Below are 449,742 nucleotides of genomic sequence, written 5' to 3'. Positions count from 1 at the left end.
GTGCCTGGGTCGACACCTACGCCCATCCGGCCTTCGCCGAGCTGACCGAGCGCATCGCCGTGATGATCGACGAGGCGGCACCCGACCCCGGTAGGGCGGAAAAGCTGTTCACCGAGGGAATGGCCCATGAACTCGCCTTCTGGGACGTGCCCTGAGGCCGTCCTCTCGCGGCGGCCTTTCGTCTTTCCCGGCCCGCCGGCCTCCCGCGCCTTCGGCTCCCTCCTCGGCACCGGTGTCGCCGATCCTTCGGCCACGGGGCACAGAAGGCCGGCTGATTCAGTCGGTCAGTTGTGGTGAATTAGCTCGCTATCAGGGGAAATTGAGAGTCCGGATGAGGGCGTCCGAGAGGCTTTGCGCACCCATCAGGTGTGGGAGTTGGAACAATGGGCGCATGAGTGTTCCTGAGGTCGAGGCACGGGCCGTGCCGGATGACGCGTTCCTGCTCGACGTACGCGAGGACGACGAGTGGCGTGCCGGGCACGCGCCGGGAGCCGTCCACATCCCGCTGGGTGAGCTGCAGTCCCGGGTCGACGAGGTGCCCAAGGGCGCGCCCGTCTACGTGATCTGCCGGGTCGGCGGCCGTTCCGCCAACGCCACCGCCTGGCTCAACCACGTGGGCTGGGACGCGATCAACGTCGGCGGCGGTATGCGGTCCTGGGAGGTGGCGGGGCGTTCGATGGTCGCCGAGAGCGGTCAGGACCCGTTCGTGGCCTGAGCGGTCCCAGCGGTCCCAGTGGTCCCAGTGGTTTCAGTGGCCCAGGTGGCCTGAGTCGACGTCCACCGAGATGGCGGTCCTTGCCAAGAAAGGAATAAATGGCATAATCGGGGCGAATTATTTACCGCGGGAGCTCGGGCGTGACCGGGCTGAGAGGGCGGAACCACGCAGAGGGTCGCACAGACCCTCCGACGCGCCGCCGACCGCATGAACCTGTCCGGGTAATGCCGGCGTAGGGAGCGTGTGATGTCGCCTGCCGTCGTTGACTCCAAGTCAGCCGAGGCCCCCCTCACCCTCGACGAGGCTCCTCCCAGGGAGCTCGGCGTGCTCGACCAGGGCGCGCTCTGGGCCAATCTGGGGGTCAGCCTGCTCGGATTCTCCGGCGCGATCGCGCTGATCGATCCGCTCGGCGACCGGCCGCTGAGCTTCGTGGCCGCGATCCTGGCCGCCGTCGTGGGCAGCGTCATCGGCACCGCGATGGTCGGCCTGGCCGCCATTCCCGGGCAGCGGACCGGCGCTCCGGCGATGGTCCTGCTCCGCGGGCTGTTCGGTGCCAGGCTCTCGTACCTGCCGACCGTGCTGAACATCATCCAGATGCTCGGCTGGGGCGCGTTCGAGCTCTGGGTCATCGCCCAGGGCGCCCAGGCCATCGCCGGATCCTTCGGGTTCGAGGTGCCGTACGCGGTCTGGGTGGTCCTCGGAGGGGTGATCACCACCGCGCTGAGCATCCGGCCGCTGGGAGCGGTCCGGTTGCTCCGCCGGTACGTCACCGCCGGCGTGGTCGTCTCGATGATCTGGTTCGCGGTCGCCCTGTTCAGCCGGGGGCCGTCCATCGGCGGTGGATCGTGGGAGGCCTTCGCGCCCTCGGTCGACTACGTGATCGCGCTGTCGGTCTCCTGGGTGCCGGTCGCGGCGGACTTCGCGCGGTTCTCCAGGTCCGGCAGGGCCACGTTCACCGGTGTCGTCGGCGGCTACACGATCACCCAGGTGGCCTGTCTGGTCCTGGGAATCGCGGCGCTCGCCCTGGTCGGCAACGACACCGGGCGGGTCTGGGACCCCTTCGTGGCCGCGGCCCTCGGCCCGCTGTTCTTCGGCATCCTGGTGCTCAGGGAGACCGACCAGTCGTTCGTGAACGTCTACTCCACCACCATGTCGCTGCAGAACCTGATGCCCAGGCTGGACCGCAGGGTCATCTCCGTGGTCATCGGAGTGCTGGTCACCCTGCTCGCGATCTTCGTCAAGGTCGACACCTACACCGCGTTCCTGAGCCTGATCGGGGCGGTCTTCGTGCCGATGTTCGCGGTGCTCGCCGTGGACTACTTCCTGCTCGGCGGCGCCAGGAGCTGGGACACCTCCGACGGCGCGCCCTCGCGCTGGCTCATGGTGGCCCCGTGGCTGCTGGGCTTCGCGGCGTGGTGGATGCTCGCCGCGTTGCCGGTCGCCCCGGAGCTGGCCTGGTGGACCTCGTTCTGGACCGATGCCCGTGACCTGCTCGGCTTCGTCCCGCAGCCGTGGATGAGCGCGGCCGTCGGCGCGTTCCTCGCCGCGGGTCTCGTCACCCTGGGCACCGGTGCGCTCCGGCGCCGTTCCTGACCGGGCGGAGGCGCGCTAAGCGCGGGACTCGATGCGCAGCAGGCGTTCCTTGGCGGCCGAGCCCCCGGCGTACCCGCCAAGGACCGACTCGCTCTCGACGACCCGGTGGCACGGCACGATGACGCACACCGGGTTGCTGCCCAGCGCGTTGCCGACCGCGCGCAGCGCCCGCGGCCTGCCGATCCGCTCGGCGATCTCGCGGTAGGTCGTCACCGTCCCGTACGGCACCGAGAGCATCATCTGCAGCACCGTCCTGGAGAACTGGGTGGCCAGGCGCAGGTCCACCGTTGTGGTGAAGGCCCGGAGCCGGGCGGAGAAGTAGGCGTCCAGCTCCCGGCGGACCGGGTCGAGCCGCCGGGGGTCCGGCCCGATGAAGGTGCCGACCTCCCTGCTGATCCGCTCGAAGACGACGTTCTCGTCCTCGTAGCTGCAGGCCACCACACCCCGGCCCGTCACGGCGAGGGTAAGACGCCCCAGCGGTCCGTCGAGCGTGCCGAACGCGATGTCGGGATGGCTCGTGCCGACGTAGTCGGGCGAGGTCACCCGTAGCAATGCATCGATGTCGCCGGATGACATGGCCCCACCCTTTCGTATCCAGGTGTGTGGTGACCGCAGAGTATCGGACGGATCGCCCGGCCAGTGGCAACACGTGCGGGACGAAAGTGCCAAGATCAGGCCGGTTGAGACGGCACTATGGGTGTGTGGTGGACTACACGGCCGACAATGACGAGGGCATCGGCCGGGCGGTCGTGGCCGACGCGCCCAACGCGATCGTCGCCATTGATCGCGAACAGACGGTCATCGCCTGGAATCCCGCCGCCGAGCGCCTTTTCGGCTGGTCGGCCGAGGAGACGGTCGGCCGGCGGGTTCCGGTGGTTCCCGAGGAGCTGATGGCCGAGCACAACGCGGTCCTGGAGAAGGTCCGCACCGGCGGCCAGGTGTCGCTGCGGACCAAGCGGTTCCACCGGGACGGCAGCCTGCTCGATCTACGGGTGGACACCGGCGCGCTCTCCTCGCGGGACGGCACCCCCATCGGTTATGTCAGCGTCTACCACCTGGCCCAGGACGACGAGAGCGCCAACGACCGCAACGCCCGCCGGGCACAGCTCGTCCGCCGGCTCACCGACGTGGTCGCCGACATCAACGCCGAGCTGGAGCTGCCCGCGGTGCTGGACCGGATCGCGGCCAGCCTCGCCGACCTGACCGGGGCCGACGCGGGCGGGTTCGTGCTCATCGAGGGCGACCGGCTCCGCCTCGTGGCCCGTCACAACCTTCCCGGCTCGATGCGGAACTCCACGGCGGACCTTCGCACCAGCCTGGTCGGCAAGCTGCTGCGCGAGGGCAGGACCGTCCTGCTGGAGACCGGTGACCAGGACCGGCTGGACGAGCTGATCTGGTCGCAGCTGCCCGGCCTGCACACCATCGCACTCGGTCTCGCGGCCATGGGCGGGCGACCGTACGGCGCGCTGTACGCGCTCTTCGCCAAGCGCAAGGTGGGCCACCTGGAGCTGGAGCTGCTGGAGCTCCTCGCGGGTCACGCGGGCATCGCCGTGGGCAACGCGATGGCCTACCAGGAGGCCGTACGGCAGCGGGCCCACGAGCGGGCGGTGTTCGACGCCAGCGCCGACGGCATAGCGGTCCTCGACGAGCTGGGCCGGGTCGTCCAGTGGAACCCGGCCGCCGGCGAGCTGACCGGCTTCCACTCCGCCGAGGTGATCGGCGGCCCGCCCCCGTTCCAGCTCCCGGCGCCGGGAGAGAAGCTCACCATCCAGTTGCCCTCGGGCACCTGGCTGGACGTGCTCTGCGCGGAGATCGTGGAGACGGGCGAGATCGTGGTCGACTTCCGCGACATCACCCGCGCGAAGGAACTGGAGGAGGCCAAGGATCTCTTCCTGGCCACCACCAGCCATGAACTGCGCACCCCGATCACCGTGGTCCGCGGCTTCGCCGGCACCCTCGACGACCGCTGGGACAGCATGACCGACACCGAGCGCCGTGCCGCGGTGCGCATCATCGCCGAGCGGGCCCGTTCCCTCGGCCAGCTCATGGACCACCTGCTGCTGGGCTCGCGCGCGGGGGCCGGTGAGCTCACGCTCAGAATCGAGGGCTTCGACCTGGCCGAGCTGGTGCGGGGAGCCACCCTGGGCCTGCCGATCCTGTCGGATCTGCACCGGGTCGAGGTCGACGTGCCCGATGACCTGCCCCTGGTCTCCGGCGACGCGCTGGCCACCGATATCCTGCTGGCCCAGCTGCTGGAGAACGCTTTCAAATATTCGCCGGACGGTGGCCTGATCAGGGTAGAGGCATGGGTGGATGGTGACCGGGTGGTGTTGGTCGTGGACGACGAGGGCGTGGGCATCGCCCAGGCCAGCAGGGAGCGCGTCTTCGACCGCTTCGTCCAGGCGGACAGCGGCGACCGCCGCAGGTTCGGCGGAGTCGGGCTTGGTCTCTACATCGTGCGCAGCCTGGCACGGGCCCAGGGAGGAGAGGTGTCGGCGCATCCACGCCCCGCGGGCGGCACCCGGATGAGGTTGGCCCTCCGTATCGCCGACACGCCGGACGCTCTTACCTGATCGACACGCCAAGGCGGTAACGAGTCGGTAACGGATCCGCTGATCTATTGTCGAATGTGCACAAGCTGTAATTGCTGCTCGGTTTCCGAGACTATCTAACGGGGCATTTCGGTCGTACTGGGGTGAGTTCCTCAGGGGGGAAAAGCATACGGGGAGGTGAGTGCGTCGAGCGTCGTGTTGTTGCCGTATGCACCGTCCAGCGTCGCTGTCGCACGCCAACGCCTCTGCTCTGACCTGCAGGAACGGGGTGTGTACGAGACCGCTATAGACGACGCGGTACTCGTGGTCAGCGAGCTGCTGAGCAATGCGCTGCGTCACGCGCATCCGTTGCCGTCGGGGCAGATCAGGGTGTCATGGCACTGGACCGAGGAGCAGGTCGAGGTTGCGGTGAGTGACGGTGGTGCGGCCACCGAACCAAGAGCAGGGCGCCCGACGCTCTCCTCCCTGGGAGGGCGAGGCCTCGGAATCGTCGAATATCTGGCCTCGACATGGGGAGTCAGACACGAGGGGGACATCACCACGGTCTGGGCGGTGGTCACGGCGGTCAACACGGTAGGTAACGGCCATGTTTCCACCCCGGAACCCGCCCTCAGGGAATGCGGATAGCCCTTCCGTCGGGTGCCGTCCCGCTTGGCCTGTCATGAAGCGGGACGGCACCTCCCCCGCCGTCCGGAGTGCCGTCAGCCTCCGGCGAGCGCGGGCCGGTGCAGTATCGCCCGCTCCCCGGTGGTCCAGGCCGTCGTGACGAGCAGGTAGATCCCGGCCGCGAGCGGCAGCACCGCCGCGACCAGAACGGTTCCGTACGGCAGCAGGGGCAGCACCCGGCGCAGCACCGCGGGCTGGACGTCCTCGCTCATCGTGCTCCGCGTCTGGCGGGAGGCGACCCACGCCATGGCGACGAGCAGCAGGAAAAGCCCGGCGAAGACCAGGGTCGGACCACTGAGCAGCCCGAACCCGGCCACCGTGCCCGCGAACTGCTGGCCGAGCGGCACCCCGAGGAGCCCATGGGTCAGCAGCGCGTTGGCCTGACCGGCGATCGTCGAGGAGACGAACGCCTGGTAGGTCACCATGAGGAACGGCAACTGCGCCGCCGACGGCAGGCAGCCTGCCAGTGGTGAGGTCCTCTCCCTGGCGTAGAGGGCGGCCAGTTCCCGCTGGAGCCGCTCGGGATGGCGGCCGTGACGTTTCCGGAGTTCCCGGATCTCCGGGGCGAGGCGGATCCTGGCCCGCTCACCCCTGGCCCGCATGACGCTGAGCGGGAGCAGCAGGAGCCGGACGAGGAGCGTGAAAACGACGATCGCGAGCGCGGTGGAGCCCAGTGGCCCGGCGAGCGCGGTGATGAGGTCGGCGGTGAACCCGATGACGGGGTCGAACATGGTCGGGGCCCTTCTGACCGGAGTGGGGACGGTACAGAGGACGCCCGCGCACCGCGGGGGTCTTCAGAGCGTGTGCGCGCGGCACACGGTGGTCGCGGGGGGTTACGCGGGCGCCGGGCCCGCGGAGGGTGCTCTGGGCCGGGACCTCCCGGCCGCGTCGGGGTCGCGTTGCCGGACGAACATCGTCCGCCTGGCCCGATCGCGCCGCGACAGCGGCGACCGCGCCCGCGCGCCGGAGGTGACGGGCGCCGGTCGCAGTGCCCAGGCGAGCAGGAGCACGCCCAGCCCGACCACGGCGGTCGCCGTCAGGACGCCGCCGCCGTCGAACATCCAGACCACCAGTGTCTGGACGGCGAGGAGCAGGTTCAACTCTTGGACTTGGAGACCACGGTGACCAGGGCGACGACCACGAAGGCCACGACCGCCAACACGATCACGAACTTCAGCAGCCCGAAAAGGGCGGGCAGCACGAGCCCGAACACCACATAGAGCGCGAGCAGGACGCCCAGGACCGCCAGCACGATACGACTCATGTGCTCCACCGTACGCCGACGGGAGGAACGGCGGGCGCCTTGATCGTAACGATCGAGTGCTTACGGACCGGTGACACGGCTTAGGGATCTCCTCTGGCGGGCCTACCGTTGAGGTCATGAGCGCGCGGATTCTGGTGGTCGACGACGATCCGATGGTGGCCGAGGTGGTGGCCCGCTACCTGGAACGTGACGGTCACGTGGTCGAGTGCGTCGGAGACGGCGCCGAGGCGCTCAGGCGCGCGCTGTCCAACCCGCCGGACCTGATGGTGCTCGACCTGATGCTCCCCAGGATGGACGGACTCCAGGTGTGCAGGAAGCTCAGGGAGCGGTGGCCGGTTCCAGTGATCATGCTGACCGCGCTGGGCGAGGAGATGGACAGGGTCGTCGGGCTGGAGACCGGTGCCGACGACTACGTCACCAAGCCCTTCAGTCCCAGAGAGCTGGCCCTGCGCGTGCAGTCGGTGCTGCGGCGGGCGCGCGGCGCCTCGCTGCCGACCGGTACCGGGGTGCTCAGGGACGGCGATCTGACCGTCGACGTCGGGGCGCACGAGGTGCGGTTCCGAGGTGGCGAGATCATGTTGACCGCCCGCGAGTTCGATCTTCTGGCCCACCTGATGCGCAACCCCCGCCAGGCCTTCAGTCGATCCGCGCTGCTCAACCAGGTCTGGGGCTGGTCCTTCGGCGACTCCTCCACGGTGACCGTCCACGTCCGCCGTCTCCGCGAGAAGATCGAGCCGGATCCGACCGTTCCCCGGCGCATCGTCACGGTGTGGGGCGTCGGCTACCGCTACGAGCCGCTGGCCGAGCCGTGATCCCCGAGATTCTGCTGATCGTCGCGGTCACCGCCGGCCTCGGCCTGCTGGTCGCGCTCGCCGGGCTGGGGGCGATGTGGCTGCTGCGCGAGCGGTCGATCGGCGCGATGCTCGCGGTGGTCGTCGTGGTGACCGTGCTGGCGACGGTGGGCGGCGTGGTCGCCATCACCCTGAAAATGATCATTGAGGGTACGTCGAGGGACATCGTGCTCAGTGTGGTCGTGGTGGGTGGCCTGGTCGGGCTGGGCGTCGCGACGGTGCTCGCCCGCCGGGTGGTGGCGGCCAGCCGCAGGCTCGTCGACGCCGTGCACGCGGTGCCCGCCTCGGGGGAGTTCACCCCGCCCGGAGGTCTCCCCGCCGAGCTCGGCACGATCGCCGGGAGCCTGGATCAGGCCTACCGGCGACTGCGCCTGGGCCACGAGCGCGAGCGTGCCCTGGAGAGCGCGCGCCGTGAGCTCGTCGCCTGGGTCAGCCACGACCTGCGTACCCCGCTGGCGGGCATGCGGGCCATGGCGGAGGCCCTGGAGGACGGGGTGGTCGCCGACCCCGAGACCGTAGGCCGCTACCACCGGCAGATCCGTCTGGAGGTGGACCGGCTGTCGGGAATGGTCGACGACCTCTTCGAGCTGTCCAAGATCCACGCGGGGGCGCTGCGCCTGTCGCGCAACCGGATCGGCCTCAGCGACCTGGTCGCCGACGCGCTGGCCGGGGTGGAGCAACTGGCCAGAGCCAAGGGGGTGCGGCTGGCCGGCGAGGTCGGCCCGGTGATCCCCGTCCAGGCCGACGCGGCCGAACTCTCCCGGGCGCTGCGCAACCTGGTGGTCAACGCGATCAGGCACACCCCCGGCGACGGCTCCGTCCTGGTCCGCGCCTCGGTCGAGGGCGGGATCGCCTGCCTGTCCGTCGCCGACTGCTGCGGCGGCATCCCGGTGGACGACCTGCCCCGCGTCTTCGACGTCGCCTTCCGCGGCGAGGCGGCCCGCACGCCCAGTGCCGACGGTGCCGGAGCGGGCCTCGGCCTGGCGATCGCGCGCGGCATCGTCGAGGCCCACGAGGGAGTGATCGGCGTCGTCAACTCCGGTCCGGGCTGCCGCTTCGAGATCCGCCTGCCGATCTCCGTCTGAACGGCACCGCCCGGCCGTCGTCGTGGGGCGGTGTCACCGGCCCTGATCCGATCGGCCCGGGTGCGGCGAGCCGCCGGTTCGGGCCGTCAGCCGGGACCGTTGCCGTTGGAGGTCGGCGCGGTCGTGGCGTCGCTCCCGGGTCTCACCGAGACCATGAGGGGCATCCGCGCGCGCTCGTCGTCCTCGGCGGCGTCGGTTTCGACGTGCCGGCAGGAGGTGAGCCTCCTGGTGGTGCCCAGGGACTCCACCATCGCCCGGAACGTCGGGCACGGCCAGCGCCACATGCAACTGCGGCAGCGCAGGATCGGATGTGCCGTGTCGCTGGTGATGCCGCCCGCGTCACGCGGCTGGTGCAGGTCGAGCAGCCTGACGCCGAGCGTGGCGAGGTCGAGGAGCTCTTCGCGTGCCCCTTCGAGGAAGTCGAGGTCCTCGGTCGACAGGCTGGTTCTGATCGGGACGTGTCCCTCGTGGTTCACCAGGTTCCGCAGTGAACTCGCCGCGTCGCGCCACGAGGTGGCCCTGTCGGTACGAGTGATCATGGACTCCAGGTGTTCCCGGAGCCGCTGCCGCTGGAGATCCTCGGGTAGGTCGGTGTTCATCGATACGTTCGAGCCCGTTTCCTGTAACTCAGCGGCTGTCACCGCCGTGGCGCAGCGATGATCGGGAGGTGTCGGGTCTTCTCCCTTTTCCGGCCAAGCCGGTGTTGCGCAGTGTCAAGCTTCGCGCACTCCGGGTTTCCGTGAGGCCGAAACGGGGGACAAAGGGCGGACGACTCGGGTTGTTCAAGAGAGCGTGACCGGTGGCTCTCGCGCCGCTAGTGTGCCCGCTGTGGAGCTAAAAGTCGCAACTCGATCTCATGCCGGTCACACCGTCGTGACCATCGTTGGCGAAATCGACCTATACACCGCACCTCGCCTGCAGGCCGAGTTCACCCGGCTGCTCGGGCAGAGCCAGACCATGCTCGTGGTCCTCGACATGTCCGCCGTGGAGTTCTGTGACTCCACCGGCATGAACGTGCTGCTCTCCGCGCTCAAGCGGCTGCGCGAGCGCGGCGGCACGCTGGAGGTGGCGGCACCCAGGCCCGCCGTACGCAAGATCCTTCAGGTCACGGGCCTAGACTCGGTCTTCGTCGTGCACGAGACCCTGCCGGAGAAGCTGATGACCTCCGAATCCCAGGGGTGACCCTCTCCCCACGGCCGATGCCCGGGGTTTCCATGTCGGAGGTGTTAGATGACCGGTACGGCGGCGATCATTCCCGCCAAGAACGAGGACGATCGGATCGGGGCGACCGTGGCCGCGGCCCTGACGCTCCCCGGCGTCGATCTCGTCATGGTCGTCGACGACGGCTCGACCGACCAGACGGGACGGGTGGCCAAGGCGGCCGGAGCCCACGTCGTGCGGCACAGCCACAACCGGGGCAAGGCCGCCGCGATGGAGAGCGGTGCCGAGGCCGTCCGCCTGCTCGACGACGAGGAGCCCCGGCACCTGCTGTTCCTCGACGCCGACCTGGGGGAGACCGCCCGTACCGCCGCGCCGCTGATCGAGCCGGTCGCGGCGGGCGAGGTCGACATGACGATCGCCGTCTTCGCCACCCGGGTGAAGCTCGGCGGCCACGGGTTCGTCGTGAAGCTCGCCCGTGAGGGCGTCGAGCGTGCCACCGGCTGGACGCCCGTCCAGCCGCTCAACGGCCAGCGCTGCCTGACCCGGGCGGCCTTCGAAGCCGCCCGGCCACTGGCCCACGGCTTCGGTGTGGAGACCGGTCTCACGATCGATCTGCTCAGAAAGGGCTTTCGGGTGCGCGAGGTCCAGGTGGAGATGGCCCACCGGGCCACCGGCACCGACTGGCGGGCCCAGCTCCATCGGGCCAAGCAGTTCCGCGACGTCGCCCGCGCCCTGCTGGTCCGCCGCTAGGCCCGGGAACGTTCACTCGGCCGAACGGCTCGTCACGGGTTCCACGGCCTCCGCATGTTCGATGTCTTCGCGGTTCGGAGCCGCGTGAGAGTCGGCGGTGCGGCTGGTCGTCGAGGGCCGGCCGAGGTCGAGTCCGGGATGCGAGGACGGCCGGGGCCGCCGGGAGAACAGGTCGCCCGCCGCGCCGCTGCCGTACCGGGCACCTGCAGGATGTGCTGGAATCTGCGGGTGAGCTTGGAGGCGTCGGTCGGCGACAGGAGACGGAGCCCCGTCGGCGGCATGCCGCGGCGGCTCGACATCGCCGCGTTCGGGGCCATGGGGCTCTCGGTGGCGGTCACGGTCCTGATCGGGCTGCTGGGGCCCTCCGCCATGGTCCCGAGGCTGCCCGGGCCGTCCTGGCAGCCGCCGTACTCGCTGGACGTTCCGGTGAGCGCCCATCTGGTCATCGCCATGGGCGCCGCCGCGATCGTCCTGGGCGGGCTCGGGCTCGCCGCCGCGCTCAGGTCCCGGTGGAGGCCGGAGGCGCGATGGCTGCTCATGGCGGGCTGCGCCACCGCGGGGCTGCTCGCCTTCCTGCCGCCCTCGGGCTCGGCCGACCATCTCAACTACGCCGCGTACGGCCGGCTGGTCACGCTCGGCCAGGACCCTTACGCGATCACCCCCGCCCTGCTGCCCCATGATCCGGTCACCGGCGCGGTGGAGGAGTGGGCCGGGGTGACCAGCGTCTACGGCCCGGTCGCCACCGCCGTACAGGCACTGGCGAGCCTCGTGGGCGGTGACTCGGTCCGGCTGACGGTCTTCGTGATGGCCGTGGTCAACGCCGCGGCGTTCATCGGTACGGCGCTGCTGCTGCACCGTTTCGCCAGGGGGGACGAGGAACTGCGCGGGCGGGCGGCGCTGCTCTGGGCGGCCAACCCGCTGATGATCTACCACCTGGGGGCGGGGATGCACATCGACACCCTCGCCATCGCCTGCATGGTCGCCGCGCTCACGGTTCGCGGGGCCGCCTCCGGGCTGCTGCTCGGGGTGGGCATCGGGGTCAAGCTCAACGCCGGGCTTGTCGCCCTCGGCCCGGCGTGGGAGTTGCGCCGCTCGCCGGGCAGGCTCGCCGTGGTGGCGGGGACCGCGACGGCCACCGTGGTGGCGATCTACGCCCTCGCCGGGCCGCACGTGCTCGACCAGGTGAGCGCCGCCAGCAAGAAGGTCTCCCTCGCCACGCCCTGGCAGCTCGTCAAGGTGGGGTTCCAGTCGCTCTTCGGGCCGGGCGCCTACTCGGCCTGGATCCAGATCGGCTCCCTGCTGCTGATGGTCTGCCTGGCCTGGCTGCTCCTGCGGGCACTGCCCGCGGGAACCGCGTCCGGTGACACCGCGCCCGCGGTCGCCGCGGCGATGGTGGTCGCCTGGCTGTTCGCCGCGCCGTACGCGCTGCCCTGGTACGACGGGCTGGCCTTCGCGCTGCTGGCCATGGCGTCCTGGCCCGCGCTGGAGGGCTTCATGGTCGCCAGGGTCGCCGTGCTGTCGCTGGGCTATCTGCCGGCCAGGGAGGCGCTGCGCCCCGAGGACCTGCTCTGGATGAAGACCCTGCTCAGGGAGCGGGTGGTGCCGTGGACGCTGCTGGCGTTGACGGTCGTCCTGGTGTGCTGGGCGGCGAGAGCGCCAGGGCGCGCACGGAGGCGGCGAGCGTCAGCGGAACCGCGACCGTGAGCGCCATCGCCGGGATCGCGATGCCCGAGTCGTTCATCAGGAAGCCGATCAGCGCGCAGGCCAGCGCGCCGATCAGCCCGGCGCGCAGCGCGGGCGAGAGCGCGTAGGCCCTGCCCAGGGCCGAGGCCCCCCATCGTGAGGGGCGGTCGAGCACCAGGAACAGGAACGCCAGCGCGACCAGCGTGAGCAGGGACAGCGACCAGTTGCCGACCGTGACCCCGATCATCGCGCCGAACTTGCGGCCCACCACGGTCCATGCCTCCCCGTCCAGCACCTGCTGGACGAAGGCGCCCAGGTGGGTGCGCTGGTCGGCGGGTCTGCGCCAGTCGGCGACCGCGATGGTGCCGATCAGCAGGACACCCGCCAGACCGGCCAGCCCCAGCTTGACCGGTGAGACCCGCCCGCCGGCCAGCAGGATCACGAAGACGGCGACCCCCACCAGGAACGCCGGGACCCCGCCGAAGTCGGCGCCCCACGCGGGCCAGCCGTCGGCGAACACCGCCAGCCCCCCGTACGCCACGCACACCGTGAGCGCGAGCCCGCGCCGGCCGCGTGAGATCAGCCACTGGGCCGTCCCGGCCAGGGCCAGGATCGTACCGGCGGAGTAGACGGCGAAGGCGATGTTGCTGAAACCGTAGAAGCGCCCGCCGGTCACCGGCTCGTAGCCGGTGACCGCGTTCACCTGGAGCACCGAGCCGGTCATCACGTCGGCCAGCAACGCCGTCGAGGTGATGGCGGCGACCACGGTCAACGGGCCGAGCGGGTGCGTCCGCCACGGTCCGGCGAACGCCACTCCCGCGATCACGCAGGCGAATCCGAGGATCGTCACGATCACCGCGGCCATCGGGGCGGGCAGGCTCCACCAGGGGACGAGTTGTGCCAGGAAGGTGGAGACCGCGATCGCCCCGCTGACCACGGCGACGACCTGGACGGTGGTCAGGGCCCGGGAGCCGCCCCAGCCTCGCCGGATCGCGACGGCGGCCAGCAGGTAGAACAGGATCTGCACCGCCACGAACACCGCGAAGAACGGCCCTCGCACCTCGCGCAGTACCTGGCTCGCCAGGTCGTCGTCCGCCAGCTTCCGCACGGTCGCCGCGGCCGGCTCTCCGCTCGGCTCCTGACTCTGCCAGGCGCGCCCGACGACCCCGTTCGGGGCCCGCAGGCCCAGCAGGTCGATCGCGGTGGCGGTCAGGTCGGTGTTGGCGACCAGGCCGTCCTGGCGGGTGGAGGTGGCGGTGAGGTAACCGCGCGGGTACGGCTCGCCGCCGGGGGACGGGCCCTGGGCGATCGCCACGTGCAGGTGCGGTGCGGTCGAGGTGTCGGCCAGGCCGCCGAGCAGGACCGTGGTCCCGCTCCCGGATGTCCTCCCGGCCTCCTGGGTCCGCGCGGTTTCGGAGGTCGGCGTGGGGGGCGTCGCCGGGGCGCCGGCGGCCGCGGGTGGCGGGGGCAGACGGTCGAGGACCGTGCCCACCACGCGGTCGGCTCTGGCCACGGCCTCCCGCCTGGTCTGAGCGGTCATCGCGACCGGGACGCCGTCCGGGGTGAGGCCGCCGCCGATCCAGGCCCTGGCCAGGTCGTCGGCTTCCACCACGATCAGCCCGTACGGGGACAGCTCGCCGAGTTCCTCGATGTTCGCCGCGTATTTCGCAATTTTTCCTGATGTGTCGGCGGCGGCGAGCGCGGCCCCCGGCCCGACGGCGGCCACCTTCAGGCCCGCTCCGGCCGCGAGCCGGCCCAGCTGCCCGAGGACCGGCCGGTAGGCGGTGGTGGCGTTGAAAGCGGACAGCTCGTCCCAGCCGGGCACGCTCGCCCCGCCGTCGGAGGTCGCCTCCGGCGTGCGCGGCAGCGCGCAGCCCGCGCCCGGGGCCCCCGCCCGCTGACCCGCGGAGACCGTCAGCCAGCCCGCCACCGGGCAGGTGATCCCCCGATCCGGCGGCGGAACCGCCCGGGTGGACATGGAGGCGGACCCGCCCTCGCCCACGAGCCTCCACAGGTTCGGGGTCCGCTCCGGGTCCAGGTCACCCCACTCCAGCCCCGGTACCCCGATGACCACGACCCGCTCGGGAAGCACCCTCGCCACCGAGGCGCTCGCCGTACCGGCACCAAAGGCTCCCAGGAGCCCGCAGACCGCGGCCAGCAGCAGCGACACGGTGATCAGCACGGTCCTGGAGAACCCCGTCGGCCGGTTCCTCTTCGAGCCGTATGACCCGCGTACGGCTACGGCGGACGCTGCCGTGGTGGGCCGGGGTCGCCTCGGCCGTGTCGCGGTGCCAGGCGTCCCGGTGGCGGCCGGGCGCGCGAGCCCGCGACCGCGCGGTGTCGAAGCCATCCATTCCCCTGTCCGTGTCCGTCGGGCGGCCGTTTCCCCGGCCCCACGGTAGCCTGCCTGGTCGTGAGGACTGGCGAGGTGACCACGGCCGGACGACGCACGTGGACGTGGCTGACGTGGTTGGGGTGGCTGTCCGCGCTGCTGCTGGTCGCCGCGGCGGTGGCCCCGCTGGTGCTCTACTGGCTGGGCAACGTGGACGACCAGCGCCTGGTCGACCTGGATGTGTACCGTACCGGCGGGGAGGCGGTCCTGGAGGGCCGGTCCGTCTACGGGTTCGTCACCCCGGCGCCGCAGTTGCTGCCGTTCACCTACCCGCCGGTGGCCGCCCTGCTGGCCACCCCGCTGGCGGCGGTGTCATGGCCGACGGCGCAGTGGGCGTGGACGGCACTGATCTTCCTGACCCTGGCGGTCACCGTCGGGCTCTCCTTCCGCGCCCTGCTCGCCGGGGCGGGCACCCGGGACACGGCGCCGGCCTCGCCGGCGGTCGTTCCCGGTACGCCTGCCCGGCCGCGTGGGCCGGGCCGGGCGGGCGCTCTGAAGAGACCGCGCGGGGTGGACCGGCTGTGGGTGCCGCTGCTGTTCGCCGTTCTGATGATCGCGTGCACCTATCTGATGCCGATCAGGGACCAGGTCCGCTTCGGCCAGGTGGACATCCTGCTCGTCGCGCTCTGCCTGGCCGACTGCGTGGCCAGACGCCCGGTGTGGCCGCGCGGCATGCTGATCGGCCTGGCCACCGCGGTCAAGCTCACCCCCGGCGTCTTCCTGATCTACCTCCTCATCACCGGTTTCGGCCCCGGGGCGAGGCGGGAACAGCGCGACACCTTCTTCATCGCCGCGCTCACCGCCGCGCTGCTGACCCTGCTGCCGTTCCTGGTGATCCCGGCGGACGCCGCCGACTTCTGGTTCCGCGCGCTGCTCGACCCCGAGCGGCTCGGTGCCAACGCCGCGACCACCAACCAGTCGATGCGCGGCATGCTCATCCGGCTCTACCTGCCCGACGTGCTGACGAGCCTGCTCTGGGCGGCGCTGGTCGCGGTGGTCGCCTGGTACGGCTTCCGCCACGCCCGCAGGGCGCTGCTCGACGGCCACCCGGTGGCCGGGGTCGCCCTGGTCGGGCTGATGGCGGTGCTGCTCTCCCCGGTCGCCTGGATCCACCACCTGGCCTGGGTGGTCGTGGTGCTCGGGGCGCTGGCCGGCGACGGGCGCGACCCGGTCAGGGTCCGGGTGGCCGCCGGGGTCTGGCTCTACTACGTGCTGCCGATCCCCTGGTGGGGGGTGACGATCAAGGCGGCGGAGATCCCGGTGCTCAGTCCCGTGCTTGGCAAGATCGTGCAGAACGGGTTCGGGCTGGGCGCGCTTTTCCTGGTCTGGCTGCTGGGGGTGTGGCTGCCCAGGCGGAGAGCGGCATTCCAGGCACTCCGCTGATACGGGGTGATCCGTGGTGTGAAATGACCAAATCTGATGTGACTTGTGAGGTGAAGCGGCTTAATGCGGAGCGACCTCGGGCGGTCGTGGGGAGGAGCGGGCGGTCCGAAGGTGCGATCTTGGGCACATTTTTCGACAGTCGCCGGATAGCCTGAGGTCATGCCGAAATTCGCTTACCTGGGACCGGAGGGAACCTTCACCGAAGAGGCCCTGCGCATCCTGGCGCCGGAGGCCGAGCGTCTGCCGAGCCCGAACATCACCGCGGCCCTTGAGTCGGTCCGGCGCGGCGAGGCGGACGGAGCCGTCGTCCCGCTGGAGAACTCGCTCGAAGGCGCCATCACCACCACCCTTGACGAGCTCGCCCAGGGTGAGCCGCTGCTCATCACCGCGGAGCTGCTGCTCCCCGTCGAGTTCTCGCTCCTGGTGCGCCCCGGCACCGAGATGGCACACATCAAGAGGGTCTTCACCCACCCGGCGGCCATCACCCAGTGCCGCAACTTCACGGCCCGCGAGCTGCCCGACGCCGTGGTGGTCGCCGCCCCGTCGACGGCGGCGGCGGCGCAGGAGGTCGCGATCCCCGGCTCGCCGTACGACGCGGCCATCGCCGCGCGCATCGCCGGTGAGCACTACGGCCTCGTCCAGCTCGCGAGCGGGATCGGCGACCGCACCGACACCGTGACCCGGTTCGTCCGGGTGACGCGTCCCGGCCCGCTGCCCGAGCCGACCGGTGCCGACCGCACCTCCCTGGTGGTCTTCCTGGCCGACGACCACCCGGGCGCGCTGCTGGAGATGCTGACCGAGTTCTCCGTCCGCGGCGTCAACCTGTCCCGCATCGAGTCGCGGCCGACCGGCGACGGCATCGGCCGCTATTTCTTCCACTTCGACTTCGAGGGCCACGTCGCCGACGCCCGGGTCGGCGAGGCGATCTCCGGTCTGCACCGGATCTCCGCCAAGGTGCGCTTCCTGGGCAGCTACCCGCGCGCCGACGCCTTCGCGCCGCAGATCAAGCGCGGTACGAACAACGACGACTTCGCCGAGGCCGCCGCCTGGCTGGACAGGATCCGCGCCGGCCAGAGCTGATCGTCGGCCGGTGCGGAGCAAACCGGGCGCGGGCGAGAGCCGTACCTCGGTAGCCTGTGACTGTGATTGACCTGCGTACCCTTCGTGAGGATCCGGACCGGCTACGGGCGTCGCAGCGTGCCCGCGGTGAGGACGACTCTGTCGTCGACACGCTGCTCGACCTTGATGAGCGCCGACGTGGTGCGCTGAGCCGTTTCGAGACGCTCCGCGCCGAGCAGAAGACCGTCGGCAAGTCGGTCTCCCGTGCCTCGGGGGAGGAGAAGGCGACCCTGCTGGAGCGGGCGAAGGATCTCTCCTCGCAGGTCAAGTCGGCCGAGGCCGAGGCGGAGAAGCTCGCCGCCGAGCTCGATGAGCTGATCTACACGGTGCCCAACCTGGTGGAGGAGGGTGCTCCGGAAGGCGGCGAGGACGACTACGTCGTCCTGGAGGAGATCGGCGAGAAGCCGTCCTTCGACTTCGAGCCCAGAGACCACCTGGAGCTTGGCGAGCTGCTCGGCGCCATCGACATGGAGCGCGGTGCGAAGGTGTCGGGCTCGCGGTTCTTCTTCCTGCGGGGCGTCGGCGCGCGGCTCCAGCTCGGGCTGCTCAACATGGCCATGCAGCAGGCGATCGAGGCGGGTTTCGTGCCGATGATCACGCCCGTGCTGGTCAAGCCGGAGTCGATGAAGGGCACCGGTTTCCTCGGCGCCCACGCCAGCGAGGTCTACCACCTGCCCGACGACGACCTGTTCCTGGTCGGCACGAGCGAGGTGCCGATGGCGGCCTACCACGGCGACGAGATCCTGGACGGCTCCGCGCTGCCGTACCGCTACGCGGGATGGTCCTCGTGCTTCCGCCGCGAGGCCGGCTCGTACGGCAAGGACACCCGGGGCATCATCCGGGTCCACCAGTTCGACAAGGTGGAGATGTTCTCCTATGTCCGGCCGGAGGAGGCGCACGCCGAGCACCTGCGCCTGCTCGACTGGGAGAAGGAGATGCTGGCCAAGGTCGAGCTGCCCTACCGGGTGATCGACACGGCGGCCGGAGACCTGGGCACCTCGGCCGCCAGGAAGTTCGACTGCGAGGCGTGGGTACCGAGCCAGGGGCGCTACCGCGAGCTCACCTCGACCTCCAACTGCACCGACTTCCAGGCCCGCCGCCTCGGGGTGCGTTTCCGCGAGTCCGGTGGCAAGCCCCGGCACGTGGCCACCCTGAACGGCACGCTGGCCACCACCCGCTGGATCGTCGCGATCCTGGAGAACCACCAGCAGGCCGACGGCTCCGTCGTGCTGCCCAAGGCCCTGCGCCCGTACGTCGGCCTCGACGTGCTCGAACCCGTCAGGTAGCCGTCCGCGAAGGCCCCGCCCGGCCCGCCGTCCCGAAGTTCGCCGCGCCCGCCGAGCCGGACGGTGCGGCGGCCACCGGAACCTGTGCCGCGGCCGGGGCCTTCGTGCGTTCACGAAACCCGACGTTCCTCCGCGCTCCTCGCCGCAGTCCAGCCGATCAGAACCGATGTACCGACCCCGGAGCAGCCCGCGAACCAGGCGAGGAGCCTCGCCGTCGAGTAGTCGTCCGGGGTGCCGGACAGCCAGCCGGAGAAGATCGTCCAGATGATGGCCGGCATGCAGACGGCGATGGCCGACAGCGTGATCCAGGTCCAGGCCGGTACGCGTGCCTTGATCGCGGCGGCGGCCATGAGGGCCGTCGCGGTGAGGCCGCAGGCACAGCCGAACAGGAAGAACAAGGGGCTGATAAGGCTCTCCGACGGCTGGACGGAGAGGAATCCGAGCGCGGCGAGGGCGTACGCGGTCGCCGCGAGGCCGCTGTCCTGTGGCTCGCGGCGGCGGGCGGCGGTCATGCCGGCCATGAAGGCGAGCAGGCCGGTGAAAAGGCCGATGCGTTGCTCCACTCTCAGATCGACGTTCAGTGCGTCGAGCGGGGCCGCCGCGTCGGAGTAGAGGCCGTCGGCCGAGAAGCCGAGCCGCCGCCAGCCTCCCCGCGGGTCGCGTACCGCGATGCCGTCGGTGCCGTTGGCCGCCACCACCACGTGGCCCTCGGGCACGCGCTGCACCGCGACGGCGGTGGAACCCTGCCACGGTAGGTAAGAGTGATCGTTGCTCCGGCGCAGAGCGTCCTCGCGTCCCTCGGAGACCCCCCACACCGTTCTCCAGCTTGTCCCGCCGTCCCGGGACTCGTCCACGCCCAGCCGTGGCGGGGAGACGCGGTAGCAGTGCCCCGGGTCGTCCGGTAGGCAGGCACGAGTGGCGGGTGAGGGCAGGAAAGACGGTGTCGCGGGCACCGGAACGGGATCGGGCCGCATACTCCACGTCCGGCCGCCGTCTCGCGAGACGGCGGCCGATGAGGGGCCGGAGCGGATGAAGACGGTGATCGATTCGTCGTCGGCCGAGACCGACAGGGCCGCGGGCGGGGGCGGGACGGCCGAAGTGGCGGTCACCCCGACGAGGGCGAACGGGACGACGACCAGCGCGCGGGCACGCCGTACCGCCTGGTCGGACCGGCAGCCGCGCCAGACCAGCCAGGCGACGCCCAGCACGGGCAGGGCCACCAGGTCGGTCGGGTCGGCCAGGACCCGCGAGGGGCCCGCGATCAGAGTCCATGCTCGGGAGGCGAGTTCCGCACCCCCCTCGGTGGTCTTGACCAGGGTGAAGCCGATACCGGTGGCGACGGTCGCGGCAGGGGCGGCGAGCCGGGCGAGGACCGGCGACAGGACCAGGGCGAGCAGCGGAGGGGCGACCAGCAGCCCCGCGACGTCGCTCAGCTTGCCGGTGACCGGGCCGGGCCACAGAGCCTTGAGGAGATGGTCGTTGACCGGTAGCACCAGGACGGCGACCACCGTCACCGGGTGACCGAACCAGGCGAGGACGGGACCATGACGTTCCATGGACGGGTGGACCCGCCGCGATGAGGCCGGGTTCGCCCGCGACGGCATCTGTGACCTTTCTGGAAGGTCAGCCGGTGAGATAGCGCTGCACGGTGGGGCCGAGCCAGCCGACGATCTCCTCGCGGGACATGGCGACCACCGGCGGCAGGCGCAGGACGTAGCGGCACAGGGCCATGCCGAGCACCTGCGTGGCGGTGAGCCCGGCCCGTACGGGGGCCTGGGCGGGGTCGGTGCCGAGGCGGGCGGCGAGGGGGCCGAGCTGGGCGGCGAAGATGCCGCGCATACGCTCGGCGGCACCCTCGTTGGTGACGCCGGTGCGGAGCAGGATCATCATCCCCTCGTCGCTCTCCCAGCGGTCGAGGAAGTGGGCGACGAGCGTGCGGCCGACCGCCTCCCTGGGGACCGCCTCCAGGTCGGGAAGCCTCAGGTCGAAGTCGGCCGCGGCGCTGAAGAGCCCGTCCTTGTTGCCGTAGTAGCGCATGACCATGGAGGGGTCGATGCCCGCGTCCGAGGCGATGGCCCGGATCGTCGCCCGCTCGTAGCCGTCCGAGGCGAAGCGCTCGCGCGCCGCGGCCAGGATCGCGGCCTTGGTGTCCTCCGAGGTTCTCCTCATGCCAACAACTGTAGGCCAACACCTGTTGACATGGCCAGGGCGGGCGCGCACAGTTATGCCAACGGTTGTTGACCAACAAGCGTTGGCATACTTCAGGGAGGACGAAATGCTTCCGGAGACCACTGACGTTCTCGTCGTCGGCGCGGGGCCGACCGGCCTCACCGTCGCCGTCTCCCTCGCCGGGCGGGGATTCGACGTGACGGTCGTCGACGACCAGGCGGCCGGTGACAACACCTCAAGAGCGGCCGTCGTGCACGCCAGGACGCTGGAGGTGCTTGAGGATCTCGGGATCTCCGGGCGGCTGACCGCCCTGGGCATCCACGCCCGGCGATTCACCATCAGGGACCGCGACAGGACGCTGGTGCCGGTCGACTTCGACAGGCTCCCGACCCGCTATCCCTACACGCTCATGATCTCCCAGGCCGTGACCGAGCGGGTCCTGCTGGAGCGTCTGGCCGAACTGGGCGGCCGCGTCGCCAGGCCGTACAGGCTGGAGAGCCTCACCCAGGACGCCGAGGGCGTGACCGCGGTCCTCTCCGGGGGCTCGACCGTCACCGCGAGGTACCTGGTCGGCGCCGACGGCATGCACAGCACGGTCCGTGAGCAGGCGGGCATCGAGTTCGAGGGCGGGCAGTACGCGGAGTCGTTCAGCCTGGCCGACGTACGGCTCACCGGCGGGGTGCCGGACGACGAGGTGGTCCTCTACTTCTCGCCCGCCGGGCTGGTCGTGGTCGCGCCGCTGCCCGACGGCACCCACCGGATCGTCTCCACGGTGGACGAGGCACCCCGCGACCCCGACGTGGCCTTCGTCCAAGGGCTGCTGGACAGCCGGGGCCCGCGGCGGGAGCGGGCGGTGGTCGGCGAGGTCGTCTGGGGAACGCGCTTCCGCGTCCACCACCGGGTGGCCGGCACCTTCCGTGCCGGGCGGGTGCTGCTCGCCGGTGACGCCGCGCACGTCCACAGCCCCGCAGGAGGACAGGGCATGAACATCGGGATTCAGGACGCCACCGCCCTGGCCGAAGCCCTCACAGTCGCTCTCAGCGGCGGGCAGGCGGATCTGGACCGCTACACCGCCGACCGTCGCCCCGTCGCCCTGCAGGTCGTCACCTTCGCCGGCCGGCTCTCCGGACTGGCCAACGTGAACAGGAGCCTGCGGCCGATCAGGAACCTGGTCCTGCGAATCCTGGCGATCAGCCCGGTCTTCCGTCGGCGTCTCGCCTGGCGGCTCTCAGGGCTTGTCTACCGGTGAGGCCCCGTCTGTCGGCCGCCGACGAGGACCGTGGCCGCCCGTAGACGGGGGCCGGCCGACCGGGTGTCGTGGAATGTCGTGAAAATGCGGAAGGCGGGGTTCGCCAGGAGCGAACCCCGCCTTCCGGTCAAACAGGTTCAACCAAGAGGTCTATGCGTCAGACGGCGCGGACCTGCGAGGCCTGCGGGCCCTTCTGGCCCTGGGTGATCTCGAACTCGACCCGCTGGCCGTCTTCGAGGCTACGGTAGCCGTTGCCCTGGATCTCGGAGAAGTGCACGAACACGTCCGGTGCACCGCCATCCGGTGCGATGAAGCCGAAGCCCTTTTCAGCGTTGAACCACTTGACGGTTCCCTGAGCCATTAAAGCTCTCCCTCAGGATTTGAAACTTTGGGATTCACACCTCATGAACCCCATGTGTCGTACAGCGGGCCCCGGGGTGGCTCAGTCAAACTGGTTTTCACAACGGGATTCAGCTAATACAACGCCATCACATCTAACACTATCCGGCGCATGCGTGTTCCCGCCATCAGGAAGATTCCTGGGACGGGATGCTGGGGCCGACACCCCGGCCATCACAGTGCAGACTGGGACTTGTTATGCGAAGCCCCAGGCTGGTCGCCACCGACCTCGACGGCACCGCTCTGCGTTCGGACGGCACCGTCTCCCCCCGTACAGCCGCCGCTTTTGCGCTTGTGGAGAACGCCGGAGCGGCGCTGGTCTTCGTGACCGGCAGACCGCCCCGCTGGATGCACACGGTCGCGGGAGCCGTGCGCCACCGAGGGTTGGCCATATGCGCCAACGGAGCCCTCGTCTACGACCTGCACACCGAGCAGATCGTCAAATCCCACCTCATCCACCCGGACGTGCTTGAAGAGGTGGTGAGACGGCTCAGGGAAAAGGTCCCCGGCCTCGCCTTCTCGGTGGAATACGAGGGGGGATTCGCCCACGAATCGGACTTTCGTCTCGGCGGGTGGGACAGCAGGGCGGTCGCCGGACTCCGGGTGGGGACGACCACGCTCATCTCGCGGCCCTGCGCCAAACTGCTGGCACTTCACCCCACGATGGATCCCGACATTCTCCAGGCGGCGGTCTGCGGGCTGGTCGGCGATCTGGTCACCCCCACTCACTCCAGCGGCCGGGCACTGATCGAGATGAGCGCGCACGGCGTCACGAAGGCCTCCGCGCTGGCCCATCTCGCGATGACCCGCGACATCGAGCCGCACGAAGTGATCGCCTTCGGCGACATGCCCAACGATCTTCCGATGCTCCGCTGGGCAGGCACCTCGTACGCCGTCGCCAACGCCCACCCGGAGGTGTTGGCCGCGGTCGATCACGTGACCGCGGCCAACAACGACGACGGGGTCGCCGGAGTCCTCGAACGGCTCTACAGCTCCTGACGGCCCTACAGGTAGGGGCCGGGGTTGGCGCCGTGCCCCTCCTGCTGCTGCTGGAGGGAGATGCCGCCGGGCAGGGCCCTGCGCATGTTCTCAAGCTGGGCGCGGGCCGCCATCTGCTGGGCGAAGAGCGTGGTCTGTATGCCGTGGAACAATCCCTCAAGCCAGCCGACCAACTGGGCGTGGGCGACCCGGAGCTCCGCGTCGCTCGGCGGGGCGCCGTTGACGTCCTCGGTGAACGGCAGCGACAGCCGTTCCAGCTCTTCCACCAGCTCCGGCGCCAGACCGTCCTCCAGTTCCTTGATGGAGCTCTGGTGGATCTCCTTGAGTCGTTTGCGGCTCGCCTCGTCCAGCGGAGCCGCCCGAACCTCCTCCAGGAGCTGACGGATCATGCTGCCGATACGCATCACCTTGGCGGGTTGCTCGACCAGGTCGGCGACCGATCGCCCCTCGGAAGTCTCATCTTCCTGAGAGCCATGGGGACCCACGACCACGATGTGCGGAGTGCTCTCCTCAGCGTTCATAGTCTTCAACCTACTAGCAGGATTTTCCCGGTGTGTTCTCCGGACTCCAGGATCCGGTGAGCCTCGGCCGCGTCGCTCAGCGGCACCCGGGCGTGCACCACGGGCCGGATCGCCCCGGCGTCGATCAGGGGCCAGACGTTCTCCACGACCCCGCGTACGACGACCCCCTTCTCGTCGACCGACCGGGCGCGCAGGGTGGTGCCGTGCACCGAGGCCCGCTTGGCCAGCAGGGCTCCCAGGTCCAACTCGCCCTTCGTGCCGCCCTGCAGGCCGATCACGACCAGCCGGCCGCCGGTCCGCAGAGCCCTGACGTTCCCCGGCAGGTACCTGCCACCCATGATGTCGAGGATCACATCGGCCCTGACCTTCTCCGAGAAGTCCTCCCGCCGGTAGTCGATCCCCTCGTCGGCGCCCAGCTCCAGACAGCGGGCGATCTTCTCGGGCGACCCGGCGGTGACGACCACCCGCGAGCCGAACGCCTTCGCCAGCTGGATGGCCATCGTGCCGATCCCACTGGCGCCGCCGTGCACGAGAAGGGTCTCGCCCTTCCGCAGGCGCGCGGTCATGAAGACGTTGGACCAGACGGTGCAGGCCACCTCGGGCAGCCCGGCCGCCTCGACGAGGTCGACGCCGTCGGGCACCCGCATGACCTGTTGCCAGGGTACGGCGACCTTCTCCGCGTACCCGCCGCCACTGAGCAGCGCGCACACCCGGTCACCCGGCGCGAATCCCACGACGTCCGGCCCCACCTCGGCGACCACGCCGGAACACTCGAGTCCCGGGTACGGAGAGGCGCCGGCGGGCGGATCGTAGAAACCCTGCCGCTGCAGCGCGTCGGCCCTGTTGACCGCGGAGGCCGCCACGTCGATGATGATTTCGCCGCGCTCGGGTAACGGGTCGGGAACCTCCCGCCACGTCAGAACTTCCGGCCCACCTGGTTTATCGATCACGATGGCGCGCATGTGAGCAAAGGTATCCGCCAAGCCAACTTGGTGGTTGCTCGCGTTGACAAGAACACAGGGCGTTAACCTGCTATGTGTTTGCTGCCCTTTTATGCCCATCCCGAGGGGGAACACGGTGGCAAGACACGATCGTGAGGAATCTCTCGAGGAACAGCTCGCCTGGCTTGACGCCATCAAAGAGCAGGAGGAGGCGCCGGCCCTGGCGGTGAAGGCCACCACGGTGGACGACACCGTCGTCTCGCCGTACCCGAAGGACCCCTGGAGCCTGGTCCCGGCCGAGCCCGACACGGCGTCCTCGCCGCTGTTCCGCGCGGCCGTCGACTCGGCCCACCCGGTCACGGGCTCGCCGGCGGCCGAACCGCCGGTCGAGGACGCCGACGCGGCCGACTGGATGGAGGCCTCCGACACGGTGAGCTCCTTCACCGTGCCCGCCCCGGCATCCGGCAAGCAGGACAACGACGGCTTTCTCGCGCCGCTCAAGCCCCTGCCGCGCCAGGAGCCCGGCGACAGCGCCCCGGGGGACTTCACCGAGCCGCACATCCGCACCCCGTTCGCGGCGCCCGCGCACGAGCCGGCCCGCGGCCTGTTCGAGCAACCCCAGCGCCAGGCGGAGTCCTCCGAGCCCACCCCTTCGTCCACCTCGTCCACCTCGTCCACCGGGACCGCCGACCCTGAGCCGGCCGCGCCGGCCTCCTCGGACACCCAGCGGTTCACCTTCGGCAGCGACGAACTCGGCGGCACCGACACCGGCCGGTTCTCGTTCGGCGGTGGTTTCGGCAGCGGTCAGGACCGCGCGCAGTCCACCCCGGGGGGTACGGCCTTCTCCTTCGGCAGCGGGGACTTCTCCGTGGAGAGCACCGGGACCGACCGGTCCGAGGCCGGTGGCGATCCGACCGCTCCCGCCGCCGACCGTTTCACCTTCGGCTCCGTGGAAACCGACAGGTTCCCCACCGGCGGCGAATCCACAGGGGCATCGGCGGCGAAGGAGTCGGCCGAGCGCTTCGAACCCGCCCCGGCCCCCGTTCCTCCGCCCTCCCACGAGCCCGAGCAGGCCGAGCCGTTCCGGACACCCGGCTCCTTCGGCGCCGACAGGTCGGAGCCGGCCGCGTCGCCGTCGCCGTCGCCGTCGCCGGAACGTTCCTCGTTCTCCGCCTTCTCGGATTCCTCTTCCGGTCAGGAACGGGAGAGTTTCTTCACACCCGGCCGGGAGAGCGGATCGGCCCAGGAACGTGGTGCCGCCTCCGGATGGGAGGCGGCCTCGGCCCAGGAGCGGATGGAACGGGAGAACCCCTTCGCCCCCGGCAGGGACACGGTCGAACCGGTGCGGGAGCCGTACCAGGCACGCCGCCGTCAGACGGCTCCGGCGGCCGCCTTCGGTACGCCGGCCAGGCAGCACCCCCCGGGCACGGCCCCCCGGCCGTCGGCCGACAGCCTGGATCCGGAGTCGCTGCTCCGTGGACGTCGCAACGCGCCCGCCGGAGGCTGGCGGAAGCTGGTCTACAAGGCGTCCGCAGGGCTGATCAAGCCGGGCGAGTCCCCCGAGGTCCGCCGCCGTCGCGAGCTGGTCGGCCGTGCACGCACCCCGGTGGCCACCGGCCACCACCGCGTCGCCGTGCTCAGCCTCAAGGGCGGCGTCGGCAAGACCACCACCACGGTCGGCCTCGGCGCCACCCTCGCCCAGGTACGCGGAGACCGGGTCATCGCGGTCGACGCCAACCCCGACCGGGGCACCCTGTCGGACAAGGTCGAGCTCGAAACCTCCGCGACGGTTCGCGACCTGCTCAACGAGCGCCAGCAGATCAAGAGGTACGTCGACATCAGGGCCTTCACCTCGCAGGCCCCCTCGCGCCTGGAGATCCTCGCCTCCGACCGTGACCCGTCGGTGTCCGAGGCCTTCAGCGCGTCCGACTACCAGTCGGTCGCCCAGGTCCTGGAGAACTTCTACTCGATCTGCATCACCGACTGCGGCACCGGCCTGCTCCACTCGGCGATGTCCGGCGTGCTCGGCCTCGCCGACCAGCTCGTCCTGGTCAGTTCCCCCTCCGTGGACGGCGCCCGCGCCGCCTCGGCAACCCTGGACTGGCTGGAGGCCCACCACTACGAGGAACTGGTCCGCTCCGCCACCGTGGTGCTGTGCAGCGTCCGCCCGAGGTCGAAGTCGACCGTCGACCTCGACCGCCTGGAAGCCCATTTCGCGGCCCGCTGCCGCGCGGTCATCCGGGTCCCCTACGACACGCATCTGGAGGAGGGCGCGGAGATCGACCTGGAGAGGCTCCAGCCCGCCACCCGCGAGTCCTACCTCCGCCTGGCCGCCTCGGTCGGCGACGGTTTCGCCGGCCCCCAACCCTGATCCGCCGGCCCGGCAGGCTTTGTTGTTCGGCGCCTGCCGGGTCTCGGGCACGTCCGGGCCAATGAGAGACTAGTGTGCAATCTGACACGTTCTTGGGACGTGTCACCAGGAGAGCTCGCCTAGTGGACGATGGCGGCGGTCTTGAAAACCGCTAGGCCGGGTGACCGGTCTCGTGGGTTCGAATCCCACGCTCTCCGCCCAGCTTGAGAAACGGCGCCTGACCAGGGACTTCCCTTGGATCGGGCGCCGTTGATCGTTTCTGGGGTGTGCAGCCGTAGGCCACCGTGAGCGGCTCTCGGCCGGTGTTCGCGGGACATACGCGGGATGGATCTTGAGGACTTTCGCCAGGACGTACCGGCGATCGGCCGCGATTACGAGCGGCTGCCGCCGACCAGCGAGGCGATGATCCGGTGGGCGGCGATCAGTACGCTGTTAAGACGGATCACCCGGGGCCATCCCGCTCAGCGGTCCGGATCTGGCCCACTCGAATGGGCTCGCCGAGTCCAGTGATCAGCTCTCAAACACGTTTTATGAGGGCAGGCAGCATCTCCGAGCGGGAGGCCCCCACAGGAAGAGGCCCGCTCGCCGCGAAGGGCACACGACGGAGCCGCGCGGGCGACGTCCCGTGCTGCTTCCGCCTGTGTTGCGGGCTTGGGTGAAAGTTTCAGTCTCGACGTGCGCGGATGCCTGCCCGCGCCCCCGGCGCTGCTCGGTCCGGCCTGCCCGGTCTTGTCGTGACGATCTCGAACCTCCGGCCTCCCTCGAGAGGGACACCATGGCACTCAGCGTTCGTCATCCTGCCCAGGTTCTGCGCCTTGCCCTCGTCATCGCCCTGACGCTGACCGTCGGCGCGGTGCTGTCCGCTCCCGCCGCGCTCGCCGCTACCTATCGCTCGGCCACCTCCTCGGGCTGGGGCCCCAGCCCAGCGGCGGGAAGGGCGGCCGCCGAAGGCAACGCCCGCGCCGAGTTGAACCAGCAGGCCGCCGCGGCGGGCGAGGTCTGTTCGGATGTGTCCGTCACCACCAGACACCTCTACACCGCGCCCGACGGTTCGGCGTGGATCTATGAGGCGACCGCGTCGGGCAATTGCGTGGTCCCGCCGTCGCTGTCGTACACCGTGTCGCGCACCGAGACCCGTCAGGGCGGTGGCGCGAGCCCGTCTGTCGCCGTCGAGAACGGCTCGCAGGCTGCCCGCGCGGCGCTCCTGGCGGCGGGCCAGGCGTGCACGGGCTACGCCACGACGTCGTCGCTGGTCTACTCCGCGCCCGGCGGCGCGTGGTGGATCTACAACGTCACCGTCTCGGCCACCTGCACCCACTGACCGGCGGTCCTCGCTACGGCTCAGCCTCCACCCGGTGCTGGATCACCGGGCCGTGGTGGGCCGGGGCCTGGCCGCCCTACTCCCACGACGCCGCCGGCCTGACCGCCGACGCCATCCTCACCCTGGCGAGATCACTCCGGACAGGCAGGCGGGGCGGAACGCTTCCCGCGCAGGTCGATCATCCGAAAGAACGCATTGGGCCTCTTCGACCGGCTTCGACAAGGGATGGCCACCGCGAAGCTCCGCATACCGGATGGCGATCCGGCGAGCAGCGGTCACCGGATCATTCACCGGGTGGTACGCATAAAGCCAGTGGAACCCGCACCGACGAGGCATTGGACACCCTCCTTCAGGCCGAGCACCTGGCCCCCGAGCAGATCCGCCATCACCACCTCGGCCGCCAACTCGTCCTGAGCTGGATCCGCCGCCAGAAAAGCAAACCGGCTCACCGATCTGACCCGCCGGCTGCGCGTCACTTGAGGAACCTTCACACCGGGCGGACTTCCCATACCGTAGGGATCATGACCGGGCAAGAGACCCCGCCAATGGCCACCCCCCACGCCGCAGCCGGGGCACTCTTCTTCGACGAACATGACCGCCTGCTTCTGGTCCGCCCCCACTACAAGGACTACCGCGACATCCCCGGCGGCTACATCGAACCCGGCGAGACCCCGTTCCAGGCGTGCGTACGTGAGGTTCACGAGGAACTCGGCATCCAACCGCCGATCGGTGACCTGCTCGTGGTCGACTGGGCACCCCACCCCCAAGAAGGCGACAAGGTCCTGTTCCTCTTCGACGGCGGAACCCTCACCCCGAGCATGCGCGACAGCATCCGACTCGGCACCGACGAACTCGCCGACTACGACTTCCACCCCGTCGCGGAACTACCCAGCCTCCTGATCGAACGACTGGCCAACCGCGTCACGGCCGCCGTCACCGCCCGCACAATCGGCCGCCCGCTGTATCTAGAGCACGGCCAACAGTTGCCGAATTAATCTCGTAGGTATCAAAGCGGCGGCGCGGCGCGCCGCCGTGCGGTCCGCGCTTGCGGGCCCGCGCCGCGCATGTGGCCTGGGGGCCGGTCACGGCGCGAGCGCCGCGCCGACCACTGGCACACCGCCGCCTACCTGGAGACGTCGAACTCGTTTGCAGCCTGCTCGACAGTCTCGCGAAGCTTCAGCCGCTGATCCAATCCCTGCCGCTGAAAACGCTCCATGAGATCGGCAGGAGTCGCCGCAATGACCAGTTTCCCTCTAGCCGTCATGACCCGCTTCGCCGCACCAATGACGGCCCCTACTCCATCGTCATCCCAGGTGGTAACTCCTCCCAGGTCGAGAACCAGGCGCGGAGGGCCGTCCACGCTCAGACTCACTATCTCGCCTTGGAGGAGAGCCGCTGGAGTAGTGTCCTGAGTGAACTTACCCCTCACCTGCAGAACTGTGTACTCATCGTGGTGCACCGATTGAACCTCAAGCGTAGTTCCAGGCCCCTTACCCGGCATGGCACATCCGTCTTCCTGTCCCTGTCCGCTGCTGCTCCATTCTGCCTCCGGCGGGGCACTTCGGCTCCGGGATGATCGGAATTGCAAGTCCCGAGACCGTAGGTGGTTGAGGTGGAAGCCGGATCTTCCCGTCTGCCACGTCCTAGGCGAGCCCAACATCTCGACTCCTCCGGATCAAGGCCGTCTGTGACCGTTGGCATCCCATGACCGAGGAACGTCTGCCGGTTGACGTACACGCGAAGACGGCCTTGGCCCTCCGTCCCCGAGCTATTGCCCCTCCGGGGTGGGACGAGGCAGACGGGAAGATCCGGCGGGGCGGAGGCGTGCGTATGCGTCATGCGATCCCTGAGAGCGACAGGGGTTGGTGTGCTCGTCATAGCCTGGTCGCCATTCACCGCAATTCGGTAAAGGAGCCGCTGTGCGTATCGTCATACCACTGCTCGACCGATTCACCGCCCTTGACGCAGTTGGCCCGTATGAGGTGCTCAAGTTCTTGCCGGGCGCCGAGGTGGTGTTCGCGGCCACCAAGTCCGGGCCGGTGCGGGACGTCCCCAAGTCGCTGGCCATCACCGCCGATGCAACATTCGCTGACATTGACTCCTGTGACGTACTACTGGTTCCCGGGGGACCAGGAACGCGGGGGCTGTTGCAGGATGACAAACTCCTCAATTGGATCCGGCGTATGCACAGGTCGAGCATTTGGACGACTTCCGTGTGTACGGGGTCATTGCTGCTGGGAGCCGCCGGACTGTTGACAGGCCTCTCGGCGACGACCCATTGGGCGGCGATCGATGTGCTGGAGTCGTTCGGGGCTACCTATACGGCCGAGCGTGTGGTGTTTCAGGGAAAGATCGTGACCGCTGCCGGAGTCTCTTCCGGCATCGACATGGCGCTCGCGCTGGCAGCACACATCACCGATCAGACCACTGCCGAGGCGATCCAGCTTGCGATCGAGTACGACCCGCAACCACCGTTCGACACCGGATCCCCCGCGAAAGCATCCCAGGCCGTCAAGGACCTTCTTGCCCGAGGGATTCGCTGACAGCACGAACCCTTGGGCAGCTCCGGAAATACTGCAACGCGTGCCATTCGCGTGTCAGTAAGGTCGGGGAGCAAGGGGGAATCACGGGGACTCACGGACAGGGCAAGGCTGCCCCTGACCGGCGCCGCAGCAGCTCGCCGGGTCACGTACCGAGATCTTGTAAAGTGTAGGCCAGGGGTTCGATTCTCTTCGTCGATTTGCGTGCGAAAAGCCAGGCCATCCTTTATCCGGCGACCTGGCCTTTCACTGTTCACGGGAACTCCGTGATCTTCCGTGACCGATGGCTTCTCGTGCCTCCTTGAACGCCTGCCCAAGCGCCTTGGCGATGACCTTGCCCCGGTCCTGACCGGCGTGCTGGTAGATCAAGCACCGCCCGCGTGGAGGAGTGCCCATGTGGGACATCAGCCGATCTCGAATCCGGTCGGGGATTTCTGCATAAAACATACACATGAGTACGGCGGAATCGCCACGAGCGACAGTTACGATCACGCGGTGGACGCAACGAATGATCTTCCTGACGTGCATCACCCGCGTGCTCCCATTGACGTCAAAGGTGGGGCGTGGGTGACGGTCGCCGTATTACTGGGGTTTGGGATGATGTATGCGACGAGTGCTCCCGGGTGGCACTATGCGTGGTTCATGCTTTTTGGCCCCGGCTGGCTGTTGTTCGGCGCCGGCTGGCTGATCGTGCTCGGCGTCCTCCTTGTTATGCCTGGGAGGCTGGTCGCATTGCGCCGAAACTGGCCGTTCTGGGCCGTGCCGCCCCTGATCGTGGTGCTGGTCGCCTCACTGGTCTACGTCGGTGCACCGGTCAAGATGCGTTTCGAGTTGTCGCGCGCCGACCTCGACCACTTGGCGAAGGCGATGTCAGAGGGGACGCCGCCTGGAAAGCGGAATTGGATCGGCCTGTATCCCGTCGAGTACCTTGAAGGATCCCCCAGCGCCTTCGGCTTCATGATCGATGACACGGGTTTCTTCACCAGTTATGGTCTCGCCTGGGTCCCGAACGGTGATCCGTACGACATCGACGGACCTGGCACCTACGAACACATCGACGGACCCTGGTACATCTGGGAGATCAGCGACTGGTAGGGGGCTCGTCCGTCTCGGGCACCAGGGGCTCATCAGGGCCGGAGTAGCTCGGCGAGGTGATCCGTTTGCCTTATGGGAGCCACTTTGGGAGTTACCCAGACGGGCGATCATGGACTGGGTTGAACAGATCCGAACGGCCGGACGAGCTTGTGAAACGGCGTCTGACCAGGGACTTCCCTTGGGTCAGGCGCCGTTGATCGTTTCCGGGGTGTGCGGCCGTGTGCGCTGGTCGTGGGATGGAAACGGCCGTGTTCGCCCAGCTCGGCCAGGCGAAAAGAAAGGGTCTCGGGATGACCGGGACCATCTCCCCGCACCCGGTGGACTCACGCCGTCGGCGCATCCTCGATTCTCCGGTCGGCGATCTCCGCGCCCCCGCCGATGCACTTCGCGTGGACCTTGAGCAGCACGTCCACCTCGTGCCCCGTCCGCTCTGCCGTCCGGAGCCGCCACCCGGTCCCCTCATCCCAGTCCCGCCGGCTCCCCAGCGGGAACCTGGACGGCGCCATCCGCAGGAACTGGCTTGGTGAGGAAGGCGGTCGCGCCGTCGAACGACTCCGTTCGGTAGCCCTGGGCGTGGTAGAGGCGGATGTTGCGTTGACTCTCGGCACCGGTGAACAGCACGATGCGGCGGCAGCCGGCCTCGGCCGCGGCTTCGGCCTCGCGTAGCAGCCGGCGCCCCACGCCCCGGCCTCGCAGATCGGGGACGACGCCGAGCCGGCCCACGTGCCAGTCGCCGTCCACGCTGCGCGCCCGCACCATGCCCAGGAGCCGGCCATCCCGCCACAGGCCCGTGGTGTGCCAGGTGGCCAGCCATTCGCGTACCTGCTCCAGCGACTCCCCCAGAGCGGGGATGGCCAGGGTGTCGTTGGCCAGCGCCTCCTCCAGCCAGCAGCAGCGCTGGAGCACCAGGACCTCCGAGGCGTCGTCGGGGGTCAGCGCTCTCACATACGACCCCGGCAGCGGCCCCGATCGCGACCGAGCCTGTTCGCGCAGCGGCCGGAGGGCGTGGGCGACCCGGACGAGTTCGTCCAGGACCCCGGTGGCGGTCGCGTCGCGGCCGGCGTCCGGGCGGAGTCGCCCGTTCTCCATCGTGTCGCCGATGCGCAGGGCGACCGTGGCGCCCAGCGGCACCAGCCGCAGCGTGGTCACCACCTGCTTGGCGTGCTGGACCGACCGGGTGCCCGCCGAGGTGTTGCCGTAACTGACGAACCCCATCGGCTTCCACGCCCATTCGCGGCCCAGGTAGTCGAGGGCGTTCTTGAAGGTCGCCGGCATGCCGTAGTTGTACTCAGGGGTGACCGCGATGAAGCCGTCCGCCGCGTCCACCATCGTGCTCCACCGCTTGGTGTGCTCGTGCCGGTAGACACCGGATGCCGGTGGGTCCTCCTCGTCGAGGAAAGGCAGGCCGAGGTCGCCAAGGGCCACCGGCACGAGTTCCACGCCGAGTTCCACGGCGCGTGGCGCGATCGTCTCGATCAGCCACTCTCCCACCGCCGGGCCGCGGGCGCCGGGACGGGTGCTGCACATCAGGACGAGGACACGCGCAGTTTTCGTTGACATGTAAACGAACGTAACTGATAACTTGTTTACATGTCAACGAAACGGCCCTCCGCGACGGTGCGCTGGCTCGACGCGGACGAGGAACGAGCCTGGCGCGCCCTGCGCCGCATGATGATCGCGGTCCAGTCACGCACCGCGCACGACCTGGCCGCGATCGGCCTGTCCGATCCCGACTACGAAGTGCTCAGCACACTCTCCGAGCGTCCCGGCCACACCAGCACGCTGCGCGAGCAGGCCGCCAAGATGGGCTGGTCACGCAGCCGCCTGTCCCGGCACGCCACCCGTATGGAGGCCCGAGGTCTCGTACGGCGCGAGCCTGATCCGGACGACGGCCGAGGCTGCTACCTCGTCCTCACCGAACGCGGCCTGGAAACGCTCGGGGACGCCGCCCCCACCCACCTGGAGTCGGTCCGCCGCCACGTCATCGACCGGCTCTCGCCCGCGGACCTCTCCGCCCTGGAAAGCATCGCCTCCAAACTGGAGGAACCCGCATGAGCTTCACCGGCGGTACCGGCCGACCGGGCGGCGTCTCGTCAACTTTTTTCAGGGCGCTCCGGCTGCTGCGAGACCGGGAGAAGGGCGTACTGCCGCGGAGCCTCCCGGAGAACGAGCGGCTCAGGCTTGCCCCATGCGCTCTCATTGACGAAGGCAGGATGACGGTCGCCGGAGCGTCAGTGAGGCCGCGTGTGGCCACTTCATGTCCACGTACTGCCAACCGCCACGAAGGCGTCGCGAGATGTCAGCGTGTCAGTGCGCGGGCCCTGCTCGTCGAAGGGGGACGGTGGATGGCACGCTCTTTGTCGTGCCGGGTGGGGCAGGCTGTAGAGGAGTTCGGCGACCGCGGACGCCGGCGCGCTCGACGGCGCGTAGGTACCGGGTGAGGTCGCGGCCGCACTTCACGCTGTCGCCGACTTCACCGGGGACATCTCGACGATGTCGATTTGTTTCCGCGCTCCTGAGCAGGTAACTCTCGCAACGAGCGCAGGGGTGAGGCATAGGCGATCGCGGTGCCAAGGAGCATTACGCCGCTGCCGATGACGAGGGTGGCTCGGAGGCCGAGCAGCGATCCGAGCAATCCGCTGATAAGCGCGCCGAGGGGCTGCGTTCCGTAGACGAGGAATCTCCAGGTGGCGTTGACCCGAGAGAGCAGGGTGGGGATGATCAGAGCCTGCCGGAGGGTCTGCTGGTTGACGCTGTAGAGCGATGGCCCAACTCCCCGTAGCACCTGCGCCGCGGCCAGAACGGTGAGCGTGAGCGGCAGAGGGCTGCCTGCGGCTGCGAGTACCGGGCCGGCGATGGCCGCAAGGAACATCCCCGTGATGAAGGATCGGCCCGGGCCGATGCGTTGGGTGATCGGGGCCACGACCAGAGCGCCGAGGATCCCCGCCACGCCGCCGATCGCGATGACCGCACCGATCAAAGCCGGGGACAGGTTGAGATCTTTGACCAGATAGAGCACCAGGATGACGTTCTGGATCTGTCCGCCGAGCGCGCCGAGAGTGGCCGCCAGTGTTGTGGCGCGAATGATTCGATGGGCGAAGACCGCGCGCACTCCGTCGAGGATGTCGGCCCACAGGTGACGTTGATGCCGTTCGGTGGAGACGACGGCCGGGCCGGGGGTGCGGATGCGCGCCTTGCACAGTCCGGCGAGCAGGAAGGAGACGGCGTCGACGACGATGGCGATCGGTGCGGTGAGCAGCGAGACCAGTACACCGCCCAACGCTGAGCCGGTCGTGGTGACGGTCGCGTTGCTCAGCATGAGCGCGCTGTTGGCCGGCAACAACTGCTCCCGTGGCACCAGTACGGGGGTGAATGACTGAGCGGTCACGGCCTCGAAGAGGCCGCAGACGCCGGTGAGAACCATCACGACGTACAGATGCCAGATCTGCAGCACCCCGAGCACGGCCGCGACCGGGACCGAGCCCAGCAGCAAGGCCTGCGCCAGGTCTGCCAGAACGAGTATCCGCCGATAGGGCATGCGGTCCACCCACGCCCCGGCGGGCAACCCCAGAACGAGGTGCGGAAGCAACGCCGCCGCACCGAGAAGCCCCATCTGGGCGGGCGAGGCGTTCAGATGGACAACGGCTGTCAACGGCAGTGCCACCATGGTGACGCTCGATCCGAGCAGCGACGTGCAATTGCCGACGAAGAGCCGGCGGAAGTCGGGATATCGACGCAGAACCGACCGTGGCCGAGACGAAGGGCGGTCACCGTCATCGGTCTTCTCCGGCGGTGCCGGGGTTTCCCCCTCATCGGCGGCCATGGCCGGACGCTACCGAAGTCTCCGGGCAGATGCGTCATCGCCTGCAGGCCCTCGGGGATTTCGCGGCGCAACCCCTCGCCGTCAGGTCACGAAATGAAAGTTTCCCGGTTCATTGACAGTTGGAAAGCGCTTTCCTATGGTGTGACTGTCCGCCAACACGGACGTGTTCACACATGTGAGCGGTGCGCACTCGCTGGGGGGAATCCGGAGCGCAGGTCACCCAGGCCTGCCGGACCAGCAAGGAGTTCGGCTGTGAAAAACAGGTTCGACAGGAGGGCCGCCGCGGTCGCCATCGCCGGCGCGGTCGCCGTATCCGGGTGGGCGCTCGGCACCTCCGCGGCCGCGGTCGGTGTGGCCTTGCCGATGATCCAGGTCTCGGCGGCCGGCAGCGCCACCGGCTACGCGACCGGCAACGGCGGGACCACCGGAGGTGCGGGCGGGCAGACGGTAAGGGCCACCACGGGGACCGCGATCCACGCGGCCCTGTGCGGCCGGGCCAGCAGCAGCACCCCGATCACCATCGAGGTCGAGGGGACCATCAATCACGGCAATACCAGCAAGGTGTCGGGCACAAGCTGCAACACCGCCGCCGGCGTGATCGAACTCAAGCAGATCAGCAACGTCACGATCATCGGGGTCGGCAATGGGGCCGTCTTCGACCAGCTGGGCATCCACATCCGCGACTCCAGCAACATCATCATCCAGAACGTCACCGTCCGCAACGTCAAGAAGTCGGGCTCGCCCACCTCCAACGGCGGCGACGCCATCGGCATGGAGAGCACCGTCCGCAACATCTGGGTCGACCACGTCACCCTGGAGGCATCGGGTGGGGAGTCGGAGGGGTTCGACGGCCTCTTCGACATGAAGGACGACACCCAGTACGTGACCCTGTCCTACAGCACCCTGCGCAACTCCGGCCGCGGCGGGCTCATCGGGTCCAGCGAGAGCGACCGCTCGAACGGCTTCATCACCTTCCACCACAACCTGTACGAGAACATCGACTCCCGCACACCCCTGCTGCGTGGCGGCATAGCCCACATCTACAACAACTCCTATGTGAACCTCCACGAGTCCGGCATCAACTCACGGGCCGGGGCCCGCGCGAAGGTGGAGAACAACTACTTCAAGGACTCCAAGGACGTCCTGGGCACCTTCTACACCAGCGAGGCCGGCTACTGGCAGGTCGCCGGCAACATCTTCGACAACGTGACCTGGTCGGCCCCCGGCGGCGACAACGCCCCCGCCGGACCCAACCCGCAGTCCAACACCACCGTCAGCATCCCGTACTCCTACAGCCTCGACGGGGCGAGCTGCGTGCCGGACATCGTCCGCCAGACGGCGGGCGCCAACAAGGGGCTGCGGGTGTCGAACGGCAGCTGCTCGCCGCAGACGCCGACGCCGACGCCGACAGTGACGCCCACGGTGACGCCGACTCCCACCCCCACGATCACCCCTCCGCCCAGCGGGACCAACCTCAGCATCGGGGCCGGTTCCGACGGCTCCAGCAAGGCCGACGGGACGAGCTACGGCAACGTACGCGACGGCAACCTGAGCACCTACTGGTCGCCGACCGGTTCGACCGGTGACATCTCGATCAAGTGGAGTTCCGCCAAGACGGTGTCCAGGGTCGTCATCCGTGAGGCGTCAGGCTCCGCGGGCGGCATCGGGGCCTGGCAGCTCCTCAACGGCACCACCGGCACCGTCCTGAAATCCGGCAGCGGGGCGGGCACCATCACCTTCGCCGCGACCTCACTGAGCAAGATCACCTTCAGGATCACCGGCTCGACCGGCGCGCCGAAGGTCGCCGAGTTCGAGACCTACGCCGGGTAACAGGTCGGTCCCACCGTCCGCTACCGATCGCCCGGAACAGGGGCGGGGCCGTCCAATCGACGAGCCCCGCCCTTCGGCTTCGGACGGCCCGCGCGCGGCCTCATGCGGGTCGGATGCCTCGATGCGCGCCAGGAACTCGGGGCGGAGGCTGGACAGCCTCCCCAAGGCGGTCTCGGCTCGGGCCCGACAGGTCCGCCGCGTCCCCTCCCTCTCGTCGGCAACCGGCAAGGGCCTCACCTCGAACCTTTCCGGCGCACGGGTTCCGGCCTGTCCGCCTCCCGGGGGTCAGCACACGATGAAGATGCTCTTCCAGCCGACGGGTGTCCTCTGCTCCGCGTTGCGGTTGGACGGCAGCTCGAAGTGCATCACACCCTGCGTGTCGGGCTGGTTGTACATCCGGCCGCTCTGGCCGTCGCCGTACCACTTGTACGACCCGTGGAAGGGGATGTTGGACGGGCCGCACCGGTCAATGACCACTGACCGGCCGGTGAAGCCCGGCCCTTCGTAGGCCACATACTGTGAGGCGTAGGCGGCGCTGCCCATGACCGCGACCATGGCGGCGGAGATGACGGGGACGAGGGCGATTCGCTTCACGATGTTCCTCCCGATGATCTCAGTGATCTACCGCGAGTATGCATACCATTACCCTGAGTGAACGAAACATGCTGTGCATGGTCTGGACCGCTCGCCGAAAGCATCGCCGGGGCAATGACCTTCCCCTGAAGAACGGACAGGGCATTAGGAACTCGCCGTTCGGACCCGACAACACAGAGGTCCCCCAGAACGCCTGTCCCGGAAATCCGCGCCTGAGGCACTGAGGGGCCGAGTTCATTGCCGGACCAGTTCGGAGCCGTTGCTACCGTTATGACAAGCTTCTGGGTACGGCTGCCGCGCTCCTCGTCCGGCTCCGATCATGACACCAAAGGGGAAGAGCCCTATCCCAACTCGGGCAGCCGGTCCAGACGGTCGCGGTGGGCCTGAGGCAGGTGGAGCCGAGCCGCGGCGAGGTTCTCCTCCAGGTGGTCCATCCGGGCGGTGCCCGGGATCGGGAGAATGACCGACGAGTGGCCGAGGAGCCAGGCGAGCGCGACTTGCGTGGGGGTGGCGCCGAGTTCGGCCGCCACGGCGGCGATCTCGGCCTGCGCTCCCGACGCCCCTGCCGCGACAGGCCGCCATGGGAGGAACGCGATCCCCGCCGCCTCACAGGCCGCGAGCACGGGCTCGTGTTCGCGGTCCAGTATGTTGTAGCGGTTCTGCACGCTCGCGACGTCGATGATTTCCCGTGCCCGGTCGAGTTCGGCGACGGTGACCTCGGACAGTCCGATCCGGCCGAGCTTGCCATCGGTCTGGAGGTCCCGCAGCGTGCCGAGCTGGTCGGAGAGGGGCGTCTCCGGGTCGATACGGTGCAGTTGGAGCAGCTCGATGCGTTCTACGCGGAGCCGGCGCAGAGCCTGGTCGACCTGATCGCGCAGGATGGCCGGACGTCCGTCGAGTCTCCACTCGCCCGCAGGGCCCGTTCGTGCGACGCCGACCTTGGTGGTGATGAGCAGGCCGTCCGCGTAGGGGTACAGGGCTTCGGCGAGCAGTTCCTCGTTGGCTCCTCCGCCGTACAGGTGGGCGGTGTCGATCAGCGTGACGCCCAGGTCGACGGCCCGCCGGGCGACCGCGAGGGAGGTCTCACGAGCGGGGCCCGGCTCGGTCGGCAACTGCATGGCCCCGAATCCGAGCCGCCGTACCCCCAACTCCCCGCCGATACGAAACTCGGTCGACGTCATGCGCTGTCTTCGCTCCCTTGATCGGCGGACAACTCTAACAGCGCGGTCGGCCCAGGAGCGAGGTCTGGGGAACCCGTCCGGATCCTGGGTTGCGTTCGAACCCCGGGATGGTGTTATCGTGAAATCGGCTCGTCGATGTGGTCGATCTGATCCTCTTTTCGATTCAGAGCCCTTCTCTCGCCGCCGCTGAGCGTCGGTATTTCGTTTTCGCCCGCCACCGCGGGTGTCATTTCCCGTTCGGCGACCGGACGGCGTCAGCACACGCCCTCCCCGCGCGCATGGATCGCCTGCCGCCTGCCGGGACTTCATCGCACCATGCCCGCCATCGGGCCGAACCGGTGCACATCCCTCCTTCCCATCGCCCATTTCGGCTCTTAAGGACACGCCCATGACCATCACCACCGACCGGCCTTCGAAAAGGAGTGCCGCGACCACCGTTCCGACGGCTCGGAACAGTACACGCCCGCCCGCCGAAGAACGGGAGGTGACCGGTTTGCTCGATGTCCGCGGCGGGAGGGCCTACCTCAGGGCGGGCGGCTACCTCCCCGGCGAGGACGATCTCTGCCTGCCCGCCGCCCAAGTGAAGGCGCTCGGTCTGCGCCCAGGCGACCTGATCACAGCGGCACTGCGCAAGCCGTCCGGCAAGCCGGCCGAGGTGTTGTCGATCGACGGCGCGGAACCGGGCGTGGCACGGCCACACTTCGCCGACATGACGCCCGTCCACCCCCACCGACGCCTGCTGTTGGAGACGGGATCGCCGATCACACGCCTGATCGACCTCGTCACCCCGGTCGGCCTGGGGCAGCGCGGCCTGATCGCCGCGCCACCGAAGGCCGGGAAGACCATGGCACTCAAGGCGATCGCCGACGCCATCGCGGCGAACCATCCCACGGTCCACCTCATGGTGGTGCTCGTGGGCGAGCGCCCCGAGGAGGTCACCGATTTCCGCCGGCAGGTGCGCGGCGAGGTGATCGCCTCGACGTTCGACCAGCCCGAACGCGACCATACGGTGCTCGCCGAACTCGCGATCGAGCGGGCCAAACGGCTCGTCGAGCACGGCAGGAACGTCGTCGTCCTCCTGGACTCCCTGACCCGGCTCGGCAGGGCGTACAACGTCATCGCCCCGAAAGGCGGCAAGACGCTGACGGGTGGAGTCGACGCGTACGCCGTCCACCAGCCGAAACGGCTCTTCGGCGCGGCCCGCGCGACCGAGGAGGGCGGCTCGCTCTCCATCCTGGCGACCGCGCTCGTCGAGACGGGCTCGCGGATGGACGACTATCTCTTCGAGGAGTTCAAGAGCACCGGCAACATGGAGCTGCGGCTTGACCGGACTCTCGCCGAGCAGCGTCTGTTCCCCGCGGTGGATGTGACATCCTCCAGCACACGGCGGGAGGAACTGCTCCTCGCCGACGACGAGCGAGAGATCATCTGGAAACTCCGGCAGGTGCTCGCGGGCCTGGACCGTGAGCCGGCGCTCACCGGGATACTCGACGGTCTGCGCACGTCATCGTCCAATGCCGTCTTCCTCCGGAAGCTCGCGCTTTCGCGGAACCCTCGCTGAGGCCGACAGGGAATCCACCGCCCGGCCACACGGTCCCACGACCGTTCCCAAGTGCGCGCGGCCGGCCGAAAACTTCCAAACCCGCATCGACCGGCCACGACGGCCGAGGGAACCTGGGCACGAAGTTCATCAGCCGGGAGGCTTCTCAGGACAATCGGATTCCACCCACGTGGCGATCAGATCCCGGCAGAACACCGTGACGGTTCCGGGCCGGAATGCGATCTCATGACTGCACCCATCAGGACGAGGAAGGATCTCGTCAAGGATCACCACGCTGCGTGGCCCGCCCTGGGACGGCACGGCGATGTCGAGTGTGAAGCTCGAAACTCCCTCGTAGCGGATGAGCAGGTCCTCTTCATGCTTCCAGCAGCTGTGCTTGAAAGCGATCTCCGCGGAGGTCTCCCCGTCGACCTCTCCGAACGAGATCCGCTCCAAGACGAGGTCTTTCACGCACCGCGGACCATGGAAGTCGTAGTGGTGGGGATCGGCCGCGAACGTCCGAGCACCTGCCGGCAACGCGTCGGCGAGTTCGGGAAGCCGCCTCAGATACTCGGCCGGGTCGATGACACCGTCGACGACACCGTCGGGCAGACTCATCGTCGCATCGAGGTTTACGTATTTCATACGGCGCTCACATCCGGGATCGTACAGACGCGGCCGATGCGGGACATATACGGAACGATCTTTATCGAATCATCGACGGCCTAGGGCATGGCCGCAGGTGGCCGCAGTCTGGGACCTTCAGCCTCGGAGCGCGTCATCTCCCGAAGCCGGAGGGGAGGGGTTCACCCCCTGGCTGTTCGGCACCTTCACCGGGCGTCGAGTTCCTGCATGCTCCAAGCGAACTGCAAGCAGCCGGCACCAGGCTGGATGTCACAGGTACCGGGAGGCCTGTCGTGTGGTCCCCGATCCGCGTCCGCGTGACAAGAAGAGACATGGCTGATTCGGAACACGAGTCGTATGTGCCCAGAAGGCTTTCCGGCCCCACAGATGATCCACCACGTGAGGAACCGCGAGGCTGCCGCCGGATCCCCGCGATACTCACCACAGCCGTGATCGTTGTCCTGGCCGCCCTGGTGGGGATCACTTTTTCGAACAAGCCCACGGCCGGTGCCGGCAACCGGTCGACCACTCAGTGCGTGGACACGAGCTCACCTCAGGCTGACAGCCCCCATCGAATCGTTGACCGTCGCGAGTGTGAGAACGACAAGGACGGCTCACAGGGCGGCCGGTACCGCTGGCAGAACCATGGTACGAGTTCCGACTCCGGCCGGGACCGCGGCGTTCTACGTCGAATCGGCGACTTCATCGGTTACCTGCTCGGCGGGGGCGGTAAGCGCCACTGAACCCCGTCGGTTCGTACTGCTGCCTTCCCGGGCATTGCCGGAAGAACCGCGTCAAGATTGTCCCGGCAAGTACGCCGGACCGCTGGCCGGGAATCTAGGAGAGTTTCCAGAGCGCCGCGGTGGCGTCGTCGTGGGTCTTGGCGCGAGGCCACCGGGAGCCGTCCGGATCGTCGTGCTCGGCCTCGCGGACACGGCGGATCAACTCGGCGGGGCCTGGATCGTCCAGCAGGTCGAGGATCTGGCGCCAGGTGGTCAGGTGGAATCGGGCGGCGAGCCGGGATGCTCCGTCACTGAGCAGCGCGGCGGCGCGTACCTTCTCGGTCGGGAGGGTGCCGGTGAGAGCCTGTTCGGCGGCGAGGGGAGCGACCGCGGCGACCCAGAACCCGCCGTCGCGGTTGCGGTGATCGCGCAGTGCCTCCACATACCGCCGGTGGGCCGCGGTGTGCTCGGGACTGCCGGAGGGCAGGGCGTCCATGGCCGCCCGGTGGGCCGCACCGACCCGTGCCTCTCGGTCATCGCAGACGACCAGCGGTTCGGCCGTGCCGAGCACGTCCAGCACGAGGACGGAATCGGCCAGGACGAGATAGTCCAGCGCGTCGGCTGTCCGGCGGAGTACGACGACGGTGGCCGAGGGGGAATCGGGATGGTTGAGGTCGCAGACGAAGTCGTGCAGGGAGGCCACCGTCTTGATGGCTTCGGCCAGGATCTCCGTTAGCGCCTTGTCGTCCTGGACCAGGGCGGTGATGAGGGTTGAGCCGAGCGACTGCGTGTACCAGGCGACGCCGTGAGCACACCCCGATTCCGAGTCCGCCGGGGCGCCGGCACCATCGAGCAGGACGACGGCGTTCGGCGTGGCGGCGACGAAATCCTCGTTCGGCCGCCCGGGGGCCGCTTCGGTGGCGAAGGTCACGCGCATCTGATGCAGGTCTCCTCGTGACGGCAGAGCGGACTGGCCAGTCCCGCTCTGACCGGTTCCCCGACCGCCGGGTCCTATTCCACATGGAACGTCTGTCCGGGGCCGGGTACGAACCGGCTGGACGAATCCGGCGAGTGCGTCGCCGGCCGTCCGGGGCGGTTGACCTGGGCGGAGTGTTTCCCGGGAACTGATGAGGCACCGGTGCCGCGGGAGCACGCGGAACATGCGAGATCGCAGGGTCTCATCCGGTGCGGACGGTAAACCTCCTCTGCCGTTCGGACAGGTCGGCTACCACGCAGGTCGAGCTAGAAGAAGGCGGGAAGGCTCCCGAGCCATTCAGGAGGAACTGTGAACTGGTTGCCGCTCAGGCCGAGTCCGTTCAGGGTGGTGAGATTCCCCAGTGACTCCGGCAGGGAGGTCAGCCGGTTACCGCGCAGGTCGAGCCGGAGCAGGGCCGTGAGGTTTCCCAACGACTCGGGCAGGGCTGTCAGCCGGTTGCGGCGCAGGTTGAGTTCGGTCAGTGCGGTGAGGTTCCCCAGGGAATCGGGGAGGGCTTCCAGTTGATTGTTGTACAGGTTGAGCCGGGGGAGATTGGTGAGGTTTCCCAGTGACTCGGGCAGCGCTGTCAGCCGGTTGTGGCGCAGGTTGAGCTTGGTCAGTGCGGTGAGGTTTCCCAGTGACTCGGGTAGGGCTGTCAGCCAGTTTCTGTGTAGGTCGAGTTTGGTCAGTGCGGTGAGGTTTCCCAGTGACTCGGGTAGGGCTGTCAGTTCGTTGTTGCGTAGGTCGAGTTGGGTGAGATCGGTGAGGTTCCCCAGGGAATCGGGTAGGGCTGTCAGCCGGTTGTGGCGCAGTTCGAGTCGGGTCAGTGCGGAGAGGTTCCCCAGCCATTCCGGCAACGCCTTCGGGCCGCGGCAGGACAGATCGAGTGTGGTCAGGGCGGTGAGGTTCTCCAGCGACTCGGGCAGGGCGGCCGACTGGTTACCGCGCAGGCTGAGTGTGGTGAGAGCGGTGAGCTCTCCCAGCCATTCAGGCAATGTCTCCAGACCGAGCTCGGACAGGTTGAGCGTGGTCAGTGCGGTGAGGTTCCTCAATGACTCGGGCAGGGCGGTCAGCCGGTTGTAACTCAGGTCGAGCTTGGTCAGGTGAGTGAAGTCGCCGAGCAGTTCGGGCAACGCCTCCAGCCCGAGATTGGACAGGTGGAGGCTGGTCGATCCGTTCCGCAGGCGCTTGCGGATCCGCGCGACGGCGATCGTCTGCCCCGTCTCGGACCACATCATGATCTCCCTCCTGTCACGCCGTTCTTCGGCCCGTTCCCTCGGTGCCGCTTCCGTCAGGAGCACTGTCGACGAGGCTAGAGACCGCGACTGGAGGCCGACTTGTAGGTCAGTGGGGGCCTGGTGGTGGGTGATCGCGTTCCGGAATTCCTCGCGACCGACGCGGAGGCAGGTCGGGCCAGGCAGGACATATTTGAGATGTCGATCAATGTCGCGTTTCACGTACGCTCGGATCATGGTGCGAAGTCAGGCGGAAGATGTGGACGGCTACCTCGCCGAGGTGCCCGAGGAACGCAAAGAGGCTCTGATCCGGCTGCGTGAGCTGTGCCGTGCGGAACTGCGGGGATTCACCGAGGTGATGGCGTACGGGATGCCCACCTATGAGCGAGACGACATCGGGGAGATCAGCTTCGCGAGCCAGAAGCAGTACATCTCCTTCTATCTGCTACGCAGCGAGGTCCGCGAAGCCTTCGCGGAGCGGCTGGCAGACCATGACATGGGCAAGGGCTGCCTGCGCTTCCGCGGGCCGGAAAAGATCGACTTTGTGCTCCTCCGGGATCTGCTGCGGGCCACGGCGGCCGGACCGGGCAAGATCTGCTGACTGCCGTGACGCGAGGTCGGCGGGCATCCGCGCACCCGGCCGGTCCGTGTGCTTGCCGGTCGCGCCTGCCTGTGCAGACGGCAGATTCCGCACACCATTCCGGAGAAACGCGACCAAGCCGGTCACCGGCTCCGCCGAGGATCGACCGGTGGCCGCCCGCCGGGGTCCGGCCGCGAGATGCACGGACGCAGACACAACGCCGAGTGCCGGATCGGCCTTCTGGTGATGTCCGTGACCCGGGAGCGCAGCTTGTGGAGGACCTCACTCAGTGGGAACCGTCTCCCGTCTGATCCAGTCGAGGTAGTCGGTGTTGCCGACCACCAGGGGGACCGCGACGATCTGTGGCACCTCGTAGGAGTGCGACTCCCGCACCCGCCGGGCGAGGTCCTCGAACCGCCCCGCGGTGGTCTTCATCAGCAGCAGTAACTCCTCGGAGCGCTGGATCTCGCCCTCCCACCAGTAGACGGACTCGATCGGAGCGATGATCTGGCAGTCGGCGGCCAGCCGCCGGCCCACCACCGCCGAACAGATCCGCTCCGCCTCCTCGCGGCTGCTGGTGGTGACACGAACCTCGACACAGTCCGAAGCATTCTCGACCATGCCGACACCCTGCCGAATCATCCCCATGGGCATCAAGAGCGGCACTCCGCGGTCAGGAGTCCTGAATGTCGTCGATGCAGCTGGATCGACGGCGGCGTGATCACATCAGGGGGCCGGCGGCGCCGAGCCTCGCCGAGGACGGGTTCGCCGAACCCGGCGCGGACATCCGACCGGCGCCGGGTGATCCGCACGGATCCGACCCCGAACCTCGAACCGGAGAACCGGCAGGTCAGTCGTCCACGAGATCCAAGGGATCGAGGGGAGTCGACGGGTCGAACAGCCTGGGCAGCTCGCCCGTGTGCAGCATCTTCAACACCAGGGTCACCGGCCCGTCCTGCTTGATCTTCAACGTGGCCCGCAGCATCGCGCCGTCCCCGGAGCCGACCTCGTCGTGCGTGATGTCCTCGACGAGGTCGGACAGCGGTGTGCCGGACTGCGTCACGGCCTTCGTGGTGAGCTTCCCGGTGAAGGTCTCCTTCACCCCGGTCCCACGCGGCAGCACGCACACGACGTTGACCGCCTGGTCGGTCGTGGCCGCGGGGCGGCGCAGGCCCACGCCGTACAGCGCCACGGCCGTCGGTGCGGGCGGTGCCGTGACCGCGGCGGCGACCACGTCGCCCAGACACTCGGCGATCGCGGCGTGATCGGGGTCGGCTGCCAGGGAGGGGCTGCCGCCCAGGGCGCTTGCCACCGGATCGGCCGAGGCTCCGGACACCAGCACCGAATCGGTCACCACCACCTGGTTGAGCTGGTTGAGCAGACCGAGCTCGCTGGTCAGCGCGCTGTCCGGGTCGATCGCGCCGTCGGCGGCCAGCGTCAGTCCCTGCTGCCCACCGATCGTGCGCGGCTTCGCCCCCAGGGCGGTCAGTTTGGTACGGATGGCCGCCGCGTCCTGCTTGCCGTCGATACGGATCGCGGTATTCGGCGGGTTACCCAAGGAGACGGCCCGGACGGCTCCAAAGACGTCGATTCCGGTTCTCTCGGGGAGCAGCCGCGCGCTGCTGCCGAGCGCGCCGAAGCCGAAGCCGATCGCCGGCAACCAGCGTTCCTCCTTCTTCTCCGGACCGCTCGCGGTGACCACGCCCAGCTCGCGCCAGTGCGTCATCTCTCCGTACTCCAGGTATTCGGCGGCCGGTCCGCCGGCTGACAACGCTTTCATCATCTCGCGCAGTCCGCTGGATTCTCCGGCGCCGGTGACCGGGGAGTCCGAGGCACCCGGGGGCCTGGCACCCGAGGTGGCCGGGGCCGGGTCTTCCGCTCCGCCGCAACCCGCCACGACCAGGCCTGACATCGCAAGGAACAACCCGAGCCCACGCACATTCGGAACCTTGGCCATTGACCGCCCCGGTCGCCGCCGTGAGCAGAGGGTCAGTGCTCTTTTCATGATCTTGTTCCTTCGGCTTTGTGAACGAGATCATTGTCCGGGTCCCCACTGGTGTTTCGGTGAGAGATCACTGCAACCACGGCATTGCAAGCATGTGACAAGTGAAAGCTGGCAGGCTGGGCGACGGACATTCAGGGAAGGGACCTATGTTTGGGATTGTTCGCCCATGCCAGCACGGGATGTGCGGTGGGCTGTTCAAGGAGTGGATGGCGCACCTGTGCGGGCTCTGCCTGGCCCTCAGGGACGAGCACGGGCACGCCTCCAGGTTGGTGACCAACTACGACGGTCTGCTGGTGTCCGTGCTCACCGAGGCGCAGGCGCCGGCTTCCTCCCCGCACCGGCGTGCGGCGGCCTGCGCACTGCGCGGGTTCAAGGGCGCGGACGTCGTCGAGGCCGAGGGGGTACGGCTGGCGGCCGCGGTCTCGCTGATCCTGGCCGCGGGCAAGGTCAGAGACCACGTCGAGGACGGCGACGGCATCTACGCGCGCCGGTTGGTGGCGGCCGGTGCGGGGCGGGTGGCCGATCGCTGGTCGGCCGCCGGATCGGATACGGCCTCCGCCCTCGGGTTCGATCCCGCTCCGCTGCTCGTCGCGGTCGAGGAGCAGACCCGGCTGGAACGCCTGCCGAACCCGAGCCTGCTCCAGCTCACCGCCCCCACCGAGGCCGCGGTCGCCGCCGCCTTCGGGCATACCGCCGTACTGGCCGGCAAGCCGCACAACCGGGAGACGCTGGAGGAGGCCGGGCGTTACTTCGGCCGTCTGGCACACCTGCTGGACGCCGTCGAGGACCTGGCCCGCGACCGCGCCCAGGGAGCCTACAACCCGCTCGTCGCCTCGGGCACCGACCTGGCCGTCGCGCGGCGGCACTGCGACGACGCCGTGCACGGACTGCGTCTGGCGGTGGCCGAACTGGATCTGGAGCGACGCCGTCTGGTCAACGCGCTGCTGGTCAAGGAGACCGGCCGCGCCACCGGACGGATCTTCGGCGAGGCCGAGCAGGAGAGTCCCGAGGCGCCCCCGCGTGATCCGCGGCTGAAGCCGGACCCCGGCGGGCTGCTGTCGCTGCTGTGCATGTCGGCGGCCTGCTGCACCTGCGGGCTGTACCGGCCGCCGTGGGACGAGGATCGCTACAAATCGTGCGGTGAGCGCTGCGACCCCGGCGGCTGCGACGGCTGCGGGCAGTGCTGCGAGGGGTGCTCGGGTTGTTCCGACTGCTGCTCCGGTTGTTCCGACTGCTGCAACTGCAACTGCAACTGCGACTGCTAGGGCACGTCGTCGAAGTGTCACAGTCGCTTGCCTTCGGGCAGGCGGCCTTGGTCGAAACGGGAGAGCTGGTGGGACGATGACGGACGACAATCTGCGCTTCGCCTCGGCGGACGAGTTCGCCGCCTGGCTGGAGGCGAATCACCGAACCGCCCGCGAGGTCTGGGTCGCCATGCCGAAGAAGGGTACGGCGGTGCCCTCGATCACCAGAGTCGAGGCCCTGGAGGTCGCCCTGTGCTATGGCTGGATCGACGGCAAGTCCTTCTCGGGAAACGTGCCGGACGGCTGGTGGGCCCAGCGCTTCTCACCGCGCAGGCCCCGTAGCTCATGGTCGAAGATCAATTGTGTCAAGGTCGAAGAGCTCGTCGCCGCCGGTCGGATGCGGCCGGCCGGGCTCGAACAGGTCGAGCTGGCCAAGGCCAACGGCCGCTGGGCCGCGGCCTACGCTCCGTCGAGCGCGGCGGAGAGCCCGCCTGATCCGCCGGCGGCGCGATCCTAGCGGGGCCGGTACCTTCTGGTGGGTGAAACCGGTGTTGGGAGTCGACGCGTGAGCCAGTCCGGCAAGGTCCTCTACGTCATCGTGTGCGCCGCAGGCGGCGCCGGCGACGTGGGGCGTCTCGTCAACCTCGCCCAGGAGGCGGGCTGGGCCGTCCAGATCGTCGCCACCCCGTCCGCGCTGGACTTCATCGACGTCCCCGCCCTGGAAGAGCAGACCGGCCGCCCCGTCCGCAGCCGGTACCGCAAGCCGGACGAGCCCAAGCCGCCGAGAGCCGATGCGATCATCGTCGCTCCCGCGACCTACAACACGATCAACAAGTTCGCCCAGGGGATCGCCGACACCTACGCCCTCGGCCTCCTCGCCGAAGCCCCCGGGCTCGGTATCCCCGTGGTCGTACTGCCTTCCGTCAACGGCGGCCTCGCCTCCCGCGAGCCGTTCCGCCGGAGCGTCGAAAGCCTTCGGGCCGAGGGCGTCCCCGTCCTGCTCGGCTCCGCTGCCGGAGGCGGGGAAGCGGAAAGCCATCCCTGGGCCCTTGCCCTCGAAACCCTCGAAGGAATCGAGCGGCTCCGTCGCGAGAGCGCGGAAGCGGCGATCCCGGAGGAGGGCCGACCGTAGATCGCCGCCCGGAAACGATCACACGCGGGGATCCGGTGCCGTGTGCCGTGTCGATTCCCGGGCACTGTCACGTACCGGCGATCGTCACGGGACGCGGTATGCGCGGTGCGAATCGCCATTGATTTTCGTGACCACGGTCCGCTTTAAATATTTTTCAAGTGGTCCATTCAGATACGACGGAGAACCCCCTTAGAGTGATCACCGGAAAGAGGTGATGATCTGGAGGGCTCGGGAAGACAGCGGTTCGGTGTGGTGGTCGATCCCGGTCTGTCCCCGGAGATCGCGGGTCTGCTCCGTGCGAATCCAGTGCTGCTGGCACGCATGCGAGCAGGTTGGAGGCCGCCGGAAGAACCGCGGGAAAAATCCGCGGCTCCTCTGGCCGTCGGCGGCATGCTCGCCGCGGTCGGCCTTTTGCTGGCGCTCTCCTTCGGCTGGGGGGCCATGGCCGTAATCCCGCTGCTCACCGTGCTCGCATGGTTTCTTTCCGCCGCGATCAGGGCCACGGGGAATGTCGAGGAGAGCGTTACCCCGGAGCGGGAACTGTACGGTCTCGCGCACCGCTACCGGGATTCCTATTTCCTCTTCGACGACTTCGACACCGATGCGAGGAACCTGCTTGCCCGGACGCGGGCGGCGGTCGGCTCCGTTCTGCGATCACGCGTCAACACCGAGGGATTGCTCGACGTCGCGCGAAACGCCGTCATGCTGCCGCCGCAGGAATGGGAGATCGCGCGCCTGCTGGCCAAGCTCTCCTCCCTCCGGAAGGAACATCGCGATCTCATGCGTGGCGGGGTCACCCGGGAGGTGGCAGCCGCGGTGAAACCGCTGGAGCGAGCACTCGCCGGCAGCGAGGGCGCCGTCATCGCGAAGGTGGAGGCGCTGGAGCGGTACGCGGCCCATGTCGCCGACGCCGAACGCGCCTACCGGGCCCGTGACCAGATCGAGGCGTTGGTGGAACGACTGCCCCGCTATGAGGAACTGCTCGCCGAGGCGGGGGCCGACGCCCTGAGCATGCCGGAGATCGGGTATCTCACGGGCGAGGCCGGCGAACTGGAGCAGGCGTTGCGCGCGAGCATTGATTCGGCACACGAGCTCTTCCTTCATCTGGACGGCCAGGAGCGGTCCGGATGAAGGTCACCGGGTCCTGCCACGAAGGGGCGTGAGAAAGGTGCCCACCGGCACGGTCATTTGACGACCATCGGCGCCGATCCGCGGTTGGCGGAACCATATCTACAAGATTTATCCCACATCGCCCGCTTGCTCCATGGATTCCATAATGTCGGCGATCATGCGAATTGCCATGGTTTCGTCATTGGTTAGATGGTTGATGTAGTCGGCCAGCAGAACGAGGGTCGCTTCCAGAGCGTTCATCTCGGCTTCGGTCCAGGGGCCGTACTGCTTGCGCCAGAGCGTCGGGCTCAGACCGATGGCGCTGGCGGTCAGCATGCCCGCCATGGCGGGGATGGCCTCGGGCTTGACACTTATGGTCATCTTGCGCATGCTGCCGATGACGTAGGGCACCACGGATTCGACCACGTCACGGTCCTGCTCCTCGTGGGCCTGGCGCAGCCACTCCATGTACAGGTAGACGAGCGTGCAGGCGCCGTCGAGCACGTCACTGGCGTCTTCGCTGGAGAAGGATCCGAAGAACTCGTCGATCAGTTCTCGCTGCTTGGGGTCGGCCTGCGAGATGCCCTCGCGAATACGGGTGAGAAGCGAGTCGACGTAGAGCAGCGCGGTCCCTACATCACCAACCGGGGCATATTCCGGGTCAAAGGAAGAAAACATCGCTACCTCGCTTGGGGCTTGATATCCGGCCTGCCATACCGGGTGGTTGCGGCAACGTCTCTGTCGAAAAATACTCCCTCAGGAAGCGCCGCAAGGCGGATATTCGGGCAACCGAGTAGGTGAGGATCAGGGCACAATCCCGAAAACACGATGATCTCCAAAGTGTTCGGGACGGATGATCTTCCAGGCCGGGTCGGGCCGGGCCGCGGTCGCGTCGTCGTGGATTTTCGCCCGATGCCGCGGGGAGCCGTGGGAGCCGGTGTGTTCGGCCTCGCGGACCCGGCGGATCAGCTCGCCGAGGGGCCTCGCGTCAGGTGGCCGACCCGAGCCGGACAGGTGAAGGTCGCGGACGAATCGCCGGCGCCTCCGTCGCGGATCCGCGGTCAGGGGTCCTCGTCCGGCAACGCGCCGGGCCGGGCCGGGAGTGCGATCGGCGGGCGGAGACGTGGGCGCACGCGCCGAGCGCGAGCGGGTGCGCTCGGCGCGAGGGGTCCTCAGTACGAGGGGTCCGAAATGGACTCGGCCCGGTAGATGTCCATCGGCTCCTCGCCGTCCTCGTCCACGCCCACCTTCCTCAGCCGCAACGTTCGGCTGCCGATTTTCAGGGAGCGTTCACCATTGATCTCCGTGGACGCGAACACCGTGACCGAGTGACCGTGCATATCGCGTACCTGGTCGTATTCCGGTCCGTCAGGAATGTCGAGCTTGATGCGCCTCGTCTGGAACGTCACTCTCCCAGTGTGAAAGCCCCGGCTCCGAAAATCGATCGCGCGCGCAATGATATTTGGCATCGGTTTCAACCGGATGGTTATGGCGGTCTGCCCGGGACGACGCTCCCGCGGCGGGCGGGGAGCTACGGCAGCGGATCGATCTCAAGGTTCTGGTCGTACTGGACGAGCTCGGCCCCGCGGTCCGTGAGGATGGGCCATCGGGTGGCGCGGGCACACCAGATGACGTGTCCGGCCGTGATGTCGCGCGATCCGTCGAGGATCTCCGCGATGTCCCCGACCTTCCCGTGTGTGAAGTCATCGATCTTCACGCCGGGTGTCGTGACGAGCTCGAACAGCTCCACCTGGGTGGAGATCGGGGAGATGGACAGGACGGCCGCGAGGCTGGTCGCCGGGACGCATATCCCGCCACCACGGAAAAGGCACATGGCGGCGACACTTCTGGAGTATTCGGTCTTCGCCACCGCGATGTCGACCAGCGCGCTCACGTCGAGCACTCGACCGGGAAGCACGGCTCAATGCCTCCTGAACGGGCGAATGCCGATCTGGCCCCACTCCGCCTCGGAGATCTGGTCGACCCCGAGGGATTCGGCTGCCACGTCGAGGTCTTCTCGGTTCAGGTTCCAGCGGTGCATCAGGGTGATCACGTGGGGTTTGTTGCCGATCTCTCGCTGGACCGCCGTGTGGATCACGTCGACGAGGCGGTTTCCGGTCAGCCGTGCCTTACGAGAGAGTGCCTCATAGTCCGCTTTATCCAGCTCTATAGTGATAGAGGTTTCGGGAGCTGATGTGCTGATGGTCTTCTGTCCTTCTCTGAGCTGAAGATGTGCCAGCCAGAGCGGAACCGAATCCGATTCATGTCTGGCGCCATCTTGATCATTCGCTGATGGTTTTTCCGATCCTGTGCCGTCTCGCCTTGCCGGCATGGAGTGGGCCATAAGCTCGACAGTAGCTGTGAATTGCGGATTATGGCAGCACTTCTACATGACTTCGATGGCAGGTGCGAGGGGGATTCCCGGTCGCGTGCCGGTTGTCGTCCGCGTCACCTGCCTTTCCGTACCCCGAGATCGCGTCTCATCTCCGGTGGGGACATCGCCGGTTTCGGACATCCCCGGGACTACGCGTATCTCTACGCAACCAAGCGTATCCACATATGTGCATATGTGCAGGTCCCAAATTCATTATTCAAGGAAACCTGATGGCTGGGTGGGGGTGGATGGGCCTGGAGCGGGATCGGAGGGGGCTGAGGTGGGAGTGGCGGTGCCGCAGAATCCCGCGGCCCGCCGCTGCTCGGCTATCTGGTCGACCGGTTTCCGGTACTCCGACTGCTCCTCGGGTGGCGGCTCGTACCGCCACGAGTCGCTCTCGAAGACGAAGCCGAACTCCGTCGTCTCGCCGAGCCGGCTGGCCCGGACTATGGCGGTGTCGCCGGTGATCGCGACATCGGCGATGGTGAGCGGGGAGTTGGCCACGAGGGGCGGGCAGAGGCCGAACAGCCTCGTGTACTCCTCCCGGGTGATCAACCCCTGTGCCCGGGTGGTCCACAGGTCCCAGAAATCACCGTAGGAGCCACTGCTGTACGCGTCGAGCGCCGGCTGGGCGGCCTGGCGGACCGAGGCCTCCGAGTGCTCGGCATCGGGCGTTGGAGCCGCGACCGGCGGTGAGGAGGGTGGGTTGAGCACCATGAACACGGTGATGACGGCCCCGATGGCCATACCGAGGGCCATGACGACTATCACGGTCAGCCCGCGCCCCGTCTCGCCCCGCGGCGGCTGACCGTACTGCGGCGGAGGCGGATAGCCCACGTGCGGTCTCCGAAGGGCCGACAAGAGCGGATGAACGTGATCATAATCCCCGCAGCTCGCGGCTGGCCACGGGCGCCGCCCACATTAGGAAGAAGGGGACATGATTCGCTCGTGATCCAAACGATCGGTACGGCCGTCGCCGTCTTCGCCGGCACCAACGTGGACGACATCATCCTGTTGACCGTGCTGTTCCTGACATCCCGGGCGGGTGGTGTTCCGCGCCCATGGCAGATCGTCGCCGGTCAGTACACGGGCATCGCCGCCCTGGTGGCCGTCTCGGCCGTAGCGGCCCTCGGGCTCGCGGTGCTGCCGGACCGCTGGGTGGGGCTGCTCGGCCTGGTGCCGTTCGGCATGGGGGTGTGGGGGCTGGTCAGAGCAGGAAGGGGTGGTGACGGTGAGACGTCACGGGTCGCCTCCGGCCTGCTCTCGATCGCGGGGGTGACCGTCGCCAACGGCGCCGACAACATCTCCGTCTACACCCCGCTGTTCCGCACGATCGGTCCGGCAGCCAGTGCCCTCACGATGGCGGTGTTCGCGCTGCTTGTCGCGGTCTGGTGCGCGGCGGCCTCCTGGCTCGGGTCGCACAGGAAGATCATCGAGCTGGTGGAGCGGACGGGCGCCTGGCTGGTGCCCGTGGTGTTCATGATTATCGGTGTGGTCATTGCGGCGGAGTCGATATTTAGATAAATATGGACAATTCGCCCGAATTTGGGGCAGGTGTATCGGGGAATTAATCATTATGCGAGACCATTTGCGCTTCTATCGGCATCGATGGTTCAAGGCGTGGATCGCCATGATCGTTCTATCCTTCTCGCTCATCGCCATGATGCAGGCGGCCGGCAACCAGGCGGTCATGCCCGCGGCCTTCTTCTACGGGGCCGCGGCCGGGCCCATCGCGCTCCTGCTCGCCATCCACGACCGTATTCATATCGCCACCAGCGTGCCGGCCATGACGCTGATGGGGATGTTCCTGTTCGGCGGGGGCGTCGCCCTGTTGCTCGGCGGTTATTTCGACTCGCTTTTCATCTCCCAGAAGAACAGCACCTCGATCCTGCGGGTCGGATGGATCGAGGAACCCGCGAAACTCGTCCCACCTCTCGCGGTCGCCCTCACCGGGCGCCATCTCACCAAGGCCGCGGGGGTCGCACTCGGCCTGTCCTGCGCGACCGGATTCACGATCATGGAATCGATGGCCTACGCCTGGAAGAGCATCGCCAACAACGGCGGTGCCGTCGGTGCGGGCACGATTCTCCTCATACGCGGTCTCACCACCCCATTCAGCCACCTCGTCTGGACCGGTCTGGTGTGCGCGGTGGCCTTCGGGGCCTGGCAGATCAGAGGCCGTGCCGTTGTCACCATCCCCATCATCGCCGCCTTCATGACGGCGGCCCTGCTCCACTCGCTCAGCGACGGCCTGCTCATTCTGGACATCCCCCAGCCCGCCCGCCTGCTCTTCCTCGTTGTCGCCGCGGCGAGCTACTGGCTGTTCCACCGGGCCACCCGCGACCTGAGACCACAGGCCGCCCCGGCCACCGAACCTTGAGATGTTCCACGTGAAACGTCACAACTGGGAGAGCAGCCACCGGGGACCGGCGACCTCGGCGCCCAGTTCGGTGACCCGCTCGCGTAGCCCCCGGTCGGCGGTGACGACCAGGATGCGCTCCCACGGGCGGGCGTCCCGCACGGCCTGGACGACCGCGTCGTCCCCGCTTCCCGGTGCGGCGATCACGGAGACGCCGGACACCGGAGGGGTGTCCCGGGCGGCCCCCTCGACGATCGCGGTCACCCGGGGGAACCAGCGCGCCAGGGCCGGGATCTGGCCGGGTACGGTCCACAGGCCACCGGCGGCGTGCGTGCCGACCTCGGTGAGCAGCCTGGCCGCCGCGCCGGCGCGGTCCCTCCACCAGCCGTGCTCGGCGCGGGCGCCCACGATGTTGGCGATGTCGAGGACGATGAGGGAGGGGGCGAGCGCGAGAGCGATCACCGGCCAGGTCTCGGCGAAGCCGGGGTGAAGTTTTTTGGCGGTGACCTCCTCGGCGGGAAGCCAGCGCAGGTCGGCGCTCTCACTGTTGCCGGGAACCGCTTTCAGCAGTTCCACGGCCTCGGTGATCACTGTCTCGAAGGACCAGCCGCCGTGGTCGTCGAGGTAGACGCCCTGGATCCGCAGGCCGGTGCTGTCCAGCGTGGCCTCCTCGAACGCCTCACGCAGGGCGGCCGTGACGGTGTCCTCGTGGCTGTCGCGGGCACCGCCGGGCAGTCCCCAGGTGCCGCCGTGGTGGCTCCAGAGGGAACGCTTCTGCATCAGGATGTGCGGCTTCCCCGTGGCGTCGTGGTGGACGGCGAGCAGCCCGGCCGCCCCGTACACGCCCCAGTGCCGGTGCCCGCGCTCACATTGGGCCCAACCATCCCCATCCCTGGCCGCCATGGACCAATGATGCATCAGCCTGGTCCGGCGGCACCGGACCGGGTCGGCCTTCCCGCCCGTGCTCCCGGCGACCTGTCGCAGGTCAACGCTCGCGGGTGAGGGGCCGCGGCGCACCTCGTGGAAGCGGACAAGCCTTCCGCTGACGGTCAGAAATACCTCTATATCGGCTATGCCAGATCCGCAATACTTACGCGTACCCCGGCCCCCGCTAAAGGGCTCGCATGAAGTCGAGCGCGTTCTCTATGCACATTCGCCCGTTGCGCCCGATCCGTGCGTTCGCAACCGTTGCCATCACCCTGATCGCTCTGGTCACCATCGTGTCCGTGGGCCTGTCGGGGCTGCGGATCCTCTACGAGGGGGACCGGCTCTGGCGACTGGTCTACGAGTGGGAGGCCCTGTACACGCTCCTCCTCTCCCCGGCCGTCCTCCTTTTCCCGATCCTCTGCCTTTTGGCGGGAATCGCCTTCGTATGCTGGCTGTTACGCGCCCGCGCCAACTCGTACGCGATCTCTCCAGGGGTCTTTCACGTGTACGCCGCGCCGTACCTGGTGCTCGGCTGGATCCTCCCCATCGTCGACCTGTTCGCCCCGAAGGGGATCGTCGACGACATCCTGGCCACTTCCCGGCCAGGTGGCCTGCGACCGGGGAGCGACCTCTTCAGGGCCCGCCGCTCGGGTCTGGTCTGGGCATGGTGGCTGACGTGGGTGCTGTGGCCGTAGTCGATCTCCTCGGCTTCGAGCTCCTGGAGGACAGGCCGCAGGGGGAGGGAGGGCGCTGGGTGACGGTCCGCCCACGAGGCCCGCGGGAGACGGCGCTCCTGCTCGCGCGTGCCGACGGTCCCGAGCAGGAGGCCCGCGTCGGCGACCGGACCGGCGGCAGGGCCGGCCTGTTCCTCCACACAGACGACTTCGCCCGCGACCACGAGCGGATGCCGGCGGCGGGCGTCACCTCCGAGGAGACTCCGCGGCACGAGCCCTACGGCACGGTCGCCGCCTTCCAGGACCTGTACGGCAACCGCTGGGATCTGGTTCAGCCCCGCCTCTCACCCGCGTACGGCTGAGCCTCGCCGACCGGATGACCGGTCGGACCCGGACGGCCGCCGCGCGGCCCCGTGCTCGTGTCCTCGCCCGGCTACCCGCGTTCGGCGGGTGCGGAGGCGACCTTCGCGTCGAGGCGGTTGGCGTACAGGCTTGTGGCCGTGACGGTGGCCAGGACCGCGATGATGACGCCCAGCGAGACCGGAGTGGGGATCTCCGGGATCCACGTCCAGACACCGTGCGCCCAGTGCAGGACGAGCTTGATCCCGATGAAGGCCAGGATGATGCCGAGTCCGTGGTTCAGGTGCCGCAGTTTCGCCAGGAAACCCAGGAGGACGAAGTAGAGCGCGCGAAGGCCCAGGAGGGCGAAGGCGTTGGTGGCGAAGACGAGGTAGGGGTCCTCGGTCACGCCGTACACCGCGGGCACCGAGTCGACGGCGAAGACGATGTCGGTGGCGAAGACGGCCACGATGGCCAGCGCCAGCGGGGTCAGGGCACGGCGGCCGCCCTCACGAACGACCAGGTGGGAACCACGGTAGTCGTCGGTGACCGGCATGAAGCGCCGTAGCAGCCGGACCGTGCGCATGGAGGAGATGTCGACCTGCTGCTCCGTCCCGCTCAGCGCGTCCTTCATGATCTTCACGGCGGTGACGATCAGTATCCCGCCGAACAGCAGGAACGCCCAGGTGCCGCTCTGCAGGACGGCGGCCCCCAAAGCGATGAAGATCGCCCGCAGTACCAGCGCCCCGATGATGCCGTACAGCAGGACCCGCTGGGCCAGGGCGACCGGGACAGCGAAGGCGGACAGCAGCAGCATGAACACGAACAGGTTGTCCACCGACAGGGACTTCTCCACCACGTAGCCGGTGAAGAACTCCACCGCCACGCCGGACCCGAAGACCCCCCACAGATAGACGCCGAAGATCAGGGGCAGTGCCAGGTAGAAGACCGACCAGCCCACAGCCTCGCGCATCCGTACCTCGTGCGGCCGCCGGGTCAGTATGAAGTCCACGGCGAGCAGCAACAGCAGAGCGGCCACGGTGATGGTCCACAGTTGTGGCGAACCGATCGTTTCAAGACTGGCTGCTGACAGGAATGCCTCGGTGGGCATGAAACCTCCTCGAACGTGCTTGGCCGTTCGAGGTCTCCTTCACCCACACTGTGCAGGTGGCCGCCCGGGGACGTTATGAAACGTCCGTACTGACCGGATCGACTCTTGGGAAGTACTCCCCTCGTCGTCCCAGATTAGGGCAGTCGCCGGATGGTCCTCTACTTCGGGTCGCTGTCGGGGTCGGATCCGCACAGATGGTGGAATCAGCCACCTCGATCGGCGACACGGCCACCGAGCACGGGGAGACCCGGCGGAGTGGCCCCGCCCGCACCGGCCGGACGGTCACGGCGGCGGGAGCAGGGGGACGAGACGCCGGGCCACGGGCCTCAGCCGCCGCCCTTGCTGAAGTGCTGGTAGTCCTTGATACCTGACCAGTAACCGCCCCATTCCCAGCCTTTCGCCTGGAAGGCCTTGACCACCCGGTCGCCCGGGTTGATCACACCGGGGGCCTGCACCGGGCGCTTGGCGAACTTGCGGGCGTTGCTGTGCGCCACCGAGCCGTTCGACGAAACGTACGGGTTCTCGCGCGGATTGATGTCGATGGCCCGGCCGTAGGCGTGCTTGGACCAGCTGCTCGATCCCGTCGCCGGGCGGCAGTTGAAGGCCGAGGTGTTGTTGGCGTCGATCGAGTCGAAGTCGTCGCCCTTGTAGACGTCGACGAGCTCCATCTTGTTGATCGGCCAGCGCCAGTCGTACAGGCGCCGGAAGATCGAGACGATGTCGTCGACCGCGCTCTTGTTCACCACCAGTTCGCCGGTGTGCGGCTTGTCGTCGAAGCCCCAGTAGGTCATCGTGATCAGCCGCAGGTCGCCGAGCGGGACCGGGCAGCCCGGCCGCCAGGAGTATTCGAGCAGCTGACGGGTGACAGGGGAGATCTTCGCGGAGAACTTCGGCGGGCCTGTCGGGGTCGGTGTCGCGGTACCGGGTTCCGGTGTCGTCGTCGGTGTCGTCGTCGGTGTCGTCGTCGGGGTCGCCGTCGCGGCGGCCGGCTCCGATGCCGCCGAGGTCGGCCGCGCGGACGACGTGGGCTGGACCGGCACGGACCGGGAGCCGGCCGTGCCGCAGGAGGCGGCCGCCAGACAGCCGACGGTCATCGCGAGCGCCGCCCGGGTACGGGCCGTGAATTTAGATCTTGCCACGTGCCGCCTCCCATCAAAACGGACAAAAGGGACAACAGTTCATTGTAATTGATCAATTACCCAAGGTGGCGGGCGATCGCGGCGGTGATTCACTCATTGGTGATCATGGAATCCGTCGGTCGGGGGTGCCGTTGACCGTGGCCACCGGCTCCCGGTATCGCGCGAGTCGTGCTCGGTGTGGTCCCGTGGCACCGACTCCGGGGTGCGCTCCTGTGCGTCGACGATGAGCGCGAGGATCCGGGCCACGCCGTCGCGCACCCCGGCCGACGCCCTCTCCGTGATCAGGATGTCGGCCTCGTGCCAGGCGGTCGGATCGAGTTCGCCGGCCCTCTCCCGGAACTCGCCGCCCATCTCGCGCAGGGAGGCGCGGAAGTCGTCGTAGAGACGGTAGCCACTCCGGGTGCGGCCGCGTTCGGGAAGCACCCCGATGTCGGAGTGGGAGCGGATCGTTTTCACCGGCGGACCGGAGAGTCTGGCGAGCTGTCCGATCGTGTAGCTCATGCGGTCATTATTCCGTTGAGTCTCCAGTAACTGGAGATTTTAGGTTGCCGGACATGTCGAAGAAGAAGGTCAGCAGGACCGCCAAGCTCCAACTCCCGGCCGGTGAGGCCGGCCCCGCCGCCGTGGGCAAGGACCTCGGCCCGCTGGGACTGAACCTCATGGAGTTCTGTCGCCGGTACAACGCCGCCACGCAGGACCGGCGGGGATTCGTGGTCCCCGTCGTCGTCACCGTGTTCGAGGACCGCTCGTTCGAACTGGCGATCAAGGTGCCCACCACGGCCTCGCTGATCCGCCGGACGATCGGTCTGGACGGAGGCAGCCCCCGCCCGGGGCATCAGGCGGCGGGCACGATCACCCGCGCGCAACTGCGGGAGGTCGCCAGGAGCAAGATGCCCGATCTCAACACCGCGGACCTGGACCAGGCCGAGAAGATCGTCGCCGGCACCGCGCGTTCGATGGGGCTGACCGTCCGGGACTGAACGCTCATGGCCGACGAGACGACCCGCCGGCCGTTCTTTGAGGCCGGAGTGGCTCCGGGGCCTGTCCGTGGCGCGGCTTACGCCCCGATCTGTAGCTGCTTGGCACGCGAACCCGGGTTCCTTGGGAAGGCTTTTCATCGAAACGTATCGCGCCTGTGTTCGAACCCGCGCTACAGTCATGGGCACGGGATCGAACACGGGTTCGGGCTGACGTCCTCCCAGGTGAAGGGGTGTGCCATGGCGATGCTCGCGACACACGCTCCGTTTCCTCGGGTGCCGGTGGAGCGCGGTGCGACACGCCGTAGCTCTTTCTACGGAAATCTAAGCCGACCGCTATATCCCGTCATAAAGTCCGAGAGCGTGGACCCCGTGCGCAATCCCTACGCTCCAGGTGCCGGACAGCGCCCCCCAGAGCTCGCCGGCCGCGACCGTGAGCTACAGCAGTTCGAGATCGTCCTTGAGCGGGTGGCCCGCGGGCGCCCCGAGCGCAGCATGGTGGTCACCGGGCTGCGCGGCGTCGGTAAGACCGTCCTGCTCAACACCTTCAAATCGATGGCCATGCAGCGGCTGTGGGGCACCGGGAAGATCGAGGCCAGGCCCGACCAGTCGATCCGGCGTCCGGTGGCCGCCGCCCTGCACATGGCGGTCCGCGAGCTGGCCCCCAGGCACCGGGCACCCGAGCGCATCGAGGAGTTCCTCGGCGTGCTCAAGGCGTTCGCGATGCGCGACCCGTCCGCGGCCAAGGGCACCTCGCACTGGTCGCCCGCGATCGACGTGCCCGCGGGGCGGGGACGCGCCGATTCCGGGGATCTGGAGATCGACCTCACCGAGTTGTTCGTCGACGCCGCCGGGGTCGCCACCGATCTGGGTGTCGGCATCGCGTTGTTCATCGACGAGATGCAGGATGTGCAGGCCCCCGACGTCTCGGCGCTCTGCGCGGCCTGTCACGAGCTCTCCCAGAGCGGCGGCCCGTTGATCGTGGTGGGTGCGGGGCTGCCGCACCTTCCCAGCGTGCTGTCGGCCAGCAAGAGCTACTCTGAGCGACTCTTCCGCTATGCCAGGATCGACCGTCTCGACCGCGACGCGGCCGACCTGGCGCTCATCGCCCCGGCGGAGAGCGAGGGCGTGGAGTTCACCCAGGACGCCCTGGACGCCCTCTACGTGGCGGCGGACGGCTATCCCTACTTCGTCCAGGCGTACGGCAAGGTCGCCTGGGACCTGGCGCTGCGCAGCCCGATCACCGCCGACGACATCAGGGTCTCCGCGCCGGAGGCCGAGGAGGAGCTCGCGGTCGGCTTCTTCGGCAGCCGCTACGAGCGGGCCACCCCGGCCGAGCGCGACTATATGCACGCCATGGCCGCCATCGGTGACGAGCCCGTCGCCACCGCCGAGGTGGCCGAAGGGCTCGGCCGTAAACCGTCGAGCCTCTCTCCGGCCCGAGACAGCCTCATCAAGAAAGGCCTGATCTACAGTGCGGAGCGAGGGCTGATCGCGTTCACCGTGCCGCACTTCGGAAAGTTTCTGCGATCCCAACCGGTCTGAGCGAACAATTGTTCGATATACTATGGGGGAGCTCCTAGCTCTCTATATGGCTCTCTAGTGGGGAAGCTAGAGAGCCATATAGAGCCCAATCCTGTGTCTCGGGAAGCGCTGTCTGACCGCGGACAGGGCCTAAAGGAATCTAGGGTTCTCTAGCATCAGGCCGATACCGGCAGAGATTCCGGAAGAGACGTGGTCTCCACCGGACGCCCGTCGGAGCCGACCATGGCAACCCGCACCGCCGGATGGCGCCCGCTCAGATAGACCGCGAAGACCACGTCGACGGGGTCGCCCGCGTGGCTCTGTCCCGGGTAGACGAAGAACCGCCAGCACAGCTCCCGCCAACTGTCGACCGGCTCCGTGCTCGTCAGCCGGCCGGTGTGCGAGCGCCAGACCGTGCTCGACCGCAGTCGGCCGAGCGCGGTGGCCGGGTCGAAGCGGCGCTGCTCACAGGGGGCCCGGTAGCGGAGCCTGGCGACCGCCTCCTCGATCTCCGGCGAGAGCGCGGCGAGCACCAGCAGTCCGGCGATCACGGAGGGCAGGTGCGTCCACGTCATACCGGCGATCGCCTCCCAGCCGGAGATCTCCGGAGTCAGCAGCAGCCCCGCGGACATGGCCGTCAGCACCATGGTGCGGCCCAGCGATCGCCGTCCCACCGGTACCGCACTGACCTCGCCGAAGCATCCGCACCCCACGTCCGGGCGCCGGCGCCGCAGTTCCCACAGGACATAGGTGGACACCGCGAAGAACGCGACGACCGCCCACCGGAAGAACGGCCGGCCACTCACCAGCAGGCCGCACGCCAGGAACAGCTCGCCGAACGCGCAGACCAGCATCATGTGCTTACGCCAGCGTTCGGGCACCAGCACGGCAGGCCCCAGCCTGCTCAGCATGCCGGGTTCGGCCTCGCGCACGACGGTCCAGACCTTCGCGACCGTACCTGCGGCCAGCAGCAGGAGCAGGACCGGCAGTTGTCCGGCGGCGATCGTCGTCAGCATCCGTGTCACCCCATTCCAAGTCTGGCGTTGAAGCATCCGGCGGTCAGGTCTCCACCGAGCTCCACGAAGGAACTCGGTGACAGCTCAAGAATCCGGCCGCGAGGGGAGGTGCCGCACTCCAGGCACCGGTCGCAGAACCGGCCGGCCAGACAGCCGCACGCCACGATCGGCAGGACCGAGGTTCGCCCGGCGCACACGTTGCGTACGTTGAGCATCGAACCCAGCGACAGGTACGGCAGCCCGGTGCAGGACACTCCGGTGTCGTCGCACGCGGCATCGGACCGCTCCAACATGGGATAGGCCACCCCCTGCTCCCCGCAGTCGAAGGTGTCCGACCAGGTGGCCGTGCCCGAGATCCGCGACTGCGTGCCGCTGTAGCCTGGCGGAGGCGTCGGCACGGCCTTCCACCGGTAGGGCGGCTGCGAGGTCGCGGGCAGTCGAGCCTGTGCCACGCCGTCCTCGCGGACCCCGATGGCGTCGAACAGGTAGCCGGGTTCGAACTGCGGATGCCTGACCCGCAGGCGTCCCGAGGCGCGGTAGGGGATGACGATCGTACGCCGCCCGCGGTGCGGCCCGCAGTACAGCTCCACGGAGTGGTCCTTGCCCTTCGCGTCGATCGACTGGATCACACCGGTGATCCTGGTGATGTCCGCCCAGATCCGATCCACGACCCGGCCGGCCCGCAGCGCTCTGATGATCACGTTGGAGCCCACGGGAAGGTCTGCCGGAGGGACGGCCTCGCCACGCCAGGCGGTCGCCCACGGTGCGATGACGAGCCGCTCCTCGTGGCCGTCCGGAGTGTCGATGACGATCAGGTGTGGGCTGACGTCGAGGATCGCACCGCTGACCGAGTGGAAGGACTCACCCTCGACGGGGAGGGGGCCAGGCTCCTGCGCCGCCCGGCCGAGCGCGGCTGCCGCCAGTGCGCGGCGGCGATCGGCGCTGAGATAGGGCATCGTCGCTCCCCAGGTTCTGCGAGGTGTCGCAGTCAGCGTCACACGCTTCGCGGAGTCTCGCTGTCCGCTCCACCAATAATCACGGCAGGTGTCCAACCAGGTACTACAGTTCCCCTCCTTGGTAGAACGCATTGGTGTCCACTCGATGACAAACCGCTATCTAGTATCTCTTGCGTGCTCCGTCGCCCATCGAAGCCGATCTTTACCGTTGATGGGATGAAACATAGATTTCGGTTCAGCCGCAGTATGGGTTCGGGCTGCGATTCTGGCCACCATACGCACCTGGAGCACAGGCTGGTGATCACGGTGGCCGGCGGGACCGATGAGGAGTTCCGCGAGTATGTCGTTGCTCGCGGCCCGGCGTTACTGCGTGCCGCCTACCAGCTCACCGGGAATCCGAGCGACGCCGAGGACCTGCTGCAGGTGGCACTGGTCAAGACCTACCTCGCCTGGGACCGTATCCAGGACCACGCCGCCCTGGACCGCTATGTGCGCCGGACGATGGTCAACATCAACATCTCCTGGTGGCGGCGGCGCAAGCTGGAGGAGTATCCGTCCGAGGAACTTCCCGAACCGATGCTCGCGGGCGGCCCCCACCTGCCCGAGCGGGTCGAGCAGGCCCTCGACCGGCTGCCCACCCGGATGCGGACCGCCGTCGTCCTGCGTTACTACGAGGACATGACCGAATCGGAGATCGCCAAGACCCTGGGCATCAGCGTCGGGACCGTCAAGAGCACGGTCTCCCGGGGAATGGCCAAGCTCCGCGGCGACCTCACGCTCTCCGACCCACGGGAGTTGGAGCATCGGGTTTAGCGCCTGTCCCCTGGATCTTTCGCCCATCGCGATCAGGTGGGGCCTCGCTACAGTGAGATCCGCGGGACAACGCCCGAACCGGTCCGCCCGAACGTCGACCGGAGCCCTCCCGGCCAGGTGAGAGTCGGAACCCCACGGTTCTAGCCATGGGAAGACGGGACGGACTCGGTTTCCGCTCCCGCGGTGGCACACGGCCGTACGGCGTCGCGAATGATTCTGAGAGTGTCGAGGAAGATGCTGAGCTGCTCGGAGGAGAGCAGGCCGGTGAACCAGGTGTCGATGTCGATCAGGTGCCGGGGGAGGATGCCGCTGAGCCGGTCGGCGCCGGCCTCGGTGAGGACCGCGTAGGAGGCCCGCCTGTCGGTGGCGCACGCCTGCCTCATGGCCAGCCCCTCGCGCTCCAGCCGGTCGACGACCCGGGTCATCCCGCTGGTGGACAGGCTCGTCTGCGCCGCCAGGTCGCTCATCCGCAGCCGCCGTCCCGGCGAGCGCGCCAACCTGATCAACGTCTCAAAGTCGATCTCTGAGAGCCCCGCGGTCGCAAAGGACTCATGTGTCTTGGCTGAGATGCCGGTGTAGACCTCTGCCAGGAGGCCCATCGCCGTCAGCCGGGAGTCGTCAAAGGGGATCACGTTCACACTCTATCCGAAGGTAGTTGACGAGAGGAATATTCCTCGTGTAGAAATCTGTTGCTGCAATCATCTACTCAGCAACCTTCTCATCGGGAGCACAGCATGACCACTCGGACCTGGGAGAACCTTCAGATCCCCGCCGCCGGAACCTTCGCTCTGGACGTCGCCCACACCCGGATCGGCTTCGTCGTCAAGCACATGATGGTGAGCAAGGTCCGCGGCCACTTCGGCGACTTCTCCGGCACCGTCACCATCGCCGAGAACCCCCTGGACTCCTCCGCGGAGCTCTCGATCAAGACCGCGAGCATCGACACCGGTGTCGCGGACCGCGATGGCCACCTGCGCAGCGACGACTTCCTGTCCGCCGAGAAGTTCCCCACGATCACCTTCCGCAGCACCCGTGTCGCCGGCCACTCCGGCGACGAGTTCACTCTCGTCGGCGACCTCACCGTCCGCGACGTCACCAAGCCGGTCGAGCTCACCGTCGAGTACGGTGGCGCCGGCACCAACCCGTGGGGCCAGGACGTCTGGGGCTTCTCGATCACGACCGAGATCGACCGCGAGGAGTTCGGCCTGACCTGGAACCAGGCGCTGGAGACCGGTGGCGTCCTGGTCGGCAAGAAGATCAAGATTGAGATCGAGGGCGAGGCCAACCCGGCCGCCTGATCTCCGACACCACTCGGGACCCCTCCCGCCCCTTCGGGCGGCGAGGGGTCTCAGCATGTCCGCTTGTTGAGATGTAGCGTCTCGCAAATCGGGAATCCACAGGATTCCCGTCGAGCCCAGCTGGGGACTCCCTGGTTTGTCCACAGGGGTGGTGAAAGTTATCCACCGCCTGTGGACAACTCTCGCCCAACCCTTGCCCGTGATGTGATCACCAACCGCTTTGCCGCCTCGCCGGATGGCCGGTACTCTGTCCTGAGCCGAACGGTTACCAGGAGGCTTCGCCTAGTCAGGTCTATGGCGCCGCACTGCTAATGCGGTTTGGGTTTACCGCCCATCCGGGGTTCAAATCCCCGAGCCTCCGCAGTTCAGAGGCCCTCTCCCGAGGATCAGGAGAGGGCCTTTTTGATCTCTGAACCTTGTCAGGGTCGCAGTTCTCAGCCATCGCCCCGGAGGGCGGCTCCCATCCGGGTGCTCGCGTCCTGCATCAAGGCGCCGGCCACGTGGGTGTAACGCTCGGTGGTGGTCACCCGCGCGTGGCCGAGGATCTCCTGTACGACGCGGATATGCACACTTTGCTCCACAAGGAGCGTTCCGGCCGTGTGGCGAGCGTCGTGGAGCCGCGCGTCACGGACACCCGCTCGCTTCAGAAGCGCCTTCCACGCCTTGTAGTCCTCGCTCCGTTCCATCGGCTTGCCGTGCCGGGTGGCGAACACGAGATCGGGATCGTTGGCCACCGGTGCGTCGATCAGCGTCGCGACGTTCTTGGCGACCTTGCTCCGGCGAACCGCGATCTTCAGTGCGCGGGAGAGGACGCGATGGACCTTGAGCACTGTGCTGGGCGAGAGTCCGCTTTCCAACATGGTCGAATACGCCTGGTTGAGGTGCTCGGGGGTGAGCTTGTCAAGCGGCGGCGCGGCGCGCCGCCGTACCCCGCCCGCCGGCCGGGCGTGCGGCCTGGGGGCCGGTCCCGGCCGGCGGCGGGACGCCGGGCCGGCCGCCGCACGCCAGCCCCGCCGCACCAACCCAACGCACCGGCCGGGGTTGCCACACCGCCACACAGATGCAGTCCTTACGATCGCCATGACGTGGCCAGCGCGGCCTTACGCTCAGGAGTCAAGTACGGCGGCGACTGCTTCGATCTCAACGAGCTGGTCGGCATAACCAAGCACGGTGACTCCCAACAAGGTGCTCGGTACGTCATGGTCACCGAACGAGTCCCGGACCACCTCCCAGGCAGCCACCAAATCCTCCCGCCTGGTGGAGGCGACGAGAACCCTTGTGCTGATGACGTCCTGCAATGATGCGCCAGAGGCAGTGAGAGCCGCCTGCATATTCTCGATGGCTTTCGCTGCTTGCCCCGCGTAATTCCCAATTGCTGCCGTCGACCCGTCCTCGTTCAGAGGACACGCACCGGCGAGGAAGATGAGTCGTGACTCGGCGGGCGCCGTGGCTGCGTAAGCGTACTGGGCGACGTCAGACAGAGAAGCGGCGCGGATCAAAGTAATGGCGCTAGGCATGGCCATTCAGTCCTTTCACATCAGGTACAGAGCGATCATCCTGACATAGGCATCCTGATTGCCGCCTCATATTTCCGCAGGCCAAGCCACCCGTACCTTGTGCCCGCATTCATGGGGGAAGCCCCGACGACGACTGTGACACGATGCTTCCTGTGTATGGCTGGCCGTACGATGCAGGACAGTTGATTCCGTCTCCGCAGTTGGTCGCTGCCTGGTATGAACTGGAGATCTTGCCTACCGATCTAGTCCCCATGTGGGCCGCTCATTGGCTCGTCCAGGACATGGATGGTGAGAGGTTGCGCATTCTCGCGGGGCTTGACGGACGTGATCCGCACGAGGTGCGCGATGTGCTGGTCGAGGCTCTCGCGGATACGGACACCGCGATACCTTCCAGGTCCGGCGCCGCGAAGACTGTTTATGGCGACATGGCGCGGTTGTGCCTCGCAGGCGACGGTGGTGAACGTTGGCTGGTCTCGGTGATCGAACGACTCGTGATCACGTGGAATTACCCCGATGAGATGCTCACACCACCACTTGGCGCTCTGTACGGGCTGGATGACGAATGGGGAGAAGGCTGGGGGCGCACCGAACCGCAGTTGGTCGCCGTCGTTCGAGCCGCTCGCGCCGAGCAGATAGCCCTCGTCGAATCCTGACCAGGAGGGCTCCCAGTTGCAGTTCTAGTTGCAATCCAACGTGGTTCACTTCCGTTCCAGGCGGACCATCAAGTCGTATCGGTCCAGGTTGAACCGATCGGGACGGGCAAGATCAGAGCTGCTAATGCGGTTTGGGTTTACCGCCCATCCGGGGTTCAAATCCCCGAGCCTCCGCAGTTCAGAGGCCCTCTCCTAGAATTCTGGGAGAGGGCCTTTTTGATCTCTGAACCCTGTCAGGGTTGCAATTCGGGTCGCAGTTCTCACCCATCGCCCCAGAGGGCGGCTCCCATCCGGGTGCTCGCGTCCTGCATCAAGGGGCGGCGGCGCTGCGCGCCGTCGCCCGGCCCTGCGCCTGCCGGCGCGCGCCGGGCATGCGGCCTGGGGGCCGGTCCCGGCACGCGCGCAGGACTTCGGGCCATCACCGCACGAGCGCCGCACCGCACCCAAGCGATCGGCCGACCTCTGGCCGCGCCGCCGCCTCTACGCAGCACGACGATCGCCACGGGGTGGCCGAGGTCTGTCATGGTCGGCGGCGATCGAAGATCCAGGGTTCGTTCCTCACCCTGGCTCACCGGGCATCGAGGCTTGTCGGCGTCGCATTGTGCGAGGAAGTCCAGTGCCGAGGAAGGCCGAACCAGGAGGTCAGTAACCTCACCAAGTGACGCGGTCCGACGCCACGCTCACATAGACACCCCAGGGTCCGGCCTGGTCGAGTTCCGCGACGCGCTGTGACGCCCCGTCCGCGGAATAGCTCATCAGCTCCCCGGTCGCCGGGCACCAGCCGAGCAGGGAGTGGCGGGTCACCGCGGTTAGGTAGCACCGCTGGGTCACCTCGCCCTTGGTGGCCGGCCGTGGGCGACGGCTCAGCACTTGTCCCGAATCGCCGTCCAGAACCGTCCACCGGGTGTCCGTCTCGGCCACCAAGGACTGGCCGTCCGGGCCCCACAGCACGCGAGAAGTGTCGGGGGGCGTGCGGACGGCCTCACGCCGCCCGGTGGCGATCGAGACCGTCCATACCTCGGTGCCAACCAGGGTGACCTGATGATCGCGTGTCACCGGGTTACCGCCGGTGACGACCACCGCGCGATCGCCCGTGGTGTCCACGTTGAGGTGCTGGATGTCGGCGTCGAAGTCCGCCACCCGCCGGCTCTTCGCGGATTCTGAGGTGTCCACGGAGGTCAGGGTGTCCTTCGTCGCGACGAGCAGGCCGGCGCTTTTTCCGATCCAGGCGGCCTGGCCCGAGGCGTCGATGTGGCGGACGGCGCGGTCTCGGATGACGACGATCTCGTATTTCCCCTCGCCGGACTTCTTCCTGCTCCAGCAGCCGACCAGGGCTATGGCTGTTCCGTCTCGGTTCAGGACCGGCGTCTCCGTGTCGGACGGTACGGCGCAGTCCGGCAGGCCGACGGACGTTAAGCCGTCCGACATGACGTAGCTTTCGTGAATCTCCCCGGGCTGCACCGCGAGCGCCCACGGGCCGTCGAAGTCGCCGGATGAGATCTCGCCCTCCGGGACAGCGCACGCCGTGCTCATTACCAGTAACAGGAACGAGAGTGCCGCGCCCCACCGCCTCGTCATCGGTCTCCCCGTTCCACCCTGTCGCCTCCATGATCATGGAAACGGTCATTGTTCCACTCGCTAGCCGCAGAGGCGCAACGACCGCTGAACAGTAGACCGTCGTCCCGCCACCTCAGACCACCGATAGGACGATCGCCTCATCGTGGTTAAGGGAGGGTGCAGTATTGCAACGAGTACTGCAACAGTCCCTCACAACGGCTCACGATCACACCCGTCCAGCACCATTCGGGGGCAGGTCGTAAGCCTTGACCGTGGCCGGGATGGTCCTGATAAGGAAGCGGTCACCCACGTGACCCTGCACGGGGTTGCAGTTCACCGCCGTGCCAGGCCGTTCCAGGAGGACCGCCGAGGGGCGTTGGTCCAGGTGGGACTGTCCTGAACGGTCACGCCCCGAGCTGCTAATGCGGTTTGGGTTTACCGCCCATCCGGGGTTCAAATCCCCGAGCCTCCGCAGATCAGAGGCCCTCTCCCGAGACACAGGGAGGGGGCCTTTTTGATCTCTAAAGGTTGTCGTGGTTGCAGTCCTGGTTGCAACGCTCAGGATTTTCCCCAGAGCGCGGAGGCGGCCGTTCCCCGGCATCGCGCATCAACGGTGTGGACACGTGTGCGTACCTCTCGGTCGTGGTCACCCTCGTATGGCCCAGGACCTCCTGAACGACGCGGATGTTCACACCCTGCTCGACTCAGGCGAGATGTCCGCCCTACGGGGGAAGCTCAGCCAGCCCATCTCGATCGTCCTGGTCGACTCCAGCGGCACCGAAGGACTGCTCGCGAACTGGGTACAGGGCGTCGAGGTCCACCCGGTCACCCCTCTCCCGGCCCAAGTAGTCCTGACACGGCAGGGATGGGTCACCCCCGACCCTGTCCCCTGCCAGTGCTCGGAAGCTGGGTGTCACTCGCCCCACCTGCTAAACGCCCTCCGTACACCCCGGGTCTTCGGTGGAGGAACTCCAATTCCGCAATGAGCAGGTATACGCAGGTGGATGATTTCGTCCATTGGATCAACTGTGGGATTCTCTCCAGCATGACTGAGCCTACAGAGACCCCGCCTCCCTACATTCCTGGCCCTAGATCCGACGACGATGTCGTATCTGTTCGCATGCTGGGGTCTATTGCGTTGGTTGGCGGCGCCGCTCTGTCCTTCGGCATTCTGCTCTTCGACGGTAGGTTCCCGTCATGGCCATGGCTCGTGGGCTTATGGTTCACCGCGCTGATCGGTCTTGGATTACGCCTGGAGGCGGCGATTCGCGAGCAGAAGCGACGTCGTTAAGTTCGCCGCTGTCGCTCTTGATCTCTGCGCTGATGCCCGACGTCGGGCGGATCGTTGGTTTCGTAGACACAGAGTCGCTCTGAGCGGCAGAGCGACAAGGCTCGTACGACAACAGTGGTCACCTTGGCGGCGGTTGGGCCATTAGCGGGCCTTAACCAAGGTGGCGAGAGGTCAACCACGGCCACTCATGATCGGCCGAATACCCAGCTCAACCATTCCTCAAGGCGTGATCGACGCACTTCCCAAGCTGACAGCCCGCTCATGGCTTCACCCTGTTACGCGACCATTGGGTGATGAGAGCACACATGGGCGCCTTCCGATGGCCAGACCTCGAACTCGGGCGGAGCATCGACGACCCTGCCCATGCCTGCGAGCTGCTGGAGGTGTACGTCGGCCCGCAGGGAGAGCCGGGCGAGGAACGGTTCCAGCTCACCGTCTGCACCCCATCGGCCCTCGCCGATCAGCTGCAACGTCATTCTTTTCTCATCGGCCGCCATTGGCTCTTCGTGCCCGAGTTGCATCCCGCCGAGGTGACCACGTGGCTGAGCGACCGGATAGCGGTGCTGGAGGCTCCGACGTGGAGCGAACTTGCGGAGAAGATCGGCCGGATTGGAGCGTGGGAGTTCGAAGACTACGACGGTTGAAGCCTCCGGGCCGGTTGCAGTTCACCGCCGTCCCAAGGCGCTCCGTCGCCGATCGTGCAGCGTCGCTACGATCCGCGGGTGCGCCGGCGCACTATGAGGATCAGTCCCATCTGGATGAGGAGTAAAACCAGTGCGACGACTCCCGATGCGGCGGCCAACTCTTCCTCTGAAAGCCCGCCGACGCATTCCGTTATGTTGCCACCCTCATATAAAAGGGTGCAGGTAGGGCTAAGAACCATGAGAGCGATGAACCAGTTGGCGAGCAGAAGGGGAACCGAACCCAGGACAAAGAGCAGCGTGATGTGGTTCACCATCCCGCTCGTCGGGTTCGCCTTCGCTGGAATAGGTGCTGGACGCCCGCCTACATCGGAATCATGACTCACTTCGAACATGTAAGCAGAGGCAAGTGATCATGACAAGGGCGGCACGATGCATCTCCAGTCAGGCGGTTTCGTTCTCCTCTGTGTACATCACCGGCTCCCGAGCTGTCCGGCTGGGAGGATGAAAAGGGCTCCGTGGACTTCCACTACCGGCGGCTTCGGGTATACCCAGGTCACACCCTAATTGACCAGGCAAATTCCCTATGGCTGCGCGCCTGCGGTATCCGTCACGCCGACCGCTAGCTGCGCGGCCCAATCGACGATTTTGTCGCCCTTGGCGATGCCGTCGCGGCCGACGTCCTCGACGTAAGTGTGACGGGTACCGAGGTAGGCGAAGGTGTGAGGGTCGAGGATGAGGACCATCTCAGAGCCGCCGAACTCCGACCCGGGTTCCCACGCGATGCCCAGCCCTCGGCGATCCGTCACGTCCAGGACGTCCTGAAGGACTCGTGTCCCAGGCACTTTTGCCAGCGCCCGATAAGCCGCGGGCCGCAGATCTGACGGGAGGACGGGGTTGGCCAGCAATCCGGCGAGGTATCCGGCGACCCTCTCATCGGAGTCCGCAGCGGGAAGGTTCCGCAGGTAGACGAGTAGTTCGTCGGGGTCGGTCGGGAGCGTCCGGAGTTCGGTGTAGCGGATCGGCACGATGTGGTACTCGCCCGGCTTGGGCGGGGGAATCACCGCGCGCTTGCCGTGTTCGATCCTCAGCCCTGCGTGGCTGCCGTTGACGGATTCCCACCGTTCGTTGGTATAGGGATGCGAGGTGCTGCCGGGTGCCCCGGACCACCGCGCCTCCTTGACGTAGACGAACTGGTCGTCGCGTGGGGTGGGATCGGGCTTGGTCTCTGCCGCCTCGGCTGCTCGATCGAGTATGGCGGCGGCTGCGACGGCGGACGGTTGGTTCGGCGTCTCCCCCGTTACGTTCACAGCGATCAGTGCGACGGCCATGCTAAGGGCGAGTGCGCCGGTGACCGCGATCCGCGGCCAACGGAGAGGCGTCCTGGTTGTGCTCGTGCGTGTGGCGGCGAGTAGCCGGCCGCGGCCCACGGCCAGCGCGTGCGGTGAGGCGGGCGCCACTTCGGCGCACATCCGTTCGAGTTCGGTCAGTTCGTCCATTGGTTGCCTTCCTTCTGTGCGGGATCAGTGGGGTTCACTCCGCCCAGCGCTTCACGCATCTTCTTTCGAGCGCGATGCAGCCGGGAATGTACGGTCCCTATGGCGACGCCGAGTGCCGCTGCCACCTGCTCTTGATCGAGGCCGCCCGCCGCGACCAGCAGCAGCACGTCGCGCTGCCCCGCGTTGAGGCGAGCCAGGGCGTCAGCCAGTTGCCGCCGGATGCTCTGCGCGCCGACCCGATCGGTCACCTCCTCGGCGATCGACTCGATAGCGGGGTCGACTCCGGTGCGCGCGATGGCACGAAAGAACCGCACTTCCGCGCGCCGGTGCTTACCGATCAGATTGGTGGCCATGCCATACAGCCAGGGGCGGGCGTCGTCGCGGGTCAGGTCGTATCGGTCCCGGCGGCGGAACGCCGCGAGGAAGGTCTCGGCCGTGATGTCGTCTGCCGTTTCCCGCCCTAGCCGGCGCGTGACGTATCGATGTATCTCCTCCGCGTGCCTGTCATACAGGTCGGCGAACCGGTCGGGCTCATGACGGGACCGCTCGATGATGGTCGCGTCACAGATCCGCTCGACCTCCGCGCTCCATCCCGTCGTCATCTCCGGCTCTGTTCACTCATGCGCAATTCCTCGAAGCTCGGGTTAGCAAGGTGGGACATCATCTGCTCTCACCCGTTCACCCGGATCGGCTTCCCGCCCAGACAATCGGCGTTTCGCGCTCTCGCCATAAGAAGGAGGTGTCGGATCACCGGTTGCGATCCCCGTTGCGGTTCAGGATCGTTCAAGGCCGTGCGGGATGGACCACACACGCCCTCTGACCTGCGTTGAACTGTCCGGAACTCCTCAAGATCGATCGTGGCGCGTTCAGCCTCGCGGAATATGCGCGGGATGATCTTCTGTGGCCAGAGTTGGAAAGGATGCTCCTTCCCTGTCTCGTTCGACCTCGTCCCGCTTGGCCTGGACGTCGGCCCGGAACTCGATCGGCCACCCGCCTTCGAGATTCGAACGGGAACGCGCTCAAAGGAGGCCGCTGGTGTTCTCCCCCGGCCGGGGGAGGTGCTTCCCCCGCTGTGGGGAATGACGTTTGACGTGCGGCTTCTACTCTCGTGGTCATGGTTACCTCTGATCGCCGGCGACGCTGGCCGGCGTACGCGGTGGCGGTGCTGTTCCTTGGTTACGCCGTGGGGAAGGCCGCTTTTGCTCTGCAGGCCCGGCTCGGGTTCCCGGGCGGCCCTCCGGTGTCGGCTGCCGAGACTGGAAGCTATTTCTTGGAGGCGGCCACCGCACAGTGGCTCGCAACCGCGTCCGGCGTGTTGGGCGCGTGCGTCGCCCTCGCCACGGTCACGGCGCTGGGGCATCGGGTGCCGAGAACGTTGATGCTGCTCGTACTGGTCGGAATGTTGTTGGCCGTTGGCGGCGGTGCGGGGATCATGATCGTGGACGGGTTCGTCGGCATCGGTGTGGGCTGGCAGTGGTACCACGGAGTCCTTGGCATCCTCGTGATCGGGCTGTTCCTGGAGATGACCCGGTCCTACGCGGCGGCGACGAGACATGTCGCGGGCTGACCGGGCGCGGATGGGCGCGTACGGGGCCGCGGTGTGCGCCGCGGCGTACGGATCGATGAAACTCGCTCAGGCACTGGGGGCCAACGCACTGGCCGACAAGGACCCGCTGCCCCCACACCTGCGCGAACAGTTGCTCGCACGTGATCCCTTGTTCGTGGCAAGCCACTGGTTGCTGGCCGGTGCCGCAGTGGTCGGTGTCATCGTCGCGCTGGCCACCGTGAGGCCCTGGGGCGCGAGAGTACCGCGCCGGTTGCTGCTCGCGATCACCGGGACGCTCGGAGTCTTCATGATCGTCCGGTCGATCGGCGTGCTTGGGTTCGGCTTCGTCGGCGACGTGCTGCTGTTGACCGGAGTTCGCCCACCCCCGGTCGAGCACGCCTCGCTGGCGCGCGACCTGGCACGTTGGGATCTGCTGCTGTGGTCGCCGTTCTTTCTTCTCTGGGGGGTGTGCTGGGCAACGGCCGGATGGCGGCTGGGCAGAGCGAGTGGGGTCGCGCCCGCTGGACTCGCCCGCCGTGCGGTGTCCGCGGTTGAGGATGATTGAAGGCATGCTGTCACCCCTTGTCGGCCGCGCCACCTATCTGCGGTGGGCCTGTCTCGTCCTCGGCGGAGCGCTGCTGATGCCGTACGTGATGGTGGGTTCCATGATCGGTGGCCTGACCGGGTTGTCGGCCGCGTCAGGCGACTCGCTCCAGCCGCTGGTCTTCCTGGCGGTGCTGCCGCTGGTGGCACTGACCGGGCTGGTGCTGCCGGTCCGGGCGCTGGAGGTGACGGCGGCGCGTAGCCTGCTGGGCGCCGAGATCGACCCACTGCCCGCCGGGTGGGCGTCCGGGAGGCGGAGCTGGGGTGAGCGGCGGCGCACCGCCACCTGGTTCACCCTGCACCTGGGGGTCGGCGGGGTGATGGCGGGACTGACGCTGACGACGGTCCCGTTCGTGGTCGTGGCGATTCTGCTGCCGGTCACCGGTGCCCCGTTCGACCTGTGGATCATGTCCACCTTGCGGGCGGTCTGGTGGGGCGGCCCGCTGCTGGGCGTCGCCCTCCTGGTCGCGCTCGTCTACCTGACCGCCGGGGTGGGCGCGCTGCTGGCCCGGTCGGCGCCGAAGCTGCTAGGTCCCTCACCCGCCCAGCGGCTGGCGCTGCTGGAGGAGCGGGTCCGCCGCCAGGCGGTCCGCAACGGCCTGGCCCGTGAACTGCACGACTCGATCGGGCACGCGCTGAGTGTGGTGACCGTGCAGGCCGGGGCGGCCGCCCGGGTCCTGGACCGCGACCCCGTGGCGGTCCGGGCCGCGCTGGGGGCGATCGAGGAATCGGCGCGTGCGGCGTTGGAGGAGCTGGACCAGGTGCTGGGGGTGTTGCGCGAGCAGGAAGACGGGTCGTCCACGGCCCCAGCGCGGACGCTCGCCGACCTGAGCGGCCTGGTACACGGGACCGGCGCCGCCGCTGAGATCACCGGCGACCTGGCCACCGTGCCCACCGAGGTCTCCCGGGAGGTCTACCGGATCGCCCAGGAGTCGCTCACCAACGCCCTGCGCCACGGGACCGGTCCGGTACGGCTGGCGCTGGCCGTGCACGACGACCATCTGGAGCTCGACGTGTGCAACCCGGCGGGACGGGCGCCTGGCAGGAGTGGGCGCGGCATCGGTGGCATGCGCGAGCGGGTCACGCTGCTGGGCGGCGACTTCGACGCCGGTCCCGCAGGTGGAGAGTGGCACGTGTCGCTACGGCTGCCACTACGTCCCTGAACGGTGGTGGATAGTGTCGGGCGCATGCCGATTCGTGTGGTCATCGCCGATGACGAGGATCTGATCCGGACCGGTCTGCGGATCATCGTCGACACCGAACCCGACCTGGAGGTGGTGGGCGAGGCGGCAGATGGAGCGGCAGTGGTGCCGGTGGTTCGGACGACGCGGCCCGACGTGGTGCTGATGGACGTGCGGATGCCCGCGGTGGACGGCATTCAGGCCACCCGGCTGCTGCTGGCGCTGCCTCAGCCGCCCAAGGTCATCGTGGTGACCACCTTCAACGACGACGACTACATATATGACGCGTTGCGTGCGGGGGCCAGCGGCTTCCTGCTCAAGCGCAGCCGGCCTGACGACCTGGCCCAGGCCGTCCGAATCGTCGCCGCCGGGGAATCGCTGCTGTTCCCGGCCGCGATCCGCGCGCTCGCCGCGAACCGTCAGAGCCGGTACGCCGCCACCCGTGCCGTCCCCGGGCTCGGGAAGCTGACCGCGCGGGAGGCCGACGTGCTGCGGCTGATGGCCTGCGGCCGATCCAACACCGAGATCGCCGCCGAGCTGGTCATCGGGGCTGAGACGGTGAAGACCCACGTCGGTAACGTCCTGACCAAGCTGGGGGCGCGCGATCGCACCCAGGCCGTCATCACGGCCTACGAGTCCGGTTTCGTCTCCCCGGCTGAGCTGAGACCACGATGAGATCGTAGGGTGATCATGAGGGGAACGGTCAGGGGCACCTCGTTCGAGGTGTTCGAGCGCGTCGCCGACGGTCTGGACATGCCGACCCCGCCAGGCTGATTCCTGGCCTCGCACCGCGACGGCTCCCTACAGCACCACCATCTGATGAAGCGGTGCCACCATCAGGTACGGGTCTGTTGACCCGGCACCTGGCCGGTTCGACTGTTCCGTGCCAGCGGGAACGGCCCCGTTCGGTGGTCGACCGTCGACGGCTGCAGTGTCGCATTCTGGCAGCGACAGCCGGCGGCAAACGCGACGAAGCCGACATTCGACGGAGACTCATCCCGATAGGGATCCGGTCTCTCTCCGTAGCGCCATCCTTCGGAGTCGGCCGGCAGCTCTGCCTCACGCGCGAAGGCAGAGCGGCGGACACGGAGTGACCTGGGAGTGTGGTGCCACCCAGGTCCGACCACATCGCGCACCTCATGGAAGGGACGCCATGGTAGCGCTACCAAATTGTGGTGCGACCTCCCTTCGACATCCCGGCATCTCGGGTGGTGATGGCGGTGAGTAAATACAGCGGGACCGGATGTCGTCAAGAGGCAGGGGTGCTCCGTGCCCGGCGTCGCCGAGAAGGCGCCGCTGCCTGTGAGTCCCAGCCCCAGGTCCGTAACTTGCGGATCTGAGCTGAAATTTTCAAGCTGCAGCCGCCGGTTAATTTCTCCTATTTACTCGGCGCATATGTCTCGCCGTAGCTGCCTTGGGCTCATGGTGAGGGCATCGCTACTCGGGTAATGTGGCCGAAAATTTCGTTCAAGCATTGACATGTTTCGGCTGGGTTTCCACAATGAGTCTCCGAAGCGGTCGGTCCTGCCTGATGTGGTGATCGAGTGAGGGCCGCCGGTCATGACGCCATCGTGGTGTGCGCCCCGGTTCGGGTGCGGCGTCGTTCGCCGGGTTCCCGTGTATCCCTTTTTCCGTGATTTCAGTATGGAGTCAGGCATGGGTATGAAGGCTTCACCCTCATCCGCGCGCCGAGGTTTCGGTGCCCTCAGCAGGGTCATCGGCGCCGGCGTCGTGAGCGTCGTAGGTGCGGCGCTGTTGGTGTCGGTTCCCGCGGATGCGGCCGCCAGCACGCTGGCCGCCGCCGCGCAGCAGAGCGGTCGCTACTTCGGCGCCGCGATCGCCGCGGGCAAGCTCGGCGACTCGCAGTACACCACGATCGCGAACCGTGAGTTCGACATGATCACGGCCGAGAACGAGATGAAGATCAACGCCACGGAACCCAACCAGAACCAGTTCAACTTCAGCAGTGGCGACCGCATCTACAACTGGGCGGTGCAGAACGGCAAGCGGGTACGCGGGCACACGCTGGCCTGGCACTCCCAGCAGCCGGGCTGGATGGAGGCCATGTCGGGCAACAGCCTGCGCCAGGCGATGATCAACCACATCAACGGCGTAATGAACCACTACAAGGGCAAGATCTACGCCTGGGACGTGGTGAACGAGGCCTTCGCCGACGGCAACTCCGGTGGCCGGCGTGACTCCAACCTGCAGCGCACCGGCAACGACTGGATCGAGGTGGCCTTCCGCACCGCACGGGCCGCCGACCCGTCCGCGAAGCTCTGCTACAACGACTACAACATCGACAACTGGAGCTGGGCGAAGACGCAGGGCGTCTACAACATGGTCCGCGACTTCAAGCAGCGCGGTGTGCCGATCGACTGCGTCGGCCTGCAGTCGCACTTCAACGGCAACAGCCCGTACAACAGCAACTACCGCACGACCATCCAGAGCTTCGCGGCGCTGGGAGTCGACGTGCAGATCACCGAGCTGGACATCCAGGGCGGTTCGGCCACCACCTACGCCAACGTGGTCAACGACTGTCTGGCCGTGCCGCGCTGCACCGGCATCACGGTGTGGGGGGTCCGGGACAGCGACTCCTGGCTGGGCGCGAACACCAGTCCGCTGCTCTTCGACGGCAACGGCAACAAGAAGGCCGCCTACACCTCCGTGCTGAACGCGCTCAACGCCGCGAGCCCGAACCCCACGCCGACGGTGACCCCGACGGTCACGCCCCCGCCGGGTGACGGGGGACAGATCCGGGGTGTGGCATCCGGCCGTTGTGTGGACGTGCCGAACTCCACGACCACCGACGGCACCCAGCTCCAGTTGTGGGACTGCCACTCGGGCTCCAACCAGCAGTGGACCTACACCTCCGCCCAGGAGTTCCGCGTTCTCGGCAACAAGTGCCTGGACGCCGCGGGCACCGGTAACGGTGCCAAGGTGCAGATCTACTCCTGCTGGGGCGGCGACAACCAGAAGTGGCGCATCAACTCGGACAACTCCATCGTGAACGTCCAGTCGGGTCTGTGCCTCGACGCCGCCAACTCCGGCACCGGCAACGGGACTCTGCTCCAGACCTACTCCTGCTGGGGCGGCAACAACCAGAAGTGGACCCGGAGCGGATCGTGAGACGGCACCTGTAGGTGCCGACCGGGATCGGGACGGCGATCACCGCGGCGATCACCGCGGTGATCGCCGTCCTGGTCGGGCTCCTGGCTCAAACGTCCACAGCGAGATAGGCGGCGGCGCGGCGTGTCGCCGCACGGTCCGCCCGCCATCCGGGCGTGTGGTGTGGGCGCCGATCCCGAACGGTGGCGGGGATCGGCCCGCCCGCCGTACCGCCGCCCAGGGTCGAGAGCCTTCGCCTGGCAGGCCCAACCTCTTCGAGGCCCTTCGGGTGCTTCGCACCGCGTCGGCCCGCTCGCTCTCTCAGGTCTGGAATCCCGTCCGGCCCGTGACTCCGCCGACGGTTGATAGTTGTCAGGGGCACCCTGACGACTTAAGGTGTCAGGGATGCCCTGACACCTTAGGAGTGCGCTGTGACAACGCCTGACACCCTGACCGAACTCGCTCGGTGTTCCTTCTGCGGCAAACCGACCACCGAGGTCGACAAGCTGGTCGCCGGCCCCGGCGTGTACATCTGCAACGAGTGCGTGGCCCTGTCCGCGTCGATCATCGACGGGAGTCCCGAAAATCCCGCAGGATCGCGCGTGCCCATGTGGGAGTCGCTGACCGACGAGGAGATGCTGAGCCACATTCCACGCGTCGCCGCGCACATCGACCAGGCCGAGGCTGACCTGCGCTCGTGGGCACAGGAACTACGCCGGCGCGGCGTCACCTGGGCCAGGCTCGGGGAGGCTCTCGGAATCACCCGCCAGTCCGCGTGGGAGCGGTTCTCCGGCGAGGAGTGACGCGATCTGGGGCAGCCCACCTGCGTCTGGGGATCATTCGTACGGCATGATTCCCGTACCCGTGGCAAGGGCAGGGGCAGCCCTTAGGCATCGCCTCAGAGGGCGGTTCACGTCCGGGGGCGCGCGTCCTGCGTCAAGGAGGGGTAGCGCCTGGTGACGGTCACCCGCGTGTGGCCGAGGAGGGCGGTTCGACGGCAGACGGGACGAGCAGGCGGCTGTGCCGCGCGCCACGGAGCCGTCGTGCGGGGTGTTACGCGGATCTTATGGCCGGGCTGAGAGCGTCCGGCCATGTCCGAGAACGGAACCGTTCCACCGGGGAGGCCCTGGCCGATCCTCCTGCCGGGTCAGGCCGCGGTCTTCGGGCTGGCCGTCTTCCTGCTGGACCGCGCCGCGAGCGGGGTGGTCGCGGAGAGGGCCGCAGTCACCGTGCGGGTCACCGAGGATGCGCGGGCCGAGCTTGTGCGGTACGGGGAGAGCGTCGTGGTGGGCGGGGCCACGAGCTTCCTCCTGATCGCGACGATCCTCCTGGTGCCCGTGGCCGTTCTGCTGCGGTGCGGTTCGCGCCGCGCCGCAGCCGCCGGCCTGGTCACCATGGGGCTGCTCACGCCGCCGTACCTGGCCGGCCTGGCCGTCGTGGCCTTCACCACCGATCCGGTATCGGGCATCCAGGCCGGCTTCATGTCATCGCAGACCGCCGATCTCCTGAGATCGTGGCTGCCCGGCTGGTACGCCCCGGCTCGCACGGCCCTGCCGGGTGCGGCGGTCATGGCCTGGCTGACGAGCGTGTTCCTGCTCAGCCGGTCGGCGGCCGTGCGGTGGCGGGCCGTACCGGCCCCCAGGGCGGTGCCCTTGCTGCTGGGGCATCTGCCGCTGATCGGGGTGCTCGTCACGGTGTTCGGTTCCGTCGCGATCGGCCAGACGGAGCGGCTCGCCCACCAGGAGGCGCGGGCCGCCGCGGGCGAGTACGCGGGCGCGGGACTGTTCTACCTGGAGCATGCCACCGGGACCGTCTGGCGGTATGCCGTGCTCCTCGCCGTCGCGGGAGCCCTCGCACTGATGCTGGCCGCCGTCGTCCACCGCACCGGAATCCGCGCGCCGCTGCTGGTGGTGCACGGGATGGCGGGCGTCCCCCTGCTGCTCCTGCTACTGGTCGTGTCGTTCGCCACCCCCTTCGCGGTGAGCGGGGCCGCCGATGAACCCGTTCCTCCGGTTCTCGGTTCCGGACCGGAGTGGTACTTCCCCGCTCTCCTCACCCAGACGTTCCTCGGGGCCTTCGCCTATGTCACGGCCACGGTGCTGCTGATCAGGGGCGACCGGGCCGCGCAGGGGTGATTCGGGAGAGGGCCTTGTCAGACGGCTCCACCGAAGAAGTCGGCCAGTGCGGGGGCCAGCACGTCGTCGGACACACCGTGCCACTCGCCCTTGAGAGTCAGGTGGCGGCCCCGGGGAAGGGCCGTCGCCGCGTCCGCGGCCCAGCCACGCAGGCGGTCGTCGCTGGACTCGCTGTTGACGACCAAGGCCGGCACGGTGACGGACCGGAGGCTGTCGTGGGAGAGGGCCGTGGTTATCCGGCTGTCGTAGGCGAGCGTGTGCGCGATGCCCTCCAGCAGCGGGAAAAAGGGGGCCCGGCGCATCTCCGCGGTTATCTCGGCGGGGACACCGATGCCGGTATGGAAGTGCTCGACCGCATCGGCCCGGCGACCTGCGGCGACGAGCTCGTCGATCTCGGCTGCGAGGTCGTCCTCCCGCGGCTGGTCGAGGACGATCGGTGGTTCGAGGAGCGAGAGCATCGAGATCGGCAGCCCGGCTGCCGCGCCGAGCAGGGCCAGGACCGCGCCGGAGGAGAACCCGTGGACGAACGCCGATCCTCCGCCCGCCTCGATCACGGTCGCGAGGTCCTCCACCTCCCGTTCCACCGCGTACGGCGGGGTGTCACCACTCTCGCCGCGTCCGCGCCTGTCGTAGGTCACGACGGTGAACCTGTCGGAAAGGTGTTCAGCGAGGGAGCCCATGGGACCGAACCCGCGGAACCCGCCTGCCGCGTCGACCAGTACGAGCGTCGGCCCTGTTCCCGCCTGCTCGAATCCGATCCGCGTGCCGTCGCGTGACGTCACCGTGGCCATGGGCGATCCCCTCGTTCGGCGACCTCCGACGCTACAGAGCGCCACCGACAAATCCGCGGACCGGATGCTCATTCCTGGGTCGAATGCTCCGAACGTGACAGCGTTGTGGTTCGTGAATCGGTCCGGGTGCGGAGGCTCCGCGCCAGGGTGGGGATCATCACCGCCGCAGGGACGAGGTGTAGCCCGAGGAGGGCGGTGGCGGTGGCGGTGTCCGCCCCGGAGAGGAGGGGCGGGACCAGCGAGATCGCGGTCAGCGACACTGCCGTCCACGCGAATCGCTCGGCGGGGCGAGCGCTCCAACGAAGAAGAGCGACGGCGATGACGACGCCCACGACCGAGAAGAAGCCGGTCACCACGGCGAAACCGGGCAACGGGATCGTCTCGCCACCATCGGGGACCTCGAAGTCGACGCCGACGGCCTGGGCAAGCGCGGCGGCGAGGGTGGTGGTCACCATCGCCGCGAGCGAGGCAACGAAGCCGGTGCCGGCGAGCCCGCGGAGCCGACGGGTGTGGCTGGTCCGGCCCGATGCCGGGCCTGCGACGACCCCGGTGTCATTCCTACTGTTCATGTCATCCTCCATCATTCGGTGACCGGTGTGGGGGCGTGTGACGGTCCTGGCCCTGGGGGTGACGATGCGCACCCTCGCCGTGCGACGGCCGGGGTTCCGCAGGGCGCGGACGCCGGTGCCCCGGAGCCAGAACCCGGCGTCGCGTTCGAGGACCGGCCCGGGCTCGCCGTCGCGCAGCTCCAGCTGCACCCGGCCACGGGTGACGACGCCGAACGCGTCGCACCACTCGGCCGCGACCACCGCGACCCGCGCGCCACCTCGCAGCGCGAGCGTCCGCACCGGGACTACTCCGTGCCGTCCGCCGGCAGGCGCTCCGGCAGCCCGAGCCGCGGGAACCGGTCGTCATGGAACGTGACGATCTCGGTGATCGCCCCGTCGGTGACGCGCAGGACGTCGATCGTCAGCGGCAGGTACGCGCCCTCCCGCTTCCGCCAGAGGTAGAAGGCGACGGCGGGCTGCCGGTTCACGGAGGTGAGGACGGCGCGCAGGTGCTTCATGCCCTCGAAGCCGCTCTCGACCCATTCGTTCACCACCGTGTCGCGGCCGACGTACAGGCCCGGCGTGGGCGGCATCGAGCAGCGGACGTCGTCCCGCAGCAGTGCGGCGAGTCCGTCGACGTCCGTGGCCACGCTGGCGTCGGCATAGCGGCGCACCAGCTCGCGCGTCCCGGAGTCCTCCTCGCCGCCGGTCCAGTCCTGCCGCTCGGCGGGCAGGTGCTCCCGCATGCCGGCGCGGGCCCGCTGCAGCGCGCTGTTCACGGAGTTGACGGAGTCCCCGAGGAGCTCCGCGACGTCCTTCGCCGGCCAGCCGAGCACGTCCCGCAGGATCAGCACGGCCCGCGGGCGCGGCGCGAGGTGCTGGACTGCGACCAGATACGCCAGCTCGATCGTCTCCCGCGCGACGGCGACGGTCTCCGGCTCGTCCGCGCCGTTCGCGGGCAGCTCGTCGAGCAGCCGGTCCGGGTAGGGCTGCAGCCACAGCACCTCGCCGCCGGTCGCAGGCTCCGGGCGGCACTTGGCGAGCAGGTCCAGGCAGGCGTTGGTGGCGATCCGGTACAGCCAGGCCCGGAACGTCGACCGCCCCTCGAAGGTCTCCCGCCGCCGCCAGGCACGGAGAAACGTCTCCTGCACGGTGTCCTCGGCGTCCTCGAACGACCCGAGCATCCGATAGCAGTGCACGTGCAGCTCCCGCCGGTGCCGCTCCGCCAGCCCCGAGAACGCCGGCTCGTCGACCTCGCCCAGACCGCCCCCGCCCAGCTCCTCCAGCCGCGTGTTCGCACTCATCACGTCATCCTTCCGCCTCGTCGTGTCCCGTCGTAGGTGTGACGGGTACAGGCGCGACAACTCATCACCAGGGTCGGTCGGCATGGCTGATCCGGTGGCGGAGCACGACGCGCGGTACGGCGAGGGGGGCGCGACCGCCTGGCGCGTGCCGGGGTCGCCTGGCTCACGACGGCGCGGCGGGCACTGACGCACGGGCACGGCACGAGGTCCACCGAAAAGGATGGGCTTGATCTTGGAGTCGAGACCCGGCCCACCTGGGGAGATGCGCGCCCGAAGGGATTCGCGCCCGGGCGCTGTCGCGTTACCGGATCGGCGGAGAGGCCAGGCCCGCCGGCTACCAGTCAGATCGCTTCGGCGAGCTCGGTGAACGCCGAGGCGACCCGCGGTGCGGGACGGGCGTCGACGCCGAGGTCGTGGTGGGCGCGGCGCAGATTCTGGACGAAGGCGTGGCCGGCGATCACGGCTTCGCGGTCCGGTCAGTTCGTGGGCCGCGCATCGGTCTCAGCCGGCGCCTCAGGCGACCGTGATCAGCTTCGATCGGGTTGTTCGCGTACTGAGCCTTTTCATCCGGCCGGCGTTCACCTCCGTGAGGAGGGCGCTGGGTGGGTCGCCACGCACGAGTGACATCGAGCGCGGCAACCCACCCTTTGAATCGCGGTCACCTGGCTCGGGCACCACACGGGTCCCAGGAGCTCGTGCCCCTGCTGAGCAGGGGCACGACCTCTGGCCGGTGAACGCCGTGGAAGCATGCCGCCTCTTCGCCGCGGGCTACACGCACCCGATGGCTCCGTACGAGCTGACGAGGCCCATGGCACCGGTGGTGCAGACAGATCCGGCGAGGCCGATGGGAGCGGCGGAGTAGACATGTCCGCTCAGGTCGGTGGGCACGGCGGAGTAGACATGTCCACTGAGACCGGCGGGTGTGATGGCGCAGACGGGTTGGAGAGCGACCATGGCGCCGGTCAGGCCGACGCATCCGCTGGACGGGGGCGTGGCGAGCCCTGCCAGGGGTGCCGCACCTGCCGGGCCTGTCGCGCCCCTGGGTCCTGCCGGGCCCGGAGGTCCTGCGGGGCCTCTAGGTCCTGCTGGTCCCGGGAGTCCTACCGGCCCTGACAGGGGCGTCGCACCCGCAGGTCCCGCCGGGCCCGTGGCGCCCCTGGGTCCTGCGGGACCCGTCGCACCTCTCGGCCCTCCCGGTCCCGCCGGTCCTCCTGGTCCCATAGGTCCTGTTAGACCCATCGGTCCCGCCGGTCCTCCTGGTCCCATCGGCCCTGCCGGTCCTCCCGGTCCCATCGGTCCTGTGGGCCCTGCCGGTCCGGCAGGCCCTCCTGGTCCTGCCGGTCCTGCCAGTCCCATCGGCCCCGCGGGCCCTGGAGGTCCTGCGGGTCCTGCGGGTCCTGCGGGTCCTGCGGGTCCTGGAGGTCCTGCAGGTCCTGGGGGCCCCGCGGGCCCTGGAGGTCCTGCGGGTCCGGGAGGCCCTGCGGGCCCTGCCGGTCCTTCGGACGCGTTGGTGGAACTGGTAGCAGTGGGGCGCCCGGTAGGCCTGCCGGGGGTGGTCAGATCGATCACCCTGGGTTCGTCGCGCTCGTCGTCGCGCTCGTCGTCCTGGTCGCGATCTCTGTCGAAGGCGGGCTTGACGCCCCGGTCGCAATCGTCCCGGTCACCGCCGCCACCCCCACCCCAGCCTCGATCCCCCCAGCCGCGACCGCCAGGGCACCCGCAGCGACGGCCCCTGCGGCATCCGCAGGAGCGGCACGGGCGAAGAATGGGCTTCTCACCGTTGTGCACGGAATGTTGAAGACGGGCTTTGCCCCCGTTGCCTCCGTTACCTCCGTTGTCGCCGTGAGGTGCGAACAGAATGCTTGCGTTGTCGGCGGTGGCGCTCGCCGGCACCTGGTTCGACGACATCACGAGGATGCCTGCCATCGCCGCGACGGCCAAAGCGCCGGCACGCTTGCCGGAATGGGCTGGCGCCCACTTGCTCCTACGAGGAAGCACGTTATTTCCCCATATCTTTACTAATTTCGAAAATACCCTTATCCGTCGTGCAGCCACGGAAGTGACGACGGAACAGGAGATACCCGGGGCTTATGGGGATAACGCTCCGGCATAGTTGAGGAAGAGCAAATAAGCGGTACTGTGCAGAAAAACCTATACCTCATCTATGGTTTAGTCAGATTTAGGATGATTATTCGGTCGTAGTGTTCTATAGGAACTCTTGTGATGCCCGATGAATGGGGAAAGGTGATGAGATTGGAGGCGGAAGGGTGGGACGGCTCAATACTGATGATCAACTATATATATTCCTGGAAAACGTGTTTTCTCATGGTTCGGCGGTATAGCCATATGTAACTTCGCGCTTTAAACAACAGTGTGTGTCGTACCGGTGTGAACCGGTACGACACACACGTCTTTCCTGCTCCTGTTGTGGGTGACCGCTCCTGCTCGTCATGCCGTGCCGTCATCGGACGGGTTCCACTCGGTGGCGTACCACCTGTCGCGGTCAGGTGACAGGGATTACTTGTCGCGGATGATGATCTCCGGGAATGACGGGTCGTTCTGAAGATCCCTCATCATTCTTTCCGAGCGCGTGAGACGCTCGCGCCCGGGTCCCGCGTTCTCGTTGAAGTCGTTCCCGCCCCGGCGTCCGCGGTAACGGTCGTAGGGGCGGTCCTGGTGGCGGTGCGGCTTGCCCCGCCATCTGTCCGAGGGCCTCTCCTCGCGGTACTGCCGGCGGGAGGGGTTGGGGTAGGGGGAGAGACGGCCGTCGAGAGTGCTGTCGGCATTCAGCTGTGAGATCGAGCCGAGCGCCTGGACCTGCCCGATGGCGGCGTTGGCCGGTGCCTGGTTCGACGTCATGAGGATGCCGGAGACTGCCGCGATGGCGAGGACGCCCACCCGCCTGCCGGAGATCGGCCCCGGTGTCCGTCCGCTCTTTCGAGGAAGCACGTTATTTCCCCATCTCGTTTCTGGTTCCGAAAACATCTGATATCCCTCACTACCTCATAAGCGGCAGCAGCTAGGAGATACCCCTCGGACCGTGAGATAGCTCATTGAAACGGTTGAGGCAGAGCAAATAAATGGCGCCCTGAAGGCCGATGGGAGCTTATCTATTGTTATTTACGGTTTTGTCGTAGTTGTTCGTACGTTATGAGAGGCGGGTTGTGAGGAATTCCAGGCGGATTCCCCGGAGGGCGGTCCCGAGATGAGGTCAGGCGCCGCCGGTCACCGAGATGACCTGCCCGGTGATGCCGGTGTTGGCGGCCGATCCGAGGTAGACGACCGCGTTGGCGACCTCGGCGGCCTCAAGCAGGCGGCCGATGGGGGCCCGCTCGCTGTACAGGTGGCCGACCGCCTTGGCCATCGCCTCGTTCCGTGCGGTCCTGGTGAAGCCCGGCAGGACGACGTTGGACAGGATGTCGCCGTCGCGGCCGAGGCTGAAGGCGACCGACCGGCTGAAACCGTGCAATGCCGCCTTGGCGGCCCCGTAGTACTCGCCACCGGACATGCCGTCGACCGCGATGCTGGACGAGATGTGCACGAGCCTGCCGAAGTGTCGCTCGCGCATGAGCGGAGCGACCAGCCTGGTCAGCCGGACCGCGCCCTCGGTGTTGCGTCGCAGCACCTCCGTCCACTCCGCGTCGGCGATGTCCTCGAAGGTGCTGCCCGGCCCCGGCGGGCGCCCGCCCCACCGCACGGCGTTGTTGACCAGCACGTCGATCCGGCCAGTCCATTCCAGGGCGGTGGCCACCAGGGTGGCGGCCGAGCCGGGGTCGCCCAGCTTGTACGGGGCCACCAGGGAGCGTTCGCCGATCTCCTTGGCCACCGCCTCGGCGTCGTCGCGCGAACCGTTGTAGGTGAGCACCACATGAGCTCCCTCCGCCGCGTAGCCGCGGGCGATCTCCCTGCCGATGCCACCCGAGGCACCGGTCACCATCACGGTGCGGCCGTTCAGTCCCAAATCCATGCGAACTCCTTAATGGATTAACTAAATGAACAAGGTCCTACCAGGGATTTCGGTCATACTTGATCACTTCAGGAGTTCGACGGCCCTGCGCTGGGTCGGCGTCAGGCCGGAGAGCCAGGCGGTCTCGGCGGCACGCCAGATCTCGGTGACCGGACTCTCCAGTGCCCTGCCCGCCTCGGTCAGCCAGATCCGCTGGATCCGGGCGTCCGGGTCGTCGCGCCGTCGTACCACCAGGCCCTGTCTCTCCATGCCGTGCAGCACCTGCGTGACGTTGGCCGCGGAGACCTTCGCCTGGCCGGCGAGGGCGCTCTGTGACAGACCGTCCTCGCGCCAGAGCAGAGCCAGGTAGAGCTCCTGGCCCAGACGCAGTCCCAGCTCCTCCAGACCCGCTGCGATCTGGCGCTTGTGTGAGCCGAGCCGCACGAGCATCGCGTACATGGTGCTGTCCAGCAGGGAGTAGCCGTCCTCCATGCCGTGAAAGATAGTTAATGGGTTAATTAGTGTCAACGGCGGGCCCTCCCCTGATCGGAAGGGAGGGCCCACGGGCTGTTACCGGTAGACGCGGGGGTCGGCCAGGAGCGGGTGCGACAGGCGCACGGTGATGAACTCGTTGTCGTCGGGCCGGCCCGGGGTGCGGCCGGCGGAGAACGGGAAGTTGTTGTCGTCGAGCACGCCCAGGGTCCGGTCGTCGAGGATCACCACGTCCTCGATGGTCTGGAACGGGAACCTGAAGGTCTCCCCGAACCCACCCAGGCCGTGCGGGTTGGCCAGGTCGAGCAGGTCGGCGACGAGGGTCTTGCGCAGGTCCGCGTGACGGATGTCCACCAGGTAGATGCGCTTGGTCCTGGCCGCGTCCCCCTCAAGGTTGTCGCGCTCGATGACGAGGAACCGGTGCCGGTCGACCGCGATCATGTCGCCGATCGCATTGTCGGGGCTCTCCAGCCTGTAGGTCCAGCGCTTGCCGGTGTAGGCCCGCTTCCGCAGGTCGAACTCGTTCATCCGCAGCGTCCCGGCCTCGTCACCGGTCACGGTGCCCTCCAGCAGCGGGTACAGCGTGCGGCCGTCGACCGAGCGGGCCATGCCCTCGAAGCCCTTGCTCCGTCCCAGGTTGGGTTGCTCGCCGCCCAGGGACGGGTTCTCCGGGGCCTTCACGCCGGGCAGCGGGATCGGTGCCTCAAGCAGCTTGCCGGTGGCGGAGAAGTGCAGCAGGAACGGGCCGAACTCGTCCCCGATCCAGTAGGTGCCGTCGGAGGTCCGTACGATCGACTCCACGTCGAAGTCCGCGCCGGTCAGCTTCCGGTCCGCCCGGGTCAGCGCCCAGCCGACGTGACCGTCGGGGTCGCTCAGGTCGAATCCGCCGAGTACCGCGACCTTGCCGCGCTTGAAGTCGGGCTTCACCCGGTGCACCCGCAGCAGGAAGTCCGCACTGTTGGCCTTGCCGCCGTAGCCGTTGTCCGACAGCACGTCGAAGGTGCCGTCCTGCCGCCGCACGATGCCGCTGAAGCCCTGCACCGGCTGTCCGGAGAACGGCGGGGTCACCCCGTTGACCGGGGTCGTGCCGAGCTGCGCCCCCGACGGCTCGCTGCCGGGTACGAAGGTCAGCGCGGGCAGGGAGGCGAACCCGGTCAGGGTGGCACGCCCGAACTCGGAGCGGCCGGACCTGTCGGAACCGGGCTGTCCGGGGTCGGCCACCGCCGGTGCGGACACCGCCAGTGCCAGTACGGCCGCGCCGATGGTGATCGTCATACGTCGTCTCATGGCGGGCACGCTAGGGAACCAGGATGAACGGCCGATGTTGTGCCGCGGGCCGTACAGCGAAAACAGTTGATGTGCTTGGAGCTTCTCGCCGCCCCCTCAGCGGAATAAAGTTCCAGACATGAGGATTTTTGCCAACATCACCGAGCTCAAGACCGCCGTCGGGGAGCATCTCGGCTACACCGAGTGGCGTGAGATCACCCAGGAACAGGTCAACCTGTTCGCCGACGCGACCGGTGACCACCAGTGGATCCACGTGGACGTGGCGAAGGCGGAGCAGGGGCCGTTCGGCGGCACCATCGCCCACGGGTACCTGAGCCTGGCGCTGCTGCCCTCGTTCATGATGGAGCTGTTCCAGGTGGGCGGCCTGGCCATGGGCATCAACTACGGGCTCAACAAGGTCCGTTTCCCCTCGCCGATCCCCGTCGGCGCGCGGGTCCGTGCCGGTGCCGAACTCGTCGACCTCAAGGGCACCCCCTCGGGCTACCTGTCGAACATGCGGTTGACCGTGGAGGTCGAGGGCAAGCCCAGGCCCGCCTGCGTCGCGGAGACCCTCTCGCTGTACGTCCCGGCGGAGAACTCCTGAGTCACCTCTCCGTGGAGAGCTCCTGAGCCAGGATCGCGGCCTGGACGCGACTGCGGAGACCCAGCTTGTTCAGCAACCTGCTGACGTGGGTCTTCGTCGTCGCCTCCGCCATGTCCAGCTCCACGGAGATCTCCGTGTTCGACAGGCCCCGGCCGATGCAGGCCAGCACCTCGCGCTCACGCGGGGTGAGGCCGCCGATCTCGTACGGCCTGCGCGCGGGGACCGACGCGCCGAAGGCCGAGATCAGCCGCCGGGTGACCGAGGGGGCGATGAGCCCGTCGCCCCTGGCCACCACCCGCACCGCGTCCACCAGGGCGTCGGCGTCGGTGTTCTTCAACAGGAACCCGGCGGCTCCGGCCCGCAGCGCCCCGAAGACGTACTCGTCGATGTCGAAGGTGGTCAGGATCAGCACGTCGGCGATCCCGCTCAGCGCGCGCGTCGCGGAGATCCCGTCGAGCTTCGGCATCCGGATGTCCATCAGCACCACGTCCGGACGGAGCTCGGAGGCCATCGCGACGGCCTGCTCGCCGTTGGCGGCCTGGCCGACGACCTCGATGTCGTCGTGACCGTCGAGAATGAGGACGATCCCGGCGCGGACCGCCGCGTGATCGTCGGCGACGAGGACCCGGATGGTCACGTGCTCTCCAGAGTGGGCAACTCGGCGCGGACACGCCAGCCGTCATCATGCGGTCCGGCCTCGAAGACGCCGCCGACGAGGTTCGTGCGCTCCCGCATGCCGATGATCCCCGCGCCCGCGCCGGGCAGCCCCCGCCCCGCTTCGCCCACCGGGTTGTCCACGGTCAGCGTGACCAGTCCCGGCAGATAGCCGATCACCACGTCGGCGGCCTTGCCGCCATGCTTGAGCGCGTTGGTCAGCGACTCCTGGACGATCCGGTAACCGGCCAGATCGACCGGGGCGGGCAGCTCCCTGGCATCGCCGTCCACCCGCATCCGCACGTCAAGCCCCGCCTCCCGGGCCCGCTCCGCCAGTTCTTCCGCCTCGGCCACCCGGCGCCGGATCGCCTCCGGCTCCTCGCCGTCCTGCCGGAGCAGCCCGATCATGGCGCGCATCTCGTCCATGCCCTCGACGCTGTTCTCCCTGATGGACTCCAGCACCTTCCGTACGGTCTGCGCGTCCAGATCCCGGCGGGAGAGGACGGCGGTGGACTGGATGGCGATCGCGCTGAAGTGGTTCGCGATCATGTCGTGCAACTCTCGTGCCATCCGGGCCCGCTCGGCCTGCACCGCGGCCGCCCGGTCCAGCTCCGCCAGCCGCGCCACCTGCTCGGCCCGCGCCCGTTCGGAGGCCGCCTGGTCCTCCAGCTGTCTTATGATCATCGCGGTGAGGACGGGGGTCACCCCGACCAGGCCCGTCTGGACGAGGAAGACGGTGGCGGCGGCCCACTGCCTGAACAGGACCCCGGCGACCACGCCCGCGACAACGGCGATCACCGAGGTGATGCCGAGCATCCACCTGCCCAGCTCGCGGGGACCGTACCTGACCCCCGAGTAGAGGTTGTCGGTGACGATCAGGAGCGTGCCCAGCGACGGGCCCATGGCGAAGTCGCCGACGAAGGCCACCCCTCCCAGCCCGAGCGCCAGCAGCGGCCTGCTCCGCCGTACCGCGACCCCCGCACACGAGATCGCCAGCGGCCCGGCGAACAGCGGGGCGGCGGCCCATCGGTGCTGGTAGGCGCCTGCGGCGAGCAGCAGCAGGCCGACAACGAAACACGCCACGGCCCACAGCGCGTCTCGTCTCATGCCTCTCATCTCACCACCCCGATACGGCTCACCGGAACGGTGCAGGGAGGACCGACGGTACATAGAAGGATGTACACCGGTTCATCAGTCCCGACGATGTCCCGGGCCGACCGATCCGCGACCGTGGACTCATGATTCTGGCCATCATCGTCGGCTGCGAGATCGGATTCTGGATCCTGCTGGGGCTGGGTCTCGCCTCACGTTACCTGTGGGGCATGCGCCGGCTCAGCACTGCGCTGCTGCTGGCGGTCCCGCTGCTCGACGTGGTCCTTCTCATCGCCTCCGTCGTCGACATGCGCGGCGGTGCCCAGGCGGACTGGCACCATGGGCTGGCCGCCGCCTACCTCGCCTACTCGGTCGTCTTCGGCCACCGCACGATCACCTGGGCCGACGCGAAGTTCGCCCACCACTTCGCCGACGGCCCCGAGCCGTGGCGGCCCCCACCCGGCGGCATGGCCAGAGCCCGCTACGAGTGGGGAATCTGGCTTCGGATCGTCCTCGCGTACGGCATCGCCTGCGCTCTGCTGTTCGGCCTGATCCTCATCATCGGCGACCCGTCACGGACCACGGCGTTGAACGCTTTCATGGTCGGTGCGCTCAAGATCCCTCTGATCGCTGTGCTCTGGCCGCTGAGCTACACGTTGTTCCCGAAGAAGGTCGGCGTCGCCGACGATCCCAGCAGCTGACCCCGCACATCGGTCGTGGTGTCACCGGCGATTCCAGCGGGTTTGAAGATCGCTCCCCGGAAAGGATGTCACCAGCGATTCCAGTGGGTGACCTCCTCCATCGGCACCCGCCGCGCAGGCTTGAAATCGGTGCCGATGGTGTAGGCCAACGGGACGAATGCCACCTGCATCACCTTCTCGTACGGGATGCCGAGCACCTGGGCGGCCTCCCGCTCCAGTCGGAGCGGCCCCAGCCAGGCCGTGCCCAGCGACCTGGCCCGCGCGGCCAGCATGAAGCTCCAGACGGCCGGCAAGATCGAGCCGAACGTGTTGGCCTGCTCGTGCACGCTCGTCCCCTCGGTCCGCCCGGCGATGCACGGGATGAGGAACGCAGGCACCTGGTGGATGTGCCGGTACAGGTGATCCGCTCCCTCCCAGACCCGCTCCATCGAGCCCGGGAACGCGTACGCCCGCCGCGCGTCCTCCTCCGGCATCGGCGTCCCGGGCAGACGCATCCCCTCCCGCCACAGCGTCGCGATCCTCTCTCGCTGCTCCCGCTCGGTGACCACGACGAAGTGCCAGCGCTGGCGGTTGCGCCCGGTCGGAGCCTGTACGGCGAGCTTGAGGCACTCCTCGATGAGCTCGCGAGGGACGGGCCGGGTGAGATCCAGTCGCCTGCGTACGGCCCGGGTGGTGGAGAGCACGTCGTCGGGAGTCATCTGGCCGCCAAAGGTTTCGATGATGGTCGAATTGTCGTATCCGATTGTGCCGACGGATTTTGATGTTTGTCAAAGTCTCGAATTCCTTGGCTAGGATCGACCCATGCGAGCCCTTCACCATCCGGACGTCTCCTCCGTCACCCTCCCCACCATGCTGAACGCTCTCGCCGACGAGGTCCGACTCTCGGTCGTTCGCCAGCTCGCCAAGGCCGGAGGCGTGGTCTGCGGCCAGTTCGACGTTCCGGTGAGCATGTCGACCCTCTCCCACCATCTGAAGGTCCTTCGTGAGGCCGGGCTCCTCCGCGTCACCCCCGAAGGCAGCTTCCGCCGCCACGAACTCCGCCTCGCCGAGATGGAGATCCGATTTCCCGGTGTCCTCTCCTCGATCCTCCGGTCCGCCTGACCTTCTGATCCAGGGCCTGTCGCGCCGCCCGACCTCGGCGCGGAGCCTCGATCGCGAAACCGGTTCGAGGCACCCCACAAAACCCGCTATGCTTGCTTACGCAGCGAGCGGCCGTAGCTCAATGGATAGAGCATCTGACTACGGATCAGAAGGTTGGGGTTTCGAGTACCTCCGGCCGCACAGTGCGAATGCCCAGGTCATCACCACGATGACCTGGGCTTTTTCGTGTCTGCGATCAGTTCTGATGTCCGGCTGTGTCCGGTCGTCACCGAGCGGCGGTGGTTGATCCTTCCCAATGCGTTCCCACGCTCCAGACGTCGAAATGAGGGAGTGATCGCTGACAGTTTGTTTGTCTGGACAAGTCAGCCGGGGTGGCCATGTCCAACGCCTGGTGCGGCCGGACCGCGTTGTAGTCGGCCACACACGCATCCAGCAGTGCCTGGGCGGCCTGCAGGCTGGCGAAGCCCTCATGGGAGAGGAACTCCTCTCGCACGGTCTTATGCCAGCGCTCGATCTTCCCGGTCGTGGTCGGTGACCGCGGCTTGGTGTTACGCACCGTGACACCGTTCTCCCGGCAGATCCGCTCGAACAGCACCTCGATCGGGCGTGGCTTGGTGAACCGGCCGGTGAACTGCTTGCCGTTGTCGGTCAGCACCTCCTCCGGCACGCCGAAGTGCGCATCGCGGTGGCGAACGCCTGGCACACCGCCCGCCCCGACGCTTCAAGGGCCGCGCGGACGGACTGAAACCGCGTTGACAGCGACACCGGCGGGGATGCCTACTTACTGCCCATCGGCGCCGTCGCGTCGGCCCGGCGTCAGCCGCCACGGCCGGCCGTCGGGCGATCGGCGACAGTGAAAGGATAAAGGATCGTGGTGGACCCGGGCAGGGACGCGCTGACCTGGAAAGAGTTCGGCGAGGAACACCTCGCGGCACTGGCTGAACTGGCCGAGGCGTGCCTGGCCGTCGACGGTGGCCTCCCGCTGTTCACTAGCTCTCCGCTGCTGCGAGCCCGGCTGCTCCAGTCCCGTACCCTCGGCGCCTGGCATGAGGGCGGCCTGGTCGCGGCCGTGAGCGTCGGCACCGCCGGGCAGCCGGCTACCAGCACCGGCCTGGTGAATCCGGCCTGGCGGGGGCGGGGCGTCGGTAGCCGGCTGCTGAGCTGGGCAGACGAGCAGGCCGGCGACGCCGGTCTGCTGCTGACCACCGAGTCGTGGAATCCTGGCGCGGACGCCCTGTTTACGGCGCGCGGCTTCGAGCGGACCTTCGTCGAGTGGGTGCTGCGCCACGACCTCACCGCCCTCCCGGAGGTCGCCCATCCCGACGGCGTGACCACCGAGCCGGTGACACTCGATTCCGAGCTGTTCGCGACCTATCGGGCGTCTTTCGCGGGCCGGCCCGGCTTCGTCGAGCCGGTGGCCGAGGAATGGCTGGATGAGCTGCGGGAGGACGATGGGTACCGGCCGGACCTGTCCCTGATCGCGCGTGGTCCCGACGGCACGGCGGTCGGCTTCTTCAACATCATCGACAACTGGATCGACCAGGTGGGCGTGGTCCCCGCCTGGCGGGGCCGGCGGGTCGGAGCCCACCTGGTGGCAAGGGCGCTGCGGTCGCTGGCCGCCGACGGCGCCCGGGAGGCGTGGCTCTGCGTCAACGACAACAACCCGGCCGCCTCCCTGTACCAGCGGCTCGGCTTCCACGACGCCGGCCGCCGCGCCCGCTACCTGCGCCGCCGCGCGTGACCGCCGCTACTTCAAGGCGGCCCGCCCTCCGAGAGGAGCGGGCCGCTTCGTCGTCTGGGCGAGCCGCCGAAAGAATCAGCGGCGCTGGGAGCCTCTGAAAGCGCCTGAGCGGCCAGCGAATGGAAGACATCGCTCCGGGTCGGGACCGACGGGCGGCCATCGCGGCCGGGTCCTGGCAGTGACCCGCTGATCAGGTACCGGCCGAGACTGGCCGGACTGTACAAGGACCCGAAGTAAGGATTGATATGCAGCGGCTTGCACTCTTCGACCTGGACAACACCCTCATCGACCTTGACGGGGCATTCCGGCGCTGGGCAAGGGAGTTCGCCAACGAACACCGGCTCAGCGGGGAGGCGATCGGCTGGCTACTCGAACTCGACCAGGCCGGTTATCCACATCGTGAGGTGTTCTTCGCCAAGGTCCGCGACCGCTTCATGCTGTCGGAGCCGGTCGAAGTGCTGTGGAGCCGCTACCGGAGGCGGATGCCGCACCTCGTGCACTTTCGGCCCGAGGTGCTGGGCGGCCTGGCCCGGCTGCGGGCGTCAGGGTGGCGCATCGCGGTCGTCACGAATGGGACGGCCGACAATCAGCTTGGGAATATCCAGCAGACAGGGTTGGCCGAGGCCGTAGACGCCTACGCGCTCTCTGACATCGAGGGCGTCCGCAAGCCCAAGGTTGGACTGGTCGAGATCGCTGCCAAGCGGTGTGGCATGAGCGTTGTCGACGGCAGATGGGTGATCGGTCGCCAGATACCGCCTCTGAGCAGGCGTTTGTGTCAGCGGTGGACGGCTGTGGACGTCCTTGACCTTGCTACGGATCAGCCTGGTACGCCCACCAGGGTTCGTCGTGAACTGTCTGAGGCCGTGACGATCGCCGACTCCGATGCTCACCGTGCGTGGCCGGGGCGATCGACTGTCGCGGACCGACTTCGTCGGTCCTTGCCACCGGATGAGGGGCTGGTCGAGTGCGTCCTCAGGAGGAGTTCGTCAGAACCCGGGAAGCCGAGGCGGAGGCGTTGGGCGTTGGCTGATCATGGGGTGGAGGAGGTCTCATGCGAAGAATGATCGCGTACCTATCCCTGGTGCTGCTCCTGTACTCCTGCGGTGGGGTCTCTCAGGTCTTACGCGGTGGGTTCCATGGCGCCTCGGCTGACGAGTTCGAGGATCGTGCCCGGGAGGTGGCGGAGCGCTGGCAGGGCTCGGCCGACGACCGCGCCTGGCGCAAAGGGTTCGTCGCACTGGAGGTGCTGAACCCACAAGGATGGGCTCACGTGGGCCGGATCCCGGCCTGGGTGAACAGAAGCTCGCACAACGGCGCCTGGCGGTTGGTCGCCAAACTGCCCGAGGACTCCCCGGACCGTGCTGACGTGCGATGGCCGGACGGTGAGGTCTCGCAGGTGCCGCTCATCACAGTGGCGAGCGCGTACGCGGAGTTCAGCAGACCGGCCAACCTCATCGAAGAGGAGTGCCCGGCCGGGGGCTGTCGCCCGCTCCGGGTGACCGGCGCCAGACTGGGCAAGGTCCCGCTGGAGACCAGCCGTGGCACGATCCAGGTGCCTGCCTGGGTGTTCACCGTCGAGGGAGTCGAGCAGAAGAAGGTCCATGTGGCGGTCGACCCCTCAGCCGTCACCGCCCGTCCCGAGCGGGTGCGGGGGGACGTCGAAGAGGTGATGGCGTTCGACCTTGTCGCCGGCAAGCCGAACGAACTGCTTCTCCGGTACGGCTACGGCGCCTGCGACACCATTCACGGGGCACGCGCTTACGAGACCAACCGGCTGGTGGTGGTCGACGTGGACGAGAGAGGATCCGACTCTGTTGAGGTGTGCCCGGCCATCCTCAAGACAGCTACGATCACCGTCACGCTGGCGCGACCACTCGGCGACCGCCTCGTGCTCGACTCCGGCACCGGGCTACCGGTGCTGCGGGAACTGAGCAGGCGCTGACGGCCCGGCGACCGCATGCGGCGCTGCAGAGATGCGCGGGCTACAGCAGCGCCGTACAGCAACATCGCCTTACACGATCACACGTCACCGGCCCGTATCCACCGCCTGACCAGGCCGGGACGCCGCTGACGAGGCATCCGCCCTTCCCTACGGATCAGAAGGTCGGGGTTTCGAGTACCTCCGGCCGCACACATGCAAGAAGGCCCCTGAACAGGCATTACGCCATCAGGGGCCTTCGTCGTTCCGTGATCGTTTGACCTTCTTGCCAACAGGGTGGTTCCCGGTTGGCTCCCATCACCCTTCGAGTGTCGTCACCATGAGGTGTTGGAGTACGCCACCGGCCAGGATGGCGACTGCACCGGCTAGCCACATCGGCGCATGATCTTTCCCTCTGGACAGCAGCAGGGTTCCCCGATCGTGTGGTCTCTGCACACCCACTTGAACGATATGAACGACCAGTGCGAGCAACACCGACAACACGGTGTAGGCGTCGGGGCTCACCCTGGTATCCCAGATCATGACGACATTCACCATCAGTCCGAGAAGACCGGCGCCGGCAATGAGTACTCTGCCCCTACATCGAGGCGAGTGGCGTTCATCAGCGCGATGACGGTGACGGCGGCAACCCCGCTGAGGACGGCCACGTATCCCTGCGACTGAAGCCGCCACGGCCGCAGGCGTTCAGCCACCACCGGTGGTTGAGACGGCACATCCGTGGACAGCACAGGAACAACCTCCAAGATCTGATCTTGGAATTCTTATCCCATTCGGCCTGGCTCCGCCAGATGCCAACAGACGACGGACACGTTAGACCCGTTGGGCGAAATGCCGTCACGGGCCTACTGGGTCGCGCTTGGGGTTCTTCGACTTTGAGGGGTAGGTGCGTGTATGACGCGGGTTCGGCTGGCCGATCTAGCGGCCGTACGGCGGCGGGTAGTAACCGGGCGCATGCTGGACGGGGATGGTGCGGGTGACCTGCCACCCGATGAAGGTGACCGGGATGGCGACGATGAGCCACAGGCCGAGGGTGAGGGCGGCCACCCACCAGTGGATGAAGAACCACAGGCAGGCGTGGACGATGAACGTGATCGGGTTGAAGCCGCGTTCGCGCACGGTCGTCATCTGGACAGGCCCGTATCCGTAGGGCTGTGGCTGCTGTCCGTAGGGGCCTGGTGGCGGATAGGTCATGGCTTCTCCCGTTACGCGGTGGTGCGTGTGTGACGCCCGAGTTTGCTCTTCGGGTTACTGCCGGCCGGATATGGTCATCTGATCGGCGTGAGCCGTGTCTATTCGAGAGGCGGACGAGTGGAGTTCGCGGCGACTCCCTGGGGCAGGGCTCCCTGGTCGTCATCGCCCCAACTGGGCGATGCCGGCTCTGACCTGTAACGCACCAGGTCAGGGGATCACGTACCTACCTCTTCCAGACTTATGTCAGCTTATGTAGCTGACTGTCCGGAATCTGCAGGGCACCTCAGGGGTTCGAGTCCTCTTGGCCGCGCCCAGCTCAAGGGCCACTTCCGATCACCAGAGGTGGCCTTTCTGATCTCCGTACAGCTCACAACGGATCAGCCGCGCTGCTCGGCGCGGCTGATGGGAGGCTCCGGGCGGGCTTGGGCCAGCCGGCTACCTCGCGACGCGGAATCGCAGGTGCGTCACGTGTGGTGACTCGATCAACCTATTTCGTTCCAGCTCGATGTGATGGGTGCCTAGGTGGTCGAACAGCCGGGTGCCTGAACCGAGCAGCACGGGCACCAGTTGAATCTGAATCTCGTCCACGAGTCCGGCCCTCACGAACTGCTGTGCGGTATTTGCCCCACCCATGATGAGGACGTTCTTGTCGCGCGCTGCCACTCGGGCCTGCCGAAGCGCGCTCTCGATGCCGTCAGTGACGAAGGTGAACGCTGCGCTTTTCATGACCAACTGTTCGCGGGCTTGATGGGTGAGCACGAAGCAGGGCACGGGGAACGGGGTGTCCCCCCACAACTCCACTCCCACGTCAAACGTGCGTCTGCCCACCACAACGGCTCCGGTCGATGCGAAAAGCTCCTGTGCGACCCGGGTGTCCACTCCGTTCGGTGATGTGCCGCCAGCGGCTACAGCCCGATCCGAACCGCTGTTGAACAGCCACTCGTGGAGCCGCTCGCCGCCTTCGCCCATGGGGTGCTCGGCGGTCACATCGGGTCCGGCGCTGAAGCCGTCCACTGACACACTCATGTTCAGCATGACGTTTTTCATGAGGTTCTCCTTTTCGCTCGTTTCTTGCGGTGTCAACAGGGGCGCGGCTGAAGCGACCGTCAAGCGATGTCGTCTTTCGACGCGGCCCTATGGTCGAGCCACGCGGGGGCCAGCGCGGTGAACAGCACGATGGCGGTGATGGCGAATCCCACGGGGTAGCCCATCGGCACGGTCAGGAGGCCGAACGCGACTGCCCCGACGCCCATCCCGCCGTCGTAGGCGAGGTTCCACAGCGCGCTTACCCGACCAAAGTCGGACTCGGGGACGCGCTCGAACATCAGTGCCAGCGTCACGTTCTGGGCCAGGCCGAACCCAAGCCCGAACAGCCCCATGCCGACCATCACCGCGACCGGGCTGCCCACCCAGACGAGCACGGCCGTGCCAACGGTGGCCGTGAGCACTGCGGGGACGAGTAAGCGGGCAGCGCCATGACGGTCGCCGTACCAGCCCGCGCCCCAGCGTGCGAGCGGAGCAGCGCAGGACTGCACGAGCAGAGCCCCCGTGGCCACCTGATGCGACTCGGCCGGTACGGCCATGGGGAGGAAGGTCAGCAGGGCGCCGGCCGCCAGTGTCACGGTGGCGAAGATGACCGTCGGCCTGGCGAGCCCACGGATACGAAAGGCGCCGAGAACGCTGCCGTGCTCGATCCGAGCCGACCGGGCCGGCAGGCCGGGTACGGCGGCCAGCCCGAGCAACGACAGCGCCGCCCCGGTGATGAACACCGGCCCGTACCCGACGTTCCCGACCAGCCACAGACCCAACGGCAGGCACGCGATGGACGGGACCCCGACGGCTACGCCGTACAACCCCAGCCCCTCGCCGCGGCGATCGGTCGGCACGAGTTCGGTGACGAGGGCCGCGCCGGCCACAACGACAATGCCGAGCCCTGCGCCACGCACTAAGCAGACACCCAGCACCAACGGCAGTGAGGAGGATGCCACCAGTACCAACGCAGGCGCCCCGAGCAGAAGCAGGCCCGCGGTCATCACGGCGCGGTACCCGTACCTGCGCAGCAGGCCCGGCACTGCGAACTCCATCAGCACGGTCCCCAGCATCAGTGCGCCGGTGGACATGCCCGCGCCCACGCCGCCCACCCCGGCCGTGGCCACATACAGGGGGACGACCGACATCAGCAGATAGAAGCTCCCGGAAGAACACACCGACATGATCAGCAACAGAACCATCGGACGGGTCAGGATCGGTTGCCGATCCACGCCATCCCCGAGACGAATCTCGACCCTGCCCACCGAAGCCTTCCTACCGGCGGTGACTTCCTGATGATCCATGAGCCGACCGTAGGACGGGATCCGGTTCAGCAGTAAGGTCCAGTTTCATGCTGATCGACTGGACCGGTTCCGGACCACAGCTCCTTTTGCAGGTCGACCGAAACCGACCTGAACCCCTGCGCGACCAACTCGAACGCGCATTGCGGGAGGCCATCCGCGCCGGTCGGCTCGCTGCCGGAGAGCGACTCCCCTCATCCCGTGCCCTCTCCCGCGACCTCGGTATCTCTCGCGGCCTGGTGACCGAGTGCTATGCGCAACTGCAGGCAGAGGGCTATCTGGTCAGCCGCGGCGGCTCGGCCACCCGGGTCGCCGCCACCGCGCGTCCGTACACGGCCGCGCTTCCGCCGTCCATAGCCATCGAGCCTGCCAAAATCGACTTCCGACCCGGCGTACCCGACCTGTCGAGCTTCCCGCGCGAGTACTGGAGCGGCGCCCTTCGCCGTGCCTGCCGCGACGCGCCCAGCGACCTGCTCGGCTGCCCCGACCCGCACGGCGATCCGACACTGCGCGACGTGCTCGCCGCCTATCTACGGCGAGTCCGCGGCGCCGGCACCGACCCCGGTCACACCGTCATCTGCGCGGGCTACGCACAAGGACTCCAGCTCGTCCTGCGGTCCCTGGCGGGACAGGGCGTACGCGTCGTGGCCTTCGAGGACCCCGGCGACCCCGACCACCGCACCATCGCCGCGATGCTGGGCCTCGACGTCATCGCCGTCCCGGTCGACGAGCGCGGCATCGACACCGACGCACTTGCTGCCACTGATGCACGCGCCGTCGTGCTCACACCCGCCCACCAATCGCCCACCGGCGTCGTGCTCGCCCCTGACAGGCGACAAGCCCTGATCAACTGGGCCACGGCACGGACCGCGACGATCATCGAGGACGACTACGACGCCGAGTTCCGCTACGACCGCGAACCCGTCGGCGCGCTACAGGGCCTCGCCCCAGACCGGGTCGCGCTCCTCGGCTCCGTCAGCAAATCACTCGCGCCGGCTTTGCGACTCGGCTGGATTCTCAGCCCGCCTCACCTGACTCCCGATGTCGCCCGCTACAAGCAGCTCGCCGACCGCGGCTCACCGGTCATCGACCAACTCGCGCTCGCCGACCTGCTGAAGTCCGGCCGCTACGATCGTCACCTGCGCCATATGCGGCAGCGCTACGCCGCCCGCCGCACCGCCCTCCTCGAAGCGATCCAACGACACGCACCCGGCATCGAACTGCGCGGGCTGGCCGCCGGGTTCCATACCGTCGCCCAGTTACCAAGCGGTGCCGACGAGCGTGCCATAGTCGCGGCCGCACGCCGTCGGTCCGTCGGACTGTACGGAATGAGCACCTACCGCATGGACCAGCACCCACAGCCCCCACAGCTCGTACTCGGATTCGGCAACCTGACCACAGCCGCCATCTCCGACGGCATCGAGACCATCGCCGACCTGCTACAGTCACGCCGAGCGAGCCAGAGACCCGCCTGAGCCCCTCGACGACCGGGCAGGTGTGGGCCTACACCCGCGTCTCGACCCGTGACCAGAATTCCCAGCTCCAGCTCGCCTGGGCGGATTCAACTGGTCGTCGCAACACCTCGATCGCGTTCGGTCGACGTTGTGAGCAGGCTGGCGTGCGCCCCTCGACCGGCCGGACCGGCACGTGCTTCGATAATGCCACCACCGAGAGCTTTTTCGCCTCGCTGGAGTGCGAGCTGATCGACCGATGGACCTTCCGTACCGGGTCAGAAGCCGAGCGTGCTGTATTCGCCTACATCGAGGGGTTCTGCACCCCGCGCCGTCGTCTGTCCGGAAAGGTTAGATGAACATGCGCGGGTCCCGGCTCATCGGCCCGCGCGGCGAGGAGCCGGGACCTCGGAAGGATCATCTAAAGGTCAGTGGCGAGTCCAAACGGACCAACCGCTTCCCCATGGGCTGTAGGCGGGGTCTACCGAAGTGAAGTACGACGGGCCGCCATCATAAATCAGCCCTTTGTGAATGCCGTATGCGTTCCTGTTCCAGAACCAGGGGCCGCCGCTGTCGCCGCCCTCGGTGATGCTGTGCTCGACGACCCACTCCCCGGCCGAACCTGTGTGGTATTCGAGTACCTCCGGCCGCACACAGCTTGACCAGGGAGTTCCTTGATTTTAAGGGACTCCCTGGGGCGTTTCTAGGGGCCGACTGTAGCAACGCCCATTTGTTCACTGAGGGTTCGTCCTCGTTCGTGGTCGTCTCGTCGCCGGGTAGATAGAGACGCCTTGAACGAGGTCACACACAAGGTCCTGGACGTCGTCCCGTCCTGAGGTGGGGCTGGACCGGCTTGGCGTCACGTTGGACGCGACGCTGAGCGCCCTCGGTGGCCTAGCGGCTGCCGGTTACGTCGCACGTGGGGAGAAGGGCCGCGCCCGGCTTCAGCCTCGTACCGCAAAGGGGACGCTGCGCCCCCCGATCCGATCGATTTCTCAGGTGCAGACGCCTTCATCGAGCCGTCAGAAACGACGGCACCCACTGCACCACCTGGTCAGTGACCGTACGGCCCGGCTTCGGCCGGGTCAGCTCCAGTCGGTCAGCAGTCGCTGGAACTGCTCGTTCGCCTCCACCGGGTCGAAGTCCGGCATGGCCTCGCGCATGAGATCGTGCGTCTGGCGCTGGGCGTCTGCGCATGCTGCCCGCACCGCCACGAGCGTCTGCTCGGCCAGCTCCTGGCTGCCTAATCGCGTCACGCGGGGGCCGTAGGTGACGCCGAGGACCCAGCCGTTCACGTCCACGGTCGCCTTGACCTGGCCTGCCGCCGTCTCGCCCGCCCCCACGATCTGGTCGAGGTCCGCCTGCGCCGTCTCCAGCCAGGCCAGTACCTGCTCACTCTGGCGCGCCACCTCGTCGATGTGCCGGTCCGTGATGTCGGCGGGGTCGAACTGCTGACCGTACACGCTTGCCTCCGAGCCTATTGAAGAAGATCGCGGGCGGCCTGCTCGACCCGCCCGCGTACGAAGGCCTCGTCGAGCGGCTGGGGCAGTGCGGCGGCGCTTTCCGCCGCGTCCGCGATCTCCTGCGCCTTGCGCGCCGCGTCCTCCTGCGCCGCCCGGAGCACGGCGGCGACCTCATGGCCGAGCGCCGATTCTCCGAGCCGCATCGCCTGCGGGTCTATGTACAACCGGGTCAGCCCGCCCTCGCCGTCGGCGGCCGCCTCGACCAGACCGTTCTTGCTCTTCGCCAGACCTTCCACCTGTCGAATCACGGACTGCGCAGCCTGTAGTTCGCGTATGACCCGCTGACCTTGGGCGAAGTATTCGAGCAGGTATTCGTCGTCGTTATCGGGAGTGGGGGGCCGCACGTCGGACCTCCGGTTATCAGGAGAGCGGACGGCCGCCAGTCTAGATACATGCGACCGTGATTTCGACATGGAGATTCAGGGCTCATGAACGACAAATAACACGAAGATCATGACATGTGACGATATGGTGCTTAGGCATGACGGGACTTGAGATCGTCTTAGGGGCCGCGGCGCAGGAAGCCTCCCGTATTAGGACCCATGGAGAGGACTACAACGCCGCGCTCGAGCCGCTCAGAGTTCGCGGCGACGGGGTGTCCTCGTTCGGAGATGACGGTCTGTTCGGCATGTTCACCAGCATGTACGCCGAGTGCCGCGAGGTGTCGATGGCCGCGCTCGACGAACTGTCCACGGCGATCGTCGATACAGGCGACGGCCTGCACACCGTGGTCAAGAACACGCGTGATGGCGAGGCCGCGAGCATCGAGAACATCGGTCGCACATGGCTGTAGTGCTTCCCCCGGCGGCGGCCGGGATGATGCAGATGCTCGGTCCTTGGCCGAACATGAACGAGGACGACATCAGGGCCGAGGGCAACGCCGTGCGGGTCGCCCGGTCTGGTATGGCCCCTGCGGCGAGCGCTACCGATTCGGCGGTCCGCACCACGCAGCAGGTCTACCGCGGCGAGTCCGCCACCAGCATGGAGAACTACTGGAACAGGACCGGTGCGCAGGGCGGCCACATCGCTCAGGCGAACGCGGCGATGAAGCTGATGCCGGTGGCCCTGGATGGCAGCGCTGCGGTGGTGTCGGCTGTGAAGGTGGCGGCGGGCACGCAGGCGGTGTTCACCGCGGTCGGTGTGGCCAAGGCGCTGGCGTTCGGCGGGGCGGTCGGGGTGACCGTCGCGACGGCTCGGGTGCTGGCGTCGCGTCAGGCAGTCAGGAAGATCCTTCGTGAGGGCGGCGAGGGCACCGGCAAAGTGATCGCTCCCATCATGCGCCGTCGGGTCACCGAACCGATGCGCCGCATCCTGGACGACCTGCGACGCCCAGGAGGTCCCGGACCACGCCTGGCCACGGCCGGCCCGCGCAGTGGAGTCCCCGTGCGGTCGTCCGGTCTGCGGAGTCCGTCCGGACCTCGGTCCGTCAAGGACGGCATCACCAAGATGAGCCGCAGGAATGACAGAGGCAATGGGCGCGGCGGGGGCAGGGGTGGCGGCAGGGGTGGCGGCAGGGACGACAGGGGTGGCAGGGACTTCTTCTCTCGAAACTCGAACCAGGGCTCAGCCCATGACGGAAGAATTCACGGCGATCCGCCCACCAGTGCCAGGGGCATGACGAAAGCGGAGGCGGACCGCACCGAGAAGATGTTGGAGGATAGCATCAAGGCGAGGAGGGCGGAGGAAGAGAGAAAAGGCTACGAGGTCGGGCACGCGGAGCGGATCAGAAGGGAAGAGAAGGCTCTCGAAGCCTTCAGGGCAAGCAGGCGGCAGGAGTGAGACGTCCAGCTCGTCCAGCGGGGGCACGTACAAAGGGAGCTCACAAACCGGCGCCGACCACTACCCCGCTGCTGCCGAGTGGCAGGAGCGTCAGAAGAACAGGAAGTGGTGAAGCCGATGCAGACGCAAGCAGGCGAGGATCTGATCGAGCGCATCCTTGCGCATCCGGCCGACGGCGATCTCGTGGGCCTGGCGGCCAACGACCTGCTCAGCGAGCTGTACGCGGGATTCCCCGTCGAGAACCTCGCCAGACTTCTCCATAGCGGTGATGACCGGATCCTGCCGACGGCGACCTGGTTGCTGTCGGAACTCGTCGACCTCGCCGCGCCGCTGATCGACGAGGTCCCGGCTCTCCTCTCCAGCCCGATCCGTACTGTGCGATACGACGCGATAGCAGTGGTGCTGGAGAACGCCGACGAGCGGCACGGGCCCATCATCGCTCAGGTCATGAACCTGAGCCGAGACCCCGACAGCGCCGTCCGCTGGAAGGTCCTCGAGTTCTTGACCGAGGCCTCGGTCGAGCAGCTTGAGGCGGGGGCGGCATGCCTGCCGTCCGGTCAGGTCAAGGAACTGGCCGAGTGGTTGATCCTCCAGGACGACGAGGAGCCCGATCTGAACGGCATCGTCATCCGGCTCGAAGCAGGCGACCCGGTGACTCGGCTGTTCGCCGCGGCGGCCGCCGCGAGCCTGGCCGACAAGGAGAATACGAACCTCCTGGAGCACGCGGCCATGGTCGAGGAAGAGGAGATCCGCTCGTTCGCTCAGGAGCGGCTGAGCAAACTGCGCGAGAACGTAGCCGACCGGTGAATCGCCCCGGCTTTGACGGAGACCTTGATGTACCCGGCCGCACAGCAGCAAGAAGGCCCTTGAGCAGGGATTATCCGCTCAGGGGCCTTCTTCTTTTCTTAGTCGTTCGGGGCCCTTGCTAACAGGGTGTCTTCCACCGCTCTTGCGGTGCTTTCTCTCATGATGAAGCCGAACCGACCGGCCGTCCCGGTACGCACCCGGCCGCGAGAACCGCGGCATGGCGTTGATCACGGAACTGTCGGGGATGTCTGTTTGAGTCGCCCTAGGAACGAGCACTGAGCGGGCAGGGAGCGGGAATGCGGCGGTCGGAGCGTCTCTGGCACCTCGTCCGGTCCTACGGCATGGGTGAGTGGTTCATGGCCGCGTGGGTGGAGGGGCTGGAGGTGTGGGAGGTCGCCCGGCGCCTGGGGGTGTCGGTCGCGGATGTGGACGACACGGTCGAGTGCACCTGGGCGGACGTCCTGCGAGGGTGGCCTTCCGACGGCGATCCGGGGGTCGTCTGGGCCGGTCGGCTGACGGCGGACTGGACGCAGATCATCCAGGTGCGGGGCTTCGACTGCCACGGGGCTCTGCGGGAGCTCTCGTACGGCGGGCGGGCGCTGCTGGTGAGCTGGGACATCAACGGGCCGCGTGATCTCGAATACGCGGTCAACGGTCACTACGTGACGGACTTCAACGTCACCGTCCCCGGAAAGCGCTGGGGAAGTGATCCTCATGCGCTCGACTCCTACGCGCAGGGGTTGCATTTCGACCTGGACGATTCCGGTTGGGAGAGCGATCCCGAACTGCCGGCGGGGTGGCTGGAGTACTGCGCGTGGGAGGAGACCCGCGCGGAGAGCGGACAGGACTACGGGGAGGGGGCCATCCCCGACGAGTGGGGGGACTTCATCGGGCTTGTCCACAACGGATACAGCCCGCCCATGGCGACCTGCCTCACGTCGGCCCTGGCGCTTGTCGGCAGGGTGACGGGCAGGGAGATCGACAGGGAGTGGATGGACGGGGCCCACACCCGCTACGTGATCCGCGATCAGCACAACGGCTGAGGACAGCGTCCCGCCTAGCGGAAAGCCCCTGGACAGGTACGCCGTCTCAGGGGTTTTTCAGCGTCTTGATCTGATGCGTTGGCCGTCGATGCTGCCGACGCTACAGCGCGTTACCGCTATTCGCCCATTACCTTGGCAAAGACGTCGGCGGACGAGGCTTCCGCCGCGACTACCTGATCGACGGCCGGTTGCACTACAACGTGGACGAGGTCCTGGATCCGAATGACTACGAGGGTGAAGATGACGAGGAGGACCTCGCCCCGGCCGCTGACCACGGCAAGACTCGGTAGATCAGACGGTCAGGTGTCGTACAAGCCGTCCCAGGGTTCGTAGAAGCCGAGGTTGTCCGGGTAGAGCTCGGCGTGTTCGGTGCCTTCGAAGGTTTCGATGACGAGGCCGAAGAGCACGCCGTCGACTTCGTGGCGGAAGGGGCGGATGGCGATGTCGCCGAAGTGGAGGCCGGGGAGGGTGTTGAGCCATTGCTTCAGCCGCTCCTGTGCTGCGTCGACGGCGGCCCGGTGATCGTCGTCGGTTCCGGTGCGCTCGATGCGGGAGTTGAGATGGTGGCCGGCGGCGTCGAAGGTGTGCAGGACGGCGTGCCAGCGTTTGTGCGCCTGCCAGTCGTCGGTGTGCGTGTAGCCCTCGGGGAAGGCGGCGACGACGGAGCCGAGGAACTGGCCGCCCTCCCAGTGGCCGATGGTGTCGGTGTGGTAGTCGGGTTCGTAGCCGATGGGGATGATCTCGGGGACTGCCATGTGCGGGAGAGTAGCGAGTGGGCCCGACAGGGCCTTTGCGCCGCGCGTGACCTTGCTAACGGAAGTGCTGACATCATCCTTGGACGCGAGTGGACGCCCACAGAAGACGATCAAGAGTGAGATGGCTCTGAGCAGGACTTGCTGACACCTGTGGACGTCGGTGGACAGTCTCGAACTGGCTACGGATCTCAAGGTCAGGGGTTCGAGCACCTCCGGCCGCACAGCAGGTCAAAGGCCCTCCGGGATCACCCCGGAGGGCCTTTCTCATTATCCGTACAGCAGCGAAATGCAGCCATGCCGTCTGATGCGACCGCCCTCCGAATGACAGGTTCCGCCCGGCCAAAGGGTCCCGGCCCGGTACGGAAGGGAAGGAGCGCTCTTCTCCGGCAGGGGAGGGGCACGACCAGCAGGGTCAGACTTCGGAGTCAGCGGGGGCGTCGAGCAGGCGGTCGCCCAGGTGTGCGCCGTAGAACTCGACCTGGCGGGCCATGATCTCGCGCATCGACGATGTGCGCGGCACACCGTAGACGGTGCCGGGGAAATCGAGGTCGCGCTGTACCTCCCATAATTCCTCGTGCCGGTCGGGGGAGAACAGCCGGGCCGGGTCGCCGACCGCGATCCAGCCGATCGGCACGACGGTCTCGGGGGCCAGCCGGGAGTTCACGTGCAGCACGCTGTTGATCCGCAGCTCCGACCGGGTGCCCGCGACCGCTCCGGGGACATCGAGGCACCGGTGGCGATGAAGACCTCGTCCTCGGCGACTGCCCCGTTGACGTGCGCATGCGGGCCGACCAGCACGGCGTCGCCCAGGATCGCCGGGTGCCCGGCGCGGCTGCGGACCAAGGCGTTCTCCATTACCACCACGTCGGCACCCACGCGCACCTCGCCGTTCTCGGCGGTGAGCACGGCGCCGTGCAGGATACGGGCGCGCTCGCCGAGGACGACCGCACCGCAGAGCACAGCCGAGGGGGCGACGTACGCCGACTCCGGAACCACCGGCCTCGCGCCACGATGTTCCAGCAACATTTCGCCAGCCTAGTCCGTTCCCTTTTACGGTGGTCGCCTGACCGCCGGGCGTGTTGTGTTTCCCGCCCCCTGCCGGACCACCGATCTGGACGACGTCCATCGCCTCCCAACGCGAGGTCGGTTCCGCCACCACGTCAACGAGGGGCGTCGCGGGGTCCGCATCGGCCGCCAGCCGACAAGCCGCTCAAAGGGATACAACCGAGGAACGCGCGAACGGTCGGCGACAAGATAACCATCGGCCTGCTTTGGCCGGGAGCCTGTACGGCCTCGAAGGTGGCCTGCTGCGCATGTGCCCGGCTGCCGTGGAATGTGGTGAGCGAGCCTTGCGCGACGATCTCCCCACACGGATACCGGCGAACCCATCGGCAATCCCGGTAAGGCCGCTTCATCGCATCACCTTTTCGGCGTACTCGCGGAAACTACGGGGCGGACGGCCGGTCGTACGTTCAACGGTGTCGGTGGTGCGGTCTTCCGCTCCCTCGGCGATGGCACGGTCCATGCCGGCCAGCATCGCGGCGAACCGTTCGGGGATGCCTGCGCCGGTCAGACGGTCGCACATCTGCTCGTAGGTGAGCGGCCGATGGGAGACGGCCCTGCCGGTGATCTGGGTGATGATGCCCGCGACGTCGTCGTAGCTCAAAGCCTGGGGCCCGGTGATGACCAGATCGGTATCGGGTACCGTCTCGTCGGTGAGGGCGCGTACGGCGACCGCCGCGATGTCGTCGGCGTCGATGAAGCCGACCCGGCCCGCACCCGTCGCGGTCAGGATGACGCCGTCGTCGCGGATGCTGTCCGCGTGCGGGTGGTGATCGGTGAAGTTCTGCATGAACCACGATGGCCGCAGTACCGCCCACTGGTCGAACAGGTCGGGGAGCAGGCCGTGCACCTGGCCGACCCCGGGTCCCCCCGCGGGTATGGCCGAGGAGCCGAGAAGCACCACGCGGTGTACACCGGTGGCACGGGCTCGCTTCAGGAAGGGCAGCATGACGGCGGCCGGGTCCGGGTCGCCGATGGGCGGAACGAGGTAGACCCGGTCCGTACCGTGCAGTGCGTCGTCGTAGGTGGTGGGCTCGTACCAGTCGAAACGGACGGCCTGGGCGCCGTCCTGTGCGGTGACGCGGCGACTGGCCGCTGTGGCCGGGTGACCGAGCGTGGTGAGCTGGGACACGACGCGGCTACCGGTGTTGCCCGTGGCTCCGGTGACCAGGATGGCGCGGCCGGTCATCTCATCTCCTCTTGTCGCGCGGCGGGGAAGAACTTCGCGTTGTCCAGGGGGCGCGCGCGGGCGCCAGTAACATATGGACCATGAGTCCGTTTAACGATATGGACTATCGGTCCGTTTTGCAAGTGGAGAGGCCATGACCCAGCGCAAAGAGCGCGCGGATGCCCTGCGCAACCGCGAGGCCGTCCTGGCCGCGGCCGACGATCTCTTCGTTCGTAGCCAGAGCCCCCGCAGCGTGTCCATGGACGAGATCGCGGCAGCGGCCGGGGTGGGCAAAGGCACCCTCTTCCGCCGCTTCGGCGACCGGACCGGCCTCATCCGTGCACTGGTCGAAGCGCGCATCCAGCCCGTGCGCCACGCCGTGGAGACGGGACCGGCGCCCCTCGGGCCCGCCGGCCCACCTCGCGAACGCGTTCTGGCCGTGCTCGATGCCGTGCTCCGCTTCAAGCTCGACAACCGCCACCTCTCCCTGGCCCTGGAAGAAGCCGGTAGCGGCAGCCCCTACCAGGCAGAGCACTACGCGTGGTGGCACCGCACGCTCCGGGACACACTGCGGAAGATCCCCGGCATTCCGGACGGAGACTTCACCGCACACGCTCTGCTCGCCGCCACCCGCGCCGACCTCGTCGAACACCTCGTCGGCCAGGACGGCATGACCGCCGAGCAGGTGAGGGCACGGCTGGCGGACTACGCGGCCAAAATCGTGGACCAACCCCGCGCGTGACCACAACACGACAGCGTCTTCACCGCCGATCAATCCCCCGATGGGCCGGACTGGCTGGAAAGGCGTTCGAGGAGGGCGAACCGCTGGGCGAACGCGGACATCTCCTCGCGTTGCCGGTCTGGTTCGGTGGCGGTGGCACTCACGACGATGCGGGTCACGCCTTGAGCGGCGAATTCCTCCACCTGATCGACGGTCATGTCGATCGGCCCCGATCGCGTGTACTCCAGCGTTTCCGGGTTGCGGCCGGCCTCGACGGCGGTCGACCGGGCGAGGTCCAGCTGGATGGCGCGTTCGTTCGGATCGAGCGCGCCGCCAGGGAAGTAGCCGTCGCCGCGTCGTCCGGCGCGGCGTGCGGCCGCCCGGCTCGATCCGCCGATGTGGATCGGCAGGTGGGTGACCCCATAGGGCTTTGGGAACTGGCACAGGTCATCGAAGGTGAAGAACTCCCCAGCGAAGCTGACACCGTCTTCGCCGCCGGCCCAGAGCAGCCGCATCACGTCGATCGCCTCGTCGGCACGACGCCCACGGGTGCTGAAGTCGACCCCCACCGCCTGAGCCTCACCGGGCAGGGCGCCGAGCCCCACGGTCAGCAGCCGCATCCGCCCCTTGGACAGCACATCGATGGTCGCCAGACGCTTGGCCAGGACCACCGGATGATGGTAGGGCAGCAGCAGCACACCCGTTCCGAGCAGGATCCGTCGCGTAGCCGCGGCGACGAAGCTCAGGCAATCGAGCGGATCGAAGTACGGCAGCGACGGCGGGAGCTCAAAGCGCCCGACCATCGCACCGGGATACAGCGCGATGTGCTCGGGAACATACAGCGACTCGAAGCCGCAGTCCTCGGCATGCCGGGCGTAGGCCACGATCTTGTCGGGGTCGATGCCGTGATAGGGCGTGCTGTAGCTGACTGCGAACTTCATCGCCGTTCCTCCGGTTAGTCAGCCGATGTGATGGATGGGCAGTCGCCGGTACTGCGGTGGCACCGTGGCCTCGCCGTGCGCCGACGACCTTCCCCACCCGCTTGTCGCAGCCACGCTAGAACCTTGTCATTGGCGTCAAGGCAACTTGCGCCCGGTCACGACTGTGGGAGGCGGACGATCTGGCCGTACCGCGAAAGCTGAGGTCGATCCACCTGTGAACAAGTGCTCCACCACCGGTCACCCGAACCGGTAGAAAGGCGACGAGTAACCTGGTCAGGAAGGTGAGGGACCGTGATGACCGAAGACCATCGGGGCGCCGCGCTTTCCCCCTCGAAGCGGGTGGCTGAGAGCGGTCACGTGGAACTCTTGATCGGCGGACAGAAAAGTCGCGGCTGACGGACACCGGTTCCTGGTGGGCGGCCACCAAAAGTCTTGGTCAATGGCCAGGCCGATCTCCTGATCTTGTCCGTGTGTCACAGCTTGGGTTCCCCTCCGCGGGGGCTTGGGTTGCGGGTTGTCGAGACCTTGCACCCCAGACCCGCGGAGGGGGCCCGTGACGAAGTCTGGCATGGAGCTGATGGAGATTTACGAGGCTTACGACCTGACCGGGTGCGCCTGGTCGGCGGCGCAACTGGCGGGGTGTGACCCCAAGACGGTGCGCCGGTATATCGCGATCCGCGCGGCGGGCGGCAACCCGCACCAGCCGGCGCCGCGACCTAAGGCGATCGACGCGTTCCTGGCGAAGATCGAGGAGAAGGTCGACCGGTCGAAAGGGAAGATCCGCGCGGACGTGGTGCACAAAGACCTGGTCGCGATGGGATTCGCCGGGTCCGAGCGGACCACGCGGCGGGCGGTCGCCGAGATCAAGGCGGCCTGGAAGGCCGGACGGCGGCGCGTCTACCGGCCCTGGGTGCCTGAGCCGGGGATGTGGCTGCAGTGGGACTGGGGCGAGGGCCCGCGGATCGGTGAGCGCCGCACGCAGCTGTTTTGTGCCTGGCTGGCCTGGTCGCGGTTTCGGGTGGTGATCCCCGCCTGGGATCAGACGCTGGCCACGTTGACGTCGTGCCTGGACGCGGCGCTGCGGCGGCTGGGCGGGGCGCCGACGTATCTGCTGACCGACAACCCCAAGACGGTCACGATCGAGCACATCGCCCGCATCGCGGTGCGCCACCCGCAGATCGTCGAGCTGGGGCGGCATTACGGGTGCGTGGTGACTACCTGCGAGCCGTTCGATCCCGAGTCCAAGGGCGGGGTGGAGGCAACGGTGAAGATCGCCAAGGCGGACCTGGTGCCCACCCACGCCAACCTCCGCGCCGCCTATGGGAGTTTCACCGAGTTGGAGACCGCGTGTGCTGCCTGGAGTGAGCACATCAACGGCCGCCGCCATCGCGAGACACACCGGCCGCCGATCGAGATGCTGGCCGAGGAACGCGCTCGCCTGCACGTGCTGCCCGCCGATCCCTACGTGCTCGCGCTCGGCGCCGAGCGCCTGGTCTGCGACGACCGGACCGTCCGCTGGGGCGATGTGCGCTACTCGGTGCCGCCCGGCCACGAGGGACAGACGGTCTGGTGCCGCGTCCACGGCGACGAGTTGGTCATCGTCGGCCGCTCCGGCACCGATGAGCAGCACGGTCAGCACGGTCTGAGGGAACTGTGGCGGCATCGGCTGTCGGTTCCGGGCCGGCCGCGGATCGTCGATGCCCACTATCCCGAGCACGAGGGCGGCAACGGCCCCAAAGCGCCCCGGCCTCGCCCGCGGACCAAGGCCGAAGAAGCGTTCCTGGCGATCGGGCCGGGTGCGCAGGCGTGGCTGATCGAGGCCGCCGCCACCGGAGTGGTGCGGATCCGCACCAAAATGGCCCGCGCGGTCGAGCTGGCCAGTCTGCTGGGCGCGGCCCGGGTGGATGAGGCGCTCGGCCTGGCCGCGATCAACGGCCGGTTCGCCGAAGCCGATCTGGCCTCCATCTGCGACCACCTCGCGTTGCATGAGCACGCCGGTGAAAACACCCGTGTCGACGAGGCTCACTCGGTCCAGCCCGGCACCGCTTCCTGGGCTGCCTTCAGTAACACCAACAGCGTCAAAGGAGATCACTCGTGAGTGTCACCCTTCCTGCGGCCCCACCGGTCCCGGCCGAGTTGGAGGCCCTGTTTCGCCGGATGCGTTTTCCTTACGCCCGCAAAGCGGCGCCCGAGGTGCTGGCGACCGCCCGCGCGCAACGCTGGGACCCAGCCGAAGTCGTGCGCGTCCTGCTCAATGAGGAGGTCGTCGGCCGCGACCAGGCGACCCGCCGCAACCGGCGCAAGAGCGCGGGCTTTCCCTCCGGCAAGACCTTTTCCTCCTGGCGGCGCGAGGGCTCCACGATCAACGAGGCCACCCAGAACGCGCTGATGACGCTGGAATGGGTCAGCCGCGCGGAGAACCTGGTGATCGCCGGACCGTCCGGCACCGGCAAGTCCCACTTCGCTGAGGCACTGTCGCATCTGGCGATCGAAAAAGACCTGCGGGTGGCCTGGTTCACTCTGGAGTCTCTCAGTGCCACGGTCGGCCGGGCCAAGATCGACGGATCGGTCTCGCGCGCCATCGGCCGCATCTGCCGCAGCGACGTCATCGTTATCGATGATATCGGGTTGCTGCCGGTCGGCCACGAGACCTCCGAGGCGTTCTACCGCGTTATCGATGCCGCCTACGAGCGCCGCTCGGTCGTGGTCACCAGCAACATCCACCCGTCGGGTTTCGACACCATCATGCCCAAGACGCTCGCCACCGCGACCGTCGACCGGCTGATGCACCACGCCCACCTGGTGGAGACCAGCGGCGACTCCCATCGCCTGGCCGAGGCTCTGTCCGGGCGTGGAGTGATCCCGCTGACCTGACCGCCCACCCGGAGATCGACCTGGCCACCCACCGGGATTCCCAGTGGCCACGCCAGGAATTTTGATGGCCATCAGCCAGGAGAAATCTGGCCGCTCAACTGGAGAACGGCGTGTCCGCTAGCAGGTGGCCATGCGAGAACTGCTCGACGAGGACCGGCGGAAGACCACGGCCCGAATCGTCGGCGCCGACGGCCCCCGACGACGAGCACGACCCCGAGGGAACATCCGCCGCCTTAGAGCGGGCCCACATCCAGAAAGTAGGTTGAGCGGCCCTCGCAGGCCCTCCACTCCGAATGCGTGTCCCTTTGCCCGCCCGAAGCCCCTTAGTCGTGACGGCCTGGTGAGTCGGCTTCAGCGCGGGTCGGCGGCGAAGGCGAAGGCTGCGGCTCGGTCCCGCAGCAGGGCGGCGAGCCCGGGAGAGTCGATCACCTCGAAGGGCCATCGCACCCAGAGCAGCCCGCTGGCGAGGACCTCCAGACGTACGTCGGCGATGCGCCAGTATGTCGCTGCTTGACCGGTGGCGGTTGTCGTCGGGGCGAAGTCCGTGGCGAAGCCACCCATGTACGCCTGTACCTGTTCGATCGGGGCGTGGACTAGGATCGTCGCCGTATGTTTCCGAGGCGGGGCACCGAGCTGGCTGGTGACGAACGCGACCGGGTCGCCTCCGGGGACCTCCTGCGGCTTGAAGCGCACGCCCGTCGCCGATGCCCGCGTGATCCGATCGACGCGCAACACCCGCCAGCCGCGGTCGAGCTCGCGGCACACGAGGAACCACCGAGTCTGCCTGGGCACCAGGGCGGCAGGCTCGACGTGGCGCGAGGACTCTCGTGCGGTGTCGGCGCCCTCGGTGCTCATCACGCGCAGTTGGACCCGTTCCGCGTCCCGGCACGCCAGCGCTAGGACTGCCAGCACGTCGGCGTTCATCGGAGCCGGATACGCGCCGGCTACTGCATTCGGTGTGTCGCCGAGGGCGACCGAGGAGCGCAGCGCCCGCACCCGTCGGCGCACCGCCGGGGGCATCACCTGCTCCATTTTGGCCAGGGCGGTGAGCGCGACCTCGCCCCCGCCGGCAGCGCCGTTGGCGGCCGAGGAGGCGAGGGCGGCGGCCACGGCGAGCGCCTCGTCCGGGGTGAACACCAGTGGCGGCAGGTCGCTGCCCGTGGACAGCCGGTAGCCGCCGTCGGGGCCGCGACGTGCCTCGATGTGATAGCCGAGGCCCCGTAGCCGTTCCACGTCCCGCCGGAGTGTGCGGCCGTCGACGCCGAGGCGGTCGGCGAGTTCGCCGCCGCTCCAGGACCGGCGGGCCTGCAGCAGCTCCAGCAGGCGTAGCGCCCGCTCAATTGTGGTCTGTTCCGGCATACTCGCCAATGCTAGGAGAAATAGGGACAGAAAATGTCCTAAACCCCTCATAGGTTGGGCTCCAAGCCGGACGGACCGGCACCATTTCCCTAATGTGAGCCATCTTGACCATCCTTGTTACCGGCGCGACCGGCGCTGTTGGTCGTCACCTCGTCACGACCCTGCTCGCCCGCGGCGCCGCTGTACGTGCGCTGACCCGCAAGCCCGATGACGCGGACCTGCCGGCCAGGGTCGAGGTCGTCGCCGGCGACCTGGCCGACGCCGCCACGCTCGGGCCGGAGGTGTTCGACGGTGTCGATCGCGCCTTCGTCTTCCCCGCCCAGGGCGTCGACGCGTTCGTCACCGCGGCGACCGCCCACGGCGTCCACCGCTTCACCGTGCTGTCCTCCCTCGCCGCCGCGAAGGAGTTCCAGCGTGACCATGGCTCGGCGAGCCAGCTCCACCACACCGCGGTCGAGGCCGCCGTGACCGACCGCACCGATGCCTGGACGATCCTGCGGCCCGGCACCTTCGCCAACAACCTGCTCTCCTGGGCCTGGCAGATCCGCTCCGGCGCACCGATCCGGGCGCCATACCTCGCATCGGCACAGGCCCCGATCCACGAGTACGACGTCGCCGAGGCCGCCGCCGAGACCCTGCTCTCCGACAATCATCTGGGTGAGGCGATCCCGCTCACCGGCCCGAAAGCCCTGACCCGCTCCGAGCAGGTGGCGATCATCGGTGAGACCCTAGGACTGGAAATCCCGCTAGTGGAGATCACACCCGAGGAGTTCCGCACCGAGACCGCACAGTTCATCCCCGAACCCGTGATGAAGATGCTGCTCGACTACTGGCACGACACCCTCACCGTCCCCGACGTCCCACGTCCCGTTACGGTAGTGACCGGGCGGCCGGGCCGCCCTCTGGCAGAGTGGGCCGCCGACCACCGAGCCGACTTCGAGGCCACCTGACGGGTCCGGGCAGACGCGATAGCCGGGCAGGATCCGCCGAAACCGAATCCGCCCGGCCATCGTGAGCCGCCAGGACTGAGCCGACAGGGAGAGGGCGCGTGGACCGCGCCGCCGGCCAGGTGCTGTCGGCTGACATGCTCTGCTAGATCCGCGCCCTACGGATTAAGAAATAACCTCCGATCTCCCAAGCTCCTCTCCAGGTCATCGGGGTTTCACGGCCCGGCGCTCGGGTCGGTGCCATGAAGTGCGAAGTAGAGCCGAAGTCGGCATGCGGACGTGTCGAGGCACGCTTTCTCACGTTCCGTGCAAGAGCAGCAGATCAGGTTCGCGCCACCTTCACGCCGGACACCACCTGGCGGTCCCAGGCCCTGGGGGAAGCCTTGCCGCTGCCACCTGGCCAAACACTCAACGTCGCCATACCGCATCAGAACCCGGGAACGCCGGGGCCCTGTGAGAGGTAGGGGCTGAAATGGTCGGCGACGATCCCCGCGATCGCAGCGGCGTCGCGGGAACCGTCGACTTCGATCACGCGGATGCCGAGCTGGTGGGCGGTGCGGACGGCGTCCTCCGCGACGAGGCGATCCCGGGTGAGGCGGTTGGCCTGTGCGCGGGCCGGATCGCTGACGCGGTGCCCGAGCGAGGCGGCGCGCGGTAGTTCTTGGAGCTGGTGTTGGCGGAACTCCGGCGTGGGCACCATGACGACCATCCGGCGCGGTGAGTCGATGACGGGTGCGACGAGTTCGGGGCGGAGTCCCCAGCCTTCTGCGATGATCGGGTGGCCTGAGACGAGCGCGCGCAGGTCGTCCAGGGCCCACTCGAACCGGTCCGGGAAACCGGCCAGGGTCGCGGCGGCCATCTCTTCCGGGGTGGTGTGGACCCACATCTTGTCCGGGTCGGGCTCGGTGGCGGGCTCGCCGAGGTCGACGCGACGGGCGATCCGGCGATCGTTGTGACCGCGGGCGTCGTGGTAGTCGTAGTGATAGACGGTGATGCGGTACTGGACGGCCAAGAGCCGGGCCACGGTCGACTTTCCGGCCCATTGGCCACCGCCTATCCACAATGCGCGGTGCAACGTGCCGAAGGGATCCCAGACTTCGCTATCCGCAAGGGAGTTATGGCTGGTCATCTGGCATCCTCCTGTCTTGCCCCACTGACCAGCGCGGGTCGACGGTGCCGCCGTCGACGAGGGTCCACCCGGCGGTGCAGCCACCTGGGCCCGGGCCGGCTCGCTGTTCTCGGTGGGTTGGGCGGTCTCGGCGGCCGTGCTGGTCACGCGTTCCGGAACGGGCTGATCGTTTTGAGGTGTGTCGACTCCGGATCCACCGTACCCACGGCTGAGAGAACGTCACGCCCGACGGGCAGGAGCGGCGAACCGGGTCGGGGTGGTCAGGGGCCGTACAGTCCGGACGTCATCGAGACGCGGGTGTGAGAACAGGCCGTGGTCCTGCGGTGGGACAGGAGCCGCCGGAGCTTGCGAACAAGCCGTTATCACCATCCTTGAAAGGAGGTGAAATCCGACGGCTCCTTGGTCTGACAATCTATCGGCGGGGCGTTGTTCACTGGTTTTCAGGGAACCACGTAAGGGCTGTAGTAGTACCCGCCGTTGGTGATGTCCTGCATTCGCACCCGGCACGACCCCTGGTTGCCGACCGCGAAGACGAAGCTTCTTACCTGACCCGGCGAGATGGAGAAGGCGCCGTTTGTCGTGTGGAACCTAGGTAACGATCACTGTTTGGTTGTGATTCGGACAACCTTTAAGGTTCCAGGGTGCCGCTGAGGCGTCGATGAGGTGGTGAGGGAACGCGCGGTCGAGCGGCTGGGCCGGCTTGACAACCTCGCCGCCGCCAAGCGTCGGCGAACCATGGGCAAGCCCACATCGGCCTTGGCCGTCGGCGGGCATCACCGTTGGTACAGGCGGACGGGACCGGCCAAGGCCGTCGACGCCTACGCGTTATCGGAGATCGAAGGCATCCGTAAGCCCGACACCGGAGGGGGACGGCCGGCCTCCGTACGGTCTGGATCGACCGGGGGACGTGGCCGGATCACCGGCATGACGCGGATCATGCTGTCACTGACGTGCCTCAGGCGATGGAGATCATCGAATCGGAGCGGTGACCGGCCCAGTGTGATTGCTGACAACGGTCGTGGACGGCACGCAGGTTGGGCAGGCGTTGCTGCGGACGCGCCCCTGTCAAGCAGTCGCCTGACATAGGAGTGTCAGGCGAGTACCTCCGGTCGCACAGCAGGTCAAAGGTCCTGCGAGGTGATCCCGGCGGGCCGTTCTCGTGATCGCCGGAGCGCCTTAGGTGTTCCCGGCGTCCGGCGGAATGGGCATGTTCTGCATGCGGGCGTACTCCAACAGGTCGTCTTCGTCGATGACCTCGTCGGTGGGTGGGGCGGTGATGACGAGATGGAATCCCCAGTCGGTGTAGCGCGTGTCGCTCCGCTTGACCAGCGGCTCCTTCCCACCTCCCGCGGTGTCGGTGGTGATCAGGCGCTTGGGCAGACCGTCACGGTCGGCCCAGAGTTGCCAGGAGACCTTCCCCTTGCTCTTCTTGTTGATGGGCCGCCCCGAGGTCCAGGCGGCAAGGGTGCTCTTGGAAACCCTGCTCAGCTCCTGGTAGCTCATGGTGCCCCGGTAGAGGAAACCGCCGGAGACGGGCTTGCTCACTGAGCGCTTCAGTACGGCCTTCATCATGGACGAGTCGTACATGTTGATCGGCTGCAGGCTGGCGGCCCGGGCCATGTCCCGGTTCATGCGTCCCCTGTGCTCGTTCGGGAGCCGGACCCACTTCTTGCCGTCCGGAACCGGTCCGGGATACCAGTTGGCGCTGTCGTACACGTCTTTACCGACGCGGATCACCCGGTAGGGGGCCGACTTCTTGGACGGGAGCCCCTTGCCTTTCGGCCAGGAAAGGTCCCACCAGGTGAAGTCCGCAGCCACTGGACCCGATGGGGCGAACTGGAGACGACCGCTGATCCGGGTTCCATTCCCGGAGACCGTCGACTTCTTGCCGAAGAAGTAGCGGGTGGTCTCGGAAATCCGAACGCCATGCTCATTTCGGAACTGCTGCTTGAGGGCGCGCGCCGGATCAGGAGCGCCTGCCTGCGCGGAGGCGGGACTCGTGACGGCCGACACGGATGCGATCAGTACGGCGACTGCTGGGGCAGCCCATCGTCTCATGAGGCATTCGTCCTTGTTTTGGGCTTTTGGGGCATTCAGCGGAAAAGTGAAGCTCAGCTCAGATGGTAACGGGTGCATTCCAGCGAGCGATGGTGCCGAGCACACCTGCTATGAAGCGGGAGCGACGCCTGAAACCCCGGCACCGCGCTCGATCTCCCGGTTGGAAGCGCTGACAGGACGGATGTCACAGATGGAGTCTCCCCGTTCTGCCGGCCAGCTCAGTGAACGATCAGTCAGGTAGCGGCGGCCGTCGTCGCGGATTTCCAGCCAGTCGCCACGGACCCAACCGCCTGCCGCCTGGGGCGAGAAGCCCTGCTTGCGGAACATCGATTGCTAAGCAATGAGTATGCTCTCGTCGGCCCAGAGGTGGATGGGGAAAGGTGTTCGAGGAGGTCGAACCGCTGGGCGAACGCGGACATCTCCTCGCGTTGCCGGTCTGGTTCGGTGGCGGTGGCACTCACGACGATGCGGGTCACGCCTTGAGCGGCGAATTCCTCCACCTGATCGACGGTCATGTCGATCGGCCCCGATCGCGTGTACTCCAGCGTTTCCGGGTTGCGGCCGGCCTCGACGGCGGTCGACCGGGCGAGGTCCAGCTGGATGGCGCGTTCGTTCGGATCGAGCGCGCCGCCGGGGAAGTAGCCGTCGCCGCGTCGTCCGGCGCGGCGTGCGGCCGCCCGGCTCGATCCGCCGATATGGATCGGCAGGTGGGTGACCCCATGTTCTCCGGTCGGTAGCCGATGCGATGGACGGGCAGTCGCCGGTACTGCGGTGGCACCGTGGCCTCACCATGCGCCGGCGACCTTTCCCGCCCGCTTGTCGCAGTCACGCTAGAACCTTGTCATCAGCGTCAAGGCAACTAGCGCCCGGTCACGACTGTGGGACGCAACCGCGCGATCACACGCCACCGGCCCGCATTCACTGTCCGACCAGGGCACGAGTCTGCCAATTTGGACTCCGCCGTTGACTCGTAATGAAGGGGTCTGGGGTTCGATTCCCCAAGGCGGCTCCAGGTCAGAGGCCCCCACCGGGTTCCGGTGGGGGCCTTTTGCTAACACTCTTGCTAACAGCGGTGAGTCCACTGGCTTGGCGACAACGACGCCTGGATCGAACTGAGCGTCTGACCCAGGCTGCTGCGCAAAGCGTAACGCTCACGGGCAGCGACTAGGGATTCACGCTGCGGATGATCGTGTTCGGGGAGCACGAGGTGTGAAGCCCTAACTCATTCGAGAAGTGCGGGGTTCAAAACGCATGCCGCGGCAAGGGCCACGAGCGAGGCCACGACGATGGTGAGGATCTCTCGAACCTGCTCCGGGCTGTAACCAGCCTGGAAGCTCAGGACCAGAACGAGGACAATGATCACTAAGGGGCGGGGAGTTTTGAACCTGGGTGAGGGTTCAGGACGTGGATCGGTCATCATAGGTAGGTCGCCTGTCTTGTTGAGGGATGGGTGACAGCCGTCGGCCTCTGTCTTGCTGTGAGAGGTAGGCAGGGGCCGACGGGATTCAAGGTGAACGATCAGGAGTTCGCGCCAGGCTCCGTTTGATTGATTACGGCCTGCCCCAAGTGTTTTTTCAGGGCAGCTCGCTGTCCGGGAGCAAGCATTCGATATAGTCCCCAAGCCTTTTCTACCTGGGTAGCTGGTTTACCATCCATTACTATCCAAGCAAGCAAGCGGGATTGATCATTTAGGGATAGTTCATCTATCAGGGTCTGCAAATCTTCTGGGTTGCTGAACCTGATATTCCCCTTCTTGAAATCTTCATAGCAGTTGACGCAAAGCGTGACCATGTTCTCGGGACTGTCGTTACCGCCAGCAGCAATAGGTGTCACGTGGGCGACCCTAAGCGGGCCCTCCTCCGGGGCTATGTGAGCCCACCTGCCAGCTGCAAGTCCGCAATAAATGCAGGCGAAACCATCGCGTGTAAATACTTCACGCCGAACTTGAGTGGGACGTTTTGTTCGGAGTCTGCGCTTGCCGGGCTCCCAGAGATGGATGCCTACTTTAGCAAGGCGCATCTCTGTAGGAGCTAGCTGTGGGAGGGATCGGTTGGTTTCGATCACCCAGTCATACTCACGAAGATCGCGCAATCGTCGGATGGTTTGTTGTTGCTCGGGAAACGCTTCGTGTAGTTGAGTGGTGGTGAACTCGTTCCCCTCGCCGATTTCAGCAACGAGCCATAATGCGACCCGAATCATTGTCCCCAGTTTCTCATCACGCCAATCGGGGAGATCATGAAAGGCGTTAGAGGGCATCGAGAACTCCTGCGACGTTTGGGTCAGAGTGCCAGGGGGTTTGTTGCCCTCGCTAGTACAAGCCTAGCTCATCTAGCTTGCCGATTGCATGCCGAAACATGCCGAACCTTGCCGAATGTGACTCCGGCAAGGTTCGGCGCTGCCTTCACTGAAGGTTTTGCTACTCTTTGTCCGCTATGTGACGTAAGGCATGGGCGAAGACGTCAGCTGCGGCAGTTTCCGCCGAGCGGATTACGTGCGCGTAGACGCGAAGGGTGATGGCCGGATCAGCATGGCCAAGCCGAGCCGCGACCACGTGGACGGGAACGTTAGCCAAGAGAAGTGTGGTCGCGTGGATGTGTCGTAGGTCATGAAGTCGGGCATAGGGCAGGCGGTCAGTCGGAGCCTGGTTCTTGTCCTCCGGTTCGTTGTGCGCCTTGATGAACTTGCCTAGCAGCGCCGTCACGGTAGTCGGATAGATGGCTCCGCCCCAGCCCGTCGTGAAGACGTGCCCGTTCTCCTCCCCCTTCCAGGACTCTCCGCTGCGGAGCTTCTCGACGTCCTGCGCTTCTTTGTGCTTCTGGAGGACAGCAACCGTGCCATCATCGATGGTCACCACGCGCGTCCGACCGCTCTTCGTGGTGCCCTCGATGTGCTCACCGTCGACTACACCCGTTGAGCCCTTGATGGTGATCTGCTTTCCACCCAGGTCGACGTCAGGCCATCGAAGGTTCAGCAGCTCACCCCGCCGTGCGCCCGTATAGGCGGCTAGGTGGAAGAAGGCGAACAACCGATGCGAGCGGGCCAGCGTGAGAAAGGTCCGGAGCTGTGCAGGAGTCCAGATCATTCCGGGTTCCCGCCACTCCCCACGCGGACGCTTGGCCTTGTCGACGGGTGAACTGCTGAGGTACTCGTGGACTTCGACGGCGTCACGGAAAGCACGCCGCAGAATCGCGTGAGTGTGGACGACGGTGGAGACCGCCAGCGGCTTTCCGCCGCGCCCGCCCTTGGCCAGCAGATCCCGATAGAGCTTGGTGATCGTGGAGGGCCGAACCGCCTGAAGCTTCGTTCTCCCGATGTGGGGCTTGATGTAGAGGCGAATGGTGATCCGGTAGTCCTCAAGCGTCCCCGGCTTGATCTCCATAGCGTGATCCTCGATCCAGTCATCGAGGTATTCGCTCACGGTGATCTCGTTCCGGTCGACGTACTCACCGCGCCGAGCGTTCACACGTGCTTCGTCACGAGCGGCCTTGGCAGCTTCCTCGGTGGCGAAACCACCCACCCACTTGGGCTTACTCTCGCCGGTCTCAGGGTCCTTGGCGCGGATCACGTAGGACCAGGTGGTTCCGCGCTTCATGACGCCGTCGCGGAGCTTGGGCGTGCTTTTCTTGTTCGGCTTATCAGGAGTGCCGACGGGGGACTTGGTCATGCCGCACGCTCCGCCGAGGTCAGGTGAGTGATGTAGTCCTGCAGAGCCGAGACCGGGACCCGTCGGGAGCCGTCGATCCGGACTGAGTCGACCGCGCCGGAGGCGATCAGCTGATAGAGCTTGCTCCGGGAGACCGCCAGGGCAGCCGCGGCTTCGGGCACAGTGAGAAGGAGCCGAGTCATGAACCACCCCCGGAGGCAGCGGGCAGACGGTTTCCGGTAAGGGCGCTTACCAAAAGGGCGTCACCAGCTGAGAAGCCCTGTCCGGCGTACTCCCAGTGCGAGACAACGAGCACGGTGTCCTCGTCGAAGAGCGGAAGCCGTCCGGTGGTGATCGCTTCGGCGCGCATGTAGTCGGTGCGTTCCTGGCGGATGTCGCCGAGGGTGGTGGAATAGCGGCGGCTCTTGGTGGAGAAGTGGCCGCGGAAGCCGAGCATGTTCGCCCATTTGATGAGCCGGAGTTCGGCCAGTTCGTCGAGGGCGCCCAGGCGCAGGCACTCGGCGATGAGCCGCCGGGCGTGGTCGCGGATCGGCAGGGCGGTCAGGTCATCGAGGGGGTTGATGCGCCGGTCCAGGGTGCCGACGCACTCGGCGGCTTTGGTGGCGTACTTGGCGATGTAGGCGGCTACGGCCTGCTCGGTAAGGTCACCGGTCACGGTGATCTCGCGGATGTCGAGTTGGGTGCCCCACTGGAAGGACCGCGCGGGTTCACCAGGCACTGCAGGGACGGTGACCGCGACGGCGGAGGCGGCATGTTGTACGGCGTCGGTCATCAGGTCGGCCGTCGCCCAGGCCGGTGGAGGAGTAGCCGGCCCTTCGGGGCCGTCGACGCGGATGACCGCGTGAAAGTGGACGACGCCGCGCCGCTGGTACTCGGCGACCTTGGCGAAGGAGAGCACGGCCTGTTGGCGTAGCTCCCGCTGGGTCAGTCCGGCGAGCTTGGCGAGGCGTCGGCGAAGAGCTTCGGTGAAGCGCCGCCACAACTCCGGGGACATGGCGTTGAACAGCACGCTTCCCGCGTAGTCGTAGCAGTCCGGGCACAGTGGTTCACCGAGGCATTGTTCGTCGGCCCCGTGTCGGGCGGTGCAGGACATGACGCGCCCGTGCGGGCAGGTGGCCGCATCGCGTCGAGCGTGACAGGGCAGGATCTTGCCGTTCTTCTCTCGCCGGGTGTGGACGGTGCCGAACGAGGGAGCGGTCAGGGTGACGAACAGACACGGGTGCGCGCTGACCGTCTCCGGGACACCCTTGCCCCCGACGAGGCCCGCGCGGATGAGGTGGTAGGTGTCGGCCCGGTAGGTCTCGGCGCAGGCCGGACACCGGGAGGCGCGGCGGGTCTTGCACGGGACGCGCAGGATGCCGTCCGGTTCGTTCGCGGTGCTGTAGCTGTGCAGCCGGTTCCCGGTGGCGGGGTCGAGGTGGTGGACGTGGCCGCGAAGGTGGATGGGCTGTCGGCAGCCGCCGGTCCGGCGGATCTGGGCGGCCCAGCGGGCGTATTGGGGGTCGTGGAGCCGGGTGATCATCCCGGCTACCGCGTGGGTGCTTGGCATGATGGGGGTGTCCCTTCCGGGCTTTTCGGGTTCGGTGCGGGATGGCCCCCGACGTGGCGGACGTCTTGGCGGATGTGTGGTCACGCCGGGGGCGCCGAGGACTCTCAGGTGAAGCCGAGGCCCTCGCAGTGCTCGCAGGTCTGGCCGTGGCTGTCGACGCCGGTCCCGCCGCAGCAGCACAGCCAGCGCTTGGGGACGATGTCGACGAGCGGGGAGTCTGGGGTGTCGGTCATGTGATCCACCTGCTTCCGGTGCGCTTGGGCGCGGTATCGAGGAACACACGCCAGGTGTGTGGCCGCTGTAGCGGCAGAACCGGGGAGACCGAGCCGATCGGGAGGATCGTTCGGATCTTGTTGACGGAGTGGACGATTTCGGCGTAGGTGCCGTCGATGCGGATGCGCATGAGGTTTCTCCTTTTGCGTTCAGGTGGGGGTGGGGCTGTCGCGCAGGTTGCGCAGCAGGTCGGAGGCGAGCTGACTGGACACCCCAAGTCGGGTGCGCAGGGCGTCGCGGGTGATGGGTCTGCCGTGCCGGGCGTGGTGTTCGTCGGCGACGCGGCGCGCGTAGTCGAGAAGCTCACTCGTTGGCGCTATGCCGTTCTGGCCGTTCCCGGTGCCGTTCTGAGTCGGTACGGCGGGAGCGGGCGACGGGGAGAGCGCGGCAGGTTCGGCCGGGGGTTGCGGTACGGCGTCCGGAACGGGAACGGGTGCCGGGGACGGTTCGGAACGAGGGCCGGAGGAGCGCCGTTCCAGCATGGAGACCGCGATCAGGAACGCCCCTGCCGGGGTCGCGGCGGTGATCCACCCCCAGGCCGATGGGTGGGCTTGGGCGAGGTTTGCGGCCAGGGAGAGGGTGATCCCGCCGACGAGGACGAGGGTCGGCCAGGAGATCCAGCCCTGTCGCACTCGTCCGTTCTTCTTGTCGCGCTGTCGTTCTCGGGCGGCCATGACACAGGTGAGATCGACGCAGACCGCTATGGCCCAGGCCATCCATCCGGACTGTCCGTGTTCGGTGGCGGTGTCGCGGATGTGGGTGAAGCTGCCGGCCCCGGCGATCGCGGCGAGGATCAGCACCGGTGCGGAGTCGGCCAGCCGTACGGCCAGACGAGGCGCGGTCGCGGTCACGGTGGTTCTCCCTTCCGAAATTGCGGAGGTCAGGCGATGAGTTCGGGGATGTCGTCGACGCTGGGCAGTTCGTGACCGAGACCGGAGGCGGCTACCTGGTTCCACGACGGCGCCATCTCGGCGTAGGTGTCCGCGGCCTGCTCTGCGGCGGTGGTGGAGACGTAGCCGGACCGCGCCCGGTACCACCGGCCGTCAGAACCGGTGATCACGGCCACCCCGGGCAGTTCCGGCGCGATGGACCGGGCGGCAACCAGGGCGTCGGGGTCGAGGTCGCCGAGCGTCATCACGGCGGTCTCGGGATCGTTGACCCGGTGGCAGACCCGTCCGCCGATCTGGGCGCGCAGCGCGGTCACGCCGGGACCGAGGTCGGAGCCGATCCGCTGGCCGGACAGGATCAGGTGGATGCCGAACGCGCGGCCGAGCTGGGCGATGCGCAGCAGCGCGGTAGCGGTACGGGTGACCTGATCTTTCTCGGCCTTGTCGGCGGTCAGATACAACTCGGCGAGTTCGTCGACCAGGACCACGACCGGGATCGGGCGGGAGGCGTCGGGGAGTTGCCAGATGTCGCGGACCCCGTAGCGGCGACAGGCCAGCATCCTCGCGCCCATCACCGCGATCAGGTCACCGAGCAGGTCGAGGCACTCGGCACGGGTCGTGGCCAGCGCGGTCAGCCGAGCGGCGTAGGCCGATAGCTCCACGCCGCCTTTGAGGTCGAAGCCGACCAGGGCGACCGGTTGCGGGGCCAGGCCGACGATGAGCGCGTTGATCAGGTTGGACTTGCCCGACTGAGTAGCACCGGCGTTCATCCAGTGCGAAATCAGGCGCAGGTCCATGCGCCAGGCCGCGCCGGTCTCCAGTACCCCGACGATGGGGCGGAGCAGGTCCTCGGCCCGCCAGCCGTCGCGCGGTTCGGTCGGAGGGGAGGCGGGGGCGACGTGGGTTAACGGGTCTTGGGTGATGCCTTGGAGGGTGACGCGGCCAGGGCGGGAGGCGACGACGCGAACGGCCTCGATGCGCCAGGCGTGCGCGAGCCGTTCACAGACCTTGGCGTAGTCGTCGGGCACCTGGCCGTCGAGGAGGTGGAAGGTGATGCGGAAGCCGTGCCGTACGGGCCGGGGCAGGCCCATCCACGGTTTGGTGTCGACGGCGACCCGCTGGAAGCGCCGCTTGACCTGTACGACGCCGGTCGAGGCGACCAGGCCGGGGACGGTGGTGAACCACCACCGGTGCCGCTTTTTGGTCAGCCCGCAGCCGGAGGCCACGTGCCGCCAGGACCAGCGCAGCCAGAGGGCTTTACGGGGGAAGACCAGGGCGTACCAGTAGGAGGTAGGAGCCCAGCGCCGCCAGGCCAGCAGCACGAGCACGACGGCGAGGACCTTGAACAGGGGGTGGTCGAGGGTGATCACAGGTCCGCCCCCATTCCGGCGGAGGTGGACAGGGAGGCGCCGACGGGGCGGAAGGAGGCGGCCCGGTAGGCGATGCCCCAGCGTCCGGCCTGCTCCCACACGTAGCCGACCAGGTCGACCGGGACGACCTCCTCACCGGGGGTGATCTGCGGCTCAGGGGTGGTGCTGACCTTGACCAGCTCCATGCGGCCAAGGTCGTCCTCGAACAGGAAGGTGAGTTCGTACATGACGTTGCCGTCCTTGTCGCGCTTGATCTCGCCGGTGTCCTTGTTGACCAGGCGAGGCTTGGCGGCCTTGACGCAGGTGATCTGGAGCTTGGTGACGTCGACGGGGATGGGGATGGCGCGCATGATCGTTCCTTTGCTAGCTGGAATGCTTAGGAGACATGGAACACTTGGAATTCTAAGTTGTCAATGAGTTCTTCGGCGGCTTGGTTGGTTTCTTTACGAGGGTGTGCTGAACTGACAGTTCATACAGTTATTGCGACTAGTCGAAACGAGTTCGGATGGTTGAGAAGACCGGCCAGCCGGCCTACTTGCAGATCGTCGACGAGCTGCGCGGCCAGATCCGTACCGGCTCACTCGCGCCCGGTACGGCGCTGCCCTCCATCGCCCAGCTGGGCGAACGCTTCGACGTCTCCGCCAGCGTGGTCAAGGCCGCCATCAGCGTGCTCCGCACCGAGGGACTGGTGATTGGCCAGCAGGGCAAGGGCGTGTTCGTCCGCCAACCCCCCGCCGAAACCCCCAGGCCCGAGGCGCCGGATGTGAACGCCGAGATCCTGGACCAGCTTGCCCAGACGCGCCAGAGCGTCAAGGAGCTGGGTGATCGACTCGCCGCTCTAGAGGCGGCAGTCTTCGCAAAGCCACAGTGATCTCGCCGATCCGGCATGCCAACTCGTCCAGCTCTGCCCGAATCGCGGCCAATTCCCAGCTGATCCGCTGTGGGTCGACGTTCACGGGTTCCTCCCTTGCTCTGCGGTGCGTTTCGCCTTTCGGGATGGCTTAAGTTCACCGTGAGCTGGGGGTTTCCGGTATCACACCGATCTAGTTAAGCTTCTTCAGTCCTCCTCAACACCCATTTACACAAGCGTTTTCATATGCACGACCGCACACCGCGTCACCTCCCCGAAGCGTGAAGGCGAAAGTATGCAACTGAAGACGACCCAGCGACCCGGCTGGACCCCCTCCCGCCTGCGGGAACACCGCGAAGCCCACGGCCTCACCCTGGAGAGCGCAGGCGAGCGCCTGCGCCAGGCAGCCGGCCGCCACGGCCTGAGCGTCCCGGCCGCCAACTTCCAAACGCTGTGGGGACATGAGCAAGGAACCGTGTTCCCCGGACCGCATTACCGGCGCGCTTACTGCCTGCTTTACCAGGCCACCGAACCCGAACTAGGGTTTCGCCCCCCTCTGCCCGGTGAATCACAGAAAGCGGAAATCGTGATTTCCGATTTGCCCACGCCCGCCGATCCCGCCGCCGACAACGCCGCCGCCCAGGTCATTGAGGAGACGTTCACCAAGGTCTCCGTCGGCGGCATCGAGCCGGGCAACTCCCCGCAAGCGCTGCTTCGTAACCGCGTGGTCGACGCCTGGCGCCGACGCCACGGCGGAGGCAGCCCCCGACCCATCCTCACCCTGGTCGGTGGGTACGCCGGATCGGGCAAGACCGAGTTCTCTCGCTTCCTGTCCGACATCACCGGGTGGGCGTTCCTGGACAAGGACTCCCTGACCCGCTCCATCGTCGAGCGGCTGCTTGTCTCTCTCGGAGGCGACCCCAACGACCGCCACACCGACCTATATCTCAAGGAGGTCCGCCCGCTGGAGTACCGGTGTCTGATGGAGACCGCGTGGGACAATCTCAACGTCGGCACCTCGGCCATCCTGGCGGCCCCGTTCATCGCCGAACTCAAGGACGAGGTGTGGTTCGCCCGGCTGGAGAACCGGTGCGCGGCTAAGGGGATCGATGTGGCGGCGATCTGGGTCCGCTGCGACCCCGAGTCGATGCGCGAGTACATCGAGTTCCGCGGAGCCGCCCGTGATGCGTGGAAGCTGAGCAACTGGACCGAGTACGCCGCAGGCTTGAACGTCGAGGCCAGCCCGCCCACCGCACACGTCACCATCGACAACCGACTCGGCGCCGCGATCAGCCTTGCCGACCAGACCCGCGAAGCCCTCAAACGGATTCTCGCGTGAGCCCGCAGGGAGTCGTCATCTACGGGCCGCCCGCCAGCGGCAAGGACACCATCACCGCCGCCCTCACCCGCCTGGATGCGCGGTTCACGTTGCTGCCCAAGCTCAAGGTCGGCACCGGCCGCGCCGACGGATATGAGTTCGTCAGCGCCGAGCACCTGGACAAGCTCCGCGACGCGGGCAGACTGGTCGCTGAAACCCACCGCTACGGCAACGTCTACGCCATCGACCGCCAGATGATCGAAGACCGCCACGCCGCCGGCTACGTCCCCGTCGTGCACATGGGCAACCTCAACGACCTGAGACGCCTCATCGGCCGAACCCCGGATTCCTGGCTCCGCGTGCTGCTGTGGGTCCCGCGCGAGGTCACCGAACAGCGATCCCGAAGCCGCGGTGACGTCGACACCCACAAGCGCCTGACCGCATGGGACGAGACACTCACCGACCTGGAGACGAGCACCGACGCCGGGTTCTTTCACCTACGCCTCCACACCGACCGTCTCGGAGTCGACGCCGCAGCACGCGAGATCAGGGGTGCCTACGATCGACTACGGCAGGCCGGGTGTCCTCAGTCGCAGGAGTGCCGCCCTTGAGCCGGGCCGCTACCTCGTCGGGGATCAGGTCCAGCCGCCACCAGGTACCGCACTGCCGACAACGGACACCATCGGGCAGGGGATTCGGGCGGCTCCACTCCACCTCATGGTGAAGGCAGTCAGCCCCGGTCGGGTAGCTGCGGGCGCACCGCTCAGCCGTGACCGATGACTCATCCGCCGTCACGATCAGCGGCGCGTCCCCCTGGGCGCGCCCGCAGTGCGGACACACCGGCGGTACATCGTTCAGCCGGTCCTCGATGCGTCGCTGTTCGTCGGCCAGCCGGATGAGTTCCTCGGCCGTTTCGGCGACCAGGTGCCCGGTGAGTCCGGCGAGCATCTCCTGTTCGGTCAGTACGAGTTCGGGGTCGCGGCGCGCGGAGAAGACACCCCACCCGCTCTGTTCGGTCTTCCACCCCTCGATCACCGGCCCAGCGCCCACCGCGGGCAGAGGCCAGGCTGGAAGCCGTTGAGCGAACCGTTCAGACATCGCGTCCTCATTCCCTTCCAGGCATGGCCGGTGGGGTGAGGCATGACGACGCACCCCTCCCAGGGCCAACACCGTCACGCCCGTTCATGGGTTCACCATCCCGCCCCGCTGTCCGTGGCCAGGCCAGAGCAGCACGGGGGAATGGTTGAACAGAGTGGTGATGAGAGAAGCGTCCGAGGTGAACGAGCAGGAAACCGTGAGAAGGAATGCCGGCGGTTTCCACCAGCAGCCGCTACTACCCAGTCGGTCGAGCTGGATGACCTGGCCCCACAGGAGGTCAACGACGCGATGTCCGCGCCCGTATTCATCACCCCGCACCGGGGTCATTCGGAACGGCTGGTCGTCATCACGCTCAAAGGCCAGAAGATGCCCCAGGCGGAGATCTTCCGCAGGCCGAACCCGTGCCCCGACAGCCACACCAGGCGAACGAACCGGCAGCACCAGCGACCCTGCGCATCCGTCAGGCGCTGTCATGACGGGTACGCCGCTCTCTGCTCCGGCTCCGGCAGCGGATGGATCTGCCGCAACTCCGCGTACCGCAGGGCGACGCGATGCGCGGCCTGGTTAGGTTCGGTCGCCGGGTGACGGGCGTAGACAGGGCGGTACTGGCGGGGGTTCCAGCCGGTACGCCACCAGAACTGATCCCCGCGGCACCACACGATCAGATCCACCCACACCGACACGAGCGCCAGCCCGTACCCGTCATGCACATCAGCAGTGATCCCGTACCGAGTCAGGGCCTCACGGAGCTCTTCGGCAGCCCTTACCGCTGTGTCGTCGGGGAAGGTCGCGGTCACGGCTCACTCCCTTCTCCACATCATTCGGCGAAAGCTCTTGGTAGGTGGACATCGGTGAGCGGAACCCGGAACCGTGTCCCTTGGCGCCCTCCAGCACCAGGGGACGGGACCGGTGTGGGGAAGCGGTCCCGAGCTGGCACGTAGGCCACCGCTCACCGATGCCATGGCCGCATCATAGACATACAATTCTATAGAACACCATAGAACACAGCAGTATGTTCCGCTGGAGTGCCCTCCGCTACGGGCTTCTACCGTGTGCTCATGACCGAGTTGCGCGATGATCTGCCCAGGTGGCGACAGGTACGAGACATCATCGTCAAGCGCATCGAGGCCGGCCAGTACAAGCCAGGCCAGCGCATCCCTTCAGTCGTCGACCTCACCCAAGAATTCGGCATCGCCACCCAGACCGCACAAAAGGTCATGAACGCCCTACGCAAGGACCGATGGATCCGCACCGAACGCGGCATGGGCAGCTTCGTCACCACCACCGAGGAACGCGCCCCAGAGCCCAAAGAGGCACCCGAGTAGCCACTACAGCCTCAAGATCACCGGAGCCCGCTCACTCAGGATGAGAACTTTCGATACGTCTTCAAGGGCGGTCCGCTCCGCGGCCCGCCCGGGCGCGCTGGTCGGCAAGCGTGCCCGGCTGCGGCTCTTCGGCCGGTCCGGGCACGCACCGCCCACGCGCCCGAGAAGTTGGCAGAAGCCGCCAGTTAAGGCCGTGACGATCGCTCACTTCGGCTCCCATCAGACGTGGTCGGGGCGATCGACTGCCGCGCGGCTTCCGGTGCTCGGGCCTGGCGGCCCTGTGCTCCGGGTCCGCTTGCCAACGGATGACGTGGTTGCACTTGACGTTTAATTGGTTGCCGTACGGCCCGTGCCCATCGCAAGACCGAGCCGCACCGCGTGCTCCTCTATGAGGCTATTCTCCGTTCGGCCGGTCCTGGGTGCCGCCGCTCGCCAAGAAGTGAGCCACGGCGAAAAAGAAGATCATGGCGCCAACGAATGCGCCGAAGCCGTACAAGATGGCGCCGGCAGGAGGAGCCCCCGCCAAGAACGACAGGACACCGGCATCGGACCCGACCACCACCGACGCAACGGCCATGACGGCGAACCAGAGGGTTCGCAACTCGGGCTTCTTCAAGCGTTCTCCCAGGTTAGAGCGGTGAGTATGAATGGGCCCCCGCGACCTGCATTGCTTTCTGGCATAGCGCTCCTTACGCCAGCTGGAGAGTATGCAACTATTTACCGTTTGGCGCAGGCCGCAATTAGAGCCACGGTGGGGCTGTACAAGACTGCGAGATTCGGAACTGCGGCAAACGACGCGTCCCGTTTGGGCTTCAGATCTAACGTGACACGCTACGAGGGATGCCGTTTGCGGCGCTTACCGCTAGGTCTCGTCGAAGTATTCCTCTGCGACCCGTCGGATCTGAGCCAGGCGCTTTGACACCGCGCTGTGGTTGGCGTAGCCGAGTATGTGGGCGATCTCGGTCTTCTTGGTCACCCCGCTGTTGAGCAGCACCACGATTTCTCGATTCCGGGCGTCCAGCAGTGCGAGGAAGTCGTTGGTGACGAGGTTGCCCAGCACCTCGCTCTCCGGCCCTTGAACCGGGGTGGTGTCGGTCAACTCGACGAACTTCACCGTGACCTTGCGTCGTTTGCCGTGCAGCTTGCGTTCGAAGTCTTCCCGTTCGTACGACCAGTGACTAGAGAAGTCGTCCTCGACCCGATGAGAGCGGACGGCGTCCAGAATGCTGCGAAGGCGGCCGGTCTGATCAGCGGCCTCCACAGTCTCGACGAGCGCGTCGTGGGCGTCGTCCTCGCCGAACCACAGGGGTCCACCCATCCGCGGGTTGCCGGCCACAGCACCGACAAGCACGCTGCCGTCCTCAAGGGTAACCGGACCGGGCGTCTTGCCCTTGTCCACCTCCGAGAAGTCACGCAGCCGGTCTTGGATGGTGGCGGTGATCGCAGGTACCCAGAAGTCCAGGTTGTGGGCTAGCAACCGGATCGGATCGTCAGCGGAGAACGCCTTCATCTTCGATCCCGATATCAGGTGAGGCCACACCGTCCACGCCCAGGCGCGGGCAAGCCTAGCTTCGAAGTCATACGGCAGGAAGTCGTCAACGCCCGCCCAGTCAGCCATGAACGGCCACTGACCACCACGCAGCAACGGTAGTCCAAACATGTCCAGGACGCGTTTAGACAGAAGGTGAAACAGCGGCGCGTACTCGAAGTACCGCGTCCGTGTCCGCGGCACGAACGTGATGTTGACATCGCCGAGGTCTGCAATCTCTGCCATCGGCTCCGGAAGGTCGTCCAATCGGAAGAAGCGGCGCCGGAACTGGGCCGCCTCCCACAGCATGTTCCACTGGCTCACGGCGCCCGTGAACTCCAAACTGATGGGATAGGGCATCGACAGCGTCACGTACTCTGACGGAGCCGGTTCGAGCGGACGGACCACGCCGCCGAACAGGAACCCGGCTGAGATGTTCCGCAGCTGCGGAAACTTCTCTGCAGTAGCCTCGACCTCAGGGAGGAATACGCTATCGCGGCGCCACGCTAGCAGCTCAGCCACGGTTGGCTCGCGCTCGTCGCCCACGTCGTCCTCCACGATCAACTTGTCCGTGCGTTGACCGGTCTGCTCTCTGATCTGAGTCATACCTACATCACGACAGTCGCTGCGGATACCGTTCCGAACATCGCGGCCGCGCCCGTCATCCTTTGTCCCCAATGGGGTAGCAGGGCGCTACTGAGCTGATCATGACCCTTGCTGTGCGGCACGGGAGTACAGCAATGCTGTCGTACTCCACCGTGCGAAAGCGAGCAGCAATCTGGCCTCTGAGCTGCGGGGCGAGGTCGTCACCAACGGTTGCGACGGTAGTTCGCATCGACGTGGCGACAGCCGTGACGGTCACAGACTTCGATGCCTGTTGATCATGGCCAAGACGATCGACGCCGAATCCCTCCTTCGCCGGACCTTGGCACCGGGTAACCATGCTGAGGTGACAGCAGCACTGACGGCTACGTCCCCGCACGCCGACGCATCCGCGCCACTGTCCACGCGCTCCTGACCACGGCCTCGATCAGCCGAACAGGGTGCTTGCTCCGTTTGGAAAGCGGACGGTCATGCTGCCGCAGGGCTTCCATTCCTCGGGGCCTGATGGCCCTGCGGTACGGTTCCCCTTGCCCTCGGGACGACGGGCGACGTACCGGCCGGGGTGCTCTGTACAGCAACAAGTACAGCAATGTCGCCTTACGCCAACACACGCCACCGGTCGGCTCCTACCACACGAGCGGGGCGAGGAGCCCTCTGCGTTCGGACTGGCTCCCGTTTGCAAGCGGGCACTCACGCCCATGCCGAAGCTCGATTAGAGTGATCCAACGTGCAACGGCTTGCACTCTTCGATCTGGACAATACGCTCGTGGACCTGGATGAGGCGTTCCGGACGTGGACCGCTGAGTTCGTTGACGACCACCGGCTTGAGCGTGAGGCGGTTGACTGGTTGCTCGCTCTCGATCAGGCAGGTTACCCGCATCGTGAGGTCTTCTTCGGCAAGGTTCGCGAGCACTTCGCTTTGCCCGAGCCAGTCGAGGAGTTGTGGGGTCGCTATCGCCAGCGCATGCCGTACCTGGTGCGCTGTCGGCCCGAGGTGATGGACGGACTGTCACGGCTCCGCGCGGCCGGGTGGAAGGTCGCCATCGTCACCAATGGGACGGCGGATAACCAGCTCGGCAAGATCCAGCGGACAGGACTAGCTGAGGCTGTCGACGCCTGCGCGCTCTCGGGGCTCGAAGGTATTCGTAAGCCTGACGTCGGCCTGTTCGAGATCGCGGCCAAGCGCTGTGGGGTGACCCTCGCGGCCGGGGGATGGATGATCGGTGATCACTTGGTCGCCGACATCGGCGGGGGACGGGCCGCCGGTCTCCGGACCGTTTGGATCGACCGGGGGACGTGGCCAGGCCAGGAGCACGAGGCGGATCACATCGTCACGGACGTGTTTCAGGCGATGGAGATCCTGCACGCGGTTTGGTGACCGATCCGGAGGCAGGGAAGATGCCAGGGTCAATCTTGCTAACGCGGGTGCTAACAACAGCTCGGGACGGGCCTGGACAACCATGGACCGAGAGACCTCGTGGAGCCCGTCCGACCAGGCCCGGATGACAGCCGTGGACGGTCCTGGACGGTCGTGATCTAACTCGTAATGAAGTGCTCTGGGGGTAGATGTCGCTCCGGGGCGTATGGGATCCGTGTCGTTGTGTTCCTACCGGGTCGGTGTGAAGGACGAGATGACCAGCCAGACGGTGGTGGCCGCGACCACGGTTGCGATGGCGAGATGCTTCGCCTGTCCGGGAATCGTGTTCTTCGATCGTTCGCGGATCATGTGTCGCGCCAGGCGGGTGGTTTCGGCCCAGGAGATCCGCTGCCGGGGGCTCCAGGCGGTCGACGCGACGAGGACGGCCGCGAGAAGCAGCGGCCACCGGACCGAATCGACGAGAGATGTCTGGAAGTCGTCGTCGTACCAGCGGACGTACGACACGACGTCGAGGAGCGGGAAGAGGAGGAGAACCGCCGCGGCCGTGGTGCCGGCCGGCCGTTCCCAGCGGGTGGAAGCCGCTGCCGCCAACGCGACGAGGACGACCGGCAGGCCGATCCTGTCAGCATCGCAGGACCACTGGGCGAGGTCGTCCCAGAACGACTCCGGAGCCTCGATGCGGGTGTAGACGACCATGAGGAACCTGTCGTACGTGACCGTGAAGCGGTGGAATGCCGCCGTCCACGCCGCGGCACCGACGGCGGCCGCCCACAGGACGATCCCGTGCCATCTCCGGGGCAGCGGTGACCGGGCCGTCAGGAACAGTGCCCCCGCGGCCACCGGGTAGCAGACGATCAAGGGCCAGGGCGGCACGGCCACCCGTTCCTGTCCGGTGCACGGGTCGGGACCCGGCAGGAGAAACGCGATGAGGAGCCCGAACGCGAGTACGGCGCCGAGCGCGGCGACCGCCGTGAGCGTGGCCCGACGTGACCCGCGCAGGAGGAGGCCCGCCACGACGACCGGCAGCAGGAGAACTGCCCAGAACAGCAGCTCTCCCGGCACGTTCTCCAGCGCGTAAGGCCCCTCCGGCAGGTCGGAGCCCGTCGCGGAACAGAACCAGCCGACGCCCTGCCTGCCGACTCCGAAACTCGTCAGGATCACCGGCCCTGACACCGCCAGAACCGCACCACAGCGCAGCACCGCTGCCCTCGGGGATCGCACTTCTGAGTCGGGTTCCTGTGTCACGGCCCCCTCTTCCGGAAACGATCAACTCGGGCGAGGGTAGCGGATGACCGCCGACTGAGCGGGAGGCCGGCTTTCTTCGGCTATCCCGCCCCCTTGTAATCAGGCTCCCGGGATCGGTGCCGAACGCCCATGCCACCGCGTCGAAGCCCGGCAGGTTTGACCATGTCAGGCAGGTGGGGCCCTCGGCGAACCAGGCTGAGATGAGCGCACCGTAATGTCAAAGGTGGGCGTTATGCAGTGGGAACGGATGGACCGTCGAGAAGCTGCACCGCGAAAGCTTGAACGCCCTGGGACATCGTTTGACGGGCTGAGTATCACGCGATGACATCCACGACGTTCCTGGAGAGATGTCCCCTCGCCGCCTCAGGAGCGTCAGGTCATCGCTGGGGGTGATTGCGTGACATTTCACGTGGTGCTGGAAATACAGATGTGATGGACCGCCCTGCCCGGTAACATCGCATGCAGTTCATCGGGCCTGGAGTTGGTGCGGGTGGAAGGACATCGGTTGTCTCTTGCAAAGATTCTCCGATTTCTATCCTGTGCCCGCGCCTTTTCCTGACCCAGTGGGCTGGTCAGGTCTGGTGTTGGCACGGGTCGAAGCTTGTCGGTTATCCACTGTTAATGGGGCGGTTGCGGGTTCGAGTCCCGCCGCAGGTTTCGGCCTGTGTAGCTCAATCGGCAGAGCACCAAAAATACCGGTGAGCGTCCCCATATCCGTGCCTTCACCCGATCTGATCGTTCGTCAGTCCTGTCGGCGGTGCGGGTCGAATCTCGATCGGTTATCGCCTTCCAAGCGGGTGACACAGGTTCGAATCCTGTCGGGCCGACCACGTCGGCCTGTCGTCTAGCGGCCCAAGACACCTAAACGCCGGTCGGAATCCCCATATCCGCACCACCGGCAGGGCTGACGAGCAGGGGAGCGGGTCGAAGAACGTCGGTTATCGGAACAATTTGTCGCGGGTTCGAATCCCGTCGCCGTGGTCTGGCTGCGGTGTAGCTCAGCCTGGTAGAGCGATTGTCAAACCCCGGCGCTCATCACCACATCCGCTCCCCTTTCGCATATCCGCTCACGGGCGGGTCGAACAAGAGGGAGAGCACCATGGCACGTGATCCGCTCGCGGGGATCTCCACGATCGCAACCCCGCAGACGCAGCGCATCCCCGGCCGCACCGACCAGGTCCTCAACAACGCCGGCGGCTACGTGTTCGCCAAGGACACCTGGAACCGGCTGGAGGACTTCCTGATCCTCGGCACCACGGGCGGTGCGTACTACGTGGGCGAGGACAAGCTGACCGCGGACAACGCCGACGTCCTGTTCGCCGCGATCAGCGAGGACGGGCCGCGCGTCGTCGACCTCATCGTGGCCATCTCCACCGCCCAGCCGCCCCGGGCGCCGAAGCCCCACCCGGCCGTCTTCGCTCTCGCCGCCGCGTTCGCCCGCGGCGACCTCGACACCCGCCAGGCCGTCAAGGCCGCGTTGCCGTTGGTGGTGCGGACCACGGATCATCTGGCGATGTTCGTCGGCTACCTGAAGAACCTCGGCGGCAAGGCGTCCCGTAACGGGTCCGGCCTGGTCGTGGGCCGCGCCCTGCGGACGGCGCTCGCGTCGTGGTTCCTGCGGGACGAGCCTGACAACGTGGCGTTCCGGGCGTGCAAGGCGATGCAGCGCAAGACACCGCAGGGTGAGGCGCTCGCACTGCGGGACGTGCTGCGTATCGCCCATCCCAAGGCCGACACAGCACAGCACAAGGCGCTGTTCGGGTGGATCGCCGGCAACGTCACCGACGATCAGGCGCGCGAGGTACTGCCCGCGGTGGACCGGTTCCTCACCGCGAAGGCCGTCACGTCCGTGGACGAGGCGATCCGTGTGGTGGGCGAGCTGCGAGTGCCGTGGGAGTTCCTTCCGGACGCGATGCTGCGCGAGCCCGCGGTGTGGGAGACGCTGGTCGACACAGTCGGCATGACCGCGCTGATTCGCAACCTCGCCCGCATGACGCGGCTTGGCGCGCTCAAGCCGATGGGTGACGCCACCGGCCGAGCGGTCGCGCGCCTCACGAACAGGGAGGCGATCGTTAGGGCGCGGATCCACCCGATGGACGCCTGGCTGGCCATGCGCGTCTACGCGTCCGGCACCGCCCAGCCGAACCCGCGCGCCGAGGTGCAGACGTGGAAGCCCGTCCCGGCGATCCTCGACGCGTTGGAGGAGACCTATGAGTTGGCATTCGGCTCGGTTGAGCCGTCCGGTAAGCGGCTCCTGGTGGCAGTCGACTCCTCGGGGTCGATGAGCGGCGGCTGGGGCGGACGCCTCACGGTGGGCGGATCTCCGCTCGGCGCCCCCTACGAGGTGGGGTGCGCCATGGCGGTCATGCTGGCCCGTATCGAGAAGGGCAACGTCCACGTCATCGACGTCGACACATCCGTCCACGCCTCGAAGGTGACGCCCCGCACGAACCTGCGGGAGATCGCCTCCTGGCGGCCCTCGGGTGGCGGTACGAACCTCGCGCTGCCGTTCGATTGGGCACGGCAGGAGCAGTTGAACGTGGACGGCATTGTGGTCTTCACCGACAGCGAGACGTGGGCGGGTCGCTCTCACGCCTCCCAGTCGCTCACCGCGTACCGCAAGGCCGTCAACCGGCAGGCGTGTGTCGTGGTCGCCGCGATGACCGCCGCCGGCCACACGATCGGCGACCCGAACGACGCGGGTGTGCTGAACATAGGAGGCCTGGACGCGTCGCTGCCGATGGTCGTGAACGGTTTTATCCGGGGCTGATCAGAGGGCGCGCGAGGGGTGAAGGCATGTCCCTCGCGCGCTCGTCAGACAAAAAATCGATTTCCTGCAACGAAGGCCCCCGACCGCAGGTGTTGGGGGAGCCCAAGGGCGGTGGCACCCGAGTCCGCGTGAACGTGTTCGCACGGACCCCGGCGATCACTTCAAGGTCTTCTTGTACGCGGCGGCGGCTGCCTTGACGGCACTGGTGGCCGTCTGCGGATCGAACATGCTGTAGACCTTGATCTGTAGGTCTTCGCGTTCGGTGAACGGCCACTCCCCGCCGTTGTCGGGATCCCACCTGCGTAAGCTCTGATTCTCTTCGCACTTCAGGAGAAGCGTTTCACAGCCGCCTGCGACGACTTTCCAGTTGTGGAATCTCGCCCCGCATGCCGGGCGTTCTGTGAAAACCCAGTCGATGACATAGTTCCGAGGCCATTTTTCCGCTTTCCGTAGAGCGGCGAAATCCGTGTTGTGCTCGAAGAGCTGGTACTCCGAGTGGCTGGTGTTGAGTGTGATCTGCCGACCGTAGACGCCGACGTCCTGTTTGAACTGCACACCGAGGCTGGGCGCCGTGATTATCAGGTCAGGGTAGTCGTTCGCCGAGTAACAGTCGACGACCTTGCCCTCGTCGTCCATGCCGCGCCGACGCGTCAGGTGGAAGGTCGCAACGTTCTGCCCAGGCGTGATATGCGGATTATTGGCACGGAATTGCGCCGCGACAGTCGTTCGGGGATCGATGCCGTACTGGTCGACCGGAATGGTTTCTTTAATCATGTACGCTCCCGCGCCGGGGTGGTGTCGTCGCACTCGAACGCTACGGCTCGGTTCGTATCCTGTCGAGGCTGGACTTTTCTCCACCGAGCGGCTAGACGGGAAGGCGATCGTCGCTCGGCCTCCTCGGGTTATCTGCTTTTCGAAAACCGGATTCGCCGACCCGACGGAAAGAACAGATCCGAGCGGTTTGGCACTACCCCTGTCCCGTGGTTCTGCGCTCGATGAAGGCGGCCACGCCGTCCAGGTACAGGCCCAGGCTGAACTCGAACTCCCCTTCGACCTCCTCGTCGTAGGGGACCTCGTTCTCGAAGACGCCGGCGGCGATCACCTTGCTCAGTGCGGGAAACCGCTGCGCGTCCACCACCCGCGCCAGTGCCATGCCGTACTGACGGCCGAAGGCCTGCGGGTTCTTCGCGTAACTCCTGGACAGGTCGATGCTCAGCCGGAGCTCGCCGTGCACTAAGGTCAGCAGGCCCATCACGACGCCGACCTTCTCCTCCTCGCTGAGGTCGGTGCCGCCCAACGCGCGCAACGCGCAGTCGAACCAGCGGATGCTGTTGGGCCCCAGCGGTGGCCCGCTGATCGGGATCTGCGCGGTCCACGGGTGCTGTCGTGTCACCTCCAGCAGGCCCCGTGCCCACAGCGTCAGCCCGGTCCGCCAGTCCACGTCGTCCGGCAGGTCCGGTGGCCCGTCCGGAACCGCGTCCGACATCAGCAGGAGAAGCTCGTCCTTGCTCTTCACGTAGCGGTACAGCGCCATCGTGGCGTTGCCGAGCTGGGCGGCGACTCTGGACATCGACACCGCGGCCAGCCCCTCCGCGTCCGCCACCTCGATCGCGGCCCGGGTGATGTCGGCGACCGTGAGGGACGGTTTGCGCCCACGCCGCACCGTCTCGCGCAACCCCCAGAGCAGGGTCATCTCGGCGGGCAGTTCGATCTCGTCGGTCATCCGGTCCCTCTCCTCGCGAACACGGAAACAGTCTAGGAACACCCCTTCCAGGCTCCGATGCGTATGAGTTACGCTTTTAGGCGTATCTCATACGCAATAACACCGTCACCCCCGAGGAGCGAGAGTGATCGTCGAGGCGACCGGCCTGCACAAGGCCTTTGGGCCCGCCAAGGTTCTGGACGGAGTGGACCTGCACGTCGCGGAGGGCACGGTCTTCGCGCTGCTGGGTCCGAATGGCGCGGGGAAGACCACCACCGTCCGCATCCTGACCACGCTGTCGCGGCCCGACCGCGGCAGCGTGCGGGTCGCCGGATACGACGTCGTGCGCGAAGCGACCAAGGTGCGCGGCGTCATCAGCCTGACCGGTCAGTCCGTCGCGCTGGACGACCAGCAGACCGGCTGGGAGAACCTGGTCATGATCGGCCGCCTGATGCACCTGGGCAGACCCGCCGCCAGTCGTCGTGCCACGGACCTCCTGGAGAGGTTCGACCTGGTGGACGCCATGAAAAGGCGGGTGAAGACCTACTCCGGCGGGATGCGCCGACGGCTGGACCTGGCGATGAGCCTGGTCTCGCAGCCGAGGGTGATCTTCCTGGACGAGCCGACCACCGGCCTCGACCCGTCCAGCCGGACGACGATGTGGGACGCCATCAAGGAGCTGGTCTCGTCGGGGACGACGATCGTCCTCACCACGCAGTACCTGGAGGAGGCGGACCGGCTGGCCGACCGGATCGTACTGATCAACGGCGGCAGGGTCGCCGCGTCCGGCACGGCCGACGCGCTGAAGTCCCAGGTGGGCGGGGAGCGACTCGATCTGCGGTTCGCGGCGGAGGCCGACCTGGCCCGTGCCGCCGCGCTGTTCGACGTGCCGCGCGGCACCGACCCGCTCGTGCTGGGGGTCCCGTCCGACGGCAGTGCGGAGCACCTGCACCGGGTGCTGGACGACCTGCGGATCGCGGGCGTGCCGGTGGCCAGGGTGTCATCGCACCGGCCGACGTTGGACGACGTCTTCCTGTCCCTGACCGCCACCGGTCGGACCTCGGTCCAGGTCTGACCTCTCGAAAGGATCGCGCCCATGACCACCATCGCCGTGCACGGCGGCGTCCGCAACGCCGTGAGCGACTCCATGACCATGATCGGCCGTAGCATCCGGCTCAGCCGCCGCAACGCCGACACGCTGGTCATGTCGATCGTCCTGCCGCTGCTGTTGATGTCGCTGTTCGTCTACGTCTTCGGCGGGGCCATCGACACCGGCACCCGGTACATCAACTACGTGGTGCCCGGCACCCTCCTGCTGTGCGTCGGCTACGGTGCCGCGTCCACCGCGATGTCCGTCGCGGACGACATGACCAGCGGCATGATCGACCGACTGCGCTCGTTGCCGATCCGCAGCTCCGCCGTCCTCACCGGTCACGTCGTCGCCAGCGTCGCCCGGAACCTGCTGTCCACCACCGTCGTCATCGGCGCGGCCGTCGCGATGGGCTTCCGTCCTGACGCGACGGTCACCGACTGGGTGCTGGCGGCCGGTCTGCTCCTGCTCTACGTGCTCGCGCTGTCCTGGCTGGCGGCCGGGCTCGGCGTGATCGCGAAGTCCGTGGAGTCGGCCAGCACGCTGAGCTTCCTCATGCTGTTCCTGCCCTACCTCAGCAGCGCGTTCGTGCCGACGGACACCATGCCGTCGTTCCTGCAGGCGGTGAGCGAGAACCAGCCGATCACCCCGGTGATCGAGACCGTCCGGGGGCTGCTGACCGGGACCCCGATCGGCGACACCGGCCAGATCGCACTCGCCTGGTGTGTCGGCCTGCTGACCTGCTCGTTCGCCTTCGCCGCCTGGCTGTTCCGCCGCCGTTCCCACGGCTGAGAAAGCGCCGCGCGCCGGCCATGCCGAAGTGACGCTCGCCTCGTCGCTGGTGAGCGGCCCGATCGCGATGTCCGACCTGCTCACCAGCGACCTCGTCATCAAGGACAACGCGGGCCAGGACATCCCGAACCGCTGAGCGCCTCGTGGCCGGGCCGGAGCATGGCTGCTTGTCCGCCCAGCGATCGGAGACGGGTCGCCGTATCGACCGTCGGTCGGAGCGGAGCCGCGACACGACATGGCGACACCTCCATCGTGCCGCGCCACGTGGACATATAAACTGGGCGGCGAATATGTCACACACTTGAGCAACCTGTCCGGATGCCGGTCCTCCGTAGCGGGGTCCGCCCTGTACCAACCCTGGCGTGAGGAGTCGGTGAATGCCGAGGGAAGGCGTAGGACCGGATTTCATCGAGGCACTGGCCCGGGGGCTGGAGGTCGTCACCGCCTTCCAGCCCCACCGGCCGGTGATGTCGCTGACCCAGGTGGCCACGGCGACCGGTCTGGCCCGGCCGACCACCCGGCGCATCCTGCTCACCCTCCAGGAGCTGGGCTACGTGCGTTCGTGCGAGGGCGGGTTCGCGCTGACCCCGAGGGTGCTGGATCTGGGCGTGGCCTACGTGCGCTCGATGGGGTTGTGGGACGTCGCCCGTCCGCATCTGGAAAGGCTCGTCGCCCGTACCGGCGAGTCGTGTTCGATCGCCCAGCTCGATGGCTCCGACATCGTCTACGTGGCCCGGGTCGCGGTGCCCAAGATCGTGGGCTTGGCCGTGCAGATCGGTACCCGGTTCCCGGCTCAGGCGACCTCGCTGGGCAAGGTCTGTCTGGCCGCGCTGTCTCCCGAGGAGGTGGACCGGGTGCTGGCCGAGCCGTCCCGCTCCGGGATCGAACCGCGGCGGCGGCTCAGCCGCGAGGAACTGGACGCCGAGCTGCGCGAGGTCCGCGCACGCGGCTGGGCGCTCACCGACGAACAGCTCGCACCCGGCATCCGTTCGGTCGCCACGTCGCTGCGTGACGGGTCCGGGCGCGTGATCGCCGGGATCAACGTCAACAGCCACGCCGCGGAGACCTCTCTGCAGCGGCTGCTGGAGGAGCACCTGCCGCCGCTGCTCCAGACCGCCGGTGAGATCAGCGCGGACTTCGCCCGGCTGGAGACGGTGCCTCAGGTGACCCGGACGACCGCGTCCTGACCGGCCGTACTCAGGGGATGAGGACGATCCGGCCGGTCGCGGTGCCCTCGTGCTGGCGCCGCCACGCCTCCCCGGCGGCTGACAGCGGCATGCTCTCGTGGGCGACGGACAGGTTGCCGAGCAGGGACTGTTCGGCGATCAGCGTGAGCGAGGCGGCGCGCCGCTCCGGGCTCAGCTCGTTGTTGGTGTAGCCGAGCAGGCGCAGTGATCTGCCACGGAGGGTGGCCGAGTCGATCGGACAGGTCTCGCCCGCCGAACCGCCGAGGTTGACCAGCCTGCCGCCGGGGCGCAGGGTGTGTGCGGCGGCCGCGGCCGGTACGCCGAACAGCGGGTCGAGCACGAGGTCGACCGGCCCGTCGATGACGGCGGCGAAGCGCGCCGCCAGTTCGGCGACGTCTTCGGTGTCGAGCGCGACGACGGCGTCGGCGCCGGCCTGCTCGGCCCGGTCCCGGGCGGCGGCGGACCGCGCACCCGCGACGATCCTGCGGGCACCGGCGATGCGGGCGAGCTGGACGGCCGCCTGACCGACCACGCCACCGGCGCCGAGCACCAGCACCTGTTCCCCGGCGGCCAGTTCACCGCGCCAGGTCAGCGCCAGGTGCGCGGCGACGGCCGACAGCCCCAGCGCGGCGATCGCCACCGGATCGACTCCGGCGGGAAGCCTGACCACGTCGTCCACCGGCACGCGGGCGACCTCGGCCATGCTCCCGTCCCCCGGTGCCATCCCCGCCGAGGTCGCGAACCACACCGGCTCGCCCTCGGCGGTCCCGACCCCCTGCACACCCGGCACGTACGGGGTCCGCGGCCTCCCGAAGTAGGACGTGCCGCTCGCGCACAGCAGGTCCAGCGGGGTGACGGGGGCGGCCATGACCTTGATCAGCGTTTCGCCCGGGACGGCCACGGGCGCGTCCCGCGTGGTCGGCACCGGTGGGCGGCCGGGTTCGTGGATCTCTGTCGCACGCATGGGCTCAGGTGGCGATGTCGGGATAGGGAAGCGCGAAGTGCGCCAGGCGTTCGGCGTACTCACGCTGGAAACCGAGCGGCTCGTCGTAGTCGCGTTCGAACATCGCGATGAAGAGGGTGAGGGTCAGGAACGGGTGCGCCCCGAGCTCGAACAGCTTCGGATAGTCGTGCTCGGCGAGCGCGGCGCGTTCGATGTCGTCGAAGCGCAACCAGGTGCTCGACTCGCCGTCGAAGCAGTTGAGGATGCGGTTGGCCTGCTCTCCCTCCCACCACTCCACGGTGCCCGAGGGGTCCTCGCGGTAGCGTTCGACGAGTTCGGGGTCGCGGTCGACGGTGTAGAGGAACTTGTTCAGCAGATACTTGCTCACTGGCCGGCTCCGTTCGGGTACCAGGTGAAGTAGGCCTCCATGGTGTGGAACAGGTCGTAGGTGTCGACGTAGTCGGCCTTTTTGCCCTCGCCCGCGACGCCCATCATCAGCATGAAGTCCATGAAGCCGTGGGTGGCGTTGCCCGGGGCGTGCAGGCTGTCCAGAGTCACCTCCGACAGGCAGCCCTCAAGGTCGCCGGAGGAGATCCACTCCACGGCGCGCCGGTCGAACTCCGGGTCGGGGCCGTGCGGGCCGAACTGCCGGGGCCCGCCCAGTTCCAGCGACAGGTGCCCGGTGCCGATGACCGCGACCCTCATGTCCTGCGGCCAGGACTCCACCAGCTCCCGGATCGTCTTCCCGAGCTGCACGAAGCGCTTGGGCCGCGGCAGCGGCGGGGCGAAGATGTTGGTGTAGACCGGCACGATCGGCAGGTCGTTCTGCGGGCGCAGCGTGATGATCGGGCAGGTGATCGAGTGGTCGATCCGCAGCTCGTTGGAGAACGCCAGGTCGAATCCCGCGTCCATGCCCTCGCGCAACAGGTAGGCCGACAGGTCCTCCTGACCCTTGAGCAGCATGCGCGGCAGCCCGAACTCGCGTTGCTCGTTGTGGAAGTTGGCGTCGTAGAACGGCGCCTTGCCGATGAGGAACTGCGGCATGTTGTCCAGCCACAGCTGGTGGAAGTGGTCCGAGCCCACCATCACCAGCACGTCGGGGCGCGCCCTGGTCAGGGTCTCGCGGAACGCCTCGACCTTGCGTACCCACTCGTCGGCGAACTCCGGACGGTCCGCACCCGTCGCGGTGCTCGCCCGGTAGTAGAACGGGTGGTGCGTGGACGCGACCACCGCGACCAGTTCGGCCATCGGATCTCCCTGTCAGGCAAGGTCAGAGGTGCTCTTCGGATGTGTACGGCACGGGCTCGACGGGCCGGTTGTTGAGGTCCACCGAGAGGAAGATGTCATTGCCGACCGGATTGCGTAGTTCCTCGGCGAGTTGCCCGATCAGCCCGGCGGTCCTGGCGAGCAGGGCGAACCCGCGCAGCAGCTCCAGTGGCAGGCCCAGGTCGGCCAGCGCGGCGCCGCACACCCCGGCCCCGTTCAGCGGCAGCGTCCGGCCCAGCACCTGCGGATGCGTCCGGCCGATCGCGGCGAACAACGACAGGTGCGGCCCGAACAGCCCCTCCTCGCCTGCGATCTCCATCAACCGGGGGGTGCGCGGGTCGCCCTCCTTGTGGACGTGGTGGCCCAGCCCGGGAACGAACCTGCCGGCCTCGCGTCGCGCCCGGACGGTCTTCAGGGCGAGGGCGTCCCAGCCGTCGTCGTCCTCCGGCAGGCCGCCGTCCACCGAGGTCAGCACGTCGTGCAGGAAGCGGCCGGTGTCCTCGGTGACCCCCAGGAACCTCGACCCGCCGCCCAGCAGGCCCGCCGCGAGCGCGCCCTGCACCGAGTCGGGCGCCGACAGGTAGGTCAGGCGGGTGACGATCGCGGTCGGGGTGAAGCCGTGATCGGCCAGTGCGGCCAGGACGGCCTCGAACACCCGCACCTCGCCGCGCCCGGGTCGTCGCTGGGTCGCCAGCCAGAACGCCAGCTCGCCGAACCCGACCTCGCCCATGACATCCGCCGCCAGGTCGTGGCCGAGCAGAGTGATCGTCCTGAGGCTGGCGGCGCCGAGCGCGGTCGGGTACTCGGGGCGGTCGATCCGCTCAGCCACGGTCATCCTCCTCCGTGAGCCATGCGCGCAGCTCGACGCCGTGCTCGTCCGGTTCCGGCGGCGGCAGCCGGTACCCGGCGGGGGTGCGCGAGAACCTGATCGGATGCCGCGTCGTCGGCACCGCCCGATCGCCCTCACCCACCTCCACGATCGGATCCAGCCCGAAGCGCTCGGCCATCGCGAACCCGCCGTCGACGGTGTTGATCGGACCGCTGGGCACACCGGCCTTCACCAGCAGCTCGAACCATTCGACCGCGCCCCGCTCGGCCAGTCGCCCGGTCAGGATCGGACGCAGCTCGTCACGGCGTTCGGTGCGGTCGGCGTTGTGCGCGAACCGCGGATCGTCGGCCACCTCCGGGATGCCCAGGACCTCGCACAGCCTGCGGAACTGTCCGTCGTTGGCGGCGGCGACGATCAGGTCGTTGTCGGCGGTCGGCAGCGGTTCGTACGGGAACACGCTCGGGTGCGCGTTGCCCATCCGGTAGGGCACCGTCCCGCCGGCCACGTAGGCGGAGCTGTGGTTGACCAGCCCGGTCAGCGCCGACGACAGCAGGTTCACCTCGACGTGCTGTCCCTGGCCGGTCGTGTCCCGATGGAGCAGCGCCGCGAGGATGCCGATCACGACGTGGTTGCCGGCCATCACGTCGAACACCGAGATCCCCGCGCGGTAGGGCGGCCCGTCCGGGTCACCGGTCAGGCTCATCAGGCCGGAGATGGCCTGCACCATCAGGTCGTACCCCGGTACGTCGCGTCCCTGCCCCGACCCGAAGCCGCTGATCGAGCCGTAGACCACGCCCGGGTTGGCCGCGCGGACGCTGTCGTAGTCGAGGCCGTACTTGGCCAGCCCGCCGGGCTTGAAGTTCTCCACCACCACGTCCGCCCTGCGGGCCAGCTCGCGGGCCAGCCCGGCGTCGGTCTCGTCGCGCAGGTCCAGCGTGATCGAACGTTTGCCGCGGTTGACGCCCAGGTAGTAGGTCGACACGTCGCCACGAACCGGCGGCGTCCACGACCGTGTCTCGTCGCCCCCCGGGCCCTCGACCTTCACCACCTGGGCGCCCAGGTCGGCCAGCAACATGGTGGCGTACGGCCCGGCCAGCACTCGGGAGAAGTCGGCGACCAGCACCCCCGACAGTGGCCCGTCGGCGATTTCCACTGATACCCAACTCCTTCGTCGGTCCGTCCAATGGACACATGTCCGACATAGAGATTCTGGCAAAGCTCCGGTGTTCGTCAAGGGCATTGCACGTGAAAAAGGACGATTGACAGCCACAGTGCGAGGCGCGACAGTACGAGGAAATATGTTGACCGGAGTACGGACATGCGTCCGGCAACCCGATCTGATCCGCGCGCGGTAAGGAGTTCTGGTGATGAGCGAACGGATTCGGTTCGAGCCCGGCCGGCCGACGGTGCTGCGCGGCGGCACGGTGCTGCCGATGGACGACGGGCGCCGGGTGCTCACCGACACCGACGTCCTGGTCGTCGGTGACCGGATCGCGGCCGTCGGGCCCGGGTTGCCCGTGCCGGACGGCACCGCCGAGATCGACGCGACCGACGGCATCGTGATGCCCGGAATGATCGACACCCACCGGCACATGTGGCAGACCGCGATGCGTGGTTACGGCGCCGACTGGACCCTGACGCAGTACTTCGTCTGGTACTACCTGGAACACGGCAGGCTCTTCCGGCCCGAGGACGTCCACGCCGGTAACGTGCTGGCCGCCATCGAGGCCATCGACGCCGGCGTCACGACCGTCGTCGACTGGTCACACGGTCTCCAGACGGTCGACCACGCCGACGCCGCCGTGGACGCGCTGCGGTCGGTGCCCGGCCGGTTCGTGCTGGCCTACGGCAACATCCAGCGGGCACCCGCCGAATGGAGCGCCGCACCGGAATTCCGCGACTTCGTCCGACGGCGGATCACCGGGGACGACATGCTCGGCTTCCAGCTCGCCTTCGACGTCACCGGCGACCCGTCCTTCCCCGAGAAGCCCGCTTTCGAGGTCGCCCGTGAGCTCGGCGTCGGGGTCACCACCCACGCCGGCGTGTGGGGTGCCACCGGCGACGACGGCATCCGGCTCATGCACGACCACGGTTTCATGACCGCCGAGACGGTGTACGTCCACGCCGCCTCGCTGTCCGCGGACTCCTACCACCGCATCGCGGCCACCGGCGGCTCCATCTCGGTCTCCACCGAGAGCGAGCAGAGCGCGGGCCAGGGCTATCCGCCCACCTGGGCCGTCCGGGCTCACGGCATCCCGGTGTCGCTGTCGATGGACACCAGCGTCTGGTGGAGCGGCGACCTCTTCTCCGCCATGCGCACCACGCTCGGCGCCGACCGCTCACGCGAGCACATGGAGGCCCACGCCAAGGGCGACACCGTCACGCACTGCGGGCTGCGCGCCGAGCAGGTCGTCGACTGGGCCACCCGTGGCGGTGCGCGTGCCCTCGGCCGTGACGGCGAACTCGGCACCCTGGAGGCAGGCCGCAAGGCCGACATCGTCCTCATCAAGAACGAGCGTTCACCGGTCTCGTTCCCGCTGCTCAATCCCTACGGCCACATCGCGTTCCAGGCCCAGCGGGGCGACGTGCACACCGTCCTGGTCAACGGCCGCGTCGTCAAGCACGAGCACCGCCTGCTCGGCGTCGACCTGGCCGCCGCCCGCCGACAGGTCGAGCAGACCGTCGAGTACCTGCGGACGACGATGGGAGAGGAGACGTGGCAGCAGGGGATGAATCCCGACGTCCCCGAGACCACCCTCCTCGACAACCCCTACACCTACACCGACTACCACAGCGACTCGACCCACACCCGCCGGGAGTCCGAGTAGCGCCGGGGCCTTTGGAGATCGCGCGGGTCGCCCCTATCGCGATGTCGCGGGGTCGCCTTACCCGTTCGCCGTGCCGGGGCGGTCCAGCCCGGCGCCGAATTCGGCGATCGCCATGTCGAACCGCTGCCCCAACACGTCCGTGGGGGGTGTCCGGTCCGGGCCCGCGGCCGGTTCGAGCCACTGGTCGGTGACGACGCGCAGCGCCGCCAGGAGGGCGGCCGCGCACACCGCCGGGTAGACGGAGCCCGCCGCCCGGCCGTCGACCCGGCCGTCGACCCGGTCGGAGGCCGAGGGCGCCGCGGGCGGATCGCGGTGGAGACCGACGCGTTCGGCGATGGCCTCGGCCAGGGCCTTCTCCTGGGCGGCGAGCACGGCCATCTGCCGGGGTACCAGTGACGGCGCCTTGCGGATCAGCCGCAGTGCCTCGATGTGGTCACGGCTCAGCGTGTCGCTCCGGTCCATGATGACGAGCACCGCCTCGCGGAACGCCTGCAGGACCGATTCCGTCCGCGGCCGGTTCCGGAACTCGGTGACGAGCGCCTCCGCGGCGGCCGCGGTGGAGGCCATCACGGCTTCTTCCTTGCTGGAGAAGTAGTTGAAGAAGGTCCGCAGCGCGATGTCGGCCTCTTCGGTGATCTGCTCGACGGTGACGTTCTCGACTCCGTGGCGTACGGACAGGCGCAGTGCCGCCTGGCGTAGCGCGGCCCGGGTGGCCTGCTTCTTCCGTTCGCGGCGCCCGGTGACCGGCGCTGAGGCGTCGGCCTTGGCGGTGCGGGTGTTCACCGCGGCCGATGCGGGGTGGGACATCAGGACCAGGCCACCGGTAGCGAGTGCACTCCGAAGATGAGCATTTCGTTGCGCAGCGGCACCTTGTCGGCGGGTACGGCGAGGCGCAGGTCCGGCAGGCGGGTGAACAGCTCGCCGAGCCCGATCCGCATCTCGACGCGGGCCAGTTGCTGACCCAGGCACTGGTGGACGCCGTGTCCGAAGGCCAGATGCGGGGTGCGGGGGCGCTGAAGGTCGAGCCGGTCGGGTTCGGGCCAGTACCGAGGGTCCCGGTTGGTCTCGGGCGTCGCGATCACGACCGTGGCGCCGGCGGGGATGTCCACTTCGCCCAGGGTGACGGGCTCGGTCGTGACCCGGCTGACACCGAGCTGGATGATGGTCAGGAAGCGCAGCAGTTCCTCGACCGTGTTGTCGATCAAGGTGGGGTCGGCGCGCAGCGCGGCGAGCTGCTCGGGGTGCTCCAGCAGTGCGAACGTGCCCAGGCCCAGCATGTTGGCGGTGGTCTCGTGACCGGCGCCGAGCAGAACGAGGGCCATGTCGACGAGCTGGGCGTCGGTCAGCGGCGGGTCCGCGTCGTGGACGAGCCCGGAGAGCATGTCGTCGGCGGGCCTGGCGCGCTTGTCGGCCACCAGGCGCTGGATGAACGCGTAAAGCTCGGCGCCGGCCTGGGCTCGTTCCTCCTTGCCGGTACCGGTGTTCAACGCGATGGCGGTGCGTTCCTGGAACTCCGCCCGGTCGGCGTAATCGACGCCGAGCATCTCGCAGATGACCAGCGAGGGGAGCGGCAGTGCGAACGCCGGCACGAGGTCGGCCTCGGTGCCCGCCGCCTTCATCGCCTCGATGTGCTCGACGGCGATCTCGGTGATCCGCGCCTCCAGCGCCCGCATCCGCCGCACGGTGAACTGGCCCGTCAGCAGCCGCCGCAACCGGGTGTGCTCCGGCGGATCCATGAAGACGAAGAGCCCGTCTTCGCGGCTCTCGACGCTCGGCGGCGGTTCGTAGGTCTCCTTGGCCGCCATCTCGGCCACCTCGTGCGGTTGCAGCTGCGTGGCCTCGCGATGGCGGACCCGGTCGGCGCTGAAGCGCGCGTCGGCCAGCACGGTGCGGGCCTCGTCGAAGCCGGTCACCAGCCAGGCCTGCGCGCCGTTGAGCAGCCGCAGCGGCTGGACAGCGCCCTGACCGCGCCGTTGCCGCAGGCCGGGTGGCGGATCGAACGGGCAGCGCCCCCGCTCCACCATGTCCGCGGGCAGGACCCGGCGCATCGCCGTGGGGGCGGCGCCCGGCGACTCCTCCCTGGAGTTGGCATTGCTCATCAGCACGTCCTGTTCCCGGGCGGGCGATCGGCCGCCCGTGCGGTAGGGGCCGGCCCAGGCTACTGGAAAACATGCACGGTGCGTATTAATGCCTGTCATGCATACTCGTGGGTGGAAAGCGCGACGAGCTGGAGCGACCGCGGCCGGGCAGAACGGAGAGCGCCGCCGGCCCATCCGCCGCGGGTACGGCACCGGTCGCCGACGGCCCCGGACAGGTCAAGGGCGTCTACTGTGCCGGCACCACCGGCGGGCCCTCGCTCGCCTGGACGAGGACGAATCCCTGGCCCTGGAAGGCGAGCTGCATGGCCTCGCCACTGCCACGGCCGATCAGCGCGCCGACCTTCATCGTTCGGTTGACGCCCACATGCAGGCCGGCACTCCAGCAGACCGCGGACTGGCCGTCGGCGAAGGTCGGCATCTGGGAGGTGTCGAGGAGCACCGGCGTGCCGTGCGCGGTGACCGCGACCCAGCCGGTGCCCTTGATCGTCATGTTGAACAGGCCGCCCGCGGCGATCCCCGCGCCCTGCACGCGCTGGATGTCCCAGGTGAGCTGGGGGTCGAAGGCCAGCAGGTTGCGGCCGTTGACGGTGAGGGCTTCGTTCTCCAGGTAGAACAGGTGGATGTCGTCGGCGTTGTCGGCCAGGAACAGCAGGCCCTGCCCTCTGACGCGCATCAACGGGGCGCCCTCGCCGGTCACCATCTTCTTGAACAGTTTCCCGACCCCGCCCGACCCCTCGTAGTCGAAGTCCATCTGGCCCTGGAAGGCGACCATCGACCCCTGCCTGGCGAGCACCTCGTGCGGTAGCCGGACGCGAAGCATCTTGGAGTTCTGCAGGGCGAAGTTGGCGGGAACCTGCTGGGAGTCCAGGTTCCCGAAGAGTGCGCTGCGCATGAGACTCCTTTTGATGAAGGTGGTCGACATGGGTAGTGACGAACGGGGACAGGATTCTGGTTCCTGGGAGCCCTGCGATGCTGGTGGTCGCGGGCGTCACGTCGCCCCGGGGGAGGTTCCTTCGTATCGGCTATGAGAGGGCGAACAATGCGCACCACGACGCTCGGTCCCGACGGTCCCGAGGTTGGCGTTCTGGGTCTGGGCTGCATGGGGATGAGTTTCAGCTACGACCTGGCGACCCCGCGGGACGAGGCCACGCTGATCTCGGTGATCCACCAGGCGCTCGATGCGGGCATGACGCTGCTCGACACCGCGGACGTGTACGGGCCGTTCACCAACGAGGAGCTGCTCGGCCGGGCGCTGGCGGGCGGGCATCGGGAGCGCGCGGTGCTGGCCACCAAGGTCGGCACACTCACCCGGGACTCCGAGGGCAACCCCGTTCAGGGCCTGGACGGCCGCCCGGAGCACGTCCGAAGGTCGATCGATGAGAGCCTGAGCCGGCTCGGCACCGATCATGTGGACCTCTACCAGCTGCACCGGGTGGATCCCGAGGTGCCGATCGAGGAGACCTGGGGAGCGCTGGCGGAGACCGTGGCAGCGGGCAAGGCGCGCCACATCGGCCTGTCCGAGGTGACGGTGGAGCAGATCGAGCGGGCACGGTCGGTGCACCCGGTGACCTCGGTGCAGTCCGAGCTGTCGTTGTGGACCCGGGACTGGATGACCGAGGTACTGCCCTACTGCACCGAGCAGGGCATCGCCTTCCTGCCCTACTCGCCCCTGGGCAAGGGCTTCCTCACCGGGCGGTTCTCCTCGTTCGACGACCTGCCCGTGGAGGATTTCCGGCGGAGACTACCGCGCTTCCAGCAGGAGGCGCTGCGCGCCAACCTGGACATCGCGGTCCGGGTGCGTCGGATCGCCGAGCGCGTCGGCGCCACCCCGGCCCAGGTGGCGCTCGCCTGGGTGATGGCCCAGGGGCAGTACGTCGTTCCCATCCCGGGGACCAAGACCCCGAAGTACCTCGCGGAGAACGCCGGAGCGGCGGAGGTCGAGCTGAGCCCGGCGGATCTGGCCGAACTCGATGCCCTGCCCGCGCCGCGGGGTGACCGCTACGGGGCAGCGGACCCGGCCCGTCAGCCGTCGTGGAAGGACTGGTCGGCCGCCTCTCGCGGGTGATCTCCACGCGGCCCTTCCCGTCACCTGGTCTTCCCCCGATCGATGCCATGGTCTCTCCTCGCCGCTGGAAGCCTGATCGTTCGCGGCTCGCTCCCCGGGCGGTCAGGTCGAGGCGGTCCGGGGTTCCCCGGTGCGGGTCCCTACCGGGCTCTCCATCGGGGCTGTGGAACAAGGTCCTTGTCCCCCGTGCGAGCTACCCGCGAATGTCCACCGCGCGGTGACGATTCCAAACCGTCGGATCCATAGCGTTCTCGACGTAGCCGCGGCGCTCCGGCCGCGGGATCTCACAAGGGAGTCGTCATGCGCCTGTTGAAGCAACTCGTGGCCGTCGCGGCGGTCGCCTTCGTCGGCAGCGTGGGCGTGGGCGCGGTACAGGGGAACCCCCTTCTCACCCTGATCCTCGGTGTCGCGACAGCCGTGCTCGCGGTGTTCGTGTACGCCCGGGTGGTGCGCTGGTCCGAGCGCCGCGAGCCGGTGGAGGTGGCCACGAAAGGTGCCGCCGCCGCCGTCGGCCGGGGGACGCTGATCGGCATCGGGATGTTCGTGGCCGTCATCGCGAACATCGCCGTCCTGGGCGGCTACCGGGTCGTCGGCCAGGGCTCGGTGTCGGGCGCGGTCGCGCTGTTCGGCTTCATGGCCGCGGCCGCCGTGACGGAGGAGCTGATCTTTCGTGGCATCCTGTTCCGGATCATCGAGGAACGTGCGGGCACCTGGCCGGCGCTGACCCTGACCAGCCTGCTGTTCGGCCTGTCGCACCTGTTCAACCCGAACGCCAGCCTGTGGGGTGCGATCGCCATCGCGATCGAGGCCGGTGCCATGCTCGCCGCCGCCTACGCCGCCACCCGCACCCTGTGGGTGCCGATCGGCCTGCACTTCGGCTGGAACTTCGCCGCGGCCGGCATCTTCAGCACCGAGGTCTCCGGCAACGGCGCCACGGAGGGGCTGCTGCACGGCGTGACGTCAGGTCCGGCCCTGCTCACCGGTGGCGGGTTCGGGCCGGAGGCGAGCCCGTACGCGGTGGCGTTCGGCGCGCTGCTGACCATCGTGTTCATGTGGCTGGCCCGTCGGCGCGGCAACCTGGTCCCTCGCCGGCGCGGTGCCCGGACCGACGCGACCGCTACGCTCTCCCAGTGATCGATCTCCGGCGGGTCCCAGACCTGTGGCGGCGGTGCGACGTCACGGTCCGGGATTCTCCGTTCGCGCTGCTGCTGGCCGTCGCGTCGCTCCTGCCGGCGTTCCACGGCAACGGGACTCAGGTCGGTGACCTGCCGGCCCGCCCCTTCGACGCGCTGGCCGTCGTAGTGATCGCTCTGGAGTGCCTCCCGCTCACCGTGCGCCGACGGTGGCCGGCCCTCTGTCTCGTCCTGGTGTCGCTCGGTTTCGCCCTCGACCAGCTCCGCGCCTACCACACGTTCGCCGGCACCGCGCTGGCCATCGCGCTCGTGAGCGCGGGCGCCTATCTGGAACGTCACCGGCGCGTCACCATGGTCCTCCTCTCCGCGGCGTACCTGCCGCTGGCGGTCGCGCTCGACCGGCTCGGCTCGACCGAGGGGCCGGAAGGCTTCGTGGTGTTCTACCTGCTGCTGGTCCTGGCATGGGGCATCGGGGCTTGGCTGCGCTCCACCTGGGCCGCCGAGGCCGAACGCCGCCGCCACGTCGCCGAGGCCACCCGTGCCGCCGAACGCACCCGCATCGCCCGCGAACTCCACGACGTCGTGACCCACCATGTGACGGCGATGGTCGTACAGGCCGAGGCGGCACGCTACCTGACCGCGGTACCCGATCGCCTCGACACGACCCTGAGCGCCGTCACCGACACCGGCCGGCGGGCCATCAGCGATCTGCGGCACCTGCTCGACCTGCTCAACCCCGACCACGACAGCGATGTCAGGACGCCGCCCGTCGGTGAACTCTCCACGCTCGTGGAGCAGACGCGCCAGGCCGGGCAGCCGGTGGAGTTCACCGAGGAGGGCAAGCCGGCGGAGTCGGCCGGCAGTGCCGAGTTCGTGGCCTACCGGGTCGTGCAGGAGTCCCTGACCAACGCCCTCAAATACGCCCATGGCAACCGCACCGTGGTCCGCGTGCGCTACGGCGAAAAGGAGATCACCGTGGAGGTCGGCACCGACGGCTCCGGCTCACAGAACGGCTCGCCCGGCGGGAGCGGGCGGGGCCTCGCCGGGCTCCGCGAGCGGGTCGACGCCCTGGGCGGCGAGTTCGACGCGGACCGGCGGGCGGACGGCGGCTTTGCCGTGCGGGCACGCATCCCTGCGGGAAGCCCGTCGTGAACGCGCCGGTTCGGGTGCTGATCTGCGACGACCAGGCGCTGATCCGCACCGGGTTCGCGACGATCATCGGCGCGCAGCCCGACCTCGAGGTGGTGGGCGAGTGCGGGGACGGTCGCGCCGCGGTCGACCTCGCCCGCCGGCTGAAACCGGACGTGGTGGTGATGGACGTACGGATGCCGGTGCTCGACGGCATCGAGGCGACCCGCCTGCTGGCCGGTGCCGGGGTGGCGCATCCCGTCAAGGTGCTCGTGGTGACGACGTTCAACCTGGACGAGTACGTGTACGAGGCGCTGCGCGCGGGGGCGAGCGGGTTCCTGCTCAAGGACGCCCCACCGGCGCAGCTCCTGAACGGCATCCGTACCGTCGCGGCAGGCGCCGCGCTGCTGGCACCCGAGGTGACACGGCAGCTCGTCGGCAGGTACGCGTCGCGGATCCGTCCCACCGAGGGCACGCCGGACGACGTCGCGCTGACCCCACGCGAACTGGAGGTCCTGCGCCTCATCGCCGACGGCCTGTCCAACAGCGAGATCGCCGCGACGTTGGTGATCAGTCAGGAGACCGTCAAGACGTACGTGTCGCGCATCCTCACCAAGCTAGACCTGCGTGACCGCGTGCAGGCGGTGGTCTACGCCTACCGCAGGGGCCTGGTGACCTGAACCCGCTCACGCATGCCGTGGAAGGCGAGCCCGATCGGTGTCCGGCCCACCCGGTCGCTGGACGCTCGGTCTGAGCGAGCAAACACATGCTTGACGATCAGGGCGATACGCGATCTCTTAGGTGAAACGGCCGACCCTCAGGAGATCTTGACGTCATCGACGCGGCATGTTGTGATCCAGATATTCGTTATTCCATGCTTGTTTAGTAGGAAATGGGGTGGCTGTGAGGTTTCTCCGGCGGGTGGCCGCGATGGCCGCGCTCCTGGTGGGCACGGTCGGTATCCAAGTCGTCCAGAGCGGAGCGGCGCACGCGGCCCTGCCCACCGCCGCCGTCGCGCTCGGCGACAGTTTCATCAGCGGGGAGGGCGCGGGGAACTACCAGCCCGTCGTCGACGCCTCCGGGACGGCGCAGGCCTTCCCCGGCTGGTCGGCGGCCAACAGCAACGCCTACTTCTGCCACCGGTCGGCGAACGCCTCGCTCTTCAAGGCGTCGCTCCCCGGCATCCAGGACCGCTTCAACCTCGCGTGCTCCGGTGGCCAGCCCGCCGACATCGCCAACCCCTCCAGCGCCCGCGCCAAGGGCCGCTCCGTCGCCTCGCAGCTCGATCAGCTACGCGCCGTCGCCCAGACCCACGACATCGACGTCGTCCTCATCGGCCTCGGTTCCAACAACACCCAGTTCACCTTCGGCGACGTGGCCACGGTGTGCGCCAACCGCTTCATCGCCGACGCCTGGACGGGCTGGTGGGAGTTCTGGGCCTACCTGGGCGGCGAGGTGCCGCAGGAGCCCTGCACCGTCTCGGACCTGGCCTCCGACGCGGAGGTCGCCACCGCCACCACCGAGACCACCGCGGCTCTGCGCCAGATCCTCGACACCCTCACCCAAATCGACGCCGACGGCGTCCACCGTGTGATCCTGCAGACCTACACCAACCCGCTGCCGCTCGACGTCGCCCCGCAGTACCGGGACGAGGACAACCGCACCGACACCCGCGACAAGTTCCGCGCCCTCGGTGCTGAGCGGTACGCCGCAGGCTGCCCGATCCACCGTGCGAGCCTCGCCCCCGGGCATGTGTTCTCCCAGAACCTCGGCTCCCTGGTCAAGAACGCCTACACCACGCTGGCGGCCGAGCGTCCGACGGCCGACCTGCGCGTACTGGACGTCCAGAAGGCCTTCGACGGGGCCCGGCTCTGCGAGAACCCCGGCAGCCCGACGGACGCGCTCGCCACGCCGGTCCGGGTGCAGGACGGGCCGTCCGGCACGTTCGTCACCAGCCTCTCCGGCTGGGACAAGATCGGCGTCCAGCGGGTGGCGAACACCTGCGTCACCTACTTCCAGACCTGCCAGGAGTCATGGCACCCCAACGCCGCGGGCCACGCCGTCCTCGGCCAGTGCCTGACCGGTGCCCTCACCGCCGCGTCCCGCACGATCGTCACCTGCGCCCGTAACGCGAACGGCACGCTCACCATCTCCTGACGTCTCCTCCGCCGGCCAGGAGCAGGGCAGCCTCGCGGAGGTCGAGGTCTTCGACGATTTCGGATGGAGGTGACGGCTTCCCAGGGTGTAGGGCTGCGGGGTGTAGAGGGCAGGCCGAGCAGGGCTGCGATGGTGTCGCGGTTGTCTGGCGTCGCCGAACATGACAGCGAGGCTTGGGGCCGACCTGGGCACTGTCATTTTGATCGGCATCTAATCAGGCCGCCCGAACGACATTCAAAGTGACAGTGTGCTCCGAACATGGTCCGGAAGGTCTCTGTGGCGAGGTGAGGGCATCACCGCACCTTCGCGGCTGCGTCTCGGGGCGGTCTGCATGGCGGCAAGTTTCGTGCTGTCAGTGGTGTCTGCCATGCTGCCGCTCGTGGGAGATCAGAGTGGGAACGTCGCTCGGCAGGAGCGATGGGCTCGACTTGATCTTCTGGAGGAACGGGGTGTACTGGGCTCTCCAGAGGACCAGCCCGTCAGCGCTTGCATGACTGCAGACGGCCGCTCAAGTGAGCACGGCATCCGGCTTAGCGGCCCACCTGCTGCGCTGGCGAAGTCCGGGATCTTCGCGTGCGGTGAGCGCTATTAGATGAAGGAATCGCGTTCGTATCCTGGACACGGGGTCCGGGACCGATAGAGACTCGATCTATGCCTGCCGGTCAGCACGACGCCTCCGCGAGTGCGATCGGGTATCTCTACCAGGTGAACTGGTGTTTGGTCGAGCTGCTCCACCGGGCTCCCGACCGGCCCGACCAGGCGATCAGCATCGAGACTCATGATGATGTTGCCTGGGAACAGGCCGGTTCCCCGGTTGAACTATTGCAAGCCAAGCATCACATCGGCTCCGCCACCGCGCTGGGCGACAAGGACGTCGACCTGTGGAAGACGCTCACGGTGTGGATGAACACCGCGCAGCCCACAGATCCTCAGGGGCCGGCGCTGATCCTGGTGACTACGGCCGTGGCAGCTGCCAATACCGCCGCCCATGCTCTGCGGCGAGACTCCCGAAACACCCAGGTGGCGGTCATCAAGCTCAACGACGCGGCACGCACGTCCAAGAACAAGACCACCGAGAACGCGCGCAAGCGCTTCCTGGACTTCACCGAGGCCGAACAGCAGATCTTCTTGAACCGCGTGACCGTGGCCGATGGAGCCCTCGGCGTCGATGACCTGGACGAGAAACTTCGCAAGCTCTTGTGGGCCGCACTACCGCACGCCAACCAGGACCTGTATCTGTCGATGGTGTGGAAGTGGTGGGCTGGAGTCGCTCTGGACATGCTGCAACGCCGCCGCCAGAGGGTGGGCGCCGGCGAGGCCCAGGCCATGCTCTCGCATCTACGTGATCAGTTCAGCGAAGACAATCTGCCCACCACAGTGGAGCTGGCCGATGTCGATGAGAACCACGTCATCGCCCTGCACACCGACAGCGTTTTCGTGCATCAGATGCGCTGGGTCGCTTGCAACGAGGTGAATCTCCGCAAAGCGATCGTCGACTACTACCGAGCTGTCACGCAGGCGACCAAATGGATCACCGAGGACCTGATCGGCCTGCATGAGCTCGGGAAGTTCGAGGACAACCTGCGCGACGAATGGGATCGGGCGTTCGCCGACATGGTCGAGGACCTCGGGCTCGACGCCGACGAGGACGCGAAGATCACCGCGGGTAAGGCGCTGCTGCGCACGTTGCGGGATTCCACCTCGGTCAACGTGCGGCCACGCTACAACGACGCTTTCTTCGCCCGCGGCCGGCGTCACGTGCTGGCCGAGAACCAGGTGATCGGGTGGCACCCTGACTTTCAGTCCCGTCTTGAGGAACTCCTCAGCGTCTCCGCCCCGGACGGGGCGTCGGAGGGCCCGTGAGAGCGTGGGCGGATCGACCTCGCGAGGCAGCAGCCCTTCTCAACCCCGCACTCATGGCCGTCATCTCCGCGAACGGGGCCATCCAGTACGAACGCCAGTCCAGCCAGGCGATGCCCTGGCACCTGGCGTTCCTGATTGCGCCCCTCGTTCTCCACAAGGGCACCCGGGAGGCGCTGCCACGCGACACCCGCACCCACCTGTCAACCTGGATCACCGATAACGCCGTGATCCGGGCGGGATTCCCACAGCGCGCCCAAGCCCTCACCGAGCACGTCCGTGAAGGGCTACGGTTCGGCATGGCCAACCGCATGCTGACGGTGACCGGCGACGGCGGACTGCATGGCGCGCTCGCAGCCACCGCCAAGCCGATCAAGGCCGGTGACGCCGCCCAGATCGTCCGCGCGTCCGGGCTCATCGGGAAGTGGTTCACCCGGGTAGATCAGCCGGCAACCCTCTTCGCGCTCTTCGGTGTGGCACCCTAATTCGGTGCAGCTGCTGTCGGTCATCCTCTACAACGCCCAGGGCGCCATCCGCCGTGTCGACTTTCGGCCCGGACGTCTGAATATTGTCACCGGTGAGTCTCGGACAGGCAAAGGCGCGCTGCTGACCATCGTGGATTACTGCCTGGGGCGCAAGTCCATCCAGGTCCCCGAAGGGCCGATCACCGACACCGTCGTCTGGTATGCGACCCTCTGGCAGCTGGATGAGGGGCAGGTCTTCATTGCCCGCCCCGCACCCGCCGCAGGGAAGGCGTCCTCCCAGCAAGCCATGCTGGAGTTCGGTAACGACCTCCGCCAGCCGCCGGCGCTGGAAGATCTCGTCGTCAATACCAACGCCGCCACTCTGCGCACCCAGATCGGCCGACGGATCGGCATCGAGGAGAACATCACCGACCCCGGAGCCAGCGGCCGCGCGCCGCTGGAGGCGACTCTCGCCCACGCCGTCCTGCTCTGCCTTCAGAGCCAGAACGAGATCGCCAGCTCCACCGCGTTGTTCCACCGTCAGGGCGAACGCGGCATCGCCGACAGCCTGCGCGACACCATCCCCTACTTCCTCGGGGCTGTCCCGCAGGACCAAGCGATCAAACGTGCCCAGCTCCGAGGCGCCAAACATGCTCTCCAACGCGCCGAAGCCGCGCTTCGCGGTGCGGAACTGGCAGCTCAAACCATCGATGTAGAGTTGCGCGCCCTGTACAGCGAGGCCCGCGCCGTCGGTTTGATCGCTGAGCAAGAGATCACCGACCGTCTTACGCTGGTCCGCGTCCTCCAGGGCGCCCGGGTCGCGCCGCCTCCGCAGCAGCCCCGTCCCGCAGTCGATGACATCGCCCAGCAGGACCAATACATCGCTCTCGAACGCCAGGCACAGACGTTACGGGCTGACCTCGGCCGGGTCATGGCCGACCGGGCTCTACTACTGGACCACCGCGATGGGGAAACGGACTACGAGGAGGCATTGCAGCTCCAGGCCGGGCGTCTGGCAAGCCTCGGCCTTATCGACGTCGTGCCTGAATCCGGGCCCTTGGTTTCCCCCGCATGCCCGGTTTGCGGGCACGAGACCGAACATGCCGACCCGACTCCGGCAGCCCTCCGCTCCAGTCTGACCCTGCTGCAAGCGCAGCTAGAGAACCTCGCTGAGGCGAGGCCGTCGCAGCGCAGCGCCCTCATCGCCCTCGACGGCCAGGCAAGTTCCCTGCGCGACCAACTCGCCAGCACCGAAGCCGCCCTGACTGCGCTGCGCACCGCCAACCGGGTCATCGACCTCACCTCAGCCGACGGACGCGACTTCACCCGTGGACGCATCGACGCGATCCTGTCCCGTGTCGATTCCACCGATGACACTGAACTGCAGAGACTACGCGCGGCCGCCGAAAGTGCAGCCGCGACCGTTGCTGCCCTCGAAGCCGAACTCAATGACGACGAGGACCGCGAACAGCTCACCTCACGACTCCTCTTGGTCGGCCAAGACATGACCGCCTACGCCGACCGGCTCGAACTCGAACACAGCGAGGGCAGCGTCCGCCTCGACCTCGCCCGCCTCACCGTCGTCACCGACACCGAACGAGGTCCCATCCGACTGGAACGCATCGGCAGTGCTGCCAACTGGATCGGCTATCACCTGGCCACCCACCTGGCACTCCACCGCTACTTCACCAGGCAGAACAGGCCCGTGCCCCGCTTCCTCATCCTCGACCAGCCAACCCAGGCCCACTACCCCTCCGACATGTCCCTGCAGAGCGGCGTCCCCGAAGGCGACGCCGATCGCGGTGCCGTCCTGCGGACCTTCCGGCTGCTGTACGACGTCATCCAGGAACTTTCGCCCGGCCTGCAGATCATCGTCGGCGACCATGCCAATCTCCCCGAACCTTGGTTCCGCGACTCCGTCGAACACAATTGGCGAGGCGGGACCAAGCTCATCCCCGCTGATTGGCTGAGCTAACGACCTCGTGCGTGGTTAGCCGTAGCCAGCGGTGTGAGTGATCGTTGATCTACGTGTGGCGAGGATTGTCAGGCGTTCGATCGTGGTGAACAACAGGCGTGTCACCGGATTGCCAGTAGATGTGTGTTGGCGGAGTTAGTAGCCGAGATCGGGCCGCTATGGGAGACCCAACGGCAGGCCGAGCTGCAGGCCAGACCCCGTCAACGCCGGATCAGCGCGGGCGCCCGACACAAACTGGTCTTTGTTGACCGGCTCCTGGCCACGCTGGTCCACCTGCGCCATGGCGTCACCCATGATGTGCTGGGCTGCTGGTTCGGGGTTGATCGCTCCGCCATTACCCGCGCCATCGGTCAGATCCGCCCGCTGCTTGCCCAGCGCGGATGCCGCATCGCTCCCGGCCAGAGGCTCACCACCTTGGCCGAGGTGATCGCTCACCTGGGCGACAACAACCAGACGGCCATCTTGGATGCGACCGAGATCCGTGTTCGCCGCCCGGCGGCCAGCACCGTGGACCATGCTCGTTTCGTCTTGGGCAAGAGCCGGATCAACGCGATGAAGGCGATGGTGCTCACCGACGCCCACGGCGCGGTGCTCTACTGTGGTCAGGTCCGTCCCGGATCGGTAGCCAACATCACCCAGGCACGGCAATCAGGACTGCTAGAGCTGCTGTCCGATACCCGGAACGTGGAGATCTTGGCCGATGCCGGCTATCAAGGCCTGAGCAACCAAACCGGAGGCCAAGTCGTGACTCCACCGCGCAAACGCCGCGGCAAATACCTCGATGACGTGCAGTGGTTGATGGCCCATCACGACGCAGCTCGTCACGCCCATGCCGCCCGCCGACGACCGGTCGAGCACGGCATCGCTCCCCTGAAGAACTGGCGAGCCCTGGCCCGCCACTATGACCGTCGCGACCACCTGCCCGAGATCGTCCCTGCCATCGCGGGACCCCTGTCCGACCAGCAGACCGCATAAGAGAACGTGACCACAGGCCACCGCGCCTCAATCCCAACTATGCACGAGGTCGTAAGACGCGACCCAGACGCAGGACCCGTTTTCGGGAGCCGGCTCAAGCCCCTCACCTGCAGGTGCTTAGGGCTGGCTCCTGTGTGTTGCTCAACCACCTCCCCTTACGCCGATACGCCGTAGTTCAGAGAATGCCGCCGCCACCCGGCCACCGACGCCGCCGTGAACGTGAGCTGACCGCGCTGATTCAACACGGCGCGCCCTGATCTGCCGGGCCAGGCTGGAGTACGACGTCGGGTCGCACCTGAGGCCCGGCCCGGCCAGCCAGGTCAGTGAGCCAGTGGGCCAGCCGGCTCGGCCGCGGCTTCCCGGCTCGGTCCGGCTTCGACGCTACGAGGGCTTGTCTCCTTGCTCAGTACGGACCAGGCGGCCATTGCTGTCGCTCCGTCCGATCACAGCCCCCAGGACAAGGCGTCGGGCCACCCCATTCCGGCCGTCAGCCGCAGGCCCGTCATCGCCACCACTGAGGCCAGCAGCACCAACACCACACGATCGGGCATGTCCACCCACTTCCTTCCTGACCGGGTATCTCCCGGTCATAAGGGTGATGAAGAGGGGTCGCCGACGGAGGACCGAACGCGATTCTGGGGATAACTGCACTGTCCTGCCGCCACCGGGCAGCAGGCCTTCAGCACAACCGCACCCTCACGATCCACCGAAAATGCCCCTGAATCCGGACAGCCGAATCTCTCATAGTCCGGATCAACCTGCCGTCTTGCTCGGCGACTCCGCTGACCATCGTGAGCTGGAACAAGCCCGGTATGTCTGGCTGCGCCCACGCCAAGATCAGCCGAAAGCGAGGGCTCGTGCTCCGGATCCGGCACTGAGGTCGTCTCGACCAGGGGTTTTGCGGGCATGAGCCAGCTCACCTGAGGGTGACCATGCAGTGGCTCGGCTGGCCCAGCCCACAGCTTCCGCGGTAGACCTCAGGAAAGCGCCGGGCCGATCCCGAATCGGCTCGCAGGGGACAGAGCCCGATCGCTGAGCTCGCGTAGCCGACGACTGTCCGAGTCCTGCCCAGATATCCAGATCGCGAGCGGCCGGAGCGCTGAGTGGCGTTGTCTGGGCCGCATGGCCACGAACAACCCCTGACACCGGCACTACGCTGTTCGTCCGCCAGCGGCTGCCTCGGAGCGCTTTTCGCGTCGGCACGACATATGATCATGGATTTCTCGCACTCGACGTCGGCATCACCGAAAGAGTCATGTCCGAGAACTGCGACGTTCGCTAGAAGTCACACCGTGGAGGACTTCAGGAACATCCCGAAGTTCGATAGCGCAGTCGTCGATCCGCTTGTCGAGACTTCGAGACTTCCTCTCACTGCAGACGAGGAGATGGGAGTTCATCGTGCAAACGAAGAAGACTCCCGGACACTGCGTACCATCGTATAGTCACTGGAAGATTAAAAAGCAAATATTAACGAGGATTATTGATAAGCGTAGACGGGGGATAAAATGAGGTCGTCCTCGCGGTAATAAAAACGAAGGAGTGAACGGTAAATAATAAGTACGTGACAGTCTTTGGATGCGATTACTTCTGACTGACCTTATCGCACAACTTACCGCAAGCTGCGGGAACGAAGTGCAGGTCAGAGCCGTAGAGCTGAGAAGGAGGGGCCGTCACGGTGAGGCGATGTGGACGCTTGCGCCGGGAGCCAGGAAAAAGGGGCACAGAACTGGGCCGAATTTCGCGCCTATACCCGCGCGCTCGGCAGATTATCGGTATTGTTCGATGGGTCACAACAAAGGGGCCCGAACCCCATTCGCGTGGGGCCGGACCCGTGCGGTACCCCTGGACCTCGGGCGGAGCCCGAGGCGCTAAGCACCTGTCTTGCATGCACGGTCAGTGTATCGCGCCGCGACTCCGCGTTTGCCCAGGTCCAGGGTCAACAAATCGCCACCCGAGGAAAGAGGCTTTCATGGCAGGTGTCGTGTGTTCGATCAATATCCGCGTTCCTGAGAGCGTCCGACCCTACGCGGGCGCCCTGCTTGGCGTAGTCGTCGTCATCGTGCTCATACGACAGGGCATCATCAACATCTAACCAGCGCGGGTAGGGCTCTTACGAGGTAAGCGCCCTACCATTAAGGGGTGACCGTTACTCGACGGTCACCCCACGCGTGGAAGATCGACGCCGAGGCGACGTGGCCAGGACGTCCACGCCGCGTTGCTCTGCCCTGGCCGGTGCGTGTCGGGCAGCCTTTCACCGGGACGCCGGCGGCTCGGCTCGGCCGGGTGATGCCGCCCGCACTCCTGGGGCTCGCTGATGGGCGCCTCACTCAGGAGAGGGACAGCGGCGCTTATACCACTGATCGTCGCAGCCAGAGCGGTCGGCTGGGGCTTTCCTCTTTTCTCTGGGGCCTTGAGAGGTGTCATTCTCCGAGATCAGCGCTGTGTCCGTGACGGTGCCGATGAGCGTGGAAGTAACGCTCCGAGAGCGGTGAATGCGCCGCGCAGCGCAGGCCCTCCAGTGCTTTGAGCGCGGCGAAAAGATCGGTTGACGATCCGGCCGGGGCCGGGCGAGCGCGAATCACCCCGTGCTCGTCCACATACACCTCGCCCTGCTCAAAAAGCGCGTCGCAGCCCAGAACGCAGGCGATCATCACGTTCGCCGGGTCGCGGCGCTCGGCGTCGTCGGCGTCTTCGCGCCGCTTGATATGGGCCACGTGAAGGTAGGAGACCGGAAGCGTCCTGCCGCACAGGTTGCAATCGGCGCTCGTGCGGTGCCCCAGCAGGTAGCGGCGCAGTTTGCCCTGTTCCCGCCGCTGCGTGGCCACCCGGACAACATCGGTGGCGCCTTGGAGGTCCAACCCGGTGAACGTGCTCAGGGCTTCGGGGTCGGCGATCGGCTCCTGGACGGGAAGGGCAGACGTGCGGGGGCGCCGGGAGGCGCTGGCCAGAGTGAAACGACCGCGACTGAACGTCCAGCCTTCGCGATCGGCGAGGGTGTCCGCCGACGGCGCGGCGGCCATGACGAAGGACGGCGGCGGAGCGACGGGGAAGGCAGAAGCACGAGGCAGCCGGTCGGCTCTTGCCGGAGTGCGCCGGGGGCGCTGGGTGAGATGACGCAGATGCTGGTGCATCAGGCGGCAGTCATCACCGGCGGTGGCGCCGTTGAGGTGCGCGAATTCGGCGACGCCGCCCGGCCAGGCGCCGCGCCACAGCAGGTCCGCCATCTGCAGGTCACAGAAACTCACGGCGCGAAGCTCGTCCTTGACCTTCTGGATCTTGCCGTTGCGGGGGTGGCCGTGGGCGAAGGCGTACTCGCGATGCAGGGCCTGCAGCAGGTCGGTTCCCCACACTACGACGTGGGACCGGGCTCGGCCGCCTTGGGCCGTCAGGCTCGGGATTTCCAGCGCGTGGTTGAGGTTGTGGTAGTTCAAGACCAGGCCGAGTTGAGGGGCCCAATGCGAGAACGGCGCCCAGGAGTTTTCCGGGGGCTGGTGCTCGCGCGCGCACGGCCAGAACTCCTCCACCCCGCGGTCATCGCAGCGTTCGCCGTTGTGCGGCGCCAAGGGTTGATCGAAGATCGGCTCACCGATGCTGTCGAAGATGGCGAGTTCACTGACCCGGCCACAGCATCGCGCGGTCCTCCCGGCCAGGAACGCGATGGAAGCGTCGTCATCGCGGAATTCGTCGCGCAAGCGATTCGTGGTATCGGTGACCAGATCGTCAGTCTCTGTCTGCTGAGGGCGAAGTCGCCGGCGGTGCGCTTGCTGGCGGGTGTAGACCGGGGTCCGGATCTCGCCACCCCAGTCGGTGGGCGTGACGCAGTACGCATCAGGCCTCAGGCCGTCTTGTGCGATGGAGCCTGAGCTGGGAGCCAGGACAACCGGTGTGCCGTGCGCGAGGTGTTCCTGGTAGGAGCGGAGATCGGCAGGAAGCTCATGGGCGTACCCGGCCCTCAGTTCGATCATCTCATCCACGGAGAGCAGGAACGGCGACATGCCCAGAACCTAGTGCACCCAGCTCCTCACGCGGGTGCAGTTCGCGATCGCCGATCACCTCGACCACTGCCTTCCTCGCCACCTCACCTATGAGCGGGGAGATCACGATGAGCAAGTGAGGGTAGCGCCCGCTCTGGCTGCCGTAACCAGGAGATGCGCCCACACTGCGCCAGGACTTCCTGGTTACAGGATCACGCGAACGCGCGGATGTGCCCACGGCGTCGCGGCATCTGGGGGAAGCGACGGCGTCGGCGGCACCGGGTCGGATATGGCCGCCATGACCTGTTGGTAGTGGCCGGTGTGGAGGGTCTCGGCGTGGCACTGCTGGCATGGTCCGCGTCGGGCGCAGCCGGTAGCGGTGATGCGGGTACGGACATGGTGGTAGGCCTCGTTTGGGTGGTCGGCCTTGATGGCGTACCAGTAGCCGTTCTGGTCGGCGTTTGGCAGGGCCGCAGCCACCGACGGCCGCATCGGCCAGTACAGGCTGGTGCCGTCGTATCGGACGACGAAGGTGCGGTCGAGGTAGTCGCACTCGTCGGCCTCGGGCTGGTGCTCGGCGGTCCATGCGGCGGCGTCGGCGAGCGAGCCCGGCCCCCACAGCAGATCGGCTGGGTACTGGGTGACCTCGTACCGGGAGTCGAACGCGCGCAGGCCAGGATCGGCGATGCCCTGATCGGCGCGGAACACGGCCCGCACGATGACAGCGCGCCACCGCGGATCGGCAGGGTCCGCAGTGGGGCCCACGGCGGGGTCCACCGCGGTGGCCAGTTCATCGGCCAGTCCCATCTGCAGCTGTGTGCCGGCGGTGTCCCATGCCACCACGACGACGTCGCGCCGATGAGGAGCGGGATACAGGCGCCCGCCCGGGGTGGCCACGCCCCAGAGGTGGTTGATGATTTCGGCGAGGTCGCTGAGGGTTCGGGCGGCTTCAACCGGAGTGGTCAGGTGGTAGCCGGCCGGATGAGCGGCCAGGTTACGCAGGTCACTGATCGCCTGTTCGATGGCACGGTTGCGCTGCCCGCGCAGCAGTCCCAGGCGCCGTGCCCAGGTGCGCAGGTCGCCCAGCATGCCGTTGAACGCGATGGTCTGCCCGCCGTCGAGCAGGAGCCGCCGTCGGGGGTTCTTGCGCACGACGTCGTGCAGTTCGTGGTAGCTGCCAGTGGCCACGGCATGCTGGGTGCCGTTGCGTTCGTCGACGAACCTCACGGTGCCTCCGTGGTGGGCAATGAACCGGTCTCGGAGGGCTTGCTCCAGCACCAGCAGGCCGCGGTCGTTGACCAGCGTGAAGATCTCGTAGCAGAACAGCCCGTGGGCGAAGGCTGTGCGGAGGTCTTCGAAGCTCTTGCGGGTGCTCTCGGCGACCTGCGGCGCAAGGTCGAACTGGGCGACGACCTGTTGCTGGAATTCAGCGGCACCTTCCGGGCGCATGCGCACACCGAGGCCCAGGCCCATGGGAGTGAAGTGCAAAGTGCGGTCGTCGGCTTGACACAGCTCTTCCAGGGTCTTGATGATCACTACCGGACCTTTCCGTGGCGTGGTGAACCGACCAGGATACGTCCGGGGCGCCTCATCGCCGGAAGCCGAGAGTGAACCTGTGCCATCGTCGGCTACGCGCGGAGCTGGCTTCAGCTCGTCCGCAAGGGCTGCACGTACTCAAACCGTGACTGCCGTTCTCCATGGGAAACTCCACCAGTCTGGACAAATAGGAATAACAGGACGCCAGAGGCGTCGATCATGGTACTAGGTGACGATTCGAAGAATCTTTTTTAACGCTTGGCCACCTCGAGGCTCTCCATATCTGACAGAGCAAATTGAGCGGCCTGCTAGGGCAACTCACTGACAGGAGAACCTCCATGATCGACCCTTACACGCTGGTGGCCATGGCTTACGGTGGGCACCGCATCCTCAACACTGGTGAGCGTCTGACCGAACGCCGGGAACGCGAACTGGCCATCCTCACCAAGAACGTGACTGACCTGCCCACCGGCTCGGAGATCAGCGAAGTTCGGGCCGATGGTTCCCACTGGACGATCCGCATCGGGTCGGCCGCGAACGCTTAGGACCCTCGTTGCCATCCCGCGACAAGCCCAGGCGGCCTGACCCGCCAAAGCTCTCGTTCACCGACTTCTACCGCACGCATCGCTCTGAAGTGATCGGGTTCCTCTGGCACTACGCGGGCCCAGGCATGGATGCCGAGGATATCGCTGCTGAGGCATTCGCCCGAGCCTTTGCTAAGTGGGATCGAATAACGCAGCCTCGTCCGTGGATCTACGCCACCGCGAAAAACCTCGCGCATCGAGAAGGCGGGAGAGCGCGGAAAACGCACCCCGGCTCTCAAACGGGTGACGATCACCGGAGTGAAAGCTGGAAATGGAGCTCTTTGACTCCATGGGCCGGGGTCGAAGCAGGAGTTATCGTTCAAGAACTTGTTGCAGCTCTGCAGCACCTCCCTCCGCAGCAGCGGGCGGCTGTGCTGCTCGAGGCGCGAGGCTGGAAACGAGGGGAGATCGCGGAGATCCTGCAGTGCTCTCAGGCTGCGGTCCGGGTTCATCTGCACCTTGGGCGAAAAAGACTCAAAAAGCTGATCAGCGAATCTGCTCCCGCGCCACAGAGAGCACCTCGCACGGGTATGGAAGGGAGGCCGGCATGAAGCTTCCTCGACGCCTAACCATTAGCGATCAGGAACTGGACCGCAAGCTGGCCACGAGCTATCGCAGAGTGTCCCAGGCCACCGCAGCCGACGAACAGCAGGTCCAGGGCGAACTTGACGCCATTGCCGCCCGCGCAGCAGTTCTCGAAGATTCTCGTTGTGATCATGGCGTTCCCGTGCCTGCCAAACTCATCACAACGCACGTCAAGGCGGGTCGGTCCATAGGCATGGAAAGACTTCTCGTCATGATCTTGATCTCCGCGAGCAACGCAGTGATGTCTTTTGGGCTTCACGGCTCAAGCGGCCAGGCGATCCTCTCTTTCCTTGTGGGGTGCGCGGCTACTTTCTTTGCCGTCCAGCTCGTCCAGGAACTGGGTGCGATCCGAGAAAGGGGTGCCGTTAGAAAAAAGCCAGCGGAATCAGAAGATCGATTCACCAGCACCTAGCACATCTATCGGAAACCGCACATCTGTCTAAACTTACGTGAATCCGAGTTGGCTCAGGAGACAGTGAAGCGAGCCCGTCTCCTGGGTCTCTCGAGTGCTTCGAAACTCAACACGCAACACTTGACAGAGAACACTCCTCCTGGAAGGAGACGCTGTACCCACAGATCGAGCGCCTGGCCGGGCAGGATGGCTGGCTGCTTCAGCTCTGGGCCCGGCAGGACAGCGTCGGCGCCTCGGGGCCGCTCAGCGCCTCGGAGGAGATCGCGGCGCTGTGGGCGCGAAGCACCCTCTGGCCCACGGCGCCGACGGTGTGCATGCAGCGGCTGCGTGACACCTGGCTGAACAGATTCACCTTCCTGGCCTCGCGGCCGACCGTGATCGCGATGATCGCGGGGGTTGACTCGGTGTTCGACCTACCCGCTGTGCTGCGCCCGGGAGTGCGCCAGGACGGCGAGCACGACGTGCCCGAGGCCGGGGAAAAGCTGGCGGCCGCGCTCCCGGCTGATAGCGGCGCATCGCAGGGAAGCGACGGTGAGGAGTTTCGGCCGGTCGGCGGCTGAGTTACCGACCGGGTCGACGAGCACGTCGTGGGCGTCGATGGGGAATCTCCCGCCGCAGCGCGGCACCGCGAGGGACAGGGCGATCGGCTCTTGGTGCCGGCAGCCGAACAGGTGACGCCGAGGGAGCAGGAGGAAGACGCTCCCCCGGACGCGGAGTCCTCTCGGCACAGTGAGCACGCAGCTGAGCCGCGGAGCGCGCTGGCATCGCAGGAACCCGCTCCCCCCTCATGAGGTGAGGTGCCCGACCTGTGGGCCGCGGTCAACCAGCGACGCACAGGCGGTGCATGAGGGGGTTCCCACCTACACCCAGTACATGACCCCGGCCTTGATCGGAGCCATCGCCTACCATGGAGCCGATCCGGATGACGATCCGCGATAGCGCCAGCCGGGAGCGCGGACCCGCGCCGAGTCCGGTTGCCCGGGCTACGCTCCGGAGCCGTCGAGCGGCCTGCGTCGAGGGTGCGGCACCCGGGGGAGATGCTCGTGAGGCTCCTTCCTCGACTGCGCAAGCCAGCCAATGCGATCCGGTCAACGCCCGCGGTTCTTGGTGCGCTCGGCCTCGGCGCGGCTGCAATGCATTGCTCCGCTGTTTGAGGCCGAGGAGAACCGGTTGCCGAAGGAGCCACCGACCGGCACTGTGGGACCGTGGAGCCGACCTTGGGATGCCCGGCCTGTGCAGCACCTTCGCAGGAGCCGTGTCGACGGGCTGATGGGGGAGCCCGGCTTCCGCGTCTACGGCGCTGGGCCCTGTTGGTGGCCCATCGCCTGGTTGAGTGGGCGGCCGGGGCCGGTAGCGGGCGAGCCGATGCGGTGTACAACGCGATCCGCCTGGCTCAGGCCCAGGCATCGATCACCGCGATGCAATCGGCAGCCGACAACCAGGACTGGGAGGAAGAGGTCCTGCTACGGGCCGCCTGCCTTCAACTCGATGTCCAAGCAGCCCTTGCCACGGTAGGGCAGTACACCCTTGATCTGACCTCACAGACACAGCACGCCGGCGAGATGTATGACGCCCTCGTGGAGGCGCGCGAGGCGATTCAGGACTTGCGTAGCGGGGCCGTTCATCCACCCCGAGCGGACCTGGCCCGGCCCACGCTGAAGGAGTTTCGCCGCTGGCAAGATCTGATGCTCAATGACGAGATGGCAGACCATGCCCAGCGGCAGGAACGCCTTGCCCAAGAGCGCCAATCACCACATCTGGCTCCGGTGCGCTGGCGCATCTCTACCTACGAGCCCAACGGCTACTTCGAGGCGCACTGCACAGACGCAGACACGCAGTCGGCTCTGTACGGCTGGGCGCCCGTCCCCGCGGCCGCCCCCAGCCTGCTGCGCGGCTGGAGTGTTCCCGCTGCGCGCCCGATGGAGGTGATCTGGGAATGCACGCCGCAAACCCCTCGCTGGCAGCTGCCCCTCAGAGGCCATGGGCCTGGGCACCGCGGCCATCTCCCTGAGCACCGGCGCCAGCCGTCCGTCAGCTTGACCGACGCCTGGCAGGCCACCGCCGAAGCCCATGAAGCACGGTTCGCGGCCATGATGAAGCAGGTACAAGAGCACTGGCCCGCCGATGCCTCCATCACCGAGAACCTGACCCAGCGCGCCGATCATCTCAACGCCACCGAGCCACTGGCGCCGGACCTGGAGATCCACTCGACCGTCCATCGCGAGGGCGAGGACCTCGATCTCGGGGAGACTGTGACAGCCGGGTGGATCGACCCGGCCGCTGTGGCCGCCACCGGTGCCAGGCGCCTATGGAATGACTTCACCACTCACCGGCCCACCACCGTGCCAGCGATGGCGGCAGCAATGCTGTCCGGCTCCCTTGAACAGGCTTTGACGGTGTGGAGCCTGTGTAGGGACCCTGTCTGCGTCTACCGCATACCAGGGCCTGCGGGACCGCTGTACCAGTTAGGGGTGAACGGCACGCACCGGCTGCATGCCGCGCGGCTGCTGGGCATGCCCGCCCTCTGGGCGGAGATCACCCATGAGGCACTTCCCGTTCAGGTCAACGCCCGCCGGCTGGCCGAGTATGGGCATGTGCCACAGCTGCTGACCTGCTGGCGCGGCCTGCTGGCTGCCGGTTTGGCGACGGGCACCCTCCAGGAAGACACGGACCTTCCCGGCATGAGTTGCCTGCGCCTGGATAGTGTTGTGGCCCCGTGGCTGCTCATCCGCCCCGATCACGCGGTCGCGTGGGCCGCTATTTACGACCGGACCTATCCCGGAGCTCTCGAAGAGCAGGGCATCCCGGCGACGGCATGGCGCACCGGCCAGTCCTGGTTCGAGTGGTTATCGGAGAAGAGCAGGTGACCTCGGCAGGTGAGGGCTCGTCAGTCAGCCGTGTTCTGCTCGCCGGGGGCATAGTGCGGCGGCGCACCCCATGGCGACCGGAGTGACCAAGCACCGCGACCGCCCATAGGAAGGCGCTGCGTCCTCAAAGTGATGAGGCAAAAGCGCAGAGGGATGGCCGTCATCGTTGTCTGATGGATGAACAGGGGTGGTTCTAAGTGGTGCAACACCGTCGATTGGCCGATCCCGACGGCAGTGACGATCTCCCCGACGCTCATCGGCTCGCGCCGCCGGACCAGCAACGACACGATCTGGATGCGCGTCGTCGGCCAGTGCCTTGAACCAGCTCGCGTACTCCTCGGCCCGTTCTAGAGGTATTCATCGAATATCGACGATATACAGTGAAAGCCAGGCTAGGAACCCCTCTTCCTGCCTTCGAGAAGTCCAAGCACAAAGGCGACATTTCCACGTTCACGCCTGCCAGTAGAGCAGCGTGCGCCCGCCATCCGATAGGCGTGATTGCTGGCAGGTCGGATGGCAGGATCAACCTATCCAGATCACCTGGGGCCAGCGAGCCGCGAGCCACACTGTCACAGCTAGCAGGCTTTTCCCGCAGCAAATTGGCGTCTTTGAGTGCCTTTGCCGCTATCAGCGGGAAAGCACATCAAGGCGCGCTTACACCATAGAGCTTCCACGTTCGATGCAATCATGAGATTGGCTAATGAAACAGCTCAGCGGCTGATATCTGGAGCGCATCGGAGATTTTGAACACGTGATCCAGTAACGGACTGTAAGCGCCGTTCTCGATCCGGTTGATGGTTTTCCTGTCGACCTCTGCCATCTGACCCAGCGTCTCCTGGGTCAGACCTCGCTGCTCACGCACCTCACGGACCCTGATGCCGAACTGTCTGCGCAGTTCAGTGAGTCGGGGCGTGATCGCGGATGGCACGTACCAAACCTGGTATGCACCCCGCCCAAAGTCTGTACCATGCGTGGTATATCTAACGGAGTGTGATTGCCTTGCTCTCCGTTAGAGATCGAAGTGAGGTTTCAGATGGCATCACGCCTTGTCAGGATCGCCATCAGAAGGTCGCTCGGCTCACGAGGGAAGAGGAACGATCGGGTGCCAGCCGTAAGAAAGTACCCCGATGACCTAAGATCGCATGCGGTGCAGCTGTACCGGGAGTCGGAACCCAAACCGGCCATCAGCCGTCTGGCAGAGCATCTAGGAGTCCATCGCGAAGCACTGCGGACATGGATTCGCGAGGATGAGGCCACGCACCAAGACGACGACCAGCTGGTTACCATCCGACTGGCAGAGCTGCGCGATCTCCGCAAAAAGAACGCCGAGCTCAAGCGCGCCAACGAGATCCTCAGGGCGGCGAGCGCGCTGTTTGCCGCCGAGTTGATGGAGGTCGGCTGATACGCCCTCGCCCATCTGGCGCCGCTTGGCCATGTCTCCACAGCCGTCAAGTGGGCACTGGCTGTTCTGCGAGTCCCATGCCTGAAGTCGCAGCCCATCATGATCGACCGGCTGCGCGCTGCGACTGATACAGCACCATGTGTGTCGGATCGAACGCCAGTTGAACATGAGCGACTATGGTGACCGTCCATGCGAATCCTCATCGTCGGTGGCAGTGGCTTTCTCGGCGGCGAGCTCGCCCGGCGGTGTTTGACGGCCGGGTACGAGGTGGCCGGGACCTACCTGACCCGATCGGGAGAGATCGCGGGTGTTGAGTGGTCGCCGCTCGATGTGCGCCAGCGAGAGGAAGTTGGCGCCCTGATCGGCGCGTGGCAGCCAGAGGTGGTCATCAATGCCGCGTACCGGCAGACGGATTGGGCGACCACGGCGGTCGGTGCCGTGAACGTGGCTCTCGCTGCCTCCGCGGCAGGCGGGCGCCTGGTTCATGTGTCCAGCGACGCGGTCTTCTCCGGTGCGGCGATTCGCTATGACGAGACGTGCGTTCCCGACCCGATCACCCCCTACGGTGCCGCCAAAGCCGCCGCCGAGACGGCGGTGGGCGCCATCGTGCCGAACTCAGCGGTAGTTCGGACATCCCTGATCATCGGTGACGGCGGTTCTCCGCACGAGGCGCTGGTGCATCGACTGGCCGGCGGCGGGGTCAGGGGAACGTTGTTCACCGACGATGTGCGATGTCCCGTGCATGTCACCGACCTCGCCGCAGCTCTCCTCGAACTCGCCTCATCCGAGTATCACGGCATCCACCACGTCGCCGGAGCCGATGCGGTGAGCCGGTACGAGCTGGGGCTGCTCATCGCCCGGCGCGATGGACTCGACGCGGACAAGGTTCCTTCAGGGCTGCGCTCGGAGGCCGGTTTGCCCGGTCCGATGGATGTGCGCCTGCGGTGCTACATGACTCAGGGGCGGCTTCGGACCGAACTGCGTGGCGCGCGGCAGTTTCTGGGTGAGGGACACCGCTGATCGCGATTTTGTTGCCTGCGAATGTGCTCACTGCAGGGGCATAAGGACGTCTTCGGTCGTCTGTCATGGGCGTAGTCCTTCGCCGGCCAGGAGTAGTGCGGCTTCGGGGAGGTCGAGGTCCTCGATGGTTGCGGGTCGGTGCAGGTGATGCGGCGCGCCTGGTTCCCAGAGAGCGAGCGGTTTCAGCAGTGCTGGGTCCACGTTTCTGATCTGGAGGTGGTTGAGGACCCGGTTGGTGATCGCAGTGGGGTGGTAGTCGTCGCAGAACTCGTGCCAGAGGGTTCCGGCCCAGGGGTCGAAGCGGCGCTGGTCTATGAAGTAGCGCAGCGCGTCCAGCAAAGTGCCGTCGAGGCGGATCTCATCGACGATGAGCATCGCGGCCGCGCTGAGCAACGGTCCGGGTTGGTAATTGAGCAGGTCGCGGCAGAACTGGCGGGCTGCAGGGCCGCTGGTCAGAGCGAGTTGGTCGCGTAGATGGCAGAACTCGTGAAAGGTCCACCAGAGGTGGACGTCGGTGCCGGTACTACATTCGTAGATCTTGAACGTGTAGATCTTGGGTAATCTCCGTCCCTGACGGGTGGTTGTGGGCCGATGGTCGGCGCGTGACTTCCTTCCTTTCCTACGATCAGGTCGTGTCTTGGGATACAGAACTGACAGCGCTGGTCACGCGGATCGCCGACCCCTTGTTCGCCCGGCCCGAGCCCCGGCAGGCCTTCGCCGACCTGGTACGCGCCTTGCTGGCCGATGTACCGCGTAAGAACTCCTGGCAGCTGGCCGACCACATCGGGCACGCCACCGCCCACCGGTTCGAGCACCTGCTGGACCGCGCAAAATGGGACGTCGACGCCCTGCGTGATGAGGTCCGCTCCTACGTGCTGGCCCATCTGGGCCGCACCGACGGGGTGCTGATCGCCGACGACACGGCCGCGATCAAGAAGGGCGAGGCGTCGGTCGGCGTGGCCGATCAGTACTGCGGCCTGACCGGCCAGGTAGAGAACTGCCAGGTCATTCCCCTGCTCACCTACGCCTCGGACGCCGGGCACGCGTTCGTCAACCGGCGTCTGTACCTGCCCGAGGCCTGGGCGCACGACGGCGAGCGCCGCGGCAGGGCCGGGGTGCCCGAGTACATGGCCTTTCGCACCAAGCCCCAGCTGGTGATCGACATGCTCGGCGAGGAGATCGCGGCCGGCACGCCGTTTCGGTACCTGTGTGCCGATGCGGGATATGGCCGCGACCCGCACCTGCGCGCGTTCTGCCATGAACGCGCACTCGGCTACGTCATGGCGGTGCCCGTCGATCTGCCCCTGGCCGCCGTGCGGGGCGGGGCCGAGCCGGTCGGGCACGTGCTGGATCGGCTGCTGGCCCAGGGCACCCCGCAGATCTGGGAGCGCCGCTCGTGCGGGAACGGCAGTAAGGGCGCGCGTGTCTACGACTGGACCGCGGTGGCCGTGGCCGTGGCCGAGCAGGCGCCCGCGCCCGGATACGCGCACACGCTACTGATCCGCCGCTCGGTCAATGCCCCCTCCGAGGTGGAGTTCTTCCTGGCCCACGCCCCGTTCGGCACTGCCGTTACCGAGGTGATCGACGCGGCCGGGATGCGCTGGAAGATCGAGGAGAACAACGAGCACGGCAAAGACCTGCTCGGCCTGACCCAGTACCAGGTCCGCAAGTGGACGCCCTGGCACCGGCACGTCACCACCTGCATGCTCGCGCTGGCGTTCTTGGCCGTCATGCGCGCCACCCTGCCCGTCGACGCCGATGAAGCCGCTGACAAGGGAAAAGACCGTCCGCTCCTGGAGGCATCATCGTGCTGAGGCCCTTGCGGCTGTCTCTGGCCGAGATCCGTCGTGTTCTGGCCCGGCTGTTCATCCCCGCGGCCAATGCCATCGATCATGTCCTGGCCTGGTCGGACTTCCGGCGGCTTCACCAGATGCGTGCCCTGATCAGCCACTATCGAAGGCGCGGCGACCCACTCCCAGCAGACCTACGAATGTAGTACCGGTGGGCAGCATCTCTGGGGTGCCCAGATAGATGGCCAGCCGAAATAGCAGCTCATAGAGGTCCCAGAAGTCCTTGGTGGGTTCGATGGGGCCATCTCGTGGGCGACGTAGGCGGGCGCAGAGGTCGTGCTGGATACGCAGGAGACGCTCGTCTCCGAGCTGATGGCAAGGGAGCTGAGCGAGCTGCTGGCGGCAGTTCCGAGAGCCGATGATGCGTCCTTGCCGACCGAAGGGTCCGTTGCATTCGCGCCGATAACGAGGGGTGTCGCCGACGCTGATCCGGGTGTGGCAGCTTGGGCACCAGCCCGTCAGATAAACGCGGTGCAGGGGGCAGACCACACACGGCAGCAGATGCCAGGCGATGCGCCAGATCGGGGTTGGCGCGGCCAAGCAACGAGGGCAGATGGCTGCAGTGTCGGTGCGCCATGGCCAAGGACGAGTGGTGGTGTTGCCGGTCCAGCTATGGGTGATGAATCGGCCGCCTTGGCCAGTGAGCAGCATGGCGTTCATGGCACGGGCGCGCAGGCCAGTGGCATCGCGCAGGTTCTCGAAGACGTATTCCCCATCGTGGATGGCGAAGAAGTCCTCTCCCAAGGTGTAGCGCCGGGGCGTGTAAGCGGGCAGACCGAGCAGGGACGTAATTGTGTCGCGGTGGCTGTGGTGTGCCTCGACCAGGCGGAAGAACCAGGAGTGGAAAGCCTCGCCATCGGCCGGCGGGGGCACCAGGGCCAGTCGGCGCAGCGGTGGCCGCGGGGACCCGGCGAGTTCGGCGGTGTAGCGCGGGATCATCCGGTGCCCGTGCTCTGCCCGGACGCGGGCGGGGCGCTTTTCGCCCGGCGCTTGGCGGCGGCTTGACGGCGGGCTTTGGTCTTGGCGTAGTCGACCTCATCGTCGTGACCGAGGATCACACTGTCCAAGATGTCGCGGGTGAGCGCTTCAGCACCGGAGTCCATCGCCATGTGCGCCGCGTCTTTGAACAGCATCGCCAGCCCGCCGATGTAGCCGGACGTGCGTTCGTACAGGTAACGCCAGTGCTTCAAGGTGAGGGAGTCGGGCTGGTGATCGAGCAGGATCAAGTTGCTCTCGAAGTGACGCACCAGCGACATCCAGGTGCGCTGTTTCTCTGCGGTGGTGATCCGGAAGGGTGCCAGGTGTTGCAGGTCGGCGAAACGGGAGCCGAACTGCCCGGCCCGGCCGCGCTCGTGTCCGTTGAGGGCAGCGCCGGCCTTGCCCGGGCGGGTGCGGGGCGGAGCTCCGTCGGTGAACAGGTTGCCCTGCTCCAACAGGATCCCCGCGCCGACGATGGTGACCGCGGCATGGTTGGCTAGGTTCTTGATGTGGTCGTTCATTTCCTGGCCATCGTCGCGGATCTTGTCCAGCATGTGCAGGTCGTCCAGGAGCAGCAGTTCGGTGCCGCCAGCCTCCATCGCATCCAGCACAGGGTCGGTCAACGTCCACTTGTTCGCTGCGCGGCCGGGGGTCGGGACGTGCAAAAACTTGCCGACGGCCTGGGAGAGCATGCCTGCGGTGGCGCCGGTGCTGACGCTGACGTAGATGACCGGCACCCGGTCGCCGAGGAAGTCGCCGCGGAACTCCGACGCGGACACGCCGGGCGGGGGCGCCCAGCCAGGGTGGCGCTCACGCCAGGCCAGCTCGTAGTCCTTGCCGATCATCTTCAGCAGCGACGTTTTGCCGCAGTGCCCGGGCCCGTTGATGATCGCACTGTGGTAAGTGCCGTCCTCGCTGTATCGGCCCTGGGTCAGTTTCGGCTTCAGCACCGCCAGCACCTGCAGGATCTGTGGGTGCTTGATGAACGGCGGGTTGGCGTTGCAGCGTGCGCGCTGCTCGTCGAACGGGCCCCGGCGCTCGGCGGGCCAGCTGTCGTACTCGCTGCGGCTGACCGGCTCCGGCCGCGGCGGGGCCTGGCGGGCGCAGAGCTCGCGCCAGTGCTCCTTGGTACGCGGCTGCGCGACACGCTTGCTCATGCGCCGTCCGGCCCCTGCGGCGCGCCGGGGTTCCAGATCTCGAACTCCTCAAGCTCGCTCAGGTCCATCACGACCGCATCCACAGGCTCCTTCTCTTCGGCGGGCGGGACCAAGGTCAGCGCCGGAGGCGGCTCCTCCTGTTCGCGGATCTGGGCGCGAGCTTGATCACGTTTGATGGCGCGCGCGTCCTCGCGGGCCCGCAGCAGCTCGCGGCGGGTGCGGGCGGTGGCCGACTCGGGCGCGTCCATGCGGCGTTGCAGATCCACCAGGGCCTGGGCGATGTCCTGCTGGCTCGGCTCGCGCAGTCCGCCCTCGTGCAGCAGTTTCCGGGCCTGTTCGACCATTCGCCAGGTGAACGGGATGGCCGGGTCCGGCAGATGCGTCCAAAACAGCACGTGCCAGGCGCCTTCGAGGAAGATGAACACCCGGCTGGGGTCACCGGGATGGTAGCGGATCGGCCACTTCCTGCCCTTGCCCGGGACGGGCGAGATCGTCCGCCGGTAGTTGCCCAGGATCGGATCATCGTAGATGAGGTAGTCGCGCTGCACCCCCTCCGGGCGGATCACCCGGTACTCGATCGGCAGCCGCTTGCAGTAGTGGTGCGAACTCGGCGGGCAGACGATGTAGCCGTAGCGGGCCACCATCAGGCTGTAAGCCTGGTTCGGTGACATCTCCAGCTCGGGGAACCCCGGGACGATCAGTCCCGAATGCACGCGCCGCTGATAGATGGCCACCACGTACTCGGCGAAGAACTCCTCCAAGTCCTCCAGGCTCCACCGGGCGGCGTGCTCCACCAGCCGGCCCCGGCTGGAGGTGTCAGAGCCCTTGTAGCCGGCGACATGCTTGGCGAAATCTTCACTGATAATGCCGAAGGCGCGTTCAATGTTGGCTTTGTCGGTGGGGTTGGCCTTGCGGGCCAGGCCCAGGTTGATACCCAGATCCAGGCAGGCCTCGCGAAGCGCGTCCGACAGGTTGACCTTGGCGTGGTCGGCGAGGATCTCCTCCGGCCAGATCACCGGCCGGGCCGCGGCCAGCTCCAGCCGCTCTTCCAGGTCCACCTCGCGGGTGATGGGCAGGCGCAGCATCCGGAATGCCAGCGCTTGCTGCCAGCCGGGCCGCATCGGCTCCGGTGTGATCGCGTCGTTGAGCAGCATCACCACGTCGACCGCACGGGTGTCGCTCACGGTCATCCGCCAGGCCAGCAGCGTCCGGGTCGCGACGTCGATCGCCAGCACGACGTGCACCTTATGGGTGACGTCGCCGATCGGGTCGTAGGCGATCACGTCCAGCGGGGTGGCGTCGATCATCACCACCTGGCCCGGCCGCACCGCCGGGTCTGGCCGGTAGGAACGCTGCGGCCGCGCCGCCGCGCTGCGCCGCGAGGGAGCGCGACCGAAGGTGTACTGGCCCGGCAGCAGCACCTCAACGTAGCGGGCGACGGTCTTGGCAGAGGGAATCTGCACCGTCCCCAGTCCGTACTCGTGATCCAGCCGATCCTGCAGCCGCCGGCAGAACCGGTCCAAGCCGCCGGTGGAGTCCTCCCGTTCACCGACCCGGTGCTGCGCGAGGATCGCATCCAGCACTCGCTGATCGGCGCGGGCCAGCGGATCGCGTACCTCAGCGCCGCGCCCGTCGATCAACCCGGGGCGTTCCTCCGTACGGAAACGGCGCAGCTTGCGCCAGATCGTCCGCTCGCTGATGCCGAGTTCAGCAGCCTTAGCCCGGACCCGATCAACGCGTCGCGGATGTAACGCCAGATCGTAGGCGGGGCGTGGCTCACCTGGTGCGGCCTGCTCCGGATCGCCGCTGCGGTAGCCGGTTTTGATCTCGTTCAAGTGCGCTTCGAGGTCACGCACTGCTGCCGCCTTGTCCTCCGGCAAGCCGTCCAGCAGCGCCCCGGCGTCGACAGCAGAGGAGGCCGACTCGGCAGAGGTCTCGCTGACCAGCCGAAACCCGGGCGCCGCCATCAGGGCCGCGATGTAGATGGCTGTCCACTCCCCACCGGCCGACCGCAGGTGAACCTCGCTGCCGCTCTGACCGACCACCTGGTGGCGTGCGTCGTTGAACCACACCCACTCGCCCGTCGCCAGCCGCCGACCGGTCGCCTCTCCGTCTCCGCTCACTGCCGCGCCCCAGCGCCGCTGCTCGCCGTAGTGGCCTGAACCAGGCTGGTGTCCTCCAGCGGCCGGGTCAGGTCCACTGCCAGTTCCCCGGTCCAGCACAGGTGCAGCACGACCGCGCGGGCCACCAGCGGTTCGGCGGTAAAGCTGACCAGCTGTCCTAGTTGCACCGGCTCGCCGGCCAGGGACAGCAGCTGCGCACGGTAGTGGCTCACCCCCACCATCTCGCGGCGATAGCCCGCCAACGCCAGCACGTTGATCGTGCGCTGCCGCCCAGGCGGTTCGCCGACTAGTTCATAGCCCCAGCCCGCCACCGCGCAGCAGGCTGCCACCCGCTCGGCGGTCGCCTTCACCTTCGCATCGGCCAGCCGGGCGGGATTCTTCACTTCCATCATCGTCGCCGAGCCGTCCAGCCAGCGGACGAACAAGTCAGGCGTGGCCTTCCAGGAGCCGCGATCATCCACACCGAACAGTTGCATCGGCTGGCCGGAGAAGCCGCTCACCTCGGGGTTGAAGTCCAGCAGCGTCATCCAGACGCTCTCCAGATACGACTCGCATTCAATCATCCGGTTCGTCGTGGAGGACCAGTGGGTGCTCGGCGTGTGCGCCTGATCGGCGCGGTGCGGGATGCGCCGGATCGCGCCGCAGTTCTCGAAGGCCACCTCGGCGGCATCTTCGAGCGAGCAGCGCTCTTCCTGCCCATCCGGGTGCAGGTAGCGAACTTGGACGCTGCGTAGCTGCAGGTCGGCAGCCAGCTTCATCACGCCTCCACAGACCGTCAGGCCGCCTGTTCTTGGTCATCCAGACCTCGGCAATGCCCGGTAGACTACTGTGACGCAAGTCACGGTAGCGCCCTGTGATCGGCTCTGTCCTCGCTTTCCCTGCCATGCCCCCTTAGTTGGACCCATTGACCACAGACCAATCGATTCACCACCATTCCACTCCCCCGCCTCGCTCAGGACCGGCGACCGCGCCGAGGTAAGACATCTAGGGCTTCTGCAAACACGGATGGCAGATCCAATTCCGCGAGCGGATCCGAATGCCGCCCGTTCCATCTGATTCGAGCGGCTGCGGCCAGTGGCTTCAACCGGGCCGCCAATTCCCATTCCCTCTCCGCGGCGACCACGTGCAAGGCCACTGCCAGCAATCCCGCTGCCACCAACGCGGTCTGTGGAATCATCCCGAAGCGGCCCGCTGACCCTGCCCGATTCCACCGGCGCACCACCGCTTCTGTGGCCATTGCCCGCCGGGCATCGGGAGACATCGCATCCAGTAAAGGCAGAACCTCCGGCATCCCCAGGCGGACCAACATCGCAATCGCTTTCAACGCCGCGAACCACTGGCTGGCCCCCACCACCTGGGCCGCGATCAGCGCAGGTCGGCGGCGCGTCGCAACCTCGAGCATCATCCGTTGCGCGTGGACGAGTTCATTGCTCACCGTACTCGTCCTGATCTGCGGGATCGGTTGATCACAAACACTCCCGCTAAGAATCGCGCCGCATTGCAGCGGGGCAGGTACGCGTGTGCGGGACAGGCCACGCGGCTGACCAGCCGACCCCCGTCGTATGCGTACGCGACATGATGGGCAGTGATCCACCAGACCCACCCGATGGATCGGACAGACCCCGGCCCAACCCAGCTTCCACCACATCTGCCACGCTCCCTCCGAAGCCGCCAAGCACTCTGAGCAAGCCCGACCGCCGAAGAAGTGCGCCCACTCACGAGCCTCCGCCCGGCGGACCGACTCCTTGTCCCCCACACGGACGCCCGCCAAGTCCACGGCGGAGCCGTCGAACACTTCCAGGTGCATTCCCCGGACGATCTTGGCATCCACTCCCGTGGCGGACTTGATCGCCTCGTACGTCTCTGGATTCGCGACGATGCCGTACGCCAGCGAGCGGACATCGCCAGCCTTCGCGCGCACGTCCAGCCCCAAAGACTCAACGAGCGTCCACGGCGGGCATCCGTTCCGCACCGCCATCCGATCAACCCAAGAGGCGAACGACTCACCCGGCTGTGGCTCAACCACCAACGTCAAACGCCGAGGGATACGGCCAGATGCCACAGGCTGAACCTCCTGTCGTACACGCGTCTACTGCCATCCCCGATGGCCCACTGCCAAGTCCACTGACAACTCGCGTGCCGTACTGACATCTGCAAGGGCCCCAGACAGCGGTGGTTGTGGGACAAGGCTCTTGACGAATTAAATGAATGCTCTTTTACTTCGTGCATGGGGCGTATCGCGGGTGTCACCGCCGCCGAGACCCGGGAGCGGCTGCTGGACGCGGCGGCGGAGGTCTTCGCCGAGCGCGGGTACGACGGCACGCGGGTGGCCGACATCGCCGCGGCCGCGGGAGTGAGCAACGGCGCGCTGTACGCGCACTTCGGCTCGAAGGCCGAGCTGCTGGTGACCGCACTGCGCGCGCACGGGCCACGGCTGCTCGCCGACCTGTTCGCCGCCGATCCCGACCGGTCGATCACGGATCTGCTGCTCGTCATCGGCCGCCGGCTGCCCCGCCGGCGCGACGCCCGAGGTTTTCTCATCGTCGAGGCGCTGGTCGCCGCCCGCCGTGACGAGGACGTCGCCCGGCCGATGCGTGACTACGTCGGCGAACGCTCCGACTGGCTCGCGGAACTGGTGCGCATCGCCCAGAACGACGGCGAGCTCGACCCCACGCTGTCGCCGGACGCGCTCGCCCACTTCTGCCTGCTGCTCGCGATGGGCAGCGCGCTCGTCCCGGCCGGCCTGCACGGGGTCGACGACGCGGAGTGGAGCACGCTGCTCACCCGGGTCGTGGCAGGCCTCGCCCCTGCTGACGACACCACCGCACAGAGCGGAGCACCGTAGTGAGAGTCCAGATAAATTCTGAAAAATGCCAGGGGCATGGCCGCTGCTACGACCTCGCCCCCACCCTGTTCACCGAGGACGAGGAGGGCTACGGGCAGGTCATCGCGGACGGCGCCGTGCCGCAGGGAGATGAGCACGTGGCCCACCTGGCCGTGTCCAACTGCCCCGAACGAGCGATCGACATCGTGCAGGAGGCGTGACATGACCGGCGACGACCGCTTCACCCGGGACTTCCGGGAATCGCGGGCAGACCTGCCCCTCGGCACCCGCAACGAGATCATCACCGGCCCGGTCACGAACTGGGCGACCGACTTCTCCCACCTGGAACCCGAGTGGGCCGCCGACCCGTACCCCATCCAGGACGACCTGCGGCAGCGCTGCCCGATCGCGCACACCGACCGGTTCGGCGGCGGCTGGCTGCCCACCCGCTACGAGGACGTCGCCGCGATCGCGTACGACACCGAGCACTTCTCCTCGCGGTCGATCGTCATGAGCAACTTCCGGCCGCCCCGGGAGGCGGCACCGGTGGGCGGCACACCGCCGATCTCCTCCGATCCGCCGTTCCACCACGACGCGCGCAGGCTGCTGCTCCCGGCGTTCACCAAGAGCGCGGTCGCCAAGCGGGAGCAGGCGACGAGAGCGTTGTGCCACTCGCTCATCGACGGGTTCGAGGGACAGTCCACCGTCGACGCCGCTCGCGACTACGCCCAGTACATCCCGATGCGGGTCATCGCCGACATGCTCGGCTTTCCACCCGAGGACGGGCCGCGGTTCCGTGAGTTCATCGAGAACACGCTCGAAGGCGTCAACCTGCCGCCGGAGGAACGCCTCGCGCGAATGGAGAGTCTGTTCGACTACCTGCTCGCGCAGGTCCGTGATCACGTCGACAACCCGCGTGACGACCTGACGACCTACCTCGTCAACGCCGAGCTGTACGGCCGCAAACTCGACCCGTCGCACGTGGCCGGCACGATGGCCCTGCTGCTCATCGCCGGCATCGACACCACCTGGAGCGCGATCGGCGCGTCGCTGTGGCATCTCGCGAGGACTCCGGCCGACCGCGAGCGCCTGGTCGACGAGCCCGCGCTGCTGCCAACCGCGATGGAGGAGTTCCTCCGGGCCTACGCGCCGGTCACGATGGCCCGGCTGGTCAAGGAGGACACGCACTGGAACGGCGTCGACATGAAGGCGGACGACTGGATCCTGCTGTCGTTCCCGGCGGCCAACCGGGACCCGGAGCAGTTCGAGCGGGCGGACGAGATCGTCATCGATCGCGAGGTCAACCGGCACGCCGCGTTCGGCCTCGGCATCCACCGCTGCGTGGGCTCCCACCTCGCGCGGATGGAGTTGCGGGTCGCCCTGGAGGTCTGGCTCGAACGCATTCCGAACTTCGGCCTCTCCGACCCGGCGACCGTGACCTGGTCCACCGGCCAGGTCCGCGGGCCACGGACACTTCGGCTCCGCATCGACCAGGCCCGGTCTCCGGCGTGAATCGTCCGTGCGTGGTGACAGACGCACCATGAAGAACCGGTTGAAGCCACATCGGAAATAGCGCGGTTCAGCTGCGTCGTCCATCGCCAGATCGCCGTCAATCCGTCTCATCCCTGTTCTCGGTTTCCCGAACTGTAAGTTGACTGGTCGGGGGCATACCGACGAACACCGATGAGTTCTTCCATCGCTCATTGGCGTCAATCAGGCTGATCTTGTCATCGGTGGCGGCGAGGCTGACGGTCAGTTGCTCGACGTCGCCCAGCCATCCTCCGCGTTCGGCTTCGGCGATCCTGGCGCGGAGGTTCTCGCGGGTCGCCTCCAGGCGGGGCCGTTCACCTGGCCCCATGATCAGTACCGGGCATCGAACGCACGTTCCGCTGAACTGGCGGTGGCCAGGCGAGCGGGCGGGAGTGAAGATCGTGATTCTCTTGTCTCGGCGTCGGGAACTACTGTCGCGGGCATGGTTGAACACGATGTGCTCAGTGCCACCCGCGAGGCCTACGACGCCGCTGCCCCCGTGTACGCGCAGCTGTTCCGCGGCGAGCTGCGTGACAGGCCTCTGGACCGCGCGATCTTGAGTGCCTTCGCCGAGCTTGTAGGCGCGAGTGGTGACGGTCAGGTCGCGGACCTGGGGTGCGGCCCCGGCCATATCACCGCTTATCTGGATGAGTTGGGGCTGGCGGCGTTTGGCGTTGACGCCTCTCCTGCGATGATCGAGTTGGCTCGACAGGCCTATCCGGGCCTGCGGTTCGACGTGGGCTCGATGGCCGCGGTGAACATCGCTGACGGAGTGCTGGGCGGCGTACTCTCGCGTTGGTCCGTCATCCACACTCCACCGCAGGAACTCCCCGTCATCCTGGCGGAGTTCCATCGCGTGCTGGCACCTGGCGGCCACCTGCTGATCGGCTTTTCGGCCAGCGACGATCCGTCTCACCCGACACAGGTCTTCGATCACACAGTCGCGCCGGCCTATCGGTGGTCGCCGGATCACCTCGCCGCGATGCTGCGCGAGTCCGGGCTCGCCGAGGTGGCCCGGATGGTGCGCCGGCCTCAGCCCACCGACCGACGGCAGTTCCAGGAGATTCACCTGCTCGCCCGCAAAGCCTAGGCAGGGGCTGTTCGGCCGATGACATGACCGCATCCGAACAGGGAGCCGTCAGGCTCCGGGCGTCGACTCATGATCAGGCCTCACCGCCCATTCGAGCTCCGACGGTGCTGGACGCCTTACTCGTGCAACGTGTCTGATTACCGAGAGTCCCCCAAGCCGAATTCGTGAACCCTCCGGGCGCCGAGGTGCGACAGGCAGATGTGAAATCAATGAGAAGTCGGCTCGGATGAGCGGCCGCGGGAGTTCGAGGGTCGCCGAAGGCGACCGTGAAGCGTTCGAGGTGCATGGCCACCCGTCGTTGTCCGGAGACGCCGTGACGGAGGTGGCGGCGTGACCGCCGAGGTGTTGGACGTGTCCGGAACGCGGGTCGTGCCGCCGCTCGCTCTGAACGAGGCCTGGCGGCTCCTGCGGCATCCGCTCACCCTGCTGGGCCTGGCACTGTGGACACTGCGGGGCATCAGCGTCGGCTGGGCGGGGCCGCGACCCGCGTTCACCGCGCTGGCCTCGGAGATGACCATCTTCTGGGGGGTTCCGGTCTTCTTCGCCGCGAACCTGGTCGCCGGTGCCGCGCGGCGGGCCGAGGAGACGCTGTCGGTCGTCCCCTGTGACCGAGAGCGGCGCACCGCCGCGCTCTGTCTCGCGGCTCTCGGCCCGTTCGCACTGACCTGTGCGGCGCAGGCCCTGCTGGCCGGGCTCTACGTGATCACCGGCAACGAGCTGGAGCGTTTCCCGTCCCTGGCGGAGCTGGGCACCGGGCCGCTGAACGTGCTGGGGGCCTGCCTGCTCGGGGTGGCCGCCGCCCGGTGGCTGCCGTGGCCGGGGACGTCGGCGCTCGTCATGCTGGCGCTGATAGCCTTCAACAAGATCATGATTGACCACGGGGGCCGGTACATGCTCGGCTTCTACCTGGACTTCACGATCTGGGGGCCCGCACCGTACCTCGCCCCGGCGGGGTTCATCCCCGGGCACGCCGGTCCGCACGCTCTCTACCTGCTGTCGCTCGCCCTCGGGGCGGGGGCGCTGGCGATGCTCAGGGACACCTCGCGGCGCGGGCTCTGGCTGGGGGCCGGGGCGGTCACCGTGCTCTGCGTGGTGATCACGGGCATCGGGCAGCTTCCATGATCCGCCTGACTCAGGCGGCCCTGCTGGCGAGGCTGAGCGGCAGGGTGATCCGATGGCAGCCGCTGCTGGGTGCGCTCCTGCTCACCGGTGCGATCCTGGCCTGGCCCCATGACGAACCGCTCACCTGGAAGGGCGCGGTCTGGTCGTTGCGAGCGATCGCCGCTCTGATCACACTGGCCGTGGTGTTCGTACTGGACGACGCGGCGGCCGACATGCTGGCGTCGGTCCCGCTGTCGCTGGGGGTACGTACCGCGCTGCGGGTGGGGTTCGCGCTGGTGTGGATTGTTCCGATCTGGGGGGTGTCACTGCTGGTCCTGGCGCCGGATATGCCGACGGTGTGGATCCTGTGGTCGACGGTGGAGCTGGCGGGGCTGCTCGCCGCAGGGCTGGCCGGCGCCGCGCTGGCCAGGAGGCGCGGCATGCGGGAGCCCGGTGTCGTGGCGGCGCCCGGTGTGGCGGGCGGATGGCTGCTGCTGTTCACCCTGCCGGGGCCGGTCGCGATGTTCACACTCCGGCCGCAGGATTGGACGGGGGCGCATCTCCGCTGGTCGCTGCTACTCGTGGCGGGTCTCGCGGTGCTGATCCGGATGTCGCGTGACCCGGCGCGGAGGTGAGCCGGGGACCGTTGGGCTGGACGAGGAGTCCCCGGTCTCCGACGGCGACGGCAAGGTGGGAGCCACCCGGGCGGCCGGCTCGTCAAGGCGTGAGGCGCCGGGGAGCCGAATCATCTTGCCGACGCGGTGTCGCTAAAATGCTGAGGTCAGCCGTCCCGATTCCCGAAGGATCACCATGTACGTCGTTCACAATCGCATCGAAGTCACCGCCGAACGGGCCGCCTCTTTCGAGGAGGCCTTCAGCGCCAGCATGCGCGCGACGCTCGCCGGGGTGCCCGGCCTCCAGCGCAGCCTGCTGATGCGCCCGACCAAGCCCGGGGACCCGTACGTGTCGACCATGGAGTTCGACTCGGCCGAGGACTTCCGGGCCTGGATGAAGTCCGACTCCTTCAAGGCCGCCCACTCCGATGCCGACGCGCCCGGCATGCAGGCACCCTCGGCGATCGAGCTGTTCGACGTTCTGGAGGACTTCTCGGCCTGAACCACGGTCATGGGCGTGCGGCAGCACATCTGGTGACCGCTGCGGTCGGAGGCGCGTGGCCGCGCCGACATCTTGTCGGGCACGTTGTCCGGCTTCGCCTTTCGCGTTACTCAGCGGATTCTAGATTGACTTTCATGACGGTAAGAGGCGGTGCGGGGCGGCGGGCGGTGCGGGTTCACGCGCCTGCGTTCGCCGCGTGTGCCGAAGTCGTGTCCGTCCGAGCACGTGGAGCACTGTGCTCGCCGAGCTACGCGAGGCCGCGCCTGGGAGGGCGATCGCCGTACGCGTGCGGGGAGAGGGGCCGCTGCCCGAGCATGATCCTCGTACGTCGGCGCAGCGGTCGAGATCCACGGGCCCGGTGGCGGACCGTCCACGACCACCTCCTGAAGCTCAAGCATCCGACCGCCGTGACGAGGACATCGCATGATCACCAAAGGCACTGTCGACCGCCTCATCCGCTTCGACAGCGGAGGTCTGCCGGTTCTCTCCATGTACGTCGCCATCGGCTTTGACGAGTTCGAGGCCGTCCGTACCCGGGTGAACAGCCTCGTCACCCAGATCCGCCCGCTCACCGAGGACCAGTCGCTCGACCGGCGGGCACGACTCTCGTTGCGGCAGGACATCGAACGCATCGAGGGCATACCGGAGCTCGGGCGGGGCACGGTCGGCGCCGTCGCGGTGTTCGCGTGCGGCGAGGGCGACCTGTTCGAGGTCGTGTCGCTCCCGCGCAAGGTGCGCGACCAGGTCGTGGTGGACCAGACTCCGTACGTCCGTCCCATGCTCGCGGTGCTCGACGAGTACCACCGCTGCTGCGTCCTGGTCGTCGACAAGGAGTCGGCCCGCGCGTGGGAGTTGTACCAGAAGGAGATGCGCGAGATCGGCGAGGTGCGAGGGAGCGTCCTGCGCAAGCCCGACTACGGCGGCTGGGCCGGTTTCGCCGAGTACACGGTCCGCAACAAGGCCGATGACCTGGCCAAACGCCACTATCGCCAGACCGTGGGTCTGCTCGACAGACTCTTCCGCACCGAGAACTACGACCTGCTGGTCATCGGTGGCCAGCGCAATGAGGTCACCGTCTTCCTGGACTTCCTGCCGCACCGGCTGCGCCCGAAGGTCGCGGGCGTCTTCAACGTCGACATGGGCAAGGTGGCGACGTCCGAGGACATCCGGGAGAGCGCCGAGCGCATCGTCGCCGACTACGAACGCGCGGAGGAACGCCGTCTGGTGCAGGAGGTCTTCGAGAAGGCCGCCGTCGGCGGCAACGCCGCGATAGGGATCGACGAATGCCTGTGGGGCGGCACCACCGCCGCGATCGGCACCCTGCTCATCCAGGACGGTGCCGAGGTCCCCGGCGTGGTCTGCGACGAGTCCGGCTGGCTGGCCCGCTCCGGCCAGAGCTGTCCGCTCTGCGGCGGTGCCACCCGCCAGGTCCCCGACGTCCTCGACGAGCTGACCGAAACGGTCATCAACGAAGGCGGCTCCGTCGAACACGTCGTCGTCGACACCCAACTGAAAGACCACATCACAGCCGCCGCCCTCCGCTTCCCGCTGCCGCCGAGACCCTGACGGGAACCCACGGAACCGCTCACAGGCGAGGGGTCGTGTCGCCGCGCAGGTTTCTCGGTGTCGGGTCAGATTTCTCCGTTGCGGATGCCCGTCAGGAAGTTGCCCCAGGCCGCTGGGGAGAAGGCCAGCACTGGGCCCGATGGGTTCTTGCTGTCCCGGACGGCAACGATACCGGCCAGGTTCGTGGCTACCTCGATGCAGTCATTGTTGCCGCCGCTGAGGCTGGACTTGCGGAAATCAGCGGCAGACAGGTCTGGGGAGATCATGCGTTGCTCCTCATCGCAGCTATGCGTGTTGCGGACTCCTGGGGGGACAAGCACGCGCCGGCGAGGCGCTCGAACATGAGCATAAGCCTGCGGACCTGATCCGCCGCCTCCACATAGACCTCACCGGCCGGGCATTCTGCGTATCCGATATCGGGATCTTCGTCGCCGAAGCCGAGAACGGAGAAGGCTCCTTCCAGTCCGGTATGTGCACCGTTCGCGAGCGGCAGGACCTGGACGGTGATGTTAGGCCAATCCATGATTCGAAGAATGTCGCCAAGCTGGTCGGCCATGATCCCGGGCGTACCGATAGGTCGGTTCAGAGCACCCTCATCCATGAGGACATGTAGCACGGATGTTTTTGATCCAAGAAGGTTGATCTTTCGTGCCATACGGGCATCCACGCGGCGGTCAAGCTCGGTGCTGGTCAGGTTCGGCCAGGCGGCTCGGATGATCTCGCGGGCGTAGTCCTCACTCTGCAACAGCCCTGGAACCACGAGCGGTTCCCATTTGCGAACGACGATCGCCTCTGCCTCGAACTCGATGTAGCTGCCGGTGAACACGTCCGAGTAGGCCGTCCACCAGCCGCGTCGGGTCACCTCCCGGGCGAGTTGCACTGCGGCGTCGGCGGTGGCCTGGTCTACGCAGTACAGGTGGCAGATGGCCGCCACATCCTCGGTCGCCGGAGCGATCTTGCCGGTCTCGAACCGGTTGAGCTTCGACCTGGACCAGCCAAGTTGCTCGGCGGCGGCCTCGGTCGTCAGGCCGGTGGTCGCGCGCAGGGTGCGCAGCTCACGCGACAGACGGCGTAGACGGACCGTGGAGTGCTTCATGCGGTCAGTTTGCCGCAGCTCAATCGGTTCCTCCTGCTCAACGCAACAAATATGTGCGATGGGGTTGCCAGCCTGAGAATCTCACTGCATCATGATGCTCGTCACTTAGAGTAGGGAAATTCGAACAGTCGGTGACGGGTCTGCGCTCCGTGCTGACGCAAGCAGCCTTGACACAAATCGGGCTCGTCAGCGGTGTGGGCCACCGTCGACGAGCCCTTGATCAGGAAGGCGCTCCCGACCCATGGCCAGACCCAGTGCCCCACTTCTCGACTCGCAGACGGCAAGGGAACGCTGCGGTTGCTTCGTCAATGCGGCGCTGATGCCGATGGGCTGTGCCGTCTGCGGGCATGCCCCCTACGCGCACGGTTGCTCCGACCGGCCCGCCGATCACGAGTATGCCCAGCCCTCCGGTGCGTTGATGGCCATCCGTCTGGAGGCCCGCCGCACCGGAGACCGTTGCCTGTCCTGCTTCGAACCGCCCGTGGCACCGGCTGACGAGGCTGTGCCTGCAGCGGATCAGCGGTCGGGCGAGCAGACCTCGGCTGAGGCGGCGGCTTCGGTGCCCGCGCGGTGGTCTGCTGAGCAGGCCCCTGCCGAGGTGATTCCGCCGGTGCCCGTCCAGCGTCGTCCCGAACGGCCCCCGGTCATCGAGCCCGCCCCGCCGGTGCGGACGCCCTGCCGCCTTCGTCCGGTGCTCCCGTCCAGGTCCGCCCACCCCCGGCCGCCCCGGCTTGGCCACCGGCGTCGTCTCGCGCCTCGCGCCTCGCGAACGGCCACCCGCGCTCTGCGATGCGCGCTGGTCACCCCGTCTTCGTACCGGCCATCCGGCCCGTACGACGTACCTCTCCACGTCCTTGTCCGCTGTACAAAGCGGGCCCGTCCACCGCTGCGAACGACCGGACGGGCCCTTGATCGGATGGAGGTCCAATCAGTGAATGATGTTAGATCCACCCACCCCGAACCCACCATCCCCGGTTGGCGGCTGATTCTCAGCGATGCCGGACGGCTGTGGGCCAGCCGTGAGGAGCCTTTCTGCGCCCTCGCCTTCCACGCCGGGGCCGAACGCACCGTCGACGCCGACTCCCTGGAGGCGCTGCGGGTCGAGACCGACCGGCAGGAGACCATCGCCAAGCAGGCACGGGAACAGGCCGCGGGGTGGGTGATCTCATGATCCGCCGCTGCCTGGCCACCGCCCGTGGCCGCCACCGCGACGGCCTGACCGCCGCTCCCGTGCCGCACTACACCTGGGACCACGAGGCCCGTGCCGAGGCGGCGATGCTGGAGATCACCTGGCCGGGCTGGGCCGTGCTCTACGGCACCGGCAGCCGTCTCTTCCACGCCATCGCCACCTGGCCTACTCCGGAACCGCTGCTCATCTGCGACCGTACGGTCGAGGGCCTGAAGGCACAGATGCGCGAGGCCGAGATGACCGCCCTCCTCCACCGCTGGGCACCCGCCCTCACCTCGGCCATCACCGGCCACCTCTGAACAGGCACGGCGGCCCTCCCTGCCACGGTTTAGGCCGCCGTGCCGTCATCAACGCACCCCGTATGGGTGTGACAAGGCACCCGTACGGTGCGTGATGTCGTGTGAGGTAAGGCGAAGCAGTGACGGATTCAAGAGGCCGAGGGAAAAGGGTGGTTGATTACTAACCGTAAGTGATACTTCTCGATGCGTTGCCCGTGCGGGAAGCATTAGCGCAGGGTACACCTGACACCGTCCGATCCGAGCTGTCAACGACCCCGGCCTGAAGGCCGGGGCTTGAGGTGCAGCACTGCGCACCTCAAGCCCCATGTTGACCAGCCCCAGCCATCACGAACTGGAGGTGCAACCCAGATGGCTACGTTGAACACACGCCGGCAGACCGACTCCGGAGTGCTTCCTCAGCTCCGGACCCTCGAATCCACGTCAGCAGACACCCCCGGGGTGGGGACGAAACGGGACGTGGACGCCGCAAGGCAACGGGTGTTCAACCTGGGCGAGGGGAGACCGGTCCGGCCGCACCGCCGCACCGGCGTCACCCCGAGGACGCTTCGGTGTCCGAGGGAGCGAACCGTGAGGTTCACCCGGCCGTGTTCGTCCTGGACAAGCGCGGCCACCCGCTCGACCCCTGCCACCCCGCCCGCGCCCGTCGCCTGCTCGCGGCCGGGCGGGCGGTGGTGGTGCGCCATACCCCGTTCGTCATCCGCCTCAAGGACCGGTCGGTAGCCGATTCCACCGTGACAGGCGTGCAGGTCGGTATCGACCCCGGCTCCAAGCACACCGGCCTGGCCGTGTTCACCGACCACGGCGGGAGCCGGGCCGGACGGTATGCGATCCAGCTCGGCCACCGAGGCGCAGCGATCCGCGACAAGCTCATCGCCCGCTCGCAGTATCGGCGTCGGCGCCGCGGTAAAAACCTGCGTTACCGCGCGCCCCGTTTCTCCAACCGCACCAAGCCGAAGGGGTGGCTCGCGCCGTCGCTGCGCCACCGCGTCGACACCACCATGTCGCAGGTGGCCCGGCTCACCCGTTGGGCGCCGGTCGTTGCCGTGCACGTGGAGCGGGTCTCCTTCGACACGCACGCCCTGTCGGCCGGGCGGCCGCTCGAAGGGGTGGAGTACCAGCAGGGCACCCTCGCCGGGTACGAGGTTCGCGAATACCTGCTGGCCAAGTGGGGGCGGGTGTGCGCGTACTGCGGCAAGCAGGACGTGCCGTTGAACCTCGACCACCTCCACCCGCGTTCCCGGGGCGACTCGGACCGGATCAGCAACCTGACCCTGGCGTGCATCGGCTGCAACCAGGCGAAGAACGCCACCCCGATCGAGGAGTTCCTCAACGGCAGGCCCGCCTTCCTGGCGAAGATCCTCAAGCAGGCGAAGGCTCCGCTGCGCGACGCAGCCGCCGTCAACGCCACCCGGTGGGCACTGTGGCGGGCACTGGAAGCGACCGGTCTGTCCGTTCACACTGCCTCGGGCGGTCGTACGAAGTGGAACCGCTCTCGCACCGGCGCCGCCAAGTCGCACACGTTGGACGCGTTGCACGTCGGCGAACTGGATAGTGTGACCGCCTGGCCGCCGGTGGTCTTGGCGGTCACGGCGACCGGTCGCGGCACCTACGCCCGTACCCGCACCGACCGCTACGGTTTCCCCCGGCTGCGGCTGCCCCGGACCAAGCAGGTCAAGGGGTTCGCCACCGGCGACCTGGTCCGCGCCGTCGTACCGAGCGGCAAGAAGGCCGGGGTCCACTCCGGCCGTGTCGCGGTCCGAACCACCGGCAGTTTCAACATCACCACCCGGCACGGCACGGTGCAGGGCATCGGCCACCGCCACATCCGGCTGCTCCAACGAGCAGACGGCTACGGCTACACCATCCACCCAGAAACGCGGCACCGTGCCGCGTTTCCTCCCGGCCATGAAGGACCGGGTCTCCACGCTGGAGGTAATTGGTGAAGTACGCAATGAAGGTCGCACTGTCGGTTCGCGGTGATTTCGATGATCTGGGTGATCTTGCCGAGGGCATCGCCGATGAGCTCGCCGGCCTGCAGGACTGCAACGAGTCTCTGCTCGACTTCGCCTTCGGCTCTGATGCGACAGACAGCACCGTTGAGTTCGAGCTCACAGTCGAGGCCGGCAGTGTCGACGAAACCGTCGAGGTGGGCGGGAGCTGGCTTCGCACTGCGGATCCATGCCACCGGCGGCTGCACACCCGGCTGGGAGGATTGCGGCCCACGAGAGCACGCCCTGGTCTACGAACTCGACGACACCGGGGTCAACGTAAGACCCCTGGAGCGCATCCGGTAGAGGTCGGAACGGGTGACGATTCACTCCAGCAGGCCGGAGATCGTCTTCTGTAGGCGGGCCATGCGTCCGGCCGGGGTTCTGGTCTTCAGCAGGGGCAGGATCAGCAGGTAGCGGCCGGTCTTGTCGAGGGACTCGAAGCGGGCGGCGGCCCGCGGGTCGGCCGCCAGTGCCTCGGCCAGGTCGGGCGGGACGGTGGCGTCGCGCTGGGCGGGGTAGGCCGCCGCCCACCGGCCGTCCGCCTGGGCGGCGGCGACCTCCGCCAGGCCGGGCGGCCGCATCCGTCCGGCGGCGGTCAGTGCCTCCACATGCTCGACGTTCACTCGCGACCAGGGGCTGCCCTTGCGGCGGCGCGAGTACCGTTGCAGGAAGCAGTGCTCGTCGTAGGACTTGCGGTGGCTGTCGATCCAGCCGTAGCAGAGCGCGACCTGCAGCGCCTGCCCGATCGTGATCAACGCTTCGGCCGATCCCTTCCTGGCGATCTTCAGCCAGACGCCGCCCTCGGACTCGTGGTGCTCGGCCAGCCACGACTCCCACCGGGCGGCGTCCGCGAAGTGCATCATCGGCCCAGGATCTCCAGGTAGTGCCGGTTGTACATGATGCCCAGCACGTTGCCGAACGGGTCGACCACGGACGCGGTGACGAAACCGGGGCCGTACTCGGTGAGTGGCGTGTGCGGCGTGGCCCCCAAGGACAGCAGCCGGTCCAGGGTGGCCCGTACGTCGTCCACGTGCCAGTGGACGATCGCGCCCCCCGGGGCGGCGGGTGCGCCCGGCGGGGCGTAACGCCGGTCGATGAGGCCGAGTTCGGCCTGGTAGTCGCCGATCCTGAACTCGTAGTAGGCGGCCGGCTGCCCGTTGCCCGGACGCTCGAAGTACGGCTCGACGTCCAGCAGTTCGACGTACCACTTCTTGGCGGCCTCCAGGTCGTCGGCCCAGAAGCTGACGGTGGCCAGTCCTCGCAACATCGGCGGTTCCCTCTTTCAGTCGGTGACAGTGACCATGTTCCGCTCCAAAGTGCTCACCAATTGAGCACTTTGTTGGAGAAAATGGGAACATGCGCGCTGATCGTCTCGTCGCCACCCTCCTGCTCATGCAGGCCCGCGGGCGGGTGACCGCCGCCGAGCTGGCCGCCGAGCTGGAGGTGTCCGTCGCCACCGCCCGCCGCGATCTGGAGGCGCTGTCCGCGGCCGGCATCCCGGTGTATCCGCAGCCCGGACGGGGCGGCGGCTGGTCGCTCGTCGGTGGCGCCCGCACCGATCTCAGTGGCCTGTCGGCGACCGAGGCGCAGGCGCTGTTCCTGCTCGTCGGCCCGGCCGCGGCGGTCTCGGGTGAGGCCAAGGCGGCACTGCGCAAACTCGTGCGGGCACTGCCGCGGACCTTCCGGGCCGACGCCGAGGCCGCCGCCGACGCCACGATGATCGACTCTGCCCGGTGGGGCGAGCGTGATCGCCGTCGGCCCGAGCTGGTCGACCTGCTGCAGACCGCCGTGATCCGCCGGCGAAAAGTCCGCCTGACCTATGTCGACAGCGCCCGGGAGCGGACCGAACGGCTGGTCGACCCGTGGGGTCTGGTCGACAAGGACGACATCTGGTACCTGCTCGCCGGGACCGAACGAGGGCGGCGGACCTTCCGCGTCGACCGGATCGTCGGGGCCGAGCCGACCGAACAGCCCGCCGAGCGCCCGGACGACTTCACGCTCGCCACCGCGTGGCGACAGGTCGTCGGCGAGGTGGAGCGACGGCGGTCACGTACCTGGGCGACCGTGCTCATCGAGGCCAGGTTCGTGCCGGTGCTGCGAACGCACTTCGGGCGGCACTGCCACATCGACGCCGAACTCGACCAGGGGCGTGTCCGGGTCCGCCTCGGCGCGCCGACCTCGCTGGACATCGCCCGGCACCTGGCCGGCTGGGGCGCGATGGTCGAGGTGGTCGAACCGTGCTCCGTCCAGGCCGAGCTGGCCCGGATCGGCGCCGAGCTCGCCGGCCGCTACACCGGCGGGCACTGACCCGGGGTTCGGCCTTGGGCCGGCGTGCGTCATGCCAGGCCGTCGAGCTCGCGAACGAGGCGGGCGCCCTCCCGAGTCATGATCTCCGGGTCGCGCAGCGCATTGGAGAGCAGGGACATGCCCTGGTAGGCGCCGACGAACGTCAGCGCGAGGCCCTCGGGGTCGGCCATGCCCATCTGGCGGTACTGCTGTTCCACCCAGTCCAGCAGCCGGCGGATGGCATGGCCCGCCGCGACGTCGAGGCCACTCTCGGTGCGTTTGTCGAGTTCGACGGCAAGGGTGCCGGTGGGACAGCCGTAGCGGGCCGTGATGTCGCGCTGGCCGACCCACGCGTTCACAAGGCCCTTGAGGCGTTCGCGCGGGTCGGGGAGCTGGTCGAGCCGGCCGGTGAGGGCCTCCAGGTTTTTGGTGTGCTCGGAGAGGGCGGCCTCGACCAGTTCGTCCTTGGTCTTGAAGTAGTAGTACACGTTGCCCGCCGGGACGTCGGCGGCGCGGGCGATGTCGGCGATGGTCGTGCGTTCCACGCCCTGCTCGTGCAGGACCCGGGCGGTGGCCGCCATCAGTCGCTGCCGCTTACCGGCGGCCTTCGGCCGAGAGGGCGGGGAATCCATTGAGTTAGTCACCCGACTAACTATAGACAGCCAACGATCTGGCTGTGCTACCGTCTCACTCGACAAAGTTAGTCAACTAACTTACTTCTGAGTCGGGGAGATCGACATGATCGTGGTAACGGGTGCGACCGGGAAAGTCGAACGTGTCCTGGGCCGGGCGCCGGGCACCTTCGCCGCCTGGGCCGAGCGCAGCGTGGCAGCCTTCCGGTGAGCATGGCGGTCGAGGATTTCCTCGCCGAACCGCACGTGGCCACCCTGACCACCCTGCGTCCCGACGGCTCGCCGCACGTGGTCGCGGTGCGCTTCACCTGGGACGGTCAGGCGGGGCTGGCCCGTGTCCTGACCGTCGACACCACTCGCAAGGCCAGGAACCTCATCACCGGGCCGGGCGGGCGCGCGGCGCTCTGCCAGGCGGTGGGGTTCCGGTGGGTGACGCTCGAAGGACTCGCCACCGTGCACGACGCACCCGGGCGAGTGGCCGAAGGCGCACGCCGTTACACCGCGCGCTATGGGGCGCCGCCGCCCGCTCCGCAGGGCCGCGTGGTCATCGAGATCGCGGTCGATCGCATCACCCGGCTCAACCTCCGATAAAGGAACGCATCATGCCTGTTCAGCACATCCTCGGCTCGACCATGTACTACCGGGAGTCCGGCACCGGGGTGCCGGTCGTCTTCCTGCACGGCAACCCGACCTCGTCGTACCTGTGGCGGGACGTCATACCGGCCGTAGGATCCGGACGGCTGCTGGCCCCCGACCTCATCGGTATGGGCGAGTCGGGCAAACCCGATATCGACTACACCTTCACTGACCACGCCCGCTACCTGGACGCCTGGTTCGACGCGCTCGACCTTCAGGACGTGGTGCTGGTCGGGCATGACTGGGGTGGCGCCCTGGCCTTCGACTGGGCCGCGCGCCACCCGCACCGGGTACGCGGCATCGCGTTCACCGAGACCATCGTCAAGCCGATGGCCTGGGAGGAGTTTCCCGAAGGCGGACGGCGGCTGTTCCAGGCGATCAAGACAGCCGGCATCGGCGAAGCCATGATCCTCGACGACAACGCCTTCATCGAGCAGGCCCTGCCCGGCACCGTCGCCACGGCGCTCACCCAGGGCGACCTCGACGTCTACCGCAAGCCGTATCCGACCCGGGAGAGCAGGCTGCCGCTCCTGCAGTGGCCGCGCTCGATGCCGCTGGGCGGTGAGCCCGCCGACGTCGTGGCCAGGATCGAGGCGTACGACCGGTGGTTGAAGGCCGGCACGGACGTGCCCAAGCTACTGCTCACGTTCGCGCCCGGGCCGGGGGCGATGATGCACGAGGACATCATCGCGTGGTGCGCGGCGAACATCGCCGACCTGGAGATCGAACACTCCGAGGCCGTCGCCGGGCATCACACGCCGGAGGACCAGCCCGTGTTGATCGCCGCGGCCATATCGGCCTGGGCGGACAGACATGGCCTTCGCCTCTTGTGAAACGCGATCCTTGAGGGGGCCGACGGCAGTGTAGAAATCCCCAGCGGCGACCGAGACATGGTTCTTCGGTGCCTTCGAAGGCCTCGATGACGAGGCCGGACGGCACTCCGTCGACATCGTGCCTAAGGGCCGGACGGCGATGTCGTCGAAGCAGAGGCCGGGGAGCGTGCCGAGCCACAGGTTCCACCGTTCCTGCGCGGCGTTGGCGGTCAGCGCTTGACGGCTCGCAGTACGACGAACCTGGGATCGCTCGCGGCGACCTCGCAGTTGCCGAAGAGGCGGCGCAGTTTCGCGTGGTAGCCGAGGTGCCGGTTGCCGACCACCCACAGCTCGCCGCCGCGGCGGAGCGCGGCGCGGGAGCCGTTGAACATGCGCCAGGCCGTCGCGTCGGTCGTCGCGCGGTGTGTGTGGAACGGCGGGTTGTTCAGCACCAGGTCCACCGTCCCCGCCGGTACGCCCGACAGGCCGTCGGCCGCCAGGAACTCCGCGGTGGTGCCGGAGGCCACGTTCGCCCGGAAGGTGGCCTCCGCCGAGGCCAGCGCCTGGTAGGACTCGTCGATGAACGTCACCTGGGCTTCGGGGTTTCCCAGTGCTGCGGCGAGCCCGACCACCCCGTTGCCGCAGCCCAGGTCGACGACGTGTTCGGGTCCACGGCGCCGCGGCAGGTTCTTCAGGAAGAAGCGGGTGCCGACGTCGAGGCGGTCGGCGCAGAAGATGCCCGCGTGGTTGGTGACGGTCAGGCCCGAGACGGCTCCGATCCCGGTGGGCAGCGGGTAGCTTCGCGGCCACGGGTTGTCGCCCCGGGGAAGCCCGGGGTCCGGTGTGCAGAAGATGAGCCGCGCCTTCTTCGCCGCCAGCGACGTCCTGGTCGGCCCGAGGATCCGTTCGAACAGGCTCAGCGTCGAGGTGTGGATCTCGGCGACCATCCCGGCGCCGACGACCACCGTGCCGGAATGCACGTGCGGTGCGAGGCGGTGCAACTGGTCCTCAAGGAGTGCGAGGCTCTTGGGCACCCGGATGAGCAGCACGTCGATCCGGTCCGGCGGCGCGTCCCCGGTGGTGCGGAGCCGTATCGCCTCCCCGGCGACCTTGTTGCGCTCCAGGTTCGCCAGGGTCGCCTGCCGGCCGAGGAAGGAGTCGGTGATCTGCACGGGACGGTGATCGGCGAGCGCGGTGACCAGGGCGCCCCACCGGTCGCCCAGCACGACCACGGTGCCCGACAGGTCCGTCTGCTCGTCGTCGAGGTGCCGCAGCAGGTACTCGTCGGCGGCGTCCCAGGCGCGAAACGGGTCGCGGGGATCCTCGGGGAAGCGGGTGAGGTCGAACTCACCTCTCGACGTCGTGAAACGGTTCATCGCGCCTTAGGCTAGCGACTCACGCGATGAGCTGGTCACATCCCCACACTGCCGGGACCGGTCGACCCTGCCCGCTGCTCTCCCGTGGACATGACCCGCGCCCTTTCACGGTCGACCCGGCCGTCGTTCCGATCTTCGGGATTCCCCTGGGAAGAGCGACCAGTCCTCGGCGATGGGGTGGCGCGTGGCACGGGCCGACTCCGCCGCGCGCCACGCCTCGACGGCCCGATCGACCGTCCACGTGTTCGCCGTCATGGTGGCCGACCGTGGACCGTGGCGGGCACGACTTCCAGGGTATTCCCACACACCGGAAATCAGGTGGTTGCTTCCGTCACCGCCGGTTCTACGGTCGCTCCAACCCGCCGTCGTGCCCCGAGGTGGGGGGAAGCATTTCAGGCTGGAGGAAACCGCCGATGAACAAACAAGAACTCAAGGTAGTCGGTGCGTCGGCCATAGGTACGGCGTTTGAATGGTACGACTTCTTTCTGTACGCGGCACTCGTCCCCGTAATCGGCAGCAACTTCTTCAGCGGCTACGGCGCGACGGCGCAGACCGTGTTCGCGCTGCTGACCTTCGCCGCAGGGTTCATCGTCCGCCCGATCGGCGCGCTGGTGTTCGCGCGGATCACCGACCTGGTCGGCCGCAAGGTCGTGTTCCTGATGACGCTGGTGCTGATGGGCGTCTCGACGGTCGCCGTCGGCCTGCTGCCCACCGCGGACTCGATCGGCATCCTGGCCCCGATCCTGCTGGTGACCTGCCGCATCCTGCAGGGACTCGCGGTCAGCGGCGAGTTCGGCGCCGCGGTCACCTACGTCTCCGAGTACGCCCCCCCGCGGCAGCGCGGGTTCTTCGTCGGCTGGCTGACCGGCACCACGGCGCTCGCCTTCAGCCTGTCGCTGGGCGTGCAACTGCTGGTGCAGACCATCGTGGGCGCGGACGCCTTCGAGCAGTGGGGCTGGCGGGTGCCGTTCATCATCTCCGTCGTGCCGCTCGTGCTTTCGGTGTGGATCCGCAGCAAGCTGAACGAGAGCCCGCTGTTCCTGAAGATGAAGAAGGAGGGCACCCGGACCAAGGCGCCGCTGCGCGAGGCGTTCGGCTCGCGGGCACGGGTGCGCATGGTGGCGATCGTGTTCGTGATGGCCGCGGCGCAGTCGTTCATCGGTTACCTGTCCACCGTGTACATGGTGACCACGATGAAGACCTACCTCAAGACCGACGCTTTCACGGTCAACGCGATCTTCATGGTGATCATGCTGATCGGGTTCTTCCTGTGCGTTCTCGCCTGCTGGGTGTCCGACAGGATCGGGCGACGGCCGGTGCTGTTCGCCGGGCTCGGGCTGGCCGCGGTGCTCGCGTTCCCCATCACCGGCGCCATCGTCTCGACGGCGAACCCGGAGCTCGCGCGGGCACAGGAGACGGTGTCGGTCACCATCCAGGCCGACCCGGCCGAGTGTTCCTTCCAGTTCAATCCCGCGGGCACCGCCACGTTCACCTCCGACTGTGACCAGGCGCGGAACGTGCTCCAGTCCAACTCGGTCACCTTCGACCGGCAGGACGCCATCGGCACCACCAAGGTCCTCGTGAACGACACCGAGGTCCTCGGCGGTCCGCAGATGAAGGACGAACTACTGGCGGCGCTCAAGACGGCCGGGTACCCGGTCGACGGATCGGCCAACACGATCAAGATCACCGGCATCGGGGATTTCTTCGACGGGCCCGTCCTCACCGTCGCGCTGCTGCTCCTCGCACTGGTCGCGTTCGCGCAGATGGCTCAGGGGCCGGCCGCGACGGCGATGGCGGAGGTGTTCCCGACCCGCGTACGCGCCACCGCCCTCTCGATCCCCTACCAGCTCGGCGTCGGCATGTTCGGCGGGCTGCTGCCGGCGACGATGGTCGCGATCGGGGCCGAAGTGGGCAGCATCACCACCGCCCTGTGGTACCCGGTCGGCGCCATGGCGCTGGGCCTGCTGGTCCTGGTGTTCACCCTGCCGGAGACCAAGGGCGTGGACCTCGCCGAGGTGCGACTGGCCGGTGACACGGCCGAGGAACCCCTCGTACGCCAGGACAGCTGACCGTCCCACCCCAACCAGAAGGGAAGCCATCATGCCGATCATCGACGTCTCACTGCTGACCGGCCGTACCGAGTCCGAGCTGCGCGAGATGATCTCGGCCGTGCACGACGCGGTCGTGCGCAGCCTCGGGGTCCCGTCCGAGTCGGTGCGGGTCCTGGTGCGCGAGCTGCCGCCGACCCACTGGGCCGCGGACGGCGAGACGATCGCGGAGCGCAGGGCGCGCTCGTAGAAAGCACGAAGCGGGCCGGGGCCGACATCGGCCCCGGCCCGCTTCGCGTCACCCTCAGTCGCGGAAGTGCGTGCTGCTCCAGCCGCCGTCCACCGGGATGGTGAGGCCGGTGACGAAGGCCGCCTCGTCGGACGCCAGGAACGCGACGACCCGCGCGACGTCGATCGGCTCCCCGACCCTGGGCAGCGGGCGCGACCGGGTCACCAGGTCGTCGAAGGCGCCCGCGGCGATCTTCGCGCGGGTGGCCGGGGTCTCGATCAGGCCCGGCGCCACCGCGTTGACCCGGATGCCGCGCCGGCCGTAGTCGGCCGCCATCTGGCGGGTGAGGCTGGAGACCGCGCCCTTGGCCGCCGAGTACGGCGCGGACCCCGCGACCCCGGTCAGCGCGAACGCCGAGGACGTGTTGACGATCGCCCCGCCCGCGTCGCCGAATGCGATCACCGCGCGGCGGCTGAGCGCGAACGTCGTGCCGAGGTTGGTGCGCAGGAAGAACTCGAAGTCCTCGTCCGTGGTGTCGGCCGCCGGGCGGTCCCCGGCCTTGCCCGCGATGTTGGCGAGCACGTTCGGCGCGCCGACGGTCTCGGCGCAGTGATCGAAGACCAGCTCCGCCGCGCCCGCCGCGGTGAGGTCCGCGGCCAGCACGGCCACCTCGCCGCCCGCCGCCTCGTCCCGCAGCCCCAGCAGGCCCTCCTCATTGAGGTCCACAGCGAGTACCGCAGCGCCGCGGGCGGCGAACAGCGCGGCGGTCGCGCGTCCAATGCCCGACGCAGCCCCGGTGACGATCGCCGTCTTGCCGCGCAACTGCCCGTTCATGAAGCCTCCAGAAACCCGATGTCCATGCGCACCGATCATGCGCGTTGGCACAGTGCCCGGCCACCTGCGGCATTCCGCTCAATGAGAACCGGTCCTGGCGGCCGGAGCCCGCGTCCGGTCAGCTTGGGCCATGGATGTACGTGGACTGCGGGTGACGTTCCCCTCCGAAGGAATCGCGCTGCTGGAACTGGACCGGCCGCACCGCCGTAACGCGTTGGACCGCACCCTGCTCGACGGGCTGCCCGCGGTGCTGCGCGAGCTGGACGGTGACGCCACCGTACGGGCACTGGTGGTGACCGGGCGCGGCGGCGCGTTCTGCGCGGGCGGCGATCTGGACGCGATCGGCGACCTGGGAAACGAGACGCCGCAGGAGGCGCGGGAGCGCATGACCCGCGAGTTCTCCATCGCCGAACTGCTGCTGGAGTTCCACGCGCCGACCGTCGCCGCCGTGGACGGCGCGGCCGTCGGTGCGGGGATGGCCCTCGCCCTCGCGTGCGACCTGCGGATCGGATCGCCCGGCGCGGTGTTCGCCAGCCCATTCATCAAGATGGCGCTGGTCCCCGATTTCGGCGTGTCGTGGCTGCTCGCGCGGGCGGTCGGCGCGGCGCGGGCGACGGAGCTGGCGCTGTCCGGGCGCAAGGTCGCGGCTGAGGAGGCCGTGCGGATCGGCCTGCTCGACGTCGTCGTGGCCGACCCGCTCGCGCACGCGCTCGGCCGCGCCGAGCAGCTCGCGGCAGCACCCCCCGAAGCGGCGAGGGCGACCAAGCGCCTGATCGCCGCGGCGGCCGGTGGCGGGTTCGCCCAGGCGGTGGACCGGGAGATCGCCGAGCAGATTCGGGCGACGCGCTCGCCCGAGTTCGGGCGGCGGTGGGCGGAGTGGTCGCGCGCGGTGCGTGGCCGCTGACCGCGTTTCCCGGCGGATGGAAACCGTTCGTTGAGCGTGCGCCGATGGCACGCGGAGAGTGTACGGCACACCGAGAAAGAGGAGGACCAGGGGTGGAATCGTTCGGGCATGTCATCGCGGGCGAGGAGGTTGCCTCGGCCGATGGGACGACGTTCGAGTCCGTGGACCCGTGGACTCGGGAGCCGTGGGCCACGGTGGCACTCGGCTCGGCCGATGACGCGGGGCGCGCCGTACTGGCCGCGCGGTCGGCTTTCGACGAGGGGCCATGGCCACGGATGGGCTTCGCCGAGCGCGGCGCGATCCTGCACCGCCTCGCCGACCTGCTGGAGAAGCACATCGACGAGCTGGCGGCGGCCGACACCACGGACATGGGCAAGCCGATCACCCAGACCACGGGCCACGACGTCCCCCGCGCGGCGCGGAACTTCCGGTTCTTCGCCGATCACGCGCAGCTCACCCCCGCCGAGACGTTTCCCATGCCGGCCGGGCACCACGCCTACACCCAGTACGACCCCGTGGGTGTCGCGGCCGCCATCGCACCGTGGAACTTTCCGCTCATGATGGCGAGCTGGAAGGTCGCGCCCGCGCTGGCATGGGGCAACACGGTCGTGCTCAAGCCCGCAGAGCAGTCGCCGGCCTCGGCCACCATCCTGGCCCGGCTGGCGATCGAGGCGGGCCTGCCGCCCGGCGTGTTCAACGTCGTCCACGGGTTCGGGCCGAACTCGGTGGGCCAGGCGCTGACCGAGTCGCCGCTGGTCGACCGGATCACCTTCACCGGCGAGTCGGCCACCGGCCGGCTGATCTCCAGGGCCGCGGCGGCCAACCTCACCCCGGTGAGCCTGGAAATGGGCGGCAAGGGCGCGAACATCGTCTTCGCCGACGCGGATCTCGACCAGGCGGTCAGCTGGTCCATCCAGGCGATCTACAGCAACAGCGGGCAGGTGTGCCTGGCCGGGAGCCGGCTGTACGTGCAGCGCGAGGTGTACGAGGAGTTCCTGGCCAGGTTCACCGCCGCGGCCGACGCGCTCGTGCTCGGCGACCCGAAGGACCCGGCGACGCAGATCGGCCCGCTGTCCTCGTGGGAGCACTTCACGAAGGTGGCCGGTTACCTCGACCTCGCGACCGCGGCCGGCGCGCGGCTGCACACGGGCGGCGTGGGCGAGGGGTGGTCCGTACGGCCGACCGTGGTGGTCGGCGCGGGGCAGCGCGACCGGGTCACCCAGGAGGAGATCTTCGGGCCGGTCGTGGTCGTGCTTCCGTTCGACGACGAGGCGGACGCGGTGGCGGCGGCCAACGACACGCCCTACGGACTGAACGCCATGCTGTTCACCCAGGACCTCTCCCGCGCCCACCGCGTCGCACGCGCGCTGCGGGTCGGCACCGTCTGGGTGAACTGCTTCTTCGTCAGGGACCTCCGCGCGCCCTTCGGCGGCGCGAAGAACTCCGGCGTCGGCCGCGAGGGCGGAACGTACAGCCGGGAGTTCTTCACCGAACCCAAGGCCGTCATCATGGAGATCTCGTGACGGCGGTCGCCGCACCGCGACCGCACGTCCGACTCAAGGAGCAGGTCATGACCGACATCCGACCCGTCAGCACCCGCAACGCACCCACCGTGGGCTTTTCCACGGGTACGGCCGCGCCGCTGTCCCAGGCGATCGTGCACGGCGACACCATCTACTGCTCGGGCACCGGGCCGCTGGACCCGGAGACCCGCACCATCGTCTCCGACGACTTCGCCGAGCAGGCCAAGCAGACGCTCGCCAACCTGGTCGCGGTCGTCGAGGCGGCGGGCGGCAGCCGGGAGACCATCCTCAAATGCACCTGTTTCGTGCGCGACGTGGCGAACTTCCCGGTGTTCAACGCCGTCTACCGCGAGTTCTTCGAGGGCAATCCGCACTTCCCCGCGCGGACCACGGTCATCGCGACCCCGCACCGCACCGGCGTCCAGGTGGAGGTCGAGTGCGTCGCCGCCGTGAACCGGCCATGACCCTGGTGACCGACCTGGTCCTGCTCGGCGGCCGGGTGCACACGCTGGACACGCGCGGCACGGTCGCCGAGGCGGTTGCGATCACCGGTGGCCGGGTGTCCGCGGTCGGCCCGGCCGCCGACGTCGCACGCCTGGCCGGCCCGTCCACCAGGGTGGTACACCTGGCGGGCCGGACCGTGATCCCCGGCCTGGTCGACTCGCACTGCCACTTCGAGAACGCGGGCATGGACGGGCACACCGTGTCGTTCGCGGGCGTCCGCACGCTCGACGCCGCACTGGACCGGATCGCCGCGCTGGCCGCCACCCGCGAGCCCGGCGCGTGGGTGCAGGGGCAGCCGTGGAACCCCGCGCTCCAGCTCGTCGAGGGCCGCGGGCCCGACCGGCGTGAGCTGGACCGCGCGGCGGGCGGGCGCCCGGTGTACCTGCCGGAGGGCCACGCCGCGACGGCCAGCACCGCCGCGCTGGAACGGTCCGGCATCGACCCAGGCGGGCACGACGGCAGGCTGGTCGAGGGCGCCATGCACACCGTCGCGCGGGTGGTCCCGGATTGGACCCGCGAGGAGCGGGCTGCCCAGCTCACCGCCGCCATGCGGGCGCTCAACCGGCGTGGGATCACCTCCGTCGTGGCGGGCGCGCTGCGACCGGCAGACGTCGAGACGGTGCGCGAGCTGGCCAGGGACGGATGCTCCACGCTCCGCGTGGCCGCGATGGTCATGCCGACCGGCGAGCTCAACCCGTCCGTCCCGCTCGCGGACTGGGAGGCGCTGCTGGCCTCCGGCCCGCCCGCGCCCATCGGTCAGCACTACCTCACCCGGGGTATAAAGCTCCAGGTGGACGGTGGCATGACGCTCGGCACCGCGGCCACGCGCGAGCCGTACCTCACCCGTCCCGGCTACCACGGCGAGCTGTTCGCCGGCCGGGACCGGCTGGCCGAGCTGGTAGGCGCGGCGCACCGCGCGGGCTGGCCGGTCGGCACGCACGTGGTGGGCGACGCCGCGATCGACCTCGCGCTCGATGTCTATGAGGCCACCCGGCACCGGGGCCTCCTGCCGGACGTGCTCATTCACGCCAGCCTGATCCAGCGTGACCAGATCGCCCGCGCCCGCGCGCTGGGCGTCCAGGTGGCCGCGCAGATCCCGTTCCTGTGGCGCAATCGGGCGGCCATCGCCGGCCACCTCGGCGATGCCCGCACCGAGGCCGCCGTGCCGCTGCGCGACCTCGTGGACGGTCTCGGGCTCGACGGCGTCGCGGCCGGCACCGACTATCCGATCAACGCGCTCGACCCGTTCCAGAACATCTACGCCATGACGACCAGGCGCGATGCGGCGAGTGAGGTCGTGGGGGGCGCGCAGGCGGTCACCCGGGCGGAGGCCCTGCGCCTCTACACCACGTCCGGTGCCGCGCACACCGGTGAGCAGGAGGTGAAGGGCCGGCTCACCGCGGGCGCGCTCGCCGACCTGGCCGTGCTCGGCGCCGACCCGCTCACCGCGTCCGACGACGAACTGCGCGCGACCGAGGTCCTGATGACCGTCGTCGGCGGCCAGATCGTGCACGACACCGGCCTGCTCGGCTGAGCAACACACCAGGAGGTAGCAATGCACCCCAGCCAGATGCCCATCGTCGAGTTGCGGAAGGCGGCCGGTGAACTGCAGGAGAGCGGTCGGCGGGTCAAGGTGTTGTGGCAGGAGAGCGAGTCGCTCGCCTTCCTCGCCCGTGGCCGCGAATACCGAAGCGAGTTCCACCTCAACCCGAGCGACGAGGTGATGTTCATGGTGCGGGGCTCCATGGACCTGCACTACCGCAGGCCGGAGGGCGGCTCGGACATCGCGGTGATCCCCGAGGGCGGGACCATTTTCACGCCGACCGGCATCGCTCACTCGCCCAGGTTCGCGCCGGACGCGTTCGTACTGGTCATCGAACGGCTGCGGCGGCCGGGCGAGCTGGACCGTTTCCGCTGGTTCTGTCCCGCCTGCGATGAGTTCCTGCACGAGGAGACCGTCCACGTGAGCGACTACCGCACCGACCCGGTGGCGGGCGCCTACCAGCGGTTCTACGGCGACGTCGCCGCGAGGACCTGCAAGTCCTGCGGCACGGTCATGCCGGATGAGCGGCTGTGACGGCGATCGGCGGGCTGGTGCTCGACGCGTTGCGCGCGCGATCCGGCCACGTCGCGTTCCGGCACGGAAGCGCCGAGGTGACCTACCGCGAGGCGGAGCGGCTGGTGCTGGGCGTGGCGGACGCGCTGGCCGGGGCCGGCCTGCGGCCGGGCGACACGGTGCTGCAGATCCGGCCCAACGACCCGCTGCAGTGGCTGGTGAACGCGGCCTGCTACGTGGCGGGTCACCGCTCCGCTGCCCTGCCGCCGGGGGCCCTGCGCGGCGCGGCGCTGGCCGAGCGGCTTGACCTCGTCGCGCCGGACGCCGTGCTCGCCGAGCCGGGCGACCCGGATCTGGACGCGTGGCTGCGGGCCCGTCCGGAGGTTCGCGTGCTGACCGATCGTGACCTGACCGCCGTGCGGGAGCCGGCCGTACGTGCGGTCGTGCCCGCGAGCGCGGTGGTACGGCTGGCGTTCACCTCCGGCACCACCGGGCCGGTCAAGGGCGTCGAGCTGTCCGGCGGCGCGCTGGGCGCGGTGGCGACCGCGCTGCGCGACACTCTTCCGTGGCCGGAACGGCCGCGCGTGCTGTGCCCGGAGTCGGTGTCCGGCGGCTTCGGCAACATGGTGCTGCCGACGCTGATGCTGGGCGGGACGTTCGTCATTCCGGAGCGTCCCGGCCCCGACGCGCTGCTGGAGGCCGCTGCGGCGCACCGCCCGACCGTGCTGATGGCGATGCCGCCCGCGCTTCGCGCCCTGCTGGCCCACCCGGGTGCCGCCGGGTACGACTGGTCGTCCCTGGCACTGGTGGTCTACAGCGGGGCCTCGTTCACCGGTGAGGAGATCGACCGTGCGCACGCGCTGTTCGGCGAGGTGCTGTGCGGGGTGTTCGGCCAGGTCGAGGTGCCCAAGACGATCGCGTGGACCCGGCCGGCCGACCACCTGGACCCGCGATTCCGCTCCTCGCTCGGCGTGCCGTTTCCCGGGACCGAGGTCCGTGTATGCGGTCCCGGCGGCCGTGACCTACCGGCGGGGCAGGCGGGGGAGCTGTGGGTGCGTGGCCCGACCACCGCGCACGCCTACGCCTTCCCCGCGGGCACGCCGGTCGAGGACGGGTGGCTGCGCACCGGAGACGTCTGCCGGCGTGACGCCGACGGCTGCCTGCACTATGTGAACCGCGTCCAGGACGTGCTGCGGATCGGAGACGCCTACGTGTGCCCGAGCGACCTGGAGGCCGTCGTGTCGCGGCACACCGGGCATCCGGTGGCGGTCGTCCCGACCGGCCCCGCGAGCGTCGCCGTTCTCGTCGAGGGCGTCGCGCCGCTGGACACGCTGCCGAGGGAAACGGTGGAGAAGGCCGTGCGCGACGCGCTGCGCGACGCCCCCGTCACGATCGACGCCGTCGTCCCGGCCGAGCGGCTGCTCCGCGACGTCATGGGCCGGCTCGACCGCGCCCGGCTCGCCGAGGTGGCCGGATGAGCGACATCACGCCGATGCCCGGTCCGGTGATCGACGTGCACAGCCATGCGCTGCCGACGCCCTTGCTGACCTGGCTGTCCGGCCGCGGCCTGGCCGATCTGTCCGACCTCGCCGCCGGCGTGGTCAGGATCGACCCGCGGGTGTCCGGGATACCGAAGGGCGCGCCGATACCGCTGCCGGCCGCCCAGTACGACGTCGCCGTGCGGCTGGAAGACCTGCGTCGCACGGGTGTCACCCGCCAGCTCGTGTCGGTGCCGCCGTTCGTGACGTGCGCCGACGCCGCCGAAGAGCGGGACGTCCTGGCTGTGGTCCGCCGCGGCAACGACGCGCTCGCCGACCTCCTCGCCGGGCATCGCGGGGTGCTCGACCCGCTCGGGTACGTACCGCTCGGCACACCTGCCGCGCCGGACGAGGCCCGCCGCTGCCTGGACGAGCTGGGGTGCGCGGGCATCGCCATCGGCACCCGTGGCCTCGGCAGGGAGCTGGACGATCCCGTGCACGAGCCGCTGTGGGAGTTCCTCGCGGAGCGCCGGGCGTTCGTCTTCCTGCACCCCAACAGCGTCCCCGGCGGCCCGCGGCTCGCTGACTACTGGCTGCCCCAGCTGGCGGGCTATCCGATGGAGACCGCGCTCGCCGTCTCGCGGCTCGTGCTCGGCGGTGTCCTGGAGCGGCACGACCTGCGGCTGTGCCTCGCGCACGGTGGCGGGTGCCTACCGTCCCTGCTCGGCAGGCTGGACCTCGGCTGGTCGCGCAAGCCGGTCGCCCGCACCACGCCGCGCCCGCCGAGCGACTATCTGCGCCGCCTCTACTACGACACCGCCACCTTCTCCCCCCGCTGCTGCGGCGGCTCGTCGAGGACTTCGGCGTGGACCACGTGCTCGTCGGCACGGACTACCCCTTCGAACTCGCCGACACCGACCCGCTCGGCACGGTCGCGGCGCTCAGGCTCGCGCCCAGGGACGCGGCGACCGTCCGGGCGGGGACGGCTACCGCGCTGCTGACCGGATCGGCGTGACGGTGCCGGGCGGGCCGCCGACCTCCGGCCCGCCCGTGTAGCCCTTGGCCAGCTCGCGGGAGATCGACTTCGCCGCCAGCCGTAGCGCGGGCTCCACCGCTGCCAGCGACCGCGCGTGGGTGACGGTGTGCGAGACGACGGAGAGCGCGGCCACGACCCGGCCGTCGGGCCCGTGGATGGGGGCCGCCACGGAGGCCGTGCCCAGTGCCAGCTCCTCGGCGCACCGGGCGATGCCGGTCTCGCGGATTTCCTGCAGCGCCCGCATCAGCAGGCCGGGCATGACGATCGTGTGCGGCGTGTAGCGCTTCAGCCCGGCCGCGAGCACGGCCTGTCGCAGCTCGTGCGGCGCGTAGGCCAGCAGCACCTTGCCGACCCCCGTGACGTGCAGCGGTTGGCGCCCGCCGACGCGGCTGGCCACGCCGACCGAGCGGGGTCCCCACACGCGCTCGACGTAGAGGACCTCGTCGCCGTCGAGCACCGCCAGGTGGACGTTCTCCGCCGTGGCCTCGTAGAGGTCATGGATGAACGGCAGCGACACGTCCCGCAGCGTGCGCGGCTGCGGGCACAGCGAGCCCAGCTCCCACATGCGCAGCCCGATCCGGTAGGTCCCGTCGCGCCCCTTCTTCAACGCCCCCAGCTCGACCAGTTCGGCTGCGATGCGGTGCACGGTCGAGACCGGCAGCCCGGTGACGGCGGTCAGCTCCACGAGGCGGAGGGCGGGCCGTTCCTGGGAGAACGCGTCGAGCAGGGCGAAGACCCGGCTGGACACCGTCCGGCCGGTCTTGCGGGCGTCTCGCAGCGCGGTCATGGGGATAATCGTGGTTTCGGCTGTCGAAAACTCATCCATCCGGTTCACCGATGGTACCTTTCCGGGCGTCGCAGGTCATGAGCGAGTATGACGATTACGGCCGCCGCGACCACGGCCATCGCCACCGCGAGCGCGCGCGGTTCGGTGGGCACGGCGGGGTCGCCGGGAGCGAACGCGCCGACCAGCCCGACCGCGAGGATCGCGCCGACGTAGCGGGCCGACTGGAACAGGCCGCCGACCACACCGGACATACCGGCGGGCGCGCGCTCGTACATCAGCCTCTGCAGGCCGAGGTTGCACAGCCCGTACGGCACGCCGAGCACCACGCCGTCGAGCACGATGGCCCATGCGGGCGTCGCGGTATCGAACGTGGTGATCGCGGCGACCCCGGCCAGCAGCAGCCCGCCGCCGGCCAGCAGGGTCCGCCCGACGCCGAGCCGGCGCATGATGGGACCGCCGAGTACGGTCGCCACGACGCTCGTGGCCGCGATCGGCATGATCAGCAGCCCGGTGTGCGCCGCGTCGAACCCGAGTGCGGTCTGCAACCACGGCGGCAGCCCGTAGAACGCGCCGTAGTAGGCCAGGTTGAACAGCACGAACGTGCCGAGCACCGGCACCAGCCCGCGGGCCGAGCCGAGCGCGCGGACGTCCACGAACGGCTCGGCGGCACGCCGTTCCCACCACAGGAACCCGGTCCCGGCGACGACCATGGCGGCCAGGCCGGGAACCGAGACCCTCGGGAGGGCGAGCATCAGATCCAGCAGGCCGACCACCGCCACCGTGAACAGGACGACCCCCACCGGATCGATCGCACGGACCAGGCCCCCGTGTGCGGCCTGTCGCTCCTCGGGACCGATCGCGCGCCACGCGAGCACCAGCGCCCCCAGCATGACCGGCAGGTTGACCCAGAAGATGGCCTGCCACCCGGCCCAGGAGGTCAGCAGCCCGCCGAGCACCGGGCCGACCGCCCCCGCGGTCGTGTTGACCGTCGCGACGGCGGACAGCCGCGTCGCGTCGCCGTGCCGCCGGATGACGACCATCGCGCACGGGAACGCGGTCGAGACGCCGGCGGCCTGCACGCACCGGCACAGCACGAGCAGCGGCAGCGACGTGGCCGTGGCCGCCACCGCGGAGGCGACCGCCGCCACCGCCATCCCGGCCGCGAACAGTCTGCGCGGGCCGACGCGGTCCGCCACCCGGCCGAGCACCGGCTGGCAGACGCACGCGGTCAGGTAGAAGACGGTGACGACCCACGTCGTCGTGGCCAGCGGCTGGGCGAGGTCGCGCTGGATGGGCGTGAGCGCCACCGCGACCATCGAGGAGTTGAGCGGAGCGAGCAGGGTGCCCGCGAGCAGCGACGCCAGCGCCATCCTCGCCCTGCGGTCCGGACGGACGGCGGTCGTCATCCCGTCGGACCGCCCGCCCGCAGCAGCAGCTTGCCCCGGACCCGGCCGTCGGCCAGCTCGCGCAGGGCACGCGGCCCCTGGTCGAGCGGGAGCACGTCGTGCACGTGGTGGCGCAGCCGGCCGGCCGCGGCCCAGTCGAAGATCTGGCGCAGGTTCCGCTCCTGGGCCGCCCGGTCCCGCCGGACGAACTCGCCCCAGAACACCCCGACCACCGAGGAGCCCTTGACCAGTGGGATGTTCAGCCCGACGCGCGGGATGCCGCCGGAGGCGAACCCGACCATGAGATACCGGCCGCCCCACGCGGCGGCGCGCACCGCCGCCTCCGCCACCGCGCCGCCCACCGGGTCGAACACCACGTCCGCGCCCGCTCCGCCGGTCAGCTCCTTGATCGCGGTCTTGGCGTCGCCGGCGTCGCCGTAGGAGAAGGTCTCGTGCGCGCCGTGTCGGCGGGCCGACTCCGCCCGCTCCGGCGTGGAGGCGCCCGCGATCACTCGGGCGCCGAGCAGATCTCCCACGTCCACGGCGGCGGAGCCGACCCCGCCCGCGGCGCCGAGCACGGCGAGCGTCTCGCCCGCGCGCAACCCGGCCCGCTGGACGAGCGCGTGGTAGGCGGTCGAGTAGGCCACCAGGATCGCCGCGGCCTGCCGGTCGGTGACGTCACCGGGCACTTTGGTGACCCGGTCCGCCCTGACCAGTACGGCGTCGCGGGCGCACCCGTACTCCTCGTTGCCCGCCACGCGGTCGCCGATCCGTACGGACGTGACCCCCTCGCCGACGGCCAGCACCGTGCCCGCGTACTCGCTGCCGGGGGAGAACGGCGGCTCAGGTCTTACCACGTGTGTGCCCGCGATGATCAGTGTGTCGTGGAAGTTCAGCCCCACGTGGCTGACCGCGACCACCACCTCGCCCGGCCCCGGGCTGGGCGTCGCCACGTCGGCCAGCTCAAGATCCTCGGGCCCGCCGAGCCGGGCGCAGACCAGCGCGCGCCCGATCACTCCCCGCCTCCGGGGGCGGACACCACACCCGCGGACAGGAAGCCGTCCACCTCGTCCGGGGAGAACCCGGCCGCGCGCAGCACCTCCACGGTGTCCGCGCCGAGTTCGGGGGGCGCCGTGCGCAGGCCGGGCAACTCGCCGTCGTAGCGGACCGGGTGCCGCAGCACGGTCGCCCGCTCCTCGCCCACCGGGAATTCCGCGAGCAGTTCTTCCGCGGCCACCTGGGGGTCGTCACGCACGTCGTCGTAGGTGGCCACCCGCTCGAACCAGAACCCGCGCGGCTCCAGCAGGGAGGCGACCTCCGCGTAGGTCATCCCGGCGAGCACGCCTGCCACCGCCGCGGTGTACTCCTCCCGCTTGGCTCGCCTGGCCCCCTGGTCGTAGCCGGCCAGCGCGGGGGAGCCGAGCGCGTCGCCGAGGCCGTCCTCCGACCCGTTCAGCGCGATCACCATCGACGCGTCCAGCAGCCGGTACACGCCGTAGGGGGCGTCGATCGACCAGCATGCCAGCTCGGCGGGGCGGCGGACGTCCGCCTCGGTCCTGCGGCCGGAGTAGTACAGCGCGAGCGATTCCGCCTGCAGGTCGAGCCCCGCGCCGAGCAGGCTCGACTCGACCCGCGTGCCCTCGCCGGTGGTCAGTCTGCGCGCGTAGGCGGCCAGCACGCCCATCGCGAGCAGCGCCGCGCCGTGCTGGTCCACGACTGGCGTGCCGGCCGCGGTGGGGCGGTCGCCGGTGACGTCCAGCAGCCCGGTGCGCGCCTGCACGAGCAGGTCCACCCCCGGCCGCCCGGCCATCGGGCCGCGAGAGCCCCAGCCGCTGGCCGAGGCGTAGACGATATCCGGCTTGATCGCGCGCACCGCCTCGTACCCGAGGCCGAGCTTCTCCAGAGCGCCGCCCCGATAGTTCTCCAGCAGCACGTCGGCCTGCTCGATGAGCGGGCGGAGCACGGTGCGGGCGTCGGGGTGCTTGAGGTCGACGGCGATCGAGCGCTTGTTCCGGTTGACCGACAGGAACGTCACGCTGCGCCCGGCGACCCGGATCCCCGCGCTGCCGATCCTGCGCTCCCACGACCCGCCGGGCGGCTCGACCTTGACGACGTCGGCGCCGAGGTCGGCCAGGTACTGCGAGGCCGCGGGCCCCTGTACGAAGTGCGAAAAACTCAGCACTCTCATCGAGTCGATCATTTAGCCTCCCAGCAGCGGTGACACCGGCGGTACGACCGTAGGAACACGCGGTCCCAGCCCCCAACGCCGCGTTCCCGCTGGGCGGAAACGCGGCCACGCCGGGCGGGCCTCGGTCCGGCACCATGGCCGCCATGACAAGAGGGTCGTCCCCGATACGCGTCCGGCTCCCGGGCTACGTGATCAACTGCGTGGTCGCGGGGCAAGGACCCGCGGTGCTGCTCCTTCACGGGTGGCCGCAGACCGCCCACGCGTGGCGCGAGGTGGTGCCGCTACTCGCCGACCGGTACACCGTCGTGGCCCCCGACCTGCCCGGCTTCGGGGCCAGTTCGCGGCCGGACGGCGGGTACGACAAGCGCACGGTGGCGAGCACTCTGGCCCGGCTCATGGCCGCCCTCGGGCTGACCCGCTACCACCTCGTCGGCCACGACGTCGGCGGCCAGGTCGCCTACCCGCTCGCCGCGCTGTACCCGGAGTCGGTGCGCAGCCTGACGTTCGTCGAGGCGGGCATCCCCGGGCTCGGCGAGAGCCTCGCGGCGGCGAACCCGCTGACCGGCGGGTCCTGGCACTTCGGCTTCAACATGGTGCCCGACCTGCCGGAGTTCCTGCTCGCCGGTCGCGAGCGCGGCTATCTGGAGTTCATGTTCCGCCGCGACACGGTGGGCCTGTACGTGACCGGGGCGATCGACGACGCGGCCATGGACGTCTACGCGCGTGCTTTGGCCGCCCCCGGAGCGGTGCGCGCCATAATGGCCTACTATCGGGCGCTGCCGATTGATATCGCCGACAACCGGGAGCTGTGCGCCGCCGGGCCGCTGCGGATGCCCGCGCTGGTGGTGGGCGCGCGGCACGGCGTGGGGCTCGGCTGGCTGGACACGGTACAGGAGGCCGTGGCGGACGTGTCGGCGCGCTGGGTGGAAGAGTGCGGACACTACGTGCCCGAGGAGCGCCCCGCCGAGCTGGCGCGGCTGCTGGCGGAGGCGTGGCAGGAGGTCGAGTCGCGTGACCGGCACGAGTGACGTGGTGCTGATCCACGGGGCCTGGCACGGGGCCGGGCACCTGGTGGCTCTCGCAGGGGCGCTGACCGCCAGGGGCCACCGCGTCCTGGCGCTCGACCTGATGGGCCACGGCACCCGGGCCCGCTTCCCGGCGAGTTATCTCACCGGGGACGTCGCCGCGCTGCGCACGGAGGTGTCCCCGCTCGCGGGCCTGAGCCTCGACGACGTGGCGGCGGACGTGGTGGCCACGCTGCGCCCGTTCGCCGCCCCGCCGGTCGTGGTCGCGCACAGCATGGGCGGGACGGTGGCCACCCGGGTCGCCGAACTGGCCCCCGAGCTGGTGGCCGGGCTGGTGTACGTCACCGCGTTCGTCCCCACCTCGCTGGGTCCCGCGGGCGCGTACCTGGCCCTGCCGGAGGCGCAGACCGCGCTCGGCGGCGGGCTCTACCTGGGCGATCCGGCGGCCATCGGCGCGGTGCGGATCGACCCGCGCAACACCGACCCCGCCTACCAGGACGAACTGCACGCGGCCTACTTCAGCGACCTCGACCGCCCCGGCTTCCTGGCCATGGCCGCCTCCCTCACCCCTGATCAGCCGATGGCGTTCCTCACCACCCCGACCGGGGCCACGGCCGAGCGCTGGGGGACCGTGCCCCGGACCTACATCCGCACCACCCGTGACCGCGCGCTGCCCGTCGCGCTCCAGGACGTGATGATCCGGCACGCCGACGAGCTGGCCCCCGCGACCGCGTTCGCCCAGGCGACCCTCGACGCGGGGCACGCCGTCTTCGCCGGCGCCCCGGCCGAGGTGGCGGACATCATCCACCACGCCCCGGCACGACGGTGACGACCATGCCGATCACGCCGATCACGCCGATCACGCCGAGGTGCGGCCCACCGGCGGCCCACCCGGGACGGCGGCCAGCAGCTCGCGGGTGAACGGCGCCTCGGGGGCGGCGAGCACACCGGCGGTCGGGCCGGACTCGATGATCCTGCCGTCCCGCATCACCGCGAGCCGTCCCGCGGCGGCGGCCACCACGGCGAGGTCGTGCGAGATGAGCAGATAGGCCATCCCGTGCCTGTCCTGGAGCCGGCGCAGCAGCGCGAGGATCTGGGCCTGTGTCACCGCGTCCAGGGCGGACACCGGCTCGTCGAGCACGATCAGGTCGGGCGACGGCGCCAGCGCGCGGGCGATGGCGACACGCTGGCGCTGCCCGCCGGAGAGCGCCGATGGCCGCCGCCGAGCGACCTCGGGGGGCAGGGCGACATCCTCCAGCAGGCGTCGCACCCGTTCCCGGCGCTCCGCCCGGGTGCCCGCGCGCAGCGCACGCAGTGGTTCCGCGATGATCCGGCCCACGCTCATCAGCGGGTCGAGCGACGCGTACGGGTTCTGCGCGACGAACTGCACCCGTCCGGCCCTGACGGGCGCGCCGTCCAGCAGTACGCTCCCGCCCGTCGGCTCGACGAGCCCGGTGATCATGCGGGCGATGGTCGACTTGCCCGACCCGGACGCGCCGACCAGCCCGAGCGTGCCCGCCCGGTCCAGCGTGAACGAGGCGCCCTCGACCGCGACCGTGCCGCCCGGGTACACCTTGCGCAGGTCGCGGACCGCGAGCAGCGGGTCTCCCACGGTCGGCGCGGGCCCGGTCAGCGGCCGGGGGATCGAGTCGAGCAGCAGCCGGGTGTAGGCGGCCTCGGGGCTGCCGAGCACCCGCTCCGCCGGGCCTTCCTCCACGACGCGGCCCTCGCTCATGACAGCCACGCGGTCCGCGCGGTCCGCGGCGACGCCGAGGTCGTGGGTGATCAGGAGAATGCTGGTGCCGTCCCTGGCCGCGACCTGCTGAACGAGATCGAGCACGGTCTTCTGCACAGTGGTGTCGAGCGCGGAGGTCGGCTCGTCGGCGATCAGTAGCGCGGGCCGTCCGGCGAGCGCCATGCCCAGCAGCACCCGCTGCCGGAAGCCGCCGGAGAGCTGGTGCGGGTGGCGGTCGAGCACCGCCGCCGGGTCGGGGATGCCCACGCGGTCGAGCGCGTCCTCAAAGGCGGCCTCGCCGGGCCGAGGGATCCCGGTCAGCCGCAGGGCTTCGGCGAGCTGGGCGCGCACGGTCATCAGCGGGTTGAGCGCGGTCCCCGGGTCCTGGGGCACGAACGCGATCCGCCGTCCGCGCAGCCGCCGCCATGCCCGCTCCCGCAGGCCGTCCACCCGCTCGCCGCCGAAGGTGACCCCGCCGCCGGTCACTCTGGCCGTGTCCGGCAGCAGGCCGGCCAGCGCGTGCGCGAGCGTGGACTTGCCCGACCCCGACTCGCCGACCACCGCCACGATCTGCCCGGCCTTCACCGTCAGATCGGCGCGGTCCACGGCCGGCCGGCCGCGCCCGGACGGCCCGTAGCGGACGGTCAGGCCGCGTACGGCCAGCAGGGGTGTCATCGTCTCTCCGATCGCGTGCGCAGCACGTGTCCAAGGTGGTTGACCGCGAGCACCACGGCGACGATGACAAGACCGGGCACGGTCGTCAGCCACCACGCCGAGGCGAGGAACGGGCGCCCCGCGGCGATCAGCGAGCCCCACTCGGGCGCCGGCGGCGGGGCCCCGAAGCCGAGGAAGCTCACGGCGGCGACGGTGAGGACGGCGTTGCCCAGTTCGAGCGTCGCCAGCGCGGCGAGCGGCCCCGCGGCGTTGGGCAGGACGTGGGTCAGCAGCACGGTGGGACGCCCGGTCCCGCACACCGCGGCGGCCTCGACGTACCCGGACCCGCGGACCCTGATGACCTCGGCGCGCATGATCCGGGAGAACACCGCCGCGGCCGACACGCCGACCGCGACGGCCACCTCGCGCGTCCCCGGCCCGAGCACCGCCACGACCACGAGGATCAGCAGGAACGACGGCACGGCGAGCAGCACCTCAACCCCGCGCATGACCAGGTCGTCCAACCGCCCCCGCGCGGTTCCCGCCACCAACCCGATCGCCGAGCCGGCCAGGACGGCGATGCCCACCGCGATGACGGCGGCCTGCAGCGAGGGGGCGGATCCGTGCACGACTCTTGCGAACACGTCCCTGCCCAGCTCGTCCGTACCGAACAGATGCGCGGCTCCCGGGGGCAGCAGCCGTTCCGTGAGATCACCGCGCAGCGGGTCGGCGGCGGAGAACAGGGCGGGCGCGAACGCGGCGGCCATGGCCGCCAGCAGCACGAGGGCCGACGGCACGACGCCGAGCCGCCTCGCGAACGTCATGCGGCACGCTCCCGCAGCCGGGGGTCCACCAGCGGATGCGCCATGTCCACCGCGAGCGTGAGCAGCGTGACGACCGCCGTGGCCACCACGACCAGGCCCTGCAGCATGGGCAGGTCCCGGGTCGTGACCGCCGACTCGATCAGCCGGCCGAGCCCGTTGCGCGCGAAGACCGTCTCCACCACGACCGACCCGGACACCAGCCAGCCGGCCAGCAGCGCGATCATCGTCAGCGCGGGCATGGCGGCGTTGCGCAGCGCGTGCGCCGTCACCGCTCGCGCCCGCGACGCGCCCTTGGCTCGCGCGGTGTCGACGTACGGCTGCCGCATCTCCACGGTCAGCCGTTCGAGAAGAACCTGCGCCATGAAAGCCGACGACGGCACCGCCAGCGTCACAGTCGGCAGCACCAGACCGGCGAGCCCGTCCTCGGCCCTGGCGGGGAACAGCGGCAGCCCGAACGAGAACGCCTGCAACAGCACCAGCCCGAGCCAGAAGGTCGGGACGGACAGCGACAGGCCGGGCAGTGCGCCGAGCAGGCGGCGCAGCCACATGTGCCGGGTGTACGCGGCCGACCAGGCGATCAGGAAACCGAGCGGGAGCGCCACCAGCAGCGCGCCGCCCGCCAGCGCGAGGGTGCGCGGCGCCGCCTCGGCGATCGTCGCGCCGACGTCCCGCCCGGTCTGGAACGACGTGCCAAGGTCGCCGCGCAAGGTGTCGAGCAACCCGTCGAGATAGCGCTCGACCGCCGGGCGGTCCAAGCCGTACTCGGCCCGCAGCGCGGCCACCCGAGCCTCGTCCACCCCGTTCTCCGGCCCCATCATGATCCGCACGGGATCGGCGGGCAGCATGTCGAAGGCCGCGAAGGTGAGCGTGTAGGCCGCCAGCACCACGGCCGCCGCCTGCGTGAGGCGCCGCGCCACGAACCGGGTCATCTCAGCTCCGGATGTCCAGGAGGATCCGCTGCCCGCCGATCTCCTGGCCGGTGTAGAGCACCACGTTGCCCGGCCGGAGCCTGCCGAGCAGCGCGAGGGTCAGCGCGCGCTGCCCCCCGGTCGGGATGACGCCGCCCTCGGGCACCGCCACCTCCCCGTCCTGCCGGAGCACCGCGCATCCCGACCAGGCGTCGATCGCCGTGGCCGTGGCCGGCGAGTCTTCCGAGGCGGCCGGGCGGGCGGCGTAGCGGTGACCGCGCAGCGCGCGCCCGAGGTCGGCCGTCCACTCGTGGCCATCGAAGCCCACCACCAGGCTGAGCGTACGGGTCGCACCAGGACCGGGCGGGCCGGGCACCAGCCGGTCGGTCAGGCTGACCACCTCGACGTCGCCGATCACGCGCGCCGGGGCGGACAGCGTGCCCGCGGACTTCCCGTCCTGAAGCCCCTGGACGAAGTACGCGGTGTCCTCGGCGACCAGCGTCCCCTCGTGCCGGCTCAGCAGGTACGCCGGGCCGAGCAGTTCGCCGTCGAGGGCCACCGGCGGCAGGACCACCGCGCCCCCGTGCTGGAACCCGTAGGCCCCCTCGGCGTACCCGCCCGTCACGGCCTCGGCGGCGAACCGTACGATCGCCGCGTGGGCGATCCGCCGGGTCATCACCTGGACGGCGAACCAGTCGCGGGCGTCCTGGAGCCTGGTCAGACCGTCGGTGTCGGCGAGCACCCGCACCCGCGACGGGTCGGTGAACGGGATGAGGGCGTCCCGCAGCAGCACGAGCTGCCACAGCCACTCGTTGTAGAGGTTGCGCGCGGCGTGCAGGCCGGGACCGGCGATGAGCCGTTCGACCACCGGTGGAATCCAGGCGTACCCCACGCAACTGCTGTGGATGTCCGACGGACCGGGCGCTCCCGTGCCGGGCACGGTCCTCACCAGGTCCAGGACCACCTCGGACACCGCGATGGCGTTCTCACGCAGCTCGCCTCTGACGCCCTGGTCGGCGAGTCCGGCGTCCAGCCGCAGCGTCGCGTAAGGGCCGGACGTGCTCAGGCCGGCCTGGAGCCCGGCGATGAAGTCGGCCCTGGTGGCCTCGCCGCCGCCCGCGGCGGCGACCGCCGACTCCAGCAGCGTGCTCGCGGCGGCGACGAAGGTCACGGGATCCACCGCGCGGCCTCCGGCGAAGTCGTTCCATGTCATGCGCGTACCTCCGCGTCCTGGAAGATCGGCCGCCCCGACGCGTCGAGGCGGACCCCTGTCACCCGCTCCGCGAGCCCCACCGACGACGCCTGCTCGAAGAGCGGGATGCCGTGGCCGCCGGAAAGGATCGCCTTCGCCGCGGTCTCCACGGCGCCGGCGCGCTCGGCGGGATCGAGCACCGTGGCGATTCGGGCGATCGTGCTGTCCACTTTGTCCGGCTGAGTGCGCTGCAGCGGGTTCGCGCTCTCCACCGGGTACACGCTGGCGAGGACCGCGGGATCGCCCCTGGTCACCGCCCAGGAGACGAAGTCGTAGTCGCCCGAGCCCTGCCGCGCGCTGTTGGTGGCGTCGTCGAGCGGTGTCGGCCGCAACTCGATCCCGACCTCGGCGAGCTGCTGGGCCATGAGCTGGTACACCGAGCCGTAGGGTTCGTTGGCCGAGTAGACCAGGTCGAACGACAACCGTTGCGATCCCATGACGCGCACGCCGTCCGGACCGCGCCGCCAACCGGCCTCGTCGAGCAGCCGGGCCGCCTCGTCGGGCGCGAATGCCAGGTCGGCGGAGCGGTCGGCGTAGCCGGGCGTGGTGGTGGCGAGCACGTCGGTCGCCGGGCGTTCCCCCGCCGCGAGCAGCGGCGCGAACCGCGACCGGTCGAGGGCGGAGCCGATGGCACGCCGTACCGCGGGGTCGCGCAGCGCGGGCCGCGACTCGTTGGGCAGCAGCGTGAACACGATGCCGGGCCGGGTGGCGGAGAGCAGCCGGGGACCCCGCTCGCCGAAGGACCGCTGGTCCTGCTGGAGCACCTGCAGGTCGGCGTCCAGCTGCCCGGAGAGGAGGCTGCCGTGCCTGACGCTCGGGTCGGTGACGATGGCGAAGGTCAGCGCGCGTACGCGCGGGACGCCCTGGTGGGCGGCCAGCTCGCTCGCCCAGGCGTATCCGGTGCGCGCGGAGAGCCGTACCTCCTCGTTGAGCGCGACCTGGCCGAGAACGAACGGCCCGGAGCCGGCGAGTGCGCCCGCGCAGCGCTGCTCAGGGGTCTTCCCGAGCGTGCCCGGGGAGAGCATGCCGAGCGTCACTGTCGAGGTGGCCTGGAGGAACTGCGCGCTCGGGGCGCCGAACCGCACCTCGACGGTCTTCGCGTCGGGCGCGGAGGCTCCCGCGTACCCGGCGAGGTAGCCCGAGCCGAGCGGGGACCGCGCGCCGAGCCTGGAGATGTCGTCGAGGTTGGCGACGACCGCGGCGGCGTCCAGCGGCACGCCGTCGCTGAACGTCGCACCGTCGCGCAGGGTGAAGGTGAACCGCTTGGCCTGCTTGTCGACCTTCCATGACGTCGCGAGCCACGGCACGATCTCTCCGGTGCGCGGGTCCTGGTCGGTGAGCGAGTCCACGAGCTGGCGCGACACCTGAAGGTTGGAAGTCTGCGGGGTCTGGTGCGGGTCGAGGCAGCTCACCGGCGCGGCGAGCCCGACGGTGAGGGCGTCCCCGGTGGGCCGCTCGGCGTCCGCGGTTCCGCAGGCCGCGAGCAGTACGGCGCAGCACGCGAGTACAGAGGTCAATCGATGCACGGCCACCACTCTGCGAGCCTGCCCCCGAAATCCCGAGGCCCCGTTCTCACTCTGTGGAAAGCGGGCCGGGGTTTCCGCTCAGTGGAACCCGGGCGCCCCACCCCCTGCCACCAGACGATGTCCTACGGCGGGGTGCCCTTGAGGAGGAACCCGGCCGCGCCTACGCGCAGCGCCCGCAACAGGTGTGCGTCGGTGTGGAAGGTGGTCAGGACCGGTACCTCCGGAGCGCCGGACCTCACCCGCGAGCAGGAATCCGTGCGGCCGGATACTTAAGTACATCCATCGACCGCAGACGGCCGACTTTGGTCGCCGCGTGACCGTCCTAAGCCCGATTACGCGCCGGGCGTCATCTGCCTACCGTGGAGCCATGACCTCCACCGACTCGAAATCCCCCCTGGCCGGCCTGTCGGGTCTGCTCTGCTTCATCCTGGTCGCCGGTGGCGCGAGCGGCCTGCTGCACGAGTGGTTCGGCTGGATCCATTTCATGGGCTTCCTCCGGTTCCTCGCTCCCGAAGGCTACGAGATCTACAGCTACGCCTTGATGATCGTCCTCGGTCTTGCGATAGGCGCGGCCGGCAACGCGCTCACCCGACGAGGCCGCAGGTGAACCACTTCGGGTGACCGTCTCGGGGCCTGGGAGAAACGGATACGCGGGTCGGTGTCCGTGCCGCGCCACGCTGCTTGTAGCGTCCGCGTGTGACCGAGGAGGAGTGGGCCGAGCACCGGCCGGCGGTTTTCGGGGCGGCTTATCGGCTGCTCGGCAGTGTCGGCGACGCCGAGGACGTGGCGCAGGACGTCTGGCTGCGCGCGGCCGGCGCCGACCTGTCCGGGGTCGAGGATCTGCGGGCCTGGCTGGTGACGGTCGCCGCCCGCAGGTCCTACGACATCCTCCGGTCGGCACGGGTGCGGCGTGAGACGTACGTCGGTCCGTGGCTGCCCGAGCCGTTGCTGACCGGCCCGGACGCCGCCGAGCCGGTGCTCGTCGACGAGTCGGTGAGCATGGCGATGCTTCTCGTCATGGATCGGCTCACGCCGCCCGAGCGAGTCGCGTTCGTGCTGCACGACGTCTTCGAGGTGCCTTTCGACCGCATCGCCTCCGTACTCGGCGTCACTCCCGCCGCCGGCCGCCAGCTCGCCTCGCGGGCGCGGCGCCGGGTGGCCGCGACGCGGCGGCAGCCACGCGCGAGTCGCCCGGAGCGCGAGCGGGTGCTCGCGGCGTTCCGCGCCGCGTACGAGACGAGCGACCTGAAGGGGCTGGTCGAACTCCTGCATCCCGACGCGGTGTACGTCACCGACGGCGGCGGCAAGGTCTCCGCCGCGCGCAAGGTCATCTCCGGCGGTGAGCGGATCGCCATGGTGCTGTCCCGGGTGGCCGGACGGTGGGGGCTCTTCCCGCTCGTTCCCCGCGAGGTGGGTGGGGAGCTCGCGCTGGTGGCGTACCGAGACAGGCGGATCGTCCTGGTCGATACCTTCGACATCGCGGCCGACGGCCGGATCCTGGAGATCCGGCGGGTGGTCAATCCGGACAAGCTTTCGCATGTCGGCCCGGCGCGCTGATTTTTTCTGGCAAAGGCCGTCACATCGGCGGGTGCCGTCTCGTCTCCCTGGTGAGAACCGAAAGAGAGACCGGGAAAGGTGGGAGCACGATGTCACGCTTGAACATCGCCGAGGTGGCGCCCGAGATTTACAAGGCGTTCCTGCACACGGAGCAGGTGATCTCGAAGGGACCGCTGGACGCCGTGGTCCGTGAGCTCGTCAAGATCCGTGGCTCGCAGCTCAACGGCTGCCTCTTCTGCATCGACATGCACATCCATGAGGCGCTGCGGCTCGGTGAGACGCAGGATCGGATCTACCAGCTGTCCGCCTGGCGGGAGTCGGAGCTGTACACCGACGCCGAGCGGGCCGCGCTGGCCTACGCCGAGGCCGCCACGGAGCGGCCCGACGGCGTGTCGGACGAGGTCTGGGACGCGGTGGCCGCCGCCTTCAAGCCTGAGCAGGCCGGGTACCTGGTCGCCCAGGTGGCGCAGATCAACCTGTGGAACCGCATCGCGGCGCCCATGCACACGCTTCCTCCGAAGCGAGGCTGACGGGGCGCGCCGGGACTCCCGGGTGACCTGGGTCGTCTCGTTCGGACAGGTCGGAGCGTCGGCCGGACCGGCACGACGCCCCGGGCCCCGGCGGGGGCGCCGTGCCGGTCCGGGGCGTCGTGCCGCCGTTCAGGAGTCTGGCCGCGACGGCGGTTCTGACCTCGTACGTGAGCTCGGACAGATCCTATGTACCGACATGGCGGGATCGGACCTCGTTGATCTCCGCCTCGTGGAGCACCGCCCAGTCCGCCAGTGCCGACAGCGGTTGGAGCAGGGTGCGCCCCAGTGGGGTCAGGCTGTACTCGACGCTGGGCGGCACGGTCTGGTGCACCTCGCGCCGTACCAGCCCATCGGTTTCCAGGCTGCGCAGCGTGCGGGTCAGCATGCGCTGGCTGATGCCCTCAATGGCACGGTGCAACTCGTTGTACCGGTATGGGCGCCTCCCGAGCAGGACCACCAGCAGCATGCTCCACTTGTCGCCCATGCGCCGGAACACATCACCGACCGGGCACGCGGCGAGCTCGTCGGCCGGCACCGGGCGAGGCAGCTCGTGGGCGAGTACCGAGGGAACACCGGTGTTCGTACCGGACATGAAACTGCCTTCTTTCAGTCTGCGGCGGGACGACTCACGATGGACCAGTTGATGTCGAGCCTATGGAGGACACCGTGCCGAGCCAACCATCGAAGACCGTGATCATCAGTGGTGGTACCGACGGTATGGGCCGCGCGACCGCCCTGGAACGGCTTTCGAGGGGTGACCACGTCACCGTGATCGGCAGCAGCGAGGCCAAGGGACGTACTCTGCTCGACCAGGCCGGGCATCCGAACCTGCGGTTCCTGCGGGCGGACCTGTCCTCGATCGCCGAGGTCGAGCGGGTGATCGCTCACATCGGCGAGGAACACGACACCGTCGATGCGCTGGCGCTGTTCGCCAACCGGGTGAACCCGAAGCGCAAGGAGACCGCGGATGGCTTGGAGTCCACCTTCGCCCTGTACTACCTGAGCCGCTATCTGCTCAGTCACCGATTGCGCCCGCTACTCGACGCCGGCTCCGACCCAGTGATCATCAACGTCGCCGGTGTCGGAAACACCGCGGGCCGGATCCACTGGGACGATCCCCAGCTGACGCGCCGCTACGGCCAGGTGCGTGCCCAGCTTCAAGCCGGCCGGGCGAACGACCTGCTGGGCGTCATGTTCGCCGGCCAGGCCGGGAGTAAGGCGCGCTACGTTCTCTATCACCCTGGATTCACCCGCAGCGGGGTCGACGGCCACCCGAGTCCAGTGGTCCGGGGATCGCTCAAACTGCTCGCGAAATTCTTCGCCCGCTCGGTGGCCGACGCGGTCCAGCCGATCGTCCAGTGGATCGACCGACCGCCGGCGGAACCGCTTTGCGCGATCGACCGGGGCAAGCCGGTCGAGAAGTCCCTGAAGACCCTCGACCCCGACGCCGCCGCCCGCCTGGCCGCCTACACCGAGAGCCTGCTCCGCGGCCGCTGAACCCGCACGAAGATGCCCGTGACAGCCTGTCCGCCGCTCGCACGCGGTCGAGCCTCGCGGCGACGTTCGCGTTCAGCGAGGTTCTCCCTTCGCCCTTGCGGCGTACCAGTTGGTGGAGCAGGGCTCCCGGGGCGTGATGCCGAAGACCTGGCCCGGCCCCCCAGGCCTCACCGAAGCTGGGCGGCTCGAAGCCGGTCGCGCCGCGCACCGTGCTGCGCAGCCCATCCGGCCCGACCGCCAGGTCGTGCTCCTCGTGCAGCGTCAGCTGCCAGCGCTCCCACCCCGGGCGGTCGGCCATGCCTGTCAGAGGTGCGGTTGATTCTCACTCTCCCCACAGCTTCGCGGTCGCGTCGCCGCTGCCGGTGGCGAGGGTGGTGCCGTCGGGGTCGAACGCCACCGCGTTGATCGCGGCCTCGTGTCCGGTGAGGGTGGTGGTGAGTTCCCCGGTCTTGGCGTTCCACAGTTTCGCGGTCGCGTCGAGGCTGCCGGTGGCGAGGGTGGTGCCGTCGGGGTCGAACGCCACCGCGTAGACGCTGTGCGTGTGTCCGGTGAGGGTGGTGGTGAGTTCCCCGGTCTTGGCGTTCCACAGTTTCGCGGTCGCGTCGATGCTGCCGGTGGCGAGGGTGGTGCCGTCAGAACTGAAAACCGCCGAGGGAACCGAATCCTTGTGTCCGGTGAGGGTGGCGATGAGTTCCCCGCTCTTGGCGTTCCACAGTTTCGCGGTCGTGTCGCCGCTGCCGGTGGCGAGGGTGGTGCCGTCGGGGCTGAAGGCCACCGCGAAGACGCTGTTCGTGTGTCCGGTGAGGGTGGTGGTGAGTTCTCCGGTCCTTGCGTCCCACAGTCTCACGGTCCCGTCGTCGCAGCCGACGGCGAGGGCGGTGCCGTCGGGGATGAACGCCACCGCCTGGACCCACCCCGTGTGTCCGGTGAGGGTGGTGGTGAGTTCTCCGGTCCTGGCGTCCCACAGTTTCACGGTCTCACCGCTGCTGGTGACGACGGTGGTGCTGTCCGGGCTGAACAGCGCTCCGAAGCTCCCGTCCGTGTGTCCGGTGAGGGTGGTGGTGAGTTCTCCGGTCCTGGCGTTCCACAGCCTCACGGTCCCGTCGAGACTGCTGGTGGCGAGGACGGTGCCGTCGGGACTGAACACCACATCCCAGACCTCACGCTTGTGTCCGGTGAGGGTGGTGATGAGCTCTCCGGTCCTGGCGTTCCACAGCTTCGCGGTCCCGTCGTCGCTGCCAGTGGCGAGGGCGGTGCCGTCGGGATTGAACATCACCGTCTGAATCGACTCCTTGTGTCCGGCGAGGGTGAAGAGGAGGTGGTGTTCGCGGTAGTCGGGAGGCCCGGACTCGGTACTGACGCCGGGGGAGGTGGGGCTTCGCGTGGGTGCCGGGGGGTCGGTTTCGGGGTTGATGGCGACGAGGGCGAGGGGGGCGGCCGCCGCGAGGGAGAGAGCGGCTGTGGTGAGGAGGATTCGGCGAGATGGGCCGAGGCGGTGGCCGGGCGGGGTGGGGCGGTGGTGGGGGACGATCGGAGGTTCGCCGGGAGGACGGGGTGCGGTGGCGGGGGGTGTGAGGCGCTGTTCGATGTGGTGCAGGTGGGTGAGGACGTCGTGAGTGTGGGTGGGACGCCGGTCGGGTTTCTTGGCCAGGAGTTTGGCGATGAGCTTGTCGAGCGCGGCGGGGACGTCGGGGTGATCTGCGCGAACTCTGGGGGGTTTGATATTCAAATGCTGCCCCATCAGCCCTTCGGCCCTGTCGCTGTTGAACGGCGGGTGACCGGTCAGCAGGGTGTACAGGATGCCGCCCAAGGCATATAGGTCGGTACGGTGATCGGTCTCCTGACCCAGCCATTGTTCGGGAGCCATATAGCTTGGGGTGCCGACAGGTCCGTCAAAGGTCTGCGCGGTGGACGCATCGACCATTTGCGCGATCCCGAAATCGCAGATCTTCAGCCGGTCTCCCGGCAGCAGCATCAGGTTCGCCGGTTTGAGGTCGCGATGGACCACCCCAATGCCATGCGCGGCCACAAGCGCGTCGGCCAGTTGCACCGCCAGCGACAACACCCGCCGCGTCGGCAACCCACCAGGGTGGTCGGCGAGCTCGGCCGCCAGATCACGGCCGTGCAGGAACTCCATCACCAGATACCATCGGCCGTCCCGATCCTCGCCGAAGTCGTCCACCCGGGTGATACCCGGATGTTCCAACCGTACCGCGATCTTCGCTTCCTGCCGGAACTTCGACAACACAATCGGATTCGACACCGAGATCTCCCGGTGCAGGAACTTGATCGCGACCACCTGATCCCGTAATAGATCGGTGGCTCTCCATACTTCACCGAAACTCCCGCCCCCCAGAGTTCGCTCCAACCGATACCGGCCCGAGACCTCCAGCCCAGCCTCCACCCAGTCACCCTCATTCGCATGGTCAAGAGCGATAATCGTCTACTGTGCGCCCGGACTTCAGAAAGAAATACATTAAGGCGATTATGGACCTAACCCGCGGTGCAGGCGGCCAAATAACCCCCATGTCGCCACTGCAAGCCTTAAATCCTCAAGGAAATGCAGCCCTGCGACCGCCGATCCGACCCCTGAAAATGGCCGAGGCGCTCAGGTGCCGCCATGTGGTCGAACAACGGTTCGGGTGCTGTTTTGGGAAGACCGTGGCCCGCGAGAGCACGCCTCGGTCTACGGGCTTGACAACAGTGGAGTCAACGCAAGACCCCTGGGACCTGTTTCGGAAGTCGGTCAGGGGATCTTCGATCTTGAGAGGGAAGTGCTGGTTTCCACCCGCTCGTCTCGGATGACAACTTGGGCCGGTGGCCCGTAGGGAACCGGGAGTCCTGGGGCGAGTAGATCGCGATGACGCCTCCGTACCGGATGGTTCAGTCGTCGAGGACCGTCAGGTCGAGCTCACAGAGGCGTTCGGGGGCGGCCAGTACCTCGATCGAGACGATCTTTCCGTCCGTAACGGTGAAGGCCATGACGGACAGCGGCCGGTGAGAACCTGTCTCTTGAGGGGGCCACTGTGGGCGAGTGGGTGCGGTAGCGGATCGGTCTGGTCCTCCGCTCCGCCGAGTGACCTTCCCGCCACTCGGCAACGGCCGTCCGGGGCCTCTCCGCGCCGCCGGAGACGTCAGGCGGTCAAAGGTCCAGGCCGGAGCCGCCGAACCGGTCCTGCAGGAACCTGCCCTGGTCGCGCAGGGCCTGCTCGTCGCCTTGGTAGACCGACTCGGCCACCTTGCGCAGCTGGGTGTCCAGCAGGTCGAGCTGGGCGAGCAGTTCCTCGTGGGCGCTGCGCTCCCGCTCGCCGCGCCGGGTGAGCGCGTACGAGCGGGGCAGGTTCGCGTACGCCTCCAGGCTGGACGGCAGGTAGTCTCTGATCGTCTGCGACACGATGTGCAGGTGGTCGGGTGCGGAGGTGAGCGTGTCCGCCCGCCGGAGGATGTCGCGCACCACCTCGGCCAGCACGCCGACCCTCGCCACCACGTCGTCGGGGAACCGGTTCCCGCCGATCTCGGTCAGCAGGGTGTCCAGGTCGGCGTGGAGCCGCCGGGACTCCACCTCCGCGTGTGAGATCGTGAGACGTACCCGGTCCGCCGGGGCCAGCAGCGCCCCGACGCCGTACAGCCCGGCGACCACGAAGGGCCAGAACGACCCGGCGACGTCGAGGAAGACCAGGGCCACCCCGACGAGTGCCAGGGCGCACCCGGCGATGTTCCTGGTCGACCCGGCGTAGGCGAGGATCCGGCCGCCGGGACTACTGGTAGCCACGGATCTCCTTGAAGGCCGCGGCCAGCGAACCCTTCCGGGCGTCGAAGGTCGCCCCACCGGTGAGCTGGGCGATCTGCCTCATCTCGTTGACGTCGCTCTGGTCGGCTCCGTCGAGCGTTCCGGCGTACGACAGCGCGATCCGCACGCCGATCGCGTCCCGGGCCCGCCTGAGCAGCGGTTCCAGGTCGCCGATCTCGCTTCCCGCGAGGACGCGGAGCACGTCGGGACCGTCCACGGGGGTGGCCGGCGTGTCGGCCCCGCCGCACGCGGCCGATGCCATCAGCAGGGTCAGCGCGGCCAGTGCCCGCCTGATCGGACGAGAACCCGTTCGTGCCCTCATCGCGGGAGCGCCCCTTCACCGTCGTGCCGGGAGCGTTCCAGGTAGGTGCGCGCGTGGTCGAGTTCGACGGTCAGGCTGTCCACGGTGATCGCCATGTTCTCCACGGCCTTGGCCTTGAACGTGTCGATCATGTCCATGGTGGAGTAGACGTTGTCGAACGCCTTGCGTAGCGCGTCCATGTCGACCGCGGTGGATGCCGCCTGGGTCTGGATGTCGGCCGCCTGCGTGCGCAGCATCTCGCTGGTCGCCACGATCAGGTCGGAGGTGGTGGCGTTCAGCGCCGTGATCTGGTCGAGCACCAGCTTCTGGTTGGCGAGAGCCTGCGCCACGGTCACGGCTGGGCGCAGCGCCGCGATCGTCGTCGTGGTCGCCCGGTCCACGCCCTTGATCAGTTCGAGGTTGTTCCTGCGGATCAGATCCAGCGCGAGGTAACCCTGGGCGGACACCGCGAGCTGGGTCAGCAGGTCCTGGTGCTTCTGCCGGATGCCGAACAACGCGTCCGAGCGGAGGGCGGTGGCCTTCTCCGGGTCGGCCGCCTCGACATCTATGATCTTGTCTTCCACCGCGGCGTCGAGGGCGGCGGCGAGCAGGGCGTACTCCTGCAGGCGCTTCATCGACTCCCACAGGTCGGCCCGCTCTCCCTCGATGGCCGCGTTGTCCTTACGCAGCTCGTCCTGCCCGGACTTGAGGGCGCGGATGATGTCGTCGATGTGCCGCTGTGCCGACTGATATTTCGCGAAATAGTCGCGCAGCTTATCGCCGAACGGGATCAGTCCCAGCAGCTTCCTGCCCGGACTGGACGCCTGCTTGGGGTCGAGGTCGACGATCGTCCGGCGCAGCGCGGTCAGCTGCCCGGCCACCGCCGCCTGCGCGTCCTTGCCCTCGCCCCTGGCGGAGGCCAGCGCGGCCACCGGACGCTTCAGCATGCGGTTCGCCACCTGGGAGGAGGCTCGGATCTCCGAGTCGCTGCACCTTGCGGGTGAACTCCGGCGACCGCGGGTCCAGGCCGCTCAGCTCCTCGGCGAAGTCGCCCGTCTTCTCCGCCAGTTCGGCGCCTCGCCCCTCCGGGACCGGCAGCATGGTGGCCGCCTTCTCCACGGGCACCTTGGCCACGGGTTCCGGCGGGCTGAGCACGAGATCGCTCACGGTGGTCTCTCCTCGAAGCGGTGGGAAGGCGAGGTCAGGGGGTGGGAGGAGGGTGTGCTTGCTGAGGACCGTGGGCGAGGGGTAGAGCAGCCGCATGTCAGGGCGGATCAAGCCGTCCCGCGCGAAGAGGTGCGAGGCGTACTGCGCCTCGTAGATCATGACCATGGGCGTCTTCCCCATCCCCAGGGCCAGGTAGTCCTCGAACGGAGCCTCGGTGGAGGTCTCGGAGTACCCCTGGTCGAGGAAGAGGGGAGCGACGGCTCCGGCGACCTCGGTGCCCTGCGCGCTTGAGGTGATCACGTCGTCGCCGTTGGCCACGTAGCCGGCGATCGAGAGGTACATCGCCGCGGAGTTGGAGGTGCGGATGTCGGTGGTGGTGAGCAGGACGCGCTTGCGTGCCGGGTAGGCGGTGTTGCCCGGCAGCCTGTCCCACCGGGTGCCCTTGACCACCAGATCCAGATATTTCTTGATATCGAGCACCCGGTAACCCTGGCCGGAGTCCCGCACGACGCCCGCCTTGGCGAGCACGTCCGCGATCGGCTCGAAGGTGGCGATCGCCATGGGGGAGGAGAACGGCGCGAACGTGTGGGTGGCGCCCCGGTCACGCTTGATCTTCTCGGCCGCCGGAGCGCTGGACGGGAACGCGAAACCGTACTTCCTGAGATCCACCGAGGCGGCGATCTGGCGTGATCCGGCGGTGTCGACCTCCACCCGGAGGCCGTGTTCGGCGAAGACCGCCCGCACCCGCCGATCGTCGAAGAACGGCTTCTTCTCCGATCCGATCACTCCGCGCACCAGGGTGAGCTCCCGCGTCTCCGCGCCGCCACGGTTGCCCACCACGACCGCCGCCACTACGGCGGCGCCGAGGAGCAGCGCCAGCCCGACGCCGATCTAACGCTTCATGTGATTCCTCGAAAGCTTGCTTCATATAGCCATAAATCAGCGTTCTGCATTGAATTATGTGAGATATGACGACAGGGCGGAGTGAGGCATCCATGATGCGCTGATAATTCAGCTTTCATTCACCTTCGCGCCATAAAGTAAGGCGGGCATGCCGTCACCTACCGCGATCTCGGCTGTCCCGGTCTCCTGGTTCCGCGCACCTTGAGCGGGTCCGGCGGCGATTTCCACGGATTCACCCGGAGCGGGGCCCGAAAAGCCGGTGTCGACGTGAGGTCTCAGGAGATGGGGCCAGGTGACGGGAGCGAGGCCTCACCGGTATCGGTGAGCACCCTGTGGACGACCTCGACCATGGACCAGAGGCCGAGCCCGGGGTCACCGCCCCGAAAGGAGGCCGGTGTCGAATCGCACCGCGACGTCGTCGCTGACTTTGAGCGCGCCGAAGAACGCCGAATACGGCCGGATGCCCCACTCGGTCTGCACGATGGTCACCGAGCCGCGTACCCGGTCCTCGGTCAGCAGGCCCTGTAGCGTGACGGGCCGGGTGACGCCGACGACGGTGAGATCACCCTCGATGCGAAACGACTCCGCCGTTCCGCTGACCCGGGTCGACCGGAACGTGATCGTCGGATGACGATCGACGTGCAGGACCTTCTCCTGAAGGTTTTTCTTGATCTCCCGGCGATCGGAGTCCGTGAGCGGCTTGACGCCGCCGGTTCCCTCCCGGACTTCGAACGACCCGGCGTCGACCTCGACGGTCACCGAGGAGCCGGCCGGATCGGCGATGTCGATCGTGGCCTCGCCGTGCCAACGGGTGACCTCGATGGTGAGGTCGTGGCCGGCCTTCGCGCCCAGCCCGCTACGGGTCGTGTCGACGACGAGCCGGCCGGACTCAGGTCCCAACGTGTAGCTACCAGAGGTGATGCCCACCACGTCAGGCTATCCCGCACCCGAGAGCTCACCCTGGCACATACGTCGGCATGGCGAAGACCGGGACCGGAGCCGACGCGTTTTTGGCCACCGGTCGCTTCTCGCGGGCGGGGATCGGGTAGCCGCGATCCGGCTTCGGTACGTGCGGAGCCGGCAGGGGGGCTCGCCGGGGCCCGAGCCCGGTGAGGCCGGTGTACCGACGAATAGGACTTCCTTGACAATTTAATTTGTCGGTCATAGCCTGTGGTCATGCAGGACATCGCCGTGATCGAGGATCCGGCCGCCGCCGAGGTCTCGCTGGACCCCATCCGGGCCCGGTTACTGGCCGAGCTGAGTGAGCCCGCCTCCGCGACCATGCTGGCCGCCAAGGTCGGCCTGCCCCGGCAGAAGGTCAACTACCACCTCAAGACGCTTGAGGCGCACGGGCTCGTCGAGATGATCGAGGAGCGGCGCAAGGGCAACGTCAACGAGCGCATCATGCGCGCGACCGCGGCCTCCTACGTGATCTCCCCGGCCGCGCTGGCGTCGGTCGAGCCCGACCCGGCCCGCTCTCCCGACCAGCTGTCGGCCGGCTGGCTGCTGGCCGTCGCGGCCCGGTTGGTCCGCGACGTCGGGGCGCTCATCGCCGGCGCCGCCAAGGCGCGCAAACGCGTCGCGACCTTCGCGATCGACGCCGAGGTGCGCTTCGCCTCGGCCGCCGACCGGGCCGCGTTCGCCCAGGAGCTCGCCGGGGCCGTCACGGCCCTGGTGTCCAAGTACCACGACCAGTCCGCCGAGCACGGCCGCGACCACCGGATCGTCGTCGCCGTCCACCCGAGCACGAAGGAAACCCGATGACGCACCCGTTCGAGCTGAACCAGGAGATCGAACTCAGCGCCACGCCCGAGCAGGTCTGGGACGCGATCGCGACCGGGCCGGGCGTCGACTCCTGGTTCATGGGACGCACCGAGCTGGGCACCGCCGAGGGCGGCCCGGCGAACCTGACCATGCTGGGCCAGACCGAGCAGGCCACGATCACCGCCTACGAGCCGGGCGCCCGCCTGGCGACCCGCAGCGAGCAGGCCCCCGACGGCCAGTTCATGGCGTTCGAGTACCTCATCGAGGGGCGCGCCGGCGGCACCACCGTGCTGCGGATCGTGCAGAGCGGCATGCTCGGCGACGACTGGGAGACCGAGTTCGAGGCCATGCAGGCCGGCTGGCCCATCTACCGGGAGACCCTCAAGCAGTACCTCGCGCACTTCACCGGCCGCACCCCATCGGTCACCACGGCCTTCCGGCCCGGAGCGGGCGGCCCGGACGCGGTCTGGAAGACCGTCACCCGGGAACTGGGCGTCACGCCGGACGTCGCCGAGGGCGACGACGTCCGTCTCCCGGACGGCTCCGCCGGGGTCGTCTACTACGCGAACCTGCCCGTCAACCTGGGCGTCCGGACGGATGAGGGCCTGTACCGGTTCATCCACTCCGGTACCGCCCGCGGTGACGCCCTCGTGCTCGGCCACCAGAACTTCGCGGGCCGCGACGAGCAGCCCGCGTGGGACACCTGGATGGCCGAGCACTTCGGCTGACCGGCCGGTGCCGGACCACGACGAGCAGCACCTTCATCCCCCCGCACCGCGACCGGATCAGCGGTGCCGGAAATCAGTGACGTGAACCCGGAGGAGCCAGTCCCATGCGCATCGTGATCATCGAGTTCATCAGCTTGGACGGCGTCGTGCAGGCACCGGGCGGACCCGAGGAGGACACCGACGGCGGTTTCGCCCACGGCGGCTGGTCGCACCCGTTCTTCGATCCGGAGGTGGTGGGCGGCGCCTTCGACGACGCGGTGGCCAAGGCCGGGGCACTGCTGTTCGGGCGCCGCACGTGGCAGACGATGGCCGCGGCGTGGCCCGGGCGGGCCGGTGACCCGTTCGCCGACCGGATGAACGCCATTCCGAAGTACGTCGTGTCCAGGACGCTGGGCGACGACGAGCTGACCTGGAACAACACCGTCCGCATCCCCGGCGACGAGGCCGTCGCCGGCATCCGGAAGCTGCACGGGAGCGACGGCGGCGATCTGGTGGTGATGGGGAGCCCCACGCTCGCGCGCACCCTGCTGAGCGAGGGCCTGGTCGACGAGCTCCGACTTATGATCATGCCGGTGCTTCTCGGTGGCGGGAAGACGATCTTCCCCGACGGCGGTGCGTCGCGCACGCTCGAACTGACCTCCACGGCCATCAGCGACAAGGGCGTGCACCTGTGCACCTACCGGTCGGTCGCCGAGGGGTAGGTCGGGTAGACGGCGGCGAACCTCACCTTCGAGCAGGCGGCCGTTCCCGTCTCGGCCTGCACCGTCCTGCGGAGTCTTCACGGGGCGGGAAGGGCGCAGAAGGTTCTGATCATCGGTGCGGGGGGAGGTGTGGGGACGTTCGCGGCGCGGAGGCCACCGGCGTGTGCGGCAAGGTCGTCGTCACCGTGTGAGATGTGACCGGTGGGGGCACACCTTTCAACGCGCCGTTGCTCCTGCCGCGAGGCCTGTCATCGCCGGCCGGTGCTCGACTTGATCGCGGGATCTCCGAATTGGATTCCAGTGTCTGGGGATGCTCTTCGTCGTTCTCCGTACACGCTCGGGGAAATCGGCGCCACGATCGATCGAAGGGTTGGCAGGGCATGACGACACGTATTCCGCCGTTGCCCGAGGGCGAGGGGGATGAGCAGGCACGGCGCCTGCTCGACGGGCTGGCCGTGGGGGGTGACCGGGTGCCGAACATCTTCACCACGTTCGCCAGGCATCCCCGGCTGCTCCGGCGCTGGCTCGGTCTCGGGCAGCACCTGCTGCGCGAGTCGACGCTGCCCGCGCGGGAGAGGGAGATCGTGATCCTGCGTACCGCCGCGCTGTCGGGTTCCTCCTACGAGTGGGCGCAGCACGTGGTCATCGGGCGGCGGGCCGGGCTCACCGAGGAGGAGATCGACCGCATCGCCGCGGGCTCCGAAGATCCCGGCTGGGCGGACGACGACCGCGTACTGCTGCGGGCGATCGACGAGCTGCACGGCGGGCACGACCTGTCGGAGGCGGCCTGGACGTCGCTGTCCACCCGCTGGGACACCCACCAGGTGATGGACTTCACGATGACCGTCGGCTTCTACACGATGACGGCGATGGCGCTGAACACCTTCGGCGTCGAGATCGATCCCGACCTGGCAGGTGCCTCGTGACCGACCGGCTGGAGGGGTACGCCGCGATCATCACCGGTGCCGGACAGACCCCCGGCCAGATGATCGGGAACGGCAGGGCGACGGCACTGGTCTTCGCCCGGGAGGGCGCCAAACTCGTCCTCATCGACCGGGACCTGGACTCGATGCTGGTCACGGCGGGGTTGGTCGAGGAGCAGGGCGGAACCGCGGTCACCGTCCAGGGTGACGTGTCGGTGGCCGACGACTGGTCGACCGCGGTCGCCACCTGTGTCGAGAGCTTCGGCCGCCTCGACGTGGTGCATCACAACGTGGGCGTGGCCATCGGCGACGGCTCAGCCACCTCCGTCGAGCCCGACGACTGGGCGCGGACCATGATGATCAACTCTGGCAGCATCCTGCTGATGGCCCGGGCGGTGCTCCCCGTGATGCGGGCCGCCGAGCGCGGTGTGATCACCAACATCTCCTCCATCGCGGCCATCGCCGGAAACCCCTCTCCCGGCAATCCGCCCATCACCTACAAGATGTCCAAGGCGGCCATGAACGCCGCGACCCAGCAGCTGGCCCTGGAGAACGCCCGCTACGGAATCCGGGTCAACGCCATCATGCCGGGCCTCATCGACACCCCGCTCGGCGTCGACCTGGGCGCGGCGGCGTACGGCTTGGACAGGGAGGAGTACGCGGCCCGCCGCCACCAGCGGGTCCCGCTCAAGGGCGGCATGGGCACGGCGTGGGACATCGCCAACGCGGCCCTCTTCCTGGCTTCGGAGGAGGCCCGGTTCATCACCGGCGTCCTGCTCCCGGTCGACGGAGGGCAGAGCGCCAGGATCGGCTGAGACACCGGTCTCGGCGCTGCCTCGCGCGCTGTGGGCGTGCCCCGCCGGAGGGGACGGGAGCCATGCGGCCATGGTCCGCATGGCTCCCGCCACCGTCAATGACGAGAGGTTTCCGGCCGGTCCGCTTCCCAGGGAAGCGGACCGTCATCCGTTAGCGGGGCCGGGGAGGCCATGGCGGCGGGTACGGAGGCCGCCACGGGACCGGGTACGAGTTCGGGTACGGCGGTCGCCAACCTGGGTACGGGGGCCGCCAGCCCGGGTACGGCGGGATCGGGTACGAGTTCGGGTACGGCGGTCGCCAGCCGGGATACGGCGGTCGCCAGCCCGGGTAGGGAGGCTGCCAGCCCGGGTAGTACGGCTGGCCGACGGGGCCGGAGATGGGCACGCAGTCGTACTGCGGGCACGGCGTGGTGAAACACTGCTTGGGAGAGGGCACGCAGACGCGGCCGGGGCCGCAGTTGACCGCCGCGCACGGCGATCCCGGGTCGCACTTCCCCGCCTGCTGCGCGGCCGGCGCGGCGGCGATGGCCGCCTGCGCGGCCGGAGCGGTGGACACCCCGTCCGCCCAGGCCGTGGTCGTGGCGGCCGGTGATCCGGCCGCCGTGACCAGGGCCAGCGCCAGGATTAGTTTTCGAAGCATTTTTCCCCCAGATGTCATGATCGGTTCTGCCTCTCTGGCGATGCTCGCACCGGCCATTCCTGCTGAGGGCAAAGCGACCATCAGAAAGTCGGCTGTCTTGCGGAGGATTAGGTATTGCTTCTGGGCGACCGGCATTTTAGCTGGAAATATCATGTCAATTCGGGCAGCCCAACTGCCGAGTGCGACACTTAAATCAGCTTATGACGTGATACTCAAATCAACCTATAGATAACGCATGGCGTAAAAAGCTGCTTTAAGTGCTGGTGTCGTCTATGTATTGATTCGGAAGGGCAGCAGGCAGACGAGCACGTCCGTGTGCTCCCGTAGCACGACCATCAGGAAAAGGTCACGCTGGTTGTGTAGTACCCGATGGCGGAAGTGCCGCGGCTCGACGGTGGGAATGAGCACGGCGACCCATTTTCCGGTGTCGGCGACCTGCCGGATGTAGTCGAGAACGGGACGGACCACGGTGTGCTGCGGGCTGTCGAGGATCTCAAGACGGACCCCCGGATCCCACAGGTTCCACCGCGTCCGCAGGTCGTGCACCTCCTCCTCGGTGAAACACACCGCGACGACCACCACCTCACCACCGAGGGCCAGGCCCGCGCTGACGGCCCGTTCCGTCCTGGTGGTGACGTCCGAGACCGGGATGATGATCACTTTCCCGGCCTCGGCGACCGCCGCGGGCCGGGTGGGCCTGGGCGGTGTCCGCCCGACCCCGAGCTGCTTTTCGACCGCGGTGTAGTAGCGCTCGATGCGGGCGAAGAGCAGGATGAGCAGCGGGATGACGATGGCGACCACCCAGGCGCCCTCCAGGAACTTGGTGGTGAGCAGCACCAGGGTGGCGCCGGCGGTCAGCAGGGCGCCGGTGCCGTTGAGCAGCGCCCTGCCGAGCCAGCGGGGCGGGCGCAGGGTCGCCCAGTGCCTGACCAGGCCGACCTGGCTGATCGTGAAGCCGATGAACACCCCGATGGCGAACATCGGGATCAGCCTGTGGGTCCGCGCGTCCACCGCGATCAGTATCACGGCCGCCGCCGCCGCCACGGCCACGACGCCGTAGCGGTGGACGGGACGTTCGGTGCGCAGCGCGAACAGGTGGGGCAGGCGGTTGTCGCGGGCCAGCAGGCTCAGCAGGACCGGCAGGCCTCCGAAGCTGGTGTTGGCGGCCAGTGCCAGGGCGAGCGTGACCACGAGGTTGGTCGCGTAGTACACCCAGCCCGTGCCGTAGGCACCGGCGGTCAGCTGGGCGAGGACGGTGACGTCGTGCCGGGGCTGTACCCGGTCGCGGTGGATGAGCAGCGCCAGCCCGACCAGCATCGTGCCGAGCAGCGCGCCGAGCAGCAGTTCGGTCCGCTGTGCCCGCGCGACTCTCGGCTCGCGGAACATGGGCACGCCGTTGGCGATGGCCTCGACGCCGGTCAGCGCGGAACATCCGGAGGAGAACGCCTTGAGGATCAGCAGCACCCCCAGCGTGTCGGTCACCGGGACGTGCATGGGAGCCCCCACCACGGCCGCCGGATGGGAGCGGGCCAGCCCCAGTACCACGACGCCGAGGACGCTCACCACGAACAGCGCGGTGGGCAGCATCAGCACCCGCGCGCTCTCGGCGATGCCGTACAGGTTCACCGCGGTCAGCAGGGCCAGTCCCACCAGGCAGATCGCCAGGAGATGCGGGGCCAGGACGGGGAAGGCCGAGGCGAGGCTGGCGGCGCCGGCCGCGAGACTGACCGCCACGGTGAGCACGTAGTCGACGATGAGCGCCGCGGCGGCCAGCAGGCTCACCCGCTCGCCGAGATCGCTCTTGGCCACCGCGTAGGAACCACCGCCGTTCGGATACACGGCGATCACCTGGCGGTAGGAGATCACCAGCACGGTGAGCAGCACGACGATGGCCAGGGTGATCGGCAGCGTGTAACCGATCGCGGCGCCACCGGCGGCGACCAGGATGAGCGCGATCGCCTCCGGCCCGTAGGCGACCGAGCTGAGAGCGTCGAGCGACAGTGCGGCCAGCCCCTGCAGGCTGGTCAGATGCTGCCTTTCACCCTCACCGTGGCGCAGCTGGGGCCTGACGCGCCAACTGACGTGAACAGGGCGGTTCAGTGGGCGGCGCGGGGTCATGGTGACGATCCGTCACGGCGACCGCCGGGCTCACCCCTCGGCAAAGCCCACGTCCGAGCCGGCGCGCTGCTCCTCCTCGGTCGCTCGCATCCGGAACAGCCTGTCGACCACCTTCCCGATGACGAACGTGACGATGAAGCTGTACAGGCCGACGGCCAGGACACCGGCCACCTGCTTGCCCAGCAGTGCGACCGACCCGCCGTAGAAGAGGCCGGGGGTCCCGACGAGCTCGCCGGTGGCGAAGAACCCGAGCAGCACGATGCCGGTGATACCGCCGGCCCCGTGGAAGCCGACCACGTCCAGGGTGTCGTCGTAGCCCAGGACCAGTTTCATCTCGACCGCGTACGTGCACACGAGGGCGGCGATGATGCCGACGACGAGCGCGCCCTCGACGTTGACGAACCCGCAGGACGGGGTGATGGCCACCAGCCCGGCCAGGGCGCCGCTGGTCGAGCCCATCCTGGTCAGGTGGCGGAAGCGGATCCACTCCACCAGCCGCCAGGTCAGCATCCCCGCGCAGCCCGCGATCATCGTGCTGAGGAACGCCCGGGCGGCCAGCGGGCCGTCGGTCAGCGCGGAGCCCGCGTTGAAGCCGAACCAGCCGAACCAGAGCAGGGCCAGGCCGAGCAGGACCATGGGGATGTTCTCCGGCGTCGGGGCGCCCCTGCGCCGGAAGGCGACACCCGGCCCCAGCACCAGTGCGAGTGCCAGCCCGGAGATGCCCGAGTTCAACTCGACGACCAGCCCGCCGGCGAAGTCCAGCAGGCCCCACCTGTGCAGCCAGCCGGAGGTGGAGAACACCCAGTGCGCGACCGGCGCGTAGACCAGGGTCATCCACAGGACGCCGAAGAGCATCCACGGGCCGAACCGGGCCCGTCCCGCGATCGAGCCACTGATCAGCGCGACCGTGATGATGGCGAAGGTCAGCTGGAACAGCGCGAAGACGTACGTGGGGATCTGCTGGTGCAGCGTCTCGGGGGTGATGTTCGCGAACCGGAAATTGCTCCAGCCGATGAGCCCGGCACCACCGAGGTCATTTCCGAAGGCCAGCCCGTATCCGTAGGCGAACCAGATGACGGTCACCAGGCTGATCGAGATGAAACTCATGTAAAGCGTTGTGAGCAGATTATTGGAACGGACCATGCCGCCGTAAAAGAAGGCCAGTCCCGGAGTCATCAGCAGCACCATCGCGGTGCTGGTCAGCATCCAGGCCGAATCGCCGGTGTTCAGCCCGCTCGATATCCAGCTGCTCATTCCGACTGACATTATGGCCCCTTCGTCCTTTTTGCTCCTTCGGCTCTTTCCGTGCCCGCCGGCGGAGATGCCCTGATCCACATGGTTGGCGTCTAAGTCGGGAGTTAACCTCAGCACCTTTGATATTTGACCGAATGCTGGCCTTGGTTGATTTTTGCCGGTTCGGCACATGGAAAGTAGTGCTGTGTGCCCACATCGTGGATTCACCTTTGATGGCCGTCCGCGGGCGGGATGCGCGCCAGCGGCGGGAAGGGCGACGTTTATGACATCGGCGTTTCCGTCGTCGGGCTCACCCGGAGGTGAGCACCCTGCCAAGGGGCGTCGCGCGCTGGAGTACCTGTTGACGATCCCCCGCGGGGTCGCGCAGGTCGATTTCCAGCCCAACCAGTGGACGGGCCTGGTCTTCATCGTCGCGTTGTTCGTCGGCGGCTGGCGGTTCGGCGTCTTCGGCCTGCTGGGCACGCTCGTCGCCACGGTCACCGCGTACCTGTTCGGCGTCACCTGGGACCGGGTCTCGGTGGGGCTGGAGGGTTTCTGCGGCACGCTGATCGGTGTCGGCCTGGTGCTCTACCTGGAAGTCCGGTGGATGACCGTGCTCCTGGTCATCGCCGGGGCGATCGCCGGGAGCGTGCTCACCTCGGCGCTGAACGTGCTGCTCACCCCATACGACCTGCCGACCTTCACCGCGCCCTTCTGCGTGATCACCAGCGTGATGGTGATCGGCGGGCCGTCCTTCAGCCGGATCTGGGCGGAGCACGCGCGCTCGGCCCCGCCGTCGGCCACCGCTCCGGGCACCGCGATGAGCTGGCACGACTTCTGGCGGGGCACGCTCAGCGGCGTCGGCCAGGTGTTCTTCCAGAACCAGTGGTACGTCGGCCTGATCTTCCTGATCGGGTTGTTCGTGGCCGGCTGGGTGACCGGGCTGGTCGCGCTCCTCTCCAGCCTGGTCGGCCTGCTCACCGGCTGGGTGCTGGGCGCGCAGGCAGCCGATCTCGGAGCCGGCCTGTACGGCTACAACTCCGTGCTGACCGGGCTCGCGCTGTGGGGCACGTTCGTGCTGGTGAACAGGGTGAGCGCGGTCTACGCGGTGATCGGCGCGGTGTCCGCGGCCGGTCTGACCGCCGCCATCGGCAACCTGTTCGCCGTCACCGGCGGTCACACCCTCACCTGGCCGTTCGTCCTGGTGAGCTGGGTGTTCCTGGCGGCCATCCCGATGTTCAAGAAAATCCAGCGCGCCGGATAGCCGTGCGGAGAAAGGACCCCGATGAATCTCACACCACGCGAGATGGACAAGCTGCTCATCTTCCTCGTGGCTCAGCTGGCCGAGCAGCGCCGCGGGCGCGGACTGAAACTGAACTACGGCGAGACGGTGGCGTTGATCAGCTCGACGATCGTGGAGGCGGCCCGGGACGGCAAGACGGTCGCCGAGTGCATGGAGTTGGGCAAGCAGGTGGTCGGGCCCGACGACGTGCTGCCCGGAGTGCGCGGAATGCTGAAGCTGCTGCAGGTCGAGGCCGTCTTCGACGACGGCACCAAACTGGTCTCCTGCCATGATCCGGTCGGCGGGAAGTGATGCCCGGGGAACACGCGCTCCTGCCGCGCTGCGGACCGTCGTCAGCGGCGGCCGGACACCACCACGACCACGACGACCATCACCACGGCCTCCGGGCGGTGGCGAACCCGAAGGGGGCGACATCCCGTGTCGGATGACGACGTCTACATCTATGGCGAGGGACGGATCGAGCTGAACGCCGGTCAGCCCCGGGCGAAGCTGACCGTGCACAACACCGGCGACCGGGCCGTTCAGGTGGGCTCGCACTTCCATTTCTTCGAGACCAACCGCGCGCTGAGATTCGACCGGGACAAGGCGTTCGGCAAACGCCTGGACATTCCTGCCGGTACCGCCGTCCGGTTCGAGCCCGGAGACACCAAGGAAGTGAACCTGGTCGAGTACGGCGGGGGTCTGCGGATCGTCGGTTTCGGTGGGCTGCTCAACGGAAGCGTCCGCTCGCGCGAGGCGCATCGCGAGGCGCTGAAAAGGATGCGCGAACGCGGTTACCTCGACGAGCCGGGTGATTCCACAGCGGCCTCGTCGAAGAAGAACGGCTCCTCAGGCTCCAAGAAGAAGGGCTGAATCCCGATGACCACGATGAGCCGTAAGCAGTACGCGACCATGTACGGCCCCACGGTGGGCGACCGGATACGCCTCGGGGACACCAATCTCGTCGTCGAGGTGGAGAAGGACCATACCGAGGGGCACTACGGGGACGAGGCGCAGTACGGAGGCGGCAAGACGGCCCGCGACGGGATGTCGGCCGACCCGGCCTCGCAGAACGCCACGGTCGCCCTCGACGTGGTGATCACCAACGCGGTGGTCATCGATCCGGTCCTGGGCATCGTCAAGGGCGACATCGGGATCAAGAACGGCAGAATCGCCGGGATCGGCAAGGCGGGCAACCCGCACACCCAGAACGGGGTCGACCGGCGGCTCGTCATCGGCGCGGGCACCGAGGTGATCTCCGGCGAGAACCTCATCGCCACCGCCGGTGCGATCGACACCCACGTCCACTTCATCTCCCCGCGACAGGCACAGAACGCGCTGAGCAACGGGATCACCACCCTGGTCGGCGGGGGGACCGGTCCCGCCGACGGCACCCGCGGCACCACCTGCACCCCGGGACCGTGGAACATCGCCCGCATCCTGCAGGCGTACGAGGCCATCCCGATCAACGTCGGGGTGTACGGAAAGGGGAACAGCAGCCTGCCGGCCTCCCTGGAGGAGCAGCTCAAGGCGGGGGCCTGCGGGCTGAAGGTGCACGAGGACTGGGGGACCACGCCGGCCGTCATCGACTGCTCGCTGTCCGTCGCCGACGCGTACGACATCCAGATAAGCATCCACACCGACACGCTGAACGAGGCCGGGTTCGTCGAGGACACCATCAGCGCGATCAACGGCCGGGCGATCCACACCTACCACTCCGAGGGCGCCGGCGGTGGGCACGCCCCCGACATCCTGCGGGTGACCGGGGAACCCAACGTGCTGCCGGCCTCCACGAACCCGACGCTGCCCTACACCGGCAACTCGGTGGACGAACTGCTGGACATGACGATGGTCTGCCACCATCTCAGCTACGACGTCCCCGAGGACGTGGCGTTCGCGGAGAGCCGGGTGCGCGCCGAGACCATCTCCGCCGAGACCGTCCTGCACGACCTGGGCATCATCAGCATCATCGGGTCGGACTCGCAGGCGATGGGCCGGGTGGGCGAGTCGTTCACCCGTACCTTCCAGATCGCCCATCACTGCAAGGACAAGCGGGGCGCGCTGCCGGAGGACTCCGAGCGCAGCGACAACTTCCGGGTGCTGCGATACCTGGACAAGCTGACCATCAATCCGGCCCGCGCCTGCGGGATGGCCGACACGATCGGCTCGCTGGAGGACGGGAAGCTGGCCGACATCGTGCTCTGGCAGGTGCACTCCTTCGCGGCCAAGCCCTACCTGGTCGTCAAGGGCGGAATGATCAACTGGGCGCCGATAGGCGACCCGAACGCGTCCCTGCCGACGCCGCAGCCGGTCTACTACCGGCCGACGTTCGGCGCCTTCGGCACCGCGCTGAAGGAGACCTGCGTCACCTTCATGTCGCAGGCCGGGATCGAAGCGGGCGTGCCCGAGCGGCTCGGCCTGCAGCGGATGGTCCGGGAGGTACGCCAGTGCCGTACCGTCGACAAGCGCCACATGCTGCGCAACTCGACGCTGGCCGACATCATGGTCGATCCGGAGACCTACAAGGTCTCGGTGAACGGCAAGCCGGTCAGCATCGAGCCGGCCACCAAGCTGCCGCTGAACCGGCTCTACTTCATCTGATGAGCCTGGCCGGCCTGGGCCCGCTGCTCGCCCAGTTGCAGCTCACCGACTCCGGTTTCCCGAGCGGGTTGTACACGCTCTCGCACGGACTGGAGGGGTACGTCCAGCTCGGCGCGACCGGATCGGCGGACCTGCGCGGCCTGCTGACCGATCTGCTGTACAACTCGGTCGGGCCGGGGGACGCGACGGCCCTGGTGCTGGCGCACCGGGCCGCCGGAGCGGGCGACTGGGACCGGCTGGTCGAGGTCGACCGGCGGCTGCACGCGATCAAACTCAACCGCGAGCAGCGCTCCGCCTCGATCAGGACCGGCCGGCAGGTCCTCGACACGGCGGTGTGGGCGTTCGCCTCGCCGGAGGCGGCCCGGCTGGCGGCCCTGGTGGCGGAGAGGGCCGCGCCGGGCAACCACGCGGTCGTGGTCGGCGTGATCCACGCCGGCATGGGCGTGCCCGTCGCGCACGCGGTGGCCGGTGACCTCTACGCCTTCGCCGCGGGCTGGACGGCGGCGGCGGTGCGGCTGGGCCGCACCGACTTCCGCCGGGCCCAGCGGATCCTGGGCGAGGTCCGGCCGGACCTCGCCCGGGTCGCACGGGCGGCGCTCGCCGCCGAGGACCCCATGGACCTGAACGGCTCGGTACCCGTCGCCGACACGGTCTCGGCCGCGCACGAGCGGGCAGCGGCCCGCCTGTTCATCACCTGAGAGGGCACGAGATGGAACCGCGGAAGGTGTTCAAGGTCGGTGTCGGGGGGCCCGTCGGGTCCGGCAAGACGGCCCTGATCGAGATGCTGGTCCCCGTTCTGATCGCCAGGGGGCACAGCCCCGGCGTGATCACCAACGACATCTACACGCAGGAGGACGCCGAACACGTCCGCCGCACGATGGCCGGGGTGCTCGACTCCGAGCGGATCGTTGGGGTCGAGACGGGATCCTGTCCGCACACCGCGGTCCGTGACGATCCGAGCATGAACCTGGCGGCGGCGGCCGAGCTGCTCGACCGGTTCCCCGACATCGACATGCTGCTGTTCGAGAGCGGCGGCGACAACCTGACGCTCACCTTCAGCCCGGTGCTCGCCGACGTCTACATCTTCGTCCTGGACACCGCCGCGGGCGACAAGATGCCGCGCAAGCGCGGTCCGGGCACCACGGACTCCGACCTGCTGGTCATCAACAAGATAGACATCGCCCGGTACGTGCGCACCGACCTGTCGGTGATGGAGAGGGACGCGCACACGGTGCGCGGGGCGGGGCCGGTCGTGCTGACCGACTGCCTGGCCGGCACCGGTGTCGCCGAGGTCGCCGACTTCATCGAGGCGCGGATGGAGGCGATGTGCGTTCCGGGCCGGTGATCGACCATCTGGCTCCGGAGCGCTACCAGCCGGGGTGGCTGCCGGGCTCGGTGGCGCGCCATGCCGCCGGCCTGGACATGCTGCCGGTCGGCAGCCCCGGCAAGGTCGGGGTCCTGCACCTGGCGTTCGAGCGGGTCGGCGGGCGGACCGAGCTGACCGGTCACTACCAGAAGACACCGCTGCAGATCGCCCGCCCGCTGTACTACGACCCCGAGCGCCCGGACATGCCGTACCTCATGTTCATGTCGTCCGGCGGCGGCGTTCTCCAGGGCGACCGCTACCGCATCGACGTCTCCTGCGGCGAGGGCTCGTCCGTCCACCTGACCACCCAGGCCGCCACCCGGCTCTACCGGATGGAACAGGACTACGCCACCCAGCTGGTCAACCTCACCGCGGGACCGGGCGGATACCTGGAGTACCTGCCGGACACCGTGATCCCGTTCGCCGACTCGCGGTACTACCAGCGGCTCCGCGTCACCGTCGCGGCGGACGCGACGGTGGTGCTGGGCGAGACGCTGATGGCCGGCAGGCTGGCGCGGGGGGAGCGGCACGCGTACACGGCCTACTGCAGCGACGTCGAGGTGCGTGACACCTCGGCACGGCTGCTCTTCGCCGACCCGCTCCGCCTGGTGCCGGGGGAACGGCCGGTGACCGGACCCGCGGTGATGGCCGGATTCGGGCTGCTGTCCTCCCTGTACGTCGTCACCGCCGCGCAGCCCGCGCGACTCGTGGCCGACACGATGCACGCGGTGCTCGCCGGCACCGGGCTGCGGGCCGGGGCCAGCGTCCTGCCCGGGGATCGGGGGGCCTGGGCCCGCATCCTCGGGGACAGGTCTCCCGAGGTCGAGGCGGCACTCCAGCTGACCTGGAACGCCGTCCGCGAGCTGCTCCTCGGAGTGCCCGCGCCGGACCGCCGCAAGCAGTGACATTCGCGTATATCGCCGTTCGGTGGCCGGGGCGGAGATGACGCGGCGGGCCGGAGAGACCCGAGGACCAGCATCTATCGCTTAAAGTCGGGCGAATGGCCCCGACTCCCTCCCGGCTGGCCTGGCTGGACGCCCTGCGGGGACCCGCCGCGCTGGCCGTCACGCTGCACCACTCCGGGTGGACCTTCATCCCGGGCCTCTGGGCCGAGGTGGACCGCAGGATCGACGTCGGCACCTGGGGCGTCTTCGTGTTCTTCCTGGTCAGCGGCTACATCATCCCCGCCTCCCTGGAGCGGCGCGGCGACCTGCGGGTCTTCTGGACCGGACGGGCGTTCCGCCTCCTGCCCCTGCTGCTCGCCGCGCTCGGTCTTGCGCTCCTGCTCGCCTACGCCGGTGCGCTCGCCCTCCATCCGGGCGTGAGCACCCGACCCGCGCCGCTCGTCGCCCTGGGGAACCTGACGATGCTGCAGGAACTGCTCGGCGTGCCGGCCGTCATCGACGTGATGTGGACGCTCTCCTACGAGATGGCGTTCTACCTGATGGCGGCCGGGCTGTTCACCGTGCGGCAGGCACACCGGTCGGCGGCGGTCGCGATCGTCCTGGCGGTGTCGGCGGTACCTCTCGGACTCCTGCTGACCCGTCCGGTCATCGGTGGCCGCGCCGACCTGGCCGCCGCGCTCCTCGGCGTCGTGGTCGTCGTGGTCATCGTGGTGTCGGCGGCCGCGCGCGGCGGGGCGCGCACGGCCGCCGCGGTGACGGGCGGCCTGCTCGGGCTGGCGCTGGTGATCCTGGGCAGCAGGATCGGCGCCTGGCAGGGCCTGACCGTGCTGGCCATGATGTTCGCCGGTACGGCCGTCCACCGTGCCGAGCAGGGCGCGATCCGATGGCCCGTCGCCATCGCCGCCGTGCTGACGGTCCTGGCCTGCGGGGCCCTCGCCAAGGACGATCCCGGTTGGGCACCCGCGCTTCTGCTGGCCGTCGCCTTCTTCGGCGGCGCGTTCGCGCTACGGCACAGGTCGTTCCCCCGGTGGCTCGCCCACCTCGGGGTGATCAGTTTCTCCCTCTACCTGCTCCACCCGCTGCTGCTGCGGGTGAGCCCGAACCTCCCGCTCTTCCTCCTCGCGCTGCTGCCGCTCTGCCACCTGACCCACCGGCTGATCGAGGCCCCGGCCCAGCGCCTCGGCAGGCGGCTGGGCCGGGGCTGAACCGGGTCACGGAGCGGCGTACTGTCCGGCGTAGGCGGCGGACGGCTCGGTCGGGGTGATCACGTCGATGAGCACGCCGCCGGGTGCGGCCACGATGAAGTGCCGCTGCCCGAACTCCTCGGTGCGCAGCGTCAGCTCGACCGGGAGCCCCGCCCGTCGTACCAGCCTGTCGTGCTCGGCGTCGACGTCGGCCACCTCGAAGTTGAGGATCAGCCCTCGCACCGCCGAGCGGTACTTCTCCGGCACGGTCGGATGGTCGTGGTCGACGAGTGCCAGCTCGTAGTGAGGCGGCTCCGGGCGTCGCAGGCTCACGTACCAGTCCGCCTCGAACATCGTCTCGAAGCCGAAGAACCGCCGGTAGAAGTCACGGGACTCGGCGATCCGATCGGTGCAGACGACCGGATAGAAGCTGGTGAGGGACACGTCCCCCTCCTTTCCGCATATTCGCATACCGATGGTATGTGGAGTTAACATACCATCGGTATGCCAACGATGGGAGCCGCGATGGATCGCGTACGGCAACGGCTGGAGACCAGGCGGACGCTGGTGGCGGAGGCCAGGACGCTGTTCGCGCGGCACGGGTACGCCGCGGTGAGCCTGGCGCAGGTCGTCGGGGCGGCGGCCGTGACCAAGGGCGCCCTCTACCACCACTTCGACAGCAAGGCCGACCTCTTCCACGCGGTCGTCGAGCAGGTGCAGCAGGAGGTGGGCGAGCGGGTCTCGGCGGCGGCGGACGCGCACGACGACCCGTGGGAGCAGCTGGTCGCGGGATGCGGGGCCTTCCTCGCGGTGAGCCGCGACCCCGACGTACAGCGGATCATGCTCGTCGACGGCCCCGCGGTGCTCGGCTGGAACGAGTGGCGGGCCATGGACGAGGCGTCCTCGGCGCGGCACCTCACCGAGGCGCTCGTCACACTGATCGAGGCGGGAGTCATCGCCCGCCGGCCCGTGGAGCCGTTGGCCCACCTGCTGTCCGGCGCGATGAACGAGGCGGCCCTGTGGCTGGCCCGCTCGACGGACCCCGGCGACCTCCCGGCCGTCACCGAGGAGCTGTCGCGCCTGCTCGAATCCCTGCGAGACCACCGGTAGGCGGCCAGGGCACGCTCACCTCCGAGTCCGGAGCGGGAAGGCCCCGCTCCGGTCGGAGAGCGGGGCGTCGACGGCGGTGTCAGCCGGTCGCCTGGGCGACGCCCTCGGGGGCGCCGTGCCGGATCATCGCCACCACCGCCTCGTGTATCCCCTCGCCCCTGCCCGCTGAGACGGGGAGCGGGCTGCCCGTGGCGACGTACCACTCCTCCGCGCCGGTGTACTGCACGCGGACGGCGGCCTGACCACCGGCGACCTCGGTGACCACGGTGAGGTCTCCGGTGACGGTTCCCACCTCGTCGGTCATCACCCCACCGGGGCCGGCGGTCACCTCGGACCGGTACCGCTCGTTCATTCCGCGCCGCAGGTGTCGAGCATGCTCTGCAGGGCCGCCCGCTCGGCGTCGGTCACGGTGAGGCCGTAGTCGAACTTCACATCGGTCCAGGCACGCGCGTAGGTGCACCAGTAACTCACCAGCGGCGGGCGCCACTGGTCGGGGCCCTGGTCGCCCTTGCTCCTGTTCGACGCGGCGGAGACGGCGATGAGCTGGGAGTTCTTCAGGTCGTTCGCGAACTCGCCCCGCTTCTCGGTGGTCCAGACGTCGGCGCCGGAACGCCACGCGTTGGCCAGCGGGACCATGTGGTCGATGTCGACCTGGCTCGCGGAGCTGATCATCCTCCCGTCGTAGGCCGACTTCCAGGTGCCGGAGATGGGCCGGCACCGGCCGTCCTGGAAGACGAGCGAGCCCTCCCTGGCGAGGACCTTCTCGCGGGTGTTGCAGGCGCCGCCCTGAGCGGACCAGTGCGGGAACCTGGCGCGGGAGTAGCCGGTCATCGGGCGCGGCTCCGCGGTCTTCAACTGGTCGAGTTCGGCTTGGGCGACGGTGACGGACGGCGGCTCGGGAAGAGCCGCCGGTGCCGTCGCGGCGATGGCGGGCAAGGACAGGACGAGGGCGGACGCCGCGGCGCCCGTCAGCATGAGGATCTTCACGCGCCAGCACCGTAATGATCGATACCGCCGCCCGGCCGCTCCAGCGCGCGCTCATGGAGATCCCTGCCGGAGCGATGACGTGATCATGACTCGGTTCGATCCCGGGCCGCCGCGGCACGGGTTCCCCGGCCGCCATGGAAGGGCGTGAATGCGTAATAGTGCACTCTTCGCGATGAGTGTGGATTCGTACGCAGAAGGGTTCTTCGTAACTTCCTAACGTCTGGGGTGTCCGAACGACAAGTCTCCACACCGCACTCACGGGAGCATGAACATGAGCACGAAGCGCGCACTTCTCGCCGGAGCGGCCCTGGCCGGTTCACTGCTGGCCGGCGTGGCCGTGGCCCCGGCGGCGACGGCCTCGACCGCCCCGCAGCAGGCCCAGACCTTCAGCAAGCACTTCTTCGGCCCCTACTACTCCGGCTTCGGCCGAGGCGAGGACTTCGGGCACCGGTCCTACTACAAGGGTTACTGGACCAAGGAAGGTGGCCGCTACTGGTTCTACGGCGACCTGTTCGACCGTGACCGCGACCGCTCCTACAGCTACGTGTGGTTCAAGTGGCACGACCGCTTCGGCTCGCACACCAAGGTCTTCAAGACCCTCGGTCACGGTGACATCGACCGGTTCGGCGGGTTCAAGAAGAGCAGCGGCTTCGACGACTTCAAGATCCGGGTCTGCGAGGGCACCGACAAGTTCGACGACTGCGGTCGCTGGGGCGACGCCTTCTGACCTGATGGGCGTCTCCTCGCACGGGGTGCGGGGGCAGCGCACGGGGCCCGGTCGATGATCGACCGGGCCCCGTCGGGCTTTATCGGGCGCCGACGTGCACTGGGGAGCACGTGCCCGCGAACAGCGCACCCCGGTGGTGCGCCCGGCTTTCGGCCGCGAAGGAGATGGCCGGCCGCGGCGTTGAAATCCCCCAGGCGGTGACCACGTTCCGCGTCGAACTCGGTGTCCCGGAGGCTGACGCAGTGATCCGCAAGTGCCTCACAATCGGCTCTCGCCACGCTTGGTCCTCCAGGAGAGGAGAAGCGGATGTGGGTTCCGGGACGCGCTGCCATATGTCTGCTGACGGCATCCCTGTGCGAGCTGGTGGTCGCGGGAGTCAGTCTCGTCGTCAGAGGAGAGCTGGAGAGGGAGGAGGAGAGGCTCGTCGATGGGCCGAGCCTCTACGGTGAGCTCGCGCTGAGCAAGGTCGAGAACTTCCTGTGGGGCAGTGCCGTAGCCGGGATGATCACGCTGGCCCTGGCGGCTCTGGCGTGGCGGCGGGGCGGGACCAAGGGGGTGCGGGCCGTCATGGGAGCGGGCCTCGTCCCGTACACACTGTTCTGTTGGTATTTCTGCTTCCTGTCGATTTTCAGAGCCGGTGAGTTCCTGGGCGGATACTCGCATCTGACCTTCGGGCTGACGAGCGCGGCCGGCGTTCTCTATCTCGCGGGGACGATATCGCTGTTCCTCGCCAGACCGAAGTTTCGTCAAACCGGTTAGAGCCTCCTGGGAGACCTGGAAGAGGGAGGGCGCGGCTCAGGCGTGTCCCTTGTCGGTCACGCCCCCGAGGGGGACGTCACGCAGGCTGAGCAGCATGAGCAGGGCGCAGCTTGCGACGAGGGCGATGTCGGCGACGTTGCCGACGAACAGGCCGCCGTAGTCGATGAAGTCGACGACATGACCCCGGCCGAACCCGGGGGAACGCAGGAGGCGATCGAGCAGGTGGGACGTGGCGCCGCCCAGGAGCCCGCCCAGCACGGCGGCCCAGGCCGGCGAGCGCAGCCGCCGCCCCACGTACAGGATGCCGATGACCGCGATGGCCGCCGCCAGCGCGAACACCCACGTCGCTTCCGCCCCGATCGAGAACGCGGCACCGGGGTTGTACAGCAGTCGCAGGTCGATCAGCTGTGGGATCACCGTGACGCGCTCGCCGTCCGAGAGCGCCGAGACCGCCCAGACCTTCGACGTCTGGTCCGCGAGAAGGACGACCGCGGCCAGCGCGAGCATCCACCCGTACAGCCGTAGCTCTCCCTTCGCCGTCTGTGAACCTCGTTCGATCGGCACCTTTACCCCCACAATCTGGAATCGCCTCGTATCGATCTTAAAGAGCGGCCCTGCCCTCTGAGCGTCGCAGGACTTGAGAAGCGGGCGGGACGGGCAACGTCTGGCCGGTGAGGTTACCGGTCGAAGTGCTCCCGGGCACAGGCGTTGAACGGGGACACCGGGCATACCCGGACCGCGGTGCCGTCTGACGCCCGTTCGACGGCGCTCCCCGGCGGTGACGTGAGATCGTCCGCGAACGGCTGGGCAGGCCGGTGACCGGTGGGCAAAGGCATGACCAAGCGGTACGTGTCGTGGCCCCGGGCCGGGGTCGCGGAGTGTCTGCTGTGCAACAGCAGTACACCGCTTACCTGGAGGGTCGGAGATGAGGAAGTTGCTTCATGCCGGCGTGCTCGCGTTCGGGGTGTTCGCGGCCGGGTGCGGCGCCGCCGAGGACGGGAGCACGACGGAGCCGATGGTCGCGAGCCAGGTCAACGCGTCACCCACCTCGCCCGGGACCGCCACCCCGTCTTCGCCCTCACCCTCGGCCTCGCCGGCGACCAGGGCCGAGGTCCGGCTGGGAGATACGAAGATCGGAAAGGTGCTGGTCGGCGAGGGGGACCGCACGCTCTATCTCTTCGAGAAGGACAAGGGCGGGAAGTCGTCGTGTTCCGGCCCCTGCGCGCAGGCGTGGCCGCCGTACCTCACGGATGAAAGGCCCAGAGCGGGCAAGGGCGTCAAGGAGAAGCTGCTCGGCACCACCAAGCGAGATGACGGCACGGCTCAGGTGACCTACAACGGCCACCCGCTCTACTACTTCATCAAGGACACCAAGGCCGGCGAGACGAACGGGCAGGATCTCAACAGTTTCGGTGACGACTGGTACGCGGTCGACGCGGACGGGAAGAAGGCGCACGACTGAGCCGGCCGGACTCTATCCGGATCGCACGTTACGCGGAGCGGAAGAGGGCGCACGGCTGAGTCCCGCCCGGACCGATGATGGGCCCTTCGTACGTCGCGCGGATTTCGCACCCACTCCCGGCCGGGGAGGTTGTTTGTCCAGTGCGTGAGACATGTGCTGGACAAACCGGAAACCGCTAAACAAGTGGGTAAAGCCCGTCGATGAGACGGTTCGCTGATCGAAGGGACGCCATGTGACATTCTCCCCGGTGTCGAGGTTAGAGATGTAGCCCCGTTCGCATCCGCGTACCTTCCTGACCGCGCCCGTCACGAGCGCCGCGAAAGCGGCTGCACGACGTGCGGCGCGCCCGAGCACCGGAACCCGTCTCCGCCTACATCGGTCCGCAGGCCGAGGTCGGTTCGGGCGGTGCCCGGCCGCCGGCCCTCCGCTGGGGAACGGAGGAGCCGGCGCTTCGCCACCGGATCGCATGAGAACGATTCCGAAACGGCGGCACGAGAACCCCCGCACCGTTTTCTCAAGGGGCCGGTGCGGGGGTGAGGTGCCCATCGGCGACGTCGTTTTCGACGGGCGCCGGTCCCGTCGTGCCCACCAGGGATTCCCGCCATCCACTGGACCTGTAGGGCCAGGCATGGTTGCATCTCGCTTGTCCAGAATCGATCTTCGGGAGAAGACGAGCGACGATCGGGTGTCGGCGGGGGCTGAATGGGGCGACCGGAAAGGGCTCTCGATCCCGATGCGGGCCCGCTACAGCGGTTCGCGTCAGAGCTGCGGCAGTTGCGGACCGAGGCCGGGCGGCCGAGTTACCGGGAGCTGTCCCGGCGTGCGCACTACTCGGTGACCGCACTGTCGGAGGCGGCCGGTGGGGAGGTCTTCCCCACCCTCGCGGTCACCCTGGCCTACGTCGGGGCGTGCGGCGGCGATGCCGAGCTCTGGGAGAAGCGGTGGCGGACGCTGGCCGCGGAGTTCGCCTCGGCCGACGCGGCGGAGCGGGCCGACAAGGACGCGGACGCCCCGTACCTGGGGCTGGTGACCTTCGATCCCGGTGACGCCGACCGGTTCTTCGGGCGCCGGGAACTGGTCGGTGAGTTGTGCGCGCGGCTGGAGGACACCTCGCTGCTGGCGGTCTTCGGCCCGTCGGGGAGCGGCAAGTCCTCGCTGCTGCGGGCGGGTCTGCTGCCGGCGCTGTGGGACGGGGCACTGCGGGGGAGCAAGGCGTGGCCGACGCTGCTGCTGACCCCGGGCGAGCATCCGCTGGAGGAGCTCGCGATCGCCATGGCGAACGAGATGGGGACCGGTGCCTCGGTGCTGCACGCGGGGCTGCTGGCCGAGGACGGGAGCGCCCGCCTCGACATCGGCCAGTTGCTTGAGGGACGGCCGAAATCGGCACGCGCCGTGATAGTGGTCGACCAGTTCGAGGAGGTCTTCACGCTCTGCCGCGACGAGCGGGAGCGGATGGCCTTTCTCGACTGGCTGCTCACCGCGGCGGACGGTACCGACGGCCGGGCGCGGGTGGTGCTGGGGGTCCGTGCGGACTTCTACGCCCGGTGCGCGGAGTACCCGCCGCTGGTGGCCGCGTTGCGCGACCGGCAGCTGCTGATCGGCCCCATGGACGAGGAGGATCTGCGGCAGGTGGTCACGGGACCGGCGGCCCGGGCCGGGCTCAAGGTCGACCGGGCGCTGGTCGAGGCGATCCTCGGCGACTGCCGCCGGGAGCCGGGGGCGTTGCCGCTGCTCTCGCACGCGCTGCTGGAGACGTGGAAGCGGCGTAGAGGCGACGCGATGACACTGGCCGGGTACCGCGCCGCCGGTGGCATCCAGGGGGCGATCGCGCAGAGCGCCGAGCAGGTCTACGACGAGGCCGGCGACCGGGAGCGACCTCTGGTCAAGAACGTGTTCCTGCGTCTGACCGCGCTGGGCGAGGGTACCGAGGACACTCGCCGCCGCGTCGCTCCCGCCGAGCTGCTGTCCGGACCGAACGGCACGGCGGTGGCGACCGTGCTGACCAGGCTCACCGAGGCCAGGCTGCTCACCGTCGACGAGGACAGCGTCCAGGTGGCGCACGAGGCGGTCATCCGCTCGTGGCCCAGGCTGCGGGGCTGGCTCGCCGAGGATCGGGAGCTGGTGCGCCTGCACCGGCGTCTCACCGAGGCCGCGGCGGAGTGGGAGCAGCACGGGCGTGCGGACGAGCTGCTCTACCGGGGGATACGCCTGACCGCCTGGGACGGTCGCGAGCTCGACCGGCTCAACGACTCCGAGCGCGCCTTCCTGGAGGCCGCGCGGGCGCGCGAGGCCCGCGAGCGCGCGGCGGCCGGCCGACGGGCCCGCCGTCTGCTGATCAGCGTGACGGCGGTCGGCATGGTGGTCTGCGCGCTGGCGGTGATGGCCCTCGTCCAGGCGGATCGGGCCAGGTACGAGCAGAATCTCGCCTACTCCCGCCAGCTCGCCGCCGACGCCCGGGGACAGCTCCAGCTCGACCCCCAGCTCAGCCTGCTGATGGCCCGGCGGGCATACGAGGTCAGCCCCACCGCCGAGGCCGCCGCGATCCTGCGGCAGGCGGTCGTCGACTCCCGGGTGCGCCTCATCCTGCCCGTCGACGGGGGCAAGGTCTGCGGTGTCGCCTTCTCCCCGGACGGGCGCCTGCTGGCCACGAGCAGCGGTGACGGGACCGTACGGGTGTGGCGGACGACCGGGCGGGGTCTGCCGGTGGGGGACCCGGTCGTGCTGCGGGGGCACGAAGGCCAGGCGTGGAGCCCGGTGTTCAGCCCCGACGGGCGCTACCTGGCCACCGCCGGCGTCGACGGCACCGTACGGGTGTGGGATCTGACCGGTGGTGACCGGCCCGCGGTTCTCCGGGGGCACACGGGAGAGGTCTGGAACGTGTCCTTCAGCCCGGACGGGCGGCGCCTGGCCAGTGCCGGCGACGACGGCACGGTACGGGTGTGGAAGGCGGTAGACGGCGGATGGGCCGGTGCCGAGGCCCCCTCGGCCGTGCTCCGCGGACACAGGGGGCGGGCCCTGGGGGTGGCGTTCAGCCCGGACGGCCGGCACCTGGCCACCGGGGGCGGCGACGGTACGGTGCGGCTCTGGGACCCGGAGGGCGAGGCACGGCCCACCGTGCTGCGAGGGCACGAGAACTCGGTGGAGAACGTGGCGTTCAGCCCGGACGGCCGGCGCCTGGTGAGCGCGAGCACCGACGGCACCGCGCGGCTGTGGGACATACCGGGCGACGGTTCCTCCATGGTGCTGCGCGGGCACGACGGCACCGTGGAGGGGGTGGCGTTCAGCCGCGACGGGCGCAGGATCGCCAGCGTGGGCAACGACGGCACGGTCAACGTCTGGAGCGCGGGCGACACCATCGCCCCACTGCTGCTGAGCGGTCACCGGGGGACCGTGTGGGGTGCCGACTTCAGCCCCGACGGCCGGATACTGGCCAGCGCGAGCGATGACGGCACCGTGCGGCTCTGGGACGTGACGGCGGTGGGCGACGCCGTCATCATGCGTGGTCACACCGGAGAGGTATGGGACGCGGCGCTCAGCCCGGATGGGCGGCGGGTGGCCGACGCCGGCAGTGACGGGACGGTCCGCATCGGGGATGTCACCGGCAAGGGCAGTACGGTGGTGCTGAGTCCCGGTGGCGGGGAGATGCTCGGCGTCTCCTTCAGCCCGGACGGGCGGCGGGTGGCGAGCGCCACGCGGGACGGCGTGGTCCGGGTCTGGGACGCCTCCGGACGCGGTGAGCCGATCGCGCTCCGCGGTCACCTGGAGACGGTGTGGAACGCCGCGTTCAGTCCGGACGGGCGGCGGCTGGTCAGCGGCGGCAGCGACGGCACGGTCCGGGTCTGGGACCTCTCGGGACGTGGAGAGCCGCTCGTGCTCCGCGGCCATCGGGGGTTGGTCAGGCAGGTCGCCTTCGGCCCCGACGGGCGGCGGGTCGCGAGCGCGGGTGAGGACGGCACGGTCCGGGTCTGGGACGTCTCGGGGCACGGTGAGCCGGTGGTGCTCCGCGGCCACCAGGGGATGGTGTGGGGGGTGTCCTTCAGCCCGGACGGACGGCGGCTGACCAGCGGCGGCAGCGACGGTACCGTCCGGGTCTGGGACGTCTCGGGACGCGGTGAGCCGGTGGTGCTCCGCGGCCACCGGGGGTTGGTGTGGAGCGTGTCCTTCAGCCCGGACGGGCAGTGGGTGGCCAGCAGCGGCAACGACAACACGGTCAGGATCTGGGCGGCCGCGGGTGTGGGCGAGCCGGTGGTCTTCCACGGTTACGGCGCCTCCGTCGAGAGCGTGGAGTTCGCCCGGGACAGCCGTTACCTCGTCACCGCGCACGGCGACGCCACGGTGCGGGTCTGGCGGTGCGACGTGTGCGGCCCGATGGAGGAGGTGCTCAGGCTCGCCCGTGACCGCACCGTCCGCGAACCGACCCCGGACGAACGCAAGGCGTACCTGCAGACCTTCCGCTGACCGGGGCTCGCGGCCGGTGTGTCAGGTGGACTCCCGGATGACCAGCTCGGTGGGCAGGATCGTCGACGAGGCGGGGCCTCCGTCGATCTGGCGCAGGAGCAGGCGCACCGCCGCCCGTGCCTGGTCCGCCCTGGGCGCGCGTACCGTGGTGAGCGCGGGAACGGTGTGGGAGGCGGCCTCGATGTCGTCGAACCCCGCGATCGCGACGTCGTCGGGCACCCGTCGCCCCGACTCGCTCAGCACCCGCAGGGCGCCGATCGCCATCAGGTCGCCGGCCACGAAGACCGCGTCGAGCGCCGGGTCGTCCCGCAGCAGCTGGCGCATCGCGTCCGCGCCCGAGGCGAGGGTGAGGTCGCCGACGGCGATGATCGACCGGTGCCCGGTGTCGCGCAGTGCCTCGCGGTATCCCCTGAGCCGGTCCTGCGCGGCGATCGTGTCCGGGGGACCGGCGATCGCGGCGATCCGCCGCCGTCCCCGGGCGAGCAGGTGCCTGACCGCGGAGGCGGCGCCGCCGGCGTTGTCGATGTCGGCGTACGAGGAGGGCACCGACACCGCGGGCCTGCCGAGCGACACGACGGGGATGCCGGTACGGGCCAGCGCGGCGGGCAGCGGGTCGGAGCTCAGCGTCGAGTTGAGCACCACCCCGTCCAGGTGCCCCGAGGCGGCGTACCGCTCGACTCGGAGCCGGCCTTCGGCCGAGTCGGCGAGCATGAGGGTGACCCGCTTGCCCGCCTCCTCCAGATACCGGGTGGCCGAGCGGACGATCGCGGAGAACAGCGGGTCGTCGGCGTGCGCCTCGGACGGGGAGTCGGAGACGACCAGCGCGATCGAGTCGGTGCGCCTGGTCACCAGGGAGCGGGCCGCCGAGTTGGGCACGTAGCCCAGCTCGTTGACCGCGTTCAGGACGATGGCGCGGAACTCGTCGCTGACCGTGTCCTCACCGTTGATCACCCGGGAGACCGTCGACCTCGACACGCCGGCGCGGGCGGCGACCGCCTCCAGCGTGGGACGCCGGACACGCTCGCGGTGCAGTCCGTTGTGCCGGATCACCTCGCGGTACCAGAGCGCGCTGTCCTTGGGCAGCCGCCGCTGCGTCTCGAAGTCGACGTGCACGATCCCGAAGCGCTTGTCGTACCCCTCGGCCCACTCGAAGTTGTCCAGCAGCGACCAGACCAGGAAGCCGCGCAGATCCGAACCGGCCTCGATGGCGGCGTGCGCGGCCCGCAGGTGGCCCTCGAAGAAGGCGGTCCTGTCGGTGTCGTGCACCTGGTCGCCCGTCACCACGTCGTCGAACGCGGCGCCGTTCTCGGTGACCAGCAGGCCGACCTCGGGGTAGTCGCGCGAGAGCCGGGTGAGCAGCTGGGAGAGCCCGGTCGGCACGATCGCCCAGCCCATCGCGGTCGTCGGGGCGTGGGCGCCGCTGAACAGGATGTCCTCGGTGCCGGGGTAGGCGGCGTTGGAAGGCTCGCCGGGCTCCGATCGCACCACGCAGGGCGTGTAGTAGTTGATCCCGAGCAGGTCGACGGGCTGGTTGATCGCTTCGAGGTCGCCGTCGCGGATGTGGCCGAGCCCGCCCACGCGGTCCATGATCGCGAGTACCGGTTCCGGATAGCTCCCGCGCAGGGCGGGGTCGAGGAACTGCCGGTTGATGAGGCAGTCGACCCGGTTCACCGCCTCGGCGTCCTCGGCGGACGGCACGAGGTCCGGGTCGCTCACCTGGCCGGGCGTGATCACCGGTGCGAGGTTCAGGGTGAGCGCGATCTCCCGGGCGCCCGCCTCGCGCAGCACCCGGGCACCCAGTCCGTGGGCGAGCAGGAGATGGTGGGAGGCGCGGAAGGCCTCCGCCGCCGACGCGCGGCCCGGCGCGTGCACGCCGATGCCGTACCCCAGCACCGCGGCCACCCACGGTTCGTTGATCGTCATCCACGTCCCGACGCGGTCGCCGAGCCGGTCGTGCACGGCCCGCGTGTAGTCGGCGAAGCGGTAGGCCGTGTCGCGGTTGGTCCACCCGCCGAGGTCCTCCAGCGCCTGGGGGAGATCCCAGTGGTAGAGCGTCACGTACGGCGCGATGTCGGCCGCCAGCAGTTCGTCCACCAGCCGGTCGTAGAAGTCGAGCCCGGCGGCGTTGGCGGGTCCCGATCCCGACGGCTGGATCCGGGGCCAGGCCACCGAGAACCGGTACGCCCCGAGGCCCAGCTCGGCCATCATCCGGACGTCGCCGACGTAGCGGTGGTAGTGATCGCAGGCCTCGTCGCCGGTGTGGCCGCCGGCGGTCCTGCCGGGCGTGTGGGAGAAGGTGTCCCAGATCGACGGGCCGCGCCCGTCGTCCCGCGCGGCGCCCTCGATCTGGTACGCGGCGGTGGCCGCACCCCAGACGAAGCCACCGGGAAAGGCCAGGGTCTCACCCCGAGCTGAGACGGTCATCGCGGTCATCCTTTGACAAACCCCCGTTGGTTCTTGCGGTCGTCGGGACGCGAGGAACGTCCTGGCCGACGGAAACACCTCACCGACATTCTGGGCATGGCCGGGGGTCGGCGTCGAGAGGACCACTCCCGCGTCCATGAACGGCGACAACGAGGGCATGCCGCCCGGCCCTCCGGAACCGTCGGAGACCTTCCGGCGCACGTCCTCAGGCGCCGCGCGGAGTCAGCATGCGGTCGACCAGCTGCCGGAGATGGGCGAGGAAGGGCTGCAGCGCCTGCGGGTCGGTGGAGGCGGGGCCGTGCCCATCGGCGTTGATCTCGCCGTGCATGAACCCGTACACGCTCCAGATCAGCGTCTGCACCGTCAGTTCCAGGTTCACCCGGTCGTCGATCAGGCCGGCCTCCACGGCGGGGCGCAACGCGTCGCAGATGAGGTTGATGACGGGGTCCCGGTAGGTCTCCTCAAGTCCGGGGATGTCGGCGGCGTCGCCGAGCCAGCGGTGTGCCCACAGCGAGGGGACCTGCGGGCTGGCGAGGAAGAACTCCAGAAGGCGCGTCGAGAGCCGGTACACGACGGCGCGGGCCTCCTCGGGGTCGGCGGCGGGGAGCGCGCCGAGCACATCCGCCACGATGCCGCGCTCCATCCGGCTGCCGTGATCGACGACGGTCAGGTAGAGCTCACGTTTGTCACCGAACCGCTGCTGTAACCACGCCATGTCCTCCCCAGAGGCCTCCGCGATGTCGTGCAGCGACGTGCCGTCGTAGCCGAACGCGGCGAAGAGCCGCGACGCGATGTCGATGACCGCCTGGCCCCGCGGGTCGTCGGAGGGAAGCATGATTCCCATTCAAGTCCCGCAGGCGGGTGAAGAGGGCCACGTACTGGTTTCGACCCGGTCAAACCTGTGTGCGCAATACGTCGTCGGCGAGGGAACGGATCATGAGGGGAGGATGCGGAGCTCGCCCGCCGCGGTCACGGCGGTGATCCGCCGAGGGGCGGCGGAGTCGCGCCGCACCTGGATGATCGCGTTCCCGTCGCCGGCCCGCACGTCGTAACCGTCCTCGTCCGGCACCCTGACCTCCACGTCCCCGGCCGTCCGCACCACGGCCCTGACGTCGCCGGGCGGGGCCGCGAATCCCAGATCGACGTTCCCCGCGCCGGTCTCGACGTCGGTCCCGGCGGACCGCAGGCCGGTGCCGCTCACGTTTCCCATCTCCGCCCGCACCCGCAGCGCGCCCTGTGAGTCGTCCACGACCACGTCGCCGGCGGCGGTCGAGAGGCGCAGGTCGCCCTGGACGCCGCCGACCGACACGGTCCCGAAGCGGCTCGTCACCTCGACGTCGGTGGTCATGGGCAGGATCAGGGTGTAGTCGGCCCGGCAGTTCGGGCCGTCTGGACGGTCACCGCCGGGGCAGCGGACGCCGATCGTGAGCGTCCGCCCGTCCCAGTCCTCGGTGACCACGGGCCGGTCCAGGGTCCACTGGAGCGTCCGCTCCAGGTCCAGCCGCCGATCGGCGCCACCGACGACCGAGACGTTGACGTGACCGGTGGTCTCCACGGCGATCCCCGGGGAGGTGAGCGCGTGGGACCGCAGCGTGGTCTCGGCGACCCGGCGGGCCTGGGTGACCTCGCTCCACGCCGCGATGGAGGTGATGCCCACGGTGAGCGCGGTGAGCGCACCGCCCACGACGATCCAGGCTTTTCTGGTGTTGCTCCGTATCGGCATGTTCTCTCAAACCTTCAGGAATCGCAGGACGGCGAGTACCCGGCGGTGGTCCTTGTCGGCGCCGGAGAGGTCGAGCTTGGTGAAGATGTTGTTGATGTGCTTTCCGACCGCGCTCTCCGAGACCACCAGGGCCTCGGCGATCCCGGTGTTGGACCGGCCCTCCGCGATCAGCGAGAGCACCTCGTGCTCCCTGCGGGTCAGCCGGTCCAGCGGGTCGCTGTGCCTGCGCAGCAGGAGCTGGGCGACCACCTCGGGGTCCAGTGCGGTGCCTCCGGCGGCGATCCGGCGCAGCGCGTCGAGGAACTCCTCGACGTCGGCCACCCGATCCTTGAGCAGGTAGCCGATCCCGCTGGTCGCGGTGGACAGCAGCTGGGTGGCGTAGCGCTCCTCGACGTACTGGGAGAGCACCAGGATCGCGAGCGTCGGCCGCTGGCGGCGGAGTACGAGCGCGGCGCGCAGGCCCTCGTCGGTGTGCGTGGGCGGCATCCGCACGTCGGTGACGACGAGATCGGGAACGTGTTCGTCCACGGCGCGCAGCAGCCCCTCGGCGTCGGAGACGGCGGCCACGACCTCGATGCCCGCCGAGCCGAGCAGGCGGATGAGCCCCTCTCGCAGCAGTACGGAGTCCTCGGCGAGCACTACGCGCACGGTAGCTCCACTCTGATCGTCGTCGGCCCGCCCGACGGGCTGTCGACGTACAGGATGCCGTCCACGGAGCCGACCCGGTGGGCCAGGCCGCGCAGCCCCGTGCCCAGGTCGGGGTCCGCGCCGCCCTGGCCGTCGTCGTGGACGGCCAGGTACAGCCGGTCGCCGCGACGCTCCACCGTGACCTCGGCGCCGGACGCCCGCGCGTGCTTGGTGATGTTGGTCAGTGCCTCGGAGACGACGAAGAACGCCACCGCCTCGACCGTGGCGGAGACACGCTCGGAGATGTCGACGTCCAGCCGCACGGGGAAAGGGGCACGCGCGGCGAGGCCGGACAGCGCCGCGTCCAGGCCCTGGTCGTTGAGCACGGCCGGGTGCAGTCCCCGGACGAGGTCGCGCAGTTCCTTCAGCGCCTGCTTGGCCTCCTCGTGCGCCTGCACGATCACCTCGCGGGCCGGTTCGGGCAGGTCGGTGAGGGTCGCGCGGGCCATGCCCAGGTTCATCGCCAGCGACACCAGCCGCTGCTGGGTGCCGTCGTGCAGGTCCCGTTCGATGCGGCGGCGCTCGGCGTCCGCGGCGTCGACCACCCCGGCCCGGCTCTCCCGCAGCGTCTCGACCCGCAGCACCAGCTGGTCGCTGAGGCTGGGCCCGAGCAGGGCCTCGGCGGCGATCACGTCCAGCACCGCGAATCCGCGGGCCACCCACGGCCCGGAGACGAGCAGCGTCCCCGAGACGAGGACGAACACCGTGCTCTGCCAGGTCTCCCCCATCGCCCAGCTCCGCGTCGCGAGCGCGGCGGTGACCAGGCCGCCCGCCCACGCCCCGACGACCGAGGCGGCGCCGACACCGCTGATCAGCGGAGCCAGCAGGTGGTACGAGAGCCGGCGCCAGGTGCTCCGTGTCCTGGCCTCCTGGAGCAGCCGCCCGAAGGGGTTCCTGCTCAGCGGGCGGCGCGGGACCGGGGGGATGTCGACGTCGAGGAAGGCGGCGAACCGGGATCGCTGCACCAGGGTGAGCAGCCGGACGATCCAGAAGAACAGCAGCAGCGCGACCACCGGGACCACCACGGTCCATACGAACAGCACCGACGCCACGGTCAGCCCCACGATCACCGCCGCGCCCAGCAGGGCGATCGGCAGGCCCGTGACCAGGTGCGCGGTGCGGAGCCAGGTCCGGGCCGACCAGTGGGCGCTGATCCTCGACCAGGGGGTGGTCGCCTCGATGCTGCTCATGGGACCACCGTAGGGACCGCGGCGGTCAGGGCACATGGGCGAGGTATCCCGGAAAAAGGTGGGGTTTACCCCACCATTCCCGGCAGGGCCGGCGTGCTCTCGGCAGCCCGATTTCATCACGTGCTACCGGGATTTCCCCGCCCGGGTTCCCCGTCCGGTACGCCGTTCGCTCTGGACCGCGCCGCCCGAACATAACCCCAAAGGGGGTATCTGTGGGTTATAAATAGAGGTGATCGAACATGGCCCGTCGAAGGGATTCCGTCCTTGAAGCGTGTGCTGCTGCTGGCGACCGGTGACACCATCGCCCACTCCTACGATGCCGTCCGTCCGGGCGTCGCCTCGGGGGCCGAACTCCTGAGCGCGCTCCCGCCCGGCACGGTCGCGGCGGACGTGGTGGCCGAGGACGTGATGGCGGAACCCAGCTGGGACATGTCCCCCGCGACCATGCTGGAGCTGGCCCGCAGGGCGCGCTCGGCCATCCTGGACCGCGGATTCGACGGTGTCGTGATCACTCACGGCACCGACACGCTGGAGGAGACCGCGTACCTGGTGGATCTGCTCGTCGGCCGGGCGGCCGAGCAGGGCGCCATCGTGCTGACCGGTGCCGTCCGCTCCCTGGACGAGCTCTCCCCCGACGGCCCGCGCAACCTCGCCTCCGCGCTCGCGGCCGCGGCCGACGACGCGCTGCTGGGCGCCGGGGCCGTCGTGTGCGTGAACGACGAGATCCACGCGGCCCGCTGGGTCACCAGGGTCGACGCCGTCAGCGTCGCGGGGTTCTCGTCGGCGCCCTTCCCCGTGCTGGGCCTCCTGACCGGTGGCCGGGTCGAGACGCTGTCCGCCCCACCGCGCCGGCCGCCCGCCTTCGGTGGGGACCCGGCGTCGGACGTCGCGCTGATCAAGACCTATCCGGGGATCGAGCCCGTGCTGCTCACCGCCGTGGTGGACGCCGGAGCGCAGGGCGTCGTGCTGGAGGGGACCGGCCTGGGCAACGTGCCGGTCGGGCTCTTCACGGCGATCGCCGAGCTGACGGAGTGGGGGATCCCCGTGGTCGTCGCGTCGAGGTGCCGTACCGGTGCGGTCCCGCTTGACGAGATGCGTCTCGGTACGGGGCTCGCCGCCCGAGTCGGGGCGATCGGGGCCCGCGGCCTGGCGCCCTCGAAGGCCCGGTGCGCGCTGATGGTCGCCCTCGGGACCGGCGGAATCGACGCCGTACGCGACTGGTTCGGCAGGCTCTGACACCCGCGAGGAAATTATGGGCGGCTGAAAATCGTAAAAAAGGGAGTATCCCCGAATCGGGTGGGCAGGTCCGGGGAGACCGTGATCCGGCGGAGGGCTGGGGAGGCCTCCGCCGGGTCACCTTCCTTTCCCCCGCGCGGGTCGCGCGTGCTGGACGGCCCGGCCACCCGAGGTGGTCAGACGGGGATCGAGACGCCGAGACCGCCGCGGGTGTCGGCGCCGTAGCGCTCCTTCTCCCTGGCGATGTCGAGAGGTTTGATGCTGCTGCGCCCGCTCAGCGTCTCCGAGGTGAGCAGGTCGGCGGGGACCAGCCAGGAGACCTCGAACTCCAGCCCGTCGGGGTCCTTGGCGTAAAGGGCCTTGGTGGTGGAGTGGTCGGAGGCGCCGACGAGGGCGTTGAGCTCGCCGAGCTTGACGGCGATCCGCTCCAGCTCGGCCAGGGTGTCGACCTCCCAGGCCAGGTGGTAGAGGCCGACGGTCGAGCGCCCGGCTCCCGAGGGGCCCGCCTGCGCGCCGAGCTCGAAGAGGCCGAGGTCGTGGTCGTTGCTGGACCCGGAGGCCTGCAGGAACGCGGCGCCCGGCATGCCCATGACCACCCTGAAACCGAGCGCCTCCCGGTAGAAGGCGACGCTGCGCTCGACGTCGCGCACGAAGAGAACGGCGTGGTTGAGCCGCTGGACCGGCATGGTTCCTCCTGAAACTTGAACTCTCAAGTAGATTACCCCCGCTTTGTTGAGAGTTCAAGTAAGCTGGTTCCGTGACGCGATGGCTGGACGACGAAGAACAACGCACCTGGCGTGCGTTCATGGCCGCCTCACAGCTCGTCCAGGAGGAACTGGACCGGCAACTGCAGCGCGACTCCGGCATGCCGCACGCCTACTACGCCATGCTGGTGAAGCTCTCCGAGGCGCCCGACCGGATGATGCGGATGAGCGAGCTGGCGACGGAGCTCAACTCCTCGCAGAGCCGCCTGTCGCACGCGATGAAACGGCTGGAGGAGCGTGGCTGGGCACGGCGCGAGCCGTGCGCCGCGGACAGGCGGGTGAGCTGGGCGATCCTCACCGACGAGGGGCTCGCGGCCCTCACCGCCGCCGCCCCCGGCCACGTCGAGGCCGTCCGCCAGGCCCTCTTCGACCGCCTGACCCCCACCCAACTCCGCCGGCTACGGGAGATCTGCGCCTCTCTCCTCCCCACCTCGAACCCCTCGTAGCCGAACGAGCCCCAAGACCGCAGCCCCCGCCACCGGAGAGAAGCCGACCGTGATCCCGGCAAGTGGCCGGCTGAGTGAGGCCACCTGGCGCTTCGGCGCCATCGTCGCGCGCCTGCGAAGGGACATCAAGATCGGATGAGACTTCTCTTCGCGCTTCTTGGAACTTGCGAGCTTCAGCAGCGCACCCGCTAGGCGTTCTCACCGCGGCGCGTCAGCGTCGCGATCGGATTCGCGAGGACCCGGTGGATGATCTGTCCGGCGGCTCCCAGGGGCGCGGCGTCGCTGCCGAGGCGGGAGACGGTCAGGTCGGGGACGGTGTGCCGCATCCCGGTCAGCCGGGCGGCCATCGCCTGCCGGACCGGGTCGCGGATCCACGGGAAGAGCGGGGCGAAGACGCCGCCCAGCACGATCGTGCCGGGATCCATCAGATGGATCGCCGAGGTGAGGGCGATGCCGAGCGCGGACCCGGCGCGTTCGCAGGCTTCCAGCGCGCCGGGCTCGCCCGCGCGCAGGCTCTCCAACAGTTCGGGGACGCCGGTCAGGCCGCAGGCTCCGAGCAGGGCCTCCTGGCCGGCGTACCGCTCCAGGCAGCCCCGGCCGCCGCAGCGGCAGGCCGGGCCGTCCGGGTGGACGACCACGTGTCCCAGCTCTCCGGCGAGACCGCGGGCGCCGCGGAACAGGGTGCCGCCCACCACCAGGCCCGCGCCGATGCCGATCTCCCCCGACACGTGCAGGAAGTCGCCGGGGGCCGAACCGAACCAGAGCTCGCCCAGGGCCGCGAGGTTGGCCTCGTTGTCCACCTCGACGGGGAGGTCCAGCAGGTCGGAGACGCGGACGTGGTGCCAGCCGAGGTTGGGGGCGGTGTGCACGAGTCCCCCGTCCACGAGACCGGGCACCGCGAGGGTCGACCCGGCGATGGCCAGGCCCTCCCGGCGGGCTTCATCCACAGCCCTGTGGGCAAGTTCTGCCAGGTGGGAAAGGGTTTCCACAGGGGGGGCCGCGCGGTTGTCCACAGCCTGTGAATATCGGAGCCGCACCGCGAGGGTGAGGTCGACCACGCAGGCGGACAGGTAGTCGACGTTGATCTCCAGGCCGAGCGCGGCGACCCGCCGCCCGCTGAGCACCACCGCCGTGCCCGGACGTCCCCGCTCGCCGTCCCGCAGCGCGCCGGACTCGGCGACCATGCCCGCCTCGATCAGGTCGCCGACCATCTTCGACACCGTCGTCTTCGTCAGCCCGGTGATCTCGGCCAGCGCCGCCCGGGTGACCGGGCCGTTCCTGCGGATCTCGCCGAGGACCACGCCGAGGTTGCGGGCGCGCATCGAGTCATGGCGTACGGCCTGTGTCATGGAGCATCCACCTCTTGACGATCCCACCACCCCGATCCATATTAAGTCCATAAAGTGGATTAAATCGGAGGAACGTAGATGAGCGCCTACACCCCCAAGCCCGAAGATCGCTTCACCTTCGGGCTCTGGACCGTCGGCTGGCAGGCCCGCGACCCCTTCGGTGACGCGTCGCGGGCCCCGCTGGACCCGGTGGAGAGCGTTCACCGGCTCGCGGAGCTCGGCGCGTACGGCGTCACCTTCCACGACGACGACCTGCTCGCCGTCGAGCCCGACCGGGACCGGGCCATCGCGAACTTCAGGAAGGCACTGGCCGAGACCGGGCTCAAGGTCCCGATGGCCACCACCAACCTGTTCACCCACCCGGTTTTCAAGGACGGCGCGTTCACCAGCAACGACCGTGAGGTCCGCCGCTACGCGCTGCGCAAGGTCATCCGCAACATCGACCTGGCCGCCGAGCTCGGTGCGACCACCTACGTCTGCTGGGGCGGGCGCGAGGGCTCCGAGTCCGGGGCCGCCAAGGACATCCGGGCCGCGCTCAGCCGCTACAAGGAGGGCATGGACCTGCTCACCTCGTACGTGATCGAGAAGGGCTACGACCTCAGGTTCGCCATCGAGCCCAAGCCGAACGAGCCGCGCGGCGACATCCTGCTCCCGACCGTCGGCCACGCGCTCGCGTTCATCAACGAACTCGAACACCCCGACCGCGTCGGCCTCAACCCCGAGGTGGGCCACGAGGAGATGGCCGGGCTCAACTTCGCGCACGGCATCGCGCAGGCGCTCTGGCACGGCAAGCTCTTCCACATCGACCTGAACGGCCAGCACGGCCCCCGTTACGACCAGGACCTGATCTTCGGCCACGGCGACGTGAAGAACGCCTTCTTCCTGGTCGACCTGCTGGAGAACGGTGGCTACGAGGGCCCCAGGCACTTCGACTACAAGCCGCTGCGCACCGAGGACGCCGAGGACGTCTGGGTCTCCGCCGCGGCCAACATGCGCACGTACCTGATCCTGAAGGAGAAGGCGAGGGCCTTCCGCGCGGACCCCGAGGTCGTCGAGGCGCTCGCCGCGAGCAAGGTCGCCGAACTCTCCGAGCCCACGCTGGCAGCGGGCGAGACGATCGCGGACCTGAGCCGCGACTCCTTCGACCTCGAAGCGGTGGCCGCGCGCGGCTTCCACTTCACCCGCCTGAACCAGCTCGCCATGGAACACCTCCTCGGGGTCCGCGGATGACGCTCGTGGCCGGGGTCGACTCGTCGACCCAGAGCTGCAAGGTGGTGATCAGGGACGCCCGCACGGGCACCCTGGTCCGCCAGGGCCGCGCGGCCCACCCGGAGGGCACCGAGGTCGATCCCGAGGCCTGGTGGGAGGCGCTGCGGGAGGCGCTCACCCGGGCGGGCGGGCTGGACGGCGTCGAGGCGATGAGCGTCGGCGCGCAGCAGCACGGCATGGTCTGCCTGGACGACTCGGGCGACGTGGTCAGGAAGGCGCTGCTCTGGAACGACACCCGCTCCGCCGGGGCGGCGGCCGACCTGGTCCGGGAGCTGGGCGGCCCCGAGCGCTGGGCCGAGGCGGTCGGCAGCGTGCCGGTGGCGTCGTTCACGGTGACCAAACTCCGCTGGCTGGCCGAGCACGAGCCCGACTCCGCCCGTCGTACGGCGAAAGTGTGCCTGCCGCACGATTGGCTCACCTGGCGGCTGGGCGGGGAGTTCGTCACGGACCGGGGTGACGCGTCGGGCACCGGATACTGGTCGCCCGCGGCCGGGGAGTACCGGACCGATCTCCTTCGGGCGGCCTTCGGCGCCCTCCCCGAACTCCCCGAGGTGCTGGGGCCTCGCGACGGCGCGGGAGAGGTCAAGGCGTTCGGAGACGGGACGGTGCGGCTCGCGCCGGGGACGGGCGACAACATGGCGGCGGCCCTCGGGGTCGGCGCCCTGCCGGGAGACGTGGTGGTGTCGATCGGGACGTCGGGGACGGCCTTCGCGGTCGCCGGCAGCCCGAGCGCCGACCCGAGCGGCGCCGTGGCCGGGTTCGCGGACGCCACCGGGCGGTTCCTGCCGCTGGTGGCCACGCTCAACGCGGCCAGGGTGCTGGACGCCACCGCGCGGCTGCTCGGGGTCGGCCTCGACGAGCTCGACCGGCTGGCCCTGGCGGCGCCCGCGGGGGCCGGCGGCCTCGTCTACGTCCCGTACCTGGAGGGCGAGCGCACCCCGAACCTGCCCTCGGCCACGGGGTCGCTGCACGGGCTGACGCTGGGTACCTCCACCCCGGCCCACCTGGCCAGGGCGGCGGTGGAGGGGTTGCTCTGCCACCTCGCCGACGCCTTCGACGCCCTCGGGCTCGACCCGGCCAGGGTGCTGCTCATCGGGGGCGGCGCCAGGTCCGAGGCCGTACGACGGATCGCCCCCGCGGTCTTCGGGAGGCCCGTGGTCGTTCCCGAGCCGGGGGAGTACGTCGCGGACGGGGCGGCCAGGCAGGCCGCCTGGCTGCTCGGCGGCGACGAGCCTCCGGCCTGGGAGGCGGGCGGGTCCGAGCGCTACGAGGCCGACCCCGCGCCCGGGATCAGGGATCGCTACGCCGAGGTCCGTGGCCTCCGCTGAGACGGGCCGGGGCGTGAGGGGGCGCCCCGGCTTGGCCGTCTCAGGGACGGCTCAGGGTTGGATCAGGGGTGCCGCCGGATGCCCGAAACCTCCTCCCGCGAGCAGACTTGATCCATGCTCGCCTCGAAAAGGCTCTACCCCCTGATCGCGTGCGCCGGGATCGCGGCGGCCGCGGTGGCGGCCCTGGCCGTCGCGGTGGGGCGGCCCGACCCGGTTCCGTACCCGGACTCGCTCGATCTGACCATCAGCGAGTACGCCGCGCTGGACCGCAGCGGAGCCACCGGGTTCGTCATGGCGTCGCTGGGGATCTCCTCCCTCGCGCTGGTCGCCGGGCTGCGCGCGACCGGGGCGCCGGTGGGTGTCCTGGCCGAGCGGCTGATGCGGGTGTGGGGTGCCGGGCTCGTCCTTCTCGCGGTGCTGCCACCGGTCCTGCCCGGCACGGGCACCGACCTGATCGGCCAGACGTACCGCTACCTGTCGATCGCCGTGTTCGTGGCGATGCCGGTGGCGGGCGGCCTGCTGGTGGCGCGGTTCGACGAGGACGAGCGGTGGCGGCCGGTGGCCAGGACCGTGGAGTGGCTGGCGCTGGCCGGAGGTTTCGGCCTGTTGGCGATCACTTACGTGGCGCTCCCCGGGCACGGGGTGCTCGCGGGTCTCGCCGAGTGGATCCTGCTCGGCACCGAGGCCGCGCTGGTCGGCGTGCTGGCCGCCCGGCTCGCGCGGCTGGCCTGGACACGAAGCGCAACTCAGGCATCACACGCCGCTCTAGGCTGACTTCTCACTTCTCATGACTATTTCATGACATGTCACAAATAGGCTACAAATAGCAGGAGTCGCCAGTGCTATTCTCGTCGGCGATCTAGAGATCGTCCGGGGGCTCCCCCTGGCGTTCCGTGAGCGAGCCGTTGAGGTGACATGGCATCGAGCAAGTCCATCCGGTTCAAGGTCTCGGTGCTGCTGGCCATTCCTCTCACCTCGCTGGTGGCGGTATGGGGCTTCGCCTCGGTCGTCACGGTCGGCGACTCGATGAGCCTGCGCTCCATCGGCACGCTGTACGAATCCGTCGGCAAACCCTCGAACGACCTGAACAACGCGATCCAACGCGAGCACATCCTGTCCGCCGAGTACCTGGCCACCCGCTCCAACGCCGACCACAAGACCCTCGCGGGACAGCGCGCGGTCACCGACCAGGCCCGCACCCGCCTCCGCCAGGAGATGGGCCGGGACGAGGTGCAGGCGGTGATGTCCGACGAGACGAGGACCCGCCACGCCGAGCTGATCAGGCAGGTGGAGGGGCTCGACGCGATCCGAGCCAGGGTCGACGCGGGGCGGATCGACTCGGTGGGGCTCTCCGAGGAGTTCGCCCGGCTGCCGGACGCGCTGAACCGGCTCTTCAACACCCTGAGTCCCACCAACGACCTCCCGCTCTACCGCGAGTTGCGCGCCGTCACGATGGTCGACCAGAGCATGAACCTGTTCAGCCGCGAGCGGGCACTCGCCACGGGCCCGCTGGCGCTGCGGAGCCCGATGACGGAGCACGAGGCGCGAGTGTTCGCCCGGATCGCCGCCAACCGGGCATTCCTCATGGAACAGGCGATCTCCGAGCTGGGGCCCTCGCTGCGCGCCCCCTTCACGGAGCTGATCGCCTCCTCGACGTACGCCAGGTTCGTCGCCCTGGAGTCGCGCCTGCTGGCCGGCAGCGGTGTCTCGGCCACCGAGTGGCGTGCCGCGGGCGACGCGCTGGACGCCCTCTACCAGCGGTCGACGACGGAGGTCGGCCCCACGCTCGTCAAGCGGGCCGAGCCGGTGACCATGGGCGTCTACATCCGCGCCGGTGTCGTCGGCGTCCTCGGCCTCGCCGCGGTCGTCGCGTCGCTGCTCGTCTCGTACCGGATCGGCAGCGGGATCGCCAGGGAACTCGCCGGCGTGCGGCGGGCCGCCACCGACCTCGCGGAGGTGCGGCTTCCACGGGTGATGGAGAAGCTGCGCCGCGGCGAGAAGGTGGACGTGACGGCCGAGGCGCCCGAGCTGGAACCGCTGGGCAGCACCGCCGAGATCCACGATGTCGCCGCCGCCTTCGACAGCGTCCGGCGCCGCGCCGTGGACGCCGCCGTGGAGCAGGCCAGGCTGCGCGAGGGCGCCGCCCACTCCTTCCGCAACCTCGCCCGCCGGAGCCAGTCGCTGCTGCAGCGCCAGCTCAAGCTGCTCGACGGCATGCAGAAGCGGGCGGAGAACCCCGAGTCGCTGGAGAACCTCTTCAGGCTCGACCACCTCACCACCCGCATGCGCCGCCACGCCGAGGGCCTGGTGATCCTGTCCGGCGGGGCGGCGGGCCGCAAGTGGCGCTCGTCGGTGCCGATGGAGGACGTACTGCGCGGGGCCGCAGCCCAGGTCGAGGACTACGCCCGGGTGCGGATCCTCCCGACGGGCGGCACCACCCTGGTGGGCAACGCCGTCGCGGACATGATGCACCTGTTCGCCGAGCTCCTGGAGAACGCCACGGTCTTCTCCCCGCCCGGCAGCCAGGTCTCGGTCCGCGGCGAGCTCGTGGGCCGTGGCTTCGCCGTCGAGATCGAGGACAGGGGGCTCGGGCTGACCGCGGAGAAGCGTGCCGCGATCAACGAGCGCCTGGCCAGTCCGCCGGAGTTCGACCCGGCCGACACCGATCGGCTGGGCTTTGCCGTGGTCGGGTTGCTGGCCGCCAGGTACCGGGTCGAGGTCGCGCTGCACTCCTCGCCGTACGGCGGGACCGGGGTGGTCGTCCTGATCCCCGAGGAACTGCTCGGGGAGCCGGAGCCCGTCGAGCAGCCGTCGGAGCCGCCGGTGCTCACCGTCATCAGCGTGCGGCCCGAGCCCGAGGGGCAGCCGGAACGGGCCGGGTCCGGTGAACCCGCGGTACCGATTTCCACGGACCTGTGGCGGCCGCTGCGGCGCGGCGGCGGGTTGCCACGTCGGGTACGGCAGGCGAACATGCCGTCGATGCGGGCCAGGGAGCCACGTTCGCCCAACGCCGAGATCGAGGAGCGGTCACCGGAGGAGACGAGGGCGCTGATGAGCGCCCTGCAGTCCGGCTGGCAGCGCGGCCGGGCCGACGACGAGGACGGCGGTGCCGAGCGTTGAGCCGGGGCCGTGAGAGCGGGAGCGCGAACGGAGACGGGTCCATGAGACCGGCTTCGTCGCGCCGGTGGGGGGTAAAGATCAACAGGATCATCAGAGGGGAAGGGGTTTAACCACGTGCCGGGTGAGCTTTATTGGCTTCTGGATGACTTCGTCACGAGTGTGGCGGACGTTTCGCACGCACTGATCCTGTCCAACGACGGGTTGATGATGGCCTCGTCCAGAGGGTTGACCAAGGAGGACGCCGACCATCTGTCGGCGGTGGCGTCCGGCTTCCAGAGCCTTGCGAAGGGCACCAGCCTGCAGTTCGGCGGCGGAGCCGTACGCCAGACGATGGTGGAGATGGACTCCGCGTTCCTCTTCGTCACCTCCGCCGGTCAGGGGAGCTGTCTGTCGGTCATGACCACCGGCGCCGCCGACGTGGGCCTGATCGCCTACGAGATGGCCCGCCTGGTCACCAGGGTCGGACAGCACCTGGCCACCGGACCCCGGATGGCCGGCCAATGAGCGACGACGTCGAGTGGGTGGACGAGGAGGCCGGTCCCGTCGTTCGCCCCTACGCGGTGACCGGGGGGCGCACCAGGGCGTCCTGCTCCTCGTTCGACCTGCTCTCGATGGCGGTGGCGACAGGGGCACCGGTCTCCCCGGGAGCGTCTCTGGGCTCCGAACACCGGCGGCTGCTCAACCTGGTCAGGCGGGCACGCCCGATCGTGGAGATCGCGTCGGACGCCGAGCTGCCGGTCGGCGTGATCAAAGTCCTCCTGGGCGACCTGCTCGACCAGGGCCTGATCCTGGTGAGATCGCCGCTTCCCGCCGCCTCCGTGCCGCCGGAGAGTCTGCTGAGGGAGTTGATCAGCGGCCTGCGGGCACTGTGATCTCCTGGCGGGGCGCCTGGGCTCTCGGTGGCGAGGGCCGGGGAACCCCCCGGCCCGCCTCTCAGCTCTGGCTGGCCGTCAGCACCTTCAGCGAGTGCTCCACGAGGGTCACGAGCACCGTCTTCGCCGAGACACGGCGCCGCACGTCGCAGAGGAGCACCGGCACGTCCACGTCGAGGTCCAGGGCGACGCGCACGTCCTCCGCCTCGTGCCGGTCGGCGCCGTCGAAACAGTTGACGGCCACGATGAACGGCGTGCCGCGCTGCTCGAAGTAGTCGATCGAGGGGAAGCAGTCGGTCAGCCGCCGGGTGTCGGCCAGCACCACGGCGCCCAGCGCGCCGTAGGACAGCTCGTCCCACATGAACCAGAACCGCTCCTGACCCGGGGTGCCGAACAGGTAGACGACCAGACCCTCCCTGATCGTGATGCGGCCGAAGTCCATCGCGACGGTGGTGGTGGTCTTGCCCTCCACGCCGTCGACGTCGTCGATGCCGATACCGCGGTCGGAGAGCACCTCCTCGGTGCGGAGCGGCCGGATCTCACTGATGGCGCCCACGAGTGTGGTCTTTCCCACCCCGAAGCCACCCGCGATGAGAATCTTGAGGGCGACGGGTTCGTCAGAGGGCCCGAAGTCCATTGATCACTTCCTTGAGAATGCGCTCGCTCGCGGAGGCGCGCCCGATCGAGATGAGCTTGTGGTCCTGCAGGTCGCCGAGAAGGACCTTGACCACGCCGAGTGGCAGGTTGAGGTCCGAGGCGACGTCGGCGACCGAGGTCGGGGTGGTGACCATGGCGAGAATGCGTTCCTGTTCCGGCCCGGGGACGAATCCCCCGGACGGAACGGCGCGGGTCGAGGTGACCATCGCGACCAGGTCCAGAGTGTCACCGGAGGAGCGGGTGCGACCCCTGATGAGCGCGTAGGGCCGGACGACCGGTCCGGCCTCCTCGTCCATCCAGTGTGTCATCCGGACCTCCGGCACCGGGTTCGGGGATCCGACGGTTCATGGACGGCGCCACCACCCGCTCCCCCGCTCATGAGAGACCCTGGCGCGGACTGGTGGAGATATGCTGGCCCACCCGCTTGACCAGCATCGCCATCTCGTACGCGATGTGACCCACATCGGCGTCGGAGCTGCTCAGCACGGCCAGGCAGGTGCCCTGTCCGGCGGCGGTGACGAACAGGAACGCCGACTCCATCTCCACGATGGTCTGGCGCACCTCACCGCCGCCGAAATGGCGTCCCGCGCCGCGTGCCAGGCTCTGGAATCCGGCTGCGACCGCGGACAGATGTTCGGCGTCCTCGCGGTTGAGCCCCTTCGAGAAGCCGACGGCCAGCCCGTCGGTGGAAAGGATCACCGCCTGGCGCACCGCGCCCACCCTGGTGGTCAGGTCGTCGAGGAGCCAGTTCAGCTCGCCGGTGTTGGTCAATTTTCCGGTCATTTGTCCCCCTTGTCGCCTGTCGTGTGGTGTGCGAAGTCGTCGTCCTGCTCCTCGCGTCCGCGCCGCGCACCCGCCTGGAAGGCGGAGAACAACGCGCGGACCTCGTCGGGCGAACGCTCCTCGCACGGTTCCGCCCTTGGCTCCGGCTGGGCGGGCTCCGCCGCCTCGGACTCCTGACGGAGCTGAGGCGCCAAGTTCGCCTGCCGGATCCGGCGGGGCAGGCCGCCCGGCCCCTTGGCGGGCTGGGCGGCCGTCTTACGTGTCGGAGCGTCATTGCCGAGCTCGGACTCGTGAGGTGTCCGGAGGGTCTCACCGGTCCCCTGTGGCGTCTCCTCGGGCGACGCGGCGAAGGGGGCGTGGGCCCAGCCGGTCTCCTGGTCCGCGGTCCCGCCCGGATGTCCCACCTGCCCGGCGGACCGGGCATGGGCCGGCGGGTCGGTCACCACGCTGAGTGCGGGCGCGGCGGTGAACTGGGCAGGAGAGGCCGGCCTCATCCTGCGGGGCAGGCCGTTGCCGTTGGCGGAGGGGGCGAACGCGTCGTGCGAGGAGGAGTCGAACGGCTCTCCCGAATGCTCGGCGGCGAGTTCGGTGGCGGAGGACGTCTGCTCCACGGTGAGGGCGAGCGGCGCGCCCTGCTGGGCGATCACCGTACGGGGGATGAGCACGATGGCCGTGGTGCCGCCGAACGGTGAGCCGCGCAGGATGACCTGGATGCCGTGCCGGGAGGCGAGCTGGCCCACTACGAACAGGCCCAGCCGGTCGCTGTCGGCCAGGTCGAACTCCGGTGGGTTGGCCAGCCGCTCGTTGATGGCCGCGTACTCCATGGGGCTCAGGCCCAGGCCGCGGTCCTCGACCTCGACGGCGAACCCGTTGGCCACCACGTCGCCGCGCACGGTCACCATGGTCTGCGGCGGGGAGTAGATCGTGGCGTTCTCGATCAGCTCGGCCACCAGGTGGGTGATGTCGGCGACCGCGGCCCCGTCGAGCGAGATGTCGGCCACCGGCATCACGTTGACCCGGGTGTAGTCCTCGACCTCGGCGATCGCGGCTCGCAGCACGTCGACCACCGGCACCGGCTTGCGCCACGACCGGCCGGGTGCCGCGCCGGACAGGATGATCAGGCCCTCGGCGTGCCGCCGCATACGGGTGGTCAGGTGATCCAGCCGGAACAGGTCCTCAAGGCTGTCGGGGTCAGTCGCCCGGTGCTGCATGCTGTCGAGCAGGGTGAGCTGGCGGTGGAGCAGGCTCTGCTTGCGCCGTGCCAGGTTCACGAAGACCTGGCTGACGCCACGCCTCAGGTTGGCCTGGCCGACGGCGGCCTCGACCGCGGTCCGCTGCACCGAGCCGAAGGCCTGGGCCACGTCGTGCACCTCGGTCGAGCCGCCCGCCTGGATCGGCGGCGCCTCGGCCCGCACGTCGACCTCCTCGCCGCGCCGCAGGCGCTCCACGACGCGGGGGAGCCGCACGTCCGCCAGCTCCAGGGCGGCCGAACGGAGCCCGGCGAGCTCGGCGGCCAGGCGGCGGCCGAAGCGGACCGAGATGATGATCGACGCGACCACCGCGATCAGGCCGACGCCGCCGGCGATCACGATCCGGAGCAGGATGCCGGTGGCCGCCGTCTGGGCTCGCTCCGCCAGCTTCTTGGAGGCGGCGAGGTTGACCTTGTCCAGCCAGGCCGACATCTCGTTCGCGGTCGTCTTCCACCTGGCCGCCTCGGGGGCCAGCCGGTTGCCGGTCGACCCGATGACGGCCTTCTCCAGGTCCGTGAACTTCTCGAAGGCCGCGGACTCGAAGGTCTCGCGGTAGGTCCTGCCCAGTTCGGGATCGAGCAGGGCCACACCCTTGGTGTGCAGGAAGTTCCGGGTGGTGACGTACTCGCCGAAGGCCTTGCGCTCCTCCTCCGACAGCCGGTAGTCGATCAGGGCCCCGCTGATCAGCGCGTTCTCCCTGGCGAACATCTCATAGGCGTTGCCCATGCCCTGCATGGCCGTGGCCTGCTGGAAGATCGACAGATCGGGCACCGCGGCCATCTGGTCGTACACCAGGAAGACCGCGTCGAGGATCCGGTTGTAGCTCGACAGCACGGTCAGCCGTGCCTGCTGTCCGCTGTCGACGCCCGACCGGATGTTCGGAAGCCGGTTGAGCTGGCTGAGCAGCGCGTCCAGTGAGCTACGCAGTTCCGGGCTGCCGGAACTCTCGGAGGCGGTGGCCTTCCTGAACGCCTCGACCGCCCGGTCGGTCCGGGAGCGCTGCTCACCCATCCCGCTCGTGAGGACCCGGGAGCTGATCGCCACCGACGACTGTGTCCGCTCCGCCTGAAGCTGTAGTCCCAGATCAGTGGAGGTGACACCCACCGACTGGTAGATGCTGTTCGCGTTGAGCAGCGTGATCCCGTCACCGACGGTCAGGTTGAGCACGAAGCCCCACAGTGCGCTCAGTGACAACAGCGGCAGGAGCAACAGCAAGAAAATCTTGAACCGAATCGAGCGGTTTCTAGAGCCCATGTCCACTCGTCCCAACCTCTGAGCGTGTGGAGGCTCGTGCCGGTTTAGGGATGGATAGGCCTCCGGAAGATCGCATAGGAGACTAGCACCGAATACGCTTTCTGCGCAGTGGAGGATCGGATGATTAGTGTGATTACCGGGGCTAGTGCCGGAATTGGTGAGGCGGCGGCGGTAGAGCTCGCGAGGCGCGGGCAGCGGGTTGTTCTGGTCGGCCGTAATCCCGGTAAGACAGCTCACGTGGCGGAAAGGGTGGCGGCGGTCTCGGGAACGGTCCCGGATACGTTCACCTGCGATTACACCTCCCTGGACGATGTGCGCAGACTGGCGGCCGAGCTGCTCTCCCGTTACGAGCGGATTGACATTCTCGTCAACAACGCGGGTGTCATGACCACCGAGCGCACGCTCACCCGCGACGGCCACGAGACGATGATCCAGGTCAACCACCTTGCCCCCTTCCTGCTGACGAACCTGCTGCTGGAGCGGATCGGGGAGCGGGTGATCACCACCTCCTCCCGGGCGGGCAAGACCGGGCGCCTCGATCCGTCCGATCTCGACCGCGAGCGGCGGCGCTGGAGCGGCTGGCTCCAGTACGGGGACTCCAAGCAGGCGGGCGCCCTCTTCACGGTGGAACTGGCCCGGCGCCTCGCGGGCACCGGGGTGACCGCGACCTGCTTCCATCCCGGTGTGATCAAGACCGAGTTCGCCCCGGCCACGCTGATGATGTGGATGGTGAAGAACATCCCCGGCATGGGCCAGACCGTCGAGGAGGGCGCGAGCACCATGGTGCACCTCGCCACCCACCCGGACGGCACCGCCCACCCGGGCCGCTACTTCGCCAAAAGCGCCCCGGCGGCCGTCCCCGGCAGAATGGCCGACCCCGCGCTGGCCCGCGCGCTCTGGGACGCCAGCGCCGCCGCCGTCGGGTAGCCGTCGCACGATCCCACCGGGTGGCACCGGTGGGACCGCGCGGGGATTTCCCCGGCGGTCACCGGTTGTTCGCCGGGCGTTGGGCGGGTCTGGCTACGGTCCGGGCTGTGACTGTCGCAACCCCGCTGCGGGCCGCTCTCCCGCCCGCCGCGGGCAGGGACCCGTTCTTCGACAACGCCAAGTTCCTGGCGATCACCCTGGTCGTCTCGGGCCACCTGATCGAGGACCTGCGGGACGTGCCGGTCGCGCACGCGGCCTACTTCTACGTGTACACGTTCCACATGCCGCTGTTCATCGTGCTCAGCGGCTACCTGTCGCGGAACTTCACCTTCTCCTCCGGCAAGGCGCGCAAGCTGATCAGCACGCTCGCCGTTCCGTATGTGATCTTCGAACTGCTCTACTCGCTGCCTCGCCTCATCCTGTACGGCAAGCTCGACATCAGCCTCCTCGACCCGTACTACCTGACCTGGTTCCTGATGTCGCTCTTCCTGTGGCGGCTGTCCACACCGGTCTGGCAGCAGCTGCGGTGGCCGCTGACGGTCGCGGTCGGGCTGTCGCTGCTGTCGGGGATGAGCAGGCTTCCCGACGAGCTGTCGATGAACCGGACCCTCGGCCTGCTCCCGTTCTACGTGCTCGGGCTGATGCTCCGTCCCGAGCACTTCGAGTGGCTCAGGCGGCAGTGGGTACGGGCCGCGGGGGCGATCGTGCTGGTCGGAGGCGGCATCCTGGCGCTCGCCACGCACAGTCTGGTGAAGACCGAGTGGATCCGGTGGCGGCACGCCAACGACGTGATCGGCGTCGACGACCTCACCGGCAGCCTGATCCGCCTCGGCATGCTGGCCGCCGGGGCACTGCTCGTCGCGGCGTTCCTGGCGGTCACCCCGGCCAGGCGCACCTGGTACTCGGGGCTCGGCGCGGCGACGATGTACGCCTACCTGCTGCACGGCCTGGTGGTGAAGGTCGCCGAGCGGTTCTACGGCGACTGGGCCCAGACCGTGGCGGGGGTGACGGCCGTGGCGCTTCTCGGGGTCGGGCTCGCCGCCCTGCTGTGCACGGAGCCGGTGCGGCGCGCCACCCGCTGGGCGGTCGAGCCGAGGATGAGCTGGGCCTTCACCGGGCTGAGAAAGCCCGTCTGATTCCCCGTCGGCACCCCGTCAGCACCCCGTCAGCGCTGTAGCTCCGCGACCGCGCGGTAGGCGGCGGTGACGGCCGCGTCGGCGCGGGCGGCGGGCACGGAGTCGGCGTTGGCGATCGCGATCCGGCCGTGCGGCCGGCGGGCGACGGCCGCCGGTGGCCGGCCGTCGGGGTAGAAGTCGAGATCCCACGGGGTGGCGTACTCAGGGGTGTGGCCGTGCCCCCACCGGTTGACCGTGATCGCCTCGATGTCGCGGGCCGCGTCGAAGCCTCCCGGGCCGAGCAACCGGGTGAGCTGGTCGCGGATGCTGTACTCCAGGTACCCGTACGGCGTCTCGATCAGGGCGTACCGGCCGGCGACCGAGCCGTGCGCGGGTGACACGCCGGGCGTGACGGGCGTGCTGACCATGTGCACCGCGATCGGCTCGGAGGGGGTCCTCGGACACCGGTAGCCGCCGATGTCGGCCGGGTCGTCGAGTTCGGCCACGCACCAGCGGGCGCCGGTGAACCTGGCGCGCCTGATCCCGATCTCCTGCCAGGCGCGCCAGTCACGGAGCTGGACCGTCGCGTACAGCAGGGGCACCTTGACCGCCCGGTACAGCGCCGCCCGCTGCGCGAGCGGCAGATCGCCGACCAGGTAGGGGATCATCGAGTTCCAGCAGGCCATGATCACGCTTCCGGCCCGCACGGTCCGCACCCGCTCGCCGTCGAAGTAGCCGACCGTGGCGCCGGTGGCCGCCTCGGGCCGGCCGTCGTTGGCCGCCGAGACCACCGGGCTGGACAGGCGCACCCGGACCCGGTTGCCCGGCCGGTCGAGCGCGCCGTAGTCGAAGCTCGCGGTGGTGATCCCCGCCATGTCGGCGGTCGTGGCGAAGCCGGGGATCATCCGGGCGGCCATCATCCGGACGATCGCCTGGTTGCCCTCGGGGAAGCGGTAGGCGCGCGGCTCGCCCGCGTCCCACTCCTTGATCACGGTAGGGGAGTTGTACCTGGACGGCTTGGAGGCGTCGAGGCCGAGCCCCTGGAATCCGGCGTACCGGTGCTCGTCGGCGCAGGCCCAGGCGTCGATCGCGCCGAAGGCGTCGGAACCGTAGGCCCACTCGTCACTCGGCATGGTCTGGACGAACTTCAGCACGTCCGGATGGACCCCGCAGACCTCGGCGAGGAAACCCGAGTAGGTGAGCCTGGCCAGCCGCTCCTGTTTCTCCTCGCCGGACAGGCCGGGAAACCAGTCCGGCGGGTCGCCGTACAGCATGAGCAGGTCCTTTCCGGCCTGCTCCGCGACCGGCAGTTCGGCGATCCACCGCGGTGCCCCCTTGCCGGGGGTGAACACGACCAGCCGCTCGGCCGGGAAGGTCTCCCGGTCGCAGAAGACGCTGTCGTGCATCCCCAGGTCCGCGTAGAGCCTCCGCTCCCCGGCGAGCCTCTCGGGGCGGATGTCCAGCTTGGCGAGCAGGTCCTTCCCCTCGGGGGTCCACGCCGCCGGGTTGATGATCGACCGTGACCCGCCGTACGCGACCAGCGGCCCCCTCCTGGCCCTCGGGCGGAACTCGTTGCGCAGGGCGTGCCCGCCGATGTCGTCGTGGTTGTCCAGGATCAGGATCCGTGCGCCCGGATCGCGTTCCAGCCACCGGTGGGCCGCGCTGAGGCCGCTGATCCCCGCGCCGACCACGACCAGGTCATAGCGCTCGCCGGTGGGTTCCGGCATCCCGGCGTATGCCCAGAACCGCTGGTCACGAAGGGCGTGGGGCACGCTCAGCGCCTCCGCGGTGTCACCGCGCAGCCCGGTGAGGGACGGCGGGTAGGAGGTGTCGGGCGAGAGCTCCAGGTCTTCCGCGCCCTTGGCCGGGGAGGTGTTCCGTCCGCCGATCCCGGGCAGCGAGCACGCCGCCGCGATCCCCGTGGCCGCGATCACCCCGTCGAAGAAGTCCCGGCGGGAGATGGGCCGGTCCATACCGAGTTCCAGGGCCTTACGTGGATTGATCTCATCAGGATCGGTCATGGGGCGATCATCACGATGTGAATGGATCGCCGCGGTCGCCGCGCTGCGTTTTCGGGAAGTTTTTACCCATGCCATTAGCGTGCTGTCACGATATCTCCCGCATGAGAGTCATGTCATGGTCGCCGGGAATTGAAAGGAGGGGCGGGCGACGACGGCACGCCGTGACCTATCCGGTCCGAGGAAAGGACCCCCACCTGGCGCGACCGGGACGTACCACTCCGCATGGTTCCCCGCTGCTCCGTCCCTTTCCGCCTCTGACCTCGGATTACCTGAGCCGGGGGACGGGTGCGAGGGAGGTGAGCCGTATGAGTTTTCAGGATAAGCCGGAACGTTATCGGAAGTCGGCTCGTTATCCCTATAAAGTGAGGCGCGGGGATTAACGTCCGGTCGAGTTCACGTCACGGCATGGTGCGTGGCGGAGCGAGGCGCGCATTCGTTTCTCCCTCTGACGGCTGATCCGGGGAGTAACGCGTGGTCGGTAAAGAGGGCAGGGTCACCGGAAAGATCGGCCCCGGCCTGGTCGGTGAGGTGATGGTGGTGGTCCGGGGCGGTGTCGAGGCGTTCTACGCGCATCCCACGGTTCCCGACGAGGAGTTCACCGTCGGCTCGATCGTCGTGATCGTCGACTTCTTCCCGCCGCGCACCGTCTACGTCTCCCGAGCGCTCGGCTGACAGTTCTCTCATCCCCCACCGCGGAGGCCGCGATGCCTACGGAGTACTTCGTCATCGGGGGCGTCGTCATCGTCGCCCTTTCTGTCATCGTCCTGCTCTTCAAGGCCATCTGGCGGGTGGCCGAGCCCAACGAGGCGCTGATCATCTCCGGGCTCGGCGCCCGGGGCAGGAGCGAGGAGGCCGACAGCCTCGGATTCAAGATCATCACCGGCAAGGGCACCTCCGTGCTCCCCGGATTCCAGACCGCGCGCCGCCTGCGCCTGGACAGCCGGGCCGCCAACCTCCAGGTGTCCTGCGTCACCCAGCAGGGCATCCCGGTGGTGGTACGCGGCGTCGTGATCTACAAGGTCGGCGACGACCTGCACTCGATCGCCAACTCCGCCCGCCGCTTCCTGGACCAGCAGGACTCGATGAACGGCGCCATCCACGAACTGTTCACCGGCCACCTGCGATCGATCATCGGCAACCTGACGGTCGAGGACCTCATCCTCAACCGGGAGCGGCTGACCGGCGAGACCCGCGCCTCGGCCGCCGACGAGATGATCAAACTTGGCCTGATCGTCGACTCCCTGCAGATCCAGGAGATCGAGGACGAGACGGGCTACATCACCAACCTCGGGAAGCCGCACGCCGCCAGGATCGCCGCCTCGGCGCGCATCGCCGAGGCCCAGCGTGACCAGGAGGCCACCGAGGCCGAGCAGGTCGCCGCCGCCAACAAGGCCGCGGCCTGGCGCGACTCCCAGATCAAGCAGGCCGCCTACCAGGCCGAGATCGACGAGGCGCTGGCCAGGTCCCGCCAGGCGGGGCCGCTCTCCGAGGCGTCCGCCCGCCAGGAGGTCGTCGTCCAGGAGACCCGTGCCGCCGAGCTTGAGGCGGCGCTGGCCGAGCAGCGACTGCAGGCCCAGGTCCGCAAGCCCGCCGACGCCAGGGCGTACGAGACGGTGACGGCCTCCCAGGCCGAACGCGACGCCCGCATCGCCCAGGCCGAGGCCGAGGCCCGCGAGACCGAGCTCCGCGCCGCCGCGCAGGCGTCGCAGGTCAAGCAGGCCGCCGCGGCCGAGGCGGAGTCCGTGCGGCTGCGCGGCCTCGCCGCCGCCGACGCGACCAAGGCCACCGGCCTGGCCGCCGCGGAGGCTTCCAGGGCGCAGGGACTCGCGGAGGCCGAGGCGGCCAAGGCGAAGGGCCTGGCCGAGGCCGACGCGATCCGGGCCCGTTCCGAGGCCCTCGCCGACAACCAGGAGGCGGTCATCGCCCAGCAGCTCGCCGAGAACTGGCCGCAGATCGTCGAGGCGGGGGCGAAGTCCTTCGGCAACGTCGACCACATGGTCGTTCTCAACGGCGCCCAGGGTGTCGAGGAGATGCTCGCCAAGGCGCTCACCCTCGGCGGCACCGGCCTCGGACTCGTCCGCTCCCTGCTGAGCGGCGCCACCCCCGGCGCTTCCGCCGTCCCCGCCGTCCCCGCCGTCCCCGCCGTTCCCGCCGGCGACACGGCCGGCGAAACACCGGGAAGGTCCGCCGACCGGGTCTCCTGACACCGGGGTTCTCCGGGCGACGATCGCGGGTTGGAACCCGTATACGACCACTTCACAACAGGATCGTGACCGACGGCCAGTAATTCGGGTCACTCCGTTATGTGTTGTTCGTCTTTCCCAGGGCATACGCCTGGCAGCTGAGCAGACAGGAGCGTGGAACATGACAGTCACCGGCATCATCACCGCCATCGTCATCGGCGCCATCATCGGTGCCCTGGGTCGGCTCGTCGTGCCCGGCAAGCAGGCCATCCCGATCTGGCTGACCATCGTCATCGGTATCGTCGCAGCCCTCATCGGCACCGCGATCGCCGGAGCGCTCGGAGTCGCCACCACGTCGGGCATCGACTGGATCGAACTCATCATCCAGATCGCCCTGGCGGCGGTCGGCGTCATCCTGGCGGTGAGCCTGTACGGCAGGCGAGGCGTCCGGTAATCAAGTCCACCCGTGCCCGGGGCCGGGTTCCCGGAAAAGCCGGGAACCCGGAGACCAGCGCCCCGGCACCCACGACACCCCCGGCCCGGAATCCTCCGGGCCGGGGGTGTCCCGTGTTCCGTATCACGGTCCTCGGCGTTGTAGATCTCCTGCGGAGCCTTCTTCGCCCCCGGCCGGGCGGACTTCGGCAGGGAGTCGATCACATTGCGGGTCTTGTGAACCCAGCATCCTTGGTGACGAGCGTCGGGGAATACCCCTCTCGGTGCGCCGAGATCGGAGGCTCGGCCGTTGACGGGAGGGCCGCGGCGATGCAGTCGAGGACGCGCTGGAGCCCGTGCCGGAACTGGTCGTCGCGGCTCAGGTGCAGCCGGCGCGCCTCCATCACGATCTTGCTGAAGATCGGATAGTCCCCGCTCTCCAGCAGCTGGTGGACGCGCGGGGAGCTCCGCACCATCCACTCCGACTCGCTGAGCCCGCTGCGGCGGACCTCCTCGGCCCAGCTGATCTCCTCGCGGACGGCGCCCTCGACATAGCCGTTCAGCATGGCCATGAGGCCGAGGTTCTCGTCGATGGAGACGTGCGGGTCGAGGGCACCCATCACCCGTTCGATCAGGCGCAGCTGGTTGGGGCCGAAACTGGGGAGTGACCGCTGCACGGTGGCGATCCACGGGTGTCGCAGCCACATCGCCCGCAGCCCGTCGGCGTAGCGGGTCAGATCCGCGCGCCAGTCGCCGGAGGGCATGCCCTCGACGTCGACCTCGCCCTGCAGCCGGTCGGCGATGAGCTCGACGAGGTCGTCGCGGCTCGGGACGTACCGGTAGAGGGACATCGCGCCGGCGCCGATCTCGGCGGCGATGCGGCGCATGGTGGCGGCCTCCAGGCCCTCGGCGTCGGCGATCCGGACGGCCGCCTCGGTGATCTGCGCGCGGCTGTAGGCCGGCTTCGGCCCGCGGGCGGGGCGCTCGGGCCGCATCCAGATGTTCACGTACTCGGCGTCGGTCACCGTTCCACCCCCTACTTGCGTACATAGTACCCAGTGGCTTAGCCTGGCCGCCATACCGCGTACAACGTACTCAGTTGGAGGGGATCATGTCTGATCCGATCGTGGTCGCCGAGGGGCTGTACAAGTCCTTCGGCGACACCCATGCGCTGCGGGGTCTGGACCTGAGCGTTCCGAGAGGAACGGTCTGCGGCGTGCTGGGGCCCAACGGCGCGGGAAAGACGACCGCGGTGCGCATCCTGGCGACCTTGTCCGATCCCGATGCCGGGCACGCCCGCATCGCCGGATACGACGTCGTCCGCGAGGCCGCCAAGGTGCGCGCCAGGATCGGGCTCGCGGGCCAGTACGCCGCCGTGGACGAGAAGCTCACCGGCCGTGGCAACCTGCGCATGTTCGGGCGCCTCTCCCACCTGTCCCGGCGCGAGGCGCACCGGCGGGCCGATGAGCTGCTGGAACGCTTCGGCCTGACGGACGCCGCCGACCGGCCGGTTCTCGGCTACTCCGGCGGCATGCGGCGCCGACTCGACCTGATCACCTGCCTCATCCTGCGCCCCCAGGTGCTCTTCCTGGACGAGCCCACCACCGGCCTGGACCCGCGCAGCCGCGGCGAGATCTGGGACAGCATCCGCGAGCTGGTGGCCGACGGCACCACCGTGCTGCTCACCACGCAGTACCTGGACGAGGCCGACCAGCTGGCCGACGACATCGCCGTCGTCGACCACGGGCAGGTGATCGCCACCGGCACGCCCGATGAGCTGAAGGCCACGATCGGCGACCGCCTCGACGTCACCCTCGAAGACCCCGCCGCGGTGCCTGCGGCGATGACCGTGCTGAACACCCTCACCGGCACCGATCCCACGACGACGGGCGCCGACCGGCTCAGCGTCGCCCTGCCCGGCGGCCGCCTCAGGCTCGCCGACATCGTGCGCGAGCTCGACCGCGCCGAGGTCGCCGCCGCCGACGTGAGCCTGCGCCGCCCCACCCTCGACGAGGTGTTCCTGCGCCTCACCGACCGCAAGGAGACCGTGCGATGACCGTCCTCACCTCACCACTGGGCCGCCTGCGCTGGACGCTCACCGACGGGCTGACCCTGGTCGGCCGCGAGCTGAGCCGGCTGCGGCAAGAGCCCGGGCAGGTCGTCGCCGCGCTGGTCTTCCCGGTCATCATGGTGGTGCTGTTCGGGTACGTCTTCGGCAGCGCGATCCAGGTGCCGGACGGCGGCGACTACCGCGAGTACCTCATGCCCGGCCTGTTCGCGATGGTGACCTTCTCCGCGTGGTTGGGGGTCATGGGGCGGATGGCCACCGACGCCTCTCGCGGCGTGATGGACCGCTTCCGCTCCATGCCGATGGCGCGCTTGGCGGTGCCGTTCGGGCAGACCGGCGCCGACCTGCTGATCGGCCTGCTGATGCTGGCCGCCATGGTGGCCACAGGCCTGCTGGTGGGCTGGCAGCCGCACCGCGGCCTGATCCCCACCGCCGGGGCGTTCCTGCTGATGACGCTGCTGCGGTACGCGCTGAGCTGGGTGGGCGTCTACCTGGGCCTGGCGGTGAAGGACGAGCAGGTCGCCGACGCGATGGTGCCGCTGGGCCTGCCGATCACGATGCTGTCCAACGCGTTCGTCCCGACCGACGGCATGCCCGCCTGGTTGCGGTTCATCGCCGACTGGAACCCGGTGAGCGCGCTCACCGCCGCCGCACGGGAGCTGTTCGGCAACCCGGGCGCCCCGTCCGGAGACGTGGCCTGGCCACTCGCGCATCCGGTGACCGCCGTCCTGCTCTGGTCGGCCGCGCTGCTGGTGATCTTCGTCCCGCTGTCGCTCCGCGCCTACACGCGCACAGGACGCTGACCCCCAGGCACCCGCGACCGCCTTGTTCTCCTCCAACGGTTCTCCGTCTCCGGTGCGCCGTCAGAAGACCGTTGCCGTGCATCGCATGCGGCCAAAACCCGACGGGTCACATCACGAACAGGTCGCTCGTATGCCGCGGGTCGGCCGGCGGGATCATCAAGAGTCGTGGCCTGGTGAGGCCGGTGGAATTCTCTGACCCCACCAACCCCAACGCTCCTCGTAGAAGACACTCAGTAGGAGCCTGGTGCCCTCGCTGAGGGCGGGAAGGTCACCCAGCCAGTCGGGCAGAGCGGTCAGCGGGTTATCGCTCACACTGAGCTCGGTGAGAGCGGTGAGGTTGCCCAGCGACTCGGGCAGAGCGGTCAATCGGTTACCGCTCATACTGAGCTCGGTGAGGGCGGTGAGGTTGCCCAGCGACTCGGGCAGAGCGGTCAACCGGTTAGCCCCTAGGCAGAGTTCGGTGAGGGCGGCGAGGTTGCCCACTGACTCCGGCAGAGCGGTCAGCCGGTTACCGGTCAGATCGAGCACGGTGAGCTCGGTGAGGTTTCCCAACGACTCCGGCAGAACGGTCAACTGGTTGTTGCCCAAGTAGAGCCACCAGAGCTCGGTGAGGTTCCCCAACGACTCCGGCAAAGCAGTTAACCGGTTGTTGTCCAGGCAAAGCTCGCTGAGCTTGGCGAAGTTCCCCGCTGACTCCGGCAAAGCGGTCAGCCGGTTACCCTCCAGGTGGAAATAGTCGAGCTCGGTGAGGTTTCCCAACGACTCCGGCAGAACGGTCAACTGGTTGTCGCTCAGATAGAGCCATCCGAGCTCGGTGAGGTTCCCCAACGACTCCGGCAAAGCGGTCAACCGGTTGTTGTCCAGGCAGAGTGCGGTGAGGGCGGTGAGATTCCCCAGCCAATCGGGCAGAACGGTCAGCCGATTATCGCGCAGGTAGAGATTGGTCAGATGGGTGAGATCGCCGAGCGATTCCGGCACCGTGTCCAGGTCGAGCCCGGACAGGTCCAGCGTGGTCGATCCCTCTCGCCGGCACCTGTCGATCCGCTCGTCAGCGGTCGTCGGGTCGTTCCCGGTCTCCGTCAAGGTCTCTCTCCTCGTCGTCGCTCGGATGCCCGGTCGCCTCGGGCGCGAGGGTCGAGGATGAGGCTATGGATCGGCGCTGGGAACCTGCTTGGAGGGCGCTGAGGGCCGGCTGGTGGATGGGACATCGATGTCGGCGAACGCCAAGCGAACAGCCTCGACCGCACGCATGAGACCAGAGGCGAAAACGGCGGCGAGGCCCTCATGGGGCACCTGTGTCCCTCACCTCTCAGGAACCTTCCCTGACCTGCCACGCGCTCAGGGACGTGTGTCGAAGTCTCCGGTCTTGACGCGACCGAGGAAGGCGGTCCAGCCACCTGGTGAGAAGGCGAGCGTGGCGCCGCCAGGATCCTTCGAATCGCGGACGGCGACCAGGCCCGAAACGAAGGCGACCTCGACACAGTTGTCCGTCGTCCCCTGACTGCGCGAACTCTTCCGCCACCCCAGACGGGCTAGATCCCTCTCTGGCTGGTTCTCCGCCATCCAGCATCTCTTTTCCCTTAGCCCGGGCGCTGTCCTCCAGGTTTGCTGCCTACTGCGCGATGAGCAATCTCAAAGCGTCAGAAGCTAGGAGCAGCGTCTCCCGCTTGACTACCGCAGTTTGTCGAACTTGCCGTTCTTGACACCGTTGAGGAAGGTTCGCCACTCGTCAGGCGAGAAGACCAACGCCGGCCCCAAGGGGGCCTTACTGTCTCGGACGGCCGCGATACCGGGGAGGTTGGTGGCGACCTCGACACAGTCGGCACCACCATTGCCGCTGAGGCTGCTCTTGTGCCAGACGGCGTGAAAAAGGTCGGGTAGGTCTCGCGGCTCACGCTCTTCTACGGTCACGAAGTCATCTCCTCTATGACCACGCTCATCAGCGCGACGGACTCGTTCGGCGGCAGGGCAGCTGCGCGAATGTGGTCAAAAATGAGTCTATACCTGCGGACTTCCTCTGGCTTTTCCAGATATATGGAACCTGTCAGGTACTCGACGTAAGCAACATGAGTTTCGGAAGGCTGAGGGAACTCCAAGAGGTGAAAGGGGCCGAGCATGCCAGGGTGGGCGCCTCTGGCGAAGGGCAGCACCTGAAGAGTGACCCCTGCGAGTCGCCGCGCGTCACGGAGGCTGAGAAGTTGCTCACGCATTGTCGCCGGCCCGCCGATGGCGTGCCGTAGAGCCGCTTCGCTCATCACCGCCCACAGTTCCGGTGGGTTCGACCGGGTAAGGAGTTTCTGCCTTACCAGGCGCAGGGCGACAAGCCTGTCGATTTCCTCCTCGGACATCCCGGGATGGTCGGCTTCGATGACGGCACGTGCGTATGCCTCAGTTTGGAGAAGGCCAGGGATCAACTGAGGTTGGTAGGTCTGAATTGACGCGGCCTCGGCTTCGAGACCGATGAAAACTTCAAACCATGGCGGTACTGCGTCTCCGTGGGCGTGCCACCACCCTCGTTTGCTCGCTTCGCGTGCGAGATCAAGCACAGCTTGGGTCTCGTCATCGGCTGATTTGTACAGATCGAGGAGTTGAACGAGAACTTTCTGACGGATGGTGACCCTGCCGGTCTCAAAGCGGCTGATCGTCGAATCAGAGCGACCAATATGCTCGCCCGCTTGGATAGCGGACACATTCGCACGCTCACGGAGCCGACGGAGTTCCATACCGAGTTGGCGTCGCCGAACAGTAGGGCTCTGGCCTTCGGTCACGTGTCCACCTTCATGAGATTTACGCCGGGTTGGCCTACTTTGCGGATCGAGCTTTCCATGAAGTTCTTCTTCGTGCATATGCATTTGGGGTTGCATATGGGACTGCATGGCTGCATGCTCTGAGCATACGGTCAATGACAGTGCGTAAGCATCAACGTCTCTGAAAGTGCGAGCGGGCCAGTTCAACAGACAAGGGGAAGGACGGGCTGTGAAGCCACGTGATCCGCAAGAGCAGTTGATTCACCTGGTGCGGCTGGGGTGGGACCTACGGGGCCTTGGAGTGGGCACCTCACTGGTGCTCCCCCAGGTGGGGCAGCCGATCCTGGAGGTCATGTCCGGGGGCGAGACACGGGTCCGGATCGCCGTCATCCGTCGGGCCTGTGGCTGGGTGTTCGTCTGGCGGCCCTGGTGGGCCAGGATGTGGCGGCCCGGCGAAGGGGTCTGGGCAGGGGCCGACAACGCCGCCGACGTCATCGTCTCGGCGGCGATCGCATGAACGTGAACGCCTACGGGCAGGCGACCTGCCGCTACGAACGACAGCGAGTGACCGCGGGACGCTGGGCCGTCCTGCACCCACTGGGCCACGCCGAGTTCGCGGGCCTGGCCTGCTCGGTCGCGACGGTCCGAGCCTGGGCACGGGACCTGCTGACCGGCAGAGTCGACGCCTCCGCCCTCGACGACGTGGTGCTGCTGCTCAGCGAGGTCGTGACGAACTCCGTCGTCCACTCCGACTCCGGATGGACAACAGGCGGATCGATCACGGTCTGCCTGGGCCTGGGCGGCGGCATGATCCACGCCGAGGTCATCGACGACGGCTCGGCCACCAGCCTCCCCTTCGTCCGCGCGACCGACTTCGACAGCGACGGCGGACGCGGCCTGCTCCTGGTCGAGGCCATGGCCACCGCCTGGGGCACCCACCACGACCCCGAAGCGGGCACCGCCGTCTGGTTCCACCTCCCGACCAACGAAACCAACAGAACCGACCGAGCCAACGGAGCCAACGGAGCCGACGGACCCGGCTCCCTCTCCAATTGACCCACCTGACCGGAAACGCCTCCCCGAGGCGTACCCCTCCCTCCGGTCACCGTGGCCGCAGCAAGCCGACCGGCGACGACAGTCACGACGGGCCTGACGAAATACGGCGAGCCCCCTGCGCTCCTTCCCGCACCGCCGCTTCAGCTACGGCGACGGCCCCGGAACGACCCCCGTACGGATCGCTTCAGCGTCCAAGAGTTCAATGGGCGGCCCGCAAGGAAGCGACTACGGCCCGCAGACCGTACGGCGAGACAGCGGGTGCGCGGAGGTGGGTGGGTGCTCCGGGCGGCTTATAAGAATCCGTAACCACCGCGCCCGCCAGGCCGGAGGCCTGAAACACCAGACGGCAACCAACGACGGCCGCCCGGAGCACCCACCCATCGGAGCGCGAACACGTCCCCACAAGCGAACACGTCCCCACAAGCGAACACGTCCCCACAAGCGAACACACCCTCGCCAGAGAACACGTCCCCAGCAGAGATCAAGCAGTCGATGCGCCCCCCGAACATCGCAGGCTCGGCTCTGCGATCCACAAACATTGCCCGTCTGCGGAGAGTCGGCCTTTCTCAGACAGTCCGCAGCTCGGCGACCGACTGGACGAGGCCATTTCTTTCAAGACTGGCCAGCACGTCCTCGACCGCGCCGGGAGGATTCTTCCAGGAGTCGGCGATCTGCTGAACGCAGGCCCAGACGACCTTCTCATTTAGGTATATCTGATCAAGAACGAAATCATCCGCGCTCTTGGCCTCGATATCCCACCCGGACAGGGAATCCGCCGGGAAGTCTTTCAGGTTGTTGGTGACAATCACCTGAGCCTGCCCCCGGATCGCCGCGGCAAGGACATGGCGATCATCGAGGTCGGGGAGCTTGATTCCTTCGATCAGCGGCTCGTAGCCGGTGACCAGGCAGTCTCGTACGGCTCTGATCATCAAAGCACGAGTACGGTCGAGGTTCTCCGCGGAGATGTCCGGCCGGTTCTCTCTGATCGCCTCAAACGCCTCATCCAAGATCTGTTGAGTCCATTTCGCCTGCACCAGACCTGCCTGTGCGATCCGGATCAGGAGATCACGAAGCGTACTCGGGTACAGCACACATGCGTCATAGAGAACGGTGAAGGCCATCTCAGTCGAATCCCAGCTCACGTGTCGCGGCCGACAACTCGTCCGCGGCCTCCCGGCGTCGCTGATCATCCTTCCGGCGATAGTCCAGCAGTGATTCCAGTTTCACCCTTCTGTGGGTGCCGACCAGACGGTATTCGATCTCACCCGCTTCGAGCAGACCTATGAGATAAGGCCGCGACACGTTGAGAAGGTCGGCGGCTTCCTGAGTCGTCAGCTCCGCGTGGGCCGGCACCACGGACACTCCACGGCCCGCCGCCATGTGGGCGAGTATCGTGGCGAGCAGTTCCACGGCTACCCGCGGCATCACCAGTTCCTCGCGTGTCTCCTCAGCCACGACGGGGATCCGTGCGGGACTGTCCGGATGACGCCGAAGGTAACCGCGAACTCGACGAAGCGCGTCCCGAGCCGCGAGGGCATCTGACGAGTTCGGCTGGATCGGGGCAACGGTCATCTTCCCACCTCCTCAAACGCAGTATCCGACGCAGACGCAATAAACGCAACAGACGTTCGTAGTCGAGCGGTTACTTAAGGTGCTCTTGAGGGGCCTCGGTCCTCGTTGGAGGCATAAGAATCCGCAACCACCGCGCCCGCCAGGCCGGAGGCCTGAAACACCAGACGGCAACCAACGACGGCCGCCCGGAGCACCCACCCACCGGAGCGCGAACACGTCCCCACGAGAGAATCAGATCATCACATGCGCATCCGGATGCCCGACAAAAGAGAACTGTGCGTTACGCGTGAGCTTGATGTCGTCGGCCTGCCAGGTGTGCATGCCCGCGTCCCCACTGCGCCAGTAGACGAAGTTGAACCGGTCCGCGGAGTAGATCTTGACCCGGTCCTCCTTGAGCCGGCGGACCAGCCGGGTGTCCTCGCCCCGGGTGACGTCCTCGAACCCGTAGTGCCGGAACATGTCGGCCTTACCGAGGAAGGTGCCGCCCTGCACCAGGAAGGCGTAGCGGTGCTCCAGCCCCGGCAGGCGGAGCATCGTGGTGTTGCTGCCCTCGAAGTAGGCGTAGTGCGCGCCCTTGCCGACCAGTTCGGCGTCGGAGTAGTCGAAGGCGCGGGCCAGGTCCGACAGGTAGTGCTCGCCGTACAGGTTGTCGTCGTCCATCTTGGCGATCAGCTCGCCCTCGGCGGCGGCGATGCCCAGGTTGAGGCAGGCGCCCAGCGACAGTGACGAGTCGGCGGGCAGCACCACGACGTCGGTGATCCCGGCCATCCGCGCCTTGTCCGCCACCACGACGGGGTCGATGTCGAGCCCGTGCAGGACCATGACGAGCTGGACAGGGCGGTGGATCTGCTTGGCCACCGAGGAGATCGCGTGCTCGATCTGGGCGGCCCGGTTGGTGGGCAGCACCACCGAGATCGACCGGGTCCGCCGCCGCACCGGCTTGCCGAGGATCTCCAGGATCTGGTCCACCCGGTGCGAGAACAGGTGCTTGTCGAAGACCTCGCGCATCGCCAGGTGCCCCTGGCGGGCGCGCAGCTCGGGGCTGTTGATCAGGTGCAGGACCTGGTTGTACGACTCCAGCTCGTCACGGGCGATCGGGATCAGCGATCCGAAGGTCTCCTCGATGGCCCGCGACCAGCCCGAGACGATCGACGTCGAGCAGGCCGACAGCTCGAAGACCCGGCGGGCGCACATGGTCGGCGAGTCGAGTACCGAGTTCACGTTGAGGAAGACCTTGTACATCTTGTACGCGGCCAGCATCTGGTCGTACGGGAGCTCGCCCACGATGTGCGGAACGTACTCGGCAGGCCAGGCGTACTTCTCGTCCACGGTCCCGTTGCGCGCGAAGATGTGCAGGCCGAGTTCGCGGATCGGGGCGAGGACGGTCTCCATCTGTTCGCGGCGCTCGGGGTGCTTGTCCCTGAAGTACATGCCGGCGAAGACCACGTCGTTCAGGCGGCCGCGCTTCTCCTGGATCGGGTTGTGCACCCGGGGCTGCGCGGCGAACTGCAGCACGTCGACCCGGTCGTGGCCCAGCACCTCGCGGTAGCGGGGGACCATGTCGCCGTCGCAGGTGAAGACGTAGTCGAACAGCTTGGCCGTGTCGATGAAGAAGTCGAAGTTCGGCGGGTCCTCCTTGTTCCAGAAGACCGTGGGGATCCCCTCGACGCGGCACCAGTCGATCAGGGCGCGCAGTTCGGGCTTGGGGGCGTTCGTCCCGGTCATCTGGTAGCGCCAGCGGCCCTGGTTGCCGTGCCAGGCCGACTCCACGAACAACAGCTCGGGACGGCGCTCGGCGAAGATCTCCGGCCAGTCGCGGAGCCCGAACTCGATCTGGTCCCACTCGTACTTGAAGGCCATCCGGGAGAAGTCGTCCAGGATGACCGCGACCTTCATGTCCGGACGGACGATCGGGCCGGCCGGCCACTTGACCTGCGGCACGTCGACCACGGGCCCCTGCTGGTCGAGCTCGGCGACCACCTCGGCCACCGGGCGGGGCGGCTTGGGGCCCTTGCGCGTCTGCATCGCGGAGCGCAGTTTGCCCGGCAGTGCGGTGACCCCCGATCCCTTGGCCGCGGTCAGTGCCTCGGCCACCCGGTACGGGCGCTGCACCTTGGTCGACTCCAGCTTCCACTGCGCGTAGTCGGCTTTCGCCTCGGCGATGGCGAGCCGCCGCTCAAGGTCCCGGACACGCTCCTCGAAGCGCTCGACGACCTTGCGCTCCTCGGGCAGCCAGTTGATCGGCCCAAGACGCTGGAACTTCGGCTCTTCGGGGGTCTCTTCGCTCATGGGGGATCGCCTTTGTCCGGGGTCGTGCCAGGCTACGGCCTAAGCCGTGCCGAAATAGCCGTTTTAAAGTGATTTGGGCGGTACGGATTGCCCGGCCGGGGAGAGATTGCCGCCGCGCAGCCAGTTCTCGATCACCCGGGCGATCCGGGGACCGGCCTTGCCGTCCCAGAGCGGGGGCAGCTCGCCGGAAGGCGTCGCCGCGCCGTCCGCCAGTGCCAGGTCGGCGGCGGCGGGCAGCTGCGCGGGGGTGACCAGCCGGTTGGTGCCGTGCGTGATGGTGATCGGCCGCTCGGTGTTGGGCCGCACGGTGAGGCAGGGGACGCCCAGCATGGTCGTCTCCTCCTGCACGCCGCCGGAGTCGGTGACGACCAGCGTCGCGCCCCGCACCAGCGACAGGAAGTCCACGTAGCCCAGCGGGTCGATGATGCGCAGGTTCTCGGTGTCCACCAGCCCGGCCTCGGCCAGGCGGGTCCGGCCGCGCGGGTGCAGCGGCACCACGACCGGGAGGCGCTCGCTCACCGAGAGCACCGCCTCGACCAGCTCCTTGGCGGAGGCGGGGTCGTCGACGTTGCCGGGACGGTGCAGGGTGGCCACCCCGTACCGCTCGGGAAGGCCGAGCCGGGAGCGGACCGGGGCCGGGTCGAGGTGGTCCAGCGCGGAGAACAGGCTGTCGATCATCGGGTTGCCGACGAGGTGCACCCGGGCCGGGTCGACACCCTCGGCGGCCAGGTAGGAGAGCGCGTCGGGAGAGGTGGCGAAGAGGATGTCGGACAGCGCGTCGGTGACGATCCGGTTGACCTCCTCCGGCATCTCCCGGTCGAAGGAGCGCAGGCCCGCCTCCACGTGCGCGGTCGGCACGTGCAGCTTGGCGCACACCAGGATCGCGGCCAGCGTCGAGTTCACGTCGCCGTAGACGACGACCAGCGTCGGCCGCTGTTCGAGCACCACGTCCTCAAGGCCGACGAGCAGCGCCGCCGTCTGGCGGGCGTGCGAGCCGGAACCGACGGCCAGGTTGGCGATCGGCTCGGGGAGACCGAGGTCGGCGAAGAACACGTCCGACATGAGCGCGTCGTAGTGCTGGCCGGTGTGGATGATGCCCTGCCGCACGCCCAGTTCGGCGAGCGCGCGCACCACCGGAGCGGCCTTCACGAAGTTGGGCCGTGCGCCGAGCACGTGCAGGACAAGGGGATTCTCGGGGCCCTGAGCAGCGCCCGGACCGGCAAAGTCCCTCATTGACCTCGCCTTTCATGCGGCAGTGGGGCAAACCTTGCCTATGGTACGGTCACGGCGTGGTATCCGATGCCAACAGGCCAGACTCCCCCTCGGTTCCCGCGAAGGTTCCCGCGAAGCCCTCGGCTCCCGCGAAGCCCTCGGTGCCGGCGACGCCCGCCACATCGGTGACGCCTCCGGCCGCCGAGCCTGACGCGGAGCCGGTGGCGACCTCGGGCACGGCGACGGCCCCGGAGGCGGAAACGCCCTCCGAGCCGGAGACGACCGCGGCCGTGGAACTGCCTCCGGCCGTGGAGGTGCCCACCGAGCCCGCCCCGCCGCCGAGTGCGGAGACGCCTCCGGTCGTGGAGACGCTTCCCGGTTCGGACACGCCACAGGCGTCGGCGACGCTCCCCGCTCCGGCGACGCCCCCGGACGGTGGGAAGGCCCCCGCGGGGCCGGTGTCACAGGCTCCGGTGTCGGCGAAGTCGGCCAGGGCCGGCCTGCGCGGGTTGATCAAGGGTTTCGTCCAGCATCCGGTGATCGTCTCCCGGGTCGTGGCGACGAAGGTCAAGTCCGACCCGGTACGCGTGGCGCAGGCGGCGGCCGAGACGCTCCCGTCGAGCGTCCGTCCCATCGTGGGCCGGTTCGCCTGGCCCGTCGCGCGCCGCGCCAAGATCGTCGTCCGCAAGCTCGGCATGCGCATGGTGAAGGGCCCGTGGACCGAGGCGAAGGAGCACTTCGACGCCGGCCGGATGAGCGAGGCCGCCGAGGTGCTCCAGGCCCATACCCGCTACCCCTTCATCAAGCGCCGGGCCGCCTACTACGCCGGAGAGCTGGCCTCGATCCAGCCGAACCCGATCCCGCCCAAGGCGAAGGTGATCGTGGGTGAGCGGTTCGGTGGCCGGGTGCTGCACTGCGTGACCAACGCGCTGCCGTACACGCAGGCCGGATACACGGTTCGCACGCACCGCATCGTCACCTCGCAGAAGGCCGCCGGGCTGGATCCGCACGTCGTGACCAGCTGGGGCTGGCCGATGATGCAGGGCCACGCCGACGCGACGCCGTACGAGGAGATCGACGGGATCCCCTACCACCGGCTGCTGCCGAGCGGCGAGGTGCCCTTCGAGAGCCAGGGGCGGATGATCCGGGGCGCCGGAGAGGTCACCGAGCTGGTCAGGACCCTGCGTCCGCAGGTGCTGCACGCCGCGACCGACCACCGCAACGGCTCGGTGGCGCTGGCGGTGCGCGAGCGGACCGGCACGCCGATGGTCTACGAGGTCCGGGGCTTCCTGGAGGAGACCTGGGCCTCCCGCGACCCCAAGCGCATCGGCAGCCAGCGGCACGTGCTCCAGCGCGACCGCGAGGCGTTCATCATGCGCTCCGCCGACGCGGTGGTCACCCTCGCCGAGACCATGGCGACCGAGATCGTCGAGCGCGGGGTGCCGAGGGAAAAGATCTACCTGGCGCCGAACGCGGTCGACGACTCGCTGCTCAGTGCCGAGTACGACGGTATGGCGTTCCGCGCCGCCTACGGCATCGAGCCCGGTGACGTCGTCATGGGTTCGGTGTCGAGCATCGTGGCCTACGAGGGTTTCGCCACCATGATCAACGCCGCTGCGCTGCTGCGGGACGAGGGCGCGCCGGTCAAGATGCTGCTCGTCGGCGACGGCGTGGAGCGGGCGGCACTGCTGGAGCAGGTCGAGGAACTGGGGCTCGGCGACATCGCGATCATGCCGGGGCGGGTCGGCCCCGACGAGGCGCTGCAGGCCCAGTCGGCGATCGACATCTTCGTCTGTCCCCGAGAGGACCTGCGGGTCTGCCGACTTGTTACGCCATTGAAACCGGTCGAGGCGATGGCTCTCGGCAAGCCGGTCGTGCTGAGCGACCTGCCCGCCCTGTCGGAGCTCGTGGGTTCCGACGGCGCCGGGCTTCTGGTGCCGGCGGGAGACCCCGAGGCACTGGCCAAGGCGATCGCCGGACTGCGGGACGATCCGGGGCGAAGGGCCGAGATGGGTGAGGCTGGACGGGCAGAGGTGGCCGCGAAGCGTACGTGGAGCCGCATCGCGGAGACGTACCGTGATATTTACCGATCCATTGCCGGTTAATGACCTTGTCATGGCACCGGGGATACCTGCCGTTTGTGATGCGTTCAATCGCATTAGGCGTAGCTCGTTCGGACTTGAGATAGCCTTTGCGACCATGAAGTGTTGTTTCCGGCGTTCCAAGGTCATCCAGTGACTGCCTACGACCTGGCCATCATCGGTCTGGGCTACGTCGGCATGCCCCTGGCCAAGGAGGCCACGGCAGCCGGTCTGCGGGTCATCGGCTTCGAGGTCGACCCCGGCAAGATCGCTGCTCTCAACGCGGGCAGGTCCTACATCGACGACCTGACCGACGCCGACCTTGAGCACATGCTGGCGGGGGGATTCACCGCCACGGGGGACGAGTCCGTGCTGGCCGACAGCCGGACCATTGTCATCTGCGTGCCGACCCCGCTCGACGAGGACCACCGCCCCGACCTGTCCGCGGTCGAGGGCGCCACCGGCACCGTCGCACGTAACCTTCGCGCGGGCTCGCTGGTGGTTCTGGAGTCCACCACCTGGCCCGGCACCACCGACGAGGTCGCCCGCCCCATCCTGGAGGAGGGCTCCGGCCTCACCGCGGGCACCGACTTCCACCTCGCCTTCTCGCCCGAGCGCATCGACCCGGGCAACCCCAAGTACGGCCTGCGCAACACCCCGAAGGTCGTCGGCGGCTACACCTCCGCCTGCAAGGACCGCGCGGTCGGGTTCTACTCCCAGTTCATCGAGCAGGTCGTGCCGGTCAGCGGCACCCGCGAGGCCGAGATGGCCAAGCTCCTGGAGAACACCTACCGCCACGTCAACATCGCCCTCGTCAACGAGATGGCGATCTTCTGCGACGAGCTGGGTGTCGACCTCTGGGAGTCGATCGAGGCCGCCGCCACCAAGCCGTTCGGCTTCCAGAAGTTCCTCCCCGGACCGGGTGTCGGCGGTCACTGCATCCCCGTCGACCCGTCCTACCTCTCCTACACGGTGCGCAAGCTGGGCTATCCGTTCCGCTTCGTCGAGCTGGCCCAGGAGATCAACGAGCGGATGCCGTCGTACGTGGTGGCCCGCGTGCAGCGCCTGCTCAACCGGCACAGGAAGCCGGTCAACGGCTCCAGAGTGCTGTTGCTCGGTGTCACATACAAGCCCGACATCGCCGACGAGCGCGAGACCCCGGCCTTGCCGGTCGCGCGGGCGTTGCGGGAGCTGGGCGCGGAACTGGTCTTCACCGACCCGTACGTCAAGGACTGGCGGGTCGACGGAGTCCAGGTGCCGCGCGAGGAAGACCTCGCCAGGGGAGTCGTCGAAGCCGACGTGACGCTGTTGCTCCAGCAACACGCCGCCTTCGACCTGTCGATTGTCGAGGACCAAGGCAAGCTCGTGCTCGACACCCGAGGCGTGCTCGCCGAGGGTGAACGCGTCGAGCGGCTCTAGCGACGAAGGGCTGCGCGCAGTGCACGTGCTCGTCATGACCGTGGTGCATCATCCCGAGGACGCCCGGATCCTGCACCGGCAGATCCGCGCGCTCGTGGACGCCGGTCATGAGGTCACGTACGCGGCCCCGTACACGGCGCGGGGCGTCATGGCCCGATCCTGGGTGAACGGCATCGACCTTCCCCGTGCCGCCGAGCGCAAGCGGCTGTCGGCGGTGCGCGCCGCGCGCAAGGTCTTCAAGCGCATGCGCGGGCAGGTGGACCTGGTGGTCATCCACGACCCCGAGCTGCTGCTCGCGGTGGTGGGAGTGCGCAAGCGGCCCCCGGTGGTCTGGGACGTGCACGAGGACACTCCGGCGACGCTGTCGCTGAAGCCCTGGCTGCCGGCGTTCCTCCGCCCGCCGGTGCGCTTCATGGCCCGCCTCCTCGAAGGCACCGCCGAGCGATACCTGCACCTGCTGCTGGCCGAGACCGCCTACGCCGGACGGTTCCGCCAGGCCCACCTGGTGGTGCCCAACGAGACCTGGGTGCCCGACGAGGTGACGCCGCCGGGCGACGACCGCATCGTCTACCTCGGCTGGCTGTCGGAGGCGCGCGGGGTGCGCGAGGCCATCGAGGTGGCACGGCTGCTCCAGCCGTACCGGGTGGCGGTCGAACTGATCGGCTACGCCGACCCGCAGTCGCGGCCGACGCTGAACGAGGCGGTGGCGGAGGGTGTGCTGGAGTGGCGAGACTTCATGCCCAACGACGAGGCGCTCAAGCGGCTCGACGGCGCGCTGGCCGGCCTCTCCCTGCTGCACGACGAGCCCAACTACCGGCACTCCATGCCCACGAAGATCGTGGAGTACATGGCCCACGGCATTCCGGTGATCACCACCCCCTCGCCCCGCGCGGTGGAACTGGTCGAGCGCTACGACAGCGGCATGGTCGTGCCCTGGCGGGATCCCAAGGCCGTGGCCCAGGCCGTGCTCTTCCTCCGCGACGACGTCTCGGCGAGGCATGCCCAGGGCGCTCGGGGGTATGCGGCGGCCCGTGCGAACCACCACTGGCCCAACTCGGCCCGTCGTTTCGTCGCTCAGCTGGAGGCGTGGGCGGGCGTCAAGAGCTGATTTCCGGTATGACAAAGCTCCTTATGTCTGCCAGATCACAAGAACGGTAGTGTCCTGAACGTGCGCTGGCTCATCGCTTTCCTGGGCGTGGCGATCCTCGCGGGAGTGGCGGCGTTCGTGATGATCACGCCCGTCGAAGACGGCTCTCCGACCAGTGGGAGCTCGCCGCTCTCGCCCTCGCCCTCCCCTTCGGTGCCGGTGCCGGAGGCGACCGAGTTCACCGACCCGTGTGGAACGTTCGACACGGCCATGGGGGCGCCGTACGCGATCACCGGCTACTGGCTCGTCCCGACCGCCGACCACTGCACCTGGCGGCGGCAGTTCGCCGCCATCCACAAGGTGGGCGGCGACACCGTGATCCGGATCGGCTGGGGCCTGCAGGCCCGCAGGGTCGACGACGACGGCCGGATCCTCGACCGCGAGGGAAAGATCGATTCCCGCTACGAACCGTGTGAGGAGAACGGGGTGCCGTGCGTGACCGCGGCGGAGAACGACCTCAAGGCCGCCAACCCGGGCAACCGGGTGAGCTGGACGTTCGTGTACCGGACCGACGAGGCGTTCGGCTCCCAGCTCTTCCGCTGCCCCGAGTTCGAGCGGAAGATCGTCACAAGGAAGACCGTCTTCTACCGGATCGTCGCCACCGACGACGGCAGCGACGACGCGAGCTGCGAGAACATCAGGGGCAAGGGGCGCGGCTACCACGTGATCCTGATCGCGGGCGCGCACGAGGACAGCCTCACCGAGCTGCTCGACCTCGGTGACCAGTTCGGGGTGAAGGTGTTCCCCGCGCTGCCGCTGGCCCCCCGCGACCCGGCGCAGCAGACCCGGGCCGCCAAGCAGGGCACGGACACGCTCACCACGCTCACCCGGCGCATCATGCAGGACTACGGTGCCCGCTTCCGGGACCGGCCCTCGCTGGGCGGCTTCTACCAGCCGTTCGAGCTGCAGATGCGGGAGATGAAGTACACCGGAGAGTCGGACGACGACCATCCGACGCTCAAGATGTACGCCTCGCAGCACCAGATCGTCGAGCAGGAGATGCCCGGCAGCCCCGTCCTGGTCAGCCCCTACCTCGACGCCCGCAAGGACAAATCGTTCAGCGCCACTCCCAAGCAGGTGGCCAGGGGCTTCGAGGCCCTGGTCAGAACCGGGGTCGGGATCATCGCGCCGCAGGACAGCCGGGGAACGGGGAAGGTCGGGTTGTTCTGGCCCGACCAGCGCGAGGAGAAGGCCGACAGGCGGCTGTGGCCGGTCGTCGGGGAGAAGCGCAACGGCGATGCCTACCACGGCTCGACCCGCGACTACTACCGGGAGATGTCGACCGTCCGGACGGAGATGGCCGAGCAGGGCCACAACGTGGAACTCTGGGCCAACGTCGAGGCGTTCGAGCCGTCCGGAGAGGAGACCTGCGCGGCCGGGTACGACAGGGGGAGCACCGACAAGGAACGGCTCGACACGGCCGTGGCGCAGGTCGGACGCTATGTCTCCAAGGTCGTCTCCTACATGTGGAGCGACTTCTACACCTGCGGCTCGCCCTCCCTCGCCGAGGAGATCGCCCGCGACTGGAACCGGCCCATCGCGGCCGACGCGGTCCGCATGCAACGCGACATCCAGGACGGCATGGAGATCCGCGGTTACAACATGCCCATGGGCTCCAAGGTCACGATCACCTGGGAGGGGCAGCAGGAGCCCCGTGTCGTCGACGTGGCCGGGGTGAACCTCACGGACATGCCGCCCGGTCTGCCGGTGCGGATGGAGACCGCGTGGATCCCGTTCGACTGGTCCCAGGTGCCCGAGGACACCTGGGTCAAGGTCTCGGTCGCCGCGGCCGACGGGCGTGCCGCCTCCGAGCCGTTGCACGTCCGGGTGAGGCTCTGACCGGTGTAACGTGCCTGCCATGGTTCCGCGCATTCCCGTCAGCGTGGACCTGGTCGTCCTCACGGTGCGTTTCCAGGCGCTGTGCGCGCTCGTCTGGCGGCGCGACAAGCCGCCGTACGAGGGACGCTGGGCCCTGTCAGGCGGCTTCATCCATCTCGACGAGGATCTGCCCGCCGCGGCGGAGCGGATTCTCGCGGAGCGGGCCGGTCTGCCGGGCGCGCCCGTGCACCTGGAACAGCTCCAGACCTACGGCTACCCCGACCGCGACCCGCGCCAGCGTGTGCTGAGCGTCGCCTACCTCGGTCTCGCCCCCGACCTTCCGGCCTCCACCGAGGCGCACATGAGCTGGCAGCCGGTCTCCTCGCTACTGCGCGAGATGGCCTTCGACCACCGGCGCATCATGGTCGACGGGATCGAGCGGGCCCGGGGCAAGCTGGAGTACACCCCGCTCGGCGCGGCCTTCTGCCCGCCGGAGTTCACCGTCGCCGAGCTGCGCCGGGTCTACGAGATCGTCTGGGGCCGTGTCCTCGACCCGCGGAACTTCCACCGCAAGGTCACCAAGGCCGAGGGTTTCCTGGTGCCCACCGGTGACACCACCACCCGCGACGGCGGCCGCCCCGCCAAGCTCTACCGCCGTGGGCCCGCCACGATGCTCCACCCCCCGATGCTCCGCTCCCTCAAGGACTGACGGCCCTTTCCGGCGTGGTACGCCGGGGATCTCCGCCTGGGTCTCCGCGGCACCCGCCGGGCTCCAGGAAGGACCTCACCGGCCTGCCGACCGGTCAAGGCCGAGGGTCGCCGATCTCCGTCAGATCGATGTCGATGTCGTAGGGGAGACCGAGCTTCAGCCGGTTCTGGTGAACGCCGGTGAGTGCGTACACCCCGGTCACCGGGTTCAGTTCGTAGACGTGGACGCTGGGGCGGCCCTCGACGTTCTCGATCCGCCAGAAATGGGGGATGCCGGCCTGGGCGTACATCTGGGGCTTACGGTTGCGATCGCGCTCCTCGGACTCCTCGGAGACGACCTCGATGGCGAGCAGCACGTCTTCCGCCTCGTAGAAAGTCCGCATCATGTCGGAGGGCGCGTGTGCGTGCAGGATCACCAGGTCTGGCTCCGGCCGTTGACGTCGCCCCAGTTTCACCGTCATCTCCCGCTCTACCCGAAGGTGTGCGGGTGCCGTCCGATCAAGCTCTCTGTGCAGGAGGAAGAGCACGAGAGCGTGAAAACGGGTCTGGGGGCTCACGAACACGAGGGTGCCATCGATCAGTTCCGTATGAGGAGGGATCCCCGGAAGCCGGTCGAGGTCATCGGCGGTAAAGCCCTCTATGGGGGGGATCGCCCAGTCGGGGATGGGCTCGACGTCGGCCAGCGGTGCGATGCTCATGTCGTCCTTCCGCTCGGGCATGCCTCTCACCTCCAGTCTTACAGGATGATGCCTCATCCGCCCGCTGCTCATAAAGTAAGGCCATGCCTCGTTTCCGCGCGATCCTGGACACAATGCCCCCTTACCGGGCGGGCAAGGCCGTGGTGTCCGCCGACGGCCGGTCCTACAAGCTCTCCTCGAACGAATCCCCCTACGAGCCGCTGCCCTCGGTCGTCGAGGCGGTCGCCAGGGCCGCGGGTCAGATGCACCGCTATCCCGACCCGGCCGCCACCGGGCTGACCGAGGCGCTCGCCGAGCGGTTCGGCGTGCCGGCCGAGCACATCGCGCTCGGCGCGGGCTCGGTGACGGTGGCCCAGCAGCTCTTCGAGACCGTGAGCGAGCCGGGCGCCGAAGTGATCTACGCCTGGCGGTCCTTCGAGGCGTACCCGCTCTTGGCCGATCTGGCGGGGGCGACCTCGGTGCGGGTCCCGCTGCTGGGCGAGGGGCACCATCTGGAGGCCATGGCCGACGCGATCACCCCGCACACCCGCATGATCTTCGTCTGCAACCCGAACAACCCCACCGGCACCGTGGTCCAGGCGGCCGAGTTGGAGGCGTTCCTCGACCGGGTTCCGCAGGACGTGCTGGTCGTGCTCGACGAGGCGTACCACGAGTACGTCAGGGACGCCGGGGTCCCCGACGGGGTCGACGTCTACCGCGACCGGCCGAACGTGGCGGTGCTGCGTACCTTCTCCAAGGCGTACGGCCTGGCCGGGCTCCGGGTGGGCTACCTGATCGCCGCGGAGCCGGTGGCGTCGGCGGTCCGCAAGACGACCGTGCCGTTCGCGGTCAACCAACTCGCCCAGGTCGCGGCGATCGCCTCGCTGGCGGCCGAGGAGGAGTTGCTGGAGCGGGTCGAGGTCGTGGTCAAGGAGCGCGACCGGGTCCGCGGAGCGCTCGTCGCCCAGGGCTGGACGGTGCCGGCGACCGAGGCCAACTTCGTCTGGCTCCGGCTCAACGAGCGCACGCTGGACTTCGCCGAGGCGTGCGCGGCCGAGGGCGTCGCGGTGCGGCCCTTCGCCGGCGAGGGCGTCCGGGTCTCCATCGGCGAGCCCGAGGCCAACGACACCTTCCTGGCGGTCGCCGCGGCCTTTCCGAGGGGCTGACCGCCTCGCCGCGGCGCTTCCGGCACCGGCCGGGAGCGCCGTGGCGGGATGACCACCGCGCGAGGGCGAGCCCGTGGCCTACACGGTCGCGGGCTCAGGGCCGGAGACGGGTTCCGGCTTCTTGCGCCGCTCCGTGGAGACCACCAGGGCCACGCCGAGGACGATCACCAGGCCGCCCACGATCATCGAACCGGTGACCTCCTCGCTCAGTACGAGGGCGCCCAGCACGACCGCCACGACCGGGTTGACGTAGGCGTAGGTGGAGACCAGCGAGATCGGGGCGTTGTTCAGCAGCCACACGTACGCCGTGAAGCCGACCAGCGACCCGACCATGATCAGGTAGGCGAGCGCGATCCACGACCGGGTGGAGACGTCCGCGAGGTCGACGTGCTCGCCCACCACGGTGGCGGTCAGGGCGAGCCCGACGCCGCCGGCGGCCATCTCGACGGCGCTCGCGGTGAAGGGGTTCGCGGGCATCGGGATGCGGGAGGTCAGGAACGAGCCGACCGACCAGGACAGCGACGCCAGCAGGATGATCACGATTCCGGTGCTGTCGGCCGCGCTGCCCCCACCGGTCAGCGAGAGGACCGCCACACCGCCGAACCCGATGAGCACCCCGGCGAGCGTCAGTACCTGCGGCCGGTCCCTGAACAGGACCCTGAAGATCACGAGCCAGAGTGGTGTCGAGGCCACCAGCAGCGCCGCCAGTCCGCTGGAGATGTGCTGCTCGGCCACGGCGACCATGCCGTTGCCGCCGTTCAGCAGCAGCAGGCCGACCAGGGCGGCCCCACCGGCCTCCTTCCAGGTCATCCGGAAGGACTCGCGCCCCTTCAGCAGGCGCACCGTGACGCCGAGGACGAGCGCGGCCGTGACGAAGCGGATGGCGCCGCTGAGCAGCGGGGGCATCGTCTCGATCACGATCATGATCGCGAGGTAGGTGGATCCCCACACCACGTACACGATCGCCAGCGCCCCCCAGACGAGGAGCGCCTTACGGCTGTCAGCACTGTCATGACGCATAGCTCGTGACAATACTGGCAAGGCCCGACATATCGCACGCGGGGTTCGGTCCCCTCCGCCACGCTGAGATCGACGCTCGCGGCCTGGCGGACCCTCGCCGCGCCGGGGCGGGCGGACCGTGCCCCCGCCGGTCGTGCCACGCCGAGCCGGACGGGCCGTGACCTGGGAGGTTCCGCCGTCCGGGTGCGGCGGAAGCCTCCAGGTCGAAAGGCGGAGGGCTCAGCGGGTGCCGAGCTTCTCCACGATCAGCCGGTACAGCTGGCGGGGACGGCCGGGCTGCGGCGTCCGGTTCGGCGGAAGCGGCCACGCGAGTCCCTCGTCTACCAGCGTGCGCAGCAATCGCCGTGCCGTACGCGGGGTGACGCCCAGCATCTTGCCCGCGCCCTCCGCGTCCACCACCGTGTCCCCACCCTCAAGTTTGGCGGCCAGCCGGGCCAGCACCTCCACACCCTTGGGCTTCAGCGGTCCCGTGCCCTGGGGAGGCATCCTGGGAGCCGGGATCAGTGCCCTGCCCTCGCGGTCGACCGCGAAGCCCTGGGCCTGCTTGCCCGCCTGGGTACGCGCCAGAGCGGCCCTGGCGTGCGACTCGGCGTCGTGGGTGGTACGGCCCATGCCGACGCCGACCTCGACCGCCAGGCCGAGCTCGTCGCGGACCCGCGCGGCGAACGGCAGGACCCGGAACCCCTCGGTGGCCGAGGCCACCGAGCCGCGGGTCGCGGTGACCATGTAGCTGTGATCGTCGACCGCGGTGACCGACGCGTTGATCCGGTTGGCCTCCTGCACCAGCAACCGGTGCAGGGAGAGCCGGAGCTCGTCGCGCCAGTAGCGTGGCGCGGCCCGGCGGACCGGCTCGCGCAACGTGGGCACCTCCACCAGGACCACGGTGAGTTGTGACTCCTCCAGCCGGTGGTGCGCGCCGAGCAGCGCCGCCGTGTGCAGCGCCGTACGCACCGCGGCGGAGGTGGGGCGGATCCTGACCACGGGCACCCCTGCCGTCTGAAGGCGGTCGGCGACCGCGGGCAGGCAGGTGAGCGCCCCGCTCGTGCTGCCCTGGCGGGCGAGGCGTTCGTGGAAGGCCGCGATCGTGCCGGTGGCGCCCGGCTCGTCGCGGCTCTGCACGTCCCCTGAGGGAAGGCTCAGATCGCTATAGGCCTCCTCGACCTCTGCTCTGCTCAGGATGTCGATGCTGACCCTGCGCGGGTCTATCCGCTCGTCCAGCGCGGCCCTCGCCAGCGCGGCGATCAGCGCGGCGCCGCCGAGCTGGACATACGTCGCGGGCATCGTCAGCACCCCCGATCGCCGGGCCAGGTCGTAGGGGACCGGGCTGGCGAACAGACATGCGTCCACCCCGGCTCCCAACCGAGTGACCTTGTCCGCGGCCTCCTGCTCGTCACGGTATGCCGCCGCCACCAGGCGGCAGGGTAACGGGGCCGCCGCGTGCCCCATCAACATCACCCGTTCAACGAGGTCATGGGGGCCCACCACACCGATGGTGAGGTCTGGTGTCATGGCACCCGGGCGTGACACTCGTGGCGCTTCTTCGGCCCGCTCGACCAATGTTCGTCCCATCATGCCGTCCGTTTGTTTTCGGCTCTCTTTTGGAACGATCGCTTGTGAGGGCCGTAATGTCACGCCCGATTTGCGGCCAATTCCGGAAGCTGCTTCCGGGTTAAACCCATGACTGGCATCGTTTACACAGGTCAGCGCGGTTTTTGAGCAGCTCAAACCCGCTGATTATGATGCTGAAATCTCTCGGCGCACATCGCCGCCCAGGGCCTGCATGCGCTCGGCCAGATAAGAGTGCCCGCGGTCGATGAGATATCCCGATCCGATCACGGTCTCCCCTTCGGCGGCCAGACCCGCGAGCACGAGGGCGATTCCCGAACGCAGGTCGTGAGCGGTCACCTGTGTTCCAGTGAGCGGAGTCGCACCACGAACCACGGCGCTGTTCTCTTTCACTTCAATATCGGCGCCCATTTTGTTCAGTTCTGAGGCCAGAGCGAAACGACCGTCGAAGATTCGTTCATGAATGTAGCTGGCGCCGTCGGCGAGACAGGCGACCGTCATGATCGGTGACTGCAGGTCGGTGGCGAAGCCGGGATAGGTGTCGGTGATCACATTGATCGGACGCAGCGGACGATCCCTGCGCACGTGCAGCACCGCGCCGTGGTCGGCGAACTCCACCCCCATCTGCTCCAGCTTGTAGCGGACCACGCCGAGGTGGTCCAGGTCGGCACCGACCAGGTTGACCTCTCCGCCGGTGACGGCGGCGGCCATGGCGAACACGCCCGCGTCGAGGCGGTCCGGCATCACGGTGTGCTCGACGGCCTGGAGCTCCTCCACGCCCTCCACGGTGATGAACCCGGTGCCGCCGCCGCTGATCTTCGCGCCCATCCGGGTCAGCATGTCGATCACATCGAGGACCTCGGGCTCCAGCGCGGCGTTCTCGATCACGGTGGTGCCGCGTCCGAGGGCGGCGGCCATGATCAGGTTCTCGGTGCCGGTGTGCGACGGGGTGTCCAGGTACAGGGTGGCGCCGGTGAGGCCCGCCGACTTGACGTGGATGACCGCGTCACCCTCGTCCACGATCGCGCCCAGGCGCTTGTAGCCCAGGTAGTGGAAGTCGAGGTTGCGGCTGCCCAGGTTGCAGCCGCCCACGCCCTCGATGATCGCCTCGCCGAGGCGGTGCAGCAGGGCGGGCACGAACAGCACCGAGCCGCGGAAGCGCCGGGCGATCTCCGCGGGCAGCACCGGGCTGCTCAGCGTCGAGGCGTCGATCACCAGTGTGCGCTCCGCCTCGTGGAGCTCGACCTTGGCGCCGACCGTCTCTGCCAGCTCGACCGCACGCCGGACGTCCTCGATGATGGGGACGTTGCGTAGGACCGTGCGACCTTTGGAAGCCAGCAGCGCGGCACCGATCATGGGCAACACGGCGTTCTTGGCACCCTGGATGAAGGCGGTTCCACGAAGTGGGTTGCCACCGCGCACGCGGTAACGGACCATGCGTCATGCTCCTTGGAAGTGTTCTGGGTAACTCGTGTGGCGCGAGGCGGCAGCCGAGGTTATCGGCCAACAGTAGCCGTTGAACGCCCCTGAACCGGCCAGTTCGAGGGTGAACTGCCCATGAACCGGCCGATAAGTCATCTGCCGCCGCCGTGTTGCGCGGCGACCACGCCCTCGCCTGCGGTTTCCGGGCTCGCGGGTGTCACTGTGGGGTGCGGCACCGGGAGCCCCCGGGCCTCGGATGCTACCTGCCCTTCGTGTTCACCGCGGTGGTGAGCGGGGAGGCGGCCGACAGGAGATTGTCGGCCCGCTGGTCCACGAAGCGGGTGACGACCTGCTGTCCGTACCCGAACGCCATCGCCCAGACCAGGATCGCGGGCTGCGAGCCGAGCCCCGCGAAACCGGGCACGAAACCCGAGTTCAGGATCAGCAGCCCGAGCACGGCCGTGGCCACCCCCGCGGGCGCCTTGAGCAGGTTCTGGACGACGGCCAGCGAGTAGCGGGTGGACAGCTCCGAGCGGGTCGACAGCGAGGCGGCGGTGGCCAGCGCCGCGCCCAGCATGCCGATCAGGGCCACCAGCGGGACGTCGCCGTGGCCGGGCCGCAGGCCGCCGGTCGGGCAGATCTGGGCGGGCATCAGCCCCTGGGTGCGGATCACCGACTGGTCGCCGCACATCGGGATGACGTCCGGCCAGATCGCACCGATGACCACCACGCTCAGCACGATCAGGGAGAGCATGACCACCCCGCCGAGGAGCAGGTTGCGGAAGCTGCGGACCCGCCCGGTGTCCATCGCCTGCGCGGTGTACGCGGCCCGGAGCACCGACTGCATCAGCGGCCGGTCGTTCTCACCGAGGTCTCCCGCCGCCAGCCTGGCCTGGAGGTGGACAAGCCGGGGGTCGTCACCGGGCAGGTAGGCCCGGCCGATCGCGACCACCTCCGGCGCCCGCCCGCACAGCTCCGCCACCGGCAGCACGCCGTACAGCATCACGGTGGCGCTGTTGACGTTGGACCAGGCGCCCTCGATGGCCTGGCCGGTCAGCCAGCGCCGCACGCCGTGCCTGCTGCGCGCGTACGCCTGCGCGCGGGCCAGGTGTGTGCCGATGCCCTCGCCCGCCGAGACCAGCCGGCCCGCCTCGTCGCACATCGTCAGGGCGCGCTCGGCGTCGGCCCTGATCTCCTCGCTCCGGGTGGCCACGTAGACCCGCCAGGTCCCCGGCCAGCGCAGCACGCCGGTGTCGCCGATCCGCTCGGCGGTCAACGCTGGATCAAGCGACATCGTTCCTCCGGGGGGCGGAGTCGGCCTGGGCGGGGCACCGATGCCCCAGGCTTATCGCGACATGCCGATCAGGCGCTACCCGAATGCGGGCCGGTGCCCCGGCCTTCAGTCCGGGGTGAAGGCGGCACGGGCTGAATCCCCGGGGAGCGCGTCAAGCCTCACCGGGAAGGCCGTGCCGCCTTCAGAGGGCGCGGCCCGCGATGTCGGTGCGGTGGTGCGAGCCGCGCAGCCGGATGTGCTCCACCGCCTCGTAGGCCGCCGCCCGTGCCGCGGGGACGTCGGGCCCGGTGCCGACCACGCTGAGCACCCGGCCGCCGTTCGAGACGATCCGGTCGCCGTCCGGCGCGGTGCCCGAGTGCAGCACGTAGGCGTCCTCGACCGGGTCGGACAGCCCTTCGATCACGTCGCCCTTCACCGGATCCGCCGGGTAGTTCTCCGCCGCGATCACCACGGTCACCGCGGCTCCGTCGCGATAGGAGAGCGGCCCGAACCGGTCGAGCGTCCCGTTCGCGCAGGCGAGCAGCAGGCCCGCGAGGGGCGTCTGGAGCCGGTCCAGCACGACCTGGGTCTCCGGGTCGCCGAACCGCGCGTTGAACTCGATCACCTTCGGGCCCTTGGAGGTGAGGGCCAGCCCCACGTACAGCACCCCCGTGTACGGCATGCCACGCCTGGCCAGCTCGGTCACGGTCGGTATGACGGTCTCGGCCATCACCTGGTCGGCGAGGTCGTCCGGGGCCCACGGCAGCGGCGTGTAGGCACCCATCCCGCCGGTGTTGGGGCCCTGGTCGTCGTCGTAGGCGCGCTTGTGGTCCTGGGCGGGCTGGAGCGCCACGGCCGTGGCGCCGTCGCAGAGCGCGAACAGCGAGACCTCGGGGCCGTCGAGGAACTCCTCGACGACCACCCGCCCGCAGGCGGCGGCGTGCCGGAGCGCCTCCTCGCGGTCGTCGGTGACCACCACGCCCTTGCCGGCGGCCAGGCCGTCGTCCTTGACCACGTACGGGGTGCCGAACTCGTCGAGCGCCGCGGCGACCTCCTCCGGCGTGACGCAGCTGTGGGACCGCCCGGTGGGCACGCCCGCCGCGACCATGACGTCCTTGGCGAAGGACTTGGAACCCTCGATCTGGGCCGCCTGCCGTGAGGGGCCGAAACAGGGGATGCCGGCCTGCCTGACGGCGTCGGCGACGCCGGCGACCAGCGGGGCCTCGGGGCCGATCACGACCAGCTCCGCCCGGAGCCGCTCGGCCAGTTCGGTAACCGCGGCCGGGTCTGTCGGTACCACCGGATGCAGGGTCGCGACCTGCGCGATACCCGCGTTTCCGGGAGCACAGTGAACCTCGGTGACCTGGGGGTCCGCCGCCAGCGACCGGCACAGGGCGTGTTCACGCCCGCCGGTTCCAATCACAAGAACGCGCACTTGTCAGAGCCTATCGTCCCTGCGGATCGTCCCTCGGGCCGTGTCCGGCACGCCCGGATTTCGCCGGTGCCCGAACCCCCCAGGGTTATCCATAGCCTGTGGATAACCCTGGGGGGTTCGCGAGGTGTCGGTACGCACGAGAGGTACCGGTAAACAGGGTGTGAATTTTGTCAGGTTGTGCATGATCGATGCTTGAACCTGGGAGTAAGCTGAGAGCCATTCCCCCGTTCGTGTTAAGTTTTGAGTTGCTTTGCGTGTCCCTTGCTGATTGGAGGTGGTTCGGGATGTCCTCTGGCGATCCCAGCAGTACGTGCTCGCGCACGCCTGCTGTGCGCACCCTCGACCACCCCATCTCGGTGCCCGACCGGCACCGCACGCATCGCCGCCTCCCCTTGTGGTGACAGCGCATCGCGTGCGGAATCCCGCCAGGTTGGGCGGGAAAGGCTCGCCATGCGCTCCTCGCTCCTTTTTCCCCGTATCAAGCACGCCCGCACGATCCGTGCCCCGCACGCGCCCGCCGTCTCGCTCGGTGTGCGGATGAGCGGTGTCTGCGTCCCGCCGAGCGACTCGCTCGTCGAGTACGCCGCCTACATCGACGGCAAGAAGATCGAGGCCCTGGGCATCCCCGACGCCCTGGAGCTCGTCCGCGCGCACAACGCGTCCGTCGAAGGGAACAACGCCTTCGTCTGGGTCGGCCTGCACGAGCCCGACGCCCCCGAGGTCGAGTGGCTGGCGGAGGTCTTCGCCCTGCACCCGCTCGCCGTCGAGGACGCCGTCAAGGCTCACCAGCGACCCAAGGTCGAGCGCTACGGCGACTCGTTGTTCGTGGTCCTGAAGACCGTCGCCTACCTCGACCACGACGTGCTGACCGCGACCAGCGAGATCATCGGCACCGGAGAGATCATGGTGTTCGTCGGCACCGACTTCGTGGTGACCGTGCGGCACGGCCGGCACTGCCCGCTCTCGGAGGTGCGGGAGCGCCTTGAGGACAAGCCCAAGCTGCTCAGCCGGGGCCCCACCGGCGTGCTGCACGCGATCGCCGACCACGTCGTCGACAAGTACCTCACCGTGGCCGACCGGATGCAGACCGAGCTGGAGGACGTCGAGGCGATGGTCTTCGCGGACGTCAGCGCCCGCGACATCGGCCGGATCTACAACCTCAAGCGCGAGATGATCGAGATGAAGCGGTCCGTCACACCGCTCCAGGCGCCGATGTCCACGCTGGCCCAGCGCCGGATGATCCCCTCCGAGATGCGTGAGTACTTCCGTGACGTCGTCGACCACCTGGCCCGCGTCTGCGAGCAGGTCGAGTCGTCCAACGAACTCTGCAACTCCATACTGCAGGCGGCGCTCGCCCGTTCCAACGCGCTCGCCAACGAGGACATGCGGAAGATCTCCTCGTGGGTCGCCATCATGGCCGTCCCCACGATGATCGCCGGCATCTACGGCATGAACTTCGAGCACATGCCCGAGCTCGACTCCGTCTTCGGCTACCCGCTGGTGCTCGGCGTGATGGTCGTCGCCTGCACGCTGCTCTACCGTGGCTTCCGCCGCAACGGCTGGATGTGATCCGATCCCTCAGGCGCTCACCGGGCGGGCGGGGGTGACCGGCTTCGGGATACGCATGCCCCGCCCGGCCCACAGGGCGATCATCCGGTCGGGATAGTCGGTGACGATCGCGGCCGCCCCGAGATCGAGCAGTTCGGCCGCCCGCCCGGGGTCGTTGACGGTCCACACGGCCAGCGGCAGGTCGGCCTTCTCCGCTCGCCGGGCGAGCTCGGGGTCGACCATCACGTGCTCGGGGGAGAGCGTGGTGCCTCCGGCCTCGGCGGCGGCGGCCGGGATGTCGCCGCCGAAGTCCTCCAGACGGAGGCCGTCGAGCCAGGCGCTGTCCATGGTGGCACGTTCGATCAGGGCGTACCGCCCGGTCGCGGGGGCCAGGGAACGGGCGATCCGCAGGACGCGCCAGTCGAAGCTGAGGATGGCCGCCCGGTCGAGCCTGCGGTGCCGGTCGAGCTCGGCGACCACCATCTCGGTGAACTCACCGACCTCGGCGCTCAGGTCGGGCCTGGTCGGGTCCGACTTGAGCTCCACGTGCACCCGCACCCCGTCGGCTCCGTAGGCGTCCATCAGCCCCAGCACGGAACCCAGGGTCGGCATCCGGGTGTTCGGCACCGGCAGCTGGGTCGGGACGAAACGGTCTTCGGGGTGGCGCGGCACCCGTACTCCGCACTCCAGCGTGCGCAGCTGCGCCAGCGTGAGCTCGCCGACGGGCCTGCCCACGTACGGGAAGGCGGGATCGCCGCGGAAGGCGGGCCGGACGTCGGTACTGGTCACAGCGGACACGGTGAGGTCGTGTGTGAGCACCAGCCGCCGATCGGCGGTCAGTGCGACGTCGAGCTCCAGTGCGTCGACGCCCAGCTCCAGGGCGTGGGCGAAACCGGGCAGGGTGTTCTCGGGACGGAGCCCACGGGCCCCACGGTGACCGTGAATCTCGGCATGCACACAGGGACCTTATCCATCTCGCGTACCGATCCCCCATTACGGCTCGCGCCTCGGCGACGCCGGGCATGGCCGTACCGGTCGAAACCATGCCCTTGGCACTTTCGCCCGCCGCGGTGCCGCCGGCCATCGCGCTTCGTGCGGCGTCACCCGGCCGGTCCCCGCCGCGGCGGGGACCGGCGGGAACGGACCTAGATCAGCGGGTGGATCTGGAGCGTCTCGGTGCGGCCGGGGCCGACGCCGATCGCGGAGATCCTGGAGCCGCTCATCTGCTCCAGGGCCTTCACGTAAGCCTGCGCGTTGGCGGGCAGCTCCTCGAAGCTCCTGACGCCGGTGATGTCCTCCTGCCAGCCGGGGAACTCCTCGTACACCGGCTTGGCGTGGTGGAAGTCGGTCTGGGTCATCGGGATCTCGTCATACCGGACCCCGTCGACCTCGTAGGCGACGCAGACGGGAATCCTCTCCAGGCCGGACAGCACGTCCAGCTTGGTGAGGAAGTAGTCGGTGACACCGTTGATACGGGTGGCGTACCGGGCGATGACCGCGTCGAACCAGCCGCAGCGGCGGTTGCGGCCGGTGGTCACCCCGTACTCGCCGCCGGTGGTGCGCAGCCAGTCGCCCATCTCGTCGTCGAGCTCGGTCGGGAACGGACCCGAGCCGACGCGGGTGGTGTACGCCTTCAGGATGCCGATCACGCGGGTGAGCCGGGTCGGCGGGATGCCGGAACCCGAGCAGGCGCCGCCGCTCGTCGGAGAGGAGGAGGTGACGAACGGGTAGGTGCCGTGGTCGATGTCGAGCAGGTTGCCCTGCCCGCCTTCGAGCAGCACGACCTTGCCCTCGTCCAGGGCCCTGCTGAGGATCAGCGAGGTGTCGGCGATGTGCGGCTTGAGGCGCTCGGCGTAGCCGAGATACTCGTCTAGGACCTTGTTCGCGTCGATCACCCGACGGTTGTAGATCTTGGTGAGGATCTGGTTCTTCTCGCCCAGCGCGACCTCGATCTTCTTCTGCAGGATGCCCGGGTCCAGCAGGTCCTGGACCCGCACGCCCATCCGGTAGATCTTGTCGCCGTACGCGGGGCCGATGCCGCGCCCGGTCGTGCCGATCTTGGCCTTGCCGAGGTAGCGCTCGGTGACCTTGTCGAGGGCCTTGTGGTGAGGCATGATCAGGTGCGCGTTGGCGGAGATCAGCAGCCGCTCGGAGGAGACCCCCCGGGCCTCAAGCCCGTCGATCTCGCTCAGCAGCACGCCCGGGTCGATGACGACACCGTTGCCGATCACGGGGATGACGTTCGGTGAGAGCACTCCCGTCGGCAGCAGGTGCAGTGCGTACTTCTGGTCGCCGATGACGACCGTGTGGCCCGCGTTGTTGCCTCCCTGGTATCTGACGACGTAGTCGACCTGATCGCCAAGCAGGTCGGTCGCCTTACCCTTGCCCTCATCGCCCCACTGGGCACCAACGAGAACGACAGCCGGCATTGTGATTCTCCCACCGCAAAAACGAAAACCCCTGGCGCAATCGCTACAGGGGCTCTTGCGTGGTGAGAATACCCGACGGCGTCCGAAATGGGGATCTCCCACCTCGGGGCGAGAGATCCCACGGGCAGATCAAGGGGCTGATCAGGGCCGGATCAGCGGCCGGTCAGCTCCTTGGACGCCTCGGCGCTGGAGTCCTTGAGGAACTGGAAGCACCGCTCGGCCTCCTCCTTCTCCCCGATGCTCTGGGCGGCGCGGGCCAGTGCGTGCAGGCACCTCAGGAACCCCTGGTTGGGCAGATGCTCCCAGGGAATCGGGCCGTGTCCCTTCCAGCCCGCCCTGCGGAGCTGGTCCAGGCCCCGGTGGTAGCCGGTGCGGGCGAAGGCGTACGACGTCACGGCGTGTCCCGCCGCGAAGTACTCGTCCGCGAGTGCCGCCCAGGCGGTCGGATAGGCGGGGAAACGCGCGGCGACGTCGGACGGTTGGGCGCCGGATTCCAGCGCCTGTCGAGCTTCGGGCAGGTCCGGGAGCAGGGTGGGCGGCGGGCCGGCGAGAAGGTTCTCGTGCGATTCCATAGCGACAGTCCTATCTGGTGAACCCCCGCCAGGCCAAGATCGGCTCCCGGGGATTTTCAGGAGGCCGATCTCGTGACCTGACGGGGACCCTCCGAACATTGACCGGTTCTACCCGGACCAAGACGCTTTCCCTACCGAGAATTCCCGGTCCGTGTCGGCCGCCGGGTCATCAGGAGATCTTGGTGCCCGCCGACTTGAGGTTTTGGGCGGCCTCGACGATCCGCGCCGCCATCGAGGTCTCGGCGGCCTTGCCGTACGAACGGGGGTCGTACACCTTCTTGTTGCCGACGTCGCCGTCGACCTTGAGCACGCCGTCGTAGTTCCTGAACATGTGGTCGACGATCGGGCGGGTGAAGGCGTACTGCGTGTCGGTGTCGATGTTCATCTTCACCACGCCGTAGGCGATGGACTCGTGGATCTCCTCGAGCAGCGAGCCCGAGCCGCCGTGGAAGACCAGGTCGAACGGCTTCTCCTTGCCGTACTTGGCGCCCACCGCGTCCTGGATCTCCTTGAGCACGCCCGGCCGCAGCTTGACGTGGCCGGGCTTGTAGACGCCGTGCACGTTGCCGAAGGTCGCGGCGAGCATGTAGCGGCCGCGCTCGCCCAGGCCCAGGGCCTCGGCGGTCGCGAGGGCATCCTCGGGGGTGGTGTAGAGCTTCTCGTTGATCTCGCCGACGACGCCGTCCTCCTCGCCGCCGACGACGCCGATCTCCACCTCAAGAACGATCTTCGCGCGGGCCGTCTTCTCGATGAGCTCCCTGGCGATGTCCAGGTTCTCCTCCAGCGGCACGGCGGAGCCGTCCCACATGTGCGACTGGAAGAGGGGGTCCTCACCCCTGGCCACCCGCTCAAGGGAGATGTCGAGCAGCGGGCGCACGAAACCGTCCAGCTTGTCCTTGGGACAGTGGTCGGTGTGCAGGGCGATCGTCACGGGGTAGTTGGCCGCGACGACGCGGGCGTACTCCGCCAGCGCCACCGAGCCGGACACCATGTTCTTGACCGTGGTACCGGAGAGGAAGTCGGCGCCGCCGGTCGACACCTGGACGATGCCGTCGCTTTCCGCCTCGGCGAACCCTCTGAGCGCGGCGTTGAGGGTCTGTGACGAGGTCACGTTGATGGCCGGGTAGGCGAAACCTCCCGCCTTGGCCCGGTCGAGCATCTCGGCGTAGACCTCTGGGGTCGCGATGGGCATCGTGTCATCTCCTGGAGACGGCTGTGGGCAGCTGGCACGGGGCTATGAGGACATCGCCCATGGGCCAGTATTCCGGGTTCCTTCCCAACCGGATAGCTCCGCCACCACTTCGGGGCGTACGGATGTGCCCTCGGCATGGTTTCGGCGCCCACCGGTGGGAGATCTCCGGAGGACTTCTGGTGCTCGCCGGTACGGGATCTCCAGTATGACCTGGTTGGTTGTAGGGGATCTTCTAGGATTCCGGGGCTTCGAGGCTGATCCACCAGGCCTGTCGTGAAATATCCTCACGAACCGCTAATCTCCACAGTGTGGGACGCCACAGGTCTGACCCTATGGGTATCGCCCGCCTGGTCCTCGCCGGACTGGCGGCGCTGGCGCTCGTCGTCCTGATCGTGGTCGGCATTCTCTCGCTGATCGGCAGTCTCGGCTCCGGCGCCGAGCCGGACCCGTCGGCCGCGCCGGCCACCGGCGCGCCACCGGCGGACGTCTCTCCGACCGCCTCCGCCTCCGCCGAGCGGGTGCCGACGGTTCTCGTCGAGTGCCTGCGGGAGCACTGCCCCACGGTCTTCCTGAAGGTCACCGGGGGTGATGTGCTGCTCGACCGGGAGATGGCCGAGGGTGAGCAGTTCCAGTCCTTCGACCCCAAGGTCGACGTCGTGCTGGCCGACTCCGCCGCGGTCCGGGTCCAGGTGAACGGGGTCGTCCGTGCTCCTGGCGAGGCGGGGGAACGCCAGGAGTTCACGGTCTCCCGAAACCGGTAGTGCCCCGTGGATCCTCGCCGTGGCGAGGATCGGCAGGACGGCACCTCGCCAGGCGTGCCGCGGTGACCGAAACCGGGCCTTCCCGCGACAGGCCCGCCGGGCACCGGTCGATCCTCTACTCCAGGCCGAGGTCGGCCAGGGTGTAGGCGGTCCGGTACGGCAGCCCGGCGTCGGCGATCGCCTGGGAGGCTCCCCGGTCCACGATCGTGGCGACCGCCACGACCTCGGCACCCGCCGCCCGCAACGCCTCCACCGCGGTCAGCGGGGATCCGCCGGTCGTGGAGGTGTCCTCCACCGCCAGCACCCTCCGCCCCGCCACATCCGGCCCCTCGATCCGGCGCTGCATGCCATGGGCCTTCTGCGCCTTGCGCACCACGAACGCGTCGAGCGTCCTGCCCCGCGCGGCCGCCGCGTGCAGCATTGCGGTCGCCACCGGGTCGGCGCCCAGCGTCAGCCCGCCGACCGCCTCGTAGTCGAGATCCTCGGTGAGGTCCAGCATGACCCGCCCCACCAGCGGCGCCGCCTGCCCGTCGAGGGTCACCCGGCGCATGTCCACGTAGAAGTCGGCCTCTCTGCCCGAGGACAACACGACCTTGCCGTGCACCACACCCTTGCCCTTGATCTCTGCCAGCAGGTTCTCGCGATCGCTCATGGCACCAAGGTTAGGGCGGTCCGGAAGGCGGCCCGATCCGGGGCCACCGGGGAGCGGCGCCGATCCGGCCGCCGGATGGCAAAAGTGGGATCCGGGTTTACGCGCGGCGCGGACTACGGGATTATCCGGCAGGCAACTCTGGGTAATGGTGAGGTCACAATGAGTGTGAAAACATCTCAAGGCGACGCTGAACTGCTGGCCGCCGTCAGGAACGGCGACGTGGCCGCCTACCGGGTGCTCCAGCAGCGGCACGCTCCCGCGGCGTACGCGCTGGCCCGTCTGCTCCTCGGTGCCGAGAGCAGGGGCGAGAGCGGTGCCGAGAGCAGGGTCGAGGGCGTCGTCGAGGAGTCGTTCGCGGCGGTCCACCAGGTGATCGACCAGGGAGACGGTCCGGAGCAGGCGTTCCGCGTCCACCTGCTCACCGCCCTCCGCCGTACCGTCGGCGACACCGCGGGCGCGGCGGATCTGGAGGGCTCGCCGGTGGCCAGGGCCTTTTCGTCCATGCCGGAGAGGTGGCAGCTCGTCCTGTGGCACGCCGAGGTCGAGAGGGCCAGGCCCGACGACACCGGACTCCTGCTCGGCCTGACGGTGAACGGTGCGGCCGCGCTCGCCTACCGGGCGCGGGAGGGGATGCGCCAGGCGTGCCTGCGCATCCATCTGGCCGAGACGACCGCGCCCGAGTGCCGGCCCGCACTGGCCAGGCTGGGTCACCACATCCGTGGCGGCCTGACCAGGGAACAGAGCAGGATCGTGGACGAGCATCTGGAGGGCTGCTCGGGCTGCCGCGCGGTGCTCACGGAGCTGACCGGCATCGGCCGGAGCATCCGCTCCGTCATCGGCCCGCTCATCGTCGGTCCCGTGTTCCCCGCCTACCTGGTGGCGCTCGGCAGGATGGGCGTCACGACGGAGGGCGGACTGCCCGGCCGCTGGCGGCGGGCTCCCCGATCCGTGCGACGCGCCGTCGTGGCCGGTGCGGTCACCACCGCGGTCGCGATGGCGGCCGCGCTCGTACTGGTATCGGGCTCGGAGCCCGCGCCCCCGCCGAGCGCGGCCTCCGAGCCGATCGTCATGGCCCCGGCGCTCCCAGGTGTCGTACCGACGCCCTCCGGGCGGCCGAAGGCGTCCGGAGGTGAGAGCGGCGGGGCCGGCGCCGGCGAGCCGGCCGGGACCGGGCCGGGGCCGACGGGAACGGGGCAGGACGGCCGGGCGGGTTCCTGGCTCGCGCCCCGCCTGGTGGCCAGGATCGACGCGCTCGGTGCCCTGATCAGGTCCGAGGCCGGCATCGTGGCGGTGCGGCTGCGCAACGCGGGTCGTGGGCAGAGCGAGGAGGTCGTCGCCTACGTCGGGCTGCCGCGAGGCGTGACGCTGCCCTCCGGATCCCGCGGGGGACACTCCGTCGGTGCCGTCACGCCGGTCGGCACGGTCGACGGCTGGTCCTGCCGGGCGTGGCGGAGAGGTGCCCGGTGCGTCCGCGGCCCGCTGCCGGCGGGGCGGGCCACGGCGGTCTTCCTGAGAGTCCTGGTGTCGGACGACGCGGCCTACGGGGCGGTGCCCTCGGTCACGGTCTCCACGGCGGGGATGCGGGTGACCGCCAGGTCGCGCGGCGGCGTACGGGCGGAGGGCGCTCCGGCGCGGTTCGCCACCGACGGCCGGGTGGCCGTCTCCGCGATCGGCAACACCCTGCTGAGCTGCGCGCCCTCGGAGCCCGGGTGCGAGGCGGCCCGCTCGGGGCAGGGCAGCCGGCGCGACAACAACAGCTGGGAGATGCGTCCCCTCGATCGTGACGGGGATCCGTCGACGAGCTCCTCGAGCGCCGCCCGGCTCGTGCTGCCGGCGGCCGGCAAGGTGGTCTGGGCGGGGCTCTACTGGTCGGCGAGCGCGCCCCCCAGCGGGCGGATCAAGCTCAAGGTGCCGGGAGAGACGAAGTACCGGCAGGTCAGGGCCGCGCGGGTGGTGGAGCGAGAGCTGCCCGTGGGGCGGGGCTACCAGGCGTTCGCCGATGTGACACGGCTGCTGGGCAGGGCACGCGGGACGTACTGGGTGGCCGACGCCTCGACAAGGCCGGGCGTCTCGCGCCATGCCGGGTGGAGCCTGGTGATCATCGTGGCCGACCCGCGCAGGCCGTACAGCCAGACCGTCGTGGTCGACACCGCGACGGTGCTGGAGCGGGGGCATCGTTCGATGCGGATACCGCTCGGGGGTCTGACGCCCGCCGACGCGCCCGCGAAGGTGGCTCTGGTGACCTGGGAGGGTGACGCGGGCGTCGTGGGTGATCGGGTGAGGCTCGGTGGCCGGACCCTCAGGCCCGCCGGAGGGGGGCGGGACCCGCGCAATCCCTTCGACGGATCCGCCACCGGGGCGAGGGGCGCCCGCGCGACCTTCGGCACGGACGTGGACCGCTTCCGGGCACGCCTCGGCCGCGCCCCGGTGCTGGAACTCGGCACGCACCAGGACGTCCTGCTTTTCGGTGCGGCGGCGGTGAGCGTGCGGGCCGCCTCGTAGGCGCCTTCGAGAAGGCCGGGCCTCCGTACGGCGGACGCGATGCGGGACTTCGGAGACGGATGGCGTATAGCACCCTGCGGAGGGGGTTGACGAACGGGACAAACTGGTACGGTCTGCGTAAACGGTCCGGCGTATGGTCGAGCGCGGGTGGAATCGTCGGGATTCACCCTCGGACGGTCAGCCGCTTGATTACCCTGAGGAAGGGCCGTCTGTCTGGGCTCTTTCGGGCTTGTCTGAGCCAGAGGATCGGGCCACGTAGGAAGGGCGGTGTCAGGTGGATCGTTGCGCGCTGTTCGTGGACGCCGGTTACCTGCTGTCCGACGGCGCGATGGCGGTGCACGGAACCCGCCACCGCGAGGCGGTCTCCTGGGATTACCCGGGGCTGCTCCAACTGCTCAACAAGCTGTCGAGAGAGCGTACCGGCCTGCCGCTGCTCCGCTGTTACTGGTACGAGGCGACGGTGGAGGGACGGCGCACTCCCGAGCACGACACGCTGGCCGACATCCCCGGTCTCAAGCTCCGCCTGTCGCGCATCCGCCCCGGGCGCCGCGAGGGTGTCGACGCCCAGGTTCACCGTGACCTGATGACGCTGGCCCGCAACGGCGCGGTCTGCGACGCGGTCGTGGTCAGTGGCGACGAGGACCTGGCGCAGGTCGTCTGCGACGCCCAGGATCTGGGTATCCGGGTCACCGTGGTGCACATCAGCGCCGACGGCAGCTGGGCCGTCTCCCGCACGCTCCGCCAGGAGTGCGACGACCTGATCGAGGTCGGTGCCGGCCAGTTGCGGCCGCACGTCAGCCTGATCGGCGACGAGGCGCCTCCCCTGGCGGTCAACGGCCACCAGCACGGTACCAACGGCCACCCCGTCGCGACTCGCGGCGGCAACGGTCCCCCGGTGGCCGGCCCGGCCACCAGCCCGGTCCCCGCGGTCCAGGCATCCCGCGCGGCGCATGCCCAGCACGCGCTGCCCTCCGCCTATCCGAGCTACCCCCAGGAGTCCCCGGCGACCCCGGTCACACCGGCCGCGGCCGTCCCGGCCGCCTCGCCCCCCCAGGCACCGCCGCTCTCACCCGCTCCCACGCCGTCGCACGCGGCCGCCAACGGCTCGACCGGCCCGCTGCCGTCCGCCCCGCAGTACTCGCTGGGCAACACCGGCGGCATGCCGAGTTACCAGGCGTCGCAGATGGGCGCCTACACCGGCCCTCAGCCGGCCCCCGTGCCGACGCAGAGCACCGGGAACGGTGCCGCGACGACCCTCTCCGACGCGGTGAAGGCCGCGCACAAGGAAGGCCACGACTTCGGCGAGTCCGTCGCCAAGGACGCCCCCGCCCTGTGGCTGGAGGCGGTTCTCGCCCGTAAGCCCCGGATGCCCTCGGACCTGGAGGCACGGCTGCTCCAGGGCTCCTCGCTGCCGATCGACTTCCTCCTGCACGACGAGGTCCGCCACGCCCTGCGCCGCGGCTTCTGGGACGCCCTGGAGCGCGCCCGCCGCTGAGGTTCGCGCTCCGCCACCCCGGTCAGGTGAGGGCGTCGAAGCCGGCGCGCAGGTGGCTGAGGCGGCTGGTCAGGTCGGATATCGGGCCTACGAGGCCGGGGGAGCCGTTCTTGCGCGCCAGCTCGGTGACCCGGGCGAGCTCGTTCTCGACCGCGGTCAGGCGCTTGGACAGCTCGGGCAGCACGGTCGCCTGCTCGTCCGCCTCGCCGGGCGGTAGCTCGGCGGAGAGGCGGTCGCGGAGCATGGCGGCCTGCTCGGCCATCCTGCGGTTCATGTTGTAGAGCTCCACGAACACCGCGACCTTGGCCCGGAGCACCCACGGGTCGAAAGGCTTGGTGAGGTAGTCGACGGCGCCCGCCGCGTAGCTGCGGAAGGCGTAGTCGGGCGCGCTGTCGACCACGGTGAGGAAGATGATCGGGATGTTACGGGTGCGCTCGCGACGCTTGATGTGGGCCGCCGTCTCGAACCCGTCCATGCCCGGCATCCGGACATCGAGCAGGATCAGCGCGAACTCCGTGCCGAGCAGGGCCTTCAGCGCCTCCTCCCCGGACTTCGCCCGGACCGGCACCAGATCGAGTGAGCTGAGGATGGCTTCCAGCGCGATCAGATTCTCCTCTCGGTCGTCCACCAGGAGGATCTTGGCTCTGTCAGGCATCGATCACACGCCTTCGTCGGAGTCACCGGTCGGCTTGCCCCTGGTCAGCCAGCCGCGTAGCCGTTCCAGCAGGCGGTCGACGTCTACGGGCTTGGGCACGTAGTCGGAGGCGCCGGATGCGATGCTCTTCTCCCGGTCGCCTCGCATGACCTTAGCGGTCAGCGCGATGATCGGCAGGTCCGCGAACTGGGGCATCCGGCGGATCGCCGAGGTGGTGGCCCAGCCGTCCATCTCCGGCATCATGATGTCCATCAGGACGAGGGCGACGTCCTCGTTACGTTCCAACTGCTCGATGCCCTCGCGGCCGTTCTCCGCGTAGATCACCGTGGAGCCGTAGCGTTCGAGCACGCTGGTCAGTGCGAACACGTTGCGGATGTCGTCGTCCACGATCAGGATCTTCGCCCCGGTCAGCGGGTCTTCGCCCTTCCACGGCTTGCCCTCGCCCTGCGGGGGGAAGTGCGGCAGGGGCATGTCGTCGCCCCGCGCCAGCTCCGGCAGGTCGTCGGAGCCTTCGAGCACGCCGATGAGCGCCGGGTTGCGGGGGGAGGAACTGGGGGCGCTCGCCCCGCCGTCACGTGAGGCCAGCGGGCCGCCGTAGGACGGCGGCAGGTAGAGGGTGAAGGTGCTGCCCTCGCCGACCTTGCTGATCACGTGGATCTCGCCGCCGAGCAGGCGGGCGATCTCGCGGCAGATGGACAGGCCCAGACCCGTCCCGCCGTACTTCCGGCTGGTGGTGCCGTCGGCCTGGCGGAACGCCTCGAAGATGACCTCCAGCTTGTCCGACGCGATCCCGATGCCGGTGTCGACCACCTCGAAGGCCAGGATGCCGTCGGCACCGCGCAGGGTGTCGTCCACGAAGGCGACGGAGCGACCGGCGTGGATCACGCGCAGCCGTACCTCACCCTTGGGGGTGAACTTGATCGCGTTGGAGAGCAGGTTGCGCAGTACCTGCTGGAGGCGCTGCTCGTCGGTGCGGAGTTCCTGTGGGATCGACGGGTCGACCTCGACGGTGAACGACAGGCCCTTGTCCTGGGCCAGCGGGGCGAAGGTGGCCTCGAAGTAGTCGACGAGCTTGGGCAGGGAGATCTGCTGGGGATGGATGTCCATCCGCCCCGCCTCGACCTTCGACAGGTCGAGGATGTCGTTGATCAGTTGGAGCAGGGCCGACCCGGCACCGTGGATCGTCCTGGCGAACTCCACCTGCTGGGCGGTGAGGTTGCCGTCGGCGTTCTCGGTGAGCAGCTTGGCCAGCACGAGGAGGCTGTTCAGCGGGGTGCGCAGCTCGTGGGACATGTTGGCGAGGAACTCGGACTTGTAGCGCGAGGAGACCGCGAGCTGCTCGGCGCGCTCCTCCAGCGTGCGCCGGGCCTGTTCGATCTGGAAGTTCTGGATCTCGATGGCCCGGTTCTGCTTGGCCAGCAGCGCCGCCTTGTCCTCCAGTTCGGCGTTGGAGCGGCGCAGCTCCTCCTGCTGGCGCTGGAGCTCGTCGGAACGCTCCCGCAGCTCGGTGGTGAGACGCTGCGACTCGGTCAGCAGGTCCTCGGTACGGGAGTTGGCGATGATCGTGTTCATCGTGACACCGATGGTCTCGACGAGCTGGTTCAGGAAGTCGTGGTGGATCTCGCTGAACTCGCTGAACGAGGCCAGCTCCAGCACGCCGAGCACCTGGGTCTCGAACAGCACCGGCAGCACGACGATCTGCGCGGGCGTGGAGGTGCTGAGACCGCTGTCGACGGTCAGGTAGCGGGCGGGCACGTTGCCGAGGATGATCCCCCTGCCCTCCAGCGCGGCCTGGCCCACGATGCCCTCGCCGGTGGCGAACCGCTGCCGGGGGCCGCTGCCGGAGCGTACGCCGTATCCGGCGATGAGGTGCAGGTCGTGGTCGCCGGTGGGTTCGGCGAGGTAGAAGGCGCCGTAGTGGGCCGACACCAGCGGGGTCAGCTCGCTCATGATGAGCTTGGCGACCTCCATCAGGTCGCGATGGCCCTGCATGAGGCGGGAGATCCTGGCCAGGTTGGACTTCAGCCAGTCCTGTTCCTGGTTGGCGGTGGTGGTGTCGCGCAGCACCGCCACCATCATGTTGATGTTGTCCTTCAGCTCGCCGATCTCGCCCTCGGCGTCGACGGTGATGGAGCGGGTCAGGTCACCGGTGGCGACGGCGGTGGTGACCTCGGCGATGGCACGCACCTGGGTGGTGAGACGCGCGGCGAGTTCGTTGACGTTCTCGGTGAGGCGCTTCCAGATGCCCTCGGCGCCTTCGACCCGGGCCTGGCCGCCGAGCTGGCCCTCGGAGCCGACCTCGCGGGCGACGCGGGTGACCTCGGAGGCGAAGGAGGAGAGCTGGTCGACCATGGTGTTGATGGTGGTCTTCAGGGCGAGGATCTCGCCCTGGGCATTCACGTCGATCTTGCGGGTCAGGTTGCCGGACGCGACGGCGGTGGTGACCTCGGCGATGTTGCGGACCTGGTAGGTCAGGTTGTTGGCCATGGAGTTGACGTTGTCGGTGAGGTCCTTCCAGACGCCGGAGACGCCGCGGACCCGGGCCTGGCCGCCGAGCTGGCCCTCGGTGCCGACCTCGCGGGCGACGCGGGTGACCTCGTCGGCGAACATCGACAGCTGGTCGACCATGGTGTTGAGGGTGTCCTTGAGTTGGAGGATCTCCCCCTGGGCGTCCGCGGTGATCTTCTTGGACAGGTTGCCCTGGGCCACCGCCGTGGACACCGCGGCGATCTGACGCACCTGGGTGGTCAGGTTGTTGGCCATCACGTTGACGTTGTCGGTGAGGTCCTTCCAGGTGCCGGAGACACCGGGCACCTGCGCCTGGCCGCCGAGCTGGCCCTCGGAACCGACCTCGCGGGCGACCCGGCTCACCTCGGAGGCGAAGGAGGAGAGCTGGTCGACCATGGTGTTGATGGTGGTCTTCAGGGCGAGGATCTCGCCCTGGGCGTTCACGTCGATCTTGCGGGTCAGGTCGCCGTTGGCGACGGCGGTGGTGACCTCGGCGATGTTGCGGACCTGGTAGGTCAGGTTGTTGGCCATGGAGTTGACGTTGTCGGTGAGGTCCTTCCAGACGCCGGAGACGCCGCGGACCCGGGCCTGGCCGCCGAGCTGGCCCTCGGTGCCGACCTCGCGGGCGACGCGGGTGACCTCGTCGGCGAACATCGACAGCTGGTCGACCATGGTGTTGAGGGTGTCCTTGAGTTGGAGGATCTCCCCCTGGGCGTCCGCGGTGATCTTCTTGGACAGGTCGCCCTGGGCCACCGCCGTGGACACCGCGGCGATCGCCCGGACCTGGGTGGTCAGGTTGCCCGCCATCACGTTGACGTTGTCGGTGAGGTCCTTCCAGACGCCGGAGACGCCGCGCACCTGCGCCTGGCCGCCGAGCTGGCCCTCGGTGCCGACCTCGCGGGCGACGCGGGTGACCTCCTCGGCGAACGCCAGCAGCTGGTCGACCATGGTGTTGACGGTGTTCTTCAGCTCGAACATCTCGCCGACCGCGTCGACGGTGACCTTGCGGCTCAGGTCGCCCCGTGCGACTCCGGTGGTCACCGCCGCGATGTCGCGGACCTGCGCCGAGACGCGACTGGACATGGTGTTGACGGCCTCGGTGAGGTCGCGCCAGCTTCCCGCCATCCCACGCACCTGCGCCTGGCCGCCGAGCTGGCCCTCGGTGCCGACCTCGCGAGCGACGCGGGTGACCTCGGAGGTGAACAGCGACAGCTGGTCGACCATGCCGTTGATCGCCTTGCCGAGGCGGCGCACCTCACCTCTGGCAGCGCGGTCGAGGTCGATCCGGCGGGACAGGTCGCCCTTGGCCACCGCGTCGATCACGTCCGCCGCTCCGCTGACCGGGCCGACGAGCGCGTCGATCAGCGAGTTGACCGAGTCGACGCTCTCGGCCCACGAGCCGACTCCGGGACCCGGGGTGAGACGCTCGGCGAAACGGCCTTCCTTCACCACCTCACGGCGGACCCTGTGCAGTTCGTTGGCCAGATGCTCGCGGCGGTCGGCCACCTCGTTGAGCAGCAGCCGGATCTCGCTGAGGATTCCCGGCGGGGCGTGTGGCACCCGGCGGCGGAAATCGCCATCGCGCCAGGTGATGAGTGTCTGCAGGATCGGTCGTAGATCCGATTCGCTGTAACGTCGCTCCTCGACGTCGGGCACGGTGTTGACCGTGGTCATATGACCTCCTTGACTCCCGGGGGCGCAGCCGTGAGTCACCCCAGTCTGTCACGGTGCGCAATGTGTAGTCCCACCTTCGATTCACCCCATGTCAACGAGAAGTGTGGTAGTCACGGAATAGTGACCAGTGCTCCTCGCGCCGTTCTGGCGGCGACCTTCACCCCAGGACACACGGCTGTCCCCGCCGTCAGGCGGTTCACCGTGGAGGTGATGACCGCCTGGGCGGCCGTCTCCGTGCTCGCGGCCGCCGAGCGGCTGGCGGCCGAGCTTTCCTCGCAGGTGGGAGACGCCCCCTTCGAGGTCGTCTGGAACCACCTGGGCGACGGGCTGCAGATCGAGGTACGCCAGCAATGGGCCCCCGAACCGAGCCCCTCCGCCCCGTCCGTACCGGTGGAGGAGTGGGGTGTCACCTTCGCCGGTCAGCAGCGCACGCACTGGGCCAGGCTCCGGCTGCCCGGTTCCTCCGGGCGGCCGTCCTCGGAGTGGACCGCCGAGGAGCCCAGCCGCGGGCCGATCTGGATGGGTTTTCTCGCCGACGCCAGCGATCTGCTGGCGGGCACCCTCGATCCCGACATGGTGCCCGCGATCATCTCGCAGATCGTGGTGCCGAGGCTGGCCACCTGGTGTGCCGTCTACACATGGAGCAACGGCGGCGGTCCGCAGCGTCCAGCCTACCTCTGGCACACCGATGAGCGGCGCATCGACGAGCTCCGGGAGGAACTCGCCGCCGTCCAGATCCCGCAGGCCGGTGGTTCCATGCAGCTCGCCGACTCGCAGGTGCTGGTCATCCCGCTTCTCGCGCGCGGGCGCACGCTGGGCGCGATGTGCCTTGGACGCCCCGACCGGTTCACCGAGGACGTGCTCCAGTACGCCGAGGACATCGGCCGCCGCGCCGCCCTCGCCCTGGACAACGCCCTGCTGTACGCCACTCAGGCGGCGGCCAACCGGGCGCTCCAGCGCAGCCTGCTCCCTCCCGACGAGCCCGGCGAGATCCCCGGCCTCGACCCCGCGGTGGTCTACGAGCCGGCGGGGGAGACCAACGAGGTCGGCGGCGACTTCTACGACCTGTTCGCGGCCGGCGGCAAATCCTGGCGGTTCGCGGTGGGCGACGTCTGCGGGACCGGCCCGGAGGCCGCCGCGGTCACCGGCCTGGCCCGCCACACCCTGCGCCTGCTCGCCCGGGAGGGGTACGGTGTGGCCGCCGTCCTCGACCGCCTCAACCAGGCCATCCTCGAGGAGGGCGACCGTGCCCGGTTCCTGACGCTGCTGCACGGGGAGATCACGCCCGGGCCGAGCGGTCTGAACGTGTCGATGGTCTCCGCCGGCCACCCGGAGGCGCTGCGGTTGCGACCCAGCGGCGTCGTGGAGACGGTGGTGACCTCCCAGTCGCTGCTCGGCGTCTTCCCCGAGGCGACCTTCAAGGCGGAGGTCGTCCACCTCGACCCCGGCGACGTGCTCCTCGCGGTGACCGACGGGGTCACCGAGCGCCGCAGGGACGGGCGGCTGCTCGACGACGACGCGGGTCTGGCCAAGCTGCTCGCCGAGTGCGTCGGCCTGTCGGCGCGGGCGGTCGCCGAGCGGATCCGCCGCGCCGTCCAGGACTTCGCCCCCGAGCCGAGCGCCGACGACATGGCGATCGTGGTGTTGCGAGCACGCTGACAGGGCCCTCGCCACTGGATCCGCGCCACGGCGGGACCCGTCGGGCAGGGGCTAGACGTCGGTCTTCACGTGTCTGCGGGCGAAGTCCAGCTGCGCCGACATCTGCGCGATGCGCTCGGAGACGACCAGTGAGCCGTGGCCCGCGTCGTACCGGTAGACCTCGTGCTCGTGGCCGCGCCCGGCGAGCCTGGCCACGTACGCCTCGATCTGCCCGATCGGGCAGCGCGGATCGTTCTCTCCGGCGAGGATCAGCAGCGGCGCCTCGACCTGGTCGACGTAGGTGATCGGGGAGCTGCCCGCGTATCGCTCGGGCTGTTCCTCCGGTGAGCCGCCGAGCAGCGCGCGGTGGTAGGAGCGCAGCGCCTCCGCCTCCTCCGCGTAGGCGGCCGAGTGGTCGGCGATCGGCACCGTGGCGATGCCCGCCGCCCACATCTTGGGCTGGGTGCCCAGACCGAGCAGCGTGAGGTAGCCACCCCAGGAGGCGCCGGACAGCACCAGCCGGTCGGGGTCGCAGACGCCGCGGTCGACCAGGGTGTCCCTGACGGCGGTCACGTCGGCCAGCTCGATGTGCCCGACGTCGCCGCTGAGGGCGTTCCGCCAGTTCGAGCCGTACCCGGTGGAGCCCCGGTAGTTGACCCTTACGACCGCGAAGCCGAGGTCCACCCAGGCGGCCACCTGCGGCACGAAGGAGTCGTCGTCCTGCGAGGTGGGTCCGCCGTGCAGCAGGAAGACGGTGGGGAAGGGGCCGGAGCCGCGCTCGGGGCGCGAGACCAGGGCGTGGATGCGGCCGCCGGGTCCCTCCACGTCCACGTCCTCGACCGGGACCGACGGTGGCGAGGTGGGGCCGCCGTGGCTCATCACCATGTGGCCGTTGGTCGACCGGATCAGCGGTGGGTGTGCCCCGCTGGACCAGGCGTACTCGACGGAGCCGTCCGGGCGGGGCGCGGCGGCGTCGATCACGCCGTGCTGGGTCTCGATCGGGAAGAAGCCGCCCCCGGGAAGGTCGTAGCGGCTCAGGTGGGTGCGGCCGCGGTGACCCCGCACGACGAGCAGCGAACGGCCGTCGCCGTACCAGTCGGCGGTGATCTCCCCCGGGTCGCGCAGCCAGATCTCCCGCTGGTCGCCGGTCTCGGGATCCCAGACGAGGGGTTCGCGGCGGCCCCTGCGCTCGTGCAGGGTGAGCAGCCTGCGATCTCCGGACAGCGGTGCGAAGCGCAGGCCGGAAACCGCCTTGCCGGGACCGTCGTACAGGTCGCCGACGACCTGGCCGTGGCGCCGGAGCACGCGCAGCGCGGGGTGCCGGGCGTCGCCGTGCTCGCTGTGGCTGATCGCGATCAGTGAGCCGTCCAGGGAGACGGCGGAGACGGAGGCGGCCTCGGCGTGCTCGTAGATCGTCCGAGCGGGCTCACCCGGCCTGACGAGGTGGATGGTGAAGCCGCGGCCGGGCCTGGCCATGCCGACGACCGCCTCACCGGTCGCCGAGAGCCCGAGGCCGCAGGGGAAACCGGGGTCGAGGTCGATCGGCTCGTCGGGGCCACCGTAGAAGGGCTGGCGCATCCACCGGCCCCACTCGTCGCCGTCGGTGTCGTCGAACCACCAGATCCACTGCCCGGTGGGGTCGAGCGCGCCGTGTGAGGTGCCCTTGGGACGTGAGGTCACCTGGCGGGTCGAGCCGCCCGCGCGGTCCCAGGCGTAGACCTCCCACGCCCCCGAGGCGTTGCTGCGGTAGACGGACCGGCTGGGAGCCCGGACCGCCCACACAGGCAGCGTCGCGCGCGGCGCGCGGAACCTGGCCTGCCAGCGTTCCTCCGCCTTCATAGGGCGCTTCCCTCCGTCAAGGCGTCAGCTTCACGCGTTCAGTCGCGGGCTCGCCGGATTGCGGTCCAGTATGTCGTCTTCATCGGGTAATTGCTTGAGTAATGTCCGGGAATTTCGGACTAAATGTCACATCAGTAACAGGCGTCCCGAAGGTGGCTGTCAAGCACACGGCTTGCTCAGGAGCGGCGCTTAAAGATAGACATGCGGAAAGAAGCCTGCACAGGGCTCATTTCACGAAGTCCTTGGATCTTTCTCCGGATAACTTCCGTATCCATGTGCCAGGCGCTGGGCCCCATTCCCACGACCGCCTCGACCGCGTCGTGCCCCAGGGTCATCTCGAACTCATGGATGCTCCGGTCGGTCTCGACGAAGTGTTCGCTCAGGCTCTCCGCCATCCGTCGCTCCTTCGATTCGTCCACCGACAGAAGTCCCAGCCGCTCCACCAGTGGTACGAGGTGCCGCGAGGTGGGTGTGACGACGACAAGCTCACCGTCACCCCTGAGCACTCGGGCGAACTCTGCCCCGTTTCTTGGGGCAAACACATTCAGAAGCACATCTATGGTGCCATCTCTCAGCGGCAGTGGTCTCCAGACGTCGGCCACCACCGCCCCCAGCCGGGGGTGCGCCCGCGCGGCCCGCCTGATCGCGTGCTTGGAGACGTCCAGCGCCACTCCGACGGCCCCCGGCAGCTCGCCGAGCACCCGAGCCAGGTAGTGGCCCGTCCCGGCTCCGGCGTCCGCCACCGCCTTCGCGCCGGTAGGGCAGGCGCCGGCGATCGCTTCGGCAAGGGGGGTGTAGTGACCGGCGCCGAGGAAGGTGTCCCTGGCCGCCACCATGGCCGCGCTGTCGGCCGTCCCGGGCACCCGCGACCCGGTCAGCAGGCTGACGTATCCCTGCCTGGCCACGTCGAAGCCGTGCCCCAGGGCGCACCCGAGGACCCGGTCGTGAAGGGCCAGGGCGCCTCCGCAGACCGGGCAGGCGAGGTGTTCGACGACATCGTCCAGCATCGCTCCATCATCTCGCGTTCCGCCGCAGCTGAATTGTCATGAAATGTTCCTATGATGCGAGCGGTGTCCCCTCATGACGAGGGCGGGTACCACTCGATCGAACAGGAGGGCGAATGGTTCATCGGCCGATAACGGTGGCCGGGGTCGAGGTGTTCCCGCTGTGTGACGCGGTGGGGCCGATGGGCGATTCGATCCGGCGCCCGATGCGGGAGATGTTCCCCGGCGGCCGCCACGGTGAGCCGGACGAGTGGATCCTGCACTTTCACTGCTACCTGCTGCGCGACGCGGCGGGCCGTACGGTGCTCGTCGACACGGGCATCGGCCCCAGCGACTCGCCCGCGTCGAGCTGGGCGCCGGTGCCCGGCGCGCTGGGCGCGGAGCTGGCCCGGGTGGGGACGGCCCCCGAGGAGGTGGAGGCCGTGGTCATCACGCACCTGCACAGCGACCACGCGGGCGGGGCGGTGCTCGCGGGGGCACCGGCCTTCCCCAACGCCCGGTACGTCCTGCAGCGCGCGGAGATCGACGCGGCGGCCGAGACGGTCCTGGACCACGTCGTCCGGCCGCTGGGCGAGCGGGTGCAGGCCGTGGACGGCGGCGCGGAGGTGCTGCCGGGCGTCCGGGTGCTGCTCGCGCCGGGGCACACCCCCGGCCATCAGGTCGTCCAGCTCGGTGATCTGCTGCTGACCGGCGACCTGGTGCTGCATCCGGTGCAACTGGAGAACCCGCGGGTGACCTACCTCTACGACGACGACCCCGAGCTGGCCGCGGCCACCCGGGTGGAGCTGCTCGACCGGGTCAGGGCGGAGCGGGGAATGATCGGCACGGCCCACTTCGCCGAGCCCTTCACCCGGATCGTCTGACGGGAGACAGCCGGCCCTACGCGCTCGCTCGGGCGGCGGAGAGCAGGCGGCGCGCCTTGCCCCGGTAGCGGATGACCTGGACGGCACCCAGGGCCCAGATCGGATACTGCGTGGCGAACGCCCATCGGAAGGCCTCCGGGCCGCTCCCGCCCACCAGGTCGAGGGTGACGCCGATCAAAACGATCACCGACACGGACGCGACGAAGCCGCCGCCGTTCACTATGCCGGTGGCCACGCCGATCCGGGTGGCCGGGTTGAAGGTCCTGGCGTAGTCGAAGCCGATCATCGACCCGGGGCCGTTGGCCGCCAGCACCACCACCAGCGCCACCAGCAGCCAGAGCGGTGCCCGCCCCGGCCAGACCAGCACGGCGGTCCACGCCCCGGCGGTGGTGCCGATCACGACGAGCACCATCCGGGAGCGGTGGAAGGGGAACCGCCCGGCGAGGTAGCCGAGCAGCGGCCCGCACACCATGCCGCACAGGGTCAGCGTGGACAGCAGCACACCCGCCGTCGAGGGGGGCAGCCCCTGGCCCTGGACCAGGAAGGGATACCCCCACAGCATCAGGAAGGCCGCGGCCGAGCACTGGGTGGCCGCGTGGGTCCACATGCCCAGCCGGGTGCCGGGCTCGGCCCAGGCGGCCTTCAGGCCCGGCGACTCCCCGGTACGCTCGGGGCGGGCATCGCGCACCACCGTGACCAGCAGGAACGCGGAGACCACGCCCAGCACGGCGGCGCCCATGAAGGTCGGCGTCCAGCCGTAGGTGTGCAGGGAGTGGATGAGGGGCACCGCGGAGGCGATCGCGCCGAGCTGGCCGATCAGGCCGGTGAGCTGGACCATCAGCGGGTTGTGGCGGGCCGGGAAGGAGAGGCCGACCAGCCGGATCACGCTGATGAACGTCATCGCGTCCCCGCAGCCGATCAACGTCCGCCCGGCGACCCCCGGCAGCAGGCCTTCGGCCAGGGCGAAGACGAGTTCGCCGCAGGCCATCACCACGGCCCCCAGAACCAGCATGCGCTTGGAACCGAGCCGGTCGACCAGCATCCCGACGGGCACCTGCATGCTCGCGTAGACCAGCAGCTGGCACATGGCCAGCACCGAGAGCCCCGTCGCGCCGACGTCGAGCCTCGCCGCCGCCTCGATGCCCGCCACGCCCAGTGACTGCCGGTGGAAGACGGCGATGACGTAGGCCAGTACGCCCACGGCCCAGATGAGAATCGCGGTGGACCGTGGTGTCATACGGCAAATATTACTTTTTGGGAATTTTACGGATTTGAGTGGGTCGCCGAACGTCGGCGGAGGTCGCGCGGGCCGCGGGATCAGCGGCGCGGGTAGCGGATGAGCAGGCCGGCCTGGACATCCTGGTCGCCGAGGGCGGCGTAGCTGTGCGGAACGTCCGAGCGCCAGGAGATGTGCTCGCCGGGACCGGCCCGCAGGGGGGCGTCGGCCGGTCCCGCGCTGAGCGTGCCGGCGAAGACGGTCACGTGCTCGGTGACGCCCTCGTGGTGCGCCGGCGAGACCTGTGGCGTCCCGGTGCGGATCACCAGCCGGTAGAGCTCGTAGGTGACCTCCGCGTCCTCGAAGACCTGGAGCAGCGTCCCCTCCGTCGCTGTCCCGTGGAAGACCCGGTGGTCGCTCCCGCCGGGGACGGTGGCCGGGTCCTCCGGCGTCGAGGCGGCGAAGGCCGCGGTGATGGGGACGCCGAGCTCTGCGGTGATCGCCCAGAGGGTTTCCAGCGTGGGGTTGCGGGTGCCGTTCTCCAGGCCGGAGAGCGTGGCCTTGCCGACACCGGCGTCGCGGGCGAGGGCGGACAGGGAGATACCGCGCTCTTCGCGCAGTCGGCGGATCCGCCGCCCGATGTCGGCCATGTCGCCGTCCACGGCGGGGCGGGGGCGTTGTGCTTCGGAGTCCATGGGGCTATCGTGCAGCACCAGACTTGTTCCGTTTACGGAACGATCGGCACCCCCTCGTGTGAGGACCGACAGATGACACGCCTGCTTCAACCCGTGCTGGCCGGGGCGGTGACCGCGGTGGTCGGTTTCGCCGGCTCCTTCGCCGTGGTCCTGGCCGGGCTCAGGGCGGTGGGCGCCGACCAGCGACAGGCGGCGTCAGGGCTGCTCGCGCTCTGCGTGGCCAGCGGCGTGCTGGCCGTCTGGCTGGGAGTGCGGCGGCGGGTCCCGATCGTCATCGCCTGGTCCACGCCCGGGGCGGCGCTACTGGTCGCGACCGGCACCGTGGAGGGCGGGTTCCCCGTCGCGGTCGGCGCGTTCGCGGTCTCGGGGCTCCTCCTCACCGCGGCCGGGCTCTTCCCCACCCTGGGCCGATGGATCGCGTCCATCCCCACCCCGATCGCCGGTGCCATGCTCGCCGGGGTCCTGCTCGACCTGTGCGTGGCGCCGGTCAGGGCGCTCGCCGAGGTACCGCTGATGGCGGGCCCCGCCGTTCTCGCCTGGGCGTTGCTGAGCAGGTTCGCCCGAGGATGGGCGACCCCGGTGGCCCTCCTCGTCGCCGTCGCGGCGATCGCCTTGACCGGGTCGGGGCCGGGAGCGGTGGACGTGCGGCCGGTAGTGGAGGTGACCGTCCCGTCCTGGAACGCCCAGGCGCTGGTCAGCATCGCGCTCCCGCTTTTCCTGGTCACCATGGCCTCGCAGAACGTGCCGGGCATGGCGGTCCTCGCCGGGTACGGCTACCGCCCCCCGCTGCGGGGGATCCTCGTCTCCACCGGTCTGGCGAGCACACTGGGCGCTCCACTGGGCGGCCACGCGGTGAACCTGGCGGCGATCAGCGCCGCCCTGGCCGCCGGGCCCGACGGCGACCCCGACCCGGCCCGCCGGTGGATCGCCTCGGTCAGCGCGGGCGCTTCGATGATCCTCCTCGGGATCGGCTCGGGACCGGCCACGGCGCTCGCCCTGCTCTCCCCGTCGTCGCTCATCGAGGCCGTCGCCGGTCTCGCCCTGCTCGGCGCGTTCGCCTCGGCCGTCACCTCCGCGGTCGCCGACCCCGGGGGCAGGGAGGCCGCGATCGTCACCTTCGTGGTCACCGCCTCGGGGCTGACGCTTCTGGGAGTCGGCGCCGCCTTCTGGGGACTCGTGGCCGGCGGGCTCATGACGCTGCTGCACCGCCGCGGGAGGTCCCCCCGAACCCCGCCGGCCGCGGCCATGGCGAACGTCGGCGGTGGCGACGGCGGTCCGGACACGCCTCAGCCGAAGCGGCCCGCGGGCCGCCCCGGCTGAGGGGAGACGTGACTAGCGGTGGTCCGAGCGCCCGTGGCGACCGGCCACGAGCTGGTCGGTGGAGGGCTGGCGGGGCACCTCGACCCGGGGGTGGGGCGCGGTGTCCTCGGCGCGGTCGTCGACGCCGTCACGGTCACGGTCGACCACGGGAGTCGCAGGAGCCGTGGGAGTGGCGGGAGCCGGGGGAGTCTTGGCAGCGGCGGGGGTCGCTTCGAGCTTGCGCTCCAGTTCCCGCTTCTCCTCCTCCAGGCGGGTGACACGGTCACGAGCCTCCGCGCGCGAGGCACGGAGCCTGCGCCGGTGCGCGGACGAGCGCCGCATCCCGGCGAACATGATTCCCAGGCCGAGCAGGAGAACCGCTCCGGTGGCCACACCCGCGAAGAAGAGCTCCAGCTGGGTGAGCTGGATCACGCGGTCGAACATGGTGAACGTCGCGGTGGTGGTCGATGCTGCGGTCTCGTCCCAGGAGACCGCGATCACGGTCGCACCCGCGAGTACGATCAAGAGAAGTCCCAGCACTATCATGTGACCTCACCTCAGGCTTCGGCTGTTGTGGTATGCACTGCTGCCCCGGGCGCGCGGGATTATTCATTCGAATCCCCGTGGCCGCCGGGGAATGCGGCGGATCGGCCGCCGGAAGACGCCACGGCGTCGGCGCCGTCACCACCGGGGGACGGGAGATCCGGTTCCCCCGGCCGGGATGAGGTCTGAAGATGTGGATCCGACGGGGATTCCAGGTCCGTCAACGCAGGTCTAGGGTGGGCGCCCATGGACCGTACCCGCCTGTACCGCAACGGGGTTCTGGAAGCCGAGGGTTTTCCCATCGACGACGTCTCCGAGCACGTGGGGGACACCTCGGCCGTCGTCTGGTTCGACCTCTGCTCGCCCACGCAGGCGGACCTGGCGAAGATCAGCGAGGAGTTGGGCCTCCACCCCCTTGCCGTCGAGGACGCGATCCACAGTCAGCAGCGCCCCAAGCTCGACACCTACGACAGCCACCTGTTCATCACCGTCTACGCGACGAGGCTCGCGGAGGATGAGCTCGACTTCATCGAGATCTCGATCTTCATGACCAGGAACGCCCTGGTCACCGTGAGGGAGAGCTCCGAGTTCGACATCGACGAGGTGATCAGGCGCTGGGACGCCAACGCCGACATGGCCAAGTTCGGGGCACCGTATCTGCTGCACGCCCTGCTCGACCACATCGTGGACGGCCACTTCGAGGTTCTCCAGGTGGTGGACGACCGGGTCGAGGAACTGGAGGACGACCTCTTCCAGAACAACTCCCGGGACATGCAGCACGTCCAGCGCCGGACCTTCGACACGCACAAGAAGCTGGTGCGCCTCCGGCGGCTGGCGGTGCCGACGCGCGAGGTCGTGGGCAGCCTGCTGCGCAGGGGCGAGGACATCATGGACCGTGGGCTGACCCCGTACTACCAGGACGTCTACGACCACACACTGCGCACCGCGGAGTGGAGCGAGTCGCTGCGGGATCTGGTGGGCAACATCCGCGAGGCCCAGGTGAACCAGCAGGGATTCCGGCTCAACGACATCATGAAGAAGATCACAAGCTGGGCGGCCATCATCGCGGTACCCACGATGATCACCGGCTTCTACGGGCAGAACGTGCCCTACCCCGGCTTCGGGCAGCCGGTCGGGTTCTGGGTGTCCACGGCCCTGATCGTCGTGGGCACCATCCTGCTCTACCGGGCGTTCCAGAAGCGTAACTGGCTCTGATCCGGCCGGACCCCGTGCCCACTCCGGATATTCGGCCGGCCGTAACCTGGCTTCGGGGAGGGGACCGGCCGCCGGAGACCACGCTGTGCCTCTCCCCGGCTGTGCCCGCAACCGTGGAGGACCCGTGACGCGCATCCTCGTCGTCGATGACGAGCCTCAGCTCCTGCGGGCGCTGAGGATCAACCTGGTCGCCCGCCGGTACGAGGTGGCCGTGGCCGCCGACGGCGCCGCCGCCCTGCGCCAGGCCGCGGATTGGCACCCCGACCTGGTGGTGCTCGACCTCGGCCTGCCCGACATGGACGGGGTGGACGTCATCCACGGGTTGCGCGGCTGGACCGCCGTCCCGATCATCGTGCTGTCCGGCCGGGCCGAGGGCCGTGACAAGGTGGAGGCCCTGGACGCGGGCGCGGACGACTACGTCACCAAGCCGTTCGGCGTCGACGAGCTGCTCGCCCGGATCCGCGCGGTGTCGCGCCGCGTCTCGGTTCCCGAGGAGGAGCCGGCCCGGTGCGTGATCGGTGAGCACGAGGTGGATCTGGCGGGCAGGACCGTCTCGGGTGGCGTGCGGCTGACCCCCACCGAGTGGCGCCTGCTGGAGATACTGGTCCGCAACCCCGGCAAGCTCATCACCCAGCGCCGCCTGCTGAACGACGTCTGGGGCTCCTCCTACCACAAGGAGACCAACTACCTGCGTCAGTACATGGCCCAGATGCGCAAGAAACTGGAGCGCGATCCCGCACACCCGGTCCATCTGCTCACCGAGCCGGGCATGGGCTACCGCTTCCAGCCCTGACCGGCCGGGTCTCAACCCGCGGACACTCCCGTGTCAACCAACCGATTCCCGGGAATCGGTCAAGAATGGGCCGGTAGATCCTTCTGGAGGCACGGGTGGGCGCGCGGGGGGTGGTCGCCGTGGTGCTGGGCGCCGCGATGCTCTTCTCACTGTCGACGCACGACGACACGCGTGCGAGGGCCGCGCCGGCGAGGGTCGTGCCACTGGACAACCCGGACGGTCTGCGACCCGGGCTGGCACCCGTCAGGTCGGCCGGTGACCGGAGCGCCGCGGTCAGGTTGATCAGCGGGCTCCGGGTCGGGCGGATGGGGTCGAAGGCCGGTTACAGCCGGGCCAGGTTCGGTGCGAACTGGGCCGACACCGCCAGTGGCGTGCCGTACGCGCGCAACGGCTGCCGTACCCGCGACGACCTGCTGGCCCGCGACGGCGAGGAGGTGCGCTACCGTCGCGGATCCGGCTGCGTGGTCGTCTCCATGCGGCTGCGCGATCCCTACACCGGCCGGATCGTGCACTGGAGCAAGAAGCGCTCCGACGAGATCCAGGTCGACCACGTGGTCCCGCTCTCCTACGAGTGGCGGATGGGGGCCTCCCGCTGGTCGCGGTCCAAGCGGATGCGCATCGCCAACGACCCGCTCAATCTCCTCCCGGTGTACGGGGACGCCAACGAGGCCAAGGGCGGATCGGGGCCGGCCTCCTGGCTTCCCCCCAGGCGCGGGGTCCGCTGCGCCTACGTGGTCCGTTTCGCCCAGGTGGCCCTGAAGTACCACCTGCCGGTCACCCGTGCCGACAAGAGGGTCATGCTCGCCCAGTGCCGGTGACCTCCGGTGGACCGATCGGAAGCGGTCGCGCGGTGAGATCTTCTATCCTTTGGAACCGACACCGGTCACCTTCGGAGCCGTCCCTTCACCGTCTTTCCAGCCGGTCGCCGGCCGCCTCTGGAGCCGATCCCGACCAGCAGGCGAAGGAACACTCCCGTGACCTCTCCGGCACTCTCGGCACTGACCATCGACGAGCTGACCGCCCAGCGGGACGCCGCCCAGCGGGACTACGACGCACTGGTGCGGCGCGGTCTCTCCCTCGACCTCACGCGCGGCAAGCCGTCGGCGCGCCAGCTCGACCTCTCCGAGGCCCTGCTGGACCTGCCCGGCGGCCACACCGCCGCGGACGGCACCGACTGCCGGAACTACGGCGGCCTCCAGGGCCTGGCCGAGCTCCGGGAGATCTTCAGCGGGCCCCTGCAGGTGCCCGCCGCCCAGCTCGTCGCCGCGGACAACTCCAGCCTCTCGCTGATGCACGACTCGATAGTGCACGCCCTGCTCGGCACGCTGCCCGGCGCCGAGCGCCGCTGGGCCGACGAGCCGCGGGTCGCTTTTCTGTGCCCGGTTCCCGGTTACGACCGCCACTTCGCCCTGTGCGAGCGGTTCGGCATCGAGCTGATCGGTGTGCCGATGAACGCCGAGGGTCCGGACATGGACGTCGTGGAGCGTCTCGTGCGGGAAGACCCCCAGGTCAAGGGCATCTGGTGTGTGCCCAAGTACAGCAATCCCAGCGGCGTCTCCTACGGCGACGAGACGGTGCGGAGGCTGGCCGCCATGCCGGCCGCGGCCCCGGACTTCCGGATCTTCTGGGACAACGCCTACGCCGTGCACCACCTCACCGACACCCCGGCGGAGATCGCCGACATCCTGGCGCTGTGCGCGGAGAGCGGCAACCCCGACCGCGTCTTCGTCTTCGGCTCCACCTCGAAGGTCACCTTCGCCGGTTCCGGCGTCTCCTTCTTCGGCTCTTCCCCGGCCAACGTGGCCTGGCTGCTCGGACACACCGCCAAGCGCACCATCGGCCCTGACAAGATCAACCACCTCCGCCACGTGGAGTTCCTCCGCGACGCCGACGGCCTGGCCGAGCACATGCGCCGGCACCGGGAGCTGCTCCGGCCGAAGTTCGACGTGGTCGAGGCGATCCTCGCCAAGGAACTGGGCGGCACCGGCCTGGCGACCTGGTCCACCCCCTCGGGCGGCTACTTCATCAGCCTGGACGTGCTGGAGGGCTGCGCGCGCGAGGTGGTGAGGCGGGCCGGTGAGGCGGGCATCGCGCTGACCCCCGCGGGCGCCACCCACCCGTACGGGAACGACCCCCGCGACAGCACCATCCGCATCGCCCCCACCTACCCCGAGCCGGAGGAACTGGAGTCGGCCATCCTGGGCCTGACCACCTGCGTGCGCCTCGTCGCCACCGAGAAGCTCCTGGCCGGAGCCCGCTAGGAGTCGAGGCGGATTCCGCGTCCGGCGGTGATGCCGACGAACGTCGCACCGCGTTCGCGAGAACTCCTTCGATTCCCGGCGGCTAGCTGGACTCCCTGACCACGAGCTGGGTCGGGAGGATCACCGGGGCGGCGTCCTCGCCTCGTAGCAGGCCGAGCAGCAGGCGGGCGGAGGCGGCGGCCTGCTCGCCCATCGGGCTGCGCACCGTGGTGAGCGGGGGGTCGGTGTAGAGTGCCGCCTCGATGTCGTCGAACCCCACCACCGCCACGTCGTCGGGCACCCGCCGGCCCGCCCGGCGCAGCGCCCGCATGGCGCCGATCGCCATCAGGTCGTTGGCGGCGAACACCGCGTCCAGCGCGGGGTCGTCCTCCAGCAGCTGCGCCATGGCCTCGGCTCCGGAGATCCGGGTGAAGTCGCCGATGGCCACGATCGAGCGCCGCCCGGTCTCGCTCAGCACCTCGCGGTAGGCGCCCAGTCGGTCCTGGGCCGCGGACATGTCCAGCGGCCCGCTGATGGTGGCGATCCTGCGCCGCCCTCGTTCCAGCAGGTGCCGCACCGCCTGGGCGGCGCCGCCGACGTTGTCGTTGTCGACCCAGGGCGCGGCTCCCCAAAAGGCGGGCCTGCCATGTGAGACGAGCGGGACGCCCGTCGTGGCGAGCGCGGCCGGCAGCGGGTCGGCGCCGTGCATCGACACGAGCATGACCGCGTCCACGTGCCGGGCGGCCACGAACTGCCTGGCCCGCACGCGGGCGTCATCCGAGCCCGCGAGCATGAGCACCACCTGCTTGCCCGCCGCCTCGAACTCGCGGCTGGCCGCGCGCACGACCGTGGAGAACATCGGGTCGTCGGAGACGAGCCCGGCCGGCGGGTCAGAGACGATCACCGCGATGGAGTCGGTACGCCGGGTCACCAGGCTGCGCGCCGCCGGGTTGGGGACGTAGCCCAGCTCGTTCACCGCCCGCATGACCAGATCGCGGATGTCCGAGGCGACGGTCGGCTCGCCGTTCACCACCCTGGAGACCGTCGACTTGGACACGCCGGCCCGGGTGGCGACAGCCTCCAGGGTGGGTCGTCTCATGTGCCTCTCCCACAGTCCGTACCGCCGACCGACCGGTGGTGCCGGAACGTGCGGTGCCACCTCCAAGAAGCCTAATCGAGGATCATGAAGAGAGCGCTCCCTCACAAAGGGTGATGAGGGGTGAGATTTCTGTCAATGACGCGAACGGAATCGGATTCCCCCTCCCGCGGGCCTGCGGAGGAATCCGAGAAAACGCTCCCAGGAAAAGATCCTCTTAATCGCAGCTCACAGCGTCGTGTAACGGTACAAACGGTTTTGCGGGAGCGTTCCCTGAATCATGTGGTCGGTTCCGGATCATGCGCAGCCCGTTTCCTGCTGGCTGAACGGATACTTGACAGGCCCTGTCGGACGAGAGCACTCTCTGCTTGAGAGAGCGCTCCCCGAACCGTACCGGTACGCACCCCCCGCCCCGAGGAGACGCCATGCCCTCGCTTCGAAGTCCCGGCCGCCGGGTGGCCCTGATGATCGCCGCGGCCGTCACCCTCGTCACATCCTGTCTCGCCGTCAGACCCGCCTCCGCCGCCGACACCCTGCTGTCCCAGGGCAGGACGGTGACCGCCTCGTCCGCGGAGAACGTGGCCTTCCCCGCGTCGGCGGCCGTCGACGGCGACGCGGGCACCCGCTGGTCCAGCGGGTTCGCCGATCCGCAGTGGATCCAGGTCGACCTCGGCGCCACCGCGACCATCACGCAGGTGTCGTTGAAGTGGGAGACCGCCTACGGCAGGGCCTTCGAGATCCAGACCTCCCCCAACGGCACCACCTGGACGCCGATCTACTCCACGACCACCGGCACCGGCGGCGACCAGACGCTGGCGGTCAACGGATCCGGCCGTTACGTGCGGATGTACGGCACCCAGCGCTCCACCCAGTACGGCTACTCGCTGTGGGAGTTCCAGGTCTACGGCACCATCGGTTCCACCGGCCCGGACCCCGACCCGGGCGCGCTCAAGCTGCTGTCCTACGGCAGGCCGGGTGCGGCCTCCAGTTCCCAGCACGACGGGAACTGCTGGGAGTGCGTCCCGGCCAGGGCGTTCGACCGCGACCCGGCCTCCCGCTGGGCGACCAGTTCCACCACCGGCTGGGTCGACCCGGCCTGGATCTCCGTCGACCTCGGCGCGACCGCGCAGATCAAGAAGGTCGTGCTGCAGTGGGATCCGGCCTACGCCAAGGCGTTCGAGATCCAGGTCTCCGCGAACGGGACCACCTGGACGCCGATCTACTCCACGACGTCCGGCGCCGGCTTCAAGCAGACGCTGAACGTCGACGGGACCGGCCGTTACGTGCGGATGTACGGCACCCAGCGGGGCACCCCGTACGGCTACTCGCTGTGGGAGTTCCAGGTCTGGGGCACCGGCGGCGCCCCCATCACCCCGCCGCCGCTCCCGCCCGACCCGGCCGACCCGCCAAGGCTCGTCTGGAGTGACGAGTTCAACGGCGCGGCGGGGACCAGACCCGACGCGGCCAAGTGGACCCAGGACCCGGGAACCGGCCCGAACAACGAGCTGGAGTACTACAACCCCAACAACACCGCCATGGACGGCAACGGCAACCTCGCCATCACGGCACGGCAGGAGGCCACCCCCGGGTCGGTGTGCCCGGGCGGGACCTGCCAGTACACCTCGGGCCGGATCAACACCGGCGGCAGGTTCACCTTCACCTACGGCCGGGTCGAGGCCCGCGTCAAGGTCCCGAAGGGCAACGGCCTGTGGCCGGCGTTCTGGATGATGGGCGCCGACTTCCTCACCGGCAGGCCGTGGCCGTACAACGGCGAGATCGACATCCTGGAAGTCCTCGGCAAGGACGTCAAGACCGCCTACTCGACGGTCCACGCACCCGCCTACAACGGCGGCGGCGGTGTCGGCAGCCCGTACACGCTGCCGACAGGCGCGGACTTCTCCGACGACTTCCACGTCTGGGCGGCCAACTGGGACAGCAAGGGCATCGTCTACACCCTGGACGGCCGGACCGTCCTCACCGTCAGCAAGGACCAGGTCGAGGCGACGCGGGGCCCGTGGGTCTTCGATCACCCCTTCTACATCATCCTCAACCTCGCGGTCGGCGGCGACTGGCCAGGACCGCCGGACGCGAGCACGGGTCTCCCCAAGCAGATGCTCGTCGACTACGTACGCGTCTACCAGTAACTCCACCGCACCCCGGTACGGCTCGCGCGAGCGGTACCGGGGACCTCCCGAAGGAGTCACCCATGCACCCGGTACTCTCCCCGGCCGGCCTCCGACGCCGGCTACGCCCGCTGACCCTGATGACCACACTGCTGGCGCTCCTGGGCACGTCCCTCGTCCTGCACACCCCGCAGGCCGCCGGCTCGTCCGCGGCGGTCGTCCGGGTGGCGGAGTTCCTCGCCGACTGCCCGTTCAGCCACCGCCTGCCCGACGACCCGATCGTCTTCCCCGGACTTCCCGGCGCGTCACACATGCACAGCTTCTTCGGCAGCACCGCCACCAACGCCCACACGACGCTGGCGTCCCTGCAGAGCTCCCCGAGCAACTGCAACCCGCGCGTCGACCTGTCGTCGTACTGGGTGCCGACCCTCTACAAGGGCAACACCCCGGTGGAACCCACCGGCACCACGTTCTACTACCTGGGGGAGGGCGTCCGCGACGACATCATCGCGCGGACCCAGCCGCTGCCCCTGGGCCTGCGGATCGTCGCGGGCAACGCCAAGGCGACCGGGATCGACGATCCCAGCGGCAACGCGCGCTGGTCGTGCCTGCACGCCGGGCACGTGGGGGCCGCCAAGGACTTCGTCAACTGCCCGGCGGGCACCATGCTGGAGTCCTACCTGGACTTCCCGCAGTGCTGGAACGGCAGGGACCTGGACTCGGCCGACCACAAGAGCCACATGGCCTACCCGGTGGGCGGTGCCTGTCCCGCCTCGCACCCGGTTCCGGTGCCGAAGCTACGCCAGGTGCTGAGGTACCCGGTCAGCGGTGACCCGGCACAGCTGCGGCTGGCGTCCGGGCGCGGATACACGATGCACGGCGACTTCTTCAACGCCTGGCCCCCGGCCGAGATGGAGCGCCGCCTGCGCGACTGCATCCGCCCGATCATCAAGTGCGGCGCGGACGGCACGCCGTCCTGACACCGGTGCGGGCCCCGCCACCGGGCCCCGCCACCGGGGCCGGGCGGGGCCGATCGGACCGGCGACGCGGGTGTCCCCATCGTGCCTACTGGCCCGTGGCCTCAGCCGTCTGCGCCTCCTCGGCGAGAGTGCCGCACTTGAAACCCGTCTCGCGCTCCGGTTCGAGCTGGATGGATTCGAGGATGGTCTTGTCCATGGAGCGACGGATGGTCTCGAACCTGTCGCAGTCGTAGAGGACGTACGCGCCGTTGCTCTCGCCGAGCAGCATCATCCACCGGCTGTCGTAGAGCGGCTTGTCGTTCTCGGCGCTCCGGAGAACGGCCCACTGGTCCTGGAAGCCGACGTAGGTGATGAGCTCGTTGGCCTTTCCCGTCTCCTGCACCTCGATCGCCCCCAGGGTCATCTGCATGATCAGCAGGAATCCCAGGCCGAGGCCGGTGAGGGCGCCGACGAGCACCTTCATCCCGGCGCGGCCGACGGGCTTGCGGCGCAGCAGCCGGAACGGCACCAGGAAGGCCAGTACGCCCAGCCCCACGGCCACGACGACCTTGACGGCGAGGTCGGTGTCGCCGAAGACGTCGAGCAGGCCCCAGTAGGTCGCACCGCACCACAGCGCGGCGATCGCGGCGATCAGCCAGGGCCGCCGCCGTACGGCGTTCACGAGCCTGCCGACCGTGCCGAAGGTCACCTTGTCGGCCAGCCAGCCCAGCCCGACGATGACGCCGAGCGCCGGCAGGGCGACCAGCAGCAGCAGGATCAGGGTGCCCATCAGCCGGCCGAGCAGGACCGACTGGTCGATCCCCGCCTGCTCCGGGGTGATCTGGAACACCGAGTACATCGACTGAACGCCGAGGTAGAGCACGGCGTAGAGCGCGACGCCGATCGGGACGATGACCGAGCCGATGCGCTCGATCATCTCCAGGACGCCGCCGCTGTTCTCCTCTGCTGGATCTGCCGGATCTGTTGGAGGAGTGTCTTGCGAAGTAGGGGGAATATATACAGGTTGCTCAGAAATATCCTGGCTTGTCATGAAGAGTGATCATAAGCCGTAACGATTGACGCAACACTGCTAAGAGACAAACGCGTCATCCCCTCGGTCATCCATGCGAAAGCCCCCGGAATCGGCACCGCTCCGGTCCCCGCGCTCCTCGTGCGTCGTCACGCCTGGCGGTCAGGAGTGTTCGTACCAACCTCCGTGATGTCCACCTGATCTGTGAAAAGTAACTATAAGTTTTTGCTGCGCAACTTAAAGTGATGGCACTAGCCTGCCTACCGGCGAGAGACCGACGAAGGTGGGGACATGCTGGCGGAAGGTGGAGTGGCCGTGGTCACCGGTGCGGCACAGGGCATCGGCGAGGCGGTGGCGCGAGCCCTGACGGCGGCGGGCACGCGGGTCGCCGCGCTCGACGTGAACGCCGAGCGGGTCGAGCGGGTCGCCGCCGGGCTCGGCACCGCGGTCGCCTACCCCTGCCAGGTCACCGACAGCGCCGCCGTCGACGACGTCGTCGCGAGGGTCGAGGCCGACCTCGGCCCGATCGAGTTGCTCGTCAACGTGGCCGGAGTGCTCTGCTCGGGATCGGCCGTCGCCCTCAGCGACGACGACTGGGCCCGGACCTTCGCCGTCAACACCGGCGGGGTCTTCCACCTGTCCCGGGCGGTCGCCCGCCGGATGATCCCCCGTAGATCCGGGGCGATCGTCACCGTGGGTTCCAACGCCGCGGGCGTGCCGCGGATGAACATGTCGGCCTACGCGGCCTCCAAGGCGGCGGCCGCGCAGTTCACCAAGTGCCTCGGCCTGGAGTTGGCGCCGTACGGCATCCGCTGCAACGTGGTGTCGCCCGGTTCCACCGACACCCCCATGCAGCGCGCCCTGTGGACCGGCGGCCACGACGCGCGGGCGGCCATCGAAGGATCGCCGGCCACCTTCCGGGTGGGCATCCCCCTCGGCCGCCTGGCCGACCCGGAGGACATCGCGAACGCGGTCCTCTTCCTGGCCTCCGACCGCGCCAGGCACATCACCATGCAGGACCTGTACGTCGACGGGGGCGCCACGCTCCGGTAGCGGCAGTCCTCTCCCAGCACCGGCCGCCCGCCGGCGCTGATCCCTCCTATTCCTGGATCCCCTCCTGACAGGAGAGCTTTTCCCATGTCGCCGAACGACGCCCTCACCATGTCCCGAATGCCGGACCTCCTGGAGGATTACGAACCCGGCACCTTCTTCTTCACCTCGCCGACCCGGACCCTGCTCGCCAGGGGGGTGTGCCAGGAGGTCTCCGATTCGGGGGCGATGAGCCTGCGAGACCGTGTCGCCTCCGCCCTGCGGGACGCCAAGAACTCGGGTCACCCCAACCCCGTGGTGGTGGGCGCGATCCCCTTCCGCGACGACCGCCCGCCACGCCTGCTGGTGCCCGCCGCCGTCTGCTGGACGAGCCCACCGGCCGGCCCACCGGTCGGCCCCGAGCAGGTCACCGGCACGTTCACCGGATTCGGCCCGGTCCCCGACCCCGGTGACTACCTGCGCGGCGTGGAGAAGGCACTGGCCAAACTGACCGCCGGAGAGCTCAAGAAGATCGTGCTGGCCCGCGCCCTGGACGTCACCCTGGGCGCCCCCGTCGACGTCGGGCGTGTGCTGCGCAACCTCGTCCGGCGCGACCCGCAGGCCTACGGTTACGCGGTGGACCTGCCGTCGAGCACCGCCACGGCCCGCACGCTCCTGGGGGCCAGCCCCGAGCTGCTCGTCTCCCGTTCCGGGCGCCGGATCACCACGAACCCGCTGGCCGGGTCCGTACCCCGTCACCCTGACCCCGTCATCGACGCGGAGAGGGCCCGCGCCCTGCTCACCTCCGACAAGGATCTCCGCGAGCACGCGCTGGTGATCGAGAGCATCGTGGAGCTCCTGCGCCCGTACTGCAGGGAACTCTCGGTGCCCGCCGGGCCCTCACCGCTGTCCACCGCCTCCATGTGGCATCTGTCGACCCGGATCACCGGCGTGCTCGACGACCCCGCGGTCACGTCGCTGGAGCTGGCCACCATGCTGCATCCCACCCCCGCCGTCTGCGGCACCCCCGCGAGCGCCGCACGCCAGGCCATCGAGGAGATCGAGCCGTTCGACCGCGGCCTGTACGCCGGCCTGGTCGGGTGGGGGGACTCGGCGGGCGACGGCGAATGGGTCGTGACCATCCGCTGTGCCGAGGTCGCCGACCAGACCCTGAGGCTGTTCGCCGGTGCGGGAATCGTCGCCGGCTCGGTGCCGGAGACCGAGCTCGCCGAGACCACCGCCAAGTTCCAGACCATGCTCCGCGCCGTCGGCTTGGACCAGGACCGCTGACCCACCGTCCGGCCCACTGACACAGGAAAGGAGACAGCACCCGTGGCCCTTCCCCAGATCGCCTCCTACCCGCTGCCAAAAGAAGGCGATCTTCCCGAGAACCAGGTGGCCTGGCGCCCTGATCCGCGCCGCGCCATCCTGCTGGTCCATGACATGCAGAACTACTTCCTCGCCCCCTTCGCCGTCGGCGCCGCACCGCTGACCGGGCTCATCGACAACATCGGTCTGCTGCGCGAGGCCTGCGCCGGGCTGGGGGTTCCGGTCGTCTACTCGATGCAGCCCGGCGGCCAGAGCAGCCACGAGCGCGGCCTGCTCCAGGACTTCTGGGGCTCGGGCATCCCCGGTTCGCAGGAGAGCGAGATCGTCGCGAGCCTTCTCCCCGCGGCGTCCGACATCCTGCTCACCAAGTGGCGTTACAGCGCCTTCCGCAGGACCGACCTGCGCACCCGGATGGACGCCATGGGTCGCGACCAGATCATCGTCTGCGGTGTCTACGCCCACATCGGCTGCCTCATGACCGCCTGCGACGCCTTCATGCAGGACCTGCAGGCATTCCTGGTGGCCGATGCCGTCGCCGACTTCTCCCGGGAACACCACACCATGGCCCTCGCCTACGCCGCCCAGCGCTGCGCGGTCACGGCCGTCACCGGTGGCCTGTTGCGCGGGTGGGACCCCGCGCCGCAGGCCACCGAGACGGCCGGTGGCGGCTAGCCGGCCGCGGGAACCCGCTTTCGCGAGGCCGGGGCGCCGCTGAGGCGCGTCACGCCGTCGCCGGAGCGGCCCGCGATGAGGCCGCCAGGCGCCCCGATCGATCCAGGGCGACCACGGCCGCGGCGCAGCCAAGGCCGATCAGCACCAGGGCCAGCCACGGCAGGCTCGGCAGACCCGCCCGCGTGCCCAGATCCAGCGCCCACCCGGTGAGCAGGTTGCCCGCGGCGATGCCGATCCCGGCCAGGGTGCTGTAGAGCCCGTAGTAGGTACCCACCATGTGCCGACCGCCGAAGACGGCGATGGTCGCCATCTCGAACGGGTAGATGATCATGGTGGCCAGGCTGAGCAGCGCCGCCGTCCCCAGGACGGGGAGCAGCACGAGCACCCCGGCGGCGCCACCGGACGTGCCGGCGCTGCCCGCCCAGGGGGCGGCCAGGGCCACCGGGACGAAGGCGAGCCCCATCAGGACCAGACCTCTGGCGATGGCCTGCGGCGGTCGCCACCGCCGGGTCGCCCACGCGGTCAGGCGGGCCTGACCGACGATGGTCAGCACCGCGGAGACCACGAAGACGAGGGTGACCCCCAGCTCGCCACCCGTCACCCGGCGGATCTCCAGTGGCAGGCCCAGATAGACCTGGAAGTTCAGCACGTACGAGCCGATCATGGCCAGCGAGAAGAGCAGGAAGGGTCGGTTGCCGAACACCTCGCGCCAGTCGAGCAGCACGCTCCGTCTCTCCTCGGCCCGCGGGCGGTCGCCTTTCGGTAGGGCCCGTGTCTGGGCGACGGTGAGCACGGCGAACATCACGCCCGCGACCAGGCAGACGAGCCTGAAGGCCACCGCGTTGAGCAGCAGGCCGACGAGCGGCCCGATCAGGATGCCGAGCTGGTAGAAGGCGTTGAACGCGGCGAACGCCTCGACCTTCCGCGCCCCGGCCTCCTGGGCGAGGTAGGCCCGCACGGCGGGGTTGAACAGTGCGCCGGCGAACCCGGTCAGGGCCGAGGCGGTGACCAGCATGGGCAGCGAGTCGGCCACGGCCAGCATCAGGAACGCGAGGGTGCGCAGCCCGCACCCTGCGACGATCATGGGTTTGTGGCCGAGCCGGTCGGCGAGGGTGCCGCCGACCAGGAACATGCCCTGCTGGCTGAGGTTGCGGATGCCCAGGATCAGGCCGACCAGTGCCGCCGGCAGCGCCAGCGCTCCCGACAGGTGACCGGCCAGGTAGGGCATCAGCATGTAGAAGCCGACGTTGATGGTGAGCTGGTTGACCAGTAGCAGTCTCACCGGCCGGTCGAAGGAGCGGGCCAGGGCCAGGGTGCTTCTCACCGCCGGACCTCTTCGTCTTCGGAGGGTGTCCTCCCGGCGGTCGCGCCGCCTTCCGGAGAGGCGGGTGTTCCCGCGCCGCCGTGTCCCGGGACGGTGGGGTCGAGCACGGTCGTACACCGGGTCCAGCGGGTCAGCTCGCGCTCGGCGGGATGGACGATCTCGTCGGGGTCGGTCGCCGCGGGTGTGCCGAGCAGACCCCGTTCGGTGCAGTAGTCGTCGTTGAACACGGTGTCGAAGTAGCGGTGCGGGCCGTCGGGGAAGATCGCCGCTATTCGGGTGTGGCCGGGCAGCGTGCGGGCCAGCCAGGAGGCCACCAGGGCCACCGCGCCGACGCTCCATCCGCCGGTGGCGTACCGCAGCGCGGCCAGGCGCCGGCAGGCCCAGACCGCTTCGGCGGGCGCGACCCAGTGGACCTCGTCGAACGCCTCGTATGCCACGTTGCGCGGGTAGATGCTGCTGCCCAGGCCGCGCATGAGCCGCGAGCGCGCGGGCTGGCCGAAGATGGTCGAGCCGATCGTGTCGACGCCGACGAGCCGGAGGTCGGGATAGAAGCGCCGTAGCGCGCGGGAGACCCCGGCGCTGTGACCGCCGGTGCCCACGCTGCACACCAGGACGTCGATCCGCCCGAGCTGGCCGGCCAGTTCCATGGCCAGCCCCGTGTAGGCGGTGACGTTGTCGGGGTTGTTGTACTGGTCCGGGCAGTAGGCGCCCGGGTGCTCGTCGAGCAACTCCAGCACGCGCCGGCGGCGAGCCTGCTGCCAGCCGCCCACCGGGTGCGGTTCGCCGACGACGACGACACGTGCTCCGTAGGCGGCCAGCAGCCGGCGCATCAGCGGCTCCATGCCCGGGTCGGTCACCAGTGTCACCGGGTGGCCGCCGACGATGCCGGCCAGCGCCAGGCCCAGGCCGAAGGTCCCGCTGGTGGACTCCACGATGGGTGCCCCGGGTCGCAGCAGGCCGCGCTCGCGTGCCCGCTCGACGATGTAGAGGGCGGAGCGGTCCTTGATCCCTCCGGGATTGTTGCCCTCCAGCTTCGCCCAGAATCCACGCCCCTGCCCCGAGGCGATCTCCGGAACCCAGAGCACCGGGGTGTTGCCGACCACGTGCTCGGGGGCGTGGCAGGTGGCTCCGGTGATCAACTGGCTGAGCGAGGCGGTGGCGATCTGCGGCGAACTCGCAGTGATCTGCGATGAACTAAGTGTATATATCATGATCCGTTTCCCCTGGATGCGATGTGATCGGCTCGCTGACGGGCGTGCGCGAACGACGGCTCATACCGCTCAGCGGGAGCGTGGAGTCGTTGGCGGCCCGAGGGGCGGGCTATATGCGGGAAACGGATTTGAGAAGAAGTAACGCGGCCCCGGGGGGCGGACGGACCGGTTGCGCGCGACGCCGCGCGGGCGGCGGTGAAGGTGTCGCGGCATCCTCGACCACCGCCGGGTCGCCGAGGACCGGTCCGGACGGCACCAGGACGCGCGTGCCGGTGATCTGCGCTCCGGCCGCCGCGCCGCACAGGTGGTGGTCTTCGTCGACGGGCGGCACCGGGCACGGTAGGTGCTCCGCCGGCGTCCCCGCGCCGATCAGGGTGAGAAGCCCGGTGGCGCCTACCTCGACGGTCGGCCCGGGGGCGCGATGATGGCCCCGGTGGACGGGGGCCACCACACACAGTGTCAGGTGCATCAACACGGCGGCACCGAGTACGACGAGCCCTAGCGCGAAGGCGACGCCTCCGTGCCGTGCGACCCGCCGCATCGATGCGATCATGACCACAAACGTACATTACTGCTTGCTGTCATCTGACTGCGGGGGGTTACTTTATGCTCTTAAAGGCTCCTATGAGCGCTGGAAACCATGCCGGCACCGGCCGCTCCAATGTCGAGTGCTCCACGCTGCGACCGGCCACGAGACCCGCGCCGTGCGCACGAACGGGAGCCGTGTCCGGGTGATACGCCGGTGCATCGGCCGGGGGCGCGAAGGCGCGCCGGCGGAGCGGCGCGTCTAGTGCCTGAGGCCGCAGGGGCAGGGCAGGCCGGCCGGTTCGGGGGGATCGGCCCAGTGCAGGGCGATGAACGGCTCGGTGCGGCAGGGATGGTGCACCCGTTCGCGGGTGATGCGGTAGCGGGCCATGCCCTCGGGCTCTTCGGGCGAGCGGCGCGGGACGGGCACGGTGAGGGTGCCGATGTCCTGGTCGATGTGGGTGAGCATGCCGTGGCAGGGGCCGCCCAGGCAGATGGCGTTACGGGGCTGGTCGCCGCTCATGCCGTACCCCCTGCTGTACCTCCTGACGGGCGGCCGGGCGGGCCGGGGCGGCAGCGTGCGCCGTTCCGGCCCGCCGGGGTCGCGGATCGCGTCATCGGGGGTCAGGGGGCTTGGAAGCCGGCCTTGGTCAGCACGTCCTCGCCCTGCTGCGACAGCACCAGATCGACGAACCGCCTGGCCGCCTCGGGGGCCTTGGACAGGGTGGCGATCGGATAGTCGTTGATCGCCTTCTCCGCCTCGGGGAAGTCGATGCCCGAGACCTTGCCGCCGGAGGAGATGACGTCCGTCCTGTAGACCAGGGCGGCGTCGACCTCGCCGAGTGAGACCTTGGCCAGAGTGGCCTTGACGTCCTGTTCCAGGGTGACCGGTGTGACCTTCAGTCCGGCCGCGTCCAGCGCCTTGACCGCCGCCGCACCGCACGGCACCTGCTCGGCGCAGAGGGCGACCTTGACCTTCGGGTCGGCCAGGTCGCTCAGACCGTCGACCTTGGCGGGATTGTCGGCGGGTACGGCGATCTGGAGGACGTTGCGCACGAAGGTGACCGGGGTGCCGGCCAGGGAGGCGTCGGTGACGGTCTTCATCGTGGCCGGGCTGGCGGCGGCGAAGACGTCGGCCGGGGCGCCCTCGACGATCTGCTGGGCCAGGGTGGCGCTGGAACCGAAGTTGAACCGCACGGTCGTGCCCGGGTGCGCGGCCTCGAAGGTCCTGCCCAGCTCGGTGAACGTGCCGGTCAGCGAGGCGGCGGCGAACACGGTCAGGGTCGTGGCCCCGTCTCCGGACGACTCGCCGGAGGAGGCGGAGGTGGCCGGATCGCCGGCACCGCAGCCGGACAGGCCGGCGGCCAGCGCCAGCGCGATGGGGGCCGCGACAGCCCACCTGGAAAGACGCCTGAACAACGAGGGCTCCTCACTGACTTCGCCGTGCCGACCCAGAACGTCGCCACCGACAATCACGATACCTTCGCATATTCAGGCTTCAAGAGGCAGTACCCATGGCAACCAATAAAGAGGTCTCCGTTATCTCATCGCACATGCGGCAAGCAGTCGGTTGTGCTCGCAGCCCGCGTGTCTCTCGTGGGTCCGTTCCTGTCTCCGGTCGCCGGACGTTTCCCGGAATGGAACAGTGCCGGCGGCACTACGCTGCTGCGTCATGCAGGAGACGCGCCTCGACACTGCTCGGATCCGGGCGGCTCGCCGGGTGATCGACCCGATTTTCCTCGACACTCCGCTGTACCGCTGCGAGGCGCTGGAGCCCGACCTCGGGTGCACGGTGAGCATCAAACTCGAAACGGCGAACCCGGTCCGCAGCTTCAAGGCCCGCGGCACCGAGCTGGTCGCGAGCCTGCTCGCCGACAATGGTCGGCGAGCCGTGGTGTGCGCCAGCGCGGGCAACCTTGGTCAAGCCCTCGCCTGGTCCGGTCGCGGCCGGGGGCTCGACGTCACCGTCGTGGCATCTCGCTTCGCGCCCGCGGCCAAGCTTGATCGCATCCGCGCGTTGGACGCCAGGCTGGAGCTGGTGGACGGCGACTTCGACATGGCTCGCGAGCGGGCGGCGGCCATCGCGCGGTACGACGGCATCCGGCTGGTCGAAGACAGCCTGGACATCGAGACCTGTGAGGGCGCGGCGACCATCGGCCTGGAACTGGTGGACACCGTGCCGTCGTTCGACGCCGTCCTGATCGCTCTCGGCGGCGGGGCGCTGGCCACCGGTGTGGGTCATGTGGTGAAGGCACTGGCGTCCGAAGTCGAGGTGATCTGCGTCCAGCCGCTGGGCGCACCGGCGATGACACACTCGTGGCGCCAACGCCGCGTCGTCACCACCGACTCGACCGACACCATCGCCGACGGCGTCGCCGGCCGGTGTCCCATCCCGGCCGTCCTGGACGACCTCCTCCTGGTCGCCGACGACGCCGTCCTGGTCCAGGAGGCGTCGATCACCGCCGGTATGCGGATGCTCCTCGACCACGCCGGCCTCGTCGTCGAACCGTCGGCCGCGCTCGGCATCGCGGCGATCCTCGAAGACCGCGACCGCTTCGCCGGCCGACACGTGGTCACCATCGTGTGCGGCAGCAACGTCGACGTGGACGCCTATCACCGCTGGGTCGGTGCGGCTCCCGTCCACGGATCCTGACAGTTGCTCGGATGGTCACCCGGTAACGCAGAAGGCCGTTCCTGATCTCTCAGGAACGGCCCTCTACCTCGGGACTTCACTCAACGTCGGGGTGACAGGATTTGAACCTGCGGCCTCTTCGTCCCGAACGAAGCGCGCTACCAAGCTGCGCCACACCCCGGTCACACGTCCGGTCTTGCTCGTGCTTGGGAAAGTCTAGCGGACTTCGTGGATGCTTGCGTCGCCGCGCCGGCGGGGCACCAGGGTCAGCAGGCTGGCCTCGGGGTAGCAGGCGAAGCGGGCCGGAGCGTAGGGGCTGGTGCCGAGGCCGGCGGAGACGTGGAGGTAGGCGGAGTCGTGGCGGCTCATGCCCTTGACCCGGGCCCGGTCGATGCCGCAGTTGGTGACCAGGGCGCCGTAGAAGGGTACGCAGAGCTGGCCGCCGTGGGTGTGACCGGCGAGCAGCAGCTGGTAGCCGTCGGCGGCGAAGCGGGTCATGTTGCGGGGCTCCGGCGAGTGCATCACCCCCAGCCGCAGGTCGGCCTCGGCCGGTGCGGGGCCGGCGATCAGGTCGTAGCGGTCGCGGTTGATGTGGGAGTCGTGGATGCCGCCCACCGCCACGTCAAGATCACCGACCTTGACCCGGGCGGTGGTGTTGTTCATGTCGAGCCAGCCCTCGGCGGCCATGGCGGCGCCCAGTTCCTCCCAGGGAAGCGTAGGGATCTTCTGGCCGTAGTCGGCCTTGGAGGTGCGCCAGAGATAACGCAGCGGGTTCTTCGGCTTCGGCTCGTACATGTCGTTGGAGCCGTAGACGAACAGCCCCGGACGCGACAGCAGGGGCTCCAGGGCATGCATCAGGGGCGTGATCGCGTCGGGGTGCGCGATGGAGTCGCCGGTGTTGACCACCAGGTCCGGGTGGAGGGCTCCGAGCGAGCGGACCCAGTCGATGAGCATCCGCCTGCCAGGGGTGAGGTGCAGGTCGGACAGGTGCAGGATGCGTACCGGACGCTGTCCCGGCTCCAGAACGGGCACGTCGAAGCGGCGCAGCCGGAACGCGTTACGCTCGACGATCGAGGCGTACGCGAGGCCGGCCAGGCCGACACCGAACAGGGACAGGGGCACCGCGGCTGCTTTCCTCACCTTCTCATCATGCCCGAGATCGGCCCTGCGGACGGAAACTCTGGATACAGCGGGGCTGGTGAGGCGGCAAGATGGACCGCATGAGCGCATTGAAGGACAAGCTGAAGGCCGATCTCACGGCCTCCATGAAGAGCAGGGACGAGATCCGCACCCGCACGATTCGCATGGCCCTCGCGGCCGTGAACGTCGAGGAGGTCTCGGGTAAGGCGGCGCGCGAGCTCAGCGACGACGAGATCGTCAAGGTGCTCGCCAAGGAGGCCAAGAAGCGCCGGGAGGCGGCCGAGGCGTTCAGCGGTGCCGGCCGGGCGGAGCAGGCGCAGGCGGAGATCGACGAGCAGGCCGTGCTGGAGGCCTACCTGCCCGCCCAGCTCTCCGACGAGGAGCTCGCCGTCCTCGTGGACGAGGCCGTCGCCGAGAGCGGCGCTTCCGGGCCGCAGGCCATGGGCCAGGTCATGAAGATCGTGAACCCGAAGGTCGCCGGGCGCGCCGAGGGTGGTCGCGTCGCACAGGCCGTACGGGCGCGCCTCGCGTCCTCCTGACCCGGGAGGTCATGGCGGCGCCCCTCCAGGTAGGACGAGAGCCCTCCTCGCCGGCCCTTCGAAGGGCCGGCGAGGAGGGCTCCGGTGTCCCGAGGATCCTTTGCCTACCGCGGTCGGTCAGGCGGCGCCTCGCCGCGTTGCCGTCGGTCACCGCGGCACGCCGCGGCTCCTTCCTCCGCCTTGCGAGACACCACCTGACCGATCCTCGTCACGGCAAGATCCACGGAATAGGGCCTAGGGGATGACCGGAGGGATCGTGATGCCGCCGTTGACCTCCCGGCCGCCCTCGTCCGGCGAGGGCGGCCGGTCGTCGCCGCCACCACCACCGCCACGACGGTCACCGCCACCGCCACGACGGTCACCGCCACCGCCACGCCGGTCGCCGCCGTCACCCCGGTCGGACTTCGGCGGCGGCTTGGGCGCGCACCGATTGCCGGTGCAGCCGCCGAAGCGCTCCATGTTCACCGGGGTGAAGGAGGTCGGAGAGACTCCCCTGAGCGCGTTGATCATGGAGTTCTTCCAGATCGGACCGGCGATCGAGGCACCGTACACGTAGCTGTAGTAGCGCCCGCCGATGGTCACGCCGATCAGGTCGTGCCCGAAGGCGCCGCGCGGGTCGCCGACGCTCACCGCGGAGGCGAGATCGGGGGTGAACCCGGCGAACCAGGCGGCGGTGTAGGCGTCGGTGGTTCCGGTCTTGCCGGCCGCGTCGCGGCCGATGCCGCCGACCTGGCTCATCGTGCCCTTGGTGAAGACCCCGGACATGATGTGGGTGGCCGCGTCGGCGACCTCCTCGTCCAGGACCTGCTTGCACTTGGGCTTGTACGACGTCTTCTTGCCCTCGCGGTCGGTGCTCTCGGTGATCACCATCGGCCGGCAGTAGGTGCCGCGGGCGGCGATCGTCGCGTAGGCGGCGGAGACGGTCACCGGGTCCATCTCGTTGATGCCGAGCGTGAAGGTCTCGAACTCCTTCAGCGGGTTGCCGTCGGCGCGCTGGATGCCCAGGTTCTTGGCCATCTTCACCGTGTCGCAGAGGCCGACCTCCTGCGACAGGCGCATGAAGAAGGTGTTCACCGAGCCCAGGGTGCCGGTGGTCAGGGTGTTGAAACCGCCGGGACCCTCGCTGGAGTTGGTGACGGTGTGACCGGGCTCGCCGACCGCGTTGCCCTTGCAGTCGCGGAACGAGCTGTGGCTGGGGGCCTGGTAGCCGGTGCCGGTGTTGAAACCGTCGTTCAGCTTCATGCCCTTGTCGAGGGCGGCCAGCAGGGTGAAGGGCTTGAACGTGGAGCCGGCCTGGAAGCCCGCTCCGCCACCGTGCAGCCGGTCGCCGACCAGGTTGTAGCTGATCTCGTTCTTCTTCTTGTTCCCGCCGAACTTCCGGCTGGCGGCCATCGCCTTGATGGCGCCGGTGCCGGGGACGACCATCGCCTGCGAGGCGACAGGCTTGTCGCTGGTGTGGACGAACTGCCGGATCGCCTTCTCCGAGGCCTTCTGCGCCTTCGGGTCGAGCGTCGTCTTGATCGTCAGGCCGCCCCGCTGGAGCAGCCTCTCCCGCTGCTTGCGGGTCTTGCCGAAGTCCTCGTTGGAGGCGATCTCCTGCTGGACGTAGAGGCAGAAGTAGGGGTAGTCGCTCACCTCGCAGCCGCCGGGGGCCGCGATGTTCTTGAAACCGAGCTTCTTCTTCTTGGCCTCTTCCGCTTCCTGCGTTGTGATCTTGCCGAGCTCGGCCATCCGGCTCAGCACGATGTTGCGCCGCTCAAGCAGCCGCGCGCGGGCGGCCTTTCCCGCCCCCGGGTCGGTGACGCTCGGGTTCTGCACGGCTCCGGCCAGGGTGGCCGCCTCCCACAGGGTCAGCTTGGAGGCGGGCTTGTCGAAGAAGCGCCTGGACGCGGCCTGGATGCCGTAGGCTCCCGCACCGTAGTAGGAGATGTTCAGGTAGCGTTCGAGGATCTCCGACTTGGTGTACTTCTCCTCGACCGCCAGCGCGTAGCGCAGCTCGTTGAGCTTGCGGGAGAGCGTCGGCGCGATCGCGGCGTCCTGCTCCTCCTTGGTCTCCGCGGCGTTGACCAGCACGAGCTTGACGTACTGCTGCGTGATGGAGGAGCCACCCTGGACGACCCCGCCGCCCGAGACGTTTTTCACCACCGCGCGGAAGGTGCCTTCCAGGTCGATCGCCCCGTGCTCGTAGAACCTGGTGTCCTCGATCGCCACGATCGCCGTCTTCATGACGTCGGCGACCTGGTCGAGCTTCACCGACTCGCGGTTCTCGAAGTAGAACTGGGCGAACTGCTTGCCGTCCGCGTCGAGCAGGGTGGTCTTCTCCGCGAGGGGAGGTTCCTTGAGTTCCTCGGGGAGAAGACGCAGCTCGTTCGTCGCCGCGTTCACGGTCATCCCCGCGCCACCCACCGCCGGGAGCGCCACCGCGGCGACGAGCACACCTGTGACAGCCGCCGCGCCGAGCAGCTTCAGCACATTGCCGACCGCCGACCCCTGGTCTTTGCCTTGAGCTTGCACGAGACCCAGGGTACGTCGGACGGATAACGCAAACGGTAACGGAACCCTGTTTTGCCATGACTTCGTGCTGTATCGCAGGTGGGTGACTAGTCATTCCCGGCCAGATGGCCGTGGATGACCATGTAAGAAATTGGTCCCGCCGGGGTCTGTCGGCCCGAACGTCTGGTTGCGTACGGTCTCTTTCTGCAGCAATTGAATACCGAGGCCCGACGCCCGCGCCCGTCGGCCCAAGTCACGACTGACCACCTAAGGGGAGTGGGGTCGAATGTGGATCACGGATTGGACCTCCCGTGCGGCCTGTAAGGGTGCGGATCCTGACGCTTTGTTCGTTCAGGGTGCTGCCCAGAACCGAGCAAAGCTGATCTGCCGAGGATGCCCGGTCCGGACCGAGTGCCTCGCCGATGCGCTGGACAATCGCATCGAGTTCGGGGTGTGGGGCGGGATGACCGAGCGCGAACGCCGAGCGCTGTTGCGTCGGCGGCCGGATGTCGACTCCTGGCGGGACCTGCTGGAGTTGGCCAAAGAAGAATATGAGCGGACGAATGAGCTGATCGCCGGCTGAGTTCGCGCCGATCCCGTACGGCTGGCGCCGGGCGCCAGCCGTACACGCATGTCACGGGTCGGCGAACGCGCGCTCCAGGGTTCGGCAGGCCGTTGTGACGGCTACCGTGACGGCTACTGGGCGGCCAGCAGGTCGCCCACCTCGCGCAGCCCCTCCAGGTCGTGCACGTCCTGCGACATGGCGGGGACCCGCGCGACGGGCACCGTGGGGTGGGCGGAGATGAAGTGCTCCTGCTCGCGCTGCTCGCGAGCGGCCAGCTGCATCCGGTCCGCGTGCAGCCGCAGTACGGCGGAGGTGAGCTCGTGCTCGCCGCGCGCCTCCAGGTCTTCGGCGGCGGCGGCGCTCCGCGCCCCGGACAGCACGGCCGCGGGCGAGCGGTGCACCCGGTTGACCACGAGGCCCGCCAGGGGCATGCGCTCCTCGGCCAGCCTCTCCACGAAGTAGGACGCCTCGCGTATCGCGTCGCGCTCGGGTGAGGCCACGACGAGGAACGCCGTTCCGGGAGCCTGCAGGAGCCGGTAGGTCTGGTCGGCCCGCGCCCTGAAACCGCCGAAGACGGCGTCCAGCGCGGACACGAATGTCTGCAGGTCCTTGAGCACCTGCGCGCCCAGCAGCTTGGTCAGCGCTCCGGCGACGATACCGAAACCCGCGTTGAGCAGCTTGAACGCGCTCCGCCCGCCGGCCTTGGCGGGGGCCATGAGCAGCCGGATGAGCCGGCCGTCGAGGAAGCGGCCGAGTCGCTCGGGGGCGTCCAGGAAGTCGAGCGCGGAGCGGGACGGAGGGGTGTCGACGATGATCAGATCCCAGTCGTCCGACCGCCGGAGCTGGCCCAGCTTCTCCATGGCCATGTATTCCTGCGTGCCGGCGAAGCTGGACGAGAGGGACTGGTAGAAGGGGTTCGTCAGGATCTGGCGAGCTCGCTCGGGGTCGGCGTGCGCCTCGATGATCTCGTCGAAGGTCCGCTTCATGTCGAGCATCATGGCGTGCAGCCGGCCCTCGCCCTCGACGCCCACGACGAGCCTGGGGGTGTTGTCGAGTTCGGTGAGCCCCATCGACTGCGCCAGCCGCCGCGCGGGGTCGACCGTGAGCACCACGGCGGAACGGCCGCGTTCGGCCGCGCGCAGTCCCAGGGCCGCGGCGGTGGTGGTCTTCCCGACGCCGCCGGAACCGCAGCAGACGACGATCCGCGTGTGCGGGTCGTCGATGATCGCGTCAAGGTCGAGGACCGGAGGGGTCTTCACGCTGCTCCTTGGGTGCGGATCGATTCCGCCAGCTCGTACAGCCCGGACAGGTCCACCCCGTCGGCCAGTAGGGGCAGCTCGTAGCGGGGGCGCGCGGCCCCCTCCAGCGCCAGCCTCTCGTCGCGCTCCAGTTCGGTGCGGCGGGCGTGCTCGGCGATCTCCTCGGTCAGGGCCTCGGCCACCGTGACCGCGGCGGAGCCGCCATCGGTGAGTCCCGCGGCCTTGAGGCCGAGCACCAGCTCCGCCGGGTCGAACCGGCTCTCGGCGGCGGCCTCCAGGACGGAGTCGGGCAGCAGCGACTCGCGGACCATGTTGATGAAGATCCCCCCGGGCGGGAGCCCGGCGGTGCGGAGCTCGCCCAGGCCGTCCAGGGTCTCCTGGACCGGCATCTCCTCCAGGAGCGTGACGAAGTGCACGGCGGTCTCCGGAGAGGAGACGACGCCGTTCACCAGATCGGCGTGGTTCTTGATCGGGCCGACCCTGGCCAGCCCCGCGACCTCGTTGGTGACGTTGAGGAAGCGCACGATCCTGCCGGTCGGCGGCGCGTCCAGCACGACCGCGTCGTAGACCCGTCGGCCGTCCTTGCCCCTGCGCCGGACGGCCTCGCTCGTCTTGCCGGTGACCAGGACGTCGCGGAAACCGGGGGCGATGGTGGTGGCGAAGTCGACGATGCCGATCTTGGTGAGTGCCCGGCCGGCCCTGCGCATGCCGTAGAACATCTCAAGGTACTCGAGCATCGCCTCTTCGGGGTCGATGGCCAGCGCGTAGACGTCCCCGCCGTCGGGTGCGACGGCGATCTTGCGCTCCTCGTAGGGCAGCGGCGGCAGGTCGAAGACCTGGGAGATCCCCTGTCGGCCCTCGACCTCGACCAGCAGGACCTTGTCGCCGCCCGCCGCGAGGGCGAGCGCGAGTGCGGCGGCCACCGTCGTCTTGCCGGTGCCACCCTTGCCGGTGACGACGTGAAGGCGTACGCCGTCCCAATCGGTGTCGCGAGCTCTCACCTTTCGAAGGCTACCCAACGGTTACTTGACAACTCTCCGGTGCCTTCCCGGGTGGCACTCAAAAGGCATCGTTGCCCGGCGGGGCCGAGACGGGAGCCGGTGCCTGCCCCGGGGGCGGCCGGAGAGCCTCTTTCGCCGATCACACTGGTCAGCAAGGCGGTGTGGGCCGGGTGGTCCGGGGCCGGACCCGCCCGAAGCCGGAGGCACGGCCCGGGAAGCCGTGCGTCGCCCTCTCGCTAATCGATCGGACGTGGAAAGTAAATATGTGGATTCTCACAGTGGGCCGCCCTGGCCGCCGGCCCGCCTCCGGCGCCCACCGGGCGGGGGACATGAGCCATGCCGGGCGCTCGCGGACCCGTAGTGGGCGGCTCGCCGGGAGCCGTCTCGCTAATGTGTCCCGCATGACGAAATGGGAGTACTCGACAGTGCCGCTACTGGTACATGCGACGAAGCAGATTCTCGACAACTGGGGCCAGGACGGCTGGGAGCTCGTCCAGGTCGTGCCGGGGCCCAACCCCGAGCAGCTGGTCGCCTACCTGAAGCGGCCCAAGCAGTGACGGCCGAGGAGAGGCTGGCGGAGCTGGGCCTGACCCTGCCGGAGGTGGTGCCGCCGCTGGCGGCGTACGTCCCGGCGGTGCGTTCGGGTGACCACGTCTACACCTCGGGGCAGCTTCCGGTGGTGGACGGCAAGCTGAAGGCCGGCGGGAAGGTCGGCGCCGAGGTGGGCGTCGAGGACGCCTACGAGCTCGCGAGGATCTGCGCGCTCAACGCCCTCGCCGCGGTCGCGTCGGAGGCCGGAGGACTGTCGAACATCGTGCGGATCGTCAAGGTGGTCGGGTTCGTGGCCAGCGCCCCCGGTTTCACCGGCCAGCCGCAGGTCGTCAACGGCGCCAGCGAGCTGCTCACCGCGGTGCTCGGCGACGCGGGCAGGCACGCCAGGAGCGCGGTCGGTGTCGCCGTCCTCCCGCTGGACGCGCCGGTCGAGGTCGAGGTGATCGCCGAGGTCCGCTGAGGTCGAGTGGACACCCGGCGCCGGCGAGGCCCTGACGGCCGCGAGGGCACACCGACGGTCCGAGGGCGGGGAGAGCTCGCCGGAGGCCGTGGAGATGCCGTGGGGCCCGCCGGGGGCCGTCTCCCGGCGCCCCACCCGCCGGGGCGGTGCGCCGGGAGGGACCCCGCGATTGTCCGGGGCGGTGCCGTGCCACATGATGGACCCGGCAACCGAGTGATGTTCTGGCGGAGGGTCTCAAATGGGCGGTATCCCGCTTCCTGGCGAGTTCGGTGAGCGTGCACGCGACATTCTGGCCGGGCGGGTCGCGCCGGTACCCGCGCGAGACGCCGCCACCGTGGTCATCCTCCGCGAGAACGCCGGCCGGGTGGAGGTCTACCTACTGAGGCGCAAGGCGAGCATGGCCTTCGCCGCCGGGGCCTACGTCTTCCCGGGTGGGTCGGTCGACCCGCGCGACACCGACCAGGAGATCACCTGGGCCGGCCCCTCGCCCGCGGCCTGGGGTGAGGTCTTCCACGCGGACGAGCAGACCGCGCGGGGCCTGGTGTGCGCCGCAGTGCGGGAGACGTTCGAGGAGTCGGGGGTACTGCTGGCCGGGCCGTCCGCGGAGTCCGTCGTGGCCGACACCACCGGTGACGACTGGGAGGCCGACCGGCTCGCCCTGATCGACAGGACCCTGTCCTTCGCCGACTTCCTCGGCAGGCGCGGCCTGGTCCTCCGCTCCGACCTGCTCCGCCCCTGGGCCCACTGGATCACTCCCGAGGTCGAGAACAAGCGCTTCGACACCCGCTTCTTCGTCGCCGCGCTCCCGCCGGGCCAGCTCACCCGTGACGTTGGCGGCGAGGCCGACCAGGTGGTCTGGGTCCGGCCCGCCGACGCGCTCGACCAGGGGAGGGCCGGCCAGATCTTCCTGATGCCCCCGACCCATCGCACGCTCACCGAGCTGTGCGCCTACGACAAGATCTCCGAGGCGCTGGCGGCCGAGCGTGAGATCGTGACCTTCATGCCCGGGATCGCCGAAGTGGACGGTGAGATGCGCATCGTGCTCGACGACGACTACGAGTTCGGCGGTTCGCGGTGAGCGGGCTGCGGATCCCGCTGGAGGGGCCCGACGGCGCGGGTACCGAGCACGCGCTCAACCTGCTCGCCCCCAACCCCTCCGAGATGACCCTGGACGGTACCAACACATGGGTGATCGGCCTCGGTGAGGAGGTGCTGGTCGTCGACCCCGGCCCCGATGACGAGGAGCACCTGGCGCGGGTCGCCGGCCATCTGGAGGGCCGCCGGGTCACCACGATCCTGCTGACCCACGGGCACCACGACCACAGCGGCGGTGCCGCGAGGTTCGCCGGGCTGGTCGGCGCGCCCGTCAGGGCGCTGGACCCCACGCACCGGCTGGGCGAGGAGGGGCTCGGCGACGGCGACGTGCTCACCGTCGGGGACCTGGAGCTGCACGTGGTGGGCACGCCGGGCCACTCGTTCGACTCGCTCTGCTTCTGGTTGCCGCGGGACAGGGCGATCCTCACCGGCGACACCGTGCTCGGCCGCGGCACCACCGTGATCGCCTCGGACGGTGATCTGGCCGACTACCTCCGCTCCCTGGACCTGCTCAGGGCGAGGGCCGAGCAGGTCGGGGCGGAGGCGTTGCTGCCCGGTCACGGGCCGGTGCTTCCCGATCCGATCGGCACGCTCGACGGCTACATCGCGCACCGGCGGCGGCGGTTGGACCAGATCCGCCAGGCCAGGGAACAGGGGGCGACGACGCCCCGCGAGATCGTCGAGATCGTCTACGCGGAGGTGGACAGGTCCCTCTGGTTCGCCGCCGAGATGTCGGTTCGCGCGCAGCTCGCCTATCTGGACGGCCAGGTTCGCCCCCGGCGGACCCCGCCGTGATGAGGGCCTGCCGGAGGGCGGGGCCCGTCAGCGCGAGCGGTTGTGCAGCCGCTCCAGGTCCATGATAACCACGGCCTTGGCCTCGATGCGCAGCCAGCCGCGCTGGGCGAAGTCGGCCAGTGCCTTGTTCACGGTCTCGCGGGAGGCGCCGACCAGCTGGGCCAGCTCCTCCTGGGTGAGGTCGTGGTGGACCCGCACGCCGTCGTCGACCCGCTGGCCGAAGCGGTCGGCCAGGTCCAGCAGGGCCTTGGCCACCCGTCCCGGCACGTCTGTGAAGACCAGGTCGGCCAGCACGTCGTTGGTACGGCGGAGGCGCTGGGCCAGGGCGCGCAGCAGGTGAAGGGCGACCTCGGGACGGCCGGTCAGCCAGGGGCGCAGGTCGTCGTGTCCGAGCCCGGCCAGCAGGACGTCGGTCAACGCTGTGGCGGACGCCGTGCGGGGACGGGGGTCGAACAGGGAGAGCTCGCCGAACATCTCACCCGGGCCGAGCACGCTGAGCAGGTTCTCCCGGCCGTCGGGCGCGGTGCGGGAGAGTTTGATCTTGCCTTCGAGCACCACGTAGAGGCGATCCCCGGTCTCGTTCTCGCTGAAAAGGGTCTGTCCCTTGGCGAGGCGCACCTCGGAGATGCTCGTGCGCAGCGCGGCGGCGCTCTCCCGGTCGAGCGCGGCGAACAGAGGGGCCTTGCCCAGCACATCGTCGGAGTTCACAGTGCCTCCCGTTTCACGGCTCACGCAGTCATTGTGACCCATCCCACCGAGCGGCTCTGCGGGGGGCCTTGAGCGTAGGCTGTCGGGGTGCCCCGCAATGTCAGCCCCGGTGGTGAATCCCAGCTCGCTCTGGTCCGTCGAGCTCGGCGAATGGACCGAATCCTGGCGGAGGCCTATCCCGACGCCCATTGCGAGCTCGACTTCCGCAATCCTCTCGAGCTGTTGGTCGCGACGATCCTGTCCGCACAGTGCACGGACAAAAGGGTCAATACGGTCACTCCTACCCTTTTTGTGAAATATCCCACAGCAGAAGACTACGCCGCTGCGGACCGGGCCGAGTTGGAGGGGATCATCCGGCCCACCGGGTTCTTCCGGGCCAAGGCCAACAGCATCATCGGTATGGCCCAGGTCCTCTGCGGGCGCTTCGGCGGTGAGGTCCCCGGGAGGCTCAAGGACCTGGTGACCCTGCCGGGGGTCGGCCGCAAGACCGCCAACGTGGTGCTCGGCAACGCCTTCGGGGTGCCCGGCATCACCGTCGACACCCACTTCCAGCGGCTCGTCCACCGCTTCCACTGGACCTCGGAGACCGACCCGGTGAAGATCGAGCAGGTCGTCGCCGAGCTCATCCCGAAGCGCGACTGGACAATGACGTCCCACCGCCTGATCTGGCACGGCCGCCGCGTCTGCCACGCCCGCACGCCGGCCTGCGGAGTCTGCCCGCTCGCCGCGCTCTGCCCCTCGTACGGCATCGGCCCCACGGATCCCGTCCGGGCCGCCAAGCTGGTGCGCCCCGGCCCCTTCTCGTGATCTTTTCCGCACCGCTGTGGTAAGACCGACTCCGGGCACTGGCGGATCCGCCGACATCCCGCCGCTACCGGGAAGCGCGGGGCGGGACGCCGTGTTGCAGAGGACCGGAGGTGTGCCCGTGGAAGAGGTTCCCGGATGGTTGGAAACGCTGGCGGAGCGGGTCGCGGGAACGCCGGTGCCCTCGATGTTGCGCCCGCCGGCGTCCGGCGGGCGGTCGGCCGCGGTGCTGCTGCTCTTCGGTGAGGGGCCGCTCGGCCCGGACGTGCTGCTCATCCAGCGGAGCTCGAACGGGCGCACACACGCCGGTCAGCCCGCGTTCCCGGGCGGCGGGGTGGACCCGGAGGACGACGGCCCGATCGCCGCGGCGCTGCGCGAGGCCGTTGAGGAGACCGGTCTCGATCCGACAGGCGTCCGGGTGATCGGGACCATGCCCGAGCTGTACGTGAGTCACAGCGACAACCGGGTGACCCCGGTGCTGGCCTGGTGGCACACGCCCTGCGTGGTCCACGCGGCCTCGCCGGACGAGGTGGAGTCGGTGGAGCGGGTCCCGATCCGCGAGCTCGTCGATCCGGCCAACCGGATCAGGTTGCGCCATCCGAGAGGCTACTCGGGGCCGGCGTTCCGGGTGCGCGGGCTGCTGGTGTGGGGGTTCACCGCGGGAGTGCTCGACACCGTGCTCGGCAGTTCGGGTTTCGAGCTTCCCTGGGATCATTCACGGATCGAGGACATTCCGCCCGACGTCCTCAACCTCGCGTCCCGTTGACAGGGCCAGACCGAGGCGAGCCCAGTCGGCCACGTCCCCGTCGGGATCGAGGGTCAGCCGTCTCAACGCGGCCAGGCCCGTCGGGTCGGGTGGGCTGCCCATGATGTTCGGCAGCGCGTAGGCGGCCCCGTACCTGATCCGGGGGTCGGCGTGTTCGGAGAGGGCGATCACCGACGGCAGCGCGCGGCGGTCCCTGAGGTGGCCGAAGGCGATCAACACCGAGTAGAGCACCAGGCGGTCGTCCTCGCCGACGGACAGGGCGCGGAGCACCGGCAGCGTCCGGTCGACGAAGCCGAGTCGTCCCAGGATGTCGACCCCGAGCATCCGCTCGGCCGCGGTCTTTCCCGAACAGAGTCTCCGGGCCGCGGTGAAGGTCTCCAGATCGCCCCGTTCCTGCAGCCGGGTGATCGCGCGCCAGCGGGCCGCGCCGTCCTGATCTCGCTCCCGTAGCGCGGTCTCGATGAGAGACGCCACGGTCGCCGCTCCTCCGATCATCGCCATCCGGCCACGATAACCGCAGAGACCTCGCAGAAGGTGTGCACGCGCGGGGCAGGGGCTGGATACCGTAAGGGAGTGAGCGGTGATCTCCTCGACCTCATCCTGATCGCCCTGATGGTGGCCTTCGCGGTGTCGGGATACCGCCAGGGGTTCATCATCGGGGCTCTGAGCTTTGTCGGTTTTGTCGGCGGTGGCCTGCTGGGCATGTTCATCGCCCCGCCCATCGCCGGAGCGGTGGTCGACGGTGAGACCGAGCGGGCGCTGCTGGCGATCGTCATCGTCTTCCTCGCCGCCACGATCGGTCAGTTCGCGTCGTCGACGATCGGCGCGGTGGTCCGCAGCCATGTCACCTGGGAACCCGCCAAGGTCGTCGACGCGGTCGGCGGCACCTTCGCGAGCGCCTTCTCGGTGCTGATCATCGCGTGGCTGATCGGCTCGTTGATCACCTCCTCGCAGTTCACGCTGCTCGGGGAGCAGGTCAGTAAGTCCCTGCTGATCAAAACGGTCGATCAGACGATGCCGAAGCTGGCCAGGGACCTGCAGAAGCCCTTCAGGGACTTCATCGACACCTCCGGCTTTCCCAGGGTCTTCGACGGCATAGCGGGCGGCCAGTTCGTCGAGGTCGCGCCACCCGACCGGAGCGTGCCGAAGAGCGCACAACTCACCCGGGCCCGCCGGGGCATCGTCAAGGTCCAGGGCGTGGCCTCCAGCTGCCGCAAGCACATCGAGGGCACCGGGTTCGTCTACGCCCAGGACAAGATCATGACGAACGCGCACGTGGTCGCCGGGGTCGACCAGGACCTTCAGGTCATCGACCATCTCAACAACGTCCACTCGGCCCAGGTCGTGCTCTACAACCCCGACAGGGACATCGCGATCCTGCGTGTCCCCAACCTGAACCTGCCGATCCTGCGCTTCGACGGCACAGCCAAGAAGGACGACGACGCCATCGTCGCGGGCTTCCCGCACGGCCAGGGTTACACCATGGAGCCGGCCAGGATCAGGGACCGGCAGAAGGCTCAGGGGCCCAACATCTACGAGCACAAGACCGTCAACCGGGATGTCTACTGGATCCGCGGCCTGGTCCGGCAGGGCAACTCCGGCGGGCCGCTGCTCACCACCGACGGCAAGGTCTACGGCGTCGTCTTCGCGGCGGCCACCGACAGGGCGGAGACCGGCTTCGTGCTGACCGCCGCCGAAGTGGCACCGGACGCCGAAGACGGCTCCAGGCTGTCCAACCGGGTGAACACCCAGGAGTGCACCCGGAGCTGATCAGGCCACGGACGTCCCACTTGGATTCGCTCCCTCGGGGGGAACCAGACACCGGATCAGGTCTCTGATCGCCGCGATGGCCGTTTCGGCGTCCAGGTCGCCCAGCCTTCCGGCCGCCACCGCCATCTCCTCGTACGGCGTGCCGTACCGGCTGATCCGGTCGGCGCCCCGGGCGAACAGCGTCGCGGCTCCGCCGCGGTTGCCCCGCTGCAGGTGGGTGAGGCCCACGCAGATCTGCGCCAGCCCCTGCCACAGCTCGCGCTCCTGGGCGGGGGAGTTCTTCCAGCGGCCTTCCAGCACCTCGTGGGCGTGGAACGGGCGTCCCTCGCCGAGCAGCCTGTGGGCCTCGGAGAGGGCCTCCTCCGCGCTCGGCGCGTAGTCGTCCGGAATGCGTGCCACGCCTTCCGCGCCGTACGGAAGCGGCCTTCCGAACGCGTCGCGAGGACGCCGGTTGCGCGGCCTCCCGTCGGCGTCCCGGTCTCGCCCGTTCACCCGTCGGGCTCCGGATCGGACAGCCAGGTGACGAGCTCGGCGTCGAACTCCTCCGGGCACTCCTCGTGCGGGAAGTGTCCGGCGCCCTCGATCAGCCGCCACCGGTAGGGGGCGGCCACGTAGCGGCCCGAGCCCTGGGCGGTGCGGGGCAGGACGTGCCGGTCGAACGCGCCGTGCACCTGCAGAGTCGGTACGTTGATCTGGGCGCGCATGGTCTTCGCGTAGCGCCACCCGTCCGGGCGGAGCTGGGAGCGGCCGAACCAGCGGTGGTACTCCAGCGCGCAGTGCGAGACGTTGGGGATGCGGAACGCGTCGCGGTAGGTCTTCGCCACCTCCTCCTGCGGCCAGCCGGGAGCCGACCACTTCTCCAGCAACCGTCCCACCATGGCGCCGGAGTCGGCGGTCAGGCGCCGCTCGGGGAGCAGCGGCAGCTGGAATCCCAGCGCGTAGCGAGCCGCCCTGAACTGGCCGAACGGCTCGGTGAACAGCGCGGTGCGGAGCCGTCGGGGGTGTGGTGCGGAGACGGTGACCAGCCGCAGGACCGCCTTCGGGTCCTTCACGGCCATGGTCCAGGCGAGCAGTCCGCCCCAGTCGTGGCCGACGACGATCGCGGAGCTCTCGCCCAGCGCCCTGACCAGCCCGGCCGCATCGGCGGCCAGGGTGTACAGGTCGTAGCCACGTGGCGGCTTGTCGCTGGCGCCGTAGCCGCGCAGATCGACGGCGACGGCGCGGTAGCCCGCTGCCGGAAGCGAGACAAGCTGGTTGCGCCAGCTCCACCAGAACTGCGGGAATCCGTGGAGCAGCAGCACGAGGGGGCCCGTACCGGCCTCCACGACGTGGAAGCGGGTGCCTCCGGCATGGACCGAGTGGTGGGTCCACGGACCCTCCAGCCTGACCATGGACTCATCGGGTCTGCTCACTGGCCCGGTCTCACCGGATCGCGATGGCTGCCCACCTGGCCGGCCGTGACCGGAGCGGTGGGAACGGCGCCGGCCTCGGCTCCGCTCTTGATGGTCTTGAGCGAGTGCAGGGTCCGCCGCATTCCGGTCAGGCCCTTGAGCCGCCGGATGCCGACGAAGACCAGCAGCCCGGCCACGATCAGATAGAACACCGTGACGATCAGGAAGGCGAGCCAGGTCCACAGGCCCGCGGCGACCAGGCCGTAGGCGATCGCGAACGAGGCGAGGATCAGACACAGGTGGGCCATGAACGCCGCGGCGCCGAAGAGACCCGCCGCCACGCCGACCCGTTTGGCGTCGAACCTGAGCTCTGCCTTGGCCAACTCGATCTCGGCACGGACCAGTGTGGATATGTGGTCACTGGCCGCGGCGACCAGGGCGCCCAGCGACTCCTCCTGTGGCTCCGCGGGCGGAATATGTGTCATGGACGGGGTCTCCTATCAAGGGCCTCTGTCGAACATCATGCTGCGCCCTGAGGCGGTCGTGCACGCACACCTGCGGCGGGATCGTCACCGGAGCCGGTGTCGCGGTCACAACTGTGGTAATCGCGCATGTGTCATCGAATATCTGCGTCGTCAAGACTTCAGACTTTAGTCCGGCCGTACCGGGTTGGTGAGGTCCCGGCCGTCCTGCGGTGGGAATCCGCGCCGCCGGGCGCGCCTTCGAGGCGGTGGGGCGCGGAGGATCTCCGGCTGGTCTTCCGCCCGTCGCCCTCGGTCAGGGCGGCGGCGGGCCGTTTCGGTTCCGGCGCCGGACGACACCGGTGGGGAGGTTGTCACGGCCGGGGGCTACCCCGGCGGCGGATCGACGAACATCGCGGCGGCGATGAGGAGCCGGCCCCGGGTGGGCCAGGGGCACTGACCCACCCGGGTTCTCGGGTTCGCTCAGTCCTCGCCCTTGGCGCTGGGCAGCTTCTCCGAGATGAGATTCATCACCGTGCTGTCGGCCAGGGTGGTGACGTCGCCGATGCTGCGGTTCTCCGCCACGTCGCGCAGCAGCCGCCGCATGATCTTGCCGGAGCGGGTCTTGGGCAGCTCGGGCACCACCAGGATCTGGCGGGGCTTCGCGATCGGGCCCAGTGTCCTGGACACGTGGGCACGGAGTTCGGCGGCGATGTCCGCCCCCTCCTCGGCGTTGCCGCGCAGGATCACGAACGAAACGATGGCCTGCCCGGTCACCGGGTCGGTAGCCCCGACCACGGCCGCCTCCGCGACCTTCGGGTGGGAGACCAGCGCCGACTCGACCTCGGTGGTGGAGATGTTGTGCCCGGAGACGAGCATGACGTCGTCCACCCTGCCGAGCAGCCAGATGTCGCCGTCCTGGTCCCTCTTGGCGCCGTCGCCCGCGAAGTACATGCCCTCGAAGCGGGACCAGTAGGTGTCGATGTAGCGCTGGTCGTCGCCCCAGATCGTGCGGAGCATCGACGGCCACGGGTCACGGATCGCGAGGTAGCCGCCACCGCCGTTGCCGACGCTTCGGCCCTGGTCGTCGACCACGTCGGCGGTGATGCCCGGCAGCGGGCGCATGGCCGCGCCGGGCTTGCCCTCGGTGACGCCGGGCAGCGGGCTGATCATGATGGCGCCGGTCTCGGTCTGCCACCAGGTGTCGACGACCGGGGTGCGGTTGCCGCCGATGTGCTCGCGGTACCAGACGTACGCCTCGGGGTTGATCGGCTCGCCGACGCTGCCCAGGATCCGCAGAGAAGACATGTCGTACTTGGCGGGGATGTCGTCGCCCCACTTCATGAACGTGCGGATGGCCGTCGGGGCGGTGTAGAGCAGGGTGACCCCGTACTTCTGCACGATCTCCCAGAACCGGCCGCGGTGCGGGGTGTCCGGGGTGCCCTCGTAGATGACGCTGGTCGCGCCGTTGGCCAGCGGGCCGTACACGATGTAGGAGTGACCGGTCACCCAGCCGATGTCGGCGGTGCACCAGTAGACGTCGGTGTCGGGCTTGAGGTCGAAGACCGCGTCGTGGGTGTACGCGGCCTGGGTGAGGTAGCCGCCGGTGGTGTGCAGGATGCCCTTGGGCCTACCGGTCGTGCCGCTGGTGTAGAGGATGTAGAGCGGGTCCTCGGCGTCGTTCGGCAGCGCCTCGTGGACGTCGGACTGCCGGTCCACCACATCGTGCCACCAGACGTCCTTGTCGGTCTGGTCGACCTCCTGGCCGGTCCGCCGCACGACCAGGACGTGCTCGATGCCGGGGCACTCCGCGACCGCCTCGTCCACGGTCGGCTTGAGCGCGCTGGGCGCGCCGCGGCGGTAGCCGCCGTCGGCGGTGACCACGATCCTGGCGTCCGCGTCCTTGATCCGGCCGCTGAGCGCGCTGGCGGAGAACCCGCCGAACACGACCGAGTGGATCGCTCCGATCCGGGCACAGGCCAGCATCGTGATCGGCAGTTCGGGAATCATCGGCATGTAGATCGCGACCCGGTCCCCCTTGCCGACACCCAGCTCGGCGAGCGCGTTGGCGGCCTTGGAGACCTCGCGCCGCAGGTCGGCGTAGGTGAGCGTGCGGCTGTCGCCCTCGGGCTCGCCCTCCCAGTGATAGGCGACCTTGTCACCGCGACCGGCCTCCACATGGCGGTCGACGCAGTTGTAGGCGATGTTGAGCTCGCCGCCGACGAACCACTTGGCGAAGGGCGGGTTCCACTCAAGGGTGCTGTCCCAGCGCTTTGACCAGGTCAGGCGGTCGGCCTGCTTCTCCCAGAAGGCGAGGCGGTCCTGCTCGGCCTCCGCGTAGGCGTCGGCGGTCACGTTCGCGGCCGCGGCCAGGCCTGCGGGAGGTGCGAACCGCCGGGTCTCGTTCAGCAGGTTCGACAGCGTCTCCTGGGTCTCACGAGACTCGGAACCAGGGGTCTCCGGGGCCACTGCGCACTCCTCACGTACTGCTATCGACTGGTCGTGTCCCACTTCACCAGGCCACCGGTGCTCGCCACAAGAGGTCTAGACAGGTCTGTACCAATCGGTGATAAGGCCTCATAGGCCTTCAAAACGCCTTGATTTTGCGGGAACGACCACTCTGGAAATGTTGTGTTTTCGACACCGTAGGAATGTAGACGGCGTTATTCAACGCGTATTGACACGGCGCTGCGCCGGACGGTGGCATGCGCTCGGCGAACGGTCCCGCGGCTGTTTTCCCGAGCCGCCGGAGGTCACCCCGCAGCCTGGTCGAGGCCTCGCCGGGCGGCCCCGATAGGGTCGGGCAGCGTGAGCGACCCATTGGCTGTCATCGCAGGAATGCCCGGAGTGTCGGAGGCGGTCACCGACGCGCGCAAGGCCGTCGACCGGCTTTACGGGCACCGCGTACTGCGGCGTAAGAGCCCGGAGGTGTCGGCCAGGTCCGCCCTGCGCGGCGCTCGTGCGTCAGCCGCACTGGAGGGCGTGGACATCCCGCTCGATGTCATCCCCGAGGCCACCGACCCGGTGGTACAGGGCGCGCTACGCGTCTCGGCCGAGCTGGGGCGGCTCGGCTCGACCTGGCGTACGGCACCCCGCCAGGTGCTGGCCAGGCTGCACACGCTCGCCGCCTCCGGGCTCACCAAGGACCTCGGCCGCCCCAGGGCCACGGCCGAGGCGTCCGATCCGCTCGGTCTTGGCGCCGCGCCCGAACCGCAGGAGGCGGTGGCGCGGGTGGACGGTCTCGTCCAACTGGTGACGGCCTCCTCGAAGGCGCCGGCGCTGGTGCTCGCCGCCGTCGTGCACGCGGAGCTGGCGGTGCTGCGCCCGTTCGGGTCGGCGGACGGCCTGGTCGCGCGGGCGGCGGAGCGGCTGACGCTGGTGGAGTTCGGCCTGGACCCGAAATCGCTGGTGGCCGTCGAGGTGGGTCACCTCGAACTCGGCCCGGCCTACGGGGAGGGACTGCGGTCGTACCTGAGCGGCACCCCCGAGGGTGTCGCGGCGTGGGTGCGACACTGCGCGACGGCGGTCACCCTGGGCGTGCGCGAGGCCACGGCGATCTGCGAGGCCATGCAGCGGGGCTGATCCCGATCGGATGCCGCCCGCGCGCGTACGATCACTCGTGGTGATCGATTACGGACATCCCCGGCACCTGCCCACACGAGCCGACGGCGCCCCTGGTAGGAGGCGCCGTCGTCGGCACGTTCCTACCGGGTTACCAAGCGTGCACCTGATAATCGTTGAAACGGGACAAGCCCGCTTCAACGCGCCTCCCGCGGCTGACGGCGCGTGGGTACCCAGCGGTCGTGCCCGGACACATGGTCCGTGCAACCTTTGTACGTCCGATCCGCGCTGATGGGAACCCCTAGGGGCAAAACCTTTGCGGATCGAGGGACATTAATCAGCAAACCCACTCGTATGCCATCTTGCGTCGCGTGAGGCCGGCCGATGCCGTTCGCGCGGGCGGGGCCGGGCTCCGGTGATGATCACTTAACGTAGTCGCGGTTCGCCCGTGCGAGGAGTGCGCCCGGATCGGGCGGTATCCGGAGACTGGATCGTTACATTAAAAAAACTAGTGGAAATTGAGGATTACTCCTCGACGAAACTTGAGTTGATCGGGCAGCATGAGTTGGTATCTCCCCAAACCGGAGTAACTGCGCACAGGTTGCACCGCAATCCTTTGCCATGCTCTGGTTGGCCGTTGAAGCTTTCTTCTGAAACGGGACCGGCTCTACCCCCCCAGAGCCGGACCGGTCGGCGACCCCCGTCCTCCCCCCGGCGGGGGTCGCCTCTTTTCCCAGCGGTCACTCCCGCCCCGGTTTCTCGGGGTGACGTGCCCACGCACCCGAACGTGCGAGGCCGGCCCGCTGAGGTGTTCGGTGTCTTCCGCGCTCGTACGGCTTCTTCTGGGCGCTGGTTTTCCACAGGCCGGGTCACCTCGGAGCCGGTCGTCCACAGTATGGCGTTCGGTACCTCGCGGACGGGGAGCCGTCGCGGAGGGTGGGGTCCCCGCATCCCAGGAGGCATCAGTGGACCGCCCGCTGGTCATCACCGAAGACCATGATCTGCTCGATGATCTGCTCCGCATCGCCGCCGCGGCCGGAGCCGAGCTTGACGTCGCCCACGCGCCCGCACACGCCCGGCCCTACTGGAACCGTGCTCCGCTGGTCGTCGTCGGTGACGACATGGCAGACGCGCTGGCCTCGACCGGACCGCCACCTCGCCCCCGTGTCCTCCTGGTCACCCGAACCTGCGACGACCCCGACACATGGCGCAGGTGCGTCGCGGTCGGCGCCCAGGCCGTGCTGGAGCTGCCCGCCGCGGAGCGTCGGCTGGTCGACGAGTTCGCAGACGTCGTCGAGCCACCCGCCAAGCCGGGACTCGTGGTCTGCGTCGCGGGCGGGCGCGGCGGAGCCGGGGCCAGCGTGCTGGCGGGCTCGCTGGCGCTGGCCGCGTCCCGCCGACGCATCCGCACCCTTCTGATCGACGCCGACCCGCTCGGCGGAGGACTGGATCTCCTTCTTGGCCAGGAGGAGTCCGACGGAGCGCGCTGGTCGGATCTGGTCGCCCGCGAGGGCAGGGTCAGCTGCACGGCGCTCCAGGCGGCCCTGCCGACCTTCGCGGGACTGACGCTGCTCTCCTTCAGCCGGGGCGAGGTCGAGCCGATCCCGGCCGAGGCGATGCGCTCGGTCCTCGAAGCGGGGCGCAGGGGCTTCGAGCTGGTGGTCGTCGACCTGCCGCGCCACCTCGACCAGGCCGCGGTGGAGGCGCTCGGCCGAGCCGGCACCACCCTCCTGGTCGTCACCGCCGACGTGCGCGGCGTGCTCGCTGCGGCACAGGTGCTGGCCTCCTTGCGCGAGCACACCGGTGAGGTGCGGGCGGTTGTGCGCAGCGGGGTCCTGAACGACGACGTGGTGACGGGCTCGCTCGGCGTTCCGCACGGCGGTAGCCTCCCCGACCAGCCTCGCCTCGCCGCCGCGCTTGATCGGGGGGACGTTCCCCCACTCGGCCGTCGCACCTCTCTCGGACGGTTCTGCGCCGCTTTCCTGCACGAGCGGCTCGGGGCGGACAGGTGAAACGGGCCGAGCGCGCGCCGGCGGTTTCGCCGGAGCTGGTGGAGGCGGTCCGGGTGCGGCTGGCCAGGACGGGAGTCGAGCCCAGTGCCGCGCACGTCGCGGTAGCGCTGCGGGCCGAACGGGCGATGCTCGGCGACGCGGAGATCCTGGCGGTGGCCCGGGTCCTGTGCGCCGATCTCATCGGAGCGGGTCCACTGGAGCCGTTGCTGGCCGAGGCCCAGGTCACCGATGTGCTGGTGAACGGCCCGCGCGAGGTGTGGGTCGACGACGGGAACGGGCTGCGCCTGACCTCGATCGTCTTCCCCGGCGAGGACGCGCTCCGGCGGCTCGCGCAGCGGCTCGCCTCCGCCGCGGGCAGACGTCTCGACGACGCCTGTCCCTATGTCGACGCCCGCCTGGCGGGAGGTGTCCGGCTGCACGCCGTCCTGCCGCCCGTGGCGCCCAACGGCACCTGCCTGTCCTTGCGACTCCCGCCTCGGCGCACCCTCACCCTGCACGATCTGGTCGAGGCGGGCGCGATCGGGGCGGAAAGCGTCGCCGTTCTCACCGCGGTGATCGAGTCGAGGATCGCCTTCCTGGTCACCGGGGGTACGGGGACCGGCAAGACGACCATGCTGTCGGCCCTGCTCTCCCTGGCGGATGCCGGGGAGAGGCTGCTGCTGGTCGAGGACTCCGCCGAGCTGAGACCGCTACATCCCCATGTCGTCCGCCTGGAGGCACGCCCGGCCAACCTTGAGGGCGCCGGTGGTGTCGGCCTGCGTGACCTCGTCCGTCAGGCCCTGCGGATGCGCCCCGACCGTCTCGTCGTCGGCGAGGTGAGGGGGGCGGAAGTGGTTGATCTTCTAAATGCTTTGAACACCGGTCACGAGGGAGGCTGCGGCACCCTGCACGCCAACACCGCGACCGACGTGCCACCCCGCCTGGAAGCGCTGGCATGCGCGGCGGGTCTCAGCAGGGAGGCGGTCCACAGCCAGATCGCCGCGGCCCTGGACGTCGTCATCCACCTCGTTCGCGACCACGCCGACGGGCGCCGCCGGGTCGCCGAGATCTGCATGATGATCCGCCGCCCCTCGGGACTGGTGGAGGCCGAACCGGCCCTCACCTTCGCCCCGGACGGCCGGTTGAGCCCCGGCCCCGGCCTACCGGCCCTCGCAGCCCGAGCGCCCGGTATCCCCGCCTCGCCGGCTCCCCGCCGCAGGCCCTACCTGTCCCCCCGCCCGCCAGGGTCGTACGGGCCGTCCGAGGCCCCACCGGTCGCCTCCCACCGGGACACCGTGGCCTTCGAGGCTCTCGGCGGCCCGTGTCCGGACGCCCGGGGTCCCGCGCGTCCACGAGAGGTCTCTTCCGACGCCTCGGGGTCCGGTGTCCCCTCACCCCCGTCTCGCCGGAAGACACGCCCGGACGTTCCCGGCTGCCCGAGTCCCGGCGAGCCGACGTCATGACGGCGGCCGCCCTGGTTCTCGTCACCCTGGCGGCCTGGTTGTGGACGGGTGCGGATTCCGGCACCGCCCGCCTGGGCCGCCTGCGCCGTCGCGGCCCGGTCGCCTCGCCCTCTTTGCGGGAGAGGTTCGCCGCTCACTCGCGGCCCTCCCGGCGCGTGGCGGCCTGGCGGGTCGCGTCGATCGAGCTCTGTCAGGGCCTCGCCGCCGAACTGGCGGCGGGACGGACGGCCGGTGACGCGCTGGCGCGGGCCGTGCGGGCAGCGGGGTTTCCCGATCCCGAGGCTCTGCGCCCGCTGGTCGCGGCCGCGAGGGACGGGGGTGACGTACCCGCCGCTTTACTGGCCGTGGCGCCGGAGCAGGGCGGCGAGGCCTTCCGGGCACTGGCCGCCTGCTGGAAGGTGAGCGTGACAGCGGGGGCGGGCCTGGCCGTCCTTGTCGATCGTGTCGCAGCCTCCCTGAGAGAGGCTCAGAGCCATCGCCAGGACGTCGCCGCCCAACTCGCCGGCCCTCGCGCCACGGCCCGCCTGCTGGCAGGTCTGCCCGTCCTCGGTCTGCTGATGGCGGCCGGCCTCGGCATGCGCCCGCTGCACTTCCTGTTCGGCGGTCCGGCGGGCGTCGGCTGTCTGGTCGTCGGTCTCGCACTCGACGCCGGTGGCCTGTGGTGGACCCATCGCCTGGTCGCCCGGGCCCAGCGGGGCTGACACCCCCTGGCCCGGATCGCGAAAGGAGAAAGAATGATCATTCTGCTTGCCGTGGTGCTCGCCGGAATCGCCGTCCGGCTGTGGATCGCCCGGTGCGAACCCGCCGACCGGCTCCGCCGCGTATGGCGCTCAGCACACCTGGCCGGGTTTCCGAAAGTACGGCCAGAGGCCGAAGCACCCACGTTTTTCTCGGCCACGGGGATGGTCCGAGCCCCGTTCGCGAGACCGGTTCGGGACCTGCCTGTGAGGACGGCTCGGAACCCGTTTGCGCGGACAGGCCGAGGTCTGTCCACGGGGACGGCCCGGGATCCGGTCGCGCGAACGGCCCGCGGCCCGTTCGCCGGGATGGTTCGTGATCCGGAGGTAAGGCGGCGGCCGAGCCGGGGTGAGATCGCGGCGGCCCTCGCCGTGGGGCCGGCGGCGTTCCTGGCCGTGGGAGGTCTGCCGGGAGCGGTCGTCGGGGCGGCGGGTTCCGGGATCGCGCTGGCGGTGCTGCGGAGGCGAGAGTCACCCGAAGTGCGCGAGGAACACAGACGGTTGACGGCGGATCTGCCGCTGGCGGCCGATCTCATGGTCGCCTGCCTGCGCGCGGGCCAGCCGATCACCGGAGCCGTCGACGTCACGGCGGAGGCGATCGCGGGACCACTGGGCGAGAGACTGGCCTGGGTGAGTGGCCAACTGAGACTGGGAGCCGCACCGGAGAGCGCCTGGCAGGCCCTGGCCGCCGAGCGCTCGCTCGCCCCGCTGGCCCGTGCCATGAGCCGGGCCGCAGCCAGCGGCGCACCGGTGGCCGACGTCCTCACCAGGCTCTCCGACGACTTCCGCCGTGCCGTCCGCGCCGCGTCGTCGGCGGCCGCCCAACGGGTCGGCGTCCAGGTGGTCGCTCCCCTGGGGCTCTGTTTCCTGCCCGCGTTCGTCTTCCTGGGCATCATCCCCGTCGTGGCCGGCCTCGCCGGCGAGGTGCTCCTTCCCTGACGACCGTCACCGCTGGGAAACCGTTATTTCGATCGGGGGCCGTGTCCGTGGGATGAGAGTGGTGTGCGGCCGTCTCTGGCCCCGCGGACGGTCCCTGGCTCGCGCACCACCGCCTGCGGGGAGTTAGGGATGCGATGGCACGGGAGGTGGGAGCGCCGTGTCGCGGCGTGGTTCAGGGCGAGTCCACCGGTTCGGCGTAGTGCTTCCCGAGTCGTCCGGCGAGGCGGCGCGCGACCTGCGGTAGGTCCTCTGTCGGCGCCTGGTCGGCGGGCTCTTCGAGGAAGCAGGTGCCCCAGCAGAAGACCGTGCCCGCGCGGTCGGCCCACACGCTCAGCTCGGCACTGATCACGAGGCGAGGCTGCCCTCGGTCGTAGGAGATCGTCGGGTAGATCCGGTGGGCGTGAAGCTCGGTACGCAGGTGCTTGAGGGCGGCGATGGCACCGGGATGCCACTTGGTCACGTTCAGTCGGTCGCCTTCCGGGGTGTCGTAGGGCGGGATCACGATCGGCTCCTTTCCTACGACGAGGGACATGGCCCCGGGGTTCGTTCGAGGCGGTCCGGTGGCAGAGCGCGAGGGCGGGGAACGGGCTCGGGGGCCACCGGGAGTGGCAAACCCGGACGGTTGGCCGCACTGGGTGTAGGCGGCTGGTGAGGTCCGCCGGGGGTCGGCTTCTGCCTGCTCCATGAGGCCCCACAGCTCAGCGGCGCTGGTCGCGTGGACGATGTGGCAGCGCGCCGGGTCGGTGCACTGCCAAGCCTCGAAGCGCCTGTGGCGCAGGCTCCACATGACGAACCAGGTGGGGGCATGCTTGTTGTACCTGCTGGGCGGCTCGGGCCGCGTCGCTGTCAGCGCGGGTCGACATGCTCGGCCAGGATCACGTCGGCCAGTAGCGGCAGCCCACCGCGCAGCAGGTCTGCAGCGTCCTTGTCACGCAAGACGGCGTGGTGCTCGGCGAGCTGTCTGGCAGCCGCGAGTAGTGTCAACTCGGAGCTGAGCAGCGGGCTGCCTGCGTGGTTGAGTTCGGGGCCGGTCCACCAGAACCGCTCACCGTCGGTGTAGGCCAGCAGCCCGTAATGGACGGAGACGATGGCGTTGCCGGAGGCGAGTTCGTGGACGTCCGCGCGGATGTGGTGAATCTCGGCCAGTATGGCGGCCAGGTCCTGGGCGTACTCCAGGGCGGTTGGTGGTGGGGCGGTGATCGGAGAGGCGGGTCCGCATCCGCTCAGGAGTCCCTTCCTGATCAAGGGGCCCGTACGGCGTGTCAGCGCCTGCGGGCTTCGCCCTTTGCGCGGGCAAGACGTATTGTCACCGTCCGCCCATGCTTCGATTCGAACGGTCACCATGGTGCTTCGTTGGCTCTTGGGGAAGTGACACAGCCTGTGTCACCCCGAAGTCAGACCAAGCCGACCCATTCGGCGAAACCCACCAGGCTTTCGCTACTGGCCCGGTGCAGGCGCGGCATCCTCGCGGACCCATGGGTGTTCACGCGTGTGCTGTGGCGCGATCCGGCGTGCGGTCAGCAGCGATTCGAAGGCCGCGTCTTTCTGACCGGCCCACAACTGTGCTCTGGCCAGATCAATGAAGAAGCCGCTGCGGCGCCCGGCGGGCATATCCAGCGGCGGCGACCAGTCGTCGGCCAGGCTGAGGGCGAGCCGAAGGTCTCCCAGGCCGATGGCCACCGACGCCTCGTGGGCGCGCACTGAGCAGGGGCCGAACGCGGTCCCGTAGTAGATGTCCTCGGGGACCTGGTCACCGAGTTGCCGCGCCTGCCTCAGATGAGCCATGGCGGTGTCGGTGTGGGCTGCTCGCGCGGCGATGACGGCCACCCGCATGTGCAGTGATCCCAAGACGCCGAGGCACAGCGGCCCGGGTTTTCGCGGCAGCTGGTCTATCGCGGATTCGAGTGCGCGTAAGCCCGCCTGGTAGGTGTGTGTGGCGAAGAAGACCTCGGTCCGCACATACGCCGTGGACGCACTGAGCAGAGGATCCTCGGCGACGGTCGAGGTCTGGCGCATCAGCTCGATCAGCCGGGCCGACAAATCCAGGTACCCGTATTTGTAGGCAACCGCATCGGCCGCACGGTAGGTGGCCACCAGCAATGCCGAGATGCCTGCGGGATCACCCGGCTCGTGCACTCCACGGATGAGTTCGCCGAGCAGTTCGGGCAGGATCTGCGACAGCCGCACATACTGCGCGCCCAGGCGTTTTTGGACCGCGCCGGTGACGGATGCTCGAAACGCGGGCATGGAGCGCACCGGACCTTCGTCAGGGATGTCGTAGGTGGTGATGACCTCGCGAAGTGCGGGCATCGCGTCATGCACGCGGCCGTCGAGGCGGCCAGAGTTGCCCAGGAGCCGGGAGGGGGCAATGCTCAACGCCGCGGCGATGGCGTCTAGGACGGGGTCGCTGGCGACGCATGTACCCTGCTCGATCTTCCGGAGCAGGCTGAGGGAGATATGGGCGGCCAGGGCGAGGTCTTCCTGGGTCATGCGGCGTGCGCTGCGGATCGCGGCTATGCGACCTCCTGGGCCTTCGCCAGTGGCTTTGCGGGGCATCTCGGCTCCATTCATCCAGACAGGGCAGATGGCAGTTCCGTGATGCTGTCGATCTGCCAATCCGCTGCACTCAGTACAGCCGCGTCGGTGCTCCACAGGTGTCCCCAGGGGCCACGCCGGATCATGCACGTGCGCAGACCGAGAGCTTTCGCGGGGATGATGTCGTTCGCGGGGTGGTCACCCACGTAGACCGTTTCGTGGACAGGAGCCCTGGCGAGCCGAACGACCTGGTCGAAGAATCCAGGATCGGGTTTCGCGACGCCCCATTCCTCTGATGTGGCGATCACGTCGGCGGGGATCAACAGCCCTCGCAATAGGTCACCGGCCCTGGTCGTCTGATTTCCGGCGACGCAGACGCGAAATCCCGCATCGCGCAGGGCCTGCAACCCGGGCCGTACATCGGGGTACAGGTCGCTCTCGTCGAGGAACTCGCCCCGGCCGGCCTCCTCGCGAGCCCGGCGCACCGCATGCAAGTCGATGCCCGGACGCAGGAGGCGGACCGCTTCGGCGTTGTCCATGCCCAGTGCTGTCACCGCACCGACCAGGGCGGACAGGGTGTGGCGGGGAACGTTCAACCAATCCGCTAAAGATCCCCAATACCGGTCATCGCGAACCAGCGTCTCGCCTATGTCGAATACCACAGTCATGACCACACTTCGGAGGGTAGGCCAGCTCGCTGTCGGCGCATTGCATAGCGCGGCGATCACCTGGGAGACGCGACTGCTGCCGCGCTTGTTCGCACTGTACGCAAGGGGTACTGCCCCTGGCCGCAACCGGGCGGGGGCTGGCCGTATGGCCGCTGTGGGTGCTGCTGGGGATAGCCGATGGGCGGGTGCTGTGGCTGCCATAGGGCTGCGTGTGCTGTTGGCGTGGGTACGGATTCGTCGTCGTGGCTCCTGGGGCTGGGGATGTGTAAGAGACGTCCCGAGCGTTCGCCTGGATGACATGGCCTGCGAGGCTTCGCCTGTCTGCGAATGCCGCCAGGTCGAGGGGTCATGTCGGCTGCCGTTTTCTTGAGTTGTCCACAGGTTTTTCGTCAAATCCCCGGGTTATCCACAGAATCGTGTTCGGGTCGACGGGGGCGTGGGCGTATGGAGAACCCTGGCGTGACCGACGCCGGGTGGTGGGCCCGGCAGGGATCTCCAGGAGGAGCAGATGGTTCGAACGAGCACGGTTCGTGAGCGACATGATCGGCTGCGGTGGTCGCGTGCCCGGTGGGCGCTGCTGACCACCGGTGCGTGCCGTGACCGTGGCATGTCCACCGCCGAGTACGCGGTCGGAACGATCGCGGCCTGCGCCTTCGCCGCCCTCCTTTTCAAAGTGGTGACGAGTCCCGACGTCCAACAGATGATCACAACTCTGATCAACCGAGCGTTGACCGTGGCGGGATGACTCTCCCCGTGGCGGCGCGTCGGACCAGGGGGTCGGTGACCGCGGAGACGGCCGCGGTGTTGCCCGCCCTCCTGGTCGTGCTGGGAGCCGGACTGTGGGCGGTGTCGGCGGTCGAGGCGCAGCTGGAGTGCGTGGACGCGGCCCGGGCCGGGGCTCGGGCCGCCTCGCGCGGCGAGTCGCTGGAGCGGGTCCGCGGCAGCGCCCTGTCCGTGGCTCCCGCGGGTGCGACCGTCGTGGTGACCCGAAGCGCGGAAGTGGCACGGGTGGAGGTGTCGGTGAACGTCAGGCCGCGCTGGGGCGCCTCGCTTCCGGGCGTCACCGTTCACGCGAGTGCCGCCTCCGTCGCCGAGCCCGGAGTGGAGTGGTAGATCCGTGACCCCTCCACTTCCTGGGGAGAGCGGCTTGCCGTCAAGCCGCTCCCGCAGCCCCGCGATGGGCCGGTCCTGCCCGCAGGATGTGGATGACGGCGGGGCTGAGCGAGGGTCGGCCACCATCTGGACGGTCGGGCTCATGGCCTTGCTCTTCGCGGTCGCGGCGGTGGTCATGGTCGCGGGCACGGCTCGGGTCGCGCGCCACCGAGCGCAGAGTGCCGCCGACCTGAGCGCGCTCACCGCCGCTCGGCTGGCCTTCGCGGACCCGGACCGGAGTTGTGCGCGGGCCTCCCTGCTCGCTGCGGACAACGGGGTCAGGGTCACTCGCTGTTCGGTGGGAAATGACGGCATCGCGGAGATCGAGGTGACCATGGATGTCTCACTCCCCTTGAAGGGGGAGGTGTCGATCGGCGCCAGGGCACGTGCCGGCCCTGTCCACATCGCTGATTCAGGCCGGTGACGGGGGGATGAAAGCACATCAACAATCCGATGGGAACCGACCGGAAAGCGATCAAGTACGGCTTCGAAGGGGTGAGAACAGGCGGCCGTGCCGGGCGCGCACCGATGAAATGGGATTCCCGCCAAGAAGAACGCCGCGACGGCAACGCGGCAGATCACTGCTCCGCACGGACGAACACTGAGAATCGGCGGACGGAGGTCTTCGGGAAACCGGATGCGCGAAGCTCCGGGAAACAAGGTCGCAATCAAATCACGACTTCTTGGACGGCGTGTCCAAGAGTCCGAAAGCTCACGTAAGGTGCCGCTTACCGGTGATCCGTGTTGTTTCCCGATCGGCCTGGGGAGGGCGAAATGCGAATCACCAGGTCACACGACATCATCGGGCAGCCTCGCGATCGCGGGGGCGGAGGGCGGGACCGGTGCGAGCCGGTCGGGAGGAGGGAACGGGCCGGCCGCCGGGTGACCGTACGGACGGCGGATGGCCGGATGACGCGCGGTTCTCGACGAGGGGAAACGTCGTGACAACAGTTCGCAGACTTGTCGCCATGGCGATGATCGCGTCGATCGTGTCCGTCTCCTTTGTGCTCACCGCCGCGAATCCGGCGCAGGCCGTGGCGCGGCTGAACGTCCCGTCCCGGGTGACCTCCAACAGCACAGTGGTCATTTCCGGCAGAGTCGATCTTCTGTTCGACGCGGTCCTTTTCGTCAATGGCAGGCAGGTGGCGAAAGGAGATCAAAAGGTCTCCTACGCCTGGAATCCCCGCCATCACCGGAACGGCAGGTACCGGATCAGGCTTGAACAGCGGGGCAAGGTGCTCGGAGCCGAGTGGCACCAGACCGGCAAGACCCTGGTCCAGGCCGTTCCTCCGGCGACGCCGAGCGGGGTGAGCGCCCGGCTGTACGGCAAGCGGGTGGTCGTCAGATGGAGCAGGGGCGCCGAGCCCGACCTGCAGGGTTATGTGATCTCCACGAGCCGGACCGGCAGGGTCGGGTCCGTGCGGGTGGGCAGTGCGTGTTCCGGCGGTTCGTGCAGAGTGACCCTGGCCGTTCCGGCGAAGGCGGCCGGACAGCGGATCGGGTTCACGGTGCGGGCCCTGCGCGGCAACGGCGGTGGCGGCACGCTCTCCTCAGGCAACTCGGCGGGTGCCTCGGTGAAGGTGCCGGCGGCCACGGTGGCGAAGAGCGGCAGGAAAACCGGTGGCCAGGAGAGTTCCGGCACTCGGAGCGGATCGAACCAGAGCGACACGGGCAGCCGGCGGAACACCGAGAAAAGCGGAAAGAAGAGCGAGAACAAGCAGGCCGGAGTCCACGACCTTCCGCAGTTGCCCGCGAAGAAGCCCACGGGGGCCTCGAATCGGCCGTCGGGAACAGCGGTCGCGCCAACGGAGAAGCCCGGGGTTTCGGAAAAGGCGGAGAACGGCGGCGACGCCACCTCCTCGATCGCCGAGCCGGCCGAGAAGACGAATGAGGGGGCCGGCGGTGATCGGGAGAAGAAGGAAGGCGCGGGCAGTGCCCCCGACCCCGGAGCGACCGGCGCGGACTCCGCCCCGAATACGAACAGCACGGCGGGGTCATCTGACGTACCGACCGGCGGTATGAGTCAGTACGGCTTTTTCATCGCGGGTGCTCTCGTCCTGCTGCTTCTCGGCGCGCACGGTGGTGCCTGGATCCGTCGCAGGCTGCTGGCCGCGGCGGACGGTTCCGCCGGCGGGGACAGGCACCGTGCTGGAGGAGGCGACGGGCAGACCGTGCCCCTCGCCTCCGAGCCGCTCGGTGGGCGGGACGCGAAGGGGGACGCCAAGACGACAGGCCGTGGCGGCACGGCGGACAGGAACGGCACGACCGGCACCGGTGGCAGGGGCGGTGTGGCGGGCAAGGGCGGCACCGCTGTCACCGTCGACCCACGGCGTCCCGCGGTCATCCTCGCCGTGGTCAAGACCGGCCTGGCCCCGGGGAGTCCATCGCCCGATTCCCGTGCTTCGGGCCGCCCGCACCCTCCCCGGCAGTCCCCGGATCGGCCCGCCTCGGATCGGCCCGCCTCGGATCGGCCCGTGCCGGATCGGCCCGCCTCGGATCGGCCCGTGCCGGATCGGCACGTCTCGGCCGAGCCGGCTCCGGCCCGGCGCGTTCCGGCTCAGCGCATCTCGATCAGGGATGCCCCGGTTCAGCCGATCTCCGTTCTGCCGGCTTCGGTTCGGCTGGCCTCTGTTCGGAAAGTCACTGACCGTGAGACGGAGGCGCAGCAGGCGAGGCCCCGTCAGGCAGAGACCGAGCACGCAGAGACCGAGCACGCAGAGACCGAGCATGCGGGGTTTGAGCGCGCGGAGGCCGAGCACACAGAGACCGGGTACGCGGAGACCAGGTACGCGGAGACCGGGCAGGCAGGTCACGCTGGACGGCCGGGCGCGGATCCCGCTCCCGGCGCGACTCCGCTCTCCGAGGCCGGTGATGCCGAACAGGCCGCGGCCCGGACGGCTGACCGGTGGGACGACTACCTTCCGCCCGCGCCTCGTTCCCTGGAGGACAGCGGGTTCTGGGCACGCCCGCAGCCCGGCGCGACCGATTTCTGGGCCGAGGACCGCAACGACGAGGACCGTAGCGACGAGGACCGGGACGGGCGACGAGAGCGCGATGGCCTCTCGTCCTCGGGGCATCGCTTCATCCCCGGTATGAGCTGATCAGTCTCCGACGGGCCGTCGTCCCGGCCCGCCGCCGGGACGACGGCCCTCACATCCGCGACTCGTCACAGGAGAGCAGGACGGCCAGCAGGCGGAGGGCTCCGGCCTTGTCGAGGGGTTCGTTGCCGTTGCCGCACTTGGGGGACTGGATGCACGAGGGGCAGCCGCGTTCGCACTCGCACGAGGCGATGGCCTCACGGGTGGCCGTGAGCCAGTCGCGCGCGCGGGCGTAACCGCGTTCGGCGAAACCGGCGCCGCCCTCGTGCCCGTCGTAGACGAAGACGGTGGGCAGTCCCGTGTCGGCGTGGAGTTCGGTGGAGACGCCTCCGATGTCCCAGCGGTCACAGGTCGCGAAGAGCGGCAGCAGGCCGATGGAGGCGTGTTCGGCCGCGTGCGCGGCGCCGCCGAGGTCCAGGCCGTCCTCGACCAGGGGGATGATCGCCGAGGTGGGCAGCGTCCACCAGACGGCGCGGGTCCGCAGCGTGCGCGGGGGCAGGTCGAGGGGTTCGTCGCCCATGAGCTCGCCGCTCTGGGCCCGGCGCTTGAGGTAGGCCACGACCTGGCTGGTCACCTCCACCGAGCCGAAGTGGAGCTCTCCAGGACCGAGGGGGTGCGAGTCGAGGGACTCGATGACCGAGATATCGGTGACATCCCTGGCGAAGGTCGTGTAGTCGGGCGCCCCGGCCTCGACCAGCGCGACCCCCGCCTCCAGGTCGAGTTCGGCCACCAGGAACGTCTCTCCCTGGTGCACGTAGACGGCTCCGGCGTGCACGGTGGAGTGAGCCGAGGGCTCGTCCACGGTGCCGAGCAGCCGTCCGGTGGACATCTCGACGACCTGGACCGGCGCGGCGCCCGACCCGCGGATGTCGGCGAGGTCGGTGGCGCGTCCCCTGCTGGTCCAGAACCAGCCCGCGGCGCGTTCCCTGAGCAGGCCGTCACCGACCAGGTCCGCGAGCACCTCCTTGCTGGTGGGGCCGAAGACGTCCAGGTCGTCGTGGGTCAGCGGGATCTCGGCGGCCGCCGCGCACAGGTGGGGGCCCAGTACGTACGGGTTGCCGGGATCGAGCACGATCGTCTCCACCGGCCTGCCGAACAGGGCTTCGGGATGGTGGACGAGATAGGTGTCCAGAGGGTCGTCCCTGGCGATCAGCACCGCCAGCGCGTCCTGCCCGTCCCTTCCGGCCCGTCCGGCCTGCTGCCAGAGCGAGGCGCGGGTTCCCGGCCACCCCGCGATGAGCACGGCGTCCAGCCCGGAGACGTCGACGCCGAGTTCCAGGGCGTTGGTCGTCGCCAGGCCGAGCAGCTCCCCCGAACGCAGTGCCTTCTCCAGTCCCCTGCGGTCCTCGGCCAGGTAGCCCGCCCGGTAGGCCGCCACCTTGTCGGGCAGGTCCGCGGGCGCGCTCCCGTCGGCGACGAGGTCGCCGAGCCTGGCCCGCGTGGTGAGGGCCACGGACTCGGCGGCCCGCCGGGAGCGGACGAAGGCCAGGGTCCGCACGTCGGAGGCGACGAGGTCGGCCAGCAGGTCCGCGCTCTCGGCGGTCGCGGGGCGACGGACGGGTGCCCCGCCCTCGCCCCGCAGATCGGTCAGGGGTGGCTCCCACAGTGCGAAGGTGGTCGAGCCTCGGGGCGAGGCGTCCGTGGTCACCTCGGCCATCTGGAGGCCCGTCAGACGGTTCGCGAAGGCCCCGGGCTCGCTGGCCGTCGCTGAGGAGAGCAGGAAGGTCGGGCGTGAGCCGTAGCGCACGCAGATCCGGCGCAGGCGGCGCAGGATCTGGGCGACGTGGGAGCCGAACACGCCTCGGTAGCCGTGGCACTCGTCCACGACGACCATCCGGAGCCGCCGCCAGAAGGCCGACCACTGGGTGTGACGGGGCAGCAGGCCGCGATGGAGCATGTCCGGGTTGGTGAGGACGTAGTTGGCGTGCCTGCGTACCCAGGTCCGCTCCTCGAAGGAGGTGTCGCCGTCGTAGGTGGCGGCACGGAGCTCGGGCGGGTCGAGCTCGCGCAGCGCGCGGAGCTGGTCGGCGGCCAGCGCCTTGCTGGGTGACAGGTAGAGGATCGTGCCGCCGTCGAGCGTCGCGGAAAGCGCCGGGACCAGGTAGGAGAGGGACTTGCCCGAGGCGGTCCCGGTGGAGATGATCACGTTTTGGCCACGGTGGGCCAGCTCGGCGGCCTCGGCCTGATGCGGCCACAGGCCGGAAACACCGTGGTTCGCCCAGCGCGTAACCAATCGCTGGTCAACCCAGTCCGGCCACCGGGTCTTACCGGCCTGACGTGCGGGAACGTGCTCCACATGGGTGACACGCTCGCGACGTGCGGGAACATCGAGCAGGCGATTGAGGGCGTTACCCGCTCGGAGGGGCGAGGATGAGGGCGGGGTCACTGGTTTCAGTCTCACATCTGTGGGCAGAGTCGCCGGGAATCGTGATTTCGTATAGACACTGAGCGTACGCATGGTTGAATGCCGCGCGTCGGGGCTTGTCGTCCGGGGGTCATCCGGTCCCGGGAGGGCAAGCTCGAATCGGTACTTTCGCAGGCAAGGCGCTGGAGGATCTGTGGATCTGAAGTTGGACCACCATTCCGAGGACCGTCTCACCATCGTTGAGGTCGAGGGTGAGATTGATGTCTACACCGCGCCCAGATTGCGTGAGCTCCTGATCGACCTGGTCAACAAGGGGAATTTCCACCTGCTCGTCAACATGGAGAAGGTCGACTTCCTTGACTCCACGGGCCTTGGTGTCCTGGTCGGCGGGCTCAAGCGAGTTAGGGCGCACGATGGCTCACTGGAGCTTGTCTGCACTCAGGAGCGCATCCTGAAGATTTTCCGGATCACCGGGCTGACGAAGGTCTTCGGTATCTACGCCTCGGTCGACGAGGCCAAGGAAGCTCACGGTCGAGACAAGTAGTCGTGGCTACCGTCGAACTGACGTTCAGCGCTCTCCCCGCGCATGTGCGTACGGCACGTCTGGTCGCCACGGCGATCGCCAGACGCACCGGCGTGCAGGAGTCACTGCTGGACGAGGTACGGCTCGCTGTCGGTGAGGCGTGCTCGCGGGCCGTGGAGGCACACCGCCTCCACTGTCCGGGAGAGCCGATCCGCATCGAGCTACGTGATGACTCAGGGCGCTTCGAGGTGACCGTCACCGACTCCGCCCCCAGTGACGAACTGGAGCACGATCGCGGCCTCCTGGGGTTCGACGATCCGTTCGGGCAACTTCCCGACGACCTGATGGCCGGTTTCGGCATCGCGGTCATCGCGGGACTGGCCGACGACGTTCAGGTCTACCCGAGCCAGAAGGGCATGTGCATCCGCATGAGCTGGCCCGCGGCGACGAACGGCCTGTCTCCGGCCTGACAGAGGACTTCGGCAGCCGGGCTTGTCCAGATGGACACGCCCGGCTGTTCGTCGTGCGGCACCTAATTTTGGACAAAACATAACCATGATATTTCACACCCGAAATTGAGTGGAAACAGAGGCTGGCGGGGTAGGTGTGACAGGCGAAATGCCGTTATAAGCAGGCCGGTAGGTAAAAGGTGCTGGACTCGGCGTCAATTGTCCGTGGGCAGAGGCTTCATATCCGCGTCCTCGCTGCGTAGACTCCCGGGACCGGCCAAGGTTTATCCTTCGGAGCGGCCCGCACGCGAGCCGTCCTCCGTGGGGGTCTGCAACTGGAAGCGGCACTGCCAACCATCCCGGATGTGCGCCGCTCCGCTCGTCTAACCACTTCGGCAGCGCACTCCGGGCAGGACGTGTTCCCGTCTTGCCAAGGAGAGTCGGATGTCTGTGCTCCATCTCGCCGCTGTCGAAGAGCCAGCGGTATCCCTGAGTGGTTACCACTTCAACATCGTGATCGTGGTCGCCGTCGTGGCCCTGCTCGCACTCGCCGTCGCCGGCACACTGGTGCGGGAGGTGCTGGCCGCCGGCCAAGGCACCGAGCGTATGCAAAACATCGCGCGAGCCGTCCAGGAAGGGGCTTCCGCGTATCTTACCCGGCAGTTCCGGACGCTCGCGCTATTCGTCATCCTGATCCCGTTCCTGCTGTATCTCCTCCCGGCGGAGACGACCGGCGTGCGGATCGGCAGATCGGCTTTCTTCGTCGTCGGCGCGCTGTTCTCCGCGCTGACCGGATTCATCGGCATGTGGCTGGCGGTCCGCGGCAACGTCCGCGTCGCCGCCGCCGCCCGCGAGTCGGGTGAGAAGCTCGCGATGCGGATCGCCTTCCGCACCGGCGGCGTGGCCGGAATGATCACCGTCGGCCTCGGCCTTCTCGGCGCGGCCGTGGTGGTGATCACCTACGGGGGCAACGCCCCGGCCGTGCTGGAGGGCTTCGGCTTCGGCGCCGCGCTGCTCGCGATGTTCATGCGAGTCGGTGGCGGCATCTTCACCAAGGCCGCCGACGTCGGCGCCGACCTGGTCGGCAAGGTCGAGCAGGGCATTCCCGAGGACGATCCGCGCAACGCCGCCACCATCGCCGACAACGTGGGCGACAACGTGGGCGACTGCGCGGGCATGGCCGCCGACCTGTTCGAGTCCTACGCGGTCATGCTCGTCGCCAGCCTGATCCTGGGCAAAGTGGCCTTCGGCGTCGAGGGACTGGTCTTCCCGATGATCGTGCCGATGATCGGTGTGATCACGGCGATCATCGGCATCTTCGTCACCGCCCCGCGCGCGGGCGACCGCAACGCGATGGCCGCGATCAACCGGGGCTTCTTCATCTCGGCGGCCATCTCGGCCATCCTCGTCGCGGTCGCGGCCTACCTCTACCTGCCGGCCAGCTTCTCCGGGCTGACCGGGGTGAGCCCGGAGATCGCCGCGATCACCTCCGACCCGCGCCTGATCGCGATCGGGGCGGTGCTCATCGGCCTGGTGCTGGCAAGTGCCATCCAGATCCTCACCGGCTACTTCACCGAGACGAACCGCCGTCCGGTGCGGGACATCGGCGAGAGCTCCCGCACCGGTCCCGCCACGGTCATCCTGTCCGGCATCAGCGTCGGCCTGGAGTCGGCCGTCTACTCCGCGCTGGTCATCGGAGCCGCCGTCTACGGCGCGTTCCTGCTGGGCTTCGGCAACGTCACGGTCGCGCTGTTCGCCGTGGCGCTGGCGGGAACGGGCCTGCTGACCACGGTCGGCGTGATCGTGTCGATGGACACCTTCGGTCCCGTCTCCGACAACGCCCAGGGCATCGCCGAGATGTCCGGCGACGTCGAGGGCGAGGGTGCCCAGGTCCTCACCTCGCTGGACGCCGTCGGAAACACCACCAAGGCGATCACCAAGGGCATCGCGATCGCCACGGCCGTGCTCGCCGCGACCGCGCTGTTCGGCGCGTTCCGTACGGCGGTCGAGAACGAGCTGGTCAGGGCGGGCGCCTCCGTCAAGGAGGCGCTGGGCTCCTTCAGCACGTTCAGCCTGAGCATCGACTCACCGAACGTGCTGGTCGGCCTGATCATCGGCGCCGCGGTGGTGTTCATGTTCTCCGGCCTCGCGATCATGGCGGTCGGCCGCGCGGCCGGCCGGGTGGTCTTCGAGGTACGCGAGCAGTTCCGTACCAAGCCGGGGATCATGGCCGGCACGGAGTTGCCCGACTACGGCAGGGTCGTGGACATCTGCACCCGCGACTCGCTGCGGGAGCTGGCCACGCCCGGTCTGCTGGCCGTGCTGACCCCGATCGCCGTCGGTTTCGCCCTCGGCTACGCGCCGCTCGGCGCGTTCCTGGCCGGTGCCATCGCGTGCGGCACGCTGATGGCGGTGTTCCTGGCCAACTCCGGCGGAGCCTGGGACAACGCCAAGAAGCTCGTCGAGGACGGTCACCACGGCGGCAAGGGTTCGCCGGCCCACGAGGCCACCATCATCGGTGACACCGTCGGTGACCCGTTCAAGGACACCGCCGGACCGGCGATCAACCCGCTCCTCAAGGTGATGAACCTGGTGGCGCTACTGATCGCCCCGGCCGTGGTGGCCTACGCGGACAGCCCGGCGCTGCGCATCGGCATCACGGTGCTCGCGGTGGGCATCGTCATCGCCGCGGTGGTCATCTCCAAGCGTCGTTCGGCGGGCATCGCCCCGACGGAGGAGAACAACAGCGACCGCCAGCCGGAGCAGGTCTCCAGCTGAGCAATGTTTGACGAAGGGGTGCACGGGCCGCGTGCACCCCTTCCGCATGTGCGGACCGTCTCGATGGGAAACTGGCCGATATGGAACAGCAGCCCTCCGGAGGCAGAACACTCATCCTCATCCTGCTGGCGATGGCCGCGGTGTTCGCGGTGATCGTGGGCCTTGCCATGTGGGCCTCGAGATGACGGCGCGCACGCTCGTCGTGCTGCGTCACGCCAAGGCGGCCAACCCCTCCGGCCTCGCCGATCGCGAACGTCCCCTGAGCGCCGACGGCGAGCACGACGCCCGCAGGGTCGGTGAGGCCCTCGCCGCGCAGGGCCTCCGCCCCGACCTGGTGCTCTGCTCGCCGTCGGTGCGCACCCGGCAGACCGCGAACCTGGCCCTTCCCGGGGCGGACGTCCTCTTCGAGCCGGCCATCTACGAGGCCTACCCCGACGAGCTGCTGACGCTGATCCGGCGGACTGATCCGCGGGTGCGCACGCTGGTCCTGGTCGGTCACAACCCCGGCGTCCACGAGCTGGTCAGGCAGCTCACCGAGGACGAGGACGACGGCGACGCCGGGTTCCCGCCGGGGGCGTTCGCCGTCATCGAGGTGGACGGCGAGTGGACGGAGCTCGACGTCGGCCGCGGGATCGCCAGCTGGAGCCCCAAGAAGCCCTGAGGGTCGGGGCAAGGCGTAACGAGGGGAGCCGCGCCCACCGCTCCCTGGGATCGGGGGTGGCATGCGCGGGCTCGTCGACATGCTGCGTGTCGACTTCCGGCTCTCCGGGCCTCCCGCCTGGACGTACGGCCTGCTGTGCATGCTGGTCGTCTGCTTCCCGCTGCTGCTCGGCGTTCTCCTCGGCCGTCTGGAGGAGGGCGCCTCGGTGGCCCTGGGCGGCTATCTGACGCTCTTCGGCGACGCCCCCGGACAGCTGTACGGCGACCGGGTCAGAAGGTTGCTCACCACCACGGCCACCGTCACGCTCGGCTCCGGACTCGGCGCGCTCATCCACCCCCACCCGTGGCCGATCGCCGCCGTGGTGGTCGGCCTGGTCGCGGCGGCGGGCATCTACTGGCGGGCGCTGGGCATACCCGCGGTCCTCTCCGTGACCTTGACCTACTTCGCCCCTTCCGGCATGGGCGTTCTGCTCCACATGGGGACCTCGGCCTGCGGTGGCCTGCTGGCCGTGCTGGCGGTCATGGCGATCTGGCCGTTACGCCGCCGCCGGCCGCTTCGCAGGACCGTGGAGGAGGCGGGTACGGCGCTCGCCGACCTTCTGGCCGGCGGGGGGCGGGCACCGCTCGCGGACGAGAGCTGGGAGTCGCTGCGCCACCGGGCCGCCACCGCGCTCAAGGACCTGGAGGCGGCGCTCTCCCTCTACCGGGTCGCCGGGGAGGAGGACGGGTCGCCGGAGCGGCTCCCGGCCACGCTGACCCGCATCTTCCAGCAGACGATCGCGTTGCGCGTGTTGCGCGCGGCGGCGGTGGAGACGGTGGAGGCGAGGGCCGGGACGGAGTGGACCCGGGAGCTGGACGAGGCGATCGGGGCGCTGGCCCGCGCGCTGCGAGAGGCGGCACTGCTCGGCGGCTCGGCCGAGATGCCCGGGGCGCTTGCCGCCGTCGGGCGGTTCGCCGACAGCGTGGAGGAGATCCGCAGAACCGCTCGTGCGGGGGACACGCCGCTGCCCGCGGCCGCGCTGCTGGGGCAGGTGACCCTGTGTGTGGACCGGATCGCGATGGCCGTGCGCTCGGTGGAGCAGCAGGCGGCGGAGAGTGTCGAGATGGGGCCGCGCCTGCCGAAGTTCGTACGGTCGAGAAAACCGGTGATCACGACCGGCTACCACCCGATCAGAGTGGGCCTGGCGGTGACCGCGGCCATGGTGCTGATGCTGGTGATCCACGAGCACTACGCCAAGTGGTTCGTGGTGACCGTGGCGGTCAGCCTCCGCCCGACCTACCGCGACACGGTGGATCGGGTGCGGCTGCGGGTGCTGGGCACGGCCGTGGGCGCGGTGGCCGGGGCGGTGGTGCTGGCGGTCGCGCCGGGACATCTGTATCTGACGCTGTTCGTCTCCGTCTGCGCGGCGTTGGGCTTCGCACTGCGCGGGTGCAGCTACGGATACTGGATGATGCTCGCCACCCCGCTCTCGCTGATGCTGGCCGACTTCGCCCTGTCGCTCGACTGGGGCGCGGCCGCGGCCAGGGTGGTGCTCACGATCACGGGTGGCGTGCTGGCGTTGCTCTTCGCCCGGCTGCTGTGGTCCAGGGGGTACCGGGCCACGTTGACCGCCGCCATCGCGGAGGTGCTCGATCGGCACGCCGCGCTGGTGCGGTCACTGATCGACCAGGACCCCAGGGAGGTGAACGCCCGGATCTCCTCGGCGACCGACGCCGCCGGGCGGCTCGCCGACTCGCTCGACGGGCTGGACAAGGAGCCGGGCGGTGGTGCGCCGCGGCGCCTGCGGGATGCGGTGACGGTGGCCGGGCGGCTGCGGGACAACGCGCTCGCGCTGTTCGCGATACCGCCACCCGGGAACGAGTCCGACCCCACGGGGGCGGTCCTCGACCTCGTCGCCGACCGGTTGGAGAAGGCCGCCGAGGGGGTCAGGACGGACCGGCAGGGAACGCCGCCCGACGATCTGGACCGGGCCCTCGACGAACTCGGCGCGTACGTGGACGAGCTGGCCGCCCGCCGCCTGGACGAGCTGGCCGAGGGGGCGGGTGACAGGATGACGGGTCTGCGGCGCAGCATCAGGCACGCCGCCGCCGCGCGGCCCGCCCTGCGGGGTCTCAGCGCCGAAGCCGTACGGTTGGCCTCCCTGACCGCCCCGAGGAGCTGTTAGCCGCGGTCGTCCGCGGGGCGGGGGTGTTCAGCGGTTGTCGGCGATGACGCCGTCCTCGGCGTCGGCGTCCTCCACCTCGGCACGGGGGATGCCGAGCAGATAGAGGATCGAGTCGAGGTAGGGCACGTTGACCGCGGTGTCCGCGGCGCGGCGGACCACCGGCTTGGCGTTGAACGCGATGCCGAGGCCGGCCGCCGCGATCATGTCCAGGTCGTTGGCGCCGTCGCCGATGGCGACGGTCTGGCTGATCGGGATGCCCGCCTCGCGGGCGAAGCGCTCCAGCGCCCGCGCCTTGCCGGGCCGGTCGACGATCTCCCCGACGACCCGCCCGGTGAGCACGCCGTCGACGACCTCCAGGGTGTTGGCCGCGGAGTAGTCGATCCCGAGGTCCTCCACGAGGGCGTCGGTGAGCTGTGTGAACCCGCCGCTGACGATCGCGAACCGGTAGTCGAGCCGCTTGAGCGTCCGTACCAGCGTGCGGGCGCCGGGGGTCAGCACGAGTTCCTCGCGCACCTTCTCGAAGACCTCCGTGGAGAGGCCTTCCAGCAGTGCGACCCGGCGGCGCAGCGACTCGGCGAAGTCGAGCTCGCCGCGCATCGCCTCCTCGGTGACCCTGGCGACCTCCTCCAGGCAGCCGGCGTGCGCCGCCAGCAGTTCGATCACCTCGGCCTGGATGAGCGTCGAGTCGACGTCCATCACGATCAGCCGCTTGGCCCTGCGGTGCAGGCCGGTCCGCTGCACGGCGACGTCCACCTGCTGGGCGTGCGCCTCGACGGCCAGCTCGGCCCGCAGGGTGTCGGGGTCGGCGCCGGACAGGGAGAGCTCGATGCAGGTCACCGGGTAGCTGGACAGGCGCTCGATCCGGTCGATATTGGCGCCGGCCGCGGCGATCCGCCCGGAGATGCCCGCCATGGCGGCGGGCTGCAGCGGCGCGCCGAGCACGGTGACGTTGAGCCGTCCCCTGCGCCGCTTCTCCTTCGGGTCGGAGCCGGTGGACATCTCCACGTGCAGACCGAGATCCTCGGCGGTCCGCTCGACGGTGGTCCAGAGGGCACCGAGGGTGCCGCCGGTGCCGGTCGGTGTGTCGCCCGCGTAGGAGACGAGGACGCCGAGAGTGAGCCGGCCGCGGATGACGACCTGCTCCACGTCGGCGACGACGACGGGGAATCCGGCCAGGACAGAGAAGAGGCGTGAGGTCACGCCTGGGCGGTCCGGACCGGTCAACGTGATCAGAAGCGTGCGCTGGTTCATCGGGTCCTACGCTACTTGGCTCCGGTTTCGACCGTGAATGCGGTTCGTCATCCGGACACCTGGAGTTCACGGAACGTCAGTGACCAGGGGAGTTCTGTTCCCTGCCCAGCTCGGCCGTCACCTCGGCCGCGGTCTGCCGCAGGGCCTCGGCGAGCGGGGAGTGGGTGCCCGCGGGAACCGAGGAGGTCGTGCCGACGATGGCCATCGCGGCCAGCAGGACCGGGCCGCGGAACACCGGGGAGGCGATACTGCGCACGCCGTTGACGGAGGGGGTGTTGGCCGAGATGTTGTCCTCGCGGATCTTCACGAGCTCCTGGCGCAGCTCGGGGGAGGCGGCCAGCTGTGCTTTGAGGCCGGGAACGTCCTCCGAGGGAAGGAAGGCGCAGAAGACCCGGCCCTGGGCGGATTCGGTCCGCGAGAGGCGGGAGCCCATCCGGACGCTGACCCTTATGGTGCGATCGGTGTTGTCGTCGACGCGGACGACGACGGCGGTGTCGCCGTCCCAGACGCTCAGCACGACGGTCTCGTCGATCTCCCTGACGAGCCGCTGCATGTACGGCCCGGCGATGCCGATCACGGGCATGCCGACGCGGGCGGCGGCGGAGAGGGTGAGGATCTGCGGTCCCAGGGAGTACAGCGCCTCGCGCTCGTCGTAGCGGAGCAGGTTGCTCTCGCGCAGGGCCTTGGTGTACCGGTGCGCGGTAGCCTTGCTGGTGCCCAGGCTGGCGGTGAGCTGGTTGAGCGTCAGGTGCGGGCGGCTTACCGTGAACGCGCTGAGGATCATCGCGGCCCGCTGGACGGTCTGGATCGCCGGGGTTCTGTTCTCGCCGGCGACTCCCTTCAGGCTAGGCACTGGGTCGTCACCCATATTGGTTCCCTCGCGTTATGTGTGGAAGCTTGGCGCCGAGCGTATGTTCTGCATTGCGAGACAGCATCCTGCCATCCAGAACATTCAATGTCGATGGCCCTGTCCCTCGACATCGCCGAGCGCGTGCCTGACGGCGATCCCGGCGTACAGGCGCGCGAAGCGCACCAGCGTCCGCGGATCGAAGACGTCCCGCCGGGGGTCGGCCGGGTCGGATCCGGGCGCGGGGCCGACCCTGGCGGTCGGGACCCCGTGGCCGCGCAGCACCACTCCGTCCGTCGAGCCCTTCCAGCCGGAGATGGCGGGCGGGGGTTCGCCGTGCTCGTCGTGCCAGGCGGCGATCGCGTGGCGGATCACCGGGGCGTCGGGTGAGGTCACCCCGGCGGGATGGACCAGCCGCGCGTCCACATCCACCCGGCAGCCGTCCAGCGGCCCGCCGGGGATTCCGGCCCGCATCCTGGCGAGTACGGTCCGGGCGATCTCGTCGGGGTCGTCGCCGGGGACGGTGACCAGGTAGAGGTGGAACTCCACGACGCCCGGCAGCAGGTCGGGCTTCTCCAGGAGCCCTCCCCGTACCGCGCCGATGCCGGCCTCGGCGGCGAGCTGGCGGCCGGCGCCCGCCCTGGCCGCCACGTGCTCGATGCGCCACGACTCCAGGATCGCGGTGGCGGTGCCGAGGTTGGCGAGGAGCCCGCCGCCCGCGTCCCTGGCCAGCACCGGCCGGTAGGGGCCGCCCAGCCGTACGCGCAGGAAGATCGCTCCGGGCTCCTCGTGGAGGACGCCGCGCGGGCCGCACTTGGCGACCACCGCGGCCGAGGGCAGCGGGTGCGACCGAAGATGCTCGTCGATGCCCGAGGGCCCGGCGGGGGCGAACGGCGACGAGTGTGTGCCGCCCGAGGCCAGGAGCAGGGAGAGGCGGTGCGGCAGGCCGTCGCGTCGCAGGGCCGTGGCCGCGGCCGCGTATCCCGCCAGCGCCGCGGCGGCGGGTGCGCGGGCGACGCCGAGGCCGAAACCCGCCAGCAGGCCGGACGCCGGATCCACGGAGAGCGGCGCGGGCTCCTCGTCGATCCCGGTGGCCCAACGGTCGTGTTCGACGTCACCGGACAGGGAGGTGTCCAGGTGGGAGTAGAGGAGCAGTTCGGGCCCCGAGCCGCCGGCGGTGGACGTCAGGTTCGCCCCCTCGTCGCCGACCGCTTCGAGGTTCCAGGGCAGCTCGGGCCAGCGGCTCCGGGCCCACGCCGCCAGCCGGGTCGCGGTCGCGCGCTCCCGGCCCCGGGGGCTGGGGCCGGCGGCCATCACCCGGATCGCCTCGATGATCGGCTCGCTGGAGATCGCCGCGTCCGTGGCGTGTCGCAGCTGTCGCAGGGCATCGCTCTTCATGCTCACATATTAACTCCATGCAAGATGGCATCTCGCATATTGACAACGCTTGCGGTCGAATCCTACTGTTCCCCCACGTTGCCGACGAGGGAGGACTGATGGTCTACGTCGTGACCGACGCGTGTGTGGACGTGCAGGACAGATCGTGCGTGGAGGAGTGCCCGGTCGACTGCATCTATGAGGGCGACCGGATGATGTACATCCATCCGGATGAGTGCGTCGACTGTGGCCGGTGCGAACCCGCCTGCCCGGTGATGTCGATCTTCCATGAGGAGGACCTCCCGGCGGAGGCGACCAGGTTCGCCGAGATCAACGCCGAGTTCTTCGCCGATCTGGGCTCTCCCGGCGGGGCCAGGAAGGTCGGCCGCACCGGCAGCGACCATCCCGCAGCGGTGCCTCCCGGCGGTGGGTCGTGACGGTGCACGACGTCGATCTGGTGATCGTCGGCGCGGGCCCCTCGGGGCTGTACGGCGCCTACTACGCGGGCTTTCGCGGCATGTCCGTCGCCGTGATCGACTCGCTGCCCGAGCCCGGTGGCCAGATCTCGGCGCTCTACCCGGAGAAGGACATCTTCGACGTCGCGGGGTTTCCCGCGGTGAAGGGGCAGCGGCTGGTCGACGAGCTGGTGGCGCAGGCGGCGCAGGCCGATCCGCTCTTCCTGCTCGGGGAGAGCGCCTGCGAACTGCTGCACGACGAGGAGGGGGTGGAGGTCGTCACCGACGCGGGCACCCGGGTGCGTGCCAAGGCCATGCTCCTCACCGGCGGCATCGGCACCTTCACCCCTCGGGAGCTGCCCGTGGGCGAGGAGTACCTGGGACGGGGACTGCGCTACTTCGTCCGCAGGCTGGACGAGGTGGCCGGCCACGACGTCGTGGTGGTCGGCGGCGGAGACTCCGCGGTGGACTGGGCACTCGCCCTGGAGCCGCTGGCGCGCTCGGTGACGCTCGTGCACCGCAGGCCCCTCTTCCGTGCGCACGAGCGCAGCGTGGCGACGCTGCACGCGTCGTCGGTACGGGTGCTGACGCCGTACGAGGTCGCCGAGATCGGTGGCGACCCCCTTGTCGGTGAGGTCGTCGTCGAGAAGGTCAAGGAGGGCGACCGCGTCACGCTGCCGGCCCAGACCGTGGTGGCGGCGCTCGGTTTCATAGCCGACCTCGGGCCTGTCCAGAAGTGGGGCCTTGAACTGCGTAAACGGCACGTCCTCGTCGACCGGTCGATGAGGACGAACCTGCCCAGGGTGTTCGCCGCCGGGGACATCAGCGACTACGACGGCAAGGTCAGGCTGATCTCCGTCGGGTTCGGCGAGGCCGCCGCGGCGGTCAACAACCTGGCGCCGCTGGTGAATCCCGCCCTCGGTACCACGCCCGGCCATTCTTCCGATGCGGCCTGAGTTCGACAGTCGGTAGAGTCCGGTCCAACGGATGGTCTGTGCGGAGGAGTCGGCATGGCGGATCAGGCGCACCCCGGCGACGTCGATGTGGCCGACGAGGTGCCCGCCATCCAGACGGTGCGGCGCGCCGCGCTGATCCTGAGTGGTTTCACCATCGAGCGTCCCTGGCTGAGCCTCAATGAGATCACCGCGCGCCTGGGGGTCAGCAAGCCCACCGCCCACCGGTACGCCAGGGCGTTGCGGGCGGCCAACCTGCTCCGCTACGACCCGCGTAGCGCGCTGTACTCGCTCGGCCCCCAGTTGCTCGGGCTGGAGGCCGCCGCGCGGGCCGGGCTGCCCATCGCCGCGGCCGCCGCTCCCCACCTCGAACTGCTCATGCGCGAGATCAACCAGACGGTCGTGCTCAGCGTCTGGAACGGCGAGTGCCCGGTGGTGGTCAGCTGCGTGGACAACACCCTCGGCGACGTCCGGCTGAGCGTCCGTACCGGCTCGCAGCTCGACGTCACCCGCTCGGCCCAGGGCCGGATCTTCTGCGCCTACCTGCCCGCCGGAGAGGTGCCCGGGCTCGCGCGGCGGCTGCGGGCCTCCGCGGAGCTGCGCGAACTCCTCAAGGAGGTCCGGCGGACCGGGCTCGCGATCAACTCTCCGGTGGACCACGGGGTACGCGTGCTCGCGGCACCGATCTTCGAGGGTGATCAGGTGGTCGCCTCGATGGCGATCCTCGGCACGGTGGCCTCCCTCGCGGGCGACCTGGAGACGCAGGCCGCCGCCGTGCTGCTCGGGGTGGCGCGCGAACTGTCGCGTGAGCTGGGCGGCACCACGCCCGTCTGAGCACGGGCCGGCGGGCTCGGAAGCGGAGATCACGGCGCGGCGGCGTGTCCCACCGGCGTGCGTTCCCGCTGATCAGACATTCTTTCCACAAACCACAGGTGGTCCCCCATGGCGCTCAGGCATGCCTATGGTGTGACGCAATGCGAGATGTAATTCCGCATCTTGACACGCGCCAAGCGTTCCTCGTACGTTCATGAAGCCCGGTTGACCTGGCACGGCGATGGGGAATCCCGCCCCTGGCGCGACCGCCCGCCGATGCCCCAAGAAAAACCACCCCCCTGAACCCTCGCCGTCCCCCCCAGAGCGGCGGCGAGAGGAGTAGGAGCAAGCATGGGTATGCGACGCGCAGGGGCCGTCATGGCTTTCGCGACAGTCCTCCTCGCCACCGCCTGCGGCGGCGAGGATTCGTCCGCTACCGGAACAGCTTCGACCGACGGTCCCGCCAAGGTCTCCGTGACCACCTTCGGCTGCGAGATATGGAACACCTGGGCCGAGGCCAAGGGCATCTACGCCAAGCACGGCCTGCAGGTCGAGTACGTCAAGTCCTTCGGCGGGTCCGCCGCGGTGGCCGCGGTGCTGTCGGGCGCGGCCGACTTCGGCTACGTCAACGGATTCACCGCGATCAACGCCTACAACACCGGCTTCCCGATCCAGATGGTCTCGGGGGCCAACGTCAACGCCCTGCCCCCCGCGGACCCGGCACAGGGGGTCTTCGTCAAGAAGGGTTCCTCCTACAAGTCGGCCAAGGACCTGGTCGGCAAGAAGATCGCGGTCAACGAGATCGGCGGGATCAACCAGATCGCCACCTCGGTCTGGCTGGAGGCCAACGGCGTCTCCACCGACCAGGTGAGCTTCGTGGCACTGCCGTACGCGGAGCAGGTCAACGCGGTGAACGGCGACCGGGTGGCCGCCGCGCAGATGGGATACGCGCTGCTCGGCTCGGGCGGCGCCGACCTGCGCAGCCTCGACGACCCCTTCGTCGCGCTCGGCAAGGTCTACATCGCGACGTACGTGGCGTCGAAGACGTTCGTGGCGCAGGGGGACACCGCCAAGCGCTTCAACGACGCCATGGTGGAGACCATGAAACAGCTTGAGGACCCGGCGAACAAGGACGAGTCGTTCAAGCTGCTCTCCGAGTGCTCCAAGGTGCCCGCCGAGACCCTCGCGGCCCAGCCGCAGAACGGGCTCGCCCCGAAGGTCGACTTCGCGGCGCTGAACGACATGGCCAAGAAGCTGGTGGATCTGAAGCTGATCTCCAAGCAGCCTGATCTCGAACCCTTCGTGCCGGCCTTCGCCCGGTCCTGACCTCCCGGACGGCGAGAGGGAAGGAGATCTCCGTGACGACGGTCGCACAGCCGGCAGGACCGGCCGCCCAGGCGAGAAGACCCACACCCACCTGGGTCCTCGGCACGGCCGGTGTCGTGACGATGTTCGTGGTGTGGGACCTGCTGGTCCGTTCCGGAGCGGTGTCGCGGGACTCGCTCCCCTATCCGGGGGACACCCTGGCGCGCCTCGCCGAGTTGCTGACCGATCCGCTCTTCCTCGGTCAGGTGGTGCAGACCCTGTGGGCATGGGTCATCTCGATGCTCGTCGCCTCGGTGGTGGCCGTCCCGCTCGGCCTGGCGCTGGGATACTTCGCCACGCTGTACCGCCCCGCCTCGGCGGTGGTGCACGCGGCCAGGTCCGTCCCCTCGTCGGCGTTCCTGCCCGTCGCCATCCTGCTCTTCGGGCTGGGGACGCAGATGAAGGTCTCGTTGAGCGTCTACGCCGTCTTCTGGCCGATCCTGCTCAACGCGATGTACGGCGTGCGTGACGCGGAGCCGCTGATGCTCACCGCGGGACGGAGCATGGGCTGGGGGCAGCGAAGGCTGCTGACCAGGATCGTGCTGCCCTCGGCGGCTCCCGCCATCGCCACCGGCCTGCGCGTGGCGAGCTCGACCGCGCTCATCGTGGTGCTCTCCGCCGAGCTCCTCGGAGCCACCAGCGGGGTCGGCACGGTGATCACGACCTACCAGGAGGCGCAGCGCCCCGACTACGTCTACGCCGGGATCCTGATCGTCGGGATCCTCGGAATGCTGATCTACTACGGTTTCCATTTCGCCGAGCGGCTGCTCGTGCCCTGGGGCCACGCCCAGCGGGGGGAGGGACGATGAGCCGCGTTCGAGGTCTGCTGCGCGGTCTGGTCCGCGCGGCGCAGTGGCTCTGGCTGCTCGCGGTTCTGCTGGTGGTCTGGGAGGTGGTCGCCCGCCAGGCGGAGTCGCTGTTCATCCCGCCGTTCTCCCGGATCGTGGTCGCCTTCGTCGACAACTGGCTCTCCGGCGACCCGGCCTCGCTGTTCCTCAGTGACCAGTTCTGGGCCGACGTGCTGCCCAGCCTCGCCCGCCTGGCGGCCGGCTACGGCCTGGCATGCGCGATCGGCGTCGTCGTGGGCATCGTGTTGGGCGTGTGGCGCCAGGCGGGGGCGTTCCTCAACCCGCTGATCAGGCTCGGCATGTCGGTGCCGGTGACGATGCTGCTCCCCATCGCGATCGTCTTCTTCGGCATCACCAGCGGGATGAACGTCTCCCTGATCGCGCTGGGCTGCCTGTGGCCGATCCTCGTCAACACCTACGACGGCGTCCGGGGTCTGGACACCGTCGTGACCACCACCGCGCGGAGCATGCGGCTGTCCAGGCGGCGCTACTTCCTCAGTGTGCTGCTGCCCGGCGCCAGCCCCTCGATCATCGCGGGCATGCGCATCAGCATCGGCATCGCGCTGGTGCTCATGGTGATCTCGGAGCTGTACGCGGCCACCTCCGGCCTCGGCTTCTACATCGTCGAACAGCAGAAGCTGTTCCGCTTCCCCGAGCTGTGGTCGGCGATCCTGCTTGTCGCACTCCTCGGCATCCTCTTCAACGCCGCCTTCGCGCTGCTGGAGAGGTCGGCACTGCGCTGGCACCGCGGTGCCAAAGCGGGCTCGGAGCGCGCCTCGTGACGACATCTGACACCGAAGGGACGTCTCCCGTGGGAGCCACCAAGACCAGCGGGGGACCCGGCCACGCCGCCGGGCTCGCCGAGCCGATCCTCGAAGCACACGGCGTGACCAAGTCGTACCGGTCGAGACAGGGTGACGTGCTCGCCGTCCGGAGCATCGACTTCTCCGTCTCGCGGGGGGAGTTCGTCTCCGTGGTGGGACCGTCCGGGTGCGGCAAGACGACGCTGATGATGTGCATCGCCGGACTGCTCCCGGTCACCGGCGGATCGCTGACCTTCCGTGGGCAGGCGATGACCGGCCCGCAGGAGGGCGTCGCGGTCGTCTTCCAGGACTACAGCCGCTCGCTGTTCCCCTGGCTGACCGTGGAGAAGAACGTCGCCCTGCCGCTCCGGGACCGCGGCATCCCGCGCGCCGACATCGAGCGGAGGGTCGAGCGCGCGCTGGAGATGGTCAACCTCGGCCACGCGGCAGGGCTGTATCCCTGGCAGCTGTCCGGTGGGATGCAGCAGAGGGTGGCGATCGCGCGTGGGCTGGCCGTGGAGCCGGAGATGCTCATCATGGACGAGCCGTTCGCCTCGGTGGACGCCCAGACCCGGGCGAACCTCGAGGACCTGCTCCTGGAGATCTGGGCGGAGACGGGGACGACCATCCTGTTCGTGACGCACGACATCGACGAGGCGGTGTACCTGTCGGACCGGGTCGTGGTGCTCTCCCAGGGGCCGTCCGTCGTGGTGGAGGACATCACCGTCAGGCTCGACCGCCCCCGCCACCAGATCGACACCAAGCAGGTCCCGCTCTTCGGCGAGCTGCGCGCCGAGGTCTTCGGGCTGGTCATGGCCTCCGACCGCCGTACCTCACTCTCCGGGGAGGAATCGTGAACCTGATCGCGACGCCGCAGGGCCTGGCACGTCTCGACGCCGACCTCGGCGGTGACGGCGCCGTCCTGCTGGACCTGCCCTTCGCCGACGTGGCGGAACTGCTCGCGGCAGGTGAGGGCTTCGCCCCCGCGCACGCCGCGCGGGAGCGGGGCCGGATCGAGCCGGGGGAACTCCTGGCCCCGCTGGGCAGCACCGGGGCCATCTGGGGGGTGGGGCTGAACTACCTGTCGAAGGCACACCTGACCGGGCGGGCGGCACCCTCAGAACCCATCCTCTTCCTCCGGTCGCCCTCGGCGGTGTCCGCACCGGGAGCGGAGGTGACGCTGCCGCGGGACCGCTCCAGCCAGGTGGACTACGAGGGCGAGGTCGCCTTCGTGATCGGGCGGCCGATGTACCGCACCCCGCCGGGTGAGGTGTGGAACCACATCGCCGGCATCACGGCGGCCAACGACATGACCGCGCGTGACGTCATGGTCGCCACCGCGACCCCCACCCTGGCCAAGAGCTTCCCGGGCTTCGGGGCGCTCGGTGCCTCGGTGCTCGAACTCTCGGCGGTCGACGACCCCGAGAGGATCACTGTCAGGACCGGCGTGAACGGCACGGTCCGGCAGGACTCCAGCACGGCGGAACTGATCTTCGCCGTGCCCGAGCTGATCTCCAGGATCTCCCACTTCGCCGCGCTGCGACCCGGCGACGTCGTGCTGACCGGTACCCCGGCGGGCACGGGCCAGGACCGGGGAGTCTTCCTGTGTCCCGGTGACGAGGTGGAGGTGTCCGTCGCCGGCGTGTTGCCGCTGCGCACCCGGTACCGCTGAGTTTCCCCCCTCCCAGAGCCTTCGCAGTTCCCTGAGATGAGAGATATGAGATGACCGAGATTTCGTTCGACCTTGTTCTGTCCGGCGGTACCGTTTTCGACCCCGTGGCGGGCACTCACGCGGTCACCGACGTGGCCGTGACCGACGGCCGCGTCGCACGCATCGCGCCCTCGCTCGCCGCGCAGGCCAGGGAGGTCGTCGACTGCGCGGGCAAGTGGGTCATGCCGGGCCTGGTCGAGGGGCACACCCATGTCTTCGAGAACGTCTCGAAGGTGGGGGCGCCGCCGGACGAGGCCCATCTGCGCCGGGGAGTGGTCGCCGCCGCCGACGCCGGTACGGTCGGTGCCTCGACCTTCGCCGCCTTCCGCGAGTTCGTGGTCCGGCCCGCCGAGATGCGCCTGGTCAACTTCCTCAACGTCTCGGTGCTCGGTCTGATCGACTTCCGTTTCGGCGAGCTGCTCAACCCGGACACGCTGGTCGCCGAGGACGCGCTGGCCGTGGCGCGGGACAACCCGGACGTGGTCCGTGGCTTCAAGATCCGTCTCTCCGAGGACGTGGTCGGCTCGGCCTGGCGCTCGCTGCTCAAGAGCTCCCTCGCATTGGCCACCGACGCGGGCCTGCCCCTCATGGTCCACATCGGGGAGACCGAGGAGCCGCTGCCCGAGGTTCTGGGGATGCTCCGCCCGGGGGACATCGTCGCGCACTGCTACACCGGCAAGCCGCACGGCATCCTCGACGACGACAAGGTCATTCCCGCGGTGCTCGACGCGCGGGCTCGCGGGGTCCTCTTCGACAGCGCCCACGGCAAGAGCAACCTCAGCTTCGAGGTCGCCAGGAAGGCGATCGCCGAGGGCTTCCTGCCCGACCTGCTCACCTCCGACACCAGCGCCAGGAACTGGCGCGGGCCGGTCTTCGACCTGGTCACCAGCGCCGCCAAGCTGCGGGCGCTCGGCATGACCATGGACGAGATCGTGCCGCGGATGACCATCGCCCCCGCCCGGCGGCTCGGCCTGGACACCGAGGGGTACGGCACCCTCGTCGAGGGCGGTCCCGCCCACGTCACGGTGCTGGAGGACACCGAGGAGACGACCCTGCCCGACGCGGCGGGCAACTCGATCGTGGCACCCAGGCTGGAGCCGGCCCTTGTCCTGCACGGCGGGCAGCGGGTGGAGACGTCGCCCTGGCGCGGCCTGGACACCGCCCGGTGACGCCGGTCGGCGAGGCGAGACGGAGACTGCGGACCGCGCTGACCGGTGGAGGGCGGGTCGTCGGCACGTTCGTCAAGCTGCCCACCGTCGACTCCGTGGATCTCGCCCGGCAGGCCGGATTCGACTTCGTCGTCGTCGACCTGGAGCACTCCTCGCTGTCGGAGGAGACGGTGATCTCCCTGGTGCGGCATGCCGCCGCGACGGGCATCCCGGCCCTGGTCCGGGTGCCGGTCGTGGATCCGCCGCTGATCAACAGGGTGCTGGAGGCGGGCGCGGCGGGAGTGCAGCTCTCCACGCTGACCGCCGCCGCCGAGCGCGACGCCCTGGTCGCCGCGGCCCGCTACGCCCCCCACGGGCGGCGGAGCATCAGCCTCTCCCACCCGGCCGCCGGCTTCGGCGCGGTGGACCTGGCGGCCTACCTGGCGGCCGAGGCGGCGGACCCGCCGCTGCTCGTCGGGCAGGTCGAGACCGCCACCACCCGTGACCCGCTGCCGGAGCTGCTGGACGGCCTGGACGTGGCCTTCGTCGGTACCACCGACCTGGCCGTCAGCCTGGGCCTTCCCGGTGCGGAGGCGCTGCTCGCGCGGGTGGAGGAGATCGTCGACGCGGCCCGTGCCGCCGGGGTGGCATCGGGCGGCTGGCTCGCCCGCGCGGACGCCGAGTCGGCCGCCGGGAGCGGCCTCGGCGCCGCGCGTTACCTCATCGTCGGCTCGGACCTGCAACTCCTCGGTTCGGCCCTGCGCGAGGTGATGGACAAGTGGGATCGATGAAAGGAATGCCCGTGTTCAACCAGCGGCTGTACGCCACCGCCGTCAACTGGGACGACATCCCCGCGACCGAGATCCGGCCGGGTGTCCGGCGCAAGGTGTACTCCACTGACGAGACCATGCTCGCCTGGCACGAACTGGCCGTCGGCATGACGCTCAACCCGCACAAGCACGACGACTTCGATCAGCTCGTACTGATCCTGCAGGGCAGGTGCAACTACTACGTCGACGGCGTGCCGCACGAGATGTCCGCCGGTTCGATGATGCTGGTTCCCCGGGGAGCGGAGCACTACGTCGAGCCCACCGAGGGGCCGTGCGTCAACGTCGACGTGTTCAGTCCGCCGCGGGCGGACTTCGGCGACTCCGTCTGGCTGCCCGGGAGCTAGCATCCCGGGCGGCCCGGCGGCTACAGCCCGAAGTCGGCCTTCCTGATCAGGCAGTGCACCCCCTTGACCTGGTCGACGACCTGGCTGACCTCGAAGTCGGCCGCCGCGCTGAGGTAGGCGAGCGCCCTTGAGCGTTCCATGCCCTGGGTGAGTTCGAGGAACGTCACGGCTGCCCGTACGGCACGCCGCATGGCCTCGTTGAGGTCTGTGTGCAGGCCGACGGGGAGCCAGTGGGTCGAGGTCTCGGCGAACGGCTCACCGAGTGTGCCAAGGAGCGTTCCGGCCTCCCTGGCGGGGATCACCGACAGGCGCAGGGTGGCGCGCAGCGGTGCCTCGAGCGCGGTCAGGGCGACCTCGCCGTCGCCCTGGGCGTAGTGCGGGTCGCCCGCGTAGAACCCGGCTCCCGGAACCTGTACCGGCAGGTAGAGACTGGACCCGACCCGCAGCTCGTTGATGTCGAGGTTTCCGCCGAAGGAGCCGGGCGGCACCGAGTGGACCTGGTCGCCGGTGTCGACCGTCACCCCCATCAGGCCCAGGAACGGCGCGAGCGGGAAGCGCGCCGCCCGCCCCCGGCCGAACGGGATGACGCCGTGCAGGCGCCCGGCCTCCTCGACCACCTCGGTGAAGACGCAGACGCTGTTGTACTCCCGCGCGCCGTCCGCGAGCGGGCCGGTGTCGGCGGCGGTCTCGGGGAACTCCCCGGGAAGCGCGCCGTAGCCGTGCCGGCTGCTGACGAACCCGTACGGCGCCCGGATCAGCAGGCTGAGCACGTCCACCCTGAGCACGTCGCCGGGTTGGGCCCCGGCGACGGAGATCGGCCCCGTCACCACGTGCGGGCCGTGGTTGTCGTAGTCGTGGGCGACGTCGGAGGCGGCCAGGTCGCGTGCGTCGGTGAGCACCTGGTCGGCGCCGACGCCGAACCCGGCGAGGTAGGAGACCGGGTCACGACCCTGGTCCTCCAGGATTCCCTCGTGACTGAGAGTATCGATGGTGACGGTGTCGCCGGACTCGACGTGGAGCACGTGCCGGTGGTCGCGGTTGGGCAACAGGCCCCAGAGGCTGGTGTCCGGGCTGGTGGGGAGGTAGTGGGAACCATCGATGCGGCCGGTCTTCGGCTGGAGCATTGTCCCTCCACGGGGGATACGTCGCTGTCACCGGCTGAGAAAACTCGACAAGTGTTGCGTCGCCGTTAACAGGGAGTAACCGAAGATTTCGGCGTGAAGACTGGCACTTGACACCGCGATGGCGTGGTAGCAGCATCACATAGCGAGATGGCATCTCGAATTCTCGTTCAAAGTCCGTAGGAAGGCCAGGCGCCGCGATGACGCAGCTGACACAGGGATATCCGATCTCCTCCCTCGTGAAGGAGGATGGGGAGGCGTTGTCGTTCAAGGTGCACAGGTCCGCCTACCGGTCGGAAGAGGTCTTCCAGGCGGAGATCTCCAAGATCTGGGGGCACACCTGGCTCTACCTCGGTCACGAGACGGAGATCCCCAAGCCGGGCGACTTCAAGACGAGGACTCTCGGCGGGCGCCCGCTGATCTTCTGCCGCGACTCCTCCGGCGAGGTCCAGGTCTTCCTCAACGCCTGCACCCACCGAGGCACCGTGCTCTGCCGGCACAGCGAGGGCAACACGAAGTTCTTCCAGTGCTTCTACCACGCGTGGGTGTTCAGCAACTCGGGTGATCTCTCGGCGCTGCCCGGCGACGACGCGTACGTCGACGTGCCGGAGTTCCGCGAGGCGATGAAGCTGCGCTCGGTGCCCAGGATCCAGAGCCACGAGGGCTTCGTGTTCGTCGCCTTCGACCCGGACGTGCCCGACCTGATGACCCACCTCGGCAAGGCCGCCCACTACATGTCGCTGACCGCGAAGATCGGTCCCGCGGGCATGGAGACCGTGCCCGGGGTGCAGCTGTACTCGGTCAAGGGCAACTGGAAGCTCGCGGTCGAGAACGCGATGGACGGCTACCACTTCGCGCCCACCCACAACACCTTCGTGGGCTACCTGCGCGAGACCGGCTTCGCCGTCACCGACGACGACCAGTACGCCTACGACCTCGGCGGCGGCCACGGACTGCTCATCCTGACCGGCCACAACGGGCGGATCGGCATGGTCTGGGAGCCGAGGTTCGGCGAGGCGGAGAAGGAGCGGACGGCTCTCAAGCGCCAGGAGATGGAGGACCGGCTCGGCCCCGAGCTGGCCAGGGAGGTCGCCGACGCCAGTCGTATCCTCTTCGTCTTCCCCAACCTGCTCCTGTTCGACCTGGAGGCGCTGACCATCCGCCAGCTCGATCCGGTCTCCGCCGGCCAGACCAACGTGCGGGCCTGGCAGTTCGTCGAGGCGGACGAGCCCGCCGAGGTGCGGGCACTGCGGATCAAGACGATGGTCAGCTTCGTCGGCCCCGGCGGCCTCGCGACGCCGGACGACATCGAGGCGTACGAGGCGGTGCAGCGCGGGATCGAGGCGACCGCGAACGCGGCGGACCCCGCCTTCGACTGGAGTGACATGTCGCGCGGCATGGCCAACGAGCAAAAGGGCAACCAGGGCCGTTCCATCGACGAGGGCGCGATGCGCAGCTTCTGGCGTCACTGGGCCACCGTCGTGGGCCAGGACTGAGCGGGCCGGGACCGAGTCGATGGACGGTAAGAAGAGTAAGGAGAGCGCCGTGGGCGGCAGGACCATCACCCGGCACGAGGTGGAGGACTTCCTCTATCGCGAGGCGTCGCTGCTCGACGAGTGGCGCCTCGACGAGTGGTTCACCCTCTTCGAGGAGGGTGGGCGCATGGAGGTCGCCACCACCGACTGGAAGGGCTGGGACAGCTCCTCGGCCGGCTCCTTCATGTGCGACGACTACGACCTCATCAAGGCCAGGGTGAAGCGGCTCAAGAGCCGCAAGGCGCACGCGGAGAACCCGCACTCCAGGACCCATCGGATGATCTCCAATGTGCTCATCCTGGAGCAGGGCGACAAAACGGTCTGGGTGAGTGCCAACTTCATCATTCACCGCTACCGTGACGGCGGGACCTACAGCTACGTGGGCCGCTACGAGCATGTCCTGCTGATCGAGGACGAGGGGCTCCGCTTCAGGTTCCGCAGGTCGATTCCCGCCATGGAGGCCATGGATCCGGGCGCACGGCTGAGCTTCATCCTCTGATGATCAAGCACATGCTGGTCTTCCGCTTCAAGGAGGACGTGCCGGCCGAGAAGGTGGCGGCGGTCCTGGCGGAGCTGGAGACGTTCCCGAGCAGGTATCCGGCCATGCGCGACTGGGCCTGCGGGCCCAACGTCAGCACGCGCGACACGAGCATGACGCACGGCTTCGTCGTCGGGTTCGACTCCGAGCAGGAACTGCTGGACTACCTGCACAGCTCCTCGCACGAGGAGTTCGTACGGCTGCGCTGGCGGCCGGTGATCGAGCGGCAGGCCATCGTCAGCCTCCACTGCTGACCGGCACCTCACGACGAGCACGTCACGAAGAACCAAGAAGGAATGAGGAAGGCACCATGACAGCTGACGCCCGTCCCCGGGCACCGTACGGGATGGAGTACGCCCGGATCGCGGTGCCGGACATGGCGGAGACCATTGAGTTCCTCCGGTATCACGTGGGTCTCCAGCTCGAACAGCACGACGACGAGTACGCCTACCTGCGCGCCGACATCGAGCACCACTGCGTGGAACTGCTCCACGAGCCCGGCAGGGAGACGTCGCACACGGTCGCGATCGGCTTCAGCGTGGAGTCCGACGAGGTCCTCGACGACCTGAGGGAGAGGGTGCTCGCGGCGGGGCTGGAGGTGCTGCCCCTGCAGGACAGGATGAAGGGCCTGTGCCAGCGCGGCTTCGGCGTGAGCGACCCGAACGGGCTGGTCGTGGAGCTGTTCACCGAGTTCCAGGAGTACGCCGAGGCGCCTGTCATCGAGTTGCGCCCGCTCGACCTCGTGCATCCCTTCATCGCCACCGACAAGTACGACGAGACGCTGGCCTTCTACACCGGGGTGCTCGGCTTCCTGCCCTCCGACTACGTCGGGGACGGCACCGTGTTCCTGCGGGCGGAGGACCGCTACCACCACAGCCTGGCCCTGCAGCGCAACAACGAGTACTACGTCGCTCACCTGTGCTTCATGATGAAGAGCCTCGACCACGTCATGCGTGGCAGGGCGCGCGCCCTGTACAAGGGGGTGCCGATCGCGTCCGACATGGTCAACCACTCCGCGTCGACCTCGATCGCCTTCTACATGTTCGAACCCAAGCACGGGCCCAGGTACGAGCTGTGCGACGGCCACCGGGTCTTCACCCCCGAGGAGCACGAGACGCACCGGCCCCGCAGGATGGCCGTCGACCCGCGCAACATCGACGTCTGGCGCGCCGCCGCCGACGACTGGGGCCGTTTCTGAGCGGCGTCCCCGAACGGAGAAGGCGAGGAGCCCCGGCCTGTCACAGGCCGGGGCTCCTCGCCTTCTCGTCGGGCCCGGTCAGCGCACGATCTTGGTCTTGACCTTCTTCACGAAGTACCAGCCCTTGGTGCCCAGACGCTCCAGCTCGTCCCGGGAGAGGTTCTCTGCGCCGGTCTGGAGGTCGTAGGTGTCCACGCCCAGGATGGCCTCGGCGGTCCGCCCCGACTTCTTGCCGAGCTTCACCGTGATCGTGATGACCTGGAAGTCATCGATATCAAGGGCGTAGGGGGTGAAGCACCAGAAACCGTCTTCGTAGTTGCCGCATTCCGTGCCCTTGGGCGCGGAGACCGCGGTGGCCTTGGAACCCTTGGGCAGCAGGCCGCCCATGTAGAAGGCGTCGGCCTCGTAGGGACCCTTGTTGACGGCCTTGATCCGGTAAGTGATCTTTCCGCCGGCCTTCGCCTTCTTCGGCGCGGAAACCGTGACCGCGAAGGAGGAGAACGGTTCGGCCGCGGACTTGACCGTCGCCGCGGGCGCCTGCGTGGAGGCGGCCGAGGCGGGAGCGGCGAGCAGCATGCCACCGGCCAGCGGGGCGACCAGAGCAAGGGCGACGATCCTGGAGATCGGGTGGCGCATCAAACGTCTCCCAGCTGAAGGGTTGGGGGACGCCTGGAACGTCCCATAAAGTTCCAGCGTTTTATCACACATATAGATGTGAGGAGAAATCAATATTCAATTATGTATTTAGTGGAACGCCTGGCGTGATGTCGGGTTGAGCGGGGCACGAAGCGCGTGGTGACCGCGCCGCCCGGCCCGCCTGGCGGGAGCCGGGCCCGGGTACGACCTGAGCCCGGGAAGGACCGGGACCCCGCGCCGGGTGGAGATCCGGGTTCCGTGCGGAACCCGAATCGCGAAGAAGTCCCTTTTCTGGAAATCCAGAAAAGGGACTTCAGGGTATAAAACGGGTCGAATCCATCCGCGCGTGCCGCGTCCTTGACCTCAGGGGACGGTGACACGCGCGGAACGATCGGCCGGCTAGCGGAGCACCCGGGTCTTCACCCGCACGTACTTGACGTCGCTGCCGACGTCGATGCCGTGGATGTCGAAGGTGCCGAGCCCACCCGCGGGGACGTCGATCGAGGCCGAGCCGAAATTGGCGGTCGCGGTGCCCCTGGCGCTGTTCCTCAACCAGACCCTGACCTTGATGGTGGCCGTCTTCCCGGGGTTCAGGGTGTCGAGCAGGCAGCCCACCTCGCGGCCGGAGATCTCGCAGTACGACCCGGCGGGCTTGCGGATGATGCGGACCTTGGAGACCTGCGAGGGAAGGTAGCCGCCGATGTAGGCGATGTCGGTGTACCACTTGCCCACGTTCTTGGTCGTGAGCGTGTAGACGTACGAGTCACCCGCCCAGGCCCTGCGAGGGTAGGTGACGGTCAGCTTCAGCGGCGCGAGCGGCTTGTCGGCCTGGACCGCCCCCTGCGGGGCGGTGATCCGGGGAGCCGCGGCGTTAGCGGTTCCAGGGGTGAGCAGCATGCCTCCCGCCAGGGCGATGGCGGCGAAGGCGGTCAGGTGCCGGCGCATTTCTTTACTCCACTCGGAATTCGGTGATCCCCCGTTGGGTACTGCGATCAGCATGCGGGAGCCCACTTGTGGATTCCTTGTGACTGACTGGCCGACCGAACGGTGAGCGGTCGGACGACGCCTCGGGGTCTCCGCCGAGGCCCGGTCCTCGCCTCTCTCACCCGGTCCCGCGGCGCCGCGTCCTCGACGGGACGGCCGGTTCGGAACCGTTGAGCAGTTCGGTCAGCGCGGGATTGTCGATGTCCGCGCCGAGCAGCCGAGCGGACGCCGGTTGCAGCGGAGTGCCGCTTCACCTTGATGACCGGCATTGGTCCCCTCCGTTCGTATGGTGTGCCGGCCCGCCCGGCGTGTCCATGCCCTGAACCATCCGGTACGTGGGTGTGAGCGAGCGTGTGACGGATCGAGCCGTGCCCGCTCCCTCGCACGCCGCCGCCGAACGGTGGCTCCGAGCTCTCATCGGGCCGGGTCTAGAGTCGTTCCGTGAGTTCCGAGAGTTCCGAGAGTGAGGACCTGGACGCCGTGCTGCACGCGGTGAGCTCGGCCGTCCTCGCGGTGACCAGGCATCTGTCGGTCCGGGAGGTGCTCGGCGTCATCGTGCGGTCGGCGGGGCGGCTGCTGGACGCCCGCTACGCCGCGCTGGGGGTGCCCGACGACCAGGGGGCGTTCGCCGAGTTCGTCGCCGAGGGCATCTCCGACGAGGAGTGGGACGCGATCGGGCCCACGCCCCGCCAGCACGGCATGCTCGGCGCCATGCTGCGCGAGGGCGTGTCGGTCAGGCTTCCCGACATCCGCAGGGACCCCCGGTTCGAATCCTGGCCCCGTGCCCACCCGGTGCTCAAGGACTTCCTCGGCGTGCCGATCCTCGACGGGGACGAGGTGCTCGGCATCATCTTCCTGTCCAACAAGCGGGCCCCGGGCGGCTTCACCGAGGCCGACCAGCGGCTGCTCACCATGTTCGCCGCGCACGCCGCGCTCGCCCTCACCAACGCCCGCCTGTACGAGCGGAGCCGGGAGCTCACGCTGGTGGAGGAGCGCACCCGGATGGCCAGGGAACTGCACGACGCGGTGACCCAGAAGCTGTTCTCGCTGCGCCTCACCGCGCGGGCCGCGGCGTCGCTGGTCGCCGGCGACCCCGTACGGGCGGTGCGGGAGCTCGACCGGGTGGAACGGCTGGCGGGAGAGGCGCTGGCTGAACTGCGGGCGGTGATCGTCGAGCTCCGGCCGGCCGAACTCGACCGGCACGGCCTGGCCGAGACGCTCCGCAAGCACGTCCGCCTGCTCGACCGGCTCCACCCGGCCTCGTTCTCGTTCGAGGAGGCTCCGGTGTGCGACCTCGAACCCGAGATCGAGGCGGTCGTGCTGCGGGTGGCCCAGGAGGCGCTGCACAACGCCTCCAGGCATTCGAAGGCGCGTGCCGTCGGCGTACGGCTGGGTTGCGAGGGCGGGCGCGTGTTTCTGGAGGTGAGCGACGACGGGACGGGATTCGAGGTGGCCGCCGCCGTGGGACGGGGGCTGGGCATCGCCTCGATGGGCGATCGGGCGGAGGCCGTCGGCGGCAACGTGCAGGTGAGGTCGGAGCCGGGGTGCGGCACGCTCGTCCGGATGGAGGTGCCGGCGTGATCCGCGTCCTGATCGCCGACGACCATCCGGTCGTCCGGCAGGGGCTGCGTACCTTCCTGGACCTCCAGGGGGACCTCGACGTGGTCGGCGAGGCCGCCGACGGCGCCGAGGCGGTCGCCCTGGTGGAGACCCTCGCCCCGGACGTGCTGCTGCTCGACCTGAAGATGCCGGTCCTCGACGGGCTCGGCGCGCTGCTCCTGCTGGGGGAGCGCGGACTGTCGCCGCGGGTGCTCGTGCTGACCTCGGTCAGCGACCGGGAGGACGTGGCCCCGGCGATCCGGGCGGGCGCGGCGGGCTTTCTGTACAAGGACATCGAACCGGCGGCGCTCGTGCACGCGATCCGGGCGGTGCACGGCGGCCAGGTGCTGCTCGCCCCCGAGGCCGCGGAGGCGATGCTCTCCCTCTCCGGGCCCTTTCCGGCCACGCCGGAGGACAGGCGGGTGGCGTCGTTGACCGAACGGGAGCGCGAGGTGCTCGCGCTGATCGCGTCGGGCCGTTCCAACCGGGAGATCGCCAGACGGCTCACCGTGGCGGAGAAGACCGTGAAGACCCACGTCTCCAACGTGCTGATGAAGCTGGGCGTGCAGGACAGGACCCAGGCCGCCCTCTACGCGGTGCGGAACGGCCTGGCCTGACCGGCTGCGAGGTCAGGTGTCCTTCTTCTCCTCACGCCGTCCCGGCGGCGGGGGCGGTGGCGGGGGAGGCGGCGGCGGTGGCGGTGTGTACTTTCCGCCCCCACTGCGCTTGGGTTTGGGCGGTGTGGGGTGGACGATCTTGGTTTTCACCGTCTTGAGGTAGTACCAGTGGGGGAAGGCCAGCCGCTTCCACTCGTCGCGGCTGAGGTCCGCGCCTCCGGTCGGGACGTTCCAGGTGTCGGCGCCGAGCTTGGCGACCGCGGTGCCCCTGGTCCGCTTGTTGAGCTTGACCCAGATGCGCACTGTCTCCGAGTCGCCCTTGCCGAGGATCCACGGCGTCACGCACCAGAAGCCGTCGGTGTAGAAGTCGCAGTCGGTGCCTTTCGGGCCCTTGTAGTAGACGGTCTTGCTGATGCCTTTCGGCAGGAGGGTCCCGCCTACGTAGAAGTAGTCGGCCTTCTGCGGTCCCCGATTGGTGATTTTGATCGTATACATGAACTCTTGGCCGCTTCTGACCAGTTTTGGGGCTTTAATCGAGACCTTGAAAGCGGACCAGGGCCTGTCCAGACTCGCCGCCGACGGGGCCGCGGCCGAGACGTCCGTCCAGGTCGCCGCCAGGGCCCTGGGGGAAGCCGGGAACTGCGTGTTCGCGGTGGCGGCCGAGGCGCTGGGGGCGATCGCGAGCGGAGTGATGAGGCTGAGACCTAGGAGCGTGCCGAAGCTTCGGCGCATGGGCGTCTCCGCACGAGCTAGGGGTGACCGTGGTCACCATTTGTTTCGAAGATTATGACTTAAGAAGGACACGCCGGAAGCGTGAATGATCTACCTGAAAATTAGTTATTTGCGTATCTTTGGTGACTCGGGGGTGGCGGCGGTTCTCAGGCTGGACGGCGGGGAGGCTCAGGTGCCGGATACGAACCCGTTGCGCAGGGAGGACCCGGAGTCACTGGGCGACTACCGGCTGCTCGGCCGCCTCGGCGAGGGGGCGCAGGGGGTGGTCTACGCGGGCCGGGGGCCCGACGGGGGGATGGTGGCGATCAAGCTGCTCCACCCCAGGCTGAGTGACACCGGCATGGACGGCGACCGGTTCCTCCGCGAGGTCTCCGCCGCCCGCCGGGTGGCGCCGTTCTGCACCGCCCAGGTGCTGGGCGCCCACATGGACGGTGACCGCCCCTACATCGTGAGCGAGCTGGTGGAGGGGGTCTCCCTGCAGCGGGTCGTGCAGGCCGAGGGCCCCCGCGGCGGCAACGTGCTCCACCGGCTCGCGGTCGGCACCGTGACCGCGCTGGCCGCCATCCACCGGGCGGGCATCGTGCACCGCGATTTCAAGCCCAGCAACGTGCTGCTCGGTCCCGACGGACCCCGCGTGATCGACTTCGGCATCGCCAGGGCCCTCGACTCGGCGATGACCGTGACGAGCGGAGTGGTCGGCACCCCCGCCTACATGTCGCCGGAACAGGTGTCCGGGCACCGGGTCGAGCCCTCCTCCGACATGTTCAGCTGGGCGTTGACGATGGTGTTCGCCGCGACCGGGCGGCCCGCGTTCGGCCAGGACAGCGTGCCCGCGGTCATCTACAGGGTGATGAACGAGGACCCTGACCTGTCCGAACTCCCCGACACCCTGCGGCCGATCGTCACCTCGTGCCTCAGCAAGCAGGCCGAGGAACGGCCCAGCGCCTCCGAGGTGCTGTTCGCGCTTCTGGACACCCAGTCGGAGGAGGCATCCGCTCCCGAGCCTCCACAACCTCCACCCGCCGCCTCGCCCGCGCCTTCGCCGCCCGCTCCCGAGACGTTGTGGGTGCGGCCGTCAGGGGCGGATCAGGGGGAGTCCGGCGCGGCCCGCGGCCACGCTCCGGGCGGCAGGGCGGGCACCTCCCCGGCCGCTCCTCCGCCCGCGGCCGTCCCCTTCGCCTCCCCGGCGGGACCCGCGCGCTACCCGGGCAACCTGACGCCCGTCGGCCGGCAGGCCGCGTCCCCGCAGGGGGCGTACCCCCCGCCACCGCCGCGGCACCCGGACCTTTTCGGTGAACCGGTACCCGCAGCGCCCGGCGAGCACGGGACGCGGCGCAGACGGGCCGCCCTCGTCGCCGGGGTGCTCGTGGGAGCCCTGGCCCTGGCCACCGCCGTGCTGGTGGCGGTGCCGAGCATGCGGAGCGACACCACGGCGAGCTCCCCGGGTCCCGATGACGGCACGCGGAGGCCGTCGCCCTCGACTCCCGCCACGCCGCCCTCCACGGCCGCCTCGCAGGCCCTGCCCCCGGGCCCCGCGGAGAGCCTCACGACGGCGCCGGCCTCCGAGCCGTCCGAGCCGTCCGAGCCGCTCGCCATGCCGCCCGCCGCGGTGCTCTTCGACGGTCAGGACGGCAAGGCGCTCAAGGGGCACAGCAAGGCCGTACAGTCCCTCGCCAAGGTCGAGGTCAAGGGCAGGCCCACGGTGGTCTCGGGCAGCCAGGACGGTTCGCTCGGGATCTGGGACCCCGCCGAGCACAAGAGGCTCCACCGGCTCCGCGGCCATCGGGGCGAGGTCTACGCGGTCGCCACCGTCACCTTCGGCGGCACGCCGTACGCGGTGACCGGCGGCTACGACCACTCCGTCCGCCTGTGGAACCTGAAGACCCGCAAGAGCAGGGTTCTCGGGCATCACCCCATCGCGGTCTTCTCCGCCGCGGCGGGCGTGGTGAACGGCTCACCGGTCGCCGTCACCGGGGACGGTGACGGCACGCTCCGCTTCTGGAACCTGAAGAGCCGCAGATTGCTCAGAGTCGTCTCCGCGCACCGCGACGACGTCAACTGGCTCGCCTTCGGCAAGATCGGAAAGCGCTCCGTCGTCGTGTCCGCCAGTGCCGACAGGACGCTGAGGATCTGGGACCTCGTCACCAGGAAGCGGTACGGCAAGGTCTACCGGGGGCACAGCGGGCGGGTCTTCTCGGTGGCCTTCGGCAAGCTGGGCGACCGCACCGTGATCGCCTCGGGCGGCAAGGACAAGAAGATCAGGATCTGGGATCCGAAGACCTCCAAGACCATCGGCAAGCCGCTCAAGGGTCACGGAGGCAACGTCTACTCCCTGGCGTTCGGCACGGTGGACGGGCGCACCGTGCTGGTGTCGGGCAGCACGGACGGGACCGTCCGGCTCTGGGACCCGGCCGAGGGCAAACCCCTGGGCAAGGCGATCAAGGCACACAAGGGCGGGGTCTACTCGGTCGCCGTCATGACCGTCGACGACCGCATGGTGGCCGTCTCGGCGGGCAAGGATCGCACCGTCAAGCTCTGGAAGCTGACCTCCGGCCGGTGACCCGTCCCGTGACAGGCCCTCGGAGCAGGTCCTCAGACCAGCTCGGTGATGGCGTGGTGGGCGACCACCCGGGCCCGGCGCACCGCGCGATCGAGCTCACGCAGGGCCTCGGCGCGTACGGCGAGCTGGCCCGAGGTGAGCCCCCGCTCGTCGGCTATGCGGAGCACCGCGGAGAGACGGGCGGCCAGGGCGGCGACCCGATGGGCGCGGGCGGGGTAGCCGGGAGCCAGGCCGTCATCGACGACTCTCAGCTGCCGGTGGCCCTGGGCCGGACCCTCCACGCCGAGCAGGGCGTCGGTGGCCACGCGCATCGCGCGGGTCAGCTCGTGCTCCGCCTCGGCGAGAGAGGGCAGATCAGGTGCCACGGCCCGGGCCTCCAGCACGCTCCAGCGAACCCCGGCGTACGATGACCCGCGGTGGTCCTTTACCGGGACCAGGCCAAGGCATCTGTCACCGAGCACGGCTGTCGCCGCCTGTCCGGCCTCGATGGCCGCGGAGTTGAAGGGGGGCGGTCCGGTGAGTCCGAGCGGGTCGCCCGGGACGGGCAGGGCCAGTCGCAGCGACTTCATACCCTCGATCCGCAGGTCGGCGAGGAACCCGCGGAGGGGAAGGTCGCCGCTTTCCGCGGCGACGAGTTGGGGGCCGGCCTGTCGTTCCACGCGGTCGGCGGCCTCGTCGAGGCCGACCTGTCCGGCAAGCCAGGCGTTGCCCCAGCAGACCAGGGTGGCCGAGATCGGTGAATCAGGGTGCACCGATCCACGATATGCGCTCACCCTGCAATAGGTTTTGTTCCAGCGATTCACAAGGAGGCGTAGGGGATGGGCGGTCAGGTGCTTCGGCTACAGGACGTCACCGTCCGCAGGGACGGGGCGGCCCTGCTGCGGGAGATCGACTGGACCGTTCACGAGGACGAGCGGTGGGTCGTCATCGGTCCCAACGGCGCGGGGAAGACGACGTTGCTGCAGGTGGTCGGGGCGATGCTGTTCCCCACCGAGGGCATCGTGGAGATTCTGGGCGAGCGGCTCGGCCAGAGCGACGTCTTCGAACTGCGGCCCCGCATCGGGCTCGCGAGCGCCTCGCTGGCGGAGAAGGTGCCGCCGGAGGAGAAGGTCATCGACCTGGTGCTCACGGCCTCGTACGCCATCCTCGGCCGCTGGACGGAGGAGTACGACTCCCACGACGTCACGCGTGCCGTCGAGCTGATCGACCAGTTCGGATGCGCCCACCTGATCCGGCGCCGGTTCAACACGTTGTCCGAGGGAGAGCGCAAGCGGGTCCAGATCGCCCGCGCGCTCATGCCGAACCCGGAGCTGCTGCTGCTGGACGAGCCCGCCGCCGGCTTGGACCTGGGCGGGCGTGAGGACCTGGTCCGCCGCCTGGCGACGTTCGCGCACGATCCGAAGGCGCCGACCATGGTGCTGGTCACCCACCACGTGGAGGAGGTGCCCAGCGGGTTCACCCACGCGCTGCTGCTCCGGCACGGCTCCGTGGTGGCCCAGGGGCCGATCGAGCAGGTGATGACGGCGGAGAACCTGTCGCACACCTTCAGCGTCCCGCTCAGCCTGGATCAGGGGCGGGACGGCCGGTGGTACGCGCGGGCGCACCAGTTCTGAACCTATTTCGGTTGTCCAAAAACCGGTAAAGCATACCCCTGCTGCGAGACGGCTGCCGGGCTCCTCCTAGCATCCGGTAAGTGCCGTGCACCTCGTCATGGGCGCGAGCCTCACCAGCGAAGGGGAGTTCATGACACCGTGGGAGGCGGCCGCGATCTTCGTGGCCGGTATCGGAGCCGGAGGCATCAACGCCGTTGTCGGCTCCGGATCTCTGATCACGTTTCCGACCATGGTCGCGCTGGGGATGCCGCCGGTCGTCGCCAACGTCTGCAACAGTGTCGGCCTGGTCCCGGGCTCGCTGACCGGCGCGCTCGGCTACCGGGCGGAGTTGAAGGGGCAGCGCCAGCGGCTGATCCGGCTGGGAATTCCGACGATCGTCAGTGCGGTGATCGGCGGGGTGCTCCTGCTCTATCTCCCCGCGGAGACGTTCAACATCGTGGTACCCGTCCTGATCGGCGTGGCGTGCGTGCTGGTGATCGCCCAGCCGAGACTCAACAGGTGGTTGAGCGCCCGGCGGGAGCACGCCCAGCCGCACGGTGGCCCCTGGCTCTGGGTCGGTGTCTTCGCCTGCGGCATCTACGGCGGCTACTTCGGCGCCGCGCAGGGCGTGCTGCTCATCGGGTTGCTCGGCAGTTTCCTCGACGACGGCCTGCAACGGATCAACGCGGCCAAGAACGTGCTCTCGCTGCTGATCAACATGTCCGCCGCGGCGCTGTTCATCCTGATCGCGGAGATCGACTGGCTGGCGGTGCTGATGGTCGCGCTGGGCGCCGCGATCGGCGGTTTCCTCGGGGCGAAGATCGGCAGGAAGCTGCCCGCTCCGGTGTTGCGCTGGTTCATCGTCTGCATCGGTGTGGTGGCGATAGTCAAACTGGTGTACGGGTGAACCTGCCTACTAGACGAGTAAGTCCGAAGCCCGGTCAGTGGTCGTAGGCGATCAGTGACCGGGTGACGGGCTGGCCGGTGGCGCGGTTGTGCCAGATCGCGGCGGTCAACGCCAGGATCCGCTGAGTGACGCGGACCGCGACGCCGCTCGGGCTGCGCCCCCCGTGCAGTTCCAGATCGAGCTGGCCCTTGAGGGTGTCGTTGACCGACTCGATCAGCTGGCGGATCGGTTTGAGGAACTGCTCGCCGGGCCGGGGCGCGAGGTTGCGGTAGGAGGGGCGCAGCAGTCGCACACCTCGTTCGGCCAGGTAGGCGTCGAGTTCGGCGGAGACGTACCCCTTGTCTGCGATGATCAGCAGGCCGGGGCGCTCGGCGCTCAGGTGCGGGTCGTCATCGAGCATGGCCATCAGGACCTGGCGCTCGTCGAGCTTGGGGGTGGCCAGGGCCCAGGTGATCGGCAGTCCGGCCGGGGTGCACACCAGGTGCAGGCGCAGGCCCCAAAAGTAGCGGGAATGGGAGCGGCAGTAGCCGTACCCGGCCCACCCGGCCAGGTTCGAGCGCCGGGCGGTGGGGCGCGAGCGGCCGCATTCGACCGGGGTGGAGTCCACCACCCAGACCGGGTCGGCCCATAGGTCGGTGTCGCGGGCCAGAGCACAGATGGTGCGCTGGAGCAGGGGCAGCGCGCGGCGGAGACGCTTGTTGTAGCCGGACTGGCCGGGCAGGTAGGGGAAGGCGCCGGGCAGATGGTGTGGCAGGAAGCGCAGCCATCGGGTCTCGGAGCGGATGCCGAGCAGGGCCTGGGCGATGGCAACGGTGAGCAGTTCGGCGTCGGTCAGTTTGGGCGGGCGGCCCAGACGGGCGCAGCTGCCGGGAGCGCCGAGCCAGTCATCGATCTTGACGTAGAGTGCGGTCAGAAGGGTGTTGAGGTCGTTGGTCACACATCGATCCTCGACACCCTTCGTTGCTTCCGCTCTGGCCTCGAGGGCAGGTTCGTCTGCCTTGAGGCGCAGCCTGGGTGGGCGACGCCCGGCCCACTGCCGACGCGCTCCACGGGTGGGCCCAGCAGCCGCTACGCCCCGCCCTACCCGTTCGCAGCTTTAGGACTTACTCGTCTAGTGGGTACCAATTAGGTATGAAAGGTGACAAGGTCGAGGTTGTCATCGACGCAGGAGACAGTTCCCGTACCTACGAGGTCAGCGCCACCAGAGCAGGACGCCGGGTTGAGGTGGCCAACGCACGCGGCGGTGTCGTCGAGGTGAGCGAGGTCACCCGGAGCGGAACGGCCGTGCGCACCGCCCGGTTCATGTCCAGCCGGATCCTCGCCCTGGTGGAACACCCCGCCGACGGCAAGTCCGCTTAATCCGAACAGGCCGGCGTCGCGCCCGGGTGAGGTGGTCCGTCATACCTGGGCGGGACGGACCTGGAGCACGCCGTCGCGGCGGATCCGGGTCTCGAAGGACGGCTGGGGGGCGGTGGCCGGGCCGTGTACGACGGCACCGTCGGAAAGTCTGAAGGTGCTTCCGTGCCACGGGCAGACCACGCAGGCGGTGCCCTCCTCGGAGATCAGGCGCCCCTGGTGGAGCGGCCCGGCCAGGTGGGCGCACTGGTCGGCGAGGACCGTGACGCTGCCCCCGACCCGGAGCACGAACAGGTCGATGTAGCCGAGCCGCCGCGTCACCGGACGTCCGTCGGGCAGATCGCCGATCTCGCACAGGTCGTGCCAGCCCAGCGGGACCAGGTGGGCGACGGACTCGGCGTGGTTGGACCCGGCCGCCTGCCGGTAGGCGAGGTGGCCGCCGAGGTAGCCGCCCATGCTCGCGGCACCCAGCCCGACGAACGACAGCAGCCGACCGGTCCGGTCGCGCCCGGTCATCCGGAACACCAGCGATCCGGCGTAGAGCCCGAGGGAGGCCAGGTTGGCGATCGCGTGCACGAACCCCACCCGCTGCTGCTCGCGGTGGAGCGCGGACCAGTCGACGATGCCCGCGGCCACCGCCGGGGTGGCGGTGGCGAGTCCGCCCGCGACCAGCAGTTGCGACGCGCGTGGATCCGAGCGGGTCACGTCGAGCACCGCGGTCGCCGCCCAGAGGCCCAGGCTGAGGTTGGCGAGCGGTGGATGGAGCGGTTTGCCGAGCGGTACCCCGTGCAGCAGGTCACGGAGCAGGCCGGGGCCGATCCTTCGGCGTACGGCCTTGGCGAGTATGCGGATCGGCCGATCGGCCCTGGGCGACCGCTCGATCCGCTCGGTGAACTCGACCCCGGGCACCAGACGCTTAAAAGTTCGGCGCCCTGTTTTGACGCTTTCCTTCACTATCGCCCCCCTCTCGACCCATAGGGACCTACCCGGGAACGGGGTTATGCACGCGCCAAATGTCCTCGGCTGACAGAGAGAGCGATGATCTCGGTGGCGTAGGCGCCCAGCGTCGCCGACCCCTCCTCGATGATTTTCACCTTCTCCAGCACCTGTTCCGCCGTCACCTTGTAGAGCGACCAGGTACCGCCCTCATTGTGGTGATTGGCCATGATGGGCGCGATCCGGTCGAGGGCCTTGGCGAACTTGGCCTCGGGAGTCCTGCGCTCCTCGAACTCGTCCCAGAGGTCGCGCAACCGCGCGGCCTGGTCGTCCGGGAGCAGCCCGAAGATCCGGTCGGCGGCCTTGCGCTCGATGCCCAACTGGGCCTCGACGGCGGAGGCGTCGTAGATGAAGGTGTCTCCCGCGTCGATCTCGACGATGTCGTGGACGAGCAGCATCGCGACGACCCTGTCGAGGTCGGTGCCCGGTGGCGCGTGTTCGGCCAAGACCATCGCCAGCATGCCCACGTACCAGGAATGCTCGGCGTCGTTCTCCCGCCGCGACCCGTCCATGAGGGTGTTGCGGCGGACGATGCGTCTGAGCTTGTCGATCTCCATGGCGAAGGTGAGCTGAGCGTGTAGACGGTCCTGTGCTAAAGGGGTGGTCACGCGCGCAAGCCTAATGCGCGTCGATCCCCCTTTTCCGAGCGATCATGGGATCATGCCCGACCGAGTGTGACGGGAACCCCGTTGAACACGGCGTTTCCCGAGGGTACGTCCACGATGGAATCGTCTGTCAGCGCGTTCACGTTGACCCCCGCGTGCTTGGCGGCCACCAGCTGCGAGGTGCCCGCGTGTCCCCATCCGTGGGGCAGGCTCACCACCCCCGGCATGATCGTGTCGGTCGGCTCCAGCGGTACGACCAGCTCGCCGGCCGCCGAACGGACCACCGCGTGCTCGCCCAGCCCGAACCTGCTCACGTCGTCCGGATTGATCTGCAGGGTGCACCGGTTGGTCCCGCCGACCAGCGGGCCCACGTTGTGCAGCCAGCTGTTGTTGGAGCGCAGGTGGCGCCGGCCGATCAGCACGATCTCCGCGGGGGGCACGGTCAGCCGCCCGCGCAGCCGCGCGACGTCCTCGACCAGCCGCGGCGGGGCCAGCTCCACCCGCCCGGAGGCGGTACGGACGATCTCCGTCAGCCGAGGTTCCAGCGCGCCCAGGTCGATGCCGTGCGGATTCGCCAGGAGCGTGGCCAGGGAGAGCCCGTAGGGGCCGAGCCTGAGCATGGCGTCCAGCCGCATCTCGGCTCCGCTGCCGCCGTCCAGCGAGGCACGCAGCTCGGCCGGGTCCCCGCCCTCCATCGGTGAGCCGGGCGTCTCGACCGCCTTGCGGAGCATCTGGTCGAGGATCAGCTCGTCGAGCAGGGCCGGGTCGGCGCCCGCCCCCTGCCCAGAGGCGATCATCGTCAGCCGTGCCATGATCTCGGCCTCGGAGGGACGTCCCGGCTCCAGCGGCAGGACCGGCGGGGAGAACCTCGCGTAGTTGCGGACCGCGACGAACAGCAGCGACAGGTCGTAGTGCGGCGACTGCATCACCCGGGGCGGCGGCAGGATGACGTTCGCGTGCCTGGTGGTCTCGTTCAGGTACGGGTCCACGCAGACCATGAACTCCAGGTCGCGGAAGGCCGCGTCCAGCCGGGGACCGCCCGGCGCCGACAGCACCGGGTTGCCGGCCACCATGACCAGCCCCCTGACCTGCCCCTCGCCCGGTGTCTCGATCTCGTCCGCGAGGGTGGCCACCGGGAGCTCACCGTTCGCCTCCGGCAGCCCGCGGACGCGGCTGTGCCAGCGTCCCGTGGTGTACGGCTTGCTCCTGCGGCCGTTCTCCACCGCGGTTTTCGCGAACATGACCCCGCCGGGGCGGTCGAAGTTGCCGGTCAGGATGTTGACGACGTCGACCAGCCACTGCGTGACGGTGCCGAACTCGACGGTGCAGGTGCCGATCCGGGCGTAGACGGCGGCGGTCGGGGCCGCGGCCAGCTCGCGCGCCAGCCGTACGATCTCCGCGGCGGGCACCCCGCAGATCGGGGCCACGGTCTCCGGGGTGAAGTCCTCCGCCAGCCGCCTGACCTCGTCCAGCCCGTTGACCTCGACGCCCACCGAGGTCAGATCCTCGGCGAAGAGGGTGCGGACGATGCCGAACAGCAGGTAGGCGTCGGTGCCCGGCCGCACGAACAGGTGCTCGTCGGCCAGAGCGGCGGTGCGGGTGCGGCGCGGGTCGACGACCACGAGCCTGCCCCCGCGCCCGCGCAGCGCCTTGAGACGGCCGGGGAAGTCGGGGGCGGTGCAGAGCGAGCCGTTGGACTCCAGCGGGTTGGCGCCGAGCATCAGCAGGTAGTCGGTGCGGTCCAGGTCGGGCACCGCGATGGCCAGCGGGTCGCCGAGCATCAGGCCGCAGGAGACGTGCTTGGGCATCTGGTCCGCGGTGCTCGCGGAGAAGACGTTGCGGGTGCCGAGGGCGCGGATCAGAGGGGTGCCGTACAGGGCGCCCGCCATGGAGTGGGCGGACGGGTTGCCGACGTAGACGGCCAGAGACCGGCGGCCGTGTGCGTCGATCACGCCCTTCAGGCCCTCCTCGACCGTGCGGAACGCCTCGTCCCAGGAGGCCTCGCGCCACGCCTCGCCCGTCCGGATCATCGGGACGCCCAGCCGGTCCGGGTCCTCGTCGAGGCGGCCCAGGCTCGCCCCCTTGGGGCAGATGAACCCCCTGGAGAACGGGTCGTCCGGGTCGCCCTTGACCGAGGTGACGTGCCCGGTGTCGTCGAGGGTGAGCCGGAGGCCGCAGACGGCCTCGCAGAGGGGGCAGGTCCGGTGCGCTGTTCTCATCGGCACTCCTGAGTTCGGCAAGTGAACTCATCATGGCCGTAGGGCGGGGCGAGGGGAAGCCCCCGAGAGCGAACTCGGGGGCTTCGGTGCCGCCAGGAGGACGGGACGGCCGGTGGAACCCAGGTGGCCCGCTACGGACCGCTACGGCCCGTTGTAGCCCGTTGTGTCCCGCGGTCCGCTTCCGGTGGACCGGAGGATCACGCGGCCCGTTGCCGATGGTCGGCGGGTTCGTGCGGTCCGGGAGGCAGGTCGGCGGCGGAGCGGGTACCGGACTCCTCCAGCACGGCCCGGTGGACCCGTGGGGCGACCCAGTCCGTCCACCCGTACAACCGGTCGAGGCCCGGCGGCGGGCCGGTGAACTTGTCCCTGCGGATGATCTCGACGGTCAGCAGGTGCGCCCATCTGCGGTGCCGAAGGACCACGGTGTCGCGGGCGTAGCACGCCGCCGCGATCTCGGCCGAGAACGCATCGAAGTCCTCGGCACAGATCCCGGCCCTGGCGAGGATCAGCGCCCTCTCCCCGGCGGCGGAAGGAGTGATCCACAGCACCAGCGGGAGCCGTCCCGAGCGGGTGTGTATCCCGATCTCCACGCATGTCCTCTGCAGGCGGTGCCGGGAGATCAGGCACCACGCGTGCGTCCGCACCCACCTGCGCCCGGAGCGGGAGGCGGCGGGGACGCCGGAGGTGCAGGCCAGCAGGGCGGATGGCCACCAGTGGCCCTGCCTGAAGGAGAGAGCCGCCGCGGCCAGGACGGTCGAGACGGCGGCGAGCAGGACGATCTCCGTCCGCCAGCGCCACAGCCGGACGAGGAGGCCCGTCCGGCCGGGGGGCCGGCCGTCGGGACGACCGTAGCGGTTGTCGCGGAGGTTACGCCGCGACATCGCCGTCCGCCCTCTTGTCGGGGACGGGCGCCAGGGCGAGGGCGGGAGCGGCGGTCCGCTCGGCCTTGAGGAGGTCGAACCGGGGCTCGCGGTAGTGCCTGCTCACGAAACCGGTTCTGGTCACGGTCCAGCCGAGCCGGTGGGCCCACTCGTCCTGGTCCATGCAGAGCTCCCGGTCGGTGATGTAGATCAGATCGAGGAGGAGGGTCTTGATTCCGCAGAGTCCCTTGGTACGGTGGAAGGACATAGGAGACTCCCTTCGTGGTTTCAACGTGGAGTTCTTGTGCCAACCGGGTCGGTGGCCGCCGGCCCGGTGCTTTTTGCGCCCGATCGGGCGCCCTCTGACGCGTGCGACTCTGGGCCGTCGCCGGCCGATCTCCTCCGCTTCCCCTGCTGGCCTCCCCGGTTCAACTCCGTCGTGCTGGAGACGGCGCCGTCGCCGATCAGGTGCGCGCCCGTTTCGCCCCGCGCGCGATTCACGGAGGCCCTCGAAGACACCCCCGGATGATCACCGGTGGATTCCCCGATCTTCCGGGAACCTTCCTGTTCTGATAGTCGCTCAGCAGAGATTTCCCTGCAAGACTTGCCGTAAGGAAAAAAGCAATAAACTTCTCCGAATACACTGCAAACTACAGTGTAATTTGCACTACCATTCGTCTGGTTCCTGTTGAGGCCATGACGTCCACCCGCCCGTCATGGCGAGGAGGTCGTGATGCCGGAACGTGGTAGTCCAGCGCTCCGCCGGCGTCGGCTGGGCATGGAGCTTCGTCGGCTCCGTGAAGGCCTGAACATGACCGGCGACGAGGTGTCCGACCGTCTTGGCTGGTCGACCGCCAAGGTCAGTCGCATCGAGACCGCCAAGACACTGGCCAAGGAGGAGGACGTCGAGGCGCTCTGCGGGCTCTACGGGGTCGACGGGCACCTGCGGGAGGCTCTGGTCGCGTTGCGACACGACGCCGCCCGGAAGGGGTGGTGGGAGCGATATCGAAGTTCCGTCCCCGAGGACTACATCACGCTCATCGGGATGGAGGCGGAGGCCACCATGACGCGAGACTGGGAACCCCAGGTCGTGCCCGGACTTCTCCAGACGAAGGAGTACGCCCGGGAGCTCCTCGCGGCGGGTCAACACGCCAGCCAGCTACCGTCGAGCTGGTTTCAGGATCGCGCGGAGATCCGGATGATGCGCCAGCACACCCTGCTGCACGCGCCGCGACCGCTGACGCACATAAGCGTCTTCCACGAGTCCGTGCTGAAGAACCAGTACGGCGACGCCCGGGTCATGCGAGACCAGCTCCTGCATCTGATCGAGATCTCCCGGTTGCCGCACGTGGAGATACGGATCCTGCCCCAGGACGTTCCGCCGCCGGTGTCCACGGGCACCTTCGTGCACCTGACGTTCTCCGACTTCCCCGATGTCGTCTACCTGGAGTCCTTGTTCGGTGGACGGTTCATAGAGGACGCGGAAATGGTCTACGGGTACGAACGGGCCTTCGGCCACCTGATGGAAAGGGCTCTGGACGAGACGGCGTCACAGGAACTGATGAGAAACACAACGGAGTACTGGAAAAGATAGCGGCAGGCCGCTATGCACATATTGGAAGACAAATGAACAAGAAACATATCGGCGCCGCCGAGTGGAAGAAAAGCTCGCTGAGTTCCGTGAACGGGAACTGTGTCGAGGTGGCGGTGCTGGACGGAGGCCGCACGGGGGTCCGGGACAGCAAGGAACGGTCAGGGCCGGTCCTGGTCTTCACCCGCGAGGAGTGGGGAATCTTCATCGGCGCGATCAAGAAAGACGGATTGCGTCTCTGAGGATCGAAGACGGCTCGCCGGTCGCGGGCCGTCTCCCCGGGCGCCTTTCGCCGCGAGAGCGGAGATGGGCGCCCTTCGTTTCGATCGGCCGCGTCGTCGGCGGAGTCCGCCGTCCCGGCGTGTCGCCGGCCGACACGGACATGAGGGAAGGCTCTCATCGACACGGGTGACGTGTCGGTCGGTCGATCAAGACCGCTGCGAAGCGTGCTCGTGTTCCTGACGGCGGGGAGAACCGTGGGCTCCGCCGTCGCCGGTCCCCCGGTATGGGACCTGACCCGATAAACCCGCCGGTTAGCCGACTATTCCAGATAAGGGTCTTGTCTTTCCCGGTCTTCTCGGTGAAATTCTGGCATTGGTGCTGTCAGGTGAGAGGACGGGCATGGAATCGGGTGATGCGTTGATCTGGAAGAAGAGCAGCCACAGTTCCCTCAACGGTAACTGTGTGGAGGTGGCACGGCTCTCCGGACGCGAAGTGGGTGTGCGCGACAGCAAGGACCGGGAAGGACCGGTGCTCGTTTTCGGCCATGCCGGATGGGCCGCGTTCGTCGGTGGGGTGAAAGGTGGGAAGTTCGACTTCTGAACGGTTCCGCACCTCGGACGGGGGCTTGTCCAACGGCGGTCAGGCCCCTTTCGCGTGTCTCTCCGGGAGGGCCGGGGAAAAGCCGTACGGGGAGAGGGGCGACTGCGACGCCCAGGCCCTGGACGACGCCCCGCGGGGAGACCTGGGCGATCCGGCCGCGCACGCCGTGACAGACGGCGTCCACGTCGAGGTGGTCGCCCTCCCGTACGCTCTGCATGATCGCCGGCCGGGCCGCGGTCACCCGAAGGCCCGCCTGCCGAATCCGGTCCGCATCCTCCATGGACGAGGCGGTACGTTCTAAACTTGAATTATTCAAATAAGCAACTTAGTCAAGTTTTGTGGAATCGAATCCCGTAGGGCGAGTTGTGCCACACATCGCGGGCGAGATGGCATCCTCGGATACCGATGGACACGTACAGCACCGCCCGACGTCTTGCCCTGGCCGCCACGATCACCGCCTCAGCCGTGCTCCTCGCGGCCTGTTCCACGGCCGAGTCGGTCACCCCCGGCGCACTCGCCGACGTCGAGGAGAAGCCGACCCCCCAGACGGAGCCCACCCCTACCCCCGAACGCAAGCCGTACACCATCTCCTTTGGTGGCGACGTGCACTTCGAGGGCGTGTTGCGGACCCGTCTGAACGCCAATCCGAAGACCGCGCTCGGCCCGATCGCCAAGGTGCTCAGTCGCTCCGACCTGGCGATGGTCAACCTGGAGACCGCGATCACCACCGGTGGCACCCCCGCACCGGGCAAGCAGTACACCTTCCGTGCTCCGGCGGCCGCGCTGACCGCGCTGAAGGCGTCAGGGGTGGACGTGGCGTCCCTGGCGAACAACCACGGCATGGACTACATGCAGAGCGGATTGACCGACTCCCTCGCCGCCATAAAACGCGCCAAGTTCCCCGTTGTGGGCGTGGGCAGGAACGAGGCCGAGGCCTATCGGCCGTGGCGGACCACCGTGAACGGCAACCGCGTCGCCATCATCGGCGCCACCCAGGTGCTGGACGCGGAGTTCGTCGGGGCGTGGACCGCCTCCGGCGACAAGGCCGGCCTCGCCTCGGCCAAGAACGAGGCGCGGTTGATCCAGGAGGTGCGCAGGGCCCGCAAGAACTCCGACACCGTGATCGTCCACCTGCACTGGGGCACCGAACTGCAGAAGTGCCCCAACGAGGCGCAGCGGGGCCTGGCGCCCAAGCTGGTCGCGGCCGGGGCGGATGTCATCGTGGGCGGCCACGCGCACATCCTGCTCGGCGGCGGCTACCTGAAGAACAGCTACGTCAACTACGGCATGGGTAACTTCGTCTTCTACAACTGGGGCCCGGAGACCGGCAGGACCGGTGTGCTCACCCTGACGATCAACGGCCGCAGGGTGCTCAAGGACCAGTGGACCCCGGCCAGCATCCAGGGCGGGGTGCCGATCCCGATCACCGGGCTCGGAAGGCAGCAGGCCATCGCGAACTGGAAGGCGCTGCGCGACTGCACCGGACTGGCCGCCAGACCCGGTCAGTCCGGCTGACCGGGCCGGCCCTGCCCTCCCCGCGCCGCGTCGCCTTCGGCGATCGTCCTTGGTCGCGCGCGGCCGGCCGCGGGAAACGGCCTGGCAGGGTCCCGTTCTGTTCGACTACTGTCTTGGACAATCTGTCCAACCGGAGGTCGTGGTGCGGTGGGTCGAGTCCGGCGACGTGCGGCTGGCACTGTTCGAGCAGGGTGACCCCGCCGCCCCCACGGTCCTGCTGGTCCATGGCTACCCGGACACCCACCGGGTCTGGGACGAGGTCGCCTCGCTGCTGGAGGACCGCTTCCACGTGGTCCGCTACGACGTCCGCGGTGCCGGGCTCTCCGGCGCCCCGCGTGCCACCGAGGGCTACGACTACGACCACCTGGCCGCCGACATGACCGCGGTCCTGGACACGGTGGGCAAGCCGGGAGTGCACCTCGTCGGGCACGACTGGGGTTCCATCCAGGGCTGGAGGCTGATCGGCAGGCCGGGAATCGAGGAGCGGATCCTCTCCTTCACCTCCGTCGGCGGCCCACACCTGGACCAGGCGGCCCACTTCGTACGGCACGGCCGTCCGCGCGAGGTCGCCGGGCAGCTCCTGCGCTCCTGGTACATCGGCGCCTTCCAGATTCCCGTCATCCCCGAACTCGTCCTGCGCGCCGTGCTGCCGCGCGTGATGAGAAGGTCCGTGCGGGCGGCCGGACGCCCGGGACACCCCGCGGACACGCTCGTCAGGGACGGACTGAACGGCCTCGGCCTCTACCGGGCCAACATGCTGACCCGCCGGGGGACGCCCGCCGAGCCCGTCTCCCGGACACCCGTCCAGCTCATCGAGACCACGAGGGATCCGTTCGTCTCCTCCGCGCTGCTCGCCTCGACGCGCCTGTGGGTGCCAAAACTGTGGCACCGCCGCATACCCGCGGGTCACTGGGCGCAGCGCAGCCATCCCCGGGTGCTCGCCCGCATGATCGCCGAGTTCGCCGAGCACGTCGAGGGGGCACCGCCCTCCAGGGAACTGCGCGGGGACCGGCCCGGCAGACGTGGGCCCTACGACGACCGGCTGGTGGTCGTCACCGGTGCGGGCAGCGGGATCGGGCGGGCCACGGCCCGCGCCTTCGCCGCGCACGGCGCCGAGGTGATCTGCGCGGACATCGATCTCGGCGCGGCCGGCCGCACCGTGCGGGGCATCGTCGCGGGTGGGGGCACGGCGCACGCCCAGCAGGTGGACGTCGCGGACGCCACCGGGATGGAGGAGTTCGCGCGGACGGTCAGAGACCGGTACGGCGTGCCCGACATCGTGGTCAACAACGCGGGAATCGCGGTGGCCGGCCCGTTCCTCGCCCACTCGGTCGACGACTGGCGGCGGACCCTGGACGTGAACCTGTGGGGCGTCATCCACGGCTGCCGCCTGTTCGCCGCCCAGATGGCCGAGCGCGGCCAGGGCGGTCACATCGTGAACGTGGCCTCGCTCGCCGCCTTCCTGCCCAGCCGGCTGCTGCCCGCGTACTCGACGTCGAAGGCGGCGGTGAAGATGCTCAGCGACTGCCTGCGCGCGGAGCTCGCCGGGCAGGGGATCGGGGTCACCGCGATCTGTCCCGGGTTCGTCTCCACCGCGATCGCGCGGAACGCCACGTACGTCGGCGAGCTCGCCGAGGGCACCGGCAAGCCCGCGGGGAGGGCGCTGGCCGCGCGCGGGTACCCGCCCGAGCGGGTGGCCGCGCACATCCTGCGCGCGGTCCACCGTGACCTGCCCGTCGTCGCCGTGAACGCGGAGGGCAAAATCGGTTACGCGCTCTCGCGGATCTCCCCGGCGGCCGTGCGCCGGCTGGCACGGCTGGCCGGCGGCGAAATCTCGCGATTGGCGAATAAGCACTGACCTGACGGCGTTCGGCGGGCAAGATGGTGGGGTGTCCATCGTGCCTGCCGAGGATCCCTGCGAAGCCCCGCTGCGGCGTCAGCCCACCCAGCGACGGAGCGCACGGCGCGTGGAGCGAATGCTCGACGCGTGCGCCGACCTGCTGGACGAGATCGGCTACGACGCGCTTTCCACCACGCGGATCGCCGAGCGCGCGGGGGTCGCGATCGGCTCGGTCTACCAGTTCTTTCCCGACAAGCGGGCCATCGCCCAGGCGGTGACCCGGCGCCACATCGAAGGGTTCGTCTCCCGGATCGGGAGACGCTTCCTGTCGGAGGACTACGCGGGCTGGTGGGACGCGGTCGACGCGATCATCGATGAGTACGTGGAGATGCACAGGACCGTGCCGGGTTTCCGGTCCCTGCACTTCGGCGACGTGGTCGACCTCAACCTGCTCGACGCCGGTTCTGAGAACAACACGGTGATCGCCGGACGGCTGCGCGGCCTCCTCCTGCAGGAGTACGGCCTGGCCGACAGCGAGGAGTTCGACCTGGCCATCCTGGTCGCGGTGGAGGCCGGAGACGCGGTGCTCAAGCTGGCGTTCCGTCGTGATCCGAACGGCGCCCCGGAGATCGTGGCCGAGGCCAAGCGCCTGATCCGTGGCTATCTGAACCGTCAGTTCGCCCGGGTCTCGGTCTGAGAGGGCTGGGGGAGAAGGTTCTCTTCGAAAGGCTCGCCGGTGCCCTCACGCGGATTCCCGCCGCCGATCGAGTCCGGCGTGGCGGACACGGGCCCCGCGTCGGTGAGTCGTTCCCGATACTGCCGGGCCCTGCCCCGGCGTTCGAGCTGGGACCACCGCTCCTGCGCGAAGGTCCCGCCGGCCATGCCTGCCGCCCCGGCCGTCCCGGTCTCAACGCGTCTCTGTGCCGTCGGTCTCCGCGCTTCCGGCCCCTGTGGGTTCTGCCAGGCTGTTCCCGGTCTCTGGGGGCTCTGCCGCTGCACATCCTGCCGTTGCGCGCGCGGCCGGCTCTCGCGTGACCACTCCGCGCCCGGCTCGATCGGCACCGCTACGACCGTGCCGGGTCCGGGCGGCAGCGTCCCGGACTCGACGCGGGAACTCCGGACGGGCTCGGGGGGCTCGCGGCCAGAGGGGGTGACCGGTTGGAGACGCCGTGCCCGATGGACCCGCTCCATCCTCTTGATCCGGGCGGCGAGCTTCTCATGACGGAGCCTGCTCTCCAGGGTGAGCAGCTCCTGGTGGGCCTGGTCGATCGCCTCCATCTTGACCGACAGATATCCGGCGGATCCCGGAACGATCACAGAGAAGGCCAGGAGAAGCATCAGGGTGAAGGCCGTCTGCCTGGACATGCCCATCGCAGCTCCTCCCGATGATGTGCTCCCCTAGCAGGAGTCGTCGCTCATATGCCCGTTTTACTGGAGAAACACGCGCACCGTAGTCGTTCGTTTACTCAAGGTCATATGGCCAATACCTGCCGTTGGCCGTACGCGGTCGAGCGTCGCTCGGTACTCTCGCGATGTGGCGCATGTGACACGTGAGCAACTTGATCGATTGCTTGAGCAGGCACTTCTGGCCGACGATCACGAAGCCCTGGCCCGGCGACTCGAAGCCCTGGTCGAGGCGTACGCGTCCGGCGACATGTCGCGGGCGGCGATCCTCGTGCTCGCCGCCGAGGAGTGGCGGCAGGCCGGACAGCCCGCTCGGGCCCTCGACTGCTTCCAGCGAGCGGTGGACGACGGTGGCGAGGTGAGCGTCGATCCCCGGGCCGGGATAGCCGACACTCTTTTCGAGCTCGAACAGCCGGACGAGGCGAGAGAGGTGATCGCGGCGATCCACGCGGTCGGTGGGGTCACCGCGGCCACCGCTCTCACGGTCGCCGAGACGCTCGTCGCCTACGGAGACCTCGGGGAGGCCCATCGGTGGGCCACCGAGGGGGCGCACCAGGCGGTGGAGGGCGGTGGCGAACACATCGCCCTGCTCAGAACCCGCTACCGGATCCGCGTCGACCTCGGGCTCCCCGAAGACGAGCTCGACGCCCTCCTCGACGCTTCCTGCTGACGGCGGGCCGCCCTGAAACCAGGAAAGGGCCGTGCCCGTTGGGGCACGACCCTTCCTCCGTGGTGGTTCGCGATCCGGTGGTTACCCCACATTGAGGCCCGGGATCGCCCTCTCCAAGGCGGGGAGGACGGAAGGCTCCGCGCCGCCCTCCGCCGTGGCGGCCTCGCCCGCGGAGGTGTCCGGCGCCGCGGAAGTCTCCGGCGCCGCGGGGGCCTCCGGGCGTGCGGCGGCCGGAGGCTCCACCACCGGCGTTTCGGCCGACGGCAGGTCCTCGGTGACGGCGTCCGCCTGGGCCGGCTGGGGTAGCGGCGCGTCGTCCGGCGTGACCGCCGCTTCGGCGGGTCGCTCGGGCGCCGGCGGCACCGGGGCTCGCAGCCAGCTGATGCCGTCGCTGGGAGCACCCGGCGCCCCCGGCAGGCCGGGCAGGTCCGGTGCGTCGGCCACGATGCTCACCCAGGAGTTCGTCCACTCGTGACCGGGAAGGCTCGACTGCCCGAAGGGCAGCGCGTGGAAGCCGGTGCCCGCGGCGACGCCTCCGGCATCGGCGAAGCTGACCAGCGCTGAGGCCTGGGAGAGATCCGGCAGGTCGGTGACGTGTGCGAGCCGCTCCGCGGTCACCGGCACCTCGCCGGTGCCGGCGGTCACCGATGCCTCGGCGCCGTCCGTCGCGACCGGCGTCCCGCCGATGTTCGCGGTCACCGGCGTCTCGCCGGTGTTCGCGGTCATCGACGCCCCGGAACCGTCTGCGATCGCCGGTGTTCCGGCGTCGCCGGCCTCCTCGCAGCCGGCCGCCATGGCCCCGGGCGCCTGCTGCGCCCCCGCGGCCTCGCGCTCCTGGCAGGGCGCGACCTCCGCCGAGGCCGGAGAGACCATGGTCCAGCCGGCGCCTGCGGTGAGCAGCGCCACCGCGAGGATTCCCCTGATGTTCCGTGATGAGTTCGACATGCACATCCCCCTGTTGCGTTCGGTAATCCGATGACTGCCGAACGTAACAGGGGGGTCTTGCCCGGGGGCGCGCTTAGCCCAATGGTGGTCGAGCCATTACCGGGGCCCATCCGGTGATGGTCAAGCCCTTACCGGGCCGATGTTCAAGGAGTCGCTCGCCTCGTCGAGGTCGACCAGCACCTCGTCGCCGTCCTGGACCTCGCCGGAGAGCACCTCCTTGGCCAGCTTGTCGCCGATCGCGGACTGGACGAGGCGGCGGAGCGGACGCGCGCCGTACAGCGGGTCGTAGCCGGTCAGCGCCAGCCAGTCGCGTGCCGCCGGGGTCACCGTCAGCGTGAGCCGCCGGTCCGCCAGGCGCCTGCCCAGGTGGGTCACCTGCAGGTCCACGATCCGGGAGAGCTCCTCGGTGCCGAGCGCGTCGAACTGGATCACGTCGTCGAGCCGGTTGAGGAACTCGGGTTTGAACGAGCCCCTGACCGCGGCCATCACGGCGGTCCGCTGAGCCTCCTTCGTCATGCTCGGGTCCACGAGGAACTGCGAGCCGATGTTCGAGGTGAGAATCAGGATCACGTTGCGGAAGTCGACGGTCCGGCCCTGGCCGTCGGTGAGCCGCCCGTCGTCGAGCACCTGGAGCAGGATGTCGAAGACCTCGGGGTGCGCCTTCTCGACCTCGTCCAGCAGCACCACGGTGTACGGCCTGCGCCGCACGGCCTCGGTGAGCTGGCCGCCCTCCTCGTAGCCCACGTAACCGGGCGGGGCGCCCACCAGCCGCGAGACGCTGTGCTTCTCGCCGTACTCGCTCATGTCGATGCGGACCATCGCCCGCTCGTCGTCGAACAGGAAGTCCGCCAGCGCCTTGGCCAGCTCCGTCTTGCCGACGCCCGTCGGGCCGAGGAACAGGAAACTGCCGGTCGGCCGGTCCGGGTCGGAGATGCCGGCCCGCGCTCGCCGTACGGCGTCGGAGACCGCTTCGACCGCCTGCCGCTGGCCGATCAGCCGCCTGCCGAGCTCCTCCTCCATGCGGAGCAGCTTGCCGGTCTCGCCTTCGAGCAGCCGGCCCGCGGGGATGCCGGTCCACGAGGAGATGACCTGGGCGATGTCGTCGGCGCCGACCTCCTCCTTGACCATCGGGTTCTCGGGCTGGGCGGCCTTGCTGGCCTCGGCGAGCTTGGCCTCCAGGCTGGGCACCTCGGCGTACATCAGCCGCGAGGCGGCCTCGAAGTCGCCGTCGCGCTGCGCGCGCTCGGCGGCGCTTCGCACCTCGTCGATCTGCTTCTTCAGGTCACCGACCCGGTTGAGCCCGGCCTTCTCCTGCTCCCACCGGCCGACCAGGGCGTTGAGCTCCTCCTGGCGGTCGGCGAGTTCCCCGCGGAGCCGCTCCAGCCGCTGCAGGCTGCTCTCGTCGGTCTCCTTGGCGAGCGCCAGCTCCTCCATCTTCATCCGGTCCACGTTCCGCTGGAGCTGGTCGATCTCGACGGGACGGGAGTCGATCTCCATGCGGAGCCGGGAGGCGGCCTCGTCGACGAGGTCGATCGCCTTGTCGGGCAGGAAGCGGGAGGTGATGTAGCGGTCGGAGAGTGCGGCGGCGGCCACCAGCGCGCCGTCGGCGATCTGGACCTGGTGGTGTGCCTCGTAGCGCCCCTTGAGGCCGCGCAGGATGGCGATCGTGTCCTCGACGGTGGGCTCGCCCACGTAGACCTGCTGGAACCGCCGCTCCAGCGCGGGGTCCTTCTCGATGCGCTCGCGGTATTCGTCCAGCGTGGTGGCGCCGATCATCCTCAGCTCGCCGCGGGCCAGCATGGGCTTGAGCATGTTGCCCGCGTCCATCGCGCCCTCGCCGGCGCCCGCGCCGACCATGGTGTGCAGCTCGTCGATGAAGGTGACAACCTGGCCGTCACTCTCCTTGATCTCCCCGAGCACCGCCTTGAGGCGCTCCTCGAACTCGCCGCGGTACTTGGCGCCGGCGACCATCGCGCCCAGGTCGAGCGCGATCAGACGCTTGTCGCGCAGGCTGGAGGGCACGTCACCCGCGACGATCCGCTGGGCCAGCCCCTCCACCACGGCGGTCTTTCCGACGCCGGGCTCGCCGATGAGCACCGGGTTGTTCTTGGTGCGGCGGCTGAGCACCTGGACGACGCGCCGGATCTCCGAGTCGCGGCCGATCACCGGGTCGAGCTTGCCCGCCCGGGCCCGCTCGGTCAGGTCGATCCCGTACTTCTCCAGCGCCTGGTAGGTGTCCTCGGGCGTCTCGCTGGTCACCCTGGCGTGCCCGCGTACCTTCTCGAAGGCGTCGAGCAGCGTGTTCGGGCTCGCGCCGCGCGATTTGAGCAGTTCGGCGATGGGGCCGCCGTCCGTGGCGAGACCGACCAGCAGGTGCTCGGTCGAGACGTAGTCGTCCTCAAGGCCACGGGCCCGCTGGGCCGCCGTGTTCATCACGGTGAGCAGCTGCCGGGAGCTCGACGGGGCGCTGACCGTGGCGCCCTGTGCCTTCGGCAGGGCCGCGAGCTGCTTCTCGGCCTCGATCCGCAGTTGCTTCCAGTCGGCGCCCACCGCTTCGAGCAGGGGCACCGCGGTGCCGCCGGTCTGGGCGAGCAGTGAGGTGAACAGATGAGCGGGGGCGACCTCGGGGTTGCCCTCCGCGGCTGCCCGCCGGATGGCGGAGGAGACCGCCGCCTGACTCTTCTGGGTGAGCTTGTAGTCCATTGACTTCCCTCGTGTGGTTCAGGAGGTGCTGCCGGCGACGCCGGCGCGTCGCGGTTCGGCCACTGGGTCCGGTGACTTCCCCCGTCACCGGCGCGGTCTCACGGGCCATTGGCGACGTCGGCGCGTCGCGGTTCGGTCGCTGGGGCCCGGTTCCTTCCCTCGTCGGTCCAGTCACCGGCGCGACCTCACGAGTCACCGGCGACGCTGGCGCGTCGCGGTTCGGTCGCTGGGGTCCGGTTCCTTCCCTTGTCGGTCGGGGTCGTTCGTTCCTCACGGCCCCGACCTCCTCGGTCCAGTCACCGGCGCGACCTCACGGGCGGGAGTTCTCAGGCGGGGGGCAGCTGGTACTGGATGAGGGCGCGGATCATGTTCATCTCCGAGCGGAGACGGTGGTTCTCGTCACGCAGGCGCAGGGCCTCCGTCTCGAGGACCAGGATTCGCTTGATGCCCGCGAGGTTGATGCCCTCCTCCTGGGAGAGCCGCTGGACCTCGCGGAGCATCATGATGTCGCGGGTGGAGTACAGGCGTCCGCGTCCCGCCGTACGGCCTGGGCTTACCAGGCCGAGACGGTCGTACTGGCGAAGGGTCTGCGGGTGCAGACCTGACAGCTGGGCGGCCACCGAGATCACATAGACGGGTGTGTCATCCGACAGATCGAAGTAGTTGGCTTCCATGGCTACTCGCTTCTGGCCTGTTCGATGAGGTCCGCCCGTGGGTCACCACCCGAGGTGGCGTCGCGGAACTCCTCAAGGGCCCCTCTCGCCTTGTCCTCCAGCTGCTGTGGCACCAGAACCTCGATCGTGGCGAGCAGATCGCCCTTGGTGCCGTCCTTGCGTGCCACACCCCTGCCGCGCACCCGGAAGGTGCGGCCGTTCGGGGTGCCTTCGGGGATGCGCAGCGTGACCGGCATTCCCTTGAGAATCGGCACCTTGATCTCGGCCCCCAGCGCCGCCTCGGTGAAGGTGACCGGGACGGTGACCGTCAGGTTCTCACCCGTCCTGCCGAACACGGAGTGCGGCTTGACGTGGATCTGGACGTAGAGGTCACCGGCGGGGCCGCCGTTCTCCCCGGGGGCGCCCTTCGCCTTGATCTTGATGCGCTGGCCGTCGCCGACCCCCGCCGGGATGCGGGCCTGGATCGTGCGGGTGCTCTTGCCCCGCCCGCTCCCCTCACACACCTGGCACGGGTCGTCCACCAGCAGGCCGCGGCCCTTGCAGTCGCGGCACGGCTCGGAGAAGGCGAAGTTTCCGAGGTTGCGGCTGGCCGCCCCGGTGCCCTCGCAGGTCGGGCAGACCCGCGGGGTGGTGCCGGCCTTGGCGCCGGTTCCCCCGCACGCGGTGCACGCGGAGGAACTGGTCAGGCGGAGCGAGACCGTGGTGCCCTCCACCGCCTCGGAGAAGGAGAGCGAGACCTCGGACTCGATGTCCTGGCCGCGCCGTGCCCTGGTCGACGTTCCGCCGGGGCGGCTCGCGCCACCCCGGTTGAAGAGGCCGCCGAAGATGTCGCCGATGCGCTCCCCGGCACCGCTCTGCTGGTTGGTGCCCCCGAAGAGGTCTCCCAGGTCGAACGGGAACCCACCCGCGCCGGTACGCGGAGCCCCCCCGGCCCCGGCGTAGCCGCCCAGACCCGATCCGAACAGCGTCCGCGCCTCGTCGTACTCCTTGCGGCGCTTGGTGTCGGACAGGATGTCGTAGGCCTCGGAGACCTCCTTGAACTTGGCGGTGCTCTCGGAGGTCTCCGAGCTTCCGGGGTTGGCGTCAGGGTGATACTTCCTGGCCAACTTCCGGTACGCCTTCTTGATCTCATCGGCCGTGGCGGTCTTGGGCACACCAAGGACGGCGTAGTAGTCCTTCTCCAAGTAGTCCTTGGTGCTCATCCACGTTCCTTCTCAGAGATTGGATCTTGGGGGGTCAGTTGTCGTCCGCGGCGGGCTCTTCGGGCTCGGCCACCGCGACTCGCGCGGGGCGGAGCACTCGCTCGCCGATCCGGTAACCGGGCTGCAGGATCTCCACGCAGGTCGGCTCTGTGACGTCGGGGGAGTAACTGTGCATCAGGGCCTCGTGCACCGTCGGGTCGAACGGTTCGCCCTTGGTGCCGAAGGCGCTCAGCCCCAGCTTCCCCGTGGCCGCCTCCAGCGACTCGCTCACCTTGGCGAAACCGCCGGTCAGCTCGCCGTGGTCGCGGGCCCGGCCGATGTCGTCGAGGACAGGAAGCAGTTCGGTCAGCGCGCCGGCCACCGCCTGCTCCTTGACCACGGCCCGGTCCCGCTCGACCCGCTTGCGATAGTTGGAATACTCGGCCTGAAGACGCTGTAGGTCCGCGGTGCGCTCGGCGAGTTGGGTGGCCAGCTCGATCGAGGCGAGGTCCGATGCCAGGGAGGACGAGGACGACCTGTCGGCCTGTTCCTTGTCGTCCTGACCCGTGGCCTCCGCCGGGGCCGTCTCGCGAACCTGTCCCGTCTCCGGGTCTATCTTCCGGTTGTCGCGGATCACCGGCTCCTCCTCGGAACCGTTCTCGCGCGTGCTCACGCTGCTGCTCCCCTCGACTTTCCGGCCGTCACTTGGTGCCGCTGTCGCGCTTCGGCTCGTCGTCCACGATCTCGGCCTCGACCACGTCGTCGTCCGCCTTCTGCCCGGCGGTGGCGTCCGCCCCGGGGGCGCCGGTCGGGGCCTCGGAGGCCTGCGACTGAGCGTAGATGGCGGAGCCCATCTTCTGGCTGACCGTGGCGAGCTTCTCCGCGGAGGCGCGGATCTCGGACGAGTCGGTGCCCTCCAGAGCCTTCTTGAGCTCGGAGACGGCCTCGTTGACCTCGTTCTTGATGTCGTCCGGGACCTTCTCGGCGTTCTCGCCGAGGAACTTCTCGGTCTGGTAGACGAGCGAGTCGGCGTTGTTGCGCGTCTCGGCCTCTTCGCGGCGCTTCTTGTCCTCGTCGGCGTAGGACTCGGCCTCGCGCATCATGCGCTCGATGTCGTCCTTCGGCAGCGCGGAGCCGCCGGTGATCGTCATCGTCTGCTCCTTGCCGGTGCCGAGGTCCTTGGCGGAGACGTTGACGATGCCGTTGGCGTCGATGTCGAAGGTGACCTCGATCTGCGGGATCCCGCGCGGCGCCGGGGCGATGCCGGTCAGCTCGAAGGTGGCCAGCTTCTTGTTGTACGCCGCGATCTCGCGCTCGCCCTGGTAGACCTGGATCTGCACCGACGGCTGGTTGTCCTCGGCCGTGGTGAAGACCTCGGAGCGCTTGGTCGGGATCGTGGTGTTACGCTCGATGATCTTGGTGAAGATCCCGCCCTTGGTCTCGATGCCCAGGCTCAGCGGGGTCACGTCGAGCAGCAGGACGTCCTTGACCTCGCCCTTGAGCACACCGGCCTGGAGGGCGGCGCCGATGGCCACGACCTCGTCCGGGTTGACGCCCTTGTTGGGCTCCTTGCCGCCGGTCAGCTCCTTGACGAGGTCGGCGACGGCGGGCATGCGGGTCGAGCCGCCGACGAGCACCACGTGGGCGATGTCGGAGACCTTGATGCCGGCGTCCTTGACGACCTGGTTGAACGGGCCCTTGCACCGCTCGAGCAGGTCGGCGGTGAGCCGCTGGAACTCGGCGCGGGTGAGCTTCTCCTCCAGGTGGAGGGGGCCCTCGGCCGAGGCGGTGATGTAGGGCAGGTTGATGGAGGTCTCCGACTGGCTGGAGAGCTCGATCTTGGCCTTCTCCGCGGCCTCACGCAGGCGCTGGAGGGCCATCTTGTCCTTGGTCAGGTCGACGCCGTGGGCGTTCTTGAACCGGGTGGCGAGCTCGTCGACGACGCGCTGGTCCCAGTCGTCACCACCGAGGTGGTTGTCGCCGCTGGTGGCCTTGACCTCGACGAAGCCGTGGCCGTCCTCCTGGCCGACGTCGAGCAGGGACACGTCGAAGGTGCCGCCGCCGAGGTCGAAGACGAGGATGGTCTCGTCCTTGTCCTTGTCCAGGCCGTAGGCGAGCGCCGCGGCGGTGGGCTCGTTGATGATGCGCAGCACATTGAGGCCGGCGATGGTGCCGGCTTCCTGGGTGGCCTGACGCTGAGCGTCGTTGAAGTAGGCGGGAACGGTGATCACCGCGTCGGTGATCTTCTCGCCCAGGTAGGCTTCGGCGTCCTGCTTGAGCTTCTGCAGGACGAAGGCGCTGATCTGCTGCGGGGAGAACTTCTTGCCGTCGATCTCGACGGTCCAGTTGGTGCCCATCTCGCGCTTGACCGAGCGAATCGTCCGGTCGACGTTGGTGACGGCCTGCCGCTTGGCGACCTCCCCGACGAGGACCTCGCCGTTCTTCGCGAAGGCGACCACGGACGGCGTGGTCCGCGAACCCTGGGCGTTGGCGATGACGGTGGGCTCACCGCCCTCAAGAATCGAGACGACGGAGTTGGTCGTCCCCAGGTCGATACCTACCGCACGTGCCATGAGTACGTCCTTGTAGTCAAAGTTGAGTCGATGCCACTCATAGTGGAACCTCGCGTGAGGTTTGTCAAACGACTTGAGCCTATTGGACTCAACCTTCGACCGCGCGGAAGCATTCCCGATTTCCGGGCAACGGGCGGGATCCTTCATCCCCTCCGACGAGGGAACGCGCGTGGTCGTTCCCGGCGATGACCGGAGGTCCCCCGGTCACCGCCCGCGGGGGTCCGCTCAGGACGCGCGAACCCCGGAGAGTGCCACGTCAGCGGGCGCCGTCGACCACCTTGCGGGCGCCGAGCGGCTTCTTGAGCTTGACCGTCGTCACCTTC

Annotated in this window: 441 protein-coding genes, 4 tRNA genes, 8 pseudogenes and 1 riboswitch (2 of these 454 only partly in view); of the genes and pseudogenes, 231 read left to right on the top strand and 222 right to left on the bottom strand. The window is 68.9% G+C overall.

Features of this window, described 5'->3' with window-relative positions; translation table 11 throughout:
- The 3 genes from ACFQVD_RS31250 to ACFQVD_RS31240 form a co-directional block, all read left to right on the top strand.
- Positions 1–155: the 3' end of a TenA family protein gene (locus ACFQVD_RS31250; RefSeq protein ID WP_343970706.1), read on the top strand. It extends 451 nt beyond the left edge of the window; only the last 155 of its 606 coding nucleotides appear in the window; the start codon falls outside the window, past its left edge; the stop codon is at positions 153–155.
- Between the two features lie 236 nt (positions 156–391).
- Positions 392–715, top strand: coding sequence for a rhodanese-like domain-containing protein (locus ACFQVD_RS31245; RefSeq protein WP_343970709.1), 324 nt, complete (start codon positions 392–394; stop codon positions 713–715).
- Positions 716–831: 116 nt separating this feature from the next.
- Positions 832–971: riboswitch (TPP riboswitch) on the top strand.
- Positions 962–2,308 carry a purine-cytosine permease family protein gene (locus ACFQVD_RS31240; RefSeq protein WP_343970712.1) on the top strand — a complete coding sequence of 449 codons (1,347 nt, stop codon included), beginning with the start codon at positions 962–964 and terminating at the stop codon, positions 2,306–2,308. (Overlaps the previous riboswitch by 10 nt.)
- Before the next feature lie 15 nt (positions 2,309–2,323).
- Here the strand turns inward: ACFQVD_RS31240 and ACFQVD_RS31235 are convergent, their stop codons facing one another.
- The gene (locus tag ACFQVD_RS31235; RefSeq protein ID WP_343970715.1) at positions 2,324–2,884 is read right to left on the bottom strand and encodes a methylated-DNA--[protein]-cysteine S-methyltransferase; all 561 of its coding nucleotides are present in this window, start codon (positions 2,882–2,884) and stop codon (positions 2,324–2,326) included.
- Between the two features lie 125 nt (positions 2,885–3,009).
- Between ACFQVD_RS31235 and ACFQVD_RS31230 the strand changes: the two genes are divergently transcribed.
- Positions 3,010–4,881, top strand: coding sequence for a sensor histidine kinase (locus tag ACFQVD_RS31230; protein ID WP_343970718.1), 1,872 nt, complete (start codon positions 3,010–3,012; stop codon positions 4,879–4,881).
- Positions 4,882–5,037: 156 nt separating this feature from the next.
- Positions 5,038–5,487, top strand: coding sequence for an ATP-binding protein (locus tag ACFQVD_RS31225; protein WP_051753245.1), 450 nt, complete (start codon positions 5,038–5,040; stop codon positions 5,485–5,487).
- A gap of 74 nt (positions 5,488–5,561) precedes the next feature.
- On the opposite strand, the gene ACFQVD_RS31220 is transcribed toward ACFQVD_RS31225, so the two are convergent.
- The 3 genes from ACFQVD_RS31220 to ACFQVD_RS31210 all read right to left on the bottom strand — a co-directional run bounded on the left by ACFQVD_RS31220 (position 5,562) and on the right by ACFQVD_RS31210 (position 6,790).
- Positions 5,562–6,257: a YidC/Oxa1 family membrane protein insertase gene (locus tag ACFQVD_RS31220; protein WP_343970721.1), complete on the bottom strand. Its 696-nt coding sequence runs from the start codon at positions 6,255–6,257 to the stop codon at positions 5,562–5,564.
- Between the two features lie 102 nt (positions 6,258–6,359).
- A complete protein-coding gene (locus ACFQVD_RS31215; protein WP_343970724.1) occupies positions 6,360–6,626 on the bottom strand; it encodes a DUF6412 domain-containing protein in 267 nt (88 codons plus the stop codon).
- Positions 6,623–6,790 (bottom strand): hypothetical protein, encoded by a 168-nt coding sequence (locus ACFQVD_RS31210; protein WP_343970727.1) that lies wholly within the window; start codon positions 6,788–6,790, stop codon positions 6,623–6,625. Before ACFQVD_RS31210 ends, ACFQVD_RS31215 begins: the two co-directional genes overlap by 4 nt.
- Before the next feature lie 116 nt (positions 6,791–6,906).
- Between ACFQVD_RS31210 and ACFQVD_RS31205 the strand changes: the two genes are divergently transcribed.
- A complete protein-coding gene (locus ACFQVD_RS31205) occupies positions 6,907–7,602 on the top strand; it encodes a response regulator transcription factor (RefSeq protein ID WP_343970730.1) in 696 nt (231 codons plus the stop codon).
- Positions 7,599–8,726: a sensor histidine kinase gene (locus tag ACFQVD_RS31200; protein ID WP_343970733.1), complete on the top strand. Its 1,128-nt coding sequence runs from the start codon at positions 7,599–7,601 to the stop codon at positions 8,724–8,726. Before ACFQVD_RS31205 ends, ACFQVD_RS31200 begins: the two co-directional genes overlap by 4 nt.
- A gap of 86 nt (positions 8,727–8,812) precedes the next feature.
- On the opposite strand, the gene ACFQVD_RS31195 is transcribed toward ACFQVD_RS31200, so the two are convergent.
- Positions 8,813–9,325 carry a hypothetical protein gene (locus ACFQVD_RS31195; protein ID WP_343970736.1) on the bottom strand — a complete coding sequence of 171 codons (513 nt, stop codon included), beginning with the start codon at positions 9,323–9,325 and terminating at the stop codon, positions 8,813–8,815.
- Between the two features lie 229 nt (positions 9,326–9,554).
- On the opposite strand from ACFQVD_RS31195, the gene ACFQVD_RS31190 reads away from it, so the two are divergent.
- From ACFQVD_RS31190 to mptB, 3 genes are all read left to right on the top strand, one after another.
- Positions 9,555–9,908 carry an STAS domain-containing protein gene (locus tag ACFQVD_RS31190; protein ID WP_343970739.1) on the top strand — a complete coding sequence of 118 codons (354 nt, stop codon included), beginning with the start codon at positions 9,555–9,557 and terminating at the stop codon, positions 9,906–9,908.
- A gap of 48 nt (positions 9,909–9,956) precedes the next feature.
- Positions 9,957–10,637 (top strand): glycosyltransferase family 2 protein, encoded by a 681-nt coding sequence (locus tag ACFQVD_RS31185; protein WP_343970742.1) that lies wholly within the window; start codon positions 9,957–9,959, stop codon positions 10,635–10,637.
- 228 nt (positions 10,638–10,865) lie between these two features.
- Positions 10,866–12,341 (top strand): polyprenol phosphomannose-dependent alpha 1,6 mannosyltransferase MptB, encoded by a 1,476-nt coding sequence (gene mptB, locus ACFQVD_RS31180; RefSeq protein WP_343970745.1) that lies wholly within the window; start codon positions 10,866–10,868, stop codon positions 12,339–12,341.
- On the opposite strand, the gene ACFQVD_RS31175 is transcribed toward mptB, so the two are convergent.
- Positions 12,223–14,502 carry a hypothetical protein gene (locus ACFQVD_RS31175; RefSeq protein ID WP_343970748.1) on the bottom strand — a complete coding sequence of 760 codons (2,280 nt, stop codon included), beginning with the start codon at positions 14,500–14,502 and terminating at the stop codon, positions 12,223–12,225. The two genes, mptB and ACFQVD_RS31175, sit on opposite strands and share 119 nt — an antisense overlap.
- A gap of 231 nt (positions 14,503–14,733) precedes the next feature.
- Here ACFQVD_RS31175 and ACFQVD_RS31170 point away from each other — a divergent pair, with 231 nt between their 5' ends.
- From ACFQVD_RS31170 to serS, 3 genes are all read left to right on the top strand, one after another.
- Positions 14,734–16,095, top strand: a complete 1,362-nt coding sequence (locus ACFQVD_RS31170; protein ID WP_343970751.1) for a glycosyltransferase 87 family protein — start codon at positions 14,734–14,736, stop codon at positions 16,093–16,095.
- A 159-nt stretch (positions 16,096–16,254) separates the two neighbouring features.
- The gene (gene pheA / locus ACFQVD_RS31165; RefSeq protein WP_343970754.1) at positions 16,255–17,175 is read left to right on the top strand and encodes a prephenate dehydratase; all 921 of its coding nucleotides are present in this window, start codon (positions 16,255–16,257) and stop codon (positions 17,173–17,175) included.
- Positions 17,176–17,237: 62 nt separating this feature from the next.
- Positions 17,238–18,500: a serine--tRNA ligase gene (serS, locus tag ACFQVD_RS31160; protein ID WP_343970757.1), complete on the top strand. Its 1,263-nt coding sequence runs from the start codon at positions 17,238–17,240 to the stop codon at positions 18,498–18,500.
- 110 nt (positions 18,501–18,610) lie between these two features.
- Here the strand turns inward: serS and ACFQVD_RS31155 are convergent, their stop codons facing one another.
- Together ACFQVD_RS31155 and ACFQVD_RS31150 are read right to left on the bottom strand one after the other, a co-directional pair.
- Positions 18,611–20,056 carry a hypothetical protein gene (locus ACFQVD_RS31155; RefSeq protein ID WP_343970760.1) on the bottom strand — a complete coding sequence of 482 codons (1,446 nt, stop codon included), beginning with the start codon at positions 20,054–20,056 and terminating at the stop codon, positions 18,611–18,613.
- Positions 20,057–20,123: 67 nt separating this feature from the next.
- Positions 20,124–20,669: a TetR/AcrR family transcriptional regulator gene (locus ACFQVD_RS31150; protein ID WP_343970763.1), complete on the bottom strand. Its 546-nt coding sequence runs from the start codon at positions 20,667–20,669 to the stop codon at positions 20,124–20,126.
- Positions 20,670–20,775: 106 nt separating this feature from the next.
- On the opposite strand from ACFQVD_RS31150, the gene ACFQVD_RS31145 reads away from it, so the two are divergent.
- Positions 20,776–21,918 carry an FAD-dependent oxidoreductase gene (locus ACFQVD_RS31145; RefSeq protein WP_343970766.1) on the top strand — a complete coding sequence of 381 codons (1,143 nt, stop codon included), beginning with the start codon at positions 20,776–20,778 and terminating at the stop codon, positions 21,916–21,918.
- Between the two features lie 157 nt (positions 21,919–22,075).
- On the opposite strand, the gene ACFQVD_RS31140 is transcribed toward ACFQVD_RS31145, so the two are convergent.
- Positions 22,076–22,279, bottom strand: coding sequence for a cold-shock protein (locus tag ACFQVD_RS31140; protein ID WP_012886943.1), 204 nt, complete (start codon positions 22,277–22,279; stop codon positions 22,076–22,078).
- 236 nt (positions 22,280–22,515) lie between these two features.
- Between ACFQVD_RS31140 and ACFQVD_RS31135 the strand changes: the two genes are divergently transcribed.
- A complete protein-coding gene (locus tag ACFQVD_RS31135; protein ID WP_343970790.1) occupies positions 22,516–23,316 on the top strand; it encodes an HAD family hydrolase in 801 nt (266 codons plus the stop codon).
- A 5-nt stretch (positions 23,317–23,321) separates the two neighbouring features.
- On the opposite strand, the gene ACFQVD_RS31130 is transcribed toward ACFQVD_RS31135, so the two are convergent.
- Both ACFQVD_RS31130 and ACFQVD_RS31125 read right to left on the bottom strand, forming a co-directional pair.
- Positions 23,322–23,837 (bottom strand): bacterial proteasome activator family protein, encoded by a 516-nt coding sequence (locus tag ACFQVD_RS31130; protein WP_343970794.1) that lies wholly within the window; start codon positions 23,835–23,837, stop codon positions 23,322–23,324.
- Positions 23,838–23,842: 5 nt separating this feature from the next.
- Positions 23,843–24,799, bottom strand: coding sequence for an NAD(P)H-quinone oxidoreductase (locus tag ACFQVD_RS31125; protein ID WP_343970797.1), 957 nt, complete (start codon positions 24,797–24,799; stop codon positions 23,843–23,845).
- A 115-nt stretch (positions 24,800–24,914) separates the two neighbouring features.
- Between ACFQVD_RS31125 and ACFQVD_RS31120 the strand changes: the two genes are divergently transcribed.
- From ACFQVD_RS31120 to ACFQVD_RS31110, 3 genes are all read left to right on the top strand, one after another.
- Positions 24,915–27,149, top strand: a complete 2,235-nt coding sequence (locus tag ACFQVD_RS31120) for a nucleotide-binding protein (RefSeq protein WP_343970800.1) — start codon at positions 24,915–24,917, stop codon at positions 27,147–27,149.
- Between the two features lie 108 nt (positions 27,150–27,257).
- Positions 27,258–27,346, top strand: a tRNA-Ser gene (locus ACFQVD_RS31115).
- A 578-nt stretch (positions 27,347–27,924) separates the two neighbouring features.
- Positions 27,925–28,470 carry a hypothetical protein gene (locus tag ACFQVD_RS31110; protein ID WP_343970803.1) on the top strand — a complete coding sequence of 182 codons (546 nt, stop codon included), beginning with the start codon at positions 27,925–27,927 and terminating at the stop codon, positions 28,468–28,470.
- A gap of 287 nt (positions 28,471–28,757) precedes the next feature.
- On the opposite strand, the gene ACFQVD_RS31105 is transcribed toward ACFQVD_RS31110, so the two are convergent.
- Entirely contained in the window at positions 28,758–28,946 is a 189-nt protein-coding gene (locus ACFQVD_RS31105; RefSeq protein ID WP_343970806.1) for a hypothetical protein, read from the bottom strand.
- Between the two features lie 45 nt (positions 28,947–28,991).
- On the opposite strand from ACFQVD_RS31105, the gene ACFQVD_RS31100 reads away from it, so the two are divergent.
- Positions 28,992–29,465, top strand: coding sequence for an NUDIX hydrolase (locus ACFQVD_RS31100; protein WP_343970809.1), 474 nt, complete (start codon positions 28,992–28,994; stop codon positions 29,463–29,465).
- Between the two features lie 128 nt (positions 29,466–29,593).
- Here ACFQVD_RS31100 and ACFQVD_RS31095 read toward each other — a convergent pair whose 3' ends face one another.
- A complete protein-coding gene (locus ACFQVD_RS31095) occupies positions 29,594–29,929 on the bottom strand; it encodes an STAS domain-containing protein (RefSeq protein ID WP_343970812.1) in 336 nt (111 codons plus the stop codon).
- A 460-nt stretch (positions 29,930–30,389) separates the two neighbouring features.
- Here ACFQVD_RS31095 and ACFQVD_RS31090 point away from each other — a divergent pair, with 460 nt between their 5' ends.
- Positions 30,390–31,013 carry a DJ-1/PfpI family protein gene (locus ACFQVD_RS31090; protein ID WP_343970815.1) on the top strand — a complete coding sequence of 208 codons (624 nt, stop codon included), beginning with the start codon at positions 30,390–30,392 and terminating at the stop codon, positions 31,011–31,013.
- A 273-nt stretch (positions 31,014–31,286) separates the two neighbouring features.
- On the top strand, positions 31,287–32,105 hold the full coding sequence (locus ACFQVD_RS31085) for a hypothetical protein (RefSeq protein WP_343970818.1): 819 nt from the start codon (positions 31,287–31,289) through the stop codon (positions 32,103–32,105).
- Positions 32,106–32,564: 459 nt separating this feature from the next.
- Here the strand turns inward: ACFQVD_RS31085 and ACFQVD_RS31080 are convergent, their stop codons facing one another.
- A complete protein-coding gene (locus tag ACFQVD_RS31080) occupies positions 32,565–33,665 on the bottom strand; it encodes a bifunctional NAD(P)H-dependent oxidoreductase/GNAT family N-acetyltransferase (protein WP_343970821.1) in 1,101 nt (366 codons plus the stop codon).
- A gap of 30 nt (positions 33,666–33,695) precedes the next feature.
- On the opposite strand from ACFQVD_RS31080, the gene ACFQVD_RS31075 reads away from it, so the two are divergent.
- Positions 33,696–34,160: a MarR family winged helix-turn-helix transcriptional regulator gene (locus ACFQVD_RS31075; RefSeq protein WP_343970824.1), complete on the top strand. Its 465-nt coding sequence runs from the start codon at positions 33,696–33,698 to the stop codon at positions 34,158–34,160.
- Positions 34,161–34,578: 418 nt separating this feature from the next.
- Here the strand turns inward: ACFQVD_RS31075 and ACFQVD_RS31070 are convergent, their stop codons facing one another.
- Entirely contained in the window at positions 34,579–35,928 is a 1,350-nt protein-coding gene (locus ACFQVD_RS31070) for an MFS transporter (RefSeq protein ID WP_343970827.1), read from the bottom strand.
- Positions 35,929–36,291: 363 nt separating this feature from the next.
- On the opposite strand from ACFQVD_RS31070, the gene ACFQVD_RS31065 reads away from it, so the two are divergent.
- Positions 36,292–37,758 (top strand): pectate lyase family protein, encoded by a 1,467-nt coding sequence (locus tag ACFQVD_RS31065; protein WP_343970961.1) that lies wholly within the window; start codon positions 36,292–36,294, stop codon positions 37,756–37,758.
- A gap of 285 nt (positions 37,759–38,043) precedes the next feature.
- Here ACFQVD_RS31065 and ACFQVD_RS31060 read toward each other — a convergent pair whose 3' ends face one another.
- Together ACFQVD_RS31060 and ACFQVD_RS31055 are read right to left on the bottom strand one after the other, a co-directional pair.
- Positions 38,044–38,352 carry a MiAMP1 family antimicrobial peptide gene (locus ACFQVD_RS31060; protein ID WP_343970830.1) on the bottom strand — a complete coding sequence of 103 codons (309 nt, stop codon included), beginning with the start codon at positions 38,350–38,352 and terminating at the stop codon, positions 38,044–38,046.
- 341 nt (positions 38,353–38,693) lie between these two features.
- On the bottom strand, positions 38,694–39,533 hold the full coding sequence (locus tag ACFQVD_RS31055; protein WP_343970833.1) for an aldo/keto reductase: 840 nt from the start codon (positions 39,531–39,533) through the stop codon (positions 38,694–38,696).
- Positions 39,534–40,017: 484 nt separating this feature from the next.
- On the opposite strand from ACFQVD_RS31055, the gene rho reads away from it, so the two are divergent.
- Together rho and ACFQVD_RS31045 are read left to right on the top strand one after the other, a co-directional pair.
- Positions 40,018–41,094, top strand: a complete 1,077-nt coding sequence (gene rho, locus ACFQVD_RS31050) for a transcription termination factor Rho (protein ID WP_343970836.1) — start codon at positions 40,018–40,020, stop codon at positions 41,092–41,094.
- A gap of 225 nt (positions 41,095–41,319) precedes the next feature.
- Positions 41,320–41,802 carry a hypothetical protein gene (locus ACFQVD_RS31045; protein ID WP_364159084.1) on the top strand — a complete coding sequence of 161 codons (483 nt, stop codon included), beginning with the start codon at positions 41,320–41,322 and terminating at the stop codon, positions 41,800–41,802.
- Positions 41,803–42,534: 732 nt separating this feature from the next.
- Here the strand turns inward: ACFQVD_RS31045 and ACFQVD_RS31040 are convergent.
- Together ACFQVD_RS31040 and ACFQVD_RS31035 are read right to left on the bottom strand one after the other, a co-directional pair.
- Complete coding sequence (locus ACFQVD_RS31040; protein WP_343970843.1) at positions 42,535–43,356, bottom strand: protein phosphatase 2C domain-containing protein; 822 nt, start codon at positions 43,354–43,356, stop codon at positions 42,535–42,537.
- 305 nt (positions 43,357–43,661) lie between these two features.
- Positions 43,662–44,633: a leucine-rich repeat domain-containing protein gene (locus ACFQVD_RS31035; RefSeq protein ID WP_343970846.1), complete on the bottom strand. Its 972-nt coding sequence runs from the start codon at positions 44,631–44,633 to the stop codon at positions 43,662–43,664.
- Between the two features lie 232 nt (positions 44,634–44,865).
- Here ACFQVD_RS31035 and ACFQVD_RS31030 point away from each other — a divergent pair, with 232 nt between their 5' ends.
- Positions 44,866–45,231, top strand: a complete 366-nt coding sequence (locus ACFQVD_RS31030; protein ID WP_343970849.1) for an iron chaperone — start codon at positions 44,866–44,868, stop codon at positions 45,229–45,231.
- 261 nt (positions 45,232–45,492) lie between these two features.
- Here ACFQVD_RS31030 and cutA read toward each other — a convergent pair whose 3' ends face one another.
- Both cutA and ACFQVD_RS31020 read right to left on the bottom strand, forming a co-directional pair.
- Positions 45,493–45,831 carry a divalent-cation tolerance protein CutA gene (cutA, locus tag ACFQVD_RS31025; protein WP_343970852.1) on the bottom strand — a complete coding sequence of 113 codons (339 nt, stop codon included), beginning with the start codon at positions 45,829–45,831 and terminating at the stop codon, positions 45,493–45,495.
- 229 nt (positions 45,832–46,060) lie between these two features.
- Positions 46,061–47,122 carry a hypothetical protein gene (locus tag ACFQVD_RS31020; protein ID WP_343970855.1) on the bottom strand — a complete coding sequence of 354 codons (1,062 nt, stop codon included), beginning with the start codon at positions 47,120–47,122 and terminating at the stop codon, positions 46,061–46,063.
- Positions 47,123–47,361: 239 nt separating this feature from the next.
- Between ACFQVD_RS31020 and ACFQVD_RS31015 the strand changes: the two genes are divergently transcribed.
- From ACFQVD_RS31015 to ACFQVD_RS31000, 4 genes are all read left to right on the top strand, one after another.
- Positions 47,362–48,480, top strand: coding sequence for a DUF5685 family protein (locus ACFQVD_RS31015; protein WP_343970858.1), 1,119 nt, complete (start codon positions 47,362–47,364; stop codon positions 48,478–48,480).
- A 76-nt stretch (positions 48,481–48,556) separates the two neighbouring features.
- On the top strand, positions 48,557–48,976 hold the full coding sequence (locus ACFQVD_RS31010; protein WP_343970862.1) for a YdeI/OmpD-associated family protein: 420 nt from the start codon (positions 48,557–48,559) through the stop codon (positions 48,974–48,976).
- A 48-nt stretch (positions 48,977–49,024) separates the two neighbouring features.
- A complete protein-coding gene (locus tag ACFQVD_RS31005; protein ID WP_343970865.1) occupies positions 49,025–49,591 on the top strand; it encodes a flavoprotein in 567 nt (188 codons plus the stop codon).
- Between the two features lie 390 nt (positions 49,592–49,981).
- Entirely contained in the window at positions 49,982–50,722 is a 741-nt protein-coding gene (locus ACFQVD_RS31000; RefSeq protein ID WP_343970869.1) for a hypothetical protein, read from the top strand.
- Between the two features lie 108 nt (positions 50,723–50,830).
- On the opposite strand, the gene ACFQVD_RS30995 is transcribed toward ACFQVD_RS31000, so the two are convergent.
- The 5 genes from ACFQVD_RS30995 to ACFQVD_RS30975 all read right to left on the bottom strand — a co-directional run bounded on the left by ACFQVD_RS30995 (position 50,831) and on the right by ACFQVD_RS30975 (position 53,912).
- Positions 50,831–51,379, bottom strand: a complete 549-nt coding sequence (locus ACFQVD_RS30995) for a hypothetical protein (RefSeq protein ID WP_343970872.1) — start codon at positions 51,377–51,379, stop codon at positions 50,831–50,833.
- A 494-nt stretch (positions 51,380–51,873) separates the two neighbouring features.
- The gene (locus ACFQVD_RS30990; protein ID WP_030921016.1) at positions 51,874–52,110 is read right to left on the bottom strand and encodes a hypothetical protein; all 237 of its coding nucleotides are present in this window, start codon (positions 52,108–52,110) and stop codon (positions 51,874–51,876) included.
- Between the two features lie 122 nt (positions 52,111–52,232).
- On the bottom strand, positions 52,233–52,619 hold the full coding sequence (locus ACFQVD_RS30985; protein WP_343970877.1) for a hypothetical protein: 387 nt from the start codon (positions 52,617–52,619) through the stop codon (positions 52,233–52,235).
- Positions 52,620–52,622: 3 nt separating this feature from the next.
- Positions 52,623–53,045: a hypothetical protein gene (locus ACFQVD_RS30980; RefSeq protein ID WP_343970880.1), complete on the bottom strand. Its 423-nt coding sequence runs from the start codon at positions 53,043–53,045 to the stop codon at positions 52,623–52,625.
- 243 nt (positions 53,046–53,288) lie between these two features.
- Entirely contained in the window at positions 53,289–53,912 is a 624-nt protein-coding gene (locus tag ACFQVD_RS30975) for a hypothetical protein (RefSeq protein WP_343970883.1), read from the bottom strand.
- 111 nt (positions 53,913–54,023) lie between these two features.
- Here ACFQVD_RS30975 and ACFQVD_RS30970 point away from each other — a divergent pair, with 111 nt between their 5' ends.
- Both ACFQVD_RS30970 and ACFQVD_RS30965 read left to right on the top strand, forming a co-directional pair.
- Positions 54,024–54,599, top strand: a complete 576-nt coding sequence (locus tag ACFQVD_RS30970; RefSeq protein ID WP_343970886.1) for a cadmium resistance transporter — start codon at positions 54,024–54,026, stop codon at positions 54,597–54,599.
- A 106-nt stretch (positions 54,600–54,705) separates the two neighbouring features.
- A complete protein-coding gene (locus tag ACFQVD_RS30965; RefSeq protein WP_343970889.1) occupies positions 54,706–55,455 on the top strand; it encodes a PrsW family glutamic-type intramembrane protease in 750 nt (249 codons plus the stop codon).
- A gap of 18 nt (positions 55,456–55,473) precedes the next feature.
- Here ACFQVD_RS30965 and ACFQVD_RS30960 read toward each other — a convergent pair whose 3' ends face one another.
- Positions 55,474–56,337, bottom strand: coding sequence for an NUDIX hydrolase (locus ACFQVD_RS30960; protein ID WP_343970892.1), 864 nt, complete (start codon positions 56,335–56,337; stop codon positions 55,474–55,476).
- A gap of 257 nt (positions 56,338–56,594) precedes the next feature.
- Here ACFQVD_RS30960 and ACFQVD_RS30955 point away from each other — a divergent pair, with 257 nt between their 5' ends.
- Together ACFQVD_RS30955 and ACFQVD_RS30950 are read left to right on the top strand one after the other, a co-directional pair.
- The gene (locus ACFQVD_RS30955; protein WP_343970895.1) at positions 56,595–57,056 is read left to right on the top strand and encodes a DUF4328 domain-containing protein; all 462 of its coding nucleotides are present in this window, start codon (positions 56,595–56,597) and stop codon (positions 57,054–57,056) included.
- Positions 57,047–57,397: a VOC family protein gene (locus ACFQVD_RS30950; RefSeq protein ID WP_343970898.1), complete on the top strand. Its 351-nt coding sequence runs from the start codon at positions 57,047–57,049 to the stop codon at positions 57,395–57,397. Before ACFQVD_RS30955 ends, ACFQVD_RS30950 begins: the two co-directional genes overlap by 10 nt.
- A 71-nt stretch (positions 57,398–57,468) precedes the next feature.
- Here ACFQVD_RS30950 and ACFQVD_RS30945 read toward each other — a convergent pair whose 3' ends face one another.
- The 3 genes from ACFQVD_RS30945 to ACFQVD_RS30935 form a co-directional block, all read right to left on the bottom strand.
- A complete protein-coding gene (locus ACFQVD_RS30945) occupies positions 57,469–58,485 on the bottom strand; it encodes a TerC/Alx family metal homeostasis membrane protein (protein ID WP_343970901.1) in 1,017 nt (338 codons plus the stop codon).
- 326 nt (positions 58,486–58,811) lie between these two features.
- Complete coding sequence (locus ACFQVD_RS30940) at positions 58,812–59,624, bottom strand: M15 family metallopeptidase (protein ID WP_343970904.1); 813 nt, start codon at positions 59,622–59,624, stop codon at positions 58,812–58,814.
- A gap of 93 nt (positions 59,625–59,717) precedes the next feature.
- Positions 59,718–60,125, bottom strand: a complete 408-nt coding sequence (locus tag ACFQVD_RS30935; RefSeq protein WP_343970907.1) for a MerR family DNA-binding transcriptional regulator — start codon at positions 60,123–60,125, stop codon at positions 59,718–59,720.
- 53 nt (positions 60,126–60,178) lie between these two features.
- On the opposite strand from ACFQVD_RS30935, the gene rplK reads away from it, so the two are divergent.
- Together rplK and ACFQVD_RS30925 are read left to right on the top strand one after the other, a co-directional pair.
- Positions 60,179–60,604 (top strand): 50S ribosomal protein L11, encoded by a 426-nt coding sequence (gene rplK, locus ACFQVD_RS30930; protein ID WP_343970910.1) that lies wholly within the window; start codon positions 60,179–60,181, stop codon positions 60,602–60,604.
- A gap of 369 nt (positions 60,605–60,973) precedes the next feature.
- Positions 60,974–62,146, top strand: a complete 1,173-nt coding sequence (locus tag ACFQVD_RS30925) for an AAA family ATPase (protein ID WP_245651820.1) — start codon at positions 60,974–60,976, stop codon at positions 62,144–62,146.
- Positions 62,147–62,301: 155 nt separating this feature from the next.
- On the opposite strand, the gene ACFQVD_RS30920 is transcribed toward ACFQVD_RS30925, so the two are convergent.
- Both ACFQVD_RS30920 and ACFQVD_RS30915 read right to left on the bottom strand, forming a co-directional pair.
- The gene (locus ACFQVD_RS30920) at positions 62,302–63,141 is read right to left on the bottom strand and encodes a MauE/DoxX family redox-associated membrane protein (protein WP_343970915.1); all 840 of its coding nucleotides are present in this window, start codon (positions 63,139–63,141) and stop codon (positions 62,302–62,304) included.
- A gap of 5 nt (positions 63,142–63,146) precedes the next feature.
- Positions 63,147–64,097, bottom strand: a complete 951-nt coding sequence (locus ACFQVD_RS30915; protein WP_343970918.1) for a hypothetical protein — start codon at positions 64,095–64,097, stop codon at positions 63,147–63,149.
- 246 nt (positions 64,098–64,343) lie between these two features.
- Here ACFQVD_RS30915 and ACFQVD_RS30910 point away from each other — a divergent pair, with 246 nt between their 5' ends.
- Positions 64,344–64,910, top strand: a complete 567-nt coding sequence (locus ACFQVD_RS30910) for a SigE family RNA polymerase sigma factor (RefSeq protein ID WP_386274402.1) — start codon at positions 64,344–64,346, stop codon at positions 64,908–64,910.
- 140 nt (positions 64,911–65,050) lie between these two features.
- Here the strand turns inward: ACFQVD_RS30910 and ACFQVD_RS30905 are convergent, their stop codons facing one another.
- On the bottom strand, positions 65,051–65,542 hold the full coding sequence (locus tag ACFQVD_RS30905; protein ID WP_386272775.1) for a MarR family winged helix-turn-helix transcriptional regulator: 492 nt from the start codon (positions 65,540–65,542) through the stop codon (positions 65,051–65,053).
- 102 nt (positions 65,543–65,644) lie between these two features.
- Between ACFQVD_RS30905 and ACFQVD_RS30900 the strand changes: the two genes are divergently transcribed.
- Both ACFQVD_RS30900 and ACFQVD_RS30895 read left to right on the top strand, forming a co-directional pair.
- Positions 65,645–66,208, top strand: a complete 564-nt coding sequence (locus ACFQVD_RS30900) for a YceI family protein (RefSeq protein WP_343970924.1) — start codon at positions 65,645–65,647, stop codon at positions 66,206–66,208.
- Positions 66,209–66,479: 271 nt separating this feature from the next.
- Positions 66,480–66,569 (top strand) — tRNA-Ser (locus ACFQVD_RS30895).
- Between the two features lie 73 nt (positions 66,570–66,642).
- Here ACFQVD_RS30895 and ACFQVD_RS30890 read toward each other — a convergent pair.
- Both ACFQVD_RS30890 and ACFQVD_RS30885 read right to left on the bottom strand, forming a co-directional pair.
- Positions 66,643–67,227 carry a tyrosine-type recombinase/integrase gene (locus ACFQVD_RS30890; protein ID WP_386272774.1) on the bottom strand — a complete coding sequence of 195 codons (585 nt, stop codon included), beginning with the start codon at positions 67,225–67,227 and terminating at the stop codon, positions 66,643–66,645.
- Between the two features lie 87 nt (positions 67,228–67,314).
- On the bottom strand, positions 67,315–67,725 hold the full coding sequence (locus ACFQVD_RS30885) for a RidA family protein (protein ID WP_343983802.1): 411 nt from the start codon (positions 67,723–67,725) through the stop codon (positions 67,315–67,317).
- A gap of 143 nt (positions 67,726–67,868) precedes the next feature.
- Here ACFQVD_RS30885 and ACFQVD_RS30880 point away from each other — a divergent pair, with 143 nt between their 5' ends.
- A complete protein-coding gene (locus tag ACFQVD_RS30880) occupies positions 67,869–68,378 on the top strand; it encodes a hypothetical protein (RefSeq protein WP_343983799.1) in 510 nt (169 codons plus the stop codon).
- 651 nt (positions 68,379–69,029) lie between these two features.
- Here the strand turns inward: ACFQVD_RS30880 and ACFQVD_RS30875 are convergent.
- From ACFQVD_RS30875 to ACFQVD_RS30865, 3 genes are all read right to left on the bottom strand, one after another.
- On the bottom strand, positions 69,030–69,956 hold the full coding sequence (locus ACFQVD_RS30875; protein WP_343972338.1) for a hypothetical protein: 927 nt from the start codon (positions 69,954–69,956) through the stop codon (positions 69,030–69,032).
- 500 nt (positions 69,957–70,456) lie between these two features.
- On the bottom strand, positions 70,457–70,627 hold the full coding sequence (locus tag ACFQVD_RS30870) for a hypothetical protein (RefSeq protein WP_386272771.1): 171 nt from the start codon (positions 70,625–70,627) through the stop codon (positions 70,457–70,459).
- Positions 70,624–70,764, bottom strand: a complete 141-nt coding sequence (locus ACFQVD_RS30865; protein ID WP_343972340.1) for a hypothetical protein — start codon at positions 70,762–70,764, stop codon at positions 70,624–70,626. Before ACFQVD_RS30865 ends, ACFQVD_RS30870 begins: the two co-directional genes overlap by 4 nt.
- A 755-nt stretch (positions 70,765–71,519) precedes the next feature.
- Between ACFQVD_RS30865 and ACFQVD_RS30860 the strand changes: the two genes are divergently transcribed.
- Positions 71,520–71,870, top strand: a complete 351-nt coding sequence (locus ACFQVD_RS30860; protein WP_343972342.1) for an Imm8 family immunity protein — start codon at positions 71,520–71,522, stop codon at positions 71,868–71,870.
- Between the two features lie 65 nt (positions 71,871–71,935).
- Here ACFQVD_RS30860 and ACFQVD_RS30855 read toward each other — a convergent pair whose 3' ends face one another.
- The 3 genes from ACFQVD_RS30855 to ACFQVD_RS30845 form a co-directional block, all read right to left on the bottom strand.
- Complete coding sequence (locus ACFQVD_RS30855) at positions 71,936–72,262, bottom strand: hypothetical protein (RefSeq protein WP_343972344.1); 327 nt, start codon at positions 72,260–72,262, stop codon at positions 71,936–71,938.
- A gap of 189 nt (positions 72,263–72,451) precedes the next feature.
- The gene (locus ACFQVD_RS30850) at positions 72,452–73,366 is read right to left on the bottom strand and encodes a CU044_5270 family protein (RefSeq protein WP_343972347.1); all 915 of its coding nucleotides are present in this window, start codon (positions 73,364–73,366) and stop codon (positions 72,452–72,454) included.
- On the bottom strand, positions 73,354–73,968 hold the full coding sequence (locus ACFQVD_RS30845; RefSeq protein WP_343972350.1) for an RNA polymerase sigma factor: 615 nt from the start codon (positions 73,966–73,968) through the stop codon (positions 73,354–73,356). The genes ACFQVD_RS30850 and ACFQVD_RS30845 overlap by 13 nt, the downstream gene beginning before the upstream one ends.
- A 512-nt stretch (positions 73,969–74,480) precedes the next feature.
- On the opposite strand from ACFQVD_RS30845, the gene ACFQVD_RS30840 reads away from it, so the two are divergent.
- From ACFQVD_RS30840 to ACFQVD_RS30810, 7 genes are all read left to right on the top strand, one after another.
- The gene (locus tag ACFQVD_RS30840; RefSeq protein ID WP_343972354.1) at positions 74,481–74,933 is read left to right on the top strand and encodes a hypothetical protein; all 453 of its coding nucleotides are present in this window, start codon (positions 74,481–74,483) and stop codon (positions 74,931–74,933) included.
- On the top strand, positions 74,920–75,477 hold the full coding sequence (locus tag ACFQVD_RS30835; protein WP_343972357.1) for a DUF3995 domain-containing protein: 558 nt from the start codon (positions 74,920–74,922) through the stop codon (positions 75,475–75,477). Before ACFQVD_RS30840 ends, ACFQVD_RS30835 begins: the two co-directional genes overlap by 14 nt.
- A gap of 4 nt (positions 75,478–75,481) precedes the next feature.
- On the top strand, positions 75,482–76,678 hold the full coding sequence (locus ACFQVD_RS30830) for a sensor histidine kinase (RefSeq protein WP_343972360.1): 1,197 nt from the start codon (positions 75,482–75,484) through the stop codon (positions 76,676–76,678).
- 24 nt (positions 76,679–76,702) lie between these two features.
- Positions 76,703–77,371, top strand: coding sequence for a response regulator transcription factor (locus ACFQVD_RS30825; protein WP_343972363.1), 669 nt, complete (start codon positions 76,703–76,705; stop codon positions 77,369–77,371).
- A 981-nt stretch (positions 77,372–78,352) separates the two neighbouring features.
- Positions 78,353–79,825, top strand: a complete 1,473-nt coding sequence (locus tag ACFQVD_RS30820; protein ID WP_343972366.1) for an endo-1,4-beta-xylanase — start codon at positions 78,353–78,355, stop codon at positions 79,823–79,825.
- Between the two features lie 410 nt (positions 79,826–80,235).
- Entirely contained in the window at positions 80,236–80,607 is a 372-nt protein-coding gene (locus tag ACFQVD_RS30815; protein WP_343972369.1) for a ClpX C4-type zinc finger protein, read from the top strand.
- Between the two features lie 288 nt (positions 80,608–80,895).
- Positions 80,896–81,939: a hypothetical protein gene (locus tag ACFQVD_RS30810; protein WP_343972372.1), complete on the top strand. Its 1,044-nt coding sequence runs from the start codon at positions 80,896–80,898 to the stop codon at positions 81,937–81,939.
- A 17-nt stretch (positions 81,940–81,956) separates the two neighbouring features.
- On the opposite strand, the gene ACFQVD_RS30805 is transcribed toward ACFQVD_RS30810, so the two are convergent.
- The 9 genes and pseudogenes from ACFQVD_RS30805 to ACFQVD_RS30765 form a co-directional block, all read right to left on the bottom strand.
- Entirely contained in the window at positions 81,957–82,730 is a 774-nt protein-coding gene (locus tag ACFQVD_RS30805) for an alpha/beta fold hydrolase (protein ID WP_343972375.1), read from the bottom strand.
- A gap of 68 nt (positions 82,731–82,798) precedes the next feature.
- Complete coding sequence (locus ACFQVD_RS30800) at positions 82,799–83,578, bottom strand: DUF6069 family protein (RefSeq protein ID WP_343972378.1); 780 nt, start codon at positions 83,576–83,578, stop codon at positions 82,799–82,801.
- 5 nt (positions 83,579–83,583) lie between these two features.
- The gene (locus ACFQVD_RS30795) at positions 83,584–84,582 is read right to left on the bottom strand and encodes an RNA polymerase subunit sigma-70 (protein WP_343972381.1); all 999 of its coding nucleotides are present in this window, start codon (positions 84,580–84,582) and stop codon (positions 83,584–83,586) included.
- 341 nt (positions 84,583–84,923) lie between these two features.
- Positions 84,924–85,129, bottom strand: a pseudogene (locus ACFQVD_RS30790) (DDE-type integrase/transposase/recombinase); the annotation flags it as partial.
- A 221-nt stretch (positions 85,130–85,350) separates the two neighbouring features.
- Positions 85,351–85,536 carry a hypothetical protein gene (locus ACFQVD_RS30785; protein WP_343972384.1) on the bottom strand — a complete coding sequence of 62 codons (186 nt, stop codon included), beginning with the start codon at positions 85,534–85,536 and terminating at the stop codon, positions 85,351–85,353.
- 1,563 nt (positions 85,537–87,099) lie between these two features.
- Positions 87,100–87,531 carry a hypothetical protein gene (locus tag ACFQVD_RS30780; RefSeq protein WP_343972387.1) on the bottom strand — a complete coding sequence of 144 codons (432 nt, stop codon included), beginning with the start codon at positions 87,529–87,531 and terminating at the stop codon, positions 87,100–87,102.
- A 262-nt stretch (positions 87,532–87,793) separates the two neighbouring features.
- A complete protein-coding gene (locus ACFQVD_RS30775) occupies positions 87,794–88,549 on the bottom strand; it encodes an SDR family NAD(P)-dependent oxidoreductase (protein WP_343972390.1) in 756 nt (251 codons plus the stop codon).
- Positions 88,550–88,612: 63 nt separating this feature from the next.
- Positions 88,613–89,020 (bottom strand): MarR family winged helix-turn-helix transcriptional regulator, encoded by a 408-nt coding sequence (locus tag ACFQVD_RS30770; protein ID WP_343972393.1) that lies wholly within the window; start codon positions 89,018–89,020, stop codon positions 88,613–88,615.
- 78 nt (positions 89,021–89,098) lie between these two features.
- Positions 89,099–90,307: an esterase-like activity of phytase family protein gene (locus ACFQVD_RS30765; RefSeq protein ID WP_343972395.1), complete on the bottom strand. Its 1,209-nt coding sequence runs from the start codon at positions 90,305–90,307 to the stop codon at positions 89,099–89,101.
- Positions 90,308–90,425: 118 nt separating this feature from the next.
- Here ACFQVD_RS30765 and ACFQVD_RS30760 point away from each other — a divergent pair, with 118 nt between their 5' ends.
- The gene (locus ACFQVD_RS30760; RefSeq protein WP_343972397.1) at positions 90,426–90,890 is read left to right on the top strand and encodes a MaoC family dehydratase; all 465 of its coding nucleotides are present in this window, start codon (positions 90,426–90,428) and stop codon (positions 90,888–90,890) included.
- 1 nt (position 90,891) lies between these two features.
- Here the strand turns inward: ACFQVD_RS30760 and ACFQVD_RS30755 are convergent, their stop codons facing one another.
- Complete coding sequence (locus ACFQVD_RS30755; protein WP_343972399.1) at positions 90,892–91,527, bottom strand: response regulator transcription factor; 636 nt, start codon at positions 91,525–91,527, stop codon at positions 90,892–90,894.
- Positions 91,524–92,651 (bottom strand): sensor histidine kinase, encoded by a 1,128-nt coding sequence (locus tag ACFQVD_RS30750; protein ID WP_343972402.1) that lies wholly within the window; start codon positions 92,649–92,651, stop codon positions 91,524–91,526. Before ACFQVD_RS30750 ends, ACFQVD_RS30755 begins: the two co-directional genes overlap by 4 nt.
- 131 nt (positions 92,652–92,782) lie before the next feature.
- Between ACFQVD_RS30750 and ACFQVD_RS30745 the strand changes: the two genes are divergently transcribed.
- Positions 92,783–93,337 carry a hypothetical protein gene (locus ACFQVD_RS30745; protein WP_343972405.1) on the top strand — a complete coding sequence of 185 codons (555 nt, stop codon included), beginning with the start codon at positions 92,783–92,785 and terminating at the stop codon, positions 93,335–93,337.
- A gap of 68 nt (positions 93,338–93,405) precedes the next feature.
- Here the strand turns inward: ACFQVD_RS30745 and ACFQVD_RS30740 are convergent, their stop codons facing one another.
- Positions 93,406–94,035, bottom strand: a complete 630-nt coding sequence (locus tag ACFQVD_RS30740) for a nitroreductase family protein (RefSeq protein WP_343972408.1) — start codon at positions 94,033–94,035, stop codon at positions 93,406–93,408.
- A gap of 103 nt (positions 94,036–94,138) precedes the next feature.
- Here ACFQVD_RS30740 and ACFQVD_RS30735 point away from each other — a divergent pair, with 103 nt between their 5' ends.
- Both ACFQVD_RS30735 and ACFQVD_RS30730 read left to right on the top strand, forming a co-directional pair.
- On the top strand, positions 94,139–94,438 hold the full coding sequence (locus ACFQVD_RS30735; protein ID WP_343972411.1) for an ArsR/SmtB family transcription factor: 300 nt from the start codon (positions 94,139–94,141) through the stop codon (positions 94,436–94,438).
- A gap of 107 nt (positions 94,439–94,545) precedes the next feature.
- Positions 94,546–94,618, top strand: a tRNA-Arg gene (locus ACFQVD_RS30730).
- Positions 94,619–94,790: 172 nt separating this feature from the next.
- Here the strand turns inward: ACFQVD_RS30730 and ACFQVD_RS30725 are convergent.
- Positions 94,791–95,161, bottom strand: a pseudogene (locus ACFQVD_RS30725) (integrase core domain-containing protein); the annotation flags it as partial.
- Positions 95,162–95,309: 148 nt separating this feature from the next.
- Between ACFQVD_RS30725 and ACFQVD_RS30720 the strand changes: the two are divergent.
- The 3 genes from ACFQVD_RS30720 to ACFQVD_RS30710 all read left to right on the top strand — a co-directional run bounded on the left by ACFQVD_RS30720 (position 95,310) and on the right by ACFQVD_RS30710 (position 98,121).
- Complete coding sequence (locus ACFQVD_RS30720; protein WP_343972414.1) at positions 95,310–96,179, top strand: GNAT family N-acetyltransferase; 870 nt, start codon at positions 95,310–95,312, stop codon at positions 96,177–96,179.
- Between the two features lie 245 nt (positions 96,180–96,424).
- Complete coding sequence (locus ACFQVD_RS30715) at positions 96,425–97,243, top strand: HAD family hydrolase (RefSeq protein WP_343972417.1); 819 nt, start codon at positions 96,425–96,427, stop codon at positions 97,241–97,243.
- Positions 97,231–98,121 carry a hypothetical protein gene (locus ACFQVD_RS30710; RefSeq protein ID WP_343972420.1) on the top strand — a complete coding sequence of 297 codons (891 nt, stop codon included), beginning with the start codon at positions 97,231–97,233 and terminating at the stop codon, positions 98,119–98,121. The genes ACFQVD_RS30715 and ACFQVD_RS30710 overlap by 13 nt, the downstream gene beginning before the upstream one ends.
- 294 nt (positions 98,122–98,415) lie before the next feature.
- Here ACFQVD_RS30710 and ACFQVD_RS30705 read toward each other — a convergent pair whose 3' ends face one another.
- The 5 genes from ACFQVD_RS30705 to ACFQVD_RS30685 form a co-directional block, all read right to left on the bottom strand.
- Positions 98,416–98,655, bottom strand: a complete 240-nt coding sequence (locus ACFQVD_RS30705; RefSeq protein WP_343972423.1) for a hypothetical protein — start codon at positions 98,653–98,655, stop codon at positions 98,416–98,418.
- Positions 98,655–98,861 carry a hypothetical protein gene (locus tag ACFQVD_RS30700; RefSeq protein ID WP_343972426.1) on the bottom strand — a complete coding sequence of 69 codons (207 nt, stop codon included), beginning with the start codon at positions 98,859–98,861 and terminating at the stop codon, positions 98,655–98,657. The genes ACFQVD_RS30705 and ACFQVD_RS30700 overlap by 1 nt, the downstream gene beginning before the upstream one ends.
- A 172-nt stretch (positions 98,862–99,033) precedes the next feature.
- Positions 99,034–99,309 carry a hypothetical protein gene (locus ACFQVD_RS30695; RefSeq protein WP_343972428.1) on the bottom strand — a complete coding sequence of 92 codons (276 nt, stop codon included), beginning with the start codon at positions 99,307–99,309 and terminating at the stop codon, positions 99,034–99,036.
- Positions 99,310–99,744: 435 nt separating this feature from the next.
- Positions 99,745–100,356, bottom strand: a complete 612-nt coding sequence (locus tag ACFQVD_RS30690) for a dihydrofolate reductase family protein (protein ID WP_343972430.1) — start codon at positions 100,354–100,356, stop codon at positions 99,745–99,747.
- Positions 100,357–100,415: 59 nt separating this feature from the next.
- The gene (locus ACFQVD_RS30685; protein WP_343972433.1) at positions 100,416–101,642 is read right to left on the bottom strand and encodes an MFS transporter; all 1,227 of its coding nucleotides are present in this window, start codon (positions 101,640–101,642) and stop codon (positions 100,416–100,418) included.
- Positions 101,643–101,728: 86 nt separating this feature from the next.
- Between ACFQVD_RS30685 and pdxR the strand changes: the two genes are divergently transcribed.
- Positions 101,729–103,114, top strand: coding sequence for a MocR-like pyridoxine biosynthesis transcription factor PdxR (pdxR, locus tag ACFQVD_RS30680; protein ID WP_386274400.1), 1,386 nt, complete (start codon positions 101,729–101,731; stop codon positions 103,112–103,114).
- 92 nt (positions 103,115–103,206) lie between these two features.
- Positions 103,207–103,434, top strand: a pseudogene (locus tag ACFQVD_RS30675) (IS3 family transposase); the annotation flags it as partial.
- Between the two features lie 741 nt (positions 103,435–104,175).
- Here the strand turns inward: ACFQVD_RS30675 and ACFQVD_RS30670 are convergent.
- Both ACFQVD_RS30670 and ACFQVD_RS30665 read right to left on the bottom strand, forming a co-directional pair.
- On the bottom strand, positions 104,176–104,553 hold the full coding sequence (locus ACFQVD_RS30670; protein ID WP_343972443.1) for a YbaB/EbfC family nucleoid-associated protein: 378 nt from the start codon (positions 104,551–104,553) through the stop codon (positions 104,176–104,178).
- A gap of 14 nt (positions 104,554–104,567) precedes the next feature.
- Positions 104,568–105,026, bottom strand: a complete 459-nt coding sequence (locus tag ACFQVD_RS30665; RefSeq protein WP_386272748.1) for a YbaB/EbfC family nucleoid-associated protein — start codon at positions 105,024–105,026, stop codon at positions 104,568–104,570.
- Between the two features lie 68 nt (positions 105,027–105,094).
- On the opposite strand from ACFQVD_RS30665, the gene ACFQVD_RS30660 reads away from it, so the two are divergent.
- From ACFQVD_RS30660 to ACFQVD_RS30645, 4 genes are all read left to right on the top strand, one after another.
- Entirely contained in the window at positions 105,095–105,406 is a 312-nt protein-coding gene (locus ACFQVD_RS30660; RefSeq protein WP_343972449.1) for a hypothetical protein, read from the top strand.
- Positions 105,397–106,392 (top strand): hypothetical protein, encoded by a 996-nt coding sequence (locus ACFQVD_RS30655; protein WP_343972452.1) that lies wholly within the window; start codon positions 105,397–105,399, stop codon positions 106,390–106,392. Before ACFQVD_RS30660 ends, ACFQVD_RS30655 begins: the two co-directional genes overlap by 10 nt.
- A gap of 117 nt (positions 106,393–106,509) precedes the next feature.
- Entirely contained in the window at positions 106,510–107,199 is a 690-nt protein-coding gene (locus ACFQVD_RS30650) for a hypothetical protein (protein WP_343972455.1), read from the top strand.
- 296 nt (positions 107,200–107,495) lie between these two features.
- Complete coding sequence (locus ACFQVD_RS30645) at positions 107,496–108,242, top strand: DUF6461 domain-containing protein (protein ID WP_343972458.1); 747 nt, start codon at positions 107,496–107,498, stop codon at positions 108,240–108,242.
- 299 nt (positions 108,243–108,541) lie between these two features.
- Here ACFQVD_RS30645 and ACFQVD_RS30640 read toward each other — a convergent pair whose 3' ends face one another.
- From ACFQVD_RS30640 to ACFQVD_RS30625, 4 genes are all read right to left on the bottom strand, one after another.
- A complete protein-coding gene (locus ACFQVD_RS30640; RefSeq protein WP_343972461.1) occupies positions 108,542–108,997 on the bottom strand; it encodes a hypothetical protein in 456 nt (151 codons plus the stop codon).
- 412 nt (positions 108,998–109,409) lie between these two features.
- Complete coding sequence (locus tag ACFQVD_RS30635) at positions 109,410–109,670, bottom strand: hypothetical protein (RefSeq protein WP_343972464.1); 261 nt, start codon at positions 109,668–109,670, stop codon at positions 109,410–109,412.
- On the bottom strand, positions 109,658–110,023 hold the full coding sequence (locus ACFQVD_RS30630) for a gamma carbonic anhydrase family protein (RefSeq protein WP_343972467.1): 366 nt from the start codon (positions 110,021–110,023) through the stop codon (positions 109,658–109,660). Before ACFQVD_RS30630 ends, ACFQVD_RS30635 begins: the two co-directional genes overlap by 13 nt.
- Before the next feature lie 385 nt (positions 110,024–110,408).
- Complete coding sequence (locus ACFQVD_RS30625; RefSeq protein ID WP_343972470.1) at positions 110,409–111,248, bottom strand: ergot alkaloid biosynthesis protein; 840 nt, start codon at positions 111,246–111,248, stop codon at positions 110,409–110,411.
- 133 nt (positions 111,249–111,381) lie between these two features.
- On the opposite strand from ACFQVD_RS30625, the gene ACFQVD_RS30620 reads away from it, so the two are divergent.
- Positions 111,382–111,969 (top strand): TetR/AcrR family transcriptional regulator, encoded by a 588-nt coding sequence (locus ACFQVD_RS30620; RefSeq protein ID WP_343972473.1) that lies wholly within the window; start codon positions 111,382–111,384, stop codon positions 111,967–111,969.
- Positions 111,970–111,998: 29 nt separating this feature from the next.
- Here the strand turns inward: ACFQVD_RS30620 and ACFQVD_RS30615 are convergent, their stop codons facing one another.
- Positions 111,999–112,889, bottom strand: coding sequence for a TIGR03619 family F420-dependent LLM class oxidoreductase (locus ACFQVD_RS30615; RefSeq protein WP_386272741.1), 891 nt, complete (start codon positions 112,887–112,889; stop codon positions 111,999–112,001).
- A 568-nt stretch (positions 112,890–113,457) separates the two neighbouring features.
- Between ACFQVD_RS30615 and istA the strand changes: the two genes are divergently transcribed.
- Complete coding sequence (gene istA, locus ACFQVD_RS30610) at positions 113,458–114,987, top strand: IS21 family transposase (RefSeq protein WP_386274280.1); 1,530 nt, start codon at positions 113,458–113,460, stop codon at positions 114,985–114,987.
- A complete protein-coding gene (gene istB, locus ACFQVD_RS30605; protein ID WP_364159275.1) occupies positions 114,984–115,763 on the top strand; it encodes an IS21-like element helper ATPase IstB in 780 nt (259 codons plus the stop codon). Before istA ends, istB begins: the two co-directional genes overlap by 4 nt.
- A 351-nt stretch (positions 115,764–116,114) precedes the next feature.
- Here istB and ACFQVD_RS30600 read toward each other — a convergent pair whose 3' ends face one another.
- Complete coding sequence (locus tag ACFQVD_RS30600; protein WP_343961231.1) at positions 116,115–117,122, bottom strand: helix-turn-helix transcriptional regulator; 1,008 nt, start codon at positions 117,120–117,122, stop codon at positions 116,115–116,117.
- A gap of 104 nt (positions 117,123–117,226) precedes the next feature.
- On the opposite strand from ACFQVD_RS30600, the gene ACFQVD_RS30595 reads away from it, so the two are divergent.
- The gene (locus ACFQVD_RS30595) at positions 117,227–118,072 is read left to right on the top strand and encodes an SDR family oxidoreductase (protein ID WP_343961233.1); all 846 of its coding nucleotides are present in this window, start codon (positions 117,227–117,229) and stop codon (positions 118,070–118,072) included.
- 424 nt (positions 118,073–118,496) lie between these two features.
- Here ACFQVD_RS30595 and ACFQVD_RS30590 read toward each other — a convergent pair whose 3' ends face one another.
- The 13 genes from ACFQVD_RS30590 to ACFQVD_RS30530 all read right to left on the bottom strand — a co-directional run bounded on the left by ACFQVD_RS30590 (position 118,497) and on the right by ACFQVD_RS30530 (position 129,349).
- A complete protein-coding gene (locus ACFQVD_RS30590; RefSeq protein WP_343961235.1) occupies positions 118,497–119,093 on the bottom strand; it encodes a hypothetical protein in 597 nt (198 codons plus the stop codon).
- A 1,281-nt stretch (positions 119,094–120,374) separates the two neighbouring features.
- A complete protein-coding gene (locus tag ACFQVD_RS30585) occupies positions 120,375–121,016 on the bottom strand; it encodes a hypothetical protein (protein ID WP_343961237.1) in 642 nt (213 codons plus the stop codon).
- A 348-nt stretch (positions 121,017–121,364) separates the two neighbouring features.
- Positions 121,365–121,583, bottom strand: a complete 219-nt coding sequence (locus ACFQVD_RS30580; RefSeq protein ID WP_343961239.1) for a hypothetical protein — start codon at positions 121,581–121,583, stop codon at positions 121,365–121,367.
- Positions 121,490–121,951, bottom strand: a complete 462-nt coding sequence (locus ACFQVD_RS30575) for an LLM class flavin-dependent oxidoreductase (RefSeq protein ID WP_386274397.1) — start codon at positions 121,949–121,951, stop codon at positions 121,490–121,492. Before ACFQVD_RS30575 ends, ACFQVD_RS30580 begins: the two co-directional genes overlap by 94 nt.
- 823 nt (positions 121,952–122,774) lie before the next feature.
- A complete protein-coding gene (locus ACFQVD_RS30570) occupies positions 122,775–123,512 on the bottom strand; it encodes an HNH endonuclease (protein ID WP_343961241.1) in 738 nt (245 codons plus the stop codon).
- Positions 123,513–123,672: 160 nt separating this feature from the next.
- On the bottom strand, positions 123,673–124,920 hold the full coding sequence (locus ACFQVD_RS30565) for a tyrosine-type recombinase/integrase (RefSeq protein WP_343961244.1): 1,248 nt from the start codon (positions 124,918–124,920) through the stop codon (positions 123,673–123,675).
- Positions 124,917–125,102: a helix-turn-helix domain-containing protein gene (locus tag ACFQVD_RS30560; RefSeq protein WP_343961246.1), complete on the bottom strand. Its 186-nt coding sequence runs from the start codon at positions 125,100–125,102 to the stop codon at positions 124,917–124,919. The genes ACFQVD_RS30565 and ACFQVD_RS30560 overlap by 4 nt, the downstream gene beginning before the upstream one ends.
- Complete coding sequence (locus tag ACFQVD_RS30555; RefSeq protein ID WP_343961248.1) at positions 125,099–126,469, bottom strand: replication initiator; 1,371 nt, start codon at positions 126,467–126,469, stop codon at positions 125,099–125,101. The genes ACFQVD_RS30560 and ACFQVD_RS30555 overlap by 4 nt, the downstream gene beginning before the upstream one ends.
- A 104-nt stretch (positions 126,470–126,573) precedes the next feature.
- Positions 126,574–126,702 carry a hypothetical protein gene (locus ACFQVD_RS30550; protein ID WP_343961250.1) on the bottom strand — a complete coding sequence of 43 codons (129 nt, stop codon included), beginning with the start codon at positions 126,700–126,702 and terminating at the stop codon, positions 126,574–126,576.
- Positions 126,699–126,872 carry a hypothetical protein gene (locus tag ACFQVD_RS30545; protein ID WP_343961252.1) on the bottom strand — a complete coding sequence of 58 codons (174 nt, stop codon included), beginning with the start codon at positions 126,870–126,872 and terminating at the stop codon, positions 126,699–126,701. The genes ACFQVD_RS30550 and ACFQVD_RS30545 overlap by 4 nt, the downstream gene beginning before the upstream one ends.
- Positions 126,873–126,891: 19 nt before the next feature.
- On the bottom strand, positions 126,892–127,593 hold the full coding sequence (locus ACFQVD_RS30540; RefSeq protein WP_343961254.1) for a DUF2637 domain-containing protein: 702 nt from the start codon (positions 127,591–127,593) through the stop codon (positions 126,892–126,894).
- 29 nt (positions 127,594–127,622) lie between these two features.
- Entirely contained in the window at positions 127,623–128,999 is a 1,377-nt protein-coding gene (locus tag ACFQVD_RS30535) for an FtsK/SpoIIIE domain-containing protein (protein WP_343961256.1), read from the bottom strand.
- Positions 128,996–129,349 (bottom strand): SCO3933 family regulatory protein, encoded by a 354-nt coding sequence (locus ACFQVD_RS30530; RefSeq protein WP_343961258.1) that lies wholly within the window; start codon positions 129,347–129,349, stop codon positions 128,996–128,998. Before ACFQVD_RS30530 ends, ACFQVD_RS30535 begins: the two co-directional genes overlap by 4 nt.
- 155 nt (positions 129,350–129,504) lie before the next feature.
- Here ACFQVD_RS30530 and ACFQVD_RS30525 point away from each other — a divergent pair, with 155 nt between their 5' ends.
- The 3 genes from ACFQVD_RS30525 to ACFQVD_RS30515 all read left to right on the top strand — a co-directional run bounded on the left by ACFQVD_RS30525 (position 129,505) and on the right by ACFQVD_RS30515 (position 131,778).
- A complete protein-coding gene (locus ACFQVD_RS30525; RefSeq protein WP_343961260.1) occupies positions 129,505–129,870 on the top strand; it encodes a winged helix-turn-helix domain-containing protein in 366 nt (121 codons plus the stop codon).
- Between the two features lie 565 nt (positions 129,871–130,435).
- On the top strand, positions 130,436–131,188 hold the full coding sequence (locus ACFQVD_RS30520) for an AAA family ATPase (RefSeq protein WP_343961262.1): 753 nt from the start codon (positions 130,436–130,438) through the stop codon (positions 131,186–131,188).
- Entirely contained in the window at positions 131,185–131,778 is a 594-nt protein-coding gene (locus ACFQVD_RS30515) for a guanylate kinase (protein WP_343961264.1), read from the top strand. Before ACFQVD_RS30520 ends, ACFQVD_RS30515 begins: the two co-directional genes overlap by 4 nt.
- Here ACFQVD_RS30515 and ACFQVD_RS30510 read toward each other — a convergent pair.
- Both ACFQVD_RS30510 and ACFQVD_RS30505 read right to left on the bottom strand, forming a co-directional pair.
- On the bottom strand, positions 131,714–132,265 hold the full coding sequence (locus ACFQVD_RS30510) for a hypothetical protein (RefSeq protein WP_343961266.1): 552 nt from the start codon (positions 132,263–132,265) through the stop codon (positions 131,714–131,716). The genes ACFQVD_RS30515 and ACFQVD_RS30510 overlap by 65 nt on opposite strands.
- Before the next feature lie 470 nt (positions 132,266–132,735).
- Entirely contained in the window at positions 132,736–133,062 is a 327-nt protein-coding gene (locus tag ACFQVD_RS30505; protein ID WP_343961268.1) for a hypothetical protein, read from the bottom strand.
- A gap of 261 nt (positions 133,063–133,323) precedes the next feature.
- Here ACFQVD_RS30505 and ACFQVD_RS30500 point away from each other — a divergent pair, with 261 nt between their 5' ends.
- A complete protein-coding gene (locus ACFQVD_RS30500) occupies positions 133,324–133,590 on the top strand; it encodes a winged helix-turn-helix domain-containing protein (protein ID WP_343961270.1) in 267 nt (88 codons plus the stop codon).
- A gap of 394 nt (positions 133,591–133,984) precedes the next feature.
- On the opposite strand, the gene ACFQVD_RS30495 is transcribed toward ACFQVD_RS30500, so the two are convergent.
- Together ACFQVD_RS30495 and ACFQVD_RS30490 are read right to left on the bottom strand one after the other, a co-directional pair.
- On the bottom strand, positions 133,985–134,206 hold the full coding sequence (locus ACFQVD_RS30495) for a hypothetical protein (protein WP_343961273.1): 222 nt from the start codon (positions 134,204–134,206) through the stop codon (positions 133,985–133,987).
- Between the two features lie 246 nt (positions 134,207–134,452).
- Positions 134,453–135,724 carry a sigma-70 family RNA polymerase sigma factor gene (locus tag ACFQVD_RS30490; protein ID WP_343961275.1) on the bottom strand — a complete coding sequence of 424 codons (1,272 nt, stop codon included), beginning with the start codon at positions 135,722–135,724 and terminating at the stop codon, positions 134,453–134,455.
- A 724-nt stretch (positions 135,725–136,448) separates the two neighbouring features.
- Here ACFQVD_RS30490 and ACFQVD_RS30485 point away from each other — a divergent pair.
- Complete coding sequence (locus ACFQVD_RS30485) at positions 136,449–137,099, top strand: HAD family hydrolase (protein WP_343961277.1); 651 nt, start codon at positions 136,449–136,451, stop codon at positions 137,097–137,099.
- 228 nt (positions 137,100–137,327) lie between these two features.
- Here ACFQVD_RS30485 and ACFQVD_RS30480 read toward each other — a convergent pair whose 3' ends face one another.
- The gene (locus ACFQVD_RS30480; RefSeq protein WP_343961279.1) at positions 137,328–138,260 is read right to left on the bottom strand and encodes a hypothetical protein; all 933 of its coding nucleotides are present in this window, start codon (positions 138,258–138,260) and stop codon (positions 137,328–137,330) included.
- A 1,183-nt stretch (positions 138,261–139,443) separates the two neighbouring features.
- Here ACFQVD_RS30480 and ACFQVD_RS30475 point away from each other — a divergent pair.
- Positions 139,444–141,114, top strand: coding sequence for a TROVE domain-containing protein (locus ACFQVD_RS30475; RefSeq protein ID WP_343961281.1), 1,671 nt, complete (start codon positions 139,444–139,446; stop codon positions 141,112–141,114).
- A gap of 156 nt (positions 141,115–141,270) precedes the next feature.
- On the opposite strand, the gene ACFQVD_RS30470 is transcribed toward ACFQVD_RS30475, so the two are convergent.
- Positions 141,271–141,888: a hypothetical protein gene (locus ACFQVD_RS30470; RefSeq protein WP_343961283.1), complete on the bottom strand. Its 618-nt coding sequence runs from the start codon at positions 141,886–141,888 to the stop codon at positions 141,271–141,273.
- Between the two features lie 193 nt (positions 141,889–142,081).
- Positions 142,082–142,837: a TetR/AcrR family transcriptional regulator gene (locus ACFQVD_RS30465; RefSeq protein WP_343961285.1), complete on the bottom strand. Its 756-nt coding sequence runs from the start codon at positions 142,835–142,837 to the stop codon at positions 142,082–142,084.
- A 124-nt stretch (positions 142,838–142,961) separates the two neighbouring features.
- On the opposite strand from ACFQVD_RS30465, the gene ACFQVD_RS30460 reads away from it, so the two are divergent.
- The 3 genes from ACFQVD_RS30460 (at position 142,962) to ACFQVD_RS30450 (ending at position 145,885) form a co-directional block, all read left to right on the top strand.
- On the top strand, positions 142,962–143,891 hold the full coding sequence (locus ACFQVD_RS30460; protein WP_343961287.1) for an ATP-binding cassette domain-containing protein: 930 nt from the start codon (positions 142,962–142,964) through the stop codon (positions 143,889–143,891).
- 21 nt (positions 143,892–143,912) lie between these two features.
- Positions 143,913–144,698 (top strand): ABC transporter permease, encoded by a 786-nt coding sequence (locus ACFQVD_RS30455; RefSeq protein ID WP_343961289.1) that lies wholly within the window; start codon positions 143,913–143,915, stop codon positions 144,696–144,698.
- A gap of 377 nt (positions 144,699–145,075) precedes the next feature.
- A complete protein-coding gene (locus ACFQVD_RS30450; protein ID WP_343961291.1) occupies positions 145,076–145,885 on the top strand; it encodes an IclR family transcriptional regulator domain-containing protein in 810 nt (269 codons plus the stop codon).
- Between the two features lie 10 nt (positions 145,886–145,895).
- On the opposite strand, the gene ACFQVD_RS30445 is transcribed toward ACFQVD_RS30450, so the two are convergent.
- From ACFQVD_RS30445 to ACFQVD_RS30425, 5 genes are read right to left on the bottom strand one after another with little or no spacing between them, the layout of a single operon-like run.
- Positions 145,896–146,849 carry a quinone oxidoreductase family protein gene (locus ACFQVD_RS30445; protein ID WP_343961293.1) on the bottom strand — a complete coding sequence of 318 codons (954 nt, stop codon included), beginning with the start codon at positions 146,847–146,849 and terminating at the stop codon, positions 145,896–145,898.
- 4 nt (positions 146,850–146,853) lie between these two features.
- Positions 146,854–147,216 carry a hypothetical protein gene (locus ACFQVD_RS30440; RefSeq protein WP_343961295.1) on the bottom strand — a complete coding sequence of 121 codons (363 nt, stop codon included), beginning with the start codon at positions 147,214–147,216 and terminating at the stop codon, positions 146,854–146,856.
- Positions 147,213–148,076 carry a DODA-type extradiol aromatic ring-opening family dioxygenase gene (locus ACFQVD_RS30435; protein WP_343961297.1) on the bottom strand — a complete coding sequence of 288 codons (864 nt, stop codon included), beginning with the start codon at positions 148,074–148,076 and terminating at the stop codon, positions 147,213–147,215. Before ACFQVD_RS30435 ends, ACFQVD_RS30440 begins: the two co-directional genes overlap by 4 nt.
- A gap of 22 nt (positions 148,077–148,098) precedes the next feature.
- A complete protein-coding gene (locus ACFQVD_RS30430) occupies positions 148,099–148,923 on the bottom strand; it encodes a citryl-CoA lyase (protein WP_343961299.1) in 825 nt (274 codons plus the stop codon).
- A complete protein-coding gene (locus tag ACFQVD_RS30425; protein ID WP_343961301.1) occupies positions 148,916–150,076 on the bottom strand; it encodes a CaiB/BaiF CoA transferase family protein in 1,161 nt (386 codons plus the stop codon). Before ACFQVD_RS30425 ends, ACFQVD_RS30430 begins: the two co-directional genes overlap by 8 nt.
- Before the next feature lie 214 nt (positions 150,077–150,290).
- Here ACFQVD_RS30425 and ACFQVD_RS30420 point away from each other — a divergent pair, with 214 nt between their 5' ends.
- Positions 150,291–151,751, top strand: coding sequence for an amidohydrolase family protein (locus ACFQVD_RS30420; protein ID WP_343961303.1), 1,461 nt, complete (start codon positions 150,291–150,293; stop codon positions 151,749–151,751).
- A 57-nt stretch (positions 151,752–151,808) separates the two neighbouring features.
- On the opposite strand, the gene ACFQVD_RS30415 is transcribed toward ACFQVD_RS30420, so the two are convergent.
- The 3 genes from ACFQVD_RS30415 to ACFQVD_RS30405 form a co-directional block, all read right to left on the bottom strand.
- Entirely contained in the window at positions 151,809–152,558 is a 750-nt protein-coding gene (locus ACFQVD_RS30415; RefSeq protein ID WP_343961305.1) for a TetR/AcrR family transcriptional regulator, read from the bottom strand.
- Positions 152,558–153,850 carry a cytochrome P450 gene (locus ACFQVD_RS30410; RefSeq protein WP_343961307.1) on the bottom strand — a complete coding sequence of 431 codons (1,293 nt, stop codon included), beginning with the start codon at positions 153,848–153,850 and terminating at the stop codon, positions 152,558–152,560. The genes ACFQVD_RS30415 and ACFQVD_RS30410 overlap by 1 nt, the downstream gene beginning before the upstream one ends.
- A 226-nt stretch (positions 153,851–154,076) precedes the next feature.
- A complete protein-coding gene (locus ACFQVD_RS30405; RefSeq protein WP_343961309.1) occupies positions 154,077–154,742 on the bottom strand; it encodes an AIM24 family protein in 666 nt (221 codons plus the stop codon).
- Between the two features lie 147 nt (positions 154,743–154,889).
- Here ACFQVD_RS30405 and ACFQVD_RS30400 point away from each other — a divergent pair, with 147 nt between their 5' ends.
- From ACFQVD_RS30400 to ACFQVD_RS30360, 9 genes are all read left to right on the top strand, one after another.
- The gene (locus ACFQVD_RS30400) at positions 154,890–155,915 is read left to right on the top strand and encodes an aldo/keto reductase (RefSeq protein WP_364157116.1); all 1,026 of its coding nucleotides are present in this window, start codon (positions 154,890–154,892) and stop codon (positions 155,913–155,915) included.
- A 300-nt stretch (positions 155,916–156,215) separates the two neighbouring features.
- Positions 156,216–157,049 carry a CPBP family intramembrane glutamic endopeptidase gene (locus ACFQVD_RS30395; RefSeq protein WP_343961314.1) on the top strand — a complete coding sequence of 278 codons (834 nt, stop codon included), beginning with the start codon at positions 156,216–156,218 and terminating at the stop codon, positions 157,047–157,049.
- Positions 157,046–158,200 (top strand): sensor histidine kinase, encoded by a 1,155-nt coding sequence (locus ACFQVD_RS30390; protein ID WP_343961316.1) that lies wholly within the window; start codon positions 157,046–157,048, stop codon positions 158,198–158,200. The genes ACFQVD_RS30395 and ACFQVD_RS30390 overlap by 4 nt, the downstream gene beginning before the upstream one ends.
- Positions 158,197–158,856, top strand: coding sequence for a response regulator transcription factor (locus ACFQVD_RS30385; protein WP_343961319.1), 660 nt, complete (start codon positions 158,197–158,199; stop codon positions 158,854–158,856). The genes ACFQVD_RS30390 and ACFQVD_RS30385 overlap by 4 nt, the downstream gene beginning before the upstream one ends.
- Before the next feature lie 217 nt (positions 158,857–159,073).
- The gene (locus tag ACFQVD_RS30380) at positions 159,074–160,333 is read left to right on the top strand and encodes a hypothetical protein (protein WP_343961321.1); all 1,260 of its coding nucleotides are present in this window, start codon (positions 159,074–159,076) and stop codon (positions 160,331–160,333) included.
- 651 nt (positions 160,334–160,984) lie between these two features.
- The gene (locus ACFQVD_RS30375; protein ID WP_343961323.1) at positions 160,985–162,196 is read left to right on the top strand and encodes an ABC-three component system protein; all 1,212 of its coding nucleotides are present in this window, start codon (positions 160,985–160,987) and stop codon (positions 162,194–162,196) included.
- Positions 162,193–162,678: a three component ABC system middle component gene (locus ACFQVD_RS30370; RefSeq protein ID WP_343961325.1), complete on the top strand. Its 486-nt coding sequence runs from the start codon at positions 162,193–162,195 to the stop codon at positions 162,676–162,678. The genes ACFQVD_RS30375 and ACFQVD_RS30370 overlap by 4 nt, the downstream gene beginning before the upstream one ends.
- A 4-nt stretch (positions 162,679–162,682) precedes the next feature.
- Positions 162,683–164,632, top strand: a complete 1,950-nt coding sequence (locus ACFQVD_RS30365; RefSeq protein ID WP_343961328.1) for a DUF3732 domain-containing protein — start codon at positions 162,683–162,685, stop codon at positions 164,630–164,632.
- A gap of 123 nt (positions 164,633–164,755) precedes the next feature.
- Positions 164,756–165,607, top strand: a complete 852-nt coding sequence (locus ACFQVD_RS30360; RefSeq protein ID WP_343961330.1) for a transposase family protein — start codon at positions 164,756–164,758, stop codon at positions 165,605–165,607.
- A gap of 2,420 nt (positions 165,608–168,027) precedes the next feature.
- Here ACFQVD_RS30360 and ACFQVD_RS30355 read toward each other — a convergent pair.
- Both ACFQVD_RS30355 and ACFQVD_RS30350 read right to left on the bottom strand, forming a co-directional pair.
- A complete protein-coding gene (locus tag ACFQVD_RS30355; protein ID WP_343961333.1) occupies positions 168,028–169,602 on the bottom strand; it encodes a hypothetical protein in 1,575 nt (524 codons plus the stop codon).
- Between the two features lie 183 nt (positions 169,603–169,785).
- Positions 169,786–171,117, bottom strand: a complete 1,332-nt coding sequence (locus tag ACFQVD_RS30350) for a hypothetical protein (protein WP_343961335.1) — start codon at positions 171,115–171,117, stop codon at positions 169,786–169,788.
- A 338-nt stretch (positions 171,118–171,455) separates the two neighbouring features.
- On the opposite strand from ACFQVD_RS30350, the gene ACFQVD_RS30345 reads away from it, so the two are divergent.
- The 5 genes from ACFQVD_RS30345 (at position 171,456) to ACFQVD_RS30325 (ending at position 175,565) form a co-directional block, all read left to right on the top strand.
- Entirely contained in the window at positions 171,456–171,662 is a 207-nt protein-coding gene (locus tag ACFQVD_RS30345) for a hypothetical protein (RefSeq protein WP_343961337.1), read from the top strand.
- An 8-nt stretch (positions 171,663–171,670) separates the two neighbouring features.
- Positions 171,671–172,252, top strand: a complete 582-nt coding sequence (locus ACFQVD_RS30340) for an RNA polymerase sigma factor (RefSeq protein ID WP_386272716.1) — start codon at positions 171,671–171,673, stop codon at positions 172,250–172,252.
- The gene (locus tag ACFQVD_RS30335; protein WP_343961339.1) at positions 172,249–172,698 is read left to right on the top strand and encodes a hypothetical protein; all 450 of its coding nucleotides are present in this window, start codon (positions 172,249–172,251) and stop codon (positions 172,696–172,698) included. Before ACFQVD_RS30340 ends, ACFQVD_RS30335 begins: the two co-directional genes overlap by 4 nt.
- Positions 172,699–173,012: 314 nt before the next feature.
- Positions 173,013–173,258: a hypothetical protein gene (locus ACFQVD_RS30330; RefSeq protein WP_343961341.1), complete on the top strand. Its 246-nt coding sequence runs from the start codon at positions 173,013–173,015 to the stop codon at positions 173,256–173,258.
- A gap of 810 nt (positions 173,259–174,068) precedes the next feature.
- On the top strand, positions 174,069–175,565 hold the full coding sequence (locus tag ACFQVD_RS30325) for a hypothetical protein (protein ID WP_343961343.1): 1,497 nt from the start codon (positions 174,069–174,071) through the stop codon (positions 175,563–175,565).
- Positions 175,566–175,585: 20 nt separating this feature from the next.
- Here ACFQVD_RS30325 and ACFQVD_RS30320 read toward each other — a convergent pair whose 3' ends face one another.
- Together ACFQVD_RS30320 and ACFQVD_RS30315 are read right to left on the bottom strand one after the other, a co-directional pair.
- The gene (locus tag ACFQVD_RS30320; RefSeq protein ID WP_386274395.1) at positions 175,586–175,822 is read right to left on the bottom strand and encodes a hypothetical protein; all 237 of its coding nucleotides are present in this window, start codon (positions 175,820–175,822) and stop codon (positions 175,586–175,588) included.
- A gap of 440 nt (positions 175,823–176,262) precedes the next feature.
- Entirely contained in the window at positions 176,263–176,493 is a 231-nt protein-coding gene (locus ACFQVD_RS30315; RefSeq protein WP_343961345.1) for a helix-turn-helix transcriptional regulator, read from the bottom strand.
- Positions 176,494–176,598: 105 nt separating this feature from the next.
- Here ACFQVD_RS30315 and ACFQVD_RS30310 point away from each other — a divergent pair.
- Both ACFQVD_RS30310 and ACFQVD_RS30305 read left to right on the top strand, forming a co-directional pair.
- Positions 176,599–176,940, top strand: a pseudogene (locus tag ACFQVD_RS30310) (transposase); the annotation flags it as partial.
- A gap of 216 nt (positions 176,941–177,156) precedes the next feature.
- A complete protein-coding gene (locus ACFQVD_RS30305; RefSeq protein ID WP_343961351.1) occupies positions 177,157–177,987 on the top strand; it encodes an SDR family oxidoreductase in 831 nt (276 codons plus the stop codon).
- Between the two features lie 63 nt (positions 177,988–178,050).
- Here the strand turns inward: ACFQVD_RS30305 and ACFQVD_RS30300 are convergent, their stop codons facing one another.
- Positions 178,051–178,362, bottom strand: coding sequence for a hypothetical protein (locus tag ACFQVD_RS30300; RefSeq protein ID WP_343961354.1), 312 nt, complete (start codon positions 178,360–178,362; stop codon positions 178,051–178,053).
- Positions 178,363–178,589: 227 nt separating this feature from the next.
- On the opposite strand from ACFQVD_RS30300, the gene ACFQVD_RS30295 reads away from it, so the two are divergent.
- A complete protein-coding gene (locus ACFQVD_RS30295; RefSeq protein WP_425580312.1) occupies positions 178,590–179,801 on the top strand; it encodes an IS701 family transposase in 1,212 nt (403 codons plus the stop codon).
- A 129-nt stretch (positions 179,802–179,930) separates the two neighbouring features.
- On the opposite strand, the gene ACFQVD_RS30290 is transcribed toward ACFQVD_RS30295, so the two are convergent.
- The 6 genes and pseudogenes from ACFQVD_RS30290 to ACFQVD_RS30265 all read right to left on the bottom strand — a co-directional run.
- Positions 179,931–180,776: a TniQ family protein gene (locus ACFQVD_RS30290; protein WP_343961358.1), complete on the bottom strand. Its 846-nt coding sequence runs from the start codon at positions 180,774–180,776 to the stop codon at positions 179,931–179,933.
- On the bottom strand, positions 180,773–181,972 hold the full coding sequence (locus ACFQVD_RS30285; RefSeq protein WP_343961361.1) for a TniB family NTP-binding protein: 1,200 nt from the start codon (positions 181,970–181,972) through the stop codon (positions 180,773–180,775). The genes ACFQVD_RS30290 and ACFQVD_RS30285 overlap by 4 nt, the downstream gene beginning before the upstream one ends.
- The gene (locus ACFQVD_RS30280) at positions 181,969–184,044 is read right to left on the bottom strand and encodes a hypothetical protein (protein ID WP_343961363.1); all 2,076 of its coding nucleotides are present in this window, start codon (positions 184,042–184,044) and stop codon (positions 181,969–181,971) included. The genes ACFQVD_RS30285 and ACFQVD_RS30280 overlap by 4 nt, the downstream gene beginning before the upstream one ends.
- Positions 184,045–184,091: 47 nt before the next feature.
- Entirely contained in the window at positions 184,092–184,853 is a 762-nt protein-coding gene (locus ACFQVD_RS30275) for a TnsA-like heteromeric transposase endonuclease subunit (RefSeq protein ID WP_343961366.1), read from the bottom strand.
- Positions 184,854–185,047: 194 nt separating this feature from the next.
- On the bottom strand, positions 185,048–185,530 hold the full coding sequence (locus ACFQVD_RS30270; RefSeq protein ID WP_343961368.1) for a hypothetical protein: 483 nt from the start codon (positions 185,528–185,530) through the stop codon (positions 185,048–185,050).
- 171 nt (positions 185,531–185,701) lie between these two features.
- A pseudogene (locus ACFQVD_RS30265) lies at positions 185,702–186,121 on the bottom strand (TniQ family protein); the annotation flags it as partial.
- A 201-nt stretch (positions 186,122–186,322) separates the two neighbouring features.
- Between ACFQVD_RS30265 and ACFQVD_RS30260 the strand changes: the two are divergent.
- From ACFQVD_RS30260 to ACFQVD_RS30250, 3 genes are read left to right on the top strand one after another with little or no spacing between them, the layout of a single operon-like run.
- Positions 186,323–186,940 (top strand): TetR/AcrR family transcriptional regulator, encoded by a 618-nt coding sequence (locus ACFQVD_RS30260; RefSeq protein WP_343961370.1) that lies wholly within the window; start codon positions 186,323–186,325, stop codon positions 186,938–186,940.
- Positions 186,940–187,140 (top strand): ferredoxin, encoded by a 201-nt coding sequence (locus ACFQVD_RS30255; protein WP_343961372.1) that lies wholly within the window; start codon positions 186,940–186,942, stop codon positions 187,138–187,140. Before ACFQVD_RS30260 ends, ACFQVD_RS30255 begins: the two co-directional genes overlap by 1 nt.
- Before the next feature lies 1 nt (position 187,141).
- Positions 187,142–188,431 (top strand): cytochrome P450, encoded by a 1,290-nt coding sequence (locus ACFQVD_RS30250; protein WP_343961374.1) that lies wholly within the window; start codon positions 187,142–187,144, stop codon positions 188,429–188,431.
- Positions 188,432–188,528: 97 nt separating this feature from the next.
- On the opposite strand, the gene ACFQVD_RS30245 is transcribed toward ACFQVD_RS30250, so the two are convergent.
- Complete coding sequence (locus tag ACFQVD_RS30245) at positions 188,529–188,777, bottom strand: hypothetical protein (RefSeq protein ID WP_386272707.1); 249 nt, start codon at positions 188,775–188,777, stop codon at positions 188,529–188,531.
- Between the two features lie 114 nt (positions 188,778–188,891).
- On the opposite strand from ACFQVD_RS30245, the gene ACFQVD_RS30240 reads away from it, so the two are divergent.
- The 5 genes from ACFQVD_RS30240 to ACFQVD_RS30220 all read left to right on the top strand — a co-directional run bounded on the left by ACFQVD_RS30240 (position 188,892) and on the right by ACFQVD_RS30220 (position 193,322).
- Complete coding sequence (locus tag ACFQVD_RS30240; protein WP_343961378.1) at positions 188,892–189,539, top strand: class I SAM-dependent methyltransferase; 648 nt, start codon at positions 188,892–188,894, stop codon at positions 189,537–189,539.
- Positions 189,540–189,869: 330 nt separating this feature from the next.
- Complete coding sequence (locus ACFQVD_RS30235) at positions 189,870–190,661, top strand: hypothetical protein (RefSeq protein WP_343961380.1); 792 nt, start codon at positions 189,870–189,872, stop codon at positions 190,659–190,661.
- Positions 190,658–191,275, top strand: a complete 618-nt coding sequence (locus tag ACFQVD_RS30230; RefSeq protein ID WP_343961382.1) for a hypothetical protein — start codon at positions 190,658–190,660, stop codon at positions 191,273–191,275. Before ACFQVD_RS30235 ends, ACFQVD_RS30230 begins: the two co-directional genes overlap by 4 nt.
- A 175-nt stretch (positions 191,276–191,450) precedes the next feature.
- Positions 191,451–191,756 carry an antibiotic biosynthesis monooxygenase family protein gene (locus ACFQVD_RS30225; RefSeq protein WP_343961384.1) on the top strand — a complete coding sequence of 102 codons (306 nt, stop codon included), beginning with the start codon at positions 191,451–191,453 and terminating at the stop codon, positions 191,754–191,756.
- Between the two features lie 423 nt (positions 191,757–192,179).
- Entirely contained in the window at positions 192,180–193,322 is a 1,143-nt protein-coding gene (locus tag ACFQVD_RS30220) for a baeRF10 domain-containing protein (RefSeq protein WP_343961386.1), read from the top strand.
- A gap of 65 nt (positions 193,323–193,387) precedes the next feature.
- Here ACFQVD_RS30220 and ACFQVD_RS30215 read toward each other — a convergent pair whose 3' ends face one another.
- Positions 193,388–193,588 carry a DUF397 domain-containing protein gene (locus ACFQVD_RS30215; RefSeq protein WP_343961388.1) on the bottom strand — a complete coding sequence of 67 codons (201 nt, stop codon included), beginning with the start codon at positions 193,586–193,588 and terminating at the stop codon, positions 193,388–193,390.
- Complete coding sequence (locus ACFQVD_RS30210) at positions 193,585–194,418, bottom strand: helix-turn-helix domain-containing protein (protein ID WP_343961390.1); 834 nt, start codon at positions 194,416–194,418, stop codon at positions 193,585–193,587. The genes ACFQVD_RS30215 and ACFQVD_RS30210 overlap by 4 nt, the downstream gene beginning before the upstream one ends.
- A 931-nt stretch (positions 194,419–195,349) precedes the next feature.
- Between ACFQVD_RS30210 and ACFQVD_RS30205 the strand changes: the two genes are divergently transcribed.
- The 4 genes from ACFQVD_RS30205 to ACFQVD_RS30190 all read left to right on the top strand — a co-directional run bounded on the left by ACFQVD_RS30205 (position 195,350) and on the right by ACFQVD_RS30190 (position 198,253).
- A complete protein-coding gene (locus ACFQVD_RS30205; protein WP_343961392.1) occupies positions 195,350–195,589 on the top strand; it encodes a hypothetical protein in 240 nt (79 codons plus the stop codon).
- Positions 195,586–195,906: a hypothetical protein gene (locus tag ACFQVD_RS30200; protein WP_343961394.1), complete on the top strand. Its 321-nt coding sequence runs from the start codon at positions 195,586–195,588 to the stop codon at positions 195,904–195,906. Before ACFQVD_RS30205 ends, ACFQVD_RS30200 begins: the two co-directional genes overlap by 4 nt.
- Positions 195,907–196,454: 548 nt before the next feature.
- Positions 196,455–197,849, top strand: coding sequence for an RNA-guided endonuclease IscB (gene iscB, locus ACFQVD_RS30195; RefSeq protein ID WP_343961396.1), 1,395 nt, complete (start codon positions 196,455–196,457; stop codon positions 197,847–197,849).
- 8 nt (positions 197,850–197,857) lie between these two features.
- The gene (locus ACFQVD_RS30190; RefSeq protein WP_343961398.1) at positions 197,858–198,253 is read left to right on the top strand and encodes a hypothetical protein; all 396 of its coding nucleotides are present in this window, start codon (positions 197,858–197,860) and stop codon (positions 198,251–198,253) included.
- Here the strand turns inward: ACFQVD_RS30190 and ACFQVD_RS30185 are convergent.
- Complete coding sequence (locus ACFQVD_RS30185) at positions 198,221–198,760, bottom strand: YdeI/OmpD-associated family protein (RefSeq protein ID WP_343961400.1); 540 nt, start codon at positions 198,758–198,760, stop codon at positions 198,221–198,223. The genes ACFQVD_RS30190 and ACFQVD_RS30185 overlap by 33 nt on opposite strands.
- The gene (locus ACFQVD_RS30180; RefSeq protein WP_343961402.1) at positions 198,757–199,164 is read right to left on the bottom strand and encodes a VOC family protein; all 408 of its coding nucleotides are present in this window, start codon (positions 199,162–199,164) and stop codon (positions 198,757–198,759) included. The genes ACFQVD_RS30185 and ACFQVD_RS30180 overlap by 4 nt, the downstream gene beginning before the upstream one ends.
- 89 nt (positions 199,165–199,253) lie before the next feature.
- Between ACFQVD_RS30180 and ACFQVD_RS30175 the strand changes: the two genes are divergently transcribed.
- Positions 199,254–200,204 carry a helix-turn-helix transcriptional regulator gene (locus ACFQVD_RS30175; RefSeq protein ID WP_343961404.1) on the top strand — a complete coding sequence of 317 codons (951 nt, stop codon included), beginning with the start codon at positions 199,254–199,256 and terminating at the stop codon, positions 200,202–200,204.
- 29 nt (positions 200,205–200,233) lie between these two features.
- On the opposite strand, the gene ACFQVD_RS30170 is transcribed toward ACFQVD_RS30175, so the two are convergent.
- Positions 200,234–200,827, bottom strand: coding sequence for a TetR/AcrR family transcriptional regulator (locus ACFQVD_RS30170; protein WP_343961407.1), 594 nt, complete (start codon positions 200,825–200,827; stop codon positions 200,234–200,236).
- A gap of 201 nt (positions 200,828–201,028) precedes the next feature.
- Between ACFQVD_RS30170 and ACFQVD_RS30165 the strand changes: the two genes are divergently transcribed.
- Complete coding sequence (locus tag ACFQVD_RS30165) at positions 201,029–201,406, top strand: pyridoxamine 5'-phosphate oxidase family protein (RefSeq protein ID WP_343961408.1); 378 nt, start codon at positions 201,029–201,031, stop codon at positions 201,404–201,406.
- Positions 201,407–201,417: 11 nt separating this feature from the next.
- Positions 201,418–202,284, top strand: coding sequence for a haloalkane dehalogenase (locus ACFQVD_RS30160; RefSeq protein ID WP_343961410.1), 867 nt, complete (start codon positions 201,418–201,420; stop codon positions 202,282–202,284).
- A gap of 209 nt (positions 202,285–202,493) precedes the next feature.
- On the opposite strand, the gene ACFQVD_RS30155 is transcribed toward ACFQVD_RS30160, so the two are convergent.
- Entirely contained in the window at positions 202,494–203,639 is a 1,146-nt protein-coding gene (locus tag ACFQVD_RS30155; RefSeq protein WP_343961412.1) for a methyltransferase, read from the bottom strand.
- 413 nt (positions 203,640–204,052) lie between these two features.
- Here ACFQVD_RS30155 and ACFQVD_RS30150 point away from each other — a divergent pair, with 413 nt between their 5' ends.
- On the top strand, positions 204,053–205,711 hold the full coding sequence (locus tag ACFQVD_RS30150) for an MFS transporter (RefSeq protein WP_343961414.1): 1,659 nt from the start codon (positions 204,053–204,055) through the stop codon (positions 205,709–205,711).
- Positions 205,712–205,742: 31 nt separating this feature from the next.
- Positions 205,743–205,940, top strand: coding sequence for a tautomerase family protein (locus ACFQVD_RS30145; RefSeq protein ID WP_343961416.1), 198 nt, complete (start codon positions 205,743–205,745; stop codon positions 205,938–205,940).
- 54 nt (positions 205,941–205,994) lie between these two features.
- On the opposite strand, the gene ACFQVD_RS30140 is transcribed toward ACFQVD_RS30145, so the two are convergent.
- Positions 205,995–206,753 (bottom strand): SDR family NAD(P)-dependent oxidoreductase, encoded by a 759-nt coding sequence (locus tag ACFQVD_RS30140; RefSeq protein ID WP_343961419.1) that lies wholly within the window; start codon positions 206,751–206,753, stop codon positions 205,995–205,997.
- A 130-nt stretch (positions 206,754–206,883) separates the two neighbouring features.
- On the opposite strand from ACFQVD_RS30140, the gene ACFQVD_RS30135 reads away from it, so the two are divergent.
- The 7 genes from ACFQVD_RS30135 (at position 206,884) to ACFQVD_RS30105 (ending at position 214,219) form a co-directional block, all read left to right on the top strand.
- Positions 206,884–207,657 carry an enoyl-CoA hydratase/isomerase family protein gene (locus tag ACFQVD_RS30135; protein ID WP_343961421.1) on the top strand — a complete coding sequence of 258 codons (774 nt, stop codon included), beginning with the start codon at positions 206,884–206,886 and terminating at the stop codon, positions 207,655–207,657.
- Between the two features lie 92 nt (positions 207,658–207,749).
- On the top strand, positions 207,750–209,180 hold the full coding sequence (locus tag ACFQVD_RS30130) for an aldehyde dehydrogenase (RefSeq protein WP_343961423.1): 1,431 nt from the start codon (positions 207,750–207,752) through the stop codon (positions 209,178–209,180).
- Positions 209,181–209,227: 47 nt separating this feature from the next.
- Positions 209,228–209,644: a RidA family protein gene (locus ACFQVD_RS30125; RefSeq protein ID WP_343961425.1), complete on the top strand. Its 417-nt coding sequence runs from the start codon at positions 209,228–209,230 to the stop codon at positions 209,642–209,644.
- Positions 209,617–211,218 (top strand): amidohydrolase, encoded by a 1,602-nt coding sequence (locus ACFQVD_RS30120; RefSeq protein ID WP_343961428.1) that lies wholly within the window; start codon positions 209,617–209,619, stop codon positions 211,216–211,218. The genes ACFQVD_RS30125 and ACFQVD_RS30120 overlap by 28 nt, the downstream gene beginning before the upstream one ends.
- A gap of 21 nt (positions 211,219–211,239) precedes the next feature.
- On the top strand, positions 211,240–211,761 hold the full coding sequence (locus tag ACFQVD_RS30115; RefSeq protein WP_343961430.1) for a 3-hydroxyanthranilate 3,4-dioxygenase: 522 nt from the start codon (positions 211,240–211,242) through the stop codon (positions 211,759–211,761).
- Positions 211,758–213,218, top strand: a complete 1,461-nt coding sequence (locus ACFQVD_RS30110) for a class I adenylate-forming enzyme family protein (RefSeq protein WP_343961433.1) — start codon at positions 211,758–211,760, stop codon at positions 213,216–213,218. The genes ACFQVD_RS30115 and ACFQVD_RS30110 overlap by 4 nt, the downstream gene beginning before the upstream one ends.
- Positions 213,215–214,219, top strand: coding sequence for an amidohydrolase family protein (locus ACFQVD_RS30105; RefSeq protein WP_386368712.1), 1,005 nt, complete (start codon positions 213,215–213,217; stop codon positions 214,217–214,219). Before ACFQVD_RS30110 ends, ACFQVD_RS30105 begins: the two co-directional genes overlap by 4 nt.
- On the opposite strand, the gene ACFQVD_RS30100 is transcribed toward ACFQVD_RS30105, so the two are convergent.
- Genes ACFQVD_RS30100 through ACFQVD_RS30085 form a run of 4 tightly spaced genes read right to left on the bottom strand, consistent with a single transcriptional unit; the run spans position 214,205 to position 218,614 of the window.
- On the bottom strand, positions 214,205–215,041 hold the full coding sequence (locus ACFQVD_RS30100; RefSeq protein WP_343961438.1) for an IclR family transcriptional regulator: 837 nt from the start codon (positions 215,039–215,041) through the stop codon (positions 214,205–214,207). The two genes, ACFQVD_RS30105 and ACFQVD_RS30100, sit on opposite strands and share 15 nt — an antisense overlap.
- Positions 215,042–215,085: 44 nt before the next feature.
- Positions 215,086–216,447, bottom strand: coding sequence for an MFS transporter (locus ACFQVD_RS30095; RefSeq protein WP_343961440.1), 1,362 nt, complete (start codon positions 216,445–216,447; stop codon positions 215,086–215,088).
- The gene (locus ACFQVD_RS30090) at positions 216,444–217,442 is read right to left on the bottom strand and encodes an NADPH:quinone oxidoreductase family protein (protein WP_343961443.1); all 999 of its coding nucleotides are present in this window, start codon (positions 217,440–217,442) and stop codon (positions 216,444–216,446) included. The genes ACFQVD_RS30095 and ACFQVD_RS30090 overlap by 4 nt, the downstream gene beginning before the upstream one ends.
- A complete protein-coding gene (locus ACFQVD_RS30085) occupies positions 217,439–218,614 on the bottom strand; it encodes a CaiB/BaiF CoA transferase family protein (protein WP_343961445.1) in 1,176 nt (391 codons plus the stop codon). Before ACFQVD_RS30085 ends, ACFQVD_RS30090 begins: the two co-directional genes overlap by 4 nt.
- Positions 218,615–218,757: 143 nt before the next feature.
- On the opposite strand from ACFQVD_RS30085, the gene ACFQVD_RS30080 reads away from it, so the two are divergent.
- Both ACFQVD_RS30080 and ACFQVD_RS30075 read left to right on the top strand, forming a co-directional pair.
- A complete protein-coding gene (locus ACFQVD_RS30080; protein ID WP_343961447.1) occupies positions 218,758–219,642 on the top strand; it encodes an alpha/beta fold hydrolase in 885 nt (294 codons plus the stop codon).
- Positions 219,626–220,468, top strand: a complete 843-nt coding sequence (locus ACFQVD_RS30075; RefSeq protein WP_343961449.1) for an alpha/beta hydrolase — start codon at positions 219,626–219,628, stop codon at positions 220,466–220,468. The genes ACFQVD_RS30080 and ACFQVD_RS30075 overlap by 17 nt, the downstream gene beginning before the upstream one ends.
- A 30-nt stretch (positions 220,469–220,498) precedes the next feature.
- Here the strand turns inward: ACFQVD_RS30075 and ACFQVD_RS30070 are convergent, their stop codons facing one another.
- The 6 genes and pseudogenes from ACFQVD_RS30070 to ACFQVD_RS30045 all read right to left on the bottom strand — a co-directional run.
- A complete protein-coding gene (locus ACFQVD_RS30070; protein ID WP_343961452.1) occupies positions 220,499–222,049 on the bottom strand; it encodes an ABC transporter ATP-binding protein in 1,551 nt (516 codons plus the stop codon).
- Positions 222,046–222,852 (bottom strand): ABC transporter permease, encoded by an 807-nt coding sequence (locus ACFQVD_RS30065; protein WP_343961454.1) that lies wholly within the window; start codon positions 222,850–222,852, stop codon positions 222,046–222,048. Before ACFQVD_RS30065 ends, ACFQVD_RS30070 begins: the two co-directional genes overlap by 4 nt.
- Positions 222,849–223,781, bottom strand: coding sequence for an ABC transporter permease (locus tag ACFQVD_RS30060; RefSeq protein WP_343961456.1), 933 nt, complete (start codon positions 223,779–223,781; stop codon positions 222,849–222,851). Before ACFQVD_RS30060 ends, ACFQVD_RS30065 begins: the two co-directional genes overlap by 4 nt.
- Position 223,782: 1 nt before the next feature.
- On the bottom strand, positions 223,783–224,973 hold the full coding sequence (locus ACFQVD_RS30055; protein ID WP_343961459.1) for a hypothetical protein: 1,191 nt from the start codon (positions 224,971–224,973) through the stop codon (positions 223,783–223,785).
- Positions 224,970–226,538 (bottom strand): ABC transporter substrate-binding protein, encoded by a 1,569-nt coding sequence (locus ACFQVD_RS30050; protein WP_343961461.1) that lies wholly within the window; start codon positions 226,536–226,538, stop codon positions 224,970–224,972. Before ACFQVD_RS30050 ends, ACFQVD_RS30055 begins: the two co-directional genes overlap by 4 nt.
- A gap of 125 nt (positions 226,539–226,663) precedes the next feature.
- Positions 226,664–226,780, bottom strand: a pseudogene (locus ACFQVD_RS30045) (DNA-binding response regulator); the annotation flags it as partial.
- A gap of 125 nt (positions 226,781–226,905) precedes the next feature.
- Here ACFQVD_RS30045 and ACFQVD_RS30040 point away from each other — a divergent pair.
- The 3 genes from ACFQVD_RS30040 to ACFQVD_RS30030 all read left to right on the top strand — a co-directional run bounded on the left by ACFQVD_RS30040 (position 226,906) and on the right by ACFQVD_RS30030 (position 228,625).
- A complete protein-coding gene (locus ACFQVD_RS30040; protein WP_343961463.1) occupies positions 226,906–227,145 on the top strand; it encodes a hypothetical protein in 240 nt (79 codons plus the stop codon).
- A gap of 89 nt (positions 227,146–227,234) precedes the next feature.
- Positions 227,235–228,095 carry an RNA polymerase sigma factor SigJ gene (gene sigJ / locus ACFQVD_RS30035; protein WP_364153715.1) on the top strand — a complete coding sequence of 287 codons (861 nt, stop codon included), beginning with the start codon at positions 227,235–227,237 and terminating at the stop codon, positions 228,093–228,095.
- A gap of 89 nt (positions 228,096–228,184) precedes the next feature.
- Positions 228,185–228,625 (top strand): carboxymuconolactone decarboxylase family protein, encoded by a 441-nt coding sequence (locus ACFQVD_RS30030; protein ID WP_343961468.1) that lies wholly within the window; start codon positions 228,185–228,187, stop codon positions 228,623–228,625.
- A gap of 184 nt (positions 228,626–228,809) precedes the next feature.
- On the opposite strand, the gene ACFQVD_RS30025 is transcribed toward ACFQVD_RS30030, so the two are convergent.
- The gene (locus ACFQVD_RS30025) at positions 228,810–229,217 is read right to left on the bottom strand and encodes a winged helix-turn-helix transcriptional regulator (protein ID WP_343961470.1); all 408 of its coding nucleotides are present in this window, start codon (positions 229,215–229,217) and stop codon (positions 228,810–228,812) included.
- Positions 229,218–229,291: 74 nt separating this feature from the next.
- Here ACFQVD_RS30025 and ACFQVD_RS30020 point away from each other — a divergent pair, with 74 nt between their 5' ends.
- Positions 229,292–230,122, top strand: a complete 831-nt coding sequence (locus ACFQVD_RS30020) for an SDR family NAD(P)-dependent oxidoreductase (RefSeq protein ID WP_343961472.1) — start codon at positions 229,292–229,294, stop codon at positions 230,120–230,122.
- 322 nt (positions 230,123–230,444) lie between these two features.
- On the opposite strand, the gene ACFQVD_RS30015 is transcribed toward ACFQVD_RS30020, so the two are convergent.
- The 5 genes from ACFQVD_RS30015 to ACFQVD_RS29995 all read right to left on the bottom strand — a co-directional run bounded on the left by ACFQVD_RS30015 (position 230,445) and on the right by ACFQVD_RS29995 (position 237,210).
- On the bottom strand, positions 230,445–232,526 hold the full coding sequence (locus ACFQVD_RS30015; RefSeq protein WP_343961474.1) for a WD40 repeat domain-containing serine/threonine protein kinase: 2,082 nt from the start codon (positions 232,524–232,526) through the stop codon (positions 230,445–230,447).
- 738 nt (positions 232,527–233,264) lie between these two features.
- Positions 233,265–233,894, bottom strand: a complete 630-nt coding sequence (locus ACFQVD_RS30010; RefSeq protein WP_343961476.1) for a hypothetical protein — start codon at positions 233,892–233,894, stop codon at positions 233,265–233,267.
- The gene (locus tag ACFQVD_RS30005; protein WP_343961478.1) at positions 233,881–234,234 is read right to left on the bottom strand and encodes a hypothetical protein; all 354 of its coding nucleotides are present in this window, start codon (positions 234,232–234,234) and stop codon (positions 233,881–233,883) included. Before ACFQVD_RS30005 ends, ACFQVD_RS30010 begins: the two co-directional genes overlap by 14 nt.
- Positions 234,231–235,160, bottom strand: coding sequence for a toxic anion resistance protein (locus ACFQVD_RS30000; RefSeq protein WP_343961480.1), 930 nt, complete (start codon positions 235,158–235,160; stop codon positions 234,231–234,233). The genes ACFQVD_RS30005 and ACFQVD_RS30000 overlap by 4 nt, the downstream gene beginning before the upstream one ends.
- A gap of 1,495 nt (positions 235,161–236,655) precedes the next feature.
- Positions 236,656–237,210 carry a YceI family protein gene (locus ACFQVD_RS29995; protein WP_343961482.1) on the bottom strand — a complete coding sequence of 185 codons (555 nt, stop codon included), beginning with the start codon at positions 237,208–237,210 and terminating at the stop codon, positions 236,656–236,658.
- 249 nt (positions 237,211–237,459) lie between these two features.
- On the opposite strand from ACFQVD_RS29995, the gene ACFQVD_RS29990 reads away from it, so the two are divergent.
- The 5 genes from ACFQVD_RS29990 to ACFQVD_RS29970 all read left to right on the top strand — a co-directional run bounded on the left by ACFQVD_RS29990 (position 237,460) and on the right by ACFQVD_RS29970 (position 241,214).
- Positions 237,460–238,047 (top strand): ArsR/SmtB family transcription factor, encoded by a 588-nt coding sequence (locus ACFQVD_RS29990; protein WP_343961484.1) that lies wholly within the window; start codon positions 237,460–237,462, stop codon positions 238,045–238,047.
- The gene (locus ACFQVD_RS29985; protein WP_343961486.1) at positions 238,044–238,775 is read left to right on the top strand and encodes an SRPBCC family protein; all 732 of its coding nucleotides are present in this window, start codon (positions 238,044–238,046) and stop codon (positions 238,773–238,775) included. Before ACFQVD_RS29990 ends, ACFQVD_RS29985 begins: the two co-directional genes overlap by 4 nt.
- A 104-nt stretch (positions 238,776–238,879) precedes the next feature.
- Positions 238,880–239,476 carry a dihydrofolate reductase family protein gene (locus ACFQVD_RS29980; protein ID WP_343961488.1) on the top strand — a complete coding sequence of 199 codons (597 nt, stop codon included), beginning with the start codon at positions 238,880–238,882 and terminating at the stop codon, positions 239,474–239,476.
- 380 nt (positions 239,477–239,856) lie between these two features.
- Entirely contained in the window at positions 239,857–240,402 is a 546-nt protein-coding gene (locus ACFQVD_RS29975) for a carboxymuconolactone decarboxylase family protein (protein ID WP_343961490.1), read from the top strand.
- A complete protein-coding gene (locus ACFQVD_RS29970; RefSeq protein ID WP_343961492.1) occupies positions 240,399–241,214 on the top strand; it encodes an SDR family NAD(P)-dependent oxidoreductase in 816 nt (271 codons plus the stop codon). The genes ACFQVD_RS29975 and ACFQVD_RS29970 overlap by 4 nt, the downstream gene beginning before the upstream one ends.
- Before the next feature lie 151 nt (positions 241,215–241,365).
- Here ACFQVD_RS29970 and ACFQVD_RS29965 read toward each other — a convergent pair whose 3' ends face one another.
- The 3 genes from ACFQVD_RS29965 to ACFQVD_RS29955 form a co-directional block, all read right to left on the bottom strand.
- Positions 241,366–241,854, bottom strand: a complete 489-nt coding sequence (locus tag ACFQVD_RS29965) for a hypothetical protein (protein WP_343961495.1) — start codon at positions 241,852–241,854, stop codon at positions 241,366–241,368.
- Between the two features lie 270 nt (positions 241,855–242,124).
- Positions 242,125–243,972, bottom strand: a complete 1,848-nt coding sequence (locus ACFQVD_RS29960; RefSeq protein ID WP_343961497.1) for an APC family permease — start codon at positions 243,970–243,972, stop codon at positions 242,125–242,127.
- 30 nt (positions 243,973–244,002) lie between these two features.
- A complete protein-coding gene (locus ACFQVD_RS29955; RefSeq protein WP_343961500.1) occupies positions 244,003–245,226 on the bottom strand; it encodes an ammonium transporter in 1,224 nt (407 codons plus the stop codon).
- 340 nt (positions 245,227–245,566) lie between these two features.
- On the opposite strand from ACFQVD_RS29955, the gene ACFQVD_RS29950 reads away from it, so the two are divergent.
- The 8 genes from ACFQVD_RS29950 (at position 245,567) to ACFQVD_RS29915 (ending at position 252,564) form a co-directional block, all read left to right on the top strand.
- The gene (locus tag ACFQVD_RS29950; RefSeq protein ID WP_343961503.1) at positions 245,567–246,469 is read left to right on the top strand and encodes an urea transporter; all 903 of its coding nucleotides are present in this window, start codon (positions 245,567–245,569) and stop codon (positions 246,467–246,469) included.
- Positions 246,470–246,490: 21 nt separating this feature from the next.
- The gene (locus ACFQVD_RS29945) at positions 246,491–246,799 is read left to right on the top strand and encodes an urease subunit gamma (protein ID WP_343961505.1); all 309 of its coding nucleotides are present in this window, start codon (positions 246,491–246,493) and stop codon (positions 246,797–246,799) included.
- A gap of 126 nt (positions 246,800–246,925) precedes the next feature.
- Positions 246,926–247,360, top strand: coding sequence for an urease subunit beta (locus ACFQVD_RS29940; RefSeq protein WP_425580331.1), 435 nt, complete (start codon positions 246,926–246,928; stop codon positions 247,358–247,360).
- 6 nt (positions 247,361–247,366) lie between these two features.
- Positions 247,367–249,088 (top strand): urease subunit alpha, encoded by a 1,722-nt coding sequence (gene ureC / locus ACFQVD_RS29935; protein WP_343961507.1) that lies wholly within the window; start codon positions 247,367–247,369, stop codon positions 249,086–249,088.
- The gene (locus ACFQVD_RS29930; RefSeq protein ID WP_343961509.1) at positions 249,088–249,786 is read left to right on the top strand and encodes an urease accessory protein UreF; all 699 of its coding nucleotides are present in this window, start codon (positions 249,088–249,090) and stop codon (positions 249,784–249,786) included. The genes ureC and ACFQVD_RS29930 overlap by 1 nt, the downstream gene beginning before the upstream one ends.
- Positions 249,787–249,797: 11 nt before the next feature.
- Positions 249,798–250,433 carry an urease accessory protein UreG gene (gene ureG / locus ACFQVD_RS29925; protein ID WP_343961511.1) on the top strand — a complete coding sequence of 212 codons (636 nt, stop codon included), beginning with the start codon at positions 249,798–249,800 and terminating at the stop codon, positions 250,431–250,433.
- A complete protein-coding gene (locus ACFQVD_RS29920; protein WP_343961513.1) occupies positions 250,415–251,359 on the top strand; it encodes an urease accessory protein UreD in 945 nt (314 codons plus the stop codon). The genes ureG and ACFQVD_RS29920 overlap by 19 nt, the downstream gene beginning before the upstream one ends.
- Before the next feature lie 95 nt (positions 251,360–251,454).
- Complete coding sequence (locus ACFQVD_RS29915; RefSeq protein ID WP_386272668.1) at positions 251,455–252,564, top strand: acyltransferase family protein; 1,110 nt, start codon at positions 251,455–251,457, stop codon at positions 252,562–252,564.
- 6 nt (positions 252,565–252,570) lie between these two features.
- On the opposite strand, the gene ACFQVD_RS29910 is transcribed toward ACFQVD_RS29915, so the two are convergent.
- A complete protein-coding gene (locus tag ACFQVD_RS29910; protein WP_343961515.1) occupies positions 252,571–252,987 on the bottom strand; it encodes a VOC family protein in 417 nt (138 codons plus the stop codon).
- A 60-nt stretch (positions 252,988–253,047) separates the two neighbouring features.
- Here ACFQVD_RS29910 and ACFQVD_RS29905 point away from each other — a divergent pair, with 60 nt between their 5' ends.
- Positions 253,048–253,653: a TetR/AcrR family transcriptional regulator gene (locus tag ACFQVD_RS29905; protein ID WP_343961517.1), complete on the top strand. Its 606-nt coding sequence runs from the start codon at positions 253,048–253,050 to the stop codon at positions 253,651–253,653.
- A 79-nt stretch (positions 253,654–253,732) separates the two neighbouring features.
- Here the strand turns inward: ACFQVD_RS29905 and ACFQVD_RS29900 are convergent, their stop codons facing one another.
- Both ACFQVD_RS29900 and ACFQVD_RS29895 read right to left on the bottom strand, forming a co-directional pair.
- On the bottom strand, positions 253,733–254,005 hold the full coding sequence (locus ACFQVD_RS29900; RefSeq protein ID WP_343961520.1) for a hypothetical protein: 273 nt from the start codon (positions 254,003–254,005) through the stop codon (positions 253,733–253,735).
- The gene (locus tag ACFQVD_RS29895) at positions 254,002–254,640 is read right to left on the bottom strand and encodes an HNH endonuclease family protein (protein WP_343961522.1); all 639 of its coding nucleotides are present in this window, start codon (positions 254,638–254,640) and stop codon (positions 254,002–254,004) included. The genes ACFQVD_RS29900 and ACFQVD_RS29895 overlap by 4 nt, the downstream gene beginning before the upstream one ends.
- A 271-nt stretch (positions 254,641–254,911) precedes the next feature.
- On the opposite strand from ACFQVD_RS29895, the gene ACFQVD_RS29890 reads away from it, so the two are divergent.
- Together ACFQVD_RS29890 and ACFQVD_RS29885 are read left to right on the top strand one after the other, a co-directional pair.
- A complete protein-coding gene (locus ACFQVD_RS29890) occupies positions 254,912–255,367 on the top strand; it encodes a hypothetical protein (protein WP_343961524.1) in 456 nt (151 codons plus the stop codon).
- Between the two features lie 306 nt (positions 255,368–255,673).
- A complete protein-coding gene (locus ACFQVD_RS29885) occupies positions 255,674–256,126 on the top strand; it encodes a hypothetical protein (RefSeq protein ID WP_343961526.1) in 453 nt (150 codons plus the stop codon).
- A gap of 36 nt (positions 256,127–256,162) precedes the next feature.
- Here the strand turns inward: ACFQVD_RS29885 and ACFQVD_RS29880 are convergent, their stop codons facing one another.
- Complete coding sequence (locus tag ACFQVD_RS29880; RefSeq protein WP_343961528.1) at positions 256,163–256,690, bottom strand: signal peptidase II; 528 nt, start codon at positions 256,688–256,690, stop codon at positions 256,163–256,165.
- Positions 256,691–257,051: 361 nt separating this feature from the next.
- On the opposite strand from ACFQVD_RS29880, the gene ACFQVD_RS29875 reads away from it, so the two are divergent.
- Together ACFQVD_RS29875 and ACFQVD_RS29870 are read left to right on the top strand one after the other, a co-directional pair.
- The gene (locus tag ACFQVD_RS29875) at positions 257,052–257,588 is read left to right on the top strand and encodes a COG4315 family predicted lipoprotein (RefSeq protein ID WP_343961530.1); all 537 of its coding nucleotides are present in this window, start codon (positions 257,052–257,054) and stop codon (positions 257,586–257,588) included.
- A gap of 702 nt (positions 257,589–258,290) precedes the next feature.
- On the top strand, positions 258,291–262,046 hold the full coding sequence (locus ACFQVD_RS29870) for an nSTAND1 domain-containing NTPase (protein ID WP_343961532.1): 3,756 nt from the start codon (positions 258,291–258,293) through the stop codon (positions 262,044–262,046).
- A 21-nt stretch (positions 262,047–262,067) separates the two neighbouring features.
- Here the strand turns inward: ACFQVD_RS29870 and ACFQVD_RS29865 are convergent, their stop codons facing one another.
- The 5 genes from ACFQVD_RS29865 to ACFQVD_RS29845 all read right to left on the bottom strand — a co-directional run bounded on the left by ACFQVD_RS29865 (position 262,068) and on the right by ACFQVD_RS29845 (position 268,070).
- The gene (locus ACFQVD_RS29865; protein WP_386272661.1) at positions 262,068–264,470 is read right to left on the bottom strand and encodes a GH1 family beta-glucosidase; all 2,403 of its coding nucleotides are present in this window, start codon (positions 264,468–264,470) and stop codon (positions 262,068–262,070) included.
- Positions 264,471–264,675: 205 nt separating this feature from the next.
- Positions 264,676–265,305, bottom strand: coding sequence for a TetR/AcrR family transcriptional regulator (locus tag ACFQVD_RS29860; protein ID WP_343961534.1), 630 nt, complete (start codon positions 265,303–265,305; stop codon positions 264,676–264,678).
- Positions 265,306–265,404: 99 nt separating this feature from the next.
- Entirely contained in the window at positions 265,405–266,193 is a 789-nt protein-coding gene (locus tag ACFQVD_RS29855) for a hypothetical protein (RefSeq protein ID WP_343961536.1), read from the bottom strand.
- 6 nt (positions 266,194–266,199) lie between these two features.
- Positions 266,200–266,841 (bottom strand): response regulator transcription factor, encoded by a 642-nt coding sequence (locus ACFQVD_RS29850; RefSeq protein ID WP_343961538.1) that lies wholly within the window; start codon positions 266,839–266,841, stop codon positions 266,200–266,202.
- On the bottom strand, positions 266,832–268,070 hold the full coding sequence (locus ACFQVD_RS29845) for a sensor histidine kinase (RefSeq protein ID WP_343961541.1): 1,239 nt from the start codon (positions 268,068–268,070) through the stop codon (positions 266,832–266,834). The genes ACFQVD_RS29850 and ACFQVD_RS29845 overlap by 10 nt, the downstream gene beginning before the upstream one ends.
- A gap of 273 nt (positions 268,071–268,343) precedes the next feature.
- On the opposite strand from ACFQVD_RS29845, the gene ACFQVD_RS29840 reads away from it, so the two are divergent.
- Entirely contained in the window at positions 268,344–269,306 is a 963-nt protein-coding gene (locus tag ACFQVD_RS29840; RefSeq protein WP_343961867.1) for an asparaginase, read from the top strand.
- A gap of 176 nt (positions 269,307–269,482) precedes the next feature.
- Here the strand turns inward: ACFQVD_RS29840 and ACFQVD_RS29835 are convergent, their stop codons facing one another.
- On the bottom strand, positions 269,483–269,992 hold the full coding sequence (locus tag ACFQVD_RS29835; RefSeq protein ID WP_343961543.1) for a VOC family protein: 510 nt from the start codon (positions 269,990–269,992) through the stop codon (positions 269,483–269,485).
- Between the two features lie 71 nt (positions 269,993–270,063).
- Here ACFQVD_RS29835 and ACFQVD_RS29830 point away from each other — a divergent pair, with 71 nt between their 5' ends.
- A complete protein-coding gene (locus ACFQVD_RS29830) occupies positions 270,064–270,516 on the top strand; it encodes a MarR family winged helix-turn-helix transcriptional regulator (protein WP_343961545.1) in 453 nt (150 codons plus the stop codon).
- A 188-nt stretch (positions 270,517–270,704) separates the two neighbouring features.
- On the opposite strand, the gene ACFQVD_RS29825 is transcribed toward ACFQVD_RS29830, so the two are convergent.
- Positions 270,705–271,865, bottom strand: a complete 1,161-nt coding sequence (locus tag ACFQVD_RS29825; RefSeq protein ID WP_343961547.1) for an ROK family transcriptional regulator — start codon at positions 271,863–271,865, stop codon at positions 270,705–270,707.
- 78 nt (positions 271,866–271,943) lie between these two features.
- On the opposite strand from ACFQVD_RS29825, the gene xylA reads away from it, so the two are divergent.
- The 6 genes from xylA to ACFQVD_RS29795 all read left to right on the top strand — a co-directional run bounded on the left by xylA (position 271,944) and on the right by ACFQVD_RS29795 (position 278,454).
- On the top strand, positions 271,944–273,095 hold the full coding sequence (gene xylA, locus ACFQVD_RS29820) for a xylose isomerase (RefSeq protein WP_343961549.1): 1,152 nt from the start codon (positions 271,944–271,946) through the stop codon (positions 273,093–273,095).
- The gene (gene xylB, locus ACFQVD_RS29815; protein WP_386272652.1) at positions 273,092–274,462 is read left to right on the top strand and encodes a xylulokinase; all 1,371 of its coding nucleotides are present in this window, start codon (positions 273,092–273,094) and stop codon (positions 274,460–274,462) included. The genes xylA and xylB overlap by 4 nt, the downstream gene beginning before the upstream one ends.
- Before the next feature lie 114 nt (positions 274,463–274,576).
- Positions 274,577–275,236, top strand: a complete 660-nt coding sequence (locus tag ACFQVD_RS29810) for a DUF998 domain-containing protein (protein ID WP_343961553.1) — start codon at positions 274,577–274,579, stop codon at positions 275,234–275,236.
- Between the two features lie 141 nt (positions 275,237–275,377).
- A complete protein-coding gene (locus ACFQVD_RS29805; protein ID WP_343961555.1) occupies positions 275,378–277,582 on the top strand; it encodes a sensor histidine kinase in 2,205 nt (734 codons plus the stop codon).
- A gap of 114 nt (positions 277,583–277,696) precedes the next feature.
- Positions 277,697–278,086 carry a roadblock/LC7 domain-containing protein gene (locus tag ACFQVD_RS29800; protein WP_343961557.1) on the top strand — a complete coding sequence of 130 codons (390 nt, stop codon included), beginning with the start codon at positions 277,697–277,699 and terminating at the stop codon, positions 278,084–278,086.
- Positions 278,083–278,454 carry a DUF742 domain-containing protein gene (locus tag ACFQVD_RS29795; protein WP_343961559.1) on the top strand — a complete coding sequence of 124 codons (372 nt, stop codon included), beginning with the start codon at positions 278,083–278,085 and terminating at the stop codon, positions 278,452–278,454. Before ACFQVD_RS29800 ends, ACFQVD_RS29795 begins: the two co-directional genes overlap by 4 nt.
- A 61-nt stretch (positions 278,455–278,515) precedes the next feature.
- Here ACFQVD_RS29795 and ACFQVD_RS29790 read toward each other — a convergent pair whose 3' ends face one another.
- The 4 genes from ACFQVD_RS29790 to ACFQVD_RS29775 all read right to left on the bottom strand — a co-directional run bounded on the left by ACFQVD_RS29790 (position 278,516) and on the right by ACFQVD_RS29775 (position 282,359).
- The gene (locus ACFQVD_RS29790) at positions 278,516–279,091 is read right to left on the bottom strand and encodes a GTP-binding protein (RefSeq protein ID WP_343961561.1); all 576 of its coding nucleotides are present in this window, start codon (positions 279,089–279,091) and stop codon (positions 278,516–278,518) included.
- Positions 279,072–279,419 carry a DUF742 domain-containing protein gene (locus ACFQVD_RS29785; RefSeq protein WP_030916054.1) on the bottom strand — a complete coding sequence of 116 codons (348 nt, stop codon included), beginning with the start codon at positions 279,417–279,419 and terminating at the stop codon, positions 279,072–279,074. Before ACFQVD_RS29785 ends, ACFQVD_RS29790 begins: the two co-directional genes overlap by 20 nt.
- 67 nt (positions 279,420–279,486) lie before the next feature.
- A complete protein-coding gene (locus tag ACFQVD_RS29780) occupies positions 279,487–279,894 on the bottom strand; it encodes a roadblock/LC7 domain-containing protein (RefSeq protein ID WP_030916058.1) in 408 nt (135 codons plus the stop codon).
- Positions 279,891–282,359, bottom strand: a complete 2,469-nt coding sequence (locus ACFQVD_RS29775; RefSeq protein ID WP_343961565.1) for a sensor histidine kinase — start codon at positions 282,357–282,359, stop codon at positions 279,891–279,893. Before ACFQVD_RS29775 ends, ACFQVD_RS29780 begins: the two co-directional genes overlap by 4 nt.
- A 159-nt stretch (positions 282,360–282,518) precedes the next feature.
- Between ACFQVD_RS29775 and ACFQVD_RS29770 the strand changes: the two genes are divergently transcribed.
- Both ACFQVD_RS29770 and ACFQVD_RS29765 read left to right on the top strand, forming a co-directional pair.
- Positions 282,519–283,325 carry an SDR family NAD(P)-dependent oxidoreductase gene (locus ACFQVD_RS29770; protein WP_343961568.1) on the top strand — a complete coding sequence of 269 codons (807 nt, stop codon included), beginning with the start codon at positions 282,519–282,521 and terminating at the stop codon, positions 283,323–283,325.
- Positions 283,326–283,432: 107 nt separating this feature from the next.
- Positions 283,433–284,461, top strand: a complete 1,029-nt coding sequence (locus ACFQVD_RS29765) for an acyltransferase family protein (RefSeq protein ID WP_343961570.1) — start codon at positions 283,433–283,435, stop codon at positions 284,459–284,461.
- Positions 284,462–284,490: 29 nt separating this feature from the next.
- Here ACFQVD_RS29765 and ACFQVD_RS29760 read toward each other — a convergent pair whose 3' ends face one another.
- Positions 284,491–286,461, bottom strand: coding sequence for a flavin monoamine oxidase family protein (locus ACFQVD_RS29760; protein ID WP_343961572.1), 1,971 nt, complete (start codon positions 286,459–286,461; stop codon positions 284,491–284,493).
- 471 nt (positions 286,462–286,932) lie between these two features.
- Between ACFQVD_RS29760 and ACFQVD_RS29755 the strand changes: the two genes are divergently transcribed.
- The 3 genes from ACFQVD_RS29755 (at position 286,933) to ACFQVD_RS29745 (ending at position 289,098) form a co-directional block, all read left to right on the top strand.
- A complete protein-coding gene (locus ACFQVD_RS29755) occupies positions 286,933–287,133 on the top strand; it encodes a hypothetical protein (protein WP_343961574.1) in 201 nt (66 codons plus the stop codon).
- Between the two features lie 32 nt (positions 287,134–287,165).
- Entirely contained in the window at positions 287,166–288,665 is a 1,500-nt protein-coding gene (locus tag ACFQVD_RS29750) for an SPFH domain-containing protein (RefSeq protein ID WP_343961576.1), read from the top strand.
- Positions 288,666–288,825: 160 nt separating this feature from the next.
- On the top strand, positions 288,826–289,098 hold the full coding sequence (locus ACFQVD_RS29745) for a GlsB/YeaQ/YmgE family stress response membrane protein (RefSeq protein ID WP_343961578.1): 273 nt from the start codon (positions 288,826–288,828) through the stop codon (positions 289,096–289,098).
- A gap of 199 nt (positions 289,099–289,297) precedes the next feature.
- Here the strand turns inward: ACFQVD_RS29745 and ACFQVD_RS29740 are convergent, their stop codons facing one another.
- The gene (locus ACFQVD_RS29740) at positions 289,298–290,101 is read right to left on the bottom strand and encodes a TetR/AcrR family transcriptional regulator (protein WP_343961580.1); all 804 of its coding nucleotides are present in this window, start codon (positions 290,099–290,101) and stop codon (positions 289,298–289,300) included.
- A gap of 86 nt (positions 290,102–290,187) precedes the next feature.
- Between ACFQVD_RS29740 and ACFQVD_RS29735 the strand changes: the two genes are divergently transcribed.
- Both ACFQVD_RS29735 and ACFQVD_RS29730 read left to right on the top strand, forming a co-directional pair.
- A complete protein-coding gene (locus ACFQVD_RS29735) occupies positions 290,188–291,132 on the top strand; it encodes an ATP-binding cassette domain-containing protein (protein WP_343961582.1) in 945 nt (314 codons plus the stop codon).
- On the top strand, positions 291,129–291,947 hold the full coding sequence (locus ACFQVD_RS29730; protein WP_343961584.1) for an ABC transporter permease: 819 nt from the start codon (positions 291,129–291,131) through the stop codon (positions 291,945–291,947). Before ACFQVD_RS29735 ends, ACFQVD_RS29730 begins: the two co-directional genes overlap by 4 nt.
- A gap of 156 nt (positions 291,948–292,103) precedes the next feature.
- Here the strand turns inward: ACFQVD_RS29730 and ACFQVD_RS29725 are convergent, their stop codons facing one another.
- The 4 genes from ACFQVD_RS29725 to ACFQVD_RS29710 form a co-directional block, all read right to left on the bottom strand.
- Positions 292,104–293,030, bottom strand: coding sequence for a leucine-rich repeat domain-containing protein (locus tag ACFQVD_RS29725; protein WP_343961586.1), 927 nt, complete (start codon positions 293,028–293,030; stop codon positions 292,104–292,106).
- A gap of 255 nt (positions 293,031–293,285) precedes the next feature.
- Positions 293,286–293,510 (bottom strand): DUF397 domain-containing protein, encoded by a 225-nt coding sequence (locus tag ACFQVD_RS29720; protein ID WP_343961588.1) that lies wholly within the window; start codon positions 293,508–293,510, stop codon positions 293,286–293,288.
- 108 nt (positions 293,511–293,618) lie between these two features.
- On the bottom strand, positions 293,619–293,858 hold the full coding sequence (locus ACFQVD_RS29715; protein ID WP_343961590.1) for a DUF397 domain-containing protein: 240 nt from the start codon (positions 293,856–293,858) through the stop codon (positions 293,619–293,621).
- Entirely contained in the window at positions 293,855–294,799 is a 945-nt protein-coding gene (locus ACFQVD_RS29710) for a helix-turn-helix domain-containing protein (RefSeq protein ID WP_343961594.1), read from the bottom strand. Before ACFQVD_RS29710 ends, ACFQVD_RS29715 begins: the two co-directional genes overlap by 4 nt.
- 124 nt (positions 294,800–294,923) lie before the next feature.
- On the opposite strand from ACFQVD_RS29710, the gene ACFQVD_RS29705 reads away from it, so the two are divergent.
- Together ACFQVD_RS29705 and ACFQVD_RS29700 are read left to right on the top strand one after the other, a co-directional pair.
- The gene (locus ACFQVD_RS29705) at positions 294,924–295,211 is read left to right on the top strand and encodes a hypothetical protein (protein WP_343961596.1); all 288 of its coding nucleotides are present in this window, start codon (positions 294,924–294,926) and stop codon (positions 295,209–295,211) included.
- Entirely contained in the window at positions 295,208–295,750 is a 543-nt protein-coding gene (locus ACFQVD_RS29700) for an ATP-binding protein (RefSeq protein ID WP_343961598.1), read from the top strand. The genes ACFQVD_RS29705 and ACFQVD_RS29700 overlap by 4 nt, the downstream gene beginning before the upstream one ends.
- A 566-nt stretch (positions 295,751–296,316) precedes the next feature.
- On the opposite strand, the gene ACFQVD_RS29695 is transcribed toward ACFQVD_RS29700, so the two are convergent.
- From ACFQVD_RS29695 to ACFQVD_RS29675, 5 genes are all read right to left on the bottom strand, one after another.
- A complete protein-coding gene (locus tag ACFQVD_RS29695) occupies positions 296,317–296,871 on the bottom strand; it encodes a PIN domain-containing protein (protein WP_343961600.1) in 555 nt (184 codons plus the stop codon).
- A 1-nt stretch (position 296,872) separates the two neighbouring features.
- Positions 296,873–297,322, bottom strand: a complete 450-nt coding sequence (locus ACFQVD_RS29690; RefSeq protein ID WP_343961601.1) for an excisionase family DNA-binding protein — start codon at positions 297,320–297,322, stop codon at positions 296,873–296,875.
- Between the two features lie 231 nt (positions 297,323–297,553).
- Entirely contained in the window at positions 297,554–299,611 is a 2,058-nt protein-coding gene (locus ACFQVD_RS29685; protein WP_343961603.1) for a glycosyltransferase family protein, read from the bottom strand.
- 63 nt (positions 299,612–299,674) lie between these two features.
- On the bottom strand, positions 299,675–300,844 hold the full coding sequence (gene wecB / locus ACFQVD_RS29680) for a non-hydrolyzing UDP-N-acetylglucosamine 2-epimerase (protein WP_343961605.1): 1,170 nt from the start codon (positions 300,842–300,844) through the stop codon (positions 299,675–299,677).
- A gap of 49 nt (positions 300,845–300,893) precedes the next feature.
- On the bottom strand, positions 300,894–301,394 hold the full coding sequence (locus ACFQVD_RS29675) for a hypothetical protein (protein WP_386272637.1): 501 nt from the start codon (positions 301,392–301,394) through the stop codon (positions 300,894–300,896).
- Here ACFQVD_RS29675 and ACFQVD_RS29670 point away from each other — a divergent pair.
- The 5 genes from ACFQVD_RS29670 (at position 301,378) to ACFQVD_RS29650 (ending at position 307,997) form a co-directional block, all read left to right on the top strand.
- On the top strand, positions 301,378–302,928 hold the full coding sequence (locus ACFQVD_RS29670; RefSeq protein ID WP_364153845.1) for a glycosyltransferase family 4 protein: 1,551 nt from the start codon (positions 301,378–301,380) through the stop codon (positions 302,926–302,928). The genes ACFQVD_RS29675 and ACFQVD_RS29670 overlap by 17 nt on opposite strands.
- A gap of 129 nt (positions 302,929–303,057) precedes the next feature.
- Positions 303,058–304,323 (top strand): nucleotide sugar dehydrogenase, encoded by a 1,266-nt coding sequence (locus tag ACFQVD_RS29665; RefSeq protein WP_343961611.1) that lies wholly within the window; start codon positions 303,058–303,060, stop codon positions 304,321–304,323.
- 19 nt (positions 304,324–304,342) lie between these two features.
- The gene (locus ACFQVD_RS29660) at positions 304,343–305,431 is read left to right on the top strand and encodes a glycosyltransferase (RefSeq protein ID WP_343961613.1); all 1,089 of its coding nucleotides are present in this window, start codon (positions 304,343–304,345) and stop codon (positions 305,429–305,431) included.
- Positions 305,432–305,491: 60 nt separating this feature from the next.
- Positions 305,492–307,309 carry a DUF4434 domain-containing protein gene (locus ACFQVD_RS29655; protein ID WP_343961615.1) on the top strand — a complete coding sequence of 606 codons (1,818 nt, stop codon included), beginning with the start codon at positions 305,492–305,494 and terminating at the stop codon, positions 307,307–307,309.
- 19 nt (positions 307,310–307,328) lie between these two features.
- Complete coding sequence (locus tag ACFQVD_RS29650) at positions 307,329–307,997, top strand: NUDIX hydrolase (RefSeq protein ID WP_343961618.1); 669 nt, start codon at positions 307,329–307,331, stop codon at positions 307,995–307,997.
- 94 nt (positions 307,998–308,091) lie between these two features.
- Here ACFQVD_RS29650 and ACFQVD_RS29645 read toward each other — a convergent pair whose 3' ends face one another.
- Positions 308,092–308,715: a Uma2 family endonuclease gene (locus ACFQVD_RS29645; protein ID WP_343961620.1), complete on the bottom strand. Its 624-nt coding sequence runs from the start codon at positions 308,713–308,715 to the stop codon at positions 308,092–308,094.
- A 62-nt stretch (positions 308,716–308,777) separates the two neighbouring features.
- Here ACFQVD_RS29645 and hisC point away from each other — a divergent pair, with 62 nt between their 5' ends.
- A complete protein-coding gene (gene hisC / locus ACFQVD_RS29640) occupies positions 308,778–309,839 on the top strand; it encodes a histidinol-phosphate transaminase (RefSeq protein ID WP_343961622.1) in 1,062 nt (353 codons plus the stop codon).
- A 78-nt stretch (positions 309,840–309,917) separates the two neighbouring features.
- On the opposite strand, the gene ACFQVD_RS29635 is transcribed toward hisC, so the two are convergent.
- The 5 genes from ACFQVD_RS29635 to purD form a co-directional block, all read right to left on the bottom strand.
- A complete protein-coding gene (locus ACFQVD_RS29635) occupies positions 309,918–310,859 on the bottom strand; it encodes an EamA family transporter (RefSeq protein WP_343961624.1) in 942 nt (313 codons plus the stop codon).
- Positions 310,860–311,078: 219 nt separating this feature from the next.
- A complete protein-coding gene (locus tag ACFQVD_RS29630; protein ID WP_343961626.1) occupies positions 311,079–312,368 on the bottom strand; it encodes a GTP cyclohydrolase IIa in 1,290 nt (429 codons plus the stop codon).
- Between the two features lie 225 nt (positions 312,369–312,593).
- Positions 312,594–313,862 (bottom strand): UDP-N-acetylglucosamine 1-carboxyvinyltransferase, encoded by a 1,269-nt coding sequence (murA, locus tag ACFQVD_RS29625; RefSeq protein WP_030916131.1) that lies wholly within the window; start codon positions 313,860–313,862, stop codon positions 312,594–312,596.
- A gap of 244 nt (positions 313,863–314,106) precedes the next feature.
- Positions 314,107–315,141, bottom strand: coding sequence for a hypothetical protein (locus tag ACFQVD_RS29620; RefSeq protein WP_343961630.1), 1,035 nt, complete (start codon positions 315,139–315,141; stop codon positions 314,107–314,109).
- A gap of 181 nt (positions 315,142–315,322) precedes the next feature.
- Positions 315,323–316,555 (bottom strand): phosphoribosylamine--glycine ligase, encoded by a 1,233-nt coding sequence (purD, locus tag ACFQVD_RS29615; RefSeq protein WP_343961633.1) that lies wholly within the window; start codon positions 316,553–316,555, stop codon positions 315,323–315,325.
- Positions 316,556–317,005: 450 nt separating this feature from the next.
- On the opposite strand from purD, the gene corA reads away from it, so the two are divergent.
- The gene (corA, locus tag ACFQVD_RS29610) at positions 317,006–318,124 is read left to right on the top strand and encodes a magnesium/cobalt transporter CorA (protein ID WP_343961635.1); all 1,119 of its coding nucleotides are present in this window, start codon (positions 317,006–317,008) and stop codon (positions 318,122–318,124) included.
- 9 nt (positions 318,125–318,133) lie between these two features.
- Here the strand turns inward: corA and ACFQVD_RS29605 are convergent, their stop codons facing one another.
- The 4 genes from ACFQVD_RS29605 to fbaA form a co-directional block, all read right to left on the bottom strand.
- Positions 318,134–319,060, bottom strand: coding sequence for a glycerophosphodiester phosphodiesterase family protein (locus ACFQVD_RS29605; RefSeq protein ID WP_343961637.1), 927 nt, complete (start codon positions 319,058–319,060; stop codon positions 318,134–318,136).
- A 188-nt stretch (positions 319,061–319,248) separates the two neighbouring features.
- Positions 319,249–320,532 (bottom strand): adenylosuccinate synthase, encoded by a 1,284-nt coding sequence (locus ACFQVD_RS29600; protein WP_343961640.1) that lies wholly within the window; start codon positions 320,530–320,532, stop codon positions 319,249–319,251.
- A gap of 152 nt (positions 320,533–320,684) precedes the next feature.
- On the bottom strand, positions 320,685–321,104 hold the full coding sequence (locus ACFQVD_RS29595; RefSeq protein ID WP_030916144.1) for a DUF3151 domain-containing protein: 420 nt from the start codon (positions 321,102–321,104) through the stop codon (positions 320,685–320,687).
- Positions 321,105–321,273: 169 nt separating this feature from the next.
- Positions 321,274–322,296, bottom strand: coding sequence for a class II fructose-bisphosphate aldolase (gene fbaA / locus ACFQVD_RS29590; RefSeq protein ID WP_343961644.1), 1,023 nt, complete (start codon positions 322,294–322,296; stop codon positions 321,274–321,276).
- A 332-nt stretch (positions 322,297–322,628) separates the two neighbouring features.
- Here fbaA and ACFQVD_RS29585 point away from each other — a divergent pair, with 332 nt between their 5' ends.
- Positions 322,629–323,057 (top strand): hypothetical protein, encoded by a 429-nt coding sequence (locus ACFQVD_RS29585; RefSeq protein ID WP_343961647.1) that lies wholly within the window; start codon positions 322,629–322,631, stop codon positions 323,055–323,057.
- Positions 323,058–323,172: 115 nt separating this feature from the next.
- Here the strand turns inward: ACFQVD_RS29585 and pyrE are convergent, their stop codons facing one another.
- Entirely contained in the window at positions 323,173–323,709 is a 537-nt protein-coding gene (gene pyrE, locus ACFQVD_RS29580; RefSeq protein WP_343961649.1) for an orotate phosphoribosyltransferase, read from the bottom strand.
- A gap of 165 nt (positions 323,710–323,874) precedes the next feature.
- Between pyrE and ACFQVD_RS29575 the strand changes: the two genes are divergently transcribed.
- A complete protein-coding gene (locus tag ACFQVD_RS29575; RefSeq protein ID WP_343961651.1) occupies positions 323,875–326,211 on the top strand; it encodes a zf-HC2 domain-containing protein in 2,337 nt (778 codons plus the stop codon).
- A 274-nt stretch (positions 326,212–326,485) separates the two neighbouring features.
- Positions 326,486–327,706: an NYN domain-containing protein gene (locus ACFQVD_RS29570; RefSeq protein WP_343961653.1), complete on the top strand. Its 1,221-nt coding sequence runs from the start codon at positions 326,486–326,488 to the stop codon at positions 327,704–327,706.
- 22 nt (positions 327,707–327,728) lie between these two features.
- Here the strand turns inward: ACFQVD_RS29570 and ACFQVD_RS29565 are convergent, their stop codons facing one another.
- Both ACFQVD_RS29565 and ACFQVD_RS29560 read right to left on the bottom strand, forming a co-directional pair.
- Entirely contained in the window at positions 327,729–328,361 is a 633-nt protein-coding gene (locus ACFQVD_RS29565; protein ID WP_343961657.1) for a response regulator, read from the bottom strand.
- Positions 328,362–328,364: 3 nt separating this feature from the next.
- Entirely contained in the window at positions 328,365–332,543 is a 4,179-nt protein-coding gene (locus tag ACFQVD_RS29560; protein ID WP_364219893.1) for a HAMP domain-containing protein, read from the bottom strand.
- A gap of 210 nt (positions 332,544–332,753) precedes the next feature.
- Here ACFQVD_RS29560 and ACFQVD_RS29555 point away from each other — a divergent pair, with 210 nt between their 5' ends.
- The gene (locus ACFQVD_RS29555) at positions 332,754–334,202 is read left to right on the top strand and encodes a PP2C family protein-serine/threonine phosphatase (protein ID WP_343961659.1); all 1,449 of its coding nucleotides are present in this window, start codon (positions 332,754–332,756) and stop codon (positions 334,200–334,202) included.
- A 51-nt stretch (positions 334,203–334,253) separates the two neighbouring features.
- Here ACFQVD_RS29555 and ACFQVD_RS29550 read toward each other — a convergent pair whose 3' ends face one another.
- Positions 334,254–336,020 (bottom strand): S9 family peptidase, encoded by a 1,767-nt coding sequence (locus ACFQVD_RS29550; RefSeq protein ID WP_343961661.1) that lies wholly within the window; start codon positions 336,018–336,020, stop codon positions 334,254–334,256.
- A gap of 176 nt (positions 336,021–336,196) precedes the next feature.
- Complete coding sequence (locus ACFQVD_RS29545) at positions 336,197–337,027, bottom strand: putative RNA methyltransferase (protein WP_343961663.1); 831 nt, start codon at positions 337,025–337,027, stop codon at positions 336,197–336,199.
- 113 nt (positions 337,028–337,140) lie between these two features.
- Here ACFQVD_RS29545 and ACFQVD_RS29540 point away from each other — a divergent pair, with 113 nt between their 5' ends.
- Positions 337,141–337,887: an MBL fold metallo-hydrolase gene (locus tag ACFQVD_RS29540; RefSeq protein ID WP_343961666.1), complete on the top strand. Its 747-nt coding sequence runs from the start codon at positions 337,141–337,143 to the stop codon at positions 337,885–337,887.
- 16 nt (positions 337,888–337,903) lie between these two features.
- On the opposite strand, the gene ACFQVD_RS29535 is transcribed toward ACFQVD_RS29540, so the two are convergent.
- Both ACFQVD_RS29535 and ACFQVD_RS29530 read right to left on the bottom strand, forming a co-directional pair.
- Complete coding sequence (locus ACFQVD_RS29535; protein ID WP_343961669.1) at positions 337,904–339,124, bottom strand: MFS transporter; 1,221 nt, start codon at positions 339,122–339,124, stop codon at positions 337,904–337,906.
- A gap of 80 nt (positions 339,125–339,204) precedes the next feature.
- On the bottom strand, positions 339,205–339,798 hold the full coding sequence (locus ACFQVD_RS29530) for a helix-turn-helix domain-containing protein (RefSeq protein WP_343961671.1): 594 nt from the start codon (positions 339,796–339,798) through the stop codon (positions 339,205–339,207).
- 72 nt (positions 339,799–339,870) lie between these two features.
- Here ACFQVD_RS29530 and ACFQVD_RS29525 point away from each other — a divergent pair, with 72 nt between their 5' ends.
- On the top strand, positions 339,871–341,118 hold the full coding sequence (locus ACFQVD_RS29525; protein WP_343961673.1) for a benzoate/H(+) symporter BenE family transporter: 1,248 nt from the start codon (positions 339,871–339,873) through the stop codon (positions 341,116–341,118).
- A gap of 12 nt (positions 341,119–341,130) precedes the next feature.
- On the opposite strand, the gene ACFQVD_RS29520 is transcribed toward ACFQVD_RS29525, so the two are convergent.
- Complete coding sequence (locus ACFQVD_RS29520; RefSeq protein WP_343961675.1) at positions 341,131–341,622, bottom strand: hypothetical protein; 492 nt, start codon at positions 341,620–341,622, stop codon at positions 341,131–341,133.
- A gap of 264 nt (positions 341,623–341,886) precedes the next feature.
- Here ACFQVD_RS29520 and ACFQVD_RS29515 point away from each other — a divergent pair, with 264 nt between their 5' ends.
- The 4 genes from ACFQVD_RS29515 (at position 341,887) to ACFQVD_RS29500 (ending at position 345,909) form a co-directional block, all read left to right on the top strand.
- Positions 341,887–342,855: a magnesium transporter CorA family protein gene (locus ACFQVD_RS29515; protein ID WP_343961677.1), complete on the top strand. Its 969-nt coding sequence runs from the start codon at positions 341,887–341,889 to the stop codon at positions 342,853–342,855.
- 124 nt (positions 342,856–342,979) lie between these two features.
- Positions 342,980–343,648 carry a response regulator gene (locus ACFQVD_RS29510; RefSeq protein WP_343961679.1) on the top strand — a complete coding sequence of 223 codons (669 nt, stop codon included), beginning with the start codon at positions 342,980–342,982 and terminating at the stop codon, positions 343,646–343,648.
- Between the two features lie 95 nt (positions 343,649–343,743).
- Positions 343,744–344,466: an HNH endonuclease family protein gene (locus tag ACFQVD_RS29505; RefSeq protein ID WP_343961681.1), complete on the top strand. Its 723-nt coding sequence runs from the start codon at positions 343,744–343,746 to the stop codon at positions 344,464–344,466.
- A gap of 156 nt (positions 344,467–344,622) precedes the next feature.
- On the top strand, positions 344,623–345,909 hold the full coding sequence (locus tag ACFQVD_RS29500) for an aminotransferase class I/II-fold pyridoxal phosphate-dependent enzyme (RefSeq protein WP_343961683.1): 1,287 nt from the start codon (positions 344,623–344,625) through the stop codon (positions 345,907–345,909).
- An 82-nt stretch (positions 345,910–345,991) separates the two neighbouring features.
- Here ACFQVD_RS29500 and ACFQVD_RS29495 read toward each other — a convergent pair whose 3' ends face one another.
- Positions 345,992–346,987, bottom strand: a complete 996-nt coding sequence (locus tag ACFQVD_RS29495; protein ID WP_343961685.1) for a LacI family DNA-binding transcriptional regulator — start codon at positions 346,985–346,987, stop codon at positions 345,992–345,994.
- A gap of 422 nt (positions 346,988–347,409) precedes the next feature.
- Here ACFQVD_RS29495 and ACFQVD_RS29490 point away from each other — a divergent pair, with 422 nt between their 5' ends.
- Entirely contained in the window at positions 347,410–349,128 is a 1,719-nt protein-coding gene (locus ACFQVD_RS29490; RefSeq protein WP_343961687.1) for a discoidin domain-containing protein, read from the top strand.
- Positions 349,129–349,190: 62 nt separating this feature from the next.
- Positions 349,191–350,087, top strand: a complete 897-nt coding sequence (locus ACFQVD_RS29485; RefSeq protein WP_343961689.1) for a DUF1996 domain-containing protein — start codon at positions 349,191–349,193, stop codon at positions 350,085–350,087.
- 85 nt (positions 350,088–350,172) lie between these two features.
- On the opposite strand, the gene ACFQVD_RS29480 is transcribed toward ACFQVD_RS29485, so the two are convergent.
- The gene (locus tag ACFQVD_RS29480) at positions 350,173–351,003 is read right to left on the bottom strand and encodes a hypothetical protein (protein ID WP_343961691.1); all 831 of its coding nucleotides are present in this window, start codon (positions 351,001–351,003) and stop codon (positions 350,173–350,175) included.
- Positions 351,004–351,387: 384 nt separating this feature from the next.
- Between ACFQVD_RS29480 and ACFQVD_RS29475 the strand changes: the two genes are divergently transcribed.
- The 3 genes from ACFQVD_RS29475 (at position 351,388) to ACFQVD_RS29465 (ending at position 354,126) form a co-directional block, all read left to right on the top strand.
- Positions 351,388–352,149, top strand: a complete 762-nt coding sequence (locus ACFQVD_RS29475; protein ID WP_343961695.1) for a 2,3-dihydro-2,3-dihydroxybenzoate dehydrogenase — start codon at positions 351,388–351,390, stop codon at positions 352,147–352,149.
- A 117-nt stretch (positions 352,150–352,266) separates the two neighbouring features.
- Positions 352,267–353,415, top strand: a complete 1,149-nt coding sequence (gene dhbC, locus ACFQVD_RS29470; protein WP_364153901.1) for an isochorismate synthase DhbC — start codon at positions 352,267–352,269, stop codon at positions 353,413–353,415.
- A gap of 42 nt (positions 353,416–353,457) precedes the next feature.
- Positions 353,458–354,126 (top strand): isochorismatase family protein, encoded by a 669-nt coding sequence (locus ACFQVD_RS29465; RefSeq protein WP_343961699.1) that lies wholly within the window; start codon positions 353,458–353,460, stop codon positions 354,124–354,126.
- Positions 354,127–354,175: 49 nt separating this feature from the next.
- Here the strand turns inward: ACFQVD_RS29465 and ACFQVD_RS29460 are convergent, their stop codons facing one another.
- The 5 genes from ACFQVD_RS29460 to modA all read right to left on the bottom strand — a co-directional run bounded on the left by ACFQVD_RS29460 (position 354,176) and on the right by modA (position 358,605).
- Positions 354,176–355,450: an MFS transporter gene (locus ACFQVD_RS29460; protein ID WP_343961701.1), complete on the bottom strand. Its 1,275-nt coding sequence runs from the start codon at positions 355,448–355,450 to the stop codon at positions 354,176–354,178.
- Positions 355,447–356,661 carry a PLP-dependent cysteine synthase family protein gene (locus tag ACFQVD_RS29455; protein ID WP_343961703.1) on the bottom strand — a complete coding sequence of 405 codons (1,215 nt, stop codon included), beginning with the start codon at positions 356,659–356,661 and terminating at the stop codon, positions 355,447–355,449. The genes ACFQVD_RS29460 and ACFQVD_RS29455 overlap by 4 nt, the downstream gene beginning before the upstream one ends.
- Before the next feature lie 109 nt (positions 356,662–356,770).
- Positions 356,771–357,214, bottom strand: coding sequence for a hypothetical protein (locus ACFQVD_RS29450; RefSeq protein WP_343961705.1), 444 nt, complete (start codon positions 357,212–357,214; stop codon positions 356,771–356,773).
- A 234-nt stretch (positions 357,215–357,448) separates the two neighbouring features.
- Complete coding sequence (locus tag ACFQVD_RS29445) at positions 357,449–357,709, bottom strand: hypothetical protein (protein WP_343961708.1); 261 nt, start codon at positions 357,707–357,709, stop codon at positions 357,449–357,451.
- 101 nt (positions 357,710–357,810) lie between these two features.
- Positions 357,811–358,605 (bottom strand): molybdate ABC transporter substrate-binding protein, encoded by a 795-nt coding sequence (gene modA / locus ACFQVD_RS29440; RefSeq protein ID WP_343961711.1) that lies wholly within the window; start codon positions 358,603–358,605, stop codon positions 357,811–357,813.
- 253 nt (positions 358,606–358,858) lie between these two features.
- Here modA and ACFQVD_RS29435 point away from each other — a divergent pair, with 253 nt between their 5' ends.
- Entirely contained in the window at positions 358,859–359,839 is a 981-nt protein-coding gene (locus tag ACFQVD_RS29435; RefSeq protein ID WP_343961713.1) for a threonine ammonia-lyase, read from the top strand.
- 86 nt (positions 359,840–359,925) lie between these two features.
- On the opposite strand, the gene ACFQVD_RS29430 is transcribed toward ACFQVD_RS29435, so the two are convergent.
- Both ACFQVD_RS29430 and ACFQVD_RS29425 read right to left on the bottom strand, forming a co-directional pair.
- Positions 359,926–359,999, bottom strand: a tRNA-Pro gene (locus ACFQVD_RS29430).
- 35 nt (positions 360,000–360,034) lie between these two features.
- Positions 360,035–360,958 carry a metallophosphoesterase gene (locus ACFQVD_RS29425; protein WP_343961715.1) on the bottom strand — a complete coding sequence of 308 codons (924 nt, stop codon included), beginning with the start codon at positions 360,956–360,958 and terminating at the stop codon, positions 360,035–360,037.
- Positions 360,959–361,038: 80 nt separating this feature from the next.
- Between ACFQVD_RS29425 and ACFQVD_RS29420 the strand changes: the two genes are divergently transcribed.
- The gene (locus ACFQVD_RS29420) at positions 361,039–361,497 is read left to right on the top strand and encodes a GatB/YqeY domain-containing protein (RefSeq protein WP_343961717.1); all 459 of its coding nucleotides are present in this window, start codon (positions 361,039–361,041) and stop codon (positions 361,495–361,497) included.
- A gap of 234 nt (positions 361,498–361,731) precedes the next feature.
- Here ACFQVD_RS29420 and ACFQVD_RS29415 read toward each other — a convergent pair whose 3' ends face one another.
- Complete coding sequence (locus ACFQVD_RS29415; protein WP_343961719.1) at positions 361,732–364,011, bottom strand: transglycosylase domain-containing protein; 2,280 nt, start codon at positions 364,009–364,011, stop codon at positions 361,732–361,734.
- A 265-nt stretch (positions 364,012–364,276) separates the two neighbouring features.
- Here ACFQVD_RS29415 and ACFQVD_RS29410 point away from each other — a divergent pair, with 265 nt between their 5' ends.
- Positions 364,277–364,573 (top strand): WhiB family transcriptional regulator, encoded by a 297-nt coding sequence (locus ACFQVD_RS29410; protein WP_012887233.1) that lies wholly within the window; start codon positions 364,277–364,279, stop codon positions 364,571–364,573.
- A gap of 113 nt (positions 364,574–364,686) precedes the next feature.
- On the opposite strand, the gene ACFQVD_RS29405 is transcribed toward ACFQVD_RS29410, so the two are convergent.
- Complete coding sequence (locus tag ACFQVD_RS29405; protein ID WP_343961734.1) at positions 364,687–365,814, bottom strand: ArsA family ATPase; 1,128 nt, start codon at positions 365,812–365,814, stop codon at positions 364,687–364,689.
- On the bottom strand, positions 365,811–366,815 hold the full coding sequence (locus ACFQVD_RS29400) for an ArsA-related P-loop ATPase (protein WP_343961736.1): 1,005 nt from the start codon (positions 366,813–366,815) through the stop codon (positions 365,811–365,813). The genes ACFQVD_RS29405 and ACFQVD_RS29400 overlap by 4 nt, the downstream gene beginning before the upstream one ends.
- A 401-nt stretch (positions 366,816–367,216) precedes the next feature.
- Between ACFQVD_RS29400 and ACFQVD_RS29395 the strand changes: the two genes are divergently transcribed.
- The 4 genes from ACFQVD_RS29395 (at position 367,217) to ACFQVD_RS29380 (ending at position 369,717) form a co-directional block, all read left to right on the top strand.
- The gene (locus ACFQVD_RS29395) at positions 367,217–367,372 is read left to right on the top strand and encodes a DUF4177 domain-containing protein (protein ID WP_012887236.1); all 156 of its coding nucleotides are present in this window, start codon (positions 367,217–367,219) and stop codon (positions 367,370–367,372) included.
- Positions 367,369–367,827 carry a RidA family protein gene (locus ACFQVD_RS29390; protein WP_343961740.1) on the top strand — a complete coding sequence of 153 codons (459 nt, stop codon included), beginning with the start codon at positions 367,369–367,371 and terminating at the stop codon, positions 367,825–367,827. The genes ACFQVD_RS29395 and ACFQVD_RS29390 overlap by 4 nt, the downstream gene beginning before the upstream one ends.
- A 238-nt stretch (positions 367,828–368,065) precedes the next feature.
- Entirely contained in the window at positions 368,066–368,905 is an 840-nt protein-coding gene (locus ACFQVD_RS29385; RefSeq protein WP_343961742.1) for an NUDIX hydrolase, read from the top strand.
- On the top strand, positions 368,902–369,717 hold the full coding sequence (locus ACFQVD_RS29380) for an MBL fold metallo-hydrolase (protein WP_343961744.1): 816 nt from the start codon (positions 368,902–368,904) through the stop codon (positions 369,715–369,717). Before ACFQVD_RS29385 ends, ACFQVD_RS29380 begins: the two co-directional genes overlap by 4 nt.
- A gap of 27 nt (positions 369,718–369,744) precedes the next feature.
- On the opposite strand, the gene ACFQVD_RS29375 is transcribed toward ACFQVD_RS29380, so the two are convergent.
- Positions 369,745–370,467 (bottom strand): Crp/Fnr family transcriptional regulator, encoded by a 723-nt coding sequence (locus tag ACFQVD_RS29375; protein ID WP_051753478.1) that lies wholly within the window; start codon positions 370,465–370,467, stop codon positions 369,745–369,747.
- 45 nt (positions 370,468–370,512) lie between these two features.
- On the opposite strand from ACFQVD_RS29375, the gene nth reads away from it, so the two are divergent.
- Positions 370,513–371,232 carry an endonuclease III gene (gene nth, locus ACFQVD_RS29370; protein ID WP_343961748.1) on the top strand — a complete coding sequence of 240 codons (720 nt, stop codon included), beginning with the start codon at positions 370,513–370,515 and terminating at the stop codon, positions 371,230–371,232.
- Positions 371,233–371,350: 118 nt separating this feature from the next.
- The gene (locus ACFQVD_RS29365) at positions 371,351–371,995 is read left to right on the top strand and encodes an NUDIX hydrolase (RefSeq protein WP_343961751.1); all 645 of its coding nucleotides are present in this window, start codon (positions 371,351–371,353) and stop codon (positions 371,993–371,995) included.
- Here the strand turns inward: ACFQVD_RS29365 and ACFQVD_RS29360 are convergent.
- Positions 371,945–372,496: a HEAT repeat domain-containing protein gene (locus tag ACFQVD_RS29360; protein ID WP_343961753.1), complete on the bottom strand. Its 552-nt coding sequence runs from the start codon at positions 372,494–372,496 to the stop codon at positions 371,945–371,947. The genes ACFQVD_RS29365 and ACFQVD_RS29360 overlap by 51 nt on opposite strands.
- Before the next feature lie 72 nt (positions 372,497–372,568).
- On the opposite strand from ACFQVD_RS29360, the gene ACFQVD_RS29355 reads away from it, so the two are divergent.
- Positions 372,569–373,765 (top strand): MarP family serine protease, encoded by a 1,197-nt coding sequence (locus ACFQVD_RS29355; protein WP_343961755.1) that lies wholly within the window; start codon positions 372,569–372,571, stop codon positions 373,763–373,765.
- On the opposite strand, the gene ACFQVD_RS29350 is transcribed toward ACFQVD_RS29355, so the two are convergent.
- The 4 genes from ACFQVD_RS29350 to acs all read right to left on the bottom strand — a co-directional run bounded on the left by ACFQVD_RS29350 (position 373,766) and on the right by acs (position 378,086).
- Positions 373,766–374,164, bottom strand: a complete 399-nt coding sequence (locus ACFQVD_RS29350) for a DUF309 domain-containing protein (protein WP_343961758.1) — start codon at positions 374,162–374,164, stop codon at positions 373,766–373,768.
- Positions 374,165–374,253: 89 nt separating this feature from the next.
- Complete coding sequence (locus tag ACFQVD_RS29345; protein ID WP_386274392.1) at positions 374,254–375,156, bottom strand: alpha/beta fold hydrolase; 903 nt, start codon at positions 375,154–375,156, stop codon at positions 374,254–374,256.
- A gap of 17 nt (positions 375,157–375,173) precedes the next feature.
- Positions 375,174–375,641 carry a phage holin family protein gene (locus ACFQVD_RS29340; protein WP_030924203.1) on the bottom strand — a complete coding sequence of 156 codons (468 nt, stop codon included), beginning with the start codon at positions 375,639–375,641 and terminating at the stop codon, positions 375,174–375,176.
- Positions 375,642–376,100: 459 nt separating this feature from the next.
- Positions 376,101–378,086 carry an acetate--CoA ligase gene (acs, locus tag ACFQVD_RS29335; RefSeq protein ID WP_343961764.1) on the bottom strand — a complete coding sequence of 662 codons (1,986 nt, stop codon included), beginning with the start codon at positions 378,084–378,086 and terminating at the stop codon, positions 376,101–376,103.
- 339 nt (positions 378,087–378,425) lie between these two features.
- Here acs and ACFQVD_RS29330 point away from each other — a divergent pair, with 339 nt between their 5' ends.
- From ACFQVD_RS29330 to ACFQVD_RS29310, 5 genes and pseudogenes are all read left to right on the top strand, one after another.
- Positions 378,426–379,199, top strand: a complete 774-nt coding sequence (locus ACFQVD_RS29330; RefSeq protein WP_343961766.1) for an oxidoreductase — start codon at positions 378,426–378,428, stop codon at positions 379,197–379,199.
- A gap of 944 nt (positions 379,200–380,143) precedes the next feature.
- A complete protein-coding gene (gene ssd, locus ACFQVD_RS29325; protein ID WP_343961768.1) occupies positions 380,144–381,190 on the top strand; it encodes a septum site-determining protein Ssd in 1,047 nt (348 codons plus the stop codon).
- Positions 381,187–382,350: pseudogene (locus tag ACFQVD_RS29320) on the top strand (TadA family conjugal transfer-associated ATPase); the annotation flags it as partial. The gene ssd and the pseudogene ACFQVD_RS29320, both read left to right, overlap by 4 nt.
- A 278-nt stretch (positions 382,351–382,628) precedes the next feature.
- Positions 382,629–383,333: a type II secretion system F family protein gene (locus tag ACFQVD_RS29315; RefSeq protein ID WP_343961770.1), complete on the top strand. Its 705-nt coding sequence runs from the start codon at positions 382,629–382,631 to the stop codon at positions 383,331–383,333.
- Positions 383,334–383,678: 345 nt separating this feature from the next.
- Positions 383,679–384,308, top strand: coding sequence for a type II secretion system F family protein (locus tag ACFQVD_RS29310; protein ID WP_343961772.1), 630 nt, complete (start codon positions 383,679–383,681; stop codon positions 384,306–384,308).
- A gap of 172 nt (positions 384,309–384,480) precedes the next feature.
- On the opposite strand, the gene ACFQVD_RS29305 is transcribed toward ACFQVD_RS29310, so the two are convergent.
- The 4 genes from ACFQVD_RS29305 to ACFQVD_RS29290 all read right to left on the bottom strand — a co-directional run bounded on the left by ACFQVD_RS29305 (position 384,481) and on the right by ACFQVD_RS29290 (position 387,511).
- Complete coding sequence (locus ACFQVD_RS29305) at positions 384,481–384,810, bottom strand: hypothetical protein (protein ID WP_343961774.1); 330 nt, start codon at positions 384,808–384,810, stop codon at positions 384,481–384,483.
- Between the two features lie 344 nt (positions 384,811–385,154).
- Positions 385,155–385,553: a hypothetical protein gene (locus tag ACFQVD_RS29300; RefSeq protein ID WP_343961776.1), complete on the bottom strand. Its 399-nt coding sequence runs from the start codon at positions 385,551–385,553 to the stop codon at positions 385,155–385,157.
- A 192-nt stretch (positions 385,554–385,745) separates the two neighbouring features.
- On the bottom strand, positions 385,746–386,798 hold the full coding sequence (locus ACFQVD_RS29295) for a helix-turn-helix domain-containing protein (RefSeq protein WP_343961778.1): 1,053 nt from the start codon (positions 386,796–386,798) through the stop codon (positions 385,746–385,748).
- Positions 386,799–386,875: 77 nt separating this feature from the next.
- A complete protein-coding gene (locus tag ACFQVD_RS29290) occupies positions 386,876–387,511 on the bottom strand; it encodes an HAD family hydrolase (RefSeq protein ID WP_343961869.1) in 636 nt (211 codons plus the stop codon).
- A 508-nt stretch (positions 387,512–388,019) separates the two neighbouring features.
- On the opposite strand from ACFQVD_RS29290, the gene ACFQVD_RS29285 reads away from it, so the two are divergent.
- The 4 genes from ACFQVD_RS29285 to ACFQVD_RS29270 all read left to right on the top strand — a co-directional run bounded on the left by ACFQVD_RS29285 (position 388,020) and on the right by ACFQVD_RS29270 (position 391,764).
- Entirely contained in the window at positions 388,020–388,256 is a 237-nt protein-coding gene (locus tag ACFQVD_RS29285; protein ID WP_343961780.1) for a DUF4244 domain-containing protein, read from the top strand.
- Entirely contained in the window at positions 388,253–388,624 is a 372-nt protein-coding gene (locus tag ACFQVD_RS29280; RefSeq protein ID WP_343961782.1) for a TadE family type IV pilus minor pilin, read from the top strand. The genes ACFQVD_RS29285 and ACFQVD_RS29280 overlap by 4 nt, the downstream gene beginning before the upstream one ends.
- Before the next feature lie 64 nt (positions 388,625–388,688).
- Positions 388,689–389,087: an Rv3654c family TadE-like protein gene (locus ACFQVD_RS29275; RefSeq protein ID WP_343961871.1), complete on the top strand. Its 399-nt coding sequence runs from the start codon at positions 388,689–388,691 to the stop codon at positions 389,085–389,087.
- 544 nt (positions 389,088–389,631) lie between these two features.
- A complete protein-coding gene (locus ACFQVD_RS29270) occupies positions 389,632–391,764 on the top strand; it encodes a hypothetical protein (protein ID WP_343961784.1) in 2,133 nt (710 codons plus the stop codon).
- Between the two features lie 49 nt (positions 391,765–391,813).
- Here ACFQVD_RS29270 and ACFQVD_RS29265 read toward each other — a convergent pair whose 3' ends face one another.
- Positions 391,814–394,096 (bottom strand): DEAD/DEAH box helicase, encoded by a 2,283-nt coding sequence (locus tag ACFQVD_RS29265; RefSeq protein ID WP_386274390.1) that lies wholly within the window; start codon positions 394,094–394,096, stop codon positions 391,814–391,816.
- 223 nt (positions 394,097–394,319) lie between these two features.
- Between ACFQVD_RS29265 and ACFQVD_RS29260 the strand changes: the two genes are divergently transcribed.
- From ACFQVD_RS29260 to ACFQVD_RS29240, 5 genes are all read left to right on the top strand, one after another.
- Entirely contained in the window at positions 394,320–394,670 is a 351-nt protein-coding gene (locus tag ACFQVD_RS29260) for an STAS domain-containing protein (RefSeq protein WP_030916965.1), read from the top strand.
- Positions 394,671–394,672: 2 nt separating this feature from the next.
- Complete coding sequence (locus ACFQVD_RS29255) at positions 394,673–395,119, top strand: ATP-binding protein (RefSeq protein WP_343961791.1); 447 nt, start codon at positions 394,673–394,675, stop codon at positions 395,117–395,119.
- 423 nt (positions 395,120–395,542) lie between these two features.
- The gene (locus ACFQVD_RS29250; RefSeq protein WP_343961793.1) at positions 395,543–397,876 is read left to right on the top strand and encodes a sodium-translocating pyrophosphatase; all 2,334 of its coding nucleotides are present in this window, start codon (positions 395,543–395,545) and stop codon (positions 397,874–397,876) included.
- A 181-nt stretch (positions 397,877–398,057) separates the two neighbouring features.
- A complete protein-coding gene (locus tag ACFQVD_RS29245) occupies positions 398,058–398,537 on the top strand; it encodes a SixA phosphatase family protein (protein WP_343961796.1) in 480 nt (159 codons plus the stop codon).
- A gap of 61 nt (positions 398,538–398,598) precedes the next feature.
- Positions 398,599–400,701 carry an FUSC family protein gene (locus tag ACFQVD_RS29240; RefSeq protein WP_343961798.1) on the top strand — a complete coding sequence of 701 codons (2,103 nt, stop codon included), beginning with the start codon at positions 398,599–398,601 and terminating at the stop codon, positions 400,699–400,701.
- A 27-nt stretch (positions 400,702–400,728) separates the two neighbouring features.
- Here ACFQVD_RS29240 and serB read toward each other — a convergent pair whose 3' ends face one another.
- From serB to ACFQVD_RS29225, 3 genes are all read right to left on the bottom strand, one after another.
- Complete coding sequence (serB, locus tag ACFQVD_RS29235) at positions 400,729–401,952, bottom strand: phosphoserine phosphatase SerB (protein ID WP_343961800.1); 1,224 nt, start codon at positions 401,950–401,952, stop codon at positions 400,729–400,731.
- A gap of 76 nt (positions 401,953–402,028) precedes the next feature.
- Positions 402,029–402,805 carry an IclR family transcriptional regulator gene (locus ACFQVD_RS29230; RefSeq protein ID WP_343961802.1) on the bottom strand — a complete coding sequence of 259 codons (777 nt, stop codon included), beginning with the start codon at positions 402,803–402,805 and terminating at the stop codon, positions 402,029–402,031.
- Between the two features lie 99 nt (positions 402,806–402,904).
- Positions 402,905–404,197, bottom strand: a complete 1,293-nt coding sequence (locus ACFQVD_RS29225; protein WP_364153957.1) for a hypothetical protein — start codon at positions 404,195–404,197, stop codon at positions 402,905–402,907.
- 98 nt (positions 404,198–404,295) lie between these two features.
- Between ACFQVD_RS29225 and fdxA the strand changes: the two genes are divergently transcribed.
- From fdxA to ACFQVD_RS29170, 11 genes are all read left to right on the top strand, one after another.
- Positions 404,296–404,613: a ferredoxin gene (gene fdxA / locus ACFQVD_RS29220; protein ID WP_343961806.1), complete on the top strand. Its 318-nt coding sequence runs from the start codon at positions 404,296–404,298 to the stop codon at positions 404,611–404,613.
- Positions 404,610–405,587, top strand: coding sequence for an NAD(P)/FAD-dependent oxidoreductase (locus ACFQVD_RS29215; RefSeq protein WP_343961808.1), 978 nt, complete (start codon positions 404,610–404,612; stop codon positions 405,585–405,587). The genes fdxA and ACFQVD_RS29215 overlap by 4 nt, the downstream gene beginning before the upstream one ends.
- A gap of 54 nt (positions 405,588–405,641) precedes the next feature.
- Complete coding sequence (locus ACFQVD_RS29210; RefSeq protein ID WP_343961811.1) at positions 405,642–406,418, top strand: IclR family transcriptional regulator; 777 nt, start codon at positions 405,642–405,644, stop codon at positions 406,416–406,418.
- A 357-nt stretch (positions 406,419–406,775) separates the two neighbouring features.
- On the top strand, positions 406,776–407,723 hold the full coding sequence (locus tag ACFQVD_RS29205; protein ID WP_343961813.1) for an ABC transporter substrate-binding protein: 948 nt from the start codon (positions 406,776–406,778) through the stop codon (positions 407,721–407,723).
- A 32-nt stretch (positions 407,724–407,755) separates the two neighbouring features.
- On the top strand, positions 407,756–408,571 hold the full coding sequence (locus ACFQVD_RS29200; protein WP_343961815.1) for an ABC transporter permease: 816 nt from the start codon (positions 407,756–407,758) through the stop codon (positions 408,569–408,571).
- The gene (locus ACFQVD_RS29195) at positions 408,568–409,392 is read left to right on the top strand and encodes an ABC transporter permease (RefSeq protein ID WP_343961818.1); all 825 of its coding nucleotides are present in this window, start codon (positions 408,568–408,570) and stop codon (positions 409,390–409,392) included. Before ACFQVD_RS29200 ends, ACFQVD_RS29195 begins: the two co-directional genes overlap by 4 nt.
- Positions 409,393–409,421: 29 nt before the next feature.
- Positions 409,422–410,270: an ABC transporter ATP-binding protein gene (locus ACFQVD_RS29190; RefSeq protein WP_343961820.1), complete on the top strand. Its 849-nt coding sequence runs from the start codon at positions 409,422–409,424 to the stop codon at positions 410,268–410,270.
- Positions 410,267–411,085: a fumarylacetoacetate hydrolase family protein gene (locus tag ACFQVD_RS29185; protein ID WP_343961822.1), complete on the top strand. Its 819-nt coding sequence runs from the start codon at positions 410,267–410,269 to the stop codon at positions 411,083–411,085. The genes ACFQVD_RS29190 and ACFQVD_RS29185 overlap by 4 nt, the downstream gene beginning before the upstream one ends.
- A 50-nt stretch (positions 411,086–411,135) precedes the next feature.
- Positions 411,136–412,293, top strand: coding sequence for a hypothetical protein (locus ACFQVD_RS29180; protein ID WP_343961824.1), 1,158 nt, complete (start codon positions 411,136–411,138; stop codon positions 412,291–412,293).
- Positions 412,290–413,063, top strand: a complete 774-nt coding sequence (locus ACFQVD_RS29175) for an HpcH/HpaI aldolase family protein (protein ID WP_343961827.1) — start codon at positions 412,290–412,292, stop codon at positions 413,061–413,063. Before ACFQVD_RS29180 ends, ACFQVD_RS29175 begins: the two co-directional genes overlap by 4 nt.
- Before the next feature lie 11 nt (positions 413,064–413,074).
- Complete coding sequence (locus tag ACFQVD_RS29170) at positions 413,075–413,446, top strand: cupin domain-containing protein (RefSeq protein WP_343961829.1); 372 nt, start codon at positions 413,075–413,077, stop codon at positions 413,444–413,446.
- Positions 413,447–413,466: 20 nt separating this feature from the next.
- On the opposite strand, the gene ACFQVD_RS29165 is transcribed toward ACFQVD_RS29170, so the two are convergent.
- A complete protein-coding gene (locus tag ACFQVD_RS29165; protein WP_343961832.1) occupies positions 413,467–414,570 on the bottom strand; it encodes an acetamidase/formamidase family protein in 1,104 nt (367 codons plus the stop codon).
- Between the two features lie 197 nt (positions 414,571–414,767).
- Here ACFQVD_RS29165 and ACFQVD_RS29160 point away from each other — a divergent pair, with 197 nt between their 5' ends.
- The 4 genes from ACFQVD_RS29160 to ACFQVD_RS29145 are packed head-to-tail and all read left to right on the top strand — an operon-like array spanning position 414,768 to position 417,838.
- On the top strand, positions 414,768–416,063 hold the full coding sequence (locus tag ACFQVD_RS29160; protein WP_343961835.1) for an aromatic ring-hydroxylating oxygenase subunit alpha: 1,296 nt from the start codon (positions 414,768–414,770) through the stop codon (positions 416,061–416,063).
- Between the two features lie 49 nt (positions 416,064–416,112).
- Positions 416,113–416,601 carry an aromatic-ring-hydroxylating dioxygenase subunit beta gene (locus ACFQVD_RS29155; RefSeq protein ID WP_343961837.1) on the top strand — a complete coding sequence of 163 codons (489 nt, stop codon included), beginning with the start codon at positions 416,113–416,115 and terminating at the stop codon, positions 416,599–416,601.
- On the top strand, positions 416,601–416,894 hold the full coding sequence (locus ACFQVD_RS29150) for a Dabb family protein (RefSeq protein WP_343961839.1): 294 nt from the start codon (positions 416,601–416,603) through the stop codon (positions 416,892–416,894). Before ACFQVD_RS29155 ends, ACFQVD_RS29150 begins: the two co-directional genes overlap by 1 nt.
- Before the next feature lie 56 nt (positions 416,895–416,950).
- Positions 416,951–417,838 (top strand): VOC family protein, encoded by an 888-nt coding sequence (locus tag ACFQVD_RS29145; RefSeq protein WP_343961841.1) that lies wholly within the window; start codon positions 416,951–416,953, stop codon positions 417,836–417,838.
- Between the two features lie 78 nt (positions 417,839–417,916).
- Here ACFQVD_RS29145 and ACFQVD_RS29140 read toward each other — a convergent pair whose 3' ends face one another.
- Positions 417,917–418,474, bottom strand: coding sequence for a hypothetical protein (locus ACFQVD_RS29140; protein ID WP_343961843.1), 558 nt, complete (start codon positions 418,472–418,474; stop codon positions 417,917–417,919).
- A 399-nt stretch (positions 418,475–418,873) separates the two neighbouring features.
- On the bottom strand, positions 418,874–419,419 hold the full coding sequence (locus tag ACFQVD_RS29135) for a hypothetical protein (RefSeq protein WP_343961845.1): 546 nt from the start codon (positions 419,417–419,419) through the stop codon (positions 418,874–418,876).
- Positions 419,420–419,899: 480 nt separating this feature from the next.
- Here ACFQVD_RS29135 and ACFQVD_RS29130 point away from each other — a divergent pair, with 480 nt between their 5' ends.
- Both ACFQVD_RS29130 and ACFQVD_RS29125 read left to right on the top strand, forming a co-directional pair.
- On the top strand, positions 419,900–421,039 hold the full coding sequence (locus ACFQVD_RS29130; protein WP_343961847.1) for a GAF domain-containing sensor histidine kinase: 1,140 nt from the start codon (positions 419,900–419,902) through the stop codon (positions 421,037–421,039).
- Positions 421,036–421,674 carry a response regulator transcription factor gene (locus ACFQVD_RS29125; protein WP_343961849.1) on the top strand — a complete coding sequence of 213 codons (639 nt, stop codon included), beginning with the start codon at positions 421,036–421,038 and terminating at the stop codon, positions 421,672–421,674. Before ACFQVD_RS29130 ends, ACFQVD_RS29125 begins: the two co-directional genes overlap by 4 nt.
- Before the next feature lie 12 nt (positions 421,675–421,686).
- Here ACFQVD_RS29125 and ACFQVD_RS29120 read toward each other — a convergent pair whose 3' ends face one another.
- Positions 421,687–422,406, bottom strand: a complete 720-nt coding sequence (locus ACFQVD_RS29120) for a hypothetical protein (RefSeq protein ID WP_343961851.1) — start codon at positions 422,404–422,406, stop codon at positions 421,687–421,689.
- 109 nt (positions 422,407–422,515) lie between these two features.
- Here ACFQVD_RS29120 and ACFQVD_RS29115 point away from each other — a divergent pair, with 109 nt between their 5' ends.
- Positions 422,516–424,966, top strand: coding sequence for a serine/threonine-protein kinase (locus ACFQVD_RS29115; RefSeq protein ID WP_343961854.1), 2,451 nt, complete (start codon positions 422,516–422,518; stop codon positions 424,964–424,966).
- Positions 424,967–424,998: 32 nt separating this feature from the next.
- Here the strand turns inward: ACFQVD_RS29115 and ACFQVD_RS29110 are convergent, their stop codons facing one another.
- On the bottom strand, positions 424,999–425,718 hold the full coding sequence (locus ACFQVD_RS29110) for a hypothetical protein (protein WP_343961856.1): 720 nt from the start codon (positions 425,716–425,718) through the stop codon (positions 424,999–425,001).
- Positions 425,719–425,784: 66 nt separating this feature from the next.
- Between ACFQVD_RS29110 and ACFQVD_RS29105 the strand changes: the two genes are divergently transcribed.
- Positions 425,785–426,579, top strand: a complete 795-nt coding sequence (locus ACFQVD_RS29105; protein ID WP_343961859.1) for an ABC transporter ATP-binding protein — start codon at positions 425,785–425,787, stop codon at positions 426,577–426,579.
- Positions 426,580–426,709: 130 nt separating this feature from the next.
- Positions 426,710–427,465 (top strand): sulfite exporter TauE/SafE family protein, encoded by a 756-nt coding sequence (locus ACFQVD_RS29100; protein ID WP_343961876.1) that lies wholly within the window; start codon positions 426,710–426,712, stop codon positions 427,463–427,465.
- 34 nt (positions 427,466–427,499) lie between these two features.
- Here the strand turns inward: ACFQVD_RS29100 and ACFQVD_RS29095 are convergent, their stop codons facing one another.
- Complete coding sequence (locus ACFQVD_RS29095; RefSeq protein ID WP_386272591.1) at positions 427,500–428,402, bottom strand: IS982 family transposase; 903 nt, start codon at positions 428,400–428,402, stop codon at positions 427,500–427,502.
- 194 nt (positions 428,403–428,596) lie between these two features.
- On the opposite strand from ACFQVD_RS29095, the gene ACFQVD_RS29090 reads away from it, so the two are divergent.
- The gene (locus ACFQVD_RS29090) at positions 428,597–428,824 is read left to right on the top strand and encodes a hypothetical protein (RefSeq protein ID WP_030916880.1); all 228 of its coding nucleotides are present in this window, start codon (positions 428,597–428,599) and stop codon (positions 428,822–428,824) included.
- 39 nt (positions 428,825–428,863) lie between these two features.
- Here ACFQVD_RS29090 and ACFQVD_RS29085 read toward each other — a convergent pair whose 3' ends face one another.
- The 5 genes from ACFQVD_RS29085 to ACFQVD_RS29065 all read right to left on the bottom strand — a co-directional run bounded on the left by ACFQVD_RS29085 (position 428,864) and on the right by ACFQVD_RS29065 (position 433,769).
- Complete coding sequence (locus ACFQVD_RS29085; protein ID WP_343980868.1) at positions 428,864–429,730, bottom strand: Rieske 2Fe-2S domain-containing protein; 867 nt, start codon at positions 429,728–429,730, stop codon at positions 428,864–428,866.
- An 89-nt stretch (positions 429,731–429,819) separates the two neighbouring features.
- A complete protein-coding gene (locus ACFQVD_RS29080) occupies positions 429,820–430,374 on the bottom strand; it encodes an HD domain-containing protein (protein ID WP_245651701.1) in 555 nt (184 codons plus the stop codon).
- A gap of 101 nt (positions 430,375–430,475) precedes the next feature.
- Positions 430,476–432,641, bottom strand: coding sequence for a molybdopterin-dependent oxidoreductase (locus ACFQVD_RS29075; RefSeq protein ID WP_343980872.1), 2,166 nt, complete (start codon positions 432,639–432,641; stop codon positions 430,476–430,478).
- 197 nt (positions 432,642–432,838) lie between these two features.
- Positions 432,839–433,522, bottom strand: a complete 684-nt coding sequence (locus tag ACFQVD_RS29070) for a hypothetical protein (RefSeq protein WP_343980875.1) — start codon at positions 433,520–433,522, stop codon at positions 432,839–432,841.
- Entirely contained in the window at positions 433,509–433,769 is a 261-nt protein-coding gene (locus ACFQVD_RS29065; RefSeq protein ID WP_343980878.1) for a hypothetical protein, read from the bottom strand. Before ACFQVD_RS29065 ends, ACFQVD_RS29070 begins: the two co-directional genes overlap by 14 nt.
- A gap of 465 nt (positions 433,770–434,234) precedes the next feature.
- Here ACFQVD_RS29065 and ACFQVD_RS29060 point away from each other — a divergent pair, with 465 nt between their 5' ends.
- The 6 genes from ACFQVD_RS29060 to ACFQVD_RS29035 all read left to right on the top strand — a co-directional run bounded on the left by ACFQVD_RS29060 (position 434,235) and on the right by ACFQVD_RS29035 (position 439,966).
- Complete coding sequence (locus ACFQVD_RS29060) at positions 434,235–435,095, top strand: helix-turn-helix domain-containing protein (RefSeq protein ID WP_386272587.1); 861 nt, start codon at positions 434,235–434,237, stop codon at positions 435,093–435,095.
- 32 nt (positions 435,096–435,127) lie between these two features.
- On the top strand, positions 435,128–435,334 hold the full coding sequence (locus ACFQVD_RS29055) for a DUF397 domain-containing protein (RefSeq protein ID WP_343980881.1): 207 nt from the start codon (positions 435,128–435,130) through the stop codon (positions 435,332–435,334).
- A gap of 379 nt (positions 435,335–435,713) precedes the next feature.
- Positions 435,714–435,914: a DUF397 domain-containing protein gene (locus ACFQVD_RS29050; protein WP_343980884.1), complete on the top strand. Its 201-nt coding sequence runs from the start codon at positions 435,714–435,716 to the stop codon at positions 435,912–435,914.
- A gap of 405 nt (positions 435,915–436,319) precedes the next feature.
- Positions 436,320–437,429: a CapA family protein gene (locus tag ACFQVD_RS29045; protein ID WP_343980887.1), complete on the top strand. Its 1,110-nt coding sequence runs from the start codon at positions 436,320–436,322 to the stop codon at positions 437,427–437,429.
- Positions 437,430–437,571: 142 nt separating this feature from the next.
- The gene (locus ACFQVD_RS29040; RefSeq protein WP_343980891.1) at positions 437,572–439,287 is read left to right on the top strand and encodes an SDR family oxidoreductase; all 1,716 of its coding nucleotides are present in this window, start codon (positions 437,572–437,574) and stop codon (positions 439,285–439,287) included.
- Between the two features lie 118 nt (positions 439,288–439,405).
- The gene (locus tag ACFQVD_RS29035; RefSeq protein WP_343981176.1) at positions 439,406–439,966 is read left to right on the top strand and encodes a TetR family transcriptional regulator; all 561 of its coding nucleotides are present in this window, start codon (positions 439,406–439,408) and stop codon (positions 439,964–439,966) included.
- On the opposite strand, the gene ACFQVD_RS29030 is transcribed toward ACFQVD_RS29035, so the two are convergent.
- Positions 439,942–440,634 carry a hypothetical protein gene (locus ACFQVD_RS29030; protein WP_343980894.1) on the bottom strand — a complete coding sequence of 231 codons (693 nt, stop codon included), beginning with the start codon at positions 440,632–440,634 and terminating at the stop codon, positions 439,942–439,944. The genes ACFQVD_RS29035 and ACFQVD_RS29030 overlap by 25 nt on opposite strands.
- A 169-nt stretch (positions 440,635–440,803) precedes the next feature.
- Here ACFQVD_RS29030 and ACFQVD_RS29025 point away from each other — a divergent pair, with 169 nt between their 5' ends.
- A complete protein-coding gene (locus tag ACFQVD_RS29025; RefSeq protein ID WP_386272581.1) occupies positions 440,804–441,343 on the top strand; it encodes a tetratricopeptide repeat protein in 540 nt (179 codons plus the stop codon).
- A gap of 81 nt (positions 441,344–441,424) precedes the next feature.
- On the opposite strand, the gene ACFQVD_RS29020 is transcribed toward ACFQVD_RS29025, so the two are convergent.
- The 7 genes and pseudogenes from ACFQVD_RS29020 to ACFQVD_RS28990 form a co-directional block, all read right to left on the bottom strand.
- Complete coding sequence (locus ACFQVD_RS29020) at positions 441,425–442,288, bottom strand: hypothetical protein (protein ID WP_343980901.1); 864 nt, start codon at positions 442,286–442,288, stop codon at positions 441,425–441,427.
- A 120-nt stretch (positions 442,289–442,408) separates the two neighbouring features.
- A complete protein-coding gene (gene clpB / locus ACFQVD_RS29015; RefSeq protein ID WP_343980905.1) occupies positions 442,409–444,991 on the bottom strand; it encodes an ATP-dependent chaperone ClpB in 2,583 nt (860 codons plus the stop codon).
- 421 nt (positions 444,992–445,412) lie between these two features.
- Positions 445,413–445,665 (bottom strand): annotated as a pseudogene (locus tag ACFQVD_RS29010) (heat shock protein transcriptional repressor HspR); the annotation flags it as partial.
- 2 nt (positions 445,666–445,667) lie between these two features.
- Positions 445,668–446,867 carry a molecular chaperone DnaJ gene (gene dnaJ, locus ACFQVD_RS29005; protein ID WP_343980911.1) on the bottom strand — a complete coding sequence of 400 codons (1,200 nt, stop codon included), beginning with the start codon at positions 446,865–446,867 and terminating at the stop codon, positions 445,668–445,670.
- Positions 446,868–446,901: 34 nt separating this feature from the next.
- The gene (gene grpE / locus ACFQVD_RS29000; protein WP_343980915.1) at positions 446,902–447,519 is read right to left on the bottom strand and encodes a nucleotide exchange factor GrpE; all 618 of its coding nucleotides are present in this window, start codon (positions 447,517–447,519) and stop codon (positions 446,902–446,904) included.
- 28 nt (positions 447,520–447,547) lie between these two features.
- Positions 447,548–449,419 carry a molecular chaperone DnaK gene (gene dnaK, locus ACFQVD_RS28995; protein ID WP_343980919.1) on the bottom strand — a complete coding sequence of 624 codons (1,872 nt, stop codon included), beginning with the start codon at positions 449,417–449,419 and terminating at the stop codon, positions 447,548–447,550.
- A gap of 256 nt (positions 449,420–449,675) precedes the next feature.
- Positions 449,676–449,742, bottom strand: partial view of a hypothetical protein gene (locus ACFQVD_RS28990; protein ID WP_343980922.1) — the 3' portion only. It continues 410 nt past the right edge of the window; only the last 67 of its 477 coding nucleotides appear in the window; its start codon lies beyond the right edge, outside the window — the gene reads right to left on this strand; it ends in the stop codon at positions 449,676–449,678.

It is taken from the genome of Streptosporangium amethystogenes subsp. fukuiense (assembly GCF_042665875.1).
In the GTDB taxonomy this organism is placed as follows: domain Bacteria; phylum Actinomycetota; class Actinomycetes; order Streptosporangiales; family Streptosporangiaceae; genus Streptosporangium; species Streptosporangium fukuiense.
This window is presented reverse-complemented; position numbering and strand designations above follow the sequence as displayed.

Bases quoted from the DNA above. Each gene is read 5' to 3' on its own strand.
- ACFQVD_RS31245 (WP_343970709.1), top strand. From the start codon at position 392: ATGAGTGTTCCTGAGGTCGAGGCACGGGCCGTGCCGGATGACGCGTTC.
- ACFQVD_RS31240 (WP_343970712.1), top strand. From the start codon at position 962: ATGTCGCCTGCCGTCGTTGACTCCAAGTCAGCCGAGGCCCCCCTCACC.
- ACFQVD_RS31235 (WP_343970715.1), bottom strand. From the start codon at position 2,884: ATGTCATCCGGCGACATCGATGCATTGCTACGGGTGACCTCGCCCGAC.
- ACFQVD_RS31220 (WP_343970721.1), bottom strand. From the start codon at position 6,257: ATGTTCGACCCCGTCATCGGGTTCACCGCCGACCTCATCACCGCGCTC.
- ACFQVD_RS31210 (WP_343970727.1), bottom strand. From the start codon at position 6,790: ATGAGTCGTATCGTGCTGGCGGTCCTGGGCGTCCTGCTCGCGCTCTAT.
- ACFQVD_RS31205 (WP_343970730.1), top strand. From the start codon at position 6,907: ATGAGCGCGCGGATTCTGGTGGTCGACGACGATCCGATGGTGGCCGAG.
- ACFQVD_RS31195 (WP_343970736.1), bottom strand. From the start codon at position 9,325: ATGAACACCGACCTACCCGAGGATCTCCAGCGGCAGCGGCTCCGGGAA.
- ACFQVD_RS31185 (WP_343970742.1), top strand. From the start codon at position 9,957: ATGACCGGTACGGCGGCGATCATTCCCGCCAAGAACGAGGACGATCGG.
- pheA (WP_343970754.1), top strand. From the start codon at position 16,255: ATGCCGAAATTCGCTTACCTGGGACCGGAGGGAACCTTCACCGAAGAG.
- ACFQVD_RS31155 (WP_343970760.1), bottom strand. From the start codon at position 20,056: ATGGAACGTCATGGTCCCGTCCTCGCCTGGTTCGGTCACCCGGTGACG.
- ACFQVD_RS31150 (WP_343970763.1), bottom strand. From the start codon at position 20,669: ATGAGGAGAACCTCGGAGGACACCAAGGCCGCGATCCTGGCCGCGGCG.
- ACFQVD_RS31145 (WP_343970766.1), top strand. From the start codon at position 20,776: ATGCTTCCGGAGACCACTGACGTTCTCGTCGTCGGCGCGGGGCCGACC.
- ACFQVD_RS31140 (WP_012886943.1), bottom strand. From the start codon at position 22,279: ATGGCTCAGGGAACCGTCAAGTGGTTCAACGCTGAAAAGGGCTTCGGC.
- ACFQVD_RS31135 (WP_343970790.1), top strand. From the start codon at position 22,516: ATGCGAAGCCCCAGGCTGGTCGCCACCGACCTCGACGGCACCGCTCTG.
- ACFQVD_RS31130 (WP_343970794.1), bottom strand. From the start codon at position 23,837: ATGAACGCTGAGGAGAGCACTCCGCACATCGTGGTCGTGGGTCCCCAT.
- ACFQVD_RS31125 (WP_343970797.1), bottom strand. From the start codon at position 24,799: ATGCGCGCCATCGTGATCGATAAACCAGGTGGGCCGGAAGTTCTGACG.
- ACFQVD_RS31110 (WP_343970803.1), top strand. From the start codon at position 27,925: ATGGCACTCAGCGTTCGTCATCCTGCCCAGGTTCTGCGCCTTGCCCTC.
- ACFQVD_RS31100 (WP_343970809.1), top strand. From the start codon at position 28,992: ATGACCGGGCAAGAGACCCCGCCAATGGCCACCCCCCACGCCGCAGCC.
- ACFQVD_RS31080 (WP_343970821.1), bottom strand. From the start codon at position 33,665: ATGTCAACGAAAACTGCGCGTGTCCTCGTCCTGATGTGCAGCACCCGT.
- ACFQVD_RS31075 (WP_343970824.1), top strand. From the start codon at position 33,696: ATGTCAACGAAACGGCCCTCCGCGACGGTGCGCTGGCTCGACGCGGAC.
- ACFQVD_RS31070 (WP_343970827.1), bottom strand. From the start codon at position 35,928: ATGGCCGCCGATGAGGGGGAAACCCCGGCACCGCCGGAGAAGACCGAT.
- ACFQVD_RS31065 (WP_343970961.1), top strand. From the start codon at position 36,292: ATGATCCAGGTCTCGGCGGCCGGCAGCGCCACCGGCTACGCGACCGGC.
- ACFQVD_RS31055 (WP_343970833.1), bottom strand. From the start codon at position 39,533: ATGACGTCGACCGAGTTTCGTATCGGCGGGGAGTTGGGGGTACGGCGG.
- ACFQVD_RS31045 (WP_364159084.1), top strand. From the start codon at position 41,320: ATGACTGCACCCATCAGGACGAGGAAGGATCTCGTCAAGGATCACCAC.
- ACFQVD_RS31040 (WP_343970843.1), bottom strand. From the start codon at position 43,356: ATGCGCGTGACCTTCGCCACCGAAGCGGCCCCCGGGCGGCCGAACGAG.
- ACFQVD_RS31035 (WP_343970846.1), bottom strand. From the start codon at position 44,633: ATGATGTGGTCCGAGACGGGGCAGACGATCGCCGTCGCGCGGATCCGC.
- ACFQVD_RS31030 (WP_343970849.1), top strand. From the start codon at position 44,866: ATGGTGCGAAGTCAGGCGGAAGATGTGGACGGCTACCTCGCCGAGGTG.
- cutA (WP_343970852.1), bottom strand. From the start codon at position 45,831: ATGGTCGAGAATGCTTCGGACTGTGTCGAGGTTCGTGTCACCACCAGC.
- ACFQVD_RS31020 (WP_343970855.1), bottom strand. From the start codon at position 47,122: ATGTCAGGCCTGGTCGTGGCGGGTTGCGGCGGAGCGGAAGACCCGGCC.
- ACFQVD_RS31015 (WP_343970858.1), top strand. From the start codon at position 47,362: ATGTTTGGGATTGTTCGCCCATGCCAGCACGGGATGTGCGGTGGGCTG.
- ACFQVD_RS31010 (WP_343970862.1), top strand. From the start codon at position 48,557: ATGACGGACGACAATCTGCGCTTCGCCTCGGCGGACGAGTTCGCCGCC.
- ACFQVD_RS31000 (WP_343970869.1), top strand. From the start codon at position 49,982: ATGCTCGCCGCGGTCGGCCTTTTGCTGGCGCTCTCCTTCGGCTGGGGG.
- ACFQVD_RS30995 (WP_343970872.1), bottom strand. From the start codon at position 51,379: ATGTTTTCTTCCTTTGACCCGGAATATGCCCCGGTTGGTGATGTAGGG.
- ACFQVD_RS30980 (WP_343970880.1), bottom strand. From the start codon at position 53,045: ATGGCCCACTCCATGCCGGCAAGGCGAGACGGCACAGGATCGGAAAAA.
- ACFQVD_RS30965 (WP_343970889.1), top strand. From the start codon at position 54,706: ATGATCGTTCTATCCTTCTCGCTCATCGCCATGATGCAGGCGGCCGGC.
- ACFQVD_RS30960 (WP_343970892.1), bottom strand. From the start codon at position 56,337: ATGGCGGCCAGGGATGGGGATGGTTGGGCCCAATGTGAGCGCGGGCAC.
- ACFQVD_RS30945 (WP_343970901.1), bottom strand. From the start codon at position 58,485: ATGCCCACCGAGGCATTCCTGTCAGCAGCCAGTCTTGAAACGATCGGT.
- ACFQVD_RS30935 (WP_343970907.1), bottom strand. From the start codon at position 60,125: ATGAGCTACACGATCGGACAGCTCGCCAGACTCTCCGGTCCGCCGGTG.
- rplK (WP_343970910.1), top strand. From the start codon at position 60,179: ATGTCGAAGAAGAAGGTCAGCAGGACCGCCAAGCTCCAACTCCCGGCC.
- ACFQVD_RS30920 (WP_343970915.1), bottom strand. From the start codon at position 63,141: ATGCTGACGACGATCGCCGCCGGACAACTGCCGGTCCTGCTCCTGCTG.
- ACFQVD_RS30915 (WP_343970918.1), bottom strand. From the start codon at position 64,097: ATGCCCTATCTCAGCGCCGATCGCCGCCGCGCACTGGCGGCAGCCGCG.
- ACFQVD_RS30910 (WP_386274402.1), top strand. From the start codon at position 64,344: ATGGGTTCGGGCTGCGATTCTGGCCACCATACGCACCTGGAGCACAGG.
- ACFQVD_RS30900 (WP_343970924.1), top strand. From the start codon at position 65,645: ATGACCACTCGGACCTGGGAGAACCTTCAGATCCCCGCCGCCGGAACC.
- ACFQVD_RS30885 (WP_343983802.1), bottom strand. From the start codon at position 67,725: ATGCCTAGCGCCATTACTTTGATCCGCGCCGCTTCTCTGTCTGACGTC.
- ACFQVD_RS30880 (WP_343983799.1), top strand. From the start codon at position 67,869: ATGCTTCCTGTGTATGGCTGGCCGTACGATGCAGGACAGTTGATTCCG.
- ACFQVD_RS30875 (WP_343972338.1), bottom strand. From the start codon at position 69,956: ATGACGAGGCGGTGGGGCGCGGCACTCTCGTTCCTGTTACTGGTAATG.
- ACFQVD_RS30860 (WP_343972342.1), top strand. From the start codon at position 71,520: ATGAGAGCACACATGGGCGCCTTCCGATGGCCAGACCTCGAACTCGGG.
- ACFQVD_RS30855 (WP_343972344.1), bottom strand. From the start codon at position 72,262: ATGTTCGAAGTGAGTCATGATTCCGATGTAGGCGGGCGTCCAGCACCT.
- ACFQVD_RS30850 (WP_343972347.1), bottom strand. From the start codon at position 73,366: ATGGACGAACTGACCGAACTCGAACGGATGTGCGCCGAAGTGGCGCCC.
- ACFQVD_RS30845 (WP_343972350.1), bottom strand. From the start codon at position 73,968: ATGACGACGGGATGGAGCGCGGAGGTCGAGCGGATCTGTGACGCGACC.
- ACFQVD_RS30840 (WP_343972354.1), top strand. From the start codon at position 74,481: ATGGTTACCTCTGATCGCCGGCGACGCTGGCCGGCGTACGCGGTGGCG.
- ACFQVD_RS30835 (WP_343972357.1), top strand. From the start codon at position 74,920: ATGTCGCGGGCTGACCGGGCGCGGATGGGCGCGTACGGGGCCGCGGTG.
- ACFQVD_RS30830 (WP_343972360.1), top strand. From the start codon at position 75,482: ATGCTGTCACCCCTTGTCGGCCGCGCCACCTATCTGCGGTGGGCCTGT.
- ACFQVD_RS30825 (WP_343972363.1), top strand. From the start codon at position 76,703: ATGCCGATTCGTGTGGTCATCGCCGATGACGAGGATCTGATCCGGACC.
- ACFQVD_RS30820 (WP_343972366.1), top strand. From the start codon at position 78,353: ATGGGTATGAAGGCTTCACCCTCATCCGCGCGCCGAGGTTTCGGTGCC.
- ACFQVD_RS30810 (WP_343972372.1), top strand. From the start codon at position 80,896: ATGTCCGAGAACGGAACCGTTCCACCGGGGAGGCCCTGGCCGATCCTC.
- ACFQVD_RS30805 (WP_343972375.1), bottom strand. From the start codon at position 82,730: ATGGCCACGGTGACGTCACGCGACGGCACGCGGATCGGATTCGAGCAG.
- ACFQVD_RS30795 (WP_343972381.1), bottom strand. From the start codon at position 84,582: ATGAGTGCGAACACGCGGCTGGAGGAGCTGGGCGGGGGCGGTCTGGGC.
- ACFQVD_RS30785 (WP_343972384.1), bottom strand. From the start codon at position 85,536: ATGGTCGCTCTCCAACCCGTCTGCGCCATCACACCCGCCGGTCTCAGT.
- ACFQVD_RS30775 (WP_343972390.1), bottom strand. From the start codon at position 88,549: ATGGATTTGGGACTGAACGGCCGCACCGTGATGGTGACCGGTGCCTCG.
- ACFQVD_RS30770 (WP_343972393.1), bottom strand. From the start codon at position 89,020: ATGGAGGACGGCTACTCCCTGCTGGACAGCACCATGTACGCGATGCTC.
- ACFQVD_RS30765 (WP_343972395.1), bottom strand. From the start codon at position 90,307: ATGAGACGACGTATGACGATCACCATCGGCGCGGCCGTACTGGCACTG.
- ACFQVD_RS30760 (WP_343972397.1), top strand. From the start codon at position 90,426: ATGAGGATTTTTGCCAACATCACCGAGCTCAAGACCGCCGTCGGGGAG.
- ACFQVD_RS30750 (WP_343972402.1), bottom strand. From the start codon at position 92,651: ATGAGACGAGACGCGCTGTGGGCCGTGGCGTGTTTCGTTGTCGGCCTG.
- ACFQVD_RS30745 (WP_343972405.1), top strand. From the start codon at position 92,783: ATGATTCTGGCCATCATCGTCGGCTGCGAGATCGGATTCTGGATCCTG.
- ACFQVD_RS30740 (WP_343972408.1), bottom strand. From the start codon at position 94,035: ATGACTCCCGACGACGTGCTCTCCACCACCCGGGCCGTACGCAGGCGA.
- ACFQVD_RS30735 (WP_343972411.1), top strand. From the start codon at position 94,139: ATGCGAGCCCTTCACCATCCGGACGTCTCCTCCGTCACCCTCCCCACC.
- ACFQVD_RS30715 (WP_343972417.1), top strand. From the start codon at position 96,425: ATGCAGCGGCTTGCACTCTTCGACCTGGACAACACCCTCATCGACCTT.
- ACFQVD_RS30710 (WP_343972420.1), top strand. From the start codon at position 97,231: ATGCGAAGAATGATCGCGTACCTATCCCTGGTGCTGCTCCTGTACTCC.
- ACFQVD_RS30705 (WP_343972423.1), bottom strand. From the start codon at position 98,655: ATGGTGAATGTCGTCATGATCTGGGATACCAGGGTGAGCCCCGACGCC.
- ACFQVD_RS30695 (WP_343972428.1), bottom strand. From the start codon at position 99,309: ATGACCTATCCGCCACCAGGCCCCTACGGACAGCAGCCACAGCCCTAC.
- ACFQVD_RS30690 (WP_343972430.1), bottom strand. From the start codon at position 100,356: ATGAAAAACGTCATGCTGAACATGAGTGTGTCAGTGGACGGCTTCAGC.
- ACFQVD_RS30685 (WP_343972433.1), bottom strand. From the start codon at position 101,642: ATGGATCATCAGGAAGTCACCGCCGGTAGGAAGGCTTCGGTGGGCAGG.
- ACFQVD_RS30665 (WP_386272748.1), bottom strand. From the start codon at position 105,026: ATGTCGAAATCACGGTCGCATGTATCTAGACTGGCGGCCGTCCGCTCT.
- ACFQVD_RS30660 (WP_343972449.1), top strand. From the start codon at position 105,095: ATGACGGGACTTGAGATCGTCTTAGGGGCCGCGGCGCAGGAAGCCTCC.
- ACFQVD_RS30655 (WP_343972452.1), top strand. From the start codon at position 105,397: ATGGCTGTAGTGCTTCCCCCGGCGGCGGCCGGGATGATGCAGATGCTC.
- ACFQVD_RS30650 (WP_343972455.1), top strand. From the start codon at position 106,510: ATGCAGACGCAAGCAGGCGAGGATCTGATCGAGCGCATCCTTGCGCAT.
- ACFQVD_RS30645 (WP_343972458.1), top strand. From the start codon at position 107,496: ATGCGGCGGTCGGAGCGTCTCTGGCACCTCGTCCGGTCCTACGGCATG.
- ACFQVD_RS30640 (WP_343972461.1), bottom strand. From the start codon at position 108,997: ATGGCAGTCCCCGAGATCATCCCCATCGGCTACGAACCCGACTACCAC.
- ACFQVD_RS30630 (WP_343972467.1), bottom strand. From the start codon at position 110,023: ATGTTGCTGGAACATCGTGGCGCGAGGCCGGTGGTTCCGGAGTCGGCG.
- ACFQVD_RS30625 (WP_343972470.1), bottom strand. From the start codon at position 111,248: ATGACCGGCCGCGCCATCCTGGTCACCGGAGCCACGGGCAACACCGGT.
- ACFQVD_RS30620 (WP_343972473.1), top strand. From the start codon at position 111,382: ATGACCCAGCGCAAAGAGCGCGCGGATGCCCTGCGCAACCGCGAGGCC.
- ACFQVD_RS30615 (WP_386272741.1), bottom strand. From the start codon at position 112,889: ATGAAGTTCGCAGTCAGCTACAGCACGCCCTATCACGGCATCGACCCC.
- istA (WP_386274280.1), top strand. From the start codon at position 113,458: ATGGAGCTGATGGAGATTTACGAGGCTTACGACCTGACCGGGTGCGCC.
- ACFQVD_RS30600 (WP_343961231.1), bottom strand. From the start codon at position 117,122: ATGCCGGAACAGACCACAATTGAGCGGGCGCTACGCCTGCTGGAGCTG.
- ACFQVD_RS30580 (WP_343961239.1), bottom strand. From the start codon at position 121,583: ATGTTCCGCAAGCAGGGCTTCTCGCCCCAGGCGGCAGGCGGTTGGGTC.
- ACFQVD_RS30570 (WP_343961241.1), bottom strand. From the start codon at position 123,512: ATGCCCTCTAACGCCTTTCATGATCTCCCCGATTGGCGTGATGAGAAA.
- ACFQVD_RS30565 (WP_343961244.1), bottom strand. From the start codon at position 124,920: ATGACCAAGTCCCCCGTCGGCACTCCTGATAAGCCGAACAAGAAAAGC.
- ACFQVD_RS30560 (WP_343961246.1), bottom strand. From the start codon at position 125,102: ATGACTCGGCTCCTTCTCACTGTGCCCGAAGCCGCGGCTGCCCTGGCG.
- ACFQVD_RS30555 (WP_343961248.1), bottom strand. From the start codon at position 126,469: ATGCCAAGCACCCACGCGGTAGCCGGGATGATCACCCGGCTCCACGAC.
- ACFQVD_RS30550 (WP_343961250.1), bottom strand. From the start codon at position 126,702: ATGACCGACACCCCAGACTCCCCGCTCGTCGACATCGTCCCCAAGCGC.
- ACFQVD_RS30545 (WP_343961252.1), bottom strand. From the start codon at position 126,872: ATGCGCATCCGCATCGACGGCACCTACGCCGAAATCGTCCACTCCGTC.
- ACFQVD_RS30530 (WP_343961258.1), bottom strand. From the start codon at position 129,349: ATGCGCGCCATCCCCATCCCCGTCGACGTCACCAAGCTCCAGATCACC.
- ACFQVD_RS30525 (WP_343961260.1), top strand. From the start codon at position 129,505: ATGGTTGAGAAGACCGGCCAGCCGGCCTACTTGCAGATCGTCGACGAG.
- ACFQVD_RS30510 (WP_343961266.1), bottom strand. From the start codon at position 132,265: ATGTCTGAACGGTTCGCTCAACGGCTTCCAGCCTGGCCTCTGCCCGCG.
- ACFQVD_RS30500 (WP_343961270.1), top strand. From the start codon at position 133,324: ATGACCGAGTTGCGCGATGATCTGCCCAGGTGGCGACAGGTACGAGAC.
- ACFQVD_RS30490 (WP_343961275.1), bottom strand. From the start codon at position 135,724: ATGACTCAGATCAGAGAGCAGACCGGTCAACGCACGGACAAGTTGATC.
- ACFQVD_RS30475 (WP_343961281.1), top strand. From the start codon at position 139,444: ATGGCACGTGATCCGCTCGCGGGGATCTCCACGATCGCAACCCCGCAG.
- ACFQVD_RS30470 (WP_343961283.1), bottom strand. From the start codon at position 141,888: ATGATTAAAGAAACCATTCCGGTCGACCAGTACGGCATCGATCCCCGA.
- ACFQVD_RS30465 (WP_343961285.1), bottom strand. From the start codon at position 142,837: ATGACCGACGAGATCGAACTGCCCGCCGAGATGACCCTGCTCTGGGGG.
- ACFQVD_RS30455 (WP_343961289.1), top strand. From the start codon at position 143,913: ATGACCACCATCGCCGTGCACGGCGGCGTCCGCAACGCCGTGAGCGAC.
- ACFQVD_RS30450 (WP_343961291.1), top strand. From the start codon at position 145,076: ATGCCGAGGGAAGGCGTAGGACCGGATTTCATCGAGGCACTGGCCCGG.
- ACFQVD_RS30445 (WP_343961293.1), bottom strand. From the start codon at position 146,849: ATGCGTGCGACAGAGATCCACGAACCCGGCCGCCCACCGGTGCCGACC.
- ACFQVD_RS30435 (WP_343961297.1), bottom strand. From the start codon at position 148,076: ATGGCCGAACTGGTCGCGGTGGTCGCGTCCACGCACCACCCGTTCTAC.
- ACFQVD_RS30420 (WP_343961303.1), top strand. From the start codon at position 150,291: ATGAGCGAACGGATTCGGTTCGAGCCCGGCCGGCCGACGGTGCTGCGC.
- ACFQVD_RS30415 (WP_343961305.1), bottom strand. From the start codon at position 152,558: ATGTCCCACCCCGCATCGGCCGCGGTGAACACCCGCACCGCCAAGGCC.
- ACFQVD_RS30410 (WP_343961307.1), bottom strand. From the start codon at position 153,850: ATGAGCAATGCCAACTCCAGGGAGGAGTCGCCGGGCGCCGCCCCCACG.
- ACFQVD_RS30405 (WP_343961309.1), bottom strand. From the start codon at position 154,742: ATGCGCAGCGCACTCTTCGGGAACCTGGACTCCCAGCAGGTTCCCGCC.
- ACFQVD_RS30400 (WP_364157116.1), top strand. From the start codon at position 154,890: ATGCGCACCACGACGCTCGGTCCCGACGGTCCCGAGGTTGGCGTTCTG.
- ACFQVD_RS30395 (WP_343961314.1), top strand. From the start codon at position 156,216: ATGCGCCTGTTGAAGCAACTCGTGGCCGTCGCGGCGGTCGCCTTCGTC.
- ACFQVD_RS30375 (WP_343961323.1), top strand. From the start codon at position 160,985: ATGCCTGCCGGTCAGCACGACGCCTCCGCGAGTGCGATCGGGTATCTC.
- ACFQVD_RS30355 (WP_343961333.1), bottom strand. From the start codon at position 169,602: ATGTCGCCGTTCCTGCTCTCCGTGGATGAGATGATCGAACTGAGGGCC.
- ACFQVD_RS30345 (WP_343961337.1), top strand. From the start codon at position 171,456: ATGATCGACCCTTACACGCTGGTGGCCATGGCTTACGGTGGGCACCGC.
- ACFQVD_RS30335 (WP_343961339.1), top strand. From the start codon at position 172,249: ATGAAGCTTCCTCGACGCCTAACCATTAGCGATCAGGAACTGGACCGC.
- ACFQVD_RS30330 (WP_343961341.1), top strand. From the start codon at position 173,013: ATGCAGCGGCTGCGTGACACCTGGCTGAACAGATTCACCTTCCTGGCC.
- ACFQVD_RS30320 (WP_386274395.1), bottom strand. From the start codon at position 175,822: ATGAGCGTCGGGGAGATCGTCACTGCCGTCGGGATCGGCCAATCGACG.
- ACFQVD_RS30305 (WP_343961351.1), top strand. From the start codon at position 177,157: ATGCGAATCCTCATCGTCGGTGGCAGTGGCTTTCTCGGCGGCGAGCTC.
- ACFQVD_RS30300 (WP_343961354.1), bottom strand. From the start codon at position 178,362: ATGCTCATCGTCGATGAGATCCGCCTCGACGGCACTTTGCTGGACGCG.
- ACFQVD_RS30290 (WP_343961358.1), bottom strand. From the start codon at position 180,776: ATGATCCCGCGCTACACCGCCGAACTCGCCGGGTCCCCGCGGCCACCG.
- ACFQVD_RS30285 (WP_343961361.1), bottom strand. From the start codon at position 181,972: ATGAGCAAGCGTGTCGCGCAGCCGCGTACCAAGGAGCACTGGCGCGAG.
- ACFQVD_RS30275 (WP_343961366.1), bottom strand. From the start codon at position 184,853: ATGAAGCTGGCTGCCGACCTGCAGCTACGCAGCGTCCAAGTTCGCTAC.
- ACFQVD_RS30260 (WP_343961370.1), top strand. From the start codon at position 186,323: ATGGGGCGTATCGCGGGTGTCACCGCCGCCGAGACCCGGGAGCGGCTG.
- ACFQVD_RS30250 (WP_343961374.1), top strand. From the start codon at position 187,142: ATGACCGGCGACGACCGCTTCACCCGGGACTTCCGGGAATCGCGGGCA.
- ACFQVD_RS30245 (WP_386272707.1), bottom strand. From the start codon at position 188,777: ATGGGGCCAGGTGAACGGCCCCGCCTGGAGGCGACCCGCGAGAACCTC.
- ACFQVD_RS30240 (WP_343961378.1), top strand. From the start codon at position 188,892: ATGGTTGAACACGATGTGCTCAGTGCCACCCGCGAGGCCTACGACGCC.
- ACFQVD_RS30230 (WP_343961382.1), top strand. From the start codon at position 190,658: ATGATCCGCCTGACTCAGGCGGCCCTGCTGGCGAGGCTGAGCGGCAGG.
- ACFQVD_RS30225 (WP_343961384.1), top strand. From the start codon at position 191,451: ATGTACGTCGTTCACAATCGCATCGAAGTCACCGCCGAACGGGCCGCC.
- ACFQVD_RS30220 (WP_343961386.1), top strand. From the start codon at position 192,180: ATGATCACCAAAGGCACTGTCGACCGCCTCATCCGCTTCGACAGCGGA.
- ACFQVD_RS30215 (WP_343961388.1), bottom strand. From the start codon at position 193,588: ATGATCTCCCCAGACCTGTCTGCCGCTGATTTCCGCAAGTCCAGCCTC.
- ACFQVD_RS30210 (WP_343961390.1), bottom strand. From the start codon at position 194,418: ATGAAGCACTCCACGGTCCGTCTACGCCGTCTGTCGCGTGAGCTGCGC.
- ACFQVD_RS30200 (WP_343961394.1), top strand. From the start codon at position 195,586: ATGATCCGCCGCTGCCTGGCCACCGCCCGTGGCCGCCACCGCGACGGC.
- ACFQVD_RS30190 (WP_343961398.1), top strand. From the start codon at position 197,858: ATGAAGGTCGCACTGTCGGTTCGCGGTGATTTCGATGATCTGGGTGAT.
- ACFQVD_RS30185 (WP_343961400.1), bottom strand. From the start codon at position 198,760: ATGATGCACTTCGCGGACGCCGCCCGGTGGGAGTCGTGGCTGGCCGAG.
- ACFQVD_RS30180 (WP_343961402.1), bottom strand. From the start codon at position 199,164: ATGTTGCGAGGACTGGCCACCGTCAGCTTCTGGGCCGACGACCTGGAG.
- ACFQVD_RS30175 (WP_343961404.1), top strand. From the start codon at position 199,254: ATGCGCGCTGATCGTCTCGTCGCCACCCTCCTGCTCATGCAGGCCCGC.
- ACFQVD_RS30165 (WP_343961408.1), top strand. From the start codon at position 201,029: ATGGCGGTCGAGGATTTCCTCGCCGAACCGCACGTGGCCACCCTGACC.
- ACFQVD_RS30160 (WP_343961410.1), top strand. From the start codon at position 201,418: ATGCCTGTTCAGCACATCCTCGGCTCGACCATGTACTACCGGGAGTCC.
- ACFQVD_RS30155 (WP_343961412.1), bottom strand. From the start codon at position 203,639: ATGAACCGTTTCACGACGTCGAGAGGTGAGTTCGACCTCACCCGCTTC.
- ACFQVD_RS30150 (WP_343961414.1), top strand. From the start codon at position 204,053: ATGAACAAACAAGAACTCAAGGTAGTCGGTGCGTCGGCCATAGGTACG.
- ACFQVD_RS30145 (WP_343961416.1), top strand. From the start codon at position 205,743: ATGCCGATCATCGACGTCTCACTGCTGACCGGCCGTACCGAGTCCGAG.
- ACFQVD_RS30140 (WP_343961419.1), bottom strand. From the start codon at position 206,753: ATGAACGGGCAGTTGCGCGGCAAGACGGCGATCGTCACCGGGGCTGCG.
- ACFQVD_RS30135 (WP_343961421.1), top strand. From the start codon at position 206,884: ATGGATGTACGTGGACTGCGGGTGACGTTCCCCTCCGAAGGAATCGCG.
- ACFQVD_RS30125 (WP_343961425.1), top strand. From the start codon at position 209,228: ATGACCGACATCCGACCCGTCAGCACCCGCAACGCACCCACCGTGGGC.
- ACFQVD_RS30115 (WP_343961430.1), top strand. From the start codon at position 211,240: ATGCACCCCAGCCAGATGCCCATCGTCGAGTTGCGGAAGGCGGCCGGT.
- ACFQVD_RS30105 (WP_386368712.1), top strand. From the start codon at position 213,215: ATGAGCGACATCACGCCGATGCCCGGTCCGGTGATCGACGTGCACAGC.
- ACFQVD_RS30100 (WP_343961438.1), bottom strand. From the start codon at position 215,041: ATGACCGCGCTGCGAGACGCCCGCAAGACCGGCCGGACGGTGTCCAGC.
- ACFQVD_RS30095 (WP_343961440.1), bottom strand. From the start codon at position 216,447: ATGACGACCGCCGTCCGTCCGGACCGCAGGGCGAGGATGGCGCTGGCG.
- ACFQVD_RS30085 (WP_343961445.1), bottom strand. From the start codon at position 218,614: ATGAGAGTGCTGAGTTTTTCGCACTTCGTACAGGGGCCCGCGGCCTCG.
- ACFQVD_RS30080 (WP_343961447.1), top strand. From the start codon at position 218,758: ATGACAAGAGGGTCGTCCCCGATACGCGTCCGGCTCCCGGGCTACGTG.
- ACFQVD_RS30070 (WP_343961452.1), bottom strand. From the start codon at position 222,049: ATGACACCCCTGCTGGCCGTACGCGGCCTGACCGTCCGCTACGGGCCG.
- ACFQVD_RS30065 (WP_343961454.1), bottom strand. From the start codon at position 222,852: ATGACGTTCGCGAGGCGGCTCGGCGTCGTGCCGTCGGCCCTCGTGCTG.
- ACFQVD_RS30060 (WP_343961456.1), bottom strand. From the start codon at position 223,781: ATGACCCGGTTCGTGGCGCGGCGCCTCACGCAGGCGGCGGCCGTGGTG.
- ACFQVD_RS30055 (WP_343961459.1), bottom strand. From the start codon at position 224,973: ATGACATGGAACGACTTCGCCGGAGGCCGCGCGGTGGATCCCGTGACC.
- ACFQVD_RS30040 (WP_343961463.1), top strand. From the start codon at position 226,906: ATGACCTCCACCGACTCGAAATCCCCCCTGGCCGGCCTGTCGGGTCTG.
- ACFQVD_RS30030 (WP_343961468.1), top strand. From the start codon at position 228,185: ATGTCACGCTTGAACATCGCCGAGGTGGCGCCCGAGATTTACAAGGCG.
- ACFQVD_RS30025 (WP_343961470.1), bottom strand. From the start codon at position 229,217: ATGTCCGGTACGAACACCGGTGTTCCCTCGGTACTCGCCCACGAGCTG.
- ACFQVD_RS30005 (WP_343961478.1), bottom strand. From the start codon at position 234,234: ATGAGGGCACGAACGGGTTCTCGTCCGATCAGGCGGGCACTGGCCGCG.
- ACFQVD_RS30000 (WP_343961480.1), bottom strand. From the start codon at position 235,160: ATGCTGAAGCGTCCGGTGGCCGCGCTGGCCTCCGCCAGGGGCGAGGGC.
- ACFQVD_RS29990 (WP_343961484.1), top strand. From the start codon at position 237,460: ATGCAGGACATCGCCGTGATCGAGGATCCGGCCGCCGCCGAGGTCTCG.
- ACFQVD_RS29985 (WP_343961486.1), top strand. From the start codon at position 238,044: ATGACGCACCCGTTCGAGCTGAACCAGGAGATCGAACTCAGCGCCACG.
- ACFQVD_RS29980 (WP_343961488.1), top strand. From the start codon at position 238,880: ATGCGCATCGTGATCATCGAGTTCATCAGCTTGGACGGCGTCGTGCAG.
- ACFQVD_RS29975 (WP_343961490.1), top strand. From the start codon at position 239,857: ATGACGACACGTATTCCGCCGTTGCCCGAGGGCGAGGGGGATGAGCAG.
- ACFQVD_RS29965 (WP_343961495.1), bottom strand. From the start codon at position 241,854: ATGCTTCGAAAACTAATCCTGGCGCTGGCCCTGGTCACGGCGGCCGGA.
- ACFQVD_RS29960 (WP_343961497.1), bottom strand. From the start codon at position 243,972: ATGACCCCGCGCCGCCCACTGAACCGCCCTGTTCACGTCAGTTGGCGC.
- ACFQVD_RS29955 (WP_343961500.1), bottom strand. From the start codon at position 245,226: ATGAGCAGCTGGATATCGAGCGGGCTGAACACCGGCGATTCGGCCTGG.
- ACFQVD_RS29945 (WP_343961505.1), top strand. From the start codon at position 246,491: ATGAATCTCACACCACGCGAGATGGACAAGCTGCTCATCTTCCTCGTG.
- ureC (WP_343961507.1), top strand. From the start codon at position 247,367: ATGACCACGATGAGCCGTAAGCAGTACGCGACCATGTACGGCCCCACG.
- ACFQVD_RS29930 (WP_343961509.1), top strand. From the start codon at position 249,088: ATGAGCCTGGCCGGCCTGGGCCCGCTGCTCGCCCAGTTGCAGCTCACC.
- ureG (WP_343961511.1), top strand. From the start codon at position 249,798: ATGGAACCGCGGAAGGTGTTCAAGGTCGGTGTCGGGGGGCCCGTCGGG.
- ACFQVD_RS29915 (WP_386272668.1), top strand. From the start codon at position 251,455: ATGGCCCCGACTCCCTCCCGGCTGGCCTGGCTGGACGCCCTGCGGGGA.
- ACFQVD_RS29905 (WP_343961517.1), top strand. From the start codon at position 253,048: ATGCCAACGATGGGAGCCGCGATGGATCGCGTACGGCAACGGCTGGAG.
- ACFQVD_RS29900 (WP_343961520.1), bottom strand. From the start codon at position 254,005: ATGAACGAGCGGTACCGGTCCGAGGTGACCGCCGGCCCCGGTGGGGTG.
- ACFQVD_RS29890 (WP_343961524.1), top strand. From the start codon at position 254,912: ATGAGCACGAAGCGCGCACTTCTCGCCGGAGCGGCCCTGGCCGGTTCA.
- ACFQVD_RS29885 (WP_343961526.1), top strand. From the start codon at position 255,674: ATGTGGGTTCCGGGACGCGCTGCCATATGTCTGCTGACGGCATCCCTG.
- ACFQVD_RS29875 (WP_343961530.1), top strand. From the start codon at position 257,052: ATGAGGAAGTTGCTTCATGCCGGCGTGCTCGCGTTCGGGGTGTTCGCG.
- ACFQVD_RS29870 (WP_343961532.1), top strand. From the start codon at position 258,291: ATGGGGCGACCGGAAAGGGCTCTCGATCCCGATGCGGGCCCGCTACAG.
- ACFQVD_RS29865 (WP_386272661.1), bottom strand. From the start codon at position 264,470: ATGACCGTCTCAGCTCGGGGTGAGACCCTGGCCTTTCCCGGTGGCTTC.
- ACFQVD_RS29860 (WP_343961534.1), bottom strand. From the start codon at position 265,305: ATGCTTCCCTCCGACGACCCGCGGGGCCAGGCGGTCATCGACATCGCG.
- ACFQVD_RS29855 (WP_343961536.1), bottom strand. From the start codon at position 266,193: ATGCCGATACGGAGCAACACCAGAAAAGCCTGGATCGTCGTGGGCGGT.
- ACFQVD_RS29845 (WP_343961541.1), bottom strand. From the start codon at position 268,070: ATGAGCAGCATCGAGGCGACCACCCCCTGGTCGAGGATCAGCGCCCAC.
- ACFQVD_RS29835 (WP_343961543.1), bottom strand. From the start codon at position 269,992: ATGCCGGTCCAGCGGCTCAACCACGCCGTTCTCTTCGTGCGCGACGTC.
- ACFQVD_RS29825 (WP_343961547.1), bottom strand. From the start codon at position 271,865: ATGACACAGGCCGTACGCCATGACTCGATGCGCGCCCGCAACCTCGGC.
- xylA (WP_343961549.1), top strand. From the start codon at position 271,944: ATGAGCGCCTACACCCCCAAGCCCGAAGATCGCTTCACCTTCGGGCTC.
- xylB (WP_386272652.1), top strand. From the start codon at position 273,092: ATGACGCTCGTGGCCGGGGTCGACTCGTCGACCCAGAGCTGCAAGGTG.
- ACFQVD_RS29810 (WP_343961553.1), top strand. From the start codon at position 274,577: ATGCTCGCCTCGAAAAGGCTCTACCCCCTGATCGCGTGCGCCGGGATC.
- ACFQVD_RS29805 (WP_343961555.1), top strand. From the start codon at position 275,378: ATGGCATCGAGCAAGTCCATCCGGTTCAAGGTCTCGGTGCTGCTGGCC.
- ACFQVD_RS29795 (WP_343961559.1), top strand. From the start codon at position 278,083: ATGAGCGACGACGTCGAGTGGGTGGACGAGGAGGCCGGTCCCGTCGTT.
- ACFQVD_RS29790 (WP_343961561.1), bottom strand. From the start codon at position 279,091: ATGGACTTCGGGCCCTCTGACGAACCCGTCGCCCTCAAGATTCTCATC.
- ACFQVD_RS29785 (WP_030916054.1), bottom strand. From the start codon at position 279,419: ATGACACACTGGATGGACGAGGAGGCCGGACCGGTCGTCCGGCCCTAC.
- ACFQVD_RS29780 (WP_030916058.1), bottom strand. From the start codon at position 279,894: ATGACCGGAAAATTGACCAACACCGGCGAGCTGAACTGGCTCCTCGAC.
- ACFQVD_RS29770 (WP_343961568.1), top strand. From the start codon at position 282,519: ATGATTAGTGTGATTACCGGGGCTAGTGCCGGAATTGGTGAGGCGGCG.
- ACFQVD_RS29760 (WP_343961572.1), bottom strand. From the start codon at position 286,461: ATGACCGATCCTGATGAGATCAATCCACGTAAGGCCCTGGAACTCGGT.
- ACFQVD_RS29750 (WP_343961576.1), top strand. From the start codon at position 287,166: ATGCCTACGGAGTACTTCGTCATCGGGGGCGTCGTCATCGTCGCCCTT.
- ACFQVD_RS29745 (WP_343961578.1), top strand. From the start codon at position 288,826: ATGACAGTCACCGGCATCATCACCGCCATCGTCATCGGCGCCATCATC.
- ACFQVD_RS29735 (WP_343961582.1), top strand. From the start codon at position 290,188: ATGTCTGATCCGATCGTGGTCGCCGAGGGGCTGTACAAGTCCTTCGGC.
- ACFQVD_RS29730 (WP_343961584.1), top strand. From the start codon at position 291,129: ATGACCGTCCTCACCTCACCACTGGGCCGCCTGCGCTGGACGCTCACC.
- ACFQVD_RS29720 (WP_343961588.1), bottom strand. From the start codon at position 293,510: ATGGCGGAGAACCAGCCAGAGAGGGATCTAGCCCGTCTGGGGTGGCGG.
- ACFQVD_RS29710 (WP_343961594.1), bottom strand. From the start codon at position 294,799: ATGCATATGCACGAAGAAGAACTTCATGGAAAGCTCGATCCGCAAAGT.
- ACFQVD_RS29700 (WP_343961598.1), top strand. From the start codon at position 295,208: ATGAACGTGAACGCCTACGGGCAGGCGACCTGCCGCTACGAACGACAG.
- ACFQVD_RS29695 (WP_343961600.1), bottom strand. From the start codon at position 296,871: ATGGCCTTCACCGTTCTCTATGACGCATGTGTGCTGTACCCGAGTACG.
- ACFQVD_RS29690 (WP_343961601.1), bottom strand. From the start codon at position 297,322: ATGACCGTTGCCCCGATCCAGCCGAACTCGTCAGATGCCCTCGCGGCT.
- ACFQVD_RS29685 (WP_343961603.1), bottom strand. From the start codon at position 299,611: ATGAGCGAAGAGACCCCCGAAGAGCCGAAGTTCCAGCGTCTTGGGCCG.
- wecB (WP_343961605.1), bottom strand. From the start codon at position 300,844: ATGAGGGACTTTGCCGGTCCGGGCGCTGCTCAGGGCCCCGAGAATCCC.
- ACFQVD_RS29650 (WP_343961618.1), top strand. From the start codon at position 307,329: ATGGTTCCGCGCATTCCCGTCAGCGTGGACCTGGTCGTCCTCACGGTG.
- ACFQVD_RS29645 (WP_343961620.1), bottom strand. From the start codon at position 308,715: ATGCCCGAGCGGAAGGACGACATGAGCATCGCACCGCTGGCCGACGTC.
- hisC (WP_343961622.1), top strand. From the start codon at position 308,778: ATGCCTCGTTTCCGCGCGATCCTGGACACAATGCCCCCTTACCGGGCG.
- ACFQVD_RS29635 (WP_343961624.1), bottom strand. From the start codon at position 310,859: ATGCGTCATGACAGTGCTGACAGCCGTAAGGCGCTCCTCGTCTGGGGG.
- ACFQVD_RS29630 (WP_343961626.1), bottom strand. From the start codon at position 312,368: ATGACACCAGACCTCACCATCGGTGTGGTGGGCCCCCATGACCTCGTT.
- murA (WP_030916131.1), bottom strand. From the start codon at position 313,862: ATGGTCCGTTACCGCGTGCGCGGTGGCAACCCACTTCGTGGAACCGCC.
- ACFQVD_RS29620 (WP_343961630.1), bottom strand. From the start codon at position 315,141: ATGTCGCTTGATCCAGCGTTGACCGCCGAGCGGATCGGCGACACCGGC.
- corA (WP_343961635.1), top strand. From the start codon at position 317,006: ATGCGCTCCTCGCTCCTTTTTCCCCGTATCAAGCACGCCCGCACGATC.
- ACFQVD_RS29600 (WP_343961640.1), bottom strand. From the start codon at position 320,532: ATGCCGGCTGTCGTTCTCGTTGGTGCCCAGTGGGGCGATGAGGGCAAG.
- ACFQVD_RS29595 (WP_030916144.1), bottom strand. From the start codon at position 321,104: ATGGAATCGCACGAGAACCTTCTCGCCGGCCCGCCGCCCACCCTGCTC.
- fbaA (WP_343961644.1), bottom strand. From the start codon at position 322,296: ATGCCCATCGCGACCCCAGAGGTCTACGCCGAGATGCTCGACCGGGCC.
- ACFQVD_RS29585 (WP_343961647.1), top strand. From the start codon at position 322,629: ATGGGTATCGCCCGCCTGGTCCTCGCCGGACTGGCGGCGCTGGCGCTC.
- pyrE (WP_343961649.1), bottom strand. From the start codon at position 323,709: ATGAGCGATCGCGAGAACCTGCTGGCAGAGATCAAGGGCAAGGGTGTG.
- ACFQVD_RS29565 (WP_343961657.1), bottom strand. From the start codon at position 328,361: ATGCCTGACAGAGCCAAGATCCTCCTGGTGGACGACCGAGAGGAGAAT.
- ACFQVD_RS29560 (WP_364219893.1), bottom strand. From the start codon at position 332,543: ATGACCACGGTCAACACCGTGCCCGACGTCGAGGAGCGACGTTACAGC.
- ACFQVD_RS29555 (WP_343961659.1), top strand. From the start codon at position 332,754: ATGACCGCCTGGGCGGCCGTCTCCGTGCTCGCGGCCGCCGAGCGGCTG.
- ACFQVD_RS29550 (WP_343961661.1), bottom strand. From the start codon at position 336,020: ATGAAGGCGGAGGAACGCTGGCAGGCCAGGTTCCGCGCGCCGCGCGCG.
- ACFQVD_RS29545 (WP_343961663.1), bottom strand. From the start codon at position 337,027: ATGCTGGACGATGTCGTCGAACACCTCGCCTGCCCGGTCTGCGGAGGC.
- ACFQVD_RS29540 (WP_343961666.1), top strand. From the start codon at position 337,141: ATGGTTCATCGGCCGATAACGGTGGCCGGGGTCGAGGTGTTCCCGCTG.
- ACFQVD_RS29535 (WP_343961669.1), bottom strand. From the start codon at position 339,124: ATGACACCACGGTCCACCGCGATTCTCATCTGGGCCGTGGGCGTACTG.
- ACFQVD_RS29530 (WP_343961671.1), bottom strand. From the start codon at position 339,798: ATGGACTCCGAAGCACAACGCCCCCGCCCCGCCGTGGACGGCGACATG.
- ACFQVD_RS29525 (WP_343961673.1), top strand. From the start codon at position 339,871: ATGACACGCCTGCTTCAACCCGTGCTGGCCGGGGCGGTGACCGCGGTG.
- ACFQVD_RS29515 (WP_343961677.1), top strand. From the start codon at position 341,887: ATGGACCGTACCCGCCTGTACCGCAACGGGGTTCTGGAAGCCGAGGGT.
- ACFQVD_RS29495 (WP_343961685.1), bottom strand. From the start codon at position 346,987: ATGAGACGACCCACCCTGGAGGCTGTCGCCACCCGGGCCGGCGTGTCC.
- ACFQVD_RS29490 (WP_343961687.1), top strand. From the start codon at position 347,410: ATGCCCTCGCTTCGAAGTCCCGGCCGCCGGGTGGCCCTGATGATCGCC.
- ACFQVD_RS29485 (WP_343961689.1), top strand. From the start codon at position 349,191: ATGCACCCGGTACTCTCCCCGGCCGGCCTCCGACGCCGGCTACGCCCG.
- ACFQVD_RS29480 (WP_343961691.1), bottom strand. From the start codon at position 351,003: ATGATCGAGCGCATCGGCTCGGTCATCGTCCCGATCGGCGTCGCGCTC.
- ACFQVD_RS29475 (WP_343961695.1), top strand. From the start codon at position 351,388: ATGCTGGCGGAAGGTGGAGTGGCCGTGGTCACCGGTGCGGCACAGGGC.
- dhbC (WP_364153901.1), top strand. From the start codon at position 352,267: ATGCCGGACCTCCTGGAGGATTACGAACCCGGCACCTTCTTCTTCACC.
- ACFQVD_RS29455 (WP_343961703.1), bottom strand. From the start codon at position 356,661: ATGATATATACACTTAGTTCATCGCAGATCACTGCGAGTTCGCCGCAG.
- ACFQVD_RS29450 (WP_343961705.1), bottom strand. From the start codon at position 357,214: ATGATCGCATCGATGCGGCGGGTCGCACGGCACGGAGGCGTCGCCTTC.
- ACFQVD_RS29445 (WP_343961708.1), bottom strand. From the start codon at position 357,709: ATGAGCGGCGACCAGCCCCGTAACGCCATCTGCCTGGGCGGCCCCTGC.
- ACFQVD_RS29435 (WP_343961713.1), top strand. From the start codon at position 358,859: ATGCAGGAGACGCGCCTCGACACTGCTCGGATCCGGGCGGCTCGCCGG.
- ACFQVD_RS29420 (WP_343961717.1), top strand. From the start codon at position 361,039: ATGAGCGCATTGAAGGACAAGCTGAAGGCCGATCTCACGGCCTCCATG.
- ACFQVD_RS29410 (WP_012887233.1), top strand. From the start codon at position 364,277: ATGTGGATCACGGATTGGACCTCCCGTGCGGCCTGTAAGGGTGCGGAT.
- ACFQVD_RS29395 (WP_012887236.1), top strand. From the start codon at position 367,217: ATGACGAAATGGGAGTACTCGACAGTGCCGCTACTGGTACATGCGACG.
- ACFQVD_RS29385 (WP_343961742.1), top strand. From the start codon at position 368,066: ATGGGCGGTATCCCGCTTCCTGGCGAGTTCGGTGAGCGTGCACGCGAC.
- ACFQVD_RS29375 (WP_051753478.1), bottom strand. From the start codon at position 370,467: ATGGGTCACAATGACTGCGTGAGCCGTGAAACGGGAGGCACTGTGAAC.
- ACFQVD_RS29360 (WP_343961753.1), bottom strand. From the start codon at position 372,496: ATGGCGATGATCGGAGGAGCGGCGACCGTGGCGTCTCTCATCGAGACC.
- ACFQVD_RS29345 (WP_386274392.1), bottom strand. From the start codon at position 375,156: ATGGTCAGGCTGGAGGGTCCGTGGACCCACCACTCGGTCCATGCCGGA.
- ACFQVD_RS29340 (WP_030924203.1), bottom strand. From the start codon at position 375,641: ATGACACATATTCCGCCCGCGGAGCCACAGGAGGAGTCGCTGGGCGCC.
- ACFQVD_RS29315 (WP_343961770.1), top strand. From the start codon at position 382,629: ATGACGGCGGCCGCCCTGGTTCTCGTCACCCTGGCGGCCTGGTTGTGG.
- ACFQVD_RS29310 (WP_343961772.1), top strand. From the start codon at position 383,679: ATGGTTCGTGATCCGGAGGTAAGGCGGCGGCCGAGCCGGGGTGAGATC.
- ACFQVD_RS29295 (WP_343961778.1), bottom strand. From the start codon at position 386,798: ATGACCCAGGAAGACCTCGCCCTGGCCGCCCATATCTCCCTCAGCCTG.
- ACFQVD_RS29290 (WP_343961869.1), bottom strand. From the start codon at position 387,511: ATGACTGTGGTATTCGACATAGGCGAGACGCTGGTTCGCGATGACCGG.
- ACFQVD_RS29285 (WP_343961780.1), top strand. From the start codon at position 388,020: ATGGTTCGAACGAGCACGGTTCGTGAGCGACATGATCGGCTGCGGTGG.
- ACFQVD_RS29280 (WP_343961782.1), top strand. From the start codon at position 388,253: ATGACTCTCCCCGTGGCGGCGCGTCGGACCAGGGGGTCGGTGACCGCG.
- ACFQVD_RS29275 (WP_343961871.1), top strand. From the start codon at position 388,689: ATGGGCCGGTCCTGCCCGCAGGATGTGGATGACGGCGGGGCTGAGCGA.
- ACFQVD_RS29270 (WP_343961784.1), top strand. From the start codon at position 389,632: ATGGCGATGATCGCGTCGATCGTGTCCGTCTCCTTTGTGCTCACCGCC.
- ACFQVD_RS29250 (WP_343961793.1), top strand. From the start codon at position 395,543: ATGTCTGTGCTCCATCTCGCCGCTGTCGAAGAGCCAGCGGTATCCCTG.
- ACFQVD_RS29245 (WP_343961796.1), top strand. From the start codon at position 398,058: ATGACGGCGCGCACGCTCGTCGTGCTGCGTCACGCCAAGGCGGCCAAC.
- ACFQVD_RS29240 (WP_343961798.1), top strand. From the start codon at position 398,599: ATGCGCGGGCTCGTCGACATGCTGCGTGTCGACTTCCGGCTCTCCGGG.
- serB (WP_343961800.1), bottom strand. From the start codon at position 401,952: ATGAACCAGCGCACGCTTCTGATCACGTTGACCGGTCCGGACCGCCCA.
- ACFQVD_RS29225 (WP_364153957.1), bottom strand. From the start codon at position 404,197: ATGAAGAGCGATGCCCTGCGACAGCTGCGACACGCCACGGACGCGGCG.
- fdxA (WP_343961806.1), top strand. From the start codon at position 404,296: ATGGTCTACGTCGTGACCGACGCGTGTGTGGACGTGCAGGACAGATCG.
- ACFQVD_RS29210 (WP_343961811.1), top strand. From the start codon at position 405,642: ATGGCGGATCAGGCGCACCCCGGCGACGTCGATGTGGCCGACGAGGTG.
- ACFQVD_RS29205 (WP_343961813.1), top strand. From the start codon at position 406,776: ATGGCTTTCGCGACAGTCCTCCTCGCCACCGCCTGCGGCGGCGAGGAT.
- ACFQVD_RS29195 (WP_343961818.1), top strand. From the start codon at position 408,568: ATGAGCCGCGTTCGAGGTCTGCTGCGCGGTCTGGTCCGCGCGGCGCAG.
- ACFQVD_RS29180 (WP_343961824.1), top strand. From the start codon at position 411,136: ATGACCGAGATTTCGTTCGACCTTGTTCTGTCCGGCGGTACCGTTTTC.
- ACFQVD_RS29165 (WP_343961832.1), bottom strand. From the start codon at position 414,570: ATGCTCCAGCCGAAGACCGGCCGCATCGATGGTTCCCACTACCTCCCC.
- ACFQVD_RS29160 (WP_343961835.1), top strand. From the start codon at position 414,768: ATGACGCAGCTGACACAGGGATATCCGATCTCCTCCCTCGTGAAGGAG.
- ACFQVD_RS29150 (WP_343961839.1), top strand. From the start codon at position 416,601: ATGATCAAGCACATGCTGGTCTTCCGCTTCAAGGAGGACGTGCCGGCC.
- ACFQVD_RS29145 (WP_343961841.1), top strand. From the start codon at position 416,951: ATGACAGCTGACGCCCGTCCCCGGGCACCGTACGGGATGGAGTACGCC.
- ACFQVD_RS29140 (WP_343961843.1), bottom strand. From the start codon at position 418,474: ATGCGCCACCCGATCTCCAGGATCGTCGCCCTTGCTCTGGTCGCCCCG.
- ACFQVD_RS29135 (WP_343961845.1), bottom strand. From the start codon at position 419,419: ATGCGCCGGCACCTGACCGCCTTCGCCGCCATCGCCCTGGCGGGAGGC.
- ACFQVD_RS29120 (WP_343961851.1), bottom strand. From the start codon at position 422,406: ATGCGCCGAAGCTTCGGCACGCTCCTAGGTCTCAGCCTCATCACTCCG.
- ACFQVD_RS29105 (WP_343961859.1), top strand. From the start codon at position 425,785: ATGGGCGGTCAGGTGCTTCGGCTACAGGACGTCACCGTCCGCAGGGAC.
- ACFQVD_RS29100 (WP_343961876.1), top strand. From the start codon at position 426,710: ATGACACCGTGGGAGGCGGCCGCGATCTTCGTGGCCGGTATCGGAGCC.
- ACFQVD_RS29090 (WP_030916880.1), top strand. From the start codon at position 428,597: ATGAAAGGTGACAAGGTCGAGGTTGTCATCGACGCAGGAGACAGTTCC.
- ACFQVD_RS29080 (WP_245651701.1), bottom strand. From the start codon at position 430,374: ATGGAGATCGACAAGCTCAGACGCATCGTCCGCCGCAACACCCTCATG.
- ACFQVD_RS29075 (WP_343980872.1), bottom strand. From the start codon at position 432,641: ATGAGAACAGCGCACCGGACCTGCCCCCTCTGCGAGGCCGTCTGCGGC.
- ACFQVD_RS29070 (WP_343980875.1), bottom strand. From the start codon at position 433,522: ATGTCGCGGCGTAACCTCCGCGACAACCGCTACGGTCGTCCCGACGGC.
- ACFQVD_RS29065 (WP_343980878.1), bottom strand. From the start codon at position 433,769: ATGTCCTTCCACCGTACCAAGGGACTCTGCGGAATCAAGACCCTCCTC.
- ACFQVD_RS29060 (WP_386272587.1), top strand. From the start codon at position 434,235: ATGCCGGAACGTGGTAGTCCAGCGCTCCGCCGGCGTCGGCTGGGCATG.
- ACFQVD_RS29055 (WP_343980881.1), top strand. From the start codon at position 435,128: ATGAACAAGAAACATATCGGCGCCGCCGAGTGGAAGAAAAGCTCGCTG.
- ACFQVD_RS29050 (WP_343980884.1), top strand. From the start codon at position 435,714: ATGGAATCGGGTGATGCGTTGATCTGGAAGAAGAGCAGCCACAGTTCC.
- ACFQVD_RS29045 (WP_343980887.1), top strand. From the start codon at position 436,320: ATGGACACGTACAGCACCGCCCGACGTCTTGCCCTGGCCGCCACGATC.
- ACFQVD_RS29035 (WP_343981176.1), top strand. From the start codon at position 439,406: ATGCTCGACGCGTGCGCCGACCTGCTGGACGAGATCGGCTACGACGCG.
- ACFQVD_RS29030 (WP_343980894.1), bottom strand. From the start codon at position 440,634: ATGTCCAGGCAGACGGCCTTCACCCTGATGCTTCTCCTGGCCTTCTCT.
- ACFQVD_RS29020 (WP_343980901.1), bottom strand. From the start codon at position 442,288: ATGTCGAACTCATCACGGAACATCAGGGGAATCCTCGCGGTGGCGCTG.
- clpB (WP_343980905.1), bottom strand. From the start codon at position 444,991: ATGGACTACAAGCTCACCCAGAAGAGTCAGGCGGCGGTCTCCTCCGCC.
- dnaJ (WP_343980911.1), bottom strand. From the start codon at position 446,867: ATGAGCACCAAGGACTACTTGGAGAAGGACTACTACGCCGTCCTTGGT.
- dnaK (WP_343980919.1), bottom strand. From the start codon at position 449,419: ATGGCACGTGCGGTAGGTATCGACCTGGGGACGACCAACTCCGTCGTC.